The 461373-nt window shown below is 33.7% G+C and carries 407 protein-coding genes and 2 other RNA genes (2 of these 409 running past the window's edge); 215 read left to right on the forward strand and 194 right to left on the reverse strand.

Features of this window, described 5'->3' with window-relative positions:
- From ACFQ0I_RS09490 to ACFQ0I_RS09500, 3 genes are all read right to left on the reverse strand, one after another.
- Positions 1-219, reverse strand: the 5' end (the start) of a protein-coding gene (locus ACFQ0I_RS09490; protein WP_379941617.1) for an RluA family pseudouridine synthase. It extends 483 nt beyond the left edge of the window; only the first 219 of its 702 coding nucleotides appear in the window; it begins with the start codon at positions 217-219; the stop codon falls past the left edge of the window.
- A gap of 101 nt (positions 220-320) precedes the next feature.
- Positions 321-1139 carry a 3-methyl-2-oxobutanoate hydroxymethyltransferase gene (gene panB / locus ACFQ0I_RS09495; protein ID WP_379941619.1) on the reverse strand — a complete coding sequence of 273 codons (819 nt, stop codon included), beginning with the start codon at positions 1137-1139 and terminating at the stop codon, positions 321-323.
- Between the two features lie 206 nt (positions 1140-1345).
- On the reverse strand, positions 1346-2770 hold the full coding sequence (locus ACFQ0I_RS09500) for an L-serine ammonia-lyase (RefSeq protein WP_379941620.1): 1425 nt from the start codon (positions 2768-2770) through the stop codon (positions 1346-1348).
- A 465-nt stretch (positions 2771-3235) separates the two neighbouring features.
- On the opposite strand from ACFQ0I_RS09500, the gene dnaK reads away from it, so the two are divergent.
- Positions 3236-5143: a molecular chaperone DnaK gene (gene dnaK, locus ACFQ0I_RS09505; RefSeq protein ID WP_379941622.1), complete on the forward strand. Its 1908-nt coding sequence runs from the start codon at positions 3236-3238 to the stop codon at positions 5141-5143.
- Between the two features lie 99 nt (positions 5144-5242).
- Here the strand turns inward: dnaK and ACFQ0I_RS09510 are convergent, their stop codons facing one another.
- The 4 genes from ACFQ0I_RS09510 to ACFQ0I_RS09525 all read right to left on the reverse strand — a co-directional run bounded on the left by ACFQ0I_RS09510 (position 5243) and on the right by ACFQ0I_RS09525 (position 8366).
- Complete coding sequence (locus ACFQ0I_RS09510; RefSeq protein WP_379941623.1) at positions 5243-5749, reverse strand: nicotinate-nucleotide adenylyltransferase; 507 nt, start codon at positions 5747-5749, stop codon at positions 5243-5245.
- 166 nt (positions 5750-5915) lie between these two features.
- Positions 5916-6413 carry a nicotinate-nucleotide adenylyltransferase gene (locus ACFQ0I_RS09515; RefSeq protein ID WP_379941625.1) on the reverse strand — a complete coding sequence of 166 codons (498 nt, stop codon included), beginning with the start codon at positions 6411-6413 and terminating at the stop codon, positions 5916-5918.
- Between the two features lie 524 nt (positions 6414-6937).
- Entirely contained in the window at positions 6938-7471 is a 534-nt protein-coding gene (locus ACFQ0I_RS09520; RefSeq protein WP_379941627.1) for a hypothetical protein, read from the reverse strand.
- Positions 7472-7652: 181 nt separating this feature from the next.
- Positions 7653-8366 (reverse strand): Crp/Fnr family transcriptional regulator, encoded by a 714-nt coding sequence (locus ACFQ0I_RS09525; RefSeq protein ID WP_379941629.1) that lies wholly within the window; start codon positions 8364-8366, stop codon positions 7653-7655.
- 161 nt (positions 8367-8527) lie between these two features.
- Between ACFQ0I_RS09525 and ACFQ0I_RS09530 the strand changes: the two genes are divergently transcribed.
- Positions 8528-9478: an NAD(P)H-dependent flavin oxidoreductase gene (locus tag ACFQ0I_RS09530; RefSeq protein ID WP_379941631.1), complete on the forward strand. Its 951-nt coding sequence runs from the start codon at positions 8528-8530 to the stop codon at positions 9476-9478.
- A gap of 50 nt (positions 9479-9528) precedes the next feature.
- A complete protein-coding gene (locus tag ACFQ0I_RS09535) occupies positions 9529-9978 on the forward strand; it encodes an SRPBCC family protein (protein ID WP_379941633.1) in 450 nt (149 codons plus the stop codon).
- On the opposite strand, the gene ACFQ0I_RS09540 is transcribed toward ACFQ0I_RS09535, so the two are convergent.
- Positions 9965-10537, reverse strand: coding sequence for a GNAT family N-acetyltransferase (locus ACFQ0I_RS09540; protein WP_379941635.1), 573 nt, complete (start codon positions 10535-10537; stop codon positions 9965-9967). The genes ACFQ0I_RS09535 and ACFQ0I_RS09540 overlap by 14 nt on opposite strands.
- A 101-nt stretch (positions 10538-10638) precedes the next feature.
- On the opposite strand from ACFQ0I_RS09540, the gene ACFQ0I_RS09545 reads away from it, so the two are divergent.
- The 5 genes from ACFQ0I_RS09545 to ACFQ0I_RS09565 all read left to right on the forward strand — a co-directional run bounded on the left by ACFQ0I_RS09545 (position 10639) and on the right by ACFQ0I_RS09565 (position 15585).
- Positions 10639-11064, forward strand: coding sequence for a PaaI family thioesterase (locus tag ACFQ0I_RS09545; RefSeq protein WP_379941637.1), 426 nt, complete (start codon positions 10639-10641; stop codon positions 11062-11064).
- 9 nt (positions 11065-11073) lie between these two features.
- A complete protein-coding gene (locus ACFQ0I_RS09550) occupies positions 11074-12183 on the forward strand; it encodes a chorismate-binding protein (RefSeq protein ID WP_379941639.1) in 1110 nt (369 codons plus the stop codon).
- Between the two features lie 49 nt (positions 12184-12232).
- Positions 12233-13993 (forward strand): 2-succinyl-5-enolpyruvyl-6-hydroxy-3-cyclohexene-1-carboxylic-acid synthase, encoded by a 1761-nt coding sequence (gene menD, locus ACFQ0I_RS09555; protein WP_379941641.1) that lies wholly within the window; start codon positions 12233-12235, stop codon positions 13991-13993.
- A 96-nt stretch (positions 13994-14089) separates the two neighbouring features.
- Positions 14090-14431 (forward strand): DUF2853 family protein, encoded by a 342-nt coding sequence (locus ACFQ0I_RS09560; RefSeq protein ID WP_379941643.1) that lies wholly within the window; start codon positions 14090-14092, stop codon positions 14429-14431.
- A gap of 323 nt (positions 14432-14754) precedes the next feature.
- Positions 14755-15585: a CvfB family protein gene (locus ACFQ0I_RS09565; RefSeq protein ID WP_379941645.1), complete on the forward strand. Its 831-nt coding sequence runs from the start codon at positions 14755-14757 to the stop codon at positions 15583-15585.
- Here the strand turns inward: ACFQ0I_RS09565 and ACFQ0I_RS09570 are convergent.
- A complete protein-coding gene (locus tag ACFQ0I_RS09570) occupies positions 15577-16005 on the reverse strand; it encodes a hypothetical protein (protein WP_379941648.1) in 429 nt (142 codons plus the stop codon). The two genes, ACFQ0I_RS09565 and ACFQ0I_RS09570, sit on opposite strands and share 9 nt — an antisense overlap.
- Positions 16006-16320: 315 nt before the next feature.
- Here ACFQ0I_RS09570 and mnmE point away from each other — a divergent pair, with 315 nt between their 5' ends.
- From mnmE to ACFQ0I_RS09665, 19 genes are all read left to right on the forward strand, one after another.
- The gene (gene mnmE, locus ACFQ0I_RS09575) at positions 16321-17718 is read left to right on the forward strand and encodes a tRNA uridine-5-carboxymethylaminomethyl(34) synthesis GTPase MnmE (protein ID WP_379941649.1); all 1398 of its coding nucleotides are present in this window, start codon (positions 16321-16323) and stop codon (positions 17716-17718) included.
- Positions 17719-17972: 254 nt separating this feature from the next.
- Positions 17973-18563: a helix-turn-helix domain-containing protein gene (locus ACFQ0I_RS09580; protein ID WP_379941650.1), complete on the forward strand. Its 591-nt coding sequence runs from the start codon at positions 17973-17975 to the stop codon at positions 18561-18563.
- Position 18564: 1 nt separating this feature from the next.
- Positions 18565-19704 carry a tyrosine-type recombinase/integrase gene (locus ACFQ0I_RS09585; RefSeq protein WP_379941651.1) on the forward strand — a complete coding sequence of 380 codons (1140 nt, stop codon included), beginning with the start codon at positions 18565-18567 and terminating at the stop codon, positions 19702-19704.
- Entirely contained in the window at positions 19691-20608 is a 918-nt protein-coding gene (locus tag ACFQ0I_RS09590; protein WP_379941653.1) for a hypothetical protein, read from the forward strand. The genes ACFQ0I_RS09585 and ACFQ0I_RS09590 overlap by 14 nt, the downstream gene beginning before the upstream one ends.
- Positions 20609-20799: 191 nt before the next feature.
- Positions 20800-21129, forward strand: coding sequence for a helix-turn-helix domain-containing protein (locus tag ACFQ0I_RS09595; RefSeq protein WP_379941655.1), 330 nt, complete (start codon positions 20800-20802; stop codon positions 21127-21129).
- Positions 21130-21145: 16 nt separating this feature from the next.
- Positions 21146-21847 (forward strand): hypothetical protein, encoded by a 702-nt coding sequence (locus ACFQ0I_RS09600; RefSeq protein WP_379941656.1) that lies wholly within the window; start codon positions 21146-21148, stop codon positions 21845-21847.
- A gap of 89 nt (positions 21848-21936) precedes the next feature.
- Complete coding sequence (locus ACFQ0I_RS09605) at positions 21937-22608, forward strand: hypothetical protein (RefSeq protein ID WP_379941657.1); 672 nt, start codon at positions 21937-21939, stop codon at positions 22606-22608.
- Positions 22609-23124: 516 nt separating this feature from the next.
- Complete coding sequence (locus ACFQ0I_RS09610; RefSeq protein ID WP_379941659.1) at positions 23125-24714, forward strand: type I restriction-modification system subunit M; 1590 nt, start codon at positions 23125-23127, stop codon at positions 24712-24714.
- Positions 24692-25543: a hypothetical protein gene (locus ACFQ0I_RS09615; RefSeq protein ID WP_379941661.1), complete on the forward strand. Its 852-nt coding sequence runs from the start codon at positions 24692-24694 to the stop codon at positions 25541-25543. The genes ACFQ0I_RS09610 and ACFQ0I_RS09615 overlap by 23 nt, the downstream gene beginning before the upstream one ends.
- The gene (locus ACFQ0I_RS09620; protein ID WP_379941662.1) at positions 25530-26486 is read left to right on the forward strand and encodes a PGN_0703 family putative restriction endonuclease; all 957 of its coding nucleotides are present in this window, start codon (positions 25530-25532) and stop codon (positions 26484-26486) included. Before ACFQ0I_RS09615 ends, ACFQ0I_RS09620 begins: the two co-directional genes overlap by 14 nt.
- A 109-nt stretch (positions 26487-26595) precedes the next feature.
- The gene (locus ACFQ0I_RS09625; protein WP_379941665.1) at positions 26596-27708 is read left to right on the forward strand and encodes a restriction endonuclease subunit S; all 1113 of its coding nucleotides are present in this window, start codon (positions 26596-26598) and stop codon (positions 27706-27708) included.
- A 61-nt stretch (positions 27709-27769) separates the two neighbouring features.
- The gene (locus ACFQ0I_RS09630; RefSeq protein ID WP_379941668.1) at positions 27770-28642 is read left to right on the forward strand and encodes an HAD family hydrolase; all 873 of its coding nucleotides are present in this window, start codon (positions 27770-27772) and stop codon (positions 28640-28642) included.
- A gap of 127 nt (positions 28643-28769) precedes the next feature.
- On the forward strand, positions 28770-30560 hold the full coding sequence (locus ACFQ0I_RS09635) for a GmrSD restriction endonuclease domain-containing protein (RefSeq protein WP_379941669.1): 1791 nt from the start codon (positions 28770-28772) through the stop codon (positions 30558-30560).
- Positions 30561-30571: 11 nt separating this feature from the next.
- The gene (locus ACFQ0I_RS09640; RefSeq protein ID WP_379941671.1) at positions 30572-33712 is read left to right on the forward strand and encodes a type I restriction endonuclease subunit R; all 3141 of its coding nucleotides are present in this window, start codon (positions 30572-30574) and stop codon (positions 33710-33712) included.
- Between the two features lie 154 nt (positions 33713-33866).
- Positions 33867-34208, forward strand: coding sequence for a cyclic-phosphate processing receiver domain-containing protein (locus ACFQ0I_RS09645; RefSeq protein ID WP_379941673.1), 342 nt, complete (start codon positions 33867-33869; stop codon positions 34206-34208).
- 269 nt (positions 34209-34477) lie between these two features.
- Positions 34478-35104, forward strand: a complete 627-nt coding sequence (locus ACFQ0I_RS09650) for a Crp/Fnr family transcriptional regulator (RefSeq protein WP_379941675.1) — start codon at positions 34478-34480, stop codon at positions 35102-35104.
- A gap of 76 nt (positions 35105-35180) precedes the next feature.
- Positions 35181-35390 (forward strand): YgaP family membrane protein, encoded by a 210-nt coding sequence (locus ACFQ0I_RS09655; protein WP_379941676.1) that lies wholly within the window; start codon positions 35181-35183, stop codon positions 35388-35390.
- A gap of 7 nt (positions 35391-35397) precedes the next feature.
- Complete coding sequence (locus ACFQ0I_RS09660; protein ID WP_379941679.1) at positions 35398-35847, forward strand: hypothetical protein; 450 nt, start codon at positions 35398-35400, stop codon at positions 35845-35847.
- Positions 35848-35858: 11 nt separating this feature from the next.
- Positions 35859-36728, forward strand: a complete 870-nt coding sequence (locus tag ACFQ0I_RS09665; protein ID WP_379941680.1) for a cation diffusion facilitator family transporter — start codon at positions 35859-35861, stop codon at positions 36726-36728.
- 190 nt (positions 36729-36918) lie between these two features.
- Here ACFQ0I_RS09665 and ACFQ0I_RS09670 read toward each other — a convergent pair whose 3' ends face one another.
- Genes ACFQ0I_RS09670 through ACFQ0I_RS09680 form a run of 3 tightly spaced genes read right to left on the reverse strand, consistent with a single transcriptional unit; the run spans position 36919 to position 40902 of the window.
- The gene (locus ACFQ0I_RS09670) at positions 36919-39435 is read right to left on the reverse strand and encodes a TonB-dependent receptor (RefSeq protein ID WP_379941682.1); all 2517 of its coding nucleotides are present in this window, start codon (positions 39433-39435) and stop codon (positions 36919-36921) included.
- Positions 39419-40330, reverse strand: coding sequence for a FecR family protein (locus ACFQ0I_RS09675; protein WP_379941685.1), 912 nt, complete (start codon positions 40328-40330; stop codon positions 39419-39421). Before ACFQ0I_RS09675 ends, ACFQ0I_RS09670 begins: the two co-directional genes overlap by 17 nt.
- A gap of 47 nt (positions 40331-40377) precedes the next feature.
- Positions 40378-40902, reverse strand: a complete 525-nt coding sequence (locus ACFQ0I_RS09680; RefSeq protein WP_379941687.1) for an RNA polymerase sigma factor — start codon at positions 40900-40902, stop codon at positions 40378-40380.
- Positions 40903-41013: 111 nt separating this feature from the next.
- Between ACFQ0I_RS09680 and ACFQ0I_RS09685 the strand changes: the two genes are divergently transcribed.
- The 7 genes from ACFQ0I_RS09685 to ACFQ0I_RS09715 all read left to right on the forward strand — a co-directional run bounded on the left by ACFQ0I_RS09685 (position 41014) and on the right by ACFQ0I_RS09715 (position 45875).
- Positions 41014-42090: a hypothetical protein gene (locus tag ACFQ0I_RS09685; protein WP_379941690.1), complete on the forward strand. Its 1077-nt coding sequence runs from the start codon at positions 41014-41016 to the stop codon at positions 42088-42090.
- 30 nt (positions 42091-42120) lie between these two features.
- Entirely contained in the window at positions 42121-42600 is a 480-nt protein-coding gene (locus ACFQ0I_RS09690) for a hypothetical protein (RefSeq protein WP_379941693.1), read from the forward strand.
- 132 nt (positions 42601-42732) lie between these two features.
- Positions 42733-43107, forward strand: a complete 375-nt coding sequence (locus tag ACFQ0I_RS09695) for an OB-fold protein (RefSeq protein ID WP_379941695.1) — start codon at positions 42733-42735, stop codon at positions 43105-43107.
- Positions 43108-43125: 18 nt separating this feature from the next.
- A complete protein-coding gene (locus tag ACFQ0I_RS09700; protein ID WP_379941696.1) occupies positions 43126-43968 on the forward strand; it encodes a T9SS type A sorting domain-containing protein in 843 nt (280 codons plus the stop codon).
- A 25-nt stretch (positions 43969-43993) separates the two neighbouring features.
- A complete protein-coding gene (locus tag ACFQ0I_RS09705; RefSeq protein ID WP_379941697.1) occupies positions 43994-44845 on the forward strand; it encodes a DUF5777 family beta-barrel protein in 852 nt (283 codons plus the stop codon).
- Positions 44846-44905: 60 nt separating this feature from the next.
- The gene (locus ACFQ0I_RS09710) at positions 44906-45286 is read left to right on the forward strand and encodes a cytochrome c (protein WP_379941699.1); all 381 of its coding nucleotides are present in this window, start codon (positions 44906-44908) and stop codon (positions 45284-45286) included.
- A 40-nt stretch (positions 45287-45326) separates the two neighbouring features.
- Positions 45327-45875, forward strand: a complete 549-nt coding sequence (locus ACFQ0I_RS09715; RefSeq protein WP_379941700.1) for a YceI family protein — start codon at positions 45327-45329, stop codon at positions 45873-45875.
- A 218-nt stretch (positions 45876-46093) separates the two neighbouring features.
- Here the strand turns inward: ACFQ0I_RS09715 and ACFQ0I_RS09720 are convergent, their stop codons facing one another.
- The 4 genes from ACFQ0I_RS09720 to ACFQ0I_RS09735 form a co-directional block, all read right to left on the reverse strand.
- Positions 46094-47032 (reverse strand): L,D-transpeptidase, encoded by a 939-nt coding sequence (locus ACFQ0I_RS09720; protein ID WP_379941702.1) that lies wholly within the window; start codon positions 47030-47032, stop codon positions 46094-46096.
- Between the two features lie 18 nt (positions 47033-47050).
- On the reverse strand, positions 47051-47317 hold the full coding sequence (locus ACFQ0I_RS09725) for a heavy-metal-associated domain-containing protein (RefSeq protein WP_379941703.1): 267 nt from the start codon (positions 47315-47317) through the stop codon (positions 47051-47053).
- A gap of 79 nt (positions 47318-47396) precedes the next feature.
- Positions 47397-48158 carry a patatin-like phospholipase family protein gene (locus tag ACFQ0I_RS09730; RefSeq protein ID WP_379941704.1) on the reverse strand — a complete coding sequence of 254 codons (762 nt, stop codon included), beginning with the start codon at positions 48156-48158 and terminating at the stop codon, positions 47397-47399.
- A 94-nt stretch (positions 48159-48252) separates the two neighbouring features.
- Positions 48253-48660, reverse strand: coding sequence for a CBS domain-containing protein (locus ACFQ0I_RS09735; RefSeq protein ID WP_379941706.1), 408 nt, complete (start codon positions 48658-48660; stop codon positions 48253-48255).
- Between the two features lie 137 nt (positions 48661-48797).
- Between ACFQ0I_RS09735 and ACFQ0I_RS09740 the strand changes: the two genes are divergently transcribed.
- Together ACFQ0I_RS09740 and ACFQ0I_RS09745 are read left to right on the forward strand one after the other, a co-directional pair.
- Positions 48798-49166, forward strand: coding sequence for a hypothetical protein (locus tag ACFQ0I_RS09740; protein ID WP_379941709.1), 369 nt, complete (start codon positions 48798-48800; stop codon positions 49164-49166).
- Positions 49167-49169: 3 nt separating this feature from the next.
- Positions 49170-50873 carry an ABC1 kinase family protein gene (locus ACFQ0I_RS09745; RefSeq protein ID WP_379941711.1) on the forward strand — a complete coding sequence of 568 codons (1704 nt, stop codon included), beginning with the start codon at positions 49170-49172 and terminating at the stop codon, positions 50871-50873.
- Between the two features lie 81 nt (positions 50874-50954).
- On the opposite strand, the gene ACFQ0I_RS09750 is transcribed toward ACFQ0I_RS09745, so the two are convergent.
- Complete coding sequence (locus ACFQ0I_RS09750) at positions 50955-51557, reverse strand: hypothetical protein (protein WP_379941713.1); 603 nt, start codon at positions 51555-51557, stop codon at positions 50955-50957.
- Positions 51558-51697: 140 nt separating this feature from the next.
- Here ACFQ0I_RS09750 and ACFQ0I_RS09755 point away from each other — a divergent pair, with 140 nt between their 5' ends.
- Genes ACFQ0I_RS09755 through ACFQ0I_RS09770 form a run of 4 tightly spaced genes read left to right on the forward strand, consistent with a single transcriptional unit; the run spans position 51698 to position 54761 of the window.
- Entirely contained in the window at positions 51698-52480 is a 783-nt protein-coding gene (locus ACFQ0I_RS09755) for an MlaE family ABC transporter permease (protein ID WP_379941715.1), read from the forward strand.
- A complete protein-coding gene (locus ACFQ0I_RS09760; protein WP_379941717.1) occupies positions 52477-53259 on the forward strand; it encodes an ABC transporter ATP-binding protein in 783 nt (260 codons plus the stop codon). Before ACFQ0I_RS09755 ends, ACFQ0I_RS09760 begins: the two co-directional genes overlap by 4 nt.
- 10 nt (positions 53260-53269) lie before the next feature.
- Positions 53270-54262 carry an MlaD family protein gene (locus tag ACFQ0I_RS09765; protein WP_379941719.1) on the forward strand — a complete coding sequence of 331 codons (993 nt, stop codon included), beginning with the start codon at positions 53270-53272 and terminating at the stop codon, positions 54260-54262.
- Between the two features lie 10 nt (positions 54263-54272).
- Complete coding sequence (locus tag ACFQ0I_RS09770) at positions 54273-54761, forward strand: hypothetical protein (RefSeq protein WP_379941721.1); 489 nt, start codon at positions 54273-54275, stop codon at positions 54759-54761.
- Positions 54762-54864: 103 nt separating this feature from the next.
- Here ACFQ0I_RS09770 and ACFQ0I_RS09775 read toward each other — a convergent pair whose 3' ends face one another.
- Complete coding sequence (locus tag ACFQ0I_RS09775) at positions 54865-55719, reverse strand: flagellar motor protein MotB (RefSeq protein ID WP_379941723.1); 855 nt, start codon at positions 55717-55719, stop codon at positions 54865-54867.
- Between the two features lie 133 nt (positions 55720-55852).
- Between ACFQ0I_RS09775 and ACFQ0I_RS09780 the strand changes: the two genes are divergently transcribed.
- Positions 55853-56506 carry a hypothetical protein gene (locus ACFQ0I_RS09780; RefSeq protein WP_379941725.1) on the forward strand — a complete coding sequence of 218 codons (654 nt, stop codon included), beginning with the start codon at positions 55853-55855 and terminating at the stop codon, positions 56504-56506.
- 4 nt (positions 56507-56510) lie between these two features.
- Here ACFQ0I_RS09780 and ACFQ0I_RS09785 read toward each other — a convergent pair whose 3' ends face one another.
- The 8 genes from ACFQ0I_RS09785 to ACFQ0I_RS09820 form a co-directional block, all read right to left on the reverse strand.
- Positions 56511-57725 (reverse strand): metallophosphoesterase, encoded by a 1215-nt coding sequence (locus tag ACFQ0I_RS09785; RefSeq protein ID WP_379941727.1) that lies wholly within the window; start codon positions 57723-57725, stop codon positions 56511-56513.
- A 14-nt stretch (positions 57726-57739) separates the two neighbouring features.
- The gene (locus tag ACFQ0I_RS09790; RefSeq protein ID WP_379941729.1) at positions 57740-58333 is read right to left on the reverse strand and encodes a CDP-alcohol phosphatidyltransferase family protein; all 594 of its coding nucleotides are present in this window, start codon (positions 58331-58333) and stop codon (positions 57740-57742) included.
- A 111-nt stretch (positions 58334-58444) separates the two neighbouring features.
- Positions 58445-59119, reverse strand: coding sequence for an ABC transporter ATP-binding protein (locus ACFQ0I_RS09795; protein WP_379941731.1), 675 nt, complete (start codon positions 59117-59119; stop codon positions 58445-58447).
- A 1-nt stretch (position 59120) separates the two neighbouring features.
- Positions 59121-60383 carry an ABC transporter permease gene (locus tag ACFQ0I_RS09800; RefSeq protein ID WP_379941733.1) on the reverse strand — a complete coding sequence of 421 codons (1263 nt, stop codon included), beginning with the start codon at positions 60381-60383 and terminating at the stop codon, positions 59121-59123.
- Positions 60376-61461 carry an efflux RND transporter periplasmic adaptor subunit gene (locus ACFQ0I_RS09805; protein WP_379941736.1) on the reverse strand — a complete coding sequence of 362 codons (1086 nt, stop codon included), beginning with the start codon at positions 61459-61461 and terminating at the stop codon, positions 60376-60378. The genes ACFQ0I_RS09800 and ACFQ0I_RS09805 overlap by 8 nt, the downstream gene beginning before the upstream one ends.
- Positions 61462-61463: 2 nt before the next feature.
- Positions 61464-62549, reverse strand: a complete 1086-nt coding sequence (locus ACFQ0I_RS09810) for a site-2 protease family protein (protein ID WP_379941738.1) — start codon at positions 62547-62549, stop codon at positions 61464-61466.
- Positions 62550-62562: 13 nt separating this feature from the next.
- Entirely contained in the window at positions 62563-63174 is a 612-nt protein-coding gene (locus ACFQ0I_RS09815; protein WP_379941740.1) for a WG repeat-containing protein, read from the reverse strand.
- 116 nt (positions 63175-63290) lie between these two features.
- Positions 63291-63683, reverse strand: a complete 393-nt coding sequence (locus ACFQ0I_RS09820) for a DUF302 domain-containing protein (protein ID WP_379941742.1) — start codon at positions 63681-63683, stop codon at positions 63291-63293.
- Between the two features lie 230 nt (positions 63684-63913).
- Here ACFQ0I_RS09820 and ACFQ0I_RS09825 point away from each other — a divergent pair, with 230 nt between their 5' ends.
- The 13 genes from ACFQ0I_RS09825 (at position 63914) to ACFQ0I_RS09885 (ending at position 87429) form a co-directional block, all read left to right on the forward strand.
- Positions 63914-65794, forward strand: coding sequence for a sensor histidine kinase (locus ACFQ0I_RS09825; protein ID WP_379941744.1), 1881 nt, complete (start codon positions 63914-63916; stop codon positions 65792-65794).
- Positions 65791-66846, forward strand: coding sequence for a response regulator (locus ACFQ0I_RS09830; RefSeq protein ID WP_379941746.1), 1056 nt, complete (start codon positions 65791-65793; stop codon positions 66844-66846). The genes ACFQ0I_RS09825 and ACFQ0I_RS09830 overlap by 4 nt, the downstream gene beginning before the upstream one ends.
- Before the next feature lie 22 nt (positions 66847-66868).
- Positions 66869-67255, forward strand: a complete 387-nt coding sequence (locus ACFQ0I_RS09835) for a hypothetical protein (protein ID WP_379941748.1) — start codon at positions 66869-66871, stop codon at positions 67253-67255.
- Between the two features lie 688 nt (positions 67256-67943).
- A complete protein-coding gene (locus ACFQ0I_RS09840) occupies positions 67944-68798 on the forward strand; it encodes a universal stress protein (RefSeq protein ID WP_379941750.1) in 855 nt (284 codons plus the stop codon).
- Positions 68799-68839: 41 nt separating this feature from the next.
- Positions 68840-69247 (forward strand): hypothetical protein, encoded by a 408-nt coding sequence (locus ACFQ0I_RS09845; RefSeq protein ID WP_379941752.1) that lies wholly within the window; start codon positions 68840-68842, stop codon positions 69245-69247.
- 67 nt (positions 69248-69314) lie between these two features.
- Positions 69315-69734: a hypothetical protein gene (locus tag ACFQ0I_RS09850; RefSeq protein WP_379941755.1), complete on the forward strand. Its 420-nt coding sequence runs from the start codon at positions 69315-69317 to the stop codon at positions 69732-69734.
- 130 nt (positions 69735-69864) lie between these two features.
- Positions 69865-70380, forward strand: a complete 516-nt coding sequence (locus ACFQ0I_RS09855; protein ID WP_379941757.1) for an Hsp20/alpha crystallin family protein — start codon at positions 69865-69867, stop codon at positions 70378-70380.
- A 442-nt stretch (positions 70381-70822) separates the two neighbouring features.
- Complete coding sequence (locus ACFQ0I_RS09860) at positions 70823-71269, forward strand: hypothetical protein (RefSeq protein ID WP_379941759.1); 447 nt, start codon at positions 70823-70825, stop codon at positions 71267-71269.
- 266 nt (positions 71270-71535) lie between these two features.
- Entirely contained in the window at positions 71536-72855 is a 1320-nt protein-coding gene (locus tag ACFQ0I_RS09865; RefSeq protein ID WP_379941762.1) for a hypothetical protein, read from the forward strand.
- 208 nt (positions 72856-73063) lie between these two features.
- Positions 73064-74500 carry a T9SS type B sorting domain-containing protein gene (locus tag ACFQ0I_RS09870; RefSeq protein ID WP_379941765.1) on the forward strand — a complete coding sequence of 479 codons (1437 nt, stop codon included), beginning with the start codon at positions 73064-73066 and terminating at the stop codon, positions 74498-74500.
- 1 nt (position 74501) lies between these two features.
- A complete protein-coding gene (locus tag ACFQ0I_RS09875; protein ID WP_379941767.1) occupies positions 74502-77771 on the forward strand; it encodes a PorP/SprF family type IX secretion system membrane protein in 3270 nt (1089 codons plus the stop codon).
- Positions 77772-78179: 408 nt separating this feature from the next.
- Positions 78180-86405, forward strand: a complete 8226-nt coding sequence (locus tag ACFQ0I_RS09880; RefSeq protein ID WP_379941769.1) for a T9SS type B sorting domain-containing protein — start codon at positions 78180-78182, stop codon at positions 86403-86405.
- Between the two features lie 43 nt (positions 86406-86448).
- Positions 86449-87429 carry a PorP/SprF family type IX secretion system membrane protein gene (locus ACFQ0I_RS09885; RefSeq protein WP_379941771.1) on the forward strand — a complete coding sequence of 327 codons (981 nt, stop codon included), beginning with the start codon at positions 86449-86451 and terminating at the stop codon, positions 87427-87429.
- Between the two features lie 28 nt (positions 87430-87457).
- Here the strand turns inward: ACFQ0I_RS09885 and ACFQ0I_RS09890 are convergent, their stop codons facing one another.
- From ACFQ0I_RS09890 to ACFQ0I_RS09900, 3 genes are all read right to left on the reverse strand, one after another.
- A complete protein-coding gene (locus tag ACFQ0I_RS09890; protein WP_379941773.1) occupies positions 87458-87754 on the reverse strand; it encodes a chaperone modulator CbpM in 297 nt (98 codons plus the stop codon).
- A 2-nt stretch (positions 87755-87756) separates the two neighbouring features.
- Entirely contained in the window at positions 87757-88641 is an 885-nt protein-coding gene (locus ACFQ0I_RS09895; protein ID WP_379941775.1) for a DnaJ C-terminal domain-containing protein, read from the reverse strand.
- Between the two features lie 147 nt (positions 88642-88788).
- Complete coding sequence (locus ACFQ0I_RS09900; protein ID WP_379941777.1) at positions 88789-89187, reverse strand: hypothetical protein; 399 nt, start codon at positions 89185-89187, stop codon at positions 88789-88791.
- Between the two features lie 276 nt (positions 89188-89463).
- Here ACFQ0I_RS09900 and ACFQ0I_RS09905 point away from each other — a divergent pair, with 276 nt between their 5' ends.
- From ACFQ0I_RS09905 to ACFQ0I_RS09935, 7 genes are all read left to right on the forward strand, one after another.
- Positions 89464-90318: a universal stress protein gene (locus ACFQ0I_RS09905; protein WP_379941779.1), complete on the forward strand. Its 855-nt coding sequence runs from the start codon at positions 89464-89466 to the stop codon at positions 90316-90318.
- Positions 90319-90339: 21 nt separating this feature from the next.
- Positions 90340-91188 (forward strand): universal stress protein, encoded by an 849-nt coding sequence (locus tag ACFQ0I_RS09910; protein WP_379941781.1) that lies wholly within the window; start codon positions 90340-90342, stop codon positions 91186-91188.
- A 93-nt stretch (positions 91189-91281) separates the two neighbouring features.
- Positions 91282-92121 carry a universal stress protein gene (locus tag ACFQ0I_RS09915; RefSeq protein ID WP_379941783.1) on the forward strand — a complete coding sequence of 280 codons (840 nt, stop codon included), beginning with the start codon at positions 91282-91284 and terminating at the stop codon, positions 92119-92121.
- A gap of 43 nt (positions 92122-92164) precedes the next feature.
- Positions 92165-93004 (forward strand): ATP cone domain-containing protein, encoded by an 840-nt coding sequence (locus ACFQ0I_RS09920; protein ID WP_379941785.1) that lies wholly within the window; start codon positions 92165-92167, stop codon positions 93002-93004.
- Between the two features lie 10 nt (positions 93005-93014).
- Positions 93015-94388 carry an MBL fold metallo-hydrolase RNA specificity domain-containing protein gene (locus ACFQ0I_RS09925; protein ID WP_379941787.1) on the forward strand — a complete coding sequence of 458 codons (1374 nt, stop codon included), beginning with the start codon at positions 93015-93017 and terminating at the stop codon, positions 94386-94388.
- Positions 94389-94538: 150 nt separating this feature from the next.
- Positions 94539-94982, forward strand: a complete 444-nt coding sequence (locus ACFQ0I_RS09930) for a hypothetical protein (protein ID WP_379941789.1) — start codon at positions 94539-94541, stop codon at positions 94980-94982.
- A 121-nt stretch (positions 94983-95103) separates the two neighbouring features.
- Positions 95104-96249 carry an MFS transporter gene (locus tag ACFQ0I_RS09935; RefSeq protein WP_379941791.1) on the forward strand — a complete coding sequence of 382 codons (1146 nt, stop codon included), beginning with the start codon at positions 95104-95106 and terminating at the stop codon, positions 96247-96249.
- A gap of 269 nt (positions 96250-96518) precedes the next feature.
- On the opposite strand, the gene ACFQ0I_RS09940 is transcribed toward ACFQ0I_RS09935, so the two are convergent.
- Positions 96519-97553, reverse strand: a complete 1035-nt coding sequence (locus ACFQ0I_RS09940) for a glutaminyl-peptide cyclotransferase (protein ID WP_379941793.1) — start codon at positions 97551-97553, stop codon at positions 96519-96521.
- Positions 97554-97641: 88 nt separating this feature from the next.
- Here ACFQ0I_RS09940 and ffs point away from each other — a divergent pair.
- Positions 97642-97740, forward strand: an RNA gene (gene ffs, locus ACFQ0I_RS09945) — signal recognition particle sRNA small type.
- 232 nt (positions 97741-97972) lie between these two features.
- Positions 97973-98776 carry an SDR family oxidoreductase gene (locus ACFQ0I_RS09950; RefSeq protein ID WP_379941795.1) on the forward strand — a complete coding sequence of 268 codons (804 nt, stop codon included), beginning with the start codon at positions 97973-97975 and terminating at the stop codon, positions 98774-98776.
- A 3-nt stretch (positions 98777-98779) separates the two neighbouring features.
- On the opposite strand, the gene ACFQ0I_RS09955 is transcribed toward ACFQ0I_RS09950, so the two are convergent.
- On the reverse strand, positions 98780-100201 hold the full coding sequence (locus ACFQ0I_RS09955) for a TlpA family protein disulfide reductase (RefSeq protein ID WP_379941797.1): 1422 nt from the start codon (positions 100199-100201) through the stop codon (positions 98780-98782).
- Between the two features lie 215 nt (positions 100202-100416).
- Here ACFQ0I_RS09955 and ACFQ0I_RS09960 point away from each other — a divergent pair, with 215 nt between their 5' ends.
- The 4 genes from ACFQ0I_RS09960 (at position 100417) to ACFQ0I_RS09975 (ending at position 104828) form a co-directional block, all read left to right on the forward strand.
- Positions 100417-102045: an ABC-F family ATP-binding cassette domain-containing protein gene (locus tag ACFQ0I_RS09960; protein ID WP_379941799.1), complete on the forward strand. Its 1629-nt coding sequence runs from the start codon at positions 100417-100419 to the stop codon at positions 102043-102045.
- Positions 102046-102290: 245 nt separating this feature from the next.
- Positions 102291-102824 carry a hypothetical protein gene (locus ACFQ0I_RS09965; RefSeq protein WP_379941801.1) on the forward strand — a complete coding sequence of 178 codons (534 nt, stop codon included), beginning with the start codon at positions 102291-102293 and terminating at the stop codon, positions 102822-102824.
- Between the two features lie 162 nt (positions 102825-102986).
- On the forward strand, positions 102987-104156 hold the full coding sequence (locus ACFQ0I_RS09970; RefSeq protein ID WP_379941804.1) for a serine hydrolase domain-containing protein: 1170 nt from the start codon (positions 102987-102989) through the stop codon (positions 104154-104156).
- Positions 104157-104210: 54 nt separating this feature from the next.
- Entirely contained in the window at positions 104211-104828 is a 618-nt protein-coding gene (locus ACFQ0I_RS09975) for a class I SAM-dependent methyltransferase (RefSeq protein WP_379941806.1), read from the forward strand.
- An 87-nt stretch (positions 104829-104915) separates the two neighbouring features.
- Here ACFQ0I_RS09975 and ACFQ0I_RS09980 read toward each other — a convergent pair whose 3' ends face one another.
- Positions 104916-105155: a putative signal transducing protein gene (locus tag ACFQ0I_RS09980; RefSeq protein ID WP_379941808.1), complete on the reverse strand. Its 240-nt coding sequence runs from the start codon at positions 105153-105155 to the stop codon at positions 104916-104918.
- A gap of 140 nt (positions 105156-105295) precedes the next feature.
- Here ACFQ0I_RS09980 and ACFQ0I_RS09985 point away from each other — a divergent pair, with 140 nt between their 5' ends.
- On the forward strand, positions 105296-106027 hold the full coding sequence (locus tag ACFQ0I_RS09985; RefSeq protein ID WP_379941810.1) for a sulfite exporter TauE/SafE family protein: 732 nt from the start codon (positions 105296-105298) through the stop codon (positions 106025-106027).
- A 27-nt stretch (positions 106028-106054) separates the two neighbouring features.
- On the opposite strand, the gene ACFQ0I_RS09990 is transcribed toward ACFQ0I_RS09985, so the two are convergent.
- The 9 genes from ACFQ0I_RS09990 to ACFQ0I_RS10030 all read right to left on the reverse strand — a co-directional run bounded on the left by ACFQ0I_RS09990 (position 106055) and on the right by ACFQ0I_RS10030 (position 120077).
- Positions 106055-106906 carry a phosphatase PAP2 family protein gene (locus ACFQ0I_RS09990; protein WP_379941812.1) on the reverse strand — a complete coding sequence of 284 codons (852 nt, stop codon included), beginning with the start codon at positions 106904-106906 and terminating at the stop codon, positions 106055-106057.
- An 8-nt stretch (positions 106907-106914) separates the two neighbouring features.
- Complete coding sequence (pheT, locus tag ACFQ0I_RS09995) at positions 106915-109341, reverse strand: phenylalanine--tRNA ligase subunit beta (protein WP_379941815.1); 2427 nt, start codon at positions 109339-109341, stop codon at positions 106915-106917.
- A gap of 154 nt (positions 109342-109495) precedes the next feature.
- Positions 109496-109966: a hypothetical protein gene (locus ACFQ0I_RS10000; protein ID WP_379941817.1), complete on the reverse strand. Its 471-nt coding sequence runs from the start codon at positions 109964-109966 to the stop codon at positions 109496-109498.
- Positions 109967-109971: 5 nt separating this feature from the next.
- Positions 109972-110352 (reverse strand): DoxX family protein, encoded by a 381-nt coding sequence (locus ACFQ0I_RS10005; RefSeq protein ID WP_379941819.1) that lies wholly within the window; start codon positions 110350-110352, stop codon positions 109972-109974.
- An 18-nt stretch (positions 110353-110370) separates the two neighbouring features.
- The gene (locus tag ACFQ0I_RS10010; protein ID WP_379941821.1) at positions 110371-112782 is read right to left on the reverse strand and encodes an alpha-ketoacid dehydrogenase subunit alpha/beta; all 2412 of its coding nucleotides are present in this window, start codon (positions 112780-112782) and stop codon (positions 110371-110373) included.
- A gap of 170 nt (positions 112783-112952) precedes the next feature.
- Entirely contained in the window at positions 112953-115784 is a 2832-nt protein-coding gene (locus tag ACFQ0I_RS10015) for a metalloprotease (protein ID WP_379941823.1), read from the reverse strand.
- 112 nt (positions 115785-115896) lie between these two features.
- Positions 115897-116586, reverse strand: coding sequence for an LOG family protein (locus tag ACFQ0I_RS10020; protein WP_379941825.1), 690 nt, complete (start codon positions 116584-116586; stop codon positions 115897-115899).
- A gap of 89 nt (positions 116587-116675) precedes the next feature.
- On the reverse strand, positions 116676-119507 hold the full coding sequence (uvrA, locus tag ACFQ0I_RS10025; RefSeq protein WP_379941828.1) for an excinuclease ABC subunit UvrA: 2832 nt from the start codon (positions 119505-119507) through the stop codon (positions 116676-116678).
- A gap of 99 nt (positions 119508-119606) precedes the next feature.
- Positions 119607-120077: a septal ring lytic transglycosylase RlpA family protein gene (locus ACFQ0I_RS10030; RefSeq protein ID WP_379941830.1), complete on the reverse strand. Its 471-nt coding sequence runs from the start codon at positions 120075-120077 to the stop codon at positions 119607-119609.
- A gap of 244 nt (positions 120078-120321) precedes the next feature.
- Between ACFQ0I_RS10030 and ACFQ0I_RS10035 the strand changes: the two genes are divergently transcribed.
- Entirely contained in the window at positions 120322-120843 is a 522-nt protein-coding gene (locus ACFQ0I_RS10035; protein ID WP_379941832.1) for a hypothetical protein, read from the forward strand.
- Positions 120844-120999: 156 nt separating this feature from the next.
- Here ACFQ0I_RS10035 and ACFQ0I_RS10040 read toward each other — a convergent pair whose 3' ends face one another.
- The 4 genes from ACFQ0I_RS10040 to ACFQ0I_RS10055 form a co-directional block, all read right to left on the reverse strand.
- Positions 121000-121368, reverse strand: a complete 369-nt coding sequence (locus ACFQ0I_RS10040; RefSeq protein ID WP_379941834.1) for a hypothetical protein — start codon at positions 121366-121368, stop codon at positions 121000-121002.
- Positions 121369-121694: 326 nt separating this feature from the next.
- Positions 121695-122411 carry a hypothetical protein gene (locus ACFQ0I_RS10045; protein WP_379941837.1) on the reverse strand — a complete coding sequence of 239 codons (717 nt, stop codon included), beginning with the start codon at positions 122409-122411 and terminating at the stop codon, positions 121695-121697.
- 75 nt (positions 122412-122486) lie between these two features.
- Entirely contained in the window at positions 122487-124181 is a 1695-nt protein-coding gene (gene ggt, locus ACFQ0I_RS10050; protein ID WP_379941839.1) for a gamma-glutamyltransferase, read from the reverse strand.
- Between the two features lie 3 nt (positions 124182-124184).
- Positions 124185-124778, reverse strand: a complete 594-nt coding sequence (locus tag ACFQ0I_RS10055; RefSeq protein ID WP_379941842.1) for an acyl carrier protein phosphodiesterase — start codon at positions 124776-124778, stop codon at positions 124185-124187.
- Positions 124779-124856: 78 nt separating this feature from the next.
- On the opposite strand from ACFQ0I_RS10055, the gene glmM reads away from it, so the two are divergent.
- The 3 genes from glmM to ACFQ0I_RS10070 are packed head-to-tail and all read left to right on the forward strand — an operon-like array spanning position 124857 to position 127408.
- Positions 124857-126245, forward strand: a complete 1389-nt coding sequence (glmM, locus tag ACFQ0I_RS10060) for a phosphoglucosamine mutase (RefSeq protein ID WP_379941845.1) — start codon at positions 124857-124859, stop codon at positions 126243-126245.
- Between the two features lie 25 nt (positions 126246-126270).
- Positions 126271-126789, forward strand: a complete 519-nt coding sequence (locus tag ACFQ0I_RS10065; protein WP_379941848.1) for a DUF3124 domain-containing protein — start codon at positions 126271-126273, stop codon at positions 126787-126789.
- 1 nt (position 126790) lies between these two features.
- Positions 126791-127408: a MarC family protein gene (locus ACFQ0I_RS10070; RefSeq protein ID WP_379941850.1), complete on the forward strand. Its 618-nt coding sequence runs from the start codon at positions 126791-126793 to the stop codon at positions 127406-127408.
- 12 nt (positions 127409-127420) lie between these two features.
- Here ACFQ0I_RS10070 and ACFQ0I_RS10075 read toward each other — a convergent pair whose 3' ends face one another.
- Positions 127421-128296: a lysophospholipid acyltransferase family protein gene (locus ACFQ0I_RS10075; protein WP_379941852.1), complete on the reverse strand. Its 876-nt coding sequence runs from the start codon at positions 128294-128296 to the stop codon at positions 127421-127423.
- A gap of 61 nt (positions 128297-128357) precedes the next feature.
- On the opposite strand from ACFQ0I_RS10075, the gene ACFQ0I_RS10080 reads away from it, so the two are divergent.
- From ACFQ0I_RS10080 to cmk, 4 genes are all read left to right on the forward strand, one after another.
- Positions 128358-129008: a rhomboid family intramembrane serine protease gene (locus ACFQ0I_RS10080; RefSeq protein ID WP_379941855.1), complete on the forward strand. Its 651-nt coding sequence runs from the start codon at positions 128358-128360 to the stop codon at positions 129006-129008.
- Positions 129009-129182: 174 nt separating this feature from the next.
- Entirely contained in the window at positions 129183-131633 is a 2451-nt protein-coding gene (gene lon, locus ACFQ0I_RS10085; RefSeq protein ID WP_379941857.1) for an endopeptidase La, read from the forward strand.
- A 182-nt stretch (positions 131634-131815) separates the two neighbouring features.
- Complete coding sequence (porQ, locus tag ACFQ0I_RS10090; RefSeq protein ID WP_379941860.1) at positions 131816-132835, forward strand: type IX secretion system protein PorQ; 1020 nt, start codon at positions 131816-131818, stop codon at positions 132833-132835.
- Between the two features lie 103 nt (positions 132836-132938).
- Positions 132939-133640, forward strand: coding sequence for a (d)CMP kinase (gene cmk / locus ACFQ0I_RS10095; RefSeq protein WP_379941862.1), 702 nt, complete (start codon positions 132939-132941; stop codon positions 133638-133640).
- A 122-nt stretch (positions 133641-133762) separates the two neighbouring features.
- On the opposite strand, the gene ACFQ0I_RS10100 is transcribed toward cmk, so the two are convergent.
- The gene (locus ACFQ0I_RS10100) at positions 133763-134143 is read right to left on the reverse strand and encodes a LysM peptidoglycan-binding domain-containing protein (RefSeq protein WP_379941864.1); all 381 of its coding nucleotides are present in this window, start codon (positions 134141-134143) and stop codon (positions 133763-133765) included.
- Between the two features lie 342 nt (positions 134144-134485).
- On the opposite strand from ACFQ0I_RS10100, the gene rpsA reads away from it, so the two are divergent.
- From rpsA to ACFQ0I_RS10125, 5 genes are all read left to right on the forward strand, one after another.
- Positions 134486-136345 carry a 30S ribosomal protein S1 gene (gene rpsA / locus ACFQ0I_RS10105; protein ID WP_379941866.1) on the forward strand — a complete coding sequence of 620 codons (1860 nt, stop codon included), beginning with the start codon at positions 134486-134488 and terminating at the stop codon, positions 136343-136345.
- 332 nt (positions 136346-136677) lie between these two features.
- The gene (gene pyrR, locus ACFQ0I_RS10110) at positions 136678-137217 is read left to right on the forward strand and encodes a bifunctional pyr operon transcriptional regulator/uracil phosphoribosyltransferase PyrR (RefSeq protein WP_379941869.1); all 540 of its coding nucleotides are present in this window, start codon (positions 136678-136680) and stop codon (positions 137215-137217) included.
- Between the two features lie 111 nt (positions 137218-137328).
- On the forward strand, positions 137329-138258 hold the full coding sequence (locus tag ACFQ0I_RS10115; RefSeq protein ID WP_379941872.1) for an aspartate carbamoyltransferase catalytic subunit: 930 nt from the start codon (positions 137329-137331) through the stop codon (positions 138256-138258).
- A 3-nt stretch (positions 138259-138261) separates the two neighbouring features.
- Positions 138262-138594, forward strand: a complete 333-nt coding sequence (locus tag ACFQ0I_RS10120; RefSeq protein WP_379941875.1) for a ribonuclease Z — start codon at positions 138262-138264, stop codon at positions 138592-138594.
- A gap of 106 nt (positions 138595-138700) precedes the next feature.
- The gene (locus ACFQ0I_RS10125; RefSeq protein ID WP_379941877.1) at positions 138701-139606 is read left to right on the forward strand and encodes a ribonuclease Z; all 906 of its coding nucleotides are present in this window, start codon (positions 138701-138703) and stop codon (positions 139604-139606) included.
- Here the strand turns inward: ACFQ0I_RS10125 and ACFQ0I_RS10130 are convergent.
- Together ACFQ0I_RS10130 and ACFQ0I_RS10135 are read right to left on the reverse strand one after the other, a co-directional pair.
- Entirely contained in the window at positions 139596-140015 is a 420-nt protein-coding gene (locus tag ACFQ0I_RS10130; RefSeq protein WP_379941880.1) for a hypothetical protein, read from the reverse strand. The genes ACFQ0I_RS10125 and ACFQ0I_RS10130 overlap by 11 nt on opposite strands.
- Positions 140016-140095: 80 nt before the next feature.
- Positions 140096-140506 (reverse strand): hypothetical protein, encoded by a 411-nt coding sequence (locus ACFQ0I_RS10135; protein WP_379941883.1) that lies wholly within the window; start codon positions 140504-140506, stop codon positions 140096-140098.
- Positions 140507-140594: 88 nt separating this feature from the next.
- Here ACFQ0I_RS10135 and pdxH point away from each other — a divergent pair, with 88 nt between their 5' ends.
- Positions 140595-141242, forward strand: coding sequence for a pyridoxamine 5'-phosphate oxidase (gene pdxH / locus ACFQ0I_RS10140; protein WP_379941886.1), 648 nt, complete (start codon positions 140595-140597; stop codon positions 141240-141242).
- Between the two features lie 157 nt (positions 141243-141399).
- Positions 141400-141894: a CAP domain-containing protein gene (locus tag ACFQ0I_RS10145; protein ID WP_379941889.1), complete on the forward strand. Its 495-nt coding sequence runs from the start codon at positions 141400-141402 to the stop codon at positions 141892-141894.
- Between the two features lie 178 nt (positions 141895-142072).
- Here ACFQ0I_RS10145 and ACFQ0I_RS10150 read toward each other — a convergent pair whose 3' ends face one another.
- The 6 genes from ACFQ0I_RS10150 to ACFQ0I_RS10175 all read right to left on the reverse strand — a co-directional run bounded on the left by ACFQ0I_RS10150 (position 142073) and on the right by ACFQ0I_RS10175 (position 154740).
- The gene (locus tag ACFQ0I_RS10150) at positions 142073-143995 is read right to left on the reverse strand and encodes an OmpA family protein (RefSeq protein WP_379941891.1); all 1923 of its coding nucleotides are present in this window, start codon (positions 143993-143995) and stop codon (positions 142073-142075) included.
- A gap of 81 nt (positions 143996-144076) precedes the next feature.
- Positions 144077-145993 carry an OmpA family protein gene (locus ACFQ0I_RS10155; RefSeq protein ID WP_379941894.1) on the reverse strand — a complete coding sequence of 639 codons (1917 nt, stop codon included), beginning with the start codon at positions 145991-145993 and terminating at the stop codon, positions 144077-144079.
- 11 nt (positions 145994-146004) lie between these two features.
- Positions 146005-146925 (reverse strand): PorP/SprF family type IX secretion system membrane protein, encoded by a 921-nt coding sequence (locus ACFQ0I_RS10160; RefSeq protein WP_379941896.1) that lies wholly within the window; start codon positions 146923-146925, stop codon positions 146005-146007.
- A gap of 10 nt (positions 146926-146935) precedes the next feature.
- A complete protein-coding gene (locus ACFQ0I_RS10165; protein WP_379941899.1) occupies positions 146936-153724 on the reverse strand; it encodes an HYR-like domain-containing protein in 6789 nt (2262 codons plus the stop codon).
- Positions 153718-154173 (reverse strand): hypothetical protein, encoded by a 456-nt coding sequence (locus ACFQ0I_RS10170; protein ID WP_379941901.1) that lies wholly within the window; start codon positions 154171-154173, stop codon positions 153718-153720. Before ACFQ0I_RS10170 ends, ACFQ0I_RS10165 begins: the two co-directional genes overlap by 7 nt.
- A gap of 30 nt (positions 154174-154203) precedes the next feature.
- Positions 154204-154740 (reverse strand): hypothetical protein, encoded by a 537-nt coding sequence (locus ACFQ0I_RS10175; protein WP_379941903.1) that lies wholly within the window; start codon positions 154738-154740, stop codon positions 154204-154206.
- Positions 154741-155220: 480 nt separating this feature from the next.
- On the opposite strand from ACFQ0I_RS10175, the gene ACFQ0I_RS10180 reads away from it, so the two are divergent.
- From ACFQ0I_RS10180 to ACFQ0I_RS10195, 4 genes are all read left to right on the forward strand, one after another.
- A complete protein-coding gene (locus ACFQ0I_RS10180; RefSeq protein ID WP_379941906.1) occupies positions 155221-155712 on the forward strand; it encodes a SixA phosphatase family protein in 492 nt (163 codons plus the stop codon).
- A gap of 84 nt (positions 155713-155796) precedes the next feature.
- On the forward strand, positions 155797-157860 hold the full coding sequence (gene ppk1, locus ACFQ0I_RS10185; protein WP_379941908.1) for a polyphosphate kinase 1: 2064 nt from the start codon (positions 155797-155799) through the stop codon (positions 157858-157860).
- Between the two features lies 1 nt (position 157861).
- Positions 157862-158767, forward strand: a complete 906-nt coding sequence (locus ACFQ0I_RS10190; RefSeq protein ID WP_379941910.1) for a Ppx/GppA phosphatase family protein — start codon at positions 157862-157864, stop codon at positions 158765-158767.
- 98 nt (positions 158768-158865) lie between these two features.
- A complete protein-coding gene (locus tag ACFQ0I_RS10195; protein WP_379941912.1) occupies positions 158866-159390 on the forward strand; it encodes a porin family protein in 525 nt (174 codons plus the stop codon).
- Here ACFQ0I_RS10195 and miaE (ACFQ0I_RS10200) read toward each other — a convergent pair.
- The 3 genes from miaE (ACFQ0I_RS10200) to dnaX are packed head-to-tail and all read right to left on the reverse strand — an operon-like array spanning position 159387 to position 162290.
- Positions 159387-159968 (reverse strand): tRNA-(ms[2]io[6]A)-hydroxylase, encoded by a 582-nt coding sequence (miaE, locus tag ACFQ0I_RS10200; protein WP_379941914.1) that lies wholly within the window; start codon positions 159966-159968, stop codon positions 159387-159389. The genes ACFQ0I_RS10195 and miaE (ACFQ0I_RS10200) overlap by 4 nt on opposite strands.
- 5 nt (positions 159969-159973) lie before the next feature.
- Positions 159974-160537, reverse strand: a complete 564-nt coding sequence (locus ACFQ0I_RS10205) for a hypothetical protein (RefSeq protein WP_379941916.1) — start codon at positions 160535-160537, stop codon at positions 159974-159976.
- A gap of 10 nt (positions 160538-160547) precedes the next feature.
- Positions 160548-162290, reverse strand: a complete 1743-nt coding sequence (dnaX, locus tag ACFQ0I_RS10210; RefSeq protein ID WP_379941918.1) for a DNA polymerase III subunit gamma/tau — start codon at positions 162288-162290, stop codon at positions 160548-160550.
- A 260-nt stretch (positions 162291-162550) separates the two neighbouring features.
- On the opposite strand from dnaX, the gene ACFQ0I_RS10215 reads away from it, so the two are divergent.
- On the forward strand, positions 162551-163525 hold the full coding sequence (locus tag ACFQ0I_RS10215; RefSeq protein WP_379941920.1) for a DUF6624 domain-containing protein: 975 nt from the start codon (positions 162551-162553) through the stop codon (positions 163523-163525).
- A 169-nt stretch (positions 163526-163694) separates the two neighbouring features.
- On the opposite strand, the gene ACFQ0I_RS10220 is transcribed toward ACFQ0I_RS10215, so the two are convergent.
- Complete coding sequence (locus ACFQ0I_RS10220; protein WP_379941922.1) at positions 163695-165647, reverse strand: YgiQ family radical SAM protein; 1953 nt, start codon at positions 165645-165647, stop codon at positions 163695-163697.
- A 254-nt stretch (positions 165648-165901) separates the two neighbouring features.
- Between ACFQ0I_RS10220 and ACFQ0I_RS10225 the strand changes: the two genes are divergently transcribed.
- The 3 genes from ACFQ0I_RS10225 to ACFQ0I_RS10235 all read left to right on the forward strand — a co-directional run bounded on the left by ACFQ0I_RS10225 (position 165902) and on the right by ACFQ0I_RS10235 (position 169094).
- Complete coding sequence (locus tag ACFQ0I_RS10225) at positions 165902-167557, forward strand: MutS-related protein (RefSeq protein ID WP_379941924.1); 1656 nt, start codon at positions 165902-165904, stop codon at positions 167555-167557.
- Between the two features lie 264 nt (positions 167558-167821).
- Positions 167822-167998: a hypothetical protein gene (locus ACFQ0I_RS10230; protein WP_379941926.1), complete on the forward strand. Its 177-nt coding sequence runs from the start codon at positions 167822-167824 to the stop codon at positions 167996-167998.
- A complete protein-coding gene (locus tag ACFQ0I_RS10235) occupies positions 167988-169094 on the forward strand; it encodes an LPO_1073/Vpar_1526 family protein (protein ID WP_379941928.1) in 1107 nt (368 codons plus the stop codon). The genes ACFQ0I_RS10230 and ACFQ0I_RS10235 overlap by 11 nt, the downstream gene beginning before the upstream one ends.
- 239 nt (positions 169095-169333) lie before the next feature.
- Here the strand turns inward: ACFQ0I_RS10235 and ACFQ0I_RS10240 are convergent, their stop codons facing one another.
- Positions 169334-169756: a hypothetical protein gene (locus ACFQ0I_RS10240; protein WP_379941930.1), complete on the reverse strand. Its 423-nt coding sequence runs from the start codon at positions 169754-169756 to the stop codon at positions 169334-169336.
- Positions 169757-170026: 270 nt separating this feature from the next.
- Here ACFQ0I_RS10240 and rnpB point away from each other — a divergent pair.
- Positions 170027-170404: RNase P RNA component class A (gene rnpB / locus ACFQ0I_RS10245), an RNA gene on the forward strand.
- A gap of 64 nt (positions 170405-170468) precedes the next feature.
- Here rnpB and ACFQ0I_RS10250 read toward each other — a convergent pair.
- From ACFQ0I_RS10250 to ACFQ0I_RS10270, 5 genes are all read right to left on the reverse strand, one after another.
- Positions 170469-171218 carry a hypothetical protein gene (locus ACFQ0I_RS10250; RefSeq protein ID WP_379941933.1) on the reverse strand — a complete coding sequence of 250 codons (750 nt, stop codon included), beginning with the start codon at positions 171216-171218 and terminating at the stop codon, positions 170469-170471.
- 28 nt (positions 171219-171246) lie between these two features.
- Complete coding sequence (locus ACFQ0I_RS10255) at positions 171247-172161, reverse strand: ester cyclase (RefSeq protein ID WP_379941935.1); 915 nt, start codon at positions 172159-172161, stop codon at positions 171247-171249.
- A 150-nt stretch (positions 172162-172311) separates the two neighbouring features.
- Complete coding sequence (rsmD, locus tag ACFQ0I_RS10260; protein WP_379941937.1) at positions 172312-172851, reverse strand: 16S rRNA (guanine(966)-N(2))-methyltransferase RsmD; 540 nt, start codon at positions 172849-172851, stop codon at positions 172312-172314.
- A complete protein-coding gene (locus ACFQ0I_RS10265) occupies positions 172851-173672 on the reverse strand; it encodes a DUF3822 family protein (RefSeq protein ID WP_379941940.1) in 822 nt (273 codons plus the stop codon). The genes rsmD and ACFQ0I_RS10265 overlap by 1 nt, the downstream gene beginning before the upstream one ends.
- Positions 173656-174396 carry a hypothetical protein gene (locus ACFQ0I_RS10270; protein WP_379941942.1) on the reverse strand — a complete coding sequence of 247 codons (741 nt, stop codon included), beginning with the start codon at positions 174394-174396 and terminating at the stop codon, positions 173656-173658. Before ACFQ0I_RS10270 ends, ACFQ0I_RS10265 begins: the two co-directional genes overlap by 17 nt.
- 126 nt (positions 174397-174522) lie before the next feature.
- Here ACFQ0I_RS10270 and ACFQ0I_RS10275 point away from each other — a divergent pair, with 126 nt between their 5' ends.
- From ACFQ0I_RS10275 to ACFQ0I_RS10305, 7 genes are read left to right on the forward strand one after another with little or no spacing between them, the layout of a single operon-like run.
- Positions 174523-175947, forward strand: coding sequence for an ATP-dependent DNA helicase (locus ACFQ0I_RS10275; RefSeq protein WP_379941944.1), 1425 nt, complete (start codon positions 174523-174525; stop codon positions 175945-175947).
- 19 nt (positions 175948-175966) lie between these two features.
- A complete protein-coding gene (locus ACFQ0I_RS10280) occupies positions 175967-176533 on the forward strand; it encodes a DUF4126 domain-containing protein (RefSeq protein WP_379941946.1) in 567 nt (188 codons plus the stop codon).
- 47 nt (positions 176534-176580) lie between these two features.
- Positions 176581-177309, forward strand: coding sequence for a 3-deoxy-manno-octulosonate cytidylyltransferase (gene kdsB / locus ACFQ0I_RS10285; RefSeq protein WP_379941948.1), 729 nt, complete (start codon positions 176581-176583; stop codon positions 177307-177309).
- A complete protein-coding gene (locus ACFQ0I_RS10290; protein ID WP_379941950.1) occupies positions 177300-178004 on the forward strand; it encodes an HAD family hydrolase in 705 nt (234 codons plus the stop codon). The genes kdsB and ACFQ0I_RS10290 overlap by 10 nt, the downstream gene beginning before the upstream one ends.
- A gap of 1 nt (position 178005) precedes the next feature.
- The gene (locus ACFQ0I_RS10295) at positions 178006-178623 is read left to right on the forward strand and encodes a CatA-like O-acetyltransferase (protein ID WP_379941952.1); all 618 of its coding nucleotides are present in this window, start codon (positions 178006-178008) and stop codon (positions 178621-178623) included.
- 45 nt (positions 178624-178668) lie between these two features.
- Positions 178669-179751, forward strand: a complete 1083-nt coding sequence (locus ACFQ0I_RS10300; RefSeq protein WP_379941954.1) for an iron-containing alcohol dehydrogenase family protein — start codon at positions 178669-178671, stop codon at positions 179749-179751.
- 1 nt (position 179752) lies between these two features.
- Positions 179753-180301, forward strand: a complete 549-nt coding sequence (locus tag ACFQ0I_RS10305; RefSeq protein ID WP_379941956.1) for a 1-acyl-sn-glycerol-3-phosphate acyltransferase — start codon at positions 179753-179755, stop codon at positions 180299-180301.
- 97 nt (positions 180302-180398) lie between these two features.
- Here the strand turns inward: ACFQ0I_RS10305 and ACFQ0I_RS10310 are convergent, their stop codons facing one another.
- The 13 genes from ACFQ0I_RS10310 to thrA form a co-directional block, all read right to left on the reverse strand.
- Complete coding sequence (locus ACFQ0I_RS10310; RefSeq protein WP_379941958.1) at positions 180399-182633, reverse strand: amino acid permease; 2235 nt, start codon at positions 182631-182633, stop codon at positions 180399-180401.
- A gap of 237 nt (positions 182634-182870) precedes the next feature.
- Entirely contained in the window at positions 182871-185468 is a 2598-nt protein-coding gene (locus ACFQ0I_RS10315) for a zinc-dependent metalloprotease (protein ID WP_379941960.1), read from the reverse strand.
- A gap of 162 nt (positions 185469-185630) precedes the next feature.
- Complete coding sequence (locus ACFQ0I_RS10320) at positions 185631-186614, reverse strand: Gfo/Idh/MocA family protein (protein ID WP_379941963.1); 984 nt, start codon at positions 186612-186614, stop codon at positions 185631-185633.
- A gap of 59 nt (positions 186615-186673) precedes the next feature.
- The gene (locus tag ACFQ0I_RS10325) at positions 186674-187393 is read right to left on the reverse strand and encodes a YebC/PmpR family DNA-binding transcriptional regulator (RefSeq protein WP_379941966.1); all 720 of its coding nucleotides are present in this window, start codon (positions 187391-187393) and stop codon (positions 186674-186676) included.
- A gap of 133 nt (positions 187394-187526) precedes the next feature.
- Entirely contained in the window at positions 187527-187820 is a 294-nt protein-coding gene (locus ACFQ0I_RS10330; protein ID WP_379941968.1) for a 4a-hydroxytetrahydrobiopterin dehydratase, read from the reverse strand.
- A 63-nt stretch (positions 187821-187883) separates the two neighbouring features.
- The gene (locus ACFQ0I_RS10335) at positions 187884-188714 is read right to left on the reverse strand and encodes a sugar nucleotide-binding protein (RefSeq protein WP_379941970.1); all 831 of its coding nucleotides are present in this window, start codon (positions 188712-188714) and stop codon (positions 187884-187886) included.
- A gap of 26 nt (positions 188715-188740) precedes the next feature.
- Positions 188741-189655 carry a glutaminase gene (locus ACFQ0I_RS10340; protein ID WP_379941972.1) on the reverse strand — a complete coding sequence of 305 codons (915 nt, stop codon included), beginning with the start codon at positions 189653-189655 and terminating at the stop codon, positions 188741-188743.
- Positions 189656-189657: 2 nt separating this feature from the next.
- Positions 189658-190740: a glycine cleavage system aminomethyltransferase GcvT gene (gcvT, locus tag ACFQ0I_RS10345; protein ID WP_379941975.1), complete on the reverse strand. Its 1083-nt coding sequence runs from the start codon at positions 190738-190740 to the stop codon at positions 189658-189660.
- A gap of 141 nt (positions 190741-190881) precedes the next feature.
- Positions 190882-191412, reverse strand: a complete 531-nt coding sequence (locus ACFQ0I_RS10350) for a hypothetical protein (protein WP_379941978.1) — start codon at positions 191410-191412, stop codon at positions 190882-190884.
- Positions 191409-192704 carry a threonine synthase gene (gene thrC, locus ACFQ0I_RS10355; protein ID WP_379941981.1) on the reverse strand — a complete coding sequence of 432 codons (1296 nt, stop codon included), beginning with the start codon at positions 192702-192704 and terminating at the stop codon, positions 191409-191411. Before thrC ends, ACFQ0I_RS10350 begins: the two co-directional genes overlap by 4 nt.
- A 75-nt stretch (positions 192705-192779) precedes the next feature.
- Positions 192780-193136, reverse strand: coding sequence for a four helix bundle protein (locus ACFQ0I_RS10360; protein ID WP_379941983.1), 357 nt, complete (start codon positions 193134-193136; stop codon positions 192780-192782).
- 57 nt (positions 193137-193193) lie between these two features.
- Positions 193194-194114 carry a homoserine kinase gene (locus ACFQ0I_RS10365; protein WP_379941985.1) on the reverse strand — a complete coding sequence of 307 codons (921 nt, stop codon included), beginning with the start codon at positions 194112-194114 and terminating at the stop codon, positions 193194-193196.
- A gap of 78 nt (positions 194115-194192) precedes the next feature.
- Positions 194193-196637 (reverse strand): bifunctional aspartate kinase/homoserine dehydrogenase I, encoded by a 2445-nt coding sequence (thrA, locus tag ACFQ0I_RS10370; RefSeq protein WP_379941987.1) that lies wholly within the window; start codon positions 196635-196637, stop codon positions 194193-194195.
- Positions 196638-197165: 528 nt separating this feature from the next.
- On the opposite strand from thrA, the gene ACFQ0I_RS10375 reads away from it, so the two are divergent.
- Both ACFQ0I_RS10375 and ACFQ0I_RS10380 read left to right on the forward strand, forming a co-directional pair.
- The gene (locus ACFQ0I_RS10375; protein ID WP_379941989.1) at positions 197166-198449 is read left to right on the forward strand and encodes a T9SS type A sorting domain-containing protein; all 1284 of its coding nucleotides are present in this window, start codon (positions 197166-197168) and stop codon (positions 198447-198449) included.
- A 151-nt stretch (positions 198450-198600) separates the two neighbouring features.
- A complete protein-coding gene (locus ACFQ0I_RS10380; protein WP_379941992.1) occupies positions 198601-200166 on the forward strand; it encodes an NAD(P)H-hydrate dehydratase in 1566 nt (521 codons plus the stop codon).
- 57 nt (positions 200167-200223) lie between these two features.
- On the opposite strand, the gene ACFQ0I_RS10385 is transcribed toward ACFQ0I_RS10380, so the two are convergent.
- Positions 200224-201255: a TlpA family protein disulfide reductase gene (locus tag ACFQ0I_RS10385; protein ID WP_379941995.1), complete on the reverse strand. Its 1032-nt coding sequence runs from the start codon at positions 201253-201255 to the stop codon at positions 200224-200226.
- A gap of 127 nt (positions 201256-201382) precedes the next feature.
- On the opposite strand from ACFQ0I_RS10385, the gene hutH reads away from it, so the two are divergent.
- Positions 201383-202894, forward strand: a complete 1512-nt coding sequence (gene hutH, locus ACFQ0I_RS10390; protein WP_379941998.1) for a histidine ammonia-lyase — start codon at positions 201383-201385, stop codon at positions 202892-202894.
- Here the strand turns inward: hutH and ACFQ0I_RS10395 are convergent, their stop codons facing one another.
- Genes ACFQ0I_RS10395 through ACFQ0I_RS10415 form a run of 5 tightly spaced genes read right to left on the reverse strand, consistent with a single transcriptional unit; the run spans position 202895 to position 206902 of the window.
- Entirely contained in the window at positions 202895-203749 is an 855-nt protein-coding gene (locus tag ACFQ0I_RS10395) for a substrate-binding domain-containing protein (RefSeq protein WP_379942000.1), read from the reverse strand.
- A gap of 12 nt (positions 203750-203761) precedes the next feature.
- Positions 203762-204631, reverse strand: a complete 870-nt coding sequence (locus ACFQ0I_RS10400) for a nucleoside phosphorylase (protein WP_379942002.1) — start codon at positions 204629-204631, stop codon at positions 203762-203764.
- Entirely contained in the window at positions 204621-205562 is a 942-nt protein-coding gene (locus tag ACFQ0I_RS10405; RefSeq protein WP_379942004.1) for a DUF1835 domain-containing protein, read from the reverse strand. The genes ACFQ0I_RS10400 and ACFQ0I_RS10405 overlap by 11 nt, the downstream gene beginning before the upstream one ends.
- Positions 205563-205564: 2 nt before the next feature.
- Positions 205565-205894, reverse strand: coding sequence for a translation initiation factor (locus tag ACFQ0I_RS10410; RefSeq protein ID WP_379942006.1), 330 nt, complete (start codon positions 205892-205894; stop codon positions 205565-205567).
- Between the two features lie 57 nt (positions 205895-205951).
- Positions 205952-206902, reverse strand: a complete 951-nt coding sequence (locus ACFQ0I_RS10415) for an isopenicillin N synthase family dioxygenase (RefSeq protein ID WP_379942009.1) — start codon at positions 206900-206902, stop codon at positions 205952-205954.
- 160 nt (positions 206903-207062) lie between these two features.
- Between ACFQ0I_RS10415 and ACFQ0I_RS10420 the strand changes: the two genes are divergently transcribed.
- The 4 genes from ACFQ0I_RS10420 to ACFQ0I_RS10435 all read left to right on the forward strand — a co-directional run bounded on the left by ACFQ0I_RS10420 (position 207063) and on the right by ACFQ0I_RS10435 (position 211014).
- Positions 207063-209039 carry an alpha-ketoacid dehydrogenase subunit alpha/beta gene (locus ACFQ0I_RS10420; protein WP_379942012.1) on the forward strand — a complete coding sequence of 659 codons (1977 nt, stop codon included), beginning with the start codon at positions 207063-207065 and terminating at the stop codon, positions 209037-209039.
- A 136-nt stretch (positions 209040-209175) separates the two neighbouring features.
- Positions 209176-209655 carry an Hsp20/alpha crystallin family protein gene (locus ACFQ0I_RS10425; protein ID WP_379942014.1) on the forward strand — a complete coding sequence of 160 codons (480 nt, stop codon included), beginning with the start codon at positions 209176-209178 and terminating at the stop codon, positions 209653-209655.
- An 87-nt stretch (positions 209656-209742) separates the two neighbouring features.
- Positions 209743-210168: a 3D domain-containing protein gene (locus ACFQ0I_RS10430; RefSeq protein ID WP_379942016.1), complete on the forward strand. Its 426-nt coding sequence runs from the start codon at positions 209743-209745 to the stop codon at positions 210166-210168.
- A gap of 168 nt (positions 210169-210336) precedes the next feature.
- The gene (locus ACFQ0I_RS10435; protein WP_379942019.1) at positions 210337-211014 is read left to right on the forward strand and encodes a hypothetical protein; all 678 of its coding nucleotides are present in this window, start codon (positions 210337-210339) and stop codon (positions 211012-211014) included.
- 4 nt (positions 211015-211018) lie between these two features.
- On the opposite strand, the gene mgrA is transcribed toward ACFQ0I_RS10435, so the two are convergent.
- Positions 211019-212032, reverse strand: a complete 1014-nt coding sequence (gene mgrA / locus ACFQ0I_RS10440; RefSeq protein ID WP_379942022.1) for an L-glyceraldehyde 3-phosphate reductase — start codon at positions 212030-212032, stop codon at positions 211019-211021.
- A gap of 191 nt (positions 212033-212223) precedes the next feature.
- On the opposite strand from mgrA, the gene ACFQ0I_RS10445 reads away from it, so the two are divergent.
- The 6 genes from ACFQ0I_RS10445 to ACFQ0I_RS10470 all read left to right on the forward strand — a co-directional run bounded on the left by ACFQ0I_RS10445 (position 212224) and on the right by ACFQ0I_RS10470 (position 218369).
- The gene (locus ACFQ0I_RS10445; protein WP_379942024.1) at positions 212224-213780 is read left to right on the forward strand and encodes a DEAD/DEAH box helicase; all 1557 of its coding nucleotides are present in this window, start codon (positions 212224-212226) and stop codon (positions 213778-213780) included.
- A gap of 76 nt (positions 213781-213856) precedes the next feature.
- Complete coding sequence (locus tag ACFQ0I_RS10450; protein ID WP_379942027.1) at positions 213857-214975, forward strand: DEAD/DEAH box helicase; 1119 nt, start codon at positions 213857-213859, stop codon at positions 214973-214975.
- Positions 214976-214996: 21 nt separating this feature from the next.
- Positions 214997-215449 carry a cold-shock protein gene (locus ACFQ0I_RS10455; RefSeq protein WP_379942029.1) on the forward strand — a complete coding sequence of 151 codons (453 nt, stop codon included), beginning with the start codon at positions 214997-214999 and terminating at the stop codon, positions 215447-215449.
- Between the two features lie 30 nt (positions 215450-215479).
- Positions 215480-216394 (forward strand): EamA family transporter, encoded by a 915-nt coding sequence (locus tag ACFQ0I_RS10460; protein WP_379942032.1) that lies wholly within the window; start codon positions 215480-215482, stop codon positions 216392-216394.
- On the forward strand, positions 216384-217238 hold the full coding sequence (locus ACFQ0I_RS10465; protein ID WP_379942034.1) for a DMT family transporter: 855 nt from the start codon (positions 216384-216386) through the stop codon (positions 217236-217238). Before ACFQ0I_RS10460 ends, ACFQ0I_RS10465 begins: the two co-directional genes overlap by 11 nt.
- Before the next feature lie 81 nt (positions 217239-217319).
- Entirely contained in the window at positions 217320-218369 is a 1050-nt protein-coding gene (locus ACFQ0I_RS10470) for a glycosyltransferase family 9 protein (protein WP_379942037.1), read from the forward strand.
- Here the strand turns inward: ACFQ0I_RS10470 and ACFQ0I_RS10475 are convergent.
- On the reverse strand, positions 218366-220741 hold the full coding sequence (locus ACFQ0I_RS10475) for a TonB-dependent receptor domain-containing protein (protein WP_379942040.1): 2376 nt from the start codon (positions 220739-220741) through the stop codon (positions 218366-218368). The genes ACFQ0I_RS10470 and ACFQ0I_RS10475 overlap by 4 nt on opposite strands.
- Before the next feature lie 161 nt (positions 220742-220902).
- Between ACFQ0I_RS10475 and ACFQ0I_RS10480 the strand changes: the two genes are divergently transcribed.
- From ACFQ0I_RS10480 to ACFQ0I_RS10495, 4 genes are all read left to right on the forward strand, one after another.
- Positions 220903-222135: a glycoside hydrolase 5 family protein gene (locus tag ACFQ0I_RS10480; protein WP_379942043.1), complete on the forward strand. Its 1233-nt coding sequence runs from the start codon at positions 220903-220905 to the stop codon at positions 222133-222135.
- 71 nt (positions 222136-222206) lie between these two features.
- A complete protein-coding gene (locus tag ACFQ0I_RS10485) occupies positions 222207-222749 on the forward strand; it encodes a DUF4251 domain-containing protein (protein WP_379942045.1) in 543 nt (180 codons plus the stop codon).
- 65 nt (positions 222750-222814) lie between these two features.
- Positions 222815-223234, forward strand: a complete 420-nt coding sequence (locus ACFQ0I_RS10490) for an OsmC family protein (protein ID WP_379942047.1) — start codon at positions 222815-222817, stop codon at positions 223232-223234.
- Between the two features lie 206 nt (positions 223235-223440).
- Positions 223441-224292 (forward strand): mechanosensitive ion channel family protein, encoded by an 852-nt coding sequence (locus ACFQ0I_RS10495; RefSeq protein ID WP_379942049.1) that lies wholly within the window; start codon positions 223441-223443, stop codon positions 224290-224292.
- 198 nt (positions 224293-224490) lie between these two features.
- Here ACFQ0I_RS10495 and ACFQ0I_RS10500 read toward each other — a convergent pair whose 3' ends face one another.
- Positions 224491-225060, reverse strand: coding sequence for an acetate uptake transporter (locus ACFQ0I_RS10500; protein ID WP_379942051.1), 570 nt, complete (start codon positions 225058-225060; stop codon positions 224491-224493).
- Positions 225061-225359: 299 nt separating this feature from the next.
- Between ACFQ0I_RS10500 and ACFQ0I_RS10505 the strand changes: the two genes are divergently transcribed.
- Entirely contained in the window at positions 225360-225953 is a 594-nt protein-coding gene (locus tag ACFQ0I_RS10505; RefSeq protein ID WP_379942053.1) for a hypothetical protein, read from the forward strand.
- Positions 225954-226102: 149 nt separating this feature from the next.
- On the opposite strand, the gene ACFQ0I_RS10510 is transcribed toward ACFQ0I_RS10505, so the two are convergent.
- The 4 genes from ACFQ0I_RS10510 to ACFQ0I_RS10525 are packed head-to-tail and all read right to left on the reverse strand — an operon-like array spanning position 226103 to position 229558.
- Positions 226103-227263 carry an iron-containing alcohol dehydrogenase gene (locus ACFQ0I_RS10510; protein ID WP_379942055.1) on the reverse strand — a complete coding sequence of 387 codons (1161 nt, stop codon included), beginning with the start codon at positions 227261-227263 and terminating at the stop codon, positions 226103-226105.
- Between the two features lie 27 nt (positions 227264-227290).
- Positions 227291-228289, reverse strand: coding sequence for an NADP-dependent oxidoreductase (locus ACFQ0I_RS10515; RefSeq protein ID WP_379942057.1), 999 nt, complete (start codon positions 228287-228289; stop codon positions 227291-227293).
- Positions 228290-228296: 7 nt separating this feature from the next.
- Positions 228297-228929 carry an NAD(P)H-dependent oxidoreductase gene (locus ACFQ0I_RS10520; protein ID WP_379942059.1) on the reverse strand — a complete coding sequence of 211 codons (633 nt, stop codon included), beginning with the start codon at positions 228927-228929 and terminating at the stop codon, positions 228297-228299.
- Between the two features lie 41 nt (positions 228930-228970).
- A complete protein-coding gene (locus ACFQ0I_RS10525) occupies positions 228971-229558 on the reverse strand; it encodes a TetR/AcrR family transcriptional regulator (RefSeq protein WP_379942061.1) in 588 nt (195 codons plus the stop codon).
- A 344-nt stretch (positions 229559-229902) separates the two neighbouring features.
- On the opposite strand from ACFQ0I_RS10525, the gene ACFQ0I_RS10530 reads away from it, so the two are divergent.
- The 12 genes from ACFQ0I_RS10530 (at position 229903) to ACFQ0I_RS10585 (ending at position 241892) form a co-directional block, all read left to right on the forward strand.
- Positions 229903-231171, forward strand: coding sequence for a hypothetical protein (locus ACFQ0I_RS10530; protein WP_379942063.1), 1269 nt, complete (start codon positions 229903-229905; stop codon positions 231169-231171).
- A 370-nt stretch (positions 231172-231541) separates the two neighbouring features.
- Positions 231542-231757: a 4Fe-4S dicluster domain-containing protein gene (locus ACFQ0I_RS10535; protein ID WP_132217264.1), complete on the forward strand. Its 216-nt coding sequence runs from the start codon at positions 231542-231544 to the stop codon at positions 231755-231757.
- A 120-nt stretch (positions 231758-231877) separates the two neighbouring features.
- Positions 231878-232399 carry a ferric reductase-like transmembrane domain-containing protein gene (locus tag ACFQ0I_RS10540; RefSeq protein WP_379943035.1) on the forward strand — a complete coding sequence of 174 codons (522 nt, stop codon included), beginning with the start codon at positions 231878-231880 and terminating at the stop codon, positions 232397-232399.
- Positions 232396-234204 carry an FAD-dependent oxidoreductase gene (locus tag ACFQ0I_RS10545; protein WP_379942065.1) on the forward strand — a complete coding sequence of 603 codons (1809 nt, stop codon included), beginning with the start codon at positions 232396-232398 and terminating at the stop codon, positions 234202-234204. Before ACFQ0I_RS10540 ends, ACFQ0I_RS10545 begins: the two co-directional genes overlap by 4 nt.
- Before the next feature lie 42 nt (positions 234205-234246).
- Positions 234247-234567 (forward strand): EF-hand domain-containing protein, encoded by a 321-nt coding sequence (locus ACFQ0I_RS10550; RefSeq protein ID WP_379942067.1) that lies wholly within the window; start codon positions 234247-234249, stop codon positions 234565-234567.
- A 254-nt stretch (positions 234568-234821) separates the two neighbouring features.
- Complete coding sequence (locus ACFQ0I_RS10555; protein ID WP_379942069.1) at positions 234822-236153, forward strand: TolC family protein; 1332 nt, start codon at positions 234822-234824, stop codon at positions 236151-236153.
- An 11-nt stretch (positions 236154-236164) separates the two neighbouring features.
- Positions 236165-237382 carry an efflux RND transporter periplasmic adaptor subunit gene (locus tag ACFQ0I_RS10560; protein ID WP_379942071.1) on the forward strand — a complete coding sequence of 406 codons (1218 nt, stop codon included), beginning with the start codon at positions 236165-236167 and terminating at the stop codon, positions 237380-237382.
- Positions 237383-237388: 6 nt separating this feature from the next.
- A complete protein-coding gene (locus tag ACFQ0I_RS10565) occupies positions 237389-238132 on the forward strand; it encodes an ABC transporter ATP-binding protein (RefSeq protein ID WP_379942073.1) in 744 nt (247 codons plus the stop codon).
- Positions 238133-238134: 2 nt separating this feature from the next.
- Entirely contained in the window at positions 238135-239355 is a 1221-nt protein-coding gene (locus tag ACFQ0I_RS10570) for an ABC transporter permease (protein ID WP_379942075.1), read from the forward strand.
- A gap of 6 nt (positions 239356-239361) precedes the next feature.
- On the forward strand, positions 239362-240399 hold the full coding sequence (locus tag ACFQ0I_RS10575; RefSeq protein ID WP_379942077.1) for a sensor histidine kinase: 1038 nt from the start codon (positions 239362-239364) through the stop codon (positions 240397-240399).
- A gap of 6 nt (positions 240400-240405) precedes the next feature.
- Positions 240406-241140, forward strand: a complete 735-nt coding sequence (locus tag ACFQ0I_RS10580) for a LytR/AlgR family response regulator transcription factor (protein WP_379942079.1) — start codon at positions 240406-240408, stop codon at positions 241138-241140.
- Positions 241141-241307: 167 nt separating this feature from the next.
- A complete protein-coding gene (locus ACFQ0I_RS10585; protein WP_379942081.1) occupies positions 241308-241892 on the forward strand; it encodes a DUF6515 family protein in 585 nt (194 codons plus the stop codon).
- A 111-nt stretch (positions 241893-242003) separates the two neighbouring features.
- On the opposite strand, the gene ACFQ0I_RS10590 is transcribed toward ACFQ0I_RS10585, so the two are convergent.
- Positions 242004-243389: a right-handed parallel beta-helix repeat-containing protein gene (locus ACFQ0I_RS10590; protein ID WP_379942083.1), complete on the reverse strand. Its 1386-nt coding sequence runs from the start codon at positions 243387-243389 to the stop codon at positions 242004-242006.
- Between the two features lie 215 nt (positions 243390-243604).
- Here ACFQ0I_RS10590 and ACFQ0I_RS10595 point away from each other — a divergent pair, with 215 nt between their 5' ends.
- Complete coding sequence (locus ACFQ0I_RS10595) at positions 243605-244801, forward strand: acyl-CoA dehydrogenase family protein (protein ID WP_379942085.1); 1197 nt, start codon at positions 243605-243607, stop codon at positions 244799-244801.
- Positions 244802-244856: 55 nt separating this feature from the next.
- Here ACFQ0I_RS10595 and ACFQ0I_RS10600 read toward each other — a convergent pair whose 3' ends face one another.
- Positions 244857-245825, reverse strand: coding sequence for a sugar phosphate isomerase/epimerase family protein (locus ACFQ0I_RS10600; protein ID WP_379942087.1), 969 nt, complete (start codon positions 245823-245825; stop codon positions 244857-244859).
- Between the two features lie 203 nt (positions 245826-246028).
- The gene (locus ACFQ0I_RS10605) at positions 246029-246550 is read right to left on the reverse strand and encodes a 5' nucleotidase, NT5C type (RefSeq protein ID WP_379942089.1); all 522 of its coding nucleotides are present in this window, start codon (positions 246548-246550) and stop codon (positions 246029-246031) included.
- 292 nt (positions 246551-246842) lie between these two features.
- Here ACFQ0I_RS10605 and ACFQ0I_RS10610 point away from each other — a divergent pair, with 292 nt between their 5' ends.
- A complete protein-coding gene (locus ACFQ0I_RS10610; protein WP_379942091.1) occupies positions 246843-249026 on the forward strand; it encodes a carbohydrate binding family 9 domain-containing protein in 2184 nt (727 codons plus the stop codon).
- A 101-nt stretch (positions 249027-249127) separates the two neighbouring features.
- Here the strand turns inward: ACFQ0I_RS10610 and ACFQ0I_RS10615 are convergent, their stop codons facing one another.
- A complete protein-coding gene (locus ACFQ0I_RS10615; protein ID WP_379942093.1) occupies positions 249128-249472 on the reverse strand; it encodes a winged helix-turn-helix transcriptional regulator in 345 nt (114 codons plus the stop codon).
- A gap of 242 nt (positions 249473-249714) precedes the next feature.
- On the opposite strand from ACFQ0I_RS10615, the gene ACFQ0I_RS10620 reads away from it, so the two are divergent.
- The 6 genes from ACFQ0I_RS10620 (at position 249715) to ACFQ0I_RS10645 (ending at position 255505) form a co-directional block, all read left to right on the forward strand.
- Complete coding sequence (locus ACFQ0I_RS10620) at positions 249715-250389, forward strand: NAD(P)H-dependent oxidoreductase (RefSeq protein WP_379942095.1); 675 nt, start codon at positions 249715-249717, stop codon at positions 250387-250389.
- A gap of 22 nt (positions 250390-250411) precedes the next feature.
- Positions 250412-251257 (forward strand): DUF4437 domain-containing protein, encoded by an 846-nt coding sequence (locus tag ACFQ0I_RS10625; protein WP_379942097.1) that lies wholly within the window; start codon positions 250412-250414, stop codon positions 251255-251257.
- Between the two features lie 74 nt (positions 251258-251331).
- Positions 251332-252330: an LLM class oxidoreductase gene (locus tag ACFQ0I_RS10630; RefSeq protein ID WP_379942099.1), complete on the forward strand. Its 999-nt coding sequence runs from the start codon at positions 251332-251334 to the stop codon at positions 252328-252330.
- 49 nt (positions 252331-252379) lie between these two features.
- A complete protein-coding gene (locus ACFQ0I_RS10635) occupies positions 252380-253192 on the forward strand; it encodes an SDR family NAD(P)-dependent oxidoreductase (protein ID WP_379942101.1) in 813 nt (270 codons plus the stop codon).
- 431 nt (positions 253193-253623) lie between these two features.
- Positions 253624-254601 carry a leishmanolysin-related zinc metalloendopeptidase gene (locus ACFQ0I_RS10640; RefSeq protein WP_379942103.1) on the forward strand — a complete coding sequence of 326 codons (978 nt, stop codon included), beginning with the start codon at positions 253624-253626 and terminating at the stop codon, positions 254599-254601.
- A gap of 310 nt (positions 254602-254911) precedes the next feature.
- Complete coding sequence (locus ACFQ0I_RS10645) at positions 254912-255505, forward strand: hypothetical protein (protein WP_379942105.1); 594 nt, start codon at positions 254912-254914, stop codon at positions 255503-255505.
- A gap of 51 nt (positions 255506-255556) precedes the next feature.
- On the opposite strand, the gene ACFQ0I_RS10650 is transcribed toward ACFQ0I_RS10645, so the two are convergent.
- The 3 genes from ACFQ0I_RS10650 to ACFQ0I_RS10660 form a co-directional block, all read right to left on the reverse strand.
- Positions 255557-256201 carry a thiamine phosphate synthase gene (locus ACFQ0I_RS10650; RefSeq protein ID WP_379942107.1) on the reverse strand — a complete coding sequence of 215 codons (645 nt, stop codon included), beginning with the start codon at positions 256199-256201 and terminating at the stop codon, positions 255557-255559.
- Between the two features lie 320 nt (positions 256202-256521).
- Entirely contained in the window at positions 256522-257904 is a 1383-nt protein-coding gene (locus tag ACFQ0I_RS10655) for an MFS transporter (RefSeq protein WP_379942109.1), read from the reverse strand.
- Between the two features lie 110 nt (positions 257905-258014).
- On the reverse strand, positions 258015-258878 hold the full coding sequence (locus ACFQ0I_RS10660; RefSeq protein ID WP_379942111.1) for a hypothetical protein: 864 nt from the start codon (positions 258876-258878) through the stop codon (positions 258015-258017).
- A 329-nt stretch (positions 258879-259207) separates the two neighbouring features.
- On the opposite strand from ACFQ0I_RS10660, the gene ACFQ0I_RS10665 reads away from it, so the two are divergent.
- Both ACFQ0I_RS10665 and ACFQ0I_RS10670 read left to right on the forward strand, forming a co-directional pair.
- Positions 259208-260143, forward strand: coding sequence for a hypothetical protein (locus ACFQ0I_RS10665; RefSeq protein WP_379942113.1), 936 nt, complete (start codon positions 259208-259210; stop codon positions 260141-260143).
- Between the two features lie 392 nt (positions 260144-260535).
- Complete coding sequence (locus ACFQ0I_RS10670; RefSeq protein ID WP_379942115.1) at positions 260536-261372, forward strand: OmpA/MotB family protein; 837 nt, start codon at positions 260536-260538, stop codon at positions 261370-261372.
- Positions 261373-261468: 96 nt separating this feature from the next.
- Here the strand turns inward: ACFQ0I_RS10670 and ACFQ0I_RS10675 are convergent, their stop codons facing one another.
- Positions 261469-261849, reverse strand: coding sequence for a hypothetical protein (locus ACFQ0I_RS10675; RefSeq protein ID WP_379942117.1), 381 nt, complete (start codon positions 261847-261849; stop codon positions 261469-261471).
- 22 nt (positions 261850-261871) lie between these two features.
- Positions 261872-263977 (reverse strand): elongation factor G, encoded by a 2106-nt coding sequence (locus tag ACFQ0I_RS10680; protein ID WP_379942119.1) that lies wholly within the window; start codon positions 263975-263977, stop codon positions 261872-261874.
- 184 nt (positions 263978-264161) lie between these two features.
- Here ACFQ0I_RS10680 and ACFQ0I_RS10685 point away from each other — a divergent pair, with 184 nt between their 5' ends.
- Genes ACFQ0I_RS10685 through ACFQ0I_RS10695 form a run of 3 tightly spaced genes read left to right on the forward strand, consistent with a single transcriptional unit; the run spans position 264162 to position 266380 of the window.
- Entirely contained in the window at positions 264162-264779 is a 618-nt protein-coding gene (locus ACFQ0I_RS10685) for a YqaA family protein (protein ID WP_379942121.1), read from the forward strand.
- 55 nt (positions 264780-264834) lie between these two features.
- Positions 264835-265137 carry a DUF3817 domain-containing protein gene (locus ACFQ0I_RS10690; protein ID WP_379942123.1) on the forward strand — a complete coding sequence of 101 codons (303 nt, stop codon included), beginning with the start codon at positions 264835-264837 and terminating at the stop codon, positions 265135-265137.
- Positions 265124-266380 carry a mechanosensitive ion channel family protein gene (locus ACFQ0I_RS10695; RefSeq protein WP_379942125.1) on the forward strand — a complete coding sequence of 419 codons (1257 nt, stop codon included), beginning with the start codon at positions 265124-265126 and terminating at the stop codon, positions 266378-266380. The genes ACFQ0I_RS10690 and ACFQ0I_RS10695 overlap by 14 nt, the downstream gene beginning before the upstream one ends.
- A gap of 14 nt (positions 266381-266394) precedes the next feature.
- On the opposite strand, the gene ACFQ0I_RS10700 is transcribed toward ACFQ0I_RS10695, so the two are convergent.
- From ACFQ0I_RS10700 to ACFQ0I_RS10725, 6 genes are all read right to left on the reverse strand, one after another.
- Positions 266395-266799, reverse strand: a complete 405-nt coding sequence (locus ACFQ0I_RS10700; protein ID WP_379942127.1) for an Hsp20/alpha crystallin family protein — start codon at positions 266797-266799, stop codon at positions 266395-266397.
- Positions 266800-267147: 348 nt separating this feature from the next.
- Positions 267148-268203, reverse strand: coding sequence for a 3-isopropylmalate dehydrogenase (gene leuB, locus ACFQ0I_RS10705; RefSeq protein ID WP_379942129.1), 1056 nt, complete (start codon positions 268201-268203; stop codon positions 267148-267150).
- 143 nt (positions 268204-268346) lie between these two features.
- A complete protein-coding gene (locus tag ACFQ0I_RS10710; RefSeq protein ID WP_379942131.1) occupies positions 268347-269870 on the reverse strand; it encodes an alpha-isopropylmalate synthase regulatory domain-containing protein in 1524 nt (507 codons plus the stop codon).
- A complete protein-coding gene (gene leuD, locus ACFQ0I_RS10715) occupies positions 269871-270467 on the reverse strand; it encodes a 3-isopropylmalate dehydratase small subunit (protein WP_379942132.1) in 597 nt (198 codons plus the stop codon).
- Positions 270468-270553: 86 nt separating this feature from the next.
- Entirely contained in the window at positions 270554-271948 is a 1395-nt protein-coding gene (gene leuC / locus ACFQ0I_RS10720; protein ID WP_379942134.1) for a 3-isopropylmalate dehydratase large subunit, read from the reverse strand.
- 232 nt (positions 271949-272180) lie between these two features.
- A complete protein-coding gene (locus ACFQ0I_RS10725; RefSeq protein WP_379942136.1) occupies positions 272181-272567 on the reverse strand; it encodes an acyl-CoA thioesterase in 387 nt (128 codons plus the stop codon).
- 130 nt (positions 272568-272697) lie between these two features.
- On the opposite strand from ACFQ0I_RS10725, the gene ACFQ0I_RS10730 reads away from it, so the two are divergent.
- Both ACFQ0I_RS10730 and ACFQ0I_RS10735 read left to right on the forward strand, forming a co-directional pair.
- Positions 272698-273114 (forward strand): glyoxalase, encoded by a 417-nt coding sequence (locus ACFQ0I_RS10730; RefSeq protein WP_379942137.1) that lies wholly within the window; start codon positions 272698-272700, stop codon positions 273112-273114.
- Positions 273115-273121: 7 nt separating this feature from the next.
- On the forward strand, positions 273122-273568 hold the full coding sequence (locus ACFQ0I_RS10735; protein WP_379942138.1) for a hypothetical protein: 447 nt from the start codon (positions 273122-273124) through the stop codon (positions 273566-273568).
- On the opposite strand, the gene ACFQ0I_RS10740 is transcribed toward ACFQ0I_RS10735, so the two are convergent.
- Positions 273561-274238 (reverse strand): DUF2461 domain-containing protein, encoded by a 678-nt coding sequence (locus ACFQ0I_RS10740; protein WP_379942139.1) that lies wholly within the window; start codon positions 274236-274238, stop codon positions 273561-273563. The two genes, ACFQ0I_RS10735 and ACFQ0I_RS10740, sit on opposite strands and share 8 nt — an antisense overlap.
- A gap of 36 nt (positions 274239-274274) precedes the next feature.
- A complete protein-coding gene (locus ACFQ0I_RS10745; protein WP_379942140.1) occupies positions 274275-275051 on the reverse strand; it encodes a tRNA pseudouridine synthase A in 777 nt (258 codons plus the stop codon).
- A gap of 96 nt (positions 275052-275147) precedes the next feature.
- On the opposite strand from ACFQ0I_RS10745, the gene ACFQ0I_RS10750 reads away from it, so the two are divergent.
- Complete coding sequence (locus tag ACFQ0I_RS10750) at positions 275148-275564, forward strand: hypothetical protein (protein ID WP_379942142.1); 417 nt, start codon at positions 275148-275150, stop codon at positions 275562-275564.
- Between the two features lie 136 nt (positions 275565-275700).
- On the opposite strand, the gene hisIE is transcribed toward ACFQ0I_RS10750, so the two are convergent.
- From hisIE to ACFQ0I_RS10850, 20 genes are all read right to left on the reverse strand, one after another.
- Positions 275701-276294 carry a bifunctional phosphoribosyl-AMP cyclohydrolase/phosphoribosyl-ATP diphosphatase HisIE gene (hisIE, locus tag ACFQ0I_RS10755; protein ID WP_379943037.1) on the reverse strand — a complete coding sequence of 198 codons (594 nt, stop codon included), beginning with the start codon at positions 276292-276294 and terminating at the stop codon, positions 275701-275703.
- Positions 276295-276421: 127 nt separating this feature from the next.
- Positions 276422-277177, reverse strand: a complete 756-nt coding sequence (gene hisF, locus ACFQ0I_RS10760) for an imidazole glycerol phosphate synthase subunit HisF (RefSeq protein ID WP_379942144.1) — start codon at positions 277175-277177, stop codon at positions 276422-276424.
- Between the two features lie 90 nt (positions 277178-277267).
- Positions 277268-278002, reverse strand: a complete 735-nt coding sequence (gene hisA, locus ACFQ0I_RS10765) for a 1-(5-phosphoribosyl)-5-[(5-phosphoribosylamino)methylideneamino]imidazole-4-carboxamide isomerase (protein WP_379942146.1) — start codon at positions 278000-278002, stop codon at positions 277268-277270.
- A gap of 91 nt (positions 278003-278093) precedes the next feature.
- Positions 278094-278675: an imidazole glycerol phosphate synthase subunit HisH gene (gene hisH / locus ACFQ0I_RS10770; protein ID WP_379942147.1), complete on the reverse strand. Its 582-nt coding sequence runs from the start codon at positions 278673-278675 to the stop codon at positions 278094-278096.
- A gap of 85 nt (positions 278676-278760) precedes the next feature.
- Positions 278761-279894, reverse strand: a complete 1134-nt coding sequence (gene hisB / locus ACFQ0I_RS10775) for a bifunctional histidinol-phosphatase/imidazoleglycerol-phosphate dehydratase HisB (RefSeq protein ID WP_379942148.1) — start codon at positions 279892-279894, stop codon at positions 278761-278763.
- Between the two features lie 56 nt (positions 279895-279950).
- Positions 279951-280988, reverse strand: coding sequence for a histidinol-phosphate transaminase (gene hisC / locus ACFQ0I_RS10780; protein ID WP_379942150.1), 1038 nt, complete (start codon positions 280986-280988; stop codon positions 279951-279953).
- A gap of 89 nt (positions 280989-281077) precedes the next feature.
- The gene (gene hisD / locus ACFQ0I_RS10785) at positions 281078-282361 is read right to left on the reverse strand and encodes a histidinol dehydrogenase (protein ID WP_379942151.1); all 1284 of its coding nucleotides are present in this window, start codon (positions 282359-282361) and stop codon (positions 281078-281080) included.
- 9 nt (positions 282362-282370) lie between these two features.
- Positions 282371-283228 carry an ATP phosphoribosyltransferase gene (gene hisG / locus ACFQ0I_RS10790; protein ID WP_379942153.1) on the reverse strand — a complete coding sequence of 286 codons (858 nt, stop codon included), beginning with the start codon at positions 283226-283228 and terminating at the stop codon, positions 282371-282373.
- A gap of 341 nt (positions 283229-283569) precedes the next feature.
- A complete protein-coding gene (locus ACFQ0I_RS10795) occupies positions 283570-284385 on the reverse strand; it encodes a prohibitin family protein (RefSeq protein WP_379942154.1) in 816 nt (271 codons plus the stop codon).
- A gap of 91 nt (positions 284386-284476) precedes the next feature.
- The gene (locus ACFQ0I_RS10800; protein ID WP_379942155.1) at positions 284477-285247 is read right to left on the reverse strand and encodes an SDR family NAD(P)-dependent oxidoreductase; all 771 of its coding nucleotides are present in this window, start codon (positions 285245-285247) and stop codon (positions 284477-284479) included.
- A gap of 11 nt (positions 285248-285258) precedes the next feature.
- Positions 285259-287286, reverse strand: a complete 2028-nt coding sequence (locus tag ACFQ0I_RS10805) for a VWA domain-containing protein (RefSeq protein ID WP_379942157.1) — start codon at positions 287284-287286, stop codon at positions 285259-285261.
- Positions 287287-287338: 52 nt separating this feature from the next.
- On the reverse strand, positions 287339-288085 hold the full coding sequence (gene fabG, locus ACFQ0I_RS10810) for a 3-oxoacyl-[acyl-carrier-protein] reductase (RefSeq protein ID WP_379942159.1): 747 nt from the start codon (positions 288083-288085) through the stop codon (positions 287339-287341).
- Positions 288086-288281: 196 nt separating this feature from the next.
- Positions 288282-289154 carry a succinate--CoA ligase subunit alpha gene (gene sucD / locus ACFQ0I_RS10815; RefSeq protein WP_379942161.1) on the reverse strand — a complete coding sequence of 291 codons (873 nt, stop codon included), beginning with the start codon at positions 289152-289154 and terminating at the stop codon, positions 288282-288284.
- Between the two features lie 74 nt (positions 289155-289228).
- The gene (locus ACFQ0I_RS10820; RefSeq protein WP_379942162.1) at positions 289229-290167 is read right to left on the reverse strand and encodes a UDP-3-O-(3-hydroxymyristoyl)glucosamine N-acyltransferase; all 939 of its coding nucleotides are present in this window, start codon (positions 290165-290167) and stop codon (positions 289229-289231) included.
- An 81-nt stretch (positions 290168-290248) separates the two neighbouring features.
- Positions 290249-290815 carry an elongation factor P gene (efp, locus tag ACFQ0I_RS10825; RefSeq protein WP_379942164.1) on the reverse strand — a complete coding sequence of 189 codons (567 nt, stop codon included), beginning with the start codon at positions 290813-290815 and terminating at the stop codon, positions 290249-290251.
- Between the two features lie 14 nt (positions 290816-290829).
- Positions 290830-291969: a hypothetical protein gene (locus tag ACFQ0I_RS10830; protein WP_379942166.1), complete on the reverse strand. Its 1140-nt coding sequence runs from the start codon at positions 291967-291969 to the stop codon at positions 290830-290832.
- Positions 291970-292003: 34 nt separating this feature from the next.
- Positions 292004-292789: an acyl-ACP--UDP-N-acetylglucosamine O-acyltransferase gene (lpxA, locus tag ACFQ0I_RS10835; RefSeq protein ID WP_379942167.1), complete on the reverse strand. Its 786-nt coding sequence runs from the start codon at positions 292787-292789 to the stop codon at positions 292004-292006.
- 48 nt (positions 292790-292837) lie between these two features.
- Positions 292838-294244: a bifunctional UDP-3-O-[3-hydroxymyristoyl] N-acetylglucosamine deacetylase/3-hydroxyacyl-ACP dehydratase gene (locus ACFQ0I_RS10840; protein ID WP_379942169.1), complete on the reverse strand. Its 1407-nt coding sequence runs from the start codon at positions 294242-294244 to the stop codon at positions 292838-292840.
- The gene (lpxD, locus tag ACFQ0I_RS10845; protein ID WP_379942171.1) at positions 294235-295257 is read right to left on the reverse strand and encodes a UDP-3-O-(3-hydroxymyristoyl)glucosamine N-acyltransferase; all 1023 of its coding nucleotides are present in this window, start codon (positions 295255-295257) and stop codon (positions 294235-294237) included. Before lpxD ends, ACFQ0I_RS10840 begins: the two co-directional genes overlap by 10 nt.
- A gap of 145 nt (positions 295258-295402) precedes the next feature.
- Entirely contained in the window at positions 295403-296623 is a 1221-nt protein-coding gene (locus ACFQ0I_RS10850) for an HD domain-containing protein (protein WP_379942173.1), read from the reverse strand.
- Between the two features lie 103 nt (positions 296624-296726).
- Here ACFQ0I_RS10850 and porX point away from each other — a divergent pair, with 103 nt between their 5' ends.
- The 3 genes from porX (at position 296727) to ACFQ0I_RS10865 (ending at position 299599) form a co-directional block, all read left to right on the forward strand.
- Entirely contained in the window at positions 296727-298280 is a 1554-nt protein-coding gene (gene porX, locus ACFQ0I_RS10855) for a T9SS response regulator signal transducer PorX (protein WP_379942175.1), read from the forward strand.
- Positions 298281-298370: 90 nt separating this feature from the next.
- Positions 298371-298778 (forward strand): tRNA (adenosine(37)-N6)-threonylcarbamoyltransferase complex ATPase subunit type 1 TsaE, encoded by a 408-nt coding sequence (tsaE, locus tag ACFQ0I_RS10860; protein ID WP_379942177.1) that lies wholly within the window; start codon positions 298371-298373, stop codon positions 298776-298778.
- Positions 298779-299056: 278 nt separating this feature from the next.
- Complete coding sequence (locus ACFQ0I_RS10865) at positions 299057-299599, forward strand: hypothetical protein (RefSeq protein ID WP_379942179.1); 543 nt, start codon at positions 299057-299059, stop codon at positions 299597-299599.
- On the opposite strand, the gene ACFQ0I_RS10870 is transcribed toward ACFQ0I_RS10865, so the two are convergent.
- A complete protein-coding gene (locus ACFQ0I_RS10870; protein ID WP_379942181.1) occupies positions 299596-302028 on the reverse strand; it encodes a TonB-dependent receptor domain-containing protein in 2433 nt (810 codons plus the stop codon). The two genes, ACFQ0I_RS10865 and ACFQ0I_RS10870, sit on opposite strands and share 4 nt — an antisense overlap.
- 208 nt (positions 302029-302236) lie before the next feature.
- Here ACFQ0I_RS10870 and ACFQ0I_RS10875 point away from each other — a divergent pair, with 208 nt between their 5' ends.
- The 4 genes from ACFQ0I_RS10875 to ACFQ0I_RS10890 all read left to right on the forward strand — a co-directional run bounded on the left by ACFQ0I_RS10875 (position 302237) and on the right by ACFQ0I_RS10890 (position 305616).
- Entirely contained in the window at positions 302237-303436 is a 1200-nt protein-coding gene (locus ACFQ0I_RS10875) for an alanine dehydrogenase (protein WP_379942183.1), read from the forward strand.
- A gap of 48 nt (positions 303437-303484) precedes the next feature.
- On the forward strand, positions 303485-303862 hold the full coding sequence (locus ACFQ0I_RS10880; RefSeq protein WP_379942185.1) for a hypothetical protein: 378 nt from the start codon (positions 303485-303487) through the stop codon (positions 303860-303862).
- A complete protein-coding gene (locus ACFQ0I_RS10885) occupies positions 303859-304455 on the forward strand; it encodes a sugar transferase (protein WP_379942187.1) in 597 nt (198 codons plus the stop codon). The genes ACFQ0I_RS10880 and ACFQ0I_RS10885 overlap by 4 nt, the downstream gene beginning before the upstream one ends.
- 99 nt (positions 304456-304554) lie before the next feature.
- Positions 304555-305616: a UDP-N-acetylglucosamine 4,6-dehydratase gene (locus tag ACFQ0I_RS10890; RefSeq protein ID WP_379942189.1), complete on the forward strand. Its 1062-nt coding sequence runs from the start codon at positions 304555-304557 to the stop codon at positions 305614-305616.
- A 2-nt stretch (positions 305617-305618) separates the two neighbouring features.
- Here ACFQ0I_RS10890 and ACFQ0I_RS10895 read toward each other — a convergent pair whose 3' ends face one another.
- A complete protein-coding gene (locus tag ACFQ0I_RS10895; RefSeq protein ID WP_379942191.1) occupies positions 305619-306794 on the reverse strand; it encodes a proline dehydrogenase family protein in 1176 nt (391 codons plus the stop codon).
- A 92-nt stretch (positions 306795-306886) separates the two neighbouring features.
- On the opposite strand from ACFQ0I_RS10895, the gene aroB reads away from it, so the two are divergent.
- Positions 306887-307954 carry a 3-dehydroquinate synthase gene (aroB, locus tag ACFQ0I_RS10900; RefSeq protein WP_379942193.1) on the forward strand — a complete coding sequence of 356 codons (1068 nt, stop codon included), beginning with the start codon at positions 306887-306889 and terminating at the stop codon, positions 307952-307954.
- Between the two features lie 122 nt (positions 307955-308076).
- The gene (locus ACFQ0I_RS10905) at positions 308077-308823 is read left to right on the forward strand and encodes a tyrosine-protein phosphatase (protein WP_379942195.1); all 747 of its coding nucleotides are present in this window, start codon (positions 308077-308079) and stop codon (positions 308821-308823) included.
- Here the strand turns inward: ACFQ0I_RS10905 and ACFQ0I_RS10910 are convergent.
- The 4 genes from ACFQ0I_RS10910 to ACFQ0I_RS10925 all read right to left on the reverse strand — a co-directional run bounded on the left by ACFQ0I_RS10910 (position 308820) and on the right by ACFQ0I_RS10925 (position 315110).
- On the reverse strand, positions 308820-311216 hold the full coding sequence (locus tag ACFQ0I_RS10910) for a GumC family protein (RefSeq protein WP_379942197.1): 2397 nt from the start codon (positions 311214-311216) through the stop codon (positions 308820-308822). The two genes, ACFQ0I_RS10905 and ACFQ0I_RS10910, sit on opposite strands and share 4 nt — an antisense overlap.
- Positions 311217-311223: 7 nt before the next feature.
- Entirely contained in the window at positions 311224-311952 is a 729-nt protein-coding gene (locus tag ACFQ0I_RS10915; RefSeq protein WP_379942199.1) for a polysaccharide biosynthesis/export family protein, read from the reverse strand.
- An 84-nt stretch (positions 311953-312036) separates the two neighbouring features.
- Positions 312037-313983, reverse strand: coding sequence for a polysaccharide biosynthesis protein (locus ACFQ0I_RS10920; RefSeq protein WP_379942201.1), 1947 nt, complete (start codon positions 313981-313983; stop codon positions 312037-312039).
- Positions 313980-315110, reverse strand: a complete 1131-nt coding sequence (locus ACFQ0I_RS10925) for a DegT/DnrJ/EryC1/StrS family aminotransferase (RefSeq protein ID WP_379942203.1) — start codon at positions 315108-315110, stop codon at positions 313980-313982. Before ACFQ0I_RS10925 ends, ACFQ0I_RS10920 begins: the two co-directional genes overlap by 4 nt.
- Before the next feature lie 2392 nt (positions 315111-317502).
- Between ACFQ0I_RS10925 and ACFQ0I_RS10930 the strand changes: the two genes are divergently transcribed.
- The 15 genes from ACFQ0I_RS10930 (at position 317503) to ACFQ0I_RS11000 (ending at position 335702) form a co-directional block, all read left to right on the forward strand.
- Entirely contained in the window at positions 317503-318501 is a 999-nt protein-coding gene (locus tag ACFQ0I_RS10930) for an SDR family oxidoreductase (protein WP_379942205.1), read from the forward strand.
- A 15-nt stretch (positions 318502-318516) separates the two neighbouring features.
- On the forward strand, positions 318517-319899 hold the full coding sequence (locus ACFQ0I_RS10935) for a nucleotide sugar dehydrogenase (RefSeq protein ID WP_379942207.1): 1383 nt from the start codon (positions 318517-318519) through the stop codon (positions 319897-319899).
- A gap of 139 nt (positions 319900-320038) precedes the next feature.
- Positions 320039-321319 carry a nucleotide sugar dehydrogenase gene (locus tag ACFQ0I_RS10940; protein ID WP_379942209.1) on the forward strand — a complete coding sequence of 427 codons (1281 nt, stop codon included), beginning with the start codon at positions 320039-320041 and terminating at the stop codon, positions 321317-321319.
- A 15-nt stretch (positions 321320-321334) separates the two neighbouring features.
- Complete coding sequence (locus ACFQ0I_RS10945) at positions 321335-322576, forward strand: DUF2334 domain-containing protein (RefSeq protein WP_379942211.1); 1242 nt, start codon at positions 321335-321337, stop codon at positions 322574-322576.
- A gap of 84 nt (positions 322577-322660) precedes the next feature.
- The gene (locus ACFQ0I_RS10950) at positions 322661-324199 is read left to right on the forward strand and encodes a hypothetical protein (RefSeq protein ID WP_379942213.1); all 1539 of its coding nucleotides are present in this window, start codon (positions 322661-322663) and stop codon (positions 324197-324199) included.
- A gap of 9 nt (positions 324200-324208) precedes the next feature.
- Positions 324209-325213 carry an acyltransferase family protein gene (locus tag ACFQ0I_RS10955; RefSeq protein ID WP_379942215.1) on the forward strand — a complete coding sequence of 335 codons (1005 nt, stop codon included), beginning with the start codon at positions 324209-324211 and terminating at the stop codon, positions 325211-325213.
- Between the two features lie 24 nt (positions 325214-325237).
- Positions 325238-326497, forward strand: a complete 1260-nt coding sequence (locus tag ACFQ0I_RS10960; protein WP_379942217.1) for a glycosyltransferase — start codon at positions 325238-325240, stop codon at positions 326495-326497.
- Between the two features lie 23 nt (positions 326498-326520).
- A complete protein-coding gene (locus ACFQ0I_RS10965; protein WP_379942219.1) occupies positions 326521-327444 on the forward strand; it encodes a glycosyltransferase family 2 protein in 924 nt (307 codons plus the stop codon).
- Positions 327441-328457 (forward strand): glycosyltransferase, encoded by a 1017-nt coding sequence (locus ACFQ0I_RS10970; protein WP_379942221.1) that lies wholly within the window; start codon positions 327441-327443, stop codon positions 328455-328457. Before ACFQ0I_RS10965 ends, ACFQ0I_RS10970 begins: the two co-directional genes overlap by 4 nt.
- A gap of 73 nt (positions 328458-328530) precedes the next feature.
- On the forward strand, positions 328531-329304 hold the full coding sequence (locus ACFQ0I_RS10975; protein ID WP_379942223.1) for a glycosyltransferase family 32 protein: 774 nt from the start codon (positions 328531-328533) through the stop codon (positions 329302-329304).
- 7 nt (positions 329305-329311) lie between these two features.
- Positions 329312-330445, forward strand: coding sequence for a glycosyltransferase (locus ACFQ0I_RS10980; RefSeq protein ID WP_379942225.1), 1134 nt, complete (start codon positions 329312-329314; stop codon positions 330443-330445).
- Between the two features lie 10 nt (positions 330446-330455).
- Complete coding sequence (locus tag ACFQ0I_RS10985; RefSeq protein WP_379942227.1) at positions 330456-331910, forward strand: glucosamine inositolphosphorylceramide transferase family protein; 1455 nt, start codon at positions 330456-330458, stop codon at positions 331908-331910.
- Between the two features lie 270 nt (positions 331911-332180).
- On the forward strand, positions 332181-333443 hold the full coding sequence (locus ACFQ0I_RS10990) for an EpsG family protein (protein ID WP_379942229.1): 1263 nt from the start codon (positions 332181-332183) through the stop codon (positions 333441-333443).
- 136 nt (positions 333444-333579) lie between these two features.
- Positions 333580-334578, forward strand: a complete 999-nt coding sequence (locus tag ACFQ0I_RS10995) for a glycosyltransferase family 2 protein (protein ID WP_379942231.1) — start codon at positions 333580-333582, stop codon at positions 334576-334578.
- Positions 334579-334580: 2 nt separating this feature from the next.
- On the forward strand, positions 334581-335702 hold the full coding sequence (locus tag ACFQ0I_RS11000) for a hypothetical protein (RefSeq protein ID WP_379942233.1): 1122 nt from the start codon (positions 334581-334583) through the stop codon (positions 335700-335702).
- Between the two features lie 395 nt (positions 335703-336097).
- On the opposite strand, the gene istB is transcribed toward ACFQ0I_RS11000, so the two are convergent.
- The 4 genes from istB to ACFQ0I_RS11020 form a co-directional block, all read right to left on the reverse strand.
- Positions 336098-336829, reverse strand: a complete 732-nt coding sequence (gene istB, locus ACFQ0I_RS11005; RefSeq protein ID WP_379942235.1) for an IS21-like element helper ATPase IstB — start codon at positions 336827-336829, stop codon at positions 336098-336100.
- A gap of 17 nt (positions 336830-336846) precedes the next feature.
- A complete protein-coding gene (gene istA / locus ACFQ0I_RS11010; RefSeq protein WP_379942237.1) occupies positions 336847-338391 on the reverse strand; it encodes an IS21 family transposase in 1545 nt (514 codons plus the stop codon).
- Positions 338392-339013: 622 nt separating this feature from the next.
- Positions 339014-340000: a UDP-glucuronic acid decarboxylase family protein gene (locus ACFQ0I_RS11015; RefSeq protein WP_379942239.1), complete on the reverse strand. Its 987-nt coding sequence runs from the start codon at positions 339998-340000 to the stop codon at positions 339014-339016.
- A gap of 114 nt (positions 340001-340114) precedes the next feature.
- Complete coding sequence (locus ACFQ0I_RS11020; protein WP_379942241.1) at positions 340115-342043, reverse strand: right-handed parallel beta-helix repeat-containing protein; 1929 nt, start codon at positions 342041-342043, stop codon at positions 340115-340117.
- A 794-nt stretch (positions 342044-342837) separates the two neighbouring features.
- On the opposite strand from ACFQ0I_RS11020, the gene ACFQ0I_RS11025 reads away from it, so the two are divergent.
- From ACFQ0I_RS11025 to ACFQ0I_RS11060, 8 genes are all read left to right on the forward strand, one after another.
- The gene (locus ACFQ0I_RS11025; protein WP_379942243.1) at positions 342838-343221 is read left to right on the forward strand and encodes an HU family DNA-binding protein; all 384 of its coding nucleotides are present in this window, start codon (positions 342838-342840) and stop codon (positions 343219-343221) included.
- Between the two features lie 2744 nt (positions 343222-345965).
- Positions 345966-347123: a glycosyltransferase family 4 protein gene (locus ACFQ0I_RS11030; RefSeq protein ID WP_379942245.1), complete on the forward strand. Its 1158-nt coding sequence runs from the start codon at positions 345966-345968 to the stop codon at positions 347121-347123.
- Between the two features lie 11 nt (positions 347124-347134).
- Positions 347135-348178 carry a sugar-transfer associated ATP-grasp domain-containing protein gene (locus ACFQ0I_RS11035; protein WP_379942247.1) on the forward strand — a complete coding sequence of 348 codons (1044 nt, stop codon included), beginning with the start codon at positions 347135-347137 and terminating at the stop codon, positions 348176-348178.
- Positions 348175-349491, forward strand: a complete 1317-nt coding sequence (locus ACFQ0I_RS11040) for a CoF synthetase (RefSeq protein ID WP_379942249.1) — start codon at positions 348175-348177, stop codon at positions 349489-349491. Before ACFQ0I_RS11035 ends, ACFQ0I_RS11040 begins: the two co-directional genes overlap by 4 nt.
- Complete coding sequence (locus tag ACFQ0I_RS11045; RefSeq protein WP_379942251.1) at positions 349491-350153, forward strand: acetyltransferase; 663 nt, start codon at positions 349491-349493, stop codon at positions 350151-350153. The genes ACFQ0I_RS11040 and ACFQ0I_RS11045 overlap by 1 nt, the downstream gene beginning before the upstream one ends.
- A gap of 477 nt (positions 350154-350630) precedes the next feature.
- Positions 350631-353447 (forward strand): NeuD/PglB/VioB family sugar acetyltransferase, encoded by a 2817-nt coding sequence (locus tag ACFQ0I_RS11050; protein ID WP_379942253.1) that lies wholly within the window; start codon positions 350631-350633, stop codon positions 353445-353447.
- Between the two features lie 121 nt (positions 353448-353568).
- The gene (locus tag ACFQ0I_RS11055) at positions 353569-354642 is read left to right on the forward strand and encodes a hypothetical protein (RefSeq protein ID WP_379942255.1); all 1074 of its coding nucleotides are present in this window, start codon (positions 353569-353571) and stop codon (positions 354640-354642) included.
- A gap of 43 nt (positions 354643-354685) precedes the next feature.
- Entirely contained in the window at positions 354686-355303 is a 618-nt protein-coding gene (locus ACFQ0I_RS11060) for a sugar transferase (protein WP_379942257.1), read from the forward strand.
- 947 nt (positions 355304-356250) lie between these two features.
- Here the strand turns inward: ACFQ0I_RS11060 and ACFQ0I_RS11065 are convergent.
- Positions 356251-357942 carry a carbamoyltransferase family protein gene (locus ACFQ0I_RS11065; RefSeq protein ID WP_379942259.1) on the reverse strand — a complete coding sequence of 564 codons (1692 nt, stop codon included), beginning with the start codon at positions 357940-357942 and terminating at the stop codon, positions 356251-356253.
- 507 nt (positions 357943-358449) lie between these two features.
- Between ACFQ0I_RS11065 and ACFQ0I_RS11070 the strand changes: the two genes are divergently transcribed.
- Together ACFQ0I_RS11070 and ACFQ0I_RS11075 are read left to right on the forward strand one after the other, a co-directional pair.
- Complete coding sequence (locus ACFQ0I_RS11070; protein ID WP_379942261.1) at positions 358450-359061, forward strand: sugar transferase; 612 nt, start codon at positions 358450-358452, stop codon at positions 359059-359061.
- A gap of 58 nt (positions 359062-359119) precedes the next feature.
- Positions 359120-359722, forward strand: coding sequence for a formyltransferase family protein (locus ACFQ0I_RS11075; protein ID WP_379942263.1), 603 nt, complete (start codon positions 359120-359122; stop codon positions 359720-359722).
- A 318-nt stretch (positions 359723-360040) separates the two neighbouring features.
- On the opposite strand, the gene ACFQ0I_RS11080 is transcribed toward ACFQ0I_RS11075, so the two are convergent.
- The 4 genes from ACFQ0I_RS11080 to ACFQ0I_RS11095 all read right to left on the reverse strand — a co-directional run bounded on the left by ACFQ0I_RS11080 (position 360041) and on the right by ACFQ0I_RS11095 (position 364354).
- A complete protein-coding gene (locus ACFQ0I_RS11080) occupies positions 360041-361006 on the reverse strand; it encodes a hypothetical protein (RefSeq protein WP_379942265.1) in 966 nt (321 codons plus the stop codon).
- A gap of 5 nt (positions 361007-361011) precedes the next feature.
- Positions 361012-362463: an MBOAT family O-acyltransferase gene (locus ACFQ0I_RS11085; RefSeq protein ID WP_379942267.1), complete on the reverse strand. Its 1452-nt coding sequence runs from the start codon at positions 362461-362463 to the stop codon at positions 361012-361014.
- A 183-nt stretch (positions 362464-362646) separates the two neighbouring features.
- Positions 362647-363126, reverse strand: a complete 480-nt coding sequence (locus ACFQ0I_RS11090) for an Lrp/AsnC family transcriptional regulator (protein WP_379942269.1) — start codon at positions 363124-363126, stop codon at positions 362647-362649.
- A gap of 70 nt (positions 363127-363196) precedes the next feature.
- Positions 363197-364354 (reverse strand): M14 family metallopeptidase, encoded by a 1158-nt coding sequence (locus ACFQ0I_RS11095; RefSeq protein WP_379942271.1) that lies wholly within the window; start codon positions 364352-364354, stop codon positions 363197-363199.
- 290 nt (positions 364355-364644) lie between these two features.
- Here ACFQ0I_RS11095 and ACFQ0I_RS11100 point away from each other — a divergent pair, with 290 nt between their 5' ends.
- Both ACFQ0I_RS11100 and ACFQ0I_RS11105 read left to right on the forward strand, forming a co-directional pair.
- Complete coding sequence (locus tag ACFQ0I_RS11100; protein ID WP_379942273.1) at positions 364645-365028, forward strand: helix-turn-helix domain-containing protein; 384 nt, start codon at positions 364645-364647, stop codon at positions 365026-365028.
- Positions 365029-365066: 38 nt separating this feature from the next.
- Positions 365067-365435, forward strand: coding sequence for a DNA topoisomerase IV (locus ACFQ0I_RS11105; protein ID WP_379942274.1), 369 nt, complete (start codon positions 365067-365069; stop codon positions 365433-365435).
- A gap of 383 nt (positions 365436-365818) precedes the next feature.
- On the opposite strand, the gene ACFQ0I_RS11110 is transcribed toward ACFQ0I_RS11105, so the two are convergent.
- Positions 365819-366319: a hydrolase gene (locus tag ACFQ0I_RS11110; protein ID WP_379942275.1), complete on the reverse strand. Its 501-nt coding sequence runs from the start codon at positions 366317-366319 to the stop codon at positions 365819-365821.
- Positions 366320-366329: 10 nt separating this feature from the next.
- Positions 366330-367091, reverse strand: coding sequence for an MBL fold metallo-hydrolase (locus ACFQ0I_RS11115; RefSeq protein WP_379942276.1), 762 nt, complete (start codon positions 367089-367091; stop codon positions 366330-366332).
- Positions 367092-367405: 314 nt separating this feature from the next.
- Between ACFQ0I_RS11115 and ACFQ0I_RS11120 the strand changes: the two genes are divergently transcribed.
- Positions 367406-368875, forward strand: a complete 1470-nt coding sequence (locus ACFQ0I_RS11120; protein ID WP_379942277.1) for a TonB-dependent receptor — start codon at positions 367406-367408, stop codon at positions 368873-368875.
- A 145-nt stretch (positions 368876-369020) separates the two neighbouring features.
- Here the strand turns inward: ACFQ0I_RS11120 and bcp are convergent, their stop codons facing one another.
- Positions 369021-369473, reverse strand: a complete 453-nt coding sequence (bcp, locus tag ACFQ0I_RS11125) for a thioredoxin-dependent thiol peroxidase (RefSeq protein WP_379942278.1) — start codon at positions 369471-369473, stop codon at positions 369021-369023.
- Positions 369474-369505: 32 nt separating this feature from the next.
- Between bcp and ACFQ0I_RS11130 the strand changes: the two genes are divergently transcribed.
- Positions 369506-370180 carry an endonuclease III domain-containing protein gene (locus ACFQ0I_RS11130; protein WP_379942279.1) on the forward strand — a complete coding sequence of 225 codons (675 nt, stop codon included), beginning with the start codon at positions 369506-369508 and terminating at the stop codon, positions 370178-370180.
- A 280-nt stretch (positions 370181-370460) separates the two neighbouring features.
- Here the strand turns inward: ACFQ0I_RS11130 and ACFQ0I_RS11135 are convergent, their stop codons facing one another.
- Entirely contained in the window at positions 370461-371045 is a 585-nt protein-coding gene (locus ACFQ0I_RS11135; RefSeq protein WP_379942280.1) for an RNA polymerase sigma factor, read from the reverse strand.
- A 261-nt stretch (positions 371046-371306) separates the two neighbouring features.
- Here ACFQ0I_RS11135 and uvrA (ACFQ0I_RS11140) point away from each other — a divergent pair, with 261 nt between their 5' ends.
- A complete protein-coding gene (gene uvrA / locus ACFQ0I_RS11140) occupies positions 371307-374099 on the forward strand; it encodes an excinuclease ABC subunit UvrA (protein ID WP_379942281.1) in 2793 nt (930 codons plus the stop codon).
- Positions 374100-374168: 69 nt separating this feature from the next.
- Here the strand turns inward: uvrA (ACFQ0I_RS11140) and ACFQ0I_RS11145 are convergent, their stop codons facing one another.
- From ACFQ0I_RS11145 to ACFQ0I_RS11155, 3 genes are all read right to left on the reverse strand, one after another.
- Entirely contained in the window at positions 374169-375221 is a 1053-nt protein-coding gene (locus ACFQ0I_RS11145; RefSeq protein ID WP_379942282.1) for a DUF3667 domain-containing protein, read from the reverse strand.
- Positions 375222-376452: 1231 nt separating this feature from the next.
- A complete protein-coding gene (locus tag ACFQ0I_RS11150; RefSeq protein ID WP_379942283.1) occupies positions 376453-376785 on the reverse strand; it encodes a GIY-YIG nuclease family protein in 333 nt (110 codons plus the stop codon).
- Between the two features lie 488 nt (positions 376786-377273).
- Positions 377274-377606: a GIY-YIG nuclease family protein gene (locus ACFQ0I_RS11155; RefSeq protein WP_379942284.1), complete on the reverse strand. Its 333-nt coding sequence runs from the start codon at positions 377604-377606 to the stop codon at positions 377274-377276.
- Positions 377607-378321: 715 nt separating this feature from the next.
- Here ACFQ0I_RS11155 and ACFQ0I_RS11160 point away from each other — a divergent pair.
- Positions 378322-378987: a hypothetical protein gene (locus ACFQ0I_RS11160; protein ID WP_379942285.1), complete on the forward strand. Its 666-nt coding sequence runs from the start codon at positions 378322-378324 to the stop codon at positions 378985-378987.
- A gap of 116 nt (positions 378988-379103) precedes the next feature.
- Here ACFQ0I_RS11160 and ACFQ0I_RS11165 read toward each other — a convergent pair whose 3' ends face one another.
- Both ACFQ0I_RS11165 and ACFQ0I_RS11170 read right to left on the reverse strand, forming a co-directional pair.
- Entirely contained in the window at positions 379104-379919 is an 816-nt protein-coding gene (locus tag ACFQ0I_RS11165) for a hypothetical protein (RefSeq protein WP_379942286.1), read from the reverse strand.
- A gap of 41 nt (positions 379920-379960) precedes the next feature.
- Positions 379961-380563, reverse strand: coding sequence for a TetR/AcrR family transcriptional regulator (locus ACFQ0I_RS11170; protein ID WP_379942287.1), 603 nt, complete (start codon positions 380561-380563; stop codon positions 379961-379963).
- Between the two features lie 169 nt (positions 380564-380732).
- Here ACFQ0I_RS11170 and ACFQ0I_RS11175 point away from each other — a divergent pair, with 169 nt between their 5' ends.
- Positions 380733-382028, forward strand: a complete 1296-nt coding sequence (locus ACFQ0I_RS11175) for a hypothetical protein (protein WP_379942288.1) — start codon at positions 380733-380735, stop codon at positions 382026-382028.
- Positions 382029-382121: 93 nt separating this feature from the next.
- Here ACFQ0I_RS11175 and ACFQ0I_RS11180 read toward each other — a convergent pair whose 3' ends face one another.
- The 4 genes from ACFQ0I_RS11180 to ACFQ0I_RS11195 form a co-directional block, all read right to left on the reverse strand.
- Positions 382122-383579 (reverse strand): oligosaccharide flippase family protein, encoded by a 1458-nt coding sequence (locus tag ACFQ0I_RS11180; protein ID WP_379942290.1) that lies wholly within the window; start codon positions 383577-383579, stop codon positions 382122-382124.
- Positions 383579-384859 (reverse strand): glycosyltransferase family 4 protein, encoded by a 1281-nt coding sequence (locus ACFQ0I_RS11185; RefSeq protein WP_379942292.1) that lies wholly within the window; start codon positions 384857-384859, stop codon positions 383579-383581. The genes ACFQ0I_RS11180 and ACFQ0I_RS11185 overlap by 1 nt, the downstream gene beginning before the upstream one ends.
- 98 nt (positions 384860-384957) lie before the next feature.
- The gene (locus tag ACFQ0I_RS11190; RefSeq protein ID WP_379942294.1) at positions 384958-387366 is read right to left on the reverse strand and encodes a YfhO family protein; all 2409 of its coding nucleotides are present in this window, start codon (positions 387364-387366) and stop codon (positions 384958-384960) included.
- Positions 387367-387542: 176 nt separating this feature from the next.
- Positions 387543-387833 (reverse strand): DUF4834 family protein, encoded by a 291-nt coding sequence (locus ACFQ0I_RS11195; protein WP_379942296.1) that lies wholly within the window; start codon positions 387831-387833, stop codon positions 387543-387545.
- 155 nt (positions 387834-387988) lie between these two features.
- Here ACFQ0I_RS11195 and ACFQ0I_RS11200 point away from each other — a divergent pair, with 155 nt between their 5' ends.
- Together ACFQ0I_RS11200 and ACFQ0I_RS11205 are read left to right on the forward strand one after the other, a co-directional pair.
- Positions 387989-388990, forward strand: coding sequence for a transporter (locus tag ACFQ0I_RS11200; RefSeq protein WP_379942298.1), 1002 nt, complete (start codon positions 387989-387991; stop codon positions 388988-388990).
- 19 nt (positions 388991-389009) lie between these two features.
- Positions 389010-390128 carry a GTP cyclohydrolase gene (locus tag ACFQ0I_RS11205; protein ID WP_379942299.1) on the forward strand — a complete coding sequence of 373 codons (1119 nt, stop codon included), beginning with the start codon at positions 389010-389012 and terminating at the stop codon, positions 390126-390128.
- Between the two features lie 51 nt (positions 390129-390179).
- On the opposite strand, the gene ACFQ0I_RS11210 is transcribed toward ACFQ0I_RS11205, so the two are convergent.
- The 3 genes from ACFQ0I_RS11210 to ACFQ0I_RS11220 form a co-directional block, all read right to left on the reverse strand.
- Positions 390180-391439 carry an aminotransferase class I/II-fold pyridoxal phosphate-dependent enzyme gene (locus ACFQ0I_RS11210; RefSeq protein WP_379942301.1) on the reverse strand — a complete coding sequence of 420 codons (1260 nt, stop codon included), beginning with the start codon at positions 391437-391439 and terminating at the stop codon, positions 390180-390182.
- A 255-nt stretch (positions 391440-391694) separates the two neighbouring features.
- Complete coding sequence (locus ACFQ0I_RS11215; protein WP_379942302.1) at positions 391695-392735, reverse strand: PLP-dependent cysteine synthase family protein; 1041 nt, start codon at positions 392733-392735, stop codon at positions 391695-391697.
- A 79-nt stretch (positions 392736-392814) separates the two neighbouring features.
- Positions 392815-394881, reverse strand: a complete 2067-nt coding sequence (locus tag ACFQ0I_RS11220; RefSeq protein WP_379942304.1) for a S9 family peptidase — start codon at positions 394879-394881, stop codon at positions 392815-392817.
- Between the two features lie 72 nt (positions 394882-394953).
- Here ACFQ0I_RS11220 and ACFQ0I_RS11225 point away from each other — a divergent pair, with 72 nt between their 5' ends.
- Positions 394954-395277 (forward strand): YbaB/EbfC family nucleoid-associated protein, encoded by a 324-nt coding sequence (locus ACFQ0I_RS11225; protein ID WP_379942305.1) that lies wholly within the window; start codon positions 394954-394956, stop codon positions 395275-395277.
- 36 nt (positions 395278-395313) lie between these two features.
- On the opposite strand, the gene ACFQ0I_RS11230 is transcribed toward ACFQ0I_RS11225, so the two are convergent.
- Positions 395314-396540 (reverse strand): porin, encoded by a 1227-nt coding sequence (locus ACFQ0I_RS11230; protein WP_379942306.1) that lies wholly within the window; start codon positions 396538-396540, stop codon positions 395314-395316.
- Between the two features lie 76 nt (positions 396541-396616).
- Entirely contained in the window at positions 396617-397642 is a 1026-nt protein-coding gene (locus ACFQ0I_RS11235; protein WP_379942308.1) for a threonine aldolase family protein, read from the reverse strand.
- A 92-nt stretch (positions 397643-397734) separates the two neighbouring features.
- Between ACFQ0I_RS11235 and prfB the strand changes: the two genes are divergently transcribed.
- The 4 genes from prfB to ACFQ0I_RS11255 all read left to right on the forward strand — a co-directional run bounded on the left by prfB (position 397735) and on the right by ACFQ0I_RS11255 (position 402353).
- A protein-coding gene (gene prfB, locus ACFQ0I_RS11240) for a peptide chain release factor 2 (RefSeq protein WP_379942310.1) occupies positions 397735-398845 on the forward strand; the annotation gives its coding sequence in 2 pieces (ribosomal slippage) (positions 397735-397797 and positions 397799-398845; 1110 coding nt in all).
- Positions 398842-399459: an HAD family hydrolase gene (locus ACFQ0I_RS11245; protein ID WP_379942312.1), complete on the forward strand. Its 618-nt coding sequence runs from the start codon at positions 398842-398844 to the stop codon at positions 399457-399459. The genes prfB and ACFQ0I_RS11245 overlap by 4 nt, the downstream gene beginning before the upstream one ends.
- Entirely contained in the window at positions 399459-399800 is a 342-nt protein-coding gene (arsC, locus tag ACFQ0I_RS11250) for an arsenate reductase (glutaredoxin) (protein WP_379942314.1), read from the forward strand. Before ACFQ0I_RS11245 ends, arsC begins: the two co-directional genes overlap by 1 nt.
- A gap of 99 nt (positions 399801-399899) precedes the next feature.
- Entirely contained in the window at positions 399900-402353 is a 2454-nt protein-coding gene (locus ACFQ0I_RS11255) for a TonB-dependent receptor domain-containing protein (RefSeq protein ID WP_379942316.1), read from the forward strand.
- Between the two features lie 83 nt (positions 402354-402436).
- Here the strand turns inward: ACFQ0I_RS11255 and ACFQ0I_RS11260 are convergent, their stop codons facing one another.
- Together ACFQ0I_RS11260 and ACFQ0I_RS11265 are read right to left on the reverse strand one after the other, a co-directional pair.
- Positions 402437-402613 (reverse strand): hypothetical protein, encoded by a 177-nt coding sequence (locus tag ACFQ0I_RS11260; RefSeq protein ID WP_169515971.1) that lies wholly within the window; start codon positions 402611-402613, stop codon positions 402437-402439.
- 89 nt (positions 402614-402702) lie between these two features.
- Entirely contained in the window at positions 402703-403347 is a 645-nt protein-coding gene (locus ACFQ0I_RS11265) for a peroxiredoxin (RefSeq protein ID WP_379942318.1), read from the reverse strand.
- A gap of 180 nt (positions 403348-403527) precedes the next feature.
- Between ACFQ0I_RS11265 and fumC the strand changes: the two genes are divergently transcribed.
- Positions 403528-404925 (forward strand): class II fumarate hydratase, encoded by a 1398-nt coding sequence (gene fumC / locus ACFQ0I_RS11270; RefSeq protein WP_379942319.1) that lies wholly within the window; start codon positions 403528-403530, stop codon positions 404923-404925.
- Between the two features lie 145 nt (positions 404926-405070).
- On the opposite strand, the gene ACFQ0I_RS11275 is transcribed toward fumC, so the two are convergent.
- Positions 405071-405646: a Crp/Fnr family transcriptional regulator gene (locus ACFQ0I_RS11275; protein ID WP_379942321.1), complete on the reverse strand. Its 576-nt coding sequence runs from the start codon at positions 405644-405646 to the stop codon at positions 405071-405073.
- A 130-nt stretch (positions 405647-405776) separates the two neighbouring features.
- Between ACFQ0I_RS11275 and hutI the strand changes: the two genes are divergently transcribed.
- Positions 405777-407015 carry an imidazolonepropionase gene (gene hutI / locus ACFQ0I_RS11280; RefSeq protein WP_379942323.1) on the forward strand — a complete coding sequence of 413 codons (1239 nt, stop codon included), beginning with the start codon at positions 405777-405779 and terminating at the stop codon, positions 407013-407015.
- Between the two features lie 50 nt (positions 407016-407065).
- On the opposite strand, the gene ACFQ0I_RS11285 is transcribed toward hutI, so the two are convergent.
- Positions 407066-407950, reverse strand: a complete 885-nt coding sequence (locus ACFQ0I_RS11285; protein ID WP_379942325.1) for a chromosome partitioning protein ParA — start codon at positions 407948-407950, stop codon at positions 407066-407068.
- A 121-nt stretch (positions 407951-408071) separates the two neighbouring features.
- Between ACFQ0I_RS11285 and ACFQ0I_RS11290 the strand changes: the two genes are divergently transcribed.
- On the forward strand, positions 408072-409115 hold the full coding sequence (locus ACFQ0I_RS11290; RefSeq protein WP_379942327.1) for a formimidoylglutamase: 1044 nt from the start codon (positions 408072-408074) through the stop codon (positions 409113-409115).
- 85 nt (positions 409116-409200) lie between these two features.
- Here the strand turns inward: ACFQ0I_RS11290 and ACFQ0I_RS11295 are convergent, their stop codons facing one another.
- Entirely contained in the window at positions 409201-409767 is a 567-nt protein-coding gene (locus ACFQ0I_RS11295) for an NUDIX domain-containing protein (protein ID WP_379942328.1), read from the reverse strand.
- 280 nt (positions 409768-410047) lie between these two features.
- Here ACFQ0I_RS11295 and ACFQ0I_RS11300 point away from each other — a divergent pair, with 280 nt between their 5' ends.
- Both ACFQ0I_RS11300 and ACFQ0I_RS11305 read left to right on the forward strand, forming a co-directional pair.
- Positions 410048-410290, forward strand: a complete 243-nt coding sequence (locus ACFQ0I_RS11300) for a hypothetical protein (protein ID WP_379942330.1) — start codon at positions 410048-410050, stop codon at positions 410288-410290.
- 26 nt (positions 410291-410316) lie between these two features.
- Positions 410317-410523, forward strand: a complete 207-nt coding sequence (locus tag ACFQ0I_RS11305) for a hypothetical protein (RefSeq protein ID WP_379942331.1) — start codon at positions 410317-410319, stop codon at positions 410521-410523.
- A gap of 257 nt (positions 410524-410780) precedes the next feature.
- Here the strand turns inward: ACFQ0I_RS11305 and ettA are convergent, their stop codons facing one another.
- Together ettA and ACFQ0I_RS11315 are read right to left on the reverse strand one after the other, a co-directional pair.
- The gene (gene ettA, locus ACFQ0I_RS11310; protein ID WP_379942333.1) at positions 410781-412472 is read right to left on the reverse strand and encodes an energy-dependent translational throttle protein EttA; all 1692 of its coding nucleotides are present in this window, start codon (positions 412470-412472) and stop codon (positions 410781-410783) included.
- A complete protein-coding gene (locus ACFQ0I_RS11315; RefSeq protein ID WP_379943039.1) occupies positions 412472-412648 on the reverse strand; it encodes a CAL67264 family membrane protein in 177 nt (58 codons plus the stop codon). The genes ettA and ACFQ0I_RS11315 overlap by 1 nt, the downstream gene beginning before the upstream one ends.
- Positions 412649-413083: 435 nt before the next feature.
- Here ACFQ0I_RS11315 and ACFQ0I_RS11320 point away from each other — a divergent pair, with 435 nt between their 5' ends.
- Positions 413084-414790, forward strand: a complete 1707-nt coding sequence (locus tag ACFQ0I_RS11320; protein WP_379942335.1) for a glycoside hydrolase family 10 protein — start codon at positions 413084-413086, stop codon at positions 414788-414790.
- Between the two features lie 216 nt (positions 414791-415006).
- Here ACFQ0I_RS11320 and ACFQ0I_RS11325 read toward each other — a convergent pair whose 3' ends face one another.
- The 5 genes from ACFQ0I_RS11325 to ACFQ0I_RS11345 form a co-directional block, all read right to left on the reverse strand.
- Positions 415007-416167 (reverse strand): OmpA family protein, encoded by a 1161-nt coding sequence (locus tag ACFQ0I_RS11325; protein ID WP_379942337.1) that lies wholly within the window; start codon positions 416165-416167, stop codon positions 415007-415009.
- Between the two features lie 222 nt (positions 416168-416389).
- A complete protein-coding gene (locus ACFQ0I_RS11330; protein ID WP_379942339.1) occupies positions 416390-417112 on the reverse strand; it encodes a pirin family protein in 723 nt (240 codons plus the stop codon).
- Positions 417113-417206: 94 nt separating this feature from the next.
- A complete protein-coding gene (locus tag ACFQ0I_RS11335; RefSeq protein ID WP_379942341.1) occupies positions 417207-417644 on the reverse strand; it encodes a MarR family winged helix-turn-helix transcriptional regulator in 438 nt (145 codons plus the stop codon).
- A 12-nt stretch (positions 417645-417656) separates the two neighbouring features.
- Positions 417657-417941, reverse strand: a complete 285-nt coding sequence (locus tag ACFQ0I_RS11340; protein WP_379942343.1) for a GNAT family N-acetyltransferase — start codon at positions 417939-417941, stop codon at positions 417657-417659.
- Position 417942: 1 nt separating this feature from the next.
- Positions 417943-418473 (reverse strand): NADPH-dependent FMN reductase, encoded by a 531-nt coding sequence (locus ACFQ0I_RS11345; protein ID WP_379942345.1) that lies wholly within the window; start codon positions 418471-418473, stop codon positions 417943-417945.
- Positions 418474-418616: 143 nt separating this feature from the next.
- Here ACFQ0I_RS11345 and ACFQ0I_RS11350 point away from each other — a divergent pair, with 143 nt between their 5' ends.
- Together ACFQ0I_RS11350 and ACFQ0I_RS11355 are read left to right on the forward strand one after the other, a co-directional pair.
- Positions 418617-420245 carry an acyl-CoA carboxylase subunit beta gene (locus ACFQ0I_RS11350; protein WP_379942347.1) on the forward strand — a complete coding sequence of 543 codons (1629 nt, stop codon included), beginning with the start codon at positions 418617-418619 and terminating at the stop codon, positions 420243-420245.
- A gap of 58 nt (positions 420246-420303) precedes the next feature.
- Positions 420304-420726: a DoxX family protein gene (locus ACFQ0I_RS11355; RefSeq protein WP_379942349.1), complete on the forward strand. Its 423-nt coding sequence runs from the start codon at positions 420304-420306 to the stop codon at positions 420724-420726.
- 31 nt (positions 420727-420757) lie between these two features.
- On the opposite strand, the gene ACFQ0I_RS11360 is transcribed toward ACFQ0I_RS11355, so the two are convergent.
- From ACFQ0I_RS11360 to ACFQ0I_RS11385, 6 genes are read right to left on the reverse strand one after another with little or no spacing between them, the layout of a single operon-like run.
- Positions 420758-421834 (reverse strand): AMP-binding protein, encoded by a 1077-nt coding sequence (locus ACFQ0I_RS11360; RefSeq protein ID WP_379942351.1) that lies wholly within the window; start codon positions 421832-421834, stop codon positions 420758-420760.
- Complete coding sequence (locus ACFQ0I_RS11365) at positions 421831-422793, reverse strand: CPBP family intramembrane glutamic endopeptidase (protein ID WP_379942353.1); 963 nt, start codon at positions 422791-422793, stop codon at positions 421831-421833. The genes ACFQ0I_RS11360 and ACFQ0I_RS11365 overlap by 4 nt, the downstream gene beginning before the upstream one ends.
- Before the next feature lie 2 nt (positions 422794-422795).
- Positions 422796-423833 carry an o-succinylbenzoate synthase gene (locus ACFQ0I_RS11370; RefSeq protein ID WP_379942355.1) on the reverse strand — a complete coding sequence of 346 codons (1038 nt, stop codon included), beginning with the start codon at positions 423831-423833 and terminating at the stop codon, positions 422796-422798.
- A complete protein-coding gene (locus ACFQ0I_RS11375) occupies positions 423834-424511 on the reverse strand; it encodes a metal-dependent hydrolase (RefSeq protein ID WP_379942357.1) in 678 nt (225 codons plus the stop codon). It abuts the gene before it with no gap.
- Positions 424512-424552: 41 nt separating this feature from the next.
- The gene (menA, locus tag ACFQ0I_RS11380; RefSeq protein WP_379942359.1) at positions 424553-425455 is read right to left on the reverse strand and encodes a 1,4-dihydroxy-2-naphthoate octaprenyltransferase; all 903 of its coding nucleotides are present in this window, start codon (positions 425453-425455) and stop codon (positions 424553-424555) included.
- 1 nt (position 425456) lies between these two features.
- On the reverse strand, positions 425457-426296 hold the full coding sequence (locus tag ACFQ0I_RS11385; RefSeq protein WP_379942361.1) for a 1,4-dihydroxy-2-naphthoyl-CoA synthase: 840 nt from the start codon (positions 426294-426296) through the stop codon (positions 425457-425459).
- A 54-nt stretch (positions 426297-426350) separates the two neighbouring features.
- On the opposite strand from ACFQ0I_RS11385, the gene ACFQ0I_RS11390 reads away from it, so the two are divergent.
- The gene (locus ACFQ0I_RS11390; RefSeq protein ID WP_379942363.1) at positions 426351-427469 is read left to right on the forward strand and encodes a C1 family peptidase; all 1119 of its coding nucleotides are present in this window, start codon (positions 426351-426353) and stop codon (positions 427467-427469) included.
- A 294-nt stretch (positions 427470-427763) separates the two neighbouring features.
- On the opposite strand, the gene ACFQ0I_RS11395 is transcribed toward ACFQ0I_RS11390, so the two are convergent.
- Entirely contained in the window at positions 427764-428429 is a 666-nt protein-coding gene (locus ACFQ0I_RS11395; RefSeq protein WP_379942364.1) for a uracil-DNA glycosylase, read from the reverse strand.
- Positions 428430-428490: 61 nt separating this feature from the next.
- Between ACFQ0I_RS11395 and ACFQ0I_RS11400 the strand changes: the two genes are divergently transcribed.
- The gene (locus tag ACFQ0I_RS11400) at positions 428491-429984 is read left to right on the forward strand and encodes a YfcC family protein (RefSeq protein ID WP_379942366.1); all 1494 of its coding nucleotides are present in this window, start codon (positions 428491-428493) and stop codon (positions 429982-429984) included.
- Here the strand turns inward: ACFQ0I_RS11400 and ACFQ0I_RS11405 are convergent.
- Positions 429975-430865, reverse strand: a complete 891-nt coding sequence (locus ACFQ0I_RS11405; RefSeq protein WP_379942368.1) for a hypothetical protein — start codon at positions 430863-430865, stop codon at positions 429975-429977. The genes ACFQ0I_RS11400 and ACFQ0I_RS11405 overlap by 10 nt on opposite strands.
- Before the next feature lie 31 nt (positions 430866-430896).
- Entirely contained in the window at positions 430897-431901 is a 1005-nt protein-coding gene (holA, locus tag ACFQ0I_RS11410) for a DNA polymerase III subunit delta (RefSeq protein ID WP_379942370.1), read from the reverse strand.
- 26 nt (positions 431902-431927) lie between these two features.
- On the opposite strand from holA, the gene ACFQ0I_RS11415 reads away from it, so the two are divergent.
- The 3 genes from ACFQ0I_RS11415 to ACFQ0I_RS11425 all read left to right on the forward strand — a co-directional run bounded on the left by ACFQ0I_RS11415 (position 431928) and on the right by ACFQ0I_RS11425 (position 434339).
- On the forward strand, positions 431928-432371 hold the full coding sequence (locus ACFQ0I_RS11415; protein WP_379942371.1) for a type I restriction enzyme HsdR N-terminal domain-containing protein: 444 nt from the start codon (positions 431928-431930) through the stop codon (positions 432369-432371).
- A 23-nt stretch (positions 432372-432394) separates the two neighbouring features.
- Positions 432395-433405 carry a glycosyltransferase gene (locus tag ACFQ0I_RS11420; protein ID WP_379942373.1) on the forward strand — a complete coding sequence of 337 codons (1011 nt, stop codon included), beginning with the start codon at positions 432395-432397 and terminating at the stop codon, positions 433403-433405.
- 97 nt (positions 433406-433502) lie between these two features.
- On the forward strand, positions 433503-434339 hold the full coding sequence (locus ACFQ0I_RS11425; protein ID WP_379942375.1) for an OmpA/MotB family protein: 837 nt from the start codon (positions 433503-433505) through the stop codon (positions 434337-434339).
- A gap of 381 nt (positions 434340-434720) precedes the next feature.
- Here the strand turns inward: ACFQ0I_RS11425 and ACFQ0I_RS11430 are convergent, their stop codons facing one another.
- Positions 434721-435341 (reverse strand): L-threonylcarbamoyladenylate synthase, encoded by a 621-nt coding sequence (locus ACFQ0I_RS11430; RefSeq protein WP_379942377.1) that lies wholly within the window; start codon positions 435339-435341, stop codon positions 434721-434723.
- Between ACFQ0I_RS11430 and ACFQ0I_RS11435 the strand changes: the two genes are divergently transcribed.
- Entirely contained in the window at positions 435241-436251 is a 1011-nt protein-coding gene (locus ACFQ0I_RS11435) for an alpha/beta hydrolase fold domain-containing protein (RefSeq protein WP_379942378.1), read from the forward strand. The two genes, ACFQ0I_RS11430 and ACFQ0I_RS11435, sit on opposite strands and share 101 nt — an antisense overlap.
- A gap of 155 nt (positions 436252-436406) precedes the next feature.
- Here ACFQ0I_RS11435 and ACFQ0I_RS11440 read toward each other — a convergent pair whose 3' ends face one another.
- From ACFQ0I_RS11440 to ACFQ0I_RS11450, 3 genes are read right to left on the reverse strand one after another with little or no spacing between them, the layout of a single operon-like run.
- Positions 436407-437072 (reverse strand): hypothetical protein, encoded by a 666-nt coding sequence (locus ACFQ0I_RS11440; RefSeq protein ID WP_379942379.1) that lies wholly within the window; start codon positions 437070-437072, stop codon positions 436407-436409.
- 20 nt (positions 437073-437092) lie between these two features.
- A complete protein-coding gene (locus ACFQ0I_RS11445) occupies positions 437093-437239 on the reverse strand; it encodes a hypothetical protein (RefSeq protein WP_379942381.1) in 147 nt (48 codons plus the stop codon).
- A 56-nt stretch (positions 437240-437295) separates the two neighbouring features.
- The gene (locus ACFQ0I_RS11450; protein WP_379942383.1) at positions 437296-439629 is read right to left on the reverse strand and encodes an ATP-dependent helicase; all 2334 of its coding nucleotides are present in this window, start codon (positions 439627-439629) and stop codon (positions 437296-437298) included.
- Positions 439630-439768: 139 nt separating this feature from the next.
- Between ACFQ0I_RS11450 and ACFQ0I_RS11455 the strand changes: the two genes are divergently transcribed.
- Both ACFQ0I_RS11455 and ACFQ0I_RS11460 read left to right on the forward strand, forming a co-directional pair.
- The gene (locus ACFQ0I_RS11455) at positions 439769-441340 is read left to right on the forward strand and encodes an FMN-binding glutamate synthase family protein (RefSeq protein WP_379942385.1); all 1572 of its coding nucleotides are present in this window, start codon (positions 439769-439771) and stop codon (positions 441338-441340) included.
- 7 nt (positions 441341-441347) lie between these two features.
- Positions 441348-441869, forward strand: coding sequence for a DUF7935 family protein (locus tag ACFQ0I_RS11460; protein ID WP_379942387.1), 522 nt, complete (start codon positions 441348-441350; stop codon positions 441867-441869).
- A 6-nt stretch (positions 441870-441875) separates the two neighbouring features.
- Here ACFQ0I_RS11460 and ACFQ0I_RS11465 read toward each other — a convergent pair whose 3' ends face one another.
- Genes ACFQ0I_RS11465 through ACFQ0I_RS11475 form a run of 3 tightly spaced genes read right to left on the reverse strand, consistent with a single transcriptional unit; the run spans position 441876 to position 445701 of the window.
- The gene (locus ACFQ0I_RS11465; RefSeq protein WP_379942389.1) at positions 441876-442790 is read right to left on the reverse strand and encodes a patatin-like phospholipase family protein; all 915 of its coding nucleotides are present in this window, start codon (positions 442788-442790) and stop codon (positions 441876-441878) included.
- 1 nt (position 442791) lies between these two features.
- On the reverse strand, positions 442792-443694 hold the full coding sequence (locus ACFQ0I_RS11470) for a patatin-like phospholipase family protein (RefSeq protein WP_379942390.1): 903 nt from the start codon (positions 443692-443694) through the stop codon (positions 442792-442794).
- Entirely contained in the window at positions 443695-445701 is a 2007-nt protein-coding gene (locus ACFQ0I_RS11475; RefSeq protein WP_379942392.1) for a M1 family metallopeptidase, read from the reverse strand.
- An 83-nt stretch (positions 445702-445784) separates the two neighbouring features.
- Here ACFQ0I_RS11475 and ACFQ0I_RS11480 point away from each other — a divergent pair, with 83 nt between their 5' ends.
- The 5 genes from ACFQ0I_RS11480 to ACFQ0I_RS11500 all read left to right on the forward strand — a co-directional run bounded on the left by ACFQ0I_RS11480 (position 445785) and on the right by ACFQ0I_RS11500 (position 452757).
- Positions 445785-448322 carry a DUF559 domain-containing protein gene (locus ACFQ0I_RS11480; protein ID WP_379942393.1) on the forward strand — a complete coding sequence of 846 codons (2538 nt, stop codon included), beginning with the start codon at positions 445785-445787 and terminating at the stop codon, positions 448320-448322.
- A 93-nt stretch (positions 448323-448415) separates the two neighbouring features.
- Positions 448416-448997, forward strand: a complete 582-nt coding sequence (miaE, locus tag ACFQ0I_RS11485; protein ID WP_379942395.1) for a tRNA-(ms[2]io[6]A)-hydroxylase — start codon at positions 448416-448418, stop codon at positions 448995-448997.
- Between the two features lie 229 nt (positions 448998-449226).
- A complete protein-coding gene (locus tag ACFQ0I_RS11490) occupies positions 449227-451392 on the forward strand; it encodes an endonuclease MutS2 (protein ID WP_379942397.1) in 2166 nt (721 codons plus the stop codon).
- A gap of 44 nt (positions 451393-451436) precedes the next feature.
- Positions 451437-452303: a polysaccharide lyase family 7 protein gene (locus ACFQ0I_RS11495; protein ID WP_379942398.1), complete on the forward strand. Its 867-nt coding sequence runs from the start codon at positions 451437-451439 to the stop codon at positions 452301-452303.
- Positions 452304-452340: 37 nt separating this feature from the next.
- Positions 452341-452757, forward strand: coding sequence for a thiol-disulfide oxidoreductase DCC family protein (locus ACFQ0I_RS11500; protein WP_379942400.1), 417 nt, complete (start codon positions 452341-452343; stop codon positions 452755-452757).
- A 54-nt stretch (positions 452758-452811) separates the two neighbouring features.
- Here ACFQ0I_RS11500 and ACFQ0I_RS11505 read toward each other — a convergent pair whose 3' ends face one another.
- The 4 genes from ACFQ0I_RS11505 to aroC all read right to left on the reverse strand — a co-directional run bounded on the left by ACFQ0I_RS11505 (position 452812) and on the right by aroC (position 457354).
- Positions 452812-453630, reverse strand: a complete 819-nt coding sequence (locus tag ACFQ0I_RS11505; RefSeq protein ID WP_379942401.1) for a sulfurtransferase — start codon at positions 453628-453630, stop codon at positions 452812-452814.
- Positions 453631-453639: 9 nt separating this feature from the next.
- Positions 453640-455085: a dicarboxylate/amino acid:cation symporter gene (locus ACFQ0I_RS11510; protein ID WP_379942403.1), complete on the reverse strand. Its 1446-nt coding sequence runs from the start codon at positions 455083-455085 to the stop codon at positions 453640-453642.
- A gap of 167 nt (positions 455086-455252) precedes the next feature.
- Positions 455253-456017, reverse strand: a complete 765-nt coding sequence (locus ACFQ0I_RS11515; RefSeq protein WP_379942405.1) for an SOS response-associated peptidase — start codon at positions 456015-456017, stop codon at positions 455253-455255.
- A 275-nt stretch (positions 456018-456292) separates the two neighbouring features.
- On the reverse strand, positions 456293-457354 hold the full coding sequence (gene aroC, locus ACFQ0I_RS11520; protein ID WP_379942407.1) for a chorismate synthase: 1062 nt from the start codon (positions 457352-457354) through the stop codon (positions 456293-456295).
- 184 nt (positions 457355-457538) lie between these two features.
- Here aroC and ACFQ0I_RS11525 point away from each other — a divergent pair, with 184 nt between their 5' ends.
- Positions 457539-458387, forward strand: a complete 849-nt coding sequence (locus tag ACFQ0I_RS11525; RefSeq protein WP_379942409.1) for a UDP-2,3-diacylglucosamine diphosphatase — start codon at positions 457539-457541, stop codon at positions 458385-458387.
- A gap of 82 nt (positions 458388-458469) precedes the next feature.
- On the opposite strand, the gene ACFQ0I_RS11530 is transcribed toward ACFQ0I_RS11525, so the two are convergent.
- On the reverse strand, positions 458470-461373 hold the 3' portion of the coding sequence (locus tag ACFQ0I_RS11530; RefSeq protein ID WP_379942411.1) for an FAD-binding and (Fe-S)-binding domain-containing protein. 18 nt of this gene lie beyond the right edge of the window; the window shows 2904 of its 2922 coding nt (coding positions 19-2922); its start codon lies off the right edge, out of view; its stop codon occupies positions 458470-458472.

A 461373-nucleotide genomic window follows, 5' to 3' on the forward strand; every position in this document is an offset into this window, starting at 1 on the left:
GGTTGTGGGTCTATCTAAACGGTGTACCACGCCCAGATAAACATTTCCAGGTTTGTTGTATTTGTCTTTAATATAACTTTTTACAACGTCGCTTAATGGTTTATCTCCCGTTTTATCGCCTTGAACTATATCACCAGCGCGTTTGTTAACTATAATGATATGATTATCCTCATAAAGGATTTGCAGATTGTTTTTATTTGAAAAGATTTTTTCCGTCACTAATAGATTAATATTTGATTATTTTTTTTCTCAATAAATAGAAATGAAACGAAGTTTAAATAATTTTGAGTAAAACTGAATACTGTGACTGCGACTGAAAACTAGTACTGTTCATTATCATTAGGAAAATCGCGTGTTTTAACATCATCCACATATTGTGAGATTGCAGAGGTCATGTCTTCATATAAATTCATATAGCGACGTAAAAATCTTGGATGAAACTCATGGGTCATTCCTAGCATATCGTGAAGCACAAGAACTTGACCATCAACACCATTTCCAGCACCAATACCAATAATAGGAATGCTTACACTTTCTGCAACTTGTTTAGCTAAAGCAGCAGGTATTTTTTCAAGAACAATCGCGAAACAACCAACACGTTCTAGCATTTTCGCATCTTTTATTAAATCCACAGCTTCTTGTTCTTCTTTGGCACGAACGGTATAGGTTCCGAATTTGTATATAGATTGCGGTGTTAAACCTAAATGGCCCATTACGGGAATTCCGGCAGCTAAAATACGTTTAATGGATTCTTTTATTTCGCGTCCGCCTTCCATTTTTACTGAATGCGCACCACTTTCTTTCATAATTCTTATGGCAGAACGTAAGGCCTCTTTAGGATCACTCTGGTAACTTCCAAAAGGTAAATCTACTACAATCAAAGCACGGTCTATAGCTCTAATAACCGACGATGCATGATAAATCATTTGATCTAAAGTAATGGGTAAAGTCGTTTCATGACCAGCCATAACGTTACTTGCAGAATCCCCTACAAGAATAACATCTACACCAGCACCATCTACTATTTTTGCCATGGTGTAATCGTAAGCCGTTAGCATTGATATCTTTTCTCCATTGGCTTTCATATCAACCAAGGTTTTTACAGTAACTCTTTTATATTCTTTTTTTGCAGTAGACATGTATTTATCTTTTTAAAAACAGAATGTAAAAGTAGTAAATTAAGTAGATATGTATGGTTTCAAAGCTTCAAAGTTTCGAAGAATCAGAGTTTCAAAGCCTTAAAGTTTCAGAGTTTCAGAGTTTCAAAGTTGTGTGCGTAGGTTTCTAAAGTTTAACTTCTCCACTAGATGTCTTTAGCACTTTGAAGCTCTGAAGCTTATTTAAATTAGCAATCTGATAAATGCACACCAACCGCTAAACCACCTTCAGAGGTTTCCTTGTATTTGGTATTCATGTCTTTTGCGGTTTCCCACATGGTGGCCACTACTTTATCTAATGGTACTTTTACGTTTTTCGGGTCGGTATCTAAAGCCATTTCTGCAGCGTTTATGGCTTTTATGGCGCCCATGGCGTTGCGTTCTATGCAAGGTATTTGAACCAAACCGCCAATGGGATCGCAGGTTAAACCTAAGTGGTGTTCCATGGCAATTTCGGCCGCCACCAATACTTGTTCGGGTGTACCACCCATAAGTTCGCATAAGGCAGCCGCGGCCATGGCAGACGATACACCAATTTCTGCTTGACAGCCACCCATAGCAGCACTAATGGTGGCCCCTTTTTTAAAGATGCTACCTATTTCGCCAGCAACTAGAAGAAACTGTTTGATGTGTTTAAAATCGGCTTCATGATTTTCAATCACCATATAATACATTAAAACTGCAGGAATAACGCCAGCACTTCCGTTTGTTGGCGCCGTAACTACACGACCTAAAGACGCATTTACTTCATTAACAGATAAGGCAAAACAGCTTACCCATTTAAGTATTTGCCTGAATTTAACTTCGGTTTTTCTAATGGTATTGAGCCATTCTTGTGGCGTGTTGTATGGCAAATCGCCTTTTAGGGTTTGGTAGGTGTCGTAAGCGCGTCGGCGTACATTTAAACCACCTGGTAAATTACCTTCGGTATGGCAACCCGTGTAAATGCATTCGAGCATGGTATTCCAGATGCGTTGCAATTCAAAATCGATGGTTTCGATGGGTCGGATGGATTTTTCGTTTTCCAGAACCACTTGGGAAATCGATTTATTTAATTGATGACAGTATTTTAGTAAGTCGTTACCAGTTTGAATAGGATAAGGAAAGGTGCAGTAGAATATAATTTTGTTGGCTTTGGATACTTTCCGTTCTTCAACAACCACAAATCCACCACCGATAGAGTAGTAGGTTGCTTTAGATTTTCTCCCGTTTATAGTTGCCGAAAATTGCATAGCGTTGGCATGGAAGGGTAAAAATTTTCTATTGAAAATAATATCGGTTTCTGGATTAAAACTTAGTTTTCTTTCGCCGTTAAAATGAATGGTATTTGTGCTTTTTATTTCTGAAATAACCGAAGCAATCGAGTCGGTTGGAATAGTTTCGGGGTTGGCACCGGTTAATCCTAACATAATGGCATAATCTGTGGCATGTCCTTTTCCGGTGAGTGATAACGAACCGTAGAGGTCTACCGAAATTTTTTCGACAGCATTGAATTTATTGGATTCTTTGAGTTCATTAATCCAGCGTTCGGCAGCACGCCATGGTCCTAAGGTATGTGAACTTGACGGACCAACGCCGATTTTTAACATGTCGAAAACAGAAATACACTCCATGAAGCTAATACAGGTTTTTACACAAATATAGTTTGTTTTTTGTTTGTACTAAGTTGCAAAGTAGCAAAGTTACAGAGTTGCAAAGTATCAAAGTAGCAAAGTTGCAGAGTTACGAAGTTTTAAAAGAGAAAAGCGTTAAGCATTTAAAAATTACTTGGCTATTATGAATGTTGCTGAGAACAGGCGCGTTAGGGATTGAAGCAAGCTACCGTGTAGCGCGTAAAGCCCGACCCTTGTGGTAACGCCATTTAAATTATGATTTTTGATTTTAGAATTTTGATTAACGATTAACGATTTATGATTTAATTTTAACTGTATACTGCGACTGTATACTGAGACTGAGACTGCGACTGAGACTGAAAACTCAAATTTTATGACAGCTTGTCAGTTTGTTTGTGTTGGCACAATCATTGACCTATACAAATCGAATTTAAAAATGAACATTCAACACTAATAAAACATATTATGAGTAAAATAATTGGAATCGATTTAGGAACAACCAACTCTTGCGTTTCGGTAATGGAAGGTAATGAGCCGGTTGTAATCCCAAACGCGGAAGGAAAAAGAACAACGCCATCGGTAATAGCATTTGTTGAAGGCGGCGAAATTAAAGTTGGTGATCCAGCAAAAAGACAAGCAGTTACTAACCCAACAAAAACGGTTTATTCTATTAAACGTTTTATGGGGAATAAATATTCTGAATCTAAAAAAGAGGCAGAACGTGTACCTTACAAAGTAGTAAAGGGCGATAACGATACACCTCGTGTAGATATTGATGGTCGTTTATACACACCACAAGAATTATCGGCTATGATTCTTCAAAAAATGAAGAAAACTGCTGAAGATTATTTAGGAACTACAGTTACAGAAGCCGTTATTACGGTACCTGCTTACTTTAATGACTCACAACGTCAAGCAACAAAAGAAGCTGGAGAAATTGCTGGTTTAAAAGTACGTAGAATTATAAACGAGCCTACTGCTGCGGCTTTAGCTTACGGTTTAGATAAAAAAGGAAAAGACCAAAAAATTGTGGTATTTGACTTTGGTGGTGGAACACATGACGTATCTATCTTAGAATTAGGTGATGGTGTATTTGAAGTATTATCGACTGATGGAGATACACACTTAGGTGGTGATGATGTTGATGAAAAAATCATTAACTGGTTAGCCGATGAGTTTAACGCAGAAGAAGGTTTAGATTTACGTAAAGATCCAATGTCTTTACAACGTTTAAAAGAAGCTGCTGAAAAAGCTAAGATTGAGTTATCATCTTCTGCACAAACAGAAGTTAACTTACCATATATTACAGCAACGGCAAGCGGACCAAAACACTTAGTACGTACATTAACAAAATCTAAATTCGAGCAATTAATTGACGATTTAGTAAAACGTACGATTGAGCCATGTCAGACTGCATTAAAAGCTGCTGGTTTAACCATTAAAGATATTGACGAAGTTATATTAGTAGGTGGATCTACTCGTATTCCAGCTGTACAAGCTGCCGTAGAGAAATTCTTTGGAAAAGCGCCAAGTAAAGGAGTTAATCCAGATGAAGTAGTATCGTTAGGTGCTGGTATTCAAGGTGGTGTATTAACAGGAGATGTTAAAGATGTATTGTTATTAGACGTTACACCATTATCATTAGGTATTGAAACTATGGGTAATGTAATGACGAAGCTAATTGAAGCAAATACTACGATTCCTACTAAGAAATCGCAAGTATTCTCAACAGCTGCCGATAACCAACCATCTGTGGAAATCCATGTATTACAAGGTGAAAGAGCGATGGCTGCCGATAACAAAACTATTGGACGTTTCCACTTAGATGGTATTCCACCAGCAAGAAGAGGAACACCTCAAATTGAAGTAACGTTTGATATTGATGCCAACGGAATTATACACGTAACAGCAACAGATAAAGCTACAAACAAAACACAAGATATTCGTATTGAAGCCTCTTCTGGTTTAACTGAAGAAGAAATCAAGAAAATGAAAGCGGATGCTGAAGCAAATGCTGAAGCAGATAAACAAGCTAAAGAAAAAGCTGAAAAATTAAATGCTGCTGATGCTATGATTTTCCAAACTGAAAGTCAGTTGAAAGAATTTGGTGAAAAATTATCTGATGATAAAAAGAAACCAATTGAAGAAGCATTAGAAGAACTTAAGAAAGCTTACGAAACGAAAGATATCGCGGTTATTGATCCAGCTTTAGAAAAAATAAATGAAGCTTGGAAAGTTGCAAGTGAAGAAATGTACAAAGCACAAGCCGAAGCACAGCAAGGTGGTGCACAACCAGGACCAGATGCTGCAGGACAAACAGGACAAGCAGAATCTAGCGATGTTGAAGACGTAGATTTCGAAGAAGTGAAATAGATTAAATTACTGCGAAAGCAGAACTCTTTAAAACGAAAAACGCAACCAATTTGGTTGCGTTTTTTGTTAATCTATAAACGATGTAAGACTTATAATGGTTTATAGAAAATTACCTCCTTCGTCTATTTTTACTCGAACAACTTTATCCTGATTTTGGATTTTTACCTTGTATTGTTTTTTAGTCGACGCATTATCGGTATGATAAGTAACAAGATATACATCTTTTTCTAAAGTCCAATTAGGAAATCTTTGAGTAATGGCATTTCTAACAGACATTGGTAATTTTATGTTTTTAAATTTTTCTACAGTTCTTATAACTTTACCATTTTTATCGTAAGCGGCAAGTATTTTGCCTTCAGGAATATAAAATGACACGTAATAAGTATCGTAGTCATCTTCATAAAGTTCAGAGCTTTTTAAATCGTACATCGCGACTTTTTCTTGAAGCATCTTAACATTTATGTCGGTATCGGCATTATCAACAGCATTAAGATATTTGTAGTTAACTGCTGTAATTACAACTTCTGGAAGTTGTTGTTCTGGTATCTGAGAATACATTAGGAAAGTCAGACTAAATATCATCAGACTTAAAATTAGTTTTTTCATGATATAATATTTTTAGAATTAATATCCTTAATTTATAATTTTACTTAGTATTCTACAATGATATATATCAGAACGTTAGGAGTATTGTGTGCTGTTTTTATAAACAATTTGAGCCAAAAAAAAACGCAACCTATTGGGCTGCGTTTTTTCGCTATTAACTAAATTACTAAATAAAATCTCCAGAATGATTAGTTTTAATATTTAAAACTTTATTATCATTCATTATTTTTATTTTGTAAACTTTTTTAGTAACACCTTTATCATGCTGATAACTAACATAATAAGTGTCTTCTAATATGGTCCAATTAGGATAGCTTTTAGAGATGGCTTGTAATACTTCTAAAGGCAATCTTACGTTTTTATATTTTTCGGTAGTTCTAATAATTTTTCCCTCAGTGTTATAGTCTGCTATAACTTTTCCGTCTGAGTTGTAAAATGACATGCTATAGGCAATTTCTCCAAGGTTGTCTTTTTCTATATTTTGAGCCTTGTAATCTTTAACTACAGCTTGCATTCTTTGTACAGGTAATGCTTCCATTCCCGTATTGGTTGCTTCAATATAATTGTAATTAGCAACAACCTCAACTTCTTTTAATTCGATAGATTGAGAATTCATTTGGGCGGTAAATCCAAAAATTACGAGACCAAAAATTAGTTTTTTCATGACAAAATTTATAAAATTATTTACGAAATTAGAATTTAAGGCTTGTTAAAAACATGATAAATATCATTAAATCAACGCCTTAACTTATTTCAAAATACTATGCACGCATAACATATTGATTATCAGGTGTTATGCATGCATAATAAATTTTATTTTTTTTAAAATATTTTTAAAAAATAATGAGTTTATAAGATTTTTTATGTTTTGTAAGTAAATAAATCATGTATTGGAGCCTGTTTTATTCCAAATATGATTGTAATAAATGCAGTTTTTTATACTTATAGGATATGACTCCTAATTTTAAATTGAAGTATGTTGGGTGATTTTATTTGGGAAGTAATGTTGGATATAAAATTGTTGAATGAATGGGAAATAGACATTGATCTTTATTGATTAAGTCTGAAATTTATAGGTTGAATAGAATAATATGGCATTTTAGTGAAGCTTGAATAAAAAAACCACAAATTTTACTTTTTTTAAATAGCAAAATTTGTGGTTTTAATAAGGGAAAATATGTGATTATGTTATAGTACATTGCCCGTTGGATCTACTTTTAAATTTACTTTATTGTTGTCTTTAATAAGTTGTAATTTATAGTATTTTTTAACATCTTTTCCTAAATAGTATTTAACTAAATATGTGTCCGAGCGAAATTCCCAACCTGGATATTCCATCATTATTTGTTTAACAAGGTTTTTTGGTAGAATCACATCTTTGAATCTTTCATAAGATTTTATAATTTCCCCTTCATCATTATATGTAGCAATAATTCTTGCATTTGGTTGTTCAAAAATTACTTCGAAAGAATCAAAATCTTCTTCGTTAAATTTAGGATGTTCGGTAACGTCATATCTCGCCGCTTCAGCTTCTAAATTTCTAATTTGTGCAGGCGTATTAACATCAAGTACATTGTTCATGTAGGTTGAATTACTTGATAGGATGGTTACTTCCGCTAAATATTCACCCGCCAAATATTCACCATGAACATATTGATTACTTTGTGCAACAACTAGGTTGGTTATTCCTAAAAACATTAAACCAATGACTAATTTTTTCATTTTTTCTGATTTTTAGTTAATAATTTTTTATAAATCTGATGAAGGATCAAGTCATCAATAAAAATTGTACAATTACTATTTTACGGGAGAATACTCAAAGGTAGCGGATGTTATCAGTGTAGAATGTTACCTAGGTGTGGATTTGTGTTAAAAATTTCTTAAAATATTAATTTTCAGAAGTCTAAATCCATGATTTAATGATTTTTATCAACTGGTCAATATCACATATTTCAATATTTTTTCTCTCTATTTTTATAACACCACTTAATTTTAATGTACGAATATGTCTGTTTAACACTGCACGTGTTGTGCCTATTAAATTGGCTAATTCGTCATGCGGTAAATTATTAATGACTTCTAGTTTATTTGTTAGTTTGTTGTGATATTTTAATAAAAGTTTAGCGAATCTAGTTGGCGTGTCGTCTATTATAATTTCTTTAACATAATTTTCTAGATGGTTCATTTTATCTAAGGTAAATGCTAAAAGAGATTTAACAAAAATCGGGTTCCGATTTAGCCAATAGGTCATTTTATCTATAGGGATACTTAGTACTTCGGCATAATTTAAAGATTCGTAGTACAGATTATGGGTAAGACCGTTCATCAGAGTTAAAACATCAAACATATCGTTTGCTCGCAGTATGTAAAGGGTAAAATACCTATCCGTTTCAATATTATAATTGTACACTTTTATTTTTCCTCGTAAAATAATATGGAATTTGTGCAGATTTTTATCACCAAAATGATAGGTCTTTTTAGGCCATTTCTCAACATTTCCTATTTCAAGAAGATTACTAATTGCATTATCAGGTATGTTATTAAATAAACTACTCTGCTTTAATTTTAAGTAATTCGGATTGTCAAGATTCATCATATTCCCCCATTTAGATTTCATGCCATAGCAACCTATTTAGGTTAAATCACTTTTTTTTTTGGCAATTTTGAGAGTACTGTGAGAGACCTTAACTATTAAATAATCTTAGGGAATAGGAGAGAAGAACTTAAATATACAAAAAAAATTAAAGGGAAAAGATTTATATTTGATAAAATATTAATATGAAAACTACCAAATTAACAACGATTTTACAGATTAAGTATCCAATAATTCAAGCGCCTATGTTTTTGGTATCCAACACGGCCATGGTTAGCGAAGCTATGAAAAGTGGTATCGCTGGATGTATTCCTGCGCTTAATTATAGAACTTTAGAAGCCTTGAGAGAAGCTGCAAAAGAGCTAAAAGCAGCTAAAGTGGAAGGCGGATCGTTTGGTTTTAATTTGATTGTTAATAAATCGAATATTAAATATAAAGATCAATTACAAGTGCTTTGCGAAGAAGGTTGCGATTTTATCATAACCTCACTAGGAAGTCCAGAAGAAACCATCAATCAAGCGCATAAGGTAGGAATCAAAGTGTTTTGTGATGTCGTCGATTTAAAGTTTGCACAAAAAGTGGAAACACTAGGAGCAGATGCAGTGATTGCTGTAAATAACGAGGCTGGAGGGCATAGAGGTAATTTATCGCCAGAAATTCTTATCAAAGAATTGGTTGCCAATTGTAACATACCAATTATTTCGGCAGGCGGTGTAGGCTGTAAGGCAGATATCGATAAAATGCTAAGCTATGGTGCAGAAGGCGTTTCGGTGGGAAGTCCGTTTATAGCTTCGGTGGAAGCCAATATTACAGACGAATATAAACAGGCCTGTATTGATTACGGTGCTGAAGATATTGTTATGACCGAAAGAATATCTGGAACACCATGTACCGTTATAAACACACCTTATGTTCAGAAAATAGGAACAAAACAAACATGGATTGAATCTGTTTTAAATAAGAACAAAAAACTCAAAAAATGGGTGAAAATGATTCGGTTTTCTATTGGAATGAATGCTACAAAAAATGCCGCAACTAAAGCTACGTATAAAACTGTTTGGGTTGCAGGACCAAGCATTGAGCATACAAAAGCGATACTGCCAACAAAGGAAATTATTGCTAGACTTGTTAATTAAGTTAAGTTAATAAGGTTAATATATTCTTAGAAAATCAGTTGTTTTAAAATATGAAAACTACCGAACCACCAGTTATTGCAGAACAACTTTTTAGCGCCTCGAAAGAAGCGGTTTGGAGCGCTATTACAGAGCATCAACAAATGACGGAGTGGTATTTCGATAATTTACCAGATTTTAAAGCAGAAGTTGGATTTACCACGCAGTTTAACGTAAAAGCACCAAGCAGGGATTTTTTGCACATATGGCGCGTTACCGAAGTGCTTCCGATGAAAAAAATAGCTTATAACTGGACATTTAAAGATTGCGAGGGTAGTGGAGAGACTATTTTTGAACTGTTCGAACAAGGATCGAAAACTTTATTACGACTTACCAATGTTGTTATTGAAGATTTTGATGACACCATTCCAGAGTTTAAACGCGAGAGTTGTAAGGCTGGATGGAATTATTTTATTAACGAGCGATTAGTAGCATATTTAAGTCAGGAAACTAGTAATCTTTAAATACAGTATTTTTTAGTTCGGGCCATTCTTCTACTAGAATGCCATAGCAGCAAGTGTTTCGTTTAAAACCATCAAGCATCAAAGTGTCTTTTCGTAAGATGCCTTCTAGTTTTGCGCCTAATTTTTCAACCGCTTTTCTGGATTTTATGTTGCGTTCATCTATTCTAAATTCCACTTTTTCAAAATTCAAGTTTTCAAAAGCATATTGTAACATTAAAAATTTCATGTTTTTGTTCAGACCTGTTCCTTGAAATTCGGTTCCAATCCAGGTCCACCCAATATGTAAAACCTTATTGTGCCAATTTATTAATCCAAAACGTGTACAACCAGCATAGGTGTTTGATAACTTATCGAATATTATAAATGGTATGGCAGTTTTTTGGTAATAACTGTTTACCGCATGTTGAACATAATCTTTTAAATCTTCAGGCGTATCAATTTTACTTGGCGAAAATTGAACCAAGTTGGGTTGTTGTGCGATTGCTGTGAGATGCCAATAATTGCTTAAATCCAGCAATGTAAGTTTAACGCGGTTGTTTTGTAATATTGGTGCTTGCATAATTTAAAGTAACATTCTACGAAATTGAACTTTATTTTTTATATCTATTAGTACTGCATTTTGTATTTTTACACATTAGAGTTTAAAAATAAAATATTCTTATGCAATTAACCAAAGAAACTGTTATAGCAAAGGCAAATGCGGCATGTAAAGATACGTTGATGGAAACATTAAATATCGAAATTGTTGATTATGGTCATGATTTTCTAGTAGCGAGAATGCCTGTAAATTCTAAAGTGTATCAACCAGATGGTATTTTACATGGCGGAGCAACTGTTGCTTTAGCAGAAAGTGTAGGGAGTTTTGCTTCGCATGTGTTTATTGATACCGAAAAATTTTTTGTACGTGGTATAGAAATCACAGCAAATCATTTAAAAAGTGTTAAAGATGGTTATGTTTATGCCAGAGCCACATTTTTACATAAAGGTAAAACCACGCAATTATTAGATATTAAAGTGACCGATGATGCTAATAACCTCATTTCGGTATGTAAACTCACCACCATCTCATTACCAAAAAAACAATAGTTAGCAAATTTGGAAGATTTTTTTAATAGTATTGAAGCGCAATACAACGCTCAATTGCCCTTTGTTGTTTATAGAAAACCAAGAGAATTTAAGGTTAATGCGCTGTTGCAGTCCAAAAACGATTTACATTTTGTACAAGATTTTACCGAAACCGGATTTGTTTTTGCTCCGTTTGATGCTTCAGAGAAAACGGTTTTGTTTCCGTTAGATCATTCTAAAAGCATATCGACTGATTATGCTGTGCCTCAAATAGAACGCGAGATTCAAACATCGAAAAGCATCACTTCAGAAGCCAAACAACGTCATATAAATTTAGTTAATAATGGTGTTAATGCCATAAACAACCAAGTGTTTCAAAAAGTAGTTTTGTCGCGGCAAGAATTGGTGGAGCTTAAAGATTACAATATTGTTTCAATTTTTAAAAATCTGCTAAATAACTATGCGTCGGCGTTTGTATATTGCTGGTATCATCCAAACGTTGGTTTATGGCTAGGAGCAACTCCCGAAACGCTTATGAAAATAGACGGCAATACTTTTTCTATTATGGCGTTGGCAGGTACGCAAGTGTATCATGGCACACTAAGCGTTAGTTGGGGAGAAAAGGAACAATTGGAGCAAAAAATTGTAACCGATTTTATTGTTGAAAGTCTAAATCCATTTGTTAGTTCGGTAAAATTATCTGAAATTGAAACGGTAAAAGCTGGAAATTTATTACATTTAAAAACTATGATTTCTGCGCAGTTAAAACCAAGCGCGAAATTACATGAATTAATTCATGCTTTGCATCCAACACCCGCGGTGTGTGGATACCCAAAAATTGAAGCGAAAGCATTTATTTTACAAAACGAAAATTATAACCGGGAGTTTTATACGGGTTTTTTAGGAGAACTGAATGTTACAACAACGGTTTCACCAAGAAGCAGTAAACGAAATATAGAAAATAGAGCCTATTCAGTTTCTAAAAAAAGCACGCAATTATATGTTAATTTGCGTTGTATGCAGTTAAAAGATTCTAACGCCATTATTTACATTGGTGGTGGCATTACTGCAGATTCGAATCCGGAATTTGAATGGGAAGAAACCGTATCAAAATCACTCGTAATTAAAAAAGTTTTGTAATTACAAATTATAAAACCTATTTAGTACATTTACATATTATTTTATTCATATGATTTATCCAAAAATACCGCTTGCTCAAACAGTTATAGAGCTTTTTAAAGCCAAAGGCATAAAGCATATAGTTATTTCTCCAGGTAGTAGAAATGCCCCGTTAACCTTAGGCTTTACTAATAACCCTTATTTTAAGTGTTACAGTATAGTAGACGAGCGATGCGCAGCCTTTTTTGCCTTAGGTATCGCGCAGCAAATACAAGAACCTACTGCGGTGGTGTGTACTTCTGGTAGCGCCTTATTAAATTATTATCCTGCGGTGGCAGAAGCTTTTTATAGCGACATTCCGCTTGTTGTTGTGTCTGCAGACCGACCAAAACATTTAATTGGTATTGGCGACGGACAAACTATAAACCAAAAAAATATTTTTGAGAACCATATTCTGTACTCTGTAAATCTTAAACTCGATTTAAAAGACGAAAAAAACATTCCAGCAAACGAAGATTTGCCAATGTTTAAAAATTTAGAAGATAAATTTGAACGCTTTTTAGGATTACAAAAAGATATACAAACACATAATGAAGAAGAAATTAATGAAGCATTAAATTTTGCTTTGTTAAAAAAAGGACCGGTACACATTAATATTCCGTTTGATGAACCGCTATATGTAACTGTTGATAAGTTAAAGGTTACACCTAAGGCAACGAGTCCGGTAGTAAAAAATAAACCGCTTGAAGATTATTTACTGAATACTTGCTTAGAAGATTGGAATTCTGCTTCTAAAAAAATGATTTTGGTGGGCGTTAATCAACCAAATCAAATTGATAAGAAATGGTTAAATGAATTAGCTCAAGATGACAGTGTTGTGGTGTTTACCGAAAGCACATCCAATTTAAATCACGATAGCTTTTTCCCATCGATAGATCAAATTATTACGCCTTTAACCGAAGAAGAAAAAAAAGCATTACAGCCTGAAATTCTGTTAACATTTGGTGGCTTGGTAGTATCTAAAAAAATTAAAGTGTTTTTAAGAAAATACCAACCTAAATACCATTGGCATATTGATGAAAAAATGGCGAATGACACGTATTTCTGTTTGAGTAATCATTTAGAAATCGCACCTAACGAGTTTTTTAAAGCATTTTTGCCTAAAATAACGCATTATGTAAAAAGTAATTACAATCCAACTTGGAAAGCTGTTAAAAATCACCGTTTAAGAAAACATGCCGAATATTTAAAAACGATACCGTTTTGCGATTTAAAAGCTTTTGATATTATATTAAAAAATATCCCGAATAATCATAATCTGCAAATTGGTAATAGTTCGGCAATTCGTTACACACAATTATTCAATATAAACAAAACGCACAAAGTATTTTGTAATAGAGGTACCAGCGGTATAGATGGAAGCACCTCTACAGCTATAGGATGCGCGGTGGTTAACGATAAGCCTACAACCTTAATTACGGGCGATCTTAGTTTTTTATACGATAGTAACGCGCTATGGAATAATTACATACCTAAAAGTTTTAGAATTATCGTGATAAATAATCAAGGTGGTGGCATCTTTAGAATTCTTCCAGGACATAAAAACACCAAAAACTTTGAAACTTATTTTGAAGCCACACACCATTACGACGCAAGACACTTGTGTAGAATGTACGATTTCACATATAAAAGTGTTGCTAAAGACAAAGGGCTTGAATATGCATTAAAAGATTTCTTTGTAGAAGATGATAAACCAAAACTTTTAGAAATATTTACGCCGAAAGATTTAAACGACGAAATACTTCTAAATTATTTTGAATTTATAAAATAATGTGACCTTTTTCATATAATGTGTCTAATTATTAGTTATCTTTAAGACAGTAATGGATTAAAGTATTTTATAAACACATTAAAACAATAAATTATTATGAGTAAACGTGATGAACTAATTGCAAAATATGCTGCAGATTTAAAAGAAAAATGTGGTGTAACAGCAGACATGGATTTATTAACCAAAGTAACAATTGGTTGTGGACCATCAATTTATAATGCAGATGCTGCAACAGTTTCTGGCTCTGACGAATCTGAACTTGCAACGGTTAAAAATAACTTCTTAATTAAAAAATTAGGTTTAAAAGACAGCGCCGATTTAGATAAAGGAATTGAAGCTGTAATTGAGCAATATGGTAAATCTAATAGAAATAAATACAGAGCAGTTGTTTATTATTTATTAACTAAACATTTTAAAAAAGAATCTTTTTATAAATAAAAACTGATTTTAAAAATTAAAAAGCGTTGCAATTTTAAATTGTAACGCTTTTTTTTTGGTATTTTTTTTAAAGGAAAAAATACTTTATTGATAAGATTTATAATGGATTAGCTAGTATTTTAGCAAATTGGTTGCGTTAGGGATTGCCCCGAAGTGTCGGGAGAAAAGCCCACAGCGACCCTAGTCCCGATAGCTATCGGGACTAGGGAGCGAGGACTTGTAACCCTTCGACTGCGCTCAGGATAAACTACAAGCCTACCAAAGGGTAGCACCCAAACAGATTTATTTAAAGAAACTATGATGAATATTATTACCTTTGCAGCATGATAAAAATTGGGCAAGTAAATACATTAGAAATTCTACGTGAAACAGATCACGGCGCTTATTTGGTAGATGAAGATGGTAATGAGGTATTATTACCTAACAGATATGTACCGGAGTCTTTTAAAATTTGGGACAAGCTAGACGTTTTTGTGTATTTAGATAACGAGGAACGCCCCGTGGCTACTACCGATATGCCTTATATTATGGTTGGTGAGTTTGCGTTATTGCGCTGCAATGCTGTTACCGAATTTGGTGCGTTTTTAGATTGGGGTCTGGTTAAAGAACTATTTTGTCCATTTAAAGAACAGGCATTTAAAATGAAACCGAAAGGCTGGTATTTAGTGTACTGCTATTTAGATGAAAAAACGGGTAGGTTGGCCGCATCGAGTAAAACCAATAGTTTTTTAGACAATAAAGTATTAACGGTAAGTGAATTTGATGAAGTTGATTTGATAGTATCGCATCCTTCGGACATTGGAATGAATGTTATTGTAAATAAAACCCATATGGGCTTAATTTATAAGGACAGTATTTTTACAGATTTAAGTGTGGGCGATAAATTAAAAGGAATCGTTAAAAAAATACGACCTGGAAATAAATTAGATATTGCACTTGGGCAAATTGGTTATAGAAATATTGAACCTAATGCGGAGCGTATTCTGCACGAACTGCATGATAATAGTGGCTATTTAAACTTAACCGACAAATCGAATCCGGAGGAGATTAAAGAAGTGCTTCAAATGAGTAAAAAGAACTTTAAAAAGGCTGTTGGTTCTTTATACAAACAAAAACAAATAGAGATTAAACAAGACGGGATTTATTTAGTTTAAAGGAATTATAATTGTTTCTTTAACCCTGCTGTTCACCGAACTAATGGCTTCATAAATATTATCGTAATTAATTTTTGTAGCATTGCAGAACATATTTTCTATTTCTGCATTCATTTTACTGGCCGAGTTATGGCCAACTACCGCGTAGGCACATAAGTTTTTTGCTTGATACAAAATAAGTTTGGCATCTAATAATTTAACAGAGTAGGAGTTTATTCTATTTGCAATAACTCCGTATGGCTTTGAAGGACCAAAAAAGGCATTTAGTTCTTCTATAATTTCTGAAGCGTTATTAATATCAATGTGTACACCTTCGTTAAATTCTATAATAGCTATATGCTCAAAAAAATAGATGATTCCTAAATTTATTTTTGAAGTTTTTAAAATATGATTTACAAATTCAGAATCAAGTATTGTCATTAGCCTTTAAGATTATTTATTAATTAAGTTAACAGGATTAAATCGTAATGTTTTACCTCCTTTAAGTTGTTTTACTTTCTTATGGGACACATCATTATGCTGAAAGTCACTTACTTGTGTTGTTTTAATTTTTTGAAATAGTTAGGAAGTACTATCTGTACATATAGGTTGTTTTATTGCATTTATTGCTTTCGGATATTTAAAACTAAGACCTTCAAATTTTGATCAAAATTGAAATTGAATCAAAAATTCTATATTAAGTTTTAAACAATATTTAATAATGAAATACCCCCGACAATTTTATATTTTTGCGTTATGATACATCAAGAAACTATTGTAGCCTTGGCAACACCATCTGGAGCAGGTGCTATTGCGGTTATCCGTTTGTCTGGAAAAGATGCCATAGCGATTGCCGATAGTTGTTTTCAATCTATAAAAAAGAATAAAACACTAACTTCTCAAAAAACGCATACCATCCATTTGGGGCATATTATTGATGGTTCTAAAACAATCGATGAAGTTTTAGTATCGGTGTTTAAAAATCCAAATTCTTACACGGGTGAAGATGTGGTTGAAGTATCGTGCCATGGTTCCAATTATATCCAACAAGAAATTATACAATTATTTCTTCGTAAGGGATGTCGAATGGCAACGGCAGGAGAGTTTACCTTGCGTGCCTTTTTAAATGGAAAGTTGGATTTAAGTCAAGCCGAAGCAGTTGCCGATTTAATCTCCAGCGATAACGAAGCGTCGCATCAAATTGCGATGCAGCAAATGCGTGGTGGATTTTCATCTGAAATCGCCAAACTTCGCGAAGAACTTTTAAATTTTGCATCGCTAATAGAACTTGAATTAGACTTTGCAGAAGAAGATGTGGAATTTGCCGATAGAACGCAATTTAAGGATTTAGTTGAACGTATTTCTTTGGTTTTAAAACGTTTAATTGATTCGTTTGCGGTTGGTAATGTTATTAAAAATGGCATACCTGTTGCTATTGTGGGTGAACCTAATGTGGGGAAATCTACCCTTTTAAATGCACTTTTAAATGAAGAACGTGCCATTGTATCCCACATTGCCGGAACGACGCGTGATACTATTGAAGACGAAATTTCTATTGGAGGCATCGGGTTCCGATTTATAGATACCGCTGGTATTCGTGAAACTAAAGACCATGTTGAAAGTATTGGGATTAAAAAGACCTTCGAAAAAATAGACCAAGCACAAGTGGTGGTTTTTCTTGCCGATAGTACCAATTTTAAAGATGAATCGTTTGTTCACACATTTAAAATAGAAATTGAAAAAATTAAAAATAAATATCCTTTAAAACCTTTGTTAATTGTTGCCAATAAGGTGGATAAATTGGACGACAAGCAAATAGCCTTTCTACAATCCGATATTCCTAATATACATTTGTTATCGGCAAAAAATGGCATAGGTGTAGAGGCTTTAAAAGATAAACTCTTAAGTTTTGTAAATACAGGTGCATTAAGAAATAATGATACAATTGTAACTAATTCAAGACATTACGATTCTTTATTGAAAGCTTTAGAAGAAATAGATAAAGTAAAGCACGGTTTAGAAACTGGTTTGTCGGGCGATTTATTAGCCATCGATATCCGTCAGGCCCTTTACCATTTTGGCGAGATTACCGGCGAAATAACCAGCGACGATTTATTAGGGAATATTTTTGCAAATTTCTGTATCGGAAAGTAGATACACAAAACATAACAAACCAAAACAAAGAAAACCCTTATTAAATAAGGGTTTTTTGTTTTTCATACTTTTTGTTATTAATCATTTTTTAGCCTTTTTCTTATAAATTTTGTACCTCATTTGTACCTCAGTTTTATTTTTTTTCTATTTTTGTTTTATAAATGTCGTATGTCGTGTTTTTTGACCCATATAGAACCACGTAGACCCGTGTAGCCCTCTGTAAAACCGTAAAAATAGGGGTGAGCTGCTGACGTATGTTAGTGAATAAACGTTGTACATATTGTGGAAAGCAATTTCAAGCTCAAACTACCAAAACAAGGTATTGCAGCCACGCGTGTAATCAGAAGCATTATAAGCAGATTGCTAAAAAAGAAAGGTTACAAGAAACAGGTCAGGTTAAAGAAGTAGATAAGATTGCTTTTGTAGACAAGATAGAAATTGTAAAAGCCAGGGAATATTTGAGTATTGAAGATTGTGCAATATTGCTTAATGTGAGCAGATCGTCAATCAAGCGGATCATAGAAAATGGTGAATTACTATGTTTTAATGTGCTAAGCAGGGTTTTAATTGCACGCAGGGATATTGAAACCTATTGTAGAAATGAATTGAAAAAACCAAAGTTTAAAGAGAAAAAAGAAAAGCCAATTTCAAAAAAAGCTAAACATTTTAATAAGGACAATTATTATTATATGGGTGAAATTTTAAATTATTATGATGTGTCTTTAAAATCAGTGGAACGTCATATAAAAACACATAATATAGAAAAGGTTAAAAAAGGAAGGTTTTCTTATGTTTTAAAATCGGATATAAAAAAACTGTTTGGATCACCATTAAAAAAACAATAACATGGCAAATGTAACTTTACGGAATAAAAAGGTTTCAAATGGTAAAATGAGTTTATATCTTGACTATTACCCAGCAATTATTAATCCTAGTACTGGTAAAGAAACAAGGCGAGAGTTTTTAAAACTTCAAATTCATGAACACCCAAAAGATGAGCTTGAAAAGGCACATAATAAAGAAACCATTGAGTTTGCAGAATTGATTCGAGCAAAACGCTTGATTCAAATTCGCGACAAAGAATATGGCTTTAAGGAGAATACCAATTTCAGCGTTAATTTTATTGCTTTTTATGATTCGGTTGTAGAGGAATATATGAATAAAGGTAGCCATAATAATTATCTAAGCTGGAAGGCCTCTTTAAAGTATTTTATTGCTTTTGCAGGAAAAAATTTAAATACACACCAGCTGAGTTTACTTCACATTAAAAAATACAGATCGTTTTTATTAGAGACTAAAAATTTAAGAACTAATAAAGGTCGGTTAAGTACTAATACGGCTTCTTCGTATTATAAAAAATTTATATATGTGTTAAAAGAAGCATACAAGCAAAATTTCACCCTATCTAATTTAGCATTGCATGCAGAATACATAAAGGAAGAAGAAACCCATAGAGAATATTTAACTGAGGAAGAATTGCGTGTTTTATGGAAAACCAAAATTAAGGATGAGAAAATAAAGCACATGGCTTTTTTTTCCGCCCTAACAGGTCTTCGATTTGTTGATGTGAAAAATCTAACATGGGAAAAAATATATAAAGATACCCACCAAGGTTATTATATTCAATTACGCGAACAAAAAACAGGAAATATTAATAATCACCCAATCTCTGATTCGGCCTATAATATTCTCAAAAAACAAACAACAAGCTCTGGAGTTGTGTTTTCCGGTATAAAATATTCACAAATTAGTAGACCATTAAAAAAATGGATAGAAGACTCTGGTATTAATAAAAAGATTTCATTTCATAATTTCAGGCATAGCTATGCAACATTACAATTAGCTAACGGAACCGATATTTATACGGTGTCAAAATTATTAGGTCATAAAAACCTCTCTACTACTCAAATCTATACCAAAGTTATGGATAAAAATAAAATTGAAGCTGCTAACCGAATAAACCTTGATCTAGATGGATTATCTTAAAATTTACAATCATTTTTACAATAAAACAGTTTACAACACCAAATGCCTTATTCTTAATTATTATAAAAATTCAAAAAATAAAAAACGACCAGTTACGATTGTAAATAACACGGTTCTAAAAAAATTATATGACTATAGAACTGAAAAGTATTCAAATAAATTATTAAAAGAGTTTAGTGCGCCATTTGATGTGTTTCAAAACAGGCACATGTACTACGAGGGGAGTGAACAGGATAGAATTAAATGGGTTTTAGAAGAGGAAGTATTACATGCATTCGGGAGTAAAAATAAGTCTGACTATTTTAGTTTTATTGCGGATTTAGCAGTGGAGCAGACACTTGCTGAAATTAGTCGACATTTCAGGAATTATTATAGTTATTATGAGTTGGTTTATGATTTGGAACGCTACGATTATTTGTGTTTAAAAGATTTTGAAGGTGGATCATTTGAAAATTCAATAGAGTATAATGACATGGTGAATGTAAAATATCCCGATCGTGACAAAAATAGCGCTACGCCAGAGTTTGTTGGTTTTGGTACTATTAGTGACGATGATATTTTTCATGAGGAACTTCTAGAAATTAGCACATTAAAAAGTAATTTAGAAAGTTTTGAAGACGATGAAAAATTACTGCTACTTCACATTATGTATAAGCATAGGGAAGAACTAAAAATACCTGAATTTCTTAGATTACACATCATAACAAATGGAGTATTTGATCATTATATTTTTAGGAATAAAGATTATAATAACAAAGCATTTTATAAAAAAGTAGAGGCAGGAATTAATTATGCAAAAACTTTTAATCTTGATTTTGTTGTTAAACTAAAGAATAAATTATCAAGTTTTAATCTAATAGTTACAAAAAGTATTCTTAAAAGTTTAGAGCATTCTTTGAGGTAGTAATTTGTAATAAAACATAGTAAAATAAAAAAAAGTAATAAAAAACGGGACTGCTTATTTTGTTTTAATAATGTATAAGTTTCTTATTATTAATTGATTATGTTGGGTTTTTCATTGCAAGTGGATTACAAATAGTTCATAAAAGGTGGGTTTCAAATATACTTTTGGGAAGAATATTTAAAACCCATATTATGAATCCAAAAATTTTTCTGCTCAACGAAGACCAAATCGAAGACCTCGTTGGGCGCATTTCCAAAAAACTGTACGAGTCTTTCTTGCTTGAACAAAGTAATGAAAAAGACGAAGTACTAACTATTGATGCAGCTGCAAAACTCATCAAATTAGCCAAACCAACCATATATGGGTTGGTTCACAAAAAGTCTATCCCACACTACAAAAAGGGAAAGCGACTGTATTTTCATAAATCAGAGTTGTTAGAATGGATTCAATCCGGTAGAAAAGATACCCGTGATGCCATAGATAACAAGGTCAATGATTATTTATTAAAACACAAATTGTAATTAATAACTAATTATTATGAAAGACAAATTCGGATATATAAAACTCTATAGGTCATTCGTTGACTGGGAGTGGTATAGTGAAATCAATGTATGTAAACTATTTCTGCATTGCTTAATAAAAGCAAATTATAGTATTAAAAAATGGCAAGGGCACGTTATTCGCCCAGGAGAGTTTATAACGTCGTATGAAAAACTAGCTGCAGAAACTGGTTTAACGGTAAGCAAGGTAAGAACCGCAATTAAAAAATTAGTGAGTTCTGGCGATTTAAAACTAGAAACGACTACAAAATACACTAAGGTAATTATTCATTCAGAATATTTCGATTCTAACACGAATAAAAGCACATCTACCAAGCCAAATAGCACACAGGATAACACGCTAAATAGCATACAGAATAGCACGCCAGATAGCAATCAATTAGCAAACAAACAGCAAACAGATGACAAACAAATAGCAACAACTAATAATAATAAAGAAAGAATAGAAGATAATAAAAAAGAGAAGTTTAGAAAAGAAGTTTTTGCACACTCTCAATATTCATCTAAAATTTTAAATTCTTTTTTTAATTACTGGAGCGAATTAAATAAAAAAGGCGAAATGCGCTTTGAAAGTGAAAGCTACTGGGAAACAGCTAAAAGATTGCAAAAATGGGATTTAAATGATAATACATCGTTTAAAAACCAAGCACCAAAGCGTAAAATATCATTAAATCGATAGTTATGGATACCTACAGAAATAATGAAACCCTTAAGTGCAGCGAAATTCTAAATAATTATAAATCAAATTTAACAACTAAACCAACCACTATGAAACCTAACCAACCAGAACCACCTATTTCAGCAAAAGCGCTCTTTAAATATTTTTTACAAGAATTTAAGCGTATGCATGGCGTCGATTTTATCCAAAACCCTGAAACTATGGGAAATTTATTGCCATTAATATATTATTTCGCAAAAGATAAACGATTTTTTGAATGTCAAAATCTAAGAACCGATATTATCAAATATCCAAGTTTCGATAAAGGCCTATTTATTATGGGTAATTATGGAATTGGTAAAACAAATTATTTAAAAGTTTTTGAGGAAATGTTTAAGAAATATTATCCTCATAGATTCAAAATAATCTCAACAAAGGACATTGTAAGAGAATATGAATGTTGCCAAACACCAAATGATAAAGATTATTATTATAAAAAAATGTATGGTGGGAAGCTTGCTTTGGATGATACAGGTTCAGAACGTAAGGCTAACAATTTTGGTTCTAATGAAACTTTGATAGAAATACTTGAGACCCGTTGTGACAGAGGGCTAATTACACATTTAACTTCTAACTATGCGGAAGGTTGCGAATACGATGTAGCCGAGTCATTATTAGCAATGAATATAAGATATGGAGGAAGGGTTTATGATAGGATTTTTGAAAACTTTAATATTATCGAGTTTAAAGGAAAAAGCATGAGAGGTAATATTAAACGTTAAATTATAAGTAAATCAACTAGCTAAAGTCAAATGGAAATCCAAAATAGTTCACCAATGGTTCAAATTAAATGCTTTTGAAATTTTTTGAACCATTGGTAAGCTAATTTGAATCATTGGTATTCTAATTTGAATCATTGCTACTCCAAATCGAATCATTGCAAAATACAGTTTGAACCATTGCTAAACACGATTTGAACCATTGATTGGCTATTACAAATGTAATTTCTATGGTGAAATCAAGCACAAATCGATTAAATTCTATAATAAAAGGTTGGTAAAATACTTTTTACAAATTTCCTTTGTGATACGTTTTCTAAAAACTGTCATTTATACCTATTTAATCGCTCGCTTATAACACGCTGTCTAAGCACGTTACATTTGTAAGATAAATTTGTAATAAATGCATTTTTTTGTTTCTTATTAAATTTCATATTCCTACATTTATAAACCCTAAGCGTCCCTCATATTAATAGGCGAAAATTTTAATAAAAGTGACAGTATTCACACAATATATCTATGGCTAAAAAAGCAACCAAAAACGAAAAATCAATAGAAGAAACCCTTTGGGATTCTGCCAATAAATTAAGAGGTTCGGTAGAACCATCAGAGTATAAGCATGTGGTTTTAGGGCTTATATTTTTAAAATTTGCGAGTGATAAGTTTGAAGTTAAAAGAGCAGAGCTTTTAGCAGACGGCAAAGAAAAGTTTATAGAAATGAAAGAGTTCTATAACATGTCTAACGTGTTCTTTTTACCAGAACTCAGCCGTTGGTCGTACATCATGCAACAAGCAAAGCAGGATGATATTGCGCTTAAAATTGATACCGCATTACACACCATAGAAAAAAACAACCCATCTTTAAAAGGCGCGTTACCAGACAACTATTTTTCGCGTTTGGGTTTAGATAAAAGCAAACTAGCAGCCTTATTAGATACCATTAATAACATCGACACTCAAAAAGACCCTACACAAGATATTGTGGGGCGCGTGTATGAATACTTTTTATCTAAGTTCGCTATTGCAGAGGGCAAAGGAAAAGGGGAGTTCTACACTCCAAAAAGTATTGTAAACCTTATTGCAGAAATGATTGAACCTTACAAGGGTATTATTTACGATCCTGCTTGTGGTTCTGGTGGTATGTTTGTGCAATCCATTAAGTTTATAGAAGCACACCACGGCAACACCAAACAGGTATCTATTTACGGGCAAGAATACACCAACACCACCTATAAACTGGCAAAAATGAATCTAGCCATTCGTGGTATTTCGGGTAATTTGGGTGAAAAAGCTGCCGATACCTTTGCAGACGACCAACACAAAGACCTCAAAGCCGATTACATTATGGCAAACCCACCGTTTAACCAAAAAGATTGGCGTGCCGATACCGAGTTGGTAGACGACCCACGTTGGCGAGGGTATGAGGTGCCACCAACAAGTAATGCCAATTACGGTTGGATACTAAATATGGCAAGTAAATTATCTGATAATGGAGTTGCAGGTTTTTTATTAGCAAATGGTGCTTTGTCTGGTGGTGGCGAAGAATATAAAATACGCAGAAAACTCATTGAAAATAACTTGGTAGAAGCCATTGTTATTTTGCCTCGAAATATGTTTTATACCACAGATATTAGTGTAACGCTATGGATTTTAAACAAAAACAAAGGAAAACAAGAAAAATCAATTGGCGACGAAAAAAGAACGTATAGAGAACGAACAGAAGAGGTGTTGTTCATGGACTTACGCCAAATAGGCGAACCTTTTGAAAAGAAATATATTCAGTTTAGTGAACAGCACATTCAAGAAATTGCTAAAACCTATCACAATTGGCAAACCTATAACGTCATTGCGAACGGAGAGCAGCAATCGCTTTATAAGGATGTCCCAGAATATTGTTGTTCGGTAACAAAAGAAGAGATTGCTAAAAAGGATTTTTCGTTAGTGCCGAGTAAATATATTGAGTTTGTAAACCGCGATGAGAATATCGATTTCGACACCAAAATGAAAAGTTTACAATCTGAAATGACGCAATTATTGAAAGATGAAGCCCAATCTAAAGCCGATTTATTAAACGTTTTTAGTGAACTTGGCTACGATATTAAACTTTAAAGAATTACTAATGGGTCGGTATTTTTCAAATAACAAATTGCTTGATAAACTAACCAAAGGGGAGTTCTTACCAATTCTTAATTACATAATTAGGGATGATAGTTTAAGAATTGAAATGAGGATAAATAACCAGGCAAAAATCTATTATAAAAAGTCTTTGGTTATGACGCTTTTTCCAATGAGGCAACCAGAGTTATTATCGTCTGGATATTGGAGGGAAAGTATTCAACCTGTTTTGGATCTTGAATCTCCTGATTTATATTTCAAATCAGCAAAGAAATTTGTTGAAAATCATAAAAGAGATATAAAGGAAAACATCGAGTTTGAAATTCAACAAAAAATAGCAAAGAATAACAGTTCTATTAATAATAGATTCTTAATTATTGACATGGAATATCAGTTTGAACAGAGAAAAGTGACAAATAGAACAAATGATAAAACACGTTTTGATTTGGTTGCCCTTGATTTGAAATTAAATAAAATTATGCTGCTTGAGTTAAAACAGGGTTTGGGAACGTTAACTGGCAATTCAGGTATTGATGATCATTATTTGCGTTTTCGGCAACATATTTCGCACCCACAATTTCAAACCGCATTGAAAAGTGATATAAAAGGAATATTACAGTCAAAACAACTACTCGGACTCTTTGAGTTTGATGTTAATGCACTTATAGTAGGGTTAGATAAAGCTGAAATTGATTATGCTTATGTTTTCGCTGCTCACTCTGACGTAGAAATGGAAAGTTACAAAAAGGATTTCGGTTCGAAATACAAAACTTTATACTTGGATTCTCAAGCAAATAATTATACTTTAAATGATGGATTATAAAAAATTGCAAAGAAAATTACAGGTTCAAAAGTTAATCTATAAATATCCTGAGTTGTTCAATCACGATAAAGGAGGTGGGAGTTTTGATAAATATGATTCATTAATCTTTGTATTAAAGGATGGAGAAAACAACCTATTTGCAGGAGTTAAACCAGCTGTATTAGATTATTTCAAAAATAATGAAATTGCATGGTGGGGTGATGACGAAAAATTTCCGTCTGGACACATGCTTTCTTCTCAGATTCAATGTCTTAATTTTCTTTTTGCAATAAGAAAGGATGAAGAAGCTGTTCTGAAATTGGCTCAATTATTTAATGAAGAAATTGGAGCAGTTTTTCCTGTGGCAGGCGATAAGGAGCCAACTTATTTAGCATTTGAATTTGTATTTGATAACAAAGCTTTGCTGAAAGAAGATGATGAAGGAGCAAAGCGAGGGGCGTTTTGCACATCTGTTGATGCTTTTTTAATAGCTGCTAAGAATGGAAGAAAGTTATTAATACCTATTGAGTGGAAATACACCGAAAGTTATCTTGCACCACAAAATAAAGCACTGGAATCAAGAAAAGGAAAAACGCGGCAGGCGAGATATAACCAGCTAATTTACGAGTCAAATCAGTTGAAAACACCTGTTGATTTGGAACAGTCAATTTACTACTTCGAACCTTACTATGAATTAATGCGTCAGACTTTATTGGTCGAGCAAATGGTTGGTAAAGGAGTAGCAGACGATTTTTTGCATATTTTGGTTGCGCCTGAAGCGAATACTGATTTTCTTCAAAAAAGCTATTCGTTTGAGGAACATGGTTTAATTAAAACCTGGGAAAATCACTTGGAAAAGCCTGAAAAATTCATTCGAGTTGATAGCCGTCAAATTCTCAATCTTTTGGAGCAAATGCCAAATTATTTAGCATTATCCAAATATTTAAAATTGCGATATAATTAATATGAATTTAAACTATAAAAGGCTTGGTCCATTTATCCAAGAAGTTAATATTCGTAATACTGATTTAAGTGTTGAAAGACTTTTAGGTGTAAGTATCAAAAAAGTATTGATGCCTTCCATCGCCAATACAGTAGGAACGAATATGGCAACCTATAAAATTATCAAACGGAACCAGTTTGCTTATGGTCCAGTAACTTCACGTAATGGCGATAAAATATCTATAGCTTTATTGGAAGATTATGATGAAGCCATTGTTTCGCAAGCTTATGTGGTTTTTGAGGTGATTGATGAAAATGAATTGATGCCAGAATATGCCATGATGTGGTTTCGACGACCAGAGTTTGATAGGTATGCACGTTTTAAATCGCATGGAAGTGCTCGAGAAACTTTTGATTGGGATGAACTTTGCGATACAGAACTCCCAATCCCATCCATAGAAAAACAAAGAGAAATAGTTGCAGAATACAACACCATTACCAACCGTATAGCTTTAAACGAGCAACTCAACCAAAAACTAGAAGAAACCGCCCAAGCCTTATATAAACATTGGTTTGTAGATTTCGAGTTTCCAAATGAAGAAGGGAAACCGTATAAATCTTCTGGTGGCGACATGATGTGGTGCGATGAGTTGGATAAGGAGATACCTGTGGGGTGGGAAGTAGTTGCTATTAAAGAATTTTGCAAAGAGATGATGAATGGTGGCACACCTAATCGTGGTGTGGCTGAATATTGGAACTCAAATGATGTGCCTTGGTTAAAAACGGGCGAAGTTGAAAATAACATAGTAATAAAATCTGAAGAATATATTTCAAATAAAGGTTTTAAAAATAGTTCCGCTAAATTGTTTCCTAAAGATACAGTCATTATGGCGATGTATGGAGCAACCGCAGCACAAATTTCTTATTTGAAATTTGAGACTACAACTAATCAAGCTTGTTGTGGGATGATTTGTGAAAACACTCAAACTTCATCTCTTCTTTATTACTATTTGCTTCATAATCAAAAAGAAATAGCTAATATGGCGACAGGAGGGGCTCAACCTAATTTGAGCAAAAATATAATTGAAGAATTAAGGTTTTTACAGCCTACCAGCCATGTACTAGAGAATCATCACCTTAATCAAATAATACTAAAGAGGGAAAATCTCACCAGGGAAAATTTATTATTAAATAAGCTTAAAGAATTAGTTCTCTCTAAAATGTCAAAAGTAGAATTTGAATAAAAATAGCATGAAAACAGTTTTAGAATAAATCATAATAAACCCAAAATTTTAAATTAAAAAGATGAGTAAGATTAAAATAGCTTTTATATACGACTTTGATAAAACCCTGTCTCCTAAGGATATGCAGGAATATTCATTTTTACCTGACATAAATATGGAACCAAAGCAATTTTGGGCTGAGGTAGGTAAGGAATCAAAGATGCAAAAAGCTGATAATATCATTACTTATATGCAATTAATGATTGAGAAGGCTAAAGCCAATGGAAAAGAGAATGAATTAACAAAAGTTGCATTAAAAAATAAGGGAAAGAATATTGAGTTGTTTAATGGTGTTGAAGGTTGGTTTGATTTAATAAATGATTATGCAAAAGAATTGGGAGCGGTTATAGAACACTATATCATTTCAGCTGGAAACAAAGAAATTCTAGAGGGAACTTCAATTGCTAAAAACTTCAAAAAAATATACGGATGTTCTTTTAGATTCGACAATAATGATGTGGCAAAATCGGCAGGATTAGCAATAAATTATACTAATAAAACGCAATTTATATTTAGAATTAACAAAGGACTATTAGATGAATGGGATAATTCTAAAATTAACGACTATGTTCCAGATGCAGATAGATCCTTCCCATTTGAGAATATGGTTTATTTCGGAGATGGTGATACGGATATTCCATGTATGAAACTGGTTAAAGAAAAAGGAGGTTACTCAATTGCAGTTTATAAGCCCAATTCTTCTAAGAAAAAAGTTGAAAAACTATTGAGAGATGGTAGGGTTAATTTCTTTTACCCAGCAGATTATAGTGAAAACAAAGAAATATTTAAGTTTTGTAAATTAATTATAGATAAAATGGTCTCTCAAAATAAATTAAAATTAGAAGAGAAAAAGCAATCTTTAAAGGTGGACCCATTAAAGTCTACAGAAAAATAAGATAATTAGTTGGGCGTAATTTCTAAATTACCACTAAAATCCTTCATTTTAACCATAACAAGACAGAAATTAAATTTTGTGTAACACAGCTTAATTGAAGATGAAACAATAGAATTATAGCAATAATATGGCAAAATACTCAGTACACCAACAACCTGTAGAAACCTTATTAAGTTGGATTAAAGCAGGCGAAATTGCAATACCAGAAATACAGCGCCCATTTGTTTGGAAAGCAGCAAAAGTGAGAGATTTAATAGATTCTTTATATCAAGGTTATCCTGTAGGTTATATAATTACTTGGAGAAACCCCGATGTGAAACTAAAAAATGGCGAATTATCCGCTGGTAAAAAAGTGTTGATTGATGGTCAACAGCGCATTACTGCGTTAACAGCTGCTATCGTTGGAAGAAGAGTTTTAAACAAAAATTATAAGGAAATTAATATTAGAATTTCATTTAATCCAATTACTGAAAAATTTGATGTACTTAATAAAGCATATGAAAACAGCCCAGAGTGGATAAATAATATTAATCCTATAATTAATGATGAAATTTCAATTACCAAAGCCATTCGAGAATATTTAAAAGTTAATCCAGATGTCAATGAAAATTTAATTGAAGAACGCATTGAAAATTTAAAACGCATAAAAAACAAACAAGTAGGTATTATAGAATTGGATCATTCTTTGGATATTGATACGGTAACTGATATTTTCATTAGAATAAATCAAAAGGGTGTTGTGTTAAGTAATGCCGATTTTGTGATGTCTAAAATAGCATCTGATGAAACACATGGCGGTAACAAAATGCGCAAACTTGTCGATTATTTTTGTAGACTTATTGTTGACAAAGATTTTAACAAGCATATTATTGATAATGATAAAGAGTTCGCATCTAGCGAGTATTATAAGAGTTTAAAATGGATGGCAACAGGATCAGATGATTTATACGTTCCTGAATATATAGATGTATTAAGAGCTAGCTATACTTATAAATTTAGCAGGGGAAAATTTAGTGATTTAGTAGCATTGCTTTCTGGACGTAATTTTGAAACAAGAACTTACGAAGATACTATTGCCGAAAATAGTTATAAAATGTTATCTGAAGGTTTAGTTGATTTTGTGAACCAAACTAATTATCAGCGTTTTATTATGTTAGTAAAATCGGCTGGTTTAATTAGTCAGAAACTTATTTCCTCGAAAAACAGTTTAAACTTTTCTTATGCGCTTTATCTCAAATTACGTAACCAAGGGATGCCCGAATCAGAAATACAGCATTATGTTAAACGCTGGTTAGTCATGTCGCTTTTAATTAGCAGGTATTCTGGCTCATCAGAATCTATGATAGATGAAGATATAAAACAAATTAATGAAAAAGGCATTGAATTATACTTAAACCAAATGGAGCAAAACCATTTAGGAAAGGGTTTTTGGGAGTTTGCTTTAGTAAGTCAGTTAGAATCTTCAAGTATTAATAATAATGCATACAATGTCTATTTAGCAGCTCAGTGTTACGAAAATGCTCCAGCGTTTTTATCAAAAAGCATGAAAATAAGTAGCTTGATCGAGCAGCGTGGAGATATACATCATTTATTTCCTAAAAAATATTTAAGCAAAAATGGAAAAACTCCTAAACAATATAATCAAGTAGCCAATTTTGTTTATACCGAGCAAGCAACAAACATTAAGGTAGGGATGATGCCTCCAAAGGATTATATTTCTAAAGTTTTAGACCAAATAAAAGGAAATGTTTTAGATATAAGTACCATAGATTCTGGCAAAATGTTAGAGAATAATTTATGGGTTAATGATATTCCTAGCGTACTTTACACAGCATCAGATTTAGATTATGATAATTTTCTAATAGAAAGAAGAAAGCTCATGGCTTCAAAAATTAAAGCTTATTACGAAAAATTATAGCAACTTAGGATATGAAGTTTACAGAAGCACAATTAGAACAAGCTTTTATAGACCTTTTGGAAAAAGAGGGTATGCCGCATGTGTCTGGTAAAACCATTTTAAAAGACCCAAGCGAAGTTGTATTATTTGATGACTTACAAGCCTATTTATTAAATCAATATAAAAAGGAAAATCTAACCGAGTTAGAAGCAAATCAAATCATTAAAGAATTGTTGTTGCTTCCAGCTTCAAACCTTTATGAAACAAACAAAACGGTCATGAAAAAAGTTTCTGACGGTTTTGCTTTTAAAAGAGAAGATAGAAGTCAAAAAGATATTTGGATTTATTTAATAGACTATTCAAAAAAGAATAATAACAACTATAAAATTGTAAATCAACTAGAAATAGTTGGTTCAGAAAAACGGATTCCCGATGGTATTTTATACATCAATGGTTTGCCGCTTGTAGTGTTTGAGTTTAAAACGGCTATTCAAGAAAACACCACCATTCATGACGCTTATAAACAACTAACCGTAAGATACAGACGTGATATTCCAGAACTGTTTAAATACAATGCGTTTTGTGTAATTAGTGATGGTGTAAACAATAAAGCAGGATCGTTTTTTGCGCCTTATGAGTTTTTCTATGCATGGCGTAAAATAGAAGGCTTGATTAAAGAAGTAGATGGTATTGATTCTATGTACACCTTAGTAAAAGGTATGTTTCAACAGAATAGATTACGCGATATTATTCGCAACTTTATTTATATACCCGACAGCTCCAAAAAAGACGAGAAAATAGTATGTCGTTATCCGCAATACTACGCTGCCAATAAATTGTACACAAACATTATAAAACACCAAAAACCATTAGGCGATGGTAAAGGTGGAACCTATTTTGGAGCAACAGGCTGCGGAAAAAGTTACACCATGTTATTTTTAACAAGGCTCTTAATGAAAAGTGTCCATTTTTCAAGTCCAACCATTGTTTTAATAACCGATAGAACCGATTTGGACGACCAGCTTTCAGGACAGTTTACAAACGCGAAAGGCTATGTGGGAGATAATACCATTGTGAGTGTAGAAAGTAGAAAAGAACTTAGAAAACTACTACAAGACAGACAAAGTGGTGGCGTGTTTTTAACCACCATACATAAGTTTACCGAAGACACCGAATTACTTACCGATAGAACCAATGTGGTGTGTATTTCGGATGAAGCCCATCGCAGTCAAACCAATCTCGACCAAACTATTAGAGTTACCGAAACAGGTGTTAAAAAAACCTATGGTTTCGCTAAATATTTACACGATTCATTACCCAATGCCACATTTGTTGGGTTTACAGGCACACCCATTGATGCTACTTTAGATGTTTTTGGAAAGGTAGTGGATTCGTATACCATGACGGAATCTGTAAAAGATGAAATTACCGTAAGAATTGTTTATGAAGGACGTGCAGCAAAAGTGGTGCTTCAAAATAGCGAGCTTGATAAAATAGAGCAATACTACGACCAGGTTGCCGAAGATGGTGCCAATGAGTACCAAGTAGAAGAAAGCAAGAAGCAATCGGCTAACATGAATGCTATTTTGGGCGATCCTGATAGATTACAAGCGATAGCAGAAGACTTTGTCACACATTATGACAAACGAGTTAGTGAAGGTGCTACAATAGTTGGAAAAGCCTTATTTGTATGTAGTAGTAGAGAGATAGCGTATCAATTATATCAAAACATCATAGCGCTTAGACCAGAATGGAACGAAATTAAAGTAGCAGATGATAGCGTAGAACTTTCAGAAAAGGATAAAAGGGAAATTAAACCAATGGAGCGTATCAAAATGATCATGACCAGAGGTAAGGATGACCCTGAAGACATGTATAATTTGTTAGGAACCAAAGAATACCGAAAAGAATTAGACAGGCAATTTAAAAATGAGAAATCAAATTTCAAAATAGCCATTGTAGTAGATATGTGGTTAACAGGATTTGATGTGCCGTTTTTAGATAGTATTTATATCGATAAACCCATTCAGCAACATAATTTAATACAAACCATTTCTAGAGTAAACCGCAAGTTTAAAGAAAAGAATAAAGGCTTGGTTGTAGATTACATTGGTATTAAAAAACAAATGAATCTGGCCTTAGCACATTATAACAAAGGCGACAGAGAAAATTTTGAAGACATTAAAGAATCTTTGGTGGTGGTTAGAGACCACTTAGATTTGTTGGCTAAAATATTCCACAAATTTGATGCTTCAAAATATTTTGGTGGTACACCATTGGAGCAGTTGCACACCCTTAACATGGCAGCTGAGTTTGTTCAGTTAACCAAAGACTTGGAGACACGGTTTATGGGCTTGGTAAAACGCCTTAAAGCAGCTTATGATATATGCGCTGGAAGTGAAGAGCTAAAAGAAAATGAAAGAGACTTTATACATTTCTATTTAGCAGTAAGGTCTATTGTGTTCAAGTTAACAAAAGGTGCTGCTCCAGATACGGCACAAATGAATGCCCGAGTTCGCGAAATGATAAAAGATGCATTGCAAAGTGATGGTGTTGAAGAAATATTTAAACTAGGTGATGGCAAAGACACAGAACACGATCTTTTTGACGATGATTATTTAGCTAAAATTGACAAGATAAAACTCCCGAATACCAAAATTAAATTGCTGCAACAACTCTTAGCGAAAGTTATAGGAGAGATGCGCAAAGTAAACAAGGTTAAAGGTGTCGATTTTTCTAAAAAAATGGAATCTTTAGTACAACGCTATAACGAACGCAAAGAAGATGACGTATTGCGAAGTGAAGTATATGAAGAAATGGCAGAACAATTAACCAACTTAATTTGGGAAGTGCGTAAAGAGTTTTCGGCAGGGGATGATTTAGGCATCGACTTTGAAGAAAAAGCATTTTACGACATCCTAAAAGAATTGTGTGTGAAATATGATTTTTCATACCCAAATGATAAGCTTATAGTGTTGGCTAAAGCAGTAAAAGATTTAGTAGATGGTCAAGCAAAATATCCAGATTGGAGTAAACGCGATGATATTAAAGCAGCTTTAAAAGTCGGCTTAATATTGCTTCTAGATGAGTTTGGTTACCCACCTGTGGAACGTGATGAAGTTTATAAAGATATTTTTGAACAGGCGGAGAATTTTAAGAAGTATAATAAATAGTTTAAAGGAACTAAAAAATTGGCCGTAATGGTTAAAGAACAATGCTGGTTTGTATGATTCATTGATAGAATAGGAAGATGAATTGTTCATTGATGTAGATAGAGGTTCGTTGTAATATCTATGAAAATTGTTTTACTATATAAATCCATATAAAATGATGAAAAAACTATTTTTAGATGATGTTCGTACCATAGATATGGTTTATGATAAAGCAATGGAATCAGAATTTGACATTGTTCGTACCTATGCTGAATTTGTAGATTATATTAAAAACAATGGGCTTCCAACATACATCAGTTTTGATAATGATCTTGGTTTGGCAGAAGATGGAACAGTAGCACCTGATGGTTTAGCAGCGGCTAAATGGTTGGTTTACGAATCTGGACTCGATTTACGCAGTTTAAAATTTAAAGTTCATTCTGCAAATCCTGTTGCCGCAGAACAAATTAGGGGGCTTTTAAATAATTATATAAAGCATTTAAATAGAGCAGAGTAACCTTGGCTCTATTTAATTGTAGCTTACTAGGAAAATGATATAAATGTTAGCTGTATAATTAATATAGAATTTTTTTTGATAATACAATTGTTAACCATACGCTATAATTTGGTATTTTTCCTTTAAAACAAGATTAGCCTTCCTATCGTAAAGTCCTAGAATTATAAAAAAATTTAATGTTGCAATCGAGGAAAATAATTTAGTTCATAAAATCACAATTTTTAATGAAATACTTAACGATTTTTAAATAAATAAAAAATATATAGTAAATGGAATTTAACAAGAAAGTGCTTTCATTTTTAAAACCTGAATTAGTAGAAAAGATAATTGAAGTTTCTGAAATTAAAAACATCCCAAATGGAACAGAAATTTTAAAAGAAGCACAATATGTAAAAGTTTTACCTATAGTTCTTGATGGACTTGTTAAAGTTTATTCCAGATTTGAGGAAAAGGAACTACTATTGTATTATATAGAGCCATCACAAAGTTGTGTGATGACTTTTTATGCAGCTTTGAAAAACACACCTAGTAAAGTATTTGCAACCACTGAAGAAGATTCTAAAATTTTATTAATTCCAGTGAATTATTTACCTAATTGGTTGCGAGACTATCCCGATTTTAATGAATTATTTTATAATCAATTTAATCTCAGGTATTCGGAGCTATTAGATACCATTGGTCATCTGCTTTTGGATAAAATGGATAAGAGACTATTTGATCATTTGAAAAAAAAATTGCTTGTTTGTAGCAATAATTCTATAAAGATGAGTCATAGCCAATTAGCCAATGAATTAGGAACAGCTCGCGAAGTCATAACAAGGGTATTAAAAAAACTAGAAACGGATGGTTTAGTGGTACAGACTAATGAAGGAATTAAAATTACTAATGAGTGGTGACTATGGTCACTGCACAGAAATACTGATTCCTTTAATTTTGTTTAGCAATATTGCGTAAAATTAAAATTTTTTAGAAATGAAAAAAAATATGGGAACAGCAGACAAGGTTATCAGGATCATAATCGCTGCAATATTAGGAACTCTTTACTTAACAGGGATTATAACAGGAACTTTAGGCATTGTACTTTTAATTTTGGCAGGTGTATTTGTTTTGACAAGTTTTATAAGTTTTTGTCCTCTTTATGCACCTTTTGGAATAAGTACTTGTCCTTTAAAAGAGAAATAGTGCAGTAATGAGTAATAGAATCACAATTTTACTTTTGATTTATTTATTGATATTTTTGTCTTGTAACAAAGATGATGATAATTCAGATAACAACGTTCTAAATCAAGTGCAATCTAATGTGAAAAGTGGAATTTGGCAAATCACGAAGTTTATTGACTCTGGAAACGACGAGACATATAACTTTTCAGGATACAATTTCACGTTTAAAAGTTCAGGAGTATTAAATGCTAATAACGGAACTAATAATTATGACGGAACTTGGAGCATTACAGATAGTAATAAGAATGAAGACAGTCATGAAGATTTAGATTTTAGCATAAATTTCAACCTAATAAATGATTTTAATGATTTAAATGATGATTGGGATTTCATTTCACAATCTTCTACAAAAATTGAACTTATTGATATTAGTGGTGGAAATGGAGGCATAGATTATTTGACTTTTCAAAAGAACTAAGACTTTATAAATTGCAAAACGAAGAAACCGCAATCCGTACAACTTATTTTAGTATAATAGGAAACACCTGCTTAGCCTTGATTAAAGGTTTTGCAGGTTTTTTTGGTAATTCGTATGCTTTAATTGCCGACGCAATTGAATCTATAACAGATATTTTTGCATCTCTTTTGGTATTAATTGGCTTTAAATATGCAAAGCGTCCAGCCGACAAAAATCATCCCTATGGACACGGTAAAATAGAACCATTAATTACATTTGTCGTAACTGCTTTTCTGGTTGTTTCCGCGACAATTATAGCTTATGAAAGTATACAAAATATTCAAACCCCACATAAAACCCCAAAGTCATGGACACTAATTGTATTAGGTCTAATAATTATTTGGAAAGAAATCTCATTTCAAGTTGTAATTAGGAAAAGCAAACAAACTAATAGTTCTTCTCTGAAAGCAGATGCTTGGCATCATAGAAGTGATGCCATAACTTCAGTAATGGCATTTATTGGTATTTCAATCGCAATTATTTTTGGAAAAGGGTATGAAACGGCGGATGATTGGGCAGCCTTATTTGCTTCGGTTTTTATTTTATATAATAGTTACTTAATTTTAAGACCAGCATTTGGTGAGGTTATGGACGAACAACTTTATGACGACCTAATAGCAGAAATTAGGGAAAAATCTATGGAAGTTCAAGGTGTTTTAGGAACAGAAAAATGTTTTATTAGAAAAGCAGGAATGAAATATCACGTAGATTTACACGCAATAGTTGATGGTAAAATTTCAGTTATTGAAGGGCACAATATTGCACATAAGTTAAAGGACTTTTTGCGGAAAAAAAATTCCAAATTAGGACATATACTAATTCATATTGAACCAAATAAATGAAAACTAAGGTATACCATAATTAGTATAGAAAGTAAATGTATAATGAATTGTTGTGATTTGATTTTGTTCCCTAGCCATTTTGAACTTTAAAACCTGATTAATCTATTTATATTATATTTAAAAGTACTGAATTTAACTTGGAGATTTAAAAGTCAATATCTTAAAATCGATTTAGTGAATAATCGTTGGTTTAAAAATGAACTCTTAAAACAGCATTAGGAGTAATTCCTAAAGAATGTTGATTTATGGCATTAAGTTCATCATTATTTACTTTATAAAATCTGTTAATCTGATTTTCTTTATTTAAAACATTCAAAATCGAAGCTCCAACATTTACTTTGGTTTTATCGGTTAGCTCGAAATTGTAAAGCGCAGAAATATCTAAACGCAAATAGTCTTCTAAATTTGAATTATTAACCACTTCGTAATTTATTTGACCATTAACAATTTCATTTCCACTAATTGGCAATGTAGTTGGTTTTCCAGAGTTCCAATTTAATCCGGCAGATAGTTTTAAATTCGCTAAGCTATAAGTCATTCCTAAAGTAGCTGCATGTTTAATGTTGTAATTGCTTGGAAAATAATTAGGCTGTAAATCTTTAAAGCGGTAGGTATTGTCCATATACGCATAACTTATCCAGGTGTTAAACTTATTGAGGTGTTTTCGAAACAACACATCAACACCACTTACACGGTTATCACCTTTTGTTTTAGAAAATTCAAATTGATTTTGAAATCCTTGGCTTTGTGCTGTGATACCTTCAATATGTTTTATGTATCCTTCAATATTAAATAACCAACCTCTATGGCTATAATTTAAACCCAAAGATAACTGCTTACTTGTAATCACAGGAATATCATTATTATTTGATAGTTGCCACCTACGTTTTTCAATGCCCAAAAAATCGTTTTGGAAGTTGATAACTTGTGATGTGTTTTGATGTTTGAACTCACCTAAAACTTCAATTGTAAAAAAGTCCAAAAATCGCTGACTGAAACTTAATCGTGGTTCCCAAATAGACTTACTGAATTTTTCAATAAAATTATATCGAACACCAAAATTAAAATTTGAAAACCCGTTTGCAGAACGGTAACCCAGTTGTGAAAAAACACCATGTGTTCTAACTACTTCCGAAACCAAAAGCCTAAACAGTGGAGTGTCAACATCGTCTAAATTAGTAACTTTGGTTTCAACAAAATGATAACCGCTTATTAATTGTAAAGCTTCATTAAAGCTATAATTAGTTTTTAACTTTAAACTGGTTTCAGAGACAATATTTTCTTGTAAAAAACGATGAGAATCTAGTATGTCAACATTTACCGCTTTAAGTTTATAATCCGTTTCATAAGCCTCAAATGTCGTTTGGAAATTGTTGTTCCAGATTCTGTTATAATGGAGCGCACCTGCAATACTATATTGAGTTAAATTACTTTCTCGAGATTCTTCTTTTTCATTTATCAATGCATTTTCATTAAACTGTAATTCGTTATATACATTTATGAAATTAATACGCAATTCGTCTTTATCATTTATTTTATATATCCAACGTAAAGATGTGTCGTAAAAATCAAATGTTTTATCTGTATTGGTAATAGTGTTGGCATTATTAGAAACTTCCGTGTTTTGAGAAATTCTGTCGAAAAAAGCATTGTAAGTGGGCGTTTCAAAAAAATCACTAATCGATTTTCTGGCAGCAACTTGCACAGAAGAGGATTGATTAATTGGAATATCTACAAAAGCATTGGTATCGGTTAAATTAATACCCAAAGTGGCATTAAAATTATTATTTACTGATTGATTTGTCTGCATAGCTATAGTGCCAGAAACACCATCGGTATAACTTACATCACTGCCATTTTTTCTTAAAGTTACCGTTTGAGTAATCTGCGGATTATACATAGAAATCAACCCAAAAAAATGACCCGATTGATACATTTTTATATCATCCCAAAGTATTAGGTTTTGGTCGTGGGTGCCACCGCGAATATTAATATTTGAAACAGTTTCGTTAATACTTTGTATTCCTGGAAATGCCTGAACAGATTGTAAAACATCATTATCTATTAATCCAGGAAGCATATCAAATTCTGAAAAATTAATTTCAAAAGAACCATTGTTTAATTTACTAATACCACTTGTAATGAAATTTGAAACAACAACTTCTGACAGTGATTGAAAATTAGGTAATAAAAAAACATCTTCACAATCCGATTTTGAAAATTGATAAAACCATTTGATTGCAGTTTTATAACCTAAAAACCGAATGGTAATGGGCTGTGTGATATTAGTAACTTTAATTTGAAAAAAGCCATTTTCATTTGTAGTAGTGAAGTTATTTGATGTTTGAATTGTGGCCGATGCTAGGGGTTGCGAATTATCTTTATCTTTTAAATAACCACATAATACCAAAGATTCCTTAGGTTTAACAAGTACAATACCATCACTCATTATAGAAAATGATAAGCCTGTTTGGGTTTCTAGATAGGTTAAGGATTCATTTAGTGATAAACTTTCATCTGGAGGTATAAGAAAAATAGCTTTAACAGTATCTTCGGCATAATTAAATTGAACCCGATACTGTACTTCTATAGCATTGAAAACATAAGTCAGAGATTCCTTTTTTTTGTCATTCTGAGCATTATTACTAAAAATAACAAAAAGCAAAAAAGTAAAAAAAGTTATTGTTTTTTTAAATTTTCTTTCCATGAATTATTACCAGGTTTGAAGAACTCAATTCATAGGTTATATTCATTGGTTGCGTTATGGCAATAAGGGCATTTTCAAGGTTGTTATGCACAAAACCACCAGTAAACAATCTGTTAGTATCTATATTTCTAAAAGTGACTTGCACATTATACTGTCGTTCTAATTCTGAAAATACTTCTTTTATTGGCATGGCCTCAAATTCACTCCAATTGTCTATCCATTTTGGCGCAGACGCTGCTATTTTACCTTGGGTGAATTTACCATTTAAAATTTGATAGGTATCGCCGGCTAATAATTTTCTGGTTATGGTACCTGAAGTTACTTTAACAATACCTTCAAAACACTTTACTTCAAAATAATTAAAGCGTTGTTTCACATTAAATTGCGTACCAACAACTGTTACCGTTCCGCTTTCGGTTTTTACATCAAAAGTTTTCCCTTTTGAAACCACAAAAAAAGCTTCTCCTTGAAGTTCTAAATACCTCTTGTCATCCCAGTTTTTGGTATTGTATTCAATAGAAGATAACGCATTTAACTCGACTTTAGAGTGGTCTGGAAGCACGATAGTAGATTTTTCGCCCACTAAAGTTTCTATATGTGTTAGTGGGTTTGAAAAAAAAGCGAAATAAACACCCAAACCAATTAAAATTACACTCGCTATTTTTAGCAGCGGATTCATCCAATTTAATTTTTTAACAGGTGTTTTTAACGATTGGTACTGCGCTTTAAACGTATTAAAATCTTCTAATTTATAAAAATGTGAGGCTTTAAAATGTTTTGCATTATCAATTATATTTTCGTTTAGTTCGGCATCATCCAAGCTGCTAAACAATTCTTTTTCAGAATCATTAAGCTCGTCTTTTAACCATTTTTCAATTAAATGCTCTTTATCCATTTATCCTTAACTTTAATATATAACAACTTCAATCTAAAATCTCCTGATTATTTTATTTTAAAGCCTTCTAGTTCTTTTTTTAAATTATTAAAGGCACTATAAATTCTATATTCCACCACTTTTTGTGTAACCCCTAAAAGTTCGGCAATTTCGCTATGTTTTTTCCCTTCCACTTTATTCAATAAAAAGGCGATGCGTTGTTCTTCGTTTAAATTTTCTAATGCTTTTTGGTAGCGTTGTAAAAACTGTTGTTTTTCCAAAATAAACTCTGGAGATTCATTGGTGTAATGTTTCGGCTTTTCTTTCTGATATTTTAAAACTACTTTTTGATGTTTAAGTTCATTCAACATTAAATTGTTGGCAACGGTAAACAAAAATGATTTAGCTTTACTTAAACTAACCTTTTTACAATTATCCCATAGCTTTATAAACGCATCTTGTGAAACATCGTTAGGGTTTATTTGCGAACCATATTTATAGTATAAAAAATTGAACAAGTCTTGTGAGTATTTATTATAAACACGCTCAAAAACCTTGTCTTCGCAAATATGGTCGTTAAGTTCTTTTGGCAAAGTATTTTATTTAGTGCATTAAAGTTATATAAAAAATTTATTAAAAAAATTCAGGAGTTTTATAATTCTAGTTGTTTAATTAATAAAAGCTTCTGTAAAGACCTCTAAATTATGAAAACAATTGCTCAAAAAGTTATCTTTTACCTCTTAATAACAACATTGGTATTTATTACTTCTTGCAGAACCGAAGAAACAGAATCTATACAAGCACCTGAAGATGAAGTATTGGTTGCTAATTCTTCGATTGCCAGTTTAATGCAAAAAACGTCTACCAATGATGGGTCTAACGATAATATCATAGATAAAGCCAATTGCTTTAATTTAAAATTGCCTATTACTGTAATGGCAAACGGCAATAGCATTACAATAAATACGGAAGAAGATTATAAAATTATTGAATACATTTTTGACGACGATGATGATGATATTGATACTTTAACCATTACTTTTCCAATTACCATTATTCTTAGAGATTTTACGAATGTAACAATCAATAATTATACTGAGCTATCTAATTATTCAAGCACCTGTAATGGTGAAAATGAAATTGATGACGATATAGAATGCTTAGATTTTAATTACCCAATAACAGCTTCTCGATACAACACAAACAATGAAGTTATAGAAAGCATTACTATTACTTCAGATATTCAGTTATATAGCTTTATTAGCAATTTAAGAAGTACTGATTTTGTTACTATTAAATTCCCCATCGACGTAAGATTATATGATGGCACGCAATTAACAATAATCAATCTCAATGAATTAAAAGAGATAATTGAAACTTACAATGATAATTGTGATGAAGATGATGATTACGATTATAATGACGACGATTGTAATGAATGTAACCAAGATCAATTACTTAACATTTTAACCAACTGTTCGGGTTGGACTATTGATAAGTTAGAACGTTATGGAAATGATTATGATGACTATTATGATGACTATACCTTTAATTTTCGTGCCGATGGAACCGTTTCTGCCTATTACGCAAACAATACAGATTATGGCACTTACACAACTACAGGAGCTGGAAATAGTTTAATAGTTACCATAAATATTCCCGAATTACCTTATTGCAATAACAATTGGGTTTTGCACGAAATATCAAAATATACCGAAACCAAAATTGATTTAAGAGTTGGTGAAAATGATAGAATGCGCTATAAAAATAAATGCAACTAAATAAATAATACAAACCCTAAAAAAAAGAAAATGAGCACAAAATTTATTTACGGATTATTAATAATGTTAAGTTTTTCTCTAATGTCATCTACTTGTTCAAAAGATGATGATATAAACACAAATGACAATAGTGTTGAAATTAATCAAATTAAGGCTACCGTTCAATCTGGTTCATGGCGAATAACTAGTTTTATTGATTCTGGTACAGATGAAACAAGTCATTTTACAGGTTATAGCTTTACTTTCAATTCTAACGGAACTTTAACTGCAAGCAATGGCAGTAACACCTTTAATGGAACCTGGTCGGTAACAGATAGTAGCAATGGCAATGATGATAGTAATAGTAACAGCGATATTGATTTTAACATCTACTTTGCTACGCCAGCAAATTTTAATGATGATTTAACTGAAGATTGGGATATTGAATTGTATAATTCCACAAAAATTCAACTAATACACGTAAGTGGAGGCAACGGAGGCACAGACACTTTAACTTTTGAAAAAATATAAGCTAGTAGTAATACTTAATGAAAAAGAAAAATTTCAATATTCAAATGTAAATTTAAGTGTTAATGAACATTTGATTACTAGCTAAACTGCTTCAGTTTAAAAGCTGAAGCAGTTTAAAAAAATAAAAAAGCTATGAAAAAATGGTTAATTCTAATACTGCTATGTGTTGTTGCATTTATAAGTTACAGATATGTATATCAAGACCACAGAGATATAGCAGCAGAAACTTCTATATATAAAATTTCAGCTTTGGATCTTGCGAATGAATTTGAAATTGATCCGCTGTCATCTGAAAATAAATATTTAAATAAAACCATAGAAGTAAATGGTAATGTTTCGGACAAAAATGTACAAAACATCACTATAGATGGAAAAGTATTTTGTCAATTTTCTAACAAAATTCAAGAAAATTTGAATACTAAGCATGTTACAATTAAGGGTCGTTTTATAGGTTATGATGATTTGTTAGAACAGGTAAAACTAGACCAATGCATTATTATTGATTAATCCTAAAAATCAAAAAATATGAAAACAACATTATTTTTTATTTTTTCAGTAGTGATTTCAACATCGGTTTTAGCGCAGGTAGTTGCAGGTCAAATTGATGATTTTGAAAATGGCACAGTACAATCTTGGGAAGAAGGCGGAGGTATATCGTCTTCTCCAAACCCTCCTGTTAATATTTCTACTGGAGGACCAAATGGAGCCAACGACAATTTTTTAAGGAATGTATCGAGTGGAAGTTTTGGAGCAGGAGGTAAAATGGTGATGTTTAATCAAAACCAATGGGCTGGCAATTATACGCTTCAAAGTATAGCTGCTATAAAATTTAAAGCCAAAGCGTCAACAAATTCTTTAAATTTAAGAATCGCTTTTGATGGAACTGGAGGGAGAATTTGCACCACAAATGCAGTTGTTATTACTAGTGGAAGTTCGTGGACAGATGTAACAATTCCCATTAGCGCCGCTAACTTTACACTGGTAGGAGGAACAAACATTTCCCAAACATTACAAAATGTTACTACTATGCGTATTTTAAGTAACACAACTCCCGCATGGGAAGGAGAGCTTGTTTCGGCTACTTTAGATGTTGATGTTATCGAAGCTGCAACAACTTTAAGCTTAGACGATTTTCGATTAAATGAATTTTCAATATCGCCAAATCCAGCCAATGCCTTTATTCAACTAAAAATATTACCAAGTGTTAAGGTAGATAATGTTGCAGTATTTGATTTATTGGGAAAACAAATTTATTCAAGCAATGCTTTAGAAAGTCAAATAGATATTTCAAAATGGAGTAAAGGCATGTATATTTTAAAAATATCAGCTAATAACTTTTCTAAAACGAAACGATTTATAAAGCAATAACCACAATTTAAACAGCATTAAACTTATGAAAATTATCGCAATATTTATCTTATCAATTTTTCCTTTATTAGCTTATACACAAGATGATTTATTAAAAGAAATCGATACAGACACAACAAATTATCAACATGAAATAGCTTCATTTAAAGGTTTGAAAATTGTAAATTTTGAATCAACGAAGTTAGTAGCAAATAAACAATTAACATTTATCGTATCGCACAGATTTGGTACGATTAAAAATGGAATAAACACGTTTTTCGGACTTGATGATGCCGTAACTAGGCTCAATTTTGTATACGGTATAACAGAAGGGCTAAATATTGGTGTTTCGAGAAGTTCGTTTCAAAAAACTTACGAAGCTTCTTTAAAATATAGGCTTGCTAGACAAGAGAAAAATGGATTTCCTTTTACAATTGTTGGCTTTAACGACCTTTTAATCAATACAGCTTTAGATGAAAACGATGTACCGTCAATAACATTTAAAGATCGTTTAGGATACGCTGCACAACTGTTAATTTCTAGAAAGTTAAACACCAATTTATCTGTTGAATTAGTACCTACATTTTTTCATGATAACTATGTTTTAATCGAAGAACAAGATAATTCTCAATTTGCTTTAGGGATTGGTGGACGTTATAAATTAGGAAAACGATGGTCTGTAAACGCCGATTACGGTTGGCATTTAAATAGAGCTAGTAATTCACCATTTAAAAACCCATTATCTCTTGGCTTAGATTTGGAAACTGGTGGTCATGTTTTTCAAATGCACTTTACCAATGCACAAGCTATGAACACCAATGGCTTTTTAGGTCAAGCAACTGGCGACTGGACTGATGGTAATATTTACTTTGGATTTAACCTAAGTAGAACTTTTTAGTATCGCCTTGTAAACAAATAATGCTTATAAAAACGAAATATTAATTTAAAAACTCACGCTATGAAATTTAAAAATTTAATTTACGTATTTGCAACAGTTATTTTATTATTTAATTGTTCCAGTGGAAGTGACGATGACACATCACCCACACCCACACCTAACCCAAATCCGAACCCTAACCCATCTGGTAAAGTTACTTATAATGGCAATGTAAAAAGTATCATGTCTTCGTTTTGTATTTCATGTCATGGCAATCCACCAACAAATGGCGCTCCAATGTCTTTAACAACATATAGTCAAGTAAAAAATGCCGTAGAATCAAGAGGGTTAATTAATAGAATAAACAATGCTAATAATCCAATGCCAACGGGCGGTTTGATGTCTCAAGCCAATAGAGACCTAATTCAAAAATGGTTAGATGATGGTTTGCTAGAGAATTAAAAGCATTTCGTATTGATTTAACATTTAAATTAAACTCAAAATGAAAAAAACAATAGCATATTTTATACTCTTTTTAAGTCTTAATATATTTTCACAAACGAAATATATAACTAAAACAGGAGAGGTTGTCTTTGAAGCTTCTGTGTCTTCTTTTGAGGAAGTAAAAGCCGTAAATAAGTCTGTAACAGCTATAATTGATACCGACAGCGGAGAATTTGCCGCATTAGTTTTGGTTAAGGGTTTTCGGTTTAAAAATGCTTTAATGGAAGAGCATTTTAATGAAAATTATGCAGAATCTGATAAATACCCAAAAGCTATTTTTAAAGGAAATTTAGAAGATTTTACTATCGATAAATTACAGTCTAATTCATTAGTTAAGATCAGTGGCACTTTAACGTTTCATGGTATAAGTAAAAAGTTGGAATATATTCCTTTAAAAGTATCTAAAGAAGGGGATTTAATAAAAATGTCGGGAAGCTTCAAAGTAAAGGCTTCCGATTTTAATATTAAAATACCAAAAATAGTTAGCGACAAAGTTTCGGAAACCGTTGAAGTCTTTTTAAATTTTATTCTTGAGAAAAAAAATTAATTTAATACGAATTATTATATTTGATTAGCAAGTGCTAATTTCCGTGGAGTTTCCGAGGTCATTTGTACCTCATATTTTGTAAACCCTTATAAATAAAGGAAAGTTTAATTCTGTATCGGAACGACTTGCATCAGGAATAGAAGTATTTTACACCAAATTTAAAGTACTTTATTTCTTTTTGTGTGATTGCATTTCACCGTAAACAAAATATTAAAATTTCAATTAATAAAGCCATAAATGTCATTTAAGACTATGTTTTCTTGGTTGTTATTAACCACATTTAAATCGTATCGAATAGTAATTTTCGTTCCAATAGGGGCGTGGTAATAAATAACCCAAGCATCGCCTTCTTTTGTGCCTATACAGCCATTAGAATACGCTCTGCCAAGTGTAACTGGATTGGTTGTTGGATGAATTAATTGACCGTTTCTTACGCCATTAATTTCGGTTTCTAAAAACGGTATTTGAGGTAATTTGGTAACCTCGTTATCATCTCTTCGGGTTACATAATAGCGCTTACCATTTACGGGGTTGTAATAATCAGGATTGCGAATATGTCTTACTATAGAACCTTTACCAGTTTTTGTCTTTAAATCGATGGTTCTTCCCGCCATTTTAAGATACTTTTTTTCATCGCGACCCACACGAACCACAAACTCGTAAAGCATCAACGAATCGTCGTAAATGCGTAATTTATATTCTGGAATATTTATGTCGATTAAAGTGTTTGCAAAAGATTGCTTAATTCGGTTCGCTAACTCTAAATCGGGTAAATGTATAATATCACCTTTATGGAAAACCAGCATGTCTTTCTGATTATAAACAAAAACACCTTTGTCTTTCATAGTGTAATAATCGGTGTTTTTTAACGTATCTATAATCCAAGGGTTAGCTCTTACTAAAAGATGTTCTGTGAGTTCGTATGGTGTTGTGGCATTATATTTTTCAACAATAGAATCTATAAATTGGAAATAATGTTTTATGCTAATGTCTTTATCAATTAAAACAGGCAGCACCCGATCACTGGTATTTAAGCTAATTTTTGGTAAAGTTTTGGATGCCGCTTTATGGTTATTTTTATTGCCAATACCACAAAAACTTTTTAATACTACCAGCAGTAGTAGAAAAAGTATAGAATGGTATATTTTAGTTAGCATCGCTTAAGTTTTTAAAAATTACTTTGATAATTCCTTACTCGAACTCGAACTTGAATTTGGTTTTTTAATAAAGTTGTTTTTTTCGCCAAAAGGTGGGTATCCGATATTTGAAAGCGTTTGCTTTACTTTTTCGACATCTTCTGGATATAAATGTTCGAACGTTATAGTTGCGTATTGGCTTTTTATAAAAGCATTGGTTATGTTTTTAAGCTTTGATAGCTCTTGCAGTATAATTGTTTTACAATGCTCACATTTTAAATTTTGAATATATAGTGTCGTTTTCATTTTTTCATTTTTTACATCTCTTAAAGATATGTTTTGAAGTAAAAAACTAAAATGATAACCATCAGTATAAAACGGCTTTTTATAAAATTATGTTCTTTTTTTCTAAGGCTTTATTAGCAGCTTCATAGCCTATGTTAAAAATTTCATTCAGGTATTTTTTATCAAAAATTCCGAATTTATTTAATCCTTGGGGAGACACGATTACATCGCAATCTTTAAATTTCTTAGAATCTTCGTCTACCGATTTTATAATAAAAGCTCTTTCAATAACATTTATAGATGTTTTGAGCTCTTTGATGGTAATGGAATCGAAGCTATTTACATAAATACCAATAATTACATCGCAGGTAGATTTTAAAATTTCCACAGGAAAATTATTTAAAGTACCGCCATCTACATAATAGGATTCATTAATTTTTACAGGAGAAAATATTCCAGGTATGGCCGCCGAAGCTAAAACAGGTTTTATCAATTCCCCGTTATTAAATATTTCTAATTTACCGTTTAAGATATTGGTTGTAGTAATGCTAAGTTGCCTTTTTAAAACTGAAAAATCATCATTTTCTAAGTAAGTTTTAAAACCAGGGTAAAACTTTTCAGCATCAATAAAACCGGGTTTATTTAAAGCGTATTTTTTAATGTCAAGTATATTTACTTCTCTAAAAAACTTTAAAATATCTTCCCAGTTGTAGCCGTAAGCATAAAGAGCGCCAACTATAGCGCCTGCACTTGTTCCAGCAATGTGTGTTGGAATGATGCCATGTTCTTCTAATGCTTTGATAGCTCCTATATGAGCGGCACCTCGCATACCACCACCAGACAATATTAAGCCTATTTTCATTATTTAAATTATTAAAATATCAGCAATTTAAGACATATCAAATTAATTTGAAAATAGCCTTTCTTTTTAATGTGTAGAATTTTTTAGGTAGTAGTTATTTAGCTTCACTAAGGAAATATTTAATAATATCTGCAGTCGATACAATACCTACTAATCGGTCGTTATCTAATATTGGAATGGCATGGTATTTACCTTTGGCCAATACTATAGTTACGTCTTTAATAGTTGAAGTTACAGGCATAGAAAATGGCTTTTCAGACATAATGTTTTTAACGTTTAACTCTTTGTAAATGGGGTTATTATCATTCATGCCAGCGCCTGCTATATGGTACATAAAATCTACCAAACTTATTATGCCAACTAATTTGTTATTGTCAACAACAGGAATATGATGATGGAAGTTTTTCTTCTCATAAATATGTTTTACATCTAAAATATGCTGCTCTGGGGTAACACTTACCACATTTTTTGTCATTATTGTTGCTATAGAATTGGTAATCATGATTTTATTATTTAATGCATTTAACTAATTCAATTAAAAATATAACATTACTACCTAATTGTAAATGATTAATATCATAGTAATTTCAAATAATTGGTTATAAGTTTAGTATTAGTTTAAGTTAAATGCATACAATTATGAAAACTAAAACCCTTATAGAGTTAATCACATTAAGTTCTAGCATTTACGTTTTAGCTAGAGATACTCATTTACTCGAAAAATTAAATGAATATTCCGAAAAAGGAAAAGATAACCTAAACAAAATGATGTCTGATTCTAAATTAGATGAAAATGGCAACGAAATTGAGTTTGTAGATCAAATTATTAATAAAACTAATGAGTTAAAAGAACAACTTAATGAAAAAATAGAAGAGCTGGTTGTTCAATTTTATAAAAAAATAAATGTAACTCATACAGACGAATTAAAGGCTTTAAATATTAAACTTGAAAAACTAGAATCAAGCGTAGCCTTGTTAGAAGCTCGACTTAATAAATTGGAAGCTTAAAAAATGGGGCTAATTACTAATATACGGAACAGTTTTAAATCAATCTCTAGGTATAATCAAATACTTAGGGTTCTAATAAAATATGGGTTTGAAGATTTGGTTCATTATTTAGAGGAAAATAAGCAATATACTTTTATTCAAAAATTAATACCGAGTTCCACCAGAAAACAAGTGGCAAAATATAGCAAATGGGCTAAAATGCGATTGGTTTGTGAGGAATTAGGACCTACTTTTATAAAATTCGGACAAATATTAAGTAATAGACCAGATTTAATTCCGTTGGCATTAACTTTTGAATTGGAAAAACTTCAGGACAACGTGCCACCAATGTCTGAAGCAGCGGCTAAAAAAGTTGTGGAAACCGAATTAAAAGACACCGTAGAAAATTTGTTCGCTTGGTTTGAACCAGCACCTTTTGCGTCGGCATCAATGGCACAGGTTCATAAGGTTACATTGCATTCGGGTAAACGCATCGCCCTTAAAATTCAACGAGAGGGTATCTACGATGTGATTGTTGAAGATATTAAGGTAATGTATAAAATAGCCGAAGTTTTAGAAAGACGCATCCCATCATTAAAAAGTTTTGATCCTGTTGGATTGGTTAAAAATTTTGAAAGTTCTATAATGAAGGAGCTTGATTTTATCCATGAATCAATCAATGTGCAACGATTTTATAACAATTTAAAAAAAGATGATTCTATTGATCAATTTGCTAAAGCCCCTGGAGTATATCTAGAATTTACCACCAACAAGGTATTGGCATTAGAGTTTATTAACGGGATTAAAATAGATCAAATTAATGAGTTAAAGGCTAAAGAAATTGATACAAAAATTATTGCCCGCAGACTTGCCATTAGTTATTACAAACAGATTTTTGAATATGGATTCTTTCATGCCGATCCGCATCCAGGCAATTTATTAGTATTGCCAAATAACCATATTTGTTATTTAGATTTTGGCATGATGGGTAGTATGCTTCCTAGAGATATTTCCATTTTTGGCAGGTTATTTATTAGCATAACCAACAGGGATGTTAAAAAAATTATTAAGGCCATCCACAAGCTATCCAACAATGCGCCTATAACAGACATGCGCGATTTGGAGATTGATATTAATGAATTTGTCGAAAAATATTATGTTAGAGATATTCATGAAAATGAAATGAGTACCATTCTACTTGAATTAAAAGACATTATTATTGCACACGGTTTGAAAGTTCCAACCTATTTCTTCCTTTTTGCCAGATCGTTAGTAACTATTGAAGGTGTTATTGAAAAATTAGACCCTGACTTAGATCAATTTGAAATAGTAACACCTTACTTGCGTAAAAGTGCAACACAGAGGTATAACCCAATTAAAGTGGGAGCTAAGGTGCTAAATTCTGTTGTAGAACTGGCAAATTATATGGAAGATTTTCCAACAGATTTAAAGAATGCCATACGCAAAATTAACTCTGGAAAAATTCAAGTAGATTTAACCCATAAAGGAATAGATCCTATGGTGCATTCGCTTCTAAGAATAACCAAGCAATTAATTTCAGCCCTTATTATTGCAGCTCTTATTATTGGAGCGTCATTATTTATTATTTATAAAATTAACCCGCTCTGGAAAGGTATGTCCGTTTTAGGAATTATTTGTTTTATACTCGCTGGTATTTTAAGTTATGGATTGGTATCTAATTTAAATAAGGGTGATTATGACTATTAAGTTTTTTTAGAGTAATAAGCCATAAATTATATAAAAAAAGCACAATGTTAATTGTGCTTTTTACTTATAAATTAGAAAGATTTAAGGTTTTGAAAACGCTTGTTTAAAATGATTAAAGGCTTCAGAAATTTCATTTTGAAAATGCTCAAGTCTTGTTTCTTCTTTTTTCTTGGCATATTTACTTTTAAACCGGTCTATGAATGAATTAAACTCACTTTTTCCTTTTTCAAACGAATCCTTTGCGTCTTCTTTTTCTTTACTAAATTTTTGTTCTAAAATCTCTAACTGAATTTTAAATTGTTCAATTTCAATTAATGTTAACGCGTACATTCTGTTTAAAGTTTCATTGGTTTTAATTTTAACTTCAATATCATGAAGTATTTTTAACAAATCTTTTTTTTGCTTTTTAAAAGCTTGTTTCGTTTCTGCCTTTCCTAAAGCCAGTTGTACACGAAGTTCATCAAACTTGGTATTAAGTTCAACTATTTTATCTTTAATACCTTTAATTTTAAACTCACTCTCGTGTATAAATAGATTAAATTTCTTTTTAACCTCTTCATACTTATCTTGCGCTTCGGCTTTTCCTAAGGCAGCTTTAACTTGAAATTCCTCTAACTCTGTAGCAGATTTTCTAAGTGCTCCTATAACTTTATCAACAAATTGAATGTCCTGCTTATTTTTCATGATTACTTTGTTTTTATAGTATTAAATATCTAAATAAAATCTATTGTTTACAATGATTTATATCAGTCTAGCTTTATGATTATTATCATTTGATAACTCATAATATTTCAGTATTTTTAATTTATGTATAAACTTTTATTATGTTAGTTTTCAACAATATAAAAATACGTTTAAACACCTTTTTTGAAGAAATTGGAGCACTCGCTTATTTTACATCCCGGTTTTTTAATGAAGCATTTAGGCGTCCTTTTGAATGGAAAGAATTAGGGCGGCAATGTTATAATATGGGCAACAAATCGTTGTTTTTAGTGGGCATTACAGGTTTTATTATTGGTTTAGTATTAACCTTGCAAACAAGGCCAACGCTTATGGAATTTGGCGCCGTTTCTTGGATGCCCTCTATGGTAGGCGTTTCTATTGTAAGAGAAATTGGACCCATGATTACTGCTTTAGTTTGTGCCGGTAGAATAGGGTCTGGTATAGGGGCAGAACTGGGTTCTATGCGCGTTACAGAGCAAATTGATGCCATGGAAGTGTCGGGTACCAATCCGTTTAAATACCTCGTTGTAACTCGTGTTATGGCCACTACTTTAATGATTCCGTTGTTGGTGATATTAGGAGATGCCATTGCCTTATACGGTTCTTATTTGGTAGAAAATATAAAAGGAGATGTGTCTTTTAAACTATATTTTAATCAGGTATTTGACACCTTAGAGTTTGGCGATATTGTGCCTGCAACAATAAAAACATTCTTTTTTGGATTGGCCATTGGGCTTGTGGGATGTTTTAAAGGGTATTATTGTAAAAAAGGAACCGCCGGTGTTGGTAAAGCGGCAAATTCTGCTGTGGTATTTGCGTCATTATTACTTTTTATAATTGATTTTATCGCAGTGTTTGTTGCCGATATTTTTTATGATTTATGAAAGAAGATAGCGCTATAATAGAGAAAGATAACCGCGAAGTAGCTCGCGAAATAGTGTTGGAGCTTAAAGATTTGAATAAAAGTTTTGAAGATAACCACGTACTTAAACATTTCAATTTGAAATTGTACAAAGGCGAGAATTTAGTGGTTATGGGCAAATCGGGATCCGGTAAGTCGGTCATGATAAAATGTCTGGTAGGTTTAATGGAAGCCGATAGCGGAAAGATAACCGTGATGCATAAAGATATTACCAAACTAAACCAAGAAGCCTTAGATATTTTGCGTGCAGATATTGGTTTTTTGTTTCAGGGAAGTGCCTTGTACGATTCGATGACCGTTCGTGAAAATTTAGAATTTCCGTTAAGACGGCATTCTAAAAAATTTAAAAATAACGCAAATACAGAAGCGTTAGTTATCGAAGCGTTACAAAATGTTGGTTTGGCACATGCTATCGATTTAATGCCAGCAGAATTATCTGGAGGTATGCAGCGACGTGTGGCATTGGCCAGAACGCTTATTTTGCAACCAAAAATTATTTTGTACGATGAGCCAACAAGCGGTTTAGACCCGATTACAGCTAAAGAAATAATCATATTAATGCAGGTTATTCAAAAAAAATATAACACCTCGTCGCTCATCATTACGCATGATGTAGATTGCGCAAGAGTTATATCAGACAGGATGATATTATTAATAGATGGAACAAATTATGCCGAGGGAACGTTTAAAGAACTTTCTGTTTCTACCGACCCGAAAATAATGGCATTTTTTAAACAGTAAAATAACGTCAATGAAAAAAACAAAATCACAAGAAATAAGGTTAGGACTGTTTGTAATTATCAGCACGATTTTATTTGTGTTGGCAGTATACCTTATTGGGCAAAAAAAGAATATGTTTAAAAAAACATTCACGATTAGTTCCTATTTTCAAAATGTTCATGGTTTACAAAAAGGGAATAATGTTAGGTATTCTGGAATCAATATTGGAACCGTTAAGGATATTGAAATGGTGAATGATTCAACCATAAAAGTAGATATGAGTGTTGAAGAAAAAATAACATCCTACATTAAAAAAAATGCGATAGCCACTATTGGTTCTGATGGGCTGGTAGGAAATATGATTGTTAATATTCTTCCAGGCACGGGTTATGATGACGTGATAGCCAATGGCGATATCATCCAGTCGTATAGTAAAATTGGTGCCGAAGATATATTGAGTACATTAAGTGTAAGTACAGAAAATGCCGCTATATTAACGTCAGATTTACTTAAAATAACAACGGCCATGATAAAAGGGAAAGGCACTTTAGCACTGTTGTTAAATGATACCATTATGGCTAAAGACTTAAGGCATTCCATCACCAACTTACAAACGGCAAGTCAAAGTGCTTCGAACACTTTAAACGAAATAAATCAAATTGTAACATCTTTAAGAACCAACAAATCTACTGTGTTAGGTATGTTATTAAACGATTCAATTTCTGGAAAAAAAATAAAATCGACGGTTAAAAATCTTGAAACTTCAAGTAAAGAGATGGAAACAATGCTGTTTAATATTAATACGGCAGTGAACGACTTTAACAAAAGTAAGGGTACCTATAATTATATTGTAAAAGATACAAGCTTGGTTAAAGACCTTAAATCTACGCTTAAAAATATTAATGAAGGAACCGATAAGTTTAATCAAAATATGGAGGCCTTAAAGCATAATTTTTTAACGCGAAGTTATTTTAGGAAGTTAGAAAGACAAGAGAAACGAGAACTTAAGAAATTGGAACAATAATTCTACAGATATGAATATAGAATATTTAAACGAGCGTATTAACGACTATAAAAACTCGATTGAAACTGTTGTTGATAAGAAGAAATTATGGAAAAGCGAGGTAAAAACCTTGTTACGAAACACGCTGAATGCTATTGTAGATAAGTATAAAATTGGATGGCGTGTGCAAGAACTCGACTGGATAGGCGCCAAAGATGCCATCAACATTATTTTTGATTCTTTCCCAGTAGAATTAATTGAGCAGACTAACGAATTGGCTAATTACCAGTTTCTTCAAGGTGGCGCTTTAGTGTTTTCTCAATCGTATAATGGTAATGTAGCGGTAACAATTTTATTTCCGTTAAACGACCAAACTTCGCTTGAAGATAGCAGTATGGAACTGGGAATTTATAACCCAAAAGACATTTCTGAAAAATTAATTGTTGAAAAAGTAGATGAATTTTTAAAAGAAATTATAAAATGGGAAGTCCCTAACCAAAAAAACAAATTAGGATATTAGAGATACTTTTTTATTCAAATTTAAAGTCATTTTATATTAAATGTAATAAGCCCAAAACTAGTTAGTTTTGGGCTTATTTACACCGAATAAAACCAATTAACACTTATTGATTGCTATTAGTTGGAGGTTCTAATAATTCAAAAAATTGATCTAATTTAGGAAGAATTATAATCTCAGTTCTTCGGTTTAGTGCTTTTCCTTTTTCTGTTGTATTGGTTTCTTTTGGAATGTATTCAGAGCGTCCGCCAGCAGTCATTCTTTCTGGTAAAACTCCAAATTTACTTTGCATTAACCTTACAATAGAAGTTGCTCTTTTAACACTTAAATCCCAGTTGTCCATAATGCATTCTGTTGAAATGGGCACATTGTCTGTATGTCCTTCAACAAGAATATCTAACTCCTTATGGTCGTTAACTATTTTAGCAATCTTTCCTAAAACGAATTCTGCCTGATTATTTATTTTAAAACTTCCAGATTTAAATAACATTCTGTCAGACAACGAAATATAAACCACACCTTTTTTAACTTCTATTTTAATATCTTCATCATCAAACACGTCTAAAGAGCGTTTTAAATTCATTACCAAAACCAAATTAAGAGAGTCTTTTCGTTGCATTGAGCTTGTTAAATCTTTAATGTATTTATTTTGCTGATTTAAAGCATCTAAAGATTTTTTAATACTTTCTGCACCAGATATATTTATAACCGACAAATCTGATAATCTTTGCAATAAATTAGTGTTTGTGCTCTTAAAATATTCTAATTGCTGTTCCATAGCATTAGTATTATTTTTTTCGTTAGCTAAGCTATTTTCTAGAACTAAAACATTACTTTGAACTGTTTTTAAGTCATCTTTACAACTATTATAGCTGTTTTCCATATCTAAGTATTTTTTCTGACTTACACAGGCCGAAAGAAATATTAAAGAAATTACCGATAATAATTTTAGAGTTTTCATAACTTCCTTTTTTAAATTAATAACTTAAAAATAGTATACCAGTTTATAGTGCACAATGATATAAATCATTCAGCATCAGCTATAAAAATCTTAATTTTTGTAAATAATGAATAATTGAAAAAAACATTATTAGATGAATAAATTTAGCTTCTTTAAAAGACCTTACTTTTTGCTATTCCCCATTTTTGGAATGGGAGTATTTATTCTGTTATATATTTTAGCTGCATTGGTTTACCCCGGAGGTTCTTGGTCAATTTTAAGTCAACACGGATTTAGTTTTTGGAATAACTATTTATGTGATTTACTAGATTTTTATGCCGTAAATGGGGAGATAAATACTGCTCGAATTTTAGCGCGTACAGGATTGTTTGTGTTGTGTATTAGCTTAATAATTTTGTGGTATCATTTACCAAGACTTTTTATTTACAAGAGTGTCAACTTAATTATTATGAAGATTTGTGGCATACTCGCCCTAATCACCATTTTGTTTCTTGCTATTGGCACGCACGATTTAATTGTTAGAATTGCAGGCGTGTTGGGCGTTATTGCTTTTATTACATTGTTTGTTGAGCTTTTTAAAAATAGCTTTTATAAACTAGCTGCTTTCGGAATTTTTTGCCTGATTATTTTTTTGATTAACTATTATATTTATGAAACAGGTTCTTATTTAATAGCACTCCCAGTTATTCAAAAATTCACTTTTCTAGCATATATTCTTTGGTTTGGTTTTCTTGATATTGCATTATACCAAAGTGTAAATTCTAATAATAAGCATGGCCATGAATAACAATTTAAGAAAGCAATTTAATACAGGTAATTTCTGGGCGCATCCCAATTCTTCCTGGAAAACCTAACCATCCTAAACCTCGGTTTACATACAGATATTGTTCTTTATTTCTATACAAACCAACCCAGTGTTTAAATTTATATTTTATAGGACTCCACTTAAAATCCTTATAGTTTAGGGCAAATTGCATACCGTGTGTATGACCAGAAAGCGTAAGTGCTATGTTAGTTGCTTCAACAACTTCTTCACCCCAATGCGAGGGATCGTGGGAAAGTAATATTTTAAATGGAATGTTCTTAACATTTTTAATAGCATCCTCTAAATTTCCATATTGTTTAAATGGAGGATAGCCCCAATTTTCTACGCCTACAACCGCTATTTTTTCTTGGTTAACTTCAATAATGTCCGAAGAATTTAGTAAAAGTTTAAAATTTATTTTTTTAAAAAAATGCTTAATTTCATTGAAGTTTTTAAGTTTTTCTTCATTCGATTCCCATTGACTGTAATCGCCATAATCATGATTTCCTAAAACCGCATATTTCCCTTTTTTAGCTTCTAATTGTTTAAAAATTTTATCCCAACCAATTAATTCCCAGGCGTAATTATTCACTAAATCTCCAGTAAACACAATAAGATCTGGTTTTAATTCATTGATTTGTTTAACAGCTCTCTCAAGGATTTTAAAACGATAATTAAACCCGCCAAGATGAATGTCGGAAATATGTACAATTTTCAAGCCTTCAAACGATTTTGGTAAATGTTTAAAGTGTAGGTTCTGGTGGTAAATTTTAAAATGATAAACGGCCTTAAAAATGGCGTAAACAATTACAAAAAAGGGTAAAAACCCTGAAAATAACCCTATTGTGGGTATGATTATAAGTGATACGTTTTCGGGAACTATCGTTTTAGTAAAAAACAATATGGAAATAATTATTACAAATATTATTTTGGGTATAAAGGATGAAACTGTAAGTCCGTATAACGAAGAAATAAGCAATTGTTTTCGTCTAGGATTGATGTTGTCTAGAGTTAATTTAAGAATAAGTATCGCCGCAATTAAACCAATGGTAAAAACCCAAAAAAGCAAATGGATAGCAGTTTTTAATAGGGGAGAGCTAATAAGGGTTGTTATGGATTGTAGCCAGTAAAAAGCAATAACATCAACTAAAAGAATAGCAAAACACAATAGCAAAATTGTAAATAAGGAAAAACTACGCATAGCATTAGTTTGTGTTAGTGTTTGGATTTTCTTAAGCGTCTTTTGTCACGTAATGCCCAGTAAATGCCTTTTACATCCGAAGCCCATTGGTCGTACATATAAATGAGTGCTATTTCTTCTAAAGTTTCCAGCACGCCAATAACAATCATCACATAAAAAAGCACATACTCCGGATTAAAAAATAGCGACCATAAAATAAAAATACTCTGAATAATGGCGCTGAGTTTAGCTAAATAGGTGTGAAACGCCGTGGCTTTGCCATATTTAATATAAGCAATGAGCATTTGTATAATGTATGGAACAAATGCCACTAAGATTATTAACAGGTTTGTGGTAATAAAATCAGTTTCAAAATAAAACAATCCAATTAGTCCGATAATAAAAGTTACCTGATCTCCAAAAGAGTCTAATTGTGAACCTCTGGGGCTTGTTATTTTTAATTTTCTGGCTAAAAAACCATCAATAGCATCGGTACAATAGCTTATTAATAAAAGCCAGGTAAAAATTAATTGAAGGTCTAACCAAATTAAAACTAATAAAAATGGAGCGGCAAAAATTCTATAAAATGAAAACCAATCGGCAATATTGTAATTTTTAAATGTAAGCATGCCATTTTCGATTTTTATAAAAATACAAGTACTATGAGTTAATTCATATGAGAAAAATCAGTTTATATAATTTGTTTCTATAAATTATTTTGAATCAGTATTTATAATTAATTAAGATATAATCCTGCCATCTTCCATCGTAATAATTCTATTGGTTCGTTTAGCAAAATCTTCATCATGAGTAACAACTAACAGCGATAAATTATGATCTGCACTTAATTGCTTAAAAATATTAAAAACATTTTCAGAATTATAACTATCCAGATTACCAGTAGGTTCGTCGCCCATAATAATCGACGGATTATTGATTAGCGCACGAGCAATGGCAATTCGCTGCTTTTCGCCACCAGAAACATTCGAGGCGCGTTTGTTTGCTAAATGCTCTATGTTTAGCATTTTTAGTTTTTCGATGGCATCCTGTTTAATTTCTTGTTCTGATTTTTCTGCTAACTTTTTGGCTGGTAACATCACGTTTTCTAATACCGAGAATTCCGATAACAAGTAATGAAACTGAAACACAAACCCAATATGTTTGTTTCTTATATGCGAAAGATAATCTCTGTCTTGGCCTGTTATTAATTCATTATTTAATAAAAGTTCTCCTTCGTAATCGGTATCCATGGTAGAAAGAATATATAATAACGTTGACTTTCCGCAACCAGATTTTCCCATAATAGATACAAATTCACCTTTTTTTATTTCAAAGTTTATATCTTTTAAAACATGATATAAGGTAGGCTTTTTAAAATATTTATTAATATGTCTTGCTTCTAGTACATTATTCATATTATTGGCCTCTTATAATGTTTACTGGATCCATTTTTTTTGCTTTTTTTGATGGGAAATAGCCTGCTAAAAAGGTTGAAAACAAGGCAAAAGTAAACCCAATGACAAAATACATAGGATCTAAATTTATTGGATAGGTTTTTATGGTTGGTAAAGCCTCTGTTTTAAACGGAATGGTGGCTATAAAATTAACCAAACCAAAGCCTAAAATTAAGCCTAAAATACCGCCTACAAATCCAATTATCATTGCCTGACTCATAAAAATATATTGTACATCTTTACCCGAAAACCCCGTGGCTTTTAAAATCGCGATATCATTCATTTTTTCGTAAATCAGCATGTTTAAAATGTTATAAATACCAAATCCAGCGACTATTAAAAGGGTTATCGAAACGGCATAAGTAATAAGGTTTCTCACGTTGGTGCCCGTTTCAAATTGTGCATTAGCAGTTTTAATGTCTATGGCAGTAAGATTAAATTGCTGCTCTATTTTTTTAGATAAGGCTGTGGCTTGATTGATATCATAAAGCTTAACATTAATGTCGGTTATGTAATTTTCGGCTTCCCCCAAAATACGTTGAACGGTTTTTATGTTTGTAAAACTTTGAATGGCATCAATATCTGAAATGCCACTTTGGTATAACCCAACAATTTTAAGCGGAAAAACATCGCCGTTTATAGTGCTTACTTGAACACGATCGCCAATAGTTAGCGACATTTTTTTTGCAATGCCTGCACCTAATAATATGCCATTATCGCTGTTGTGTAACGACTCTGGAGTTCCGTTTGTAATGTAGTTTTGGAGGTTGAATAATCTTGCTTCTTCAAGTACATTGATACCCGTTAAATTACCGCCCAATTCTATGGAACCAGCGATATAAAAAATCTGTGTTTTTATTTGTGGAATGGCGCCTCTAACATTGGGGTCTTCATTCAAATAATTTATAATAGGTAAGGCATTATGGATTTTCTTCTGACTTAATTTAGGCTTAATAGAATGCACCACATTAAAACTGTTTTTCATGGTTTCATACAATCCAATGGGCTGATGTTTTGAAGGCTTAATTTCGTTGTAAATATGAATATGTGGAGTTTGGTTTAGAATTAGATCGTCTAACATCGTATTTAAACCCGTCATAAAACAAACCAAGGTAATGTACGAACCAATACCAAAAGTTACCCCGAGTGAAGCGGTGGCCGTTTGCTTAATTTTAGTAAGCAAATGTGTTTTAGCAATGGTTAATATAACTTTCCAGTTAGTCATTTTCTGGTTTATAGATATAGGTGTTTTTGGTAATTCCAGAGCGCACTTCTATAAGTTCTAAATTTTGTAATCCGGTTTCAATCGTTATGACTCCTTCGTCCGTTTTAACTTTATTGTTATCAATTAAATACGTTTTAGGAATGGCTAATACATTATCTTTTTTTGCGATAATAATATTTGCTTCGCCCGAAAGACCGGGATATAATATCTTGGGCGCTTTATTAAATATCGCTTCAATTTTAAAGGTTTGATTACGGTTGTCCTTTTTTGGATAAATTTTAGAAACTCTGCCTTTAAAAACATCGTCGTTATAGGCATCTAAAGTTATAATCACTTCCTGATTTTCTGAAATCCTGACAATATCAACTTCATCAACAAGCAATTCAATAATAAAATTATTGGCACTACCAATAGATGCCAGTGGTTCCATGGTTGTTACAATCTCTCCTGGTTCTTTGTATAAGGCATATATTTTACCATTTATCTTACTTTTTATGGTAAAATCTTTGGTGTTTATTAAAGAGGTCTGGTAGTTATTTTGTGCTTGTTTAAAGGCGGTAATTAATTCATTTTTCGTTCGTGAATAGTTGTTTTTAAGTGTCTTTAAATTATTTGCTGAAATTTCGAAATTGAGTTTTTTAGTATCGTATTCTACTTTAGAACCTATCTTCTGATTCCATAGATTTTTTTGTCTGTAAAAGTTAATCGAATCATTTTTATAGCGCAATGTTGCAGTCTCAATGTCATCTTTTAAACCATTTAAAACCGTGGTACTTCCAGAATAATTTTCAAGCGCGAGATCTAAAGCTAATTTGGCGTTTTGAGTATTGAGAATAGGCGTGTTGTTGATTATTTTAAGTATAGGCGTGTCTTTTTTAATAATATCTCCTTCCGTTACTAAATTTTGATCTAAGATACCCGATACAATAGCATATACTTGATATAAACTATCTGGTTGAATGGTAACCGATGAGTAAACCGATTCAACGAGATGGGTTTCTTTAGGAAGTATTTTGTCTTCTTTTTTAGAACACGATATAAGTACTAGACATGTGATTACTACGGAAATAATTCTCATAATTAATAGGCTAATTTGGCTTGTAGCAACATATATTCATTAAGGTTGGTGGCATCGATAACACCAACTAATTTGTCTTGATTAACTACTGGTAGAAAAGGCATTTTTTCACTGTAAATAAGGTTGTATGCTTTTATTAAATCGTCTGAATGTTTTATCGTTTTAAACGACGTGTTCATTACATCGCTTATTAAAATATTTTTATTGGAGTTTTCTATTATGTCTTTCTGGTACAATACACCTATAATAACCTTGTCTTTAAGAATCACAAAATTGGTTTCGGTTCCTGAAATTATTTTGTTAACGGCAAGATCTATGGAATCGTCCGGACTAAATGTTGTAATATGAGTAATCATGGCTTCTTCTACGCTATGGCCTTTTAGTAATGCTAAATGTTGAACTAATTGATTCTCACCGTAAGCGCCTAAAAAAATAATAAGTGCAATAAAAATTAAAAAAGGATTGTATAACAGCCCAATAAACAAAAACGTTACAGCCATAATTTGACCTAATGTAGAGGCAATTTGAGTTGCTTTTACACGATTCATTTTTAAGGCTAAAACGGCTCTTAAAATACGTCCGCCATCCATTGGAAACGCAGGGATAAGATTAAATACCACTAAAGCAATATTGACGGTGAATAGATAAAATAAAAAATTCTGCAGCGTAAAACTGCTTAGCATATCGAATGTTTCGGTAAAGTTTAAATGCATTAATTCCTTTACTGGAATTAAAAAATACAGTATCATAGCAATCCCCACATTGACTAAAGGTCCGGCAACGGTTACTAATAATTCTTGTTTAGGTGATTCAGGTATACGTTCTAAACTAGCCATCCCTCCAATAGGTAGTAAGGTTATTTTCTTGGTTTGAATCCCATATCGTTTAGCCATAAGTGCATGACCCAACTCATGCAAAAATATGCATACAAAGGCGGCTAAAACTAAGGCAATATTAAATAAAATACTACTGGTGTTTCCACCTCTTTGTTGTTCACTAAAAACAATCCAAAGAATTAAAAAAATAAAAGTCCAGTGGACTTTTATTTTTATTCCAAAAACACTACCTAAATTCAAATTTGCTTTCATTTAAACCTTGTTGTTAATTAATTTTAACGATGCTCCATTTTTTGCTTTCATTTACAACGGCATACATGCGGTCTGTAATTCTTTTCGAAGTAATTTTTGGAGGTATTTTTAAATACTTTTTGTCTAATACAATGCTAAATCCTTTTGGGGTTAAGTATTCTTTTATTTCGCCATTACTATCAATAATTACTTCATGATATCTATAGCTCACCATTTTAATAGCTAAAACATCATTTTTACCTATTTCATTTTTCATTACATGCAATGCTAGGGCTTCATTATTAATAAAATTTGACGCGTTTAAAAATTGAGGTTCTATCACTGTTTTTCCAGTAGCATCTATGTACCCGAAGTACAAAATACCATTGGTTTCTTTAGTAATTAAACATCTACCATTTTTAAATACAGGATATTCACCATCATCACTTTTTGTGGTTACTAAATCATTTCTAAAATTTATTACCATGTTTCCTTCTTTATTTATAAATCCCCAATTAGTGTCTTTTTTAATGGCTATAAGTCCATCATGAAGTGGAGAAACATAATCAAGGTTTTCTAAGTTCTGGCTGTAACCAAAAACCGAAATTATAAATAAAACTACTAATAAAATTACACCTTTTTTCATGACTAATTCTTTTAAGTTATTACATTAAAAGTGCTATGTTTCATGGGTTTACGAAATGATATTCATCACTTTGGTTTCATTAAAATAGGTGGTTTTAAAACAAAATAAAATAAAATCTATTTAGTAAGTTGCTTTATAACATGCTCTAATCTTCCGCTTACTTCTTGGGCCACATCTTCTAACAGACTGTTTTTAACCGCCTGCATCGACACCATAGGGTTAATGGCAGCAACCTCTATTTTATTAGGCTCAAGTTCTTGCACAATAATGTTGCAAGGAAGCATGGTGCCTATTTTATCTTCTGACTGTAAGGCTTTATAGGCGAATGGAGGATTACAAGCACCTAAAATTTTATACTTCTTAAAATCTACATCTAATTTCTTTTTAAGCGTTTCTTGTATATCTATTTGGGTAAGAATACCAAATCCTTCCTTTTGAAGCAGTTGGGTAACCTGCTCAATAATGGCATCGAAATCTCCCGAAACAGTGGTGTTAAAATAATAAGTCATAATTATAAATTTTAATTAATTAAGCTATCGGCAGCACTTACTGCCATGAACTATAAATTTAACGATAATTGGCTTCTTTTTCAAATTCTGAAGCTTTAACTTTTTAAATTAAATTAGTGTGTATTAAAAGGTTGTGATTCGAATAATACATGATTTTTATCATTTTTTTTGGTTCGTATTATTCATACATTAAAGCGCAGCTAATCCATCTTGCACTAAAAAGATATTCAATGTTTAAACAAGACGAAGAAATATCAAAAATCCTTTTAGAAACCATATCCGAAGCTGTTATAATATTTGATAAGCAGCTCATGATTATGGAAGTGAATTCCTCTGCCGAAAAAATTTTTGGCTATAGTAAAGAGGAACTCATTTCTAGAAACTTAAGTGTGCTTCTTCCAACAAAATATCATGAAGGTCTTAATATTCGTTTCGAAGATTTTTTTAAATCTAAAAAAAAACGAAAAACAAAAGAAGCTACAAGTATTATTGGCTTAAAAAAAGACGAAACTTTAATTCAATTAGAAGTTAAATTAATACCATTTTCTATTTTCAATAATAATTATGCTATGGCATTATTAAATGATATTTCTGTTAAAAAAGCCATAGAAAAAAAGCTCATGATAAAAGGCAGAGCACTAGAATCTGCCAAAAACGGTATTATAATTACCGATGCATTAAAGCCCGATAACCCCGTAATATATTTTAATGCCGCCTTTAAAAATTTAACAGGCTATGATGATCATGAAATTCTTAATCACAATTGCCGGTTTTTACATGGTACAGATCGCGATCAAGAACCTTTAGAACGAATTCGCGAAGCTATAAAGAATGGCGAAAGCTGTCAGGCAACCTTGCGGAATTATAAAAAGGACGGTACACTATTCTGGAACGATCTTTACATTATGCCAATACTCGATGATTTTGGTGTGGTTACCAACTTTATTGGCATACAAAACGATATCACAGAAAAAAAGATTAAAGAAGAAGAAGTTCAGCATTTATCTACCATTTTTGATAAATCTTTAAACGAAATTCATGTTTTTGATGCCATGACATTAAAGTACATTAATGTGAATTATGGAGGCCAGAAGAATCTTGGTTATACCATGGAAGAATTAGTAACCATGACGCCAATAGATATTACACCATATAAAACCGAAAAAGAATTAAGAGCGATTATTGATGTGTTGCTACATGGAAATGTTGAAAAATTAGTGGTTGAAACCGTACATCAACGAAAAGATGGCAGTACGTATCCTGTTGAGACGCATTTACAACTTTCTAAGTTAGGCGAACGCGAAGTTTTTGTAGCGATAATTTTAGATATTACAGAACGTAAAAACTATACATCAAAACTAGAAAAGATAGTTAAAGAACGCACACAACAACTTGAAGCGGCCTTGAATAAAGAAATTGAAGTAATTCAGCTAAAAAACAAGTTTATTTCTTCATTATCTTACGAATTTAAAACGCCTTTAAGCGCTATTTTAACTTCGGCTTTATTACTTAGCAAGTATAATTTAACCGAACAGCAAGATAAAAGAGATAAGCACGTAAAAACCATTACAGATAAGGCTCAGTTATTAAATAATATTTTAAATAGTTTTTTATCCCTAGAAAAGTTTGATGCTGGTAAGTTAAATTATCAGTTTAAAAATTTTAAAATAAGTGAGATTGTAGACGAAGTTATTTTCAATTCGCGCATGCTAATCAAGAAAGGTCAGCAAATAAAATACACCGAGAAGGCTGAAGATTTATCCATTTATCAAGATGAAAAAGTTATCGAATTAATATTATCAAATTTAATTCACAACGCCATAAAATATTCCCCAGAAAACACCACGATTTTTTTAGATATAGAGCAAAATGATGATGATACAATATTCAAAATAAAAGATACCGGGATTGGTATTCCAGAAAAAGATCAAAAAAATATTTTCGAACGCTATTTTAGAGCCGAAAACGTTACAGATACCGAAGGCACAGGCATTGGTTTAAATATTGTAAAAAGTCATCTCGAAAAATTAAACGGCACAATTAATTTTGAAAGCAAAGAAGATTCAGGAACAACTTTTACAGTTTCTATTCCAAATAAAGCGAGCTCATGAAAACGGTTTTACTCATAGAAGACGATCTTGCAATGCGTGAAAATACCGCAGAGATATTAGAGCTTGCTAACTACAAAGTGATTTCCGCTTCAAACGGTTTAAGTGGCATAGCCAAAGCGGAAAAACATCTACCGGATATTATTTTATGCGATATTTTAATGCCCAAAACAAATGGTTATAAAGTGCTAAAAATACTGTCTGAAAACCAAAAAACCAATTGTATTCCCTTTGTTTTTATTTCTGTTAAAGCACAGACGGAAGATATTAGAAAGGGTATGAATTTAGGTGCAGACGATTATATTACGAAACCTTTTACCGAAGAAGAATTATTGAGTGTAATAGAAAGGCGATTAGCAAAAGTGTCTATTTTAATAAATTCGGTAGAAAATGCTAATATTATTGAAGCACAACCTATAGAAGAAGAAATAAGAACTCTTAACGATTTAAAAAATTATTTTGATGATTATGGCAGTCTTATTGAATTCGATAAAGATGAAATTATATACCGACAAGGCGATCATTCAAATTTTATATATCTCATAAATAAAGGGGCTGTTAAATGCCATAAAATCGACGAACAAGGTAAGGAACTTGTAACAGCCTTGTATAAAGTTGATGATCTGTTTGGTTTTACATCATTTATTAATAATTTACCTTATAAAGAAACTGCGACCGCCATAGAAGATATCAAGTTGTTTGCCATTCCTATTGCGGAATTTAAAGATTTGCTTCACAATAATCACAAAGTAGTATTAGAAATTATAGAAATGCTCGCCGATAATATCGCCGCCTTAAAAGAGCAGCTATTGCAAATGGCGTATAGTTCGGTGAACAAAAAAACAGCAGTTACGATATTAAGATTTGCCGAAAAACTTAATTATAAGTCTGGAGAAACCATAAAAATTTCTAGAAGCGATTTGGCTAGCGTAGCTGGTATAGCACCAGAAACCTTTATTAGAGCGCTTACAATTCTTAAAAATGAAGGCATAATTGAGGCAGAAGGCAAAAATTTTAAAGTGGTGAATTTAGAAAAATTAAAAAATATCAGATAATATTAATTTAAATAACGACATTATGGATAGTTCTCTTTTTTTAGCAAAGTTTTGGGGTTGGTATTTAATAATTTTCTTTTTTATTCTGAGTTTTAATCCGAAGCGAATAAAACAGATTTTTAAAGATTTGAATGACGAAAAGTTTTTAATTATCACTGCGTTTATGGCAATGATTGTAGGATTGCTTAATATCCTGTTTCATAATATTTGGGAACCAAATTGGAAACTTATTATTACCTCACTAGGCTGGATGTCACTTTTTATAGGCCTTGCATTATTTGTGTTTCCAAATCGTACCATATCTGGTTTAGAACTTATTAACATAAAATTTGTTCAAACCATTTACATGTTACTTTTTTTTATAGGTTTATTCTTGTTAAATGTGGTTTATGGCGTAGTTCCTTACTAAAAATTTTTCATCAAACTGATTTCTATCATTTTGAAATAGATATTATTGAGTTAAATTAGGGATTCAAAATAAACGTTCTTTTACATCAGCAAAAAATAAAGTATAGAGTTTAAAGCTATTATTTTGTTAAATCGATTTGTTATAATCTTTTTGGTTAGTTGATAAGAGTTGCTAAAGTAATTCTTAAAAAAAGATTACGATTTAATGTTGTAATTAAAATAATATAATTGAACTCTAAACAGAAACAGGAAGTTTCGACTTCCTGTTTCTTAAAAATTAACTGGAATTTTATTGTAATAATAAGAATCCAGTTTAAAAACGTTGAAAGCTATTTTTTAACTTAAGATTTAGTATAAATTTATTGTTAAAGTTAGTTTATTGGTTTGGGGTATGGTTGAATACTACATTTCAACGTTTTTATGGAGACAGGAAGTCTTCACTTCCTGTTTCCATTTTAGATTTATGGCTATTAATCAGTTCACATTTATTAGTGTGAAACGAAAAAAGGGAAATGTTAATATCATTTCCCTTTTTTATTTTAATTAATTTGGATGGAAGCTTCTATTTTTATTGCAAAAGGCAGTTAAAACACACACAGCTATTTAATTCTGTCGCTTCAAATAGCTGACATATATCATTGTATTTCAGATGTTAACAAGCTATATTTAAGATATAAATAACTGTAAAAATGAAACGCAAGATACTTTTACCAACAGATTTTTCTAACAACGCGTGGCTTGCAATAACTTACGCATTAGAATTGTATAAAAAAGACGCCTGTATTTTTTACGTCTTAAATGTTTTTACTGCCGCAGGTAATCCTATAGATAGTTTAGTTAATATGGAACCAGGTAGTGATTTGTATGAAACAGCAAAACTAAATTCTGAAAACGGATTGGCTAAAGTTTTAGATAAAATTACCTTATTAAATCTTGCCAGCCCCGAGCATCATTTTCAAACGATAACAAGATTTCAAAATCCAGTTGAAGCCATTCGGAATATAGTCGAAGAAAAAGACATAGAAATAATTATTATGGGCACCAAAGGTGAAACTAATTCTAGAACTAAACTTTTTGGTGGTGTTGCCATAGATGTTATGGAAAAGGTGCGTAATTGCCCGGTAATTGTTGTTCCAGAGAAAGCGAAACATAAATTGCCAAAAGAAATTGTGTTCCCCACAAGTTATAAAACGCATTTAAAAAGAAGAGAATTAAGTTATTTAATCGATTTGGCTAAAAAGTTTAATGCTTCAATTAAGATATTGCACGTTGCTACCGAAGACCATTTAAATGACAAGCAACTTAATAATAAAAGGCTTCTGGAGGAGTATTTTTTAGGTATAGACTATTCTTTTCATACCCTAAGTCATATAAAAGTTCCTGCTGCCATTAATTGTTTTGTGCAAAGCAGAGAAAGCGATATGGTGGCATTTATAAATAAAAAGCATGCGTTTTTTGGAAGTATGTTAACAAATCCTTTAGTTAAAGAAATAGGGTATAACTCTACAGTTCCCCTTTTTGTATTGCATGATTTAAGGAATTAACAAGAAAATAGGCAGTGTAATAATAATTAAATTTAAAAGATATGGTACGTATAGGTATTTGGTTAGATAAAGAAAAAGCACATGTTGTAACACTTCATAATAATCAGGCGAATTTTGAAACCATTTTATCAAATGTTGAAACGAGTCGAGATGTTCCTGGTTCAGATATTCGATTAAAAGAAGGTTCAAAAGAGATTATTCAAGATAGTAAGTTTATGGAGCGCGAAAAGCAACAATTAAAAAAATATTTTAAAAACCTAGTTTCAGAAATTAAAGAGGTCGATAAGCTTGTATTATTTGGTCCAGCAGAAACAGCATTGAACTTTAAAAAAGAGTTAAATTCAAATTATAAAGAAATTAGTGCAAAATTAAGCGATGTTGTTAAAGCAGATAGTATGACCAATGCACAAATAGTGGCATGGGTAAAATCGTATTTTGATGCGAATTAACGTTTTAATATAAGTATTTAATACAAATTAAATTATCTTAGAGAATGCAACCATAATTTTATACAATATGAAAACAGAACTAAACTACATAAGCTTTAGCAGCAATAAATCGATTGAAGAATTAAGGTACATTTTATCTAATCATATCTCTAATTTAGAACATATAAAAGTAGAATTAGAGTTTTATAATAACTTGTTAGATAAACCTATTTATAAACCTGAGGTTAGAAATTTATTTGAAAAACTCGATGGTTTTAAAAATGAGATAAATTTAATAATTGAAAAGCATATGGTATTTTTAAACAATCAGCTCTATGCACATTTAAATAGTGTTAAAAACAAAATAGAGTGCGATGATGTTGCCTGTGATAATTTTTTTATTTCGGAGCATGAAGCTTTAGATTTGGAAGTTTTTAACTTTTATAAAGAGGTAAATGACTTAAAATCTAGATTATTTCCGTTTGTTTTAAGTGTTTTAAATGATTAGTACGTGTTGATAAGTTGATGCTCTAAATTACTGGCGCACTGATGGATATCATTGTAAAAGCTGGTTTTGGTAATTATATTTGGTCTAGAAAAAATGTTTAACCTAATATATTAATATCATGACAACACTAATGAAACGCAAAAAAAGAAAAGTGGCGTCACCTTTCGAAAACAAATTATTAACTCCATGGAGTAATAATTTATTAAGACCTTGGAATAGCAGGTTGTTTCACTCTAATTTCGACGATTTAAATAGTTTATTAAAATTTGATACTATTTTTAAAGACGATTTTATAGAAGATGAAAGCCTTATGCCAGCTATGAATGTCATGGAACACAAAGAAGATTTTGAAATTGAATTAGCGGTTCCAGGATTTGATAAAAAAGATTTTGAAGTTGAAATAGAAAATGATGTACTTCATATTTCTGGTGAAAAAGAATTAGAAAAAGAAGAAAAAGAAGATGATTATTCTCGAAAAGAGTTTAGTTACAAATCGTTTAAAAGATCTATGATTCTTCCAACTTCAGTTAATCTAGACGAAAAAGTTAAAGCGTCTTACAAAAATGGAATTTTGAAAATTAAACTTCTAAAAAAAGAAGAAAGCATCAAAAAAGAAAATCCAAAAAAAATTGTTGAAATTCAATAATTAGAGTAATTCCTTTAACAACAGAAGTGCTATTTAACAAAATAGCACTTCTGTTTTTTTATATACCCAAGTAAATTATAAATACCTGAATTGCAACCATTCAAACACATGAAGTATTCAAAATAATGGCTAAAATTTATAATAAATAAGTATACTTTTTAATGTTTTTGAGCTGAGTAATCATCTGTTTAAATAGCTTTTTTTAAATAAATATATTCGATGTAATGCAATAGTAAAATTATACTCTGGCATAGTAATTGTTTATTCTTGAATTAATTGTCAAAAAAATAAAAACCATTTAAAAATTAAGTGCAACCGATTTCGTGTAGGTTAACACTTACGGTTTTTAAAAAAATCGATAAAAAAAATAAAATATACGACAAAATGCTTGTTTTTCACGATAAATTACATAAATTTGCCGTACAACCCTTAAATCTATGACATGAAAATGCGAATTATTTTTCTCAGTATTTGTTTTTTATTAATATCAAATGTCAGTTTCTCTCAAAAAAAGAACGATGCCAAAAGTATAATCAGTTCTAAGGTAGCTATTAAAAAGTACCATTATAAGGACGAATTAGAGAACATGCAAAAAGGAGAGTTGTTGAGTCTTTATATGGAGCGGATAGATATTTTAATTAAAACATTGCCTTACATTGCTTTTGCTAGAATGCCCGGTGTTACGATGGCAGATTTGGGTATTCCTGATACAAATGATAATAATAAAGCATTACAAAACCAGTTTGATGCTACAGATTCATTTCTAAAAACAACAATTGAATTTCAAGAAAAAATGTTGCCGTATTCAGATAAACGAAATTTAGTGGCGGCTATTTTATTCTATGAAGAAACTATGAAATCCCTCTACATTTATAGTGAATTCAATTAATTTATATTAAATATTTTTTCCCTTAATGGAATTGAAACATATAAGTAACATTATATGTGGAAGTCATTTTTTAACAAAAATTAATTTTTAATCCATGAAATTATTAAGATAGTTAAGTGTAAGCTTTGCTATGCTTATTAATTAAAAAAGTGAAGTAGTATTATTGTTCAAGTTTGTGCATTTCATCGAATTAATTTGCATTTGATAGAATTAAATTCTAGATTTGAGCGTTATATGAAAGAATATTAACAATTAATTTTTACATAATGAAAAACTTTACGCAACTAGCATGGATATTCTTATTCTTAGTGGGGACTATTAGTGCGCAACAAGAAAAAGGAATTGTTGGTACCAATAACTGGCTTAACAATTGGACAGAATTTAATCCGAGCCGCATGAGTTACGGAGAACCTACCCAGATCTTAACAGGTAGTATTACAAAAGATACCAAATTACTTAAAAAACATGTATACTTATTAATGGGAAGTGTATTTGTAACTAATTACGCTACACTTACTATTGAACCTGGAACCGTTATTATTGGCGATTACGAATCTAAAGGATCGTTAACTATTACTAAAGGTGCAACAATTATAGCAGATGGTTTAGAAACCGACCCTATAGTTTTTACATCTAATAGAAGTGTTAAACGCGCTGGAGATTGGGGAGGTATATTTTTACTTGGCGATGCTCCTACTAATAAATTTGGAAATGGTTCTGTGTCATCTTATCACGCAGTTATAGATCCTCAAACTTATGCTTATACTAATTATGGTGGAAAAGACCCGAACTGTAGTTCTGGAATTTTAAGATATGTAAGAATTGAATACGCCGGAAAAAGATTAAAAGGTGGTGGAAATTTTAGTGGTTTATTTCTTGCCGCGGTAGGTAGCAAAACAGTTTTCGAAAACGTTATGGTAAGTTATTGTGCCGGAGATTCTTTCGAGGTTTGGGGTGGCGCCGTTAATATTGAAAAAGCAGTATCATACAGATCGAACTGTAACGATTATAAATTCAATTTCGGAACAAAAAGTCAATTAATAAACTCATTAGCAATAAGATCGCCCTATATATCAAGTAGAAACGGCTCAAGAAGTCTTCAGGTTGTTTCATACGATAATAAAGAAGAGGTAGATTTCACAAAAGATGGAACGTCGTTAATTGCCAAAAACGTAACCTTACTAACAGACAGTAAAAACCTTAAAATGGATATGCAAATGGGGTTGGTTAAAGAAGCTGTGTACGTAGGTCAAAATACAATGTTCGAAATGAGCAGAAGTGTAATCTCTGGATTCGTTCCTGCGGTAATTTTAGATAGCAAAATTCAAATAAATGAATCAAATTTAGAAAAAATAAAATTCGACAATATGTTTTTCAATAATTGCGAAGGAAACATTTTTGTTGAAAACGATAGCAATAACCTCGATTTAGAGAATTGGTACGGAAATAGTTCCTTTTTTAATGTGTATTCTAAAGGCAGTAATTCTGAAACATTTATTGATTCACAGAATGATAAAAAACCCGATTTTAGATTGCGAATTAATAAAATAATTGCGGCAGCAAATAATGATATAGAGCGCGAATAAGTCTAGGTTAAATAAAGTAACAATATAGATAAGGTGGATGAATACGAAATGTATTCGAAGCTTTCTTAAAAACTCTCATGAAGTAGAGTTTGGATGTCTATTAAAAAATAAAGGCAGTAGTACGATTAGTAATTTAAAATTCTGAGAATACGTTAGAATTATAAATTGTTTCTAGAAAATTTATTTACCAATGAAAATAAAAAATTTAATGAGAAACTTTACATTCATAATTGTTATTATTATATGTTTTACTAACAGCGTAAATGCGCAATTAGTTATTGGTAATCCAAGTTTGGGGTTTACACAAGCATGTGCAGGTCCTTCTTTTAATACCTATAACGTAACATTTACGTTTACACCTCCAGCCGCATTAAGTCCATCAAATCAGTTTATTATTGAATTGTCGGATGCTACAGGAAGTTTTGCAAGCGCTACAACAGTTTTTACTTCTGCAGCCGGAGCAGTAATTACATCGCCAGCAACTTTAGCGTTTTCTCTACCGCAAACTACTGGTGGAGAAGCTTATAGGGTAAGAGTAAAAAGCACATCACCAGTAGCAACTAGTGGAAGTTCGGTAGCTTTTGCAGCCTATTATAAAATTCAAGATTCGCCGTTTTCAATTAATAATTTAATTTCTACAGCGCAGTATTGTAGCGGTAGCAGTTATTTGCTTACCATAGACAATCCAGGAACAGGAACGAACGATTCACCTTTAAAATATCCATCACTTACATTTAACTGGTATAAAGAAACAAGTCCAACAACATCTGTTTTTGTGGCATCAGGTTCTAGTTTGGCAGTAAGTGAACCAGGAGTTTATTTTGTTAAAACAAATTATGGCTCTTGTACTTCAGATTCATATTCGAATAGAGTAACTGTAAGTATGTCGACATCAGGAGTCACTACTTCCATAAATTCTAGTTTAGGAAACCCATATTGCGCAGGCGATGGTGCAACAACATTAAGTTGTATTAGTGGTAACAGTTATCAATGGTTTAAAAATGGTACGGCTATAACTGGTGCAACAAATCAGTCTTATGTAACAAATGAGGCTGGTAATTATTCGGTTAATGTCAATTTAGGAAGCTGTAGTGCAAGTGGTTCTATCGATCTTGAAAATAATGACATTACGAGCAGCATCGATGTCTCAGAAACTAATACCATAATAGATGGAGAAAGTTTAATTGCGACTGTAAGCACAGATGCGGTTAGTCCAGATTTTAAATGGTATTTTAATGATGGATTAATACCAGAAGCGACCAGTAATTCTTACGAAGCAAGCGTAGAAGGAAATTATAAAGTTGTTATAACCCAAACATCGGGTTGTGCCGTGTCAGATGAGTTTCTTTATTCATTAACCATCAACGAACCATTTCCAGATGTAGCGGAAATCCCAAATTTAATTAGCCCGAACAACGATGGTATCAACGACACTTGGATAATACCTCAAGCATATGTAAAAGATACAAACACTGAAGTCGTGATAATGAATTCTAGAGGCGAAGTAGTGTTTCGTACCAACAATTACTTAAACAATTGGCCAGAAAACCCAATAGATTTTAAAAATATAAACCCAGTTTATTATTATATCATTACAACACAAAATAATACAACTAAAAAAGGCTCCATTACGGTTGTCAAATAACATGAAAATCTCTCATTTACATATAGTTTTATTTTTATTAATCACGCCGCTGCTTTACTCGCAAGACGATGGAGTTGTTGCAGTGGAATTACCCGTTAGGAATTCATTGAAATTTAATAAATATGCTATAAACCCTACGTTTAGCTTTGTTAGAGAATCTAATAAATACTTAAGTTTCACTAATAAAAAACAATGGGTGCAATTTGAAAACGCTCCAGAAACCTATTTATTTAGTTATTCAGGAAGATTCAGAGAAAACTCAGGTATTGGTATTGGGCTATTTCAACAAAATTATGGTGTTCTTTCAAGTTTTGGTGGTGTATTAAACTATGCTCAAAATGCGGTAATTAATAGAGATAGTAATTTAACCTTCGGATTAAATGTAGGTTTTTATCAAAGCGGAATAAATGACGGAAATGTAGTTACAAATTATCCAGATCCATCTTTAGATAACGTTGAAAAAAATTCATTAATAACAATAACTCCAGGGATTAACTACGGAACAGCGAATCTAGATTTTGGTGTGTCTCTTAATAATATTGTGCTTTATAATTTAAAAACTTCAGAAATTATAGAAGACAATCCCCAACAAAATATACAAGCCCATGTTATGTACACTGGTTATATGATGAGTCGAGGATTTTTAGATCAAAGTAAATTTTCCGGCTTAGTGCGTTCTGAATTTAGTAAAGAAAATACAACCGTTTCAGGAATATTGATGCTAACCATTCCAAAAGGTATTTGGACTCAAGTGGGTTATAATTCTTTATATGGAGCTTCGGCTGGATTAGGATTAAATATAAGTAATAATATTGCTATTGAGTATAATTTTGAAAAGGCCATAGGTGATTTAGCAAGTTTTGGAACTTCGCACGAAATTACATTGGCGTACAAGTTTAATAATAATGAAAATTATATTTATAATGATGATTTAGGCGACGAAGGAGCCTTAATTCAACCATCCAAAAAAACAAATCGTGTCGTTGCGAAACCAAAGAGCAATGTTGTTAAGAAACCAGATACAAATGCCAAAGCTAAATTAGCTGCAGATCAAGCTAAGGCCAAAGAAGATGCCGAAGCCAAAGCCAAGGCAGAACAAGAAGCATTATTAAAAGTAGTAGAGGATGCTAAGGCTAAAGCAGACGCCAAAGCGAAAGCCGATGCGGATGCTAAGGCGAAATTAGCGGCAGAGGCCAAAGCGAAAGCAGATGCTGAAGCTAAAGCGAAAACGGATGCCGAAGCTAAAGCCAAAGCAGAGCAAGAAGCGCGATTAAAAGTAGTAGAAGCAGCTAAAGCTCGAGCAGAAGCAAAAGCTAAGGCCGATGAAGCCGCAAGAATTAAATTAGCAGAAGAACAAGCTAAGGCAAAAGCCGATGCAGAAGCTAAAGCGAAATTAGCAGCCGAGGCAAAAGCAAAAGCAGATGAAGAAGCCAAAGCCAAATTAGCAGCAGAAGCTAAAGCGAAAGCAGATGCGGATGCTAAGGCGAAATTAGCAGCAGAGGCCAAAGCGAAAGCAGATGCTGAAGCCAAAGCCAAATTAGCAGCAGAAGCTAAAGCGAAAGCAGATGCGGATGCTAAGGCGAAATTAGCAGCAGAGGCCAAAGCGAAAGCAGATGCTGAAGCCAAAGCCAAATTAGCAGCAGAAGCTAAAGCGAAAGCAGATGCGGATGCTAAGGCGAAATTAGCAGCAGAGGCCAAAGCGAAAGCAGATGCTGAAGCCAAAGCCAAATTAGCAGCAGAAGCTAAAGCGAAAGCAGATGCGGATGCTAAGGCGAAATTAGCAGCAGAGGCCAAAGCGAAAGCAGATGCTGAAGCCAAAGCCAAATTAGCAGCAGAAGCTAAAGCGAAAGCAGATGCGGATGCTAAGGCGAAATTAGCAGCAGACGCCAAAGCGAAAGCAGATGCAGAAGCCAAAGCCAAATTAGCAGCAGAAGCTAAAGCGAAAACGGATGCCGAAGCTAAAGCCAAAGCAGAGCAAGAAGCGCGATTAAAAGTAGTAGAAGCAGCTAAAGCTCGAGCAGAAGCAAAAGCTAAGGCCGATGAAGCCGCAAGAATTAAATTAGAAGAAGAACAAGCTAAGGCAAAAGCCGATGCAGAAGCCAAAGCCAAATTAGCAGCAGAAGCTAAAGCAAAAGCCGATGCAGAAGCGAAAGCTAAAGCCGATGAAGCCGCTAGATTAAAATTAGCGGAAGAGCAAGCTAGAGCGAAGGCCGATGCAGAAGCTAAAGCCAAATTAGCAGCCGAGGCAAAAGCAAAAGCCGATGCAGAAGCGAAAGCTAAAGCCGATGAAGCCGCTAGATTAAAATTAGCGGAAGAGCAAGCTAAAGCGAAAGCAGCTGAAGAAGCAAGATTAAAATTAATAGCCGAGGCAAAAGCTAAAGCAGACACAGAAACTAAAGCAGTAGATACAAATGTTCCTTTTGATAAAAGTGAAATTTCAAAAGATTCTCAATTAGAGCATGATAAATTATTATTGAAGTTAATTGAAACAGTCGAAGTTAAAAGACAAGATCTTAAGCTATTAAAAGAAGAGAACGATTTAAGCGAAAAAGGCATTGTTACAAAGCCAAGACCATTTAAAAGTATAACTGCCGAAAATATGGCCTTAGAGGCATTAAAAGCAGACATTGACGAGGTGATCAAAGCACAAAATTTACGAATCGCCGAACTTGAAAGACTATATAGAGAAAGAGCTGGAAATAATTCTGACTCAGAAGATAATATTAGAATGATTTATTTAGATGAAATAGAAATAATAAAGAAAAATAGATCGAAAACAGTTCGTGCTAAAGCAAGCTTAGTCAATGAAATAGCAGAAATTAATAAAGCTACTGAGATTGAAAGAAATAGACGAATTAGACGTGCGCTGTATGATAATGAACAGGACAGATATAAGAAAGATCAGTTTGCATTGAATGAAATTAGACAAAATACGCCACTTAGTTCAACACCATTAAAAGAGAGTGACTTTGATTTTGGTGAGACGCGTACTAATAGCATTCAAATATTAAAAGATGTTAAGAATGTAGAAAATGGTTATTATATAGCAGTAGCAGTTCATAGTGATGTAGAAAAACGAGATGAATTTTTAACAAAAGCTGTAGCAGCTGGACAGAAGAATATTAATTTCTTCTACGATGTTAATACCAGTAAATACTATATTTATTACGAAAAGTTTAGCGATATAGAAGCTGCTCAAAAAGCATTACAAGCACAAGGAAGTTTGCCGTATAATGGAAAAATGTCTATGATTAAGATTGAAAATCCATAACAGATTTTAAAGAATTAGATTCATTAACTTAGTCTGTATTACATGGTAAATCATAATCAGATAGTTTTTAATAAATTAGAAACAATAACTAAAAAAGGGTTCTCAATATTGAGAACCCTTTTTGGTTTTAAAGTATTAAATTATTGAAACCAGTAAAATAATTCCTCTAGAATTTTGATTTTCGATAAAATGCTTGATTCTATCGACAACGTGTTTTGTTTGCGTTAAATGTTAAGTCAGAACATTCCTTATTAGAAAAAATTTCACGATATTTATAACGTTTAAAAACCATGTTGTTAGACAAAATGCAAATGGTGTAATAATATACGTATAAATATGAAATGATAATTAACAAGTGCTATTTCGTTTTTCAGCCCCAAGTTAAAAGAAATACTAAAAATAGTCGCTATGAACAAAACTACTTATTCAAAAATTCTTTTTACCATCTTGATGCTCTTCGTGGGCCATCAATTTTTTGCTCAAAATCTTGTCCCTTTTAATCCTAGATACGATCAAGCAATAAAAGGAGACATACTTTTGATAGGAAACAGTAACGTAGGATTACATATTTCAGATCCTTATAATGGTAATGCTACAAACGACCAGGTTAATGCGGCCGTTTATGTAGATATAGATGGGGATGCTAGTACATTTAATTCTAGTAGTGCCGATTTAGATGTGCCAAACGATGTAAACTGTTATAAAATTGTTTATGCCGGTTTGTACTGGAGTGCCGTTGTAAATGGCACAACTCCAATGTCTAATATAAAATTTAAAGTCCCTGGAGGTTCTTATTTAGATATTACAGGAACTCAGATATATTTTCAAAATGCGGCGAGCAATAACAATTCGAACTCGTATGCATATTATCACGATGTAACTAGCTTGTTAACGGCTTTACCAAATCCTGAAGGGACATATTCGGTTGCGAATATTTCGTCGTTAGTGGGACCTAAACCAAATGCTGAAGGACTTTCGGCGGGTTGGTCGTTATTCGTTGTTTATGAAGATCCACTTTTACCCAGTAAATACATAACCTCGTTTGATGGTTTTACAAAAATCACCAGTACAATAAACGAGACATTCCCTGTTTCTGGTTTTACAACGATACCTGTTGGTCCTGTTCGTGCAAAATTCGCTTTTAGTACTATAGAAGGCGATAGAGGTTATACCGGAGATTATTTAAGACTTAATGGTAGTACTATTAGTGCCACAAACAATGCAGGTACCGTAATACGTCCTGGAAACAACTTTTTTAATAGTACAGTTTCTATAATAGATCCACTAACAAATACACCAGAAATTTTTACAGCACGAAATCCTAATGGATCTAATACACTAGGTTTTGATGCCGGAATTATCAATATTCCAAACGCAGGAAACTCGGTGATAGCGAATGGCGCAACCACCGCTAGCATAAGTTTGGGTAGTAATTTAGATATTTACTATTATTATTTTAGTGCCTTTGCTATTGAAATTATCGCACCTAATATGGTGCTTACTAAAATTGTTCAAGATACGGCTGGAAATGATATTGGCGGGCAATTAGTAGATCTTGGAGATCAGTTAAATTATATTATCGGATTTCAAAATACAGGAAATGATGATGCTACAGATCTTACAATTAGAGATATCTTACCAACTAATATTGTCTTTAATTATCCTGCAGATATCATTTCATTACCTACAGGTGTAACCGTTGATAGTTATAATCCTACTACCAGAGAAATCGTTTTTAGAGTAGATAAATCTGTTGTTGAAGTAAATGATCCTGTTTTAGAAATTCGTTTTAGAGTGACCGTTGTGGCTTCTTGTAGTTTATTGAGTGATGCTTGTTCTAATCTTATAAGTAATCAGGCGTATGCAACCTATAAAGGGACTATAAACCCTACCTTTACCATTTCAGACGATCCAAGTTATAGTAGTAACACAGGCTGTTTAATTACGCCAGGTGCTACCAATTTTTTAGCAGATCTTGATTGTTCTTTTACGGAAGATGTTATTTTGTGTGGCGCCAGTACGGTATTAACGGCTGGAAGTGGTTATGATGAGTATTCATGGTCAACAAGTCCATCAGGAACTCCAGTTATAGGGACAACTCGGTCTATTACTGTAACAACCCCAGGTACTTATTATGTTCATAACACAGCAATAGCACCTTGTCAGTCTATAGATCAGGTGTTTAACGTGATTACCTATGGGTATGGTGTAACAAATCCGGTTATTCCATTCGCAGATCAAGTTGTAACCTGTCCTAATAACGGAAAATCATTACCGAACATATTTTTATGTGGCGCTAACGATTCACGTTTAATTCAAACAGGAATTACCGATACAACTTCAATCATTTGGGAAAAATTAAATGAATCTAGTTGTACAGCTGTTACAAATTCTAATTGTGCCAACGAAAATGTTTCATGTACGTGGAACCAAGTTGGTACAGGACCAAACTTTAATGCTACAACTACGGGTCAATATCGATTAACATTAAATTATACAGGTGGCTGTTTTAATCAATTTTATTTTAATGTTTACACTAATTTATTAGTTCCAACAGCAACTTCAAGAGATATTATTTGTACAACACCTGGTCAAATTGTAGTAGGAGGTGTTCCTAGTGGTTATGAGTATAGTATTGATGGTGTAAACTATCAAACAAGTAATGTGTTTTCAATAAACACCCCAAATACATATTCTGTTTATGTAAGACAAATAGGTGTTTCGCCTAATCCTTGTATTTTCGGAGTGCCAGATGTTCAAATAAGACAAAGGAACTTTACGGTTTCCACAGCAATCACACAACCATATTGTAATAACGAAAAAGGAAGTATAAAACTATCGGCTAACGATGTACGTCCTCAATATTTTTATTCCGTTTACCAGGGGGCAACATTAATAAATAGCGTTGGTCCTGTAATGGAAAGTGATTATACGTTTGCAAACCTAAATCCAGGTACTTATACGGTTAATGTTTCGACAGAAGATGGCTGTGTTCATTCAGAAGATGTTGTAATTATTAATCCGCCACTTTTAACCGCGACCTCTGCGCTTACAAAACCATTAACATGTACAGATGGAGAAATTACAGTGTATCCGGTAGGAGGTACTCCACCATATTATTATTTTGTTAATAGTACCACAGAGTTTCAGTCAACACCAGTAATTACGGTTACAACGGCAGGTGTTTATAATATTACGGTAGTAGATTCCAACAACTGTTCAGCTCAAACATCAATTACTGTAAATGCAATTCCAGCACCTGATTTTAATATTTCTAGTACTAATGTTGTTTGTACTGATGCCAATCCTAATGGCACTATACATATAAATGTAACCAATGCACATGGTAATAGCCTTCAATATAGTATAGATAACGGGACTACATTTTATAATTCTCCAGTGTTTACAGGTCTTGCGTCTGGAAACTATAACGTTGTGGTGCAATATACCTATGGTACCGATGTATGTTTAACAACACCGCAACCAGTATCAATTATTGTTCCGCCAGATATTACAGGAATTGCCACTTTAACAACGCCATATACCTGTGTAAGCAATGGTATTATTACGGTGTCGGGAGTTTCAGGTGGTACTGCGCCATACACTTATAGTTTAGATGGCATTAATTTTCAAGCGGGACTTACTTTTTCTGGTTTAACGAATGGAACGTATGCAGTGACTATTAAAGACTCCAGCGGATGTACGTTTATTACGGCTCCTGTAATTATCAATCCTTTAGATCCGCCAACAGATTTAACGTTTAGTAATACGGCTTTAACCTGTCCTGCTAATACTTCTAATGTAACGCTTACAACTACCGGTGGCACAGGTCCTTTACAGTATAGAATAACGTCACCTGCAGCATTTACAACGGCTTATCAAGCTTCAAATGTATTTTCAGGCTTAGCTCCGAATACATATACATTTCAAGTGAAAGATGCCAACGATTGTGTTTATAGTGAATCTTTCACCATAGCACCATTGCCTCCAATTTCATTGAATACAGTTTTAACGAAAGATTTAGACTGTACCGCATCTCCAAATGCGACCATTACCGGAACCATTACGGGAGGAGTTGCACCATTTACCTATGCGGTTTCCATAAATGGTGGCGCGTATACAAATTTAGGAGCAACTGCTTCACCATTTACGTATTCGACTGCAGCTGCTGGAAATTATAGATTTCAAATTACCGATTCTAATGGATGTACGGCATTGTCTGGAACACAAACAGTGAATGCCCTATCATTACCAGAAATAAGCGCCATATCTTCAACTCCAAATTTATGTAACGGAGATGCTAATGGTGCCATACAAGTCACTATTAATACCGCTGTTGGAACACCGCCGTTCACAATTAATGTAAATAATGATACGACAGGAACCAATTATGGTTCTCGTACCACAGGTTTGCCTGCAGGAAATTATACGGTTACTTTAACCGATTCTAAATCTTGTACCGATACAGCCACCATAACCATTAATCAACCAGGACCAATTAATGTTACGTATCATACTATTGATATTACTTGTACCGCATTAGGAGATTCTAAAGGGTCTGTAATTATTGATGGTGTAACCGGTGGAACTGCACCATATGACTATTATGTTACTGGTACCAACGGGTATTCAGATTTCGAGTTAAATGCTACAGGATCGACCTCTACAACTTTTGATGTAGTTGATTTTGGATTATATCAAATTAACGTGGTTGATGCGAACGGATGTTCTGTTTTAATACCAAACGTAAAAGTGGCATCACCGCCAAACGATTTAGATATTACAATATCTGCAACGGCCGATTGTACTTTAGGTGGAGAAGCACTTGTGAGTATTGGCACAACTCTGGCAAGCGTTGGACCATTCTATTTTGATATTTATAGAGGATTTATACCAGCAGCACCTCCGGGAGGTACTTGGTTGGCAGAATCCCCAGCTGGAAGCAAACAAGTTACTTTTACAGGTTTGATTCCTGGAGTTACCTATACATTTATGGTTTATGATTCGCATACGGGTTGTAGTTATTATGAAACTGCGACATTACCAATTCCAACAAATTCAACGTTAACCGCAGATGCGTTAACTTCTAACAATATTACCTGTGTTGGAAGTGCCGACGGCAATGTATCCTTTAATGTTAATAGTATTTATGGAATTCCAACTAATGTTGATTATACTATTTTTGACTCTTTATCTTTAGTATCTACGGGAGTAACAGGCTCAGGAATTGTTCCCGCAGGTGGTACCTTATCTGTTACTAATTTAGGACCGCTTCCTTTCGGCAATTATTTTGTCTTAATATCCGAAACATCTGGTCCTAATGCTGGCTGTAGCGTCGTAACTGTGCCGTTTAATATTACGGAATCGGCATTAGATTTAAGTATAACTGCTTCGGTTATAAAAAATGCAAATTGTAATCCGAATTCGGGTGTGATTAGTGCCGTAGCTAAAGACGGTACTGCACCATATTTATATCAAATAACTACATCGGCAACGGCTCCATTAGCTACAGATCCTTCATGGGCATCTGCCAATACATTTAACGTGGATGCCAACAGTTATTATGTTCATGTTAAAGATGCTTACGGGTGTATAAAATCTACAGCAGTAGTGGTATTACCATCAGATCCGGCACCGGTTATTTCAGCTTCAGTAAGCAATCAATGTACTGTTACCGAAGGTAATTTTGAAATTGATGTAACTTTAGTAACTCCAGGAATGGCTCCTTATACCTTTAGTATTGATGGTGGTGCATTTCAAACACGCACAGCGCCATTTACTATAACCAATTTATCTTCTGGAACTCATACCATTGAAGTTAGAGACCTTAATGGTTGTGGCAATCTGATATCTGTTGATATCGCTCCAATATTAGGTGTATTACCTTCAGTTGATATAGTACCAACCTGTAACGATGATGATGGCGTTATAAGTGTTACAGGCACAGGCGGAACAGGTAGTTACTCTTATAGTATTAGTCCGAACCCAGCATCTATTACATTAGCTGGTAATGTGTTTTCAGGTGTGCCTTCGGGAACTTATACCATTACTTTAACAGATGTGAACACCTTATGTACAGCAGATGTAACTATTGTAGTACCAGCGACTACACCACCAACAGTAACCACAACGCCAACAACGGCAGTAACTTGTTTTGGTGATAATAATGGCGCATTTCAATTAAATATTGCTGGTTATTCAGGACCATATACTTATGAAGTTTTCAATAGTTCAGGAGCGTCTGTGAGTGGAGTTGTAGCGGCTAATACGTCAACAAATCCACAAATCATAACAGGAATGCTTGCAGGAAGTTATACTGTGGTGGTAACCGAAACGGCGAGTCCATTTTGTTCTACAACATCTAACGTAGTAACTATTGCATCGCCTCCTTCAGCTTTAACCTTGACTCTTTCTGAGACCTCCAATGTAACTTGCGATAATGATAAAGGAACGATAACTGCCATCGCTAGTGGTGGTTGGGGAACTTACGAATATGAATTAACAGGTGCAGCAAACGTAAATTATTCAAGCAATGGAACATTCAGAAACTTATCGGCTGGAACTTATACCGTTAATGTAAGAGATGCAGCAGGTTGTATTGCTTCTGATACGATTACACTTGTGATTCCACCTCCAATAAATGCCACAGTATCGGCTAGTACTTCAATAGTATCTTGTTTTGGAGATTCTAATGCAACCATTACGGTAAGTAGTGTTACAGGAGGCAATGGTAGCAACTATTCTTATACGCTTAATATGATTGCTCCAACGAGCACATCATCAGGTCCTCAAAGTTCACCTGTATTTACAGGATTGGGTGCAGGAACTTATAATGTAACGGTTGTTGATGGGTATAATTGCTCGTTTAATTCACCCAATATTACAATAAATGAACCAACCCAGGTTCAAGCAAGCTTGGTAAAAGCAAGTTCGCAAACATGTACCACGAGTACAACACTTATTTTAAGCGCCACGGGAGGCACGGGTCCATATACTTACAGCGACACGGCATCTTTTGCTAACATATTAGGAACGTTTGCAACCTCATCGGCACCAATTTCGGTGGCACCAGGTACATATATGTATTATGTGAGAGATGTAAATGGATGTGTAGCTAATGTTTCAAACCAAATAAAAGTAGATCCGCTGCCAACCTTAACCATTAATTTAGACGTGACAAATGCCGTTATAAATTGTGCAGGTGATAGCACAGGTGTTATTGTGGCAACAGCTCAAGGTGGTTTAGGCAGTTATGTGTATACCTTACAAGACACATCTGGAAACAATATTCCAGCAACACAAAGTAGTCCTGGAGTGTTTACAAATCTTCCTGCGGGAACATATCAAGTTCGAGTTGATAGTGGAGACTGCTTAACAACAAGTGCACAAATTCCAATTACACAACCGGCAGCGCCATTGTTAGTTAATTTCACGACCTCTAATGTGATATGTGCGGGAGCAGATAATGGCCGCTTAGAGATTAATGCATCTGGTGGAACTGGTATGATAAAATATGCTATTTCACCGCGATTAGATCAATTTTTTGAATCTTCAACATTCGAAAATTTAGCGCCTGGTACCTACGAAGTAGTAGTTCAAGATGAATTAGGTTGTTATGATACGTTTACTTTCACGATAACAGAACCGCTTCCTGTGGTATTATCAATTGTTCCAAACTCTATTATTCCAGAGGTTTGCGAAGGCGATATGGATGGTGAATTTAGTATTGATATTTCAGGTGGAAGTTTACCTTATAGCGTTGTTTTAGACGATATAAATGGCGTTTATACCATAGGTACAAATACACAAACACGATTTGACTTTACAGGTCTTAGCGGTGGCGATCATATCGTTTATATTAGAGATAATGTAGGTTGTGAAAGCGAATGGACGATCACATTCCCAGAATCAGTTAAAATTGATCCTGTTGCTGTGGTTGAATATGGCTGTACAGATAACATGTCGTCTAACAGCGTAACCGTAACCATTGATTCCAGTATAACAAATTCTTCTGATGTTGATTATTCATTAGATGGGGGAGCATATCAAGCCAGTAATATATTCTTGAATGTTGCACCTGGTTTAAATCATTTTATTGATGTGAGACACACCAACGGATGTATTAAACGCACCAATAATTTTGATATTGAAGGCTATCTTCCATTAACACTTACTATAAGTGATGGAGGCTTAAATGAAATCGTAGCTGTAGCAGCAGGTGGTTCTGGTGGCTATCAATACACCTTGAATGGTGAAGATTATGGAAGTACAAGTACATTCTTAATTTATAAATCTGGTGATTATACAGTTACCGTAACCGATAAGTATGGGTGTTTTGCAAGTGCTACCAGATATTTTGATTATGTAGATGTATGTATTCCTAATTATTTTACACCTGATGGAGATGGCGATCAAGACGAATGGGGACCAGGTTGTACTATTAATTACAGAGATTTGACTGTTGATATTTTTGACCGATACGGTCGTAAAATAGCAGTGTTACGCGTGGGACAAAAATGGGATGGAAGATATCATGGCAAAGAACTTCCAACGGGAGATTACTGGTATGTGGTAAACCTAAATGATAAGAAAGATAAGCGCAGTTTTGTTGGTCATTTTACACTTTATAGATAATTAAAATGAAGTGATTATGTTTCGAGATTTTAAAAATAATTCAATGCGAAAACTAATAATTTATTTACTTCTTGTTACAATAGCTCAAGGTTATTGTCAGGAGTTGAATTTGCCAGTTTTTACGCAGCAATTGGCAGATAACGATTTTGTGGTATCTCCAACATACGCGGGTATTGGAGATAATTTAAAAATTAGAGCAAATGGCTTAACCCAATGGGTGGGCATTAAAGATGCACCAGATAACCAAAGTGTATATGCAGATTTTAGAATAGCCGACCAATCGGGTATTGGGTTTTCTTTGTATAACGACCGTAATGGAAATACCATACAAACAGGTGTAAAGTTTTCGTTTGCGCATCATATTATCATAGATTACTACTCACGTCAGTATTTATCGTTTGGTATATCTTATAATATCAATAATTTTAGAATTGATGTAGACAACTTTCAAAGTTATAACGAAACTACAGGTGTACCCATACCAACGACTATAACCGATGACAGAAGCACTTCTAATAATAATTTTGATGTAGGAATTCTGTACAGAAATAAAGGGTATTTCTTCAGTTTTAATGCAAATAATGTATTGGATAAAAAAATAGAATTTAATCGGGCATTAGAGCCCGATGCGCTTCTAAACTATCAAATTTATTCTGGTTACACGTTTAGAAGTAAAACTAAAAAAAGTGTTGAATTCGAGCCATCGGTTTACTATCAAATGTTTTCAAGTGATAATCGTTCAAGTACCGATGTCAATTTTAAATACAGAAAGTTTAATAGAAATGAAGATTATTTCTGGGCAGGAATATCATACCGTTTTCTTAATGACCAATTTTTTAAACCATTAAATATCGGACCCATGGCAGGCGTAAAAAAATCGAATTTTTATTTAGGGTATGCTTATCAGGTAACCATGAACGACTTGTCTAGTTATAATTCAGGAACACACGTTATTACCATCGGTTTAGACCTTTTACGAGGTATTAGTAACTGCCCATGTACACGAAGTCCGGTGCACGATTAGTATGCTTTAAGCCCGAAAAAATTACAAATTACAGAGCCTCAAATCTGTTTAATTTATTATTTAAATAAACAATGTCTTGTTTTAGAGTTTCAATCTGTTGTAATAAATGATGAATGGCATCTAAGCCCTCTAAATTTATTTCTAATTCGAAGTGCAAGCGAATTAATCTTTCTAAATCTTTAATTTGAGTTTCGTATAAATACTGGTTGTTATCTATAGTGATAATTTCTATAAGCTGAAAATCATGTAATTGCATAATAAATTGCGTTGGAATATTATGATGTACGCAAAGTTCTTTAATTGATATATATTGTTGTGATTCCATACTTAACGAAGTTTTTGCAATTCTTTGATTAACTCTTTTTCTTTCGAACTTAGATTTTTAGGGATTTTAATTTGATAGGTCACAAATAAATCGCCAAACACCCCTTCTTTTTTGTACTTAGGAAAGCCTTTATTTTTAAGCTTCACGGTTGTGCCATTTTGGGTTTCGGGTTTAATAGTAAGCTTTACTTTGCCATCAAAAGTATCTACTAGTTGTTCGCCACCTAATAAGGCTTTGTACAAATCTATATCTGCGGTGACATATAAGTTATCACCATCTCTTTTAAATTTTGTATGATTGGTTATAGAGAAATGAATAAACAAATCACCATTTGGACCACCGTTTATACCTTGACCACCATGACCTTTTATTTTAATAACCTGTCCGTTTTCTATCCCTGCCGGAATAGTAATTCTAATGTTTTTATTGTTTACCGTTAGGGTGCGTTTGTGGGTTTTATAAACGTCTTTTAAATCGAGATGTAATTCTGCATTAAAATCCTGTCCTCTAAATTTAATGTTTCTACCTTGAGAACGCGTTGATTTTCCGCCAAACATCGATTCGAAAAAATCGGAGTAATCGCTACCAGAAAAATCTCCAGAGCTTTGATATTGAGCTTGCCTTTGTTTTTGTTGTTGTTCCGCCTTTTTGTAAGCTTCGGCGTGTTGCCAGTTTTCACCATATTCATCATATTTTTTTCGATTTTCTGGGTCGCTCAAAACTTCATTAGCCTCGTTTATTTGTTTAAATTTTTTTTCGGCTTCTTTATCATTCGGATTTAAGTCTGGGTGGTATTTTCGTGCCAGCTTTCGGTAGGCTTTTTTAATCTCCTGTTCCGAAGCTGTTTTAGACACGCCCAATATGCTGTAATAATCTAAGAATGCCATAAGGTTCGTATTTTAAATTCAAAATATTATGTTACAATAACAGCCATTAATTAACCTATTAATTTACTCATTTTTCTTGTCAAATAAAATGATGTAAATCATAAAAACATATAACTTTTTATTCAAAAAATAATTGCAATACCATAACTATTTAGCTAATTCAATACTAAGTTTGGAAAGCATTATTAACTCCGATTTGTTTTGCCCAGAAAAGGCCGAAGTAATCATGGCTGCAGTTTTTAGAATTAAAGAGTTCATTTCTTCAGTAAAAAAGTATTTATGCTCGTTTTTATACGCTATAAATTCGTTAAAGCAAGTATCTGCATCGGGTTGCTCTTCTGCCAACCAATCAAAAACAATTTCAATCTGATACGCCGCATCCGATTTGTATTCATCTTCCGTAGCATCAACAGCAAGCCATTCGCTACTTACACATTCTTTTAAAGTTTTAAACTCTTCAGGGTGAACTACTTTATCGGCGGCGGCTATCGCGTAAAAAAGCTTAGCAACATTTTGATAGAAATTTATATTGAGATTTTTAAACATGACTTATATGTTTTTGTTTCTACTAAAGTTATTAAAATACAAGCAAATTAATTATGATTTATATCAGTCTTGCAAATTGATTGATACTTCATTATGGTATTTACCTTAATTCGTCTAGGGTGTTAATTGGACTTTAAAGTCTTGCTTTTTTTGGTGAAATTCAATGTGCTAATCTGTTGCGAAATATTCATAATCCTTTGTTAATACTGATATTAATCATATTTTAAACCGCTTAAATTTCTTATATTTAAGAGGTTCATTTAATAAGTTGTAGTCATGAGAAAGATTTTGGTTCCTACAGATTTTTCAGCAAATGCTCTCAATGCGTTAGAATATGCTATTGCCCTTTTTAAATACGATATAAGTGAATTTTTTATCATGCATGCGTATCGAGACGATATTTATGCCAAAGAGTTAAATGTAACACGCGATACGCTAACCGAGGTTACTAACATGGTTGCAAACAAATCTAAAGAGCAACTGGATATCATATTAGCCCATGTAAATAAAATGTCGCCAAATCCCAGGCACACCTATAAAGTGGTTTCCTCAAATAACATATTAGTTGATGAAGCCGATAAAATAGTAGATAAAGAAAATATCGATATTATTGTTATGGGAACACGTGGTTTTACAAACGACAGAAACATAACTTTTGGAAGCCATACACTACAGGTTTTTAAATATGTGCAATGCCCGGTATTAGTGATACCAGAAAATTATAAGTACAAAAAACCAAAACATATTCTTTTCCCAACCAATTACTTAATTCCTTACAAACGAAGAGAATTAAAATTATTATGCGAAATGGCGTGTCCTTACCGTGCATTAATAGATATGTTGTATATATCTGCTAGCGGCGTATTGTCTGTGCGACAAAAGGATAATCGAAACTTTATAAAAACCGAATTACGTAAAAACGACCTTAATTTTAAAACAGTAAAAAGTAAAAACATTCCTGTTACAATTAATAATTACGTAGAAGATAACAACATCGATATGTTAGTTATGGTTAATAATAAACATACGGTTTTAGAAGATCTTATTGTTCAATCTACCATCGATAAAATGAGTTTATTTTTAAATATTCCGTTTTTAGTTTTACAAAATGTAAATCGCGAGTCGCTATAAAATAATTTAAAATTCCTAGTCATGAAAAAAATACTCTTACCCACCGATTTTTCAGATAACTCATGGAACGCTATAAAATATGCTTTGCAGTACTTTAAAGATGTAGAGTGTCATTTTACTTTGATTAATACGTATACACCTATAATTTATCAAGTTGAATATATGGAAATAGGTTCGGCGCAATTTGGACTTATTGATGCCATGAAAGAATCGTCGAATGAAGGCTTAAAAACAATCATGACTAAGATTGAAAAGGAATTCAAAAATCCGAAGCATAGTTTTAGTCAGGTTTCTTCTTTTAACACGCTTACCGCAGAAATTAATGAACAAACATCTGGCAGCGACATCGATTATGTAGTCATGGGGACAAAAGGTGCTACCGGTGCTGCAGAAATATTATTCGGGTCTAATACCATGCATGTTATTAAAAACGCGAAAAGTCCTGTTTTGGCTATTCCTAGTGATTTTTCTTTCGAAAAACCTTTAGAGGTACTTTTTCCATCAGATTATAATCTGGAATTTCAAAAAGAACATATTCAACCTATTTTAGATGTAGCTAAAACATTTCATTCAAGAGTTAATATCATGAATGCATCTTTTGGTTACGATTTATCTGAATTTCAAGAAGCTAACAAGAAAATATTAGAAGAGTTCTTTAAAGATACAGCGCATATATTTCATAGTGTTAGCAATCATACGGTAGAAGATGCCATAGCCAGTTTTCAATTAAAACACCGCATCAATCTATTGGTAATGATGAATAATAAACATTCGTTTTTTGAAAATTTATTTTTTAGATCTACTATAAATCATATAGGCTTTCATTTAAACATACCGTTTTTAGTGATACCATCTAAAATTTCAAAATAAATTTAAAAATAATGATTAACACTAATTAAGTCAGCTATAAGTTGCGTATTTGAAAGTTCCCCGGAACAATTGATTAACTAAACATACAAGACGATGAAAACAAATAACCTTAATATTTTATTACCCACCGATTTCTCTGATAATGCATGGAATGCAGCCGTATATGCTCTGAAATTGTATGAAGAATTTAAGTGCACATTTTATTTCTTGCACTCAACTAAAATTGCTGCTATGCCAACTACGGTAAGATCCAGTAAATTAAGCGATACTGTAAATAGTGCAGCCAAAAAAGAACTTTTAGAATTAAAAGAACTCGCTAACGTTTCAAACCCTAACTTAAATCATAGTTACGAAATTATAGTTAGTCCAGTGGGTATTAAAGACGCCATTGAAACGACTATTAAAAAGCATAATATAAATTTGGTAGTTATGGGCACAAAAGGAGCCACAGGTGCTAAAGAATTGCTGTTTGGTAGTAACACAGTAAGTATTATTAAAAAAATGCGTTTAGCACCCATTTTAGTGGTTCCAGAAGATTACGATTTTGTGGTGCCACGGCAAATAGCTTTTCCAACAGATTTTAACAGGGTATATACGCATATTGAAATTAATGCATTAATAAATTTAGCCATAATACATGGGTCTAAAATTAGAATTGTGCATGTTAATAAAGAAAAAAAATTAAGTACTGTTCAAGAACAGAATAAGGCTACCTTAAATGATTCTTTAAAAGAATACGACCATACGTTTCATTGGATGCCCGATTACACAAAAATTGCCAATGCCATTTACGATTATGTCGAAGAATTAGACATCGATATTTTGGCCATGGTTAATTATAAACATAGTATTATTGAAGACCTTGTACACGAACCCGTGATTTCTAAAATAGGGTATCATCTTAAAATACCGTTTTTAGTAATACCTGTTTAATGCCTTTATAAAATTAGAACTAAGTTAAAATGATTTGTTGGCCATGTCAGATAACTCCATCTACATTATAAAATCTTCGGGCGAAAAGGTGAAATTTTCTTTCGAAAAGCTTCGTAAATCATTAAAACGAACGGGTGCTGAACATGATACTGTGGAATCTATTTTGCGCGTTGTTAAAGATGAATTATATGAAGGTATTTCAACAAAAGAAATATATAATCGTGCGTTTGCGTTGCTTAAAAAAAAGAAAAGCTATTTAGCTTCCAAGTATAAACTTAAAAAAGCGATTTACGAATTAGGGCCCACAGGATATCCTTTCGAGAGATTTATTTCGGCCATATTAACCTATTCTGGTTATAAAACCCAGGTTGGAAGAATTCTTCAAGGGAAATGCGTTGCGCACGAAATAGATGTTATTGCCTTTAAAAACGGTGAAGCTACAGTAATAGAGTGTAAATTTCATAGTGAAGAAGGCTTGAAATGCAATGTAAAAGTGCCTCTATATATAAATTCACGTTATCTAGATGTTAAAGCGCATTGGGATTCTAAAAAAATGGATAAAACGCTAACACCGGGTTGGGTGGTTACCAATACTAGATTTACTGAAGATGCTATTCAATACGGTAAATGTTGCGGATTGTATTTATTAAGTTGGGATTACCCTAAAGATGATGGTTTAAAGGACAGAATTGATAGGTTAGGTTTGTATCCTATTACAGTATCTACATTATTAACCAATCGCGAAAAACAGTTTCTATTAAGTAGGGAAGTGGTGTTGTGCCGAGAGCTTATTGGCGACGCCTTTTATTTAGATCATTTAGGTGTTTCTCAAACAAGAAAAGAAAAAATTCTAAATGAAATAAATCAAATTTGTATTCGGTAAATCATTATATATGGAAAATACTGTAAGCATAAAGTTTTTAGGAGCATCTGGCACGGTTACGGGTTCTAAGTTTCTATTAAAAACTTCAGAGAAAAATATCCTCATAGATTGCGGTATGTTTCAAGGCTTAAAAGATTTACGCCAATTAAATTGGGAAAATCTTTCGGTAACAGTTGAAGAAATAGACATCGTTTTACTTACTCATGGCCATTTAGATCATGTTGGGTATTTGCCAAGACTATTGAAGCAGGGGTTTACAGGAAAAATTATAGGAACCGCTCCTACCTTAGCAATTGCACAGGTAATACTTATTGATAGTGCTAAAATACACGAAGAAGAAGCCGAAAAAGCCAATAAAGAAAAATATTCAAAACATCATCCGGCATTACCTTTTTATACGGTAAAAGAGGCCGAAAAAACAATAAATCATTTTGAGGTAGAAATTGAAAATAGATGGATTAAATTATCAGACCATATTTCATATAGATTTCAACCTAATGGTCATATTATTGGTGCAACCTTTATAGAAATAGATATAAATGGTAAGCGGTTTGTGTTTTCTGGAGATATTGGTAGACGAAACGATTTATTGCTCGAAGATCCGAAAAAGCCAGAATGGGCAGATTTTCTGTTTATTGAAAGTACTTACGGCAATAAATTACATCCACAAGAAGATCTTGAAACCATTTTATCGGAGTTAATTACAGATACTATTCTTAAAAACGGTAATCTAATAATTCCGAGTTTTGCGGTAGAGCGGTTGCAAACTCTTATGTATATTTTGTGGAAATTATACAAAAAAAATAAAATTCCCAACATCCCGATTTTTGTCGATAGCCCGATGGGAAATAACGTTTTAGAAATTTTTAAAAGGTTTACAAAATGGCATAAGTTATCAGATCAAGAGTACCATGCCATGTGCGAACATATCAACATTATACAATCTTATAAAGACACCTGGAAAACAATAGACGATCCAAGATCTAAAATAATCATTGCTGGTAGCGGTATGGTAACAGGGGGTAGGGTTTTAACGTATTTGCAGCACTATATAGATATACCAACAACTACTGTTTTATTAGTGGGCTTTCAAGCAGAAGGTACTCGAGGAAGACAACTGCTGGAAGGTGCGCACGAAATCCGGTTTTTTGGGAAATACTATCCGGTACGCGCCAGGATTAAAATCATAGAAAGTTTATCTGCACATGCCGATCAGGATGATTTATTAAATTGGATGGGAAGTATTAAGAATATTCCAGAAAAAGTATATCTAATTCATGGAGAACCCACTGTGTTAGATGCTTTTAAAACTAAAATTAAAAATGTTTTTAATTGGAATGTTAGCATACCGAAATTAAATGATTCTGAAGAATTGATGATTTAAAAACACATTACTTGCCATCATCAAACACTTAAATTTTCAAAAAATATTTCGAGAATATAATTTTTACTGACTGATATATCTCATTGTATTTGATATAATAATTTTGTAATTTATGTGTTTAATAAATAGAAATTTAAATCATATAAAGTCATGAAAACACCACAAAAAGAATTTCAGTATGTGGAATGGCTAAGTGCCGAAGTCATGCATACTGCGTCGCGAAATTGGTTGTCAGAATTATTGTTTGTAAAAGATGAGCAGTTGTTTTTTGACGATTTAATTAAATCTTACACTTTAGATCTTATTGATTCTAAACATTTTCCTAAAAGCCAAAAAATAGTAAAGCAGCTAGCCGATTTACAAAAGGAAACCGATAAACTGATTCCAATAATCAAAAAACATGAAATTGGTCTCGAAATCATGGTAAATAAAATAGACGAATTAGAAGAAGAGGAAAATTATAAAAATGAACATCGAAAACTCATTGTTTTAGTTGCCGAATATTTCGAAAATTATAAAACCGTTAAAAAGTTACTTTACAAATTAATTAAAGGCGTTATAAAAGAAAAAAAGCAAAAATTACTGCTTCAATAATTTTCCATAAAGTAATTCTATATTTCATAAAAACCGTTCCTAGTAGAACGGTTTTTATGTTATCTTTGTGCCCTTATTTAATTAGCTCATTCCATACAACAGCTAGTGTATTTAAACTCACATGGATTTAAGGAATAAACAACGAATTGCATTAAGCACTTATTTTTTTCTATCGGGTATAGGCTTTGCTTCCTGGGCGTCGCGAATACCTACAATAAAAGATTTTTTTGGTTTTAATGATGCCGAATTGGGTACGGTACTTTTAGCAATGCCTATTAGTTCTTTAATCGGATTGCCTTTTTCTGGGTGGTTGGTTTCGAAATTTGACAGCAGAGTGCCATTAATTGTTTCTTTTATCGTGTTTTCGTTTGCCTTAATTTTTATTGGATATGCCAGTACTGCATTTCTATTTGTTCTAGCCATTTGTATTTTTTCATTCTGCATGCGAATTTTAAATATTGCCATTAATACACAATCTTTAACCTTGCAAAAAAAGTTTGATAAAAGTATTGTGGGTTCCTTCCATGGTTTATGGAGTTTAGGCGGTTTATTTGGTGTTTTAATTTCAACTTTAATGATTAAAATGGATGTGAGTATGCAAATTCATTTCCTTATTGTGTCCTTATTTACACTGGCTATTTCTATTTATACGTACCAATTTACTCTTAGAAACGATAAGGCCGTAACAGGAAATAAAATACTTCTAGGAAAACCAGACCCTTTTATTTTGTATTTGGGATTATTAATATTTTTTGCAGCCATTTGCGAAGGAGGTATGTTCGACTGGAGCGGTATATTTTTTAAAGAAGTGGTTAAGGAAGAGATTTTTACTTACGGGTATCTATCATTTATGACTTGTATGGCGCTTTCAAGATTTTTTTCTGATAAACTCATGCAGGAAATTGGCTTGCAGAAAACGTATATTTTTAGTGCGACGGTAATTTCGCTGGGTATCTTTGTAGCTATTACTTTTCCATATTTTTGGCCAGCATTAATAGGGTTTTGTTTAGTAGGTTTTGGAACCGCTGCAATTTTTCCAATGACCTTTGCCTTGGCTGGCACCTCAAAAAAATATTCTCCAGGAATGGCAATTTCTATAATAACCACATATGCTATCATAGGTATGTTAATTGGACCTCCGTTAATTGGATACTTATCGCATGCGTTAGGATTAAAGAATGCGTTTTATTTATTTATTGTTGTTGGCTTGTCGTTTATTCCGGTTTCTAAGGCATTTTTTAAATATCAGGCTAAGCATAATTTATAATGCCTCAGAAGAGTATTGCCATTGTTTATTTTTGATAATATAGCACATAAATATGTTAATTATCGGTGGCTTATTTACCTTTTAAATTGATACTTTTAATTTTATTTTAATTGGTATTAAAATAAAATCCTGACATAATCTAAAATATTGAATGAAAGCATAATTGGTTTATTAGGTCTTTTAAAAAACATTCAATGTAAACAAAAATGCTCTTGAGAACTCAAGAGCATTTTTGATTTTAATACAATCCTGTTTTAAAGTTGAAATACTTATTTTTCAATAATTTCAACTTCAAATAATTTATCCCAGCGTTTTCCTGTTACAAATATGGTTTTGGTTGTTGGGTTATAGGCAATTCCATTTAATACATCTAATCCTGCGTGTTGCGTTACTAACTTTTTCAACGGAGAAAAGTCAATGACACCTTTTACAGCCCCGTTTTTAGGATTAATGATAGCAACCCCATCTTTTTGATATCTATTGGCATAAATGTCACCGTTTATCCATTCCATTTCATTTATTTCCACAATTTTACCCTTGTTGGTATAAACTTGAATATGGTCTTCCTCAACCAAAGTGTCTGGATTTAAAAGCCATATATTTTCTGTACCATCACTTTTATAAAGTTTGTTAGTATCGTTACATAAACCCCATCCTTCTTTACTGTTTCCGTATTTAAAACTGTTTATTTTTTCAAACGTCTTTAAATCATAAATAAAACCAGTACCACCTTGCCAGGTTAACTGGTATATTTTATCATTTAAAATGGAGATGCCTTCGCCAAAATATTCTTTTGCTAAATCTATGTTTTTTAATACTGTTCCCGTTTTGTAATCTACTTTTCTAAGTTTAGATTCACCATGTTGACCAGTACCTTCATACAACGTGTCATTAAAGAATTCTAATCCTTGCGTGTACGAGGTAATATCATGAGGATATTGATTAATAATTTTATAGGTATAAACTTTAGGAGTCGCATCATTTAAAATTGTAATTGTTGTAGCTGTTTGTTGTTTTTCGCCGCCAAAATACACAGTTGCTTCAATGGTTTGCTTTCCTAGTTTAAAATCTTTTAAATCGACAGTATTATCAATCTTTTTCCCATTTAATGTGTAGATAGTTGAGTCAATAGGGTGACTTTTTTTATTTTCTAATGAAATTTTCAGTGTTTGATTAATGGCTATATCACCTTTTACGGCGTTAGTTGTTATACTAAAATCAGATTTCTTTTGTCCAGTATTAGAGCCGCAGGCTATAGCTAAAACACTTAAGCTTATGATTAGTAGGTGTTTAAATATATTCATTTGTGATATAAAATTTAAAGCAAGATATTTATTTAAAATCAGTTTAAAAAATCATTGTGAAAATTTTAAAAGATTGTATCTTTGCACCCGGCAAGTCCTACACAACCAGCTCCTGTTGAATCCTCCAGGGCGGGAACGCAGCAAAGGTAAATGGTCGTAGCGGTGTGATGTAGGTAGCTTGCCTTTTTTTTTTTTGAGATTGTACTATAGCCTGTAAGAAGGAATAGATTTTTAATATATAGATAAGATTTGTAGGAGTTAAATACTTGCAAATCTTTTTTCGTTTAGAAGGTTTGTGTCAATTTCATTGTTAATTTTACACTATCAATTATCAATTATCAATTATCAATTATCAATTATCAATTATCAATTATCAATTATCAATTATCAATTATCAATTATCAATTATCAATTAAGTTATGTCTAAAGTTGTTTTAATTACCGGAGGTTCTTCTGGAATCGGAAAATCTATTGGCGAATACCTTACTGAAAAAGGTTTTATAGTTTATGGAACTAGTAGGAATCCTGAAAATTATAAAAATAGTAAGTTCGCTATTTTAGAATTGGATGTTAAAGACACAAATACCATACGAAAAGCAGTGGCTACCATTATTGATAATGAGGGAAAACTTGATGTTGTTATTAATAATGCGGGAGCTGGTATAACAGGAGCGATTGAAGAAATACCTGAAGCCGAAATTAAAGCGAACTTCGATACTAACTTTTTTGGACCCATAAATGTTATTAAGGCTGTTTTACCACAAATGCGCAAGCAACAAAGTGGTTTAATAATAAATATTACGTCTATTGCGGGCTATATGGGATTACCGTATCGCGGAATTTATAGCGCCAGTAAAGGAGCGCTAGAGTTGCTAACCGAAGCCTTTAGAATGGAGCTAAAAGACTTTAATATAAAGATGACTAACGTGGCACCAGGAGATTTTGCTACAAATATTGCTGCAGGAAGGTATCATGCACCGTTATTAGATGACTCTCCTTATAAAAAACCTTATGGAAATACCCTGAAGTTAATGAATGAACACGTTGATAGCGGTAGTGATCCCAATATGATGGCGTATGCTGTTCTTAAAATTATCAATACTAAAAATCCGAAAGTGCATTATAAAGTGGGGGAGTTTATGCAGAAATTTTCAATCGTACTAAAGCGGATTTTGCCAGATAAGATGTATGAAAAATTATTGATGAATCACTATAAATTATAATGATTATCGGTTAATGGCTCCTAATAATTGTTCTTCAAATTTTATAGAAAACAAATTAGAATTGCTATTCACTATTTTTTGATTTTTATCTATAATAATCGTTTTTGTAATTGGCTGTATTGCTAAAGCTTCAACAGATTCTAGCGGAGTTTTAAATTGGTATTCGTCTTTAAAATCAAATCTATTTTCCTTTAAAGCCGTTTTAAAATGTTTCTGATTATTGTTGTCTGTGTTGATAATAATAAACTTCACCTCGGGGTATTTAATTTTAAGTTCCGATATTTTATAATGAATTTCTTTAAAGTGTTCAATATAAGAATGCGACCAAAAACATATAACGGTTGGTGATTTTAAGAGTGAATTTATATCTAATTCACTATCATTAGTATCAACAATTATTGTACTCGGAAAAGCTGAACCAACTTTTAAATTGTTTAGAGACAAGGCAAAACGCTTCATTTTATCTTTTGCAACGTCATCTTTACTTTTACTTAAAAAAGAGTTTAATAACACATTGTTATTTTCTGTATTCGAACTTTTCGATAAATAATTCGAAGTGAAATGATATAGTAAATCATCTTTTAAAACAGCGCTGGATATTAAACTATCAACAAGATTAAGTCTGTCTAAATTATAGCAAATAGAATTCCAGCTAAACGAATCCTCATTACTATGATGCAAATGATTTTTAAGCGCTAAATTATTAACACTATATCTTAAAAAAGAATTATAATACTGATAGTCTTTTAAAAACTTATCATTGTAATTAATGTCTTTTCTATAGTCGTAAAAATTAGAAGGAAGCGATTTTAGTATGGCGGCTTTGTTAGTTCCAAAATGAACAAACGGATACACTTCTTTACTTGAATAATATCCGTAATTAATATTGCCTTGTGCAATTCTGTTAAAAAGTTCTGAGGTATTATATTTAATTTTAAACTCGTTTAATCGCTCTGTTTTGAGTTGTTTAAGCGAATCTATGCGCCTTTGATATACGTGAGGTTTTAATTGACAAAATTTAAATATTTTTTTCTCTTGAAGTTCGTTTTCTAAGAATTCATTAATTAAATAATTGTTTTTTTTATCGCCCAAACCGGTGAAAACCAGCGATTCATCAAATTCTAAAGTATTCAATCTAAAAATGAGACTATCTTTAGGTTCTAAGAGCACCATTTGTATTTCGCCACCATGATAGAAGGTGTAAAGGCCTTCGTCTAAATTTGTGATTTTATAAAGGAACCTATTTTTGTTATCTAGTTTAATGGTGTCTATAACCATATCATTTTTAGATAACACTACGAAGTCGTTATTCGGATTTATAATTTGTCCGCCTAAATAAGCATAATTATGTTCTGAATTGTTGTTATCATTTTTACAACCAATCAGTGTTAATAGTACAATAAAACTTAAAAAATGTATTTTCATAGCATCTATAACAATGCACTTAATTTAAGCGACTTGTTTCTACAAAAATAAATGTTGTATTTAAATAGTGCTGTTAATGCGCTGTTAAATGTTAGAAAGTAAATTATTAGTGAAAACCCGCGTTTTCACTGAAAAATTATTCAATTTAAATTTAAGGAAGTAAGTTTCGTCTAACGGATTGAATTTTCTACTTTTGCAAAAAAAAATTAGACACTATGTTATCAGTTTCAAACCTTTCAGTTCAATTTGGCAAGCGCGTACTTTTTGATGATGTAAACACAACCTTTAATACAGGAAATTGTTATGGGATTATTGGCGCGAACGGATCTGGTAAATCTACATTCTTAAAGATTATTTCTGGAAAGCAAGATCCAACTTCTGGTCATGTGCATTTAGAAAACGGAAAACGCATGTCCGTTTTAGAGCAAGATCATAACTTATACGATGCACATACCGTTTTAGAAACCATATTAATGGGGAATAAACCATTGTATAAAATTAAAACTGAATTGGATGCGCTTTATGCAGACTACTCAGACGAAAATGCCGATAGAATAGGTGAGCTTCAGGTACAATTTGAAGAAATGAATGGGTGGAATGCAGATAGTGATGCAGCTGCCATGTTATCTAATTTAGGAATTAAGGAAGAGTTTCATCATACATTAATGGGCGATTTAGATGGAAAACAAAAAGTACGAGTGCTTTTAGCGCAAACCTTATTTGGAAATCCAGATGTGCTTATTATGGATGAGCCTACCAACGACTTGGATTATGAAACCATCTCGTGGCTTGAAAACTTTTTGGCTAATTACGAAAACTGTGTGATTGTAGTATCTCACGACCGTCACTTTTTAGATGCTGTATGTACACATATTTCTGATATCGACTTCGGAAAAATTAATCATTATTCGGGTAATTATACATTTTGGTACGAGTCGTCTCAATTAGCAGCACGCCAACATGCACAACAAAATAAAAAGGCCGAAGAAAAGAAAAAGGAATTAGAGGAATTTATTCGTCGTTTTTCTGCCAACGTAGCAAAAAGTAAGCAAGCTACAAGTAGAAAGAAAATGATTGAAAAATTAAATATAGCAGATATACGAAGAACAAGTAGACGCTATCCAGCTATTATTTTTGAACGCGATAGAGAAGCAGGCGATCAAATTTTAAATATTCAAGGTTTGGCAGCATCAAGTGATGATGGCGACTTATTATTTAAAGAGATCGATTTAAACTTGGCTAAAGGCGACAAAGTAGTGGTGTATTCTAAAGATTCTAGAGCAACCACAGCTTTTTATGAAATACTTAATAATAATCAAAAACCGGATGCCGGAACATTCGATTGGGGTGTAACTACCACACAATCTTATTTGCCATTAGACAACAGCGAATTTTTTAATAACGATTTAACCTTGGTGGATTGGTTACGCCAATGGGCAACCACCGAAGAAGAACGCGAAGAAGTAAATATTAGAGGGTTTCTTGGTAAAATGATATTTAGTGGGGAAGAAGCTTTAAAAAAATCGAATGTGCTTTCTGGAGGCGAAAAAGTGCGATGCATGTTAAGTAGAATGATGATGGTAAGAGCTAATGTATTAATGCTAGACGAACCTACAAACCATTTAGATTTAGAGAGTATTACGGCATTTAACAACTCGCTAACTAATTTTAAAGGGACCGTTTTGTTTACAACGCACGATCATGAATTTGCACAAACCGTAGCCAATAGAGTGGTAGAACTAACGCCTAATGGTATTATCGACAGATATACAACCTTCGATGAGTATATGCAAGACCCTAAAATAAAAGAGTTGCGTAATAAAATGTATTCGGTTACTGCCTAGTTCCCCGTGTTTTTTATGAGCCTTAATAGTTCGGTTATAATTAAACGATTTTGTTTATTTTAATCGGAACAAAGCGTGTATTTTATTAAGTTAACTTCAGATAAAAAAGCACTTTTTTTAAGCTTTGTTTTCATGAAAAATATGAGTATTTGTGAGTGAAATCAACTAATTTTATGCATTACTAATTATTATAAAAATTGTGGTCATTAAATTTTACTTGAGCAGATCTTAATGCATTGTTTAATATGATAAGAAACGTATTTTTTGTAGCTGTATTTCTTGTTTCCAATCATACTTTAGTTTCACAAGAAATTTCTAAAATAGAATTTGAAAAAACGTTAAAACCCAACGTTTATAAGGCTGTTTTTAATTATTTAAGTACAGGAAGTGAAGAGAGCAAAATTCAGCTGGATTCCATTAAAGAAATTGAACGGAAAATAATTGTAAAAGCACTATTTGGCACCTGGGAATTATTTGCAGTGAAGTGTTCTGATTGCATAATGAAAAAAGATGCCAATAAGAATTTACCAATAGAGTTTCTAAAAATAAATAAGCATAGTATTATTTTTTATAAAGGCGTTGAGAAGAAAGTTTATAGAAAAGAAAAAATCAAATTCGATGAAAATTTAGATTATGTCAAAGGGATTACAGATTTTGAATTTTCAGATAAAACAACTTGGAGTTTTAAGACCGACCTAACGAACAAATACTTGATGATTTATGAATCAGGACCCGTAAGCGGTTTGATTATAAATTATTATAAGCGTATTAAAAAATAGCTAAAAACTTTAGAAGTTGTATTACTTCTTAGATTCCTACAAAGAAGACCTTAATCTTTTTATTATCTTTGGATTAGAGTCGAAAACTTTCATTGGTTTTCATATTGTAACATTTACATTAAGACTTCACATCAATTTGTCACTAGTTTATATTGTTTTAACATGAACAAAAAGCTATATATCATATTCCTTTTTATTGGCGTCATTTTCGTGCTATTTAGTTTCGCTAATACAAACTCATATTTAGGGCGATTTTTTAAGTGGCGAGCTTCTGATATTGAAGACGTTAATAAATTTCCAAAACATGAGTTTAAAGCATCTTCACAACCATACTTTTTCATTAAAAGCAGTAAAAAATATTTAGATAGTTTAAAGTTTAGTAGTGGTAAAAATAGGTCTTCTTATTTATATGAAATTTTAAAAAATTCGGAAACCACGGCATTTATAGTTATTAAAAATGACACGTTAATTTACGAGAAATATTTAAATGATTATTATAGAAATTCCATAAACACCTCATTTTCGGTTGCTAAATCAATCACATCGCTTATTACAGGTATTACTATAGACGAGCAATACATTACGAATGTGAACGACCCTGTGACTAAGTACATTCCTGAGTTGATTAGAACCGATTCGAGATACAAAGAATTACGAATTTCACAGCTTATGGATATGAGAAGTGGGATGCAATTTAAAGACCACGATTTGCCTTGGGGAGATAAAGCAAAAGCGTATTATTACCCAGATTTAAGAAAACGAATTTTAGAATTACCATTAGAATCTAATCCGGGAGGCGGGTTTAAATATAACTCATACAACCCTATTTTATTAGGAATGATAATTGAAAAAGCAAGCCAAATGTCGCCAGCAAAATATTTTGAAATGAAGCTCTGGGACCAAATGGGAATGGAATATTCTGGAAGTTGGAGTATGGATAGCGAAGCAGCAGGAATGACAAAAATGGAAAGTGGGTTAAATATTCGAGCAATTGATATGGCAAAGTTCGGTCGACTCATTTTAAACAATGGCAATTGGAATGGTAAACAATTAATCTCTAAAGAATGGTTGGATTATAGTTTTGGTATTTCTGAAAAGTATAAACTAACTGATTATGCAGATAATTTATACTACCGTAATTTTTGGTGGATTTATGCTGAGAAAAATAAATTTTCATATCAAATTAGTTGTATCGCTGGCACAGGACATTTGGGACAGTATCTATTTATTTTTCCAAAGGAAAAGACTATTATTGTAAGAATGGGTAAAGCGGATAAAAAAGTGGATTCTTGGAAAACACTTTTTTATGACATTGTAGAAAGTATTAATTAGTCTACTTGTAAAAAATAGATTTAACAGAATTATATAGAAGCTTAAAAAATCATAATGAATTTAAACAGGAAAAATCATTGGGATACGGTTTATGAAACTAAAAATCCGAAGGAAGTAAGTTGGACTCAAGACTTACCAAAAACCTCTCTTGAGATTATACGGTCGTTTAAATTAAGCAAATCTGCTAAAATAATCGACGTTGGTGGTGGTGATAGTAAGCTAGTTGACTACTTGATTAATGAAGGTTTCGAAAATATAACCGTATTAGATATTTCAATTACTGCACTTGAAAAAGCCAAAATGCGTTTAGGGGAAAAGGCATCCAAAGTAAATTGGATTGTTGCTGACATCACAGAATTTGAACCCAAAATCGCCTATGATGTTTGGCACGATAGGGCGACGTTTCATTTTCTAACTACGCCAAATGAAATGCATAAATATATAGCGATAGCAAAAAAATCGGTTACTGGATATTTAGTAATTGCAACATTTTCTGATAATGGACCTAAACAATGTAGTGGACTAAATATTAAACAATATAGCGAAACGCAATTAGCGCTAGCGTTGGAAAATGGATTTGATAAAATTCGGTGCCTTACCGAAGACCATGTTACCCCATTTAACACAAAACAAAATTTTATATTTTGTGCTTTTAAACGGGATAAAAGTTAATACTTACTATCACAGCATTTGGAAGCCTATTGAAAACCGGATTAAATACAAGTTAGGGTTGCTTCTTTTCTTTGGATTTAATACCTGTTAAGGCTGCATCTCTTTCGTTACGCTTTCAACAATTGGAATAGCTTTATCAACTTCACTTTCATGAACAAAAATTTCCTGAAAATCGGGGGCTAAGGTACCACCGAAACCTCCTAAAATAGCAGATTCAGATTGGTCTTTAACAACAGGACTTATATCTAAAGCATTTAATTCCATTACTATACGGTTAACAAATGCAAAATTCCCTGTATATATTTTTACAAAATTTGAGTCTTTCATAACAGTTGCTTTAAGAGTTTACTTAAATATACGGCATTTTTAGTCTAAATCAAATAAAATAATACTAACCGTGCTTATAAATGTATTATTTATCAGTTATAAAACGCTGTTTTTTATTTATATTTAAGAAAGACTTTATTTTGAAACATATAGAATATTATTTTCTGTTTTTCGCTTTACTAGCCGAAGTTATTGGCACCGTTGGAGGATTTGGTTCTTCGGTATTTTTTGTGCCTATAGCTAATTTTTATTTCGATTTTCAAACGGTTTTAGGTATTACGGCTATGTTTCATGTTGTGAGTAACCTTAGTAAAATTGCGCTTTTTAAAAAAGGAATTGACAAAAACCTAATTCTTTACATTGGGGTTCCTGCTGTATTATTTGTGATACTTGGTGGATTTGTGAGCAAATTATTAAACACGCGATTTTTAGAAATTATTTTGGGAGTGTTTTTAGTGCTATTAAGTCTGTTATTTTTAATAAAAAAGAATTTAATAGTTAAGCCGCATAAAAAAGAAGCCATTATTGGTGGTACGTTATCAGGGTTTATTGCTGGAATTTTAGGTACTGGAGGAGCAATTCGCGGGTTAACCATGGCAGCGTTTAATCTAGAAAAAAATGTGTTTATTGCAACTTCGGCAGTGATTGACTTTGGGGTAGATTTTAGCAGGACCATTGTTTATTATATCAATGGGTATATAACAATGGAGATTTTAATTTATATTCCATTTCTAGTCGTAATAGGTATCGCTGGAACCTATTTAGGTAAACTGTTGCTTACTAAAATATCGCAGGACAATTTTAAGAAATTCTCCTTGTTTTTAATTTTAATAATAGGAATTATAACCATTATAAAAACCTTATCCCACTAAAAATATAAAGGAGGTTAAACTATTAAATTAAAAACTACCAATGAGTCCTATTTGATTACCGCTAAAGGTGAAATTCCAGGAAATTTGCTTTTCTTTTTTAGAATAATCGTAAGCTTTTGTATTGAATAGAAATTTATCAATGCAATCTACAACGGCTATACTTAAAACAGTACCCATACCTACATCTGTAAGCCAATGTGCACCAGCAAAAAGTCTGGAAATAGGAGCAATTGAACCCAGCGAATAAACAGCTACTTTAGACCAAGTGTTTTCAAATTGTTTTGCTATAGAGTGCGCCATCGTTATAGATAACACGGTATGTCCAGAAGGGAAGGAGTGAAATTGGGCCTCATTCGACCAAAATCTAAATTCATCACTTTTGTATTCACTTCCAGGACGGGCTCTACCAAATGCCGTTTTACTTACACTCTGAATTAGACCTGTTGTAAACGAAGACGAAATAATTAATACACTGGTTTTTCTTAATTTTTCATTTTTAGTAAATAAGCCAAAACCATAAAGTGAAGCATTGGCGATAAAATAAACCTGCGGACTTCCAAAACGTGTGCCTACTTCTTGAAAAATATTGGGTACATGAGGTTCGTTTCTAACAAAAAATGCACTGGATTCGTCATCGATAGTTGATAAGGCCAACGCGCCAACAACTACAGTGCCCAAGGTTGTAAAATCTTTCTTTTTCCAATGAAAAGGTCTTGTAAATGAATGGCCAACACCTTTTACACCTTGTTTCAGGTCGTAAAATGCTAGTGCTCCAATAGAGATTGAATCTTTGTCTGTGGTAATTTCTGCAATATTTTCTTGTGCGTTTAATTTAACAAACATTAAAAATATCACAACAAAAAATATGCTATTTTTCATTCTCAATATTATCGTAATTCGGCTCCTAATTGGGTTTCAAATTGGGTTTGCAAGCTGTTCATTATCTTGTCTATTTGCTTATCTGTAAGTGTTTTATTTTCATCTTGCAAAGTAAAACTAACCGCGTAACTTTTTTTGCCAGCTGGTAAATTTTGACCTTGATAAACATCAAATAAATTCACACCTTTTAAAAGTTGTTTTTCACTTTGTTTGGCAATTTTATATATCGATTCAAACGATACGTTATCATCTACAAGTAAAGCAAAATCACGACGTACTTCTGGATATTTTGCTATGGTTTTAAATGAGATGCTATTACGTTTAACAACATCTAAAATGGCATCCCAGTTAAAATTAGCAAACAATACTTCTTGAGATATATCAAAATGTTTCAATATTGGCTTTTTTATCAATCCTAAATCTACAAGTTTCATTTTTCCTAATCCAAAACTTAAGCCTTCACTAAACAAGTCGTTATCAATTGGCGTTTCATTAAATCTTGAAATGCCTAATCGTTCTAAAATACTTGTAATGTAGCCTTTTAAATAAAAGAAGTCACTTTTTCTGTTTGCAGAATTCCAATTTTCTGCATTTCGATTTCCAGTTATAAATACAGACAAGTGCTTATATTCTTCACGTTTATCGTTATAACCGTGATAGGTTTTACCGAATTCAAACAGCTTTACATCGGCCTTTTTTCTATTAATATTAAATGAAATAGCTTCTAAGCCAGAAAATAATAGCGACTGTCTTAAAACAGATAAGTCGCCACTTAAAGGATTTAATATGTGGATGTTGTGTTCTTCCTTTAATTGCTCGCTAAAATTTGTATAATTTGGGGTTGTAAGCGAGTTTGAAAGAATTTCGAAAAAGCCTTGAGCAGCTAACAGATTGCCAACTATATTCTGAATTTTATAATCTTCAAATCGACTTGAATTCGATATAGAAGCATTTAGTTTTTCGGTGGTTTTAATATTGTTATAACCGTAAACACGCAGTATTTCTTCAATTATATCAGCTTCACGAGTTACATCATTTCTGTAAGCAGGTACCATCAATCCTAAGCCTGTTTCTGTAACGTTATTTACTTTAATCTCTAACGAGGTTAAAATTCGTTTAATGATTTCTTTCGGAATTTCTTCGCCTATTAATTTTGCTGCATTTTCAAAACTTAATCGCACTTGAAAATCTTCAATTTTATTAGGATAAACATCGATAATTTCACTTGAAATTTCACCACCTGCCACTTCTTTAATAAGAATAGCAGCGCGTTTTAATGCGTATTCTGTAATATTTGGGTCAATGCCTCTTTCAAATCTAAAAGACGCATCGGTATTTAAGGCATGACGTTTAGCCGATTTTCTGATACTAACCGGATTAAAATATGCACTTTCTAAAAATATACTTGTTGTGGTTTCGGTTACCCCAGAATGTATACCGCCAAATACACCTGCAATACACATAGGTTTTTCGGCATCGCAAATCATTAAATCATCTTCATGCAAAATTCTTTCAATGCCATCTAAGGTCGTAAATTTAGTTCCGGCAGGTAAAGTTTTAACTTCCACCTTATTTCCTGCAATTTTTAGGCCGTCGAACGCATGCAGTGGCTGTCCTAAATCGTGTAACACATAATTTGTAGCATCCACAATATTGTTAATTGGTTTTAAACCTATCGCTTTTAAACGATGTTGTAACCACATAGGGGATGGTTTAACGGTAATGCCCGAAATAGTAATACCGCAATATCTTGGTGCTAATTCTTTGTTTTTTACATCAACATCAATACGTAAGGTACGAGTGTCTACATGAAATGCGCTAACCGATGGTGTTATAAACTCTAGGTTTATTTCTTTTTGAACCAGTCCAGCTTTTAAATCGCGTGCGGTACCTAAATGACTCATAGCATCGGCGCGATTTGGTGTTAAGCCTATTTCAAAAACCTGATCGTTTTCAACTTCAAAAATAGCAGCGGCAGGTGTTCCAACTTTTAAATCGTCGTCTAAAACCATAATGCCATCATGAGATTTTCCTAAGCCAAGTTCGTCTTCGGCGCAAATCATACCATGGCTTTCTTCGCCTCTAATTTTACCTTTTTTAATGGCCCATGCTTCTCCAGCTTCGGTATATAAAGTAGTTCCAATGGTTGCAACCGGTACTTTCTGTCCAGCGGCTACATTAGGTGCGCCACAAACAATCTGTAAAGGCTCAACTTCACCAATATTTACTGTGGTTATTTTTAATTTATCGGCATTTGGGTGCTGAATACAGGTTAATACTTCACCAACTACAACGCCTTCTAATCCGCCTTTAACCGATTGATATACTTCTATGCCTTCAACTTCTAATCCTAAATCGGTAAGTAATTCGCTAGTTTGTTCTGGCGTCCAATCAATTTTAATAAACTGTTTTAGCCAATTGTATGAAATCTTCATAAGTCATTTCCTATTAAAGTCAGCAAAGATAAAATATTGATGTTAGCATTCAAACAAAGCCTTGCAAATTGTGCATTTAAATCCATAATATTTTTAATTGATAATTGGAGGCTAATTTGGATGCTTGTTGTTATATGAATCGTACATTTATAATTTATAAACTATCCAGTTTCAAATTAAAATCGTACTGTAAATCTTCGTGAAGAGTCGCTGTTATTTTTTTGGCTAGCAAAATTTGCCGGTGATACATATTTAATAATGTAACATTATGTTTTATAGAGGGTTTAAAGTCTCTTAGCTTTTCGCAAAAATATATAAGTAATTCTACTTCAGTTTCCTTATTTAATGAATACCGCGTGTATTTTTTAATGTTTCGCAATATTTTACGAACGCTTTTTTTTATATAAAAATAACTGGCTGTGTTTATTGCGCTAAATTCTATATCTATGTAGTTTTGAACGCTTTGAATATAAGAATCTTCATTGTGAGATTCGAATAATAAATAGGTAAGGAGTTCTTTATTTTCTTTTTTAAACTTTGATAAACGCAAGCAAAGTTCTAATAACTCGTCTTGAGATTTATACTGTAATTCTTTTTTTATTTCGGAAATAGAAGCTGTTTTCAAATGGTTTATTTTTTATAACCATCTATAGAATATTTGCCTGCTCCCGCGAAGAAAATAGCAATAAACGCAATTAAATAAAGGATTGCTTTTTCTTTTACATCAATAGCATCGCTTCCATGCACTACAAATGCAGCAACAAACATGGTAACAATTCCAGGAATAGCTGCTAACTTTGTTTTAAAACCTACTAAAATTAAAATAGGTGCAACAACTTCACCAATTAAAGTTAATATTAACGACAACGGTTCGCCAACACCAATTGGGTCTGCAAATTTAATCGGACTTTCGAAAAGCTTATTAATTTTAGGGATGCCATGAGTAAGCATCATACCAGCAAAACCAACTCTAAGAATTAATAATGCCGTATCGGTAAAGTTTTGTTTCATATTTGTTAGCTTAAGATTTTATCGCAACTTTGGAAAGGTCGCCGGATTTGCTTCGTGCATTACACTGTAAACGGCCTCAAATATATCTTCATAAGATGGTTTCGAGAAATAATCGCCATCATTACCATAAGCGGGTCTGTGTGACTTAGCCGTGAGTGTTTTTGGTTGACTATCTAAATACTGATACGCATTTTGCACATTTAATATTTCGTTTAAAATATAGGCCGATGCACCTCCAGGCACATCTTCATCAATAATCATAACACGATTGGTTTTTTGGATGCTTTTGGCAATGTCATGCTTGATATCGAAAGGTAATAACGATTGTACATCTATAACTTCGGCATCAATTCCAACCGCTATTAAATCTTTAGCAACCTGCTCTACAATTCGAAGTGTAGAACCGTAAGAAACCAATGTAATATCGTCGCCTTCTTTTAACGTTTCTACCACACCAATTGGCGTTTTTAAGGCGCCTAAATTGTTTGGTAATTTTTCTTTTAATCTGTAGCCATTAAGACACTCTACTACAATTGCAGGATCGTCGCCCTTTAAAAGTGCGTTATAAAAACCAGCAGCTTTTGTCATGTTTCTTGGTACTAACACATTCACACCACGTACTAAATTCAAAATGCCACCTAATTGAGATCCAGAATGCCAAATACCTTCTAATCTATGGCCTCGCGTTCTAATAATTAAAGGTGCTTTTTGCTTTCCTTTTGTTCTGTAATGCGTCGTTGCCAGATCGTCGCTTATAATTTGTAATCCGTAAAGAATATAATCTAAATATTGAATTTCGGCAATTGGTCGCAGCCCACGTAATGCCATACCAATACCTTGGCCAATAATAGTAGCTTCTCTAATACCCGTATCAGCAACTCTCAATTCACCATATTTTTCTTGTAACCCTTCTAAGCCTTGATTAACATCGCCAATATTACCGGTATCTTCACCAAAAATGAGAGCTTCTGGATATTTATTAAATATTTCATCGAAATTATCACGAAGAATTATTCGTCCGTCTACAATAGGCGCTTCTTCATCGTAAGAAGGTTTAATTTCTTTAACTAAAATATTGGATTTATTTGTTTCAGAATATAAATGTGAGCTAAAATGAGGTTGTGTGTTTTCGATAATTTTATCTATCCAATTTCTTAATTGCTCCTTTTCTGCCGAATTTTCTCTTAAGGTATAAACCAAAGCTTTTCTGGCTTGCGATAATATATCTTTTCTAGTTGGCTCGTCGATGGCAGCAACGGTGTCTTTAATTTTTTCTATAAACACCCCATTTTCACTAACAGCAGCCAGTTGTCTAAGCAAGCCAACTACCTCTGTTTGCTCTTTAATTATGGGTTTTAAAAAGGTATTCCAAGCATTTTTTTTAGCCTCTCTAACTTCGCGTTTAATGGCACGCTCTATTTCGATAAGCGATTCGTTTGTTGCAATACCGCTTTCAATTATCCATTCGCGCATTTTTACATTGCAATCATGTTTTGCTTCCCATGCCAGACGATCAGAGTCTTTATAGCGCTCGTGCGAACCTGAAGTAGAATGCCCTTGCGGTTGTGTTAACTCTAGCACATGAATTAATACGGGTACATGCTCTTCTCTTGCTATGGCAGCCGCTTCTTGGTAAGTTGCAACTAAATTCGCATAGTCCCAGCCTTTAACACGAAGAATTTCGTAGCCTTTATGGTTGTTTTCTCTTTGGAAACCTTTTAATACTTCGGATATATTTTCTTTTGTTGTATGATGTTTTGCATGTACTGAAATGCCATACTCATCATCCCACACACTAATAATCATGGGTACTTGAAGTACACCAGCAGCGTTAATGGTTTCGAAAAAAAGACCTTCGCTAGTACTCGCATTTCCTATAGTTCCCCAGGCGACTTCGTTTCCTTTAACCGAGAAATTATTAGTGTTAATGCCTTCTACTTGTCTGAATATTTTTGATGCTTGTGCTAGTCCTAATAATCGAGGCATTTGACCAGCGGTAGGAGAGATGTCTGCGCTTGAATTATATTGTTTGGTTAAATCTTTCCAGCTACCGTCTTCATTTAAACTATGCGTAACAAAATGACCTCCCATTTGTCTTCCGGCAGACATAGGTTCTAATTCTAAATTGGTATTGGCATATAAACCAGCAAAAAACTGATTCATTGTTAACTCTCCAATCGCCATCATAAATGTTTGGTCTCGATAGTAACCCGAACGCCAGTCTCCTTTTAAAAAGGATTTTGCCATGGCAAGTTGTGGTACTTCTTTGCCATCACCAAAAATACCAAATTTAGCTTTCCCCGTTAAAACTTCCCTACGACCTAGTAAGCTGCATTCCCTACTTCTAACAGCAATTTGATAGTCGTTAAGTACTTCCGTTTTAAAATCTTCAAATGATATATTATCTTTCAAATCTGGAGTAGTGTGCATAATTGGATTGCTTTGGCAAGGGACAAAAATAGTCAAAGTTTACGGTTTTAGCAATTAAAATTTCAAACTTAAACTTGTTTGATTCCTAATAATTTAGAGGTATTTGGAATTTATTTGAATTATTGTTAACTAATATTGTTTTTTGTTGATAATAATTCAAAATTTAATAATCAATACCAACGTCTTCTAAATAATCCGAGTAATGCTTGAGGATCGATAGTAAATTTAAATCTAATTTTTTGGTCGTATCGAGGCTGTCCTATTTCCCATCCCAAGTTTGAATATAGCGGAAAATAAATTTCAAAATAATCGGTTACTAAATTAACTCTAAATCCAGAATCATAGACAAAATGAGGATTGTCGAATTTGCTTTTTAATAGACCGATGTCGCCATAAAATAATACATATTTCCATAATGTAGTGCTGACATTTACAGTTGACATCCACTGGTTTGCAAACGGAGTTTTTAACTTCGATTTGAAACCTCCTTCGGCGTCAATGTATTGCTGACTAAAGATACCTGAAGCTTCAGATCTTCCTAAATAAGGATATTCGAAAAGATAATCTGTAGGTCTGTCTAAGGCAAAACTAAAATAATTTGAATTCGGATCGTTTTTATTACTTAAAAACATCCCGGTAAATAAACGTAAATTTAATTGTGAATTGTTCTCAAAAAGCCTTCTGTATTCGTAGTTAAATGATACTTTGCTAAAGTTTTTTGCAATTTGCACATCTGTGTACCATTTTTTGAAATTAATTAAATTATCGTCTGAATCAATATAGCGCGCATTAAAAACCCCATAATTGGGTTCGTTCGAAGTTAAGACATTGTTTAAGTCTTTGTCTCTATGAATATCTACATATCTTAGCGTAAGAGACTCTTTTTTATTGGAACGAAAATCGTTTTCCTCTCTAAAAAGGAATACTAACGATGGTGAAATTTGCCTTACGAATAAATTTTCGGCGTACGAGGAATACCCAGCACTTAAACCATAATTAATAGCATAGAGGTCGCTATTTTCTAGATAGTGGGTCATGGCCACAAATCCGGAGCCTGTAAGAGTTCGTGATTTTAATGAATATTGAGGTTCGAAACGGTAGTTAAATAGTTTTCTTAAAACCGTTTTATTATAAATTCTTAAACCGAGTGTAAACCCATCATAAATGTTATTAAACTCTGCTATTGGCATAAAAAACACCTGGTTATAGTATGGGTCTTCAATGTCTTGAAAAACTCTAAATTGCAGTGGTTTGTTGTTAAAAAAGAATCCTTTTAACGATTTCCAATTATCCCTTTCGTTAATTTCAGGAATAAGGTTATTATAGTTTAAAACGAGTTTATTGGCATCGTTTCTAGGAATTGTAATTGTTTTGTATTTGTCAATATTTTCAATCCAATATTTAGAAATAATACTGTCGTTATTCAAGGCGTATAACGAAATCGGCATATCGTTATCCCTCTTATTTCTAATGGTTACTGTTATAGAATCTTCGGCTTTATAAACTTCCTTTATTTTGAAATCTATTTTTTTTCTTGTAGTTAAATAGTCTTTAAAAAACCAATCGATATTTTTATTAGTTCTTGATTTTAAATACGTTTCGAAATCTTTCGTGGTAATTGGTTTTAATTTGTTTTCAATAACAAAAGAAGATAAACCATTTACAACAACATCGTGGTTAATAAAATCGCCCAGATATTTTAATCCAACACCAGCTTTGTATTTGTTGGCAATGCTTTTATTAAATTTTAATAAAGAATCTTTAGCCATGGTTAAAGGCTGATCTCTATTAGTTCTAGCCATGAGCATATAAGCCAATACATACTTATCGTTAAACTTCATACTGGAAGCATGAAAAGACCGAACACCCCAAATATCTGCCAACGTTCCTAAAAATTTCATATTAGGATAATGCTCGTCAACATAATTCATTAAATAATAAATTTGAATACCATCAATCAGCCATTGTTCGGTACGAGGGTTTAAAAGAAGCGTATTTTCTAAATAATTATGCAACGCAATTTTTAAAAGTTTTAATTCATATTGAAAATGATTAGGATACGGTTTTATAAAACTCGGTAAAAAATTTAGTCCGTAAATAGGATCTTTATCATAATCAATTTGAGTGAGTAGAAGTTTATCGTGTGGGTAATCGCCGAAGTTTTTAAATATAAAATTTGTGACTTTTTCGGTGATTAAAACCTTGTCAATTATTTCTAATCCTTCATCACTAATGTTAGAAATTAAAGTGATTTTATTATTTTGTATGGCTTTAAAATCAGGTGTTTTACTTAAAAACAATTTATTATTAATGATATTTTCACCTTGTAATGTAATTGTTTGATTGTTAGTATTTTGAATATGTTTACTTGAATTTAATTCTGAAGTTAACACATAGCCTTTAGGGTAGGTAATATTTAAATTAACATCTGAAGGTGGAATGAATAAATCGTCTAAATCTTTATTGCTGTAATACTGCCATTTCCCGTTATAAACAGCGGGTGTTATATACCAATATCTTAAATTTAAATCGCCCGTACTTGTTACTCCATAGCGTGTAAATTTATCGCTGGGAATTTGAACTAAATATTCTAATTGAAGGACGTAAACACCATTGGGAGGTAAGGCTTCATTCAATTCGACCTTAATAATGTCATTTTGTTTCTTTAATTGTTCGAATTGTAATAGTTCGCCATTTTGTTTTATCGAAGTAATCACCGAATAGCCTCTTTCGGAGTTTTTTGCTAGATGAAAATCATTCTTGTACTCATCAGCAATACGAATGGCGAGTGGTGTTTTTTTTGTAGAATAGCTATTATTCCAATCGTTTAAATAGATGGTTTGTAATGCGTCTTGTGTTGTATTTTGGTATTGTATGGTTTGCGATATTGTTATTTGTTTGCTTTCAATATCAAAAACAGCTTTTAAGTCAATTTTGTTTTGACTAAAGCTAGCATAACAAGTAAAAACATAAAAAACACAACTGAAAAGACGTAATTTCAATTTAGTATAGGGAAATTAAAGGTTAATATTTCATGTAAGGCTCTGCAATATAATAAAATATCATCATTAAGCCTGCAAATTCCGAGCTTCTATGTTAATTGCTGATTTAACATTAAAAGTTTGGGCTCAATCTTGATTCTTTATAGAAAGCATCTAAAATAGTAATAACTTCTTCTTCGGTATCTACCAAATGGATTAAATCTAAATCTTTAGGACTGATATTTCCAAAAGATTCTAAAAGTGTTGATTTGATCCATTCAAATAGTCCTTGCCAAAATGTAGTTCCAACTAAAATAATAGGGAATTTCTCAATTTTATGCGTTTGAATAAGCGTCATAGCTTCGAACAGCTCATCTAAGGTACCGAAGCCACCTGGCATTACAACAAATCCTTGTGAATATTTAACAAACATTACCTTTCTAACAAAAAAGTAATCGAAATCTAAGCTCTTATCGGAGTCTATATACGGATTGTCGTGTTGCTCAAAAGGCAAGTCGATATTAAGTCCAACCGAAGTACCGCCACCTAAATGTGCCCCTTTATTTCCTGCTTCCATAATACCCGGGCCACCACCAGTTATTACACCATAACCAGCCTCAACAATGCGTTTTGCTACTTTTTCTGCAAGAATATAGTATTCGTTATCTGGTTTTGTTCTCGCAGACCCGAATATAGACACGCAAGGTCCTATTTTGCTCATTTTTTCAAAACCACTAACAAACTCGCCCATTATTTTAAAAATAGCCCAAGAATCGTTTGTTTTTATTTCGTTCCAAGCTTTACTGTGACGTTCTAATCTCATTTATTTAAGTCTTTAATTATGTAATTATTAGAGGGAAATTTTTCTTTATATTGTTGTTTTCTACTATTTAGAATCTAAATATATGCGTGCTAATTTAGTTCTTTTCTAAGAAATTTCGCAGTATAACTTTTTTTGTGTTTTGCAACTTCCTCAGGCGTTCCTTCAACAATAATTTGTCCGCCGCCATTTCCACCTTCGTAACCAATATCAATAATATGGTCAACGGTTTTTATCACGTCTAAATTGTGTTCTATAATCAATACCGTATTGCCTTTATTGGCCAATTTATTAAGAACAATCATTAAAACACGAATGTCTTCAAAATGAAGTCCTGTTGTAGGTTCGTCTAAAATATAAAAAGTGTTTCCAGTGTCTCTTTTTGATAGTTCTGTAGCCAGTTTAACACGTTGCGCTTCACCACCAGAAAGCGTTGTGCTTTGTTGCCCTAAGGTGATATACCCTAAACCAACATCTTTAATGGTTTTAAGTTTGTTATAAATTTTAGGAATATTTTCAAAAAATGAAACGGCTTCATAAATGGTCATATCCAAAACATCGCTGATACTTTTTCCTTTATAGCGAATTTCTAATGTTTCGCGATTAAATCGTTTTCCTTGGCATGTTTCGCATTCTACATAAACATCGGGGAGAAAATTCATTTCAATAACGCGTAAGCCACCACCTTGGCATGTTTCACAGCGTCCGCCTTTAACATTAAAACTAAATCGACCGGCTTTGTAACCCCGAATCATAGCTTCAGGGATTTGAGCAAACAAACTCCTAATGTCGTCGAATGTTTTGGTATAGGTTACCGGATTACTTCGCGGTGTTCTACCAATTGGCGATTGGTTAATATCGATAACCTTATCGATATGTTCTAAACCCTTAATGCTTTTATACGGCATTGGTTTTTTTACCCCATTAAAATAATAAGCATTTAGAATAGGGTAGAGCGTTTCGTTAATAAGTGTTGATTTACCACTTCCAGATACGCCTGTAACCCCAATCATTTTTCCCAACGGAAACTTAACAGATACATTTTTTAAATTATTACCTGTACAACCTTTAAGCTCGAGGAATTTTCCGTTGCCATCGCGTCGTTTTTTTGGTATTTCTATTTTTTTAACGCCACTTAAATAATCGGCTGTTAAAGTATGATGCGTTAACAGTTCTTTAGGTGATCCGATGCTAATAATTTCACCACCATGTTTTCCTGCTTTCGGGCCAATATCAATAACGTAATCGGCACGTTCTATCATGTCTTTATCGTGTTCTACAACAATCACGGAGTTTCCAATATCGCGAAGCGCCACTAACGAGTTTATAAGTTTCTCGTTATCGCGCTGATGTAAGCCAATACTAGGTTCATCTAAAATATAGAGAACTCCAACCAGTTGAGAACCAATTTGAGTTGCCAAGCGAATGCGTTGTGCTTCACCACCAGATAAGGATTTTGAACTTCGATTTAGGGATAAATAGTTTAAACCAACATCGAGTAAAAATTGTAACCTCGATTTAATTTCTTTAATAACTTCTTCAGCTATTTTAAATTGTTTATCTGATAAATGGTTGTGTAAATCGTTAAACCAATTCGTTAATTCTATGATGTCTGAATTGGCAAGTTCAGCAATATTTTTATTGTTTATTTTGAAATACAGTGATTCCTTTTTAAGTCGAGATCCTTCGCATTCTGGACATACAACTTTGTCCATATAATCTTTTGCCCATCTTTTTAACGATGTAGATTCAGCCGTTTTAAATTGATTTTCAATAAAATTAGCAACACCTTCAAAATCTATTTTATAATCTCGAGTTACCCCTAAAGTTTTGCTTTCAACCGAAAATTTTTCATTACCGCCATATAAAATCACCTGTTTGGCTTCTTCTGGAATATCTTTATAGGGATCAGATAATTTAAAGTTATAGCGCTGTGCTATGGTTTTGAATTGCTTAAAAATCCAGCTACTTTTTTCTGGACCATGAGGCGCCAATGCACCGGCTTTGATAGAAATATTTTGGTCTGGAATAATTTTATTTTCGTTTACTTGATGCAGTGTGCCAATACCGTTGCAGTTAGGACATGCCCCTTTTGGTGAGTTAAACGAAAAATTATTAGGTTCGGGATTTGGATACGAAATTCCTGAAGATGGGCACATTAAGTTTCGACTAAAATACCGTGTTTCGTTAGTGTCTTGGTCTAAAACCATAAGCACATCATCACCATGATACATGGCAGTATTTATTGTTTCGGTAAGACGCTTTTCATTATCTGCCGTATCATCTATAACCAATCTGTCTATTACAATTTCAATATCGTGCGTTTTGTAACGATCTAACATTAAACCTTTTGTAAGGTCTTTAATCTCTCCGTCTGTCCGCACTTTTACAAAACCTTGTTTTGCAATTTGTTCGAATAATTCGCGGTAATGGCCTTTTCGAGAGCGCACAACTGGTGCCAAAATATTTATACGTTTTCCTTTAAAATCATTAATAATAAGCGCTTTAATTTGCTCATCACTATAACTTATCATTTTGTCGCCAGTATTGTAACTGTAAGCATCACTTGCGCGAGCGTAAAGAAGTCGAAGAAAATCGTAAATTTCGGTTATAGTACCAACGGTAGATCGCGGCGATTTGCTGGTTGTTTTTTGTTCTATGGCTATTACAGGAGACAAACCGTCAATTTTATCAACATCTGGTCGTTCTAACCCGCCTAAAAACTGACGCGCGTATGCCGAAAACGTTTCGATATAACGACGTTGTCCTTCAGCATAAATCGTATCAAAAGCTAAAGACGATTTTCCGCTTCCAGAAAGTCCCGTAATAACTACAAGTTTCTCGCGTGGAATCGAAACATCAATGTTTTTTAGATTGTGAACTCTTGCTCCTTTTACTTCAATAAAATCGTCGAATTGGCTCATAAATAGGCAAAAGCGCAAAGGTACAGATTCTAAAACTAAAAATGAAGCGAAGTTTATTTAGACTTTGTTAAAATGTAAGGCGATGCAATTTCGGCGGGCTTATATAGAATCTTCTAAAATTTCTATATTAACAATTAAATACCCACGGTGTTGAAATTTGGCGATTTCCATAAATGCTTTTTTCGATAAATCGATTTCACGGCCTTTTACAAAAGGACCTCTATCGTTCACCGTTACAATTACCGAAGAATCGTTTACCGTGTTGGTGACTCTTATTTTGGTGCCAAATTTTAATGTTTTGTGTGCCGCAGTGTACAAGTCATTATCAAATTTTTCACCACTTGCCGTTTTTTTACCATTGAATTTATCGTGGTAATAGGAGGCATGGGCATTTTCTTTAAAAGGCTTGTATACAGCTAACGACGAATCTGAATCTGTAGTATCTCTTAAAATTTCAGAAGTTAAATTGGTTGAAAAATAGTGTTTGCTATACGCGTTTTTGGTAGTACTAAAACTGCACACTAAAACAAATAATGTTACAAAAGTGATGAATCTTATTGTTAACTTCATATTTTAAGTTTATTACATTTCAATATTAACGAATAAATTCGTTTGTAATTATACGTAAAATATAATATTTTGGTTTTTTCCGTTTGAAAAATTTATTTAAAAGTATAGTGCCTTAAAAATCGAAAAATATTTAAATTAATTATGGAAGAAAGATTTTGATGTTGCATCATTTTTTATACTTTAGAAACATAATAAAACTGTTTAATATTTAACTAATTTCTGTTTTAGCAGAAGCCATTGAATTATGAAATTATTAGGAATTGGATCGCGAATAAATCATTCGGAATTTGGGAAAGGTGTAATTACCAACGTTACAAACCAGCATTATTGGGTAACTTTTATTGAAAACGGATTGGAAACTATTGATTTAGATAGTGAATTTGAAATTATAGAAGCCGCTGATGGCGATGTGGATACCGTTAGTTTTTTTGATGTTGAAAGCAGTTTTGTAAATATCTTAAAAAAGTGGAGTGATGCGAGTGAAGTAGTGCCGATTGCAGATAAATATAAAGGCGGAAAATTAATTTTAGAACCTGGTGATGCATCTCTAAAATCTTATGAACTTCCAATTGATACGTTTTTTCACAAAATAACCATGGTGAGAGATCGCTTAAGAGTTATGGAACAAAGAATAAATGCCAGCGATCTAGATGAACAAGGGAAAATAGACCTGCAACAATATATTACAAGAATTTACGGTAGTTTAACCAGTTTTAATATTCTTTTTAAATCGGAAAACCATCGTTTTGTAGGGCAAAAATCATAAGCTGATTTTATATTGGCAGTTTAGGGATGCTTTAAGCCTCAAAGCAAACTTAATGTAACAATCGAAAATATCGGTATAAACAATGGCGAGGTCATAAAAAAAAACAAAGCTAAATAACTATTTAGCTTTGTTTTTACATGACCTTTATTAAAAATCTTATTGCACCTTAACAATTTCTCCAGCTTCGATGGAGTTGTTGTAATGTGCGCTTACATATTTTTGAAAACCAAAGAACTTTTTACCGTCTTTTCTGGCTAGTACTACATGAGTATCTCCATGTTTGTCAACTACTTTTTTTACAATTACAAGCTCGCCATAAACGCTTTTGTAATTTGGTTGTCCGCCGCGTTTAGCAATAATATTTAAATTAGGAAATTCAATGTGCTTAAACGCAAGGTTTTTTGGGGTATTTATTTTTAACACGTCTCCAACCTCTGGATTATTATCTTTTAAACCAATTTCCGGATTAGAAGCTGCAAATGAAACACCACACGTAAAGACTAATAGGTAAAGTAATTTTTTCATTATTTAATAGTTTTTAATATTTATACTGCTAATATAAAAAGTAAAAATCTTTTTTATGATAGTAACACTATTAATATTAAATGTATTGCTTTTAATGCATCATTATGAAATTTAGGGTTGTTTTAATCTTAGGTGATATTAACTTTAAATGTACCCTATTTTGCGAATGGCTTAATATGATAAATAATTTTATTTTATAGTTTAACCCTATAAATTTACCAGGTATAATCAAAGGAGACAGATAACTTCTTTTAGTAGTGAATTAACAAAAATTTAACTTTTGAACCTGATTTTTAAACTAATCGGCAATAATGAAGTTTATAAATTTAAAATGTACCTTTTATGTGGTTAATTTCTAACCCAAAAATAAACATCTTATGAAACAATGGTAATTGTGCGCCACTTTCTGTAGTTGTCCAATCAGTCCAGGACGCTTCTAGTCCTTTAACAGGTAAAATAGACGTCCACATTTTAAAAGCTTTTGGTTTTCCGTGGTCATCAAATAACCATAAATACGAATCTCCGGGTGTTGATCCTCCCGATTTATAGGTGACTAATAATGCTTCTTCTGAATTTTCTAGTTTAACAAGTCGTCTTTCGGTGCCTTTATCAAATACTTTATAGGGCGCTACCAACCAAAACGAGTCATTATTAAAGTGTTTTATCGCTGTTTTTATCAGCTTTTCGCTCATTTTTGTATCAGCTTTAAAACTATGCACGTAAGCTTTACTGTTTTTATAGTCATTTAAATCGAGGGTTACTTTGTATTCTTCCCAATACACATCACATTTATCTTTCGATTTCTTCCATTTATAAAAATGTCTATTTCTAAATGCCCATTCTATATAATTAGTATTATTATAGGCTTCATAATTTAGGCTATTTAGCATTTTATAGGCTAAAGCATCGGCTTGTTCGCCTTCAGTACCATTTGGTAAGTCTTGGTTATATTTAAAATAAACGAAACCAAAAAAAATAATACTTGGTAGTGTTAAAAACACAATGACTCCAATAATTATTTTTGATACTTTTTTAGGTTTCATGAAAAACGAAGTCAATTAAGGCGTTTAAACGCTTACTAAATTATTAATTACTAACGGCTTAATCAAAGAAAAATGTTAAAATCCGACAGCCGTATCATCCCCTCGATAATCGGCACCACCTTCTAACCCTTTATCCTTTAAAACTAGTATTCCATCGACCTTGCCAATTACCGGAGAGTCTTTCTCATTAATAACATACCCTAATTTTTTTAGTTTGTTGATGGTGGTGGGGCTAAATAATTTGGGTTCCATCCGAATCTCGTCTGGTAGCCATTGATGATGAAATCGAGGCGCATTAACCGCTTCTTGCATACTCATATTAAATTCATGTACATTTAAGATGGTTTGCAAAACAGAAGTTATGATTGTTGAACCACCCGGTGTACCTACCGACATGAGTAAATTACCATCTTTTTCAACAATAGTAGGAGTCATAGAACTTAGCATTCGTTTTTGAGGTGCGATACTATTAGCTTCACCACCTGTTACTCCAAACATATTAGGCACTCCTGGTTTACTACTAAAGTCGTCCATTTCATTATTTAGGAAAAACCCGAGTTCAGAACAATACAGTTTCGACCCGTAAGCACCATTTAACGTGGTTGTTGCCGAAATAGCATTGCCAAACTGATCGATAATAGAGTAGTGGGTGGTTTCGTCACTTTCAATTATATCTATGGTACCGTGCGAAATAGCTTGTGAAGACGTGGCTTTTTTAAACGAAAAATCGCTCATTCTCTCCGTTAAATAGGTGTAACTTATTAAACTATCTGTTGGTATATTAACAAAATCCGGATCACCTAAAAAGTGACTTCTATCGGCATAAGCTCTGCGTTCTGCCTCTGTAATTACTTGAATGCTTTTAACGGAGTTATGGCCGAATTTATGCAAATCGAAAGGTTCAATCATCGTCATAATCTGAGCTAAACAAACGCCACCGCTCGATGGTGGAGCCATGGAAATTATTTTTAAATCATCGTACCTAAAAACAACAGGAGTTCTCCAAACTGCTTTATAATTAGCTAAATCGTCCTCGGTTATTATCCCGCCATTTTCTTGTATAAATTGCGTTAATATTTTAGCCGTTTCACCTTTGTAAAATTCATCTTTACCATTCAGCATAATGCGTTCTAGTGTTCTTGCTAACGCTGGATATTTTATGGTGTCGTTTGTTTTCCACGGTCTATCAAAAATTATGGAATCTTTATTTATTTTTCTAAATAGGGGTTGGTACTCTTTTATGCGAGCTTCTTGTTTGCTAGTAACAATAACTCCTTTTTTAGCAAGCGTTATAACTGGTTTCAAAATGGTTTCAATAGGCAGCGTGCCGAACTTTTCATGAACGGCAAAAACACCAGCAATAGTTCCGGGTACTCCAATGGCCATAGCTCCCTGTGTGCTTTTATTGGGGATAATATTGCCTTCGGCATCCAGATACATATTTTTTGTAGCTGCCAACGGTGCAATTTCTCGGTAATCAATACTTCCAATGTTGCCGTTAGATTGTCTGTAAACCATAAAACCGCCGCCGCCTAAATTCCCTGCGTATGGGTAAGCTACGGCTAAAGCTAATTCGGTTGCAACCATAGCATCAAAGGCATTTCCTCCTAATTTTAGAATATCGATACCAATTTTTGAAGCTTCTTCGCGGGCAGAAACTACCATGGCGTGCTCTGTTACTAAGCCTTTTTTCTGTGGAATTGTTGTTAAGGTCGACTTACAACCTAAAAACAGAAACAATATAAAAATAGATGCAATAGATTTCTTCATACACTAACTACTACTTAATTCGATTAATTTTTGATTTGAGAATATAATAAGTTCATCAAAAAAAATGGTGAATTCAGCTTCAAATTCAGCATAGAAAAGTTCCAAATCTTCAACAGCTTTATCCATTTTTGAACGATTGTTGGTTCGCCTATTCATGCCACTTAAAACTCTCGATATTCCTTCAATTGATTCATAATTCAACAACCAGTTATCAGTTAGCATATAGGGCATTAATTTTTGAATTCGCATAGGAAGTATTTCGTAATGCTGTTCTAAAGAATTATAGAACTTGTCGACATAAATAGCAAGTGCCATATCGGAATATACACTCCAGTTTTTAGCTAAAAAATGGTCGTACAAAATATCTACAATAATACCTGAATAATGCCCGTATTTTTCATGTAAACGCTTCGTACTTTGCCTAAAAACAGCATGAGCATCTGTAAATGTGTCTATATTTCTATGCAGTAACACACCCGTTTGTATGTCTTTCGGGTAATTCTTATAAGAGCTACCTTTAATACCATCGGCAATAAAATTTCCAATAGTTACTAGATCGTTATCTCCCGAAAGATAAATGTGTGCTAAATAATTCATTTGGGAAATTTACGAATTACGAATTAAGATTTCCAATTTTGAAATGCTATATTTGTTATATAATTTGAAAAAATATTTATGACACTTATTAAATCAATTTCAGGAATTAGAGGAACTATTGGTGGAACAGTTGGAGACAATTTAACACCTATTGATGCTGTTAAGTTTGCCGCAGCCTATGGTGTTTGGGTAAAACAACAACGCGAAAAAGAAAGTTATAAAGTAGTTGTTGGACGAGATGCGCGCATTTCTGGTGAAATGATTCAGAAATTGGTAATGAATACTTTAATAGGAATGGGGATTAACGTGGTAGATTTAGGGTTGTCTACGACGCCAACCGTTGAAATTGCGGTGCCTATGGAACATGCCGATGGTGGTATTATTTTAACGGCAAGTCATAACCCAAAACAATGGAATGCTTTAAAATTATTAAATGCCAAAGGCGAGTTTTTAGACGATATTGAAGGTGCAAAAATTTTAGAAATTGCTGAAAGTGATCGCATGAGTTTTGCCGATGTAGATAGTTTAGGAAAAATAACTCGTAATAAATCGTATATAGATTTACACATTATAGAAGTGTTAGATTTAGATTTAGTAAACGTAACTGCCATAGAAGACGCTAGGTTTAGAGTAGTGGTTGATGGTGTAAATTCTACTGGCGGTATTGCGATACCCTTATTGCTGGAGCGTTTAGGGGTGGATGTCATTAAATTATATTGCGAACCAAACGGCCAGTTTCCGCATAATCCTGAACCTTTAAAAGAACATTTAACCGATTTATCCGAAGCCGTTGTAAAGCATAAAGCCGATTTTGGAATTGTGGTAGATCCAGATGTTGATAGATTAGCTTTTATTGATGAAAATGGCGATATGTTTGGTGAAGAATACACCTTGGTAGCCTGTGCAGATTATGTGTTGAGCAGAACACCTGGTAACACCGTTAGCAATATGAGTTCTACCAGAGCGTTACGAGATGTTACTGAAAAACACGGTGGTACATACGAAGCAAGTGCTGTGGGGGAAGTAAACGTTGTTAAATTAATGAAGAAAAACAAGGTCGTTATTGGAGGCGAAGGTAATGGTGGCATTATTTACCCTGAGGCACATTATGGACGCGATGCTTTGGTGGGAGTAGCCTTGTTTTTAAGTTTGTTAGCAGATAAAAATATTAGTGTTAGCGCTCTTAGAAAATCATATCCAAACTATTTCATGAGTAAAAAGAAGATTGAACTAACGCCTGGTTTAGATGTTGATGGTATTTTAAAAAGTATTGAGAATCGCTATAAAAACGAACAATTAACCACCATTGATGGTGTGAAAATAGATTTTTCTGAAAGTTGGGTTCATTTAAGAAAGAGCAATACAGAACCAATTATTAGAATATATACAGAAGCAAAATCGCAAGCTGAAGCAGATACTTTGGCGGATAAATTTATAGATGAAATTGGAGCTCTCGCAAAAAGCTAATTTAAAATAATTAAAAAAATAAATCATGAAAACTATAAGTAAGCTATTAACTTTAATAACATTAATGCTTTTTATTATTTCATGCGGTAAAGAGAAAGAATTGAGTTCTGTAAATGAAACAAACTGGAACAAAAGAACGGTTAATGCAATACCTAAAGACAGTTTGATTCATGGAAAAACTTATTTATCAGTATATTCTGAAATTTATAGTGGAACAGAACATCGAAGTTTAAGTTTAACAGCAACTGTAAGTCTAAGAAATATTAATGTTAATGATACTGTTTATATAGACAAGGCAACCTATTACAATACACACGGAGAAGCAATTAGAACTTATTTTAATAAAACAATTTTTATAGCTCCTATGGAAACAGTAGAAATTGTAATAGATGAGTCTGATAAAGAAGGCGGAACAGGTGCCAATTTTTTATTTAATTGGAGTATAAAACCAAATACAACCGAACCCTTTTTTGAATGCGTGATGCTTTCTACGTCTGGGCAACAAGGTATTTCGTTTACAACACAAGGAAAACACATTGATTAATATGACGACAGAAATAATAACCAAAATACTTTTTATGATTGCGGTAATAGATCCGCTTGGGTCTGTGCCAGTTTATCTGGAAGCAACCAAAGATTTTGATGAAAAATATAAAAAGAAGATTGCTATAAGAGCATCAATTGTAGCCTTTTTTATTCTTTTATTTTTTATTTTGATGGGGCAGTTAATTTTAGAAGGCATGGCTGTTTCTTTAGATGCTTTTCAGATTTCTGGTGGCGTTATTTTGTTCTTATTCGCTCTAACAATGATTTTTGGTGAAGGAAAACCCGAATCTGAAAAACATTCCATAAAAGATTATAAACATGTTACCATTTTCCCGGTGGCAATTCCATCTATAGCATCACCAGGAGCTATTATGGCTGTGGTACTTATGACGGACAATCATTTGTATAATATCCAAGAACAAACGGTAACCGTTATTTTAGTGTTATTTGTTGTTATTTTAACCATGCTTTTGCTTTTGGCTGCCAATATGGTACAGAAAAGAGTAGGAGAGTATGGAATTACTGTAATTAGTAAAATAATGGGATTGATACTTGCAGCATACGCAGTACAAAGTATATTAAGTGGTTTAAGAGACTTTTTTGTTGTTTTAAGATAATTTAAAAAAACACTAGTTAGTTTTCTTGTGCTTCCATCGTTTATGAGTCCAGAAGTAAAATTCAGGCGCTGTATAAATTTGCTTTTCAACTTCTCGAAGAAACATATCGGTTAATTCATAATCTTTAAATTCGGACGGATTTTCAGCAAGCGTTATTATTTCAGCTTCATAAAAACCTCTTTTTACTTTTGTTACTTTAAGATATGCTGTAGTTAAATCTAATTTCTTGGCGAGACGTTCTGCACCTGTAAAACATGGCACATCAATTCCCATAAACCTTCCCCAATATACCTCATTAGTAAGTCTTGGCGATTGGTCGCTTAAAAACCCAGTAATACTTTTAATGCCCTTTGCTTCGTTGTCATTAATAATTTGAATGGTTTCTTTGGTGCTTATTAAATCGGTATTAAATTTAGAACGAATGTCTTTAACTAATTTATCAAAATACTTATTTGCAAGACGCTTATAGACTGCCAATCCTTTGAAATTAATATAATTTTGAATCACAATCGACCATTCCCAGCTTGCATAATGTCCAAAAATCAATATCACACTTTTATTTAAATTTTCTAAGCGTTTTAATTCTTCTGGATTTAAAATTTTAAAGCGTTTTTTTAATTCTTTTTCAGAAATAGTCATGGTTTTCGCCATTTCTAAAAACATATCGCATAAATGCTTGTAGAAATTTTTCCTCAATGCATCAATTTCCTTCTCAGATTTTTCAGGAAAAACAAGTTTTAAATTATTGGTTACTACCTTTTTACGATATCCTATACCATAATAAAGCAAAACGTATAAACAATCGGAAACAAAATATAATACTCGAAATGGAAGTATAGAAACCATCCATAAAATGGGATAAATAAGAATATATGCTAAAAATTGCATGAATTAATTTTAGATTTGCAGCAGCAAATATATGCTAATTTGAACTTATACCTTTAAATACATGGGCAATTTAGATTTAATAACAATCATTATAATTACGGCCAATATTATTATCTCCTATAAAGGCTTTGGCGATTTCGGTTTTTTCGATAAATATAAATTTACCGTTGGTGGTGTACAGAGGGGTGAAAAAATACGATTGTTTAGCAGTGGCTTTTTACATGTAGATACCCAACATTTACTTTTTAACATGTTAACCTTGTATTTTTTTGCAGGAACAGTAATTAGTTATGTCGACCCACTTGGGTTTATAATTATTTATGTTGTTAGTTTAATTTCTGGGAGTTTATTATCGATGTATTTTCATAGAAACGAATATTATTACAGTGCGGTTGGAGCTAGTGGAGCGGTTACCGGCATACTATATGCTGCCATTTTATTGCAACCTGGCATGAATTTATATATGTTTTTTGTTCCTATTCCCATACCAGCATACATTTTTGGTATTGCCTATTTGCTTTATTCTATTTACGGAATGAAAAATAAAATTGGCAACATTGGTCACGATGCCCATTTTGGAGGTGCCATTGGAGGTTTTGTGGCAACACTTTTATTAGCACCTTATCTGTTTCAAACTAATTTACTCATGATAGGTTTGCTTTTAATTCCTATTGTTTTACTGTTTGCTTTAAAGAAAGCGGGGAAACTTTAGGTTTATAATTCAGAATTCAGATTTAAAAATATGGCATAGCTATTGACCTTTAATAGTGAGTGAATAAATTAAATTGACGCCAAGTTATTGATAATCAGTTTAATATATTATTTTATAAATTAATAAAAACAAAAGGTTTAATTGTTTTAATGACAGATTGACCTAAATACAAATATGAAGAAGTCTAATTTTATATCTCTTGACAGTTTGTCATTGCAGGATTTTGATGAAAACTCAGAATTAATCCCGCTAATGACACCTGAAGATGAAGTAGAAATAAATAATGAAAAATTGCCCGAAACACTACCTATTCTGTCTTTGCGAAATACCGTTTTGTTTCCTGGTGTTGTGATTCCTATTACTGCAGGTCGCGATAAATCTATCCGACTCATTAATGACGCGAACAAAGGTAGCAAAGTTATTGGAGTGGTGGCTCAAAAAGACGAGTCTGTCGAGAATCCAACTGCAAAAGAAATTCATGCAATAGGTACGGTGGCTAAGATTCTGCGCGTTTTAAAAATGCCCGATGGCAATGTTACCGTAATTATTCAAGGAAAGAAACGTTTTAAAGTGGCCGAGGTTTTAACCGAAGATCCTTATATGAACGCTACGGTTCGAGAAATTCCTGAAGCAAGACCTGCCTTAAAAAATAAGGAGTTTGTCGCAATTATAGAATCTATCAAAGATTTAGCTTTAAGCATCATTAAAGAAAGTCCGAATATTCCAAGCGAAGCATCGTTTGCTATAAAAAACATTGAAAGCGACTCGTTTTTAATCAATTTTGTATCGTCTAATATGAATCTGTCGGTGGCTGAAAAACAATCACTTTTAGAAATAGACGATCTTAAAAAACGTGCGCTTGCAACACTTAAGTATATGAATATTGAGTTTCAAAAATTGGAACTTAAAAATGATATTCAGTCGAAAGTTCAAATGGACATGAGCCAGCAACAGCGTGAATATTTCTTGCATCAACAAATGAAAACCATTCAAGAAGAATTGGGTGGTGTGAGTCATGATGAAGAAGTTGAAGAAATGCGAATGCGCGCTAATGAAAAACTGTGGGATGAAAAAGTAGCGAAACATTTTGATAAAGAGATTTCGAAATTGCAACGCATGAATCCGCAAGTAGCCGAATATTCTATTCAACGCAATTATTTGGAGCTATTTTTAGATTTGCCATGGAATGAATATAGCAAAGATAAATTCGATTTAAAACGTGCTAAACGCATCTTAGACAGAGATCATTTTGGTTTAGAAGACGTGAAAAAACGTATTATAGAATATCTAGCGGTTTTAAAACTGCGTAATGATATGAAATCGCCCATTTTATGTTTATACGGACCTCCGGGAGTTGGAAAAACATCTTTAGGAAAATCGATTGCAGAAGCGTTAGGTAGAGAATATGTACGTATTTCTTTGGGAGGTTTACGCGACGAGGCTGAAATTCGTGGCCACAGAAAAACCTATATTGGTGCGATGCCTGGGCGTATTATTCAAAGTTTAAAAAAGGCCGGAACTTCTAATCCTGTTTTTGTTTTAGATGAAATAGATAAGCTGTCTAATTCCCATCAAGGTGATCCTTCATCAGCCATGTTAGAAGTATTAGATCCTGAGCAAAACAATGAATTTTACGATAACTTTTTAGAAATGGGTTACGACCTTTCTAAGGTTATGTTTATAGCAACATCCAATAATTTATCATCTATTCAACCGGCCTTACGAGATCGAATGGAAATTATTAACGTTACCGGTTACACCATCGAAGAAAAGGTGGAAATAGGAAAACGTCATTTACTTCCAAAACAATTAAAAGAGCATGGGTTAACCGATGAGCACCTAAAAATTGGTAAACCTCAATTAGAGAAAATTGTTGAGGGGTATACACGAGAATCTGGTGTGCGTGGTTTAGAAAAGCAAATCGCAAAAATGGTGCGCCATGCAGCTAAAAATATTGCGATGGAAGAGCCTTATAATATTAAAGTGACGAACGAAGATATTATAGAGGTACTTGGAGGTCCGAAATTAGAACGCGATAAATACGAAAATAATAATGTTGCCGGTGTGGTTACAGGTTTAGCATGGACCAGTGTTGGCGGCGATATATTATTTATTGAATCGATTCTGTCTAAAGGAAAAGGCGCGATGTCTATTACCGGAAATTTAGGTACAGTTATGAAAGAATCTGCAACCATTGCTATGGAATATATCAAATCAAATGCCGATGAATTCGGAATTGATTCAGATGTTTTCGATAAGTACAATGTGCATATTCACGTGCCAGAAGGGGCGACACCAAAAGACGGACCAAGTGCCGGAGTAACCATGTTAACATCCTTAGTATCGTTATTTACTCAGAAAAAAGTAAAGAAAAGTTTAGCCATGACTGGTGAAATTACACTTCGTGGAAAAGTGCTTCCTGTTGGTGGTATCAAAGAAAAAATTCTTGCGGCAAAACGTGCAAAAATTAAAGAAATATTGCTTTGCGAAGAAAATAGACGCGATATTGAAGAAATTAAACAAGAATATTTAAAAGGATTAAAGTTTCACTACGTAACAGATATGAGTGATGTTATTAAAATAGCCATCACTAATCAGAAGGTAGACAATGCTAAAAAACTTTAAAATCTAAATGAAAAGCAAGAAAAGACCTCGATTAGCCTCGAGGTTTTTTTATGATTCATGATTTCATGGCAATGAGAATTACAACAGAAACCATAAGCAATCACGGGCAGAATTCTTTTCAATTAAAATAAAAAATACATACATCCGTTTTAAGATAGATTTACTTACTTTGTATCGTAAATATGCCAAAGAAAATTATCACTACTTTTTGTTTGCTTTTTAGTGTCTTAACAAATGCACAGGTTGGGGGTGAATCTACCTATCAATTTTTGAATTTAGTTTCGTCGCCGCGTCAGGCAGCTCTAGGTGGAAAAGTGTTAACCAATGTAGATTACGATGTAACACAAGGACTTTTTAATCCGGCAACCATTAATGCTGAAATGGATAATCAGTTAGCATTAAATTACACGAGTTATTTAGGTGGAATAAGTTATGGCACGGCGGCATATGCCTATACCATTGATAGAAGAACACAAACATTTCACGCAGGAATAACTTATGTAAATTATGGCTCGTTTGATGGGTATGACGAAGATGGAAATTCTACAGGAACGTTTACCGGTAACGAAACGGCCTTGTCTTTTGGGTATGCAACGCAAATAGGGTATTCCGATTTTTATGCTGGGGGAAATATTAAACTTATTACATCAAAATTAGAACAATATAGTTCGTTGGGAGCTGCGGTAGATTTTGGTTTGTTGTATATAAACGAAGCATTAGATTTTCGTGCGGCTTTAAGCGTTAGAAATTTTGGAACCCAAATAACCACTTACGCAGGTCTTAAAGAAAATTTACCTTTTGAAGTCGATTTCGGAATGTCGCAACGTTTAGAAAATGTGCCTATTCGATGGCATATTACTTTAGAAAACCTGCAAGAATGGCCTATAGCAAGACCAAATCCGGCAAGAACAACAAGTGATTTAAATGGAAACCAAACCGACGAAGAAATAGGCTTTTTAGGTCAAGTAATGCGACACGCTATTTTTGGCGCTGAAATTTTTCCAGAAGGAGGTTTTAATATTCGTTTAGGTTATAATTTTAGAAGAGCAGAAGAACTTAGGATCGTAGATCAACGCAATTTTTCAGGGCTATCTGCAGGTATTTCCATAAAAATGAATAAAATGCGCTTTAGTTACACACATGCAAAATATACAAGTGCCGCCAATTCAAACTTTTTTGGGGTACAAATAGATTTAAATTAAAGTATTTAAAGTCTAATGAAGTTAAAAGTTCTTAAAGTTAAACTAAATTGTTGTTTTTCACTTAAGGCATTTTAAGTACTTTAGACACTTTAAACTTTTAAAAATGAAAAACATTACAATCGCTATAGACGGATTTTCTTCAACAGGAAAAAGCACCGTTGCTAAACAAATTGCAAAACATTTAGGCTACGTTTATGTAGATTCTGGCGCAATGTATAGAGCGGTGACCTATTACGCTATGACTCACGGATTTATTAATACTAATAATTTTAATGTGGATGGGTTAATAGCAAATCTAGATGATATTACTATAAGTTTTAAGTTTAATCCAACCCTTGGTTTTGCTGAAGTGTATCTCAATAATATTAATATTGAAAAGGATATTCGCACCTTAGAAGTGTCTAAATTTGTGAGTAGAGTTGCTGAAATTTCAGAAGTCCGCCAAAAATTAGTAGAACAGCAACAACAAATGGGCAATAGTGGCGGTGTGGTAATGGATGGACGCGATATTGGGACCGTTGTGTTTCCTGATGCCGAACTTAAATTATTTATGACGGCTTCGGCTGAAACGAGAGCAAAAAGACGCTATGCCGAATTGCTAGAACGCGGTGAAAGGGTTACGTATCAAGATGTACTTAAAAATGTAGAAGAACGCGACTATATTGATACCAATCGAGAAGATTCGCCCTTAATAAAAGCGAAGGATGCTATTCAAATAGATAATTCCAACATGAGTTTGCAAGAACAGTTTGATGAAATTTTAAAGCTAGTGAACCGTACTTTAGAAAATTCAGAAAAACTTTAAATATATAGTTTCAATAATTTTTCATTATTTTGACTTTGATACTTTCAAGTTTGAGACTTCACAAAAAAACGAACCCTTAAATTCATAAAGATTCGTTTTAAATTATAGTATTTTCCTAATTATTACGGATTTGGAATCACCAATACTTGTCCCGGGTGAATTAAATCTGGATTTTTCAAAATATTAGTATTTGCTTGAAAAATAGCATTGTATTTTGATGCATTATCATAGTATTGTTTAGCAATTTTACCTAAAGTTTCGCCACTTTTTACAGTATGTCTGTGGTAAACACTTTCATCGGCAACACTAATATTAGCCATTATATCTGTTGGTTTGTCACCTCCAATGGCCTTAATTTTATCCCAAAGTAAGTTCTTTTCGTAAGGGGTGTTGGCTGTTCCTTTAATTTTTAAAACACCGTTTTCTTCTTTAACATCACCATTCTGAATTTTTAATGTTTCTCCTAGGTCTAGTACCGCTTGGTATTTTGCTTTCATTGACATAATTGTATATATTAAATTTATTAATGTGTTACTAAATATAGTGAATTTCTTGGCGCTAACATATTAATATAGCGTTAAGATTGTGTCACATAATTTAAGACACAACTAATTGTAAAAAGTCACATGAATTTTATGTATTCATTTTTAGGTAATTAACTTAAATATTATTATTTTTGCACTCCTTTTAGCAAATCATCGGAAAGATAAGAGGAACGAGAACAAAAAAAACAATAACACTTCTGTGTGTTAATTGCTTAAAATCTTCCGAAACATACAGAATACAAAACGATTATAATAGGTTTTAAAAAATAACGAGCGTATTATAATTACTTACTTAATTTAATGGCTGAAAAAGCAAAACAAGCAGAAGTTGAAGCAACTGATGCTCCACAAGTAGAAGCTCCAGTAGTATCTGAAGCTAAAGCAAACCCTGAAAAATTCTTAAAAGACTTTAACTGGCACAATTACCAAGAAGGTATTGATGAAGTTGATGAAAAACAATTACAAGAATTTGAAAAATTAGTAGCAGAAAATTTCGTTGACACGCTTGATGATGAAGTGGTTGTTGGTACGGTTGTACATATCTCTGACAGAGATGCTATCATCGATATCAATGCTAAATCTGAAGGTGTAATTTCGTTAAACGAATTCCGTTACAACCCAAACTTAGCAGTTGGCGATAAAGTAGAAGTATTAATTGATGTACGTGAAGATGCAACAGGGCAATTAGTATTATCTCACAGAAAAGCGCGTGTAATTAAAGCGTGGGATCGTGTTATTAAAGCTAACGAAACTGGTGAAATCGTTAATGGTTTTGTTAAATGTAGAACTAAAGGTGGTATGATTGTAGATGTATTCGGTATCGAAGCATTCTTACCAGGTTCTCAAATTGACGTGAAACCAATTAGAGATTATGATCAGTACGTAAATAAAACTATGGAGTTCAAAGTTGTTAAAATCAACCACGAATTTAAAAACGTAGTAGTATCGCATAAAGCGCTTATTGAAGCTGATATCGAGGTTCAGAAAAAAGAAATTATTGGTCAATTAGAAAAAGGTCAAGTATTAGAAGGTATTGTTAAAAACATCACTTCTTACGGTGTATTCATCGATCTTGGTGGTGTAGATGGTTTAATCCACATTACCGATTTATCTTGGTCTCGTATCAATCATCCAAACGAGATTGTAGAATTAGACCAAAAACTTAACGTGGTAATCCTTGATTTTGATGAAAACAAATCAAGAATCCAATTAGGTTTAAAACAATTAAGCAAACACCCATGGGAAGCTCTTGCTGACACTGTAGCTGTTGGTGATAAAGTAAAAGGTAAAGTAGTTGTTATTGCAGATTACGGTGCATTTATAGAAGTTGCTGATGGTGTAGAAGGATTAATCCACGTTTCTGAAATGTCTTGGTCAACTCACTTACGTTCTGCTCAAGATTTCGTAAATGTTGGTGATGAAGTAGAAGCAGTTATCTTAACTTTAGATAGAGAAGATCGTAAAATGTCTTTAGGTATCAAACAATTAACGTCTGATCCTTGGACAGATATTACTACTAAATACCCATTAGGTTCTAAACACACAGGTATCGTTCGTAACTTTACAAACTTTGGTGTTTTTGTTGAATTAGAAGAAGGTATCGACGGATTAATTTATATCTCAGATTTATCATGGACTAAGAAAATCAAACACCCATCTGAGTTCTGTGCAGCTGGTGATAAATTAGAAGTGATTGTATTAGAGTTAGATGTTGAAGGACGTAAATTATCTTTAGGTCACAAACAAACAACTGTAAATCCTTGGGATGAATACGAAACAGATTTCGCCTTAGAAACTATTCACACAGGTACCATCTCTGAAATCGTTGATAAAGGAGCTACTGTAGAATTTAACGAAGATATCGTTGCGTTTATTCCAACACGTCACCTTGAAAAAGAAGACGGAAGCAAACTTAAAAAAGGAGAAACAGCAGAATTTAAAATCATTGAATTCAACAAAGAGTTTAAACGTGTTGTAGCGTCTCATACTGCTATATTTAAAGCAGAAGAAGTTGCAAATGTTAAAGCAGCAGTTAAAAAAGCTGAAGCGCAAGCGGCAGAGGCAAAACCAACTTTAGGTGATGCTAACGAAGCTTTACAAGCTCTTAAAGATAAAATGGATGGTAAGGTTGCAAAACCAAAGTCTAAAGCTAAAAAATAATTTAGCAATCCATTTATAACATTAAAGCCTTCAAGAAATTGAAGGCTTTTTTTTGTTTAAACAAAATTAATTATTTGGGCGTGCCCATCCCGATAATTATCTGGAGGTCGGGCTAAAGTTTATCTTGAGCGAAGTCGAAAGGTTACAATCTTTTTACTCGTTCCCGATAGCCATCGGGATGACAAAAAGGATTTCTACTGCCATCCCTTACGCACTAACCAAAGAACAGTTTTAGTTATAACAGTGGTAAAACTTTCAGAAGTATCGCTATTTATCATAAAACTTTTAAAATTTTGCATTACATTTGTACACCAAACACGTTTGGATAGTATATGAGTCAGAAAGTTTTACTTAACGAAAAAGAGGTAAACATCATTCTTCACCGATTGGCTTGTCAGCTTATTGAAAAACATAACGATTTTAAAGATACTGTTCTAATTGGTTTACAACCACGAGGCATCTTTTTAGCAGAGCGTATAGCCAAAATACTTCGCGAAGATTACAAAATCAAGAATATTAATTTAGGGCATTTAGATATCACGTTTTTTAGAGATGACTTTAGGCGCGGTGATAAAACCCTAGAAGCCAATACAACTAAAATTAATTTTTTAGTGGAAGATAAAAATGTTGTTTTTATTGATGACGTTTTATATACAGGCAGAAGCATAAGAGCCGCTTTAACCGCCATTCAATCGTTTGGAAGACCAAATGAAATAGAACTGCTAACCCTTATCGACAGGCGTTTTAGCAGACATTTACCCATACAACCTAATTATAGAGGGCGACAGGTAGATGTGATAAATAACGAAAAAGTAAAAGTAAACTGGAAAGAACATGACAATGAAGATTCGGTTTACTTAATTGAAAAATAATGCAATTGAGAATTAACAATTAACAATTGATAATTAGAAAAAATTACAGGTTTCTGTTTAAAATTGTACATCCAACTTTAAACTTTAAACTTTAAACTTTAAACTAAGGAAATGAGCGAATTAAGTGTCAATCACTTATTAGGAATTAAGTATCTAAATAAACAAGATATTCAACTTATTTTTGAAACTGCCGATCATTTTAAAGAAGTGATTAACAGACCCATTAAAAAAGTACCTTCGCTAAGAGATATCACCATCGCAAACTTGTTCTTCGAAAATTCTACCAGAACAAAATTATCTTTTGAATTAGCCGAAAAACGATTATCTGCCGATGTGCTAAATTTTTCATCATCGCAATCTTCAGTAAAAAAAGGAGAAACTTTAATAGATACGGTTAATAACATCTTATCTATGAAAGTAGATATGGTTGTGATGCGTCATCCAAATCCTGGAGCCGGTGTATTTTTATCAAAACACGTTAAGGCAAGTATTGTAAATGCGGGCGATGGTGCCCATGAGCATCCAACACAAGCACTGTTAGATTCTTATTCTGTACGAGAAAAATTAGGAGGCGTTCAAGGTAAAAAAATAGTCATTGTCGGTGATATTTTACACAGTAGAGTAGCCCTTTCAAATATCTTTGCTTTGCAACTTCAAGGCGCAGAAGTAATGGTTTGCGGACCTAAAACCTTAATCCCAAAGTATATTGATAAACTTGGAGTAAAGGTTGAAACAAACTTACGTAAAGCCTTAAATTGGTGCGATGTAGCAAATATGTTAAGAGTTCAAAACGAACGCATGGATATTAGTTATTTTCCTTCTACCAGAGAATACACCCAACAATTTGGAGTAGACAAAGCGTTATTAGATTCTTTAGATAAAGAAATCACCATTATGCACCCCGGGCCTATAAACAGAGGTGTAGAAATAACGAGTGATGTGGCAGATTCTAAACAATCCATTATCTTAGAACAAGTACAAAATGGTGTTGCTATTAGAATGGCAGTAATTTATTTATTAGCGTCAAAAATTAAACAGTAGATTATGATTATTGATCAAGACGGAACGATTTCTATAATAACTCAAGAAAAATCAACTATAATTGAGTTGGTTAATAAAATTCAGGCTTTATATCCTAAAATTCAGAATAATAATATCATCATTACTTTATCTTCCTTAAAAGCGTTAGAAGTACAAGATATTGTTGAATTTCTTGAACTATCAAGTACGCATCGCGCAACAAAACATTCATTTGTAATTGTTTCAAATCAAATAGATTTAGATGTGGTTCCAGAAGAAATTGTTGTAGTTCCAACTATTCAAGAGGCTTACGATATTATAGAAATGGAAGAAATGGAACGCGATTTAGGATTTTAATACTGTTTTTGAGTTTATGAGAACGTTTATAAGTTTATATGCCAATCCAGTAAACTATAAACACAACCTAATAAACCATAAACTAATAACTACATAAACTCTTTAAATGAAGCTTACCATATTAGGCTGTTATAGTGCTACACCACGTGCTTTAAATAATACAACGTCTCAGGTACTAGAAATTAATAACCACATGTTTTTAATTGATTGTGGAGAAGGCACGCAGGTACAGTTAAGAAGGCACAAAATAAAGTTTAATCGGATAAAGCATATCTTCATTTCGCACTTACATGGCGATCATTTTTTTGGTTTAGTCGGGCTAATTTCCACATTTAGATTGTTAACCCGAGAAACCGATTTGCATATTTATGGTCCCGTTGGTATCAAAGAGATAGTGACGCTTCAAATGAAATTGGCCGATTCTTGGACGAATTACAAACTTATTTTTCATGAGTTATCTTCAAACAATTCAGAATTAATTTTTGAAGACGATACCGTAGAGGTTTTTACCATTCCTTTAAACCATCGTATTTACACGAATGGGTTTCTGTTTAAGGAAAAGGAAGGTAAGCGTAAATTAGATATGGATTTAGTGGAAGAAGCCAATATAAATGTGGCCTATTATAGAAAACTAACACAAGGGTTTGATGTTATAAACGAAGATGGCGTTTTAATAAATAACGAATCGGTTACAAAACCGGGGACCAAACCTAAAAGTTATGCCTTTTGTAGCGATACGTATTACAAAGAAGATATTGTTCCGATAATTAAAAATGCAGATGTGTTGTACCACGAATCCACCTTTTTAGACAAACACGAACATTTAGCACTTAAAACGAAGCATTCTACGGCAAAACAAGCCGCTACAATAGCTCAAAAAGCCAATGTGGGCACTTTGTTACTCGGACACTATTCAACGCGCTACGACGGGCTAGATGCCTTTAAAGAAGAAGCTCAAGAAGTTTTTGCAAATGTGCAATTATGCGAAGATTCGAAAGTTTTTAATTTTTAGACGTTTTAATCTTCGATAAAATCCAAGGTATCGCATCATCAAGCGATTCACAGAGTTTTACACTATTTTTTAAAAACATTTGCTCTAAAGTCGCTGCTACATAACCACCATCATTATACCATACAATGGCAGAAGCTTCAATAAAATCGTATTCTTTATTAAAAGTCACCCATACAAAAGGGTCTATAGAATAAGAATTTATTTTATTAGATATCAATCCTATTTTTCTGGAAGTTCCATATTGCTCAATAATCATTTTAGCAATTTTTTCGATTATTGACCAATCTACATGAATTTCTTGATCCAATTCAGCCACTACAAAATCTTCACAAAGAAAGAACTTGCCAAAAGGAAGACGTATTTTTTTCGGATTAAATTCAGTATGATTTATGTAATCTTGAAATGTCATCTAGTGGAAATATACTGCTTTTTTTTAAAAATGACATGTATTCTATGTTATTTTATGAATAAACCTTATCTGGCTTCACCTTATTTTAATTCTTTTAAATTAAGAATCCAGTCAACAGCCTCGGCCAACGAAAGGCAGCGTTTAATACTTAAATCGGAAAATTGCTTTTCGATAGAAGCATTCATAAAGGTGAAATTATTATATACAACAATAGCGCTTGCAACGATGAGATTATATTTTTTTTGAACTTTTCCCCAGGTGTGTGGATTCATAGAATAGGAGTGAACCCGGTTAGAAATATAACCCACTCTGGCATTTTTACCATAAAATTCTAAAACTTCAACCATAGCGGCTTGAATCATTTCCCAATCAAAATGAACACCTTCATGAATTTCAGAAATGAAAAATTTTTCAAATAAGTAAAAATTTCCAAAAGGCATTTCTACTTTGTAATGGGTTAATTTACTTAATTCAGATTCTTCAAATTGCATAATTTGCAGTTAAATTAGCGCTAAATTATAAAGATTATCTTGTTTATTTTTCAAATTGAAAAAATAATTTGTTGTTAATTTGTATACTATGGAAAGAGATTTAAGTAATTATAGAAAATCCTACGAAAAAGGAGAACTTCATTTAAAAGATGTTCCAGAAAATCCGTTAGAACTTTTTCAAAAATGGTTTTATGAAGTCGACAAATATTTTGTTGATGATGAAACCAATGCCATGACCATTTCAACATTGGGTTTAGATGGGTTTCCTAAAAATAGGGTAGTGCTATTAAAAAGTTTTACTTGGGAAGGGTTTATATTTTATACAAATTATAATAGTGAAAAAGGGAAAGCTATAGAGCAAAACCCTAACGTTTGCTTGTCTTTTTTTTGGCATGGAGCCGAACGTCAAATCATTATTAAAGGCACTGCTGAAAAAATTGCCGAAAATTTAAGTGACGGTTATTTTGAATCTAGACCTCGCGGTAGTCAATTAGGCGCTGTCGTGTCTAATCAAAGCGAAATTGTAAAAGATAGAGCCTATTTAGAGCAGCAATTAGCAATTCTTGAAAAGGAGTATGAAGGCAAAGAAATACCAAGACCATCAAATTGGGGAGGCTATATTGTTAAACCCGTTGAAATGGAATTTTGGCAAGGTCGACCAAACAGACTTCACGACAGAATACGGTATAAACTTCAACCAGATTATAATTGGGAGATTAATCGATTAGCTCCATAATTAATTTTTTGAAAGTTTTATTTTATCACTTGAATGCGTGTTGCCGATTAAATACATTAATTATCGATAAGCAGCATGCTTTTAATCGATTTTAACATTTCCTTAACAATAAATACAGTTATAGGCAGGTAAATTTATAGGACCAAATTACCTACTTATGAAATTATTAACTAAGCTGCCAATACTGGCATTGTTAGCTGTTTTGTGCTATTCTTGCACCGCAGATGGAATTGAAGATAATGTAGATGCAATCGAGTTATCGTTAATTACCCCAGAAACCAAAACTATTGAAATTCAAGTACTTGAATTAATAAACGACCACAGAGCATCATTGGGTTTAAATACCTTATCGGATATGACGGTGGTAAAATCTGTTGCTTTTAGTCACACCGATTATATGGTAATCAACAACGAGGTGTCACATGCCAATTTTTATGTAAGAAGTGATTATTTAAAGGCCAATGCTGGTGCATCACGTGTTTCAGAAAATGTGGCTTATGGTTATAGTTCGGCACAATCGGTAGTAAATGCCTGGTTAAAAAGTGATGCGCACCGCGCGGTTATAGAAGGTGATTTTACAAATTTTGATGTGGCTGCCGAAGTAAACTCAGAAGGTAAATGGTATTACACCAATATCTTTATAAAAAAATGAACTAATTGTACAGGAGATTATTTTGAAATTTTAGCTTCTTAATAAACACTGTATATTAAAATACTGACTTTTTTTCATTATTGTTAGGGATTTTGAAATTAGTATGTTTCTATTCATTAAAAAACCATCAAAAGGATTTCTTTTTGATGGTTTTTTTAATTTATAATTAAGCGTTTGATTATTTCATTTTAATGACAATAAACTGTGTGCGTCGGTTTAACTGATGTTGTTCCTCGGTACAGGTTATAGTGCCGTCACAATTATTAGTTAATTTACGTTCTCCAAAACCTTTATACCCTAATATTCTATCTGGATTAACCCCTTTTTTAATTAAATAATCATAGGTGGCTTTAGCTCTTTCTTCCGATAATATTTCATTGTATGTTGTGGGTCCGCGAGAATCGGTATGTGATTCTATTTTAATGGCCATGTTAGGATAAGAATTTATCATTAAATCTACAATCCTATCTAATTCTACCGTACTATCGCGTCTTAAATCATACTTATTAAAATCAAAGTAAATCGGAACTAATTCTGTAATGGGGATATCTTCAAGCGGAACTGGGTTTAGCACAATGTTAGCTTTTAAACTCGTTGTATTTGCGGCCATACCTTTTGATGTTATAACCGTTGTGTTATCTAAATAGTTCTGTTTTGTTGTTTTGAGACTATAGTCTGTATTTAAATCAATATTTATACTATAATGCCCATTCAGGTCTGTTTCCGCGTTAGCAATAGTTTTATTATTAGCATCAAATAATGTTGTAACTGCATTGGCTATAGGATTTTTAGTTACAGCATCTGTAATAGTTCCTTCTAATTTTAATGTCGGAATTCGGCTAAAAGCATAGATATCATCACTACCAATACCACCATCTCTATTGGACGCGAAGTATCCGGATAATCCGTCCTCTGTCATAAAAAATGAGAAATCGTCCTTATTCGAGTTTACCGGAATGCCTAAATTAAGAATACTAATTACAGCATTGTTTTTATTAGTAACCGCCGCAAATATATCGAGTAAGCCTAACCCTGGATGACCATCGGACGCAAAGAATAAGGCATTTTCATTATTTAAAAACGGAAAACATTCATTTTTACTTGTATTGATATTATTACCTAAATTTTGCGGGGCGCTATATGTGCCGTTCTTATAGACGTCTACATAATACAGATCTGTTCCACCATAACCACCAGGCATATCGGATGTGAAGTATAACTTAGAACCATCTTTATTTAAAGCGGGATGACTAATAGAGTAGCTGTTGCTATTAAACGGAAGCTCTACAATATTGGTCCATTTACCGTCTTCTAAAGATGCCTTGTATATTTTTAAATTAGTAACTCCTTGCGTGTTTTTGTCTAAAACCTGATTATTAAAATCGTTTCTAGAAAAATACATGGTTTGCCCATCTTTAGAAATTGTTAGCGGGCCTTCATGAAAAGTGGTGTTTACAGCACCTTTTATTTTAGATTTATGACTAATATTATCCGTATTAGAAGATTTGTTAGTTACATAAATATCTAAAAAGGGTTCTTCGTTCCAGCTATAACGGTTTTTGGTTGATACGCCTTCATCTCTTGCAGAAACAAAGTATAGGTCGTTGTTATGCTCGAACGCTGCAAAATCACTGTATTTAGAATTAAATTTAACCTCTTTTAGAAAGTAGTTTTGTTTTGCGTTAAAAATAGCGTTTAAAAATTCGTCGTCTTTTAAATAGGTTTCTTCTTTAATTTCCCCACCAGCATTTTTAAAGTTTTTAAACCAAATTCGAGATTCTTTATAATCTTTAACTCCTCTTAAGGCTTGCGCATATTTATAAAAGTAGATAGTTGGCACGTTTGGTTGAATTACAACTTTTTTATAGTAAACTACTGCGCTATCTGGATTTCTCATAAACGCATAACTATCCGCTACTTGTCTGGTAACGTAATCGGTATTATAGTTCTTAGAAATAAGTTCTTTGTAAAGTGTTGTTGCATTTACAAAGTCAAAATTATTAAATAAATTATCTGCTTTGCTTTGTATCCCAGATTGCCCACTAGCTATACAACTTATTGCTAGAAAAATACTGAATATAAGGTGGTTTTTTAGTTTCATGGGGATTGATTTTTTAATTAAAAACTTATTTCTAAGATTCTTTTTTTAAAAACACAAATACGTTAAAGATGTGCCATGTGTTTATTCCATCTTAACTACAATAAATTGAGTTCTTCTATTTAATTGATGCTCTTCTTCTTCGCATTTCGCTCCATCTTCACAACCATTGGTTAATCTGCGTTCTCCAAATCCTTCATGCGCTGTAATTCTTGCTGGGTCTATTCCTTTAGAAATTAAATAAGCGTATGTTGAGTTGGCTCTATCTATTGAAAGTTTATCATTATAAGACAATTTACCACGAGAATCTGTGTGCGATTCAATTCTAATAACCATTTCAGGGTATTGGTTTTGCATTAAATCAACAATTTTATCTAATTCTAATGCGGCGTCTTTTCTAATATTGAATTTATTGAAATCGAAATAAATAGTATTTAATTCGGCCAGTTTTATAACATTCGGAACAGGATTTAATAACAAATTGGCATGAATAGTTGTAAGTTCTGTTTGAATATTTTTTGATGTGAATTTTCTATAATCGTCTATATATTTCTTTTGACTTGCAACAATTTTATAGTCTTTATTTCTGTCTATATTTATTTGGTAGAAGCCATTTTCGTCCGTTTCCATATAAGCAATTTGATTGTCTTTATCATCAAACAGTGTTATAATAGAATTAGGTATTGGTTTTGTGTTAATGGCATCGGTTACCACACCTTCAACGTGTAATGTTGGTACTCTATGATAGGCATAAATATCGTCATCTCCACGACCTCCCGGTCTGTTGGATGCAAAATAGCCAGTAATCCCATTCGGATTCATAGTAAATGAGAAATCATCTTTGTTTGAATTTACAGGAATTCCTAAGTTAATAACGTCTACGATTTCATCATTTTCACCTTTAATAGTGCCGAAAATATCGAGTAAGCCTAATCCAACATGACCATCAGAAGAGAAGAAAAGTGTTCCTTCGTTATTGATAAACGGAAACCCTTCAGCGCCTTCCGTATTAACAACATTGCCCACATTATGAAGATCTTGTAAAGAACCATCGGGATATATATTAACCACCCAAATATCAGAACCACCAAAACCTCCTGGTCTATCGGATGCAAAATAAAGTTTCGTGTCGTCTATATTTAAAGCAGCATGTTGCGTAGAAAATTCGTCGCCGTTAATTGATAAATCTTCAATATCCGTCCATATGCTATCTCTTAAGGTGGCTCGATATATTTTCATATTAGTAAGCCCCTTTTTATCTTTTACTTCTATTTGGTCTTTATAATTATTTCTTGAAAAATACATGGTTCGACCATCTTTGGTAATAGTTACCGGACCATCATGATAAATAGAATTTACATCTCCTTTTATTTTGGCTGTATGGTCTACATTTTTTTTAGATCCAACCTCGGTAACATACACATCTAGAAAGGGCTGTTCATTCCATCCATAAAGTCGTTTTACTGCCAAACCTTCATCTCGAGCAGAGGTAAAATACACTTTACCTTTAAATTCGAACGCACCAAAATCACTGAATTTAGAATTGAATCGAACTCTGTCTAAAAAATATTGTTGTTTGGCGTTAAATATGCTGGTAATAAAATTGGCATCTTTTGAAAAATCATTTGCATTAACAACGCCTCCCGAATCTTTAAATCGTTGCAACCAGATTTCAGATTCCTTATAATCTTTATTACCTCTTAAAGCCTGTGCATAACTGTAATAATACTCGATAGGCACCTTTTCTTGAGTCACTACTTTTTTGTAATAACGAGCGGCATTTCTAGGATCTCTTAAAAGCGCATAACAATCGGCTAGTTTTCTAGTGGCGTAATCTACATTATATCTATTTTCAATTAGTTCTCTATAAACTTCGGCTGCTTTCACAAAAGAAAATTTATTGAATAATGTATCGGCTCTTTTTTGTTTTCCTTGTTGGGAAAACATAGCGGAGCTAATCATTATAACAATACAAACTAATAGGTATTTTTTAATATTCATAAGATAGCGTATTAGAAATATCTAGGTGATTTTAATTTAGTGCTTAAGAATTTAAATTCGTAAATAAGTAAGATCTCATGTGTGCCAGTTGTATAGTCTGCAATTTCTGATATAGGTTTTTCATAAGCGTATCCAACACGTAGTTGTCTTGATACCTGAAAATCGACGATACCACCCATCGCAGCCGTTTTTTCGTTAATTCTATACGATCCACCTAGCCAAAATTTCTCATTGAACAGGAAGTTTGCTGTTAAATCGTAAGAAACTGGAGCGCCATTGGTTGCTTTCACCAAAAATGCTGGTTTTAGCTTAATAGTTTTGCTTAAGTCTACAACCACACCTCCGGTAAAGTAATAACTCAATCGGTCTAAAGCTTCAAAGCCATCTTTAGTGTTTTTGTTAGTATTTAATACTCTTGGTGACGATAAGCCTAAATATACACGATTCGTACTCCAATACATTCCGAGTCCGATATTTGGTGTCCATCTATCTTCGATACCATAGATAGAAGGATCGAAACTTTCAGCTTCGCGAAAATCTGGATCTAAACTATATTGTGTGAATCCACCTTTTAAACCGAAAGATAGTTTTCCATCTTTACCAGTTGGAATTGTATATGAAAAATCCCCATATAAATACGTGAAATTTTCTGGACCTAAATCGTCTTCAATAAAAGATAATCCCACACCAACCCGATCATTACGAAGCGGTGTGTGTATGGATAGCGTTTGAGTAATTGGACCTCCTTGAAAACCAACCCATTGGCTTCTGTGCAATCCAACAATACTTAATGCTTCTCGACTTCCGGCATAAGCAGGATTTATTGAGATTGTATTGTACATATACTGTGTAAATTGCGGAAGTTGTTGTGCAATTCCAACCGTACAGCTAAACAATGTAATAGCAATTATGTTATGTTTAATTAGTTTCATAGGTTAGGTTTTATTTGGTTCCAATGTAAAGCGGTCCGGTAAAAGGACGCAGTCCACTATCTTTTAAAGTCACTATATAGTAATACGTTCCATTAGGTATTTTTCCAGCAGCACCAATAGAAGATTTACTTACCGTTCCATTCCAATTATTTTGATAATTATCGGATTCATATATTAAAGCACCCCATCTGTTGAATATTTTAACATCATATCTAAATCCACATAATTCAATTCCAGAAATTTCAAAAAACTCGTTGTAAGCATCACCATTAGGTGTTACTGCTTTTGAAATTACTACGTCGTTTTCACCACAAGGTAATACCACACAATCAGCATTGATATTCATGGTCATTTCGGTTATACTGAGACAGCCATTATCTGTAGTCGTATATCTAAACATATAATCGATTCCACCATCCTCAGGAAGAAAATCTCTACTTAATTCAAGTACGGTAGGGTTAAAAATACTACCCGTTAATGTTGCGGTGGGGTCGCCTTCCAATAATTCCCAAGTACCATTTTTATTTAAGTCACTAGAAATTAAATCATTTAAATTAACAATACCATCATCAAAACATCTGTCTTGTGCAACTATACTCGAAATGATTTCATCGAGTGCTACATTTAATTTCTGAGTAAATATGGCCTCATTATCACATTCATCAGTTACTGTCCATGTTCTAACAATTTCATAATCTAAATAAACATTATCAGCAAACGTGTTCGTTTCGCTATAAATTACTTTGATATTAGATGAACAATTATCTTTAAATTTTAAATCGGGTACCTCTGGAATATTTGTACAACTTACATTAAGTACAGCGTCAAACGTTGTTATTGCAGTTGGAGCCTTAGTATCTTGTACCGTTATTAATTGTGTATGCGTTGTTTTTAAACCACATTCGTCTGTAGCAGTATAAGTACGAGCAATAATGTAATTTGACGGACAGTTTCCAATGGTAATAGCATCATTTACTGTTACGGTTGCAGAACCACAATTATCAGTGGCTGTTAATGTTAGTGCATTTGGAACAGCATCACATTCAACAGTAATATTACTTGGAAGCGTTTCAACAAATTTTGGTGCTTTAGTATCTCTTACTACAATTATTTGAGTATGACTTGTTTTTAAACCACATTCATCTGTCGCAGTCCATGTTCTAGCAAGTGTGTAATTGTTTGGACAATTACCATTCGTTCTAACATCGTTAACAGTTACTGTTGCAGAACCACATATATCTGTGGCAGTTAATATTTGCGCTGATGGAACCGCATCACACTCCACAACTAAATTTGTTGGAGGAAGTGTTTCCACAAATGTAGGAGGTGTCGTGTCTTGAACCGTAATTTTTTGAATATGGGTTTTGGTTAATCCGCATTCATCAGTAGCTGTCCATGTACGCGTTATTATAAAATTGTTAGCACAACTTCCATTAGTTCTAATATCATTAACTGTTACTGTTGCTGTTCCACAATTATCTGTAGCAGTTAAGGTTTCTGCAACTGGAATGGCATTACATTCAATAGTAATGTCTTGAGGAAGTGTCGTTTCAACAAATTCCGGAGCTGTAGTATCTGAAGTTGAAATTATTTGATCGGCAGTTGATACATTTCCGCAAGCATCGGTGGCTGTCCAAGTACGTGTGATAGTAAATGTTCCTGAACAATCTCCATCGGTTCTCACGTCGTTATAGGTAATCACTGGATTCACATCGCAGTTATCTGTTGCGGTTGCCGAACCAAAAGCAATAGGAGTTAAATCGTCGCTACATTCTGCACTTACGTTAGCTGGTAAAGTAAGCACTGGTGCCGTAGTGTCTTTCACGGTTATTGTTTGTGAAACTGAAGACGTATTATTACAAGCATCGGTAAAAGTCCATGTACGTGTTATTATGATATTACAAGGATCTGTATTATCGGTAGTATCCGTTCCGGTTACCGAAATTTCACCAGAACAATTATCGCTAGCTATTAAATTACCGGCAGCAGGAACATCACCAATACACTCGTAAGTGATATCAGCAGGCGCATTTGGTGTTGTAGGAGCTGTTGTGTCAATAATGGTAAAGGTGGCAACAGTTGTACTTGAATTTCCACAACCGTCGGTTGCGGTAAATGTTACAGTTGCTGAACCTGTTGCTCCACAATCATCAGAAAGAGCTGTAAAGTCATTTGTCCATGTAATGGTAGAACAGTCGTCAGAAGCCGTTGCTCCTCCAAAAGTAGATAACCAATTTGCAAGATCTGAAATATTTCCTGTGCCATCACATTCTACAATTAAGTTAGCAGCAGGCGTATCGATAGATGGTGCAATAGTATCTTCGATAGAATAAGAGGCTATTGTTGAACTGATGTTGCCACATTCGTCGATAGCTGTAAAAACAACATCAATTGGCGTTGCACAATCAGATTCTGCGCCATTATAGCTATTAGACCAGGTTACTGTGCCACAATTATCACTGGCTACCGCGCCACCATTATTGTTTAACCAATCATTAATAGCAGAGGTATTTCCTGAGCCATCACATTGAACAACAATATTAGAAGCCGCAGTTGTAATACTAGGAGGTGTGGTATCTTTAATTGTAATAGTTTGAATGTTAGAAGTGCTATTATTACAGTTGTCGATCGCAATCCAAGTACGCGTAATTATAGATTCACTAGGACAAGTCCCGGGCGCAGTAACATCACTAAAAGTTATTAAAGGCGTTGCATCACAATTATCAATTGCCGTGGCAGAACCCGTAGCGACTGGTGAAAAATCTTCATTACATTCTACGATGACATCAGCAGGCACAGTTAATATGGGTGCCGTAGTATCCTGAACATTGATTGTTTGTGATAGGGTGGTAGTATTACCACAATTATCGGTGGCTGTCCAAGATCTTGTTAAGCTATAAGTATCTTCGCAAGTACCATTTATTCTAGTTTCACCATCATAAGTAATGCTAACGTCTGCATCACAATTATCGGTTGCCGTAGGCGTACCAACTGTTGGAATGGCATCGCATTCTACGGTGATATCAGCAGGAACAGTCAATACTGGTGCGGTAGTATCTTGCACGTTGATTGTTTGTGATAGGGTGGTTTCATTACCACAGTTATCAGTGGCTGTCCATGTTCTTGTTAAAGTATAAGTATCTTCGCAAGTACCATTAGTTCTTATTTCGCCATCGTAAGTAATGCTAACGTCTGCATCACAATTATCGATAGCTGTCGGTGTACCAACTACAGGAATCGCATCGCATTCTACGGTTGCATCCGCAGGAATAGTTAATACTGGTGCGGTAGTATCTTGCACGTTGATTGTTTGTGATAATGTGGTTTCGTTTCCGCAGTTATCGGTTGCTGTCCAAGTTCTTGTTAAAGTATAGGTGTCTTCGCAAGTACCATTAGTTCTTATTTCGCCATCATAAGTAATGGTAACGTCGGCATCACAATTATCGGTCGCCGTAGGTGTACCAACTACAGGAATCGCATCGCATTCTACGGTTACATCAGCAGGAATGGTTAGTACAGGATTAATGTCATCGTTAACTATAATTGTATGCGTACATTCAGAAGAATTTCCATCATTATCAGAAATAATATAAACTCTTGAAATTGTTTCTGGACAAGAATTATTATTACTTGTTTCACTAACTAAAGCAAAACTAGCTTCGTTGATTCCGTTATTATCTGTTGCAGTTCCACCGGCTGCTACAAATTCATTATAATTTTGGAACGCATTAGGAACTAAATCAATACAGCTTACGGTTGCTGCCGGAGGACAACTAATTTCAGGAGCCTCTTCATCATTAACTGTAACAGTAAATGAACATTCTGTTGTATTGCCACAATTATCGGTTGCTGTATATGTTACAGTGGTTATTCCTAAATTATAGGTTCCACTTGCATTTTCAGTTCCTGTAATACTATTAGTAAAAGAAACAGTCGTATCACAATTATCTGAAACAACAGGAAGCGCAATAGTAACAGAAGCATTCGGTTGACCTGGATCTGCGGTTGTTGTGATATTTGCCGGACAGGTGATTGTTGGTGCCGTAGTATCTTGCACACTTATTGTTTGCGATAGAGTCGTAGTATTACCACAATGATCGGTGGCTGTCCAAGATCTTGTTAAGCTATAAGTATCTTCGCAAGCACCATCAGTTCTAGTTTCACCATCATAAGTAATGCTAACGTCTGCATCACAATTATCGGTTGCCGTAGGCGCACCAACTGTTGGAATGGCGTCGCATTCTACGGTGATATCAGCAGGAATAGTTAATACAGGTGCGGTAGTATCTATCACGTTAATAGTTTGTGATAGCGTGGTTTCATTACCACAGTTATCAATGGCTGTCCATGTTCTTGTTAAAGTATAGGTGTCTTCGCAAGTACCATCAGTTCTAGTTTCGCCATCATAAGTGATAGTAACGTCGGCATCACAATTATCGGTCGCCGTAGGCGTACCAACTGCAGGAATCGCATCGCATTCTACGGTGATATCAGCAGGAACAGTCAATACTGGTGCGGTTATATCACCTCCAGAGTATGTTATTTGTACAGGTGTAGTAATTGTATTTCCGCATTCATCAGCTACTGTATATGTATAGGTTACAGACCAAGCGCAGTCATCTCCAGTTGGAGTACCTGATTTTACGACTGTAATAGTGCCACCACAGTTATCGGAAAACTGAGCTGCAATATCTGCTATCTTAGGACCTTCAGGGATTGCACTGAAACATATATTTTGATTTGTTGCACCAGCAGGTATTGTTCCTGTTAAACTAGGCGGAGTTGTATCGTTTATATTTATTGTTTGTGTTACGGTCTCAAAATTATTACAAGCGTCTGTAATGGTATAGGTTCTTGTAACAACAATGGGGCACGTTCCTGATGATGTATCAGAACTTGTAACCATCAGATTTGTATCAGAGGTACAATCACTTATAGTTAGACCAAGCGCTTCTAAGTCTGCCACAGTAGTTACCGCAGGTGTGACATCTGTAACTGAACAACCTTGAACTGTTGTCGTAGGTAAAGAACCAGTTATTACAGGCTTAGATGTGTCATTTATATTTATAGTTTGCGTAACAGTTTCGAAGTTATTGGATGCATCTGTAATTGTGTAGGTTCTTGTAACAACAATTGGACACGTTCCTGATGATGTATCAGAACTGGTAACCACAAGATTTTCATCAGGAGTACAATCACTAATTGAAAGTCCGAGAGCTTCTAATGCCGCTACCGAAGTAACAGCAGCGGTAGCATCTGTAGCCGAACAACCTTCAACTGTTGTTGTAGGTAAGGATCCTGTTATTAAAGGTTTAATATTATCATTTATTGTAATAGTTTGTTCTACATTAATTGTATTTCCACAATCATCTGTAACACTATATGTTCTCGTAATTATTTCTGGATTAACGCCATTATCCGAAACATCCGAAACAAAAGCCACAATAGGAGCTATGCCAGAATTATCAGCCTCATCTGTAACAACTAATATGTCTGGATCAGGCACATCTGCTTTACACTGAACATTAATTGGCGCCGGATTACTGGCTGTTGGTGGGTGATTAACATAATCTTGATAATTGATTTCTACTACAATAGGAACGGGTATTGGGTCTCCAATACATGTTCCGTTTGTTTCATAACCTTGTATAAAAGGGCTGTTAAATGATTGATTAGATATAGCACCTACACCGCTTATACCACCGTATAAAATAATGTCTTTATCGATAGGTCCACTATTTAATCCAGAACAATCTTTGGTAACTGTCAAAGAAAAACTAATTTCTGCAAGTAATAGGTTAGGGTCATTTGGTAGTGGGAGTGTACCTAAATTCCATATAATTGAACCAAAAGGACCAGCAGAAGGATCATAAATTGGATCGGAATAACCACCACTTGTTGTATAATTGGTGTTAAAATTGATAGATAAAATACTTGGATCTATATACTCAGGAATTGGAACAGTTATTACTGTATTATTTATTGCTTCAGTTCCTTTATTTCTAATTTCAACATTATAATCCACTGCTTCACCAGGCTGAGGACTAGGATTTGTAACAGAAGTTGTTGTTAAAACACCAATTGGTTCTGGAATATATGCATTTACTGAAAAGGTAACATTAAAAATTATATAAGTATCTTGTGTAGATCCGTACCTAAAAGTTGTAGAACTTTGATTGTTTGTTACAAATTTATTGTCATCAGTAGTTATGGCATTATTATTTCCATTATCAATATTAAACATGGCTATGTCTATACCCGTGTTGTTTTGTAAATTTGGGTTTCGAGTATTTCCAGTAACTATTGAAGAATTAAAAAAGTTGTCTATCGTATTTCCTGAATGGGAAAGAGATTCATAAGCATTGGTGTCTTGTCTCAACATTTCAAAACGATCACCAGGTACACCAACATCACCTTCACCAGCCATGACGCCTAGTTTTAAATTAATAGGTCCATTTTGAGCAGCTCTGAAACCACTAATGGGTAAAAATTGGTTGCCTCCATTAGAGGCTACAAATGCATGACCATCAAAAACCGTGACGTCTCTCCAATTCATTTTGGAATTTTCATAAACAACAACCATTCCCCATCCACCATAAAAACCAGTATTACCACCATTACCTTCTATTAAAGCAATATCGGCTACAGTATAAGTACCAACACCATTTGTTTTCACATAATCTGTAATTTCAGTATAAGCAGAATACATATCATCATAAGCGCCAGAAGGATAAAAAATGGCGTTGTTAAGTGCCGTTACTTCTTGATAAGTAGAAGATCCAGGGCCTTTAATCAGCACCTTTTTTTATTAAAAACCTTTGTGTCATTCCCTTTGGTTACTGAAAATGTTTCACTTGCTCCAGCTCTTCCTGTCCAATACAGACCTGCATATATGATTTTAGAACATTCAGGGATTGCGCCGTTTTCAGTTGAAAATGTTAAATTTGCCGAAGATGAATTCCATGTGCTGGCATCAGAATCGACATCAACATATCTCATGTCGCTGTTGTTATTAGCTGTATCCGAGTAGTTTACAAGTGTTAAATTTGTATTACCCAACATAGTAAAATCACCCTTGATGTTATAAATTGTTTCAGTAGGTGTAGCCGTTGAAGATCTTGGGTTAAAATTAACAAGTACTTGTCCATAACTTCTAAAAACAGTAGTCATGAATAATGCAACCATAATTAGAAACCTAAATTTCTTTCGCCAGGATAAATTATGAATTGGTGTGTAAAGTTTTTTCATGTTTCTTTATTTAATATTATCCTAATATTATTATGATGGACTTACTATTGTATAAAAAATTCTAACTTTATTTTCAGAATTAGAAGTCTTTATGAATCTTTTAAGGTCTTGTTCATTACAATTAAAATTACATTTAATGTATAAATACTTCAATTCAGAAAAATCTTTAATTTCAGATAAATCTAATAAAGTATTAAAATCACTTTGACTATTTAAAACAATTGTAATTAATTTTACATTTTTAAATTTTCCTTTATTTTGAAATAAAACATTCAACGATTGAATATCTTCTATATTAATTTTAACAAGTGTTTCATTCCCATGTTTATTGCTTAGTTTATTATTGTGATAATATTCAACAGTATGGAGATTTTGGCTTAAATTATAGAACTCACTTCTATCACTTTCCTTATTATTTTTAGCTTGTTTAGAAGATTTATTATTCAAATCATTTACGGTTACTTCGTAAATGTCCTGTTCTTGTGAAAAAGACAAGTTTATGGAAGTAATAAAAAGGCAGCAAAACAATGCAGAACTTAAACATGTAAAAACAGATTTATTTTTCATAGCTTATTATGGTTAACTTTTATTTTAATTAAATTGTAATTATTTCAACAATAAAGGCATTTCTTCGTCACTATAGCAACTAAAAATCGTAACTAACAAAAACACTTTCGAGGGAAAAAACAGCGAGGGATTTACATTGAAAAACAATGTCTTATTACTATATGTAATTCGATTTGGGGTCATAACTTTCAATTTTGTAGGTAAAACAAAGTAACATATAAGAACAAGAGTTGTCAAAATTAAATGCTAAATCACTCATATATTCGTTTAAAAGTTACTGTAAACATTTAAGCGAAATAATACGTTGTTTGTCGATATCTTCCTTGCTTAACTACTTTATTCTATGTTACTTATTGTTTTCATTAAATTACTCGCTTTCTATTGTATTTTTATTTAATTAACTTTATCAAGCAATTAATACGAATTTCATCAATTATAAAAACTTTTAATCGATTATAATCAAGACTTCATCGAGGATATATGAAAAATATTATTATAGTAAGACACGCAAAATCATCCTGGGAATTTAATCTCACAGACCACGAAAGACCGTTAAATGATCGGGGATTTAGAGATGCCGATTTAGTTTCGAAACATCTGATTACCGATAGGTTACGTCCAGATTTAATTTTGTCGAGCGATGCAAATAGAGCAAAAACAACAGCTTCAATATTCATAAAAAATTTAAATTTTGAATCTATTAAAACAAAGCTAGTTCATGATTTATACGATTTTACAGGAGGAAACCTGCTTGAGGTAATTAAAAACTGCGATGATTCTGTTCATAATTTAATGATATTTGGTCATAATCATGCCATTACAGGATTTGTTAATACTTATGGCGACATATTTGTAAATAATGTGCCAACCTGTGGTGTTGTTATTATAGAATGCGACGTTTCTAAATGGAAAAATTTAGTAAAAGGCAAAACAACTAAGACACTTTTCCCTAAACACCTTAAAAAAAAATAAAACTTTTGTAATCTGTTTTTTTAAAGAATAGTTTTATGTTTAAAAGAATATATTTGTGAAAGTATCGTAATCCGTATTTAAAGCATGGTAAAGCCCGAAATCCACACTAATAGTTATATAAATAGAGAAATAAGTTGGTTGCAATTTAACGCCAGAGTTTTACAAGAAGCTTCAGACGAAAATGTACCGCTTATTGAACGCTTGCGTTTTTTAGGAATATTTTCTAATAATCTCGATGAATTTTTTAAAGTAAGATACGCCACTGTAAAGCGTATTGTTGAAGCTGGTAAAGGCGGTAAAAGCGAGTTGGGAGGTATAAAAGCCAAAGAATTGCTCGAAATTATCACGCAAATTGTTATCAAGCAGCAAACAGAGAGTTTAGAGGTTTTAGACAAAATTCAAAAAAGTTTAGAAGACAAAAATATTTACATTCTCGACGAGTCTCATATAGACGCTACCAAGCATCATTTTATAAAAAAGTATTTTATCAGAAAGGTAAGTCCTGCCTTGGTAACTATCATTTTAAGTGATTTGGTAGTACTTCCAAATTTAAAAGATAGTGCAGCTTATTTAGCCGTAAAAATGGTGATGACCGATAATACCAATCAGTTTGCATTAATCGAAATCCCGAAATCTATAAATCGTTTTATAGAATTACCTAAAGAAGGCGATAAAAGCTTTATAATTCTGATCGATGATTTATTACGGTATTGTTTAAGTGATATTTTTAGCATTTTCGAATACAAAAGCATTTCTGCCCACATGATTAAAATAACTCGTGATGGCGAGCTCGATTTTGAAAGTGATTTAAGTAAGAGTTTTATTGAAAAAATATCCGATAGCGTTAAACACAGACAAATTAGCGAACCTGTGCGTTTCGTGTACGATAAAACGATTGATATTGAAACACTTGAGTATTTAATGTCTAAAATGGGCATAGATAATACAGATAGTATCATTCCTGGTGGGCGTTATCATAACCGAAGAGATTACATGAGTTTTCCTAGTTTAGGAAGACAAGATTTGCTTTACGAAAAAATAGAAGCTTTACCTATAAAAGGACTAAGTTTAGAAGGGAGTATTTTTCAGGCCATAAAAGAAAAAGATTATTTACTTCATGCACCATATCAAACGTTTTCATACATCGTTAAATTTTTACGAGAAGCGGCGCTAGATCCTAAGGTTAAAACCATAAGAATAACCATTTATCGTTTAGCGCAAATTTCGCATATAGCCAGTTCTTTAATTAACGCTGCCATTAACGGAAAATCGGTTATCGTATCTATAGAACTTCAAGCCAGATTTGATGAACAGGCCAATATCGATTATGCCACTCAAATGGAAGAAGAAGGTGTTATCTTGGTGTTTGGCGTGAAGGGATTAAAAGTACACAGTAAAATGTGTGTTATTGAACGTGAAGAAGGTAAAAAATTAAAGCGATATGGCTTTATTAGTACAGGTAACTTTAACGAATCGACGGCGAAAATTTATACCGATTTCACCTTATTTACCTCAGAGCAACGCATACTTAAGGATGTTAGCAAAATATTTAACTTTTTTGAAACCAATTATAAAATATTCCGCTATAAATACTTAATTACATCACCACATTACACAAAAAAAGCTATTTTTAAGTTAATTGATACCGAAATTAACAATGTTAAAAATGGTGGTAAAGGCTTAATACGACTTAAAATGAACAGCATTTCAAGTTACGCCATGGTTGATAAATTGTATGAAGCAAGCAATGCCGGAGTGAAAATTGAAATGATAATTCGAGGTATTTGCTGTTTAATTCCTGGAGTGAAAGGAATGAGCGAAAATATTAAGGTTATTAGTATTGTCGATAAATTTTTAGAACACACAAGGGTTTATATTTTTGGAAATAATGGCGATCCCAAAGTGTATATTTCTTCGGCCGATTGGATGACAAGAAACATAGAAAACAGGGTAGAAGTAAGTTGCCCTATTTTTGATGAAGATATAAAACAGGAAATAATAGATATATTTAATATTTCGTGGAACGATAATGTAAAAGCGCGATTATTAAATGCATCACAAGAAAATGAATATTTAAAAAATAATAAGCCGAAAATAAGATCTCAGTTCGAGACCTATAATTATTATTTAAAAAAACTCGAAAATTAATATGCTATCAATAAAAAAATATGCGGCAATAGATATTGGCTCGAATGCTGTAAGGTTACTCATTTCAAACATCATCGAACAAAAAGGAAAGCCCGTTCAATTCAAAAAAAACTCTTTGGTACGTGTGCCTATTCGTTTGGGGTCTGATGTGTTTATTACCAACAAAATTTCCAAAGAAAATACACAGAGAATTATAGACACCATGCTCGCGTTTAAGTTGCTCATGAAATCGCATAAAGTGGTTAAGTATAAAGCTTGTGCTACCTCGGCAATGCGCGAATCTGTAAACGGCAAGCAAGTAGTAAATTTAGTTCTTGAAAGCTCTGGAATTAGCATAGATATTATTGAGGGCGAAGAGGAAGCGGCTATAATTGCGGCAACCGATTTAAACTCCTATATAGACCCTAGTAAAACATATCTGTACGTAGATGTAGGTGGTGGTAGCACCGAATTTACAGTTATTCACGAAGGTAACTCGGTGGCCTCTAAATCGTTTAAAATTGGTACAGTACGTTTGTTAAACGATATGGTATCTAAAGAAGCATGGCAAGAATTAGAACAATGGATAAAGCAATACTGCAAGGGCTACGACAAAATATCTGTTTTAGGTTCTGGTGGAAACATTAATAAAATCTTTAAAGTATCTGGAAAAGCTTTAGGAAAACCGCTGACATATTTCTACTTAACCTCGTATTATAACCTGTTACAAAGTTATTCATACGAAGAGCGTATTACGGAATTAGATTTGAATCAGGATAGGGCAGACGTTATTATTCCCGCAATGCGAATTTACCTCTCTGCCATGAAATGGAGCGGCGCAAAAAACATATTTGTTCCTAAAATCGGACTCGCAGATGGCATCATAAAAAGTATCTATTACGATACCGTTTCTAGCAATACACAGTAAAATTGTGCACTTTAGCTTTTAAAATTGCAGCATTTTGGTTTTATGCTATATATTAGACTAATAAATTGCTAAAATTTATAGCCCAAACCTATTAGCTTATGAAAAAATTATTACTAATAATACTACTTAGTATTTCAATTCATGGATTTTCTCAAGATGTAAAGTATGGTGTAAGAGGTGGTTACAGTATTTCAAACTTAGATTTTGATAGTGACATACCCATGACCAACAAGCACAGAAACAGTTTTTATATCGGTTTTTTTGGTGATATTAGATTCTCAAAAACAGTGGCATTAGTACCAGAATTACAGTTTGCTGCTGAAGGCGCTAGAGCCGAAGTTTGGCATTTAGATTATATTCAAGCACCTGTGTTTTTAAAATTCAGATTAAGTGAAAAAATTCGTTTTGGTGTTGGTCCGCAAGTAGGATTGAAAATTAACAAAGTAGATGATGGTGCCAAAAACATGGCGTATTCAGCACTTGCTGGATTCGATTATAAAATCTCGCATATGATTTTTGCCGACATCAGATATACTTACGGATTTAGAAATGTATTCGACGACCATTTAGCCGTTTCTGCAAAAAATTCTAATATTCAAATAGGCGTAGGGTATAAATTTTAACCGTGTACGGTTTCTTTTGTTCCTAAATTAGCCATAATTTCAGCTTCATATTCAAGCAGTTTTTGCCATTTGGCATCCACTTCTTTTTTATCGCCATATTGTCTCGCAAATCCTAAAAACATGGTATAGTGGTTGGCTTCACTCACCATTAAGTTTCTGTAAAACCCAGCCAATTCTTTATCTTTTAATTCTTCAGACAATAATCGAAAGCGTTCACAGCTTCTAGCTTCAATCAATGCTGCATAAAGTAACCTATGCACTAATTGGGTGGTTCTGCTTCCACCTTTTGGAAAGAATTTTAATAATTCAATCACATAATCATCGCGTCTATCTCTCCCTAAAACCCAACCGCGTTCAATAATTTTGTCGTGTACCATTTTAAAATGACTTATTTCTTCTTTTACTAAAGCAGTCATTTCTTGCACTAGTTCGGTATATTCCGGAAAGCTAACAATTAAAGAAATGGCTGTACTTGTTGCTTTTTGTTCGCAAAACGCATGGTCGGTAAGTATTTCTTCAATATTTTTTTCAACTATATTTACCCATCTTGGGTCTGTTGGTAATTTTAGTCCGAGCATAATTATTAATTTTCTATTTTTTGTACACTATATTTTCCTTCATTATCTATTTTGATATCATAATATAATGTTTTTTTAGATTCCGGAAAAATAAAGCCTCCAACAAGATTTACATAGTTTTTATTTAAAGGAAACTCATCATCAATCCAAACCTTATTATTTATGGCTTTGTGCAAACTATCGGCAATGGTTTTATCGTTTTCTAAAAAGAAATTCGCATCAAAAACTCTGTCAAAAATTACTTTATCATTCTTTTTAATCGTTACCTCAGACACCCAATCTCTATAATTATTAATATGTGTTAACGTGTTGTCTACTTGGTTTTTACAAGTAACAACGCGTTTCATATTGGTGTAAGTCTTTATACTAATAGCGAACCCGTTGGTTAATAGAGTATCTGTTTTTACTTCAACATATTTTTCGGGGATATACTCTGTAATTTCAAGTTTTCCTAAAGAATCTTTAAACTTGGCAACAGATTCTTTTAAAGATTCTGCTTTTGTTTTTCTGCCGTCACAACTTAAAATACACAGTGCTAAAAGGAGCATTATAAAAACAAACTTCTTCATAATTAAAAATTTAAATATCTAAATCGAATGTTTTTCTTAAAACATCAATGTTTTTATTTTTCTCCTTTAATTTTTCAAATTTTTCAAATGGCGTGTAGGCATATTGTTTTTCCATTTCCTCATTAACCGTAATCGATAAATTAATGTCGAAATTGTTTAATGTTTTTCTTATAAACGATAATAAATCGAATTGATTTCGTTCTAATTCTACTTTATTTGTCGCGTTAGGAAACTCTAAATGTATGGTTGTATCCATTAATTTTGGAGTATCAATAGATAAAATAGAGGCTAAATTGTGTTTTCCTTGGTTTTCTAATGTTTTTACATAGGTATTCCAAGTATCCAGTAAGGCTTCTTCTGTAAAAGGCTCTTTGGGCAGATTTTCTTCATCAATAATCACATCCATTTGCCTAATAAGATGCTCTTTTTTGGCTTTGATACTACTTAGCGACAGCCCAGAAGTACGTTTTATTTCTTTTTTTAGTGTGATTTTAGGAAGCTCCTGAACTTCAACAGCGGTTTCGCTTTTAGCTATTTTAACTTGTGAAACTTCAACCGCTTTGGCAGTCGACTTAATTTCTATTGTTGAAGAGACTTTACTTTCTTCTTTATGAACCGTAACCTGAACAGGCGCAATGCCTTTCTTTTTAAAATATGAAGGTGGAATTATGTAATGTCTGCTATTTTTTTTTTCTCCATCAAAAGTGATAGAGGCAAGCTGCATTAAGCATAGTTCGATAAGCAATCGCTGATTTTTACTGCTTTTGTATTTGAGGTCGCAATCGTTAGCCAGATTTATACCTTGTATTAAAAATGCTTGCGATGCTTTTTTTGATTGTTCTAAATATTTGGTTTTAGTTTCATCGCCAACTTCTAGCAATTCTATGGTTTCCTGTGTTTTACTCACCAGCAAATCTCTAAAATGCGATGCTAATCCGGTAATGTAATGGTGACCATCAAACCCTTTCGATAAGGTATTGTTAAAATGAAGCAATAAATCCGGAATTTTATTTTCTAAAATAAGGTCTGTACTCTCAAAATAAGTTTCATAATCGAGTACATTTAAATTCTCGGTAACGGCATGTCTCGATAAATTTTTACCAGAAAAACTAACCACACGATCAAAAATAGACAAGGCATCACGCATAGCACCATCGGCTTTTTGAGCGATGATATGCAATGCATCGTCTTCGGCATCAATTCCTTGTTCTTCGGCAATATATTTTAAATAATCTTTGGCATCTTTAACAGTAATTCGTTTAAAGTCGAATATCTGGCAACGCGATAAAATGGTAGGTATAATTTTATGCTTTTCGGTAGTAGCTAATATAAAAATGCAATGTTTTGGTGGTTCTTCTAAGGTTTTAAGAAAGGCGTTAAACGCTGCCTGCGATAACATATGAACCTCGTCGATAATATACACCTTATATTTTCCTACTTGTGGCGGAATGCGAACCTGATCGGTTAAACTTCTAATGTCATCCACCGAGTTGTTCGATGCCGCATCAAGCTCAAAAATATTAAACGCAAAATCTTCGTCGCCCGTTTCTTTACCATCGCTGTTAATCATTTTAGCCAAAATACGCGCACAGGTTGTTTTACCAACACCACGCGGACCCGTAAACAGTAATGCTTGCGCTAAATGATTGTTTTCTATGGCATTTAGTAAGGTATTTGTAATAGCCTGCTGACCCACCACGTCTTTAAACGTTTGCGGGCGGTATTTTCTAGCCGATACTACAAAGTGTTCCAATTTTGCTGAACTTGTTTCAGCATCTTTCGATGCTCATTAAAAAATTGACTTATTTAGAATAACAAAGTTAAAAAATGAATTCAGAAATCAGAATTTAGAACTCACAATTTAATGGGAGTTATTAACAAAACAAAGTTGAAAATATTGAAAGTAAATTCTTGTGTTTGTAAGATTAAAAGTCGAAATTCGTTTAACTTCTGATATAAAGCATTATAGCGGTTTTATATTATGATGGTTAGCACACATAAACAATGAACATTATGAAAAAAACAGCTTTATTTACAATAATCGGACTTCTCATGATAAACCTATCATTTGGACAAGAAAATGAGAAATATTCAGAGCTAATTAATAAGGCTTGGAAACTTTATGAAACCAAAGAATATTTGAAGTCCGCCGAAAAATATTCAGAGGCTTTTAATTTATCTAATGGTAAAGAAAAATCATCAGATAGATATAACGCAGCTTGCTCATGGGCGTTGGCAAACATAATTGATTCTTCATTTGTTCAATTATTCAAAATTGTAAAATATGATAATTACTCAAATTATAACCATATAACAACAGATACTGATTTGACAAATTTGTATCCGGATAAAAGATGGAATGAAATAATTGAATTGGTAAAAGTAAATAAGGAAAAGAAGGAAGAAAAATATGATAAAACTCTTGTCTCAATTTTAGATACAATCTATAAAGAAGACCAAACATATAGAATACAAATCAAAGGGATTGAGGAAAAATATGGCAGAGAATCTGAAGAAATAAAAAGACATTTTAAATTAATTCTTGAGAAAGATTCTATTAACTTAATTAAAGTAAAAAAAATACTTGATGAACGTGGTTGGCTTGGGACTGATTTAATTGGGAGTCAAGGAAATTCAACCCTCTTTTTGATAATACAACATTCGCCACTTGATGTTCAAGAAAAATATTTACCAATGATCAGAGATGCGGTAAAAAAAGGAAATGCAAGAGCCAGCAGTTTAGCTCTTTTAGAAGATAGAGTTGCTTTGAGAAAAGGGGAACGACAAATTTATGGAAGTCAAATTGGACGAGATCAAGTTACTGGTGAATATTATGTTTCTCCATTAATAGACCCAGATAACGTTGACAAAAGACGTAGTGAAGTTGGACTTGGAAAACTTACAGACTATGTTTCACGCTATGGAATTATTTGGGATATTGAAAAATATAAAATTCAACTTCTTGAATTGGAGGCAAAACAAAACTAAAAACGTGTACTAACATCGTTTGGCACACAATAAAAAAATGAAAAATCCATGAAGAAAACAACAATTTTGATAATTTCTGATATAAAACATTATAAAGGTTTTATGTTAGTTAAACAAACCTCCCCAAAAAAGCAGTATCGCAAATTAAACCAATAAAAAAATAGTTTTTCTACCTCCGTTTCTTATTCTTCCCGCTATATTTTACCTTATTCTTTCGTTGATTAAACGGTATGGCATCATCAAAGGTATGTTTGGCTTCGCCACTTGGTTTGTTTTTGCGCCATTTATCGTTATCGGGTAAAAGCACTTTTAATAAATCTTGTCGCCCTAATTTGTTTAAGGTATTTTTAATCCAATCTTTATTTTCATTTTTATACCAAAAGAAAAAACGATGCTGGTCATCTTTTTCTTTACGTGTTTTAGGCGTATTTACTTTAGTAAGTGTATAAGGATGGTAGCCGCTATAGTAAATAACCGTAGCCACCGTCATGGGGGTAGGTGTAAACCCTTGTACTTGCTCTAACTGAAAGCCCATGTCTTTGGTTTCGGCAGCTAAATTTGCCATATCTTCTACCTCGCAAGCTGGATGATTCGATATAAAATACGGTATCAATTGCAAGTTCAAACCTTTTTTTATATTAATCTTATCAAAACGCTCTTTAAATTTATGGAAATACTTGAAAGATGGTTTACGCATCAATTTTAAAACAGGGTCGCTGGTATGTTCTGGTGCCACTTTTAATCGCCCAGAAACATGCTTGGTCATGAGTTCTTCTGTGTAATCATCAAGCTCTTTTGGGTCGGCATTTTTGTTGAATTCCGGCACCAACATATCATGTCTAATTCCACTTCCTATAAACGATTTTTTAATTTTTGGATGACTATCAACCGCCTGGTATAACTTGGTTAAAGGCTTATGAGAGGTGTCTAGATTGCTGCAAATAACAGGTGATATACATGAAGGCGCCACACATTTATCGCATATAGACTGAATTTTGCCTTTCATTTTATACATGTTCGCACTCGGTCCGCCTATATCTGATAAATACCCTTTAAAATCGGGCATGTTTGCTACAATATCTACTTCGCGCATTACAGATTCCTGACTACGCGAGGCTATAAATTTACCTTGATGAGCCGAAATGGTACAAAAACTACAACCACCAAAACATCCACGATGGATATTGATGGAAAATTTAATCATTTCGAATGCCGGAATTGCTCCGCGTTTATTATACTTTGGGTGTGGTAATCTGGTGTAAGGCAAATCGAAAGATGCATCAATTTCATCTTCCGTCATAGTAGGGTATGGCGGATTAATCATTAAAGTCTTTTTGCCAACTTTCTGAAAAATACGTCTAGCAGCCAGCTTATTACTTTCCTGTTCTATAATTTTAAAATTGGAAGCATAGGCTTTCTTATCCTTTAAACAGGTTTCGTGCGATACAATTTCTACATCTTCCCAATTACTGTTTTTAGGAATATCTTCTTCAGAATCTATTAAAAGGGCGGTTTGTAATACCGTATTTATATTCTTAAAAGGCACCCCTTTTTGAAGCAATCGCACCACTTCGCGTAAGGGTTGTTCGCCCATACCATATACCAACATATCGGCTTTCGAGCTTTCTAAAATGCTAGGCATTAACTTGTCACTCCAATAATCGTAGTGGGTAACACGACGTAATGAGGCTTCGATACCACCAATTAAAATTGGCACATCGGGCCATTTTTCTTTTAATATATTACAATACACGGTGGTAGCATAATCGGGTCTAAATCCAATATCGCCATTAGGTGTGTAGGCATCTTTATCACGCTTTTTTTTGCTCGCAGTATAATTGCTAATCATGGGGTCCATACAACCACCTGTAACACCAAAAAACAACTTTGGCGCACCCAATTTTACGAAATCTTGCAAATTATCGTTTACATTAGGTTGTGGTACAATGGCAACACGCAAGCCATAACTTTCTAAAATACGCCCAATAACAGCGTGCCCAAACGATGGGTGATCTACATAGGCATCGCCACTAAACAAAATAACGTCTAGTGCATCCCAGCCACGTATTTTAACCTCTTTGTTAGTGGTAGGTAACCAATCTGAAAGTTTTAATTCTTGCATAACGCTGCAAAAATAGTCAAAAATAGCTTGGTAAACATGTTTTCGTATAAATGAGGAAAATTTGATGATGAATTATGCACTTAGGATTTTGAATTAGAAATGGAGAAATTATAGAGTTATTAACAAAAATAAATAATAACAATAGAGTCTTTCCATTGCGCTCGTGCGAAAAATTATCGAAATTCGTTTAACGTCTTGAATAAAGCATTAAAACGTAAAAGTTGTCAATATTATAATCACTCATCTAACAAGTTATGAATTGGATTTCAGGAGTTATTATCATTCTAATTATATTATTTCTTTTAAGTAATTACAAAAAGAAAAAAAGAATAAAAAAAACTCGAAATGATGTAATAAGCAATTGGGGTAAACAGAAACGCCAAGATGAATTTCATTTTCCATCAATTGAAAAATACTTCATTAATAACAATCTAAAAAAAGATGCCTATCATATAATATCTGATCGATGCGCAACTGATTTAGATATTAATGAGACATTTAAAATAATTGATAGAACTTCTTCAAAAATTGGACAACAATATCTATACTACAAATTAAGAACAATTGAAAAGCAAGATAGACTATTGGCCTTTAATAAACTTACTCTTTTATTTGAAAAAAATGAAGATTTAAGATTAAAAACTCAGTTAGTTTTAACCAATTTAAACTCTAACGACTCTTATTTATTTGAGGAGTTGGTTACATCACAACCTATAGAAAAACCAAAAATAATATGGTTAATTTACACATTATCTATCTTATCATTGACTTTCATTTTTTTAGGTTTATTTTACCCCATTTTCTTTATTCTTCTTATTCCAATATTTGCCATAAATCTTGTGTTTCACTTTAAAAATAAATGGGAAGTTTCAAATTATATTGATGGTGTAAGCCAACTTTCAAAAGCACTTAATGTTTCAAAAAGTATTATAAGTGATGAGGAAATTAAAAATCATTTTAATGACACTTCGTTTATCAAAGAAATTGAAAAAATCAGTTTTAAAACAGCATTTATAAGTTTTGAAAAGAAAGTTGATAATGAGTTCGCAATTGTCTTTTGGGTAGCATCAGAATTTATAAAAGTTATTTTCAATTTTGAGTATATTATTTTCTTTAGTTTCATTGAGTCAATTACAAAAAGAAAAGAAGACCTGAAAAAGATGTTTCATTTTATAGGAGAAATTGATTCAGCTATTTCTACTGCATCACTCAAAGCCAGTGAATATGAATTGTGTCAACCAAATTTTGTCGAAGAAAAAAAAATGGTAATCAAAGATATTTACCATCCTTTAATTAAAAACTGTGTTGTTAACGATTTAGCTTTAATAGATAAAAGTTTATTATTAACTGGTTCAAATATGTCTGGAAAGACAACATTTATTAGAAGTGTTTCAATAAATAGTGTTTTAGCTCAAACGATAAACGTTTGTTTTGCTAAAAAATATAGTGCACCATTTTTAAAATTATACTCTTCAATAAGAATCACTGATGCTATATTAGAAAATACCAGTTATTATCTTGAGGAAGTGTTAATAATAAAAGAATTAATAGATGCTTCCAAAAGTAAAAATCCTTGTCTGTTTGTATTAGACGAAATTTTTAAAGGAACGAATACTATAGAGAGAATTTCGGGAGGGAAAGCTATATTATCATATCTTAATAAAGGAAATAATATTGTTCTTGTATCAACTCACGACATTGAATTGACTGATATTTTGAGTAAAGACAATTTTGAGCTATTTCATTTTAGTGAACAAATAAAAAATAATGAACTTGCATTTGATCATAAAATAAAAGAAGGAAAATTGAAAACCCGCAATGCGATTAAAATATTAGAATTGTACAATTACCCTGCAGAAATAATAGAAGATGCAAGAAAAACAGAAAAAATATCGTTTGCTAACAAATAACTTAGCTAAAAAAATACCCTACTACCGCTAAGTTCCACTTAGTGGTATTATAAAATTCTATATCGACCAAACCAATATAAACCAGAGCAGACTTAATTTTAGCAACTTATGGTTTTTTTAATTGTAATTCTTTATGAACCTTGCTTTTGTAGAAAAAACCAACTAACTTAGTTTAACTTTGGATATAAAACATTAAAACGATTTCATATCCTTGTAGTTGTGTGCAAGCTGAAAAAAAACACTAATATTAAATTGAAATAAAATATGGAATGGATTTTTGACGGAATTGGAACTGCGATTATAACCTTAATTTTGGGACTTCTGACAGGTGGAGCAGTAGGCTACAAAATTGGAATTAATAAAAACACTGTGAATCAAAAACAAAAATCGGGTGACAATTCCTCACAAACCCAAATAGGAAGAGATTATAATGGCAAGTAAGCAAAACCAAAGAGCTGGGGACAATTCACAACAGTTGCAATCTGAAAATATGGTTGTGAATATTGGCATTGATGAAAAAAGAGCAAGAGAAATCTATCAAGAAATGAATTTGCAGTTAAGAAAAGATTATTCTCAAGAAGCGCTTAAAATTGCAAATTCAAGAGTTTCAGAATTTGAAGATAGATTACTGCCTAAAATGGATGCAGTTGATGGTGCACTAGAGGCATTTGCTGACCCAAGTTTTCAATTATTACTCGTGGAAGCTCAAAAGACAGCAGCGGCTTCAGAAAGACCAGCTGATTATGACCTTTTAGCAGAATTGTTAATTCACAGATTTAAGAAAGGTGAAAATCGTGTTACAAGAGCTGGAATTAGTCGTGCTGTTGAAATAGTAGATGAAATCTCTGACGATGCATTACTTGGATTAACTGTTTTTCATTCAGTAACCTATTTCGTACCTGTAAGTGGCGATATTTATCAAGGATTAATAGTGTTAAATGACTTATTTGGTAAACTATTCTATTGTAACCTTCCAATCGGCAATGAATGGCTTGACCATTTAGATATACTGGATGCAGTTAGAGTAAGTAATTTTGGTAAATTAAAGAAAGTGGAAGATTATTATTCTGATATGTTGAGTGGTTATGTAGACAATGGTATCGAGAAAAATTCTGAAAATTATAACAAGGCTTTGAGTATTCTGAAAATTAACAATTTACCGCAAAACATATTAATTGAACACGTATTAAATCCTGACTATGTAAGAATTAATCTTCCGAATAAAGACCAAATTAATTCTCTAACTTTACAACGTCCAATAGCTCAAAATAATCAATTCTTTTTGCGGACTATTCCATTATCCGAAGAACAAATTAATGGAATTAAAGAAATTTATGATTTATACAAGGTCGATAACAATGTAAAGCAACAGAATATCAATAAATTTAAAGAAGAATGGGACAAACAACCAAATCTAAATATACTCAAAGAATGGTGGGATAAAATAAGAGTTAGTATACAATTGACTTCAGTCGGTAAAGTATTAGCTCATTCGAATGCACAAAGATGCGACAAAAATTTACCACCATTAGACTAATAAAAGCCAGCCCCAGCTACCGCTAAGTTCCGCTTAGTGGTATTATAAAATTCTGAATCGACCAAACCAATATATTCCGGAGCCGAATTAATTATAGCACCTAATGGTTTTTTTTAATTGTAATTCTTTATGAGCACATTAACAAAAAAACAGAGACCTTTATCTCTGTTTTATGTAGCTTTTAATACTTAATGCCAGAATAATCTATCGCTTTCAATGAAAGTTAGCTTAGTAGTTATTTATTTCTTAACTTTTACATAATCGGTGTGAGAATAAAAGACTTTTGCCATGGTTTTTAATTTCTCCCAAACGGCTTTGTCTCCAAAATCGCCAACCATTTCTCCTGAAGGTGTGTAAATTCTATCTCTGTCTTCAATGCTGTTAAATGATAAAATAAAAGCGTAGAGATTTGTACGATTACCACGGTCTCCTTTAAATAAAGAAAATGATTGTCCCTTCATTTTGTCGTAAATAGGCTTAATTTCATTTAACACAAAAGTTTCAAACGCTTTTGCATCTTGACCGGGTAGCAATTCAACATCATGAACAGCAACTACATCTGGTGAAGCACTTTTTAATTTTGCTAATTCGGACTGATTTTTTTGTGCATTTAAATTAATTGTAAAAAACAATAAAAATGCCATTACGGTTACTGATTTCATAATTTTATGGTTTTAGTTAATAGTTTATTTTTATAAGATACTCAAAATAAGCGTATTAAATAAATTTTTGTTGGTTTATTTCAGCATTTCAAGTTATCTGTAAGCTGCGTTAGGGATAGGAGCGGAAAGCCCACAGCGACCCCGTCCCGATAGCTATCGGGAGAGGGGGAGCGAGGACTTGTAGCGTATAGCCCGACCTTTAGGTAACGCCCATATTTTAATTATTTCTTAATTGTTGGATTATGGGATTTGTTTGTTGTAATTTTGCGGCAAGTAAATCGCCTTATCGCTCTTGTGCTGAATTTATTTCAGTACTTGGGAGGAAAGTCCGAACACCGAAGTGCAACATAGTGGTTAATGGCCACCAGCCGTGAGGTTAGGAAAAGTGCAACAGAAAGTATGTACAGGTAATGCTGTAGTGAAACCAGGTAAACTCTATGTGGTGCAATGCCATGTATACCAACGTTCCGATAGCTATCGGGAGAGGGCGGCACGCTCGATTGTTGGAGGGTAGGCAGCTAAAGTGTATTGGTAACAATGCACTGAGATAAATGATAGGGGTGTTTTGTTCTTGATTTAGATCGCGATGCTTCGGGACTGAAACGAGATTAAGACATACAGAATTCGGCTTATAGATTTACTTACTTATAATTAATAAACCCTTCTTAGATATTTTTAAGAAGGGTTTATAGTTAAAAATTGGTTGGTTGATTTATTTTTTGGGTGAATACGATAAATCTGGTCGCATTTCTCCACTGTATTCTTCGACTCTTGTCGCATAATCCATTACCTTTCTAAAAGTGTCCCAGCGTTCTGGCCCTAATACATCTTTGTTAGCTTTACTCTTGGTTGCAGAATCGATTTCGTCTTTCGAGGAAGCTGCCACTAAATAATAGTCTTCTGATGTACCAAATCCGTTTCTATAAATACGATAATACACTTTAGATTTCTTGGTTGTATATAAATCTTTAACAGCTTTCATGCCTTCGCGCACCTTTGCGGCATTTTGTGGCGTAAAATAAATATAGAACCAATCGCGGTAATTTTCGCCCTCTTGTGTCATAGTAATACCTTCTGGCATATAACTTAAGTCTTCGACTAAATAAATAACGTATGTTCTGTGAGAATCGTAACATTTATCGAATTCCTCAAACATTTTAGCCCATTTGTCGCCCATAGCCTTTGCCATATCTGCAAACGGACGCTTGTCTAAATCTGCCATATTTTCAAGAGGTGAGATGTACATGTATTTCATGTCGTTGGTATTGGCAGTGACCCAACTTGTTTGTGGATTATGCATTTTACAGGCTTCGTTAAATTCTTTGGCAATTTTTTCGTAATGCATAAACATTGAAGGTTTCACATTATCTTGATGTATTTGATACATTTTTTGTGCCTGCGACATGTTAAAGGCAAGACAGAAAATGAGCGCCAGTAAAATTGTTGATTTAATTGTTTTCATAATATTTTGTTTTGGTTGATTAAATTAATTAGCTTTTTGGTGGTGCGATTCCCAGTTGGTTAAACATGGTTAGATTATCGAAAAAGGCATCTTCTTGTACCGCCAGTCCATCTTTATTAAACGTCCAAACGCTCATGCCTAGCATATTAATTTTTTTATTTGTAGCCGCATTTCCTAAAAATTCTCCATTATGAGTTCCAGTACATCTCCAAGTAATTATTGCTTTATTGCCATTTATTTTAGTGTCTTCGAGCGCTACTTTAAAATCGGAAAATCCGGTAAAGAACGACGTCATCATAGCACCATATTCATCTTGATTATTAGCAATACGTTGTCCATTAGAGTTTCTAATTAAGTTAGGAACTGAAATGGCTTTCATGGCGACTTGGTCATTTTTATTCCAAATGGTTACCATATTTTTAATTGTGGTATACAAGGCTTTATCATCGACACTCATATTGTTTACGGCTTCAATTTCTTGAAGTGCAAGAATTATTTCAGATGGATCCCAATACCCATAATCCTCAACAATTTTTCCATCAATAAATCTCGCTGTTAAATGTATCGGCATTGTATATTCTTTGCCATTGGCCGCTAGAGTAGCTTTCCAGGTTCCCCAAAAGTTTACCCATGTTTTTCCTTCATCATCAAGTACCATTTCATATTCCTGTCCTTCTTTTACAAAACCCCTATCGCTATAGTTTAGATCGTTCTCTTTATGGAATTCCGGAATATCTTTGGAAGCCATATTAATTTTATTAAAACTAGTTTTAGAAGTGTCGGCATAATGGCTCACTAAAGCTTCATAATTTTTAGTGTCGTAAGCGTTAAGTACCGCTTTAAAAGTGTCAATTTCTGGCGAATTTTGTGTGTAACGTGATTCTTGCTTGTTACAAGCTGTGAATAGAATCACCGCTAATCCTAATAAAAAAAGCTTCTTCATGTTTATAATTTAATTGGTTAATATTAAATGTAAACCATGAACAAAAGCAACGAAAAATGAATCGTTTAACTAGAAAGTTCGAGTGTGGGACTCAAAAGGGAGAACTCTAATGTACTGAAAAAAAAGTAATTACAAAAATATATTTTTTATTTAGAGGTTTTCAAAGAAACTAAATTTGTTACCTCCATAGCTTTTAGTATAGCTAAAATTTTGCAAATTGGAAAGATCGGTATGTTTAGAATGCTCTATAATTAAGAGGCCATCTTCTAAGAGTAAATTGTTTTGAAATACGAGTTCTGGTATTTTTGAAAATGCCTCTTCTGTGAAATTATATGGCGGATCTGCAAAAATGATGTTAGCCTTAAAAGTAGATTTTTCTAAATATTTAAACACATCACTTTTTATTGTTTGAATAGGCATTTTAAAGCTGTTCGCGGTTTCATTAATAAATTTGATGCAACCAAAATCTTGGTCTACACAAAGAATGTCCTCAGTACCTCTTGAAGCAAATTCGTAACTAATATTACCGGTGCCTGCGAAAAGATCTAAAACCACCAACTCGTCAAAATAATACGTATTATTTAAAATATTGAATAAAGATTCTTTAGCCATATCGGTAGTAGGGCGTACCGGTAAATTTTTTGGCGCTACAATCTTTCTGCTCTTGTAAATTCCTGAAATTATGCGCATTACAAACTATTTATTAATGTAAAATTTGAATACTCAGACTTTGGAGAATCAACATATTTATAGTTGTCATTTCTTTTTCCAAAACTAATATTTCGAATGTATTTATAAGCGATATTGTATATGTCGTCTCCTTTAAAAACATCACCTAAAAAAACCAAATCGGTAGTTTCGGGATTTAATTTTAATTGCTCTGCCGTAAATAAAATGTAATAGATAAAATCTTCTTTAGTATTATAATCGAAGGTGTTATAAAGAATCAGTTTAGATTTATCTACAATTATTGTTTCAAAATGATTGTTACTCACATTTACATATATTTTAGGAGCGGTAGAATTTTTTTCGAAATTTAGAATTTCTTCGATTAAAATGGTCGATACATGCTTATAGGTAAAGGGTCCGAATTGGTCGTATATAAAGTTGTTAATACTCACATACGGCACGTAAATATTAATACTTTCGTTAATTACAAGTTCGTCTGTGGCTAAAAAGTCTGATACAAGAATCTTGGAATTAAATTTTAGATAATCGGCAAGATTATCATCATCAAATAATGGTTTGGGCACCAAGGCAGACAGATTATTGTCGTGCAATACGGTTATCGCACTAAAGTTATTCTGTATTATTTCCTCGGTATTTAAAGTCTGTTTTAACGTATCTAAGAGTTGTATATGATTAAGTCTTTTGTTTAAACTTAACTCTTTTAAAGTTAAAATAGTATTGGTATCTCTTTGCAGGATACAAAAAGAAAGTCCACTCAAACTTATTTGAATGGACAATTCTAAATTATTTAATTTGTTTATAATATTATTCGTTTGAGCCATAAGTTTTTGGCCAGTTTCCGTTGGTGTTAACCTCTGTCATTGAACCTACTTTTAATGCATCTCCATTTACTCCATCAACCGAAACAACTTGGTTTTCTTGAGCAAGCATATCTTTATCTTGATCATATAAAATAACATTCTTTTTAACTGAAGCTTCAAATACTGGAATTTTAATATCGTTTTGTTCAATAAATCCTGCTTTCAATTCGAATTTCTCACCTTCTTTACCAACTGGTACGTTCATCATTGTTTTGTAACGTGTAGATGTTTTAAATAATGAATCTTTTACAGGTACAAATCCTAAAGTATCAATAACTACAATGTCTTTCATCATGGTAGTTAAACCAAATCTTTTGTTAGCTTCAACATCTACCACACTAGAATCTTTTCTTTGCGTAATAGTGAATTTTCCAGTTTCAATAAATTTCACTAATTCATCATAACTATCTGTAAACTGCCCATTAACTTGTCTGTAAGCTAATTGAGAGTCTCTTATGTCCTTTAAATTGTTAATTATTACTTTATAACGTCTATTTTTTTCTTGGTTAAATAAAATAGGGGTATAAATAGACATGTATGTTTGGTAGGCCAAAAAGCCAATTAAAACCCAAAGAACCACACTTAAAATGGGCTTAAATTTGGAAGGTATAAATTTGTCAACTAACTTAACCAAGACAATTGTAAATAATACAACTGCAACAGCAATAAGAATAAATTTCAGCATAATCGTTTTTAATTAAAAAGTTTATTAAAGGTCTTTCGCAAATCTACAATTTTTTTTTAATCGTTAAAACGTATTGTGACTAAAAATCATTGCTATCTTTGAATAATTTGTAATTTAACTTAATTAATGACCTCTTCTGAATTTTATTTACTTATAAAACAGCAATTTCCATTTCAACCAACCTTAAAACAAAATGTAGTTTTACAACAACTTTCAGAATTTATTTTTAATTCGTCGCCCAATGCGCTTTACATGCTTAAAGGCTATGCAGGTACTGGAAAAACGACAATTGTGGGCACTATAGTGAATAATTTATGGAAAGCTAAGAAGAGTTCTGTGCTCATGGCGCCAACCGGTAGAGCGGCAAAAGTAATATCTAATTACTCTGGAAAAGAGGCGTTTACAATACATAAAAAGATATATTTTCCTAAGAAAGAGAAGGGTGGTGGCGTGTCGTTTGTACTGCAACCTAACAAGCATAAAAACACTATTTTTATCGTAGACGAAGCATCGATGATTCCAGATACCCCTAGCGACTCAAAAGCCTTCGAAAACGCGTCTCTATTAGACGATTTAATACAATATGTGTACTCTGGGCATCATTGCAAGCTACTTTTAATAGGTGATACCGCGCAGTTACCTCCTGTGAAATTAGATTTAAGCCCTGCTTTAGATGAAAATATGCTCGCCTTAACTTATAATAAGGAAGTAACTAAAATGGAATTAGATGAAGTGGTTAGACAAGAACAAGATTCTGGAATTCTTGCCAATGCAACAGTTTTGCGGGATGCCTTAACCAACGAGATTTGCGATAGTTTTAAATTCGATTTAGCAGATTATAAAGATATTATAAGGCTTATTGACGGACAAGAAATTATGGATGCCATAAACGATTCTTACAGTAATTTAGGAAATGAAGAAACAGCTATTATTGTTCGCAGTAATAAACGCGCTAATTTATACAACCAGCAAATTAGAAATCGCATATTGTATAACGAAAGCGAATTGTCGGCCGGAGATTTTTTAATGGTTGTAAAAAATAATTATTTTTGGATAAAGCCCACAACCGAAGCTGGTTTTATAGCTAATGGTGATATTATTGAAGTCTTAGAAATTTTTAGCATTACGGAATTATATGGATTTCGTTTTGCCGAAGTGAAAATACGCATGGTAGATTATCCAAAAATGAGACCGTTTGAAACAGTTTTACTTTTAGATACTATTAAGTCTGAAACACCATCTTTATCTTATGAAGATTCCAACAGATTGTATCAAGAAGTCATGAAAGATTTTGAAAATGAAACCAGTAACTATAAAAAATTCTTAAAGGTGAAAGGAAGCAAGCATTTCAATGCTTTGCAAGTTAAGTTTTCGTATGCTATAACCTGTCATAAATCGCAAGGTGGCCAATGGAATACCGTATTTGTAGAACAGCCCTATTTACCAAATGGTGTAGATAAAGAATATTTACGTTGGCTATACACCGCTGCCACCAGAGCCAAAGAAAAATTGTATCTTATTGGTTTTAAAGATGAATTTTTTGAAGACTAATTTTTATCAAATGTAAAACATGACCATTGAAACTGTTATAAGTGTGTGCTTGGGAATCGGACTCGCGGCATCTGTAGGATTTCGGGTGTTTTTACCATTATTTGCATTAAGCTTGGCAGCCTATTTTGATGCGTGGCAGCTTAATGAATCTTGGCAATGGATTGGTAGTACAACTGCATTAATTACTCTAGGAGTTGCCACAGTTGTTGAGATTTTTGCCTATTTTATACCTTATATAGATAATCTTCTAGACAGTGTTTCGGTGCCATTAGCAGCCTTAGCGGGAACAGCGGTTATGTTATCAACGGTATCAGATTTAAGTCCGGTAATCACTTGGGCTTTAGCAATAATTGCAGGAGGTGGAACGGCGGCAGCAATTTCTGGCACAGCCACTACCGCACGTTTAGCTTCTACCGCAACTACAGGAGGTTTAGGAAATCCTGTCGTTTCAAGCATAGAATCAGGGACAGCTTTAATTATGTCTGTAATTTCCATATTTCTGCCTATAGTAGCAATCGTTTTAGTAGCAATTATATTTTATATAATCTATAAAATGTATAAAAAGTTTAAACTAAATAAAACTTAAATCCTCCAAATAATATTATATTTTTGAAGTAGAATTAATAACATTACATGAAAATAATATCAATGATTCCGGCACGATATCGTGCATCGCGCTTTCCAGGGAAACTTATGCAAGATCTTGGAGGTAAATCTGTAATTCTTCGTACTTATGAAGCTACCGTTAACACTAAGTTGTTCGACGATGTAATAGTCGTAACCGATAGTGATATTATTTTTAATGAAATTGTAAATAATGGCGGTAAGGCTGTTATGAGTAAAAAAGAACATGAGTGCGGAAGTGATAGAATTGCCGAAGCTGTAGAACTCATGGATATCGACATTGTAATTAATGTACAAGGTGATGAGCCATTTACCGAAAAGGAATCTTTAAAAAAACTTATCGATGTGTTTAAAGACGACCATAATAAAGAAATAGATCTGGCATCGTTAATGGTTCATATTACCGACGAAGATGAGATTAACAACCCAAACACGGTTAAAGTTATCACTGATAAATTTAATTTTGCGCTTTATTTCTCTAGAAGTCCGATTCCTTATCCAAGAGACAAAAATGTTGGAGCTAAATATTTTAAACACAAAGGGGTTTATGCCTTTAGAAAAGAAGCTATTCTAGATTTTTACAGATTACCCATGTTGCCATTAGAAGCATCAGAAAAAATAGAATGTATTCGATATTTAGAATATGGTAAGCGCATTAAAATGGTTAAAACCAATGTGCAAGGTGTGGAAATAGATACGCCAGAAGATTTAGAACGTGCCAAAAAATTATGGAAATAAATTATAGCAATATAAAGGTTATAGGATTTGATGCCGACGATACACTTTGGGTAAACGAAACCTATTTTAGAGAGGCAGAAATAGAATTCGGTAATTTATTATCCGAATATGAAACCCTAAATACTATAGACCAGGAACTTTTTAAAAAAGAAATGGAAAATCTTCCACTGTATGGATATGGCATCAAAGCATTTGTGCTATCTATGGTAGAAAGTGCTTTGCAGCAATCAAATTATAATGTGTCTACCAAAACCATTGATGCCATTCTAAACATTGGGAAAGACATGCTTAATAAACCTGTGGAATTGTTAGATGGTGTAGAAGAAGTTTTAAAACATTTCTCAAAAAAATACAGATTAATTCTGGCAACAAAAGGCGATTTATTAGATCAGGAACGCAAATTAGAGAAGTCGGGGTTAACAAAATATTTCCATCATATTGAAGTTTTGAGTGATAAAAAAGAAGCCAATTATTCCAGACTACTTAATCATTTAGATATAAAACCATCTGAATTTTTAATGATAGGGAACTCATTAAAAAGCGACGTTCTGCCACTTATAAACATCAACGCACACGCGGTTCATGTGCCATTTCATACCACTTGGGCACACGAACAAGTTACCGAGCAAGAAACCAATGGCAAAGCCTATAAAACAATAAGCAGTTTAAGAGAACTCATTAAATTATTAAGTTAGTTTGAAAGTAATTGATATTAATACCTGGAATAGAAAACTTCATTATAAGCACTTTTCAGCATTAAAAGACCCTTATTTTTCGGTGACTATTCCTATTAATGTCACAAATGCTTATAAGTTTTCGAAAGAGAATAATGTTAGTTTCTTTGGAAGATATCTTCATGACTGTATGAAAGCCATCAATGCAGTAGAAAATTTTAAATATAGAATTGAAAATGATTTAGTTGTTGCTTTTGATGTAATTCATGCATCGTCAACTATCATGCGGACCGATAATACATTTGGCTTTTCATTTATAGAGTTTAGCACCGATTTAAATGTTTTTTTAAAGAATATTGAAGCTGAAAAAGTCCGAATAAATTCAACGACAGATTTATATCCAACTAAAAACGGCTTAGATTGTATTCATTGTTCTGCATTACCATGGTTAGAATTTTTAGGTCATAAAGAACCCGTTTCTGGTGTTTTAGATTCGGTTCCAAAACTGGCTTTTAGCAAAACGTACAAAAAGAAATCGAAGATGATGATGAATGTGGCTATAAATGTAAATCATGCTTTGGTTGACGGGTACCATGTAAATGAATTTTCAGAAAAATTCCAAGAATATTTAAACAAGTAAGTTTAATAGTACTATTTTTACAACAAGAAAAAGAAAATTTTTTAAATGAGTTACAAAAACTTTCCAATGGTGCCAAGAGTTATTTTTGGCAGAGGTAGTTTCAATCAATTAAGCGAAATTTTAGAGCCCAAACGCTTAAGTATAAACTCCCCGTTTATATATTTAATAGACGATGTCTTTAGAAACAACGATGGATTATTATCCAGAATTTCTTTAGCCTACGACGATAAGATTTTTTATATCTCTACAAAAGAAGAGCCAAAAACATCGCAAGTTGATGCTTTGGTTGAAGAAATCATATTAATGACCAAAGAAAGGCCATCTGGAATTATAGGCATTGGAGGTGGTTCTGTTTTAGATTTGGCAAAAGCCGTATCTTTATTATTGACTAACGACGGAGGCGCGAAAGATTATCAAGGTTGGGATTTAGTAAAAAATGAAGCTATTTATCATGTAGGCATCCCTACATTGTCTGGAACAGGGGCAGAGGTTTCCAGAACAGCTGTGTTAACAGGTCCTGAAAAAAAACTAGGAATTAATTCTGATTATACACCGTTCGATCAAGTAGTTTTAGATTCTGAGTTAACTGCAGATGTACCTGTCGAGCAATGGTTTTACACCGGAATGGATTGTTTTATTCACTGTGTGGAATCGTTAAATGGTTCATATTTAAATACCTTTAGTGAAACCTATGGTAATATGGCTTACGAGTTATGTAAGGAAATATTTTTAGAAAATTCGCTATCAAAAGTAGAATCACAAGAAAAGTTAATGATGGCATCATGGCACGGAGGCATGAGCATTGCATATTCGCAAGTAGGAGTTGCACACGCTATGAGCTATGGTTTATCATATTTATTGGGGACAAAACATGGCATTGGTAATTGTATTGTTTTTGATTATTTAGAAGAGTTTTACCCAGAAGGTGTAAAACTGTTTAAGGAGATGAAAAAAATTCATAATATTGAATTACCACAGGGAATCTGTTCTAATTTGAGTGATGATGAGTTTAATATCATGATAAATATCGCTTTAAATTTAGAACCCCTTTGGGAAAATGCGTTAGGTAAAAATTGGAAACAAATTATATCAGCAAAAAAATTAAAAGAGCTTTATCAAAAAATGTAATATGAGATGGTTAGCCAAACTTATTTATTTTAAAATTTTAGGATGGAAAATAGTTGGCAACACCAATTTTTCACAAGACTCCATTAAAAAGGCGGTTATTATTGCGGCGCCTCATACTAGTTGGCACGACTTTTATATTGGTGTTTTATTGCGTGCTGTATTAAAAGTTAAAACAAATTTTGTTGGAAAAAAGGAGCTGTTTATTTTTCCTTTTGGTTTGTTCTTTAGAGCTTTAGGAGGCGCACCAATAAACAGACAAAATAATGAAAACAAAGTAGATGCCATTGCTAATCTTTTTAAACAAAAGGAAGAGTTTAGAATGACTATGGCGCCAGAAGGCACCAGAAAAAAAGTAACGGAATGGCGCACAGGTTTTTACTATATCGCTAAAAAAGCTAACGTACCAATTATCATGTTTACCCTTGATTTTGAAAACAAGCAAAACAAAATCTCAGAACCTTTCTATCCAACAGATGATGTGGAAGCCGATTTTAAATATATGTATAGTTTTTTTGAAGGTGTAAAGGGTAAAATACCAGAATATTCATAACCTATAAATATTAGGTAGAATAGGTGTAAAATAAAGCTGCTATTTAAGAATAAAAGCAGCTTAAAAAGAACTTCTAAACTGCTTTTATAATTTATATCTACTTTATAAATTTAGATGTTAATGTGTTAACAAACAACACATTGCCAATTTTATCATAAGCGTCAAAAAACTCGGTTGGGTTATCCACTTTCATCATACTTTCATGAAAACCAATTAAAGTTAAATCGGCGTCTTGAGAGTATTCATTAATAATATCTACGCGTTTTTTATCGCGGTCTAGCGGTAAAACTCTAATATTATTGGCCGATATAGGTAATCTTCCAGAGCTTGTAAGTTCTATTAAATTTTCTTCTTCTTGCTTTAATTCTTCTTTAGGGAAGGTTGCAAATAGCTTTATTTCTCCGTTTTTCCAATCGGAATGCCCTAAAATAATATACGATAGCAGAATCATCAAATTAGCATTGTCATAATCTTCCTTACGAATCCACACATGAATATCTTTCTTATATCCAAATCCTTTATCTGAACTGGCTAAAATACACAAATCATATTTTGCAGTTTTTAAAACACTAAAATTGTCTATTATATCCGATAGCCATTCTTTTTCACCTTTTTTATATTCAAAAAGCATCATGTTATTAGGTTGTCCGGAAATACCAGGTTGCTGAATGGCTTGTACAATTGCAGCAGTATTAGAAGGTGTTATAAGTGTTTCTAAAAATACATTAGACTTACTCGTTGATGCAATTTTAATTAATTTATCAAGTTTTTCGGCGGCAATTTTTTTAGATTCCGCTGAAAAATAACCTTTTTCAAAATGAATATAAGTTCCAAAGCCATAGCGATGCGATATCCATTTCATCATTTCTAAAGCACTCAAGCGTTCAAAGCTATCTTTAGATAAACAGAGTACAGCAGGTCTCCAATTTTCGTCGGTGTTATCTTTATCTGCTTTCTGCAAAAACACTTGCATTCGTCTGCTAAATTGATGAATAACACCTTGAAAAATGTTAGCCATTCCTTTTTTATTATCGCTTTTTGTAGAGATATATAAGTATAAAACAACCATTAATGCAATAGCTGCCATGGCGTAAGGTGTATTAATTTTAAACATCAAGTAAATACACATAATAGCCCCTAATAGCGACAAATACCATTTAGATTTAAATGAAGGTCTGTAAGAAGGATCTGCTGCAAAATGTTGCATAAATGAAATAAGGCAAAGCGACCCATAAGTCACCATAAAAAACATAGAAATAATTTCGGCTACCGCATTAACATCGCCCATCAATACAAAAACAACAGCGATTAAACTGGTTAAAATGGTGGCGTTTCTAGGTTCGTTATTCTTTTTAGTTCCTTTAGAAACCCAAAAATTAACACGTCTATTTGGAAAAACTTTATCACCTCCAATAGCTTGCAACGTTCTTGGAGCCACCATAAACGATCCCAGTGCCGATGAAATGGTTGCAGCAGCCAACCCAATTGGAATTATGGGTCCCCATAAGGCAATTTTACTCATTATTAATTGATCGCTTATTAAATCTGTCGGGCTTGCAGACGATGTTAATTTATAAGCAATAAACACATAAATAAACATACCCATAATTGTGGCTGCTAGAGTACCCATAGGAATTGACTTTTTAGGATCTTTTAAATCTCCCGATAAACCAACACCAGCCGTCATACCAGTAAAGGCGGGAAAAATAATAGCAAAAACATAAAAGAACCCTTTGTCTGATTCTACACCCTTAAATATTTGAGAGCTATCAAAAACATTGGCGTAGTCGGTAGTTCCCATAAAAAAAAGCACAAGTGAAATAGCCAAAATAGTAACTACTATATACAAAGCTTTCATTCCCAAATCTGCTCCTTTGGTAACCATAAGCCAAATTAATAGCAACAACGCAGGAATGGTAAACAATCTATTGTCATAAATTTCATAGCCAAACTCGGTAATCACCCAAGGTTTTATGGCATCAAAAGCTTCACCAAACGCAATAACATAGAATGCGACGCTAATGGCCTGCGATAAATATAAGGCGATACCAATAGCAGCTCCAATGTTTACACCAAACGAACGCGATATTATAAAATATTCGCCACCACCTTCAACTTTTTGATTGGTAGCAATTTCTGCTAATGCCATGGCTGTGGGGATTGTGACAAGATGTCCAATAAATATTATCAGTAATGTACCCATAAAGCCAACCGAACCAACAGCAAATCCGAAACGCAAAAACATAACGGCCCCTAGAATTGTAGAAATTGCGGTTAAAAATACCGGAAGCGTGCCGAAGTTAGCTTTGGAAGAAGACAGCGTTTTACTCATATTTTTTTATTTTACTTAATTTTATTTTTTAGACTTTTTAGGAGTTTAAAAGTCATCCAAATTAATGATTTTATTTATAACAAATTAATGTATGGCATAGATTTTGGTCTATATTAGCTGTGTTAGTAAATGAAACATAAAGTAAACAATTTTTTGTTCCTAAAAAGAAACATGGCTAACCATAAAAAAAAGCTACTTCAACTTCGAAGTAGCTTTTTCTTTACAGATAACTGCGTTTTATTTAACTTCTTTCAAAGCGTTATCTATTAGTGTTCTTAAGTGCTGCTTGTGAGCAATTGATGAAATATCACCAGAACTCGCAGCCATTTTTCTAATATTTTGCAAATTGTATAATGCCATAGATTTTGCATTGTTAGAGAAACTAGCATTTTGCTTTCCCGTTAGCATGCTTATTAACATATTGGTATACTCTAATTGAAGATTTTGTCTGAATGAATTCACATTCCCATAAATATCTGCTTTAAAAATCGCATTATTTAAATCGGTCATATACGTGGTCAGCTTATATTCATTTCCGTATAACTCTGAATCTGAAATACGTTGCAACGTATTATAATGCAAAATATGATTGAGGACATTTTTTTGATAGGTGAGTACTTGCTTATGAATTTTTGGATCTTCAGGACCATTAAAAAATTCAAAACCTCGGCGTTGCATAGCTAAATAGTTATACAAATCGTTAGGTGCGTCGAAGGCATCTGGAGCAAATACGTATTTACTCAATGCCGCCATCGCTCTTTTTTGATCTTTTAAACTAACTGGTTCGTAAGGTTTCGTCCCTTCGCTTTGCCCATGCATAGAGCGATCTACGTAAACACCTCCAATAAATCTAGAGATGATGTTTGCCGCCGTGGCCTGTTGAGAACTAAGCAGATAATACACACGTCGTAATTCTTCATACGATTCCCCTGGTTTAGAGAATTTGCTTTTTAAATCCTTCATCAAATCATTTGATAATTCTATTCGGTCTATCGAAAAAGTGATTTGATCGTTAGACTGGTCTGACGTCATTACTCGAGGGTCTATCGCTTTACCAGGAGAACGCATATCATCGGCATCATTTCCAAACATATGTTCGGGTTTCGTAGATTCATTTAACAATGCTTGTCTTTCATTTTCTGTTTTGAAAGGTGTATACCCCAATTGAATTGCCCAAACATCATAAGGACCAACTGCCACATCATCATATTGTCCTTGTTTTGAACGATCTCTGGTTACGTTTAAAGCAGCATAATCCATCACGGAAGCCGTTAAACATTTGCCTTCAATAAAAACAGGATCTGCCAGTTGCTCTGGCGAAAATAACTGACTTGCTTTCATATTATGATTAAGTCCCAAAGTATGGCCTATTTCGTGCATAACCAAAGCAGTCATCGATTCCTTTTTAATGCGATCCATTTGAAGATCTGAATTGCTGTAAGCCGAAGCTGCTATTCCAGCAAACATGACGTCTTGATGAATTTGATGTCCTAATGAACAGCTTAAAAAATCATGAGAGTTATTAGCAAACGATTCATAAGGAGCATCTATCGAAGCCAATTCATAAACTTTATCATATAAAACTCGGTTGGTAAAATGCACAAATTCAAACATGATATCGGCGCCTAATATTTGCCCTGTTTTCGGATTAACAAAACTAGGACCGTAGCCACCAAACGGAGGTTTAGGGGATGATGTCCAGCGTAATACATTGTATCGAATATCGCCAGCATCCCAGTCGGCATCATCAGGTTGAATTTTTACAACCATCGCATTTTTAAATCCTGCTTTTTCAAAAGCCACATTCCATTGCAACACAGCATTGGTAATAGTTTCTCGCCATTCTAAAGGTGTTGAATTTTCAATCCACCAAACAATAGGTTCTTCAGGCTCGGACATTGCTGCCGCAGGGTCTTTTTTCTTTAGATGCCATCTATGAATTAAATCTCGGTAGGTAATGCTTTTTGTAGAAGTTTGATCGTCTACCTTAGTTGTAAAATATCCAACTCGCGGATCATCGAATCTCACATCATAGTCGTTTTCCGGCATAGCAACCAAACTATGAAAAATTTTAATGCTTACGTTTCTTCCATCGGTAACCGCCTCAGAACCTGAGTTTAATACAGAAGGCGATGAGTAAACATATTCTACTTCGAGATTAGTGTTTTCCGGATAATTTCTAATCGACCTTATCTTCGTTTTTTCTTTGCTTAAACTTCCTAATTTAAACGATGTTGGAGATTCATTCGGTGAACTTGCACGTTTAATTTGCGACAAGGTTTCACTAAGAAATAAATCGTCTGCTTTTATTAAGTAAAGTCCTTTTTTCTTGTCGGATGCTTCAATTTTTATACTTGCCAAGTTAGCATTGCTAATATTAGCGTCTTTAGATTTTGAAAGCGGACTCTCTGGATCAAAATAGAATGACGTATTTTGGGCTATAAATTCAATTTTATCGAAATATTTTTCAATCTTGAAGACTTTAGAACCCATGTAGGCGCCTCGATTATACCTGCCAGCATCTAGTATTCCGTCGGCAATCTGGCTAAAGTGAATGAATTCTTTATTTAATTGGTTTTCTGATATTAATAATTGTAAAGAACCTGTAATTGTATCTTGATAGATAGGAAACAACCCTTCAATTTTTTTAGATGATTTTATTAACTCCGCAATTGTTTTATCTTTTTTTGATGGGGGAGTAGCAACCTCGGTGTTATCACCTTTTTTGCTTTTCTTTTTCTTATCCTGAGCATGAATACTTTGAAAAATCAATGAAACAATAAAAACAATTACAATAATTCTGAATTTTAAAATACGAGATTTGAAGTGTGTCATAGGTTTAACTTTAACAGGATAACATCCTAATTTTAATTATTTATTTGAATTAGTCGCGCTAAAAATAAGCATATTGTTTTTTAAGAATTCTATAACAAAAGTTAAATTTTGTTAATGGAAATAGAATAAAAACGGATAAAATCAAATTTTTACATGAAACAGCTACAGGTTTTGGAGAATTTTATCTAAAACCCAATTGGCATGAATTGCTGATAAACCTGTTGATGGATGGGTGTAATTTTTATGAATAAGCATATCGCGCATCGCTTCAACGTGGTGAATTTGTATGTGTTTTGAATTTTCGATAAAAAGTTTTTCAGATGTCGTTTTGCTTTCTAAAATGATAGCATTGTCATGAAAAATTGAAAATTCTATGCGTCCTTCGCTCCCATAAATAGTGACTTGATCTATAGAATCATGACAATCAAAATTCCAACTTCCAGAGCCGGTAATAGTATTATCATGCATCCAACATGCGGTAAAGGCATCTTTAGCTGAATAATTTTTTTGCTGATTTAAGCTTATACCGTGCACTTCTTTAATATCTCCGAGTAAAAAGTTAAAAAGATCAAGTCCGTGGCTCGCCAAATCATCAAAATAGCCACCAGGCGCTATGGTCGCATCGGTTCGCCAATTATACTCTCCCGAGGTATCTAACGCACTTGCTGGTCTACTAAAGTGCCAATTAATGTGTCTAATTTCACCAATGGACTTAGCAATTAGCCACTCTTTTACTTTTAAAAACCGGGGTAAGGAACGGCGGTAATAGGCAACAAATAAAGGGATATTTTTATTGTTAAATACATTGTATATTTCTAAACTATCGGCATAACTAGATGTCATAGGTTTTTCAATACAACAAATTTTACCAGCATCGGCCACTTTTAAAGCATATAGTTTATGGCTGTCTGGAGGCGTTGCAATATAAACGGCATCAACTTCATCATCGTTAATTAAATCGTCTGCATTTGTGTAATATTTTTTTATTTGATGTCTGATAGCATAGTCTTTTGCTTTTTCGGCATCACGTCGCATCACAGCAACGAGTTCAAAACCAGAAGTTAATTTATATGCAGGTCCGCTTTTAACTTCGGTAACATTACCGCAGCCAATAATGCCCCATTTTATAATAGTATTATTTTTCATGAACATATTTTAAAACAAAAAAGAGCGTTTATAGCGCTCTTTTTGTAAATAATAATTTTTTAATCTTCACTTTCTTCCATGGTGTGATATACATTTTGTACATCATCATCATCGTCTAATTTTTCTAAAAGTTTCTCAACATCCGCAGCTTCTTCAGGAGTTAGTTTTTTAGTAACCTGAGGAATGCGTTCAAAGCCCGAAGACAATATTTCTATACCTTTTTCTTCTAAGGCAGCTTGTATAGCCCCAAAACTTTCAAAAGGCGCATAAATTAGGATGCCATCTTCATCTGCAAAAACTTCTTCGGCACCGTAATCAATAAATTCTAATTCAACTTCTTCAGGATCTAATCCTTCAGCATTTATTCTAAAATTACAAGTATGGTCGAACATAAAAACTACCGAACCTGATGTTCCTAAACTCCCATCGCATTTATTAAAGTAGCTTCGCACATTAGCTACGGTTCTGGTGTTATTATCGGTAGCTGTTTCAACTAAAACAGCAATTCCATGCGGCGCATAACCTTCAAAAATAACTTCTTTATAATCACCCTGTCCTTTTTCACTTGCCTTTTTAATTGCGCGTTCTACATTGTCTTTCGGCATATTTACAGCCTTAGCATTTTGCATTACGGCTCTTAAACGGGCATTACCAGCAGGGTCTGGACCGCCTTCTTTCACAGCCATTACTATATCTTTACCAATACGAGTAAATGCTTTACTCATGGCAGACCAACGTTTCATTTTACGTGCTTTTCTAAATTCGAAAGCTCTTCCCATACCAATATTGTTTATTATCTATTTATTATTTTTTATCGAGACGCAAATTTAAAAAAATCTGTCAATTGAAAAACGGATTGCTGCTTTTTTAAATATTGTAAATAGCCGCGATAACTGAGTGTGTAAAAAAAATTTAATCTTCTTCTGGTTCAACAATTGCTTCGATTGCTTTGGCTAATTTAAAATCTTTTTCTGTAACGCCATTTGCACTGTGTGTTGTTAACGAAATGGTTAAAACATTATAGACATTAGACCAGTCTGGATGGTGGTTTAATGCTTCACATTCAAATGCAATGCGGCTCATAGCACTGAAACAATCTTTAAAATTATCAAATTCAAATTCAGCATGAATAGCATGATCATAATAATCCCAATCGGGAAAATTAAGTAATCTTTTTTCAATTTCGTCTTTAGAAAGTTTATTCATAATTATATTTTTTATAATAATTTATTAGCTATCAATGTACTAAAATCATACGTAAGCGACAACTTATATTTTTAGCGTTTCTATAATGCTATGGCTTGTAAGTTGTAAGTTTTTTGGAAGCAGATTATATTTAGGTAGTACAGCCAAATACCTGTCGTTGTTGGTAGTATAAACCTGTTTATAAATGGCATTTTTTAAGTTTAATGATGCAATAATTTCTTTAATAAATTCATCATGATGGACTAAATCGCTGCTTCCCGAATGAAAAATGCCGGATTTGTTTCTATTTATTATATAATGTATTTGTTGTGTAACTTTAGAATCGTTGGTAACATTCATGATTAAATTTGGAAACACTTCAATAGGCGTTTTGTCGTTTATATCTTGAACAATCTTTTGAATGCGGGGAGAATTTGATCCGAAAACCATTGGCAATCTTAAAATTGCGATTTGACTTTTAGGTAATCGCAACAGCATGTTTTCTATTTTGATTTTAAAATGCCCGTAAATACTATGACTTAACGTTTTGTCTTGTTCATAACTTGGGTATTTACTATAAGCGTCAAAAACATTGGCGGACGATAAAAATATAAATTTAATTTTTCTTGAAAACACATATTCTGCCACATGTTTATGAGCGATAAACTGAAAAGCAAAATCGCCACGAAGTGCAGATATAATAACCGTAGGTTTTACGATGTCCAGTATTTCGTAAACATCGTCTTCTTCGATATTATAGTGGAAAAAATGATTATTTTTTTCTAATTGGTTATTGGGTGTTCGATAGGTTCCAAAAGTTTTAAAATAGGAGCAGAGTTCTTTATATATAGCGTTTCCTAAAAAGCCGCTAGCTCCTAAAATTAAAATTCTATGTTTATCTTCTCGACTATTCATGAAATTTCTTCAAACAAAAAATTTGTTTAAAATATAGATAATTTGGTTTTGGTAGTAAATTGTTCTAAAGCCAACATACCCAATTTAGAATTCCCTTTTAAATTGAGTCCTGGCGCCCAGGTAGTAATTACATAATTATTTGGTAATAAGGCTACAATACCACCACCTACGCCACTTTTTCCGGGCAATCCAACTTCGAATGCAAATTCGCCTGCTTCATCGTAAAACCCACAGGTTAGCATAATGGCATTGATACGTTTAGCCTGAGATTCTGAAATAATGTTTTTGTTAGACAGACTCACCCCTTTATTTGCTAAAAAATAGAATGCTTTTGTTAATTGGCTGCAAGTCATCTCGATAGAACACTGATGAAAATAAAAATCTAATACCTCATCAACACTATTATCAAGGTTTTTAAACGATTTTAAAAGATTAGCGGCGGCATAATTTTTAAAGCCCGTATTTTTCTCTGAGTTTGCTACTGTTAGGTTATAATTAACATCGTTATCGCCAGTTAATTCTCGAATATAATTCAAGAAATCTTCTTTAGGATTTTTTAAATTACTAATTAAAATATCTGCAATTATGATGGCTCCAGAATTTATTAATGGGTTTCTTGGTTTGCCGTTTTCGATTTCTAACAAGGCTAACTGATTAAATGGATGCCCTGAAGGTTCTACATCTATACGTTTCCAAACGGTTCCGTTTACTAACGAAATGGCCTTTGATAGCGCAAGAACTTTTGAGATACTTTGAATGGAGAATTTTTTATTAAAATCGCCTATACCATAGTCTTTACCATCAAATGTTCTTAAGTGAATTCCAAAACTATTTATATCAATATTTGCCAATTCTGGAATATAGGTTGGAACCTTACCTTTATCTTCAGCATTTAAGGCGTCTTTATAAATGGTTTCTAAAATAGCTTGAAAACTGAGCATATTTAATTTTTATAAAATGGCAATTTTACCACTGTTGCTGAAATCGCATTTTTGCGAATTTGAATGTTTATTTTACTGCCAATTTCAGAAAACAAAGTTGGCACATAACCTAATCCGATTCCTTTATTTAAGGATGGTGACATAGTGCCTGAGGTTACTTCACCAATTTTGTTTCCGTTCGTATCGACAATATCATAACCGTGACGTGGAACTCCGCGTTCGTCTAGCTCAAAAGCCACTAATTTACGTTTTGGGCCTTGTTCTTTTTCCTTTTTTAAAGCTTCAGAATTTGTAAAGTCTTTTGTGAATTTTGTTATCCAACCCAACCCAGCTTCAATAGGCGAGGTTGTATCGTCGATATCATTTCCGTAAAGACAATACCCCATTTCTAAGCGAAGCGTATCTCTAGCCGCCAAACCTATTGGTTTAATGCCATAATCTGCACCAGCTTCAAATACTTTATCCCAGATTTGTTTTACCTCTGAGTTTTTACAATAAATTTCGAAACCGCCGCTACCTGTATAACCTGTTGCAGATATGATAACATGCTCTATACCTGCAAAATCGCCCACAATAAAATTGTAAAAGTTTATAGCCGATAAATCGTGACTTGACAAGGACTGCATCGCTTCAATAGCTTTTGGACCTTGAATGGCAAGCAACGAATAGTCATCACTCAAATCGCGCATGCTGGCACCAACATCGTTTTTAGACGAAATCCAGTTCCAATCTTTTTCAATATTGCTTGCATTTACAACTAAGAGATAGGTATCTTCTTTAATACGATACACAATTAAATCGTCTACAATTCCACCTGTATCGTTTGGCAAGCAACTGTATTGTGCTTTCCCAATAGTTAATTTAGAAGCATCATTGCTTGTTACTTTTTGAATTAATGCCAACGCATGTTCACCCTCAATTAAAAACTCACCCATATGCGATACATCAAATACACCAACAGCGTTTCTAACCGTTTCGTGTTCGGCATTGACACCTTCATATTGTACGGGCATGTTAAAACCTGCAAATGGAACCATTTTAGCTCCTAAAGCTTCGTGAGTTGATGTTAAGGCGGTGTTTTTCATACGATAGTTATATTTTTTAGTATTCCCTCGAAAGCAGAGAATCTCATTATTTTTTCAACGAAAGCAAATGTATTGAAATTTATATAAACAGTTTTTTTAGATGCGTAAAAATATAACTAACTGTTTAAATTAATATGGGAATTAATTTCCAACGAAATATTCAACATTGATTAATTGAATGGAATTGATAATTCCCAGATTTAATGAATCTTGTTTATCGAAGGTTAAAATGCAACTAGAATTCGCATCAATAGAATAACAAGGAGAAGAAGCATTATTAGAATAACTACTGGAAATTTTTAAACCATCGGCCAGAGTTGTTAATACAGGCAATCCAACAATCGCATAATTATTAGGATTGATAAGTTTAATTTCAAATTGCAATCTGTTTGTGTTATTGCCTGTATCTGGTGTAAAGTTAAAGCTTATAACTTCATACGAGAAATTTTTAAGTTTTCCTGATACTTCAATAGGATTGGCGTCTTCAGGTTCTGGGAAATCACACGGTACTTCCTGTTTTATTTCAGGAATGTGCATCGAACCGTAGGGTCCGCTTATAGAATACCCATATTGCACTATAATGGTCTTTACGCAATTATCGTCTTTTGATGAACAGCCTAAAACACAAACGGCGCAAATAAATAGCAGAATACGGTTTTTTATGGTCTTCATGACTTCAATAAAAAGTCTTTTAAATCCTCATAAGTTGAAATAACAACCGATTCTTTTTCTTTGCCCATAACCGACTGGATTTGTTCTGGAAGTGGTTGCTTTTCTTTGATAACTTCTTCTACAACATCTAAGAATTTAGTAGGATGCGCAGTTTCTAAAAACACACAATGGGCGCTAGGATTTTCTTGTAAATAAGCTTTGCATCCTAAATATCCAACGGCACCATGTGGGTCTGCCACATAGTTGTAATTATTATAAACTTCCAAAATGGCTTCTTTAGTTGCTTCATCAGAAAAACTATAAGAAGACACATTATCTTTTAAAGCTTCAAAATTGTTTTTGTAAATCTCTTGAATGCGTATAAAATTACTTGGTGCCCCTACATCCATAGCATTACTTATGGTTTGAACCGATGGTTTTGGCTCGTATAGTTGTGAAATTAAATAACGCGTTACTACATTATTAGCATTATTGGATGCCACAAAATGATTGATTGGTAAACCGAGTTGTTGCGCCATCATACCTGCACAAATGTTTCCAAAATTACCACTTGGCACTGAAAAAACGATGTCTTTATGCTTGTTGTGCAATTGTTTATATGCAAACATAAAATAAAACAATTGAGGCAACCAGCGTGCAACATTTATCGAGTTTGCAGATGTTAACTGCATCTTGCTTGTTAAGGCTTCGTCTAAAAATGCTGTTTTTACCATGGCTTGACAATCGTCGAATGTGCCATTAACTTCCAAAGCCTTAATATTTTGACCTAAGGTGGTTAATTGCATTTCTTGAATATCGCTCACTTTTCCACTAGGGTAAAGGATAACTACATTTACACCTTTAACACCTAAAAACCCATTGGCAACAGCGCCGCCAGTATCGCCAGAAGTGGCCACTAATACGGTTACTTCTCTGTCGTTATTTTGGTTAAAATAGCCTAAACAACGCGCCATAAATCGCGCACCAACATCTTTAAATGCCATAGTTGGACCATGGAACAGCTCTAATGTTGAGATGTTATCGTTTAAATTCACCACAGGAAAATCGAATGACAGGGTTTCTTCAACAATAACTTTTAAGACAGCTTCCGGAATTTCAGGAGACACGAATTGTTTAATAGCTTCAAAAGCAATATCATTATAGGATAAGCTATCAATGTTATCAAAAAACGATTGAGGAAGTGGGGTAATACTTTCTGGAAAATATAATCCTTTATCTGGCGCGATTCCTTTTATAACGGCATCTTTAAATGATGCGTTTGGTGCTTTATGATTTAGTGAGTAGTAATTCATTGTTTTTAATGTTGACCGAAGTCGGAAGACCGAAGTCGGAATGATTATTTACGTTTATTAATCAAATTTTCTTAACTAATTTATATTTTTTCTAAATGCACTCATCATATTCATCAAATGAAATGCTTCATTATATAATTCTGTAAATTTTGCATCAATAATATAGTTTCTTCTTTTTGCTTTAAATAAACAGGTTACAACCTCTGCCAAGGAGCGCATGGAATAGCCTATGAATTTTTTTTGTTCTAAATTTGATTGTCCAATTGAACCTTCCGCAATATTTAGTGCAATAGAATCTGATGCTCTCCATATTTGCGAAGATATATTGAACTTTTCTCTGTCAGGAAACGACATGGATACTTGATCTATAACTTCACCAAAATCCATGGCTTTTTGCCAAATAACAAGTTTTTCAAATTTGAATTTATCCATTTATACTTTTAAAAATTAAACTTCCATCTTCCGTCATCTGTCATTAATCTTTCGTCTTCAAAGGATTTTAATCCCTTCCGTGTTAATTTTAGTAATATGTATATCGAAATCTATATGGGTTTTAGCATACACATTTTTCATGGCATCAGCCACATTCATAGCTGTTTTTAATCCTTTACTTAATGAAAAAATTGAGGGTCCAGAACCCGAAATTCCAGCACCTAAAGCACCTGCTTTAAGGACTTCATTTTTAACATCGTGATAATGTGGGATTAACTGACTTCTAAATGGTTCTACAATCACATCGTTTAAAGAGCGCTGAATTAATTCGAAGTCGCTTGTATGTAAGGCATGAATTAAACTTCCAAAATTAGCCCATTGTGTTATGGCATTTTGTAACGCAACCTCTTTAGGTAAAATAGCCCTTGCTTCAGAAGTTTTTATTTCTATTTGCGGATGAATAATGGTTGCATATAAATCGTCTGGAGAGGGAATTTCAAGAATCTCTAGAGGCGACATACTTTTAACCAGTGTAAAACCACCAAACATAGCAGGAGCAAGGTTATCGGCGTGCTCACATTTACTCGCTAAAGCTTCACCCTTAATGGCAAACTCGGTAAGTTGTGTTTTGTTATAAGGTCTTCCTAAAAGCTCATTCATACCAAAAACACTACCTACGGCACTGGCGGCGCTACTACCAATACCACTGCCAGGTTTAATTTTTTTATAGATTTCAATTTCGAATCCGCAATCGGGTTTTGCAGCTTCGTACATGGCTAATGCCGAAACACCTGCAACGTTTAATTCGGTTTCGTAGGGCAAATCGAATCCTTCAACTTTGGTAATAAAAATGCCTTTTTTATCGATTTTCCTAATCAGCATTTCGTCTCCAACACTATCTAAGCAAAAGCCTAAAACATCGAAACCACAGGCTACATTGGCAACGGTTGCTGGTGAAAATATTTTTATTTCGTTCATTTTTTTTAGATATAAGAATTTAGACCATAGACTTTAGATATTTATCTGAGATCTACCGCCTAAAGTCTATCGTCTTAATTAATCATTTCCAATTCTAATAATATCAGCAAATAACCCAGAGGCAGTTACATCGGCACCAGCTCCAGCACCTTTAATTATCATAGGTTGTTCTGGGTATCGTTGCGTGTAAAACATAACAATATTATCTTTACCTTTAAGGTTATAAAACGGATGGTCGCTCGGTATTTCTTGTAAACTCACGCTCGCTTTACCATTATTAAATTGGGCGACATATTTTAACTGGCAGTTTTTCGATTTCGCGGAAGCATATAAACTTTGGTAATGCGCTTCGTCTGTGATTAATGTTTGATAAAAATCATCAACAGAACCGCTTTTCATGCCAGCTTCCGACAAGAATGGTGTGTTTTCAATATCTTCTAAATTCATCTCCACACCACTTTCTCTGGCAAGGATTAATATTTTTCTTGCTACGTCTACACCACTTAAATCGATTCTAGGATCTGGTTCTGTATAGCCTTCGGCAGCTGCTTGCTTCACCACATCGTAAAACTTGGTAGTATCATTAAAATTATTAAATACAAAATTTAAACTTCCCGATAATACGGCGTGAATGGACGTAATTTTGTCGCCAGAAGCGATTAAATTACTTAAGGTATCAATAATCGGTAAGCCCGCGCCCACATTGGTTTCGAACAAAAACGGCGCGTTGTATTTTAACGATAAACGTTTTAATAATTTATAGTTTTCGTAATCGCTTGAACAAGCTATTTTATTACACGCCACAACGCCTATACTTTGACGAAGATAGTTGGCGTAAAGGTTTGCTACTTCTTTATTGGCAGTAACATCCACAAAAATACTGTTACGTAAATTTAGTGCTTTGGTATTCTCGAAAAAGCCTTCTAATGTTGCTTTTTCACCTTTAGCCAATTGCTCTTTCCAAGTCGTTAAATCGATGCCTTCCTCATTAAAAATCATGGTTCGGGAATTCGATAAACCAGCTACGCGTAAATTTATTTTTAGGTTTTCCTTTAAATATTTACGCTGTTGTTTAATTTGTTCAACCAATCGTTCTCCAACATTACCAACACCTGTAATAAATACATTGAGCTGTTTTGTTTTAGACTCGAAAAACTGTTCGTGCAAGGTGTTTAATGCCTTCTTAACATCACTTTGTAAAATAACTGCAGAAATATTTTTCTCTGAAGCACCTTGCGCAATGGCTCTAATATTAATATTGTTTTTACCTAAAGTGCTAAACATTTTACCGCTTATACCTTGATGGTTTTTCATATTATCTCCCACTAAGGCAATAATAGAAAGGTCTTTTTCAACAATAATAGGATCTATTTTATGCAATGCAATTTCGTTATCGAACGCGGCATCAATAGCATCTTTAGCCTTGTCTGCATCACCTTCGTCAATTCCTAAACAAATAGAATGTTCAGACGATGCTTGGGTGATTAAAATCACATTTATTTTTTCTTGAGATAAGACTTCAAACAAACGCTTAGAAAATCCTGGAATACCAATCATACCACTACCTTGCAAGGTTAACAACGCGATATTTCCGATGTTACTAATACCTTTTACGGGTGATGAAGATATTGTTTCATCGTTAGAAATAATAGTTCCAACCGCTTCTGGTTCTAGGGTGTTTTTAATATGAATTGGGATGTTTAAATCTAAAACAGGTTGCACAGTAGGAGGGTATAACACTTTGGCTCCAAAATGAGATAATTCCATTGCCTCCTGATACGATATTTTATCGATAGGGTAGGCTTGCTTTACCAATTTTGGGTTGGTAGTAAACATACCGCTAACATCAGTCCAAATTTCTAGTTGTTTTACTTTTAAAGCAGCTGCTACGATAGCTGCTGTAAAGTCTGAACCACCGCGACCTAAGGTAGTTATTTCGCCCAATTGCGATTTAGCAATAAATCCAGGAAGTATGGTAATCTGCTGCGGCGCGGTGTTGAAATAATCTTGTAAATTTTTATTGGTAATGCTGTAATTAACTTCGGCTTTTGTGAAGTTAGAATTTGTAACCACCAAGTCCTGTGAGTTTTTACATTCGGCAGAAATACCACGATTTTTCATAGTTTCTGCAATAATGTAAGAAGACAGCAACTCGCCATAGCTCACTAATTTATCGGATGTTTTTGGGGATAATTCATTAATCAAATAAATCCCTTCTAACAAACTATGAAGCGCTTCTAATTTAGCGTCAACATAAGTTATTATGGTTTCGCTATTTACTGGATTTAATTCATTTATGATGTCTAGATGAATCTGTTTAATGCCGTGAAAAGTATCTTTAAAACCAGCGTCTTTATTTTGAGCTTGTTTTCCTGCTAATAGGAGTTTGTCTGTTATGCCACCAACGGCAGAAACAACGCAAATTACCTTATCTAATTTAGCATAATCTTCTAAAATGCTAATAACATTATTTATGTTTTTTGACGAACCTACAGAGGTTCCTCCAAATTTTAAAACCTTCATTTTTTAATGAATTGATAATTGAAAAAATATTTAAAATCTTGTAATTATAAAAATTACAAATATAACCTGAAGAATATATACCTAGCAACCCCAAAGGGTAGTAATGATTGTAGTTGTACCAAAAAAAGAGGTGTTTCCTTTTGTTGTAAAAGAATGGAAAGCGCTGCTATTTTGGATTAAATGGTTCATTATACTAAATACTAATACAAATCAAAAGTATCACATTTAATCTTATAAAAAAACAAAAATTATTTTTTTGCGGTATTCTTATGTAGAAGGTATTTTCTTTTAATAATATGAACTTATTTCTGAATGAATTAGAAAATTGATAAAATAAATTCAGGCTTTACCACCTATAATCTTATGTAGTTATTGTGCGTTAAATTGGCTAATCATTTCATTAATAAGTAAGAAATCACTCAGCAAAAATATTTATTTATACGATAAAGTGTAATATTTATACGTTTAAATGTATTTTGTATGAAAAAAATCATATATTTGTGAGCCTTAATTAGTTAATCCTACAAAATGAAAACAAAAGCCCTTCTTCGAAATAGTTTAATATCACTTATATTTTTAAGTTATTTAACTATACAATCACAAGTTACTAAGGTGTTTGATTTTAATTCAACCAATCAATTACTCACGGAATTTAATCAGGGTGGTAGCTCAAAACTTATAACCCAAACTTCGAATGCTGGTATAGGTAATTCTGGCACCGTGAGCGTTTTAGGTGAAACGAATGAAGTTTTTACATCAAAACAAGGATATTCAATAACAGGAAAAGGCTCGCACTACGAGTTTAAAACGTATTTTAAGAGCGAGTATAACAACGGCTATGGCGGATTTGGTTTTACCTCGAATCCTAATGCTTCACACTATTTTTATGCAGCTCCTATGGATGGTTTAGGCATATCCTTACATGGTGGCGGTTATATTTTTTCTAGTGGTTTAATAACCGAATCTGGATCTTGGACCAACGAAGATGTTTTAAATAGTGCCTCGGCAGACAAATGGTATTTAGCGGTATTGACGATTGATTTGTTAGGCAATAGCAATTTTGAAATGACTATAAGTATCTATCCTTCAAAATCGGATGGTACGTTGCTGGATTCTTCCAATCCGATTGAAACTAAAACATGGAAAGTTCAAAATAAAGTCATGGCTAACTCTAAAATTATATATGCTTATTTTGGTTTTGGAGGGCAAAGAATTACCAATTTTGACAACTACGTTATTAACTTAAAAGGTGGTGCCACCATAGTAGAAGCCGGAGCTCCGGTGGTGATTGGCAGTTCTGTATTGAATAATAACACCAAACAAATAGAGATAAGTTGTGATGTTACCGATGATAGAGGTAATGATGTTACCGAGAAAGGTATAGTTTACAGTACTTCGGTTGAGCTACCAACAGTATCTGATTCTAAAATTGATCTCGGCGGTGGGGAAGGTCCTTACAGTTATCAAATAGAAAATTTAATACCAAATACCATGTATTATGTACGATCGTATGCAAAAAACGCGAATGGCATTTCGTATGGCAATATAAATACGATCGACACCAGTGCAATGAGCGATATTATCATAGATTTTAAAGCAAAAATTAAAACATACCCAAACCCTTCTACCAACTATATCGGGCTTTCTGGATTATCTGAATCTGAAAATTACGTGATTTACAGTTTGCAAGGAAAAGAAATATTGCGTGGCACAATAGCCAAAGAAAATAAAATTGATGTGAGATTTTTATCAAATGGTATGTATTTGCTAAAATTAGAAAACTTTGAAATTATTAAGTTTATCAAAGAATAGAATAGTTAATACTGTGTTGTTATTTTTCATTTAAAAGCACAAATCCTTAGTTGAAAATTTAGCTAAGGATTTTTTATTTGCGTAAATTGTCTCGTTATTTTTTCATTAAAAATTGCAATTCTATTTTTCATATTAAATCTCAATAAATTACATGAAACTATTTTCGAAAGAGCAAATTTATATGGCCGATAAGTTAACCATTGAACGTCAGAACATCTCTTCAACAGATTTAATGGAGCGTGCAGGTTCACAGGTTTTTAATTGGATACACATGCGTTTACAAGGTGCACAAGTACCAATACATGTGTTTTGTGGTATTGGTAATAATGGTGGCGACGGATTAGTTATTGCTAGACAATTAATATTAGATGGTTATAACGTAAAAACCTATGTGGTTAATTGTAGTGACAAGCGCTCTAAAGATTTTTTAATTAATTACGATCGCATAAAAAATGTAACTAAAAAATGGCCAACACTTTTAAGCTGCGATGATGATTTTCCGGTAATTAATGCTGAAGATGTTATAGTCGATGCCATTTTTGGAATTGGTTTAAACCGACCGGTAGATCCATGGATAAAAAATCTTTTTAAATATTTTAGAAACACTAAAGCTTTTGTGTTATCTGTTGATATTCCTTCGGGATTAAGCACTGAAAATATTCCTGTAGATGAAGATTCCGTGGTATGGGCAACCTATACCTTAAGCTTCGTTACTCCTAAATTGGTATTTTTTCTACCAGAAACCGCAAAATATACGGTGCACTGGGAAGTGCTAAACATCGGATTGGATGAAGATTTTTTAATGAATACGACTACTGAAGTCGATTTAATAGGAAAAAACGAAGTTCTACCGCTTTATATTCCAAGAGAACAGTTTTCACATAAAGGTCAGTTTGGACATAGTTTAATAATTGGTGGCTGTTACGGTAAAATAGGAGCGGTTACATTGGCTAGTAAAGCTTCTTTATCTGCTGGTGCAGGACTGGTTTCTGCTTATGTTCCCAAATGCGGCTATATACCTATACAAACGGCATTTCCAGAAGCCATGGTAATTACAGATACAGATGATGAGATTATTACTAAAATTGATTTTAAAATAACGCCAAGTGTTGTTAGCTTTGGAGTTGGAGTAGGTACAGACACGAAGACAATTAATGCTTTTGAAGATTTTTTAAAGCAAAATAAAACGCCACTCGTTATTGATGCGGATGGTATTAACATTCTAGCAAAAAAGAAAAGCTTATTGCAATTACTTCCATTAAACACCGTTTTAACGCCACACCCGAAAGAGTTAGAGCGTTTAATTGGGGATTGGAAAGACGATTTTGATAAACTTAAAAAAGTCAAAGCATTTTCTAAAAAACACAAGCTTATAATCGTAATAAAAGGCGCGCATACTATAACTGTTTTTCAAGATAAACTTTATGTTAACACAACGGGCAATCCGGGGATGGCAACTGCAGGTTCTGGCGATGTTTTAACAGGAATTATAACAGGATTAATTTCACAAGGATATAGTCCCTTGAACGCCACAATATTTGCAGTGTATTTACACGGTAAATCTGGCGATTTTGCAGTTGAAAAATACGGTTACCAAAGTTTAAATGCAAGCCATATTATTAACTATTTAGGAGACGCGTTTATCGATTTATTCAGGTTGCCAGAGCCACCACAAGAAGAAGAAATAGAAGAAGCTGAAGCCACCAAAAAGGATTAGAAATTAAAAAGCACCACTTTTAAGGTGGTGCTTTTTAAAAGTAATTACCCGATAATTTTAAATATTTAAAGAGGTAAATAATTCTGTAAGACTAGCATCAGAAGGTCTCGGCGCATCTGGTGTTACCACATTTCCGTTAGGATCAATCAGAATAAACCTTGGAATTCCGTTAATTTTATAATCTAAAACAAATTGCGATTGCCATCCGTTTGGCGCAAATAATTGTATACCACTTAACTCTTTATCGGCTATCATGGCTTTCCAATCGGCTCTCGCTTTGTCCCAAGAGCCACCATGACTTCTATCGTCATCAATAGATAAACTCACAAATTGAATGTTTTTTCCGTGGTACTTTTTTTCTAAGGCTTTTAAAGAAGGGATTTCTACTTTACATGGTCCACACCAAGTCGCCCAAACATCTATGTAAACGTATTTTCCTTTTAAATCGGACAATGAGGTTTTACTTCCATTATAATTTTCATAGCCTTCAAATACGGGTGAAGGCGTTCCTGCCGGTAATTCGTCTTTTAATGTAATTGACTCTGCTAAATAATTTTTATAAGAATTCAACATAGGGTCTAACTCTCTAGTTAGCCTATTAATAATCATAGTGTCAATATTTTTATTGGCCAAATAAAACTCCGATAAACTAGCTTTAGCTTCACTAAGTTTCGCTTCTAAACCTTTCATATTTAATTTACCGAGAACTTCTAAATCTAAAAGTTTTTCTCTCAGTAAAGATTGTTTAGCCAAAAAGTTACTATGCTCAGCTCCAACTCCAGAATAGGCGATGGATTCATCAAATTGTTTGGTATCTAAAGTCAGATTGATGTCGAAACCGTTTTTTAAGAAAATTGAAGTAGATTCGTTTCCATCGTATAAATTATAAACACCTGCTTCAACTTTAAGCGTGTCTTTAAAAGTGCCATCGCTATTAACCTGTATGGTTTTAGAGTAAGTACGAGATCTTACAACAATGGAATCACTACTCTTGTCGGTTATTTTTCCAGACAAAGTAACGTAATCTTTAGGTTCTTCCTTACAAGCTATAATGGCAAAGGCAAGAGTCAATAAAAGTATTTTTTTCATGTGTTTGTTTTTTCTAATCTCAAAAATAAAAATATAATAAATTTAACAGCTAAATATTCTGAATTATTAACAATTCTTTGTGTAATTTGTAATAAAATTTGTTTTTTCTGAATTAAATAACATTTTAATGCCTACTAAACTACATATCATATCTCAAAAGGTGCTGGATTTAAGCACTATTAATAGTATAATTTCTGAACAAAAACAGCTTCAACTTTCTGATGAATCTATTAAAAAAATAACAGCTTGTAGAACTTATTTAGACGACAAGTTAAAGACAAGAAGCAAGCCCATGTACGGTATTAATACTGGGTTTGGAGCCTTATACAATGTAAAAATATCTAAAGAAAATCTTACCGTACTTCAAGAAAACTTAGTAAAATCGCATGCTTGTGGCACAGGAGACCGCGTACCAAATGACATTGTAAAATTAATGTTGTTATTTAAAATTCAGTCATTAAGTTACGGGCATAGTGGCGTACAATTAGAAACGGTAAACCGGCTGATAGACTTTTATAATCATGATATTTTACCAATAGTTTACACACAAGGTTCGCTTGGTGCATCGGGCGATTTGGCACCTTTGGCACATATGTGTTTACCATTAATCGGCGAAGGTTCTGTTGTGTTCAAGAACAAAGAATTGCCGGTTACCGAAGTACTTGAAAAATTTAACTGGCAGCCCATTAAATTACAATCTAAAGAAGGGTTGGCGCTTTTAAATGGTACGCAATTTATGAGTGCTTATGGTATCTATTTACTTTTGAAATCTTATAAATTGTCATATTTAGCAGATTTAATAGGAAGCATGTCTTTAGATGCTTTTGATGGACGCATTGAACCTTTTAATGAATTGGTTCATTTGGTAAGACCACATAACGGACAATTAAAAACAGCAGCGCGTATACGGGAGTTTTTAGAAGATAGTGAGTTAATAAACCAAAAAAAGAAGCATATTCAAGACCCATATTCCTTTAGATGCATGCCACAAGTACATGGTGCCACTAAAGACACTTTAGCCTTTGTTGAAAAAACCTTTAAGACGGAAATAAATTCGGTAACGGATAATCCTAATATTTTCTCTAAAGATGATATGATTATTTCAGGTGGAAATTTTCATGGACAACCATTGGCCTTGGCTTTCGATTTTTTAAAAATTGCCATGGCAGAATTGGGAAATATTTCAGAACGCCGCACGTTTCAACTTGTTTCTGGGCTTCGAGGCTTACCTGTTTTTTTAGTAAATAATCCTGGATTAAATTCCGGTTTTATGATTCCGCAGTATACCGCAGCGAGTATTGTGAGTGCGAACAAACAACTGGCAACACCCGCAAGTGTAGATTCTATTGTGTCTTCTAACGGGCAAGAAGACCATGTAAGTATGGGAGCAAATGCAGCTACCCAGGCATTTACGCTAATTAATAATGTGGAACGCATTTTAGCGATTGAATTATTTAATGCGTCGCAAGCTTTGATGTTGCGTTTGCCATTAAAGTCTTCATCATTTATAGAAACTATTTTAAGTATCTACAGACAAGAAGTACCGTTTGTGACCGACGATAGAGTGCTGCGTGACGATATTCAAAAATCTATAGAATTCATTCAAACCTTAGATATTGATAGTGACGAGTTGTATTGATTATAATTTTTCGGTAAGCGTTTTGTAATCAACTATTTCTGGAATAATATTTAAAGAAAACAACTCTTGTTGCGTCTTTAAAATAGTGGTTTTATCTATAAGTTTTTGAGACCATTCGGTTAAGTTTAACCATTCCCTGACGTCCTCAATTTTTTGGTTGTAAGTGTAGGCGATTGTTTTATCGATGCATGGAATATCTTTAAACTCTGAAGTGGTTCTATTAATGATATTCAAGATAGTTTTTAATTCTGCTTTGTTCGATTCAATAAACTCATTTCTTACGGCTATTACAAAACATGGCCAGGGTGTCGGACAATTACCAATGTGTCTAAACGTACCATTATCAACCAATGGTTTCGTGGTAAATCTTTCCCATAAAAAATAATCGGCAAAGCCAGACTGTAAACCTATAATCGCACCATCTAAATTATCGATAATTTTAAAGTCTAAATCATTTTTTAAATCCCATTGGTTATTTTCAGCATTAATATAAGTCATTAAATGCGAGCCACTACCGTAACGACTAATAGCAGCTTTAGTCCCTTTTAAATCGTTTATAGTTTTGTATTGAGAATTGGCAGCAACATGAATTCCCCAGATTAAAGGCGTTTGAATAAATGTTTGAACAATTTTACTTGGGTTACCATCTATTATGTCTTTTATGATTCCTTCAGTAAGTATCACAGCAATATCAATTTCTTTGGCTCTTAATGCTTTACACATGGCACCGGTACCACCTGGAAAGTCACGCCATTTTAAATCGATATTTTCTGCCACATACTCACCATTATTAATGCTTAAACTCCAAGGTAAATTAAAATGTTCTGGCACACCGCCAATAATAACTTCTTTCATTCAAATAACGTGTTATTCAACTATTTTGTTTAGTGTGTAAACAATCAGATTTTTTACAGCATCTCCGGGATTTTTACTAAACGTTCCATTAGCTCTATTAGCGATTATCGCATTTAGAGACACGGCATGGTGACCAAGAAGTTTAGACAACCCGTATATGGCCGACGTTTCCATTTCAAGATTTGTAACACGTAAACCATCAAAGTTAAAAGTGTCCATTATGTGGTTTAAATTGGGGTCTTGAACTGGCAATCGAAGTACGCGTCCTTGAGGTCCGTAAAATCCACCTGCAGTGGCTGTCATTCCTTTATAAACCGTATCGCTTTCAAGTTTTTTCTGTAGAATTTCACTGTTTTTAATAACGATCGGTCTTGCTTTATTAGCATACCAGTTAGTTTGTTTTATAAAAGCATCTTCAATTTCTGGATTACTAACAGGATGTATTTGATAAAAATGAAGCATGCCATTAAGATCTAAACCATGTGTGCTTAAAACAAAGGCATCAACAGGAATATCTTTTTGCAAAGAACCAGAGGTGCCAATTCTAATAAAATTTAAACTCGTAATATCCGTTTTAGGTTGTCTGGTAGTCAAATCGATATTAAATAAAGCATCTAATTCGTTTATAACAATATCTATATTATCGGGGCCTATACCCGTTGAAATTACAGAAATTCGTTTCCCTTTATAAGTTCCCGTATGGGTTTTAAATTCTCTTTTTTGTGTTTTAAATGCTATGGTATCGAAGTGGGCTGAAACTTTTTCAACACGATCTTGATCACCAACAAGAATTATGGTTTCTGCTACATTTTCTGGTTTTAAATTTAAATGATATACACTGCCATCGGGATTTAATATAAGTTCTGATGCTTTAATAGACATTACGAATTGTTTTTATAAGTTTATTTTCTTTTTTATTGAATTGAAAATCGAATTTGTTAACCCCTCCAAAAACCATTAAACAATCTATTTCTGAACTAAAATTATGCTGCCCTAATAAGGCTTCATGACCTTTTCGGTTAAGACTAATACTATCTTCTTCCATTATAAAAAAGATTTTTAGCTGTTCTATAATTCTAGAAATTTGCATATCGCTATACCCGTAATAGCCTTGGTAATTTAAAGCGTATCCTAATAAATGGTGTTCAGATTTTATTTTTTTATCTTTTACTATTTCTAATATATTACGCTCCATCACACTTAGTCCGTCTTTGGTTTCTGGAAAGCGCTCTAAATGAGCTTTTAAGCAATTACTCATATATTTAAACGATGAACTTGTTACTATTAAAGGTTTTAATAAATTATGGTCTTTGCCGCAATAAATCCCCCAAATCGTGGTGGCATAATCAATATCTTCTTCGGTAAGTTTGATTTTGTCCTGGTAATGTTTGAATAATTCACCCGAATTAAGTTCGGCCAAACCTTTTAAATTTTTACTTTTAGAAACTCGGCCGCTACAAACCAGATAGAGTGGAAGCGTTATTTTTTTCTGTTGAATTAAACTAATCACAGCAACCATGTTAATATGGCAAAATAAATCGTATTCAAACCAAAGTACAATCTCTGAATACTTTTCAGAATGATTCAATTTGTTTAATTCTAAATTAATTTCTGATACATTTAAATCGATATCATAAAATTCATTTAAAAAGGTTTTTCTAAGTTTTAAAAACTCATCTGAATACACCTGGTTTACAGTTGGTCCTTCGCAAAGCATTTCTTGCCAGGTAAGTTTTTCGCCTTCAATATTTAATTCATTTAAATATTTAGTTAAAACGGCACCATTTGTTATATGAAGTGGTAACTTGTTCATAATTAACCGCCAACGCGTTTTACGTTAAACCCTTTTTCTTTAAGCATGGTCATAATTTTATCACGATAATCTCCTTGAATAATAATTTTATCGTCTTTGAAGCTACCACCCACACTCAGCTTGGTTTTTATCTCTTTCGCTAAAATTTTAAAATCTTCGGTGGCGCCTGTATAGCCTTCCAAAATGGTAATAGGTTTCCCTTTTCGTTTTTCGTATTTACAAATAATGGGGTCGTCCTGCATCCAAATTTTTGATGCCTCATCTTGATTTCCAACGGGTTCTTCCTGAATATGGTCTGGAAATAGATTTTTTAATTGATCTTGTAAATCCATCGTTTTTAGTGTGAAGTTTCAGTCGCAGTATTTTTCAATTATAAAAACACTGAAAACTTATTTTTTTATTAATCCTAATTCTATGAGTCGTTCAGTTAAAAATTCACCCGCAGTGATATCATCAAAAGCTTTCGGATTATCTTTATCGATACAGCCCTCTAACACATTAAGCTTCATATCGCTAATGGGGTGCATGAAAAATGGAACGGAATATCGAGATGTTCCCCAAAGCTCTTTAGGCGGATTGATAACACGGTGTATGGTAGATTTTAGTTTATTGTTGGTGTGTCTCGACAGCATATCGCCCACATTTATCATTAATTCATCGGGTTCTGCAATGGCGTCAATCCATTCGCCTTTATGGTTTTGTACTTGTAATCCGCGACCTTGAGCTCCCATCAATAAGGTTATTAAATTAATATCGCCATGGGCTGCTGCGCGAACTGCTTCTTTTGGTTCTTCAGTAATTGGCGGGTAATGGATGGGTCTTAAAATAGAATTCCCGTTATGAATGTATGCGTCAAAATACGTTTCTTCTAAGCCTAAATGTAATGCCAAAGCCCGCAAAACGTATTTAGCTGTCTTTTCAAGCATTCTATAGGCTTCTTTTCCTGCCTTATTAAATTCTGGAAGCTCTTCTACAATTACATTTTTAGGGTATTCTGCTTCTAACTTCGGATTGTTTTCTACATATTGCCCAAAATGCCAAAACTCTTTTAAATCGCCTTCTTTTTTACCTTTAGCACTTTCTTTTCCGAATGAAACATAACCTCGCTGACCACCAATTCCAGGAATTTCATATTTACGCTTTGTTTCAACCGGTAGATTAAAAAAGTTTTTTACTTCTGTATAAAGTTTCTCTACTAAATCATCATCTAAAAAATGACCTTTTAGGGCAACAAATCCTATTTCTTCGTAAGCCTTTCCTATGGCATCAACGAATTTTTGCTTTCTATCGGCATCACCAGATAAAAAATCGCTTAAATCTACACTTGGAATACTATTCATTTGGTCCTATTTTTTTAAATCATGTAACACAAATGTACAAAAACATTGCGTAGATTACAGCAAGCTAATAAAGTTATGTTATTATAAAGTATTACGCTTTTTGTACTATATTTGAGTGTGCTATATTTCTCTTTGTTATTAAAATTTTGGCTTCTAAAAAATGAATTTTCAAATTAACAATCTCGACAACAATACCTTATTACTTCTTTACAAGTCCATTTTAAAACCTAGATTGATTGAGGAAAAGATGCTTATTTTATTGCGTCAGGGTAAAATAAGTAAATGGTTCTCTGGCATCGGGCAAGAAGCAATTGCAGTAGGTGTAACTTTAGCATTAAATAAAGAGGAGTATATTTTGCCCATGCACCGGAATTTGGGCGTTTTTACGTCGAGAGAAATTCCATTGTACAGATTGTTTGCACAATGGCAAGGGAAGGCTTCGGGATTTACCAAAGGAAGAGACCGTTCCTTCCATTTTGGTACACAGCAATATAAAATTATAGGCATGATTTCGCATCTCGGTCCGCAACTAGGGGTTGCCGATGGTATTGCACTGGCTTCTAAATTGAAAAACACCAATCAGGTTACAGCAGTTTTTACTGGTGAAGGCGGTACGAGTGAAGGGGATTTTCATGAAGCGCTTAACGTCGCTTCGGTATGGAACTTACCCGTTCTGTTTTGTGTGGAAAACAATGGCTACGGACTTTCTACACCTACTAACGAACAGTTTAACTGCCAAAATATTGCCGATAAAGGCATAGGTTATGGCATGGAATCGCATACTCTTGACGGCAACAATATCTTAGAAGTTTATGCTAAAGTAAGGGACATTGCCGAAAGCATTCGCCTTAATCCAAGACCTGTTTTGCTGGAATTTAAAACTTTTAGAATGCGAGGGCATGAAGAGGCGAGTGGCACTAAATATGTACCGCAAGACCTTATTGATTATTGGGCGTTACAAGACCCGGTGGTTAACTATGAAATGTTTTTAAAGAATCAGGGCATTTTAACAGATAACGAAGCAGCGACTTATAAGGAGTCTATTATAAATGAAATTAATGAACATTTAGAAATCGCTTTCGCGGAAGCAGACATCATTCCTAATGAAACCAACGAATTACATGATGTTTACCAAGATTTTGTATATCAAGAAATTACACCGAGTACTGAAACTAAAGAAAATCGGTTTATAGACGCCATTTCAGAAGCTTTAAAACAAAGTATGGAACGCCATAGCGACTTAGTAATTATGGGTCAGGATATCGCAGAATATGGTGGCGCTTTTAAAATTACCGAAGGATTTGTTGAACAATTTGGTAAACATCGTATTAGAAATACACCCATTTGCGAATCGGCCATTATTGAAACGGCCATGGGACTTTCTATCGCAGGCATTAAAAGCGTTGTTGAAATGCAGTTTGCCGATTTTGTATCATCGGGCTTCAATCCAGTGGTTAATTATTTAGCGAAATCTCATTACAGATGGGGACAAAATGCCGATGTGGTTTTACGAATGCCATGCGGTGGTGGTGTGGCAGCGGGTCCGTTTCATTCACAAACTAATGAAGCGTGGTTTACTAAAACACCCGGATTAAAAGTAGTTTATCCGGCTTTTCCTTTTGATGCCAAAGGGCTATTAAATACGGCTATTAACGATCCAAATCCCGTATTGTTTTTCGAACATAAAGCCTTGTACAGAAGTACCAAACAACAGGTGCCAACAGATTATTACACCTTGCCTTTTGGGAAGGCTAATGTAATTCGCAAAGGGCAAGATATTACCGTTATAAGTTATGGTGCTGCAGTACATTGGGCACTAGAAATTTTAGATAAAAATAATTCCATTTCGGCCGATGTTATAGATTTAAGAACGCTTCAACCACTAGACACCGAAACTATTTTTGCTTCGGTTAAAAAAACTGGTAAAGCCATTATTTTACAAGAAGATTCGTTATTTGGTGGTATTGCTAGCGACATTTCGTCATTAATTACCGAGCATTGTTTTCAGTTCTTAGATGCACCTGTTAAACGCGTAGGAAGCTTAGAAACTCCCATTCCTTTTGTGGCACAATTAGAGGCCCAATATTTACCTAAACACCGATTTGAAATCGCTTTAATAGAATTGTATAAATATTGACTAATTGTCTGATGTTTAGTGTTTTGAAATGAAATATTGTCAGTTTTTCTGAAATTTTTTCAGTAATTTTTAATTGGTATTTAAATTGCTATATAACAGTTAGAATTGATTGTTTAACATTTAAAAATATTTAATTATGAGCACTTTAATTCCAACAGTAAAAAGTGGCACTAAAAAGCCAATTGAATCAAGTTTTAATTTATTACCAACTTTACCATCATGGTTTGATGATATATTAGGTAAAGGATTAGGTACCGAATTTATGTCTAATTTTAATACAGGAATGACATTACCAGCAGTAAATGTTATAGATTCTGATCATGAATTTGTTATTGATATGGCAGTTCCTGGATTGAAAAAATCTGATTTTGATATCGATATAGATAATCACATTTTATCAATAGGTGTGGAGTCTAAAACTGAGCAAAATGAAAAAACCGAAAACTATACTCGTAGAGAGTTTGGGTATTCTTCTTTCAAAAGAACGTTTGCCATTCCAGAGTCAGTAAATGTAGATAAAATTGCGGCCGATTATAATGATGGTATTCTTAAAATTCATCTTCCTAAAAAAGAAGAAGCTAAGAAAAAACCACTCAAAAAAATTAAAATTTCTTAATCAAAAAAGAGAGCTAAATTAGCTCTCTTTTTTATTTTCAACTTTTCATATGTGTAATTTTGTATATTTAAATTCTAAATTTATTAGATGTTTAAAAAGATTTCTATACTCATACTGTTGCTTTTAGTTTTTAATTGCAAAGAAAAAGAGATTCCTTTCGAAGAAAATTACAATTGGCATAAATTAAAAGTAACGGCCTCTGCGTATAATTCTGTAGTAGCTCAAACAGATAATAATCCACATATTACAGCCTTTGGAGACAGTTTAAAACCTGGGTTAAGATATATTGCCGTGTCTAAAGATTTATATAGAAAAGGATTGAAACGCGATACACCAGTAAAAATAAAAGGCTTCGATAGTATTTATTTTGTAAAAGACAGAATGCATGGACGCTGGAAAAATAAAATAGATATTTACATGGGAACAGACGTTAAAGCAGCCAAAAAATGGGGTAGAAAAAAAGTAACTATATCTTATGGTGTTTTAAAACCATTAGATTCTCTTAAAAAATAAAGTCAAATCCTAGAAAAGCCCGAAAATTATATCCGAATATTTAGGTTAATTCTTAATTAGGTATGGTATTTGTTAAATGAATGTAAAATTTATTCTCTAATTCCACAGGTTTTATGAGAATAAAATATATTTGATTTTTAAAAGGATTTTGATTTTTAGAAAAGACCAATGAAGTTAGTATTATCATTTTTTATTTTGTTTACCGTTAGTTATTTTGGCCATGCTCAAATAGATAGTCAGAATAAATCGACTGCTATTCCTGCGGTAGAAAGCAAAAAACAAAATAATATTACACCTATAATAGAACCTTCACAACCTAAAAACAGCACGCCCAATTTTGGCTCGTTTAATACACCTAAAATTACTACAGGGGTAGAGCAGCCTAAAAAAGAATTTTCACTTTTTGGTGAGGAATTTGGAAATCCTGGAGAGCTTTACCAGAAACAAATAGATAAAAATATAGCAAATACCAAACTAACACCTCAAGAAGTTGAACAACTTAACGGCAGCTTAACCGACCAATATTTAGGCGATTTTAAGTGCAATGCCAAGTCTGTTAATATTGCGTATAGAGATTTTGGTGTGGTAGATGGCGACTTAATACAGGTGTTAGTAAACGACGATGTTGTGCATGCCCGCGTATTTTTAACAGGAGGCTATAGCGGATTTAAACTCAATCTACAAAAAGGGTTTAATAAAATAGATTTCCTTGCCTTAAATCAAGGAGAATCTGGCCCAAATACTGCCGAATTTCGAGTTGTAGATGATACTGGCAAATTAGTTTCTGCCAATCAATGGAATCTCGCGACTGGTGTAAAAGCGACTATTATAATTGTTAAAGAGTAAGGAATTAAGAAATAATTCTATCAATCAATTTTAATTCTTCTTCTGTAAAATTCAAATTATCCACAGCCTTCACATTTTCTTTTAACTGTGCTGCAGAACTGGCTCCAATTAAAACCGAAGACACCTGAGGTTTTCTTAATATCCAAGCTAGTGCCATTTGCGATAATTTTTGCTGGCGTTTTTGTGCAATAGCATCTAAAAGTTGCACTTTTTCAAGATTACTTGTTACGGTCTCCACATTTAAATACGTTTTGTCTTTGGCAGCTCTCGAATCTTTTGGAATACCTTTTAAATATTTATCGGTTAGCATCCCTTGAGCTAATGGTGAAAAGGCAATACAACCCACGCCATTTTCCTCTAAAGTACTTAAAAGATCATTTTCAACCCAACGATCAAACATCGAATAACGCGCCTGATGCAATATAAAAGGTGTATTTAAACGTTTTAAAATTTGTGCAGCTTCCCGTGTTTCTTTCGATTCATAATTTGAAATACCTACATACAAAGCTTTTCCTTGACGAACGATGTCTGCTAAAGCGCCCATCGTTTCTTCTAAAGGCGTATCAGGGTCTGGTCTGTGATGATAAAAAATATCTACATAATCTAAACCCATACGATTTAAACTTTGATCTATACTCGCCATTAAATATTTTCGAGAGCCCAAATTGCCATAGGGTCCAGGCCACATATCGTAACCAGCTTTGGTGGCAATAAATAACTCGTCTCTATAATTTTTAAAATCCTTTTTAAGGATGGTTCCGAAATTTTCTTCGGCAGAACCAAATGGCGGTCCGTAATTATTAGCCAAATCGAAATGAGTAATTCCTAAATCGAAGGCACATCTTAGTACATCTCTACCATTTTGAATGTTATCAACAAATCCAAAGTTATGCCATAGCCCAAGCGATAGGGCAGGCAATAGCACACCGCTTATTCCTGCTCTTTTATAGGTCATTGTTTCGTAGCGCTGTGAATCAGCTAAATACTCCTTTACTCCAGATTTATCGTTAATTTGCATAGAAAATGTATTAAAAAGTAAAGATATTAATTACTGAAGAATTTCATCGAATTTGGATAAAAAATAAGCTCATATATAGGTTGTAATTTATTTAATAGCACCCCATCACAAAATCATTTTAAATTTTCGAAGCATTTATTCTTGTTAAACCCTTTAAAGGTGTTATTTTTGCACCTCTGAAACTTAAAAATATGTCGAAAAAATCTATCTTAGAATTAGAAGAAAGAAACGAAGGGAAAAGCTTATATAGTTATCAAAAAGGCGCTATAGATAAGATTTTTAAGTTATTTGATGAAGCGCCAGACGATTATCATCTGCTTTATCAATTACCTACAGGTGGTGGAAAAACGGTTATTTTTTCTGAAATAGTTAGACAATACCTTAAACATCACAAAAAAAAGGTATTGGTAATGACACATCGTATAGAATTATGTAAACAAACTTCTAATATGCTTACAGAATTTGGTGTTGTAAACAAAGTAGTAGATAGTAAGGCTAACTTAAGCGACCAAGCCGATTATAGTTGCTTTGTTGCCATGGTGGAAACCTTAAACAACAGATTAAACGACGATAAACTTGATATTTCAGATATTGGATTGGTTATTATTGACGAAGCGCATTACAACTCCTTTACCAAATTATTTAAATTTTTTAGTCAGTCGTTCATATTAGGTGTTACTGCAACACCATTAAGTTCTAGTATTGAATTACCGATGACCGATAATTACGACGAGTTAATTGTTGGTGAAAGTATTGAGTCGCTTATTGAAAATGGCTTTTTGGCACGTGCCGAAATGTTTACCTATAATGTTGGTTTAACATCGTTGGTAGTTGGTGCCAATGGTGATTATACCGTTAAATCTTCTGAAGATTTGTATACAGCCGATGATATGCTTTCGAAGCTTATGCAAGCTTACGAGGAGCGTTCAAAAGGCAAAAAAACACTTATTTTCAACAATGGTATTAACACCTCATTACACGTTTACGATACCTTTAGAAGAGCAGGCTACCCGGTAGCGCATCTTGATAATACCAATACCAAAAAAGAGCGTGCCATGATTCTTAAATGGTTTAAAAAAACGCCCGATGCCATATTAACTTCCGTTAGTATTTTAACTACAGGTTTTGATGAACCTACTGTAGAAAGTATTATTTTAAATCGTGCTACAAAATCGCTAACGCTATATTATCAAATGATTGGTCGTGGTTCTCGTATTCTTAAAAATAAGAAAACCTTTAGTGTAATAGATTTAGGGAATAACTTTCACCGTTTCGGACCTTGGGGCGACGATTTAGATTGGCAACGCATATTTAAATCGCCAAATTATTATCTGGATTCTATCTTAGGTGATGAAGAATTAGAGAGCAATTTTAGATATGAAATGCCAGACGAATTACGAAAAGAATTTTCTAAATCGAAAGAAGTTTATTTCGATATTCAAAAAACCTACGTCGATTCTATTAGAAATGGTGAAACCACAAAAGTAGTTTTAGAGCGCTCTATCGAACAGCACGCCAAAATTTGTGTAGAAAATAGCGAAGATGTGTATGATGCCTTAGCCTTGGCAAAAATGTTAGGGGATGATATCGATTTTAGAATTCAGCGTTACACCAAATGCATCAGCAAAAGCACGTATAACTTTGTGGAATGGTTAAAAGACGATTATAGAAAAAAATTAAACTCCTATCTGCGCGCAAATTTCGATGAAGTTTTCGAAGCAATACATGGGTATCCGCCAGAAGATTAAAAGGAGATTAATTTATTCAATATAATTATATCTTCCTTAAAATAAGGCGTACCTTCGCAGCATCGTAAAAAATAGTATGCCAACATTTTCAGAATTAGGAATTCAAAAAGACTTTATAAAAGCACTTAAAGAATTAGATATAAAAATCCCAACAGACATTCAGGAGCAAACAATTCCTGTTTTATTAGACTCTAACACAGATTTTATTGGTTTAGCACAAACAGGCACGGGGAAAACGGCAGCTTATGGCTTGCCTATTTTACAACAAATTGATACGTCTTCAAACGATGTGCAAGCCTTAATTTTGGCACCAACACGCGAGTTAGTGCAACAAATTAAAAAGCAACTTTTTAAATTCACTAAATTTTCTGAAGACAAAATATTTGCCGAAGGCGTTTATGGTGGCGAGAAAATTGATAAGCAAATAGCGGCATTACGACGAACTACACATATTATTGTTGCCACTCCTGGACGTTTATTAGATTTAATTGAACGCGGCGATGTTAATATTAAAAATGTAAAAACCTTAGTTTTAGATGAAGCCGATGAGATGCTAAGTATGGGTTTTAAAGAAGAACTAAACAAAATTTTAAAATACAATACCGGCAAACGTCACACTTGGTTGTTTTCTGCAACCATGCCCGAAGACATACAGCACATTATAAAAACCTATATGTCGCCAAAAGCCATTAGGGTAGAAGTTAATAAAGACGATCTTATTAATGCTAATATTACGCATCAATATATTAGTACCAATATCAAGGAAAAATTTAATATCTTAGTAACCTTATTGGGTAGAAGAGCAAACGAGCGCGGTATTATTTTTTGTAGAACCAAAGCTGGAACAAAAGATTTAACCGAGAAATTGATAGATGAAGGATTTTCGGTTGGCGCATTAGAAGGCGATATGCAACAAAAGGAACGCGATAAAGTGATGCGTGCCTTTAAAAAAGGAAATTTACAAGTACTTGTTTCTACCGATGTATCAGCACGAGGTATTGATGTTAACAATCTAGGATTTGTTATTCATCATCAACTCCCCGAACAATTAGAATATTACACGCACAGAAGTGGCAGGACCGCAAGAGCAGGTAAAAAAGGCTATTCAATAGCTTTAATAATCGCAGGAGAATTACAAAAAATTCACGATATTCAGAAAGCACTGAATATTCAAATTAAAGAAATAATCATATAACTAAACCCGTTAACATAAACAATGGCAAAATCACAAGTAACATTCAACAAAATTGAAAAAGAAAAAAAACGCTTAAAAAAACGAGAAGAGAAGCAAAAAAAGAAAGAAGCTCGTAAGGCAGAAGCAAAAGACAATCCACAAGGTATCCAGTTTGCTTATGTTGATTTTAATGGTAATTTAACCGACACGCCGCCAGATCCGTCCATGAAAGTGAAAGTAGACGCTGAGAGCATTGAGTTAGGAATTCCTAAAAAAGAGGATAGAGAAGACGAAGAGCCTGCAGCAAAAGAAGGAAAAGTGTCTTTCTTCGATACATCAAAAGGCTTCGGATTTATTTTAGACAGCATCAACCAAGAGAAATATTTTGTGCATGTTAGTGGTTTACTTGAACCCATAAAAGAAAACGACACCGTTACGTATGAATTAGAGCGCGGTCAAAAAGGTATGAACGCTGTACGCGTTAAAAAAATATAGTACTAAATACTTAGCTTATTATTATAATTTATGAGTTTACCTCGTAAAACCATTCTCATAGTACTTGCTTTTTTTGCAATATATGTAATTTGGGGTTCTACTTATCTTCTTAATAAAATTGTTGTAACCGAGGTTGCGCCTTTATATATGGCGTCCATTCGTTTTACGGTGGCGTCGGTATTAATATTTATTATAGCAAAAGCCTTAAAACTTAATTTAGTAATTAGCGCCAAACAACTAAAAAACAACATTATAGCAGGATTTTTATTCTTGGTGTATGGTAACGGGGTGTTTGTTTGGGCATTACGCTATGTAGACAGTGGTTTTGGCGCCTTAGAAGCCTCCATTCAACCGCTTATGGTATTAGCCATGATGCGGATGATTGATGGTAAAAAAATTCAGCAAAGTTCCATAATAGGCATTTCACTTGGTGTAATTGGCATGTATTTATTAGTAAGTCAAGATCAATTAGTGTATCAAGAAGATAGCTTAATTGGCATTATAATGATATTTACTTGTGTAATTAGCTGGAGTGCGGGGAGTTTATTTGTGGCACGTGCCGATTTAGCCCCGAGTTACTTTGTAAATACAGGATATCAAATGATAACTTCTGGAATCATGCTCTTCCTAGTTAGTTTTTTATTTGGAGAAACATGGACATCGCCAATTCAATGGAGCTCGTCTGCACAATGGTCTATGGGGCTGCTAATCATATTCGGAAGTATTGTTGCCTTTACAGCATTTAATTATCTACTCAGAGAAGTTTCTACAGAAAAAGTATCTACCTCTGCATATGTCAACCCAGTAATTGCTTTAATTTTGGGTTGGTATGTTTTAGATGAACAAATTACAGCACAATCTATCGTTGCTGCCATTATATTATTAACGGGTGTGTATTTTATTAATTCGAAGCGCACACTAAGACCCAGAATGCATGGACGTTAAAAATGCTATAAAATTTATGATTTTAAGTTCACTTGCTTTTGCATTTATGAACATCATCGTAAAATATTTAAAGAATGTAAGCTCGTATGAGATTGTGTTTTTCAGATCGTTAAGTTCGTTATTTTTCACCTTCGGATTTTTAATAAAAAACAAAATTCCCATGGTAAGCAGCAATAACAAACTAATGATTCTTAGATCGTTAGCTGGCGCTTTTTCCATGCTGTTGTTTTTCATGTCTTTAAAATATTTGTCGGTTGGTACCGCAGTTTCGTTGCGCTATATCGCACCTATTTTTGCAGCCATTTTTGCTGTGTTTTTACTTCGTGAAAAAATAAAAGTGCTGCAATGGTTCTTTTTCATCATTTCATTTGTTGGGGTAATCATTCTGAAAGGTTTAGATACACAAATAGATACATTTGGATTAGTTCTGGTTTTACTTGCTGCGGTTTTAAGTGGTTTAGTTTATATTATTATCAATAAAATTGGCAATTCGGAACATCCAGTAGTTGTTGTTAATTATTTTATGGTTGTTGCCACAGTATTGGGAGGCATACTTTCAATTCCGCATTGGGTAACGCCACAAGGTATGGAGTGGGTCTTCTTATTTAGCCTCGGGGCTTTTGGATATTATGGCCAGTTGTATATGACGAAAGCATTCCAAAATGCGGCGACTAATTTAATGGCACCTTTAAAATATATAGAAGTTGTTTTTACTGTAATATTAGGCGCCACTTTATTTAATGAAATATATACCTTTTGGAGTTTACTTGGTATGGCATTAATTATTGCAGGGTTGGTTGCAAACGTATGGTATAAAGGCCGATTAAAAGAAAATGCTCTGTAAATCTGTATTAAAATCAATGCGTATTTCTTTTATAAAAATTGTATTTTTCAATGCTTAAAATTTAAAATTTTATTTCAAGTTATGGATTTTAAAAAAAACATAAATAAAGTTAGAAGACGATTAATGCATCAAATAACCAAGCGCATTGGTAGCGCGTATTCTGAACCTATAATAGATGCTTCTAAAAAAATCGAAATCAAAAAAGTTTTAATAATAAGACCAAATCACCGATTGGGTAATCAATTGCTTTTAACGCCCTTAGTTCAGGAAGTAATAAACACCTTTCCAGGTTGTAAAATAGATTTGTTTGTAAAAGGTGGTGTTGCAAAACCAGTATTTGAAAATTATCAAGAAATTAATAAAATCATTCAGCTACCCAGAAAACCGTTTAATGAGTTATTTAAGTATGTGAAAGATTGGATTTCGATTAAAAAAAATCATTATGATATGGTTATTAATGGCGATAAAAATTCATCTTCAGGACGTTTACTCACACAAATAGCAAATGCCACTTATAAAGTTTTTGGAGATGTAAATGAAGAGATTCAAGCCAAATATCCAGACCATGAGCATATTTCAAAATATCCTGTTTATAATTTAAGACATTATTTAGAAAAGATTGGGTTTCCAAAAAATGAAACTGAAGTACCCCTTTTGGATATTAAACTGAGTGATAAAGAGCTCGCGAATGGCAAGAACATATTAGATGACATTGTTAAAAACGATAAAAAAACCATTTGTATTTATACCAATGCTACAGGTGATAAATGCTATTCTGAAGACTGGTGGGAAACTTTTTACACGCGTTTGCAAAAGGAATATCCAGAATACAATATTATTGAAATGCTTCCTATTGAGAATATTTCGAAAATAAACTTTAAAGCCCCAACATTCTATAGCAAAGACGTTCGAGAAATGGGAGCCATTATAAAAAATACCGCCGTTTTTATAGCTGCCGATAACGGCGTGATGCATTTAGCCAGTGCCTCGCTTACGCCAACTGTTGGATTTTTTTCTGTGACGAATTTAAATATTTATATGCCCTATGGAAATGGCAGTGTTGCTATAGATACGAATACCACTGGAATAGACGATTGGATACAAAGTATTAACAGCATACTTAAATCTTAACGAATTCGTTGCCCCGAGAACTCCATGGCTTCTCCTTTTCCAAAACCGTAGCTAATACCAAACGTAATAAATCTGCCTCTTTGTCGGCTATTAAACAAGTAGTAGGTTGGCTGTGTTGTAGAGCTTTCGTCAATTCTCGATGCAAAGACATCGCGTACACTTAGGTTTAAAATGGTTTTTCCTTTGAATATTTTTTTACGGATGCCTATATCGGCAAAAATATTATCGGAAATATCATTTTGAAACGTTTTAAATCTTGATCTGTAATCGCCTGAAATTTCCAAATCTATTCTTGCAGGTAATTTGAATTTAGAGGTGAGATTTGCAGACCAGCGGTTGCCTTCAAAATCGAAGGAAGTCGTTTCAAATGTTCCTTTTCTATTAAAATAATTCCAATTTAAATCACCATTCAACGTAAACCATTCTAACGGATTATATTTTCCATTTACTTCTAAACCAGACGTGCGATTCGTACCAATATTTTCTGGTTTCGATATATTAATGTTATCTTCAAAAGTATTTACACGCTCAATGATATCTTTGGTATAACGACTGTAAAAACTCGTGTTTAATGAGCCATTTTCAAATTTGTGAATGCTGGTAATTTCGAAAGAATCGGTGTATTCTGGCTGTAAATCCGGATTTCCGGTAGAAATACTAAAATTATTTCTGATATTAGAAAAAGGATTTAATTCTCGTAAACCTGGTCTGTTAATTCGTTTTGAATATCCCGCCTGAAACGACATGTTTTCAGAAAATTTATAAGATGTATGAAGCGTTGGAAATAAATTAGCATATGCTTTATTGTTTTCGAGACTGGACGTTTTTAAAAATGTACTGATGTCTGTGTTTTCTAATCTCAGACCCAATTTAATCCCCCAAATATCACCTTCATAAGCCATCGTACTGTAAATAGCCAATACGTTTTGATTAAAGTTAAAGACATTTGTTAAGTCTGGATTATTCACCCAAGTTCCATTTTCAAAATCACTTACAGCATAATCGTTTGTTACTTTATTTATGGCATATTGCGAACCCGATTCTAGCGTAAAATCATCAAGAAAAGGGTGGGTGTAATCCAGTTTAAAAGTGTAATCTTCTAAAGCATAATCTGTTCTTGCCTCTTGCAATTCATCTGGTTCATTACCAACTATAGTCGTGTTATTAAACACCGAAGACTCGTCTTTTTTAAATGAGCTGCCTAAAGCACTAAATAATAAAGATTGTTCTTTGTGTCTTTTAAAATTCATTTTATACTGCAACTCGTAGCGCAATTTCGGGTTATCGGCCTCAGTTAATTCCTCGCGAAGCCAGCTATCGGTTACGGTATTTGTCGCATCTGTTTTGCTGTAGATTGCTTCAGAATTTTGATCTTCAACTTCATACGCATACGAACCAGAGAGCGTAAGAACATTTAAAGCGTTAATATGATAATCTGTACCTAATATAAAGTTGTTGAATTTTTCATTCATTTCACGTGATCCAACACTGCTTATGGTTGTGTTATTTGTAAAATCGGTGTTTATAGATTTATTATCTTCAGGAAAGGTGCGTTTCCCAAATCCTATCTGACTAAAAATATTGAAATGCTCGGTTCGCTTATTAACACTCAAGCCAAAACTATTACTATTTGGAACACCTGCATTTAATGTCACCGAACCATTAAGTCCTTTTTTTTCAGATTTCTTCATAATAATGTTAATAATGCCTGCTGTTCCAGCGGCATCATATTTGGCGGATGGATTGGTAATGACTTCAATTTGTTCAATCATGTCTGCGGTAATAGTTCCCAGCGCATTGCTTCCAGCGCTCGCCAAAACAGATGGTTTTCCATTAATTAGTATTTGTACGCCGGTACTTCCTCGTAAACTAATTTGCCCTTCTATATTAACGTTAACAGAGGGTACATTGTTAAGCACTTCTAAGGCACTGGCGCCTGTGGTACTCAAATCGGTACCAACATTAAATATGCGTTTATCTAGCTTAAATTCAGTTTGAGATTTTTCTGCATTAACTACAACTTCATCTAAAGACTGTTGGTTTTCAGAAAGAAAAATAGTCCCTAAATTAATTTTATTACCCTCAAGTTTTTCTTTAGTAATGGTCTTTGTTGTAAAGCCAATAAAACTAACTTCAATATAAAAATTGTTTGCCTCGGTTTTTAATGAAAACGTTCCGTTTGGTTTTGTGATAGTTCCTGTAATTGGTTTTTTTGTAATCTTATCGATTACCGAAATAGTGGCATATTCTATTGGTTGCTTAGTATCGTTATCAATGACTTTCCCACTTATTTCTATAGTGTTTTGCTGTGCTTGACCAACAAAAGACAACAATAAAGTGAAGTATATATAAAGATATTTCCGAATTTTCATAAGCAACAAAATAAAAACAAATTTAATGATACTTGATTAAAGTATTGAAAACCAGATAGCTTTCTATATTCATTTTTTAAATATAATTCAATTTATAATTACATAAAAATAAATTAAGATATTTGGAAAAGGAGTATCATTTTAAAAAAAGCATTTCTGCTATGTTTATAAAAGTTCAAAATAATCAATTCATCAAAAATGGCAAACCCTATCATTTTATAGGAACGAATTTTTGGTACGGTGCGCATTTAGCTGCAAAAGAATCTGGAGATAGAGAACGCTTATTAAATGAGCTCAATGTTTTAAAAAAAAATGGCATAACAAATCTAAGAATTATGGCTGGTTCTGAAGGTGAAGACCATTTGCCGTATAGTATTCCTGTTTCCTTGCAGCCAAAACCAGGTGTTTATAATCAAGATGTTTTAGAAGGCTTAGACTTTTTACTGAGTGAAATGCAGAAAAGAGATATGCACGCCGTGGTTTGCTTAAGTAATTTTTGGTATTGGTCTGGCGGTTTGTCACAATATGTGTCTTGGGTAACTAATGAAGCGATACCTTATCCAAACGATACGAACAACTGGGAGAAATACATGCGCTTTACAGCCAAATTTTATACTAATAAAGATGCCATTACTGCGTATAATCAACATCTAGACACGGTTATTACAAGGGTTAATTCTATTACTGAGATTCCTTATTCTGAAGATCCAACCATTATGAGTTGGGAACTCGCAAATGAACCGTATGCGATGCAAAATAAGAAAGCGTATCAAAAATGGATTGAAAATTCTAGTTTGCTTATTAAACAACTTGCACCAAATCAACTCATAACAATAGGAGGTGAGGGAAATACACCATTTCCTTGGTTTACCAACAACAGCTGTTTGTCTGATTATAATTTTGATAGTTTAGATTATATTACCATTCACATCTGGATACAAAACTGGGAATGGTACAACCCGAACAAACATGAAAAAACTTTTGCTATAGCTTTAAAAAAGGCAAAAAATTATATTGAAGAGCATGTTGCCATTGCTAAAAGCTTAAATAAACCATTGGTTTTAGAAGAATTTGGTATTTCCAGAGACCATTTAAAGTACACAAAAGACTCAAGCGTTAACCATAGAAACCAATATTTTAAAGCTATTTTCGATTTCCTATGTGAGAACATTGAAAATAAATCCAGTTTTGTAGGTTGCAATTTTTGGGCCTGGGGTGGTTTCGGAATTATTCATACCCCAGGAGAAGTGTCAAATAATAATGGCGAATTTATTGGAGACCCAGCACACGAACCTCAGGGGTGGTATAGCGTTTTTGAAACAGATGAAGCAACATTACAGCTTATTAAAGAATACAATACTAAATTGAACATGTTTCATACTAATTATTTATAATATTTGTCGTCTTAACAGCTCATAATTTTATAAAAATTCATTAACTTAGAGAGGTATGTAATTCGTTAAAAATGAAACCTTTCTCTTTTATTCTTTGTGTTGTGTTATTGGCTTTAATGTCGTGTAAAACGACCAAAAACACCGTTACACAAGCTCAAATTGAAGCTTTAAAAACCTTGGTTGAAAATAAGCAATTTCGTATAGAATCCAACTGGGCATATCCGCAAGCAACAAATGCCATGCAACAGGTGGTTAACACGGGCATACTAGGACCAGGAAATTCTGCAAACGCCATCAGTCTTATTGGAAATTCAAACTTTTTAAGCATTTCAAACGATAGTATAACTTCTTATCTGCCATATTTTGGTGAGCGCCAAATGCAAGTTGCTTATGGTGGCGGTGATAATGCCATCGAATTTAGCGGTGTTTTAAAAAATTATAAGGTCGAAATAAATAAAGATCATAGCTATATATTGTCGTTCGAGGCAAAAAGCAAATCAGAACATTTTAAAGTTTATATAACTATAAACCCTAATTTTAGTAGCTACATGCAGCTAAGTGGATCGTCTCGGTTTCCAATTAGCTATGCAGGTAATGCTACGGCAACCAAATAATGGAGTGTTTTACTTTAGAGTTTAACTTCTATATGAATATTCAATAACTAAAAAATACGATAATTATGAAATTTACAAGAAAAGCAAATGCCCAGTGGAAAGGGAGTGGTAAAGAAGGAAAAGGGACTTTAACATCGGCTAGCGGTGTTCTTAACAATACACCGTATTCGTTTCACACTCGTTTTGAAGATGGCCAAAAAGGAACCAATCCAGAAGAATTAGTTGGTGCGGCACATGCGGGCTGTTTTGCCATGCAATTAAGTTTTTTATTAAATGAAGCCGGTTTTACAGCCACTACTTTAGATGTTGCAGCAACGGTAACCTTTGAAGATGGTAACGTAACAACTATCCTGCTAAATCTAGAAGGAAAAGTGCCTAAAATAGAGGCGGCACAGTTTCAAGAAATAGCTACAAAAGCTAAAGAAGTTTGTCCAATTTCAAAGCTGTTGAATACAAAAATCGAGTTAAAAACAAGTTTATTGTAATACATTAAGTAATTCTTATTAAAAATTTTTAAATGATAACACCCAGAATATTTATGTATTCTGGTTTTTCATGGATTACAATGTAATCAGTACTAAATCTCGATACTATCTTAAATAAAATTTAAGCTGTATCATCAAATTAATTTCAAAAAAGATAGTGTAACTTTACATGTACGCGACATATTTAATTCCAAATTTAATAACTCATGGAATCCAGTTTTCTAGAAACAATCAAAGATATTTTAAATTATGAAATTTTAGGAATTGATGGTTACTCCATAAAAGTTTATAAAATTGTCACAATACTCCTATTTATTATTGGAACTAAAATTCTGCTTTGGTTTATTAAAAAAATACTTGTTTCTCGGAACAATTATCAAAAATTTGATGAGGGAACTTTATATGCCATATTTCAAATTATAAAATATGTTATTTGGGTCATCGTTTTCGGATTTATTTTGGAAAGCATTGGTGTTAAAGTCACCATACTAATTGCAGGTTCTACTGCCTTGCTGGTTGGAATTGGATTAGGATTACAGCAAACGTTTAACGACATTGTTTCTGGATTTATTTTACTCACCGAACGTTCCATTAAAATTGGTGATATTTTACAAATTGATGGCGATGTAGTTAAAATTCAGGATATTGGATTACGCACTTCTAAAGGATTGAATAGAGATGATATTTCTATCATTATTCCAAACTCATTAATTACGACGAGTAAAGTGATAAACTGGAGCCATCAATCTAAAAAAACCAGATTTAAAATTGATGTAGGCGTAGCTTATGGAAGTGATGTAGATTTGGTAACGACTCTTTTAATTGAAAGTGCTTTAGCGCATCCAGATAATTTAGACAAAAAACTTATTGATGCCCGATTGAGTAATTTTGGAAGTTCGGCCTTAGAATTTCAATTGCTGTTTTTTAGTAATAATATCTTTCGAATTGAAAAAGTAAAAAGTGAAATCAGGAAAATCATTAATAAAAAATTTAATGAAAATAATATAGTTATTTCATTTCCTCAATTGGATGTGCATATAAAATCAGATAAATATTAACTAATTGATTATATGTGTTATATATGGTTTTAATTTAAGTGATTTTTTAATTTAAAACTACTTTTATTGAATCGTATTTATTTTAAAAAAGTCACAAAAAAAACTCAAAATCAATTCATGCAGAATGATTTTGAGTTTTTTTTTATGGAACACTTTTAATGATTTAAAATAGGAAGTTAAAGTGTTGTAAAATAAAAATTAGTTAACTTTTACCCAAGGCTTACCAACTTTTAATAGTTGTTTACCAGATACTTCGTTAATAATAATTGCAGCCATCATATACCAAGCGGCTAATGCGCAAACTATTAAAACATAAGCTGCATAAGTAGTTAATTGTGGAAATCCGAAATGTGCTAAATCCAATAGAATAAAACCGATAGCTAACGTACTAAAAGTAACAGCCATCGCTGTATGAATAAACAAAGACCCAATCCAAAAGATAATCGTTAAAAGCGTCCAAGCCACTAAATACAATCCAACATCTGTTTTAGAAGAAGTGTAAAGTTCAAAATAGTTTAGCATCCAAATAATACCTAATCCAATCCAAAAAGCACCATAGCTAGAAAAGGCAGCAAAACCAAAGTTGTTTCCAGTTTTTTGTTCCAAAAAGCCAGCGATTAATTGTGCTAAACCTCCAAAAACAAATCCCATAGCTACTATTGGGCCTAAACCACACCACCCTAAGTTATGAAATTGTAACAACAATGTTGTTAATCCAAATCCTGATAAACCTACAACGGCAGGATTTCCTAATTTAATTGTATTCATTTTATATTTTTTAAAAATCGAGCAAAATAGCCACTTTAAGTTGGCAAAAATAATGATATTTATCAGTTAATTTTATAATTTTTTTAGCTTCATTGCCCAAGTCGCAAATCACTAATTTACCTTTATCGAGACACTTATAAACATTAGGCATTCATGAAAAATTGAAATTAATACCTTTTACAGTATTGCATTTCGTCGAGAATACAGCTTTTTAACGAAAATTTATAGCTTTCATACCGTTTTTAATTCTCTACCGAATCAATTTATTTAATTTTAAAATAATTAATTAATACATCCAAATGAAAAATAAAATGACCCTCATTTATTTTTTGTGTGCTTTAAGTTCTTGTACTATACTTTACGCTCAAAAAAACGAAAAAACAAGTGCGATTTATGATTATGGCGAACGCACTTTAAATAACACAGACTCTATTCCAGATTTTGTTTCAAAACAAAACAAATTAAAAATTTCAGGTACTATTTTTGAAAACGACGGAATAACTCCTGCTAAAGATGTTATTCTTTACATTTGTCAGGCAGATGAAGATGGCGATTTTGTATTGAAAAGAGACAGTAATCGTAAACGCTATGTGTACCACAGAGCTTGGGTAAAAACTGATTCCGACGGTCAGTATACTTTTTACACTTTTATCCCAGGCCATAACCCATATGTGAAAGAATTAAAACAAATAGAACGCATCATTAAAGTTCCGGGACAAGCAGAACAGGTGTTAAATCCGTACTTTTTTAATGACGATCATTTAATACCAGATCTCTCTTTGGCATGCCGTGCTCAAGTAGTGCAAAGTATTTTAAAACTTGAGAAAAAAGATGGTATCTATGTGGCAACACGAGATATTAAACTTGATAAACGACTTCCAAACATTCAATAGCACAACTAAACTAACTAAACTAAAAAATCTCGTGTAAAACGAGATTTTTTAGTTTTATAAAGTACTATTCTTGAGTTTATTACCTGTATTAATCTGGGAATAACACTTTTTGAATAATAATTTCTCCTATAAAAGTTTATTTGAGAACTTTAATAAGCCATTTTCACAATTTTCTCAACCTTTTCTGGCGTTAACGATTGGTGTTCTCCTAACCCTAACCAACCACGATCTGCAAAACGTTTTGCAATTTCTTCTGCGGTTCCATCGTAATCTTTAGTGTAGTCTGATAATTTGGTATCTATCCCTAATTGATTGAAAAATGCTTCCGTTTTTTCGATGGCGGCATAGGCTTTATCATCTGTACTTCCTTGAGTAATATTCCAAACACGTTCGGCATATTGTGCTAACTTTTCTTTTTTAGCATCAAAATTAAACTTATAATGACTTGGTGCGATAACTGCTAATGTGCGTGCATGATCGATACCAAACAAAGCAGTTAATTCGTGCCCCATAGCATGCACAGCCCAATCTGAAGGTACTCCTTTTTGAATCAAGCCATTTAAAGCCATGGTACAACTCCACATAAAATTGGCTGCAGCTTTATAATCTGTTGGATCTGCTAACACTTTAGGAGCCACTTCAATTAAGGTTTGTAAAATACTTTCGGCAAAACGGTCTTGCAATAACGCACCTATGGGATAGGTCATGTACTGCTCTAAAACATGGGTAAACGCATCGGTTAATCCGTTTGCCAACTGGCGCTCTGGAATTGATGCAATAACTTGTGGATCAAGTATGGAAAACTCAGGAAACAACCCTGGTCCGCCCATAGCCAGTTTTTCTTTGGTTTCTTCTCTGGTAATTACCGCCCCAGAATTCATTTCAGATCCCGTTGCTGGTAAGGTTAACACGGTACCAAAAGGCATCCCTTTTTCTGTTCTAATATTTTTAGTAAGTATATCCCAAGGCGCATCACCTTTAAACAAAGCCGCTGAAGATAAAAATTTTGTTCCATCAATTACAGAACCACCACCCACAGCTAATAAATAGGTGATGTTTTCGGCTTTAATAACTTTTAGCGCTTTCATTAACACCGCATATTCAGGATTTGCAGGTATTCCTCCAAATTCAACAACATCTAATATGCCTAAAGCCGTTTTTACTTGATCGTAGATGCCGTTTTTCTTAATACTTCCGCCGCCATAAAGTAACAATACCTTGGCATCGTTAGGTATTTCTTTCGCGAGTTTTTCTATTGTGCCTTTTCCAAAAATAATTTTGGTCGGGTTTTTAAATTCAAAATTGTTCATCTTGTTTTCTTTTTTAATTATTAAAATCTAAATTTTAACGATCATTTTTCCTTTGTTCTTGCCTTCAAATAAATCGATAAAAGCATTTGGAATATTATCAAAACCTTCAACTATAGTTTCGGTATATTTTAATTTTCCTTCGGCTAACCAACCTGACAAATGCTTCATAGCTTCAGGAAATTTATCGGCGTAATTAGAAACGATAAAGCCTTGCATTAAAGCACTGTTTTTAACCAAAAAAGGTTGCACACTTAAGCTTGTAGGTAATTCGGTTTCATTATAAACAGAAATAGCACCACAAATTATAATTCTTGCAAAACGGTTAATATTAAATAACACAGCATCGGAAATTGGCCCTCCAACATTATCGAAATAAATATCTACACCATTTGGAGCCAGCTTTTTAAGGTCTGCAGCAATGTTCGCACTTGTGTTATAATTGATTCCTGCATCAAAGCCAAAGTCTCTTTTTAGCATGTCAATTTTCTCGTCTGTTCCTGCAATTCCTATAACATGAAGTCCTAATAGTTTCGCTATTTGCCCTACAACACTTCCAACAGCTCCAGCGGCTCCAGAAACCACAATAGTTTCTCCAGCTTTAGGTTTTCCTATTTCAATTAAACCTAAATAAGCCGTTAGTCCTGTCATTCCTAAAACACCTAAGTAGGTGCTTAAGGGAGCTTTAGAACCATCTACTTTATTTAAACCTTCACCATTTGACACTTGCTGTGTAGACCAGTTTAGCATACCAGAAACATAATCGCCTTCAGAAAATTTTTCATTTTTAGAAGCCACCACTTTTGCAACCACACCAGAATGTATTGGTTTATTTAATTCGAAAGGAGGAACGTAAGATTTCGCATCGCTCATTCTTCCTCTTAAATAGGGGTCTACCGATACATAAGCAGCTTCTAAAAGGATTTCTCCTTCAGAAATTGTAAGTGGGCTGTCTTCAGTCACAAATTCAAAATTTGATACTGTTGGTTTTCCTTTTGGTCTATTTTTTAATAAAATGGTTTTTCTCATAACTTTTTTATTCAATTACAGTCACTAAATCTTCCATAGGTTTTCTAACCTTTACAAGGTTTACCAACCAATCGGCATCTTCTTTTCTGTAACCTAAGGGTAATAAAACGGCACTGCGCAATCCTTTTTCACGTAATCCTAAAATCTTATCGACTGCATCCGGATCAAAACCTTCTATAGGTGTGGCATCTACACCTTCAAAAGCAGCAGCTGTAATGGCTTGCGAAAATGCGATATAAGCTTGTTTTGCTGCATGATTAAAATTTTCTTCTGCGCTTTTTTGTGGATAAGAACTTAATAGCATTTGACGGTAATTTTCCCAACCTTCATTTTTAAAACCACGGATGTCGTTCGTTAAATCGAACATGTAGTTGATACGATCTGCCGTATACGTATCCCAGGCTGCAAAAACAAGTAGGTGAGAGCAGTCTGTAATGACCGATTGATTCCATGCTACGGGTTTAATTTTTTCTTTAATTTCTTGGTTTTTAACTACTATGATTTCAAATGGTTGTAAACCGCTTGAAGTTGGAGCTAAACGAGCTGCTTCTAAAATACGTGTTATTTTATCTTCTGAAACTTTTTCACCATTCATTGCTTTTGCAGCATATCTCCAGTTTAATTTATCTAATAATTCCATTTTTTGATTTTATTCTATGTTAATTTTTATATTGTTATTTATTAATGTGTATATGTTTTTATACTATGCCATGCAGATTGATAAGCTTCATTTATTTGTGTTTTATCTAATTGAAAGGCGCCTCGCTTTTGAAGAATCATTAAAAATGACAACGGATTTATGGAATAGGCATACAGTAAATAATCGGAAAGCGGCTTGATAATACCTTCTTTTTTTCCGCGTTCCCAAAGGTCGAGTAGTGGCTGTAAATGCTTAATACCTTCCTGTCTACTGGGTTCATCAATCATTGGAGTGTTATCGCATTGTGCTAAAAACATGGCGTTTTCGCATTCTTTTAATTTAAAATCGGCAATGCGATACCAAATCAACTTAAATCCTTCTTCAACTGATAAATTAGTTTTATAGGTTTCGAAGGCGTATTTCGTATATGCCTCTTTAACTTGTAAATAGGTTTTATTGACTAAATCTTGCTTATTTTCAAAATACAAGTAAATGGTAGCAGGCGATACATTAGCCATTTTAGCAATTTTGCTCATGGGCGTTGCATGGAAACCATTATTGTTTACCAACTCTATTGTCGCCTTTATTAGCGCATTGCGTTTATCTATGCTTTTTTGAAGTTTAGCCATTTATATTAATTATGATGCAAATATACAAAAAAATGAATGTTCATTCTTTTTTTAACAAAGATTTATAGTTGTCTTAAATATAATCTCGTAATAGTCTTTTCATTTAACCCTTTAGATGCGCTTTTAAAATTTAACTAAAAAACTTTATTTAAATGACATTTCTCATGTTTGCTTTTTAATTATGACCTTACTTTTGTCCGCTTAAAAAATAATCACACAGTTTAATAATTTTAGAAACATGATTGTATATCCCAAATACAATAGGGCAGCGTAAAACTACAGAAATCCCGAATTGATATTAGTGCATAATTTCTAAAATTTACAAATATTTAGTATACACATAAATGAAAAAAGCAGTAATTTTTTCGATCATCATAGCAACATCATTCTCGTTTTTTGCACAAAACAAAGATTCCAATCCCATAATAAAATTTGGTGGGTTTATAAGTACAGACGCCAGTATAACAACGCGTCAAACAGTTACTGCTCGCGAAGAAGTTCTATTAATACTCGCTCCGAAGCCAGTGGTATTAGATGAAGCAGGCAACGATATTAATGATGCTCCCGAATTTAATTTTTCAACACTTAGCACAAGACTATACGCAAGTATTTCAGGTCCTGAGGCGTTTGGAGCAAAAACATCTGCATTTGTAGAAGGCGATTTTTTGGGCATCAATACAGATACTAAATATAGTTTTAGATTAAGACATGCCTTTGTAAAACTAGATTGGGAGAAATCTCATTTATTGGTAGGGCAATATTGGCATCCCACATTTATTACAGAATGTTTTCCAGGAAACGTAACTTTTGGAGCTGGCGTGCCTTATAATCCACTTGGGAGAAATCCGCAATTTAGATTCACTTATAATTTAGGGAAAGTATCCTTAAGTGTCACACAATTAACTAACGGACACTTTACAAACAAAGGAGATTCAGACGCACAAATGAATGCGCTCGTTCCCGAACTGCATGCACAGGCACAGTATAAATCCGATCAGTTTTTGGCGGGTGTAGGCATTGGGCACAAAATATTACGTCCCGAAATTGTAACCGCAAATAACTATGTTACAAAAGAACGCGTACATAGCAATTCTATTTATGCCTATTCGAAAGTTAAAACCAATGCGCTGACTTATAAAACCTATAGTATCTACGGGCAGAATAACGATAACCTTGTTATGATGGGCGGTTATGCGGCATTAGACAAAACCTATACACAAGACCAAATAGACAAAGGTATCGTAGAGTACACGCCCTATAATACTATTACTTCTTGGTTAGATATTCATACCAACGGTAAAAAAGTTATCGCAGGTGTTTTTGCAGGGTATTCAGAAAATTTAGGCGCAGCCAAAAAAGTTGATGTTAGTTCTTATACAGGAAGATGGGGGAATGTTAAAAACATGATGCGATTATCTCCCAGATTAGTTTTTCTTTCTGGAAAGACAAGCATAGGAACCGAAATTGAATATTCTTTAGTGAATTATAATATCGAAAATCCGAATGGCACAACGCAACAAGAAATTTCAGGATATGATGCCTACGGAAAAGTCACCAACTATAAAGCAGCCGATAACATAAAGTTTTTACTCAACGTAACCTATTTCTTTTAACGGCGTACCCGTTATTATGTTAATCAAGCTTGTATTTATTCCACGTGTTCTAAATACAGCATTTCCTGCCTTCTTCACATAAAGAACGTGTTTTAGCCATGTTAATATGCAAGCATTACATATAAACTCATTTAAAATGATTGGTATCAAGCAATCTTTCATTTTAAGTATATAAACTTCAAAACACAGAAGTTTCTTTTCTCTCAAACATCTAAGACTCCCAATAAAAATACCTTTAGGTTATAAGTTGAGATAATATTCATAGATAAAATAAAGTCTTTTGTATAGTCATTCACCTCAACCATCTATTCCTTTTTAATAAAAGAGTTTAGAGTGTCATCTTTGATGTAGTAATTAAAAAAACTCAAGGATGCCAATAAAAAGTATAAACGGTTGTATAGGTTGCGAGGAGTGCATAAAAAGCTGTCCTACCGATGTTATCAGGTTGAATCCTGATTCAAAAAAAGCAGAGATCTTATACCCAGAAGACTGCCAAATATGCCATTTGTGCAGAATGTATTGCCCTGTCGACGCCATTGTAATTACTCCAGATAAATCGATTCCTGTAATTGTTTCTTGGGGTTAAAAAAAAAGTAATATGAAAACACAAAGCTATATTTTCAAATTATCCGTCCTCATAATTGTCTTCATAGGAATGCCTTTATTTTTGTATTTCTCAGGAAATTTTCAGAGACGAACTACCTTGATGGAAACCGTTTCAATCGTAACAATTTTAGGATTTTCATTACTGCTATCGCAATTTTTCACATCGCGATTAAATTATAAATTGATGAAGAAAATACGAATGGTTAATGTCGTAGCGATTCATCGATTTATTGGATACCTTTTCATTTCAATTTTAATATTCCATCCATTTTTTATAATTCTTCCGAAGTTTTTTGATAATGCTGTAACGCCCTATGATGCTTTTTTAAAATTAATTACAACGTTTAGCAGCACAGGAATCATTCTCGGTTTAATTGCCTACGCAAGTATGCTCATTTTAATGATTACAGCTTTTTTCAGGTTTAAACTTCATTTACATTATAAAACCTGGAGAAATCTTCATGGGTATTTAACACTCTTTTTTGTAATCGCTGCTACTTGGCATGTAGTAGATATAGGCAGACATAGTAATATATCGTTTTCAATTTACTACATATTAATGGTTGCCATCGGGATGTTCTATTTAATAAGAACCAATTTATTTAAAACTGCAAAAAAATGAAAACAGAAACTAATAATTTGTCAAGACGAAAATTCATAGCCTTAGCGGGTGGAGGCGTAGGTTTTGCAGCCATGGCTGGATTGGGAATGAATATAGATTGGGCATTAAACGATCCTGAAATTGATGCAGACACCATTCTTAAAAATACCATAGATACAGATGTTTTGGTTGTTGGCGGCGGAATGGCAGGTTTATTTGCTGCTGTAAAAGCGCATGATACCGGTGCCAAAGTGTTGTTGGTTTCCAAAGGTCGATTAGGAGCTTCGGGGCAAACACCATTTGCAAAAGGAATATTTGCATATGATAAAGATAAAGAAGAGTTAAGTATCGATGAGTTTGTGGCAAAGGTATCACGTTCGGCACTTGGCACTAATAATCAGTGGTACACCAGACAATTGGCCGAACATTCCTTAGCACGCGTAAACGAATTAAAGGAGTGGGGCTTTTTCGAATCTTCCTTGTATAATAAAAGTTTTAGTAAGCCCATAGAAGAGCGAAACATTACCATGCATGAGCGCGTTACCATTACCCATTTAATAAAAGAAGATGACCGAGTGGTAGGCGCTGCAGGATTTAGTATCGACGAGCAAAAAGTACTGTTCTATCAAGCAAAAAGTGTTATTTTATGTACCGGTGCAGGTGGTTTTAAACCCAATGGATTCCCTATCTGCGATCTTACCCATGATGGTACGGTAATGGCTTACAATATTGGCGCAAAAGTAACAGGAAAAGAATGGAACGATGGGCATCCGGGGCGAGGTGAAAACCCTGCAGCATGCTACGATGGTTGGGGAGATATGTTCGAGCAAAAACCAAGCACCACAAGTATTGAAGTACGCCACGATTTAGGTGTAGACATGAATTACATGGCCTATGTGAATGGAGGTGCGGCGCAAATGGGACCTCCAGGCGCGGGTAAACAAGAAAACGCTGTAACTGGCGGACCATATAGACCAGAAGAATTTTCTAATGAAAATAGACAAGGTGGACCGCCTAAAGACCGGGGAAATGATGATAGAAGACCGCCGAGAAAAGATGGTGAGGATAGACCTCCTAGAAAAGAAGGTAAAGGCGGACCTCCAGGAATGGGTGGAAATATAGTAGGGGGTTCCTCGGCAGGTATGTCTATCCATAAGGCGGAAGGTCTGGTTCCTATAAACGATAAATGCGAATCTACTATTCCAGGGTTGTATGCTGCTGGCGATGCCTTAGGATCTTATATGGCGGGAGGTATTTATACACAAATTGGATCCTCATTGTCTGGCTCTGCGGTACAAGGTGCCATTGCTGGAGAAACTGCTGCCAAATACAGCAAAAACATAAAGGCACATCGTATTTCTGCCTCAAAATTAAGCGAAATTGAAGAAGACATATTAGCGCCTTTAAAAAGGGAAGCAGGATACAGTCCTGCATGGGTTACACAAACCTTGCAAAGTATCATGATTCCTAATTTTATTCTTTACATTAAAAAAGAAAACTTAATGAAAGCGGCGCTGGCTTATATTGAAGAATTAAAAGACCATCATGTGCCACATTTAAGAGCTTCTAATTTGCACGAATTACGTTTGGCGCACGAAACTAAAAATATGGTGATTAGTGCAGAAATGAAATTAAGAGCGTCTTTAATGCGTACAGAAAGCAGGTGTAGCCATTACAGATTGGATTACCCTGAAATGGATAATGAAAATTGGCAGGCATGGATTAACATTTTTAAAGCTGAAGACGGCACAATGCAGTTAGAAAAACAAGCTTTTAATACATGGGCAACTGCTGAAACAAATTCTAAAATTGAATTTAGCAGTTAATTATAAACGAAATAGGAATTAATAACGAAAAAAATAGAAATTATGAATAGAAACAGTTTAAAATTAGGCATTACAATGTTAAGCATTGTATTATTAGCCGCTTGTAAATCTTCTGAAGGAGATAATAAAAATGGCGCAGCACCAAGAGGTCAGGGCGGACAACCAAGTGTTGAAAAACTGCTAGCAGAAATGGATGCCAATAAGGATGGAAAACTATCTAAAACAGAAGTTAGTGGACCACTAAAAAACGATTTTTCTAAAATTGATACCGATAACGATGGTTTTATTACAGAAGCAGAATTAAAAAATGCTCCAAAACCTGAGAGACAAGGCGGACAAGGAGGACCGCAAAGTAGAAGTTAACATTTATTTTTAAATGTTTGTTTGTTAATTAGTTTAAAAAGCTTTGCAATTATTTTGCAAAGCTTTTTTAGTATACCAAAAACACAAATATTAAAGTGCTTTTCTATTGGTTCTAAATATTTATGCTTCATATTTCTAAATTCCTGTCGATAAAATAAGGGCAACTGTATAGGTAATAACCGCAAACATCTATTACAATTTCTTAACATTATATATAGTCTCACCTTTGAAGTATCAATAAAAAATACAATAAGATGAAATTATATGTCATTATACTAAGCTTAGCATTTGTGCAGTTTTCTTTCGCACAAGAAGCTTCAAATAATCCAAAATCAAAAATATGGTCTTTAGAAGATTGTATCACGTATGCCTTAGAAAATAACATAACAGTAAAAGAGGCTTCTTTAAACACTAGCATTTCAGAAGTGGATTACAACAAATCAAAATCCTCTAGATTGCCTAACTTATTTGGTTCTGCTACTCAAAGTTTTTCTAACGGAAACACCATCGACCCAATTACTAGTGCGTATGTAACCGAGCAAATAAACAGTACGAACGTGGGTATTAACAGTTCTGTAACTTTGTTTCAAGGGAATCAAATCACCAATCAAATTAAACAAAATAAATTACTGTTAGAACAAAGTGTTTTTCAGGAAGAAGTAGAAAAAAACAACATTGTTTTAAACCTTCTAGAAACCTATTTGCAAACCTTATTCAGTAAAGAAAGTATTAGCATTGCCCAGAATAATTTAGCAGCTTCAGAACAAGAAGTGCAACGTGCTAAAGCGCGTTTGGATGCTGGTTCTATTCCTTTAACAGATTATACCGAAGCACAAAGTCAGGTAGCAACTAATAAATACAATGTAATTGCTGCAAAAAACACATACCAGCAATACCTTATCACCTTGAAACAACTATTAGAATTGCCGCTTACAGAAGATTTAGAAATTGAAACCATTAATGAAAACATGGATTTAATAAATCTAGATCTTAATAAAACAGCTATTTATAGCAACGCATTAAACTTTATGCCAGAAATGAGCGTAAGCATGTTAAATATCGCAGCTAATGAGAAAGAATTGGATATCGCGAAAGGTGCTTATTTACCAACACTTTCGTTAACAGGTAGTTTAGGTTCTGGGTATACAAGCATTAGTGATAATTCGTTTTCAGATCAGTTTGATTTTAACTTCAATCAAAAAATTGGTTTATCACTTAGCATTCCCATTTTTAATAGAAACCAAACAAAAGCGGCAGTAAAAACAGCTTCTATTAATATTGAAAAAGCACAGATACAAAAGCAAAATACAGAAAAAGATATTTACAAAAAAGTAGAAACAGCTTATCAAAACGCTTTATCATCACAAGAACAAGTGATTGCTTCCGAAGCATCAAAAATTGCTGCAGAACAATCTTATAAACTCGCACAAAAAAAGTATGAACTAGGAGATTTAAGTACAACAGATTTAGTGATTAGTCAAAATACGTACACCAATGCACAACAAAACTATTTGCAATCCAAATACTTAAACATTTTATATCATCAGTTATTACAATTTTATCAAGGAAACACAATCAAACTTTAATCAATATCAAAATGAATAAAAAGAAAATAATTATAGGCAGCGTCGTATTTGTAATACTGGCTATTGTAGCTTACAGTTTTATGAAACCCAATTCCGACGTTTTAATAGAAGCTAAAACAGTAACTGTAAAAAAAGGTAATGTTACCACCATGGTTACGGCAACAGGAACCATAGAACCAATTACACAGGTTGAAGTCGGCACTCAAGTATCCGGCGTAGTCGAAAAAATATATGTAGACTATAACAGCGTTGTTAAAGAAGGACAACTTATTGCAGAGTTAGACAAAACAAATCTTAAAGCAGCACACACACAAGCGCAAGCAGCTTTTACAAATGCTGTAAATCAAAGAGATTACTTAAAAACAATTTATGACAGACAGAAAACTTTGTTCGACAATCAAGTGATAAGTAAATCTGATTTTGATGATGCGGTTTACAATTACGAAACAGCAAAAGGTACGGTAACACAACGTTTTTCAGACCTTCAACAAGCAAAAACTAATTTAAGTTATGCCGATATTTATTCGCCAATTGATGGTGTAGTGCTTTCTAGAGCCATTGATGAAGGGCAAACTGTCGCCGCTAGTTTTAGTACGCCAACCTTATTTACAATCGCACAAGATTTAAAAGAAATGCAGGTTGAAGCCGATGTTGATGAAGCCGATATAGGTGAAGTAAAAGAAGGCCAACGCGTAACATTTACAGTTGATGCGTACCAAGGTGTGGAATTTAACGGCGAAGTAACTCAAGTAAGATTAGATCCAACTATTACTTCAAATGTAGTGACCTATACCGTTGTAATTAAAGCAGATAACCCAGATTTAAAATTGAAACCAGGTTTAACAGCAACCATATCTATTTATACTTTAGAGTTGAGCGATGTTTTAACAACTGAAGCTAAGGCCATAAATTTTAAACCGACACCAGATATGTTGATGGCATATAGTAAACAACAAAATCTAACTATGGAGCCACCAAAGAATAACAAACCTATCGGAGCTGATGGCGAAACAGTGGTTTGGGTGTATGATGCCAATGGCGCTTTAAAACCGCAGCAAGCAACATTAGGTGCTAGTGATGGTGTTAATGTTCAAATACTAGAGGGTATTAATTTGGGCGATAAATTGGTATATAGCTTAAAAGGTACAACGAAAGCAGAAGTTAATGGCGAGGGCACCAGTGAAAGTCCTTTCATGCCAAAACCACCAGGATCAGACAAGAAAAAATAAAAAACCATGAGTAAAGAAATTATAAAAATAGAAAACCTAAAGCGTGATTTTATTATGGGAACCGAAACGGTGCATGCGCTTAAAGGTATTTCATTTGCTATACACGAAGGTGAATTTGTTACCATCATGGGATCTAGTGGATCTGGTAAAAGTACCATGCTTAATATTTTAGGATGTTTAGATCAGCCCACTTCAGGAGTATATGAAATTGATAATGTGAGTGTTAAAGATTTAAGTAAAAATGAATTAGCAACTATTAGAAACGAGAAGATAGGTTTCATTTTTCAATCATATAATTTATTAGCTAGAACATCGGCCTTAGAAAATGTAGAATTACCCCTGTTATACAACAGCAAAGTATCTACCGAAGAGCGCAGAGAGCGCGCTATTAAAGCACTAGAAATGGTTGGATTATCAGATAGAATGGACCACACACCATCGCAACTATCTGGTGGACAGCAACAACGTGTAGCCATTGCAAGATCGTTGGTAAACAATCCGGTAATGATTCTCGCCGATGAAGCCACAGGAAACTTAGATACCAGAACATCATACGAAATCATGTCCTTGTTTCAAGAGTTAAACAAACAAGGTATTACCATCACGTTTGTAACCCACGAACCAGATATTGCTGCTTTTAGCAATAGAACCATTGTGTTAAAAGATGGTAATATTATACAAGATTATAAAAATGACAAGGTGTTATCTGCAGCCGAACAATTAGCAAGTTTACCTCAAGAAAACCATTAATTATGAGACTATTAAATTTAATAAAAATTGCATTTAAAGCTATTGTTCTTAACAAAATGAGGACTTTGCTAACCATGTTAGGAATAATTATTGGCGTAGCGTCTGTTATTGCCATGTTGGCTATTGGCGAAGGTTCTAAAGAGAGTATTCGTACTACTATTTCGAGTATGGGCTCTAACATGATAACCATCAGACCAGGAGCAGACGACAGAGGACCAGCAAGAGGAAGTGGCGGAAATGTACAAACACTAACGCTTGATGATTACAAAGTTATTAAAGAACAAAGTGACTTGTTAAGTTATAGCACTCCCGTTGTAAACAGTGGTGGTCAGGTTATTAATGGTGCTAACAACTGGCCAAGTACCATATATGGTGTTAATCCAGAATATTTAAACATTAAGGTTGTTGATTTACAAAGCGGAAGTATGTTTACCGATGCCGAAGTAAAATCAGCTTCAAAAGTAGCACTAATTGGTCAAACTGTAGTTGATAATGTATTTCCTGACGGACAAGATCCTGTTGGACAAATGATACGTTTTAATAACATTCCGTTTAAAGTTATCGGTGTATTGGAAGAAAAAGGAGAAAACACCTTCGGTCAAGATCAGGATGATGTAGTTATCGCACCTTTTACAACCGTACAAAAACGTATTTTAGCTATCGATTATTTAAATCAAATTATGGCGTCTGCGGTAAGTGAAGACGATGCGCCCGAAGCGGTAGAAAAATTAACCGAAATTCTTCGTACGCAACATAAATTATTGGATAATGAAGATGATGATTTTACAGTACGTTCTATGGAAGAACTCATTTCTACCTTTAGTTCAACCAGCGAGATGTTAACCATTTTATTAGTTGCCGTAGCCAGTATCTCCTTATTAATTGGTGGTATTGGTATTATGAATATTATGTATGTTTCGGTAAAAGAACGCACCAAAGAAATCGGATTGCGAATGGCAGTAGGAGGTAAGGGATCCGATATTTTAATGCAGTTTTTAATAGAAGCCATTTTAATAAGCATCACCGGTGGTGTTTTAGGTGTAATCTTAGGACTAAGTGCCACTATGTTTATCGAAAAATTCTTAAATTGGCCAACCAGTGTCGCCTTATATTCTATTGTGATTTCTTTTGCTGTTTGTGCTATTACAGGCATCTTTTTTGGATGGTATCCGGCAAGAAAAGCATCAGCTTTAGATCCGATTACTGCGTTACGTTACGAATAATTAATTATGAATAAAAACAATAAAATAACAATCTTATCACACCTACTTGTTTGGTTTGTCTTGTTTACGATGCCCTATGTGTTGTCGTACGGACAAGAGCAGGAAATAAGTAGGGTTATTGCGCATTTTTGGATTCCGTTGGTGTTTTATGCCATCATATTTTATCTTAATTATTTTGTGCTGATTGAATCGTTTTTATTCACCAAAAAATTAGTTCCATTTATTGCAATTAATTTGGGAACGATTGCTTTGTTTTTACTTATAAAAGAACAAATAGAAGCTACTTTTTTTCAAGATATTATGAGAAAGGCACCTGAGAAAAATGATGGTGTCGGACCTCCGCTAAAAATGTTCATATACATACAAATGCTGTCTTACATGGCACCCTTGTTATTTTCTATTGCAATTAAAACAACACAACGTTGGGTAAAAACCGAAGCCGAAAGTAAAGAAGCAGCAAATTTCAAGTTACAATCAGAGTTGCAACATTTGCATTATCAATTGCAACCTCATTTCTTTTTTAATTCATTAAACAACATTTATTCATTAGTAGATATTTCGCCAGAACAAGCTAAAAAATCCATTCATAGCTTGAGTAAATTAATGCGCTATATGCTTTATGAAACCAATTTAGAAGTGGTTCCGCTTACTAAAGAAATCGATTTTATGAAAAAATACATCGATTTAATGAAGTTACGTGTTTCCGATAAAACCGAAGTGACTTATAATTTTCCAACAGAAGAATCTGGAATACATGTAGCACCCTTATTATTTATTTCGCTCATTGAAAATGCTTTTAAACATGGCGTGTCTGCGAGTAAAGAAAGTCATATTAATATCTCCTTAACCTATAAAGAAAAAACCGTAATATTCACGATTGAAAACGATAACTTCCCAAAACAATCGGATGATAAAAGTGGTTCGGGCATTGGCTTACAAAACCTGGATAAACGCCTTAAATTGTTATATGCAAACAAACATTCATTTAAAACTTGTTTAGAAAACGAGCGCTTTTTAGTACATTTAGAAATAGAAACCGTTTAAAGCATTATGAGCAATTTAAAAATTACCTGTGTTATTGTAGATGATGAGCCGATGGCGCTGAATTTGGTAGAAAGTTATGTTGAAAAAACACCTTTTTTAACACTAAAAAAGAAATGCAATAGCGCCATTGAAGCGATGGAATATATAAAAACTGAACCTGTAGATTTACTGTTTCTAGATATACAAATGCCCGACTTAACAGGTATTGCTTTCTCTAAAATGTTGCCAAAAGAAACTCGGGTAATTTTCACCACGGCGTTCGATCAATATGCCTTAGAAGGTTTTAAAGTGGAAGCCCTCGATTACTTATTAAAACCTTTCGACTATGCCGAATTTTTAGCTGCTGCTAATAAAGCCCGCACATGGTTTGAATTAATAAAAGGAAAGAAACCAAGCATCGTTTCTGAAGAAAAAGAGTTTCTTTTTGTAAAATCTGAATACAAGCAACTGCGTATTAAATTAGAAGATGTGCTTTATTTTGAAGGTTTGAAAGACTATATTAAAATATGGATTAAAGATAATCCGAAACCTATTTTAACACTCATGAGTCTAAAATCTTTGGAAGAGGAGTTGCCAGACACAAAATTCATGCGTGTACATCGGTCGTTCATCGTGTCGCTCAAAAACATCGAAGTGATTGAGCGTAGTCAAATCATTATCAACAATCAGCGTATCACGGTTTCAGAACAATACAAAAACAAGTTTACAGATTACATCAATTCAAATTCCTTAAATCTTTAATCACCCGTTGTTTCAAAAATTCTAATCTAGAAAATCATCTTTTAGGTAGATAAAAACATAGCAAACGTCTATTCGCTTTTTTATTTCTTTTTTTCGGGTTTATCTTTAAACTATTAATACAAAACAAGGTCTAAGTATTAAAGTTGAACCTAAAATCTTAATGAATTATGAAAACACTAATTAAAACATACGTCATGGCATCGTTGCTTATGGTAGCGTTTACTACCGAGGCTTCAGCACAAACACGTCGAAGCACAAGCAATAATAAAACAACTACCGTTAGAAGAACCACAGTGAATAGGGTTCCAAGTAACCGCGTTGTGTATAAAACCCCAACAAGAAAAGTAGTTTCGGTTCGTACAGTACCCAATAACAGAGTCGTGATTAAGCACAACGGTCAAAATTATTACTACGCAAACAACAGGTACTATGTACAAAGTAGAGGACATTATGTAGTAATCCCACCTAGAGTAGGGTTTAGAATAAACGTTTTACCTGCAAATTTTGTACGAGTTAGCTTTAGCAATTTTAACTACTTTTTTGTAGAAGGCATATTTTATATTCAAAATCAGAATCAATATGAAGTGGTAGAACCAGCCATAGGAACCGTGGTTTATCAGCTTCCAGATGATTATGAAAAAGTGGTGATTGACGGGTTAACGTATTACGAATATGCGAATATACTGTATGAAAAAATTCAAATAAATGGCACAAGAGCCTACGAGGTTGTAGGTATCATTGACATGGAATAAATATAAAAATTTGATTGGTTAGTTTAGTTAGGAAAGGAGGCTTATTCGTAAAAGAAAAGCCTCCTTTTTATTTGTGTCTGTTAAAAGAACAGGAAGTTATCTTAATTTTATTTACCAACCATCAATAACACACTGCATGGTATAAGGTGTTGTTTCAGATAATGGTAGCTCTTGAAGTGTTTCTCCTAAATAATTGCCACTTGCAAAACCAGTGGCATTTTTAAAACGATAAGACCAGCAAAATCTCAAACTTGGATGCGCTTCAGAATAAGTCACCAAATTATCTACTAAAATCACGTTTTCAAAATCACTAAACGCCACAAAATATCCCAGAAATTGATTGCGACGCACATCGGCATCCGAACTATCATACATATACATTCCGCAGCTATTACATACATTTTCATGCACATAAGTTGCGCGATTATGCCCTTTATCACCACCACCGGAATATTGAATATAACCCAATCGTCCGTTTGCAGAACCTGTGGTCATAGTAATCGTATTTCTAGCAATAATATTATGGGTTTTATGCCAACTCACAATGGGCCCATCTGTATAACTACTGCCGTCGCCTTGCTCCATAACATTATCTAAAATGTATACATTTTGTCCAGTAGCGTTTACAATATCGCCACCTTTATTATGATGAAAATAATTGTTTTGAATCAGAATATCTTCATCAACACGACCCGGACCTTCAATATCGATTCCAAATTGCGGACTCGTTCCGTTAATATTATATATTTCGTTATATGTTATTTTAATACGAACACCACCAACTATAGAAATACCCTGGCGTCTGTTGTTATAAATTTTATTATTCGTAAACGTCACATCCTTGGAATCCAGCACTAAAGAACCATCACCTGTAACATCCTGCATCACCATATTTTCAATTAAAACCTTGTTATTGTTCCAAACACAAATACCATGACCTTCATCATGCGCCGTTGCGCCATCGTTACTTCGTGGTGTATAAATATGGGTATCGCGGTCGCCTTTTATTACGCCATTACGCACGGTAATATTATCGCCATTTAAACGTAGTACGCAATAGTTCCATTTATCATTGGTATCAATTTTTAACACCGCGCCTGTACTAAACACAAAATCGGTATTGCTATAAATTTCAATACCACCTTGGTAAATACTATTAACATCTTCACCAACCAAATAGGTGCCCACAGGCAAAATAACCTTTGTAAACCCTTCGTTATGCGCCCAATCGATGGCTGCTTGTAAGTTGGCAGTGGTTTTTGCGGCATTGGTTCCGTTATTTGGAATGTCCCATTGTACAATATCAATAGTGTATTCTAAAGTATTGGAAGTGGTAGGCAATTGCACATCAAAATCCATAACGGGCAAGCCACTCGCATCTAAATTTTCGATATCGGCACCGTAACTAGTCGTATCGGCATCGTCATTATCATTGTAACAGGAGTTAAAAAAAAGGAGTGCTAGAATAAGTAGTAGGTTGTAAGTTCTGGTTATCATGTTTATTTGGGTTTAAAGAATTATATACGATTAAAATTGTGCTTTAGATTATAATACACAGGCATTTTAGGGTAAAATCGTGATTTATTAATTGGTTGATTCTTATAGTGATTTTAAAATAGCTAAAGAAAATCGTTAGTTTTTTTATATCTTAGAAAAAGCTGAAAGTATCAGCCTATTTTAAAAGGATTCATTAATCAATAGCTTCAGAAAATATGTTACAAAATGTTTTAATAGCACGCGAGATATACGCATCAGAAGAACATAAAATGATGCAGGAAATGATTCAAAATTTCGTCGATAATGAAATAATGGATCACATAGACGAATGGGAGAAAAATGGCATGGTAAGTCGCGACATTTGGGAACGTGCCGGAGCCTTGGGGTTGCTTTGCATTGATATGCCTTTGGAATACGGTGGTAGTGGTTTAGATTTCAGTTTTAGCGCTTTATTCATTGAAGAATTAGGAAAAAAAGGGATTACCGGCCCTGGTTTTTCTTTACATTCTGATATTATTGCACCCTATCTTTTAAAGTACGGTACCGAAGCCCAAAAGCAAAACTATTTACCAAAAATGGCTTCCGGAAAAATGATAACTTCGCTGGGAATGACCGAACCCAATTGTGGAAGCGATCTTAAAGCCATTAAAACCACGGCGGTGGATAAAGGAGATTATTATTTGGTAAACGGCCAAAAAACCTTTATCACCAATGGTTACATGAGTGATATGTCTATTGTAGCCGTAAAAACAAATCCCGGAACAGAAAAAAAAGGCGTCTCTTTATTGATTATGGAAAGCGCTTATAATGGTTTTGAAAAAGGCGTGCCTTTCAAAAAAATAGGCATGAAAGCCCAAGATACCTGCGAATTATTTTTTGATAATGTAAAAGTGCCCAAAGAAAATTTGTTAGGTGAAGAAGGCATGGGTTTTAAAATTATGATGACCGAATTAGCCAGAGAGCGATTAACCGTAGCGCTTAATGCCATTGGTGGGGCAGAAGGTGCTATCGAACAAACTATTGCTTACACCTCAACCAGAACTGCGTTTAAGCAACCTATTGCCAATTTCCAAAACACACAGTTTAAACTAGCGGAATGTGCGACACAATTGCAAATTCATCAGGCTTTTTTAGATCGTTGTACGCTATTAATGGCAAAACACGAACTCACTGCCGAAACAGCATCTATGGCAAAATACTCGGCAACCGACATGCACAATAAAGTAGTGGATGAATGTCTGCAATTATTCGGTGGTTATGGGTATATGTGGGAGTATCCCATTGCTCGCATGTATGCCGACAATCGCGTAGCCAGAATTTATGCTGGCACCAACGAAATTATGAAATTGTTAATTGCTCGTGGCTTGTTTAAAGAATTGTTTCAGGAAATGAAAGCTAAAAGGAAAAATTAATCAATCACGAATGCATCACCTTAATAATAGTTTATTTACGCTTCAAAATACACTACTAATCTGCATTTTTCCATGCTTCTTTTATATATACTAAGTCTTTTTTAATGCGTGCTAAAACCTCTTTTTTATCAATCGTTATTTTTTCAAGTCCTTGTTCAGCACCACCTAAATCATACTCTACATGCAGAGAAACAGGAACGTTGATTTGATATTTCTTTAGCAAAGAAAAGTAACGGTTAAAATCTACCATACCTTCTCCAAGAGGAACGTTTATAGGCTGCCATTTCCCATTTACAATTCCCCATTTCACATCCTTTAAAACAATAGAATTAATAAATGGCTTAATACATCTTAAACCAAGCTCCCAACTTTCACCACCTTCAACTACAGCATGCCTAATATCGTATTGGCTACCCATATATTTGCCATTTGTTGCTTCTAAAATGGGCAGAAGATCCCACACAGGTGCACCTACATACTTACCTGAAATGTTTTGATAGCCTCCAATAATTCCAAACTTTTCATTAAGTAACTCCAAAGCTTTGGCCTGTTTGCCATACAACGCTTGACTTTCGGCAATTGATTTATCTTCTGGGTATGTTAACCAAGCTGAACGATAATGCGTAAAACCTAATTTGCTTGCCGTTTCCAATACCGTTTTTTGTACTAAATTGTTAGCATCCCAAACATTCGTAGACATCATCTTTGGGCTAAGACCATGTTTTTTCATGGCTTCTACAGCTTTTGGCAAATCATCGACCACATTTTCTGGTAATACATGCCCTTTTGGTCTAACTGTTAAATCGAGACCATCAAAACCCATTTCTGCAGCAGCTGCAGACATATCATTATAGTCAAGAAATTGTAAATGTTTTGAAAACAAATGCACATTGAGTTGGTCTGGAGATGAAGACACCCTGTTATTCAATTTATCGTTAAAAGACATTAATGGAATACTTGCAAGTCCCATAGCTGAAAGTTTGGCAAATTCTCTCCTAGAATAAATACTTAATCGCTTACTCATTTTGTTAGATGATTTGTGTGTGATTTTATATTATATGAAGATAATTATTTTTGAGGGGATTTTCATATTTTGTTTAAGATTTTGTACAATAAAGTAGCCTTCTAAATCGGATTAAATTTTTAAACCAATTAAAACGTCGTTGAGGTACGATACTAAAACAACACTATTGCTTTAACCTGTGAAAAACAGTCTAAAAGTTAGAATTACAGTAAGCGCTCAGCAATTTCCATCCAGGTAGAAACACGCGTAAAGCCATTTTCATGCGCATTATGAGGCGAACTAAATAGCAAGGAATCCCCTTGAAATTTTGAAAGATTCACAACTCTGTCATCAATCAACAAATCCCCATTTAAAACAAACTTATGTCCACACATAATGCGATACTGCCAAGTGATAAAAGGAAAATAGCTATCTAACCAATCACTTTTTTCCTTTAAGGAATTCGGAAATTGTGTTGCCGCAGTAGCAATATACACTTCATGACGTTCACACAGAGCTTTCATTACTTTTTGGCTGTCTTTAATAGGCTTTAAATCACTAAAAAATCCAGGTTGCAAAACGTGATTATGAATACTATCCTGATGCATCTCCGGAACATTTTGCCAAACCTCGCCAGAAGAAATTTTACTTACACATAAATCAGATTTATGTTCTAAATTATATAATTCTATGTGTTTGCCATAAGTATCGGCAATCACATCATCCATATCAACAAAAATTCTCATAGGTATTTTTTTACGAAGTAAGCGATAAAAATATTAAATGTAAATAGTAAATACAACATTTAATTTATACTTAACATTTATAACAGCATAATTAAATTATGTATGTCGTTATTTTTTTATTTATCAATGTCTAATTATTTGAATTCCAATTTTCACAAAAAACAAAGGGAATTAACTGAATTAAATTAATGTTTAAACTTTATTTAGTCCCTTTCAAAACTACACAAATAGGGTATAATTTGTAATTAATTTAGTAAATTAGGTTTTATCATTATTTATAGCAAAAAAACCTATGAAGTATTTACTATTCTTGCTATTTTTTTTAAGCTATTTATCCATACAAGCACAAAATACGACTAAAACGCTGCATGCAAAATATATCGATTCCTCCATTGAAATAGATGGTTTATTTGAAGATGTTTGGGAAACCGCAGAAACAGGAGAAGATTTTATTCAATACTTTCCAACCGATACTGCCAGGGCAAAACATCAAACAACATTTAAAATTCTTTATAACGAAACGACGCTTTATGTTGGTATTAAAGCTTATGTTCCAAATAAAAACTATGTAGTCTCATCTTTAAAAAGAGATTTTAGAGGTGCAGACAATGATAATGTCACTTTTGTTTTTGATACGTTTAACGACGGTACCAACGCCTACTTTTTTGGCGTTACACCTTATGGCGTACAACGTGAAGGTTTAGTCTCAGAAGGTGGTTTAGAATTTAGCTCAACCTGGGATGTTAAGTGGCAAGCGGAAAGCACGATGTACGACGATTTTTATATTTCTGAATTTGCCATTCCTTTTAACTCCTTAAAATTCATTGAAGGAAGTACGCATTGGCGCATGCGAGGTTATAGATTTAATTTACAAACTAATGAACAATCTTCTTGGACTCGGGTACCTCAAAACCATGATATTGCCTCCTTAGCGTATATGGGAAAAGTGGTTTTTGAGAAACCTTTGAGAAAATCTAAAATGCCTCTTGCACTTATTCCGTACGTAAATATCGCGACAAGTAAAGATTATATAACAAATAATTCTGAGAGTAAATTAAAAACAGGCGGCGACGCAAAAGTTTCTATTGGGAATTCTATGAATTTAGATATTACTGCGATTCCAGATTTTTCGAATGTAGAAGTAGATGATATTTTTACGAATCTAACCCGGTTTGAGATTTTTTTACCAGAAAAAAGACAGTTTTTTATTGATAATAATGATGTGTTTGCTAATTACGGAAGCACCTCCGACAATATACCGTTCTTTTCAAGGCGTGTGGGTTTGGCAAGAGATGCCAACGGTAACTATATAGAAAATAAAATTTTAGGAGGTATTCGCTTAAGTGGAAAACTAACACCTACCTGGCGCTTGGGGTTTCTTAACCTGCAAACGGACCAAGATTCGGAAAACGACATATCATCTTATAATAACATGATGCTCGCCTTTCATAAAAAAGTATTTACCCGCTCTAATCTTGGCTTTTTTATGGTAAATAAGCAAACGTTTCAGGATAACGCCTTTTTACTGCCAGAAAATAAATATAATCGGGTGATTGGTATCGATTACGACTTAGCTTCACCCAACAACGTTTGGAGAGGAAACTTTTTTGTTCACAAATCTTTTCAACCAGAAGATAACAAAGGTAATTTTTCTGCGCAGTCTAATTTAATTTACGATGATAGAGATTGGAAGTTTTTAGCAGAAGCGACCTATGTTGATGAAGATTACAGGGCAGATTTAGGATTTGTTCCAAGAAAAGACATCTTTAAAACCCAACAATCTGTTATACGGCGTTTGTATCCTAAAGAAGGTTTGAAAAGCAGTCAAAGTTTTGCGTTTTCTGCTTTAAACTATTGGCGGCCGAATTTAGATTTTACAAATACCGACCAACTTTATAAATTAGAATGGATCTTAAATTATAAAAATAAATCGGTTTTAGAATTTCAATTTGCTAATAACTACGTGTATCTAACCAAGGCCTTCGATCCAACTAAAACTACTGGCGCTATACTTTTACCAGAAAACACAGACTATAGTTTCAATCAATTTACCGTGTCGTACGAATCGAATCCTGCAAAATTATTTACTTTCAGCACGGAAAACAGTATAGGTGCGTTTTTTAATGGAGAAAGTATCGCTGTTTCTGGTCAACTAAAATTCCGTTTTCAACCAAAAGTAAATATAAGTTTAGCCTTAAATTACGATGGTATTAGACTACCAGATCCTTATGCCGATGCAGATATTTGGTTGGCAACGGCTAAATCAGAAATAACGTTTTCTAAAAGTTTGTTTTGGTCAACTTGGGTTCAATATAGCAACCAGCGCGATAACCTTGGTATTAATTCCAGATTGCAATGGCGTTTTGCACCGCTATCAGACCTATATATTGTTTATAATGATAATTATTTTACAGGACTATATGCCCCAAAATATAGATCGCTAAACTTAAAACTATCCTATTGGATAAATATGTAACTATGGCCAATTCAAAAGATTTATTCAGAATGATTCCCGGGATTCGAAAGGAGGGAGTTTCATAATGATTTATGCAAATAATAAACACCAAATTATTATACTCAAACTATACTTTCTTCCTTTTCTTCAACAACAAAAACGCCCCAATTTGCAATAGATTGAATAACAGGAATTAATGTTTTTCCTAAATCAGTTAACGAATATTCAACTTTTAAAGGTGGTTTCGAAGTGTATACTTTTCGTTTAATGATTCCATCTTCTTCTAAAGTCTTTAATTGTAAGCTTAACGTACGCTCTGTAACCGTTGGCATTTCCTTTCTTAACTCGTTATAGCGCAAGGTTCCGTCAATCAAATGATATAGTATAACGGTCTTCCATTTACCTCCAATAACGCCCATGGTTAAACTTGCACAACATGGATACTCTTTGCCTTTAAATTTATACATAATACGTTTAATAAATTATAATTTTCTTATTTGCAATAATGCAAAGGTATAATACTATATTTAATTATACAACTATACTTTTTATAGTAAATTTATTGTTTATTAATCATCTGTTAAACAGTACTTTAACTAAATATTTTTATACTATCATTTTCGACCGTTATTGTGAAATAAAATAACTATACATACTTTTGTCACTATAAAAATGATAGTAACATATATTTAATAGAAAATTACAAATTATGAATACACCAAACATTGCAAGAGAAACTATTTTAAACGCATTCCAATTTAGACATGCAACTAAAGAATTTGATGCAACAAAAACAATCTCGAACGAAGACATCGATTTTATACTTAAAACAGCAAATTTATCTCCAAGTTCTTTTGGTTTCGAGCCTTGGCATTTTATAGTGGTTCAAAATAAAGAATTACGCGAATTATTAAAACCCGTTGCCTGGGGTGCACCTTTAAAATTAGATACGGCAAGTCATTTTGTATTAGGATTAAGTATGAAAGCACCTATGGTAAAACATGATGCCGATTACATTATGCATATGATGAAAGATGTGAAGCAATTACCTGCAGATGTTATTGAAATATACTCTAAATTTTACAGAGAATTCCAAGAACGCGATTTCGATTTAGATACCGATAAAAAATTATTCGATTGGTCGTCTAAACAAACCTATATCGCTTTAGGTAATATGATGACGTCTGCCGCATTAGTAGGTATAGATAGTTGCCCTATTGAAGGATTTCATCAAGAAAAAGCAGAAGCATTACTACAAGAAAAATTTGGCGTAGATACTACTAAATACGGTTTATCTTTTATGGTTGCTTTTGGTTATAGAAAAGCAGCTCCAGAATTTGCAAAATCAAGAAGAAACTTTGAAGATGTTGTTTCTTGGAAATAAACACAGCAATTTTTTAATTAACATGACAAAACAAATAACAGCAACAATCGCCTTATTATTAAGTGTTTATGTGAACGCACAAACGCCAAAAACGGATGCTGTTAAAACTAAAAACGAGGTTGTAACAACAAAACAAGTAGCATGGGGATGGTTAAACCCGTTACGAGGCGATAAAAGTCCAGCTGCAGGTCAACTTTGGGGAGATCGCACAGATACATTGGCGTCTGGATTTTTAGTAAAATTCAACAAAGGATTTTCGTCACCACCGCATATTCACAACAAAACGTATCGTGGAGTCGTTATAAAAGGTTTGTTGCATAACGATGATGAAAATGCAAAAAAACAATGGCTGCCAGCAGGATCGTTTTGGCAACAACCAGCAGGAGAAGCACACATTACGGCGGCTTCGGGTGAAGAAAATCTGGCGTACATAGAAATTCAAGAAGGGCCGTATTTAGTAAAACCTACCGAAGAAGCTTTTGATAATGGCGAGCGTCCTGTTAATGTAGATAAGGAGAACTTAGTTTGGTTAAATGCTAACGATATTGCTTGGGTTTCGAATGCCAGTAAGGTGAAAACGGCCTTTTTATGGGGAAGTTATAAAAAAGGAGAATTACATGGAAGTATGTTGAAATTACCAGCTGGTTTTGATGGAAATATTAAAAATTTAAGTCCGAATTTCAGAGCAGTTATCATTCAAGGACATATTGCACATCAGGTTTCAAATAAAAACGACGTTAATCTTTTAGAAGCTGGAACGTATTTTGGTGCAGCACAAAATTCTACACATAAAATCACGGTAAAAGATAACCAAGAGGCGATATTATATATTAGATCCAATGGAAAATTTGAAGTAACATCAAATTAAGATTAAAAAGTTGATTAATAGCAAAAGGAAGCCACCATACTAAAGTGGCTTTTTTTACATTGAATAAAATTACTATGAAACAATTCGAAACTATAAACAAAGCTTACAATGATGTTTTTAAACCAAACACATTAAGTATTGGTGTTGTTGTTCCTATAGAAAATTATGCAACGAGCGCAATTCCAACCATACAAGAACACTTAAAACGTGTACAGCAGGTTGAAACCTTAGGGTTTAAAGCACTTTGGATTCGGGATATTCCGTTTAACGTCCCTAGTTTTGGTGATGCAGGACAAACATTCGATCCGTTTACCTATTTGGGGTTTTTAGCAGGACAAACCACAGAAATAGCCTTGGGGGTTTCAAGTATTGCCTTACCATTACACCATCCTTTACATGTAGCGAAATCGGCGGCAACCATCGATCAATTATCTAACGGAAGGTTATTATTAGGTGTTGCTTCGGGCGATCGCTTTGATGAATACCCAGCTATGGGAATAGATTATGAAAATAGAGGCGAATTATTTCGAGAAGCTTTTGATTATATTAGAAATGCTCAACATAATTTTCCAACTTTTGAAACCAAAAACTACGGAAGTTTACATGGAAACATCGATATGCTACCAAAAGCAACTACCCATAAAATCCCTATGTTAATGACAGGAAGTAGTAGGCAAACGCTAGAGTGGAATGCCAAACATGCCGATGGTTGGATGAATTATCCTAGAGATTTATACACTCAAAATAACACGATAAGAGAGTATAGAGAATTAGTCGCAGAAACGCAGGAATTCGATAAACCATTTATGCAACCTATGTATTTAGATTTGCATGAAGACTCGAATTTTAAGCCACAACCTATTCATTTAGGATTTCGAATGGGTATAAATTATTTAAGCGATTATTTAGAAAAGTTACGAAGTATCGGGGTTAATCATTTGGCCTTAAACTTACGTTTCAATACAATGAATATGGATAAAACTTTAGAGCAAATTGCAACAAAGGTATTACCAGAATTTCATAATTTTAGCAATACAAAACATGTAAATTCGAGCGCAATCGAGACTCCATAAAACCTTGCCATTACGCTCGAAGAGGCAATAAAATAGAAAACAAAACACCATGACTAAACATATTTTAATTACAGGAAGTACAGACGGAATAGGAAAACTAACGGCTTTAAAACTAGCAAAAAATGGCCATACAGTGTACATTCATGGTAGGAGTGAAGCTAAGGTAGCTACCGTAGTATCAGAAATAAAAGAAGCATCAAACAACCCAAATATAAAAGGCTTGGTAGCTGATTTTTCAGATTTAAAGGCAGTTACAAAACTCGCAGAACAGATAAGTAAAGAGATTCCAAAAATTGATGTTTTAATTAACAACGCAGGAATTTATAAAAGTCAAATCAATCAAAATAAAGATGGTTTAGATATACGAATGACTGTAAATTACTTGGCGCCTTATGTGCTAACTTATGCTATGCTGCCATTGCTTAAAAAGGCAGAAGCACCCAGAATAATCAATTTAAGTTCTGCGGCGCAGTCAACAGTTTCAACATCGGTTTTAACAGGAAAAGAACGGGTTTCAGATAGTAGCAGTTACGCACAAAGTAAGTTAGCTTTAACCATGTGGAGTTTTTATTTGGCGCAACAAGAGCCCACGATTACGGTTATTGCTTTAAATCCAGGGTCTTTATTAAACACCAAAATGGCGAAGGAAGCTTTCGGACAGGTGTGGTCGCCAGCAGAAAAGGGTGTGGATATGTTATATGATTTAGCTATATCAGAAAAGTATAAAAATGATTCCGGTAAATACTTTGACAATGATAAGGGCGAAGATAAAGGCTGTTTTTCACGAGCACATGCCGATGCTTACGATTCAGAAAAAATAGCGCGATTAATTACTACTACAACAAGCTTATTGAATAGTTAAATATGCTATTGTTTTTATTTCAATTTTAATGGAATAAATTCTAAATTCCTAATATTCCTTTCCATTCTAAAATCACATTGAATAATCATCATCATAAGAAGATTGTATGTGCAAAAAACAATTCTCGATTTCCAAATCATCACAAAAAATCCTTAGAAAATCTTAAACGCAACACCCATATAGTAATCATAAGGCTATTTATGATGTAAGAAGAAGAAACAAACCTATAAGAAAATTTGTTGGATTTAATTAATTTTTGTTCTATATTAAGCAACTAAAAACTGAACTGTTCTCTAAAACATTGCGGTTCTAATTATTCATTCTTAAATTTTTAAATTCATATGAAGAAAACTTTACAACAAATCGTACAACTATTACCAATTGGAGGCTTCTTATTAGCTTTACTTTTCACCGCTTGTTCAGAGGGAAAATTGCCTACCGAAGAGGACAACATTGTTACTCAATCTCAGGAACAGCAATTCACTTTGGTGCAACAATTAAGTGAGTTTAACCAAATTAAAGGTGATTTCGGCAAATTAGAAATCGGTGATTTAAACAATGAAACTCTTAAAAGTGCTAAGGCTAGTGGCGATGACACTGGTCGTTTCAATATCACGTTAAAATATTTAATTCCGCCAACCTTAAGACAAAGTGAGATTTTTGATGCGGCTGTAGCCCGTTGGGAACGAATTATTATAAAAGACGTTCCATCATTTACTGGTACATTGCCTTCTGCTTTCGGTTCCTCATTTAACATAACAGGCACAGTTGATGACATAATTATCGAAGTTTTACTTACAGAAATTGATGGGCCTCTAGGTATTCTGGGGCAGGCAGGTCCTCGATACGTTCGTTCAGATGACTTTTTAACCCTGAGCGGTGTTATGATTTTTGATACTGCCGACCTAGGTTTACTTGATGAATTAGACTTGTTTGAAGATGTTATTGTACATGAAATGGGACACGTTTTAGGCATTGGTACACTTTGGAATGTCGAGCCATTTTTCCCAAGAACTTTAAGAGAAGGTCCTGACAGCAATCCTTATTTCTCGGGTAAAAAAGCTAATGTTTTCTGGAATGCTGAAGGCGGAACATTCGAACTTCCTATTGAAAATATGGGAGGCACAGGTACAGCATTGGGTCACTGGCGAGAGTCTACTTTAAACAACGAATTAATGACCGGTTTTTTAAATTTAGGCAAGAACCCGTTAAGTCGAATCACTGCTGGATCTATGAGAGATCTTGGTTATGGTTCAGCCACTATAGGCGAATCGTACGATTTACCACGTGGTACACCTGGTGTTAACATCAGTGAGCTTGGAGATTATGGAACAGAAATAAATCCTGGCCTTAATATTGCAAAAATGGAAGTTTTACTGCAGCCTATTGGTTTCGTGACTGCGAAATAAAATTACATCTTATATCTTTTTTTAAACAGCTTCGTTTATTTAAAGACTATTATTATAGAAAGCTTGTATTAGAATATTTAATCTAATACAAGCTTTTTCAATATCAATGCAACCTTAATTTAATAAAATGACTTTTAATCTAAAACCAAACTAGTACAATAAAAAAGTACTATCTTAAATCACATAATTTCACCATGCAGTTCGTCCGATATTGGTTATTTTAACGAAAAAACTGTGCGTTCATGTGGTTAATACTTCAGTAACGAAGAAAATTATTAGTTTTCAACCGAATTAATAATAATAGCAACACATGAAAAATTTAATGCCCCTTATTTATTTCGTTTGTGTTTTAGGTTCTTACCAAGTACTTAACGCTCAAAAAATTGATAAACATAGCCCTATCTATGATTACTCAGAACAACATTTAAGCAACACCGACACTATTCCAGATTTTGCTTCAAAACCTGACAAATTAAAAATTACCGGTATCATTTATGAAAGCGATGGAAAAACACCTGCAAAAGATGTGATTCTTTACGTTTGCCAAACGAATGAACATGGTGATTATGAGTTGAAACGCGATGAAAATCGTAAACGTTACATACATCACCGAGGCTGGGTTAAAACCGATGCCGATGGGCGTTATACGTTTTATACATTTATGCCTGGTACAAATCGATACGTAAAAGAATTAAAACAAATAAAACGCATTATAAAAGTACCTGGAAAACCAGAACAAGAATTGAATGCTTTCTATTTTAAAAACGATCCATTATTAGCCGATTTAACGCTTGCATGTCGTACTAACGCTGTATCAAGCATCGTTAAATTAGAAAAACAAGGTAATATGTTTGTGGCGACAAGAGATATTAAACTCGAATCTAACTTATCTAGTATTCAATAGAATAAATTAAACTAACTCAATTTAAAAAATCTCACGCTTCGTGGGATTTTTTTATTTAAAAGTGTGCCGTTGCTCTTCTGTGGCAGATGCTTTTAATAAGTGGTTAAATGTTCTGATGTTATCAAAATTTTGGGTAATGGCTTCAGATACCGCGATATCGGAGATACCCGTTTCTAAGATGTCTGCAACATCGTCTGTAGTAATACCGCCAAAACCAATAATGGGTGTTTCCGTTTTTAAGGCTTCAATAATAGCTGTATAACCATTTAAACCTAAAACTGTGCCTAAGTCGGCTTCGGTTGGTGTTAATCTGAATGGACTTAAACTAATATAATCTACTTCTTTAGAAACTAACATTTCGCAATCTTGCAAGGTATTTGCTGTGCCTCCAATAATTTGCCAAGAGTATAAATGCTTTCTTGCTAGCGTAGGGCAGGAGTCGGTTTTTCCTAAATGAACACCATCTGCTTTCACAGCGACGGCTATCTTATAATAATCATTAATAATTAATCGGGTTTGAAAATGCGATGTGATGTCTCTGGCTTCTTTGGCTAATTTTAAAAACTTTTTTTCTGAAACACCTTTTAAACGAAATTGCACTAATTCTGCACCAAAAGTACAGGCTTTTTGGATGTTTTCTAAAAGCTCTTTTGGAGAGTTTCCCTGTGATATATAGTGTAATTTAGGTATTATCATGACTTAGTTTCTTGCAGGTGGATATAGGTAAGCGTATTAAAATTTAAACCTGTGCAAAAATACGACTATTATAATCACCAAAGCACAATGGAAACTCATGAAAACTAAAAACCGTTAGTTATTTTGCGTGAAAATTAATTATACTTTTACTTTAAATTATTACTGTTAATTTATTGCAATACAAACATTAACGACTGCATAAAACTATTATATCTTTTAAAATAAACATCCATATTAAAGTGTTTATAACATGAAAAAACACTCTGAAGCTTTAACTAGTTTTTGTGCTTTTAGTTCAAAATTACAAGTCATTTAAATTACTATTTGCTAGCTTTTGCATCCAATATATTAATTACTTTTCCGTAAATAATTAATGAAATAGCAGATACTAAAGCAATGGCGGCAAAGTAATACCAAATATAATGCGCGTTTACAGATGCTAGTTCCCAAGCTTCACGTGTTTCAAATAATTTTGGTTCAGGACAGTATTTTGAAAGTAAATATCCTGATAATCCAAAACCTAAAATAGATGCAAGGAAGGAATGTAAATGACTAAAACCGAGATATAATCCTTCTTCGCCTTTTGGCGCTTGCAAAGAGAAAAATTGTAAGTATCTGGGCGAAATAAAAGATTCGGCTAAGGCCTGAAGCGCGATACCAATAACCATCATCAATGCAATAGGATGCATGCTTACTATACCAAGATCAATTTCTCCGCCACTAATCCAATTACCTGAAGCCATAGCAAGCGCAGAAAGCGGCATGATAAACATACCAACTGTCATAGAAACTAATGGTGTTTTGCTTGCCATCATTTTCGTCACAAAAGTAACAGTTAGCACGACTACTAAAGGGTTTACGTTTGCATACCAAGATGGCGAAGCACCTTCTCCAGCCAATCTAAGAACGTATTTTGGCATGGTGGCATAGAGTTGATGTTGTACCATCCAAAACCCCGTAATTATTATTATGAGCGTGATTAGTCTGCCGTTAGTCAATACCTTTATTAAAGCTCGCCAGATTTCACTAAAGGTTTTTCCTTCACCTTGATGTTTTGAACTTTTATAAAAGAAAACAATCATTATCAATGCTAGAAGTGTCATGACTGCTGAAAAATAATTGATATAAACAAACCCCATGTCTCCCATAGAATCTCTTAAAGGTTTTACAATTGTTTTTCCTGAAAATGCTCCAATATTCACCATCATATAAAATATAGAGAATCCTTGAGCTCTATTTTGCTCTGTAGTTTCTTTAGCAACGGTGCCAGTGATAACCGATTTAATAAAAGAACCACCAATCATGATTACAAGCATTATCGGAACAATAGCCCATCTTTCACTTGATTCAATGATTCCAGTAAATTCAATATCACCCGAATAGTCTACGAGCCCAATCGATTCGAGAGCTGTTGGTAACACACCCAAGCCAAAATATCCTAAACTTAAAAGTGTAAAAGCAATTATTAAAGAATATTTAAATCCTATTTTATCAGCCAAAGCACCTGTAAACGTTGGTAATAAATACAATCCGCCTGAAAAAACGCCAGATAATAAACCAGCTTCTACATCGCTAAATCCTAAGATTCGGGATAGATAAAGTGTAATAACGATAAATACGCCATAATATGCGCCTCTTTCTAGTAGTTCAACAATATTTGCTGTCCAAAATGCGCGTGTAAATCCTTTCAACGAGTTAAACATATATTTGTTTTAATTTGAATTTATTAAGGTGGACTAATATAGGTATTTGATATCAATCTGAATATTCATAAATCAATATTTAATTAGTGATTCTTTAGTTTCAAATTACACTACTGCTTTTTAACCGACCCTTTAAATTTATAAGTAATACCAAAATTAATTCCAAAGGAAGAATAAGGCACTTTTTGCGATAGTTTTTTTGAGGTATCTGTATTGGTATTAGGTAAATTATCAACATAGGTTGTTTTTTTAACAACACCATTCGGCAAGTTATCTAAAGAATAATAATCATGAACCGCCACTGTACCATCAGGTAAAACAATATCTGTACTAAACTTCGAAAGTTCAGAATCTTTACGTTTTAAACTAATTCCATAATATTCTCCCTCTACAAAAAGACTCAAAGACGTATTTAAATCAAACTTATAACCAAGGGCACCAACAAACCCTAATGGAAATTGTCCGTGAAAATCTTCTGTGTAATTGGTTTCAGAATAGGAGCCATAAGGCACACCAAAAGCATCGGCTTCTTCTTGCGAAAAAACAGCTTTTTTATAAACCACAGCTTCGGTTTTGCCACCTATTTTTATCAACGCTCCAAAACTACCATAAATATGATTGGTGAAATTATACACTACAGAAGTAGATGCACCAAAAGCACGTGCTCTCGCTATAGCATCGACTTCGTTATTAGGTACATTAACTTTAGATACGGTCTGATCGGTACCATGCAAATATCCAAAACCAAGTGCGACACCAAACGTTTCATTAAAGAAATACGTACCTCTTAATTGCACGTTGGCTCCTTCGCCATAACTACCATAAGTATTTTCTGTTTCAGACACATTAACCGTTTCTCCTAATTTCATTCCAGCGCTACTAATAGCATATCCAGAACTAACAGAAACCTGAAATTGAGCATAAGACGCGGCACTAATTATAAACGCAATAAATATTATCACTATATGTTTCATAATTTTTTATTTAAACTATTAATCATTAAAAAAACGATTGAAATTATGGCTGTTTACAGCCAATTTCAATCGGGCGCAAAGGTACTTTTTTTCGCAGGGTTAAGTGCTGTAAAACCGTGAGAAAAATCAAGTTTTTAACCTCAAAAAACTCAAGTCTTTGATTTGTAATCAAGTACATTTTAAAAATAATACCTTCCGAGAAATTTTACTTGGCAATCTAGTCTACAAAAGGAGCCTTTAACCTATAAAGTAATCTTAAATGGCACTAAATTCATCAAAAAATCATGTATCTTTAAGGTTCAATTTTAAAGCTAACATTATATTCTACGATGAAATATATCTCCATTTTTTCCTGCATGTTTATTCTACTATTACTTGGTTGCAATGAGGTAAATCCTAAGGGCGAAAAAGAGGTGCGTAAGTTTGTAAAACAATGGAACGATGCCCATACTCAAATAAAGTCGCCTTACCTGGAACGCTACTATATGGATGTTGTAACTTATTACGAAAAAGAGTTTAGGAGAGGCCAAGTACAGCAAGATAAGACGATGCTGTTTCAGCAATTTCCGGACTATACACAGCGTATTTTAAACGATGAATTAGAAATCACCAAAGTGGCGGGAAGCTTTTTGGTAACGTTTACCAAACAGGTTAATTACAATGGTGTACAAGCCAATTATCCTTCGTATCTAACCGTGACTTTTAAAAATGGTGAATTCAAAATAATTCGAGAAGGCGTGTCTAAGAATGCTGAAAATCTGGATGCACCCATTTTTCCAGGGGCACGCGACAGTAATACCGCGATATCTAATAACAGGCAATTGTATGGCGATTTTAATGGCGACGGACTATCAGACTATGCGACAGTAATATCGCCAGAAATACGCTCTGCTACCAATGCCGATACCGTGCAATGTAAGGGTGAATGTAACAGCGTGATTATATTTAGTAATAAAAATCTAGAACCCATCACCATAAAAGGCGCGTACCAATCACAATTAGAAAATCTTAAAGACTTGAATAGCGACGGTGCCGACGAGATTGGTTTTTGGGATATAAAACCCACTTCAAAAAGCCTCTATATTTTTAATGCAACAAATGGCATCTTACTTTGCGAGCCCATATTTATTAATACCACCGTTCATAAAAACCTAAAACTTATAGACGTTTTTAAAAAAACAGGCACCAATAAAATTACAGTAACGTCTAGCGAAGAAGTTAATGGCAAATGGGTGTTAAAGAGTAAGGTGATTATGTTGAAATAAGGTGTGTGTGAACAATTAACTTTGGATTCAGTGTCATAAAATTTAAATTGAACGAAACTCCATTTCAAAAAATTATGAACCGGCGTCAATCCACGAGAAATGCATAGCATTCACGAATACGTCTAAATCAATTAATTAGCTTAAACATAATCATGAACGTTATAAAACACTTGAGTGTTCTTATATCTATGATTATGCCAAATATCGCCCAAAAGCGCTATTACGCTAATTGTTATAAAATGTACTATAATTAATATTATGTAAAATAGAATATTTTTAAGCCTATCTATTTCAGCAGGTTAAATATTTTTTTTACTTTTCTTATTCAGCATATAATCTATATCCCCTTTTCGCTCGTAATTATACTATTACTTAACAACAACTATTAAATTATGAAAAGAATTTCGATTGTATTACTTGCCACAGTGTTATTAACGGCCTGTGTATCTAAAAAAAAGTATCTGGCCTTAGAACATGAAAATGGTGAAATTAAAAGTGCTCTAACCAAAACCCAATTTGAAAAAGAAGAATTAGAAACTAAATTCGCCATTATTGAAGCACGTGTGGAAGCTTATAATTCTAAAATAAATTCGCTTACTGCCGATAACGATGTAAAAATGGAAGCTGTTGGTGATGTAGCTGTAATATCGAATGAAACTAAAAAGCAAATGCGTAAAACATTAGCTAATGTAGATCCTGCGAAATTAAGTCAAGCTACTACCCTTAAAGATTCAATGAATTTAGCGGTGTCTTATAACTTGCAAAAATCTTTAGATAAAAGCACTATAAATGAAGACGACGACATTGCTATCGATATAGACGAAACTGTGGTTATGATTTCTATTTCAGATAAAATGTTATTCGATACAGCTAGCTACCGTGTTAGTAGCAAAGCGAACAATATTCTCCAAAAATTAGCGAATATTATAAATTCTGAACCTAGTATTGAAGTTATGGTTGAAGGTCATACCGACGCCAGATCTATTAGTACCGAGAAAATCGCCGATAACTGGGATTTAAGTGTATTGCGTGCTACATCGGTGGTTAGAGCATTACAAAACAAATACAAAGTAGCTCCAGAAAAACTAATTGCTGCCGGAAGAAGTAGCTACTTACCTGTTGCTGGAAACGATACTAAAGAAGATCGCTCTAAAAACAGAAGAACACGAATTGTTATTTTACCAAATATTAATAAATTCTTTGCCCTTATGGCATCGACAGAACAATAAAATCCCTTAAATTAATCCATTGAAAAGACTGCCAGTAGCATATTGGCAGTCTTTTTTTTTTAATAAATTGAGAACTTCACTTCGAAATAATAGAGATTACAACCATTTTGCAAAATAGTCCATCATCTCTTCTTTTAAATCGTAATGCATTTTAATATAAGTCCGCATATCATCTTTTAATGGATATTGTTCGTTTTGTAAGCGTCCATCAATGCTTTCAGAATAATCGGCATTATTAATATTTACCATTTTATTTCGAATGCGGTGTAATAATTTTGAAATAGCACTTTTTTCGAGCATAATTCTATTTTGAAATACTTCTAAAGGTTTCATAGCTTTCATGCCGTGTTCGCGAGCCGCTATTTCTTCTAATTTTTCTTGAAACGTATCCATTTCATTAAAATGAAAACGTAGTTCGCGTTTCCAGGTTTCTAAATTAAACCTTAAGTCGCTTAAGTATAATACTTTCGTTTGCATAATTCTACTATTTTAAAAGTGATTAATTAGTGTTTGCTATTTGACTTTGTATGTTTGCTGGTACGGGTTCGTAGCACGAAAATTTCGATTTAAATGTGGCTTTTCCTTGCGTAATACTTCGTAAATCGCTCGAATATCCAAATAACTCCGCTACAGGAATCTGGCATTTTAAAATCTGACAATTATCGCCTGTTTCAAAGCCTTGAATAATAGAACGTCTTGCTTGTAAATCGGTCATCACATTTCCAACCATGTCTTCAGGAACTTTTACAACTACTTCATTTACAGGCTCTAACAACTTAGGATTGGCATTTAAAAAAGCTTCTTTAAAGGCATGTGCCGATGCTATTTTAAAGGATATATCGTTAGAATCTACCGCATGCATTTTACCATCATACACCATAACACGCACATCGCGTATAAACGAATTTGTTAATGGCCCTGATTCCATAACTTCTAAAACGCCTTTTAAAACACTAGGTAAATAACGCGCATCTATAACGCCACCTACAATACAATTATAAAACACGAGGGTTCCGCCCCAATCTAATTCTATAACTTCTTTGCCTCTAATATTAAAGCCTTCTGGTTCTGGCATATCTTCAAACCAAGGCTCTATTTTTAAATGTACTTCGGCAAACTGTCCAGCACCACCAGATTGTTTTTTATGTCTGTAACTGGCCGTTGCTGGCTTTTGAATGGTTTCACGGTAAGGTGTTTTGGGTTTATCAAACGCCGCTTCGATGCCATAAACATTTTTTAGAGTCCAGTCGATAGTCGCTAAATGCAATTCCCCTTGGCATCCTAATATTTGCTCTTTGGTTTCTTTTGAAAACGACATGACCACGGTGGGATCTTGACTATGAAGTTTCTTCAAGGCTTCACTTAATTTTTCATCTTCTTTTGATGAAACCGTTTTAACTGTTTTTGTAATTCTTGGTTCCGGGTAACTAATCCCTTTAAAAGTGATTGGTTCTTTTCCGCTGTAAAGCGTATCATTGGTTTCGGTGTATTTTAATTTTAAGGTAGCACCAATATCGCCAACAACCAGTTTATTTACAGGATTTCGGTCTTTTCCATCCATAATAAACAGCTGATTAAACGTTTCTACTTCGTCGCATCTAGAATTGGTGAGTTTATCGTTTATATTCAATTCGCCCGATTTTACTTTAAAAAAAGTGATTTGCCCTAAATTAGGTTGGTACAAGGTTTTAAATACAAATAAGGTGGTAGGCTCGTCTTTTTTAGGGTAAAGCTCCTTCCCTTCTAACGTAAGTTCGGGTTTTAAATCGCCTGCTGCAGGTGCTAAATTATCTATAAAGCCCATTAATCGGCCTGTTCCCATATCGCTTAATGCCGAAATACAGAAAACTGGAAACAATTCGTGGTTTAACATCCCTGCTTTAATGCCTTTTCGCATTTCTTCTTCGTTAAGCGTTCCTTTTTCAAAGAATAACTCTAAAAGTTCGTCATCGTTCTCGGCAGCCTTTTCTACCAATTCGTTATGCAATTCGTTAGCCATTTCTAGATGTTCTTTTGGGATTGGCAATTTATCTGGTTTCCCGCCTTCTGGTTTAAATTTATAAAGTTTCATTTTAAGCACATCAATAATGCCTTGTGCACCATCTATTTTAACTGGAAATTGAATTTTTACTGCATGATTTCCTACCAGTTTATTGATGCCTTTATAACTTTCTTCGAATTTTAAACCTGGGTGATCTATTTGATTAATTACAAATAGCGTCGCTTTTCTAAATTTATCGATGTAATTCCAAATAATTTCCGTGCCTACTTCTACCCCTTGCCTACCGTTAATTACGGTAACCACGGTATCTGCAACGCTAATAGACGAAATAATTTCGCCTATAAAATCGTCTAGTCCTGGTGTGTCTATAATGTTTATTTTATAGTTACGCCACTCGGTGTGTAACGGAGTGGCGTAAACAGAAGCGTTTCTTTCGTGCTCTATGTCTTGGTAATCTGAAACAGTATTTTGGCTTTCCACCGTTCCGCGTCTGTTGATTAATCCAGCTTCAAATAGCATGGTTTCAGACAAAGTTGTTTTACCACTGTGGTGAGCACCAACCAACACAATATTTTTAATGTGCTTTTCGTCAAATACTTTCATATGTCAGATTTATTAGTTTAGAATCTAAAGCTAACATCAATAAATGATAAATAAAATGACTTAAGTCATTAAACGACTCGAAAAAAAGTGTAATTAAGAATAAGTTTAACTTTATTTTAAAGCTTTTTAACCAAATTAACTCCGTTGATGCCTTATATTTGCACTCATTTTAGAATTAAGGGTGATGAAGTCCAAAAGCAAAACAAAAAAATCAAAATCTCGAGCGAAGCTATTGCATCAGTATTATAGCTACACTGGGTTCTATAATTTTGTTTGGAATGCCGTAAAAAAAGCACTGCCTTTAATCATTCTAATTGTAATTGGTATTTATATAACCAATCATTTTGTTGATATTAATGCCAGTTTGGTAGCGTATACTGAAACACTTCCAGTTTATGGCGTTTTACTTTTCTTTTTTGTTTCTGAAACTTTATTGGGATTAATTCCTCCCGAAATTTTTATTGTTTGGTCTGGAAATATGGATTACCCTTGGGTGTATCTTACTATTTTAGGCTTCTTATCTTATTTTGGTGGTTTATTAACCTATTGTATTGGTTACATTATTACAAAAACACCAAAAGTTCATAATTACCTGGAAGTAAAAATGGCGAAACAACTCAAAAACTCAAGAAAATGGGGTGGCTTTTTAATAGTAGTAGGTGCTTTGTTACCACTCCCCTTTTCAATTTCATGTTTAGCTGCAGGCATTATTGAATTTCCGTTTAGAAACGTTGTTATTTATGGCTCCTTGCGCCTACTTCGTTTTTTTATTTACGGATTGGTTATTTTTAACGTGTTTTAATACATCATGTGTCCAGTTCAATTTTAACATCTATTACTATTAATATATAAAATTTATGTTTTCATTCTTAAATATATTCCGAATTACAGCGCTCTTAGAGGGCGTTTCGTATATTTTACTACTGTTTATTGCAACACCCGTAAAATATCTTTTAAACGACCCGCAATACGTTAAACTTCTGGGTATGCCTCATGGTTTATTATTTATAGGCTACGTTGTTTTAGCTTTTATGCTTAAAAACGAATTAAAATGGAACCAGAAACAGTTTATTACCGTGTTATTAGCGTCCATTATTCCATTCGGAACTTTTTATATCGAAAAAAAGTATTTAAAACCACTTAGAGATGCAGAATTATAACCATTTTTTTTACGATTATTTTGTATCGGTAGGATCTAGTGCTTCTGCGGCTAAATACCTTAACATGCTTGCGCTGAGCATTATATTATTGATTGTAATTTTTATAATCGATTTTCTTATCAGAAAGATATTGGTTCAAATTTTCTCGCAATTCGCATCGCGTTCTAAAACCAATTTTGATGATTTACTGGTTACCAATAAGGTACCAAGAAATGTAGCCCACATTATTCCGCTACTCGTGGCTATAGAATTTGTTCCCGCTGTGTTTATTGATTTTCAAGGGTTTGAAATCGTTGCCGAACGTGGATTAAAAGTGTTTGCCATTGTTTTAACTTTATGGATTGTTAGAAGTTTATTAAATACGCTTAAAGATTACTTTAAAACACTACCTAATTTAAAAGACAAGCCTATTGATAGCTACATACAGGTATTCATGATTTTTGCCTGGGTAATTGGTATATTTTCGGCATTCGCCATTATAACACGTATCCCATTTTATAGTTTTTTAACCGGATTAGGTGCAGCATCGGCAGTAATTATTTTAATATTTAAAGATACCATTCTGGGATTTGTGGCAAGTATTCAGGTGTCTATTAATGATATGGTTCGGATTGGCGATTGGATTACCTTCGAAAAATATGGTGCCGATGGTAATATTACCGAAATAAATCTGGCGACCGTTAAAGTTCAAAACTTCGATAAAACCATTACAACCATACCTACCTATGCCCTTATTTCCGATTCGTTTAAAAACTGGCGAGGGATGACAAATTCGGACGGAAGACGCATTAAAAGAGCTTTAACTTTTGCTATGAATAGCATCAAGTATTTATCTAAAGATGACGTGGTTAAGCTGAAAAAAATTCAATTGCTTACCGCCTATCTTGAAAAACGACAAGAAGATATTGATTCGTTTAATGCAAATCATAATATTGATAAATCGTTGCTTTTAAACGGAAGAAACCTAACCAATATTGGTGTGTTTAGAAAATATATTGATGCGTATATCAATAATCATTCGGCAATAAATAAAGACATGATTATTATGGTACGTCAATTAGAACCTACGGCACAAGGAATCCCATTAGAAATTTATGCATTTAGTAGTGATAAACGTTGGGAAAATTACGAATATATTATGGCCGATATCTTTGACCATCTTATTGCTGCAGTCCCTTATTTCGATTTAGAAATATTTGAATTACCAAGTACATCTGCTTTTACCCATAGCGACAAAAAATAAACGCCTTTTAAATTTTAAAGCACATTAGATTTAAAAAGATTAATACTCAAAATATGATTTTTGTAATCCACAAAAATTTTATTTTTTTCTATGCCTTTTGGTAACGGAAATGTTTTCCTAAAATATGCTGAGGGATAGCAATATCTATGTTTTGCAGTTGTAGTTTCACTAGTTTTAGACAAACAAGCTTCATCATGTCTACCCGTTGTTAGCACCAAGTCATTATTTTTTATAAAACAATTAAAGTCCTCTTTAACATAACCAAATATCTGGAATTCTAAGTAGTAACCCTCATTCGTTTCAGTAAACCGAACTTCAGAGGTATTCGTATTTTTGCTCTTATTAGACTTATACAAATCATAATTTGAAACACTGGAAGTATAACCAAAGGCTTTACTTTTATTAACTGAAGGAGACATGATATTTGGTATTTAAATGTGGTTTTTTGATGTCTTATCAAAAAAATAATCAACCTAAAGAAAACTTTAGTTAAAGCGCTATTTTTGATTGGGGCTGGAAAGTTAGTACAGTAAACTTAAATACAATTTAAGCTTCTGATTGTCTTAAAGGTACAAATTAAAATGGAAATTCATGTTAAGCAAAATATAATTTTTTTTAAAATTAGATTATAACTACTTGAAAAGCGCCTGTATTAATTCGTTTTATTTTCTAGCGAAACTCGCGTGTTATGTACGTAATATGGCATAAAAAAAAGGATTCAGTTTTAATTTACTGAATCCTTTTTTAATATTAAAAATCGTTTATTCCTAAACGTTAGCTGCTAACCAGTTACCTACTTCTTTAGTGCCATAAGCTTTTCCGCCGTCTGCTAAATCTTCAGTCACAATACCTTGTTCTAAGGCACTATTAACCGCTTCTCTTATCGCTTTACCTTCTTCTTGCAATCCGAAATTTTCAAACATCATAGCAGCCGATAAAACCGTTGCCATAGGGTTTGCAATATTTTTTCCTGTCGCTTGTGGGTAAGAACCATGAATGGGTTCAAACAAACCAATATCCGATCCTAAAGATGCCGATGGCATTAATCCCATTGATCCAGAAATTACCGATGCTTCATCCGTTAAAATATCTCCAAATAAGTTTTCAGTAATTAAAACATCATAACTATTTGGCCATTGTACCAAACGCATCGCTACTGCATCAACAAACTCATAAGAAACGGTTACTTCTGGGTAATCCTTTTCCATAGCTTGAACAGTCTCTCTCCATAGTCTTGATGTTTCTAAAACGTTGGCCTTATCAACACAACATAATTTTTTAGAACGCGTCATCGCTAATTCAAATCCTTTTTTAGCCAAACGTTGTACTTCAGCGCGTGTATAAACACAGTTGTCAAACGCCGTTTCACCACCGTCTCTTCTACCCTTTTCACCAAAATAGATACCACCTGTTAATTCGCGTAAAAACACTAAATCGGTACCTTCAATACGCTCTCTTTTTAATGGCGATTTTTCTAATAACGATGGAAACGTAAAGGTTGGTCGCACGTTTGCAAATAAACCTAAAGCTTTACGCATTTTTAGCAAACCTTGTTCTGGTCTCACTTTCGCAGAAGGATCATTATCAAAACGTGGATGCCCAATAGCACCAAACAAAACCGCATCAGAACTTTTGCAAATTTCGTGTGTTTCATCAGGATAAGGCTCTCCAACAGCATCAATAGCTGCAGCACCAGTTAACGCTGGTTTCCAGGTTATCTCGTGTCCAAATTTTTTCGCAATCGCGTCACTTACTTTAACTGCTTGTTCAATAACTTCAGGTCCAATTCCATCACCTGCTAAAAGTGCTATATTAAATTTCATTTTATAGTTGTTTTAATCTTTAATTTATTTTTTTTGGCGTTACCCAAGGGTCGGGCTTTACGTTACAAGTCCTCGCTCCCTAGCGGTCGCTGTGGGCTTTTCACTGCAATCCCTAACGCAATTACGAACTCCAATTTTAATTCCTAATTCGTAATTATATTTAACATTTTTTCCGTGGCTTTAATGGCAGAAACCGTTTGGTCGGAATCCAATCCACGGGTTTTAAATTCCTTTTCAGGACTTTTCCAGGTAATGATTGTTTCACACAACGCATCCGAATGACTTCCAGGAGGGATTCTAACAGCATAATCTATCAAATCTGGTAACACCATTTTTTTATTGATATAAATGCTTCTCAACGCGTTCATAAACGCATCAAATTGTCCGTCTCCTTGCGCATTTTGCTCAAAAGTCTCTCCATTTATCGAAATAGAAACCGTGGTAGAAGGTTTTAATCCTTTAGCATGTGTAAGCACATACGAATTTACTTTTACCTTTTCTTCATACAAATAACTGTCTAAAACATCAGATATGATATAAGGTAAATCCTCTTTGGTAACCACTTCTTTTTTATCGCCTAACTCAATAATACGTTGGGTTACTTTTTTTAAATCTTCGTCGTTAAGCTGAAGTCCTAATTCTTGTAAATTTTTCTGAATATTTGCTTTTCCTGAAGATTTACCTAAGGCATATTTTCGGGTTCTTCCAAAGCGTTCTGGCATCAATTCACTAAAATACAAATTCTTTTTATTGTCGCCATCTGCATGTATTCCAGCAGTTTGCGTAAATACATTGGCGCCAATAATAGGTTTGTTGGCAGGAATCATAATGCCCGAAAAGTTTTCTACCAATTTACTAACGGTATATAAAACCTTTTCGTTTACGCCAATTTTTAATTCTGGCATAAAATCATTTATAACGGCCACAGTGCTTCCCATTGGGGCATTTCCGGCACGCTCACCCATTCCATTTATCGTTAAGTGTAAACCATCTGCACCACCTTTTAAACCAGCTACAGCATTGGCAACACCTAAATCGTAATCGTTGTGCGCATGAAAATCGAAATGTAAATGCGGATAAAGCTCTTTAATTTCTTTTACATACTCATAAGATTCCAAAGGTGTTAAAATCCCTAAGGTATCTGGAAGCATAATACGTTTAACAGGTTGCGTAGCTAAAAAGGCTAAAAACTGAAACACATAGTCTTTAGAATTTCGCATCCCGTTGCTCCAGTCTTCTAAATACACATTGGTTTCAATGCCATTAGATGCAGCCAGCATAATCGCTTCCGAAACTTCTTTAAAATGCTGATCTGGAGTCTTTTTAAGCTGGTAAGTTAAATGATTTAACGAACCTTTGGTTAGAAGATTTTGAACCTTTGCTCCTGCTTCCAGCATCCAATTTATAGAAACACCATTATCAACAAAAGTTAAGACTTCCACGGCATCTAAATAGCCGTTTTCTTTAGCCCATTTCGTGACATTTTTAACCGCCTGAAATTCACCTTCCGACACACGTGCCGAAGCAATTTCAATACGATTTACTTTAAGCTCTTCTAATAAAAGTTTTGCTATTGTTAACTTCTCTGAAGCAGAAAACGACACGCCCGAGGTTTGTTCACCATCACGCAATGTCGTGTCCATTATTTCTATGTTTTTCGGAGTCATTTAAAGTAATAATCCGTTTGCAAACGTCTCTATCTCTCCTTTTATGTTTTGTAAATAATCAATATCATCAAAACCATTCAACATATTCTCTTTTTTATAACTATTAATTTCAAAAGACTCTTGTGCGCCTGTTGCTTTAATAGTAATGGTTTGGTTTGGAAGATTTACTTCAATCTCTGTATTTGGATCGTTGTAAATAGCTTCAAAAATTTGCTCAGAAAACTCCGGACTTACCTGTACTGGTAAAACACCTACGTTTAAACAGTTATTTCTAAAGATATCTGCAAAGAAACTAGATACTACACAACGAAATCCGTAATCGTAAACTGCCCAAGCAGCATGCTCTCTTGAAGATCCTGAACCAAAATTCTTTCCGCCTACCAAGATTTTTCCTGAATAAATTAGATTATTTAATACGAAACTCTCTTTTGGAGTATTGTCGTTATTATATCTCCAATCACGGAATAAGTTATCGCCAAATCCTTCACGTTTTGTGGCTTTTAAGAAACGAGCAGGTATTATTTGATCGGTATCCACATTCTCTAATGGTAATGGAACCGCTGTACTTGTTAATATATTAAATTTATCGTATGCCATTTTTTTGAGTTAAAAGTTGAAAGTTAAAAGTTAAAAGTTTTTAAAATCTTTACTTTAAGTTTTAACTATTCATTATTAATTGTTAATTACAAAAGAGTTCTTGGGTCTGTAACTACGCCTGTTACCGCTGCTGCTGCTGCTACTAACGGACTCGCTAATAAGGTTCTAGATCCAGGACCTTGTCGACCTTCAAAATTTCTATTTGAAGTACTTACCGCATATTTTCCAGCAGGAACTTTATCGTCATTCATCGCTAAACACGCAGAACATCCTGGTTGTCTCAAAACAAAACCAGCTTCGGTTAATGTGTCTAAAATACCTTCTTCCTTAATTAAAGCTTCTACTTCATGAGAACCTGGTACTAACCAAGCTGTAACGTGATCTGCTTTTTTCTTTCCTTTTACAATCGATGCAAAAGCTCTAAAATCTTCAATTCTACCATTTGTACAACTTCCTAAGAATACATAATCGATTTTTTTACCAATCATCGCATCATTTTCGTTGTAACCCATGTATTCTAAAGACTTTTTGTAAGTAGCAACGCCACCTTCAACCGCTTCAGCATTTGGAATGTTCTTAGAAATACCCATACCCATACCCGGATTAGTTCCGTAGGTAATCATAGGTTCGATATCGCTCGCTAAAAAGGTTAATTCTTTATCAAATTTAGCATCAGCATCTGTTTTCAATGTTTTCCAATGCGCAACTGCTTTATCCCATTCTGCTCCTTTAAGCGATAATGGTTTGTCTTTTAAGTACGCAAAAGTAGTCTCATCTGGGGCAATCATACCGCCACGTGCACCCATCTCAATAGACAAGTTACAAACAGTCATACGGCCTTCCATGGTCATGTTTTCGAACACATCACCTGCATACTCCACAAAATAACCTGTAGCGCCTGAAGTTGATAATTGAGAAATGATATATAAAGCCACATCTTTAGGCGTCACCCCTTTACCTAATTGCCCATTAACGTTAATGCGCATTTTTTTAGGTTTTGGCTGCATAATACATTGCGTAGAAAGCACCATTTCAACCTCTGAAGTTCCAATACCAAACGCAATAGCGCCAAAAGCACCGTGCGTTGATGTATGCGAATCACCACAAACAATTGTTGCTCCCGGGAAGGTAATACCATTTTCTGGTCCTACTACGTGAACAATACCATTTTTTTGATGACCAAGTCCCCAGTGGCTAATGCCATACTCGTTCGAGTTATCTTCTAAAGCCTTAAGTTGTTTAGCCGATAACGGATCTTCAACCGGTAAATGCTGATTTATTGTTGGCGTATTGTGGTCCGCCGTTGCAAAAGTACGTTCTGGATATAAAACTTTTAAACCGCGACTTTTTAATCCAAGAAACGCTACAGGACTTGTAACTTCGTGAATAAAATGACGGTCTATAAAGAATACATCGGGTCCTCCTTCAATTTTCCTTACAACATGCGAATCCCATACTTTGTCAAACAATGTTTTGCTCATATTATATTAATTTAATTTTAATCTTTGTGAATGGTTTTATTACTAATATACCTGATTAGCCAAAAGGCTAGCAAAGTTAGGAAAAACTACCTTTTTTTTAAGTATATATGAAAATTTAAGACACGCAATTAATAATTTTTATAGGATTATTAATGTTATCATAAAAAATCGATGATATTTTAATAGAATAGGATTATTGATTATAAATTTCAAAGCATCTCTGCTTAAGAATTTACTTCAATCTATCTGCAACGTATTCTATTTGCGTTTTTCCGTGTGGTTTTGCTTTTCCGTCCGGACCAATATTAACCATCACAATATTTGAAATAGTGATAATGGTTTCATGCGTCATTTTATTTCTAACGGCACAACTTAAGGTTAAAGATGCGGTGCCAAATTTTACAACGTCAATACCAATTTCAATAATATCACCCTGTTTTGCAGACGATTTAAAATCAATTTCACTCATGTATTTGGTCACAACTTTTTGATTTTCGAGTTGTATAATGGTGTACAAAGCAGCTTCTTCGTCTATCCAATCTAATAATCGGCCGCCAAATAGGGTGCCATTGGCGTTTAAATCTTCGGGTTTAACCCATTTTCTTGTGTGAAATCTCATATTTTATAGCGTTTTTTTTTGAAGCTGTAAAGGTAAAAAATCTTATTTGTTAATAAACCCGTTAACAATTATAAGGCATATTTTTTTTTCAAGTTTTAATAATCAATAATTTTATTAAAACTCAAAAATCATGAACACGCGACAATTCAACCTAAAAAGTATTCGCCCAGACATTTTAAGCGCCACAATTAACGACAACATGAGTAATGACGAGCGTTTTCAAAACATTGTTTTGCGACCCATAATAAAGTTTCAAAATGATTTGTTTATTGAAGTATTTAAAAACTATATTGCTAAGCATAAAATGATGTTTTATAATTTTAGTTTAGAGAAGCGATTAGAGTTTATTGAAAGTGCTGTAAATAGAGATGTTAAATTCCGTAACTCACTAAAAGGCATGGTAATAGGTCTATTTACTGTTGAAGAATATATGATTTATATTCAAAACTCTTCGGCTCTAAATAAACGTATGATGCACATTGTAAAAGACCAATTAATTAGTAACGTGCAACTTTTTGAATTACCAGAAGTGCTTAAAGCAGTTTAAAAATTTAATGACAACAAAACAAAGACTATTGCAAATTTGTAATGAACGTGTAGACAAACGCATTAATGATTACAAAGAAGAAATTACCTTAATAAAAGAATCGATAGAAAGTAACGACAAAGGAAGCTCTGAAGATGATGATTCTGGAAGCGGAAAACTTTTAAACGATTTAGAAAAAAATATGGCGCATCTTAATGATGCAAAAAAAACAAAAGACTATTTAAGCAATATAAAAACGAATGTTGAAAGTACGGAAGCCATGCTTGGAAGTATCGTAAAAACAAACATTATGAACTTTTATATTTCTACCAGTATTGGTAAAATAGACTTGGAAGATGCGACGTATTACGCCATTTCGGTAAATTCTCCTATCGGGCAATTATTAATCAACAAACCCGTAAATACGAGTTTTGAATTTAATCAGAACAAATACCTAATTACAGAAATTATATAACAGACACACCATTTAAATCAGTAGTAAGAACTTCGCTCATATAATTAAAATATGGGCGAATTGCTTTAAAGGCTTCATCTACTTCGTTTAAAAAGTTAGCATCCAACACCTCTTGGTCGGTAAACTTTTTAACAAAAATATATTGCTTCTTTTTTATTAAATCGATGGCTTTGTGGTCTTTATCAAACCCTCTTGGAGCCGATTTTACTTCATCGCCCACAAAATTACCCCAAATATTGCTGAATTTTTTATCGCTTAAAATGTTTCTAATTTCGCGGTCGTCCATTTCAAATTCTTTACGAATGCGAAGTAAATCGGCAGGCGCTGGCTCCCAGAAACCTGTAGCAATAAAACTTTCGTTATTAGGTTGAATGTGCAAATAATAGCCACCTCTTAATTTAGGTTTGGTTCTATGGAAGGAGCCTCCAAAGTGGGTTTTGTAAGGTGATTTATCTTTCGAAAAACGCACGTCGCGGTAAATACGAAACATTTTAAGTTTATCGACGTCGTCATGAGATTTTAACTGATTAAAAACCGAATTGTAAACAGCTTTTACCTTTGTTTCTAAAGTTTTAAATTCCTTTTTATGTGCGTTAAACCAATCGCGGTCGTTGTTTTTTTCTAATTGCTTAAAAAATTCTAAAGCTTCATTCGGAACGGAAACACTCATAATCTATATTTTTTTAAATCTACAAAATTCACCTTACTAATCAAATTCAATACTGTTAAGAATTAATCCGGACGCCGGCGCAATATAATCTAGCTTTATAAAGCAGTCTTGTTCTAAACTTTTAGAAATGGTTTCTAAACTAAGATTTCCTTTTCCTAAATCTAACAAAGCACCCATCATTAAACGAATTTGATTCCGCATAAAACCTTTACCCTTCACTCTCAAAACATAAGACTTTTCAGGAAAATAATTAGCCGTATAAATAGTATTTTCTACTAATTCGCAGGTTATAATGTCTCGGTTATACTGCCCGTTATCTGTTGGTTTAAAACAATAGGATTTAAAATAATGTTCACCTTCAAAAAGTTTGGCGCCTTGCTTCATGAGATCTATATCCAAATCATCTAAAATGGTTGTCATGATTGGTGCGCAAAATGGATGTACTTTTTCACCATAAGTGAATAAATACAAGTATTCTTTAATTTTAGAATGATTAATGATGTTGAATTTTTCATCCACTTCACGAATTGTTAAAGCGCGAATATCTTGAGGTAAATTATGATTGAATAATTTTAAAAAAGCGACTTCATCTTCAATAGGTTCCTGTAAAAATAGTTCAATCGCCGCATTTTCGGCCGATACCATGGCATCGGTTCTACCTGAACTTAAACTTTTAAATTGTTTGCCTTCTAATATAAAATTCAGGGTTCTATCAACCATTAAATGCAAAGTTTTAACCGTTGGTTGTTTTTGCCACCCATGAAAGCGATAGCCTAAATACTGTAAAGTGATAACGTAAAAATATTTTTTCATGATATTTTTTAAAGCTCGGGGAAAGTAAGTTTTTTATTAGTTATGGCAAAAATTTTATAACTTGTATTGCTAAGTAACCAACTAAAATTAAATATTATGACAGTTTCTAAAGTAAAACCCCCATTTTGGTTTTGGGTTGTAACCGTATTCGCTGTATTATGGAATGCGATGGGTGTTAACCAATACCTACAACAAGCTTATAAAACAGAAAGTTGGCGTGGTAGCATCACCGATGAGCAATTTGAAATAATTTCGAATTTCCCAACATGGTTAACCGCCGCTTTTGCAATAGCCGTTTTTTCGGGGTTTTTAGGCTCCATTGGCTTATTTCTAAGAAAAAAATGGGCGCATTCCTTATTACTTTTATCTTTAATAGCGGTAATTGTTCAAATGGGATACATTCTAAGCGAAGGATATGCCGACAACATGGGAATGACCTTTAGTATTATTGCTTTTGCATTGATATTGGTGTGGTTTTCAAAAAAATCTATGTCCAAAGGCTGGATTTCTTAGTATCGCTAATCGATAAATATAAAAAGCTTAGAAAAATAATTATTTTTTACTTTATCCGATCGAGCGCAGTCGAGAACTTCGAATGATTAAGATTCAAAATAGGTCTCGACGCCGCTCGACCTGACAAATAGCTATTTTATTTATGCCTTCCTTTTAATTCTGCTTCAATATCCTTTAATGTGAAGCCTTTAGCTTGTAACAACATTAGATAATGAAACAATAAATCTGCCGATTCATAAAGAAATAATTCATCATTATTATCCATAGCTTCAATTACGGTTTCAACCGCTTCCTCCCCTACTTTTTGGGCTATTTTATTGATGCCTTTTGAAAACAAACTCGCTACATACGATTTGTTGGTATCTTTATTAGCGACTCGTTCTGCAATTACGTCCTCTAAAGTTGAGAAAAAGCCAAAATTCGAATTATTAGTTTCTGCCCAACAAGTATCAGTACCTTTATGGCAGGTTGGTCCAGCTGGATTTACTTGAATAAGCAAGCTATCGTTATCGCAATCATTTTTAATGGACACAACATTTAAAAAGTTACCGCTTTCTTCACCTTTGGTCCAAAGACGTTGTTTGCTGCGACTAAAAAATGTTACTTGATTTAATTCGATTGTTTTTTGATAAGCTTCTTCATTCATATAGCCCAACATCAACACATTTTTTGTTGTGGCATCCTGAATGATGGCTGGAACAAGTCCGTTTGCGTCGTATTTAATAATCATAATTTTTATCATTCCTGCGAAGGCAGGCATCTATTTTAAGTTTTGTCATTGCGAAGCAAATGCTAATTTGCTGTGGCAATCTTATTATTTTTAAGAGATTACTTCGTCACGCTTCCTCGTAGTGACGTTATAATCGCACTTCTACATTATGTTTTTTTAATTCTTTTTTCAAAAAAGGAATCGGGATTTCTCCATAATGAAATACGCTAGCAGCCAAGGCAGCATCGGCTTTTCCTTCTTTAAAAGTATCAACAAAATGTTGCACATTGCCAGCACCTCCCGAGGCTATAATGGGGATGTTTAACATATCTGATAATTTCGCTAAAGCTTCGTTTGCAAATCCATTTTTTGTTCCATCGTGATTCATTGAAGTAAACAAAATTTCACCAGCACCACGCTGTTCCACTTCTTTTGCCCATTCAAATAAATCAATCTCTGTTGGAATACTACCACCTGCTAAATGTACTTTCCACGCGCCGTCAATTTCTTTGGCATCAATGGCAACCACAACACATTGACTTCCAAATTTATCGGCTAATTCATTCACCAATTCGGGTCTTTTTACCGCAGAAGAATTAATAGAGACTTTATCGGCACCACATTTTAAAAGGGCATCGACATGCTCGACCGACGAGATTCCGCCGCCAACCGTAAAAGGGATATTGACTTGTTCTGCCACGTGTAACACCATATCTAAAGTTGTCGCACGGGCTTCTAACGTTGCAGAAATATCTAGAAATACTAATTCATCTGCTCCGTAATCGGCATATTGTTTTGCAAGTTCTACCGGATCGCCAGCATCGCGTAAATCGACAAAATTAACGCCTTTTACTGTACGTCCGTCTTTTATATCTAAGCAAGGAATAATTCGTTTTGTTAACATTTTTTAAAGTTAAAAGTTAGATGTTAAAAGTTAAAAGTTGACTTCATAACCGACTTTTTACTTCTAATATTTAATGTGGTACTTTTAATTCTACACATATTTTTCTAATTGCTTGAGTGTGATTCTATTTTCGTAGATAGCCTTACCTATAATAACACCTTCACAACCCAATTCTTTTAAAACTGGAATTTCTTCAATACAAGAAATACCTCCAGAAGCAATTAGTTTAATGGATTGCCCACCACTACTGTTACTGCATTCTGAAATGATTTGTCGGTATAAATCCACCGAAGGACCTTCAAGCATCCCATCTTTAGAAATATCGGTACAAATAACATATTGAATGCTCTTTTTTTGATAGGCTTTTATAAAAGGAATGACATCCTCTTTACTTTGTTCCATCCAACCACTAATAGCAATTTTCCCATGATCGCTGTCGGCTCCTAAGATAATTTTAGCACTGCCATATTTAGAAATCCACCCTTCGAACGTGTTGGGGTCTTTTACAGCGATACTTCCACCTGTAATTTGTTTTGCTCCAGAATTAAAGGCAATATGTAAATCTTCATTCGTTTTTAATCCGCCACCAAAATCAATCTTCAAATTTGTTTTGGACGAGATTTGCTCCAGTACTTTATAATTTACTATATGTTGCGCTTTGGCACCATCCAAATCCACTAAATGTAAATATTCGATTCCCGATGCTTCAAACATCTTTGCTACTTCTAAAGGGTTTTCGTTATAAACTTTTTTAGTTTCATAATCTCCCTTGGTTAAACGTACGCATTTACCGTCTATGATATCTATGGCTGGTATTATTCTCATAACATTTTCTGCGAAAGCAGAAATCTTTTAATTAAACATTTGTTTTTAGAGTAACCTCTCGACTGCGCTCGAGGCGACTAATATAATCAATCTACAATTCTAAAAAATTCTTCAAAATCTTCTCTCCTGCTAAACTACTCTTTTCTGGATGAAACTGAACCCCATAAAAATTATTATGTTGCAATGCTGAAGCGTAATTGATGCCATAATCGGTCGTGGCAATGGTTTCTGCGCAATGTTCGGCATAATAACTATGTACCAAATACATATACTCGTTTTCTTTAAGACCTTTAAATAAATCCGATTTCAATTCTTTTATAACATTCCATCCCATTTGCGGAACTTTAACTTCATTTGTAAAACGTTTTACATGGGTATTAAAAATTCCTAATCCTTTGGTATTGCCTTCTTCAGTATAATTACACAATAGTTGCATACCTAAACAAATTCCCAACACAGGTTGTTTTAACTGCGGTATCAGCACATCGAGTCCACTTTCTTTAAGCATTTGCATCGCGGAACTCGCTTCGCCTACCCCCGGAAAAATAATTTTATCGGCAGCAAGAATTTCTTCCGGATTATTCGATAAAACAGCATCGACTCCCAAACGTTTGAATGCGAATTGTATGCTTTTAATATTTCCTGCGCCGTAATTTATTATAACTAATTTCAATTCTTTAATATTAAAAGTTAGATATTAGAAGTTGAAAGTTGATTATCATTTCAAAACTTTAACTTCTAATATTTAATATTGTACTTTACAATACTCCTTTTGTGGATGGCAAAAACATGTTGTTTGCATCCCTTTTAACCGCCATCTTCATAGCTTTTGCAAAAGCTTTAAAAATACCTTCAATTTTATGGTGTTCGTTAATACCTTCGGCTTTGATGTTTAAATTACATTTTGCGCCATCGGTAAACGACTTAAATAAATGGAAAAACATTTCGGTAGGCATATCCCCTATTTTTTCGCGTTTAAATTCGGCGTCCCATTCTAACCAATTTCTGCCTCCAAAATCAACTGCGACTTGCGCTAAGCAATCGTCCATTGGCAAACAAAAGCCATAGCGTTCTATACCCAATTTGTTACCTAAGGCTTTATGGAATAGCTCACCCAAAGCGATCATGGTATCTTCAATAGTATGATGCTCATCAACTTCTAAATCGCCATCTACTTTTATGGTTAAATCCATGGCACCATGTCGACCAATTTGATCGAGCATATGATCGAAAAACGACAGGCCGGTATTGATATCATTTTTTCCAGAACCATCTAAATTTAACTTGATGTAAATTTGAGTTTCGTTGGTGTTACGTGTGATTTCCTGAACCCTATCTTCAAGCTTTAAAAAATTATAGATTGCTTCCCAATCGTTACTTTCAAGTGCGATATAAGAATCTAATTCTTCGCGCTTTACCGTGATTTCATTGGTGCCTAAATGGGTTTCATCATTAATAAAAATACCTTTTGCTCCTAGATTTTTGGCTAGCTCAACATCTGTAAGTCTGTCGCCAATTACAAACGAATTTTCTAAATCGTAATCGTTAGAGAAAAATTTAGTTAACAATCCAGTATTCGGTTTTCGTGTTGGTGCATTATCTTTTGCATAAGTTTCATCGATATAAACCTCTTTGAATTCAATACCTTCATTTTTAAACGTATTGAGGACAAAATTGTGAATTGGCCAAAATTTTTCGGCAGGATTATCGGGCGTTCCCAAACCGTCTTGGTTCGTTACCATCACGATTTCATAATCCAGCTCTTTACAAATTTTACCTAAAAACTGAAAAACCTTTGGGTAAAATATCAATTTTTCAAAAGAATCGACCTGCTCATCTGCAGGTTCTTTGATTAATGTACCGTCACGGTCTATGAATAATACTTTTTTCATGATTGTGTCATTCCTGCGAAAGCAGGAATCTATTTAATTTATACTATGCTTTTATTCTAACTTAAATCGTGTAAAACTCCAATTAAAATTCTATTTTCTTCGGAAGTCCCAACCGTTAAACGCAAGGTGTTTTCACACCCAGGTTGCGTGGTTCTATTTCTAATGACAATACCTTTTTCAATCAGTTGATTATAGCGTTTGTTAGCGTCATCCACTTTAACCAATACAAAATTTGCATCCGATGGGTATATTTTTGATATATAACTTACAGATTTCAATTCTGAAATTAATAGACTGCGTTCTTTTAATATCTCGGTGATTTGATTTGATGTTAAATCTTTAATGCTCAGCAACTCGACCGCTTTTTTCTGCGTTAGTTCATTAATATTATACGGTGGTTTGATGGTGTTTAGCACCTGAATAATCTCTGTCGACGCATAACAAATCCCTAAACGAATTCCCGCCATGGCGAATGCCTTTGAAAGGGTTTGCGTAACTATTAAATTTGGAAATTCTGGCAATCTATTAATCCAACTCGGTTCGTTCGAAAAATCGATATACGCTTCATCTATAACAACAATACCTTTGAAATTAGCAACCAGCCTTTCTATGGCGTCCTGACTAAAACTATTACCAGATGGATTATTTGGCGAGCAAATAAAAAGCAACTTGGTTTTACTATCTGCTTGTGCTAAAACAGCTTCTACCTTGGGTTGAAAATCTGCTGTTAAATTGATTTTCTTCAAGCTAATGGCGTTTAAATTCGCCAATACTTCATACATGCCGTAGGTTGGTGGTAAAATAATGACGTTGTCCTGATTGGGCTCGCAAAAAGCTCTGTAAATCAGGTCTAATACTTCATCGCTTCCATTGCCTAACAGGATGTTTTTGGTTGGAATGTCTTTAATTTCAGAAAGCAGTGCTTTTAATTTTCCTTGTTGCGGATCTGGATATCTGTTTACGCCATTATCAAACGGATTTTCATTGGCATCTAAAAACACCATATCGTCGGTAACCCCTTGAAATTCATCGCGTGCAGATGAGTAGGGTTTTAACGCTTTTATGGTTGGACGTATTAAATCTTGTATGTTCATTTGTGTTTGTCATGCTGAACTTGTTTCAGCATCTCATTATTTTTTATTCGTTTTTTGTGATACTGAAACAGATTCAGTATAACAACCAGCTATTTTAAATCCTTTAATCGAATTGAAACCGCATTTTTATGCGCCTGTAATCCTTCGGCTTCTGCCATTAATTCGATCGTTTCGCCAATATTTAAAAGTCCTTCTTTCGATATTTTCTGAAAGGTCATACTTTTTAAAAAGCTATCTAAATTAACGCCAGAATAGGCTTTACTAAAACCATTGGTTGGCAAGGTATGATTGGTTCCCGAGGCATAATCGCCTGCACTTTCCGGCGTATAATCGCCTATAAATACCGAACCAGCATTGGCAATACCATCAACATAGAAATCTTCATTTTTTGAACAGATTATAAAATGCTCCGGACCATATTGGTTTATTAACTGCAAAGCCAACGCTTCTGTTTCCACATAAATAAGCTTTGAATTTGCGATGGCTTTTTCAGCAATCGCTTTACGCGGAAGTACGTTCATTTGCTTTTCAATTTCTTCTGAAACTAATTGCGTTAACTCTTTGGAAGTTGACACCAAAATAACCTGACTATCGGTTCCGTGTTCTGCCTGACTTAACAAATCGGAAGCAATGTACGACGCGTTTGCCGTTTCATCGGCTACCACTAACAATTCACTCGGTCCTGCAGGCATATCTATAGCCACACCATGTTTGGTAGCTAATTGCTTTGCAACGGTTACAAACTGATTACCTGGTCCGAAAATTTTATAAACCTGTGGAATCGTTTTGGTGCCAAACGTTAAACCTGCCACCGCTTGAATACCACCAACTTTTATAATTTTAGTAACGCCACATAAATGCGCTGCGAACAAAATTTCTGGAGCTAAGGCACCTTCTTTATTGGGTGGAGAACATAATACAATTTCTTTACAACCCGCGATTTGCGCCGGTACTGCCAGCATTAATACCGTAGAAAATAACGGCGCTGTGCCTCCTGGTATATATAAACCCACTTTTTCGATTGGTCGCTTTTCTTGCCAACATTGTACGCCATTGCTGGTTTCTACCGCTATTTTAGCAGTTTTTTGTGCCGCGTGAAAGACTTCTATATTTTGTTTTGCTAAGCTTATAGCCTTCTGAAGTTTTTCTGGTACTTTTTTAACGGCTTCCTGAATTTCTTCGGTGGTTACAACGTTCGATTGAAGTGTAATGCCATCAAAATAAGAGGTGTATTTCGTAATTGCGGCATCGCCTTTTTGACGTACTTCATCAAAAATTTGATTCACGGTAGCCTCAATATCATCTACCGTTTGCGTTGGTCTTTTTAGTATTTGAGACCAGTCACTTTTATCCGGATTATTTATTATTTGCATAACTCGTTTTTAAATAACCATTTTCTCGATTGGACATACTAAAATACCTTGAGCACCTCGCGCTTTTAAGTCGTCTATCACATCCCAAAACTGGTTTTTACTAATTACGGAGTGAATAGAGCTCCAACCTTCTTCTGCTAATGGCAAAACGGTTGGACTTTTCATACCTGGCAACACGCTAATAATGTCTTGAACTTTATCATTTGGTGCGTTAAGCAAAACGTATTTAGAATTTCTTCCTTTTAAAACCGATTTAATTCTGAATTGAATTTTATCTAAAATAGCCTGTTTATCAGCATCTAAAATTGGAGACACTGCTAAGACTGCTTCCGATTTTAGAATCATTTCAACTTCCTTTAAATTATTTTTAAACAAGGTACTACCACTAGAAACAATATCCACAATCGCATCGGCTAACCCAATGTTTGGTGCTATTTCTACCGAACCATTAATAATATGAAGGTTGGCATTGATTCCATTTTTGTCTAAATAATTTTGAACAGTATTCGGGTATGAGGTTGCAATACGTTTCCCTTCTAAATCGGCAATACTATTGTAATTCATTGTTTTTGGAACTGCCACACATACGCGACATGACGAAAATCCTAATTTTTCAGCGATTTTGATGCCTATTCCTTTTTCAATCAATACGTTTTCACCAATGATGGCAGCATCTACTACCCCATCTTTTAAATATTGTGGAATATCGCCATTTCTTAGATAGAACACTTCAACAGGAAAATCTCGCGCTGATGCTTTTAATTGATCTATTCCGTTATCAATAGAAATTCCTATATCTTTTAGTAATTCCATGGATTCGTCGTGTAAACGACCCGATTTTTGCACTGCAATTCTTAATATACTCATTTTTAATTATTTAAATGTTATCCGTTTTCGGGATAAAAAGATTCCCGTTTTCACGGGAAAAATAAAACCCGCTTGATTGTCTCAAACGGGTTTAAAAAATATGTTGATTTTATTCAATACATCTTCACTTCGCTTGAGAGCAAATTTGAAAATGATGATGATGTGATTGAATAAAGTTCATTTTTTTGTTTTTACTTTCGCAAATATCATAAATAATAGTGGATTATTCCAAATAAAAATAACAATTCTTGTAAGTATTAGATATTATATATTTTTAGGTAAAAATAATTAACTAAAATTCAAAATATCTTTAAAATTTCTGAATTATTTAGTTCCTTTTCCTATTGATTTCCTAAAATTATAGGCAGCCCACTATCGCTAGATCCAATAACGATTACTTTGCTATTTGGCGATTCTGCTAATTTTATAGTAGCATCAATACCTTTATCCTGTAAAATTTTATCGGTTAAAGAAGCACTTAAAATTCTGTTAGATTCTGCTTTACCTTCAGCTTCTATAATTACTTTTTCAGCTTCTTTTGCAGCCGTTACCAATCTAAATTCGTACTCTAACGATTCTTGTTCCTGTTTCAGTTTACGCTCAATCGCATCTTTAATAGTTCCAGGCAAGGTAACATCGCGCACCAAAAATTCATTAAGTTGTATATACTGATTCGCTAGAATTTTTTTAGTTTCTAAAAATATTTCATCTTGAATCGCATCACGCTTACTAGAATATAATTGCTCTGGCGTATAACGTCCTACAACACTTCTTGCTGCACTGCGTATTGCTGGTTGAATAACACGTTGTAAATAGTTTTCGCCCAAAGTTTGATGTAACTTACCCAAATCGTTGTAAACTGGTTGGTACCATGCAGAACCATCGATTTGAATTTCTAATCCGTTTGAAGATAGCACTTTCATTTTTTCGAATAATTCTTGCTGACGCACTTCATACACAATCACCTTGTTCCATGGTGCCACAATATGAAATCCTTCCCCTAAAGGCGGTTCATTGGTTACTACACCGTTATCAAAAGTTTTGTACAACACTCCTGCTTCTCCAGATCCTATTGTGATAGCAGATTTTGCTAATATTACTATTAAAATTATAGCCCCAATAATGACTGGTAATGCTATTTTTGGTAATCTTTCCATTGTTTATTGTTTATTTAAATTAATCCGTTATATATTCTTAAAAACCACTCTACTGAGAATCGCTCAGCTATTAAAATTTATCTTTATACTTTTACATTTTTCCTTGGTTTACCAACTGCCCCGCATCAATAGTTAGTAGTTGTCCTGAGGTGGTTACTGCATCTACTGCTAAATAAATAATCCCTTTCGCAATATCTTCGGGCAATGAGGTTTTGTTTATAAGCGAAGCCTTTTCTACGTTTTGTTTTACAGACTCATATCTTTCGCCTAAAAAACCTTTAGTCCATCGCGTTTGAATAAATCCAGGGCAAACACCATTTACCCTAATCTCTGGTGCCAGTGCATGCGCAAGCGAGAGTGTCATGGTAGATAAAGCTCCCTTCGACGCAGCATAAGCAATAGAACTTCCAACGCCAGAAATAGCACTAATGGAGGAAATATTAACAATAGCGCCATTTACTTTTTTTAAATAAGGCGCTGCGTGCTTAACCATTTGATAGGCTCCAATAACATTCACTTCATAAAGGTCTTGAAAATCTTTTTTGTTAAGTCCGTTTAAATTATTGTAATCACAAAACCTGGTAGTTCCTGCGTTGTTAACTAATGCATCAATTCTTCCTAAAGTCTGAATCGCCATTTCTACCATTTTTTTACAATCTGCTTCATCGGCCACATTGGCTTGACAAACTAAGGCTTCTACCCCAAAACTTTTACATCTATCAGCAACCTCATAAGCTTGACTCTCGTTCTTAGAATAGTTTACAACCACATTCCAACCTCTTTTAGCAAATTCAATGCAGGAAGCAGCTCCCACGCCAGATGATGAACCTGTTACAATAGCTGTTTTTATTACATTTTTCATTTAAGACATTCTCAAATTAATCCGTTATATTTTCTTAAAAACCACTCTACTGATAAGCTTACAGCGATTATAATGAGTAGGTATTTCCAATCTATCAAAGGTAAACTATTTTTATGGCTTTTTTGTATGGTTGCAAACCTATCATCTTGCAATAAATCGTTTACCAATTTTTCTGTATGATCTACAAAATAAGTTTTTCCACTGGTATTCGCTGCTAACTGCTGCAGTTTTAACACATCGGCATTTAAAAATTGTTGTTCTACATTGTACTCCAATAATTTAAAATGACCTGAAGACGTGATTTTTTCATTGGTAGCACTTACAGTAAAATTGTACTCAGCAGGTGGCAAACTACTTAAATCTACCTGATAATTCGTTGTATTTAATATGAGAGGAAATGTTTTGGAGAAAGCTGTTTTAGTATCTTTAACAGTAATTTTGAGCGATTCACGTCCGTCGAATATATAATTTTTATCAAAAAACTCAGCGCTGATAATCACATTACTATTGCCATAATAAAACGATTGATACTCTACATTTAGCCTGCTTTTTAATTTGTTCGTTCCTAAATACTGTACAAGTTTTCCAATAAAATCATCAAAACCTTGAAACGATTTCGAATTTAAATAACTCTGTGAACGCCATTGCCAAATATTTTCTCCAAACAATACGGCTTCTCTTCTACTTCCCGTTTCAAAGGTTGCTAATAAGGGGCTATTCTTCGATATGCCATTTACAGTTTTTGTTAGCATAGTTTCAAATGGCACCGAAAAGTTAGCCATTCCATAATGTGTATTTAGAGGAGGAAACGATTCAAAATCAAGGTCGTCGATTAAAAACGGCGTGTAATTTCTATTGAAGGCAGCCTGATATGATTCCGTTTGATTGGTTATTTCATATGTATAACCTGGATTGATTTTATTGATAAAATTTAAATCGGTTTTTGTTCCAACAACTACAAATCTATTTTTGTTTTCAGCATTTAACGCTTCATACAGTTTATTAAACTTATAGTTCGGCTGATACAGTATAAACAATTGAAAATCATTAATTTGACTAATAGCATCATTTACAGTTAGTATGGAGACAAAGCGTTGTTCATTGCTTTCAATACTCTTTTTAAACGCACCTAAATCGGGGTGAATAACCTCTGATACAAGTGCTATTTTTGTCTTTTGATCAATTACTTCAACAGCAAAATTTTTAGAATTATTAATGGTGTTTATTTCACTTTTTAAGGGCTCTAATGTTGCCTTATACACATGGACACCCACACTGTTTGCAGGCAAGCTAAAGTGCAAAGTTTTAGAATTATTGGCTTTGCTAAAATTTACGGTTTCATTATAAACAACGGCACTGCCATTGGTAACAACAAATTTGGATGTTATACTGGCATCGCCATTGTAAATTAAAATAGCTTCAACTGGAAACTTATTTTTTAAATACGCGTACTTGTTAACATTTAGCTGCTCTATTTTTAAATCGACATAATTAATAGTATCGCCACAAATAACGGGATAAATGGGTTGCTTATAATGACTATGCGCATAATCGCTGCCATAGGTTTGATTACCATCGGTTATTACAATGGTTGGCGCTATGGTTTGCTTGTATACCTGTGATAATTGATTAAAAGAGGCATTTATATTCGTTTGATTTTCATCAAATGTTAGTTGATCTAAAGGCTTTAATTGAGCACCGAAGCTATAAAACTGAAGGTTGAATTTTTCTTTTAAATCTTGATTATTGTACAAATTTTCAACCAAATTGCTAACTTTTTTTGATTGACCAAGATGCTCCATCGAATTAGAGTTATCTACGGCAATTACCAAATTAGGTTTTTCAATAGAGAGTTTAACTTGCTGAAACTTAGGATTAATTAGTAATAATAAAATTGAAAACAGACTAATAAACCTTAAAAACAAAAAAAGCATGTTTAAAACAGACATGCTTTTTTCGTTTTTATAATATTGGAAAAGCGCTATTGCTAACGCTAATATTCCTGCTAAAATAATGTAAAGTAGAGTTATAGAACTCATTGAAAAATTTATGATTTTGATACTGATATTCCCTCCTGCGAAGGAATAACAATTAGGTTAGCATGCCGCCATCAACATTTAGTGTTTGTCCTGTAACATACGCACTCATGTCACTTGCTAAAAACACACATACATTGGCAACATCTTCTGGAGTTCCACCACGTTTTAAAGGAATGCCTGCACGCCAGCCTTTTACCACTTCTTCATCTAATTTAGCAGTCATTTCGGTTTCAATAAAACCTGGAGCAACTACGTTACTACGTATATTTCTTGACCCTAATTCTAATGCCACTGATTTTGAAAACCCAATAATACCTGCTTTTGAAGCGGCATAATTGGTTTGTCCTGCATTTCCTTTTACTCCAACAACAGAACTCATATTAATAATAGAGCCTTTACGTTGTTTTAGCATGGTTTTTTGAACCGCTTTGGTCATATTGAAAACAGATTTTAAATTAACCTCTATTACGGTATCAAAATCCTCTTCGGTAATACGCATGAGCAAGTTATCTTTGGTAATTCCGGCATTGTTAACCAATACATCAATACTTCCAAACTCCGCTACCACATCATCTGCCAATTTTTGAGCTTCATCAAAACTAGCGGCGTTACTTTTATAGCCTTTAGCCTTAATACCTTGTGCATTTAATTCTTTTTCAAGCTCGTTTGCGGCCTCTACAGAACTGCTGTATGTAAAGGCAATATTTGCACCTTGTGCTGCAAATACTTGTGCGATACCTCTGCCTATTCCGCGACTAGCTCCTGTAATAATAGCTGTTTTTCCTTCTATTAATTTCATGTGTATTTCTTTATTGTTATTAAATGGTCACCTGCAACATCCTCATAATCAATTTTTATTTGATTATAATTTTAGTAATGGATGTTTCATTTGTTTTTATATAAATTAGTTGATATTCAAATATAGTAATTACATGTTGTTTCAAATAAAAAAACCCCACAAATTCTTGCGAGGTCTGTTTAACTATAGTTAGTTTTTATTTTAAAACTTCTTTTACTTTTTTACCTATTTCAGCTGGAGAATCTACCACATGGATACCACAGGCTCTCATAATTTTCTTTTTAGCCTGCGCCGTATCATCACTACCACCTACAATAGCACCTGCATGGCCCATAGTACGTCCCGCTGGAGCAGTTTCTCCTGCGATAAAGCCCACAATTGGTTTTTTACTTCCACTCGCTTTGTACCAGTTTGCAGCATCTGCTTCTAGTTGCCCACCAATTTCGCCAATCATCACCACAACTTTGGTCTCCGGGTCATTAATTAGCAATTCTACAGCTTCTTTGGTAGTTGTCCCAATAATAGGGTCACCACCAATTCCTATGGCCGTTGTAATACCCAAACCTTGTTTTACAACTTGATCTGCCGCTTCATAAGTTAAAGTTCCTGATTTAGAAACAATCCCTACGTTTCCTTTTTTGAAAACAAAACCTGGCATAATACCAACTTTAGCTTCACCTGGCGTAATTACACCTGGGCAGTTAGGACCGACTAAACGGCAATTTTTAGATTTTATATAATTTGATGCCGTAATCATATCGGCAACAGGAATGCCTTCAGTAATGGTAATAATCACTTTAATACCAGCATCGGCAGCTTCCATAATAGCATCAGCAGCAAAGGCTGGTGGCACAAAAATAATACTGGTGTCTGCGCCTACTTTATCTACTGCATCTTTTACAGTATCGAATACAGGACGGTCTAAATGCATCTGACCACCTTTACCCGGTGTAACGCCACCAACTACATTCGTACCATATTCAATCATTTGACTCGCGTGAAAGGTTCCTTCACTACCTGTAAATCCTTGAACAATAATTTTTGAATTTTTGTTTACTAAAACACTCATGGTTATATTTTTTATTTAGATAAAGCTATGCAAAAGTACTTGTTTTAAAAATACTTTTATTTGCAATTTTACGATTATTTTTTCGATTTAATATACTCTAATATGTCAGGTATTTGCTTGATATTGGCCATTTCTTTCATAACCGACCTAGCTTCTTGTGCTGGAATGCCCCAATACGTTTTATGACCTTCGAGCGATTTACTAATGCCCGCTTGTGCATGTAATACTGCTTTCGTTCCAATAGTTACGCCACTGGTACAACCCACTTGACCCCAAAAGGTAACTTCGTCTTCTACCACCACACAGCCGGCTATACCGACTTGCGATGCGATTAAACATCTTTTCCCAATAACCGTATCATGACCAATTTGAATTAAATTATCCAATTTAGAGCCTTCTTTTATTAGCGTATCGCCTGTAACACCCCTATCTATAGTGCAATTAGCACCAATATCCACGTTATCTTCAATAACCACACGGCCGCAAGACTTTAAGCGGTCGAATCCTTCTGGTCGTTTTTTGTAATAAAATGCATTAGCTCCTAACACCGTTCCAGAGTGTATGGTCACATTGTTTCCAATTACGGCGTCATCATAAATACTTACGTTAGAATGAATAACACAATTTTCGCCAATTACAACATTGTGCCCAATAAAACTATTGGGTTGTACCACAGAATTTGCCCCAATAATGGCGGAATCAGAAATACTGCTGGTTGCTACTTTAAATGGTTTGAAATAATCGGTTAGTTTATTAAAATCTCTAAAAGGATCATCGCTAACAAGCAGTGCTTTTCCTTTAGGGCAATCGACTTCTTTATTGATTAAAATAACGGTTGCTGCCGAATTTAATGCTTTATCGTAATATTTAGGATGATCGACAAACACAATATCGCCAGGTTCTACAACATGAATCTCATTCATGCCCATGACAGGAAAATTAGCGTCGCCAACAAAATCGCATTCAACTAATGCCGCGATTTGCTTTAAGGTATGTGGGTTAGGAAACTTCATTTGTGATGTTTATTTGTTTATGAGTTTATGAGTTTATTGGAGCATCTGCTTAACCAAAAACCCCATAATCTATAAACTTATTTACTCTTTTACACGTTCTTTATAAGTTCCTTTATCCGTTTCCACCCTAATTTTATCACCTTCATTTATAAATAAAGGTACATTTACAATCGCACCTGTTTCAACAGTTGCTGGTTTGGTAGCATTAGTAGCTGTATTTCCTTTAACACCTGGCTCGGTTGCTGTTACCTCCAAAATAACACTCGCTGGCATTTCGACAGATAGTGGCATATTATCTTCGGCATTAATAATTACAGTAACTACCTCCCCTTCTTTCATTAAACCAGGATTATCTAAAGCCGTTTCTCTTAACTGAATCTGTGTGTAATCTTCGGTATTCATAAAATGATAATACTCGCCATCATTATATAAAAATTGAAATTTATGTGTTTCAACGCGCACATCTTCCAATTTATGTCCAGCAGAAAAGGTATTATCTAACACTTTTCCGTTGGTAACACTTTTCATTTTGGTTCTAACAAAGGCAGGTCCTTTACCAGGTTTTACATGTAAAAATTCTATAATTTTATATATATCGTTGTTATATCTAATACATAATCCGTTTCTAATATCGCTTGTAGTTGCCATTTTATAATTTATTTTTATTTTTTACTACTTATTTCTTTTCCTAATTTATAGGTAACCGTTTCGGTTAAAATCCCATTTTCATCGTAAAAATAGGTTTTTCCATCGTAAAGAGAATCTTTAAAGTCAAATTTAGTTTTTATTTTACCCGATTCGTAATATTCAAAACTAGTTCCTTGCAATAAATCATTTATATAATTATTAATCATTTTTAGCTTTCCAGAAGTATAATAATATTTAAAAGCACCTTCTTTAACCGATTTTTTATCCTTATAAACATAATATTCTTCGGTAGTTAAAAGACCATTGGTATCTGCGCTATAATATTTCCAATCCCCAATTTTAAAATCCTTTTTATTTTTTCCTTCCGCTTGAATATTTCCGTTTTCATAATAATATTTTACTACTCCGTCTAACATGCCATTTTCCCAATTTGCAACGGTACGTAGTTGTCCGTTTTCGTAAAATTCCGAACATTCCCCAAATTGAAGATTATTTTTTTGATAACATTTTGTTGTTGAAATAAATTTATTAGCAATTTTAGCATAATTTTCAAACAACTGTGGCTTCAATTTAATTTCGTGTAATTGCCCATCAGACGTAATATCTACAATCTTACTTTCCCTGTTTTTGGCATTGTAATTATAAAAATAGTTTTGATAAATTGGAGTTGAACCCATATAATAGCCATAACCATTGTAATAATTTGTTCGACCTGTTTCTACGGAATATGATGCTGTTCCTACAAAATCGATATCACATAGTATATAATATTTTCCCGGTTTTAGTTTAGTGAAGGTAAAGTTACCATAAGCATCTGTCAAAGTTTCTAAATGATACTTAAAAGATTCTTCAGTCATTACTACATTAACATTAGGAATGTCTCCTTTAGATTTGTATAGTTTTAACCATTCTTCCATGTAATCTGTCATGGGAAATAAAAAAACTAGCGTATTATTGGCTAAATGCTTTTGTGATTGTATAGAAGCTCTATCCTCTCTGGTAAATGCAACACCTTTAATTGTTGACTTGCCTATAGCTAATTTGTTTTCAGCATCTTTTTTATCAAAAAACACTTGAGGAAAATAAACAACATTTTGAGCTGAAACTTTAATACCGTAGCTTAGAAAAAATACTAAAACAAAAGATAGCCTCATTTTTTTTTTACAATAACAAATGAAACGTAATAATCTAGTTTGATTTGAAATAACCCTTCATAATACCGCGTTGGGAGTCTTTTATAAACTGAAGGATTTCATCACGCTCTGGAGTTGCTTCCATTTCTGCTTCAATAATTTCGGCTGCCTGCGTGTTGTTGTAGTTTTTTTGATAAAGGATTCTGTAGATATTCTGAATTTCTCTTATTTTCTCGGTAGAATAACCACGACGTCTTAATCCAACCGAATTAATCCCGACATACGATAATGGTTCTCTTGCTGCTTTTACAAATGGTGGTACATCTTTCCTCACTAGAGACCCTCCAGTAACAAACGCATGGTTACCAACAGAAACAAATTGATGCACCGCAGTCATACCCGCTAATACTACATAATCGCCAATAGTGATATGTCCGGCTAGCGTACTATTGTTAGAAAATATGCAATTATTCCCAACAATACAGTCGTGCGCCACATGGCAATACGCCATAATTAAACAATTATTACCAATAACGGTTTTCATTCTATCGGCCGTACCTCGGTTGATGGTAACGCACTCTCTAATGGTAACGTTGTCTCCAATTTCTACCGTCGTTTCTTCGTCGTTATATTTTAAATCTTGAGGCACTGCAGAAATTACAGAACCTGGAAATATATTACAATTTTTACCAATACGAGCACCTTCCATAATGGTAACATTACTTCCAATCCAAGTTCCTTCTCCAATGGTTACGTTATTATAAATAGTTGTAAACGGCTCTATTACAACATTTTTTGCAATTTTAGCACCAGGATGAACGTATGCAAGAGGTTGATTCATTTAGTTGTTTTTTTAAATTAAGCAGAAATGGATTATTCCTGTTTATAATTATTTTACTTTAGAAATTTGAGCCATAAGCTCTGCTTCTGCGCAAAGTTTTCCATTAGCGTAGGCATACCCCTGCATATGGCAAATACCGCGTCGAATAGGCGTAATTAACGAGCATTTAAAAATTAAGGTATCACCCGGAACCACCTTTTGCTTGAACTTTACATTATCCATTTTCATGAAAAAAGTAAGGTAATTTTCGGGATCTGGAACGGTATTTAATACTAAAATGCCACCCGTTTGTGCCATCGCTTCTACTATTAAAACACCAGGCATTACAGGTGCACCAGGGAAATGACCAGCAAAAAACGATTCATTCATAGTCACGTTTTTCATGGCTGTAACATAACTATCGGTGAGTTCAAATACCTTATCAATCATTAAAAATGGTTGTCTGTGAGGTAACATGGCCATAATTTGATTCACATCCATTAGTGGTGGCTGATTCAAATCGATATTAGGTACATTATTGCGACGTTCATTTTTTATAAGTTTCGATAATTTTTTAGCAAATTGCGTGTTTACAAAATGCCCTGGTTTATTAGCTATAATTTTACCTCGTATGCGGGTACCAACTAAAGCTAAATCGCCCAATACATCTAGCAACTTATGTCGTGCTGCCTCATTAGGATAATGCAGCGTTAAGTTGTCTAATATACCATTAGGTTTCACCGCGATAGAATCCTTTTTAAAAGCCACTTTAAGCTTTTCCATGGTTTCGGCCGATAAAGGCTTATCTACGTATACAATAGCGTTATTTAAGTCGCCTCCTTTAATTAAACCGTGCTGTAAAAGCATTTCTATTTCATGCAAAAAGCTAAAGGTTCGTGCATTGGAAATCTGATCTTTAAAATCGGATATCTGATTTAAAGTCGCATTCTGTGTTCCTAAAACTTTGGTACCAAAATCCACCATGGTGGTAATCTGGTATTCTTTAGATGGCATCACTAAAATTTCGCTACCTGATTCTTCATCGGTATAAGAAACAATATCGGTAACAACATACTCTTCTCTAAAAGCATCTAATTCTACAACACCAGCTTGTTCTATGGCTTCAACAAAAAATTTAGACGATCCATCCATGATTGGAGGTTCGGAAGCGTTTAACTCAATAATGGCATTGTCAACATCTAATCCTACTAATGCAGCAAGCACGTGCTCAGATGTTTGAATAGTTACACCGTTTTTTTCTAAACAAGTGCCGCGTTGCGTGTTTGTCACATACGTAGCATCGGCTTCAATAACTGGCATACCTTCTAAATCTTTACGCTTAAAAGCTAATCCGCTGTTAGCGGTTGCAGGTTTAAACGTTAAGGTTACATTCTTTCCTGTATGTAAACCAACACCCGTTAAAGAAATTTCTTTCCCTATGGTTTTTTGCTTTATTTCAGTGTTTACTATTCCCATTTATTTTTTTCTAAATCATTTATATTTCTAACAATCTTTGGTAAGTTCTTAAAATGAACGTAGGATTTATTATAATCGGTTAAAGCAATGGCGGGCGATCCTTGTAAAATTTCGTTATCTTTTACGTTTCTGGCAATACCAGATTGGGCCTGAATGCGCACATTATCACCAAGCGTAATATGACCTGCAATGCCTACCTGACCACCTATTTGACAATTTTTACCAATTTTAGAAGAGCCCGCAACACCTGTTTGCGCTGCGATTACAGTGTTTCTGCCTATTTCTACATTGTGCGCAATCTGTATATGATTATCTAATTTTACACCTTCTCTAATGATTGTAGAACCTAAAGTAGCCCGATCTATCGTGGTTGCCGCTCCGATATCTACATAATCTTCTATAATAACATTTCCTATTTGAGGAATTTTATGATAACTACCATTGTCGCTTGGTGCAAAACCAAACCCATCGGCACCTATTACCACGCCCGAATTTATTACGCAGTTACGACCAATTATGGTATCGGAATAAATTTTTGCTCCCGAAAAAACAATGGTATTATCGCCAATTATGGTATTATCTCCTAAATAGGTGTTTGGAAATATTTTAACATTGTTGCCTATAGAAACATTATCTCCTAAGTAGGAAAATGCACCTATATAAACATTATCACCGTATTGTGCAGATTCAGAAATAAACGAAGGTTGTTCTATGCCTTCTTTATTCAGTTTAATCGAGTTGTAATATTCTAATATTTTTGAAAACGCCAGATACGCATCGTCTACCTTAATAAGCGTCGTTTCAATTTTGTTCTCAGGGACAAAAGACTTGTTTACAATGGTAATAGATGCTTTTGTATTGTATATAAAATGCTTGTATTTCGGGTTTGCTAAAAATGTTAAGGAACCTTTAAACCCTTCTTCTATTTTGGAAAGTTTGGATACTTCAACATCCGGATTTCCAACCACATCTCCTTCTAATATTCCCGCTATTTGTTGTGCTGTAAATTTCACACTTTAATATTTGATGTTCGTTTAAGTTAGATTTGGCAAAAATAGGAAAAATGTACTAAAGTTTTTCATGTCTTGGTTTTTAATGTCATCATTAGAGTTTTACTCCTTTTTTATAACGCTTATAATGCCAATAATATGGTGAAAATTACGATTTTAGTTTCGGATAACAAATATAATATTTAGTTACAGCTTTAGACAAAGCTTTTAAATTAAGCTGATCGCAAGCCTTTACGATATCTTCAATTTTGCCAGATTTGTGTAAAATGTTAATGCCTTTATGATTATGCTGATAGGCCTGATTAGAAATACTGCCTTTAAAAACAAAGTATTGTGCTTCTGTTTTAGAAATACCATAAGTACGCATCAAACTATCAATATGCAAGTCTAAATCTTCATTTTTTATGGGCTTATTTTTTATTTTAATGGTTAGCAAGTTCCGGTTAATAATCATAGTACTTAAATGGCTTAACACAAAATCAGTGTCATGTTGCCAATGTTTCATGGCCGAAATAATATCAAAATCATCTAAAGCCGCAAAAATATTGAGCGTGTCATCATTAAAATTAGCAAGCGTTATTTTGTTTTGTAAAAAATACATTAAAGGTTTACTCGCCTCTAGTTTGTGCCCTTTATGCTGCAGTTCTTTAGCACGTTGCAAGGTTCTAATTAATAATTGTTCGGCTGCTAATCCTGTTTTATGCAAATATACCTGCCAGTACATAAAACGTCGGGCAATTATAAATTTCTCAACACTATAAATCCCTTTTTCCTCAACCACCAATTCATCATCTACTACATTAAGCATGGTTATTAGGCGTTCGCTATTAATATTTCCTTCGGCAACACCGGTATAAAAACTATCACGTTTTAAATAGTCGGCACGATCCATATCAAACTGTCCCGAAATAAGCTGGCACATAAATTTTCTGGGGTATTCGCCTTTAAATATTTCAATCGCCAACGTTAAACTTCCGTTAAATTCGTCGTTTAACCGCTCCATGAACAGCAGCGATAAACGCTCATGCGACACACCATTTACAATACTATGTTCCATGGCGTGAGAAAACGGACCATGGCCAATATCATGCAATAAAATAGCAGCATACAACCCTGTTTCTTCTTCCTTACTAATGCTAACCCCTTTAAAACGCAGCACATTAACCGTTTTTTGCATTAAATGAACACAGCCTATGGCATGATGAAACCGGGTGTGATGCGCCCCCGGATATACCAGATACGATAAGCCCATTTGGGTAATTCTTCGCAGTCTTTGGAAATACTTGTGCTGTATTAAATCGAATATGAGTGAATTAGGAATCGTAATAAATCCGTAAATTGGGTCGTTTAATATCTTAAGTTTGTTCAAACTTTAAAAGTTAAGGTTTAATAGATACAAATATAAATATATGGTATCTATATACCAGAATATTAAATACAAATTAGCACGAATTGTTATTAAAAATAATTACATGAATAAAATACAAATACTTTGGGTAGATGATGAAATTGATTTATTAAAACCTCATATACTATTTTTAGAACAACGTAATTACCAAGTTACTACTTGCAAAAGTGGCACCGAAGCCATTGAAGTATTAGAAAGTAAAAATTTCGACATTGTTTTTTTAGACGAAAACATGCCGGGACTTACAGGTCTCGAAACTTTAAATGAAATTAAAGAGAAACAAGACAATCTTCCAGTGGTAATGATTACTAAAAGTGAGGAAGAATACATCATGGAAGAAGCTATTGGTAATAAGATAGCCGATTATTTGATAAAACCAGTCAACCCCAATCAAATACTGCTAAGCTTAAAAAAGAATTTAGACCACTCCAGATTGGTTTCAGAAAAAACCACATCTAATTACCAACAGGAGTTTCGAAAAATTGCTATGGATTTAGCTATGGTAAATTCTTATGAAGATTGGGCAAGTTTATATCAGAAATTAATTTATTGGGAAATTCAGCTTGAAGATATCGAAGATGCAGGCATGTTTGAAATTCTGGAATCTCAAAAAACAGAAGCCAATATTCAGTTTGCCAAATATATCGAGAAGAATTATAGCGATTGGTTTCATCATAAATCTGATGCACCCATCATGTCGCACACCCTTTTTAAAGAAAAAGTGGTGCCCGAACTCAGTAAAGACCAGCCTACCTTATTAGTGGTGATTGATAATTTACGTTACGACCAATGGAAAGTTTTTGAGCCTATCATAAACAATTACTATAAAAAGGACAAAGAAGACGCCTTTTACAGCATCTTACCAACGGCGACACAATATGCCAGAAATGCGATTTTCTCTGGCTTAATGCCCAGCGATATGGAAAAATTATTTCCGCAATATTGGAAAAACGACACTGATGAAGGTGGAAAAAATTTACACGAAGAAGATTTTCTAAACACGCAAATAAAACGTTTAGGCTTAACACATATAAAGCACGAGTTTCATAAAATAACGAATTTGCGCGCTGGCAAAAAGTTAGTAGAAAACTTCAAATCGCTTAAAAATAACGACTTAACTGTGGTAGTTTACAATTTTGTAGATATGTTGTCGCATGCAAAAACAGAGATGGAAGTGGTAAAAGAACTGGCGTCGAACGATAAAGCGTATCGCTCGTTAGCTTTAAGTTGGTTTAAAAACTCACCACTTTTAGAAATGATTCAAATGGCGCAACAGTTAGGGTTTAAACTTATTTTAACAACCGACCACGGAACGATAAATGTAAAAAATCCTTCAAAAGTTATTGGCGATAGAGATACTAGTTTAAATTTGCGCTATAAAACTGGGAGAAGTTTAACCTACGAAAGTAAAGAAGTGTTGGTTTTTAAAGATCCCAAAGAAGTTCATTTACCGGCTATTAATATGAGTAGCTCTTATATTTTTGCCAAAGGCGATTTGTTTTTTGCGTACCCAAATAACTACAACCACTACGTAAGTTATTTTAGAAATACCTATCAACATGGCGGTGTTTCTTTGGAAGAAATGATTATTCCGTTTGTAGTTTTCAATCCAAAATAATCTATGTAATACCAAAAACATCGACAAAATACACTTTTTATTAGTTTTTTTAAAAATATAATTGTAACATTGTATTAAAATTAGGAATAGTTGGAAATAGTTTATAACCTAGCGCAAATTGAAGAAGTTGCTCAACAACTTATTAAAAATTTAAAAACGAAAACCTGGTTATTTTATGGCGGTATGGGTGTTGGAAAAACCACTTTAATAAAAGCCATTGTTAAAGAATTAGGAGGACAAGATAAGGGAAGTAGCCCAACCTTTTCAATTGTGAATGAATATGAATTGAAAAATGATAAAATGTATCATTTCGATTTATACCGGATTAAAAATTTAGAGGAGGCTTACAATTTTGGTATTGAAGATTATTTAGATTCTAAGCATTATGTTTTTATCGAATGGCCCGAACAAATAGAGTCTATTTTAACCGATGCAATTGATAAAATTAACATAACAGCCATCGCTCAAGAACAAAGAAAAATAGTAGTAAAAGAGTAAAAAATAAATAAGAAAAAGATAAGATTTGCATGAACTAACCAGATTAAATACGCTATATTTTGAAGTATTACGGGAAACCCACAGCGCAAAATTTAAAAAACGTCGTTTTTAACATTTTTTTAACATTTTAGCATTCACTTCAAAATAGCCTTTAGTTACATTTGGGTAATTAATTAATTAAATCCCTATAAAAATGAAAACTAAAAAGTATTTAATCGCAATCGCGATATTCGGAGGAATGTTGTTTACAGCTTATGCAGCTAACACAATGAACAACGATGGAAACCAAACAGCAAAAATCGAAAAATCAAAAATCAGAGTTCCAATATGTGGATAAAAAAAGTCTGATTTTAGGGAGCGTTGTTGCTACTTTAATTGCAACCTCTCCCTATTTGTTTTTTTTATATGAAAGTGTTCCAACTGAAAAAGTTTGGGACACTTTTTTATTTACCTACCATAGTAAACTCTATGCAGATGCTAATACGGCCATGTGGTTTTTATCAGGCAAATTAATACCTTTATACTTATTATTAATCTGGTTTTTTACTTGCAGACACTGGTGGTTTCATGCCTTACTTGTTCCCATCGCCATGTATGCGTATCAAGCCTTTACAATTGTTAGGGTAGACACGACGCATGTAGATGAATCGCAATTGATTTATTTAGTACCCATCATGGCCATCATCGTGCCTTCTATTTATTTAATACGTGCTCGAATTTTTAACAGAGTAAACGATGCTACAAAGTCGTTACAAGAACTGGAAGATGAATTTAAAATAACCCCGAAGAATTTCTGGGATAAAATAAAACAGTATTTTTAATTACTTTTTGGATTCAAGCGATCCCGCTCCTCCAATTCAATTTGTTTTTCATTGCGCTTTAAATGAGTGTTTCCAAATTTATAATTAAAAGCAAAAGATATTAAGCGGTTTTCTAATCTTGATTTAATAAAAACATCCTGATTTAAATATTTCGTGGATGTAGTAAAGTTTTGGGTATTAAAAACATCGAAGTAGCCTAAACTTACAGTTACCTTATCATTCCAAAGCGTTTTTTTAAAATTAATATCTAAACCATGTCTTTCACTTACATCTGTAGGTCCAAATACCGTTGGAGCGATGTATAAATAGGACACATCGGCAGTTAAACTTTTGTCCTTCAAAAAGGAAAAATAATGGATTACCTGACCATAAAAAGACCATTTTTCATTCTTTAAAAGTTCGTTATCACTTTCCAAAGCATAAAACTGATTTTCATCATAAAACACCGACGATAACACATAAATATTCCATCGGTTGGTTACTGGCGTATAGGTAGTAAAATCTAAACCATAAGAGATATTGTTATCAATATTCGTATTGACGTATTTAATAATATTATTATCGTTATCTTGAAAGGTAATTTCTAGCGTGGGGTCGTTCTCGTACCGGTAATAAGCCTCGAACGTGTAGTTTTTATTAAAGGTGTAACCTAAGGTGTAAATATCGTCTATTTCCGGTTTTAAATTAGGATCACCTGTTCTATACGTATTATCATTTAAATAATATTTAAAGGGGTTTAAATCGCTATAGCGCGGTCTATAAATACGCTTGTTATAACTTAGATACAGTTGGTTGTTTTCATTTAATTGATGCATCACATACACCGAAGGAAAGTGTTTAAGATAATCACTTTCATTTTGGGCATTTGTAGACAAGGAGGTTCCTGTAATATCGGTATACTCTGATCTTAAGCCGAGTTTCATACTCCATTGCTCCCAGTCTTTAGAAAAACTGGCATATGCCGCATAATTCATTTCGTCGTACAAAAACGTATCAGAATTTTCTAAATCCTCCGTTTTTTCGCCATTTACAAAATCAAACTGATTGATAATGCTCTCAGAACTTATATTCGATACCTTTCCCCCTATTTCAAAACTTGCCCTCGAACCAATCGGTAATTCGTAATCTAGTTGCCCTGTATACAATGTAATCAACTGACTAGCAAACGTTTGAAATTTATTTTCCCTAAAAGGAACCTCGTTATTAGGTAAAAAATAACCCGTATTCACATCCTGATAGCTGGAAAAATCGTAATTAGTATGGTGCCCACTTAACGATAGCTTCTCACCTTCCTTTTTAAATTTGTGAACATAATCTAAAGTGAAAGCCATATTAAAAATCTCATCTACCATCCTATTTAAGGTATTAAAGCTATAGTTTAAGCTATTACTTGAATTAAACACCCCTGTGTTAGAATTCACATAGGTTTTGGCGTTTTCTCTGGGAGAAATTAACATACTGGTTGATAAACTTAAAATGTTATTCTTATTTACTTCATAATCAATATTTCCATTAATATTTTGATTAGAAGTTTCTCGGGTTCGTTGAAAATCCGTTTCCCAGCTCGTAATATTCTGTCCGTTTTCTATAAAATTAACATACTCCGTGTTATGTCTATAGTCTTTCCGTGGGTTAATGCTATAATTTATGTAGGCATTTAATTTGTTGTCCTTAAAAAAATGACTCGTTCCAAAAGCATATTTTGGATATTCGCTTCCTTGTTTAAAATTTCCAAAAACATTGCCGTTATATCCTGGTAAAATGCTTTTAGAAGTTATAATGTTAATTACTGACCCGCCTTCTGCTTCATATTTTGCTGGCGGATTGGTAATCACTTCAATTGATTTTATGTTGGTAGACGATGTTCCTTCCAAAAGCTGTTGCACATCACTCATAGATAAATGTACTTTTCTATCATTAATATAAATAGTAGGCACGCTATTTTTAATAGTTATAGATTCATTGTGTACCAAAACGCCTGGTGTATGTTTTAACACATCTAAAACGTTGGTATTAGACAAGGTAGAGTTTTCAACATCAAAAACAGTTCGATCTACGAGACGAGTTACGGTGGGGCGCTTTGCAATAACAGTCACATCGTCTAAGGTTTCTGCCAACTCATTTAGCGTAATGGTCGCTAGCCTGATACTTTTATCAAAATTGACAAACCTGCGCGCTTCCTCATAACCCATATAACTTATTTTTAAGGTATAACTTCCAGGTTTTAGATTTTCAAATTTAAATGCACCATCATCGCCAGAAGTGGTTCCTGCCACAAAACTTAAATCAACTGTATTATAAACTACAACATTGCTATACGAAATTGGATTCTGATTAGTATCTGTTACAACACCAGATAAAACATGATGCTGAGAGTAACTGGATAACGATATTACAAATAAAAAATAGGAGAAGAATTTTTTAAACATATATTTAGTTATAATTACAAACTTAAATAATTAATTGAAACTGTTTGTAGTAAATTTAATAAGTTTTGATGCTTTAACGCTCAAATTTCATAAATTCGACGAACGGTAAGCAAAACACTTATGTTATCGCTAAAATTATTATTTTTGGTGTGAATTCATGCATTTAATTTTTTATTTGTAATTTGATTTTTCTAATCCTATTAAACTCATGGCAAAACAATTGTCTCCTTTTACGAAACAACAACTCTTACCACAAGAAGAAACTCTAGAAATTTTTAAGAAAAAAGGAGATTTATATATCGGCATTCCCAAAGAAACAGCGTTTCAAGAAAAACGAGTATGCTTAACACCCGATGCGGTTTTTGCGCTGGTAAGCAATGGCCACCGTGTCCTTTTAGAATCTGGTGCTGGCGAAGGCGCTAATTTTAGCGATAAAGACTATAGCGAAGCAGGTGCCGAAATTACAAAAGACAGCGCCAAAGTGTATGCCTGCCCCATGATTCTTAAGGTAGAACCGCCGAGTTTAGAACAAATTAAACTTATTAATCCGCAAACCATATTAATTTCTGCTTTACAGATAAAAACCCAAAGTAAAAAATATTTCGAAATGCTGGCGGCTAAGCGTATTACTGCCTTAGCGTTTGAGTTTATCAGAGATTCCGATAACAGTTATCCCGTCGTAAAATCTTTGAGTGAAATTGCGGGAACTGCTTCGGTTTTAATAGCTGCGGAATTATTATCGGACACAAAAGGCGGCAACGGCTTAATGTTTGGAAATATTAGCGGCGTACCACCTCTAGAAGTAGTCATACTTGGTGCAGGTACGGTAGGTGAATTTGCAGCCCGTAGTTCTATTGGATTAGGAGCTAATGTGAAAATTTTCGATAATTCGATAACCAAACTCAGACGCATACAAACCCATTTAGGACGACCTATTTTCACCTCTACCTTACAGCCTAAAAATTTAACTAAAGCCTTAAAACGCTGCGATGTGGTTATTGGCGCTGTTCGAGGTAGTAACCGTTCGCCCATAGTTGTGTCAGAAACCATGGTGCAGACCATGAAAAAAGGTGCCATCATCATAGATGTCAGCATCGATATGGGTGGATGTTTCGAAACCAGCGAAGTCACTTCACACAAACAGCCCACCTTTGAAAAACACGGGGTAACACATTATTGCGTGCCCAACATACCAGCACGATATTCGCGTACAGCATCGGTATCGATTAGCAATATCTTTACACCCTATCTCTTAAAAATTGCCGAAGACGGTGGTATCGAAAATTCACTAAGATTTGATCGTGGTTTAAAAAATGGGTTGTACTTTTACCACGGCATTTTAACCAGCAAATCGGTTGGGGAATGGTTCGATTTAAATTATAGCGATATCAATTTAATTATTTTTTAAGCGCTATGTCGAACTGAGCCTTTCGTTGCTGGATTCTATATAAAACACATGACATTAATTCAACGTATTGGTTATTACCTGGGAGGTTTTTCGCTAGGACTTATTATATTAGCATTCTTCCTTAATGGAAAAAAAGTTTCCTGTAGCTACGGTCCCGACGCCCGTGTACTTAAAAATATTCGATTAAAAAAACTGATGTATGCTGAAGGAGTGTCATCGCAATTATCTGATTATAAACTCGATTCTACAGCGGTTAATTACATTCTGAAAAAAGGCAATATTAATTTTTCTGAAAGTAACGTGCGCCAAAAACCTTGCGGCATGTATGTTGTGGAAGGCGACTATAAAAACCAAGACATTCGCGTAACGATAGAAAATTGCGATAGTATTGCCACCATTACACAACTAAGCATCGATTACCCATGATTGCAAAACGCTGGTTTGATGTTTTAGGCGCGCTTATCGGATTAATACTGCTCGCGCCTCTTCTTTTAATCATCGCCATCATCATTAAAATAGATTCTAAAGGACCCGTTTTATTCATTCAGGAGCGGGTTGGTAAAAACAACAAAGACTTCCAAATTTATAAATTCAGGACTATGAAACTGCAATCGGAAGCACAAGGCTTGCTTACGTTGGGCAATCACGATTCCAGAATCACCAAAGTGGGCTACTTTTTACGACGCTATAAATTAGATGAATTTCCGCAACTTTTCAATATCCTTAAAGGCGATATGAGCTTTGTAGGCCCCAGACCAGAATTGCGCTATTATGTGAACTTTTACACCGAAGACGACTTAAAAATATTTGCAGTAAGACCAGGAATCACTGGGTTGGCATCCTTAAAATACAGAAACGAAGTGGAGCTTTTAAAAGCCGCCGAAAACCCAGAAGAATTCTTTACAAAAACGATTATTCCTGATAAGTTAAAGTATAATAAAGAGTACATTGAAAAGCGACATTTTTTCTTCGATTTAAAACTAATTGTCATAACGATTGTACAAGTTTTAACAAAATAATTCGTTAGGACATCCTATTTGCTAGACGTCGTAATTATCCTTACATTGGCATGGTATTTCGGCCTTAAAAAACACCTTTAAACCTACAGATGTTTCCCCATGAATCAATCAACCCATCAACACATCAAACAATTAATAGCAGATTCTGGTTTGCTGCATTTTGTAAAAAAATCTAGGGTTAAAAATCGGAGGTTCCATTTTAAAAACGAAACCATTTTAATTACGGGTGCTGCAGGTTCTATTGGTAGTGAATTGGCAAGACAACTTTTAAACAGTCAGTTTTCAAAACTCATTCTCATCGATATTGCAGAATCGCCGCTTTACAATCTAATGAAGGCTTTCGAACACGAGAATATCCCTAATATTGAATTTTTACTTTTAAATATTACCGATAAAGCCTCTGTTGAACACCTATTCGAAACCTACAAACCTACTATAGTGTTGCACGCGGCGGCTTATAAGCATGTGCCGTTGATGGAAGCGCACCCTTACGAAGCGGTAAAGACCAATATTATGGCGACCACGTTTTTGGCTGATTGCGCGATTAAGCATGGCGTTAAAAAATTCATTTTTATTTCAACCGATAAGGCCGTAGATCCTATAAGTGTTATGGGCTGTTCGAAGCGCATTGCCGAAAATTATTTACTAAGCCTTTCTAAAGAGACTTCTACAAAGTTTTTGATAGCGCGCTTCGGAAATATCATGGGCTCAAACGGTTCTGTGCTACCGCTCTTTATAAAACAAATTGAAAGTGGTTTACCCCTAACCTTAACAGATAACACCACCAGCAGATATTTTATCAGCAAAACAAAAGCCTGCCATTTAATCTTAGAGCTTTCTCGATTTGAAACCTTAGCCCCCGCTATTTTTACCTTCGACATGGGAAACCCAATAACCATTAAAGAAGTTGCGGATTGTCTGCTATCATTTTATCCCGAACGACAAATCCCTGTGATACAGGTGGGTATGCGTCCTGGAGAAAAACTTCATGAAGCCCTAGTAAGTATCAACGAAGAATTAGTCCCCACCCAAAACGACTCCATCTTATTGGTGAAACAACGAAATAACACGATTAAAATGGCCGATTTTAATCAACTTAAGGCGATCACCCCTTTTGTCGATCCTGAAAAAATAAAAGAAATTTTTAAACAAAACTGCTAAAACTACAAGCTGTTTCGGCGTTTTTTTTCTTTGCTTAAAAGCATTAGCTCCCTACCTGTTTGTCCTGCTACCGAGGTATTCTCTTCGGCGCGTCGTATTAAATAAGGCATCACATCTTTAACGGGTCCGAACGGTATGTACTTAGCAACGTTATAGCCTTTAGCCGCCAAATTATAGCTAATATGGTCGCTCATGCCATAAAGTTGACCGAACCAAACACGCTTATCGTTTATAGCAATGCCTTTTTCGGCCATCAGTTCCATTAATAAATACGAACTCTCTTCGTTATGCGTTCCAGAAAATAAGGCCATGGTATCTAAATGATCGAGTATGTAACGCTGCCCTTCATCATAATTCGCATCGGTGAGTGCTTTACTTTTACAAATAGGAGACTCGTACCCTAGGTCTTCAGCACGTTCGTTTTCTTTTTCCATATACGCACCACGCACCAGTTTAAAGCCCACAAAATACCCAGCAGCTTTCGCCTTTTCATGAGCAGCTTTCATAAAAGCCATACGGTCGTGTCTATACATTTGTAAAGTATTAAACACCACAGGTTTTTCAGTATTATAGCGTTCCATCATTTCGGTAACCAAATCATCTACAGCGACTTGAAACCAACTTTCTTCAGCATCAATTAAAATAGCAATGTTATTGCGTTTCGCCATGTTGCAAGCCATATCAAAGCGGTCTACAATACGTTCCCATTCTTGCTGCTCTTTATCGGTTAAAGCGTCTCCTGTACTCTTCTTTTCATATAAGGCCAATCGTCCAAAACCAGTGGGTTTAAAAACGGCAATAGGAATCGCTTTAATGGCTTTCGAAAAATCAATAATTTTTAAGGTGGTACGTAAAGCACTATCAAAATCTTCTTCACTTTCTTTACCTTCCACCGAAAAATCTAACACCGAACTTACCCCTTTTTGGTACATCTTATCAATAACTGGTAAACAATCTTCTTCGTTTACCCCACCACAAAAATGATCAAATACCGTCGATCGTATAAGCCCCTCAATGGGCAAATGTGCCTTTAATGCAAAATTAGTGGCCGCCGTACCAATGCGTACCAAAGGCTCAATAGAAATCATTTTAAACAAAAAATAGGCGCGTTCTAACTCAGAATCACTTTTAAGTGCAAACGCTATTTCGGTATTATCAAAGATAGGCTCCGTAGTCATTAGTAATAAGTTTTTACAAATATAATCAGGAGTTCGCTATCATTTTATAGAAAATCTCCTTAATTTCACGGCCTCAAAAAGATTTTTTTTCTATGAATTCTATCGAAGCAAACAACTGTACTATTCATTTCAACGAAAATTGCTACACCGCTTTAAACCAACATCTTAAGTCGCGTAATTTTTCTAAAGTATTTATTTTAGTAGATGAAAATACGCATCAATTGTGTTTACCGCGTTTCTTAGAACAATTAGAAACTTCGGCGGCTATCGAAATTATCGAAATAGAATCGGGCGAAATCAATAAAAACATTGATACCTGTGTGGGCGTTTGGAATACACTTTCAGAACTAAATGCCGATAGAAAAAGTCTGCTTATCAATATTGGTGGTGGCGTGATTACCGATTTAGGAGGCTTTGTGGCCTGTACCTTTAAGCGTGGTATTGCCTATGTAAATGTGCCTACTACCCTACTTTCTATGGTAGATGCTTCGGTGGGTGGCAAAACGGGGGTAGATTTAGGGCATTTAAAAAACCAGATTGGGGTGATTAGTAATCCGGATATGGTATTGATTGATACCCAGTTTTTAAGCACTCTGGCACAAAACCAAATGCGCTCGGGCTTAGCCGAAATGCTAAAACATGGTCTGATTAGCGACCTTAAATACTGGAATAAATTTCAAGACTTGTCTAAATTGTCTTTAGATGATTTGGATGCATTGATCTACGAATCGGTGCTGATTAAAAAGAACGTTGTGGATATCGATCCTTTTGAAGACGGCTTGCGAAAAACCTTAAATTTCGGACATACTTTAGGGCATGCTATCGAATCTTATTTTTTAAGTCATCCAGACAAAAAAACCTTGTTACATGGTGAAGCAATTGTGATTGGTATGATTTTAGCCTGTTATATTTCAACAGTATTAACAGGGTTTCCTAAAGAAACCACCCAGAATATCAAGCAGTTATTTATAGATTATTACGGTAAAGAAACCATTGACGAAGCCGATTATCAGCCCATCATGGACTTACTTAAATACGATAAGAAAAACAACCACGGTAACATCAATTTTGTATTATTAGAAGCCATAGGCACCCCAAAAATAGATTGCTTGGTGGATGATGCGATTATTTTAGATGCTTTTGAGTTTTATGCGTCGTAACAGATAACCTTTTACACAAGAACCCCAGATTCTTTAAAGCCCCATACAAGTACGTGTCGCGTCTTTTTAAAAAGCATATGCGTATCGAGAACCTGCCACATAAAAAACAACCTACTTAAAACATGCTACAAATATTTTCTAAAAAGCAGTTTCTAAAAGATCTTTTAGAAGATTTTGTGGATATTCACAACCATGTACTCCCAGGAATCGATGATGGCGCCAAAACTGTTGAAGCGTCCATGGAATTACTTAAAAGCCTGCAAGGTTTAGGCATCAAACAATGCATACTCACGCCGCATGTTATGCAGGATTATTATCCGAATACCAAAGAAACGATTAGGACTTCCTACCAGCACCTATTAGATGCAATAAGTAGTTATGATCAAAACAATATAAAACTAAAATCTGCTGCCGAATACATGCTTGATGCCCATTTCGAGTATTTGTTAGAGCACGAACCGCTTTTAAGCTTAAAAGACAATTATGTGTTAATCGAGTTGTCCTATTTACAAGCGCCCATCAATTTAGAAGATCTTATTTTTAAAATAACCTTAAATGGCTACAGACCAGTTTTGGCACATCCTGAGCGCTATCGTTACTTCCATAATAATCTAGATTACTATAAGCGATTGAAATATTTGGGATGCTTGTTTCAATTAAATCTGTTATCGCTTAGCGAATATTATGGCAAAAGCGTCCAAAAAACAGCAAAGTATTTACTGCAAGACAATCTTATTGATTTTGCAGGAACAGATGTCCATCATCTACATCAGGTGGAAACCCTTGCAAACCTCATGTTGGGTAAAAAAACAGCTGGTAATTTGGTAGCAGTGATTCAAAACACGAATACCACCTTCGTAATACCTTAAGCTTTCGGTTTCCTGCTAAAAAAACCTTTCTTTTGTGGCTTGCCATAATACCCATAGCGGGCGCCATAACCAAAATTAGATTGATTCACATCATTTACCACCAGCATCATACCGTTTAATTTGTTGGTAGCATGCAACTCTCTGGCAAAATTCAATACTTGTTTATCGGTATAACCCGCTCTGGTTAAATAGACGGTATGACCTGCATACTGACTAATCAATAAGGTATCGGTTACCAGCATCGCTGGAGCGGTATCTACAATCACAATATCGTACTGCTCAGAGGCATAATCAAACACCTCTTTAATACGGTTACTCATTAATAATTCAGCAGGGTTTGGAGGTATTTTACCCGAAAACATAATGTCTATTGTAATGTCGTTTACCGTATAGGTATTAATAATGTTTGCAGTTGCAATGGCTTTATCGGCTAAAAAGTCAGTTAAACCTATAGCATTGACATCTACCTTTAAAATGTCATTAAGCACATTATGTATTTGCGGGTTTCTAATATCCGCACCCATTAATAGCACGCGTTTCCCCGTGTTGGCCATGGTTAAGGCTGTATTGATACTAAAAAACGACTTCCCTTCTCCATTAACCGTCGAGGTTACAAACACCACGTTATCATAGGCTGTTACATTGCGGCCGCGGCGTACAAAATCAAAATTCGTTCTAATAATTCTAAAGGACTCCGATAAAATAGACCGGTCATTTTTTTCAACCAGTAAAATACCGTCTTTCAAAATACCATCTTTCACCGTCGGAATTTCTCCTAACACCGATATGTTTTTAAGTTCGTTTTCTAAATCTTCTTTATTATGAATTTTGGTATCTAATAAATCGGCGACGTAGATGATGATAAACGGAATAATAAGTCCTAAAAACAAGGCTGCTATGTATAACATTTTTTTATTAGGCGATATCGGGCTACCAGAGTCGGACGCCTCATCCAATATTTTTAAATTGGGGGCGGTTGCCGTTAAATTAATCGCTGCTTCTTCACGTTTTTGTAACAAATACAAGTATAAGGACTCCTTAATACCTTGTTTGCGTTCAATACCACGTAATTTACTTTCCTGCCCAGGAACAGAATATATTTTAGAATTAATTCTGCTCGATTGATTCTCTAAACTATTAATTTGAATGTTAAGCGATTTTTTAGAACTATTCACACTTTGGCGCAAGCTTTCTTTAATGCTGTTCAAAGTTCTGTCTAATTCTACCACCACCACATTCTTTTCACCAGCACTTTGTAATAAGCGCTGTCTGTTGGCTAACAACTCATTGTATTTACTAGCTAGCCCACTAATGGCGGGATCTCCCATACCAATATTCGAAGGAATGGGTTGAAAGGAGTTATCCGATCCTAAAGATTCGTCCATATAATTTAGTAAACGCAGTTGCGTTTTACTCCCTGCTAAAGCCTGTTCATTTTCAACACTCGAACTTAAAAACTGCCCCGCTTCCGAGGTCACGTCCGTTAATTTGTTGCCCGTTTTAAACCGCACAATACTATCATCCACACTCACCAAATCAGAGGCAATAAGCTCCACACGCGAATCAATAAAATTAGCGGTGTTTTTAGCCCGCACATTTTTTAACTGGGTGGTGTAAGTATCGTATTCTTTAATTAATTGGTTTAGAATATCTCGGGCTTTAGCCGGAATAGGATCCTCCAAGTACATATTCAAAACTTTTGATGAATTATTGGATTGATATACCTGTATCAAGTTTCTTAAATTATTAGTAGCGATATCTAAGGGCGTTATCTGCACTCTAAAATCACTCCCTACTAAACTTGCAGCATCATTCGCTTTTGGCGTAATCACCATACTGCCAAAATGCGTCTTTATGGTTTGTCCAAACGCCACGTTTTTAGGAGCCTCGTCTTCATAAACGCGATATTCAAAGTTACCAGCCGAAGTAACATCGATGTAAAAATTAAAATCAACCGTATATAACAAGGAATCCGAGGCGATAAAATTAATATCTATCGGAATGTTTTTATAAAGCTCTTGTTCTAAAATACGGCCTTGTGTAAAATACTGTACATTTAAGTTCAGCGCTTTCACCACGTTTTCTACAACACCTCTGGAAGTCATGACCAAAATCTCATCTTCTACTTCGGCATTAGCATTGTTAGCCATAGGTGCCAAATCTTGAAGCGCAGCCGTTGGCGATGCTTTATCAGTCTCACTTATTAACATAATTTTGGCAAATGCCGAATATAGAGGCGTGGTATACCTTAATAACATATAAAAGACCCCAAATGCCAGCACACAGCTTAATGCAAACCAATGCCATTTCTTTAAATAGATGGCCAACGATTTTTTTAAATTAAACGTATTGGAATTCGTGCTATTCCCCATGTTTGATAAGTCTGTATTCATTAAAAAACTAATTTCTGGTTACAAAAATAAGCGCGGTGGTTAAAATAAAGGAGGTAATACTAATGATGGTACCAATTCTAGAATCGCCAGAAGCATTACTAATGGAGGAGTTATTAGGTTCTACGTACACGTAATCATTTTGGGTTAAATAATATACCGGCGAGTTAAACACCTCTTTATTGGTTAAATCGACACGCGTGTAGGTTTTCGTCCCATTAAAATCGCGCACCACTAAAATATTATCTCGACGTCCTTTAATGGTTAAATCACCCGCCATACCTAATGCTTCCAGTATGGATACCCGTTCACCCGAAACCAAATACACCCCGGGAGACGTAACTTCACCAGCGACCGTTACCCTGAAATTTTGTATACGAATAATTACCACCGGATCTTTTAATAATTGCCCTTCCGAAAATTTCTTTTTAAACAATTCTTTCGCTTCTTCCACGGTCAACCCCACTAGCTTTACTTTTCCTAAAACCGGGTAGTCAATATTACCATCTACATCTATCAAATAGTCAATCAACTGTCCACCAGTTCCATTTGATATGATTATATTATAAGGTTTTGTGACATCTAAGTCGTAAGTAGACACATAAATACTTACAATATCGCCCACCTTTAACTTCGCTTTAAAGGTATCGGTATCCACAATGGTTTCAAAATCTTTGGCGTTCTGAAAGTATATAATATCTTTTTTGGTACTGCAGGAGCTTAACACTAAACTTACCATACAAACCATTACTAGACTAGTCTTTCGAAAAAAGCGTGTCATCATTGGTTATTTAATTTGGGGGAAATTACTAATTTTTTTGTTTTAATGCGTGTTTATAACGGTATTATTATCGGCTGTCACGTCTATCATGCCTTTAATTTTTTTATAAATCTGCACTTTTTTATCAAAACGTTCGTAATCCGAATTATTCGATTTATATTCTGGTATGAGGCGTTTCATCTTCATCACAATATTATTGTTCTGGAAACGATTGGTAATACATAGTTCTTCTATTTCAGATTTTACGCTGGCGTAATCAAGGGCTCTGGTTTTACTAATCATAATCTTTTTATGATAGGTACTCAAGGTATTTTCGCCATTAGCCAATAACTCTTCATATAATTTTTCACCTGGACGTAAACCAGTAATTTTAATATCGATATCCTCTGGGAATCGCAATCCAGACAATTTAATCATGTTCACCGCCAAGTCATAAATCTTAACCGACTCACCCATATCAAAAATAAATATTTCTCCGCCTTTACCCATGGTCCCTGCTTCTAACACCAATTGTGCAGCTTCCGGAATGGTCATAAAGTAACGTGTAATATCTTTGTGGGTTAGTGTTAAAGGCCCACCATTTTCAATTTGTTTTTTAAATAACGGAATCACCGAGCCATTAGAACCTAACACATTACCAAAACGGGTGGTGATAAACTTGGTTTTACTTTCTTTTTGCAAACAACTTATATACATTTCTGCCATACGCTTGGTCGCCCCCATCACACTGGTTGGGTTGACGGCTTTATCGGTAGACACAAATACAAATTTCTTAATATTATAACGCGATGCGGTATCGGCTAATAATTTGGTACCGTTTACGTTGATTTTTATCGCTTCATATGGCGATTTCTCCATCAAGGGCACATGCTTATAGGCCGCTGCATGAAATACCATAGTAGGTTGGTGTTCTTGAAAGATGCCGTCAATGCGCAAGCCATCTCTAATATCGGCCACAATGGCGGTATAGTGCAGCTTTCCAGCCCGTTTTAAGTCTTGCTCTAAATCGTACAAGGCGGACTCTGCCTGATCTACTAAGATTAAATGCTTCACATCAAATTCAGCCAATTGTTTTACCAATTCACTGCCTATAGAGCCGGCAGCTCCCGTAACCAATACGGTTTCGCCATTAAATTCATTTAAAAGATTCGGATTATCGATTTTTATCGGTGGACGCCCTAGTAAATCTTCAATCTGTACCTGCTTCATTTCATGGACTTGCAATTCGCCATTTATCCAACTGTCAATGGGTGGTACTTTCGTAATTTTAACATCTAAAGGCACCAAACTTATTAAGTTCTCTTTTTTAATGTTTTCGGCCGTTACAATAATTTCATCAATCTTCTCGCTAGCTATATAATCCTGATTAATTTTATGTTTCGATAATATAGAAATCCCATTAATCGATTTACCGTTCTTTTTAACATTATCATCAATAAAAGCCACCACATTAAAACGTTCTTTTACATGACTGATTAAGGCATTATAGGTTACAATACCCGAATCGCCAGCCCCGTAAATTAAAACACGCTTCGAACTGAGATATTTACATTTTAAGTGGTTGTACCCCATTTTAAAAATTAATCGACTGGCACTTAACAAGACAAAACTGAAGATGCCATGCATCACAATAATTGATTTCGGAATGGTAAAATCTTTAATAAGCGTCACTTCTCTGTTCACCAATATAAACACCACGGTTAATACGGTCATCAATGAAATGGCCTTAAACAAATTCACCACATCGGTAAATCCAGTATGTCGAATCACGCTTTTAAAGGAGCCAAAGGCAAAAAAGCTGATGCCCGCCACCACAAATACAAATGGTAACTGCAGTAAAAATGCTTCTAAATCGAAATTCAATGTGAAATTAAACCGTATAATATACGATACGCAAAAGGTAAGCAATACGATGCTCAAATCAATGGCCAACACGAGCCATTTAGACGCGTATTTGTTTGAAAGGTAGCTAATGTAATTGTTTATCATGAGTTGAGAGTTTTTAATATGATGTTAAGAATCCGGTCTAAATCATCCTGATTTAAATTAGATCCACTTGGTAAGCAAAGTCCTTTTTCAAATAAGGCTTCAGAGGTTCCATTGGTAAAATACATACAATCTGTAAATACAGGTTGCATATGCATGGGTTTCCATAAAGGTCTGGACTCAATATCATCTTCCAGAAGCGCCAGACGTAATTGCTCACGCATATCGTAGGATGCTGTGCTAATACAGGTAATCCATCTATTGGCATAAAAGCCTTCCGGCTCTTCTAAAAAGGAGATTGAATGGTATTTTGATAAGTGTTTTTTATAAAATTCAAAATTCTGTCTTCTGGCTGCCACACGTGCATCGAGTACTTCCATTTGACCACGACCTATACCTGCCAATACATTACTCATCCGGTAATTAAATCCTATATGTGAGTGTTCGTAATGCGCTGCCTGATCGCGTGCCTGGGTTGCTAAAAAAACGGCTTTGTTTTTTAAAGCTACCGAATCGCAAATAAGCGCGCCACCACCCGAAGTAGTAATAATTTTATTGCCATTAAAGGACAAAATGCCCATATCGGATAAGGTTCCGCAAGGCTTCCCAAAATACCTACTTCCTAAGGCTTCGGCACTGTCTTCTACCACTGGAATACTATATTTCTTAGCAATGGCATTGATGGCGTTGGCTTTGTATGGCATCCCGTAAAGATGCACAGCCACAATGGCTTTGGGTTTTTTGTAATGTGCTATACGGTGCTTAATAGCCTCTTCCAGTAATTCTGGAGACATATTCCAGGTATCTAATTCACTATCTATAAATACGGGCGTCGCCCCTTGGTATCGAATCGGATTCGCAGAAGCTGAAAATGTAAAACTCTGGCATAATACTTCATCGCCTACACCCACACCTAATAATTGCAACGCTAAATGAATGGCCGCGGTACCAGAACTTAAAACTGCCACCTGCTTATTCTCACCTAAATAGGTCTGTATGGCAGCTTCAAAACCATCCACATTAGGCCCCAATGGGGCTACCCAGTTCGTTTCAAAAGCTTCGTTAACAAAGCTTTGTTCCGAACCACCCATGTGTGGTGATGATAAATATATTTTAGTTTTAGTCAGCATGTTTGATGTTATCAATTTATATTACAAATGAGCGCGCAACAATTTAGCCTAGTTCAAAAAAACTAAGATTAATGAAAACATTAATTAACTGTGCTGGGTCCCTCTTTTGTGATTCATAAAACAAAATTTACTTTAATTATAACTTGATATAATTACCACTAAATGTTTTTGAATTCCCCATCTATCAAAAAATAGATGGCTTTCGAGAGTGTGAAAATAAGTGACAAACATTTAATACAATTAAATCAATACTGCTATTAATCAATTCAATTTTGTATTTCTATGGGGTAAATTTAGTAATTGTTTTCTATCAAAGCACGAAGAATAAACTTATTTCGCTAAAACTCTATTTAAAATCGGTTAACGACCATTATAGTTTTATGTAAAGGTAAAACCATGCTATTAATCGGTTTTTATCTGCGATTCGTACTTAATCTTCTTCCTACAAATGGGCTTTTAGTTTAACACCATAAAATATTTAATAAGACCTCATTATGTATCCAACTGAAATTGTTTTAGTATCAACAATACTCTCCAAATAATCGTATATTTCAAATTTAGGATTGTCCCCTTGAGGGGACTTTAGGGGTGTAAGAGCATAAAGCGCCATTAAAAATAAACATCTCATGTTTTGGTCAAACTAAACTAACTATTGTCAAACTAAACTAACTATTGTCAAACTGAACTCGTTTCAGTTTCTAAAAGTTAATATTGACTACATTATCATAGATTCTGAAATAAATTCAGAATGACAAAAGATTAAGCTTTTAAGGAACCTATATAGTAAACCTACCTATCGTCAAACTATCTCTTGTCAAACTGAACCACCTATTGTCAAACTGAACTTGTTTCAGCTACTATTGGAGTTCAAAAACTCGTGATTTGTCAAACTGAACTCGTTTCAGTTTCTAGCCACCTTTATTAAAATCATTGCAAAAACACCCCTAAAGTCCCCTCAAGGGGACAATCCAATATATCGAACTTTAAGTTGAATAGGATGTCTAAAGAAAATAATGCTAACTTCATACTTGTCAAACTGAACTCGTTTCAGTTTCTAACAGGCAATGATGATTACATTTCACATTATAATAGATTCTGAAATAAATTCAGAATGACACGGATTAAGCTTTATATTGTCAAACTGACGAACCATTGTCAAGCTGAACGAACTATTGTCAAGCTGAACTCGTTTCAGCTTCTATTGGAGTTCCCAAAACTCATGATTTGTCATACTGAACTACCTATTGTCAAACTGACGAACTATTGTCAAACTGAACTTGTTTCAGTTTCTAACTACCTTACTTAAAATCATTGCAAAAACACCCCTATAATCCCCTCAAGGGGATATTCGTTCGATTCAATTTTTGAATTATCCTCTAGAGAGTTACGTCAATTTTAATCATTACATTATCGTCTTGAATATTACGTTCGTTTCGATGTTTAGATTGTCCCCTCGAGGGGACCTTAGGGGTGTTTACTAGAGCATAATGAAACTTCCAAAATTCAACTCACAATTTCATTGAAGTTACCGAGCGCAGCTCATAGGGGGTGTAAGAGCATAAAGCGCCATCCAAATAAACATCCCAGGTTTTTGTCAAACTAAACTAACTATTGTCAAACTGAACTCGTTTCAGCTTCTAACACCTAATATTGACTACACTATCAAAGATTCTGAAATAAATTCAGAATGACACAAGATTGAACTTTTAAGCAAAATATAAAGTAAACCTACCTTTTGTCAAGCTGAACCACCTATTGTCAAACTGAACTCGTTTCAGTTTCTAACCTACAATGCTAATTACGTCAACATAGATTCTGAAATAAATTCAGAATGACAATGGATTAAGCTTTTAAGCAAACTATATATTAAATCTACCTTTTATCAAACTATCCCGTGTCAATCCGAACTCGTTTCAGTTTCTATTCACCTTTATTGAAATCATTGCAAAAACACCCCTATAATCCCCTCAAGGGGATATTCGTTCGATTCAACTTTTGAATTATCCTCTAGAGAGATACGTTAATTTTAATCATTGGATTATCATCTTGAATATTACGTTCCATTCATGTTTAGGATTGTCCCCTCGAGGGGACTTTAGGGGTGTATTCCAGAACATTATGGGAACTTACAAAATCAATAAAGATTTCCATTTCAATAACTCTCAAGATAACAATCCATTCAATTTTAAATACTAACTATCTAACAATCTAAAGATCTAACAATCTAACAATCTAACCATCTAAAAATCTAAAAATCTAAAGATCCAACTTTCATCGAACAAATAAGCACCCACATGGTTTTCATCGGAAAAATCGTAACATTGATATAATTAATGCTGTTTCTAATTATATTTTTTCAATCTTTGCTTTGCTATTAATCATACCAAATCAAATGTCACAACAACTACTTAAAACACTTTTAGGTTCTAAAATTCTTATAACTGGTGGCGCAGGTTTTATCGGTTCTAACTTAATTGAAACTTTAGTCGCCCATAATATTAACGTGGTTTGCCTAGATAATTTCTCCACAGGAAAACGAGAAAACATCGAAGCTTTTTTAAAGCTTCCGAATTTCAAACTTATCGAAGGCGATATCAGACAATTAGACGATTGTAGGAAAGCCTGCAAAGGCGTCAGCTATGTTTTGCACGAAGCCGCTTTAGGTTCGGTACCGCGGTCAATTAACGATCCTATTACCACCAACGATGTGAATGTATCCGGGTTTTTAAATATGCTGGTAGCCGCCAGAGATGCAGGCGTAAAGCGCTTTGTATATGCGGCGAGTTCCTCAACCTATGGCGATCATGAAGCCCTTCCGAAGGTAGAAGAAACCATTGGCAAACCCTTATCGCCTTATGCCATTACCAAGTATGTTAACGAATTATATGCCGATATTTTTCATACTACTTATAATTTTGACAGCATTGGTCTTAGATACTTTAATGTATTCGGTAAGCGTCAGGATCCTAATGGCGCGTATGCCGCGGTAATTCCAAAGTTTGTACAGCAATTTATTAATCATGAATCACCGGTAATCAATGGCGACGGGAGCTACTCCAGAGATTTTACCTATATCGATAATGTGGTACAAATGAATCTTTTGGCGCTCACCACAGAGAATCCAGAAGCCCTCAATCAAGTGTATAACACGGCGTATGGCGATCGGACGACCTTAAAAGAACTAGCCAACTTATTAAAAACCTATTTAGCGGAATTTGATGCCTCTATAAAAGATATAGACATCAAACATCGCGAAAATCGTGTGGGCGACATCCCGCACTCCCTGGCATCTATCGAAAAAGCAAAGCGTTTATTAAATTATAATCCCAAATACAATATCAGCGCAGGTCTAAAAGAGGCCGTAGCTTGGTATTGGAAAAACATTTCTTAAAGCTTACATTATAAAATGAAACAAATAAAAAATATTTGCTGTATTGGTGCTGGCTATGTAGGTGGACCTACCATGGCTGTTATTGCTAAAAACAACCCGCACATTACAGTCACTATTGTAGATATCAATGCCGACCGTATTGCAGCATGGAATGATAAAGATTTAACCAAATTACCCATCTACGAACCAGGATTAGCGGATATCGTTAAAGAAACAAGAAATAAAAATCTGTTTTTCTCCACAGATATTAACAAAGCCATTGATCAATCAGAAATGATATTCATGTCGGTAAACACACCTACCAAGACCTACGGAAAAGGCAAAGGGATGGCAGCCGATTTAAAGTATATCGAATTATGTGCCAGAACGATTGCCGATGTGGCCACTACCGATAAAATAGTAGTTGAGAAATCAACCCTACCTGTTCGTACTGCAGAAGCAATTAAAAGTATCTTACACAATACGGGAAATCATATAAATTTCCATATTTTATCGAATCCAGAATTTTTGGCCGAAGGAACCGCTATTAAAGATTTATTAAACCCAGACCGTGTGCTAATTGGTGGGGAGTCTGAAGAAGCTATAGAAAGTCTCGCAAAAATATATGAATCCTGGGTGCCTAAAAACCAAATTATAAGAACGAATCTATGGTCATCAGAATTATCTAAATTAACAGCGAATGCTTTTTTAGCACAACGTATTTCCTCTATAAATGCCATATCAGAATTGTGTGAGCTAACAGGTGCTAATGTTAATGAGGTCTCTAAAGCCATCGGTATGGATTCTAGAATAGGCTCTAAGTTTTTAAAAGCCTCCGTTGGGTTTGGTGGGTCCTGTTTTCAAAAAGACATTTTAAATTTAGTTTATATTGCCCGCTCCTATCATTTAAATGAAGTTGCCGATTATTGGGAACAAGTGATTATTATGAACGACCACCAAAAACGACGGTTCTCAGATCGATTGATAAAGACGTTGTATAATACGGTGTCTGGAAAAAAAATTGCCTTACTCGGGTGGGCCTTTAAAAAGGACACCAACGATACTAGGGAATCGGCCGCCATTTATGTAACCGACCATTTATTGAGCGAACAAGCAACAGTAAGCGTTTACGACCCGAAAGTAAGTTCAGAAAAAATGCAATCCGATTTAAATTATTTGAATACCAGAACGGAAGACGAAAATTTCAATTTAGTACAAACCGTTTCTAATCCCTATGACGCGGTAAAAAACGCGCATGCGGTGGCAATTATGACCGAATGGGATGAATTTATAACTTACGACTGGGAAATAATTTATAAAAGCATGAAAAAGCCAGCTTTCATTTTTGATGGACGAAATATTTTAGAAAAATCTAAAATGGAAGCAATCGGTTTCGAGTATCACGCCATTGGCCAATAAATTATTTGTAAAATTGCAACAAGGAACCCTCATAAACAAATAAACAAATCAACAAATAAACATAACAAAGTCCGTCTGAGCCTGTCGAAGACCCATAAACAAATAAACGAATAAACAAATCAACGAATAAACACCCAAAATGAAAGATATAAAAATTGCCATCATTGGTTTAGGCTATGTAGGTTTACCTTTAGCACGTCTATTTGCTACGAAGTACAGCGTGGTTGGTTTCGATATTAATGAAAAACGCGTCAAAGAATTGCAATCCGGAACCGATGTAACACTTGAAGTTGAAGAAGCGCTTTTAACCGAAGTATTAAAGAAGCATCCCGATACTGAAAACGGATTATTTTGTTCGCATAACATCGAAAATATTAAAGATTGTAATTATTATATTGTTACGGTCCCTACCCCTATCGATAAAAACAACCGCCCCGACCTAACACCCTTGTATAAGGCCAGTGAAACCGTTGGAAAGGTGCTTAAAAAGGGAGATATCGTTATTTATGAATCGACTGTATATCCGGGAGCAACCGAAGACGACTGTGTTCCTGTATTAGAAAAAGTAAGCGGACTTAAATTTAATAAAGACTTTTACGCAGGCTATTCCCCAGAACGAATCAATCCAGGCGATAAATTACACACGGTAGATAAAATCTTGAAGGTAACTGCGGGTTCTACACCAGAAATTGGCATAAAAGTCAATGATTTATATGCCTCTGTAATAACCGCCGGAACCCACCTTGCGCCTACTATAAAAGTAGCCGAAGCTGCTAAGGTTATTGAGAACTCACAACGCGATATCAACATTGCTTTTGTAAACGAATTGGCAAAAATCTTTAATTTAATGGATATCGATACGCATGCGGTGTTGGAAGCTGCAGGCACCAAATGGAATTTTTTACCCTTTAAACCAGGTTTAGTAGGTGGGCATTGTATAGGCGTTGACCCCTATTACCTAGCTCAAAAAGCACAGGAAGTGGGCTACCATCCAGAAATTATATTGGCCGGGCGTCGGGTTAATGATAGTATGGGACAATATGTTGCTTCAGAAATTATTAAATTGATGGTGCAGAATGATATCCGCATTAAAGGTGCTAAAATCCTCAATTTAGGCATCACTTTTAAAGAAAACTGCCCCGATGTACGGAACACCAAAGCGGTGGATGTTATTAACCAGTTAAAAAGCTACGGTACAGAAATAACCGTTTACGATCCTTGGGCTAACCCAGAAGAAGTAGATCATGAATATGGCTTAAAAACAACCAAGAATCCACCCAAAGGAATATTTGACGCGATAGTTTTAACCGTATCGCATAATGAATTTTTAAATATGGATTTAAGATCACTTTTAAGCCCTAATGGCATTCTATATGATGTAAAAGGCGTGTTAAAAGGTAATGTTAATGGAAGGTTATAAATAATTGTTTTAAAAATGATAACTAAATATCTATATAAGAAAATTAAACGCATAGCCCTCTCAGTCTGTGTTTTAACCTTTTTATTCGCCTGTAATAACACAGAGGATACTACTGAAAAAAACATAAATATAGTCTTTCGATTTGATGATTTCAATGCAACTAGTAATACGCAGTTAGAACAAAAAATAATAAATGTTTTTAAGGACAACAAATGTAGTTTCACCATTGCCGCTATTCCTTATGTCGCTGATGGAGACGTTCATGATTCTAACATAAAAAATGTTATTCCTATGACCGAAATTAAAGGCGATATTCTTAAGAAGGGAATTAAAGAAGGCGTCATTGATTTAGCGTTACATGGTTATTCCCATCAAGTGAATCTAAAACCCCTGAATGAGTTTGCAGGTTTAGACTATAATATTCAATTAGAAAAATTAACTAAAGCAAAAGCATTACTTGAAGGCTTAGTGAAAGATTCAGTCACAACTTTTGTGCCACCATGGAATTCATATGATTTCAACACAATTAAAGCATTAGAAACGCTTGGATTTACTTTAATATCTGCTAAAAGCGACAGACCTGGATTAAAAACATCACAGCTTAAATTTGTTCCTTACACCTGCGAATTACCGCAGCTCGAGGAAGCTATAAAAAAAGCAAGAAAAAACTATGATTCTCAGCCAACCATTATAGTTATGTTTCATGCATATGATTTTATAGAATCAAATAAAAGTGGCAATGTTTCTGTTAAAAGCTTTCAAAAATTAATATCCTCTTTAAAGAAACAAAAAGATATTAGTATATTTTCTCTTGAAGAGCTCTCGCATAAAAACATTGATTTAAGCGCAACAAAATATCAAACAACTAATAAAATATTTTTGTTTAACGAATTTATGCCATCTTTTTTAAAAAATGACATATTAGTTAATTACAACAATAAAAAATATGAACTCTTAAAATTAATTTTAACGGTTATTAGCTATTATGTGATTATTTTAACAATGTGTTCTATCCTCTCATTTTTTATCATGCGTTCAATCGGTATTCTAGTGAAAAAATTCTTAAAAGCCGGATTGATTATTAGCATCATTATACCAGTTGTTTTAGTTATTTATTTCTGTTTTTTTGACAGTATAGTTTCTAAGAGAGATTTACTCTTAAGTAGTATTATAATTGGCTTTAGTACAGGGTTTTTAATTTATATAAAAAAAAGTGATCATGTATTAAAAGATAAAAAATTAAAAAACTATTTATGATTCAATAGAAATGTTGACAACAAAGCATGTTCTATTTTAGTCATTGAATTTCTAAAAAATTTATAAAAAAAAATTAACTTATTTATGTCTAGAGTAAGCAAAACGATTAAAAATGCCAAGGTAACCACCTTTTTCTTTTTTATCACTTCAGCTATTGGCTTTTATTCTAGAAGTATTTTTTTATCTCGTTTAGGCGATGATTTTATAGGGCTTACCGCTACCCTACAGAGTTTCTTGTCGTTTTTAAACTTGGCAGAATTGGGTATTGGGTCAGCTATGGCTTTTGCTCTATATAAATCGTTATTTAAAAACGATTATGATCGCTTAAACGAATTATTGACTTTAATTGGGTACCTCTACAAAAAGATAGGGAAAATTGTTCTCTTTGGTGGATTATTGCTTTCACTGTTTTTTCCATTTATTTTTAAAGATACGACTATTTCATTAGTGGTAATTTATTATGTGTTTTATGTGTGTTTGTTTTCAACATTATTAAATTACTTTTTTAATTATTATTTAATTATACTTCAAACCGACCAAAAGGGCTACATCCCTACAGCTTATCTTCAAATTTCCCATATAACTAAAATTTGCCTACAAATTGCAGTATTATACTTTAGTAACAGTTTTATTCTATTTACAACCATAGAACTAATAACTCTAACCATTTATAATATATTAATTCATAAAAAAATTAAAAAAGAATACCCTTGGATTAAATTCTTTAATAAGGGTAATAAGACCTTACTAACTGAAAACAAGGGTATTATAGCTAAAGTCAAGCAAATGTTTGTCCATAGAATATCGGGGTTCATTTTAAAAAGCACAGACAATATTGTTATTTTTTCATTTGTAAACTTGCAAAGTGTGGCATATATTAATAATTACTACATAATAACGGGTAGCGCGGCTGCTCTTCTATCTAATTTTGTGACAGGAACGGGAGCGGCTGTAGGTAGTTTAGTTGCTGAAGATGATAGAATTAAAATACAAAAGGTGTTTTGGGAACTTATGAGCCTTCAGCATTATATAGGGGGACTCTTATTTATAGGTCTTTACTACGGAATTAATCCTGTAATTGGACTATGGTTGGGCGAACAATATATTATGGAACCCCATATTGTAACATTAATTTTAGTAAATGTTTATATTGATAAAATGTGTGCCCCGATTACTAATTTTATTAATGCTTATGGAATATTTCATGATGTTTGGGCTCCTATAACCGAGGGGGTTTTGAATTTACTTATATCGATTGTGTTGGCTTATTACTTTGGCATATCAGGTGTACTAATTGGTACTTTTATAAGTGTTAGTCTAATAACGTTAGGTTGGAAACCTTTTTTCCTTTACAAAAATGGATTTAAAAAACCTGTATTTCTTTATTGGATTGGTTTTTTTAAGCTCTTATTATCTTTTATAGCAGCATTTATGTTATGCAAATTTTTAATCAGCAGTTTTATAAACATCAACCAAGAGTCTTGGATTTTATTATTGGTTTCTTTAACTCAAGTAGGTATTATTATACTGATAGTTTATTCTTCAATAATGTATCTTGTTAATCCCGGGTTTAGAGAATTAGCCACACGAATATTAAAAATAATTATAAATGCCTTTAAATAATCATTCAAAGTGAAACGTAATAATAAAGAAATAATTCCTTGGATTGACGTAATAAAAGGATTTGGTATATTAAGTGTCGTAATAGGCCATATTTTCAATGGAGTAGTAAGTCATATAATGTTTATTTTCCACATGCCTTTATTTTTCTTTATTTCTGGATATTTGTTAAAACCAACAAGTGAGTTTAGTCAGTACTTTAAAAAGAAGGTAGTCCACTTACTAATTCCCTATTTTTGTTTTCTAATTCCACTCTATTTGTTCTTTACAGGATTACCCCCTATTGCATTACAAAGTTTTTTAGATTATATAACTACAATTTTATATGGTGGAGTTAAACTTCATGGGGCTCTTGGTGTTTTTTGGTTTATTACATGTTTGTTCTTAACACAACAAACAATGAACTATCTTATCGTTAAACTAAAAACAAAAATATTAATTTTAATTATTTCAGTCATATTAGTTTTTAGTTACATAAACATGGTTTACTTTCCAAATCTCTACCTGCCCTGGAACGCGCATGTTGTTTTAGCCTCAGCACCCATTTTCTACCTTGGATTTTTATTTAAAAATAAAAATATTAAAATAAAGAATTCTATTTTTTTGCTTATTGGATGTAGTGTAATGATTTTTTCTTATTTCTATCCTGAAAATGTTTACGACATGAAAACAACAAATTATGGAATACCGCTTGTAACACTTTTGTCTAGTATCGTTTTGGTCTTAAACCTCAAAATTATTTCAATTAAGCTGTCAAATTTTAAATGGCCAAAATTAATGTTTTCAGAAATCGGTAAGGCTTCCATGGTGATTATGTATCTTCATCAACCCATTCAGTTCTTAACAAGTTCATATATTTCGGAAAGCCCTCTTTTTAGATTCCTAATTACTATTATAGTTTCTTGCTTAATTTACAGAATATTTTTGAACTTTAAAATTAGCCGTTCATTATTTCTGGGATCTTATCAGGATTTTAAAAAAATTCAAAAATGTTTTTTGAAAAAAATAAATATTTAGTATAACAAATTCTTAATGTTAAAAATGAAAAAATCCTTAAAAATTTTATTTCTAATACCTACTTTTCCTACGTTAACAGAAACTTTTATTGTTAATCAAATTATAGATTTAATGCAACGAGGACATGTGGTGGATATTTTTGCTACCGCAAAATCAAATCAAATCATACACTCCAAGGTAACAGAATATAATTTGTTAAGTAAAACACACTATTTAAATGCCCCTGATTCAATCTATAAAAGAATTGTATCATTTTTTAAAATTCTTAGAAAAACAAACCTAAAAAACGATTTAAAATTAATTTCTGCATTAAATGTTTTTAAATTTGGTCTATCTGCTTTAAAACTTAGCACTTTTTATAAAGTTGCCTGGTTATCAAAAACGAATGACAATTATGATATCGTACATGCGCATTTTGGCCAAATGAGCGATTATTATTTTATTGCTCAAAAATGTGGATTTTTAAAGGACTCTAAATTAGTGACAACATTCCACGGCTATGATATTACACCTAGTGAAACTTCATTAAACAAATATAAATATGCCTTGTTACTTGACCGAAATATGATAGTAACTGTAAATACCGAATTTAGCAAATCACTCTTGTTAAATATAGGTTTTAAACCTAAAAATATTCATATATTGCCTGTTGGGGTTGATACATCTTATTACAAACCTCACAAAAAAAAGTACAACAATAATATCTTAAACATTCTTTTCATTGGTAGAATCACCAAATTAAAAGGGGTTTCAAAGATACCAGAGATATGTAATTATATAATTAACGAAAAAGGAATTAAAAATGTTCAATTTAAAATCATTGGAAACATTCATTATAAGGCGGAAAAAGAATTGCAAAGATTATATGAAACCATTGAAAAATATAATTTAAAAGATTATTTCCAACTTATAGGACCTAAAAATCAAGATGGGATCATTGAAGAAATGAATGCATCTCATATTTATATAATGCCCGGTATTAGAGATTCAGATGGAAGGGCTGAAACTCAAGGTCTGGTAATACAGGAAGCACAATCAATGAAACTACCTGTTGTGGTTACTGATGCTGGAGGCATGAGATATGGTTTAATCGATAACAAAACTGGATTTGTTGTGGAACAGAATAACATTAAAGACTTTGCTTCGAAGCTAGAATTCTTAATAAACAACCCCAAACAAAGAAAATTAATGGGAGAAAATGCAAGAGATTTTGTGAAAAAACATTACGATTCCAAAATTCTTGGAGACCAGTTAGAGCGGATTTATTTTAATGAGTTAAAATAATTTATTTACAATTTTAGAATTATATGAAAGTATCAGTAATTATTCCAACGTACAAAAGATCTAAGTATTTAATCAGAGCTATAGAAAGTGTTTTAAACCAAGATTTTAAAAACATAGAAATTATAGTTGTAGACGACAATGGAATGGGAATACAACAAGAAGAAACAAAATTAATAGTTAAAAAATATCCCGAAGTTAAATTAATAACTTACGATAAAAATAAAGGGGGGTGCTATGCGCGTAACAAAGGAGCTGAAGAAGCTACTGGTGACATCTTAATGTTTCTGGATGATGACGATTATTTTTTTAAAGATAAGGTTAGAAAACATATAGCGCCCTTAATAGAAGATCCTAAATTAGCAATGTCTTTGTGTTATGTGAAAATCACTGACGAAGCCGGAAATAATATAGAAAATACTTTAAAATATGCGAAAGGCGACTCCTTAAAATCGTTTATACTAAACGGACATATTTTTACATTAATGATGGCAATTAAAACCGATATATTCAGGAGTATTGGGGGGTTTGAAAATATCCCAAGGTTTCAAGATCAGTATTTTATGTATAAGTTCTTTTCGTATAATTATAAGGTTGAATTTGTTAAAGAAGAATTATTAGTGGTTGTAGAGCACGAAAATAATAGAGTTTCAAAACAGAACATACAGAATGAATCAATTGCTTTAAATGCTTTATATACTTTTGAAAAAGAGAATTTTAAATTGTTTAACAAAGAAGACCAACGTTTTTTAAGAAATCGACATTTTGAACAAATGGCTTCCATTAGATCTAAAGGAAGTTTTAAAGATAGAATTGCTGGCATAAAATATTTAGTAAAAAGTAATTCTGTTTATGGCTTTGAAAACTCTTCAGAGAAGGTGAAAATTTTAATGAGACTTGCCTTAACTGACAAGTTTTATTATAAACTTAAAAATACATTCAGGATATGATGTTATCAGTTATTTTACCAGTTTATAATGCTGAAAGCTACTTAGAAAAATGTATTGATAGTATTTTAAATCAAACATTTTTTGATTTTGAAGTTATTTTAATAAATGACGGTTCAAAAGACAATAGTAGTACTATTTGTGAATTCTATGCCAGTAAAGACAACCGTATTATTTATATTAATCAAAAAAACCAAGGAGTTGCAATAGCTAGAAATGTTGGCTTAAAAATGGCTAAAGGCAAATATATAGGTTTTGTAGATGCGGATGATTTTATTGATAATAATATGTTTCAAAACATTTTAAATCCTGCATTAATTTATAATTGTGATGTGGTTATTGCCCATTATAAAATATGCAACAAAGGAAAATATATAATTCCTCATACAAATATTCCAGTAAATACTTGTTTAAACAAAAATGAAGTAAAAGATAACCTGTTGAGGTCATACTATACAGGTAGTGATCCAATTATACCTGATTTATGGAATAAAATTTATAAATATGCTTTTATAAAACAACATGGCCATAAATTTCAAATTCAAAAAGGCGTTAGAGCAAGTGATTATTGGTTTAATTTTGATGTTTTTAAAACAGCAGAAAGTGTTTTTGTTATAGAGGATGCTAATTATAATTATAATAATGAAATAAGTAATAGTATTATAAACACTTTTAGAGAAAATCAATTCAATGGATTTTTAGAAGCTAACAAAAAACTTATCAACGAAAATATAAAATTTAATTTTCAAATTGAATACGATAAATTTTATTTGCCTTTTTACAATAATACAAACCAATACATTTTATCAGCATTAAGTTCAAAAGGCTATATTTTAGGCTATAAATTTGTAAAACAAATATTAAAAAACAAAGAGTTTATATGTTGTTTTAGTCATATTAAAAACAAAAAAATTCATTTAAAAATTATCCACGTTTTTATAAAGTTAAGGATGTTTACTTTTGCGTTTTTTTGTTATAGTTTATGGCATTTAACCATTCAAATAAGAAGAAAATAAAAATTAGCATGTCTTTATTATTACAATTATTTAAAAAATATAATTAATATTTTACAAGCTATTAAGCATTACTATGATACCTAAAATTATTCATTTCTGTTGGCTAAGTAACGATGAGTTTCCGCCGGTAATTAAAAAATGTATGAATACCTGGAAAGAAATATTGCCAGATTACGAGTTTATGTTATGGAATACTGAAACATTTAAATTAGAAGATAATATTTGGGCAAAACAGGCATTTGATAGCAAAAAATATGCTTTTGCTGCCGATTATATAAGGTTATATGCGGTTTACAATTATGGTGGCATCTATTTGGATACGGACATTGAGGTTATTAAAAGTTTTAATGATTTATTAGAAAGACCTTATATAATTGGGACCGAAGGTCTTGGAATTATAGAAGCAGGTATCTTTGGAGCCGAAAAAAAATGCCTTTGGGTAAAACAGTGTTTAGACTATTACACTGGTAAAACATTTATTAATAAAGATGGAACTTATAATACATTAACCTTGCCTAGAATTATGATGGCTCAAATTTCAAAGGTTAGAACCATTAAAGAAATACATCCTAATAATTTAACTGTAAGTGAACATAAAAAAGATAATAGCATACTATTTATGTTTCCAAAAGATTTTTTTTGTGCCAAAGACCATGGTACTGGCATTATTAAAAAAACAGATAACACCTACAGCATACATCATTTCGCCATGTCTTGGGTACCAAAAAAAACGACACTTTTTCCAAATATAAAACGTAAACTAATATCCATTTTTGGTGTTCGTATAATAAACGGTGTCATAACGGTGTTGGGATTAAGCAAATTAAAAACTTTTTTTAAGAAGTAATATTAAGATGAAAATTATTTATTATACAGATCAAATTTATTTGCATGGTGGCTTAGAACGGGTATTAGCAAACAAGCTGAATTATTTTTCTAATAATACCGACTTTGAACTTCATGTTATTACCTTTCAACAAAAAAATAACCCACCCTGTTATACGCTGCCAAAAAATGTTCAATTACATGATCTGGATATAGATTACAATCGAACAATAAGCTTTCTTAATCCTTTAAATCTTAAACTTAGCTTGCAGCATTATTTACGGTTAAAAAGAAAAATTAAGTTCATACAACCCGATATTATTGTAATTTGTAATTATGAATTTGGATTTTATTTTATACCACTAATCGCTAAAAATGTAATTAAAATTAAAGAATTTCATTCGTCTAAACATTTTAGCTATATAGAACAATCAAAAAACAGAAACATTTTAAAAACTATCAAATATAAACTAGCTGATTATTTTGAATCTAAATATGATTATTTAGTACTCTTAACAACAGATGAACTTAAGTATTATAAAGGAAAAAATAAATTAGTGATACCAAATGCTATTACAAAAACAAACTCAAATGGAGCTAATTTGATAAATAAAAAAGCTATAAGTGCTGGAAGGATAGCCCCAGTTAAGGGTTTTGAATATTTAATAAACTCTTGGAAACATGTAGTTGATGAATGTCCTGATTGGACTTTAAATATCTATGGAGAAGGAGAAGAAGATTATGTAAAAAAACTACAAAATCAAATTAATTCTTTAAATTTAGGTAACCATGTGTTTTTAAATGGCTCTACAAATGATTTAGAAAGTAAAATGTTGGACTCATCTATCTATGCAATGACATCCTTAACAGAATGTTTTCCAATGGTTCTATTGGAAGCTATGAGTTGTGGATTACCTATCGTTTCCTTTGACTCTCCAAACGGACCTAGAAATATTATAACTAACAATGAAGATGGTGTTATTGTAGAATATTTAAACGAAAAGCTTTTAGCAGTAGAAATGATCAATTTGATTAAAGACATTGATAAACGTAAAATAATGGGGCAAAATGGCAGAAATAATATCCTGAAATTTAGCGAGTTGAATGTAATGTCTAAATGGTTAGAATTGTTTAACTCAAGGCTTTATAACAAAAAAACATAACCTGTTTATTATGACAATTGCATTTGTAATTAATTCAGAAAAAATAGACTTTTATCTATTTAAATGCCTTGAATATATTCATACAGAAATAGAGAATGTAAAAATTACTCTATATTTTGAAGAGCCTATAAAAAAAAACGAATTCAAATTTAACTGGTTTGTTAAATTGGTTGATAGCAAATTCAATAATTTTAGGTATGATGCATTTAATAGTATTGAAAAAAACGATTTAACTAAAAAATTGAATGTAAAAATTGTTACTAAAATTGATGAATTAAAAATTCATGATATAATTATTTTAGAAAATAAATATGTTAATGTAAGTCATTTAAAAAAATTTACAAAACTGGGGTTTATAACGCTCTATTTATCCGAAAAACTTGTTATTAATGATTTGTTGTTCAAAAAGTATATTCGCTTAATAATATTATATCAAGATATAAACTCAACAGAATGGTCTGTTATTGGTCTTGAAATGTTAAAAAAAGAAAAAGGTATTAAAAATTGTTTAACAAAGTTATCCTTTTACTTTGCCATTTACTTAGCTAAGATTTTAAGACAAAATACATTGGATAAGCATTATAATAAAATTAAACCCCAATCCAATGACTTTATTAATCAATTTCTCTTAACATTATATTACTTAAAATTAGCAAGCATAATTTTAAAACGAAAGTTTTCAAAATCAAGACTTAATTGGAAAATTGGAATTGAACATAATGATGAAATTAAATTTTTAAAACAACCACAACATTCATTTTGGGCAGATCCTTTTATTATAAAACATAAAAATGAATACATTATTTATTTTGAGGAGCTAAAGAAAAATGGCATTGGAAGAATTTCATGTTTAGTCTTAGATAGTGATTTTAATATTTTAAAGAAAAGAGAAATCATAGATAAAGATTATCACCTTTCTTTTCCTAATGTTTTTAAAGTTGAAAACAACTATTTTATGATTCCTGAAAGTAGTCAAACTAATTCATTACAACTTTATGAGTGTATCAAATTTCCATTTGAATGGGAATTTAAAATGAATCTAATAAGTGACATCAAGTTACTAGATGCAATATGGATTTTCCATGATAATATGTATTGGATTTTAGCGAATAAAATTGATGGCTTTGAACATGAAAATAATGAGCGTTTATATATTTATTACTCAAAGGATTTATTTTCAAATAAATGGACACCTCATAGTAACAATCCTGTAATTACTAATGCAAGTTTAGCTCGGAATGCAGGCCAAATTTATTTATCCAACAATAAAATGTATCGTATTTCTCAAAATTGTAGCGAGACTTATGGCGGGAATTTAGTTGTAAATGAAATTACTGAATTAACTATTAATAAGTATTCTGAAATTAAAATGAATGAAATATTACCACCCAATGGCATTTTAGGTAAGCATACCATGAATTCCTGTGATGATGTTACTGTTGTAGATTTATTGTTTAAAGAATAAATAAAATTTAAAATAATTTTTTTCAATGAAGAGAAATAATTAATAGAAGCTTTATAACCAATATAGCTTGATTCTAAAAAGCAAAAAAGTTTAGAAACTTTTTTTAAATAAGTTTAACATGATGAAATTGCCAAATGAATAATTAAATCAGTAATAAAACTAACTTTTTATATTTAAATTTTACATTTTATTGGGCTACAAAAAAATAAAATATCAAATAAAGATTTAATAATAAAAACCTTGAAAGTGCAATTAATTTTAGAATGATTTATGATTGATTTTATCCCTTTAGAATATTATTATGATATTTATATCAATATTTCATTATTTCTGGTAATGGCTAATATGCTTCATGCCTACACTGTTGATTTAAACAGCCAAAAAAATTTAAATTTTTTAAATGTAGCCGGTTACTTCATTTTATTTTTTCTTATCCTTTATATAGGACTACGGCCTGTAAGTGGTAGATATTTTGTAGATATGGCAATTTATAATATTCAGTTTAATAATTATAGCTTTGGAGCTAAAGTAACAACAACAAAAGATATATATTTTGAGTATTTTATGAAATTTTTATCAAATTTCATGACTTCACATGGTTTTTTTTTATTGATGTCCTTTTTATATATCTTTCCTTTATATTTAATATCAAAAAAATATTTCAAGCAATATTGGTTTTATTCCTTTTTGATTTTAATTGTTTCATTTTCTTTTTATAGCTACGGAACAAATGGCATAAGAAATGGTGTGGCAACATCTTTATTTATTTTAGGCTTATGTTTTCCAAAAAATAAAATAAAAATTTCTATCTACTTTATTTTAGCAGTTCTTATTCATAAGTCTATGATGCTTCCCATTGCGGCTTATGCTCTCACATCAGTTTATAACAACCCAAGAACCTATATAAAAGCCTGGGTTTTATCTATTCCAGTTTCTCTAGCTATGGGGTCAGTTTTTATTTCAATTTTTTCAAGTCTTGGTTTTGACAGTCGTCTTGCTGGTTATATATCTGGTCAGGGTGAATTAGATGATGTTATCCAGGTGGGATTTAGATGGGATTTTATTTTCTATAGCTTTTTTGGTGTATTTGCTGGATGGTATTTCATAGTTAAAAAAGGGTTTCATGATACTCTCTATTTTAAGATTCTTAACATGTATCTAATTTGCAATTCTTTTTGGATTTTGGTAATTCGAGCAAACTTTTCAAACCGTTTCGCGTATTTATCTTGGTTTATTATGGGGTTTATTATTATTTATCCACTATTAAAACAACAGTTTTTTAAAAATCAACAGTTAATTATTGCTAAAGTGATATTTGCTTATTTTATGTTTACTTATTTAATGAATGTGATTTATTACGGTATTATTAAACCTTATCAAGAAAAGCAAAAGATGCAAGACCCTCACAATATTGCTTATAATTTAATTGCTACTGAGTCAAACCTTTATTTAGATTCAGATTATTTAGGTCTGAAGATTCCGCCTAACATATTCCCTAACTATAGCAAAAATTTGGAGATAAAAATTACTTAGGAATTATAAGGCTTTATTTTTACAAATCTGGTAAGACTTAAAATATACACTATTTACTTATAACCTTAAAAAAGGTAAATATAATTATAGGTGTTTTATTTAATATTTTTAGATTATTAAATCTTTATTATGTTCAATGAAAAAAATTAGTATTATTATTCCAATGTATAATGTTGCAAAGTACCTTGAAACTTGTGTAAACTCCGTAATAAATCAAGAAATTGAGGAAAAAGATTATGAGATTCTTATGATAAATGATGGGTCAACTGATAACAGTGAAGAAGTTGCTAAAAGTTTAGCATCAAGAACTCCCTGTATTAAAATAATTTCACAAAAAAATAAAGGTTTAGGGGGGGCTAGAAATACGGGTATTGAAAATGCTACAGGAGAATTTTTAATTTTTTTAGATGCTGATGACGTTCTTTTTTATGGAAGTCTAAAAAACTTAATTCAAATAAGTGAAAAAGACAAATTAGATATACTTGAATTCGGTGCCAATAAAATAGATACAAACGGGATAGTTTTGTCTACTATACAAAAAGACAGTCATGGGAATATTTTTAATGGGATTGACTATTATAAGCAAATAAAGTATATGGGCTCTGCCTGTAATAAAATATATAGAAGACAATTTTTATTAGAAAATAATTTGTGGTTTTTAGAACATATTTATGGGGAAGATTTTGAATTTAATACACGCGTTTTATTTTTTACAAACAGAATTCGTGCCGTTTCACTAATTGGGGCAGAGTTTCTTCAAACTACAAGTTCCATAACTAGAAGTACTGACAAAGCCTCTAAAGAAAAATATCTAAGAAGTTTTATCATAATTTTAAAGAATATTGTTTCCTTTAAAAATGATGAAGTTAAACACCATGACCATAGAATTGAGGATTTTTTTTTAGAAAGGCTCACATTAACAAACATCGATATTTTTTATATGATGTTTAAACATGATTTTACGTTTAAAGAAATGGAAGCTATAAAAAATGAGCTCAAGGAAAATAACATACTGTTTTTAAATAATAAAGTTGCAGACAAACAAAAAAACTTATTTAGAATCATCATATCTAAAGCCTTTTACATTTTAAAATCGTTAATTTTTATTAAATCGCTCATAAAAAATAAATTATAAACATGAATATCATAGAATACATTTCTTTAAAAATTCCAAGGATTGCCTATATGGAATATTTAAAAGTGAAGAGAAAAAGTAAAGCATTCAATAAAAAACAAACAGACAAAGCCTTAATCATAAATTGTTCTAATCCGGAAATCTACCACAGATACTTCTATGGATTAATTAAATTTTTTTCTATTGAAGGCTACACCATTTATTTTCCCACCTTTAATTTTAAATATTTTAAGCATAATGTGCATACTAAATACAAATCACCATGGAATCAACATCAGTTAATCTATCAAGAAGGGCTAATATGCTTAGAAGAGGCGCCAAATAAATCAAAAAATAGTATTGAACTTAATGAAAACAATTTAAATCCTGATTATTTTACCTGTTATTTTAAAACGGATATAATTAAAACAAATAGTTACCATATACCAATATCCATGCATCCTAAATTTTATAATAATAATTATTGGGATAAAGAAGTTAGTTACTTATCTAAGAGAAAAAGATCAATTTTCATGGTAGGAAATTTTGGCAGTGCCTTTTATTCAGGATATTCAGCTACGCCTTTTAATAGTGATGGCAGAATAGAAGTATTTCAACATTTAAATAAAGAAAAGATACTAAGGGAATTTAATACAAGAATTGAATTTGATGATTTCTTAAAAAGTAATGATGATGATAACGTATGTATAATTTTAGATTCAAATAAAATTCGCATTGATATAAGTGAATTGCGAGAAGTATTAAACAATTTTTATTTTTATTTAGCACTGCCTGGTTCTGTTATGCCATTTTCACATAATATTATTGAAGCTTTGTCGGTTGGCTCGATACTTATTATTCATGAAGAATATGCGAAAATGATGTCGCCAGAATTAAAACATTTAAAAAATGCGATAATATATAATGATTTAGAAGACCTAACCAACAAAATCAATTTAGCCTATAATTTAAATGAAAAAGAGCTATTTTATTTAAGAGACAAGGCCAAAGAATACTATAATTTACATTTAACGCCTAAAGCTGTGGTAAATAAAATTGTTACTGGAAATTATGACATGATGTATTTACTTGCAGAACATCTCAGTGTTGATATTTTAGAGAAGAACCTTAAAAACGAAGGTTAACTGAATTAAGACACTTTCAGAAGTAATCGAGTAATCAATATTTAATAAAAACAGTTCAGGTAATTTTAAAAAATTCCCTTAATATTTTTTTTCAAGTCTGTTTTTTGTATTTTCATTTTAAACAAGTCATATCTTCTTATCTTGATTTTTATGAATTGCATTAAAATCATGCTGCTTTTTCTAATATTTCTTGCACATGCTATTTTGAAAAATTATTTAAATGTTGAAAAACAAAACGACAGATTCTTTAACAATATATTAAATAGCTAGTATTATATTAATTTTTTATCTGATTCTATAATTGCTGGATAGGGTGGGCAAAGTGAGCCACTTGCGGCGGATGAAAGTGAGCATAGCAAAGTAAGAGCTCAAAACCGATTCATTTGTGGTTAAATTTAGTCTTTATTTTTCAATTTTTTACGCATCGATTCTCCTTTAATATCGATTCTGTGTGCATTATGTACAAGGCGATCCAAAATGGCATCTGCGATGGTTTGTTCTCCTATAATTTCATGCCATGCTTCTACTGGTAATTGTGAGGCGATAATAATACTGTGTTCTCCATGCCTATCTTCAATGATTTCCATAAAGGAGTGCCTATTTATAGCATCTAAAGCTTTAAGCCCAAAGTCATCAATAATCAGTAGGTCTTGTTTTTCCAGTTTATTGATTTGCTTTAAATAAGAGCCATCTGCTTTTGATGTTTTGAGCATGGTAAAAAGTTTGTTGGTGTTATAATACATGACCTTATATCCCAATGAACACGCCTGATGACCGATAGCTGATGCCATATAGCTTTTTCCAGCCCCTGTACTTCCCGTGATAAGGATATTCTGTTTTTGCTTTATAAACTCACAGCTAGCAAAGCGTTGTATTTGATTTTTATCTAGTTGTCTTGAAGCATCAAAATCGATAGCTTCCATAATAGCACTGTACCTAAATCGCGCCGCTTTTGTTAACCGTTCTATTTTTCTGTTTTGACGATCATCCCATTCGCTTTGGAGCAGATATGCGATGAGTTCATCATTGGTGTAGTTTATACTTTGTGGCGATAAACTGCTGTCAAAGGCTCTGTACATACCGTATAGCCTTAGTTGTTTCATGTGTTCCAATGTCTGTTTATTCATTGTTTTTTGGTTTTAATTTATTTGTAATAATGACTTCCTCTAATGTTACTATGATTTGGGACCTCAGGTTGGTCTTCGATGTCTTCATCTAAGGTGTCCCAACCGTTTTTAAGAATACGCTCTATAATATTGTAGTTATGAGCACCATAGTCCAATGCACGCTTGCAGGCATTATCCAATCGTGTATTGCCTACCTTTTTAGTGAGGTGCAATATGCCCAGACATGATTTATAGGATTGTTCTGGGTGTTGTTTCTTTTCTAATATGTTAATGATTAGTGCCTTGCAATGTTCACCAACCTGCTCTGCCCAGGCAATGAATTTTTCACTGCTCCACTCGCTGATAAAGCGGTGATGGGAAGGCATGTGTTCCTTTATCGTGCTATACCCATATTTTTGCTTGTTTCTTGGATGGACTGTAAGCAGTTCCTGTTGGTAGAACATCTCTACGGTGCTATCTGAGTAAACCACTTTAATACGTTTGCCTATATGATGATAGGGCAAACTATAATAGTGTTTGTCCTTACTAAAATAAATATGGCTGTTTTTATGAACCGTTGCATTAGCGTAGCGTTTAATCTCATAGCGTTTTGCTGGCAATGGTTTAAGCTGATGTTTTTCAATCTCTTCAAATAACGAATAGCGAGAATATTCCCGTCCCCTAAAAGAGGTGCTGTTATGGGTTTTAAGAAATTCTAATATGGCTTTATTCAGTGCAGCTTTAGTATGGAACGTTTGGTTGCGCAATGGCGCAAAGACACGTGTATATATGATACGCACGGCATTTTCGACGATGGCCTTGTCCCTAGGTCTGTAGGCTCTGGTTGGAAGTACTGCCGTTTCATAATGCTCAGCAAAATCTACAAAAGTTTCATTTACTTTTGGTTCGTAACGACTGCTTTTGGTAACTGCTGCCCTCAAGTTATCAGGTACTAAAGCCTGTGGTACACCGCCATAAAACCAAAGTGCGTTTTCTATACAAGCTATAAAATCTTCTTTCTTTTGGCTCTCACAGGCTTCAACATACGTGTATTGGCTACTGCCCAATACACAGACAAAGACCTCTAGATCTTGTATCTCGCCTGTGTAACGATCTACTATGGAAAGCTTCTTGCCCGTAAAATCAATGAAAAGTTTATCGCCCGCTTTGTGTGTAAAATGCATCACTGGAGACACTTCTTTAACCCACTCCCGATACCAATACCTAAATTGGGAAAGTTTGTAGCCATCTGGATGTTTGGAAACGTACTCTTGCCAGAGCAACTCTTTGGTTACGCCCGTTTTACGCAGTTCTTTGTCAAAATAGGGAAAATACGTCTCTAGGGTCAATAGTTGCTGGCTCTTACCTTTTTGGTCGGTTTTAAAAAGTCTGTTCAGCTCCTCGAGCGTCATGGCGGACACTTCGTAATCGGTAAGCCGATAGCGCTTAAAAAAGTCAATGTACTTAGTGATGGTATTACGCGACAGCCCTGTGATTAGGCTTATTTGGCGCTTACTGATTCCTTCAATGTAGAGTTTGAAAATCTGTTTTATTTTTCGCATATCTATTTGTTTGTTGGCCATAATATCTTTTTATAAAAGATATTTAAAGCTTTACAAATAGAATCGATTTTTAGTGGTTCACTTTCGTCCGCTGTAGGTGGTTCACTTTCACCCGCCGCACTATGCTCAATTTAATCCGCTGTGGGTGGTATACTATGCCCGTTTTTTGCAATTGCAATAAACCGATATTAATATCCCTAAAGGAGTTAAATAATAAAGGAGTTAAATTAGGAATATCATAAATAGCCGGATCCTACCTAGTTTCATAGATTAATTTTTGTTATCAAAATGAAACCAAAATAATTCTTGCTATTAATCTTCTAAAAAAGGCTAATTATAAAATATATTCCCGATCAAATTCTTCGAAAAATACAACTAATCAAAAAATAAATATGAAGGAAAAAAACGGTGTTATTATATTATAAGAAACTAATTTATTTTATCCATATTACTTGGAATAAGATACTTCTTATTTAAATTAGTATGGAGCTTAAATATTCTCAAAAGAATTAATTAAACCAATAAGACAAAAAATTAGCGAGAAAAATAATTATTGAAATATTTTAGGGCATTTAAATCAATAAATATTTAATTAACTCCTTTAAGGATATTATTATTGATTATTCAATGTTGAGATGTATATCTATAAATGGATATGTTTTTTAAAATCTTTGTGTTCGCTCTTAAATAACTCCTCTTCAGAAAGCGACTTAAAATATTCATAAGTAATTTTCATCCCTACCGCTCTTCCAATTTTTGGCTCCCAATTTAATAATTTTTTGGCTAAAGAAATATCGGGTTGCCTTTGTAAAGGATCATCTTGAGGCAACGCCTTATAGATAATTTTTTGCTTTGTTCCCGTAAATTTAATTATCTCTTCAGCGAACTGCTTAATAGTAATTTCATTAGGATTTCCAATATTTACTGGAGCTTCATAATCGCTTAAAAGAAGTCTAAAAATTCCCTCAACTTGATCATCAACAAAACAAAAAGACCGTGTCTGTGAACCATCACCAAATATAGTTAAATCTTCTCCTCTTAAAGCTTGTCCCATGAATGCAGGAATTACCCTTCCATCATTTAATCGCATTCTAGGGCCGTAGGTATTAAATATACGGACTATACGCGTTTCTATGCCATGAAATCTATGATAGGCCATGGTTATAGATTCTTGAAAGCGTTTCGCTTCATCATAAACACCTCGTGGCCCAATTGTATTTACATTACCATAATAGTCTTCAGTTTGAGGATGGACTAATGGATCTCCATATACTTCAGAAGTAGAAGCTATTAAAATTCTTGCTTTTTTTGCCTTCGCTAAACCTAATAAATTATGCGTCCCTAATGACCCTACTTTCAAAGTTTGAATTGGTATTTTTAAATAATCGATAGGGCTGGCAGGTGACGCAAAATGAAGTATATAATCTAAGTTTCCTTCTATATTAACAAACTCGGTAACATCATGCTTTATAAAGTCAAAATTTGGATGCTTTTCTAAATGATGAATATTCTTTTTATCCCCTGTAATAAAATTATCCATTCCAATAACAAAATAACCTTCATTTATAAAGCGATCACACAAATGCGACCCTAAAAAGCCTGCCGCACCTGTTATTAATACTTTTTTCATCCTATTTTTATATTTTTTTACTTAAAACTATCGAAATGTAATTAGTAATACCTCATTAAATTTGAACGTTTCGGCAATCTTAATAATGAAATATCACTTATTTTTATAGACACTCTAGTTGCACTTATTATTTTCTTTAACAATATTAATATTAGTTGTGGCATTAGGTTCATAAAAACATTTTCCTATAATTGTATTTCCAACAATACTTATGTCCTTACACCAACCTTCTATAGTAAATCCATCACCTCCACTTATTGTGTTGTTAGTAAAACGGCTGTTTTCTACGCCATTAATCCTTAAACCTCCAGATACAGTGTTATTGTCAAATTCCAATCCATACACATACTTAAAATCAGAGTTTCTGTTTGCGTTAAAAACGTTGTTCTTCACAACAAAACTATTTGCTTTTTCATTGAAGTTTGTTTTATAAAAATTAGTTCCCAATTCACAATCATTTACAACATTGTCATAAAACTCGGTATTGTTCAAGGTTACATTTAGACCCTCTGAACCAATACCTAAACCACAAGTTGTAATTGTATTGGAATATATTTTTGCGTTGATTAAAGAACCGTAACCAATAGCCTTACCACAGTTTGAAATTACATTATCGTAAACTTTAAGTCCATTATAATCACCTGCTATTATACCTTTGTTAAAGTTTTTGACAGTATTACCGTAAATTAAATTATTATTATTCCCAGATTGGGTTTCAGCGGTAATACCATCTCTATCTTTTTTACTAAGTTCTGAAACACCTATAACAGTATTGTTTCTAATAATACTTCCTGATGTTTGTCTATACGCTATGCCATTTTCCATAGTATTGTTTTCTATGGTAATCCTGTCGCCTGAATATATCAAAAAACCACCTTTTTCAGACCCTTTTTCTATGTTGTTTTTAATGGTTATATCGTTTACTATTTCATACACAGTTGCATTAGGTCTATAAGGCTCTATATCAATAGCCCACATAGGAGCTGCTCCGTTAGATTTATTAGTGGATATACCAGAATCGATAAATTCATTATTTTCTATGATGATATTTCTTCCATCAGTAAGGGATAAACCGTTGCGTCTGGCTCTTATAATTTTATTACCAGTAATCGTAACATTTTCACAATAGGTGTAATACGAATCATAAGCATGCCCATAAGCATTGATTTCTATCCCATCACCACCTGCATCCATGAGCGTCATGTTTTTGATAGTCACATTTTTACTAGCTTTTACCAATAGTGTATGCAACCATTCTTGCGTACCACCACTAGAATAATCATGTGTATCACGATCTCCATGTAAAATACCACCTTCAACTATGGTATTATCGGCTTTAAATACAGTTAACAAAACTGTGGCAGTGCCCTTATTTGGCTGGACTCTTAAATGGGTATTATCGGTCATTTTCAAATGTATATCTGCCGGTATTTGAATTGCTGCATCTTCTGGTGCTTCTTTTGATTTGTTAAACTCATTTTGTGTTTGAAAATAGGCATCTAATTTATCTATTTTTATAGTAGAAGCCCCAAGACTTTTAACTTTTTGCATTATTTCATTAATAATCAATTTGTTGTTATAAGCAACCTCATCGTTCACAACCCCTTCAACAATGCCCCATCGTTTTGCATCAAAATTAAAAACAGGGTCTTTCATTTGCGGCTTAGTGCCAGCAATCGTTAGGCTTGAATTTAATAGCTCCCCAGAAACCAAATTGTTAGTACCAAAATTAATGGTGCCATTAATAATATCACCACCTTCGTAAACCAGGGTTACTCCTGCTGGTAAGGTAATGGTTTGTCCGCCTAAATCCATCACGCAATTAATAATAACTGTAGCATTGGCAGCTACATTATTTAAATTAAAATCACAAGGTGTGCTTACTGGTGGTATAGCCACTGTGTCGTTGTCATCAGGAACGGTAGTATCGTCTTCTACAACCACCTCTGAAGTAGGTTCTACAAATAATTCCTCATTATTACAGGATACTAGTGCTAGTACCATGAAGCATAAAACATACATAGGTTTAATAATTAGTTTCATAAGTTCTTGATTTGGGAGGGCGTTAATTATTGTTTTCAAAATTAAAATTTAAATTACTATTATCGTTTAAGTGATTTCTATTTTCGATGAAATACAAAAGGCTTTCAAAATAAAATAGTTAAAATGTAGTTTTTTATCGATAATGTGTTTTTTACAATGAATTAAACCTATATACGACCATATTTAAATTATGGATGTTTTTACAATAAATTTTTTTTCGAATGCAAATATAATAGGTTACCATAAAATATGTAACTCATTGTTAATAAGTACTAATAACTTATTTATTGCAAAATTTTCATGGATTATTTGAAGAGAAGACAACAAGCTAAAGATGTGGATAATTTAAGCCAAAAAACAAACTACAGATGTAAAGATGCTTTTTTGTAGACTTTCTTTAATGCATATAAATGCAATAATAAAATAACTTCGTTAGTCATTTAAATGGGTAATAAACAGTTTATTTAATACCAAGAAACTTCACATGGCGCCTAAAAAACATCAAATTTAATTTCCATTTATTAATTTTCAATTCAATAAAAGCTCCTGTTTTTTAATTTTTAAATTCGCAGATTACTGTATTTCAATTCATTAAACAATGTCTTTAATTTTTGTACCCCTGTAAAAACATGCCATACCAATATTAAATCTAATGTTAAGAACTAAATGTAAATGTTAAAAACTTTGGTGTTAGTTTTTGAGTTATTTTTATAAACTTTGTAAGGTCAGTTAGATACTCGTATGCAGTATACTAAGACAAATATATATTTATAAATTTTTAATTTTTTAAGCCAATGGCTATTAAATTTAAGGCGCAAGCCAGAAAGAATCCTCGGGATATTAATTTACCTGAGAAGTACTATGCCGCTGCTATTGCAGACGGTGAAGTAGACATGGACACGCTCGCTGAGCAAATTTCGTATCAATGTACCGTAACAGAGTCCGATTGTTACGCGGTACTACTCTCTTTAGAACGCAACATTATTGACGCGTTAAAACAAGGGCGTATTGTAAAATTAGGTCGTTTAGGCAATTTTCAAGTGAGCATCAGCTCTGAAGGTAGAGACCTCGAACTGGATGTAGATGCCAACGCGATTACTAAAACCCGTATTTTATTTAGACCCGGGAAACGTTTACGCAGTTTGTTAAACGATCTGTCATTTAAAAAAGCGAGCTAGAACTCCGTTGGTCTGACATTATATCGTCGGGCTAAATTTGATAAGGTCTTGAGTGTCTCACCACTCAGGGCCTTTTTTTATACCCTTTTTTAAGCTTAAATCATGCTGATAAACGAATTGTTTGAAGCTGATGCACTTTTTAATTGATGCCGATGACGTAATTGTTTGATCTTAATCTTCTTAAAACCCTCTTTATCAACTCACTTTTAGACATTTCAAGGCATAAAAAAAGCTCAAAATAACAGCTAGAACTCCGTTTTTGAGCTAAATTTGATAAGGTCTTGAGCAGTCTCACCAGCTCAATTCGTATAAAATACGCTGTAAATGTAAAAAAAAACAGGCAGCTAAACATACATTCCATGTTAAATAATTAAGTATATGTTTAAATTTTTGTACGAATTAGCATAAAAAAATACTTTTATGTCGGCAGGCTAGCATGTTTTTATCCATAAATCCATCAGTGGAATTGATTTACTGTGTAATATTTGGTTTTATTAACATTATAATTTTGAAACTTTGAAACTTTGGCCCTTTGAAAGAAATAGTTTAACAATCGAGGAAAGTATCATAAGGACTTCGACTGCGCTCAGTCTGACAGGGGATTTGTTTTTACATTGAAAGGGAGCACTTGATAATGGAGAGTTGTTTCGTATGGACTTCGCCAAGCTCAGTCTGACACCTTCCATCAACCAACAACCATTAACTATTGACTATTGACTATTGACTATTGATTATTGTTTATTGTTGAACTGTTGAATCGTGGAATTGTTTAATTGTGAAACGTTTTATTCTTAGTTTAGTGAAACCTTTTAACTTTAAACTTTGAAACTTCTAATATCTAACTTCTAACTTCTAACTTCTAAATTTGAAACTCTGAATCTCTGAATCTTTGGAACTGTGGAACTTTGAAACTTCAAACATCTAACTTCTCACAAACCTCCAAGTCATCCTATGTATACAAAAGGACCTTCTTTGAAAATTTTATAAATTTATTTCAACAGAAAAAAGAGAACGATAAAAGCTGAATTTTGTCATTGGTCAATTAAAACTGTTCTGAATGCTAGTTCCTTTCGCTCTCTGCTCTTGAACTTACACAGATTTTATGATAGTGTCTTGAAAATGTATCTTTGTTTTGTTAGTTCATGCAATCTACAACACCCCTAATGAGCTTCGCTCGCTATCTTCAATGAAAATATATTTCCATCTCGATAACCTCAAGGGGACAATCCACACCAAACAACTTTCTAACTTAACCATTTTATAACTATGGAACCATGAAACCATGAACTTAGGACTGCACACTTCTCACGCTGTCACCCTGAGTTTATCGAAGGGCACTCTATTCACTTCAAACCACAACCGTAAATATGAATCGAAGGAATATCCCCTCGAGGGGATTATAGGGGTGTTTTTTAAAAGAATCAAAAAAAACTTTCGTCTTGAGCGCATATTTCAAGCTTCACTTAAAATGTATTTCCATCTCGATTACCTCAAACGGACAATCCGCACCAAACAACTTTCTAACTTAATCAGTTTATAAATATGGAACCATGAAACTTAGTACTACTCACTTCTCACGCTGTCTCCCTGAGTTTGTCGAAGGGCACTATTCACGATCCCCCATCAACCAACAACCATAAACTATTGACTATTGATTATTGTTTATTGATTACTGTTCATTGTTTAACTGTTGAATCGTGTAATTGTTAAATTTTGGATCGTTTTATTATTAATATATTCAAACCTTCTAACATTTAACATTCTAACCTTCTAAACATCTAACAATCTAACTTTGAAACTTTGAATCTCTGAAACTACTGACTTCTCACGCTGTCACCCTGATCTTGTCGAAGGACACTATTAACAATCCCCCATCAACCAACAACCATAAACTATTGACTATTGACTATTGATTATTGATTATTGTTTATTGATTACTGTTCATTGTTTAACTGTTGAATCGTGTAATTGTTAAATTTTAGATCGTTTTATTATTAATATATTGAAACATTCTAACCTTCTAACCTTCTAACCTTCTAAACATCTAACAATCTAACTTTGAAACTTTGAAACTCAGAAACTCTGAAACTTTGAAAAAACAGTTTAACCATCGAGGAAAGTATCATAAGGACTTCGACTGCGCTCAGCCTGACAATGGGTGTGTTTTTACTTTGAAAGGGAGCGCTTGATAATCGAGAGTTGTTTTGTATGGACTTCGACTGCGCTCAGTCTGACAATGGAGGGCTGTTTAATAGGACTTCGACAAGCTCAGTCTGACCCATTCCATCAACCAACAACCATTAACCATCGACTATTGATTATTGACTATTGCTCATTGTTTAACTGTTGAATCGTGTAATTGTTTAATTGTGTAGCTTTTTATTCTTACTATATTGGAACCTTCTAACTTGAAACTTTTGAACTTCTAATATCTAACTTCTAATATCTAACTTCTAATATCTAACCATCTAACCTTCTAACTTTATAACTTTATGGCTTTGGAACTCTGAAACTCTGAAACTTTGAAACTTCTAATATCTAATATCTAACTTCAAATATCTAATAATCTAACAATCTAACCTTCTAACATCTAACACCCAACACCTAACACCTAACACCTAACACCTAACACCTAACACCTAACACCTAACACCTAACACCTAACACCCAACACCCAACAAAAAAACAAACATCGCCATACGCATCAAAATACTTTTATATATTTGTTTTACAAACGTATAGCAATGCCCACAAATCAAACCAAAAAAAAACTCATTAGAGTATCAACCGTGCCTCTCAGCCTTAGTGGTTTATTAACAGGACAACTAAAATTCATGTCCGATTACTTTGAGGTTATTGGTGTCTCGTCAAACAGAACGAATCAATTAGACATTGTGCACAAACAAGAAGGCATCAGAACGATACCTGTGGATATGTATCGACAAATTTCACCTATCAAAGATCTTATGGCAATTTGGGAATTGTATAAAGTCTTTAAAAGAGAAAAGCCCTTTATTGTACACTCCATTACTCCAAAAGCAGGTCTATTGAGCATGGTTGCCGCTAAATTTGCTGGTGTACCGCATCGCTTACATACCTTTACAGGCTTAATTTTTCCATATAAAACAGGGGTATTACAAAAAATTTTAATTTTTACCGATAAAATATTATGTGCTTGCGCTACAAACATTTATCCTGAAGGAAAAGGCGTTGAAAACGATTTAAAAGCTTACCACATCACATCAAAACCCTTAAATGTTATTGGTAATGGCAACGTCAACGGAATTGATTTAGATTTTTATTCAACACAACATTACAACGAAGATTTCAAAAGAGTATTAAAAAAAGACTTGCAAATTAATACCGATGACTATGTATTTGTATTTGTCGGGCGATTGGTTAGAGATAAAGGAATCAATGAATTGGTTAGCGTATTTAACAAACTAAATGAGGAAGTAAAAAATATAAAATTACTTTTAGTCGGCGATTATGAGGCAACTTTAGATCCTTTAGATGCTGATACGCTGCAATCCATTAGCGACAATAAAAATATTATTACAACCGGTTGGGTTGATGATGTAAGGCCCTATTTTGCTATTTCTAATTGTTTGACATTTCCAAGTTACAGAGAAGGCTTCCCTAATGTGGTGCTTCAAGCAGGAGCTATGGGACTGCCTTGTATTGTAACCGATATAAGTGGTTGCAATGAAATAATAATAGAAGGACAAAATGGCATTATAATACCTGTGAAAGATAAATCGCTGTTGTATGAACATATGCTAAGCATTTATCAAAAAAAAATACAGTTTAATCCCGTAACTTGCAGAGAACTTATTGCTTCAAGATACGAACAAAGTTTACTCTGGCGAGCCGTTTTAAATGAATATAATCGACTTAACTAAGGCTTTTAATTATGTTAGGAAGAATTAAACATTTAAAGATATTTGCAGGGGATCCGGACAAAAAACCGCTATTTAAGATTATTAAAGAGTGCCTGCATTTTGGCTTGCTAAAAAAAGACTTGCCCGTTGATTATTTTAGAAAATTTCTATATAGAACCGATGTTAAAAATTATCAAGACTATTTAAGTTTAAAAGAACATTACGGCATTATTGAATCACCCAAAATGGTGTTTCCTGAAGTATCTCAAATTTTACAGAATAAATTAAGTTTTAAATTGATTTGTATAAATGAAAATCTTCCAGTTCCTAAATTGATTAGTTATAATTTAAAGGGATGGTTTTTATTCAACAAAAAAAATAAATACATAGAAAATAAAAAAGACCTTTTGTTTTTTTATAAACATCTATTTGACCATTTACAAATAAATAAAATATTCATAAAACCGATTGATGGCATTGGGGGTTTTGGCTGTATACTTTTAAAAAAAGAATCTTTAGAAACTGAATTAAACATTTTTGGAGATAAGTTATTAAACAACTCCTATCTGCATGAGGAATATATAGAACAGCATGATCAAATTAATAAAATTCACCCACATGCTGTTAATACATTAAGAATGGTACATTACATCGATAGAAACCAAAATGTTCATATTTTATCTACATTTATGCGTTTTGGTGTTGGTAAAAGTATTATCGACAACACCTCAAATGGCGGTTTTTCAATTGGGGTTAATAATGAATCTGGGATTTTAGAAGGTATTGGAAGACAAGAGGTGTCAAAAGGTGGAGCAACATTTTTGGTGCATCCAGACACACAATATAAATTAAATGGTTTTAAAATTCCTTTCTATGAAGAAGCTTGTGCATTAGTTAAAGATTTTGCATTTTATTTTCCAAATCGCATTGTAGGTTGGGATATTGCTATTACAAATTCTGGTCCTGTAATAATTGAAGGAAACCACAATCCGGGTTTACACGTATCGGATATCAACTATGGTGGTTATATGAAACACCCTCTTATTAAAGAAATTCTTAATGAAATAAATCAATGAAGCCGCTTATTCGTGTATCAGAATATTTAAAATATCTGGGCTTTTGGGCTTTGGATTTTGTAAGTGGCTCTAAAGTAAGAAGCCATTTAAAAGACATCAAAAGCATTTTAGAATCTAAGGATTCACCACAAGCGGATGCCATACGTAAAGATTATCTGGAAAATGTATTGCAACATGCCGTAACAACGACGACCTTTTATAAGGGCTTTAATCCAAATAACGGACTCGCCGCTTTTCCTGTTATTAATAAAAATACCATTAATAAAAATCCAACCCATTTTCAATCCAGTGTATTTGCGCATACTAAAATTAAAAAAGTAACTACCAGCGGTTCTACGGGAGCCCTTTTAAGCATTACGCAAAACCGCAATAAAAATTACAGGAATGTGGCAGACACGCTTTATTTTTCAAATCTGGCTGGTTATCAAGTAGGTTACAAACTCTTTTATCTGAGACACTGGAGCAACTATTTTAAAAAAAATAAATGGCTGTTGTTTTTACAGAACATGTATCCTGTAGAAGTTGTGGGGCTTTCTGATCATAAAATCGCGACTTTAATAGACTATATAAAACAGGATGCCTCAAAAAAAAGTTGGTTAGGTTATGCCTCTGGTTTTGATAGACTCTGTCAATATTTAGACGCTACTGCCTCAAAACCACTGGATGCCGGGTTTAAATCCATTATTGCCATATCTGAACATCTTAGCGAACAGACCAGACAACGCATGGCTTATTATTTTAAAACCCCTGTGGTTTCCCGGTATTCGAATATGGAAAATGGGATCATCGCCCAACAACCCACCGATGGCAGCACGCATTTTATAATAAACTGGGCCAGTTATCATGTGGAAATTTTGGACTTAGAACAAGATATCCCAGTTGCTCCGGGCGCCATTGGCAGAATCGTTATTACCGATTTGTTTAATTATGCCACCCCACTCATAAGGTATGATACGGGCGATTTAGGAGCCATCGACCACAGTGTCTCACCGCCGGTATTCACAAACATTGAAGGTCGCCGATACGATGCCATTTTTAATACTGATGGACAGATGGTTTCGCCACTTTTAATTAGTAGTATGGTCAATTATCAAGGCGTCTTACAGGCCCAATTAATTCAGGAGCACAAAAAACACTATGTGTTAAAATTAAATGTTACAGATGCTTTTAAGCAAGAAGCACAACTGATAAATGATTTTAAAGCCTTTCTTGGTGAAGATGCCGAAATTGCACTGCGCTATGTAAACGACATTCCTTTACTTAATTCTGGAAAACGCAAAATTGCCATCAACACCTATACGCAACAAACCTAATGAAAAGCAACACTGAAAAAATAAACATCATTATAATTGGGGGTAGTAAACTGTCTCAAGAGATTATAGAAAGTGTTGACTTTGCAGAGCAATACCACATCGTGGGCGTTATTGCTTTGGATAAGGTTAAACCTCAACCTGTTTATACCTCGAACTATCCTATGTATCATGGCATGTCGGCATTTTATGAATTACAGCAAAAACATCATATCACGCATGGTATTGTTGATCTACAAGATCTTAACCTTAAAAAAGACTGCATTAAAGACATTCAGCGCAGTTGCAAGGGCTTTCAATTTATAAATTTGCTACACCCTTCGGTAGTTTTGGGCAAAAATGTGCAGTTAGGAAGTGGTAATATTATAGGTGCTAAAGTAATCATGAATAGCGATAGCACATTAGGCGATTTTTGTTGGATTAACAACCGCGTATCTATCGGACACGATAGCACTATAGAACCCTATGTAACAATAGACACCAACGCGACCATAGGTGGCAATACACGCATTGGTAAGGGAAGTTATATTGGCATGAGTGCTAATATTGTAAACGACATCACTATTGCCAAACATTGCCACATCGAAGCAAACACACTCGTATTACGCAGCGTACCTGCTAACACCAAAATGCGTGGCATTCCCGCAACCGTAGTCCCATCTTAAATGTTCTATTGCTATATCCAAAAAAAACATGTCAGACTGAGCGCAGTCGAAGTCCTCATTAAAACAACAACCATTGTCAGACTGAGCTTGTCGAAGTCCTTATTATATCCCCCAACACAGTCAGACTGAGCCTGTCGAAGTCCCTACAAACAAATCAACACATCAACAAATAAACATAATAAAGTCAGACTGAGCCTGTCGAAGTCCATACACCCCCTAATCCTCCTCTAAAAAAGTATTAAACACCTTACAAACGCATTTTATCAAAAATAACGTCCTTTAAACAATAATAATACAAAGATTTCATAAATCCTTTTAACTTTGGCTTCTTATAGTTTAAGAATCGCAAGAAGCAAAAGCAATAAAACACTTAAACTATAAAACCATCAGTAATAGGTTCATTTTTTTATAAATAAAAGCACAAAAAAGCGGCTGCTGTTCTTAAAAGTAAAGGTGAAATAACAGGTAAAGGAATACATGAAAAACATTTTAATAATTGGCGCCTCTGGGCATGCCAAGGTAATTATTGACATTGTTGAAAAGCAAGGCGACTACCAAATATTTGGCTTGATTGATTCCTATAAAAAAAAAGGCGGCAACATGTATAACTACACCATATTAGGAACGGAACATGATATACCCGAAATCTTAAAAACAGAAACCATTACAGGTTGTATCATTGCGATTGGTGATAATTATACGCGACAGGTACTCTACAACAAAATACTACAACTACATAAAAAAATAAAATTCGTAACCGCCATACATCCCGATGCGGTAATTGGTAAAAATGTGCGCATTGGTGGAGGCAGCGTTATTATGGCCGGAGCGGTTATTAATAGTGATGCCCTGATTGGAAAGCAATGTATTTTAAACACCAAATGTTCCATCGATCACGATGTCCGCCTCGGTGATTTTTCAAGCATTGCACCCGGAGCCACTCTAGGCGGTAATGTAAGCATCGCTACCTGTTCGGCCATAGGGCTTGGTGCCAACCTTATTGAAAATATAAACATTGGAAGCCATACGGTAGTGGGAGCCGGTTCTTTAGTAGTGAAGTCGCTGGATGATAATCTTGTGGCCTATGGGGTGCCCGCCAAACCCATACGGACAAGAACAGCCTCCGAAGCCTATTTAGGACTTTTAGAAGACCATCAAATATCTAAAATTTATTCTTTGGAGTTAGTAACCATCGGCACGGAAACCGATTTAGAAACCTATAACAAGAGACTTCAATCCACAAACCAAAGCCATACCTTTTATACGGCTGAATACTGTAATCATTCCGATTCCCAAAAGCTAAACTACTTCTTATTTAAAAAAAACGAACAACCCTACATCATCATGCCCGTTTTTTTTAATACGATCAAATCGGGCGCCAGTAACATCGCATCTCAGTATATCGATGTCACCTCCCCCTATGGCTTTAGCGGCCCATTAAAGCATCCGAAGGCTACAGAACTTGAAAAAGAACTATTTTGGAATCATGTAGATACATGGTATACCGCCAACAACGTTGTTACCGAATTCATTCGTTTTAATTTAACCTATAATTATCATGGCTATACCGGAAATTTAATTCCTACCTTAAATAATGTGAATGGAAAATTGAGCAGCTTTGAGGAAATCTGGAATAATTTCAAACCAAAAGTTAGGAATAATTATAGAAAGGCTGAAAAAAACAAGCTACGCGCAGACATTTTTCTGGAAGCCATAAGTCCCGAAACCATACAGTCTTTTTACGATATTTATATCCAAACCATGTGTAGAAATGACGCCGCTCAAAACTATTTTTTATCACTAGACTATTTTAAAAAGCTTATTTTAAACCACCCAAACACCATGCTCATTGTGTTGGTGTACCATGAAGACATAGCCATTTCTACCGAATTACTCATTTTAAACGACGATACCATGTACTCCTATTTAGGCGGTACCCTAAGCGCCTATTTCGATTTGCGCCCCAATGATTTCTTAAAAATAGAAATGATAAAATGGGGTTTAGAAAACGATATAGCACACTATGCCTTAGGCGGTGGCAGAACGAATAACGATAGCCTCTACCATTATAAAAAAGCCTTTTTTCCTAAAGATGACGATGTGATTTTTTATACAGGAAGAAAAATAGTGAACCAGGAAATGTACCAAAGTCTTATTAAGGATATAGAAGTATTAAAATATGAAGAAGTAATTAACGACGTAACAAATAGAAACTTTTACTTTCCCTATTACCGGAATCCGAAAAAAAATAATGGCAACACCAACCCTGAATTAGAGGTTATAACCACAAAAGAAGCTTGGCAAGAAGCCATAAATGTTATGGATGCGGTAGATTTTTACCACCAGTTCGACTACCACCAACTGTCTGAAAACCCAGAGGTCAAGCCCGTATTACTAAAATATACGGAGGGTGATAAAATTATTTGCTTACCCTTACTTATTAGACAGATTCCCAATTCTAAATTAAAGGATGCCACCTCGGTTTATGGTTATAGCGGACCGCTCATAAAACACATAGATTCCAGCTTCGATAATACATATTTTAAAAATTTAGTCACTAAGTATTTTAGCGAGAACAACATTATTAGCGTGTTTTCTAGGTTAAACCCCTTTGTAAACCACCAAGACACGGTATTAAATAATTTTGGTGATTTGGCATCCCTTAGCTATGTGGTAAATATCGATTTAACCAAATCGCTGGAAGACCAACGTATGGTATTCTCAAAATCGACGAAACGCTATTTAAACAAAAGCAGAAAATTTTTAGATTTAAAAATAAGTGATGCTGCGCAAGATATTAAAACCTTTATTGACATATATTATGAAAATATGAATCGTGTTAACGCCAGAGATAGTTATTATTTTAATGAAGCATACTTTTATAATTTTGTGAATAGTGATGATTTTAAAACAGAGGTTTTGTTTGCAACGGATAAAGAAACCGGTGCTATTGCAGCAGCAGCAATGATGGTAAAGTGTCACAATATTGTGCAGTACCATCTGTCTGGTACCAAAGCAGAATATTTACACCTCTCTCCCATTCGCTTTATCATTGATGAAATGCGTATAAAGGCAACCCAAGAACAGTATCGCTATTTTAATTTAGGAGGAGGCTTAGGGAACAATGAAGATGAATTATTTAAATTTAAGGCCTCGTTTTCAAAAGATTTTAAACCATTTAAAGTTTGGAAATACATTGTGAACATAGAGGCTTATAACGATTTGGTTCGTCAAATAGACCTATCTCCTGAAACAAACACCGAGTTTTTCCCGTTATATAGAGCACCGAAATAATAACCAACCGTGTATAGTACAGACAATAAAAAAACTACCATATAATAAAAGACTACCAATAATCTATTGGAAAATACTGGAAAGTTATAATAGACACTTTTTAAAAACATAATGAAACTTGATGATTACAGATAATTACATAAAAAAACGAGATGGCATTGGTTCGATGTTTCACGACATCGCTTTAGAAGCGCATGCGATAGACACGATACCTATAGAAATGGATTACACCCTGTTCTATACCGGGAGGCAAGCGGTTAAATACATTCTTGAAACCATTAAAGAAAACCATAATATTGAAAAAATTTGGATGCCCAGTTATTATTGCCAGCATGTAACCCGATGGATAAAAAAGGTATATACTAATCTGCATTTTTATGATATCAACCCCTTCGAATTTCACAGTGCTGTAGATGTGAACAGCTTCGCATCAAAAAACGATGTGGTACTTATTAATAATTATTGGGGGCTCAGCGATGGCTTTTCCAAAACAGCCGATTCCCCTATTATTATTGAAGATCATTCCCATGGCTGGCTAACAAAAAATTGCATGAAAAGTAAGGCCGATTATTGTTTTGTATCGCTTAGAAAAACATTACCCATTCCTTTAGGTGGCATCTGCTGGAAACCAAATGCTAAAATGGAAACGGCTAAAAATCATTTTATAGACGATCCTAAATTTTATGACGTTTTTGATCGCTTACACTTGGCCATGAAAGCTAAATATGATTATAAAAAAGGCACCACTCAGATTGAAAAGACCGGCTATTTAAAAGTTATGGAAGATACTGAAGATTTTTTAGATGCCAATCATGAAATCATTAGTGTACGTCCTCAAGATGTGAGGCTTTTAGAAACCTACTTGCCGCTCAACTTTTTAGCACATAAAGCAGCAAATTTAAACTTACTGTATCAACACATACAACCGACTCCACTCATACAAATTATTAAAAGGCCCGATTACACAAGTTTTGGTTTATTGCTCTTACTAAAAGAGCAAAGCTTATGGGCATCGTTACGCAATCAGCTCATCGAAAATGAGATTTACCCCTCGTTTCTATGGCCAGACAACAAATCCTTGCCCGAACTGGGTTATGTTTTAAATATTCATGTAGATTTTCGATATCATGCCATCGACATGGTCTACATTGCAAACACCATAAACGATTGGATACGCTTTAACACAAAAGCTTAAAGTATTACTTAAAACTATCAATTTAAACAGTTAAAAATCAAAGATGAAACTTTACCAAAATATCATAAAAAGAATTTTCGACATGGTACTGGCGGCCATCGCACTATTGATGTTATCACCCGTATTAATAATTGTTAGCATAGTATTATTAGTGTCTAATCACGGGAAACCTTTCTTTTTTCAAACCCGCCCCGGGAAAAACGAAAAGCCCTTTAAGATTATTAAATTCAAAACGATGAACGATAAGACAGATGCGCATGGAGAACTCCTACCCTTCGACCAACGGATTACCGCTATGGGCGCATTCATTCGAAAATATTCTTTAGACGAAATTCCACAATTACTAAATGTGCTAAAAGGCGACATGAGCCTAATTGGTCCGAGACCATTATTGATGCAATATTTACCGCTTTATAATGAACAACAAAAGAAACGCCATAATGTAAAACCAGGCATTACGGGGTGGGCTCAGGTTAATGGCCGTAACGCCATAACCTGGAAACAAAAATTTGAATTGGATATTTGGTATGTAGAACACCTCTCTTTTCTAGTGGATTTAAAAATATTACTACTTACCATAAAAAAGGTAGTAATAAAAGAAGGCGTCAACAGTGATGCGAATTTAAATATGCCCACCTTTATGGGAACGGATAACGAATAAAAACGACACATACAAAAAAACCCTAATAACCTAAGTTCGATTATTATTTAGTTGAATAGCAATCTTTAATAAAAAATTTAATGAGTGATTTGTCATTCCGAATAAGGAACGAGGAGAAACCACAGGTTCAACGCAGTTAAATCACATCTTTATAAGATGTCTCTTCTTTCATGCTTCACACCGTCGCAATAACAAATTGTTACTTTTTTAATAATGTAATCCAATTTATAATCCCGAATTATAAATCGAACTCATTTTGAATAAAACCTAAAAATGCTTTATCTTGAACCTACTGTTCAAGCTTCAGCTTACACCCCTTATGAGTTTCGCTCGCTATCTTCAATGAAAATATTTCCTTCTCGATAAGCTCAAGGGGGACAAACTACACTATGTAACTTCTTAACTTCATCACTTTGTAACATTGTAACTTTATAACCTTTCACTACTCACAACTCACTAATCAAAATCTAACAATCTAACCAAAAAACCATGAACTAATGACTAATGACTATTGACTACTCACCATTCACTAATTACTATTCACTTCTTATCACCCTGAGCCTGTCGAAGGGCACTATACACGACTCTCTAGCTTTAAACTTTGAAACTTTATAACTTTGTAACAACCAAAGAAATATCCCCTCGAGGGGATTATAGGGGTGTTTTTAAAAAATCTAAGTTCGATTATTATATAGGAATAGCAATCTTTAATAATAATTTTAATGAGTGATTTGTTATTCCGAATAAGGAGCGAGGAGAAACCACAGGTTCAACGCAGTTAAATCACATCTTTATAAGATGTCTCTTCGTTCATGCTTCTCGCCGTCGCAATAACAAATTGTTACTTTTTTAATAATGTAATCCAATTTATAATTCCGAATTATAAATCGAACTCAGGTTAATAAAAGCTTAAACCAGCGGCTTCTTACAGTGGGCAGTCACTAAACTCAACGTTTATCAATTAAAAAATCGCCAATAGCCAAATAATCAAGCCCTGTAGAAAAGAAACATCGAATGGCATCTTGTGGCGATTCCACCACGGGCTCCCCTTGTATATTAAAGCTGGTATTAAGAACCACCGGAACTCCTGTTTTATCACCTAGCTTTTTAATTAAAACGTAATAGCGTGGATGCGAGTCTTTGCTAACTGTTTGTAAACGGGCACTACCATCTACATGCGTGACTGCAGGAATAACCGATTGCTTGTCGGGCAACACGTTGCACACCTTTAGCATAAAAGGCGCTTCGACCGTTAAATCAAAAAATTCATTCTTCGCCTCTACAATGGCTGATGGAGCAAAAGGCCTATAAGCTTCTCTAAATTTAACTTCGGCATTAATTTTATCTTTCATGTCTGGAAACGCAGGGTTGGCCAGTATACTTCGGCTTCCCAAAGCACGTGGACCAATTTCCATAGCGCCTTGAAACCATCCAACAATCTTACCATCTGCTAAGAGTTGCGCGGTCTCTTCACAGATATCATCACACTTTGTATACTTTAATTTAGCACCTTTTAAAATCTTTTCGATGTCCTCATTACTATAACTAGTCCCCACATATGGATTTAAATGCACGAAATTACGAGGTTGTTTTAACAAGCCGTTGTACAGATAATACGCAGCACCAATAGCCGTTCCATTATCGCCAGCAGCAGGCATCACATACACATCTTTAAATTTACTTTCTCTAACAATTCGACCATTCATCACGCTATTTAAAGACACCCCGCCAGAAATCACCAAGTATTCTGCTTTTGTTTTTTGATGAAGTATGTCGCATATTTCTAAAACTTTATTTTCTAAAACCCGCTGAAACGCTGCCGCCACATTCATATGATGTGGCTTAAAATCTTCGCCATGCTTCCGGGGTTCTCCAAATATTTTAAAGAATTTATCAGAACAGCGTTTCCAACTCATGTTCTGATAATTAAAATAACTTAAATCGAACTGTAATTGCCCCTCCGGCGTAACATTAACAATCTTACTTACCTCCTCTAAAAACACTTCTGCGTCGCCCATAGGTGCTAAGCCCATGGTTTTACCTTCATCGTAGCTTGTTCTAAAACCGCAAAATTGAGTAACCGCTTCATAAAAAGACCCTAAGGAATGTGGAAAATAACTTTGCCCTAAGCAAGTTACTGTATTACCCTTCCCGACGCCTAACCAGGTAGTTGCCCATTCTCCCGAACCGTCAACACTAAGTACGGCAGCTTCCTTGTAAGGCGACACAAAAAAAGATCCTGCGGCGTGACATAAATGGTGCTCAATAAAATGTACTTGAGGGCCTTCCTTTTTACTGTTCCAATGGTACCCAAACCAATTCCAGAAGCTTTTTTGCTTGTTATATCCATGTACCAATTCGTGATTGATAAAAGGCTTGATAGTTTTAAAATTATTAAGACCGTGCAACACCTTTTTACCCAGATTATGGGTAGGCTTTATTGAAACCGCAATATGATTGATATCGTTATATGTTAAACCGGCCATTTTTAAACAACGATCTATGGCTAACATGGGGAATACTCTGGTATGCTTGTCTCTGTTAAGCCGCTCTTCTTCGATAGCTGCTAGCAACTGACCATCTTTTATAAGACACGCCGTGGAATCATGGAAATAATAATTTAAACCGAGAATAATCATGTAAATAATGGTTAGAGCTTATGTATTCTAAAAGTAATTAATCTGTAGTCAATGACTTCATTTTATTGATTATTCGACGGAAAAATACGTTAAACGGTTTTACAAAAAAATAATTTAAAACGCATATCTAAAAAACGTATGTTATGGAACGATACTTAAACACCAATACCATTAATAAATCGATTGCAAGCATAAAAGCCAAACGCCTTTAGTAGCTCAACCACTCTAAGCTCAAAACGAATCACTACTTGTTTCCACCATCTCTCATTTTTTAAATTATTTGAAACTAATCTTGATATAACACCTGGTCTGTGCTTATTTTAATACATAATGCAAAGTATTGTGCGCGTTATTTTAGAGCTTTTTAAGATAATTAAGAATAAAGTATTATATTGAAATTATTATAGGTTGCCATGTAATACCTATTTTCAATACGAATAGTTCATAATCACTTAAAATTTTAATTAGTTTAATTTTAAATTAATTTTAATAACATAACTCGAAACCATGTATCGACTTTTTTTTAAAAGATTTTTTGACTTTATCCTTGCCTTATTGGGTTTTATTATAGTGTTCCCTGTATTTGTTTTTATTACTTTATACTTAACGATTACTAATAATGGAAAGCCGTTTTTCTTTCAAAAGCGTCCTGGTAAAAATGAAAATATTTTCGCAATTATTAAATTTAAATCCATGGTCGACAAAAAAGATAGCAATGGCAATGTATTACCAGATAATGAAAGAGTTACCAATTTTGGCACCTTTATAAGAAAAACATCACTTGACGAAATACCTCAATTAATTAATATATTAAAAGGAGATATGAGTTTAGTTGGCCCAAGACCCTTAAGAGTGCACTATTTACCATATTATACAGAAAAAGAAAAAATACGTCACACAGTGAGACCAGGCATTACAGGATTAGCTCAAATTTCAGGTAGGAATCTGTTAAGTTGGGATACAAAACTAGCCAAAGATGTGGAATATGTAGAAAACTTATCTTTTGTTAATGATTTAATAATTTTATTAAAGACAGTGCGGAAAGTTTTCAGCTTCAGCGATACGTATATAGATCCGAACATGCTGGACTTGAAGGCGCTAAGACAAAGGAAAAATTGATTTTTTGTTTTATTTTTTTTATATTTCGAAGCATATGGGTTATCAAATAAATAAAAACATGGCTGATTCAGAAAGAACAAATAAGAAAATTAATTGGGCTATTTTGGTCACAGGATGGGGCCAAAATGCCTCGGATGTTATAAAACTTTTCAATAAAGGTAGTTTTAAAAAATCAGATTTATCTTTAGTTGTTTGTGAAAGCGAACCATGTGGAGCTAAAGATATGGCCGAAAAGTGTAATATTGAAGTTATGAAGATTAGAAGTGCTGATTTTTGTGGCCAAAACACTTATCAAAACCATTTGATTGAGAACTTCAAAACTAGAAATATTGATTATCTGCTTTTACTTGGATACAAATATATTATTGAAGAAACTATGCTAAGCGCTTTTCCCAATAGAATTATTAATATCCATCCGTCTCTTTTTCCCAGTTTTTTAGCAACACAAACCGCCATACAAGATGCCATAGATTATGGCGTGAAAGTAACGGGAATAACAACCCATATTATTGATGATAAAATTGACAGAGGCATTATATTGTGCCAAGAACCCATAAAAATAAAACCTACAGATACCTTAGAGTCCCTTTATCCTAAATTTTCTAAAAAAGGAAAAAAAATTATTGCAAAAACTATTAAACATATAGAGAATAGATCTTGATAATAATATGCTGCCATTTTTTCTAAGGCTAATTTAAAATAACTTTGTATTAAATGAATATTTTTGAATAACAGAATAGGTTAATATTTCAATCTATTTACGAAATAGTACTTGTTTGAATAATGAGAAATTACTACCACAATGCGGTTATTTTTTAGACTTTTAATATGATTCATCTTCTGTACTTACCGATATTTTTAAGAGTAGACCTAGCTCAAGAACATCTATTCTATAAATTGAATAAATGCCCATAGATTACATTCAAACAAAACCAAAAAACATCAAATAATTAACTTCTTATGTTAATAAATCGCTGTATTATAAACAACACAACCTGTTTTTTTTATAATAATCAGCAATTAAACTGGCAACAATAGATCTGCCATGATTATTCCAATGCTGATCGTAGATTAAGGTGGTTGGTAAAACAGATTGATTCAAACGTTCTGAATAATCTATATAACGATAACCCTGTTCATGTAAATAATCTAATAACAATTGCGGGGTTTTACTTGTGTCTATTAAAAAAACAAAACGTTCTTTATCAAAACCGTAAACAGCGACTAAACGTTTAAAGTTTTCAAAACGTTGTTGCTGTAATTGCACTTCCTGCAACTGTATCTCTTCTGCAGTTTTTTTTACCACAACAGGCTCGCTACCAGAAAGCAAATTTCGAACGAGTTCTCTGGGAGCATCAAAAGCCCCAATGTTTTGAAAATACACCAATAACTTTATTTGACGCATGGCTTTAAATTTGGCCGATTCTAGACGCATCCTGTCTTGAACAACTTCGTAAGTACCTCTGGATAAATCCGTATTAAAATCTAATCCGATAATAACGTAATCAATCAAAGCAAAAAACTTTGGATATTGATGAATTAAATGCAACTGGTCTGCTAAGTCATAACCCGCATAACCAATCTCATACACGTCTACATCATGAAGTTTTGACTCTATTTTTTTTCCTATAGAATTATCGTAATCTTGATGAAAGCCTTCTATATAAGAATCCCCTACTATAGCAATCTCTGTACGTTCTTTAGAAGGTTTAAAATCGCGGTAGGAATTATAACCAGAGCTATTGATATGAAATTTTGAAAAATTTTGACGTCTATTTCCAGTTACAGCATAGCCCTCTTGATTCGGAACCCACCGCTCCACCCCGCGCTCATCAACAAATCGAGCAGGATAGTCCTTGGTTAAATGCAACACACGCACTAAGACTTCGAGTATCATGACGATAAGCACCGTATAAAGAAACATTTTAAAAAATAACTTTTTCATCTTTTTTAAAATTGAAAGTAAATAAAGGATCGATCAATACTGCTTTCGTAAAAAAGCATCATTAAAAAAATAACAGCGGTATACAATAACAATCGAACCACTTTATATTTAAATTTAAAGGGAGCACGTTCGTCTTCACGAATCAGGAATTCATAAAAAACAAAGATAATGACCAGCACATAATAATCGAGCATGCGATACCCCAATGGGTGCGCGTATGCCTGATATGAAAAATTTGACACCATGCCTTTAATATAGCTAAAGGCCTCAGTAATGGATGCCGCTCTAAAAAATATCCATGTTACCGTTACCGATAAAAACGTTAACACTATTTGTGGCAATTCTACTAACAAAAACTGCTTGGTAGTTGTGCCTATTTGAGAAGCTACATGTATTCTGTTCGTCCCCCGTATAAAGGAAGGAATAAACAAACAGGCATGAATAACGCCCCAAACTAAAAAGGTCCAGTTAGCACCATGCCAAAACCCACTTACTAAAAAGATAATAAAAACATTTCGAATGCTTTTTAATTGCCCGGTTTGCGACCCTCCCATGGGAATGTATAAATAATCTCTAAACCAGGTGGTTAACGAGATATGCCAACGCCTCCAGAACTCGCCTATACTTCTGGCGAAATAGGGGAATTTAAAATTAGACATGAGCTCCACACCAAATAATTTGGAAGTTCCAATGGCAATATCCGAATACCCACTAAAATCGCCATAAATTTGAAAACTAAAAAACACCACCCCAATAACGAGCGTGGAAGCGGGATAGCTGCTGTAATTTGCGAAAATATCGTCTACAATATAGCCAAGCGAATCTGCAATCACGACTTTCTTAAACAAGCCCCATAAAATAAGCTTTAAGCCCGCCACAGATTGCGCATAATTAAATACACGCTTGTTTAAAATTTGAGGCAATAAATTGGAGGCTCTTTCTATGGGTCCAGCCACCAATTGCGGAAAGAAACTAACAAAAGCAGCAAAAGATAAAAAATCGGTAGTAGGTTTCAGTTTTTTATAATACACATCGAACGAATACGACATGGTTTGAAAGGTGTAAAACGAAATCCCTACGGGTAAAATCACTTTTAAAGTCCAGGTGCTTTTCATCTGATACCCAAACATGGCGAACATATCGACCCAGGACTCTATAAAAAAATTATAATACTTAAAGAACCCTAAAAGCCCAATGTTAAACACCACACTTACCCACAGCCACTGTTTTCTTTCTTTGACATTGTTATTTTTATCGATTCTTAAAGCAACATAGTAATCGACTACCGTACTTAACAAAATTAAAGACAAAAAGCGCCAATCCCACCAGCCGTAAAACACATAACTAACCACTAATAGCAAGATGTTTTGTGCTTTTAAATGCTTTTTAAAAACAAACCAGTATAAAAAATAAACAATACCTAGAAAAATAAAAAACTCGATGGAATTAAATATCATATATATATTAAATAAAAAGCTAGGGAGATTACAATAATTATTTATTGCAATACAAACATGAGTTATTACATTTAGTCTGTCAAAAAAAATCTTTAAAAAGACAATTTAATACCACCATCGACAAAAGGCATAAAAAAAGCCCTTTTAAAAAAGGGCTTTATATAAAAATTATATGATTTCTAATTACAATTCATTAAATATAGAATGCATCAAACGTTTTTTATCGTTAATACTTTCTTCTAAGGATATCATGGTTTCGGTTCTGTAAACCCCTTCGATATCGTCTAATTTAAAGATGATTTCTTTAGCATGCTCGGTACTGCGTGCTCTAATTTTACAAAATATATTAAACTTGCCCGTGGTGATATGCGCTACCGTAACAAAGGCTATTTCATTAATACGCTCTATAACGAACTTAGTTTGTGATGTATTATTTAAGTACAGACCAACGTATGCAATAAACGAATATCCTAATTTTTTATAATCCAACATGAGCGAAGACCCTCTTATAATACCTTGCTCTTCCATCTTTTTAACGCGAACGTGCACGGTACCTGCCGATATTAATAATTTTTTTGCAATGTCTGTAAACGGAATCCTAGTGTTGTCAATCAACATGTCCAGAATCTGATGATCTATTTCATCCAATTTAATTTTCCCCATAATTAACTATTCTTAAATATAAAGCAAAATTAATACATTTTCTTTAATAATAACGCATAATTCATATGCTTTATTTCGGTAATAATGAGATTTTTTCATTATTCATTATTACGCAAACGTTTTCGTTATTAACTTTTAGTGGTTCTCCTTGCTCATTATATACTTCTTGTCCTTTAGCGTCTATCTCCCGATGTGCATAAAAACCATTTAAATCGCCGATTTTATCAACAATTGGCACAAATTCTATACGACCATCCACCAAACGCTCCTGATATAAGATACCAATAGCCACCTCGTCTTCGCCGCTACCCTGTTTTTTACTCACATTTCTTATAATGAGGTCTAAAAACAATTTTTCGTTTTCGGGAATCTCTAAATAAGGTACATAATGCGCTCCAGTCACCTCATTTAAAGCTATATAATTCAAGGATACTAAATAAGAGGTGTAAATATACTCTCTCGTGATATCTCGGGCATAATCGTTGTTAAAATGCCCCGCTTCAAATAAAATAGTGGGAACATTTTCACTTTGAAAGGTATCACCAACACAGTTTAAATTGAAAGCATCATCATATACCCCTACCTGTTGCGGAATAATCTGCTGCAAAGCGGCATTCATAACGGCAATAACTTCCATGGCCACCTTTCTGTTTGGTGTTATCGTGCAAGCGGCGTCTTGAGCCGGTGATAAAAACGATACGGTAGCGGACTTATTAGTAGCGCCTGCACTAAAAATAGTACGTTGTCCGTGCAAATTATAGCAATAATGTGGTTTAAAGGACTTAAAAATAGCCCGTAACACCTTGCTTTCTGGCTGGGTTAAGGCTTGTGCATCCCTGTTTAAATCCACTTCATTGGCGTTTACACGGGTATAAGCTTGTGCGCCGTCCGGATTTAAAATAGGTATGATATATAAAGTACAGCCATTTAAAATTGGCGCTACAGCAGCTTCGTCACTTAAAAGGGTGTTTAATAAATCAAAAATCGCCTTGGTCGTCGTGCTTTCGTTACCATGCATTTGCGACCACATCAAAATACGTTTCGGTCCCGTACCAATCTGTAAACCATAAATCGGGTTGTTTAATACAGAGGTACCTATAACCTCAACGGGGATTGTTTTTTTAAGTTGGTCCAGTAAAGGTGCCATGTGAGCATTGGTAATATACCGGTGATTTAAATGTGATTCTCGGTATGCTAAGAACAATGATTTTATAAGGTCTAATTGCATGCTTAATTTTTAATGTACAAATGTAAACAAATAGTATTTTACAATTGTAAACAGTTGTTTTGAAACAATTGTTTACAAACGTATACAATAAAACACGGCTGTTTAATATTGTTGCAATTAAAAACTACCTGTTTGTTTACACCTAAATACTAAACGCTGTTTTTCAGTACTTTCTAGAGTTTAATTAAAGTATTAGTTTATATATAACAACAAATATCGAACTGATGTCTTGCTAGATTCATTGCTTTGTGTTACATTTGTAATATCAATATACAATTGTAACGTTTACAATGATAAACACCGAAGCTTTTACTAAAAGACTGCAAAAAGTCATCGATTATTACGGTGAAACGGCCTCTTCATTTGCCGAAAAAATTGGGGTACAACGCTCCAGCATTTCGCATATTCTCTCTGGAAGAAATAAACCTAGCTTGGAATTTGTTTTAAAAATTCTTTCGGCATTTCCAGAAGTTGAACTCTATTGGTTACTGAATGGCAAGGGAGAATTTCCAGCAATAAAAAAATCGGTCGATGTAAAACCTGTCGATATAAAACCCGAACCTCCCCCGGTAGCCATTCAGGAAAAAATTCAGTTTGAAACCAAAAAGGAAAAAACCATAGAAAGCATTGTTATTTTTTATACGGACGGAAGTTTTAAAAATTTTAAGAATTAAAAAGAATCTTCAGTATTTTTGCAGATATACGCGCTTTTATGAAATATCTTATCCTACTACTCTTTTTTAGTTTTTTTGGTTGTTACACCTCAACACGGCAGTGTAAAGATTTTAAAACGGGTTCGTTTTATAGTGAAGTAAAAATTAATGATCAGTTATACACCTCTACCTTTGTCCGAGATGAGCAATTACAGATTGAAACCTATAATAATAAAATAGACTCCACGCAATTACGATGGATTAACGACTGTGAAGTTATTTTTAAAACCATCAACCCAAAAAATATGGCAGAGCGCAAGGATATTCATTTAAAAATTCTAACCACTACCGATAGTTCGTATACTTATGAGTATTCGTATGTGGGTGATACTAAAAAACAAAAAGGTGTTGCTTATAAAATAAAGTAACCGCTATTCCTGCGAAAGCAGGAATCTTATAAAAGAAATAACAGTATCTTTTAACACTTCGACAGGCTCAGTGTGATAAAACATTAATGCGTTGTCATTCCTGCGCAGGCAGGAATCCACTAATTAATAAAACAGATTAAACCAGCACTTCGACAGGCTCAGTGTGACAAAACACTTTCATATTGTCATTCCTGCGAAAGCAGGAATCTTATAAATGGAAAAAAACAACTTCATTAAACACTTCAACAGACTCAGCGTGACGAAACATTAATGCGTTGTCATTCCTGCGAAAGCAGGAATCCACTAACTAAAACATCAGTTTAAATCAACACTTCAACAAGCTCAATGTGGCAAAAAAAGTTTTTGCCTCAACCAACACCAAATTAATTCATCGGATACAAAAACGATTCCACCAATGTAAAAGTAACTTGCTGATCCTCCTCGATATAATACGTTAAAAAGACTTCCCCCCAATACTCACCATCTGAAAAATCGGCAATAATCCACTTGTGATTCAATAATTTAACCGAATTAATCATCAGCCGTCTACCCTCACTTGATGCATAAGGAACAATAGGATGCTGCCCTTTCGTTTCATTCGATTTATAAAGTTCATCTTTAATAAGCGGAATCAATTCAGAAACCACAAATCCTTTGTTTTCAAAATAACTGATGGCATCTTCGTTGCGCTCTAAATTAAAATGTGATAATTCTAAATTGTCGTCTTGTAACTTAAGAATAGAATCTTGATAGGTTTTTATTTTATGCTGGTATACATCGATACGCTTCTGTTGGTCTTCGAATACGCGCTTTGCATTTACATATTGAAACAATACCAAGAGTATAGAAAAAATAAATAAATACATAAAAATTCGTTGTTTCATAATATAAAATTTAAACGGTTATTTGTAATTCGTCGTAAGCCAAAAATACATGTTTTGGTAAGGTTTTTTCAACGGCATCATGAAAACCTAATAAATGACTGATATGTGTTAAGTAGGCTTTTTCTGGTTGCACTTTTTCAACAAAAGCTAAAGCTTCTTTCAGATTAAAATGAGAACGATGCGGATTGATGCGCAACGCATTAACAACCAACACCTTTACATTTTTAATTTTTTCGATTTCAGCATCCGAAACGGTTTTCATATCGGTTAAATAGGCGAAATCACCGAATCTGAACCCAAACACCTGAAGCGCATCATGCTTACCTTTTACAGGCATCACTTCCAAATTACCCAACATAAAAGGCTTGTTTTTAATCCTGTTAGGGATAACCGATGGGGCACCTGGGTATTTGTTTTCTGTCGCAAAAATATAATCAAATCGTTGGGCGAGCGATTTCAATACGCGCTTGTGGGCGTAAATGGGGATACTGCCCTGGTTAAAAAAAAAGGGCCGAATATCGTCTAACCCCAAGGTATGATCGGAATGTTCGTGAGTGTATAAAATACCGTCGATTCTGCTGCATCCAGAACGCAGCATTTGGTACCGAAAATCAGGACCACAGTCCACCACATACACATGCGAATCCCATTCTATTAAAACAGAAACACGCAACCTTTTGTCTTTTTTATTCTCACTTAAACAAACGGGATGTGTGCTTCCTATAATGGGAATACCTTGCGAGGTGCCTGTGCCTAAAAACGTTACTTTCAAATACTTATTTTTTTAACTTCGATGTTATTTTTAATCATGTGCTGGTCATCACTCTTCGCTTCAAACTATCTTCATTTTAAATTTAAATGATTTGTAAATCACTTAAATTGAATCTTTAAGAAACGATACGCTGCTGTTCCAAACATTAAATCGATAATTTACCTTCGCTTTTTTTATAAAAACTCTAAAATTATGGACGCATACTATGAGCGCTTGAAAAGTAGACGACTGCAACAACAAAATTAAAGTTATTTTTTTATTTGCACCTATTATTTGATACCTTTGTTTACAACATCGCGCAACCCAAAAACACTATGGAAATAAGCTTAAAAGGAGATAGGGAATTTGAAGAAATTCCGTCGTTAAAAACCAAAGCACTACGTATTAATCTTAATGAGAATATTTACGGCACGTTCGCAGAAATTGGCGCTGGGCAAGAAACCAGTCGTCATTTTTTTAGAGCTGGCGGCGCTTCTGGCACGATTGCAAAAGCAATGTCTGCTTACGACAAAGCCTTTAGTGATGCTATTTATGGAGCCGAAGAAGATGGGAGATACGTTACCGAAGCACGTTTACATAAAATGCTTAAGCATGAAATTGATTTAATTGAAAAACGTCTGTCGCGCGAAGATCACCCTAATAAAATGTTTTTCTCGTTCGCCAATACGGTAACAACCATCGATTTTGCAAAACAATTTAAAGGTCACGGATGGATTGGTATAAAGTACCAAATTGAATCAAAACAAGAATACAACGAAATTATTTTACACATTAGGTTTAAAGAAACCGATGCCCGATTGCAGCAAGAAACCTTAGGGGTAATAGGTACGAATTTAATTTATGGTGCCTTTTATAAATATAACGAGCCAAAGAAACTTTTAAAATATTTATACGATCATTTAGACAAAGATCAGTTAGAAATTGATACCGTTAATTTCTCGGGGCCACTTTTTAAGAATGTCGATAACCGATTAATGAGTTTACAACTGGTGAAAAACGGCATGACCGATGCGGTGATGTTCGGACCAGATGGTAAAAACGTGTTGCCTGCTCGTGTGCTGTACAAGAAAAACATCTTAGCTTTTAGAGGAAGTTTTAGACCGGTAACCAAAGTAAACATTGATATGTATGAGAATGCCTATAAAATGTTTATTCAGGAGAAAAAAGTAGATAAAGACAAAACCGAGGTGGTGTTTGAAATTACCCTGTCGAACCTACGTGCAGAAGGTGAAATTGACGAACAGGATTTTATTGATAGAGCCGATTTATTATGCTCGCTTGGGAAATCGGTAATGATTTCGAACTTCCAGGAATATTATAAAGTGGTTGAATATTTTTCTAATTATTCAAAAGCGCGTATGGGTCTTGCCATGGGAGCGAATAATTTAATCGATATTTTTGATGAAAAGTATTATCGCCATATGAGCGGTGGTATTTTAGAAGCCTTTGGAAAATTGTTTTTCAAAGATTTAAGAGTGTATCTGTACCCGATGCTTGATCCAAAAACCGGAGAACTTGTTACGAGTGAAAACTTAAAAGTCTACCCACGTATGAAAGAGTTGTACAAATTCTTTAAATACAACGGAAAAGTGGTTGATATTACCGATTACGACGAAAGTTGTTTAACCATATTCTCTCGAGATATATTAACGAAAATCGCCGAAGGCAAAAGCGATTGGGAAGACATGCTTCCTGAAGGTATTGCCGACTTAATAAAAGATTATCGTTTGTTCGGATATTCAAGAAGACCCTTGGTATTATCGAAACGTAAGCGTTCCAACTAATATACGAGCTGTCTGAAAAGATTTTAATTGTTACTGTGTCAGGTTGAGCAGTAACAAGGTCAAAATATAATTTGATTAACAGAAATTAAAATATTTCGACAGGCTCAATATGACTTAGTAACACCCTTTTCACACAGCACCTTTTTTATTCTAATATTTGGGCTGCATGATCTTTGGTTTTCACCTTGTCAATAACCCGTTCTACGACTCCCTGTTCGTCAATGACAAAGGTGGTTCTATGAATACCATCGTAAGTTCTGCCCATAAACTTCTTAGGCCCCCAAACCCCAAAGGCATTAATAACCGCCTTGTCTTCATCGGCTAATAACCGAAACGGAAATTCGTATTTATCTTTAAATTTTAATTGTTGTTTAGAAGTGTCGGCACTTACACCTAGCAATTCATAGCCCTGTTCCTGTAACACTTTATAGTGGTCTCTTAAATTGCAAGCTTCGGTTGTACAACCTGGCGTGTTGGCTTTTGGATAAAAAAACACAATTAATTTCTTTCCTTTAAAATCTTCTAAGGATACCAATTGGCCTTGTTCATCTTTTGCTGAAAAATTAGGCACCGGATCGCCTTGTTTTAATGTCTTCATAATAGTAACTTTGATTTCTACAAATTTACAACATGAATAAAGAACAACGGGTAGCATTTATCATAAAAACGTTACAAGAATTATATCCCAGTATCCCCATTCCGTTAGACCATAAAGATCCGTACACCCTATTAATTGCCGTGTTATTATCTGCCCAAAGTACCGATGTTCGGGTAAATCAGATTACCCCATTACTGTTTGAAATAGCCGATAATCCATATGATATGGTGAAACTCACCGTTGAAGACATCCGTGAGATTATAAAACCTGTGGGCTTATCGCCAATGAAAAGCAAAGGAATTCATGGATTGTCGCATATTCTCATTGACAAATACAACGGTGAGGTGCCTCAAAGTTTTGAAGCTTTAGAGTCTTTGCCTGCCGTGGGCCATAAAACCGCGAGTGTGGTCATGTCTCAAGCATTTGGTGTGCCTGCCTTTCCTGTAGATACACATATTCACAGGTTAATGTATCGGTGGAATTTAAGCAATGGTAAGAATGTGGTTCAAACCGAAAAAGACGCTAAACGCTTATTTCCAGAAGCCTTATGGAACGATTTACACCTTCAGATTATCTGGTACGGACGAGAATATTCGCCTGCACGAGGCTGGGACTTAGAGAAAGATATTATTACCAAAACCATTGGAAGACAATCGGTAATTAATTCCCATCTTCAATCCTTTACTAAGGGAAGGAAGCAAAAATAATTCCCTTTCCTTTGGAGAGGGTTAGGGATAGGAAATTAAAAAGCCCTAAAACTTAAAAAGTATTAGGGCTTTTCACCTAGTTCAGAAGCGCTTCAAACTTCATCTTTTTACAATTTATAACACTTAAAGCCTTCGAATAATTAAGAAGAAATTGTAACGTCTCCTCCTTAGGGTTAAGTTCTTTTAAATTTTTAATCGCATTTTCTGAGTAAAGTTTTGCCATGTTTTTCATTTAAAGATTAATTTAAACTAATAACGGCACTAAATTTACTTTATTGTATTAATTTGTTAATATAATTTGATGCTTGTCTATTATTTTTCTCAGGTTAATTAAGGCATAACGCATTCTTCCTAAAGCCGTGTTAATGCTTACGCCCGTTTTATCTGAAATTTCTTTAAAGCTTAAATCTTCATAAATACGCATTAATAATACCTCTCTTTGGTCGTCTGGCAATTCGTCTACCAAACGCCGTACATCTGTTTCTACTTGTTCTTTTATAATGCTGCTTTCGGCATTCAAACTGGTATCGCTTAATACAGAGAAGATATTAAATTCATCGGTATTAGAAAATTTAGGCATCCTGTTATTTTTTCTAAAAAAGTCGATTACCAAATTATGTGAAATACGCATCACCCATGGTAAAAACTTACCTTCTTCGTTGTATGCACCGCGTTTTAACGTACGAATCACTTTTATAAACGTGTCCTGAAACAGGTCTTCGGCCACATCTCTGTCGTACACTTTGGAGTAAATAAAACTGTATATTCTGTGTTTGTGCCTATAAATAAGCGTTTCTAAAGCATATTCGTCGCCTTTAATATATTGGCTAACCAATGCTGAATCTGGTATAAGTTCGTATTGCATAATCATTACTTTTTTTCAAAGAAGAGACTTCTTTGCTTGGGGTTATTAGTTTAAAAGTAATGTTAGGCTATAGGCAAGTGTTGTTAAATGTTTGATTAATAGAGTCAAATATAACAAGAATCGTACCTAAAAAACAAAAATTACTAGAATTATTTGTACTTTATTTGTTTTTAGTCGATGGTCAATCATTATATTCATAATTCATAATTCATAATTCATAATTGTTATAGTATCTTTGCAAAATTATTGCTTACAAATCCTATGATTACTAATATTTCAGAAGTAAATCCTAAAGAAAACATCATTATTAAAGGCGCAAAATTGCATAACCTTAAAAATATTGACGTGGTCATTCCTAGAAATCAATTAGTGGTCATTACAGGGTTATCGGGATCTGGTAAATCGAGTTTAGCCTTCGATACCTTATATGCCGAAGGCCAGAGACGCTATGTTGAAAGCTTATCGAGTTATGCCCGCCAGTTTTTAGGGCGACTAAATAAACCTAAAGTCGATTACATTAAAGGTATTGCGCCTGCTATTGCTATCGAGCAAAAGGTGAATTCTACCAATCCGCGTTCTACCGTGGGCACGACGACCGAAATTTACGATTATCTTAAATTGCTGTATGCGAGAATTGGCAAAACCTATTCACCCATATCTGGTTTTGAAGTTAAAAAAGATACCGTTACCGATGTCTTACAGTATATAAAATCCTTTGCCGAAGGCGACAAGCTGCTTCTGCTCGCTCCTATTTATTTGGAAGAAGGACGCCGTATGGAAGACAAATTAAAAGCGCTACAACAACAAGGTTATGCCAGAATTAAGCTGAATAACGAGGTTGTTAGGATGGATGAAATAGACAACATCAATGAGAAAGACGCTATTTTATTGGTGGTAGATCGTGTAATCATTAAAGACGAAGAAGATTTTGAAAACCGATTAGCCGATGCCATACAAACAGCATTTTATGAAGGTAAAGGCACATGTATTATTGAAACCTTAGAAGATAAAAAACAACGCCATTTTAGTAATAACTTCGATTTAGATGGCATGAGTTTTCTGGAACCTAACGTCCATTTATTTAGTTTTAACAACCCTTATGGCGCCTGCCCTAAATGCGAGGGTTACGGCGATATTGTTGGGATTGACGACGATTTAGTAATACCCAACACCGGTCTTTCGGTTTACGAAAATGCTATTTTCCCCTGGCGAGGAGAAAGCATGAGCTGGTACAGAGACCAACTGGTTAACAACTCCCATAAATTCGATTTCCCAATACATAAACCGTATTTTCAATTAAGTGATGCTCAAAAACAACTTATCTGGGACGGTAACCAGTATTTTGAAGGTTTAAATTCATTTTTTGCGGAATTAGAAGCCAAAGCTTATAAAATTCAAAATCGTGTGATGTTATCGCGCTATCGCGGAAAAACCAAATGCAAAGCATGTAATGGGAAACGCCTGCGCTTGGAAGCGAATTACGTTAAAATAGGAGGCGCTACGATTACCGACTTGGTGGAAATGCCTTTAGATGCCTTAGCTAATTTCTTTAAACAATTAGAATTAAACGAATACGATAGCCAGATTGCAGACCGATTATTGAAAGAAATAAATAATCGTTTGTCGTTTCTCGCTAATGTAGGATTGGATTATTTAACGCTTAACAGAAAATCAAACACCCTGTCGGGTGGCGAAAGTCAGCGTATTAACTTAGCAACCTCTTTAGGAAGTAGCTTAGTGGGCTCGATGTATATTTTAGACGAACCCAGTATTGGCCTGCATCCAAAAGATACCGAGCGTTTAATCTTGGTTTTAAAACAGCTGCAAAGCCTTGGGAATACCGTAATTGTTGTAGAGCACGACGAAGATATTATGAAAGCCGCCGATACCGTGATTGACATTGGACCGGAAGCCGGAACCTTTGGTGGTCATGTAGTAGCTTGTGGAAATTTTGATACGATTCTGGCTTCAAACTCTTTAACAGCGCAGTATTTAAACGGTAAGTTGAAAATTGAAATTCCTAAGAAACGCCGGACTTCAAAGTATCATGTCGATATTATCGGTGCACGAGAAAACAATTTAAAAAATATTGATGTGCGCTTCCCACTAGGCTTGCTTACGGTTGTTACGGGGGTTTCTGGAAGTGGAAAAAGCACGCTGGTTAAAAAAATATTGTTTCCAGCCCTTCAAAAAAAGCTGACCGATTTTAGTGATAAACCAGGGCAATTTACGTCTATAGAAGGCAATTTCAGCAATATAAAACATATCGAATTTGTAGATCAAAACCCCATTGGGCGTTCGTCGCGCTCTAACCCTGTGACCTATATTAAAGCCTATGATGATATTCGTGCATTATTCTCAAACCAGAAATTAAGTACAATTAGAAACTATCAGGCAAAACATTTTTCTTTTAACGTAGATGGCGGACGCTGTGAGACTTGCAAGGGCGAAGGTGAAGTAACCATTGAAATGCAATTTATGGCCGATGTGCACCTGGAATGTGAAACCTGTAAAGGAAAACGCTTTAAAAAAGAAGTTCTGGAAGTAACCTTTTCTGGTAAAAATATTGATGATATTTTAAATCTGACTATTGATGATGCCATCGCATTTTTTGATACCAACAAGCAAACCAAAATAACAAACAAACTACAACCTTTACAAGATGTTGGTTTGGGATATGTCACTTTGGGCCAAAGTTCTTCTACCCTTTCCGGTGGTGAAGCACAGCGTATAAAATTAGCCTCGTTTTTAGGCAAAGGTGCTAATAAAGCGAATGCCTTGTTTATATTTGATGAACCGACTACGGGTTTACATTTTCACGACATACAAAAATTACTAAAATCGTTTAACGCTTTAATCGAAAATGGACATTCTATTATTGTTGTAGAACACAACTTAGAACTTATAAAATGCGCGGACTTCATTATCGATTTAGGCCCTAAAGGTGGTGAAACAGGCGGTAACTTGGTGGCCTGTGGCACACCTGAAGAACTTGTAAAGGTGGAAAATTCAGAAACTGGCAAGTATTTGAAAGATAAAATTTTACCATCTTAAATTAAAGTATTTATTTAAAATATTTTTGTCACTAGACATTCATTAATATATCGTGTTTAAAAACGGTCTTTAGTAAAACATAAAAGCCGATATGGCAATAATCACAACAGCAATAGGAATCACGATTGTGAAATAAATAAAAGTAACGAAGGCGCTTCTAAAGAAACTTGTAATCCACCCTTTTTCATAAAAATACTTCACAGCTAAAAACAAATAGATAAATAACACCCAAATACTTAACCAGTCAATCCAATCTGGAATATCGACGATATAATTTATCAATAACAGTAAACTAAACACTGCGAACAAAAAGGAAAAATAGTAAAAACTAAACACCAAATGATGGGCATAGCGCCCTGTTTTATAAAAGAATATTTTTAAAATAAATGCAAAAATGGGCAACAAAATAAACATGGCAATGGGTATGGTATCGTAAAAAGCAGCTAAAATACCTCCACCACGTTTTTTATAAAACTTGAGTATTTGAGCATAAAATTTTCGTTTTAGTTTACTGGCATCGGCACTTAATCCCATTTCCTTATAAATAGCATCATTAGATGCTTTTATTGCGATTAAAGAATCAATAGTTTTTCTTTTAAAATCGAAAGAATCTATATTAAGCGCATCGTCTTCTTGTATGGTATCAGAAGCAACAAAAGGCTTAGGATTAGAGGTGTCTTGAGACAAATCTATAGACTTTTCGTCAATAATTTCAATTCCCAAAGAATCTAATTTATCGTTTACACGTGTTGTTTGTATGTTGTTTTGTGCATTAAAATCACTGCTTAATAAGGCATCTAATTGTTGTTCTTGCTCTCTTGAAATAAAAGAAAACAAAAAGAAAAATACCACCGAAACAAATAAATAAAATTGCGCCGGATGCAAGTACAACAAGCGCTTACCACCAACAAAGCGCTTTGCTAAAAAGCCTGGTTTAATTAGTAATGGAATAAAACTTTTAAAAAAACGGGCGTCAACACAAAAATAGTTGGTTATGGTATTATAAAATAAAACCTTTAAGGTTAAATCTTCATGCTTTTTTTGCCCACAATGCGGACAAAATTGAAAATCTTCCTGAAATTTTTGCTCACAATTGTCGCAAATAACAAGTTTCTTCCTCATATCGAACATTGATTTGTATAAAAATATAAAAGTTTTTGCTTCTATACTTTACTGACAGTCATTTATTTAAAAATAGCTCCGTTTACATTCGTCATTTGCTCATTTTTAATTTCAATGCTCGAAATATTTATTTTCTGCTAACTTTCACTTACAGATTAGATGACCCAAAAATGCCAGTTTTTAATTAAGTTATGCGATTAATTCATTTGTAAAAACGACTAACATCGAAACCCTGAACTGGTTTTAAAACCTAAAAGCACCTATCGGTTGTCATCCTAAACTTGTTTAATAATCTCAATCCAAACCCTCTGTGTCATCCTGAACTTGTTTCAGGATCTTAACACAAATCCTCTGTGTCATCCTGAACTCGTTTCAGGATCTAAACATTACCGAACAACTTTAATTAGATGCTGAAATTAATTCAGCATGACAAATAACTCACTTTGGAACCCCTGAACTTGTTTCAAAACTTAAAAGCCCTATCGGTTGTCATCCTGAACTTGTTTCAGGATCTAAACACAACCCGAACAATACAGAGATGCTGAAATTAATTCAGCATGACAAACGACCCGCCATGTCATCCTGAACTTGTTTCAGGATCTAAACACAACCCAAACCATTATTCTAGATGCTGAAATAAATTCAGCATAACAAATAACTAACATCGGAACCCTGAACTCTATCAGAACCTAAAAATAAGCTTCCGTTGTCATCCTGAACTCGTTTCATAATCTCAATCCAAATCCTCTGTGTCATCCTGAACTCGTTTCAGGATCTAAATATTCTCAAAGCCTTTTATTAGATGCTGAAATTAATTCAGCATGACAAATAACTAGCATTGGAACACTGAACTTGTTTCAAAACTTAAAAACCCTATCTGTTGTCATCCTGAACTGGTTTCAAAACTTAAAAGACCTATGGGTTGTCATCCTGAACTCGTTTCATAATCTCAATCCAAATCCTCTGTGTCATCCTGAACTTGTTTCAGGATCTATGGATTACTCAAAACCTTTATTAGATGCTGAAATAAATTCAGCATGACAAATTACTAGCATCGAAACACTGAACTGGTTTCAAAACTTAAAAGACCTATGGGTTGTCATCCTGAACTGGTTTCAGGATCTATGGATTACTCAACACCTTTAACTAGATGCTGAAATAAATTCAGCATGACAAATAACTAGCATCGGAACCCTTTACTCTATCAGAAACTAAAAATAACCTACCGTTGTCATCCTGAACTCGTTTCAGGATCCACATCAAACCCTAAAGGCTTCCATAAATTATCCCAATTCGGATTTAATTGTTCTATTAAATTAATTTTCCATTGCCTGTGCCAGTTTTTTAACTGCTTTTCTCGTTTAATAGCATCCTCAATATATTGGAACTCTTCAAAATACACTAACTGTTTAAGTTTGTATTTTGAAGCAAATACACTTCCTTCACCAGCAACATGCCTTTCCATTCTATCATCTATACCTCCAGTCACGCCAATATATAATACCCCTTTCGGTTTGTTTGTTATGATATAAACCCAATAATTATGATATAAACGCTTTGTCATTTTTATAAAACTTTAAAATCATCCTGACGCTTTTTTTTGCAAGTAAACCAAATATAAATGATTATTTTATTAATCTTAATTTTCTTATTAAATCAATTTCTATTATCATGTTAAACTTGTTGCAAGATCTTAAACTTAATATTACTCAAACACTTTAATTAGATGCTGAAATTAATTCAGCATGACAAGCAACTCGCATCGGAACCTAAAAACACCTTCCGTTGTCATCCTAAACTCGCTTCAGGATCTAAACATTACCGAACAACTTTAATTAGATGCTGAAATTAATTCAGCATGACAAATAACTAGCATCGGAACACTGAACTTGTTTCAAAACTTAAAAGCCCTATCGATTGTCATCCTGAACTCGTTTCAGGATCTAAAGATTAACCAAAGCTTTAAACTAGATGCTGAAATTAATTCAGCATGACAAATAACTCGCTTTGGTAGCCTTTACTTTATCAGAACATAAAAACAACCATCCGTTGTCATCCTGAACTTGTTTCAGGATCTACATCAAATCCTAAAGGTTTCCATAAATTATCCCAATTCGGATTTAATTGTTCTATTAAATTAATTTTCCATTGCCTATGCCAGTTTTTCAACTGCTTTTCTCGTTTAATAGCATCTTCAATATATTGGAATTCTTCAAAATACACTAACCGTTTAAGTTTGTATTTCGAAGCAAATACACTTCCTTCACCAGCAATATGCCTTTCCATTCTATCATCTATACCTCCAGTCACGCCAATATATAATACCCCTTTCGGTTTATTTGTTATGATATAAACCCAATAATTATGATATAAACACTTAGTCATTTATATAAAACTTTAAAACCATCCCGACACTTTTTTTTGCAAGTAAACCAAATATAAATGTTTATTTTAATAATCTTAATTTTCCTATTAAATCAATTTCTATTTTAATTCTCAACTGATTTCAGGATCTAAATGTTCTCAAAGCCTTTTATTAGATGCTGAAATTAATTCAGCATGACAAATAACTCGCTTTGGTATTCTTTACTCTATCAGAACATAAAAACAACCCTCCGTTGTCATCCTGAACTCGTATCATAATCTCAATCCAAACCCTCTGTGTCATCCTGAACTCGTTTCAGGATCTATGGATTACTCAAAACCTTTATTAGATGCTGAAATTAATTCAGCATGACAAACGACCCGCATCGGAACCCTTTACTCTATCAGAACATAAAAACAACCTTCCGTTGTCATCCTGAACTCGAATGATAATCTTAACCCAAACCCTTTGTCATCCTGAACTAGTTTCAGGATCTAAACATTACCAATCAACTTTAACTATATGCTGAAATTAATTCAGCATGACAAAATAAATAACTTAAAAATTACAATCAGTCTTCTGATGTCAATCCGATAAGGTTTAATGAAAAATCAGCTTAATTGTATATATCTGTAAACCAGTCTTATAAAAATTTGGCACGCAAATTGAAATCTACTAATTATAGAGCGCATGCCGAAACGCTAAACAGTAGGCAAAACAATAAATATTTGAATTATGAAAAGAGCAGTACTTTTATTCGCAAGTTTGTTAATTGGATTAACAACCGCATCAGCATCAGAAACACATAGTACCCATGATGTAACAAGCATCGACAAAAACAAACGCTATCGTTACGCACAGCCTATTGTATTTATGGAGCGTGGGGTTGAATTTTTAATTTTCCCTGATGGAACCTTTGATTTTAACACCAACGCGATGCATTATAACTCCAACAGCAGAAGAAGCGCAATTAACGCCACATATATTGGTCCACGAGTAAGCATTAATTATACATCGCAACCCCGAGGCGTACAAATTTACCGCGATAGAAATGGCGCTATAAGAAGCATTGGCGATGTGCACATTAATTACGACAGATATGGAAAAATAACACGGGTTGGTTCTATTTTTATTGATTATAGCCGTGGTAGAAATGCCATCTTAACTCAGGTTGGTGGTTTACGAGTAAATTACAATCACTATGGAGAAATTGTGAAAATACACGGGCAAATAAACCGTTACAATAACACCTGTAATGTATGTGGTACATTATCGTGTACTATGAAGCATAATCATAAAAAAGGGCATGATAAATACGATAGAGATCACGACCGCTATGATAATGACGACAACTATTACTATTACAAAAAAGATGGTAAAGTGAAGAAATACAAAAAATAAATTTTTGAATTAGTCAATAAAAATCCCGAATCACATGTTAGTGTTTCGGGATTTTTTATGGAAGCATCGCATTAACTTATCTAGCCCACCCTCCTATCAAGTAAGGTATTAGCGATTTACGATTTGAAATCATCTTTACTTAAACCATTATTAAATTTAATATCAGACCAGGTAACATGAATCCAAGGATCGTCGCTCACATCTGCATTCCAAGTAGATTTTTTGTATTGACGTTTTGTTGGAATTAGCATTCCATCAATTGCTTCGTACTGAAGTTGCATCAAATAAGGCGTTTCTAAAACTCCAAAATCGGCCACAGTAAATAAAAACTGATCGACTAACAAGGTCTGCTTATTTATATAAAGTTGATAGGTATCTGTAGGCGTGTCGTCGTTTGACTGAAAGCTGATTTTAACAACGTCATAAGCCGTTTCGTTGAGCATTTTTTCACCAATAAATTCATAATTCAATCCTGGATCTAGTAATTTTTGAAACATGGCGAACCAATAGAAATTAGTTGGTCTATTGAATGCCACACGTTTCAACCGAACCGTATCAGTTAGAATCTGCCCTTTATGCTTCAGCCAATAATTGTTTCCATCATAACCCTGCTCAATCAGTCCGTCTAAATCTGGAAACGTGCGCTCATGTTGGCTGTAAGCACCATAAGACAGCTCTCCTTTAAATATATATTTTTCTGTAGACACATCTTTCTGTCCGTCTGGAGTTTCATAAGCATAGGTATAAACAACATCATTTTTTTCTATAAGCTTCTTATAATCTCCTACCTTGGCCACCATAGCGGCTACTACTTCATGCCCCTTATTTTGAAAATTTGAGGCTGTTTCTTGAATTGTAACCGATTCCTTTTTATCTCTGCAAGACAGGAAAAAAACACTTAAAATAATAATTGCTGCTAGTTTGATTTTCATTTTTATATAATTTTATTTTTTATGAATACTAATCATTGATTTTACGGCTTCAATTGCTTCAAATAAAGCGACAAACCTTCTAAATAATCATCAAGAACAGCATCGTTATCGTAAAGTTTTCTGATGCCGCGAACTCCTTCAAAAGCACTAATTAAATAGACCGCCACAGCACGACTCGAAACATCTTTCCTGATAGTGTTTTCTATTTTACCTCTTTCAATTAAATTTACCAAAGCGTCCTGCCATTGTTCTACAATCTTTTTTAGCGCTAACTGATATGCGTCTTCAAAATCGCCAATTTCATTAATAAAATTATTCATGGGACAACCATGTTGCTTATCATAAAACGAAAACGTTTTTATCCGATTCGAAAAAGTGGCCTCTAATAGTTTAAATGCATCACCAGAATCGCTTAAAGGCATGATCATACCTTGATACACGCGTTCTTGCAACTTTGTACCAATTAATTCTAAGCCTAATTCCTTTTTACTTTTATAATGATGATAAAAAGCACCTTTGCTAAGCTTGGTAGCCGTCATTATCTTATCGATACTCGTCGTTTTAAATCCGTTTTCATAAAAGAGCTTAAAAGCCGCATCCATGATGATTTGCTTGGTGAGTTCAGATTTTAATTCTTGATGCATGATACAAAGGTATTTAAAAAACATACTAATTGGTATGTTTTAAGTTTTATTTAACCTTACACTAATCTTTATTTATTTTAATACTGATTTACAACCACTTACAATTAATATTATTTTTTGGCACGCTGTTTGGTATTAGATAATCGTATAACAATTAATACCCACAATCATGAAAATTTACAATAAATTTCACGAGCTCCTTAACAATATAAGTGCCGCGAGTAAAAAGTTTATATTCTTATTAGCAAGTTTAATCCTTACAGGATTTACTGTTAATGCAGCCACTAGCAACACAGACTTTACAAATACTACTTATAACCGAGGTTATGGCAACTCTTTCATTTTTGTGGAGGACGGTATCGAATTTTCGGTTTTCCCAGATGGGCAATTCGATTTTAATATTTTACGTGGCAATTCACGTTTAAATGTTTCGGTTGGATCACCTAACTTAAATATTAGCTTTAACTCTGGCTACGATTACAACGCTTATGTACAATACGATGAGTATGGCGCTATTATTCAAATAGAAAATACTCCTATTTATTATGATTATTACGGACGCATTGTGCAAGCGGGTAATGTTAACATCAATTACAACAATAACGGTTATGTATCGCGTGTAGGTGGTTTATTTATTCATTATAACAGATACAACGTTTTTTCACATTATACTGGCTATATAAACGTATATAACAGACATTATGTTTACAGACCTTGGCATCGTTATTACAGTATTCCTGCTTACGATTACTGTGTAGTTTACAACAGACCTTATAGACAATATTATAACCCTGTGCGTTATGTTTACAACAGACCGTTTTATAACAATCACAGACCAAAAACAGCTATTTATAGCAGACGTGGAGAATCCATTGCGAGAAACAGAGATTATGCCACTGCAAACAGAAGCTCTAGAAATGTGACTCAGATAAACCGAAATGCGCGTTCTCCATATGAAAGCTCTCGACGTGAAATGTCTGACAACAATAATTCAAGACGCTATGATAACAATAAAAACGTAAGTAGAAATTCTCAAGTAATTGATAGAAATGACAGCAGAAGAGACTATTCTAACGACAATAGAATAAGCAGAGATAATACCCAAAGAAATGACTCTAGAATAATTTCACAAAGAACCGACAATAGATACAATTCTCAAGGTAACAATACTAAAAACACAAGAGAAAACGTTAATAGAACAACGAGGTCTTACGACAACAATGTAAGAACAAACGATGTAGTTCGCAGTAGAGAAAACACTGTAAAACAGAAAACAAATAATGCAAATACACGTGAATACACAAGAAGCAATACGGTTACCAGAAGTACACCGCAAGCAACACAACGAACTACAGAACGTACTGTAACTAGGTCGTCTCAGAACAAACCGATGGCCGCAAAAACAAGAAGTAATTCTAGTGATAATAATACAAAATCTGATTCTAGTTCAAGAAGACGATCATAACAATTTTGGTTGGTTAGATTGGAAAGCCCTACGATAAGTTCGCCTCAAAGCAACATCGTAGGGTTTTCTGTTTTTATACCATAACAAAATAATCTACTTGAGTCTTAAATAATTTTTGATGACACCCGAAATATCGTCGGATACATTAAGTTTCAGAATTACCCACACGTAAATAACAGATGCTAACAAGGATTTAAATGCGATATTAAGTATCGGGTGAAAAGGGAATTCCCAGAAATAAAAAAGCGCCGTACAACTAATAATGAGCACTAACACTTTCGCGGTATTCCTATCGAAAGGCATCATATTAAATTTTGCCTTTACAAAGTAAATTTTAATGGTGTTATAAATCGAAATCGCTAAAAATGTCGCTAATGCAGAACCATTTATTCCAAATTTAGGAATAAAAACGATATTTAAAATAACCGTTAACACCGTTAAAATCACTCCGAAAAACAAAACCATACGGTAATAATCACTATTAAACAAGACCACATTATTACAACCCATTAAGCAATCATAAAGCTTTGCAATGCCCACTAAAAAAACCACGAGCAATCCGCCGCTAAATTCTTTAGGTATTAGCATATAAAGGGCATTGATGTTGATTAAAATGATTAAAAAAATAAATCCTCCTATAATGAAGAGAGTTTGCGAGCTTCTTACATACAAATCTTTAAGCGCTACGGTGTTCTTATCGTTTAAATATTGCGCCGTTAAGGGTTGCAGTATTTGCTGCATAGAGCGCGAAGGCACGACAATCACCGTAGCAATATAAATAGCAACACCATAATAAGCCACTTCTTGTATGGGGATATACATACCCAACATAAACGAATCGATATCTAAAATAATCGTGGCAATCGACCCTGCGATGATAATTAAAGCTGAATATTTTAATATAGAAGGTAATCCTTCGATTCTGTAAAACTTAATTTTCGGTAATTTAACACTAAAAGCGTACAGTTTCATAATAATAGTACGAATAACATGAAGCACGACCACACCCAAAACAAACTGTTCGACATCAATCCATTTAAAATACACCGCAAACAACAGAAACATGACACCTACTCTATGAAACACTTCTTTCATAAAGTTGCCAAATACCGTTTGTAATTGTGTTTTAGACCAAGCAAAAAACACTTCAAAATAAGCCATGGCAATAGCCGTTACATAAATATACCATACATAATCTTTAACAATGGCATTTTTTTGAGACAGCAACTCCCCGATGGCTTCATAAGTAAAAGACCCAATAAACCCAATAGGAATAATAAGTGCCAATGGCAAAAGCAACATTAAGGTTAAAAAACTATTTAAAGAGTTTTTAGTTTTAAAGGCCGAGTAATATTTTATAATGGTATTATGAGCCCCAAAAGCCATTAACGGCATCACAATATTGGCTGTACTCATTAAAAAAGCCACCAAACCATAATATACATCGCTAATAAAATAAGTATATAAAAAAAGTGTATTTAGCGCCCCAACACCAAAACCCAGATACGTAAATACGGTATTTTTAAATGATTGGTTGGTTACTATACCCATTACAATAATTTAGATAATGCTTCGGTTAATTGTTTTCGACTGTATTTTTGTAATCCAATTGGATGCACTTGCAAAGTTTTATTTTGAAACGCTTTATAGTGCTCTAAGATAGTGCTTTTTAAAGAATCATAGTCTTGGTAATTAAAGTAGTGACCAGTATTGGTATCGCTGATTATTTGCGCTACGTCCGAGCCTTTTGGCCCCATAGCAACGATTGGTCTGCCCGACACCATATACTCAAACAATTTACCTGGAATAATGCATTTCGTGTCTTCTGAATCTATTTCAATTAACAACAGTAACTGTGTTCTTCTTTGAAATACAAGTGCTTCTTTATGGGATACATAGCCCACATTATATACATATTTACTTAAATGGTGTTTTTTTATAGATTCCAGTACCGAATCGCTAATAAACCCAATAAAATTCAGCTGAAAATCTTTTGAAAACGATGCGTTTTCTGCAACAAGCTCACCCAAAATTTTCCACAAAAGTTCAGGGTTTCTTTTAGATAATAAAGAGCCAATATGAGATAATGTAAATTTGGTATCAAGGCCATCCACAGTCACCGATTCTGTATCGTAACCATTTGTTATAACTTCAATAGGTTTGCTAGTTAACTTTTGAAATTCTGCTTTGGTTGTAAAACTCGTAACGATGAGTTGGTCTGCCGTATTTAAAACTTGTTTTTCTAAGTCTTTGTGTTTTGCTCGAGACGCTTTCGTTAATTTCAATTGCTTATGATAACCAATAGTAGTCCATGGGTCTCTAAAGTCGGCAATCCACTTTACTCCGAGTTTTGCCTGTAATTGCACACCAATAAGGTGCAAACTATGTGGCGGACCCGTAGTAATAATGGTGTCAATGTTTTCTTTTACAATATAATCAGAAAGAAAATTTACTGAAGGTTTTACCCAAGCTTTGCGCGCATCTGGAATAAAAAAATTCCCTCTTATGAATAACAGGAGTTTTTCAATAAAGCGTTGTTTTTTTTCTTCAGGGATTACACCTTTGCTAATCGTTTTTGAGGATTGCTTCGCGAATAAACTGGCTAATTTATAGGGCTCTTTAATGGGTTGTTTAATGATCGTTAGATCTTTCGACACTTCATCAAGCAAACTTTCATCCAACAAAGGATAACTCGGATTTTCGGGCGCATAAACAATGGGTCGGACATTAAAATCGGGTAAATATTTTACAAATTTCAACCAACGTTGCACTCCTGGTCCGCCTGCAGGAGGCCAGTAGTAAGTAATAAGTAAAACTTTCTTTTTATCCATTGTTGTCATTCCCTAGAAAACGAGAATCTTAGTGATTGAAACAAAAAAATTTATTAATAATGAACCCGTCTTTCTTATAGAATCATAGGCACGAGCTCCTACTTTCTTTTAAATTCATAAAACAATCCACCGACTAATAATAATGCGAATAACACAGAACTTGCTAAAGCAATTGTACTTCCTGTTTTCACCACATCCGGGTCGAACTTAAACTCTATGGTGTGAGTGCCTGCTGGTAGTTCCATGCCTCGCAAAGTGTAATTAACTCGCATGTGAGTGGCGTCTTTACCATCAACAGTCGTTTTCCAGCCATTTTTATAATAAATTTCAGAAAACACTGCAAAACCCTTATTAGCATTCGTAGATTGATACTTTAAATAATTCGGTTTATAAGCCACTAATTTTATGGAAGCCAAAGAATCCACCTGATATTGCGTTGGTACATTCTTATAGATTTTAGAATTATAAACTGCTTTACGCTTATTATCTAAACTATCTAATGCTTTAATTTCTTCATTAGCAGAAGTAACGCCTTTTAATTCATTTACAAACCACGCATTACCATTGGCTTCATCATTAAAATACGGAATTACGCCGCTTTCATTTTCAAAAATAATATACTTCGCATTAAGCATATTAAGCACATTGATGTTGTTTTTAGCTACATAAAAATCGAATACCTCGCTATAGCGCTTTAATTCTGCTGCATTATATCCATTCAGCGAATTATGAAAATAAGAAGGCTTCGCTGCGCCACCTACCAAATCGAAAACACGATAAAAGGTGGTATCTTTTAATATTTCCTTATCGGCAGGAGTCGCCTCGAAAGGTTTATTTACCAAGGTGGCAGATACAAAATCGTCGTTATTCACATATCGTCTGGCTACTCCAACTAAATCAAAAAGAATTAGCAGGCCAAAAGCAACAACCACCCATTTTTCTTTAAGTTTGTCTTTCAAATACATATAAATCGCAGCTGCAGAGAGCAACACTAACACTAAAGTTCTTATGGTATCCTGAGTAAAAAGTGTTTTTCTGTCTTCTATAAGAGCGTCTACAAAATCGTGTCCGTAATTCTGACGGTAAAACCCATCATTTACACCAACAAAATCAAATAATGATGATTTGAAAAGTAAAAATACTAACGATAACCCTCCCGCAATTATAGAGGCATATTTTAAAGCTTTTAACTTCTCTTCTTTCTTTTCAAAATTATTAAATAGTCTCACTAACCCAAAAATTGCCAGTACTGGAACACATAATTCTAAAAGAACCTGTATAGAAGTTACCGCTCTAAATTTATTATACAGCGGCACATAATCAATAAAGAAATCGGTTAAAAACCCAAGATTTTTACCATAAGACAATAACAATGAAAACACCGTTCCGCCCACTAACCACCATTTTAAGCGGCCTTTTACTAAAAACAGTGCGAATACAAATAAAAATAATATTACTGCTCCAATATAGGCAGGCGCCTCCACAATTGGTTGGTCGCCCCAATACATAGGTGCTTGTTTAGATTCTTGAAGTGCCTGCGAGGTTGTAGCCCCTAATTTCCTGAAAGCATCATAGGTTGCCGAGTCTTTCCCGACATCTTCACCATTACCGCCACCCATAAATCTGGGAATGAATAAATTAAACGTTTCCCAATAGCCATAACTAAACTGTGTGATATAATCTTTATCTAATCCAGAAGTGACTTCTTTAGGCGAACCATCAGGATTTATGGTCAGTTCGCTTTTTCCACGGGTACTCTCCTTCACATACTCTTGTGTAGCCATTACGTTAGTGGCATTTAATGCGATTGCTAAAATAACTGCGCCCACTAAAATTCCAACCGACTTAAAATAATGCGGTAATAGCTTCTTTTTATACGCGTCGATTAAATAAGCAATTCCTAAAATAATAACCAACAACATTAGATAATAGGTCATTTGGAAGTGGTTGGCAACAATTTCTAGTCCCATAGCCACTGCGGTGAGCAAAAACCCAGCAATATATTTTCGCCGAAATGTGAGTATAATGCCGCTTAAAACCAAAGGCATATACGCAATAGCATGCGCTTTACTGTTGTGCCCAACACCGAGAATAATAATTAAATAGGTTGAAAAGCCAAAAGCCAGAGCACCTAAAGCCGCCAGTTTAAAATCTACTTTTAATAACAGCAACAGAATATAAAAACCAAGGAAATACAAAAACAAATAATCGGCAGGTCGAGGTAAAAAACGAAGCGATAAATCTAAGGATTTAATATAATTGTGCGGATATTTAGCCCCCAATTGATAGGTTGGCATTCCGGCAAAAGCGCTATTGGTCCAATACGTTTCTTCGCCCGTCTCTGCTTTAAAATCTTTTTGCTGCTTACTCATGCCTATGTATTGCATGATATCGCTCTGAAATATTTGTTTCCCGCTTAAAACCGGACTAAAATAAGCTAAAGAAATTACGATAAAACCTATTAGGATGACTAAATGCGGAAGGAATTTTTTAATTGAAAATTGCATGAAAATGTATTAAAAACAATGATTGCGAAAAATAGTCATAATTTTCGGAACCAATATAAAATTCAACCAAATTATACTATCAATTTTTTATTGCTTAAGAAATCTATTTTTAGAATCCCATTTTTTGGGAAAGACCTGCTTACTGGTTTAATGTAAACATAACCAGAATCTGAGAATTAGTCGATTTCTTCGTAATCTACATATTCACCAACGTCTTTATTTGAAGATTTTTTGTTGGGCATTTTATCAATAGTAACTTCGCCTTCCTTTTTAGGTTTTTCTTGATAAGGTCTTTGCTGATTCCGATAGCTATCGGAATGTCTCCCGAATTTTTCTTCTGCTTTTTTTGCAACAAATTTTATAAGTAAGGGTGCAAAAATTCTTGACAATATCTTTACTCCGTAATATATTAGGAGTAAAATTAAAATCATCCTCAAAAAACCAGGTACAGATGCCTGTTGTAACATAAACTTTAATTTTATGCAAAAATACAATTCTATACGTTTAAAAAAGGTTGAAATATGATAAAAAAAGCATAAAATATCTATATTTGAAAAGCCTTAACTTGGTTTTTAATTAAAAATCTGTAAATAAATAATTTACGATACCTAAAAATACTATTATGAACCCACTCAAATCTTGCCTAGTATTACTGCTGTGTTTGCTAAGCTCCTACACCTTTGCACAGTATACCGATGTGATAAATTCTAACAGACCAGGAGTGTCCAGAAGCGCTTATTCTGTTGGCACAAATGTGGTCCAGTTCGAAATGGGTCCCTACATGATTAAAGAAAAAAGAACCCCGGCTGCTAGCTATGAAGTTGAAGGTTTTGGGGCTGATTTTGCGGCGCGTTACGGATTAATTTGGGAGCCATTAGAGTTAAATATTGAAGGAACCTACCAGAGTGACACGAAAACATACACATCTAATATTATAACTGAAGACAACAGGGCAAATTTTAAATATTTAACCATTGGTGCTAAATATTTAGTTTACGATCCTTATAAAAATTCTGAAAAAGAAAAACCAAATCTTTATAGTTGGAAAGCAAATCAGCGTTTTAAATGGAGTTCATTAATTCCAGCCGTATCGATTTATGCCGGTGCGAATTACGACACTAAAAACAACCCTTATGTTACCTACGGTGTTGAAGGTTTTAGTCCGAAAGTCATGGTAGCCACCCAACATAATTTTAACGGCGGCTGGGTATTTGTAACGAATTTTATTAAAGACCGGATAGGAACCGATCAGTCAGATTTTCAATATATCTTAACACTTACCCACTCTTTTAGTCCGAAATGGGCAATATTTGGTGAAACTCAGGGTATTCAAAGCGATTTTTATGCAGACAACCTGTTTAGACTGGGTGCGGGATATTTATGGAGTAAAGATTTTCAATTAGATACCGCTGTCACACTTAATACCAAAGATACCCCGTCGGTTTTTGGTGTGAATTTTGGCATGTCGTATCGGTTAGATTTTCATAAAGACAAAGAAATAAACAACGGAACTTCTGCAAAAGACGAGGGTGATCGCAAATCAAGGAGCAAAGGCAAAAAGACTACCGATGTTATAGAAGAGTATAATAAAAAACACAAACGAAAAAGTGAAAGTTTTAATTAATAGCCTATTTAAATTATAAATGATTTCAATAAAAGAAGTAAAAACCAAAAGCGATTTAAAAGCTTTTGTGAAATTCCCTTTTAAACTTTACGAAGGTTCTAAATACTGGGTGCCACCTATTATTCGCGAAGAATTAAAAACATTCGACAAAAAAGAAAACCCCGTGTTTAATGATGCCGAAGCCCGATTATTTTTAGCGTATAAAGACAATCGCATTGTTGGGCGTGTTGCGGCGATTATCAATTCATTAGAAGTTGATAAACAAGGTATTAAAAAAATGCGTTTTGGGTGGTTTGATTTTATAGATGATTTAGAAGTTTCTCAAGCACTTTTAAATACTGTTGAAGATATTGGTAAAGCAAATAATTTAGAATTTTGCGAAGGACCGGTAGGCTTTTCTAATTTAGATAAGGTTGGGGTGGTTACCGAAGGCTTTGAAGCATTAGCTCCTATGGTAACTTGGTACAATCATCCTTACTATGTAAAACATTATGAAGCAGCACACTACAAGGTGGAGAAATCGTATTCTGAAAGTAGGTTTCCATTTGCCAACGTAAAGCCAGAATTCTTTTTAAAAGCGCAGGATCTTATTAAAAAACGCTATCAGCTTAAAGCATTAAAATTCACGAAAACGAGTGAGGTTATGCCGTATGCCGATAAGATGTTCGATTTGTTTAATAAAAGTTACGCGAACTTATCTTCTTTTGTGGCCATTACAGACATTCAGAAGGAATATTTTAAAAAGAAATTTATAAGCTTTATAAATCCGGAATATATCAAATTTGTAGTCGACAAAAATGATGAACTTATTGGTTTTGCGATTGTAATGCCTTCTTTTGGAAGCGCTTTGCAAAAAATAAAAGGCCGACTATTTCCGTTTGGATTCCGACATATACTACACGCCAAAAAACATAGTAAAGAAGCCATTTTCTATCTAATAGGCATTCACCCAGAGTATCAGAATAAAGGAGTTCATGCGGTTATTTTTAACGAATATTACAACACTTTTACAGAAAAAGGCATTAAAACCTGTATTCGCACGCCAGAACTGGAAGATAATTTTGCCATACATCAAATATGGAAACATTTTGACCCGGAGGTTTTCAGACGAAGAAAAACATTTAGAAAAGATTTATAACAAAAAATAGCCGCAAATTGCGGCTATTTTTTTTGTTATATAAAACTATATTTATTCACCCATTGCAGCCATTACAGCGGCAGATAAGCGTTGGTAAGTACCATTTTCTAAACGTGTTCTAATAGAATCGAAAGCATCAAGCGTAATCTTAATATCTTCTAAAGTATGTGCAGCCGTAGGAATTAATCTTAATAAAATTAATCCTTTAGGTATTACAGGATATACCACAATAGAACAGAAAATTCCGAAGTTTTCACGTAAATCTTTCACTAAAGCCATGGCTTCTGGAATACTTCCTTTTAAATATACAGGTGTTACACAACTTTGCGTAGTTCCTATATCAAATCCTCTTTCTTTAAGACCAGATTGTAACGCATTTACATTTTCCCAAAGTTTATTTTTAAGCTCTGGCATTGTTTTAAGCATTTCTAAACGTTTTCTAGCTCCAACAACCAATTGCATTTGCAAGGATTTAGCAAACATTTGAGAACGTAGATTATATTTTAAATAATCCATAATCTCTTTATCGCCCGCAATAAAAGCACCTGTTCCAGCCATCGATTTCGCAAATGTTGCAAAATACACATCAATATCGTCTTGAACACCTTGCTCCTCACCTGCTCCAGCACCTGTTTTTCCTAAAGTTCCGAAACCGTGTGCATCATCAACTAAAAATCTGAAATTAAATTTCTTTTTAAGCGCAACAATTTCTTTTAATCTGCCTTGTTCACCACGCATTCCAAAAACACCTTCAGAAATCACTAAAATACCACCTCCGGTTTGTTCAGCCATTTTAGTGGCGCGCTCTAAGTTCTTTTCTAAACTTTCAACATCATTGTGTTTATAAGTAAATCGCTTACCCATATGCAAACGCACCCCATCAATAATACAAGCGTGTGCATCTACATCATAAACAATAATATCGTTTTTATTTACCAAAGCGTCAATAGTAGACACCATTCCTTGGTAACCAAAATTTAAAAGATACGCGGCTTCTTTACCCACAAACTCAGCTAATTCATTTTGAAGCGTTTCATGCAAATCTGTATGACCAGACATCATTCTTGCACCCATTGGATACGCAGAGCCATAATCGGCTGCCGCTTGTGCATCTACTTTACGAATTTCCGGATGATTGGCTAATCCTAAATAATCATTAATACTCCAAGTAATTACATCTTTTCCTTGAAATTTCATTCTGTTAGAAATCTGTCCTTCTAATTTTGGGAATACAAAATATCCTTCAGCTTGAGAAGCCCATTTTCCTAACGGACCTTTGTCTTTATAAATTTTCTCGAATAAATCTTTCATTTATTATAAATCTGATTGCTATTAAAATTAAGAATTAACTATTAACTCGAAGCGGCTTTAGAAGGAAACGAAAACACCTTACGATGCTTTATTAAATTCAATGAAAGCTAATTTTAGTTCTTAGTCAGTTCGTGCAAAATTAAATATTTATATTGTTTGTACATAATTTTTACTCTCCAATTATTTGTTAAATAAAAAAAGAGACTTCTATAAGCTTTTTAAACAAAAGGTATCTCTTAATATGTTACAATTAAATTATTTTATATACTCAATTTTTTGTGCAGCAGCCTCATTGATACTATCAAAAAAGCCTTGTTCCTGCATCCATTTATCACTATAAATTTTACTCATGTAACGCGATCCGTGATCTGGAAAAATAACCACTACATAATCGTCTTTTTTAAATACGCCCTGTTCCCCAAGTTGTTTAACCCCTTGAATAGCAGCTCCAGAAGTATAACCAACAAACAACCCTTCGGTTCTTGCTAACTCTCTTGCGGTATGCGCACTTTCTTCGTCTGTTACTTTTACAAATTCATCTATAACATCAAAATCTGTTGCCGTAGGTATTAAGTTTTTCCCTAAACCTTCAATACGGTACGGATAAATTTCTTTTTCATCGAATTCTCTCGATTCATGGTATTTTTTAATAACCGAACCAAAAGCATCGATACCTATAATTTTAATATTTGGATTTTGTTCTTTTAAATATTTTGCAGTTCCAGATATGGTACCACCGGTTCCACTACAAGCCACTAAATGCGTTATTTTACCTTCGGTTTGATTCCAGATTTCCGGACCCGTAGAAGCATAATGCGCATCTATATTAAGTTGATTAAAGTACTGATTTATATATACAGAACCTTTCATTTCGCTGTGCAATCTTTTAGCGACTTCATAATACGACCTTGGGTCGTCTGCACTTACATGTGCTGGACATACATAAACCTTGGCTCCCATGGTTTTTAGCATATCAATCTTATCGGCCGAAGATTTTGAACTCACCGCCAATACGCAGTCGTATCCCTTAATAATACTCACCATGGCGAGACTAAAACCTGTGTTACCCGAAGTTGTTTCTATAATGGTAGCACCTGGTGTTAAAATACCTTTGCGCTCTGCTTCTTCTATGATGTAAGTTGCTATTCTGTCTTTGGAAGATTGTCCTGGATTAAATGCTTCTACTTTGGCGTAAAAGCTTCCATTGAATTTTGAAGTTACTTTATTAAGCTTAATAAGTGGTGTGTTACCTACTAATTCTAATACATTATCAAAAACTTGATTTCTGTGCTTCATAAATACTTTTTAGATGCTATGGATATTATTAATAATATTTTTAGCTTAAAACCTGACAAAAGTAAAACATTTTTTTTATTTATTTATGAATTCCTTCTAAATCTAACAAAAAGGCATATTCTAAAGCGACTTCTTTTAGGCTTTCAAAACGTCCTGAAGCACCGCCATGACCTGCATCCATATCGGTATGCAACAACAATTTATTAGAATCTGTTTTTAGTTCTCTTAATTTGGCTACCCACTTAGCTGGTTCCCAATATTGTACCTGAGAATCGTGTAAACCCGTTGTAACCAACATATTAGGATAGGCTTTTGCTTCAACATTATCGTATGGCGAATACGATTTCATGTAATTGTAAAATTGTAATTTATTCGGATTGCCCCATTCGTCGTATTCCCCCGTGGTTAAAGGAATGGTATCATCAAGCATCGTGGTTACCACATCTACAAAAGGTACTGCGGCTAAAATGCCATGATACAATTCAGGATTCATATTGATGATGGTTCCCATGAGCATCCCTCCTGCCGATCCTCCATAAGCGTATAAATGCTCTTGGGATGTGTATTTTTGCTGAATTAAAAACTTAGAACAATCAATAAAATCATAAAAGGTATTGCGTTTATTTAATAATTTTCCGTTTTCATACCAATCTCTTCCCAGATATTCACCACCGCGAACGTGCGCAATAGCGTAAATAAAACCGCGATCTAATAAAGTTAAGCGCACGCTAGAAAATGATGGATCGATGGTTGACCCATAAGAACCATAGGCATATTGTAATAACGGACTTGAGCCATCGAGCTTCGTTCCTTTTTTATATACTAAAGAAATAGGCAGCTTTGTACCATCGCGACCTGTTGCCCAAATACGTTTAGATTCGTAATTTTCTTTTTTAAATGTTCCTCCTAAAACCTCTTGTTCCTTTTTGATTTCGCTTTGTTTTGTTTTAAAGTTATAATCGATAACAGAACTTGGTGAGGTTAATGAATTATATGCATAACGCAACACATTACTATCAAAATCAGGGTTATTACCTATATAAGTTGTGTAAGTTTCGCTTTCAAAAGGTAGATAATAATCTTCTGAAGCATCCCAACTTATAATGCGTAAATTATTTAATCCATTTTCGCGTTCATTTACAACCAAATAATCTTTAAAAATTTCGATATCTTCAATTAAAACCTCTTTTCTGTGCGGAATAACATCTTTCCAATACCGCTTTTCTGTTTTGCTTTCGTGGGTTTTTAAAAGCTTGAAGTTGGTAGCGCCATCGCAATTAGAAATAATATAAAAGCTATCGTTATAATGAGCGATACTGTACTCTAAATCGCGTTTACGCTTTTGAAACAATTTGAATTCACCATCGGGTGTATTGGCATCTAAAATTCGGTATTCTGACGACACAGTGCTTGAAGACCCAATAACGATGTATTTTTTTGATTTGGTTTTGTACACAAACGTATTGAAAGTTTCGTCGGTTTCGTGATACACTTCCATATCATTGATGGAATCCGAGTTCAAAATATGTTTCAATATTTTATAAGAACGCAAAGTCCCTTCCTCTTTAACACAGTAAAAAAGGGTTTTATTGTCGTTCGCCCAAGTTGAGCTACTGGTAGTATTTACAATTTTATCTGGGTAAATTTCGCCCGTAACCAAATTTTTAATTTGAATGGTATATTGCCTTCTCCCTACGGTATCGGTCGAAAAACTCGCCATGGTGTTATCCGGACTAATGGCCATGCTTCCTAAATTAAAAAAAGCAAAACCTTTAGCCATCTCGTTGCAATCGAATAATATTTCTTCTGGTGCATCTAAGGTTTCTTTTTTACGCGTATAAATGGGGTAATCTTGCCCTATTTCGTAACGCGTGATGTACCAATACCCGTTTAATTTATACGGAACCGATGTATCGTCTTCTTTAATTCGCCCTTTCATTTCTTCAAACAAATCCTTTTGAAACGCTTCGGTATGTTGCATAACTTGCTTGGTATAGTCATTTTCAGCATTTAAATAGGCAATCACTTCAGGATTTTCCTTATCGTTCATCCAATAGTAATTATCAATCCTAACATCTTTATGTTTTACCAATTTTTTTGGCTTTTTAGCTGCTAGAGGTATTTGAAGTGTGGTTTTTAACGACATATTATTCTTTAATTAAGTGGGCAAAAATATAAAAATTAAATAGCTTTGTACCGAATTATAAATTATAAAATTATGTTTGGAGATATGATGAATATGATGGGGAAACTAAAAGAAACCCAGCGTAAAGTTGAAGAAACTAAAAAGCGATTAGATACCGTTTTAATTGATGAAAAAAGCAGCGATAATAAACTTAAAGTTACGCTTACGGCGAATAGAACCATAAAATCTATTTCGATAGATGATGCGTTGTTACAAGATAAAGAACAACTTGAAGATTATTTAATTTTAACCTTGAATAAAGCAATTGAAAAAGCTACTCAGGTAAACGAAACCGAACTTGCCGCTGTAGCTAAGGAAGGTATGCCGAATATTCCGGGAATGGACTTATTTAAATAAAAAAAGAAGCTTAAAAAGCTTCTTTTTTTATTCTATCTAAAAATTGACTTGCAGCTGTAATCTAAGCAAGTTACCTTCTTGCAGGTTATTTAATTTTACGGCATCTTCGTATCTTCTTTTAGATATGGTATAATCTGCCACTACTTCAAAGTTTTTAAAAGGCTGGTATTCAATTCCAATCTCTAAATCGTTTACTTCATAGCTTCGTGCATCTAATTCATGCTTTTTACCACCTCTGTATATTTGATATTTAACAAAAGGCAAAACGATTTGTTCTTCAAATTTTAAATTGTAAAACGCCTGAATGTAGCCTCCGTGCAACGACTTTTGCTCGATAGTGTTGTTTAATTTGTTAAATTCTGGACCCGTACCTATGTTATATTCAGCCTGTAATCCGAAAGGTTGTGGATATAAAACAAAACTCGCAGCAACACGTTCATCTAAATATTCTTTATCGCTATTAACAATTACGGTACTGGTTACACTAGGGAGCACATATTTTCCGGTATAACCTTGAATTCCAGCTTCGAAAATCTGACCATTTTTAAATTCAAATGGATACGATACTCTAGCAATTACATGCTGGCTGTCATTTGCCTCCGTTCTATTCGCAGTTTGCCCGTTATAGATTCCAAAGCCAAATACTCCATAATCTCCCGAACCTTTAAGTCCGTCTTTAACCAATTTAGCAAACAAATCTCTTTTTTCTTTAGGCGCCCAATAAAAGAACAAACCTAAATCTCGTTCGTTTACCACGGCACTATTTAGCGCATCATTTCTATCTAACGTTAACCTATTTTGACTTGATTGCATATTTTCGAACCCATAAGGCACTTTACTTTGCCCCACACGTAATCTGTATTCTTTTTTAGAATCGAATGCCAAGTCAAAATACGCATCTCGTATTTGTAGAAAATTGTTACTGGTAGTGGAAGCAGACGATGCAAAATCTGGTTGTACATAAATATAAATACGTTCATGCACATTGCCGGAGAACACCAAACGCCCTCTTCTAATAAATAAACCATTATTATCTCCCCAAGATTTATCGCATTGCTCACAGCCTAAATCTGGATTCGTTTCAAGCAGTCTGTTATATCTAACTTGCATATAACCACGAAGACTTAAAGTTTCAAACCATTTTTTTTCTACAGTCACTTTAGTGTCTGCAGATTTACCAAGTTCTTGAGCTGATAACGATTGGAAACTCATCATCAATGAACAAGAAAACACAAGAATTAAAACACCAATTTTATTTATCATTAGTTCTGAAAAAATTTCGGCGAAAGTAATCGACGGATTTATTTTGAATGTTATTAAATTGTTATCATTTTAAGGATTATGAAAAAATAGTTTTAAAAGTCTTAATTACGTACTCATGCATGGCGTCGGTATAATCTAAATGCGTGACAATGCGCAGTTTATTAGTTCCCATGCCAATGATATGAATGTTATTAGTTTTCAACTTTTTAATAAATTCATTTTCGTCAACATCTTTATTTAATTCGAAAATAACGATGTTGGTTTCAATAGGTTCTACAGCTTTTATTATGGATAATTTAGATAATGCCTCACCTAGTTCTTTGGCTCTTTTATGATCTTCAACTAATCGTTCTACATGATTATCTAAAGCATAAAGACCTGCTGCCGCTAAATAACCGGCTTGCCGCATATTACCACCAAACACCTTTCTTATGCGTATGGCATTTTTCATAATATCGGCATCGCCCACCAATAAGGAGCCCACAGGACAGCCTAATCCTTTACTTAAACACACAGAAATGGTATCGAAAACGTTGCCATATTGCTCTAGCGTTTCTTCTTTATGTACGGCTAAAGCATTCCATATTCTGGCACCATCTAAATGAAAACCTAAGTTGTTTGTATCACACACTTCTCGGATTTTTAATATTTCATTAAAATCCCAACAAGAACCTCCGCCTCTATTGGCTGTATTTTCTATTTCCACTAAGCGTGTAGGGCTGTAATAGTAAGCTTCTGGATTGATGGCTTCTTTAACCTGTTCTGCCGTAAACATACCTCTGTGGCCGTCTAATAATTTGCAAGACACGCCACTATTAAAGGCCACACCACCAGATTCATAATTATAAATATGGGCGAATTTATCGCAAATAACCTGGTCTCCCGGGTTTGTATGCAGTTTTATTGCTGTTTGATTAGCCATGGTGCCACTAGGAAAAAACAAGGCACTTGGTTTGCCAAACATTTTGGCTATTCGTGTTTCTAATTGGTTTACGGTTTCGTCTTCTCTAAAAACATCGTCACCAACTTGGGCTTCCATCATAACGGCTAACATGGCTTTAGATGGTTTTGTAACAGTATCGCTTCTTAAGTCTATTATCATATTAAAAAAATATAGGTAAAGCTATAAAATTATATCAAGAATTGTTTTCTTCTCCTTCTATAAATCCTATTTTTGTTCAAAATAAATGGACTATGATAACTTCCGATCAAATAAAAGATCTTAATACCCGCCTTGACAAACTTAGGCACTATCTTTGACTTAGATAGAAAACTGATTGAAATAAAAAACGAAGAAGAAAAAACCTTCGACCCTAACTTCTGGAATGACCCAAAAGCTGCCGAAGCCATTATGAAATCGCTTCGTGTTACTAAAAAATGGGTTGAAGATTACAATAAAGCCAAATCCCTTACCGAAGACTTAGAAGTTCTTTACGAATTTTATAAAGAAGGAGAAGCTTCGGCTGAAGATGTCGAACTTCAATATGATAAAGCATTTACGCTGCTTGAAGACATCGAATTTAAAAACATGCTTTCTGAAGAAGGTGATAGTTTAAGCGCCGTATTACAAATTACTGCAGGTGCTGGTGGTACCGAAAGTTGCGATTGGGCAAGCATGCTTATGCGAATGTATTTAATGTATGCCGAGAAAAGCGGTTTTAAAGTTAAAGAGCTAAACTTTCAAGAAGGCGACGTGGCAGGCATAAAAACGGTAACCTTAGAAATTGAAGGTGATTTTGCGTTTGGTTGGTTAAAGGGTGAAAATGGTGTGCATCGCTTAGTGCGTATTTCTCCGTTTGATAGTAACGCGAAACGTCATACCAGTTTTGCATCGGTTTACCTATATCCGTTGGTAGACGACACCATTGAAATTGAAATAAATCCTGCCGATATTGAAATTACCACAGCACGTTCCAGTGGCGCTGGCGGACAAAATGTGAACAAAGTTGAAACGAAGGTGCAACTTACTCACAAACCAACAGGCATTCAAATACAATGCTCCGAAACGCGATCGCAACACGATAACCGCTCCAGAGCCTTACAAATGCTTAAATCGCAGTTGTATGAGATTGAACTCCAAAAACAAATGGCGCAACGTGATGACATAGAGGCTGGTAAAATGAAAATTGAATGGGGAAGTCAGATTCGTAACTACGTAATGCAACCCTATAAATTGGTGAAAGATGTTAGAACAGGGCACGAAACGAGTAATGTTGATGCCGTAATGGATGGTCATATTGACCCGTTTTTAAAAGCCTATTTAATGATGATGGGGCAAAAAGTTGAAGATAATAACACCTTATGACCAACATAAATACCATAATTTTCGACCTAGGCGGGGTTTTAATTGACTGGAATCCTGAATATGTTTTTTTAGACGCTTTTCAAGGCGACAGACAAAAAATGCAATGGTTTTTTGATACTATTTGCACACCCGATTGGAATGAAAATCAGGATGCAGGCTATCCTTTAGCGCAAGCCACACAAGATTTGGTAGAAAAATTTCCTGAGCATGAACACTATATTCGCTTATTTTATGGTAATTGGGAAACCATGCTTGGAGGTGCGATAGAAGATACCGTAACCATACTTGATACGCTTATAAAATCGAAAAAATACAAAGTGGTGGCTTTAACCAATTGGAGTCATGAAACCTTCCCTATTGCGCAAAAACATTTTGAATTTTTAAGTTGGTTTGACGGCATCGTTGTTTCGGGCGAAGAAAAAACCCGAAAACCATTTAAAGAAATTTATGATATCACCTTAAATAGATTCAATATAACTCCAGAAAAATCGGTTTTTATTGATGACAATTTAAGAAATATTGAGGCTGCAACTGCTTTAGGCATCAACAGCATTCATTTTAAGAATTCTAAAGCGTTGATAGAAGAATTAAAAACATATAAAATTTACGTGTAATGATAAAAATACTTCACAATAACAGATGCAGTAAATCGCGATGCGGAGTAGAACTGCTTGAAAAATCTGGAAAACCTTTCGAAATTGTAAAATATCTTGAAGATAATTTGTCGTTTGAAGAATTAAAAGAAGTCATCAACCTTTTAAATATCAAGCCCATCGATTTAGTCAGAAAAAACGAAGCTATTTGGAAAACGGAGTTTAAAAATAAATCATTAACCGATGATGAGGTCATTGATGCCATGGTTAAAAACCCGAAGTTAATTGAGCGACCTATTGTAATTAATGGTAACAAAGCGGTGATTGGGAGACCTACCGAAAAAATCTCTGAAATCATCTAAAATGAAGGCTATAAATCGTGTTAAGTTAATTAACGTATATTTAACAAATAGCTGTTAAACCATGGTTAATTTTGCGAGTCTAAAAGCAAAAACCTAATCATGACCAAATTTTTATTATCCGCTTTCGGATTTCTTTCATTTCTATCTTTTGGCTACGGCCTGCCCGTTATAACGGACCCAACAGGAGAAAAAGATATTACTATTAAAGGCAAAATTATAGACAAAGAAACCAACTTACCATTAGAATACGCAACCATTTCATTTTTCAGCAAACGCGAAAATAAAGTTGTAGATGGCTGTATCACCGATGCCAATGGCGAATTTAATATCAATATTAATAAAGGTGTTTACAACATTGTTGTAGAATACATTTCTTATAAAAAAATTACCCTTTTAAATAAAAAATTAGATGGTGATGTGAATCTAGGCGTCATTTTTCTAGAAATCGATTTTGAATCTTTAGGAGAAGTAGAAATTATTGCCGAACGTACTACAGTTGAACTTAAACTCGATAAAAAAATATACAATGTAGGTAAAGATTTAACGGTAAGAGGCGGAACGGTGAGCGATGTTTTAGATAACATTCCATCGGTTTCTGTGGATGTGGAAGGTAATGTAGCGGTGCGAGGAAACGACAATGTTAGAATTTTAATTAATGGAAAACCATCGGGCTTGGTGGGGCTCAACTCCACCGATGCACTTAGACAACTTCCTGCCGATGCAATAGAACGTGTAGAGGTAATCACATCGCCTTCTGCAAGGTATGATGCCGAGGGGACTGGAGGTATCTTAAATATTATTCTTAGACGCAGCAAACTACAAGGACTTAATGGTGCCATAACTGTAAATTCTGGCTACCCTAAAACTGCTGGTGTTTCTGGAAATATTAACTATAGAACTGGTGATTTTAACTTTTTTAATACCACTGGTTATGACTATAGAGAATATCCTGGGAAATCAACTACCGAAACCGAATACTTTAATGATAGCGACCCAAGTACCTTTATAAACGAATACAGAGATTTTGATAGAGTTCGAAAAGGCTTAAGTACCAATACTGGTATGGAATGGTATATTAATGAAACGACCTCGTTAACAACCTCTGTTGTTTATCGTAAAAGTGATAATTCGAGTGACTCCACCAATAAAATTAACGAGCTTGATAGCGCTGGAAATTTAATAAACCAGTCGTTTCGATTCGATCCGGAGACTGAAGATGATAAAACCATTCAATATTCTTTGAATTTAGACAAGCAATTTAATGGAAATTCAGAACATAAATTAACATTCGATTTTCAGTTTGAAAACAGTAATGAAGATGAGTTTTCTATAATTTCTCAAGATGGTGATGATGCAGAACGCGTACAGACCTTAGAAGCGCAAAAAAACATATTATTACAAACAGATTATGTGGTTCCAATTGGTGAGGATAGTCAGTTTGAATTAGGTTATAGAGGTAATTTTAATGAATTAGATACCGATTATAGCTTAGAATTTAATAACAACGGCACGTATATTTTAGATACAGACGTAAGTAATAATTTAATTTACCGCGAATATATAAATGCTGTTTACACACAATTTGGAAGCAAAATAAAAGGTAAATTCTCCTATTTGTTAGGTCTTCGAATGGAAGATTCAAGAATTACAATAAATCAATTAACGAGCAACGATTTTGAAAGAAAAACGTATTTAGGCCTATTCCCTACTGTTAATTTAGGTTATGAATTTAGCGACAAACAAAGCTTGATGTTTGGTTATAACCGAAGAATTAGCCGACCACGTTCACGCTTTATCAATCCATTTCCATCACGAAGCAGTGCTACAAACCTGTTTCAAGGAAATCCAGACATCAACCCTAGCTATTCTAATAAAGTAGATTTAGGTTATTTAAATAGATTCGGAAAAGTAATATTAAATTCTAGTATTTATTATGAACTTGCTACCGATGTTTTCACCTTTATTTCAGAAGATACGGGCACTACAGCTATTGTTGGAGGCACCGAAGTCCCTGTAATACGAAGAACCCCAATAAACTTAGCAACAAATGATCGTTATGGTTTTGAATTTACACTAACGTACAGACCAACACAAAAATGGAATTTAAATGCTAACTTTAATTTGTTTCAATCGAATACCAAAGGCGACTATAATGGCACCAACTACGACGCCGATAACTTAAGTTGGTTTGCGAGACTAAATAATAAATATACACTTCCGGGTAAAATAGATTGGCAAACACGTATTTTCTACATGGGCCCAAGTGAAGATGCACAAAATATTAGAAAAGGCATGTTTTCTACCGATTTAGCTTTCAGTAAAGACTTTTTTGGAGAAAGCGCATCATTGGCTTTTAATATCAGTGATTTATTTAACAGTAGAAAAAGAGTTATGGAATCGACAACGTCTACATTTTATAGCGATAGTGAATTCCAATTTAGACAACGTAGTTTTAACCTGTCTTTTACTTATAGATTTAATCAGAAGAAGAAACAAAACAGAGAGCGCGGTAATCAAGAAGGTGGCGGAATGGATATGGATTTTGAAGGATAACCCACGAAATCAAAATCAAAGTTCAATAAAAAAAGGGAAGCTAAATTAGCTTCCCTTTTTTTATAATATAAAGTCAATTACTATTACGAATTTTCACGTTTCGCTTTTTTCTCTTCTCTAATTTCTTTTAATCGTTCAATTAAAGAACCACCAATCCAATAAGGAATCACAAACGTTAATAAAAATATCATTAACCAGAACCCAATCGTTAAAATGGTTAAAAAAGCTAAAAATCCTAAATATTGATCAAAATCGAACATAATTGTGTGAATTCATTAAAAATTATTAGGCAAATATAAGGTAACCGTATTAGTTAAGCAATAGTAATATCAAAATTTATTAATAGCGCCTATTTATCTAAATTAGGCTGCGGCGTTATTCTTAAATACGGTTTAATTTCTCTAAAGCCTTTTGGAAATATTGCTGGAATATCTTCGGTGGCTATAGATGGAGACACCACGCAATCATCACCATTTACCCAATTGGCAGGCGTAGCAACTTTGTGATACGCGGTTAATTGTAAAGAATCGATAACCCGTAATAACTCATCAAAATTTCTTCCTGTTGATGCAGGATAGGTAATTGTTAACTTCACCTTTTTATCATCTCCAATAATAAAAACCGAACGTACCGTAAATTTATCACTTGCATTTGGATGAATCATATCGTACAATTCAGATACTTTTCGGTCTTCATCAGCAATTATTGGGAAATTCACCGTAGTATGCTGTGTTTCATTAATATCTTTTACCCAACCATAATGAGATTCAATACCATCTACACTTAGCGCTACAACTTTAACATTTCGCTTCTGAAAACGACTCATATATCGCGCTACTGTACCTAATTCTGTAGTACAAACAGGCGTATAATCTGCAGGGTGAGAAAACAATATTCCCCAGCTATCGCCCAACCATTCATGAAAATTTATAACACCTTCCGTAGACATTGCGGTAAAGTTTGGTGCTGTATCACCTAATCGTATTGTTGCCATAATTGTAAAATTTATTTAAATCGCTGTTTTGTATTGAAGCTAAGGTATCAATTTTTATTTAATATTTAAATCAGCTCACGTTATAAGTGTGTTAAAAAAACTTATAAAAAACTAACATATATCATAATAATAAACATTTCAAAACAATTAACTTTGTAGCTTAAATTAAATCAATAAAAAATGAGTTTTAGAATAGAAAAAGATACTATGGGTGAGGTAAAAGTACCTGCCGATAAACTTTGGGGGGCACAAACTGAGCGCTCTAGAAACAATTTTAAAATTGGACCTGCTGCTTCCATGCCGTTAGAAATAATTTATGGATTCGCTTATTTGAAAAAAGCTGCGGCTTACACGAATTGCGAATTGGGCGTTTTACCTATTGAAAAAAGAGATTTAATTGCAGCTGTGTGTGATGAAATTTTAGCTGGAAAGCACGACGATCAATTTCCTCTTGTTATATGGCAAACTGGTTCTGGGACTCAAAGCAATATGAATGCTAACGAGGTTATTGCTAACAGAGCACAACAATTAGCAGGAAGAAAAATTGGTGAAGGTGAAAAAGCCATTCAACCTAATGATGATGTTAATAAATCGCAATCATCTAACGACACCTTCCCTACCGGAATGCATATTGCAATTTATAAGAAAATTGTAGAAACAACCATTCCTGGTGTTAAAGAATTACGCGATACTTTAAAGAAAAAATCTGAAGCCTTTAAAAATGTTGTTAAAATTGGTAGAACCCATTTAATGGATGCTACGCCTTTAACCTTAGGTCAAGAAATTTCTGGTTATGTGGCGCAGTTAGACCATGGTTTAAAAGCCCTAGATAACACCTTAGCGCACTTAAGTGAATTAGCACTTGGTGGTACCGCCGTAGGAACAGGATTAAACACGCCAAAAGGCTATAGCAAACGTGTAGCGGAATATATAGCGCAATTTACCGGACTTCCATTTGTTACAGCGCCTAATAAATTTGAAGCCTTAGCAGCACACGATGCTTTGGTAGAAACACACGGTGCATTAAAACAATTGGCTGTTTCTTTAAATAAAATAGCAAACGATATTAGGATGATGGCTTCTGGACCAAGAAGTGGTATTGGAGAAATTCTTATTCCTGCAAACGAACCTGGAAGTTCTATTATGCCTGGGAAAGTAAATCCAACACAATGTGAAGCTTTAACTATGGTATGCGCGCAAGTTTTAGGTAACGATGTTGCGGTATCTGTGGGTGGCTTACAAGGACATTACGAATTAAATGTGTTTAAACCAGTGATGGCTGCCAATGTGTTGCAATCTGCACAATTAATTGGCGATGCTTGCGCTAGTTTTAACGAACATTGTGCTGTTGGTATCGAGCCAAACCACGATGTAATTAAAACATTATTGAACAACTCGTTAATGCTTGTTACAGCGTTAAACACCAAAATTGGATATTATAAAGCGGCAGAAATTGCTAATACAGCCCATAAAAACGGTACTACTTTAAAAGAAGAAGCTGTTAATTTAGGTTATGTTACCGCCGAAGAATATGACGAATGGGTAAAACCAGAAGATATGGTTGGTAGCTTAAAATAAGTAGCAACCTAATTAAATCAAAAAAACAGGTAAATGATATTTTACCTGTTTTTTTTTATTGGTTAGCTATTAATCCTTTGAATCGAAATTAGCAAAGAAATCTTTCAAATATATAATTAATCAGGTTATAAAATATTAACATTTGTTAATAACTATCTAATTTCCTTCTTATTCTACTTAATTGAACCGGCGTTATTCCTAAATAAGAGGCTATATGATACTGAGGAATGAGTGTTTCCACCATAGGAACTTGCTTTCTTAATTCTAAATAGCGTCCTTTCGCATCAAGCGCTATTAAATCCATTAAACGGTTTTCATATTTCATATAAACCACCTCTAACACTTTAGAATACAACGTGTTTACACCTGAATTTTCTTTACATAAATCCATAAACTTTTTGTAATCTACTTCGTAAACTTCACATGCCGTTAAAGTTTCAAAAACGAATGAGGAAGGCTTGTTTTTAATTAAGGCTGTAAGCGAACCGACAAAACTAATAGGCAGATAAAAACTTTTATTATAATCTTTACCAGATTCCGAACTTAAATAGCATCTTATAACCCCAGATAAAAGTATATATAACTTAGTTGGCACCTCCTGCAATTTGACTATTTGCTCTCCTGAATCTATTTTTTTATAAACAGAGATTTCTTTTAGTTCAGCAAACATGTCCTCAGAAACATTACCAAAAGAATTTAAAAACGCAATAATGGGGTTCATTAATTTTTATTTTGCAGCTATAAATGTATAAGAATAAAATCATTTTTAAACTTGATTTTAAAAAATTGTATTTTTTTATCCTTTTGTTGCTAAATTTATAATTTTAACTGCTTACTTACTATAATTATCGATGTCTATTTTAATTATTAATATAAAACAACTTTTACAGATACATGATACAAGTGTTCTTAAGGTTTCTGGGAAAGACATGAAAATACTCCCGAAAATTGAAAACGCTTTTTTGCACATTGAGGATGACAAGATTGTTGCTTTTGGAAAAATGGAAGATTGCCCGTCCAATTTAAAAGCAACTCGTCTTGATGCCACCGGAAAAATTGTGTTACCCGCCTGGTGCGATAGCCATACGCATATTGTTTACGCAGGCCATAGAGAACAAGAATTTGTAGACCGCATTCATGGGTTAACTTACACCGAAATAGCGAATCGCGGTGGTGGCATCTTAAATTCTGCAACAGTACTTCAAAACACCTCTGAAGAAGCACTTTATCAACAATCAATTGCACGTTTAAAGGAAGTTATTAAACTTGGAACTGGCGCTATTGAAATAAAATCTGGATATGGCTTAACACCTGAAGCCGAATTAAAAATGCTTCGCGTCATTAAACGTATTAAAGCAGAATTTCCGTTAGAAGTAAAAGCAACATTTCTGGGTGCTCATGCAATTCCGAATGTTTATAAAAATGACAAAAAAGGCTATGTGGACTTAATTATTAAAGACATGCTTCCTGCTATTGCTCATGAAAAACTGGCTGATTTTATTGATATTTTTTGCGAACAAGGCTATTTCGATTTAGAGGATACAGACAAGATTTTAGGCGCTGGAAAAAGTCATGGCTTAATTCCTAAAATCCACGTCAATCAATTTAATGCGTTTGGTGGTGTGGCTATTGGTGTTAAACACGATGCTATTTCTGTAGATCATTTAGAAGTATTGAATGAAGAAGATATTGCGGCATTAAAAAATACCAATACCATGCCTGTAGCGCTACCTGGATGCTCTTATTTTTTAGGAATCCCCTATACCCCTGCCCGAAAACTAATAGATTCCGGGTTACCGCTGGCCTTAGCAACCGATTATAATCCAGGTTCTGCACCAAGTGGTAACATGAATTTTGTGGTAAGTACGGCCTGCATTAAAATGAATATGACTCCGGAAGAAGCCATTAATGCAGCAACAATTAACGGTGCCTATGCCATGGGAATTTCAGAAAATTATGGAAGTATTAGCAAAGGAAAAAAGGCAAATTTAATTATCACCAAACCGATACCTAGTTACAATTATTTACCTTATGCCTTTGGTGAAAATCTTATTGAAACTGTTATTTTAAACGGAAAAGTAATCGCATAAAAAAAGCCCCAGTTTAAAACTGAGGCTCTGCTTTAAGTGTTATATATATATTATTTTAAAGTAAACTCTGAAGTAGCTACTAAGTCTTTTTCGTTGTAAACGTTTACAATGTAACGTCCTTTTTCAAAATTGCTTTTGCCTTTAGATGCTACAAACTCACAAATATCTAAGTTCGTGTTTTCGTAATTAAATTTACTAATGATACTGTAATTTATAGTTTTAGCACCAAACTTAACTTGCTCGTTTAAACCTAAAGTAGTGCTTTTTGGATCGATAACTTGAACATAAAGTTCTTGATCGCCACCTTTTACTAATTTATTTTTAGCTACAGTAAAACAAACTCTAATTTTATCGGTACGACTTGCTCTTTCCGTTGGGATGAATTTACCAGAAGTTCTTTCTATTACGCCAAATCCTTTCATATTAACAGCTCCTAAAACTGCTGCATTCGAAACAACTTCAGCTAATGCACTGTTTTGCATTAATAACGAATCAGAGAAAATAGTACGCTCTTCTAAACGAACTCTTGTGCTATCTAAAGAGGTTGCTAAGTAAGAATTTTGAACTTTTAACTTATCGTTTTCAGCAAGTAAGGTGTTCATTTCTTTTTGTAATGAAATGTATTTTTGTTTGTAGCTCCATAAACTTTTCACATTGGTTTCAGAAATTTTTAAAGAATCTATTAAACTTTGAATACGCGCTCTGGCTTCAATTAAATCTTTATTAGCAACTTCGTTTTCGCTAATAGCTACATCATATTGTTTAGCCATGGCGTTTAAATCGTTCATTACCAATTGTTTTTGCTCGGTTAAGTCCTTTTGAACTTTGGCGCTACTTTGGTATAAATTCATGGTGTAAAATGCAGTTCCTAAAAATAAAACTAATGCAATTCCCAAAGCTACTTTAAGCCCCATACTACTTTTATTGTTTTCCATAATTACTTGTTTTTTAATCTTTTTTAATGTCTTGTGTTTTTTGTTTTAATTCTTTGTACTTTTTTTTAATGCTTTAAAAAAATAATGATGTATTTTTATTTTTCAAAATTCGTTTAAATATATGGATAAACTGGTTTTATTTAACAAAATATCGTGCGATAATCTAATAAACAAACGCTTAGGTGAATCCAAATTTGGCGAACATATCCAAATATTACCCAGTATTTCCAGTATATACGACCAACTTTTAAATTTGGACGTTACACATGTAATAATTGGTTTGCCTGAAGATGTTGGGGTGTATGCTAATTATGGCAAAACAGGTGCATCTAAAGCTTGGGTTGCCACCTTAAAAGTATTATTAAACATTCAAAGTAATGAGTTTACAAGAGCAAATAAGGTTTTAATACTAGGGCATTTAGATTTTTCTGAAGAACTACTAAAAATGTCTGAACTAGATCCATCTAAAAAGAAAAGTATTAATAAAGCCAGAAAACTTGTTAATGACATTGATAAGCAGGTTACATTTATTGTCGAACAGATTGTTGCTGCAGGCAAAATCCCTATTATTATTGGTGGCGGACATAACAATGCTTATGGCAACATAAAAGGAACCAGTTTAGCCTTAAAAAAGCCTATAAATGCTATTAATTTTGATGCCCACTCCGATTTTAGACCAGAAGAAGGACGGCATAGCGGCAACGGATTTAGTTACGCTTACGCGGAAGGGTTTTTAAAAAATTATTACATTTTTGGTTTGCAGAGAAATTATTCTCCAGACAAATTATATAAAACCCTAAAAAAATTAAAGCTTATCAAATTTGCGACTTTCGAAGATTTAGAAGTTTCCAAAAAACTAAAGTTTAAAGATACCTTAGAGCAAGCCTTAACTCATGTTGGGAATACCGCCTTTGGTGTTGAATTAGATTGCGATGCCATTGAAAATATACCTAGTAGCGCGATGACACCTAGCGGATTTAGCGTAAATAGAGCCAGAAGCTTTGTATCGTATTTTGGCAAACAAGAAAATGCGAAGTACTTACACATTTGCGAAGCAGCACCCACTAAAAAAACCGAGACACAAGTAGGCAAATTAATAACCTATTTAATAATCGATTTTATTAATGCTTTTGAAGAGGAAGCAGCTAGTCTTTCAACGCAATAACGCTAAGCAAACCTATTGATTAAGAATGCATAGTTTCAAACATTCAACTTAATTAAAGACGTCTTTTTACATCATGGGTGTATACTCAAACCAATTTATGTATAAGCGCATACTGCAACAATACAATCGTTCTAGTATCATTAATTTCGCCATTATTAAGCATAGAAACAGCCTTCTCAAAAGGTAGTTCTAGTACTTCTATGTCTTCATGCTCGGTATCCACTCCTCCACCATCGCTAACCTTCATGGCATCAGTATATTCACCAATAAAAAAATGCATTTTTTCGGTTAAAACGCCTGGCGACGAATAGGCTTCAAACACCTTTTTTACTTCCCTCAATCTATAACCCACTTCTTCTTCGGTTTCTCTAATAATACAGGCTTCTGGATGATCCTTATCCAACATACCAGCGCATATTTCAATCAGCAAACCATCTTTATTATCATTTAAAAAGGTGGGCATTCTAAATTGCTTCGTTAAAATAACCGTGCCTTTTTCTTTATTGTACAGTAAAATTCCAGCACCATCGCCTCTATCATAACATTCACGCATTTGGGTAACCCATTCACCATTACGCATTTGGTAATCGAAGGTTAGTTTATTCAGGGTGTAATAATTATCAGAAAGTAATTCTGTTTTTATATTTTTCAATCTTTTAAAATTCATACGACAGGGTGTTTCTTACTGAAGCAATTTCGTTAAAAAATTTTCAAATTCTTACAAGTATTCTTAATTGTTAATAAATAATAATAAATTTTTATACAACTTTCTTCGATGAAATTACCACTCAAAATGCTTATTTTAAATTAAATAAGGCCTGTTTTTTGACTTATATATCCTACGATACAAAGTGCAACAAAGTCATTTATAATTGCTTAGTAAATAAAATAAGCTATATTTGAATTGCTGTAAAACAATCAATGCTATTATCATGCTACCAAATCTATTAACCTATGCTCCTTTTACAATTTCATTGATAAGTCAATCTGATATTGTAACTGTTTTAATAATCGTTGTGATATTTTTTTCGGTTTTACTCGTTTTAGGAGTTCGAAAATCGTACCTACTTAAAAAAGAAAACGAGCAACTCGATAAAATAAGCGAAGAGCTAGCCAAACAAGAAGAAAAATATAAAGATTTTACCGAAGGCCACATGTATGGCGGAGATAATTAATTTTTTTAATTATAACCTGCTTTAATATGGAATCTATTCTAAGCTTAGCCCTTTTTAACTTAGCAGTCTTACTTTTTGCTTTTATAACGAAAAGAGGTCTTTATACTATGACTCCGGAAAAACAATGGAGTAAGAATACTAATGAGTTTGATAAAAATTTCAAATCAATTGAAGATATTGACATTTCAAATTATAAACTAGGTTCTGGTTATGTCTATGATAACAAAAATTAACCCCATAATCATAATATTATGAAATTTTATATAACCTACATTTTTCTATTGTTTCAAAATGTAATACCTGATGAGCAAAATCTAAACCAATTAATTAGTATGTTATCTATAGGCTTTATAACTTTACTTTTGTTTCTAATTATTAGCTTAATTAAAGTAAGTAAATTAAAAAAGAAAATTAAATTCTTGGAAGAAAATTATAAATAACAACAAAAGCCTGCAAATGCAGGCTTTTGTTGTTTTAGACTAGCACATAATTAACGCACTAGTTTCTTATACTTAATACGCTTCGGCATTAAATCGCCACCCAAACGTTTCTTTTTATTTTCTTCGTATTCACTAAAGCTACCTTCAAAGAAATACACTTGACTGTCGCCTTCAAAAGCTAAAATATGCGTACATATTCTATCTAAAAACCATCTATCATGCGATATTACTACGGCACAACCAGCAAAGTTTTCTAAACCTTCTTCTAATGCACGTAAGGTATTTACATCAAGATCGTTGGTTGGCTCATCCAATAACAATACGTTTCCTTCTTCCTTTAGTGTCATCGCTAAATGCAAGCGGTTACGCTCACCTCCAGAAAGCATTTTTACTTTCTTGTTTTGTTCGCCACCTGAAAAGTTAAAGCGACTTAAATACGCGCGCGAATTAACTTCTTTTCCGCCCATTAAAATCAGCTCTTGCTCGTCACTAAAGTTTTGCCAAATAGTTTTTTCTGGGTCTATATTAGAGTGCGATTGGTCTACATAAGCAATTTTAGCTGTTTCACCTACCTTAAATTCACCTTTATCAGGAGAAATCTCTCCCATTATCATTTTAAAAATGGTGGTTTTTCCAGCACCATTAGGCCCAATAACACCAACAATTCCGGCTTGTGGTAGTTTAAAGTTTAAATCTTCATACAATAATTTATCTTCAAAACCTTTACTAACACCAATGGCTTCAATAACATTAGTCCCTAAACGCGGTCCGTTAGGAATATAAATTTCCAGTTTTTCGTCCAGTTGTTTCTGGTCCTGACTTAATAACTTATCATAATTTTGTAAACGTGCTTTTTGCTTGGTTTGGCGTCCTTTAGCACCTTGACGCACCCATTCTAGCTCGCGTTCTAAGGTTTTCTGACGTTTTGAAGCTGTTTTACTTTCTTGTGCTAAACGCTTCGATTTTTGATCTAACCAAGACGAATAATTCCCTTTCCAAGGAATACCTTCTCCTCTATCCAATTCTAAAATCCAACCTGCTACGTTATCTAAAAAGTATCTATCATGCGTTACAGCAATCACCGTTCCTTTGTATTGTGCCAAATGATGCTCTAACCAATGTACAGATTCCGCATCCAAGTGGTTTGTTGGCTCATCTAATAATAAGACATCTGGTTCTTGAAGCAATAATCTGCATAAAGCAACACGTCTGCGTTCACCACCAGATAACACACTAATTTTTTTATCACCATCAGGTGTTCTAAGCGCATCCATGGCAATTTCTAACTTGGTATCTAATTCCCAAGCATTCGTCGCATCAATTTTATCTTGAAGTTCTGCTTGACGAGCCATAAGCTTATCCATTTTATCTGGATTGCTGTATACTTCCTCTAAGCCAAACATATCGTTTATTTTATTGTATTCATCAAGAATAGCCACGGTTTCGGCAGCACCTTCTTTAACAATCTCTAAAACGGTTTTAGTCTCATCAAGCTTTGGTTCTTGCTCTAAATACCCCACAGAGTAATCTTGCAGAAACGTTACATCGCCCTGATAATTTTTTTCAACACCCGCTATAATTCTTAACAGCGTCGATTTTCCAGAACCATTTAAACCTAAAATTCCAATTTTAGCACCGTAAAAAAAACTTAAATAAATATTTTTTAAAACAGGTGTATTGGCACCTTGATATGTCTTGGTTAACCCAGACATTGAAAAGATAACTTTCTTATCGTCACTCATTATACTCTACCTTTTAATGCATTAAATACCCATGCAATAGAAAAAAATCCAATACCTACCGATGCAAAACCCCAACCAGCCACATCGTTGTACCTAAAAGCACCGAGACCAATTAAAATTAAACCTACTATAATCATAATCCATGTAGCCCAAGCTAATACTGTATTTTTATTCATTGCCATAATTAATTTTAGTTTTAGGGCGCATCCACGCGAAGGGCGTGGTCAGGCTTTTCGCTATATCTTTTAATTTTTTAAGAAAATTAAAAGGATGCCGCTACAATCCTTTGCGCAATTCGAACCACAAATATCGTATTTTTAAATAAAAAAGCATCCTTTTGAAAATTTAATTTTCACTTAACAGAAAGCTTTTTTCAGCTTTAAAAACATGATGATTTAACATTTTTTTTGCTTTTAGTCCGAAAAAAGCGTATTTCATCCATATTATTTTTAATGCAATCTAATTTCGTGTTTATAAATTATCTAAATTTACCCGTTTTTTAGTATAATTTAAAGGTTATAAAATCAAACACAAAATTGCAGTTAAAAACATAACATTCAATAAATACCCCATTGAAACTCATAAATAGCACATATAGCCTATCCTCTAATATGAAAATAATTCCCCTTTATTTTCTGTTTTCTGTCTTGAGCCTTCAGGCGCAAGTAGGCACAGGTATTTCAACATTAAATACAAGCTTAGACATTACTGGTACTAGTGCTAATAGTAACGAATTAAAAGCTATTTTCGGATTAACCGCTGCTGAAAATAAATACAGCGTTACAGGTCCTGAGTTTAACAAAAAAACGCCTAAAAGAGATTTAAGAGGTGTGTTTTTGCCTTCTGTTTCTAATTTATCTTGGCCAACCAATCGCAAAGCAACGCCAGCAGCACAACAAGCCGAATTAATTGAAATTTTAGACAATCTTAAGGCAAATGGTTACAATACTGTGTTCTTACAAGTACGTCCGGAAAGTGATGCTTTATATGCCTCATCCATCGATCCCTGGTCTTATTGGCTTACCGGAACACAAGGTAAAGCACCTTTCCCATTATGGGATCCTTTAGAATTTGCCATAAAAGAAGCCCATGCACGCGGTTTAGATTTACATGCTTGGTTAAATCCGTATCGAGTTAAACAAACACCAACCATGGAATTAGCATCAAATAATGTTGCTAAATTACATCCAAATTGGACGTTTCAAGCGAAGTTAAATAATGCCGATAAAGCCTTATCGCTAAAGATGTTAAATCCTGGACTTCCTGCCGTTAGAGAATACATTGTTGATGTGGTTGAAGATATTGCCAATAGATACGACATTGATGGCATTCACTTTGACGATTATTTCTATCCATATTCGGGAATGGAAGCAAAACCACAAGATGCTCAAACCTATATTGATCATAATCCTAGCAAAATTTCAACCATCGCAGATTGGCGCAGAAATAATATAAACCTGATGATTGAAATGGTGTATGACGCTTTACAGAATATCAATACTAAAAAGAATAAAAATATCGTGTTTGGTGTTAGTCCATTCGGCATTTGGAAATCTGGCACGCCTACAGGTATTAGCGGAACATCTTCATTCAGTGCGTTATTTTGTGACCCTATTGCATGGTTAAATTCTGGCAAAGTCGATTATCTAGCACCTCAATTATATTGGAAAATTACAAAATCTCAAGACTATGTTGCACTCTCCAAATGGTGGAACGATCAAATAAAGATTTACGGCAAACAGTTGTATGTAAGCCAGGGATATTATAGAATGGATTATACCAATCCTTGGGAAATATCAGAGATTCAAAACCAAATAAATCATAACAGATTAACCGATATGGATGCTACTTTTGGCCAAATCGCCTATAGCTACAACGCCATAAAAAGCAATATAAAAGGACTTAATGATGCTTTAAAAAACTCGCATTTTAAATATAAATCTTTTGCTCCGCCTGTATTAGGACCAGGGAAAGATACTATTTGCCCTGTAAAACCTGAAAACATTCGATTTACACCTTTAAAAATTTTATGGGACACGCCCCAAACCGCTTCAGATGGGGATTTACCGGTGAAATATGTTGTTTACGCATTCGACAATGCTCATGAAGCCATTTCAAATAAAAATGATGGTTCTAAAATAGTAGATATAGTTGCGGGCAACGAATTGTCTTTAACAAAAAATCAATTGGATACGAAAGTATTTGTTGTTACCTCTTTAGATAAAAACAATAATGAAGCGGGCGATTTTACTCAAATAAATTCATTTAAACTTGCAAATGATTTAGTTAATAATCCCGAGCCAAACCTGAATAAATAAAAACATAATACTACCCTACTTTAAAGACTTAAATAATAATTTTATTAGGGTATTACTATTACGTTTTAAAGCGTTGTTTCTAAATTGAATGGCTAATTACAACCATTTAAAATTTCTTAACTACTTCTGTAAACTTATTTTAGAAATAAAAAAAGCAATAAATAATTTTTATTTATTGCTTTTTTGTTTAAATATAAAAATCTCAGAGCTTATAAATTAAAGCTGAATAACTTTAATTTCAGATCTTCTATTTTGTTTATGCTTGCTTTCAGAACACTTTGTATGGTCGTCGCATTCATTCACTAACTGTTCTTCGCCAAAGGCCTTACCAACAATTCGAGTAGGATCTATGCCATTCTTGTACAAATAATCGAGTGTACTTTGCAATCTGCTTTCAGAAAGTTTTTGATTATACACAGCAGGACCTCTTGAATCTGTATGAGAATTAACCGCTATTGATAACTTAGGGTACTCGTTTAAAATCAATACCAATTTTGATAACATGTTTTTTGATGGAGTTGATAGATTGGATGAGTTAAACGCAAAATAAATAGGTTCTAATGCATCTAATTTATTTTGAATCTCATTTTTTTCCTGATTCTTCAGTTGTTCTAATCTTTCAAGTTCTTTTTGTTTCGCTAATTTCTCAGCTAACAATCTCTTTTCTTCTAAAACTTTATTTGCAGCAGCTATCGAATCGTTAATTCTAACAAGCTCTTTCTTTTCGGCTTCAATCAGTTTTAATTTTTCTTTACCTTCTTCAGTTAAGTCTTTTTCAGCATTAAAGCGATAAACCACACCAATAGCATGCTGTAAATGATTGGTGGCGTTTTTATTCATTCGCCATTTTCCAGACGTATTAACATCCAATCCAAATCTATCGGAAAACCAGGTTCTGAATCCTAAAATCCCATTGATCGTGCCACGAGAGATACTATTCGCATCTGTAAAACCAATTCCAACCCCAGTATAAGGATCAAACCAACCAGTTTCTCCAATAATTTTATTTAAGTCATAACTCAATCTGGAATCAACCGAATAATAATTTTTCTCTTCTGTAAGTGGTGGTAATCCGTCTACAATTTTCCCTATTTTATACTTATTATAGGATGCTATGACCTCTAAACCTAATCCGTTTTTAAAGTATTTACCTATACTGATACGCGAAGGGTATGGCACAGCGTGCCACGTACTTTTAACATCGAAATAACTTTTTAATCCATCGTCTGAGGAGTCATCTACAATATTATAACCTACGCCGACAATCCATGAGCTAACAATGGTTGAATCTTTTTTTGTGATTTCTGTAGTTTGTGAGTGCATTACAAAAACATTTGCCACAAGAATGGCTAGTAACATTTCTTTCTTAAGTATCATTATAATTTGGGCTTAATATTATCAACAAAATTATGCAATCTGGCTACTACCCTTACAATTTTTACTACGAATAGTATAAATAATCGATAATAGGATTATTCTTATCGAATGTCGCACGATACTATAAGCTGACATATTTTCGAGTGGGTTTTTAAAACACTTTCAAACATTAAAAAAGCATCCCAACAGGATGCTCGTTTAACACTTTAATTCTTCAATTTCTTAATAATTCATGGGGACCTCAATAAAGAGCAACCCAGTATCTTCTTTAGCATTGATGGAAAAGGCATCCGTTTCCCAAACCCCAATGGCATCACGACTTTGTAAAACATTATTTTCAATTACTATTTCACCATAAATAGTCATAACATAAACGCCATGATTTTTGCTTTTAAGTTTATATTCGAAATGCCTATTTTTATCTAAATCAATTCTAGAAATGATGGCGTCTTGGTGAATTTTCAAACTACCTTCATGACTCTCATCAATAGACGTTACTAAGGTTTGAAGCTTGTTTTTTCTATCGTTGCTATCAAAAGATTTTTGATCGTAGCGTGGTTTTACATTTTCCTTATCAGGAAAAATCCAAATTTGAAACAAACTTAAATGTTCATCAACCGAACCATTAATTTCTGAATGTTGCACCCCCGTACCGGCACTCATAACTTGTACTTCGTTTGGCAACACAGGAATCCATGCATCACCCATATTATCTTTATGTTTTAAAACTCCTTTTAATGGAATTGTAATGATTTCCATATTATCGTGCGGATGCGTTCCAAAACCCATTTTAGGAGCCACAACGTCATCGTTTAAAACGCGTAATGCCCCAAAATGCATTCTTTCTGGGCTGTGATAACTTGCAAAACTAAACGAATGATTTGCCTGCAACCAACCATGGTTGGCGAACCCTCTACTTTCTGCTTTGTGAATGATTGTTTTCATGTTTTAATTTTGTTATTCGCTTGAAAAAGGGAATCTTTTATAGTGTAACTTTAATTTAAATAGGTTTCGGCTGCGCTCAACCTGACATTCTCAACTATCTCATTTTATCCAACAGATTACTTAATTGTTCTGCTTCTTCTTCATTTAAATTTTTTAATAATTCGTGATTAAAATTATCTGGAATGGCGTCTAAAAGTGCATTACCCTTTTTTGTTATGGCTATTTTAACCACGCGTCTATCCGTATCGCTTGGTATGCGTTCAATTAAACCTTTAGCACATAATTTATCCATTAACCTAGTCGCATTTGGTGAACGTTCAATCATTCTATCTTTAATAATTTGCACGTTAACAGGTTCTCCGGCACCCTTCAATATGCGAAGAATATTATATTGTTGCGGAGAAATTCCATAAGATTTAAAAAACTCGTTTTGAAAGCCTGAAATCCAATTAGCTGTATATAGAATATTCAGCAATGCCTTGATTCTGTTGTTCGCAAATTTCGAATTAATATCTTTACTTATATCTCCCATGTTCAATATTTCTTAAGCTAAAACGTCCGTGTATTGATCGTGCTTTTTCTTAAATACCGCATCTGCAAACGGACATAAGGGAATCACTTTTAGATTGTTAACACGCAAATACGCAACGGCTGCATCAATTAATTTATAACCAACGCCTTGTCCTTTAAGTGTTTCGCTCACTTCGGTATGATCTATAATAATTTTATTAGGATTCGCATGCGAATACGTCATTTCAGCCACTTTTACTCCATCAATTTCTATATAAAAAACACCTTTAACCTTGTTATCATGTTGTTTAATCTCCATCTTACAATTTATTTTGAAATGTGGCTACAGCCTTTAATAATCTTGCATTAAATTCAGAATTTACAATCTTATCCTCTTTAAAGTTGTCACCAAAATTTGGTAATGAAAAATCAGAAACTATATGTCCCCCATTAAAAGGAAATCTGTTCTTGGCAATTTCTAAAACACTTGCGCCACCTCTTGCCCCTGGAGAAGCTGCCATAAGTAACATAGGTTTATTATTCCATAATTTACTTTCGATTCTAGACATCCAATCGAATAAATTTTTAAAGACTGCAGAATACGCTCCATTATGTTCTGCCAACGACAAAATAATGCCATCGGTCGATTTTATAAGATCTAAAAATTTCTGGGCATTCTCAGGAAACCCCTGCTGTTTTTCAACATCTACTCCAAATAATGGCAATTCAAAATCATTCAAATCTAATATTTTAACTTCAGCATTACTAACTAAACTTGAAGCATACGCCACTAATTTTTTGTTTATAGATTGTTTACTATTCGATCCTGCAAAGGCTATTATATGTTTCATAATTCAATATTTTTTATCAAATATAGTTTAAATAATTTTATTTACCTAGGAATATATTTCCATGTAATATTATTTAATAAAACATTAACATTGCTTCATTGTATAATTGAAACTTTTGTATTTTAGCTTCAAACAAAATATCGATGGATTTAAACTTCAACAAAAACGAAGATTATAACAAACTGTTAGTGTCTGAACTTAATAAGCGCTTAAGAAAAGTACACTTAGGCGGTGGAAAAAGCAGCATTGAAAAACAGCATGCCAAAGGCAAAATGACAGCTCACGAGCGCATTAATTACTTATTGGACGCTAATGCACAATCCATTGAAATAGCTGCATTTGCTGGTGAAGGCATGTATGAATCACATGGCGGATGTCCGTCTGCCGGTGTCGTTGTAAAAATTGGTTACATAAAAGGAAAACAATGTATTGTTGTTGCCAATGATGCCACCGTAAAGGCAGGAGCTTGGTTTCCCATTACTGCCAAAAAGAATTTAAGAGCACAAGAAATAGCGATTGAAAACAGATTACCAATTATCTATTTGGTAGACAGCGCAGGTGTGTATTTACCCTTGCAAGATGAGATTTTCCCAGACAAAGAACATTTCGGACGTATTTTTAGAAACAATGCCATCATGAGCAGTATGGGAATAACTCAAATTTCTGCCGTTATGGGCAGCTGTGTTGCTGGTGGTGCCTACTTGCCTATTATGAGCGACGAAGCTTTGATTGTGGATAAAACTGGAAGCATATTTTTAGCAGGAAGTTATTTGGTGAAGGCCGCTATTGGAGAAACTGTTGATAACGAAACCCTTGGAGGTGCCACAACACATTGTGAGATTTCTGGGGTAACCGATTATAAAGCAAAAGATGACAAAGATGCTTTAGACACTATTAAAAACATCATTGATAAAATAGGCGATTACGACAAAGCCGGATATAACAAAATAGCATCGGTAAAACCCAAAGAAAATCCCAATGATATTTATGGCATTCTACCAAAATCTAGAGCCGATCAATATGATATGTATGAGATTATCAAGCGTTTGGTTGATAACTCGGAGTTTGATGAATACAAAGCTGGTTTCGGAAAAACCATCATAACTTGTTACGCTAGAATTGATGGTTGGGCTGTAGGTATTGTCGCAAATCAACGTAAATTAGTAAAAACGGCCAATGGCGAGATGCAATTTGGAGGTGTTATTTATAATGATAGCGCCGACAAAGCCACCCGTTTTATTGCTAATTGTAATCAGAAAAAAATTCCTTTAGTGTTTTTGCAAGATGTTACTGGTTTTATGGTAGGAAGCAAAAGTGAACACGGTGGTATTATTAAAGATGGCGCAAAAATGGTGAATGCCGTTAGTAATTCTGTGGTTCCGAAATTTACCGTGGTTATTGGCAATAGTTATGGTGCAGGAAATTATGCCATGTGTGGAAAAGCCTACGACCCAAGACTTATTGTAGCATGGCCCAGTGCAGAACTCGCTGTGATGAGTGGAAATTCGGCTGCTAAAGTCTTACTTCAAATTGAAAAAGCATCGTTAGAAAAACAAGGCGAAAAAATATCTAAAGAAAAAGAAGAAGAACTTTATAACAAAATTAAAGATCGATACGACACTCAGGTTTCACCTTATTATGCAGCATCTCGAATTTGGACCGATGCTATTATTGACCCATTAGAGACAAGAACCTGGATTAGTATGGGTATTGAAGCCGCCAACCACGCCCCTATTGAAAAACCATTTAACATGGGCATTTTACAGGTGTAATTACAAAACATATTCAAAAATTTTGTATCTTTTATACTGAAAATCAATAACTTCAGTCATGGGAACAATAAAAACACTTAACAAGTGGGCGAATGCACATACTTATTTTCCACTTGATTTGCTCCGTATTGCGTTGGGAATATTGCTATTTATTAAAGGCATTAATTTTATGGCAAATAGTACCATTCTTATGCAATTGTTTAAGCCAATGGAAAATTTAGCTGGTGGTATGGTTATAATTCATTATGTAGCACCTGCTCACTTTATTGGAGGTATGTTAATAGCATTTGGCTTATTAACCCGTTGGGCTATTATAGCGCAATTACCTATTTTAATTGGTGCTATTGCCATAAATTTCGTAGGACCTATGGATGCCGCTAATTTGATACTGGCAACAATAACACTACTAATTTGTGTATTTTTCTTGTTTTATGGATCAGGAAAACACTCTTTAGATTATTATTTTAAAATGCAGCAATAACCTAAAGAGTGCTGTTTTATTTTTTATAAACTTAGAGTTTAAGTAACTCCATGGTTTTTTTACGCTGAATTTTACCTGATTTAGTTTCAATAAATTTTGAAACGGTATAAACAGCTTTTGGCTTTTCGTACTTATCTAAGCAATCAAAAATAGAATTGTCAATATTATTTTTGTCATCTTCTACAATAAGCACTACTTTTTCACCTAATGTGTCATCGGGTAAAGATGTTATAAAAAACTGATTATCAATTAATTTCTTAAGTTTTCCTTCTATTTGTTCAGGGATTAATTTAATGCCTCCAGAATTAATAACATTATCAAATCTACCCAACCATTCGAATGTAGTTTCAGAATGTATTTTTACAATATCGTTGGTTACTATTTTGTTATCAGATAAATACGGAGCATCTATTACTAAGCAATTTCTATCATCAGTAGAAACCGTAATATTTGGTAATGTTTCAAAATATGATATGGTAGATAAATTGGACGTACCAAAATTATTCAATTTTCTTACCGCAATATGCGAAACTGTTTCGGTCATCCCATAAGTTTCATACACGTTGGTTTTTTTATCTTTTATAGCATCAATAATAGCTTCAGAAACATGTCCGCCACCAACAATTGCTGTTTTTAAATGATTTAAATGCTTCGCGAAATTTTTAAGTTGCATGGGTGTAAAAGCACAAAAATCGTAATCTTTTTCATAATCTATGCTTGGTAGTGCTACTGGTTGTACCAAATCTAATTCTAAGCCTAAAATAATGGCTCTAACTATCATCATTTTACCGGCGATAAAATTAGCTGGTAAACAATGTAATACTTTATCACCTGGTTTTAAATTAAAAAAGTCTCCTGTTGCAATGGCAGAATTCACCATGGCTTGCTTTTTAATTTTTAAATTTTTTGGTTTACCCGTAGAGCCAGAAGTTTTGGCCATTACATAATCGTGTTCGTCTAACCAATCTAATAAAAAATTACCTAAATCTTGCTGATATGGTAATCCCTCTTTAACGTAGCTATATGCAACCTCCATAAGGTCTTCGTGATTATAACTTACATTATCTAGTTTAAATTTTATGTGTACGTTGGTGAAATTTGGTGTCATAATACGTCTTTAATTTTAATATGTTCTTTGGCTGGTTCTATAACTTTTCCGAATAACTTATCCTTCCAATTGGTCCATCCATAAATTTTCGATAAAATTAATAGAAGTATTGGAAAAACTACGAATACAGGCATAAATATTTCAGTAAAACCCATTTCTGTTGGGTCGGACATGTCTTTTAATATAGAATGTGTTTGAAATGCGGTCCAATCTGCCGTAACCAACAACACCGTAAATAAATTATTGGCGGCATGAAAACCCAAGGACAACTCCATACCTTCGTCCATTAGAGTCATGATTCCTAAAAACAATCCTGTGCCTATGTAATACACCATAATAACGGGGCCTAATTTATCCACTTCAGGATTAGCTATGTGTAATAATCCGAAAACCAAGGATGTGACTAGTAATGGAACCCATTTATTCTTAAATATGACGCCAATACCCTGCATTAAATACCCTCTAAACAAATATTCTTCGAAACTGGTTTGTAGCGGCACAAAAATAATGGCTATAACACAGAGAATTATAAAAGGCACTAATTTAAAATTATACACATAATCACTCGGCGAAGTTATATAATCGCCAATTACAATACTGCTTGATACGATACCCCAAACAAAAAATATAAACCAAAAACGTTTCCAATCTATTCTTTTTCGAGAGGTGGTTAATTGCGTAAATGTCTGATTATGTAAATATTTCACGACGAGAATTAAACCAATCAATCCTGCTGCAAACGACAAAAGCATCAAAAACAGGTTTAAGTTAGGTTCTAAAAGTGTCATCATTTTAGATTCATCCATTCCAAAAATACTATCACCATTTTTAAACGCTTGTAAAAATACGGCAACTGTAAACGGAATTTGTCCCACTATTACTGCTATAACAACTATAAAAATCCCCACTAGATATCGCCACCATTCGTGTAACGCATTAAATGCCTGAGCTATATACATGCTTATAAATTAAAATTCCAGTTAATTTTATTATTATACCGCAAAGTACCGTTTTTTACTTGTAATGGGCAATCAAAATTATTAGTAAATAAGCCGCCAGTACCTAAACCCTGAGGTAATTTGCTTTGTTTATTATAGGTATATTGTGCAATAGCATTTAAGCCCACATTACTTTCTAAAGCACTGGTTATCCACCATCCTATATTGTTTTTTTCTGCAATTTCAATCCAAGAATCGCTTCCGTTAAAACCTCCCACTAAACTCGGTTTTAAAATAATGTATTGCGGTTTAATAGTTTGTAGCAATGTTTGCTTGTTTGTTACAGAAAAAACGCCGATTAATTCTTCGTCTAAGGCAATTGGCAACGGGGATTTTTTGCAAAGTTGAGTCATTTCCTGAATCTGACCTTGTTTTATGGGTTGTTCGATGGAATGAAGGTCTAAATCTGATAAAATTTTAAGTTTCTCTAAAGCTTCGGAAGGTAAAAATGCACCATTCGCATCTACACGTAATTCTATATCTTTTGAAGTGAATTCTTTTCTTATGGATTTTAATAAATTGATTTCGGTTTGAAAATCGATAGCTCCAATTTTCATTTTAATACAACTGAATCCCGCCGCTATTTTATCGGTAATTTGCTGTTTCATAAAAGCTTGAGAACCCATCCAAATTAATCCGTTAATAGGAATGGTATCTGTGCTTTCTGTGAATTTTGAAGGAAATAATTCGAACGGATGCTTGCTGCTTAAAGATTTCATGGCCATTTCTAATCCGAATTGAATACTCGGAAATTCAATGAGCTCGTTCACTAAAAAATCTAAATCTAAATGAATGTTTTGACACAGCCATTTCAATTTATCTTCGTAATCTGGTCTGTCATCAACTGATAAGCCTCTAAAAACACCGCATTCTCCAATACCTTGTTTTCCTTCAGAACTTAAAATAAGAAACCAGGTTTCTTTAGTTTTTAAAACACCTCTTGAAGTTCCGCTGGCTTGTTTAAAATTTAAAATGTATCGTTTATAGGATGCAATTATCATCTATAATTCAATAAAATCACCGATTTCGAGCAACATCAAATCTTTATTCTTTTCGAAGAATTTACGTTTGGCTTCCTCATGATTTATTTCAATATAGCCAAAGGTGTCGTAATGATATCCTAACACTTTGTCGCATTGCACAAAATCGCTTGCAATTATAGCATCTTCGGTTCCCATGGTAAAATTATCACCTATAGGCAAAATAGCTAAATCTAATTTTGTGTGCATAGGTATCAGCTTCATGTCGAACGTAAGAGCGGTATCGCCTGCGATATAAATATTTTTATGCTCACCTTCAATCACAAAACCTCCTGGTTGCCCACCATATTTCCCATCGGGAAACGAAGAGGTATGAATGGCATTTACATACTTAACAGTGCCAAACTCAAAATCCCAACTGCCTCCATGATTCATAGGATGTCCTTCGATACCCAAAGCTTCAAAATGTGTAACTATTTCAAAATTAGAAACCACTACAGCATTCGTGCGTTTTGCAATGGCTTCGACATCTAGAATATGATCTTGATGTGCATGTGTAAGCAAAATATAATCTGCTTTAAGGGTATCTATATTAATATGAGATGCTTTAGGGTTTCCCGAAATAAACGGGTCTACAAGAATGTTAATATCATTAACTTGTATGCCTAAACTCGCGTGACCGTAAAATGTTATTTTCATCTAATTATCTTGTTTTTTTAATACAGTAAAATACAAAAAATTTACAACAAATGCCCTACACCCATTAAGATTGCTAAAATGACAGTTGTGAATGCCACTTTTTTTAATTCTGGGTCTAACAATTTAGAATCTGTATTTTTAATTACGGTTCTAATATGTACTATTAAAGGGATATAGGTAACCATAAAAATTAAATTAAATGGCGAGGTATAGTATAGTATTGCAAATAGTGTAGATAATACTATGGCTAAAACAACCAGTGCTACGTGATATTTCTTGGCGTTATCGATACCTAGTTTTACAGCCAAGGTTATTTTCTGCGATTTTTTATCTGAAACAATATCACGCATATTGTTTAAGTTTAAAACAGCAGCGCTTAAAAAGCCAATAGTACATGCTGGTAAAAACACCACATGGTCGACAGTTTTAGCATACAAAACGTAACAACCAATAACACTTAACAATCCAAAAAACAGAAATACAAAAATATCGCCGAGTCCATTATACCCGTAGGCGTTTTTTCCAACGGTATAACGTATTGCGGCAATTATACAGGCTAACCCCAATACAAAGAAAATAAGTGTTAAGTAAAAATATTTAACCCCAAACGCGGTAAACACTAATAAAAATGCTAAAACAATAGATATTAACACATTTATTTTAATGGCACTAAACATATCTTCTGGAGAAATTTTTCCCGATTGTATGGCACGTTCTGGTCCGATTCTATCCTTATTATCTGTGCCTTTAACACCATCGCCATAATCGTTAGCCAAGTTAGAAAGGATTTGAAAACTTAGCGTTGTTAAAATTGCTAGCACACAAACTTTCCAATCGAAAAGACTATTATATGCTGCAAAACAAGATGCTAGAATAATACCAGAAATAGAGAGCGGAAGCGTTCTTAAACGCATTGTGGTAATCCATATTGAAATATTCTTCATACTACGGAATCCATTTTTTTACAAAATTAGGTTTACGTTTTTCAAGGAATGCATTTCTGCCTTCTACAGCTTCTTCTGTCATATAAGCTAATCGGGTAGCTTCACCAGCAAATACTTGTTGTCCTACCATGCCATCATCGGTTAAATTCATAGCGAATTTTAGCATTTTTATAGACGTTGGCGATTTTGCTAATATTTCTTGAGCCCATTCAAACGCTGTACTTTCTAATTCGGCATGAGGAATCACCGCATTTACCATGCCCATATCGAAAGCTTCTTGTGCCGAATAATTTCTTCCTAAGAAAAATATCTCGCGAGCCTTTTTTTGCCCAACCATTTTGGCTAAGTATGCAGAGCCATAGCCGCCATCAAAACTGGTAACATCGGCATCTGTTTGTTTAAAAATAGCATGTTCTTTACTGGCCAAGGTTAAATCGCAAACCACATGTAAACTGTGTCCGCCACCAACGGCCCATCCTGGTACTACTGCAATTACTGCTTTGGGCATAAAACGAATTAATCGTTGCACTTCCAAAATATTCAATCGATGATAGCCATCTTCACCAACATAGCCTTGTTTGCCTCTAGCTTTTTGATCGCCACCAGAACAAAAACTCCACACCCCATCTTTTGTTGAGGGTCCTTCAGCCGATAATAAAACAACGCCAATATTTACATCTTCATTAGCATCGTAAAAGGCATCATAAAGTTCGCTTGTTGTTTTAGGTTTAAAGGCATTTCTAACATTAGGCCTGTTAAACGCAATTCGAGCAACACCATTACATTTTTTATAAGTAATGTCCTCATATTCTTTTGCAATTTTCCAATTAACTTGCTCCATTTTATTTATTTTAGTCAAAAATAATTTTTATTTCATTAAATCGCCTAAATCCTCATGAAAAATAACCTTTACCTTCTCATTTTTATTTGCTTTTTCACGCTCTCAAATGCTCAATCCTATGATTTTAAAACTGTTATCGACTTAGATGCTACAGAAGTAATTAGTCAGGGCAATACAGGTACTTGCTGGAGTTTTTCAACGTCCTCATTTCTTGAAAGCGAAATAATACGCATTACAGGTAAAACGATTGATTTATCTGAAATGTATAATGTACGCCACACTTACCCTCAAAAAGCTTATAATTACGTAATGCGCCAAGGGCATACCCAATTTAGTGAAGGCGGATTAGCGCACGACGTTATAAATCGTATGGCAACATACGGTTTGGTTCCTAATTCGGTGTACAGCGGGTTGAAAAACTCAAATGATAAGCATAACCATTCAAAACTTATTGATACGTTAACCAAAACGTTGGATAAGTATATTGAAAACCCAAAGCTTTATACTAGCAATTGGAAAGACGATGTTAACGCTATTTTAGATTCGAGTTTAGGGCAAAATATTAACACATTTACGTTTGAGGGGGTTACTTATACCCCTATGTCCTTTTTAAAAATGACAAAACTAAACCCAAAAGATTATATTTCTATTACTTCATTTAAACATGAACCGTTTTACACGAATTTTATTTTAAATATTCCTGATAATTTTTCCAATGGAAAATTTTTAAATGTAAAAATTGATGAATTAGTAGAAATTACTAACCGCGCCTTAGAAAAAGGTTACACCATCGAACTGGATTGTGATGTAAGTGAACCTACCTTTTCTTCTGAATACGGTATGGCCATAATACCTAATGATGCCAATAATACTGAAGAAGCTTTTAAAACTATTACCCAAGAAAAAAAGATTACACAAGAGTTCAGACAACAAGAATTTGAAAATTTTAATACTACCGATGATCATTTAATGCATATTGTAGGTATGGTAAAAGACCAAACAGGAAAAATATATTATAAAGTAAAAAACTCCTGGGGCAAAAACTCAAGCCGAGTTTCGAATGATGGTTATATTTATATGAGTGCAGCCTACTTTAAGCTAAAAACAATATCCATAATGATTCATACGGACGCACTGAAGAATACTTACAAAAAGTATATCAAAAATCAATAAAAGATAAAAAAACTTACATTTTTTACGATATTCACATAAGTGCAAATCATCGTTGGCTTGTAGCTTTTTATTTATTAAATTTACAGCGTTAATTAATTTTATCGATAAAATACATTATTTGTAGTTGATATATTGTATTTTGCCCGTAATTTAACCTGATGCCTATGTTATTAAAAATTACTCTGATTATTTCTGCTTTAGTAGCGATAAATTTTCTCTTATTAATATTTAGCTGCAATTCAACTTCAAAAAAATCTATTAAAAACAAAAAGCCAGTAGTGTTAAAACCAAAAACTACCATTCAATTGGAGACAAAAGTGCTTGCCCCAACAGGAAGTTAGTTTTACTAAAATGCTTATTTCCAAACCAAAACCCTCTGTTTGCACTTAATGGAGAGGGGTGACCCGAGGTTAAAACCGAATGTTTAGATGGGTTAATTAATTTTGCCTTCTTTTTTGCGTAACCTCCCCAAAGTAAAAACACTATATTTTCTTTTGAATCGCTAAGCATTTTTATGACCTGATCTGTAAATTGCTCCCAACCTTTATTTTGATGGCTTCCTGCCTGATGTGCTTTCACTGTTAATGTGGCGTTTAATAATAATACACCTTGATCGGCCCATCGTGATAAATTCCCACTTTCTGGATACGGAATACCCAAATCGCTCTCAATTTCCTTAAAAATATTGATTAACGATGGCGGATGCTTGATACCGTCATTCACCGAAAAACATAAACCATGCGCTTGTCCGTCATCATGATAGGGATCCTGACCCAAAATAACCACTTTTACGTCATTAAAATGACAGTGATTAAACGCATTAAAAATTTGATTTTCAGGCGGAAAACAACTTGTACTACGATATTCAGACGCCACAAATTGTGATAAATTCTTAAAATATGGCTTTTCAAATTCTGTTTCTAATAAAGGTTTCCAACTTGGGTGTATTGCAACATTCATCATTTTACATTAACGTGGAACTAAAATAATACTATCTTTATTCTTATTAAAATTATTAAGATTGAAAAAACTTAAATTTCCGACTGCCCAAACCATCCTCATTATTATTGCCGGATTAGTAGCCATACTTACATACATTATTCCTTCGGGAAAATTTGATGCCTTGGCTTATAATAAAGAAGACAATTCATTTATTAGAACTGGTTTAAATAAAACCGAAACCCTATCGGCAACCCAAGAAACTTTAGATGCTTTACATATTAAAATTCCTTTAGAAAAATTTACTAGCGGCGATATCTGGAAACCCATAAGCATCCCAAACACCTATCATAAAGTAGACGCCAAACCTCAGGGTATTGTTGCTTTTATTCAATCGCCCATTAAAGGCATTATTGAAGCTGCCGATATTATTTTTCTTGTTTTATTTATTGGTGGACTTATAGGTATTATGAATTATACTGGCGCGTTTGATGCCGGTATTTCCTGGTTAGCCGAAACGCTTAAGGGAAAAGAATTTGTATTAATTATACTGGTAACTTTATTAATAGCCGTTGGCGGAACTACCTTTGGTCTTGCTGAAGAAACGATTGCCTTCTACCCTATTCTAATACCAATTTTTTTAGCAGCAAAATATGATGCCATGGTGGCATTAGCTTGTATTTATATTGGTTCTTCTATAGGGTCTATGTGTTCTACCACAAATCCGTTTAGCGCTATAATAGCCTCTGATGCCGCAGGAATAAATTGGACCACGGGTTTAACAGGACGATTTATAATGCTTATTCTGGGTACATTAATATGTATTATTTACATCTTGCGTTATGCACAACAGGTAAAAAAAGACCCTACTAAATCGGTTATTTTTAGTCAGAAAGACGACATTGAATCGATGTTTGGAAGCTTAAACACATCGGTTATTAATTTAACTATCAGACTGAAAGTTATTCTTTTTGTATTCGCCATGTGTTTTGTAGTCATGATTTACGGTGTTTCTCAATTAGAATGGTGGTTCTTAGAAATGACTGTAGTGTTTTTTGTTGGCGCCATAATTATTGGTATCATCGGAAAAATTAACGAATATACTTTTGTAGACTTATTTATTAAAGGAGCCAGCGATTTACTCGGTGTAGCCATTATAATTGGTATTGCGAGAGGTGTGACCGTTTTAATGAACGACGGACAAATAAGCGACACCATGCTTTATTATGCTAGCAATGCAACAAGTGGTATGAACAAAGGTGTTTTTATAAATGCGATGCTTTATATATATGCCAAATTATCATTTTTTATTCCATCTTCGTCAGGATTGGCGGTTTTAACAATGCCAATTATGTCACCTTTAGCCGATGGTGTGGGTATTGGAAGAGAATTTATAGTCTACACCTATCAATACGGTATGGGATTGTTTGCTTTTATTAGCCCGACAGGATTAATATTAGCCTCTTTAGCCATCGTTAAAGTGGGTTATGATAAATGGTTGAAATTTGTTATGCCTTTAGTAATTATACTAACGGTCTTCACCATGATAATGCTTACTATTTCGGTTTACTTATAATTAATTTTGTAGGCCATAACCTTATTACCATAAAACGTAGGCACAATAAGTAAGTCTTTTTCAGGGATAATGCCAATGTCTGCTGCATTCAATTTTTCTTCTTTGGTATCTAGAATTTTTGTTGCAACAGGTTCCTGAGAGTTTTTGTCAACAAAAAACAACTCCCCCGGCCATGTAGAAACTAAATAACCAGCTTTTATGGCTACTATACCATCGCCTCCAACAATTCCTGTTGCGATTACACTTTGGTGTTTTGTTTCTTTATCGATCGCAATAAAATCACCTTTGCTAAAGGATACTACCAGAATTCGGTTTTTTTCAACGAATATGCCATTGGGGTTTAAACCTTCCATATCTAACCATAATGAAACTTCATCGTTGGCTAGCTTATAAACTTTACTATCTCTAGAATCTGTAAAATAGACATCGCCATTCGTATCAATATCTAAATCATTTAAAAATATAGCCTTGTCTACTTCATATTTTTTATCAATACTTCCAGTTTCTATATTTATTTTAACGACTTCGTTAATATCAGTAACATAGAGTTTATCATTAAAAAAACTAAGCCCTTTTGGAGCATTCAATCCTGTTACCCAATTCTTTTTAAGTATTTTTCCATTCAGATTGATTATAGACAAACTACCGTCGTTATCTTTTTCGTTTGTTGGTACATTTCCTATGTTAGAAACATAAATAACACCTTCCTTTTTATTATAGCGAACCGCTTCACAGGTTTTTAATAAGGTATCTGTTTCCCATAATTTTATAAGTTCAATTTCTGTTTTTCGAGGTTCTTGTTTTACAACTTCCTTATTTTGCGATTTACAGGAAATCGTAATTAGTACACTAATTAGGAATGCTATTTTAAATTTTTTCATAAAAATATACTTTAAATTAAATCGACTATCGCTAAGCTAATATTTTAACCATCAATTCTTTAAGTAAATCGCCTTGAGAAATGGCATTGGCTCCAACACCTTTACTTTTCACATCAAATTCGCGAAGTGTTGAAACAACCTCGCTTACTTTTTTCATCGGATAATTTCTTGCAGCCGTTATATAATCATTCACAAAATAAGGATTCACTTTTAATGCCGAAGCCACATTTCTTGGCGACTTATCGGATAACCCGTGAAAATGAAGTAATTGCGAAAAGAAACTAAACAACAACGAAACAGTAACGACCATAGGATTATCCTTTGGGTTTTCCGCAAAATAATTTACAATCTGAAAGGCTTTAAAAGCATTCCGTTCACCTATGGCATGGCGTAACTCAAAATTATTAAAGTCCTTACTTATACCTATGTTTTCTTCAATATGTTCTGGCGAAATTTGAGTTCCTTTTGGTAATATTATCTGAAGTTTTTCTAATTCGTTATTAATTTTACTTAAATCGGTACCTAAAAACTCAACCAACATTTGCGCTGCTTTAGGAACTATGGTATAATTTTTAGACGCTAAAACACGTCGAATCCAATCTGCAACCTGATTTTCATAAAGCTTTTTACTTTCATATACGACACCAGTTTTTTTAAGTGTTTTATATAGTGCCTTACGTTTATCGATGGTTTTATACTTATAATTTAAAACCAAAATAGTAGATGGTTGTGGCTGTTTTGCATAATCGGCTAATTTCTCGATGGTTCTCGACAAATCTTGTGCTTCTTTTACAATAATAACCTGATATTCTGCCATCATAGGGTATCGCTTGGCATTGCTTACAACATCCTCAACGCTTACATCACGTCCGTAAAGCACCATTTGGTTAAATCCTTTTTCGTCTTCTGCCAATACATTAGCTTCAATAAAATCAGAAATTTTATCAATATAATAAGGCTCTTCACCCATTAAAAAATAAATGGGCTTTAATTTTCCGCTTTTTATGTCGGTTACTAGTTGTTTGACTTCGTCCATTAAAAAAAATTCACCAAATTTGTGTAGTGCAAAAACTTAATTTCCCTACATATTCGTTTCGATTCAAAAATAGCGAAAATAAAATTTCTATTTTCGATTGCTTACGTAAAAAGTTTGTGATTTTACAACCCGAAGAATGGGTTAGACAACATTGTGTTTTGTATTTAATACAAGAAAAAAAATACCCGAAATCGCATATTAATGTTGAAAAAGAACTGATAGTTAACGACTTAAAAAAACGTTACGATATTGTTGTTTTTAATACAGACGGCAGTATTCATTTAATTGTAGAATGCAAAGCACCCACGGTGACTATTAATCAAAGTACATTTAATCAAATTGCGCAGTACAACCAAGTTCTAAACGCCAATTATTTAATGGTTACTAATGGTATAAATCATTATTATTGCCAAATGGATTTTGAAAATAAGCGATTCGATTTTTTAAAAGACATCCCAACTTACAATTAACATTTAATAATTGACAATTAAAAATGGGACTTGAAACTGAACAAAAATTAACAATAGCTATCGTAATCCTTAACTGGAATGGTAAAAAATTACTAGAACAATTTTTACCATCGGTAATACAACATTCAAAACAAGCAGAGGTTTATGTCGCTGATAATGCATCGACCGATGCTTCTTTATTATTTATAAAAGAAACATATCCTACGGTTAAAATTATTAAAAACAACGAAAATGGCGGTTATGCCAAAGGTTATAACGATGCTTTAAGCGCTGTAGAAGCAGATATTTTTTGCTTACTTAATAACGATGTAGAAGTAACTAAAGATTGGTTACCCCCTATTGTTAAAGCATTCACCGAAGATAAAAACACAGCCATCATTCAACCTAAATTATTAGATTTTAATAAAAGAGATACTTTTGAATACGCCGGAGCCGCAGGAGGATTTATTGATAAATTTGGTTATCCGTATTGCAGAGGCCGAATTTTTAATAGTATTGAGACCGATTTAGGGCAGTATAACGATAAAGCAGACATATTTTGGGCATCGGGAGCCTGTTTATTTATTAGGAGCAAGGTTTTTAAAGAATTGAATGGTTTCGACGAAAGTTTTTTTGCCCATATGGAAGAAATTGACCTTTGCTGGCGTGCCAAAAACTTAAATTATACGGTAAAATATGTGGGAGAATCTACAATCTATCATGTTGGAGGTGCGACACTTAGTAATTTAAACCCTAAAAAAACATACTTAAATTTCCGAAATAGTTTATTTACCTTAACAAAAAACGCCAAAGGTAACCTGCTGTTTTTAATCGTAGTTAGGTTACTTTTAGATGGTGTTGCTGGGGCTAAATTTTTAATGGAATTAAAGCCAAAACATACCTTAGCAATCCTTAAAGCACATTTAAGTTTCTATGGTCATTTAAAACAGCTAATTCGCCAACGTAATTTAACGACGTTCAGAAGAAAATATTATACCAAAACCTCGATTATTGCTGATTATTTTATATTTCAAAATAAAGAATTTCGCACTTAATAAGTTTTTAGTAAAAGTTTTGTTAAAATGTTAATAACTATGCTTTTTTATATATTTTTGCATCAAGAAACAAGCAAATTAATCCTTATTATTAATCATGAAAAAAATCCTATTACTAAGCGTATCAGTAATGCTTTTATTAAGCTCGTGCGTATCGAAGAAACAATTTACAGATCTTGAGGCAAAATACAAAGAATCACAAGATTTATTGAATTCTGCAACGGTTAAATTAAACACATGTTTAGAAGAAAGAGCCTCTGCAACAGCAAGAGCTAAAACTTTAGAAGAGCAAGTGTCAGATTTAAGAAAAAGCAATGATAACTTACAAGTGTTATCTGCAAAAGGTGCTAGCAACATAGAAAAAACTCTAGAGAGCATCAAAGAAAAAGACATGAAAATTACACGCTTACAAGACGCTTTAACTAAAAAAGACAGTCTTACTTTAGCAGTTGTAACAAGCTTAAAACGTGAAGTTGGTATCAACGATCCAGACATCGAAATCAATGTTGAAAAAGGAGTTGTATTTATTTCAATTGCAGACAAATTATTATTCCAAAGCGGAAGCTACAATGTAACTTCAAAAGCTAAAGAAGTATTGGCTAAAGTTGCAAAAGTTGTTAACAGCAAACCAGATTTCGAATGTATGGTTGAAGGTCACACAGATAGCGTACCTTACGCTAGCGGTGTATTGTTAGACAACTGGGATTTAAGTGTTAAACGTTCTACTTCTATCATTAGAGTATTACAATCATTAAATGTTAACCCTGCACAATTAATTGCTGCTGGACGTGCTGACTATGTGCCTTTAGTAGAAAACAATACTGCAGAAAACAGAGCTAAAAACAGACGTACTCGTATCGTAGTACTTCCTAAAATCGACCAATTCTATGATATGGTTGAAAAAGAAATGAAAAACCTTTCTGCTAAGAAATAAATAAATTTCTAAATAACTAAGAAAAGCTCAACTGTAAAGTTGGGCTTTTTTTTTATGCTGAACTCGTTTCAGTATTATGGCGTTACCTAAAGGTCGGGCTTTCGGCAGTCGCTCTCTTCGAGGAGCTCCAACAATGCCTCTATCCCTAACGCGAATTACAACTAATAATAAACTTCCCAGTTTCAATAATGAATAGATTCAACTACAATCCTTCATTACCAAGAAGGAACAGCCGAAGTAACCACATAAAAAGAAAGTCATTACGAATGACGAACGACTAAAGTAATCTTATGAACAGTAATTAAAAACAAGCAGATTACTTGGTTTCTCTCTCAATATCGAAGTAACAAGCAGATTGGTTGATTCTTTACAATACAACTGCTAAAAAATCTCCAAACTCCCCTTACCCTCACGAATTACAACAGGCTCATCTTCAGACAAATCGATAACCGTAGAAGCTTCATTGCCACCATAACCGGCATCAATTACTAAATCAACCAATTTGTCCCATTTTTCTAAAATAAGTTCTGGATCGGTGGTATACTCAATCACCTCATCTTCATCATGAATAGAGGTCGATATAATGGGGTTTCCAAGTTTCTTAACAATTTCTAAAGCAATATTGTTATTTGGAACACGAATACCTACGGTTTTTTTCTTTTTAAACGGATTTGGCAATGTATTCGAACCTGGCAGAATAAACGTGTAAGGCCCTGGTAGCGCACGTTTTAAAATCTTAAATGTAGTCGTGTCAATTTGTTTTACATAATCGCTTAAATTGCTTAAATCGTGACAAACAAATGAGAAATTAGACTTTTCTAACTTAATACCCTTTATTTGCGCCACACGCTCTAAAGCCCTTAAATTATTAATATCACAGCCTAATCCATAAACTGTATCGGTGGGGTATATAATTAAACCGCCTCGTTTTAGAACTTTAACAACCCTATCAATTTCTTTCGGATTTGGGTTTTCTTCATATATCCTAATAAATTCAGCCATAATCATTACATTGCTTTACTGTTTAAATGTAAATATTATTTTTGTTATGAGCCATCTTAAACGTATTTTATTCTACATTATCATACTTACTTCTATCGGTAGTTGTACAAACGACCCTATTAGCAACACACCAACAAATGTATTAGAAGCTTCAAAATACTATCAAGAATTAGACATTTCTTATGGTTCAGACACCAATCAAAAATTTGATTTATACCTGCCAGCCAACCGAACAAAAGCGACTAAAACCATTATTCTGGTGCATGGTGGCGGTTGGTCTTCTGGCGATAAAACAGATATGAATGCTTTTAAGGATTTACTACGTCAAGATTTACCAAACCTAGCCATCGTGAATATTAACTACCGATTAGCCGATGGTAATAACAAACCGTACCCCATGCAAATCAATGATATTTCTACCATCATAAACCACCTAAAAACCAATAAAGAAAAATATACCATTTCAGAGAGTTTTGGTTTTCTTGGGGTGAGCGCCGGCGCTCACTTATCGTTACTCTGGAGTTATGGTTTCGACACCAATAAAAATGTGAAAATGGTTTGCAGCATTGTAGGGCCAACCAATTTAACCGACCCCGCATACCTAAACAATACCTTGCCAGAATTACAAGAAATTTTAGATTTATACGGGGTTGATGCAACGAGTTCGTATTTAGAAGAAGCTAGTCCGCTACACCGTCTTACAACAAATGCACCTCCAACAATTTTATTTTATGGTGCAAAAGACCCATTAATACCAACTACCCAAGGCACCGATTTACGAGATAAATTAGTTGCTTTAAACGTTACGCATCAATTTACTTTATACCCAAATGGTGAACATGGTTGGGTTGGGTTAGACTTGTTAGACACCTGGTTAAAACTAAAAGCATTTACACTAACCCATCTTTAATACTATTAATAATACTTTACTAATTTAATAAAAACTTAACTTTACTTATGCGCTTATCATTGGTACGCAAATTCAAGTTAAATTAAGTCAAAAAAAAGCTTAGAGTGTTAATCTAAACTTTTTTTGACTAATTCAAATGCTTCACAAGAGAAATATTATCTCATGCCGCCACCTGGTGGCCCTCCCATACCACCACCTCGTTGTCCATCTTGCGTTGCATTGGATGGCGTTTTAGGCTGCTTTTCTTCTTTTACTTTTTCTTGATATTTTATCCACTTAGCGTATTGCTTTTTATTAAGCAACGCTTCTAAAGTTTTGTTTAACTGTTGCTCCTGCTTAGTTACTTCAGCCTTAGCAGGATCTATTTTGGCGTTTATTAATTCTTTTGGGTCGTTGTTTTTATCATCACTTCCTCTTCTGCTATCATTATTACTTGCCGTTTGTTGACTACCTTTTTGACCGCGTTTCGATTTTAAAGTTGTATTTACATATACATTTAAAGTGTCAAAATTATCTTTATTAAGTAAGGCAATTTCATCCATTTTAATATTATAAGTTCTAATGGCACGACTTACATTTTGAATTAAATTTTTGTCCTTTTTAATTTTAATCTTTTTAATGGCCTCGTCTGCATCATACTTAAAAATACCTGCCACTTGCGCCGCATTAAATTCGGGCATTTCTACTTGCTGCTGCTGCATCCCGCCTCTTTGACCCATACCTCCACCTTGCTGCATGCCGCCCATACCACCGCCACCACCTGGTTGCGCGTGCGTTAAACTTATGCCCAAAACGAATACTATTGCAAAAATCTGTTTCATGTGTCTTTATTATTTGTTTTTTATTGGTCCCATGGTGCTTCCATATAATCATTATATTGGATATCGTAATCTAGTAATGGAAGTTTCATGAAATTTTTTAAAGTTTTTAATTGAACTATTAATCTATATCCTATATAGATGCTAAAACAAATAAAAACTTGTGGCATGTATCTGTTTTTTTAATTAAAAAACAGTTTGATGTTAATTTGTGGTAGTTTCTTAACTAACCGATGACTTCTAATTTAGCAAAACGAAGCAATAGTTTTTTCACACCACCATGCTGGAATTTAATTTCGGCCTTTACATCGGCTCCAGATCCTTCAATTTTTAACACTTCACCCGAACCAAAACGCATGTGTTTAACAAGGTTTCCTACCGCTAGTTGACTATCGAATAAATTAGTATTACTATCGGAGGCAGCCACAGGCTTTAAGTTTTTAGGTGCCGTTACTTGGAATTTAGCGGGTGCTTCTTTGGTAGTACCACCCTTTTTCAATACCGGCTGTTTCGCAGGCTTAAATCTAATTTTATTAGGTTCTACATCTCCAAAAATATCGGCATCAAGCATCGGGTTAAAGCGGCGTTCTTCAATAGGTGTTACAATATCTAAATATTGCTCGTCTATTTCTTCAATAAAACGACTCGGTTCAGAATCCACCAATTTTCCCCAACGGTAGCGCGATAAGGCATAGGTTAAATAAGCTTGTTTTTCGGCGCGCGTTAAAGCAACATAAAAGAGTCGACGTTCTTCTTCCAATTCACTACGTGTCCCCATACTCATGGCACTTGGAAACAAATCTTCTTCCAAACCAACAATAAATACATACGGAAACTCCAACCCTTTGGCTAAATGTATGGTCATTAAAGCCACATGATCGGTGTCGCCTTTATCGGCATCCAAATCGGTTGCCAAGGCAACGTCTTCGAGAAACTCAGCTAAATTCCCTGTGGTATCGGCCACTTCTTTTTGACCCTCCACAAAGTCTTTCATACCATTTAAAAGCTCCTCGATGTTTTCCATTCTGGTAACACCTTCTGGCGTTCCATCCTTTTTAAATTCTCGAATTAATCCGCTGGTTCTGGTAACATGTTCGGCCAGTTCAAATACATCGGCCGTTTGATTTAACACTTGATAACTTTCAATTAAAGTCACAAATTCTTGAAGTTTGGCTTTCGTTCCAGAATTCACCTTCACATCGGTTTTATCGATGTGTTTCATGACCTCAAAAATGGTGCGTTTATACCCATTTGCCGAAACAATAAGTTTATCAATCGTAGTCTGACCGATGCCACGAGGTGGAAAATTGATAACACGTTTTAAAGCTTCTTCATCGGCCGGATTAATAACCAAGCGCAAATAAGACAACACATCCTTTATTTCTTTCCGTTGATAAAACGACAGTCCGCCATAAATTCTATAAGGAATATCTCGTTTTCGCAAAGCATCTTCAATGGCTCTTGACTGTGCATTTGTACGATACAAAATCGCAAAATCACTATTGTTTACATGAAGCTGAATTTTATTTTCCCAAATGGTACTGGCAACATAGCGCCCTTCATCACCATCGGTTAACGATCGGTTTACTATAATTTTTCCGCCTTCATCATTCGCGGTCCAAACTACTTTTTCTAACTTGGTTTGGTTCTTTTCAATAATAGAATTCGCCGCATTTACAATGTTTTTTGTAGAACGATAATTTTGTTCTAATTTAAAAACCTTCACATCATCATAATCCTTTTGAAAGTTTAAAATATTATTGATATTCGCCCCACGGAATGCATAAATACTCTGAGCATCGTCACCCACCACGCAAATATTCTGAAATTTATCTGATAAAGCTCTCACTATTAAATACTGAGAGTGGTTTGTATCTTGATACTCATCTACCAGAATGTATTTAAATCGGTTTTGATATTTCATTAACACTTCCGGAAAACGCGTAAGCAACTCATTGGTTTTCAACAACAAATCATCAAAATCCATAGCACCAGCTTTAAAACATCGCTCTACATATTCTTTATAAATATCGCCCATTTTAGGACGTCTTGCCATCGTGTCGGCTTCAATAAGTTCTGGATTTTGAAAATAGGCTCTAACCGTAATTAAACTGTTTTTGTACGATGAAATTCTAGACCGTACCTGTTTGTATTTATAGATATCTTTATCAAGATTCAATTCTTTAATAATTGATGCTATCAATCTATCTGAGTCTTGGGTGTCGTAAATAGTAAAATTACTTGGATAGCCCAATTTATCGGCTTCAATACGCAAAATCTTAGCAAAAACCGAGTGAAATGTACCCATCCACAAGTTCTTAGCTTCACTTGTACCTACAATGGTTGCGATACGATCTTTCATTTCGCGCGCTGCTTTATTGGTAAATGTTAAAGCCAATATGTTAAATGGATCTATGCCTTCACTCATTAAATAAGCAATACGAAAGGTTAACACACGCGTTTTTCCGGAACCTGCACCCGCAATAATAATCATTGGTCCATCTTTTTGAATGGTAGGTTCTAACTGTGCTTCGTTTAACTGACTTAAATACTTTTCCAAAACTATATATTATTTTACGACGTGAAATTAACCATTGTTGCGCTTTTAATTAAACCGATTTATTAATAATTATAAACAATTAGGTCTTTAATGATGCTTAATTAAATTTTAAATATATTTATCACTAAATAACTGCCTTATGATCGCATTTTTATCAAACATAACCTGGTGGGGTTGGATTTTAATCGTTTTAATTTTAATTGCCCTGCGTGATATTTTTTTCCAAAAAGCCCACACTATAAGTCATAATTACCCAATAGTTGGTCATTTGCGATATATGCTCGAAAAAATCGGTCCTGAAATGCGCCAATATTTTGTCGCTAATAATAGAGAAGAATTACCTTTTAATCGTATTGAACGTGGCTGGATTTATGCCTCGGCCAAAAAAGAAAACAACTACGAAGGCTTTGGAACCGATAGAGATATTTATGCACACCATCATATTTTTATAAATAATGCGATGATGCCTTATAAAATAGGCGAAAATCATCCGAATGCGACCGATAATAACTTTTTGCCATGTGCCAAAGTTATGGGCCTTTATCATAAACGAAAAAAACCTTACCGACCAGCTTCTGTAATAAATGTATCGGCGATGAGTTTTGGCTCACTTTCCGCGAAAGCGATAGAATCTTTAAACAAAGGCGTTAAAATGGCGGGCGCTTATCACAATACAGGTGAAGGTGGTTTATCGCCTTATCATAGCTATGGTGGCGACGTTATTTTTCATTTTGGAACCGGCTATTTTGGCATACGAACCTTAGATGGTGGGTTTTCGATGGAAAAAATGGTTCGATTAGTGGAAGAAAATCCATTTATCAGAGCCATCGAAATAAAACTTTCACAAGGTGCCAAACCAGGAAAAGGTGGTGTACTTCCTGGTTCTAAAATCACTAAAGAAATTGCAGAAATTAGAGGCGTACCCAAAGGGAAAGATGTACTTTCTCCGCCTAACCATAACGCCTTCTCTGATGTATCTGAAATGGTTGATTTTATCGAAAGCATTGCAGAAGCTACAGGATTGCCCGTAGGCATTAAAGCAGCTATTGGCAAATTGGACCAATGGGAAGAATTGGCTGATTTAATGGTAAAAACCGGCAAAGGACCAGATTTTATTACCGTTGATGGTGGTGAAGGTGGTACGGGTGCTGCGCCTCCAAGTTTTGCAGACCATGTGTCTTTACCTTGGGTGTATGGATTTAGTGATTTATACAAATTGTTTCAGACAAAAGGATTAAGCGAGCATATTGTATTTATTGGTAGCGGAAAACTCGGTTTTCCTGCTAAAGGCGCCATGGCGTTTGCTATGGGAGCCGATTGCATAAACGTTGCGCGCGAAGCTATGATGAGTATAGGCTGTATTCAAGCGCAGGTTTGCCATACCAATCGCTGTCCGAGTGGTGTTGCAACCCAAAGCAAATGGCTGCAAAATGGTATAGACCCAACATTAAAATCGGTGCGACTGGCTCAATATTTTAAAACCTATCGGAAAGAACTTATTGAAATTACACATGCGGCAGGTTACGAACACCCTTGCCAATTTAAAATGAGTGATGTTGAAATAAATGTAGACGACCATAATCTTGCTAAAGAACTAAATAAAACCTACAGGTATGAAAAAACAACTGTACCGTTTACTTCTATGCAAAATTTAAAAGAATGTTTATATTTGGGGGGAAATTATAATTCCAGTAAAACCCAATCTAACTGATTTTAATATGGATGCCGACAGAATAATTGACCTATTTTTATTTACAATTCCTTCGTTAATCACAGGACTTATCGCCTACTATTTTTTTAAAGAACATACTAAAAATGAAGATGGCAGAAGACGCTTTCTATTGAAAAAAGAGTTACAGGTTAATTCGTTACCCACACGACTACAAGCCTACGAGCGTATGACTTTATTTTTAGAGCGAATGACACCATCTAATTTATTGATTAGAGTTTACCCAACATCTTCAAATAAAGAAGATTACGAAGCTTTGCTTATACAAAATATTGAACAGGAATTTGAACACAATTTATCGCAACAAATTTATGTAACCGAAAAGTGTTGGAGCATTATTAACGCAGCCAAAAACGCCACGATTCAATTAATACGTAAAGCTAGCTTATTAGAAAAAACCGATACAGCAAACAAATTGCGCGAAGTTATTTTAACAGAAATGATGGAACGCCGGTCGCCAAGTGATGCTGCGCTTTCCTTTTTAAAAAATGAAGTAAAAGATATTTGGTAAATTTATTTACTTATCGTTTCTAAGTTCATTACTTCGAGCCTCACGTGCCTTTGTTTTTGCATAATCAAAACCTTGTTGCCACCAGGTTATCATTAAATTTTTATTAAAAATAAGCGAATTTTCGGTAAGCTTAGATGGTGTGTAATAGATATTTAATTTCACGTTTTTGTTTTTCGCGGCAAGCTTACCAATAACAATATCACTACGCTCTACCTGATCTAATAAATGACCAAACAAATTAAGCATCAACGAAAAAGGATTTTTACCTAAAACCTTCATATACTCCATATTTTCAGATTCCAGCACAATCGCATCTATTTCTGTTGCACCTCGTAAAATCGCTTCTCGAATAGGGACTACACAACCTAAACCTCCATCGGCATATTCAAAACCATTTCTGGTGGCCAAAGACATAAACGGAATATAATTACATGAAATCCATATCCAATCACAAAATTCTTCATAAGTAAATTCATTTATAGACTTATACTCCACTCTGTTTTTTGACAAATTTGAAACAGTTACTACAACATCCCGATTTAAACTTTTAATCTTTTCGTATTCTTTTTTGGTAAATTTTTTAAAAATGTTTTTTCTTAAATTTTTACTTTCACCAAACGTTCGTTTCCTTTTTGCAAACTGAATAAGTGAGTTAAAATAATTAATACTAACATATTCTCGGTCTCCTTTTCTTCGTTGCACAAACGGATTGATACTAAAGATGGTTTTTTGATTAACGTTAGTGAATATATCATAAACCTTAGATATATCGTTAACCGCCAGATGTGGCACCAACAAACTCCCAGTAGAAGTCCCTAAAAACATATCATATTGATGCCCTTCTTCTTGAATTAAATATTGCGCAACACCACCAGCGTAGGCGCCTTTACTGCCGCCTCCAGAAATTACTAATGCTTTCATATTATTGAGCTAATTGGCTACTTTCCTGGTTTTTAAATTTTGCAAAATTATACCCACTTTGCCACCATTGAGTCATTTTTTCTTTATCAAAAATTAATGAATTTGTAGTTAAAACTGTGGGCGTATAATAGAAATTTATAATAGCATCGTGATGCTTTGCAGAAAACTTGCCTATTTTAATATTTTGAGATTCAATTCTATCTAGCATAAATGAAAACATATTTGTTAATAATGAAAACGGATTTTTTGAGGGCATTCTATTAAATAAATTTGTCTCTGTTTGTAAAATTATCGCATCTATCTCTTTTGCACCACGTCTTACTGCTTCTTCAATAGGCACCATGCTCCCTAAGCCCCCATCGGCGTATTCGCAGCCATTTTTTTTAACCAAAGTCATAAATGGTGTGTAATTACACGAAATCCAAACCCAATCAATAAATTCGTCATAGCTACATTCGTCTAAACTTTTATACTCCACTTGGTTTAAAGATAAATTAGAAACAGTAACCACCACGTTTTTGGTCGATTCTTTTAAAATTAAAAACTCATCTTCGGTTAAAGTGGCTTTGATAAGTTTTTTTAAATTATAACTTTCGCCAAAGGTTTTACTGCCTCTAATAAAGTTCATAACAACATTAAAATGATTTATCCCAATATTTTGGCTACCGTGTTTCTGTTTAACCACAAACGGACAAACATCAAAAATACTGTCGTTCGTCACACTTGTATAAACACTTTTTATTTTTTCAATTTCTTGAAGCGCCAAATGAGACACTAACAAACTACCTGTAGAGGTTCCTATATACAATTGGTAATCATGCTTAAGCTCTTCTATAAGATATTGCGCTACGCCACCCGCAAAAGCGCCTTTACTACCACCCCCAGAAATAACCAACGCCTTCATTTAATGCTCATTTTGCTCTAATTTAGTAATTAAAATCCTGTATTTTTCATCCTGCTTTAAATATTCGAGCAAAGCTTTTGAATATTCTTTAAAACGCCAGTTGTGATGTTTCGTAGCATTTATTAAATTAAAAATAATGGCTTCATTATAAACCTGCATAGCATTTAAATACGAAAAGGCGATCTCGCGGGTTTCAAAATCGAATTTAGGACTAGTATAACTAATCAATTCATTAAAATAAGCTTGTTTATTCACATCGTCGAAGTTTGGCGTATTTAATACCAATGCAAGCCACAGTATTCTGATGTTTTTATTATTAAAACCTACTATTCCTCTGGTTTTTTCTAAATATCTGGGTTTATCTTCAGGGAAATTAATGCATAAATGATACAAAGCCGTTTCTATCGTTACATAGGATGCATCATTTAGTAGTGATTCGTAATCGGTTTTTAATTCTGATGGGATTTCAGTTAAATTTTGAGCAATGGCTTGTCGCACTTTCACACTATTAATAAAATCTTGTTTTTTTATAAGTTTGGGGTTTTGTGATATTACCTTTATTTTAATCTCATCTGAAAGTTTTGAAGATAGATAAGTGGCGCATTTAGCGTTAGACTCTGTACAATCTATAGCTAAATACGCTGTAATAAATTTTGATTTCTTGAGGCTTTCTAAGGCTTTATCGTTTAAAAATGAAACATTCTCTAACCAATCTTTTACAAATACACTTAAATTTTGCCCACTGGCTTTTTCGGCTTCACTAATAAAATCTTTCGTCTCTACATTTTTAAATTGATATTTGACGAGATAGTTTTTAACAGCCGTTTTAAATGCCTTATCCCCTATTTTTTCGCGCAAAACATGTAACACCCAGGCGCCTTTTTTATAAAAGGTTGTACTGCTCGATTTGGGGTCTAACAAGGTGGTGCTTTGTCCTGCTTCCTCTTGTTCTAAAAGTTCTTGCGCGTATTGGTAAAGCTGCCAATAGTAATAATCATTTCCAAAAAGTTCTTTTTCGGCTAACAAAGCGTAATAGGTTGCAAATCCTTCTTGAAGCCAATGGTGCGTTCCAGACGTTTCGGTTACTAAATTCCCAAACCATTGATGCGCGAGTTCGTGGGCATTAACGTTTACGTAATTCTTGTCTACAAAAGCAATCGAATCGACCACAAAACTATCAGCAAAAATAGTGGTACTGGTGTTTTCCATACCAGCATATAGAAAATCTTTAACCGGTACTTGCTTATAGTTTTGCCATGGATACGGTACGCCAATTTCTTCCTCTAAAAAATCGAACATTTGCTTGGTGAACCGATATGTGGGTTCGAATTTTAACGAATCTTCTGGATAATAATACATTTCCAAAGCGATACCACTTTTTGATGTTTCCACCTTCTTTTTGTAGTTTCCAATTGCCAAAGCCACTAAATAGCTCGACATGGGCTGCTGCATATCGTATTGCCAAGTGTTGGTTGCTTCGTTAACCCGTTTATTGATTAATTTTCCGTTCGCAATAACTTCGTAATTACTATCAAAAGTAATGGTTAAATCGAACTCTATTTTATCATTCATATCATCAATACTCGGGAGCCAATTACTCGTGTACTTCCCTTGTCCTTGAGTCCAGATTTGCGCATTGCCTCCTTCATGAGACCAATCGATAAAATACAATGCCTTTTTTGGAATCGCCAAATAATTAAACGCTAATGTATAGATTGAATCTGCTTTAAAATCGTGTTTTAACCACAATTTAGTTCCATCGTTTGAAAACGGAATTGTTTTGCCCTTAATGTTAACCGTTTGAAATTTCATATTGACGGCATCAAGGTATATTGAATCAACCGATTTCAATATTTTAAATTCATAATTTAAATACCCGCCAACTGCTTGTTTTTCTGGAAATATAGAAAGTTCTGCTGTTACAGATTTAAAATCCACATATTCGGTCTGTTGCGCTAATAAATTTAATGACCAAATAAATAGCAAAGGAAGAAAAAAACGATTCATATGTTATCTGTAGCAAACTTCTAGCCAAAATACGCAAATTTTCTATTTTTTGAATTGATTGAAAAGGCTTAAATTCGTTTCTTATGATTACCAATCTTCAAACCCCTATCGATTATTTAAAAGGCGTTGGCCCAAACAGAGCCGATTTGCTGCGCAAGGAATTAGGTATACATACCTATCAAGATTTAATCAATTTATTTCCAAACAGATACATAGACAAAACACAGTATTATAAAATTAACCAACTACAGCCAAACAATGCCGATGTGCAAGTAATTGGCAAAATAGTGGAGTTTAAAGAAGTCGCCCAAAAACAGGGAAAACGCTTAGTGGCGACCTTTCAAGATGACACAGGGGTAATGGAACTAGTTTGGTTTCGGGGACAAAAATGGATTCGAGAAAACTATAAATTGAACACTACTTACGTGATTTTTGGTAGAACAAATTTATTTGGCGGAAAATTTAATATGGCGCATCCCGACATAGAGCTACTGGAAGACCATGAAAAAAGTTTGCGCTCGGCCATGCAACCTATATATCCTTCAACCGAAAAATTATCAAATAAAGGTATTAGTAATCGCGTAATTGTTAAAATTATGGAGCAATTGTTCATCGAAACCGGTGGCCGATTTACTGAAACACTTTCTGATAATTTACGCAATGAATTAAAATTAATTTCTAAACGTGAAGCGCTTTTTAACATCCATTTTCCGAAGGACCAAACCTTACTTTCGAGGGCTCAATTTCGGTTAAAATTTGAAGAATTATTTTATATCCAATTACAATTAATCATTAAAAATTTAATCCATAAATCGAAAATAAAAGGCTTTCCTTTTGAACATGTCGGGGATTATTTTAATACCTTTTTTAACGAGCATTTACCCTTCGAATTAACCAATGCACAGAAACGTGTTATAAAAGAAATTCGTGCCGATTTGGGGAGTAAAGCACAGATGAATCGCTTACTGCAAGGCGATGTAGGTTCTGGAAAGACCATAGTGGCGTTCATGTCAATGTTAATCGCACTTGACAACGGTTTTCAAGCCTGTTTAATGGCCCCGACTGAAATTTTGTCAGTCCAACACTATAACGGTTTAGTTGTCATGTGTAACAAATTGAATATCAGTATTAAACTGCTCACTGGCTCAAGTAAAACTTTAGAAAGGAAAAAAATTCACGAAGCTTTAGAAAATGGCACTTTACAGATACTAATTGGCACACACGCACTCCTTGAAGATAAGGTAAAATTTAAAAATTTAGGGCTCGCCATTATTGACGAACAGCACCGTTTTGGGGTAGCCCAGAGAAGTAAATTATGGCATAAAGGCCCTCCTCAATCCTCCCATTGGGAGGAAGCCAAATTGCTGCGAAAAAAATATATGACGGCAAGACCTTCAACATACAATTTGATTAAAGAATTACAATTAGAAAACAAAAAGCACAGTACGCAAGCAGAACAAATTTTATGGGAAAATTTGCGCAATAAAAACCTTGATTTCAAATTTAGAAGACAACATATTATAGATGAATTTATAGTAGATTTTGTTTGCCTAGAAAAAAATCTAATTATTGAAGTTGATGGCGGTTATCACAACACAGACGAACAAAAAGAAGCAGATGCTTTACGCACTCAAATATTAACTGAAATCGGTTTCCACGTAATGCGATTTAAAAACGAGCAAGTTATTGGAGACATTGATAATGTATTAAAGCATATTGCCAATAGCTTGAAAAGCCTGCCGTCTGGGGAGGTTGGTGGGGCTCCTGTTCCCCCACACGTTTTAGTAATGACCGCCACCCCTATTCCGCGTACTTTAGCCATGTCAGTTTATGGCGATTTAGACATCTCGGTTATAGACGAATTACCTGCCGGACGAAAGCCCATAAAAACGGTACATCGCTACGATAAAAACCGCTTAAATGTTTTCAAATTTATTAGAGATGAAATTGCAAAAGGGCGTCAAATTTATATCGTATATCCACTCATTCAAGAAAGCGAAGCACTCGATTATAAAGATTTAATGGACGGTTACGAAAGTATCGCTCGCGACTTCCCTATGCCGGAATATCAAATTTCCATTGTTCATGGTAAAATGAAACCTGCCGACAAAGATTACGAAATGCAACGCTTTATAAAAGGCGAAACCCAAATTATGGTTGCAACAACGGTAATTGAAGTCGGAGTTAACGTACCCAATGCCTCAGTAATGATTATTGAAAGCGCTGAGCGTTTTGGGCTTTCCCAACTCCATCAATTACGTGGTCGTGTTGGTCGTGGTGCCGAACAAAGTTATTGCATTTTAATGACGGGACATAAGCTAAGCAGCGACAGTAAAACACGTTTAGAAACCATGGTAAAAACAAGTGATGGCTTTGAAATTGCCGAAGTCGATTTGCGTTTACGTGGTCCGGGAGATATTATGGGAACGCAACAAAGCGGCGTTTTAAATCTTAAAATTGCCGAAATTATAAAAGATAAAGATATTTTGCAAAGTGCGCGGTTCTATGCCAAAAAAACACTTAAGGAAGACCCTACACTTTCTAACAATGACAATAAAGTTATTTTAAACACCTATAAATCCTTAGGGAAATATAAGAATATTTGGAACTATATTTCTTAACAAAGATTATAAACAAAAACAAGACAGTAAATTAATAACTATCTTCGCTCTTGTTATTGCCTATTTTTTAACTTTTAATTACTTATTAAACACATGCTTCACTTAAAACTGGAAACAGATCCGCGTTGGGTTAACATAGTAGAGTCTAATATTGAAGAAATCTTAACAGACCATGCATGGTGCGAACAAAAGGCTGCGACCAATGCGATAACCATCATTACGTTAAATTCTGAGCATGTCGATTTAGTAACCGATTTATTAGCACTTGCTAAAGAAGAACTCGAACATTTTCAAATGGTGCACGACATCATTAAAAAACGCGGTTATAAACTAGGCAGAGAGCGAAAAGACAGTTATGTAAATGAACTCTACAAGTTTATGAACAAAGGTGGCAATCGTGAGCAATGTATGGTCGACCGACTTTTATTTTCGGCCATGATTGAAGCGAGAAGCTGTGAACGTTTCAAACTACTTTCTAAAGAAATTAAAGACCCTGAACTTTCAAAATTTTATCACGAATTAATGATCAGTGAAGCTGGCCACTATACAACCTTTATTAGTTTTGCTCGTAAATACGGAAAAAATGTAGATGTTGAGAAGCGATGGAACGAATTAGTACAATTTGAAAGTGAAATTATAAAAAACTACGGCAAACACGAAACCATACACGGATAAAAAAACCCAATCATTACTGATTGAGCTTTGTCTGTTCGAGGCTTGATTGATGTTGATAACAAGGTAGTTACAATTTTATTTCTAAAATGTTAGCGTATTGTTAAATAATACTATATACTGTTAATTAACATAAATACATATGGCTTAGGTGCGCATGTTAATTAATCTTTCATTCAATAAACAGAATGATTAACTTTGCTTTTTTAATTTAAGCGCATAAAAATTCAGAATGATTCACATTCACGAAAAGACTTTACAAGATTTAGAGTTTTCTACGGTATTAAAACAAATTAGCGACCATTGTATTACGGTTTTAGGTAATGAAAAAGCTTTACAAATCGCGCCTTTTCAAACCAAGGAATTACTTCTAAACAATTTACAATTAACCAACGAATACCTCGCGTCTTTTTATAACGATAATCGTATTCCGAATCACGGATTCGACGCTATTTCAAAAGAAATCAAATTATTACGCATAGAGAACACCTATTTAGAAGTTCATGGTTTAAAGAAAATCGTTGCCATTTCTTTAACAACCAACGAAATAATAACATTTTTAAAAAAGTTTGAAGTTTATTATCCGGGACTTTATGAATTTGCTTCGCATATAGAAGTCACGAAAGTAATAATAGAAAAAGTTGATGCCATTGTTGATCGTTTTGGCGATATTAAAGACAATGCTTCGCCCCTACTTTTCGATTTAAGACAAAGCATTAATAAAGTAAAAGGGCAAATTAATCAAAGTTTTGCATCGGCATTAAATATGTATCACGGACTGGAATATTTAGACGATATTCGAGAATCGGTAGTCGATAACAGACGTGTTTTGGCAGTAAAAGCCATGTACCGTCGCAAAGTTAAAGGTGCTATTATGGGAAGTAGTAAAACGGGAAGCATCGTATACATGGAGCCCGAAACTACCTTAAAATACTCTAGAGAACTTAACAATCTAGAGTTTGAAGAAGAAGAAGAAGTGGTTCGAATCTTAAAAGAACTCACTAATTTTATTCGTCCGTTTTTACCCCTATTAGAGAACTACCAAGATTTTTTAATCGCTATAGATGTCATTTCAGCCAAAGCGAAATACGCACGTTCTATGAACGCTATTCTTCCAGAAATAGCCGAAGACAAAACATTGTATTTAAGAGATGCCTATCACCCATTACTATTTTTAAATAACGAAAAAAAGAAGGAAAAAACATTTCCTCAAACTATTGAATTAAAAAAAGATAGCCGCATTATTGTTATTTCGGGCCCCAATGCCGGCGGAAAAAGTATTACTTTAAAAACCGTTGGCTTGTTACAGGTTATGTTACAAAGTGGTATTTTAATTCCTGTACACGAACGCAGTAAAGTGTGTTTGTTTGATAGAATTTTAAGTGATATTGGCGACAACCAATCTATTGAAAATCATTTAAGTACCTACAGTTATCGGTTAAAACAAATGAATTACTTCTTGAAGAAGTGCAACAAGAACACACTTTTTTTAATTGATGAATTTGGAACTGGTAGTGACCCCGAATTGGGAGGTGCTTTAGCAGAAACCTTCTTAGAAGAGTTTTACCATCGGGAAGCTTATGGCATTATAACCACCCATTATTCAAACCTAAAAATATTAGCAAATGAGTTGCCATGTATGCTTAATGCAAACATGCTCTTTGACGAAAAATCGTTAGAACCACTTTACAAACTAGTAATAGGGCAAGCAGGAAGCAGTTTCACCTTTGAAGTGGCTCAAAAAAACGGCATTCCGTTTGGACTGATTAATCGTGCTAAAAAGAAAATTGAACGCAGTAAAGTACGTTTTGATGCGACCATTGCGAAACTCCAAAAAGAACGTTCTAAATTAGAGAAAACGGGCGAATCTTTAAAACTTAACGAAAAAAAGAAGAGTCAGGAAGCCAATAAATTAGAAGAAATTAATGCTAAAATTCAAAAGAAATTAGAAAGTTACCAAGAGCTATACGATAGCAACCAACGCTTAATTTATTTAGGACAAAAGGTAAACGATATTGCTGAAAAATATTTTGAAAACAAGCAAAAAAAAGAATTAATGGGCGAACTATTTAAATTGGTTCAAATAGAAAATTCCAAACGCAAGAAAGTTACGGTTAAAGAAAAAAAGGTAATCAAAGCGAAAGAAGAAAAAGTTAAGCAAGAAGCCGAAAAAGTAGTTACCGTTATTCGCGAAAAGAAAAAAGAAGCCAAGAAAAAAGCTGTTCAAGCGCCCAAACCAAAAGCGATTTTAAAAATTGGAGACCGAGTGCGTATGCAAGACGGTCGTGCCATAGGAAGCATCGATAAAATTGAAAAAAATAAAGCCACAGTAAATTATGGCTTATTTACCACGAACGTGAGCGTTGAACAATTAGAATTGGTAGAAGCAAAAAAATAATAAAAATGAAAAAATTCAGTTATCTTTATATTTAAAAGAATGAGATGAAAAAATTGCTGCTCATATTTGTTTTAACCTGTGGTGGTTATCTTTTAAATTCTTGCAGTTCATCAAACGATGAAGTTGAAGAAGAGGTTATTGAAATTATTGAAGAACCAACCGAAGACCCAGCTATTGTCTGGAAAAACTGGTACTTATCTGTGCCTATTAATCGCGGTGACGGAAGTGCTACCTCCATATATTATCAATCCATTGTAAACAATACCCTTACTGCCGATCAATCTAATTATTTTTATAAAAACACCGATGGGAGTTACACCATGTTTACTAAGTTTACGGGGTTTACAACTTCGGGTGAAGCCGCTTTAAATGCTGGAAAATACTGCCGTACCGAACTTCGTGAATATTGGCGAGGTAACCAAACAACCAGCGATAACTGGTCTATGAGCACCGGCACACATATTATGGAAACTACGCTAAAAGTGGATTTTGTTGAAGGTAACGGCAGAACTATAGTAGCGCAAATTCACGGCATTGAAACCACAGGATTGGAAGGTTCTCCGGCAACTGTGAAAATACGCTGGAACAGTGGTGAAATCCAATTGGATTATTATGTGAAGCCAAGTACAGGTAACACCTGGACGAGTGCATCAGACAATAAAATTAACGTAGGTAAGGTTGATAATGACATCTTTACTTTTAAAATAAAGATTGAAAACGGTAAATTCTATTATGCCTTAGTGTGTGAAGCCAAAGGTATTAATACCGATTATACATTTGTTTATGATTATGTTGGCAATGGCTATGGCTACAATAACTATTTTAAAACAGGTAATTATTATGGATGGAATGCCGATTACACAAAAACAGCTCAAGTAGTTTTATACGCGGTAAAAACAACCCATTTATAATTGCTCGCAGCCTTTAACAACATTACACCGAATCCAAATGCTTGATATTCCGAAGGATAAAAAACTCATTATATTCGATGGTGTTTGTAACCTCTGTATCGCATCTGTGCAATATGTTATAAAGCATGATAAAAAGAATAACTTTCTTTTTACTGCGCTACAAAACAAAACGGGTTTGGCAATTATTAAAAAGCATACTATCGATACTACAAAAATAGATTCGCTTCTGCTATATTCTGAAACGGATGGCATTAGCTCTAAGTCTACCGCAGCTTTAAAAATTGCTTATAATTTAGGGTTTCCAAATAGTTTAATGGCTGTATTTTTTATTATACCTCGCTTTATTAGAGATTGGGTGTATGATTATATTGCTAAAAATAGATACCAATGGTTTGGCAAAAAACAATCATGCATGGTTCCCACACCAGAATTAAAGCGTAAGTTTTTGGAATAACATAACTTCCATAATTGTGTTCCGTGAAATTTATCTATTGAGCCGACAAATCTATTATTCGTCAACCAAACTCCCCCACTCGGTCCACGAACCATCATAAACCGAAATATTAGTATATCCGGTCATGGTAGCTCCAAGTGCCAAAACACATGCTGTGATTCCCGATCCGCATGACAATATAATAGGCGCTTCCTTATTTGCTAATTTTTCAAACTTGGCGTCAATAGCCTCTTCTTCTATTAATAGGTTTTCAGTCAGCAAATCTTCAAAAGGTAAATTAATAGAATTAGGAATCGTTCCCATCCGCAGGCCTTCTCTGGGTTCCGGTTCTAAGCTCTTAAATCTCCCCGCAGAACGTGCATCGATAATGGTATGACTTTTTGTTTTTGAAGCCATTTTGACATCCTCAAAAAATTTCATGAGTTCAGGTTTGTAAGTTGCTTCAAAATTACCCGTTTTACCTTCATATAGTTTCATAGGTTCGGTAGTGTATCCTGCTCTTATCCATTCAGGAAAACCGCCATCCAAAACTGCTACATTTTCAAAACCAAAGGCTTTAAACAGCCACCACACACGCGCACTGGAGTAAATTCCTTTATCATCATAAACAACAATAGCGTTATCCGTATTAATAGCTAAAGCCCTCGCTTCCTTTTGGAATTGTGCTTCCGATGGAAAGGTAGAAGGAAAAGGTGCAGAAATGTTGCTAAACTTATTTTTGATGTCGAAAAAACGAGCTTTAGGAATTTGATACAGACTCGAATCAAACGATTTATTTATCGTTCCATCTAAAACAATAAGATTTTCATTCTCTAAATTTTCATTTAGCCATGAAACCGACACTACCGGTTTTAAAAATTTAATTTGAGCCATAAAAATTTGCTAAGAATCTATATCAAAAGTTTCTGAAGGATCTTTAACACCTTTATAATCCAACATATTCTCCCCATCGGCAATGATACTACACACTACCGTATCGCCGGTTACATTTACAACCGTTCTAAACATATCTAAAATTCGGTCTACAGGAAAAATAACCGCAATCCACACAGGGTTTAGTCCCACCGAGTTTAATACTACAATTAACATTACCAATCCTGCGCTAGGAACCGCTGCCGACCCTATAGAGGCTAAGGTTGTAGTAATTACTATGGTTAATTGCTGCTCTAAACTTAAATTAGCCATGTGCATTTGTGCTAAAAACATAACCGCAACCGCTTGGTATAAACTGGTTCCATCCATATTTACGGTGGCACCAATAGGTAATACAAAACTACTTATTTTCTTATTGACCCCTAAATTATGCTCAACACACTCCATCGTTACTGGCAAGGTAGCCGCACTACTAGAGGTAGAAAATGCTAAAGTTTGCGCCGGACTTACCGCTTTAAAAAAGCCCAAATACGATATTTTCTTTACAAAGAGTTTTAATACGGTTGGATAAATAACAAAAATCATTAACAATAAGCCTACTAAAACGGTTAAGGAATACCAGCTTAATCCTTTAAAAATTTCTACTACTTTGCCCACATCGTCGCCTGCCATTTTACTTACTACTCCTGCTAATAATGCAAATACAAAAAATGGTGCCGCTTGCATTACCAGGTCTACCATTTTTAAAAACACCTCATTAATACCATCAACTAGGGTTAATACGGGTTGTGATTTATCATTCGGAATAAACAACAAACACACACCAAAAAACAAGGCGAAAAAGATAATTTGAAGCATCAATCCGTTATTAGATAGTGAAGCAAAAAAATTCTCTGGAACGATGTCGACTAATGGTTGTAAAGGTGAAACGTTTTTTTGCTTGGTTGCTTTTTCAATTTTATCATTTACCAAAGTGGCATCTAGATTTGAGGTAGAAAGTGCCGAAACCTTTTTTACACGTTCTGCATACTTGGGATCTTTTAAATAGCTGTGGCCATCTTTAACTTCATGACCTTCAGATGCTGCCCAAAGTTCGTAACTAATTCTATTGTCTAACCTGCTATCATAATCTATTAAACGCCCAGGCTGTATGGTATTCACCAAAACTAAGCCTAAAGAAATCGCCATAATGGTAGTTAACAAGTAAATAAGCAATGTTTTACCCCCCATACGTCCTAATTTCGAAGGGTCGCCAATATTTGCAACGCCACCTATAATAGAAAATAACACCAAAGGCACTGCGATAAGTTTAAGAAGATTTATAAAAATGTTACCAAACGGATCGATCCAATTAATTGTAAAGGAACTCCATCCTAAAGTACTCGAAAGTAATGCCCAAATAATACCGAGCAACATTCCTATTATAATTTTCCAGTGCAGTGCGAGTTTTTTCATAAGTTAGTTTGTAGTCAATTTGGATACCAATATAAGTATTTTAATTTGGGTTATAATTGCTCTGTAAAAAATTGATAAGGCTTAAAAATCTCCTACCCTAAATTAGCGATATTTAATTCTCAGGTTAGGTTTTTAATAATCCGTTAATAAATAGTGTTTTGCAAGCATTAAAAGACTAAATCCTCATAAATATATTCCTCACTAATTACTTCAACATTGCCCAAATACTCTTTTCCTCGTAGCTTATTTACAGTATGCGCTTTCAACTGGTCTTCTGGATAAGCTTTAATAAGTTCTTTTATAGTTTGAACATCTAAAACATCATGTATCGGGTTTAACCAGAGGTCTTCTTCAATTTCCATTAAAATTAAAGGCATCCTTGGACCTTTTATTTTTGGATTATTATGGATTTTTGCCATCATGGAATTCCCTTTGGTGGTTACAATAGTAAATGTATTAAATCTTCCTCCGGTTTCTGGGTTTGTCCACTCGCTATATAAACCTGCAAGCGCCATAGGTTGCTTATCTTTTCTTTGAATGAAAAAAGGATAGGTTTTATGATTGAAATGATGATGCTCATAAAAACCATCAATATAAATAATGCAGCGATACTGTTTTGCAGATTCCTTAAATGAAGGTAATTCAAAAATGGTTTCACCACGTGCATTTAAGGTATTGTTCCATGTTTTTTTGAGTTGTTCTTCAGTCTTCACCCATTGCGGAACAAGTCCCCAGGTAGCAACTTCAGGAAAATCTGGAGACCTATCGGTATAAATTAATAACTCTGGGTGACTAAAACCTGAAGCATGATGCAAAGGCAAGTCTGTAAAGGGAATTAACTTCTCTTCAATTTCGGCAATAGCGTTTAAATCGCCTTTGCGTTTGGCGCGCCTTAGTTGTGCCTCGTAACTGGCTTTAATATCGTAACACATGACTATAAATGTAACAAATTTGTAACGATTTTTTATTTGAATTTAAAACAAGAAGTATTTATGATGCTATTTTTAATATGTGATAAAATTGCTGCGGTGATGCGCACAGCGCTTTCAAAACTTTTTAATATCAAATGAATGTTTTTATAATTAAAAACCAGAAAAATGAGGTAGGTACTTTAAAATCTGTGTTAGTGAAATTTGCTTCTAATATTTAATACAGCGCAAACCATTATGGTGAGTAAAAAAAAATTCCCGCTTTCGCAGGAATCTTATTAATTATACATCTTGTTTCGTAAGTAGAAATCTGCCAACACCAATGCTGCCATGGCTTCTACAATAGGTACGGCGCGCGGTACTACACAAGGGTCGTGACGCCCTTTACCATGCATTACGACTACTTTGCCTTCTTTATCGATGGTTTCGTATTCTTGTATAAGGGTTGCCACAGGTTTAAATGCTACATTAAAGTAAATATCCATACCGTTGCTAATGCCACCTTGTATGCCTCCTGAAAAATTGGTTTTTGTTGTACCATTAGTATTAAAAGCATCGTTGTGTTCACTGCCTAACATAGTACAGCCTTCAAAACCGCTACCATATTCAAATCCTTTTACGGCATTTATGGATAACATGGCTTTACCTAAATCGGCATGTAATTTATCGAAAACGGGTTCTCCTAAACCAATCGGTACATTTTTAATAACACAGGTTATAATACCTCCAACGGTATCACCTTTTCCGCGAACTTCTTTTATATACGTCTCCATTTTAGCAGCCATGGCTGCATCCGGACAACGCACAATGTTAGATTCTGTTTGGGTTAAATCTAAGGCAGTATATGGTTTATCTAATTTTAACGCACCCACACCAGAAACATAGGCATTAATGTCTATGCCTTTTAGCATTTGTTTTGCTACAGCGCCAGCAACAACACGACATGCGGTTTCGCGTGCCGAACTACGACCACCACCTCGGTAATCTCTAAAGCCATACTTTTTATCGTAAACATAGTCGGCATGACTGGGTCTGTAACTATCTTTTATATGCGTGTAATCGTGCGATTTTTGATTGGTATTTTCAATAACAAAACCTATGGAAGTTCCGGTTGTAACGCCTTCAAAAATTCCCGAATGAAATTTCACCACATCGTCTTCTTTACGTTGGGTTACAATAGCCGATTGCCCTGGTTTTCTTCTGTCTAAATCGTTTTGAATTGCCTCTAAATCTAATGCAATTCCAGACGGACAGCCATCAATAACGCCCCCTAAAGCAGGTCCGTGTGATTCGCCATATGTTGTTAGTGTAAATAGTTTTCCAAAGGAATTTCCAGCCATAATTACAATTTTTTGCTAAAGTAAATCTATTCTTAGAGATATTAAAATGAATTTATATAAACACCACGAAATTCTAAGAAAAAACGCTTAACAATTAAGCAACAATATACTCATATTTAAATAATTATGAATTAATGATTGGGTAATACTAATTATGGTATTTTACTCATATTAAATTATTATTTTGAAAATTAAACGTAAAATAGAAATCGCTGTAATATCGGACACCCACTTAGGAACACCAAACTGTCAAGCAAAGCATTTGCTAACCTACTTGAGCAGTATTTCACCTAAAACACTTATTTTAAATGGTGATATTGTTGACGGATGGCAATTTAAAAAGCGTTACTTCCCAAAATCGCATTTAAAAGTGATTAAAAAAATAATGGATATGGCGGGCGATGGTGTTAACGTCATTTACATTACGGGCAATCATGACGAATTACTACGGAAATACAGCGGCTTAACTATTGGCAACATTGCCATTGTTGATAAACTAGTCTTAAATTTAAATGGTAAAAAAGCATGGATTTTCCATGGCGATGTTTTTGATACCTCTACAAAAAATGCCCGATGGCTTACCAAGTTAGGCGCTTATGGTTATAGATTTCTCACGTTAATTAACAGACTTTTAAATTGGTATCGTGCCAAGTGTGGTAAAGAGCGTTATTCCTTGTCGAAAAAAATAAAAAACAGTGTTAAGGGCTCCGTAAAGAAACTTCAAAAGTTTGAAAAAACAGTTTCAAAATTAGCTATTGAAAATGGTTACGATTATGTGATTTGCGGCCATAGCCATAAACCCAAAAAAGAATATATCGAAAATAAAAATGGCAAAACAATCTATTTGAATTCGGGTGATTGGGTAGAACATTTTACCGCTTTAGAATACCAATTTAAACGTTGGAAAGTGCATTATTTTAAACATGATAAACTTGCGCCATTTTACACCGATGAAGGCTTTGAAAAAATGGAGCTACAAGATTTAATTGCAGCCATTACCATTGTTGAACAACAGGGCAAGAAAGCAAAATAGGGTTTATATGTTTATTTGTTGATTCGTTGATTCGCTTTATTGCAAACAACTGAATACTGAGACTGCGACTGAATACTGAAACCTAAACCAAAGCCTCACGTAAAATCGTAATCGGGTGTTTGGCATCGCGTTGCGTACCGTCTTTTATTTGATGCCTGCAACTGGTACCATTAGCCGAAATAATCGTATCTGCTAAAGTTGCTCTTACTGCCGGAAATAGCGTTTGTTCCCCAACTTGCATACTGACCTCATAGTGCTCTTTTTCGTAGCCAAAACTTCCTGCCATACCACAACAACCACTAGGTATGATGGTAACTTTATAGTTTTTTGGAAGGTTTAATACCTCGAAACTCGACAATTGATTGCTAAAAGATTTTTGATGACAATGGCCATGAAACTTAATAGTCTTTTCTTCTGTGGTAAATTGTTGCGATGTAATATTGCCCAATTTTATTTCTTGCTGAATAAACTCTTCGATTAAAAACGTGTGTTTCGCAATGCTTTCTGCGGAAGTTCTATCGTCTGCTAATCTTAAATATTCATCTTTAAACGTTAATATAGCGGAAGGTTCAATTCCAATTAACGGGGTTTCTGAAGTGATTATGTCTTTAAAAAGTGAAACGTTTTTATCAGCTGTTTTTTTAGCTTGTTCTAATAAGCCTTTTGATATAAACGTACGGCCGGATTCGGCGTTATCAATCATTTTAACCTGGTAGTTTAATGTGGTTAATAGCTGAATAGCATCGACGCCAATGGGTGTGTCTAAATAATTTAAAAACTCATCATTAAACAAATACACTGTTTTAATATACGGTTTTGCAACTTGTTGTTTTTTAATTGATTGAAACTGTTTACTTAAGCTTTTATTTGAAATCAACGGCAACGTTCGTTCTTTCGCAATCCCGAACATGTTTTTTAAAATGGAAGACGTAAAACTATTAGAAAATACAAAATTGCTCAACTTTGGAAACACACTTCCCAATCGATTGAAGCTCGTGTTATAAGCAAACAATTTTGTACGCAACGATACGCCATTTTCCTTTTGGTAATGATATAAAAACTCTGCTTTTAAACTCGCTACGTCCACACTGCTTGGGCATTCGCTAGCACAGGCTTTACAGCTTAAACATAAATCAAAAACCTCCTTTAATTCTTTATGGTCAAATTTATTGGCCTTTTCGGAGTTTGTTAGAAACTCACGCAAGGCGTTGGCACGTGCACGGGTGGTGTCTTTCTCGTTTCTTGTAGCCCTATAACTTGGACACATAGTACCGCCAAACTCTGGTAATTTTCTACAATCGCCAGATCCATTACATTTTTCAGCTTCGCGCAAAATGCCTTGAGAACGCGAAAAATCGAGCATCGTTTCGATTTCTGGCTCTACTCTATCGGCTACATATCGCAGGGATTTATCCATAGGGTATGCATCAACAATTTTGCCTGGGTTTAAGATATTATGAGCATCAAAAGCCGATTTTATACGTTTAAGGATATTGTAGTTGGCATCTCCAATCATGAACGGAATAAATTCTGCGCGTACAATACCATCCCCATGCTCGCCACTCATAGAACCTCCATATTTTTTTACTAAATGTGCCACATCGGTCGTTATTTTTCTAAATAACACCACATCCTCCGCCTTTTTAAGATTTAAAATAGGGCGCAAATGCAATTCGCCGGCGCCAGCATGCGCATAATAAATGGCTTCTTGGTTGTAGCCTTTCATAAGCGCTGTAAACTCCGAAATATAGTTTGCTAAATCAGGTAAAGTTACCGCGGTATCTTCAATACACGGGTGCGATTTTTTATCGCCAATTATATTTCCAAGCAAACCTAATCCCGCGCTTCTCAGATTATTGGCTTTATTAATTTCTGCGCCTTCAAGCGTTGGATATGCATAACTTAAATTTGACTTTTCGATGTCTTTAATTAGATTTTCCGCTAAAAGAGCCACTTCTTTTTTGGTAAATGCTCTTACTTCACACATCAATATCGCTTTCGGATCGCCTTCAATAAAACTTCTGTTTTCTTGTTGGGTTTTGTTGTGCTTTGTACAATCTAATATGGTTTTATCCATCATTTCGCAATTGTACAAGTTGTGTTGCATCACCATTTCCACCGCGTTTAAACAAGATTCGATGGTTGTAAAATGTGCTGCCACCATTATAGCTTCCTGAGGTGGCAACTTGTCTAATTTTAAAGTGATTTGTGTGGTGAATGCCAAGGTGCCTTCGCTCCCCGAAAGAAGTTTACACATGTTGAATTTTTCAGTCGTATTCGAAAACACTGCCGATTTAATTAACTCATCAATAGCATAACCTGTATTTCGTCTATGAATCTCTGGTTTAGGGAAATTTTCAATAATTTGATTTTGAACAACTTCAGGTTTAAGTTCTTCATAAATGGTTTTATAGATCTGTCCTTCTAAAGATGCTTCTTTTGTTTTATTCTGAAATGCTTCCGAAGTTATTTCGTTAAAAACCACTTCGCTCCCATCGCTTAAAATAGTATGCATTTCAATTACTTTATCTCGCGTTACACCGTATTGAATGGATGTGGTTCCCGATGAATTATTCCCCACCATACCACCAATCATACACCGATTGGAGGTTGATGTGTTAGGACTAAACCAGAGTCCGAATGGTTTTAAATAATTATTCAAAGCGTCTCTAACCACTCCAGGTTGAACTGTTACGGTTTGGGCCTTTTCATTTACATCTAAAATTTTGGTGAAGTATTTAGACACGTCTACCACAATGCCTTCTCCAACGCATTGACCAGCTAAGGAGGTTCCAGCAGTTCTGGGAATTAAGGAGGTTTGATGCGTTTTAGCAAATGCTATAAGCTGTTTAATATCTTCTTTATTTTTAGGATATGCCACGGCAAGCGGTAACATTCTATATACCGAAGCATCGGTAGCATAGATGGATTTAATGAGCTCATCATAAAATAATTCGCCAGATAATTTTTTGCTTAATGCTTGTAA

The organism is Mariniflexile aquimaris (genome assembly GCF_042676825.1).
GTDB lineage: Bacteria > Bacteroidota > Bacteroidia > Flavobacteriales > Flavobacteriaceae > Mariniflexile > Mariniflexile aquimaris.

Bases quoted from the DNA above. Each gene is read 5' to 3' on its own strand.
- ACFQ0I_RS09530 (WP_379941631.1), top strand. From the start codon at position 8,528: ATGAAAACTACCAAATTAACAACGATTTTACAGATTAAGTATCCAATA.
- ACFQ0I_RS11245 (WP_379942312.1), top strand. From the start codon at position 398,842: ATGACCAACATAAATACCATAATTTTCGACCTAGGCGGGGTTTTAATT.
- ACFQ0I_RS09705 (WP_379941697.1), top strand. From the start codon at position 43,994: ATGAAAATTATCGCAATATTTATCTTATCAATTTTTCCTTTATTAGCT.
- ACFQ0I_RS09845 (WP_379941752.1), top strand. From the start codon at position 68,840: ATGGTACGTATAGGTATTTGGTTAGATAAAGAAAAAGCACATGTTGTA.
- ACFQ0I_RS09810 (WP_379941738.1), bottom strand. From the start codon at position 62,549: ATGAAAGCAAATTTGAATTTAGGTAGTGTTTTTGGAATAAAAATAAAA.
- ACFQ0I_RS09535 (WP_379941633.1), top strand. From the start codon at position 9,529: ATGAAAACTACCGAACCACCAGTTATTGCAGAACAACTTTTTAGCGCC.
- ACFQ0I_RS09510 (WP_379941623.1), bottom strand. From the start codon at position 5,749: ATGAAAAAACTAATTTTAAGTCTGATGATATTTAGTCTGACTTTCCTA.
- hutH (WP_379941998.1), top strand. From the start codon at position 201,383: ATGCCTACTAAACTACATATCATATCTCAAAAGGTGCTGGATTTAAGC.
- ACFQ0I_RS11045 (WP_379942251.1), top strand. From the start codon at position 349,491: ATGAAAAGCAACACTGAAAAAATAAACATCATTATAATTGGGGGTAGT.
- ACFQ0I_RS09730 (WP_379941704.1), bottom strand. From the start codon at position 48,158: ATGAAAATAGGCTTAATATTGTCTGGTGGTGGTATGCGAGGTGCCGCT.
- ACFQ0I_RS10510 (WP_379942055.1), bottom strand. From the start codon at position 227,263: ATGAACAATTTTGAATTTAAAAACCCGACCAAAATTATTTTTGGAAAA.
- ACFQ0I_RS10275 (WP_379941944.1), top strand. From the start codon at position 174,523: ATGACCTCTTCTGAATTTTATTTACTTATAAAACAGCAATTTCCATTT.
- ACFQ0I_RS11370 (WP_379942355.1), bottom strand. From the start codon at position 423,833: ATGATAATTGCATCCTATAAACGATACATTTTAAATTTTAAACAAGCC.
- ACFQ0I_RS10710 (WP_379942131.1), bottom strand. From the start codon at position 269,870: ATGACTCCGAAAAACATAGAAATAATGGACACGACATTGCGTGATGGT.
- ACFQ0I_RS09990 (WP_379941812.1), bottom strand. From the start codon at position 106,906: ATGAAAAATAGCATATTTTTTGTTGTGATATTTTTAATGTTTGTTAAA.
- ACFQ0I_RS10995 (WP_379942231.1), top strand. From the start codon at position 333,580: ATGAAAAAAATTAGTATTATTATTCCAATGTATAATGTTGCAAAGTAC.
- ACFQ0I_RS11075 (WP_379942263.1), top strand. From the start codon at position 359,120: ATGGCTGATTCAGAAAGAACAAATAAGAAAATTAATTGGGCTATTTTG.
- ACFQ0I_RS10190 (WP_379941910.1), top strand. From the start codon at position 157,862: ATGCTATCAATAAAAAAATATGCGGCAATAGATATTGGCTCGAATGCT.
- ACFQ0I_RS10330 (WP_379941968.1), bottom strand. From the start codon at position 187,820: ATGAATAAACTTTCTAAAGACGAAATTGAAAAAAGATTACTTAATTTT.
- ACFQ0I_RS10830 (WP_379942166.1), bottom strand. From the start codon at position 291,969: ATGAGGCTATCTTTTGTTTTAGTATTTTTTCTAAGCTACGGTATTAAA.
- ACFQ0I_RS10960 (WP_379942217.1), top strand. From the start codon at position 325,238: ATGAAAAAATCCTTAAAAATTTTATTTCTAATACCTACTTTTCCTACG.
- ACFQ0I_RS10435 (WP_379942019.1), top strand. From the start codon at position 210,337: ATGAAGTTAGTATTATCATTTTTTATTTTGTTTACCGTTAGTTATTTT.
- ACFQ0I_RS09850 (WP_379941755.1), top strand. From the start codon at position 69,315: ATGAAAACAGAACTAAACTACATAAGCTTTAGCAGCAATAAATCGATT.
- ACFQ0I_RS10265 (WP_379941940.1), bottom strand. From the start codon at position 173,672: ATGGCTCAAACGAATAATATTATAAACAAATTAAATAATTTAGAATTG.
- ACFQ0I_RS10415 (WP_379942009.1), bottom strand. From the start codon at position 206,902: ATGAATAGTATTCCAAGTGTAGATTTAAGCGATTTTTTATCTGGTGAT.
- ACFQ0I_RS10145 (WP_379941889.1), top strand. From the start codon at position 141,400: ATGAAATTATTAACTAAGCTGCCAATACTGGCATTGTTAGCTGTTTTG.
- ACFQ0I_RS11460 (WP_379942387.1), top strand. From the start codon at position 441,348: ATGGATGCCGACAGAATAATTGACCTATTTTTATTTACAATTCCTTCG.
- ACFQ0I_RS10405 (WP_379942004.1), bottom strand. From the start codon at position 205,562: ATGAACAAGTTACCACTTCATATAACAAATGGTGCCGTTTTAACTAAA.
- ACFQ0I_RS11480 (WP_379942393.1), top strand. From the start codon at position 445,785: ATGATTACCAATCTTCAAACCCCTATCGATTATTTAAAAGGCGTTGGC.
- ACFQ0I_RS11015 (WP_379942239.1), bottom strand. From the start codon at position 340,000: ATGAAAAAAGTATTAATAACAGGTGCGGCAGGCTTTTTAGGGTCGCAT.
- ACFQ0I_RS11500 (WP_379942400.1), top strand. From the start codon at position 452,341: ATGCTTGATATTCCGAAGGATAAAAAACTCATTATATTCGATGGTGTT.
- ACFQ0I_RS10870 (WP_379942181.1), bottom strand. From the start codon at position 302,028: ATGTTTAAAAAATTCTTCTCCTATTTTTTATTTGTAATATCGTTATCC.
- ACFQ0I_RS09605 (WP_379941657.1), top strand. From the start codon at position 21,937: ATGAAACCTAACCAACCAGAACCACCTATTTCAGCAAAAGCGCTCTTT.
- ACFQ0I_RS11230 (WP_379942306.1), bottom strand. From the start codon at position 396,540: ATGATAAATAAAATTGGTGTTTTAATTCTTGTGTTTTCTTGTTCATTG.
- ACFQ0I_RS10575 (WP_379942077.1), top strand. From the start codon at position 239,362: ATGAATAAAAACAATAAAATAACAATCTTATCACACCTACTTGTTTGG.
- ACFQ0I_RS09885 (WP_379941771.1), top strand. From the start codon at position 86,449: ATGCGAAAACTAATAATTTATTTACTTCTTGTTACAATAGCTCAAGGT.
- ACFQ0I_RS10655 (WP_379942109.1), bottom strand. From the start codon at position 257,904: ATGTTTAACTCGTTGAAAGGATTTACACGCGCATTTTGGACAGCAAAT.
- ACFQ0I_RS11305 (WP_379942331.1), top strand. From the start codon at position 410,317: ATGGAATCTATTCTAAGCTTAGCCCTTTTTAACTTAGCAGTCTTACTT.
- hisD (WP_379942151.1), bottom strand. From the start codon at position 282,361: ATGCAAATAATAAATAATCCGGATAAAAGTGACTGGTCTCAAATACTA.
- ACFQ0I_RS10905 (WP_379942195.1), top strand. From the start codon at position 308,077: ATGCTACAAATATTTTCTAAAAAGCAGTTTCTAAAAGATCTTTTAGAA.
- ACFQ0I_RS10980 (WP_379942225.1), top strand. From the start codon at position 329,312: ATGAAAATTATTTATTATACAGATCAAATTTATTTGCATGGTGGCTTA.
- ACFQ0I_RS10375 (WP_379941989.1), top strand. From the start codon at position 197,166: ATGAAAACAAAAGCCCTTCTTCGAAATAGTTTAATATCACTTATATTT.
- ACFQ0I_RS10800 (WP_379942155.1), bottom strand. From the start codon at position 285,247: ATGAAAAATGTAATAAAAACAGCTATTGTAACAGGTTCATCATCTGGC.
- ACFQ0I_RS11150 (WP_379942283.1), bottom strand. From the start codon at position 376,785: ATGACAAAGCGTTTATATCATAATTATTGGGTTTATATCATAACAAAC.
- ACFQ0I_RS09930 (WP_379941789.1), top strand. From the start codon at position 94,539: ATGAAAACACCACAAAAAGAATTTCAGTATGTGGAATGGCTAAGTGCC.
- ACFQ0I_RS09595 (WP_379941655.1), top strand. From the start codon at position 20,800: ATGAATCCAAAAATTTTTCTGCTCAACGAAGACCAAATCGAAGACCTC.
- ettA (WP_379942333.1), bottom strand. From the start codon at position 412,472: ATGAGTGACGATAAGAAAGTTATCTTTTCAATGTCTGGGTTAACCAAG.
- ACFQ0I_RS10540 (WP_379943035.1), top strand. From the start codon at position 231,878: ATGGAAACCGTTTCAATCGTAACAATTTTAGGATTTTCATTACTGCTA.
- ACFQ0I_RS10475 (WP_379942040.1), bottom strand. From the start codon at position 220,741: ATGAAAATTCGGAAATATCTTTATATATACTTCACTTTATTGTTGTCT.
- ACFQ0I_RS11180 (WP_379942290.1), bottom strand. From the start codon at position 383,579: ATGGGTATAGTAACCAACCAATCATTTAAAAATACCGTATTTACGTAT.
- ACFQ0I_RS11345 (WP_379942345.1), bottom strand. From the start codon at position 418,473: ATGAAACATATAATAGCCTTTGCAGGATCGAATAGTAAACAATCTATA.
- ACFQ0I_RS11035 (WP_379942247.1), top strand. From the start codon at position 347,135: ATGTTAGGAAGAATTAAACATTTAAAGATATTTGCAGGGGATCCGGAC.
- ACFQ0I_RS10045 (WP_379941837.1), bottom strand. From the start codon at position 122,411: ATGAAACCTAAAAAAGTATCAAAAATAATTATTGGAGTCATTGTGTTT.
- mgrA (WP_379942022.1), bottom strand. From the start codon at position 212,032: ATGCAAATTAACGATAAATCTGGAGTAAAGGAGTATTTAGCTGATTCA.
- ACFQ0I_RS10725 (WP_379942136.1), bottom strand. From the start codon at position 272,567: ATGAGATTTCACACAAGAAAATGGGTTAAACCCGAAGATTTAAACGCC.
- ACFQ0I_RS10530 (WP_379942063.1), top strand. From the start codon at position 229,903: ATGAAAAAAGCAGTAATTTTTTCGATCATCATAGCAACATCATTCTCG.
- ACFQ0I_RS09820 (WP_379941742.1), bottom strand. From the start codon at position 63,683: ATGACTTATTATTTTAACACCACTGTTTCGGGAGATTTCGATGCCATT.
- ACFQ0I_RS10300 (WP_379941954.1), top strand. From the start codon at position 178,669: ATGAGTTACAAAAACTTTCCAATGGTGCCAAGAGTTATTTTTGGCAGA.
- ACFQ0I_RS10055 (WP_379941842.1), bottom strand. From the start codon at position 124,778: ATGAATTATTTAGCACACATTTATCTTTCGGGAGATAACGATCTAGTA.
- ACFQ0I_RS09770 (WP_379941721.1), top strand. From the start codon at position 54,273: ATGAATATAGAATATTTAAACGAGCGTATTAACGACTATAAAAACTCG.
- ACFQ0I_RS09890 (WP_379941773.1), bottom strand. From the start codon at position 87,754: ATGGAATCACAACAATATATATCAATTAAAGAACTTTGCGTACATCAT.
- ACFQ0I_RS10625 (WP_379942097.1), top strand. From the start codon at position 250,412: ATGACAAAACAAATAACAGCAACAATCGCCTTATTATTAAGTGTTTAT.
- ACFQ0I_RS09560 (WP_379941643.1), top strand. From the start codon at position 14,090: ATGAGTAAACGTGATGAACTAATTGCAAAATATGCTGCAGATTTAAAA.
- ACFQ0I_RS10595 (WP_379942085.1), top strand. From the start codon at position 243,605: ATGTTACAAAATGTTTTAATAGCACGCGAGATATACGCATCAGAAGAA.
- ACFQ0I_RS10065 (WP_379941848.1), top strand. From the start codon at position 126,271: ATGAAAACTATAAGTAAGCTATTAACTTTAATAACATTAATGCTTTTT.
- ACFQ0I_RS10650 (WP_379942107.1), bottom strand. From the start codon at position 256,201: ATGATAATACCTAAATTACACTATATATCACAGGGAAACTCTCCAAAA.
- ACFQ0I_RS09955 (WP_379941797.1), bottom strand. From the start codon at position 100,201: ATGAAAATACATTTTTTAAGTTTTATTGTACTATTAACACTGATTGGT.
- ACFQ0I_RS09695 (WP_379941695.1), top strand. From the start codon at position 42,733: ATGAAAAAATGGTTAATTCTAATACTGCTATGTGTTGTTGCATTTATA.
- ACFQ0I_RS10235 (WP_379941928.1), top strand. From the start codon at position 167,988: ATGGCAAGTAAGCAAAACCAAAGAGCTGGGGACAATTCACAACAGTTG.
- ACFQ0I_RS09545 (WP_379941637.1), top strand. From the start codon at position 10,639: ATGCAATTAACCAAAGAAACTGTTATAGCAAAGGCAAATGCGGCATGT.
- ACFQ0I_RS09630 (WP_379941668.1), top strand. From the start codon at position 27,770: ATGAGTAAGATTAAAATAGCTTTTATATACGACTTTGATAAAACCCTG.
- ACFQ0I_RS09625 (WP_379941665.1), top strand. From the start codon at position 26,596: ATGCCTTCCATCGCCAATACAGTAGGAACGAATATGGCAACCTATAAA.
- ACFQ0I_RS10805 (WP_379942157.1), bottom strand. From the start codon at position 287,286: ATGAGTTCTATAACTCTACTTTACATTATTTTAGCAGGAATATTAGCG.
- ACFQ0I_RS11440 (WP_379942379.1), bottom strand. From the start codon at position 437,072: ATGAAACAGATTTTTGCAATAGTATTCGTTTTGGGCATAAGTTTAACG.
- ACFQ0I_RS09620 (WP_379941662.1), top strand. From the start codon at position 25,530: ATGATGGATTATAAAAAATTGCAAAGAAAATTACAGGTTCAAAAGTTA.
- ACFQ0I_RS10660 (WP_379942111.1), bottom strand. From the start codon at position 258,878: ATGAAACATATAGTGATAATATTTATTGCGTTTATAATTAGTGCCGCG.
- ACFQ0I_RS09515 (WP_379941625.1), bottom strand. From the start codon at position 6,413: ATGAAAAAACTAATTTTTGGTCTCGTAATTTTTGGATTTACCGCCCAA.
- ACFQ0I_RS10605 (WP_379942089.1), bottom strand. From the start codon at position 246,550: ATGAGAATTTTTGTTGATATGGATGATGTGATTGCCGATACTTATGGC.
- ACFQ0I_RS10685 (WP_379942121.1), top strand. From the start codon at position 264,162: ATGAAGTCCAAAAGCAAAACAAAAAAATCAAAATCTCGAGCGAAGCTA.
- leuC (WP_379942134.1), bottom strand. From the start codon at position 271,948: ATGAGCAAAACATTGTTTGACAAAGTATGGGATTCGCATGTTGTAAGG.
- ACFQ0I_RS10160 (WP_379941896.1), bottom strand. From the start codon at position 146,925: ATGAAACTAATTAAACATAACATAATTGCTATTACATTGTTTAGCTGT.
- ACFQ0I_RS11275 (WP_379942321.1), bottom strand. From the start codon at position 405,646: ATGAACCCCATTATTGCGTTTTTAAATTCTTTTGGTAATGTTTCTGAG.
- ACFQ0I_RS10690 (WP_379942123.1), top strand. From the start codon at position 264,835: ATGTTTTCATTCTTAAATATATTCCGAATTACAGCGCTCTTAGAGGGC.
- ACFQ0I_RS10610 (WP_379942091.1), top strand. From the start codon at position 246,843: ATGAAGTATTTACTATTCTTGCTATTTTTTTTAAGCTATTTATCCATA.
- ACFQ0I_RS10030 (WP_379941830.1), bottom strand. From the start codon at position 120,077: ATGAAGTTAACAATAAGATTCATCACTTTTGTAACATTATTTGTTTTA.
- ACFQ0I_RS11030 (WP_379942245.1), top strand. From the start codon at position 345,966: ATGCCCACAAATCAAACCAAAAAAAAACTCATTAGAGTATCAACCGTG.
- ACFQ0I_RS10645 (WP_379942105.1), top strand. From the start codon at position 254,912: ATGAAAAATTTAATGCCCCTTATTTATTTCGTTTGTGTTTTAGGTTCT.
- ACFQ0I_RS10565 (WP_379942073.1), top strand. From the start codon at position 237,389: ATGAGTAAAGAAATTATAAAAATAGAAAACCTAAAGCGTGATTTTATT.
- ACFQ0I_RS09640 (WP_379941671.1), top strand. From the start codon at position 30,572: ATGAAGTTTACAGAAGCACAATTAGAACAAGCTTTTATAGACCTTTTG.
- ACFQ0I_RS10320 (WP_379941963.1), bottom strand. From the start codon at position 186,614: ATGAAAAATAATACTATTATAAAATGGGGCATTATTGGCTGCGGTAAT.
- ACFQ0I_RS11095 (WP_379942271.1), bottom strand. From the start codon at position 364,354: ATGCAATTAGACCTTATAAAATCATTGTTCTTAGCATACCGAGAATCA.
- ACFQ0I_RS11340 (WP_379942343.1), bottom strand. From the start codon at position 417,941: ATGGAGATTAAACAACATGATAACAAGGTTAAAGGTGTTTTTTATATA.
- ACFQ0I_RS09960 (WP_379941799.1), top strand. From the start codon at position 100,417: ATGTTATCAGTTTCAAACCTTTCAGTTCAATTTGGCAAGCGCGTACTT.
- miaE (WP_379942395.1), top strand. From the start codon at position 448,416: ATGCTTCACTTAAAACTGGAAACAGATCCGCGTTGGGTTAACATAGTA.
- leuD (WP_379942132.1), bottom strand. From the start codon at position 270,467: ATGGCATACGATAAATTTAATATATTAACAAGTACAGCGGTTCCATTA.
- uvrA (WP_379941828.1), bottom strand. From the start codon at position 119,507: ATGAGCCAATTCGACGATTTTATTGAAGTAAAAGGAGCAAGAGTTCAC.
- ACFQ0I_RS11330 (WP_379942339.1), bottom strand. From the start codon at position 417,112: ATGAAAACAATCATTCACAAAGCAGAAAGTAGAGGGTTCGCCAACCAT.
- ACFQ0I_RS10520 (WP_379942059.1), bottom strand. From the start codon at position 228,929: ATGGAATTATTAGATAAATTAAACTGGAGATATGCTGCAAAAGCAATG.
- ACFQ0I_RS10885 (WP_379942187.1), top strand. From the start codon at position 303,859: ATGATTGCAAAACGCTGGTTTGATGTTTTAGGCGCGCTTATCGGATTA.
- thrC (WP_379941981.1), bottom strand. From the start codon at position 192,704: ATGAATTACTACTCACTAAATCATAAAGCACCAAACGCATCATTTAAA.
- ACFQ0I_RS09635 (WP_379941669.1), top strand. From the start codon at position 28,770: ATGGCAAAATACTCAGTACACCAACAACCTGTAGAAACCTTATTAAGT.
- ACFQ0I_RS10490 (WP_379942047.1), top strand. From the start codon at position 222,815: ATGAAATTTACAAGAAAAGCAAATGCCCAGTGGAAAGGGAGTGGTAAA.
- efp (WP_379942164.1), bottom strand. From the start codon at position 290,815: ATGGCAACTACAAGCGATATTAGAAACGGATTATGTATTAGATATAAC.
- ACFQ0I_RS10455 (WP_379942029.1), top strand. From the start codon at position 214,997: ATGGCAAAATCACAAGTAACATTCAACAAAATTGAAAAAGAAAAAAAA.
- ACFQ0I_RS10865 (WP_379942179.1), top strand. From the start codon at position 299,057: ATGGAAACCAAACAGCAAAAATCGAAAAATCAAAAATCAGAGTTCCAA.
- dnaK (WP_379941622.1), top strand. From the start codon at position 3,236: ATGAGTAAAATAATTGGAATCGATTTAGGAACAACCAACTCTTGCGTT.
- pyrR (WP_379941869.1), top strand. From the start codon at position 136,678: ATGAGTCAGAAAGTTTTACTTAACGAAAAAGAGGTAAACATCATTCTT.
- ACFQ0I_RS11130 (WP_379942279.1), top strand. From the start codon at position 369,506: ATGAATAAAGAACAACGGGTAGCATTTATCATAAAAACGTTACAAGAA.
- ACFQ0I_RS10680 (WP_379942119.1), bottom strand. From the start codon at position 263,977: ATGAAAGTATTTGACGAAAAGCACATTAAAAATATTGTGTTGGTTGGT.
- porX (WP_379942175.1), top strand. From the start codon at position 296,727: ATGAATAAAATACAAATACTTTGGGTAGATGATGAAATTGATTTATTA.
- ACFQ0I_RS10840 (WP_379942169.1), bottom strand. From the start codon at position 294,244: ATGGGAATAGTAAACACTGAAATAAAGCAAAAAACCATAGGGAAAGAA.
- ACFQ0I_RS10665 (WP_379942113.1), top strand. From the start codon at position 259,208: ATGAAATATATCTCCATTTTTTCCTGCATGTTTATTCTACTATTACTT.
- ACFQ0I_RS10875 (WP_379942183.1), top strand. From the start codon at position 302,237: ATGGCAAAACAATTGTCTCCTTTTACGAAACAACAACTCTTACCACAA.
- ACFQ0I_RS09795 (WP_379941731.1), bottom strand. From the start codon at position 59,119: ATGAATAATGTACTAGAAGCAAGACATATTAATAAATATTTTAAAAAG.
- ACFQ0I_RS11000 (WP_379942233.1), top strand. From the start codon at position 334,581: ATGAATATCATAGAATACATTTCTTTAAAAATTCCAAGGATTGCCTAT.
- ACFQ0I_RS10225 (WP_379941924.1), top strand. From the start codon at position 165,902: ATGAATTGGATTTCAGGAGTTATTATCATTCTAATTATATTATTTCTT.
- ACFQ0I_RS09755 (WP_379941715.1), top strand. From the start codon at position 51,698: ATGTTAGTTTTCAACAATATAAAAATACGTTTAAACACCTTTTTTGAA.
- ACFQ0I_RS10215 (WP_379941920.1), top strand. From the start codon at position 162,551: ATGAAAAAAACAGCTTTATTTACAATAATCGGACTTCTCATGATAAAC.
- ACFQ0I_RS11170 (WP_379942287.1), bottom strand. From the start codon at position 380,563: ATGCATCAAGAATTAAAATCTGAACTCACCAAGCAAATCATCATGGAT.
- menA (WP_379942359.1), bottom strand. From the start codon at position 425,455: ATGAAGAATATTTCAATATGGATTACCACAATGCGTTTAAGAACGCTT.
- ACFQ0I_RS11455 (WP_379942385.1), top strand. From the start codon at position 439,769: ATGATCGCATTTTTATCAAACATAACCTGGTGGGGTTGGATTTTAATC.
- mnmE (WP_379941649.1), top strand. From the start codon at position 16,321: ATGATACATCAAGAAACTATTGTAGCCTTGGCAACACCATCTGGAGCA.
- ACFQ0I_RS09940 (WP_379941793.1), bottom strand. From the start codon at position 97,553: ATGAATATATTTAAACACCTACTAATCATAAGCTTAAGTGTTTTAGCT.
- ACFQ0I_RS10240 (WP_379941930.1), bottom strand. From the start codon at position 169,756: ATGAAATCAGTAACCGTAATGGCATTTTTATTGTTTTTTACAATTAAT.
- rpsA (WP_379941866.1), top strand. From the start codon at position 134,486: ATGGCTGAAAAAGCAAAACAAGCAGAAGTTGAAGCAACTGATGCTCCA.
- ACFQ0I_RS10550 (WP_379942067.1), top strand. From the start codon at position 234,247: ATGAATAGAAACAGTTTAAAATTAGGCATTACAATGTTAAGCATTGTA.
- ACFQ0I_RS10120 (WP_379941875.1), top strand. From the start codon at position 138,262: ATGATTATTGATCAAGACGGAACGATTTCTATAATAACTCAAGAAAAA.
- ACFQ0I_RS11060 (WP_379942257.1), top strand. From the start codon at position 354,686: ATGAAACTTTACCAAAATATCATAAAAAGAATTTTCGACATGGTACTG.
- ACFQ0I_RS10400 (WP_379942002.1), bottom strand. From the start codon at position 204,631: ATGTCTATTAAAGCATCAGAACTTATATTAAATCCCGATGGCAGTGTA.
- ACFQ0I_RS11185 (WP_379942292.1), bottom strand. From the start codon at position 384,859: ATGGATAAAAAGAAAGTTTTACTTATTACTTACTACTGGCCTCCTGCA.
- thrA (WP_379941987.1), bottom strand. From the start codon at position 196,637: ATGAAGGTTTTAAAATTTGGAGGAACCTCTGTAGGTTCGTCAAAAAAC.
- ACFQ0I_RS09935 (WP_379941791.1), top strand. From the start codon at position 95,104: ATGGATTTAAGGAATAAACAACGAATTGCATTAAGCACTTATTTTTTT.
- ACFQ0I_RS11325 (WP_379942337.1), bottom strand. From the start codon at position 416,167: ATGATACTTAAGAAAGAAATGTTACTAGCCATTCTTGTGGCAAATGTT.
- ACFQ0I_RS11465 (WP_379942389.1), bottom strand. From the start codon at position 442,790: ATGAAAGCATTAGTAATTTCTGGAGGCGGCAGTAAAGGCGCCTACGCT.
- ACFQ0I_RS11360 (WP_379942351.1), bottom strand. From the start codon at position 421,834: ATGACACCAAATTTCACCAACGTACACATAAAATTTAAACTAGATAAT.
- ACFQ0I_RS10040 (WP_379941834.1), bottom strand. From the start codon at position 121,368: ATGAAAAAATTACTTTACCTATTAGTCTTTACGTGTGGTGTTTCATTT.
- ACFQ0I_RS11225 (WP_379942305.1), top strand. From the start codon at position 394,954: ATGTTTGGAGATATGATGAATATGATGGGGAAACTAAAAGAAACCCAG.
- ACFQ0I_RS11505 (WP_379942401.1), bottom strand. From the start codon at position 453,630: ATGGCTCAAATTAAATTTTTAAAACCGGTAGTGTCGGTTTCATGGCTA.
- menD (WP_379941641.1), top strand. From the start codon at position 12,233: ATGATTTATCCAAAAATACCGCTTGCTCAAACAGTTATAGAGCTTTTT.
- ACFQ0I_RS10580 (WP_379942079.1), top strand. From the start codon at position 240,406: ATGAGCAATTTAAAAATTACCTGTGTTATTGTAGATGATGAGCCGATG.
- ACFQ0I_RS10005 (WP_379941819.1), bottom strand. From the start codon at position 110,352: ATGAAACAAAACTTTACCGATACGGCATTATTAATTCTTAGAGTTGGT.
- ACFQ0I_RS09735 (WP_379941706.1), bottom strand. From the start codon at position 48,660: ATGATTACCAATTCTATAGCAACAATAATGACAAAAAATGTGGTAAGT.
- ACFQ0I_RS11255 (WP_379942316.1), top strand. From the start codon at position 399,900: ATGACCAAATTTTTATTATCCGCTTTCGGATTTCTTTCATTTCTATCT.
- ACFQ0I_RS10460 (WP_379942032.1), top strand. From the start codon at position 215,480: ATGAGTTTACCTCGTAAAACCATTCTCATAGTACTTGCTTTTTTTGCA.
- aroC (WP_379942407.1), bottom strand. From the start codon at position 457,354: ATGGCTGGAAATTCCTTTGGAAAACTATTTACACTAACAACATATGGC.
- ACFQ0I_RS10880 (WP_379942185.1), top strand. From the start codon at position 303,485: ATGACATTAATTCAACGTATTGGTTATTACCTGGGAGGTTTTTCGCTA.
- ACFQ0I_RS11145 (WP_379942282.1), bottom strand. From the start codon at position 375,221: ATGAGGAAGAAACTTGTTATTTGCGACAATTGTGAGCAAAAATTTCAG.
- ACFQ0I_RS11070 (WP_379942261.1), top strand. From the start codon at position 358,450: ATGTATCGACTTTTTTTTAAAAGATTTTTTGACTTTATCCTTGCCTTA.
- hisA (WP_379942146.1), bottom strand. From the start codon at position 278,002: ATGAGAATAATACCAGCCATAGATATCATAGACGGTAAATGCGTACGT.
- ACFQ0I_RS10255 (WP_379941935.1), bottom strand. From the start codon at position 172,161: ATGAAGAAGCTTTTTTTATTAGGATTAGCGGTGATTCTATTCACAGCT.
- ACFQ0I_RS10360 (WP_379941983.1), bottom strand. From the start codon at position 193,136: ATGGATAAATTCAAATTTGAAAAACTTGTTATTTGGCAAAAAGCCATG.
- ACFQ0I_RS10630 (WP_379942099.1), top strand. From the start codon at position 251,332: ATGAAACAATTCGAAACTATAAACAAAGCTTACAATGATGTTTTTAAA.
- ACFQ0I_RS10230 (WP_379941926.1), top strand. From the start codon at position 167,822: ATGGAATGGATTTTTGACGGAATTGGAACTGCGATTATAACCTTAATT.
- ACFQ0I_RS10495 (WP_379942049.1), top strand. From the start codon at position 223,441: ATGGAATCCAGTTTTCTAGAAACAATCAAAGATATTTTAAATTATGAA.
- ACFQ0I_RS10545 (WP_379942065.1), top strand. From the start codon at position 232,396: ATGAAAACAGAAACTAATAATTTGTCAAGACGAAAATTCATAGCCTTA.
- hisB (WP_379942148.1), bottom strand. From the start codon at position 279,894: ATGAAAAAAGTATTATTCATAGACCGTGACGGTACATTAATCAAAGAA.
- ACFQ0I_RS10480 (WP_379942043.1), top strand. From the start codon at position 220,903: ATGTTTATAAAAGTTCAAAATAATCAATTCATCAAAAATGGCAAACCC.
- leuB (WP_379942129.1), bottom strand. From the start codon at position 268,203: ATGAAATTTAATATAGCACTTTTAGCAGGTGATGGAATTGGACCTGAA.
- ACFQ0I_RS11420 (WP_379942373.1), top strand. From the start codon at position 432,395: ATGGGACTTGAAACTGAACAAAAATTAACAATAGCTATCGTAATCCTT.
- ACFQ0I_RS11120 (WP_379942277.1), top strand. From the start codon at position 367,406: ATGGAAATAAGCTTAAAAGGAGATAGGGAATTTGAAGAAATTCCGTCG.
- ACFQ0I_RS09865 (WP_379941762.1), top strand. From the start codon at position 71,536: ATGAAAAACTTTACGCAACTAGCATGGATATTCTTATTCTTAGTGGGG.
- ACFQ0I_RS10935 (WP_379942207.1), top strand. From the start codon at position 318,517: ATGAAACAAATAAAAAATATTTGCTGTATTGGTGCTGGCTATGTAGGT.
- ACFQ0I_RS10075 (WP_379941852.1), bottom strand. From the start codon at position 128,296: ATGCAATTTTTAGCATATATTCTTATTTATCCCATTTTATGGATGGTT.
- ACFQ0I_RS10305 (WP_379941956.1), top strand. From the start codon at position 179,753: ATGAGATGGTTAGCCAAACTTATTTATTTTAAAATTTTAGGATGGAAA.
- ACFQ0I_RS10890 (WP_379942189.1), top strand. From the start codon at position 304,555: ATGAATCAATCAACCCATCAACACATCAAACAATTAATAGCAGATTCT.
- ACFQ0I_RS10150 (WP_379941891.1), bottom strand. From the start codon at position 143,995: ATGAAACTAAAAAACCACCTTATATTCAGTATTTTTCTAGCAATAAGT.
- ACFQ0I_RS10945 (WP_379942211.1), top strand. From the start codon at position 321,335: ATGATAACTAAATATCTATATAAGAAAATTAAACGCATAGCCCTCTCA.
- ACFQ0I_RS09720 (WP_379941702.1), bottom strand. From the start codon at position 47,032: ATGCTAACTAAAATATACCATTCTATACTTTTTCTACTACTGCTGGTA.
- ACFQ0I_RS10170 (WP_379941901.1), bottom strand. From the start codon at position 154,173: ATGAAAAAACTTTACACACCAATTCATAATTTATCCTGGCGAAAGAAA.
- lon (WP_379941857.1), top strand. From the start codon at position 129,183: ATGAAGAAGTCTAATTTTATATCTCTTGACAGTTTGTCATTGCAGGAT.
- ACFQ0I_RS11350 (WP_379942347.1), top strand. From the start codon at position 418,617: ATGGATTTAAACTTCAACAAAAACGAAGATTATAACAAACTGTTAGTG.
- ACFQ0I_RS09895 (WP_379941775.1), bottom strand. From the start codon at position 88,641: ATGGCATTCTTAGATTATTACAGCATATTGGGCGTGTCTAAAACAGCT.
- ACFQ0I_RS09740 (WP_379941709.1), top strand. From the start codon at position 48,798: ATGAAAACTAAAACCCTTATAGAGTTAATCACATTAAGTTCTAGCATT.
- ACFQ0I_RS11135 (WP_379942280.1), bottom strand. From the start codon at position 371,045: ATGCAATACGAACTTATACCAGATTCAGCATTGGTTAGCCAATATATT.
- ACFQ0I_RS09750 (WP_379941713.1), bottom strand. From the start codon at position 51,557: ATGAAAAATAAGCAGGACATTCAATTTGTTGATAAAGTTATAGGAGCA.
- ACFQ0I_RS09840 (WP_379941750.1), top strand. From the start codon at position 67,944: ATGAAACGCAAGATACTTTTACCAACAGATTTTTCTAACAACGCGTGG.
- ACFQ0I_RS11260 (WP_169515971.1), bottom strand. From the start codon at position 402,613: ATGTTCGATTTTGATCAATATTTAGGATTTTTAGCTTTTTTAACCATT.
- ACFQ0I_RS10920 (WP_379942201.1), bottom strand. From the start codon at position 313,983: ATGATAAACAATTACATTAGCTACCTTTCAAACAAATACGCGTCTAAA.
- ACFQ0I_RS10965 (WP_379942219.1), top strand. From the start codon at position 326,521: ATGAAAGTATCAGTAATTATTCCAACGTACAAAAGATCTAAGTATTTA.
- ACFQ0I_RS10615 (WP_379942093.1), bottom strand. From the start codon at position 249,472: ATGTATAAATTTAAAGGCAAAGAGTATCCATGTTGTGCAAGTTTAACC.
- ACFQ0I_RS09870 (WP_379941765.1), top strand. From the start codon at position 73,064: ATGAGAAACTTTACATTCATAATTGTTATTATTATATGTTTTACTAAC.
- ACFQ0I_RS11205 (WP_379942299.1), top strand. From the start codon at position 389,010: ATGATTTCAATAAAAGAAGTAAAAACCAAAAGCGATTTAAAAGCTTTT.
- kdsB (WP_379941948.1), top strand. From the start codon at position 176,581: ATGAAAATAATATCAATGATTCCGGCACGATATCGTGCATCGCGCTTT.
- ACFQ0I_RS10280 (WP_379941946.1), top strand. From the start codon at position 175,967: ATGACCATTGAAACTGTTATAAGTGTGTGCTTGGGAATCGGACTCGCG.
- ACFQ0I_RS10505 (WP_379942053.1), top strand. From the start codon at position 225,360: ATGAAAAATAAAATGACCCTCATTTATTTTTTGTGTGCTTTAAGTTCT.
- ACFQ0I_RS09775 (WP_379941723.1), bottom strand. From the start codon at position 55,719: ATGAAAACTCTAAAATTATTATCGGTAATTTCTTTAATATTTCTTTCG.
- ACFQ0I_RS10525 (WP_379942061.1), bottom strand. From the start codon at position 229,558: ATGGCTAAACTTCAAAAAAGCATAGATAAACGCAATGCGCTAATAAAG.
- ACFQ0I_RS10130 (WP_379941880.1), bottom strand. From the start codon at position 140,015: ATGACATTTCAAGATTACATAAATCATACTGAATTTAATCCGAAAAAA.
- ACFQ0I_RS10420 (WP_379942012.1), top strand. From the start codon at position 207,063: ATGAATTTTCAAATTAACAATCTCGACAACAATACCTTATTACTTCTT.
- ACFQ0I_RS10205 (WP_379941916.1), bottom strand. From the start codon at position 160,537: ATGAAGAAGTTTGTTTTTATAATGCTCCTTTTAGCACTGTGTATTTTA.
- ACFQ0I_RS11110 (WP_379942275.1), bottom strand. From the start codon at position 366,319: ATGAAACAACGAATTTTTATGTATTTATTTATTTTTTCTATACTCTTG.
- ACFQ0I_RS11155 (WP_379942284.1), bottom strand. From the start codon at position 377,606: ATGACTAAGTGTTTATATCATAATTATTGGGTTTATATCATAACAAAT.
- ACFQ0I_RS11320 (WP_379942335.1), top strand. From the start codon at position 413,084: ATGAAAATAATTCCCCTTTATTTTCTGTTTTCTGTCTTGAGCCTTCAG.
- ACFQ0I_RS11080 (WP_379942265.1), bottom strand. From the start codon at position 361,006: ATGAAAAAGTTATTTTTTAAAATGTTTCTTTATACGGTGCTTATCGTC.
- ACFQ0I_RS10020 (WP_379941825.1), bottom strand. From the start codon at position 116,586: ATGAGATTAGAACGTCACAGTAAAGCTTGGAACGAAATAAAAACAAAC.
- hutI (WP_379942323.1), top strand. From the start codon at position 405,777: ATGTCTATTTTAATTATTAATATAAAACAACTTTTACAGATACATGAT.
- ACFQ0I_RS09800 (WP_379941733.1), bottom strand. From the start codon at position 60,383: ATGACTAACTGGAAAGTTATATTAACCATTGCTAAAACACATTTGCTT.
- ACFQ0I_RS09920 (WP_379941785.1), top strand. From the start codon at position 92,165: ATGTCAGATAACTCCATCTACATTATAAAATCTTCGGGCGAAAAGGTG.
- ACFQ0I_RS10315 (WP_379941960.1), bottom strand. From the start codon at position 185,468: ATGACACACTTCAAATCTCGTATTTTAAAATTCAGAATTATTGTAATT.
- ACFQ0I_RS11220 (WP_379942304.1), bottom strand. From the start codon at position 394,881: ATGTCGTTAAAAACCACACTTCAAATACCTCTAGCAGCTAAAAAGCCA.
- ACFQ0I_RS11040 (WP_379942249.1), top strand. From the start codon at position 348,175: ATGAAGCCGCTTATTCGTGTATCAGAATATTTAAAATATCTGGGCTTT.
- ACFQ0I_RS09745 (WP_379941711.1), top strand. From the start codon at position 49,170: ATGGGGCTAATTACTAATATACGGAACAGTTTTAAATCAATCTCTAGG.
- ACFQ0I_RS11050 (WP_379942253.1), top strand. From the start codon at position 350,631: ATGAAAAACATTTTAATAATTGGCGCCTCTGGGCATGCCAAGGTAATT.
- ACFQ0I_RS09675 (WP_379941685.1), bottom strand. From the start codon at position 40,330: ATGGATAAAGAGCATTTAATTGAAAAATGGTTAAAAGACGAGCTTAAT.
- ACFQ0I_RS10535 (WP_132217264.1), top strand. From the start codon at position 231,542: ATGCCAATAAAAAGTATAAACGGTTGTATAGGTTGCGAGGAGTGCATA.
- ACFQ0I_RS11165 (WP_379942286.1), bottom strand. From the start codon at position 379,919: ATGAAAATCAAACTAGCAGCAATTATTATTTTAAGTGTTTTTTTCCTG.
- ACFQ0I_RS10155 (WP_379941894.1), bottom strand. From the start codon at position 145,993: ATGAATATTAAAAAATACCTATTAGTTTGTATTGTTATAATGATTAGC.
- ACFQ0I_RS11390 (WP_379942363.1), top strand. From the start codon at position 426,351: ATGAAAAATAACCTTTACCTTCTCATTTTTATTTGCTTTTTCACGCTC.
- ACFQ0I_RS09655 (WP_379941676.1), top strand. From the start codon at position 35,181: ATGAAAAAAAATATGGGAACAGCAGACAAGGTTATCAGGATCATAATC.
- ACFQ0I_RS10500 (WP_379942051.1), bottom strand. From the start codon at position 225,060: ATGAATACAATTAAATTAGGAAATCCTGCCGTTGTAGGTTTATCAGGA.
- ACFQ0I_RS11105 (WP_379942274.1), top strand. From the start codon at position 365,067: ATGAAATATCTTATCCTACTACTCTTTTTTAGTTTTTTTGGTTGTTAC.
- ACFQ0I_RS10445 (WP_379942024.1), top strand. From the start codon at position 212,224: ATGTCGAAAAAATCTATCTTAGAATTAGAAGAAAGAAACGAAGGGAAA.
- ACFQ0I_RS10470 (WP_379942037.1), top strand. From the start codon at position 217,320: ATGGATTTTAAAAAAAACATAAATAAAGTTAGAAGACGATTAATGCAT.
- ACFQ0I_RS09685 (WP_379941690.1), top strand. From the start codon at position 41,014: ATGAAAACAATTGCTCAAAAAGTTATCTTTTACCTCTTAATAACAACA.
- ACFQ0I_RS10820 (WP_379942162.1), bottom strand. From the start codon at position 290,167: ATGAAGTTTCCTAACCCACATACCTTAAAGCAAATCGCGGCATTAGTT.
- arsC (WP_379942314.1), top strand. From the start codon at position 399,459: ATGATAAAAATACTTCACAATAACAGATGCAGTAAATCGCGATGCGGA.
- ACFQ0I_RS11085 (WP_379942267.1), bottom strand. From the start codon at position 362,463: ATGATATTTAATTCCATCGAGTTTTTTATTTTTCTAGGTATTGTTTAT.
- ACFQ0I_RS10915 (WP_379942199.1), bottom strand. From the start codon at position 311,952: ATGGTAAGTTTAGTGTTAAGCTCCTGCAGTACCAAAAAAGATATTATA.
- ACFQ0I_RS10430 (WP_379942016.1), top strand. From the start codon at position 209,743: ATGTTTAAAAAGATTTCTATACTCATACTGTTGCTTTTAGTTTTTAAT.
- ACFQ0I_RS10380 (WP_379941992.1), top strand. From the start codon at position 198,601: ATGAAACTATTTTCGAAAGAGCAAATTTATATGGCCGATAAGTTAACC.
- ACFQ0I_RS10385 (WP_379941995.1), bottom strand. From the start codon at position 201,255: ATGAAAAAAATACTTTTATTGACTCTTGCCTTTGCCATTATAGCTTGT.
- ACFQ0I_RS11405 (WP_379942368.1), bottom strand. From the start codon at position 430,865: ATGAAAAAATTTAAAATAGCATTCCTAATTAGTGTACTAATTACGATT.
- glmM (WP_379941845.1), top strand. From the start codon at position 124,857: ATGACACTTATTAAATCAATTTCAGGAATTAGAGGAACTATTGGTGGA.
- ACFQ0I_RS09925 (WP_379941787.1), top strand. From the start codon at position 93,015: ATGGAAAATACTGTAAGCATAAAGTTTTTAGGAGCATCTGGCACGGTT.
- sucD (WP_379942161.1), bottom strand. From the start codon at position 289,154: ATGAGTGTTTTAGTAAACAAAAATTCAAAAATTATTGTTCAAGGATTT.
- ACFQ0I_RS10175 (WP_379941903.1), bottom strand. From the start codon at position 154,740: ATGAAAAATAAATCTGTTTTTACATGTTTAAGTTCTGCATTGTTTTGC.
- ACFQ0I_RS11300 (WP_379942330.1), top strand. From the start codon at position 410,048: ATGCTACCAAATCTATTAACCTATGCTCCTTTTACAATTTCATTGATA.
- istA (WP_379942237.1), bottom strand. From the start codon at position 338,391: ATGGCCAACAAACAAATAGATATGCGAAAAATAAAACAGATTTTCAAA.
- ACFQ0I_RS09900 (WP_379941777.1), bottom strand. From the start codon at position 89,187: ATGTTTAAAAATCTCAATATAAATTTCTATCAAAATGTTGCTAAGCTT.
- lpxA (WP_379942167.1), bottom strand. From the start codon at position 292,789: ATGAATCAACCTCTTGCATACGTTCATCCTGGTGCTAAAATTGCAAAA.
- ACFQ0I_RS11425 (WP_379942375.1), top strand. From the start codon at position 433,503: ATGAAAAAAATCCTATTACTAAGCGTATCAGTAATGCTTTTATTAAGC.
- miaE (WP_379941914.1), bottom strand. From the start codon at position 159,968: ATGCTCGGACTAAAATTACCAACAGACCCAAGATGGGTAAATATAGTT.
- ACFQ0I_RS11235 (WP_379942308.1), bottom strand. From the start codon at position 397,642: ATGATAATAGACTTAAGAAGCGATACTGTTACAAAACCATCTAAAGCC.
- ACFQ0I_RS10290 (WP_379941950.1), top strand. From the start codon at position 177,300: ATGGAAATAAATTATAGCAATATAAAGGTTATAGGATTTGATGCCGAC.
- ACFQ0I_RS09910 (WP_379941781.1), top strand. From the start codon at position 90,340: ATGAAAAAAATACTCTTACCCACCGATTTTTCAGATAACTCATGGAAC.
- ACFQ0I_RS09825 (WP_379941744.1), top strand. From the start codon at position 63,914: ATGTTTAAACAAGACGAAGAAATATCAAAAATCCTTTTAGAAACCATA.
- ACFQ0I_RS11025 (WP_379942243.1), top strand. From the start codon at position 342,838: ATGGCTATTAAATTTAAGGCGCAAGCCAGAAAGAATCCTCGGGATATT.
- ACFQ0I_RS10270 (WP_379941942.1), bottom strand. From the start codon at position 174,396: ATGCTGAAATTTATTCTTATTGCTGTTGCAGTTGTATTATTTACAATT.
- ACFQ0I_RS10035 (WP_379941832.1), top strand. From the start codon at position 120,322: ATGAAATTATTAGGAATTGGATCGCGAATAAATCATTCGGAATTTGGG.
- ACFQ0I_RS11210 (WP_379942301.1), bottom strand. From the start codon at position 391,439: ATGAAAGATTTATTCGAGAAAATTTATAAAGACAAAGGTCCGTTAGGA.
- ACFQ0I_RS10600 (WP_379942087.1), bottom strand. From the start codon at position 245,825: ATGAGTAAGCGATTAAGTATTTATTCTAGGAGAGAATTTGCCAAACTT.
- ACFQ0I_RS09905 (WP_379941779.1), top strand. From the start codon at position 89,464: ATGAGAAAGATTTTGGTTCCTACAGATTTTTCAGCAAATGCTCTCAAT.
- ACFQ0I_RS09645 (WP_379941673.1), top strand. From the start codon at position 33,867: ATGATGAAAAAACTATTTTTAGATGATGTTCGTACCATAGATATGGTT.
- ACFQ0I_RS09580 (WP_379941650.1), top strand. From the start codon at position 17,973: ATGTTAGTGAATAAACGTTGTACATATTGTGGAAAGCAATTTCAAGCT.
- ACFQ0I_RS09835 (WP_379941748.1), top strand. From the start codon at position 66,869: ATGGATAGTTCTCTTTTTTTAGCAAAGTTTTGGGGTTGGTATTTAATA.
- ACFQ0I_RS11195 (WP_379942296.1), bottom strand. From the start codon at position 387,833: ATGTTACAACAGGCATCTGTACCTGGTTTTTTGAGGATGATTTTAATT.
- ACFQ0I_RS11445 (WP_379942381.1), bottom strand. From the start codon at position 437,239: ATGCCACAAGTTTTTATTTGTTTTAGCATCTATATAGGATATAGATTA.
- ACFQ0I_RS11100 (WP_379942273.1), top strand. From the start codon at position 364,645: ATGATAAACACCGAAGCTTTTACTAAAAGACTGCAAAAAGTCATCGAT.
- ACFQ0I_RS11510 (WP_379942403.1), bottom strand. From the start codon at position 455,085: ATGAAAAAACTCGCACTGCACTGGAAAATTATAATAGGAATGTTGCTC.
- ACFQ0I_RS10125 (WP_379941877.1), top strand. From the start codon at position 138,701: ATGAAGCTTACCATATTAGGCTGTTATAGTGCTACACCACGTGCTTTA.
- ACFQ0I_RS11265 (WP_379942318.1), bottom strand. From the start codon at position 403,347: ATGGCAACAATACGATTAGGTGATACAGCACCAAACTTTACCGCAATG.
- hisIE (WP_379943037.1), bottom strand. From the start codon at position 276,294: ATGATTATTAAATACGACGCAAACGGACTTGTTCCAGCCATCATTCAG.
- ACFQ0I_RS10670 (WP_379942115.1), top strand. From the start codon at position 260,536: ATGAAAAGAATTTCGATTGTATTACTTGCCACAGTGTTATTAACGGCC.
- ACFQ0I_RS10795 (WP_379942154.1), bottom strand. From the start codon at position 284,385: ATGGAAAGATTACCAAAAATAGCATTACCAGTCATTATTGGGGCTATA.
- ACFQ0I_RS09880 (WP_379941769.1), top strand. From the start codon at position 78,180: ATGAACAAAACTACTTATTCAAAAATTCTTTTTACCATCTTGATGCTC.
- ACFQ0I_RS10950 (WP_379942213.1), top strand. From the start codon at position 322,661: ATGTCTAGAGTAAGCAAAACGATTAAAAATGCCAAGGTAACCACCTTT.
- ACFQ0I_RS11160 (WP_379942285.1), top strand. From the start codon at position 378,322: ATGAAAAGAGCAGTACTTTTATTCGCAAGTTTGTTAATTGGATTAACA.
- ACFQ0I_RS10365 (WP_379941985.1), bottom strand. From the start codon at position 194,114: ATGAACGAAATAAAAATATTTTCACCAGCAACCGTTGCCAATGTAGCC.
- ACFQ0I_RS11490 (WP_379942397.1), top strand. From the start codon at position 449,227: ATGATTCACATTCACGAAAAGACTTTACAAGATTTAGAGTTTTCTACG.
- istB (WP_379942235.1), bottom strand. From the start codon at position 336,829: ATGAATAAACAGACATTGGAACACATGAAACAACTAAGGCTATACGGT.
- ACFQ0I_RS10555 (WP_379942069.1), top strand. From the start codon at position 234,822: ATGAAATTATATGTCATTATACTAAGCTTAGCATTTGTGCAGTTTTCT.
- ACFQ0I_RS10925 (WP_379942203.1), bottom strand. From the start codon at position 315,110: ATGCTGACTAAAACTAAAATATATTTATCATCACCACACATGGGTGGT.
- ACFQ0I_RS09710 (WP_379941699.1), top strand. From the start codon at position 44,906: ATGAAATTTAAAAATTTAATTTACGTATTTGCAACAGTTATTTTATTA.
- ACFQ0I_RS09830 (WP_379941746.1), top strand. From the start codon at position 65,791: ATGAAAACGGTTTTACTCATAGAAGACGATCTTGCAATGCGTGAAAAT.
- ACFQ0I_RS11315 (WP_379943039.1), bottom strand. From the start codon at position 412,648: ATGAATAAAAATACAGTATTAGCTTGGGCTACATGGATTATGATTATA.
- ACFQ0I_RS10740 (WP_379942139.1), bottom strand. From the start codon at position 274,238: ATGAGTGTTTCCGTTCCGAATGAAGCTTTAGAATTTTTTAAGCAATTA.
- ACFQ0I_RS11090 (WP_379942269.1), bottom strand. From the start codon at position 363,126: ATGGGGAAAATTAAATTGGATGAAATAGATCATCAGATTCTGGACATG.
- ACFQ0I_RS09950 (WP_379941795.1), top strand. From the start codon at position 97,973: ATGTCTAAAGTTGTTTTAATTACCGGAGGTTCTTCTGGAATCGGAAAA.
- ACFQ0I_RS09540 (WP_379941635.1), bottom strand. From the start codon at position 10,537: ATGCAAGCACCAATATTACAAAACAACCGCGTTAAACTTACATTGCTG.
- ACFQ0I_RS09690 (WP_379941693.1), top strand. From the start codon at position 42,121: ATGAGCACAAAATTTATTTACGGATTATTAATAATGTTAAGTTTTTCT.
- ACFQ0I_RS09805 (WP_379941736.1), bottom strand. From the start codon at position 61,461: ATGAGAATTATTTCCGTAGTAATCACATGTCTAGTACTTATATCGTGT.
- ACFQ0I_RS09785 (WP_379941727.1), bottom strand. From the start codon at position 57,725: ATGCGTAGTTTTTCCTTATTTACAATTTTGCTATTGTGTTTTGCTATT.
- ACFQ0I_RS10080 (WP_379941855.1), top strand. From the start codon at position 128,358: ATGGGCAATTTAGATTTAATAACAATCATTATAATTACGGCCAATATT.
- bcp (WP_379942278.1), bottom strand. From the start codon at position 369,473: ATGAAGACATTAAAACAAGGCGATCCGGTGCCTAATTTTTCAGCAAAA.
- ACFQ0I_RS10350 (WP_379941978.1), bottom strand. From the start codon at position 191,412: ATGAAGACCATAAAAAACCGTATTCTGCTATTTATTTGCGCCGTTTGT.
- ACFQ0I_RS09525 (WP_379941629.1), bottom strand. From the start codon at position 8,366: ATGAAATCTAAATGGGGGAATATGATGAATCTTGACAATCCGAATTAC.
- ACFQ0I_RS10250 (WP_379941933.1), bottom strand. From the start codon at position 171,218: ATGAAAACAATTAAATCAACAATTTTACTGGCGCTCATTTTCTGTCTT.
- ACFQ0I_RS09970 (WP_379941804.1), top strand. From the start codon at position 102,987: ATGAACAAAAAGCTATATATCATATTCCTTTTTATTGGCGTCATTTTC.
- ACFQ0I_RS11385 (WP_379942361.1), bottom strand. From the start codon at position 426,296: ATGGAGCAAGTTAATTGGAAAATTGCAAAAGAATATGAGGACATTACT.
- uvrA (WP_379942281.1), top strand. From the start codon at position 371,307: ATGATTACTAATATTTCAGAAGTAAATCCTAAAGAAAACATCATTATT.
- cmk (WP_379941862.1), top strand. From the start codon at position 132,939: ATGAAAAACATTACAATCGCTATAGACGGATTTTCTTCAACAGGAAAA.
- ACFQ0I_RS10590 (WP_379942083.1), bottom strand. From the start codon at position 243,389: ATGATAACCAGAACTTACAACCTACTACTTATTCTAGCACTCCTTTTT.
- ACFQ0I_RS10325 (WP_379941966.1), bottom strand. From the start codon at position 187,393: ATGGGAAGAGCTTTCGAATTTAGAAAAGCACGTAAAATGAAACGTTGG.
- pheT (WP_379941815.1), bottom strand. From the start codon at position 109,341: ATGAAGATTTCATACAATTGGCTAAAACAGTTTATTAAAATTGATTGG.
- ACFQ0I_RS10220 (WP_379941922.1), bottom strand. From the start codon at position 165,647: ATGCAAGAATTAAAACTTTCAGATTGGTTACCTACCACTAACAAAGAG.
- ACFQ0I_RS10975 (WP_379942223.1), top strand. From the start codon at position 328,531: ATGATACCTAAAATTATTCATTTCTGTTGGCTAAGTAACGATGAGTTT.
- ACFQ0I_RS11190 (WP_379942294.1), bottom strand. From the start codon at position 387,366: ATGCAATTTTCAATTAAAAAATTCCTTCCGCATTTAGTCATCCTAATA.
- ACFQ0I_RS11215 (WP_379942302.1), bottom strand. From the start codon at position 392,735: ATGAAGCACAGAAATCAAGTTTTTGATAATGTATTAGAATTAGTAGGT.
- ACFQ0I_RS10395 (WP_379942000.1), bottom strand. From the start codon at position 203,749: ATGAAAGAAGTTATTATTGGCGGTGTGCCAGAACATTTTAATTTACCT.
- ACFQ0I_RS09715 (WP_379941700.1), top strand. From the start codon at position 45,327: ATGAAAAAAACAATAGCATATTTTATACTCTTTTTAAGTCTTAATATA.
- ACFQ0I_RS10940 (WP_379942209.1), top strand. From the start codon at position 320,039: ATGAAAGATATAAAAATTGCCATCATTGGTTTAGGCTATGTAGGTTTA.
- ACFQ0I_RS09660 (WP_379941679.1), top strand. From the start codon at position 35,398: ATGAGTAATAGAATCACAATTTTACTTTTGATTTATTTATTGATATTT.
- ACFQ0I_RS09500 (WP_379941620.1), bottom strand. From the start codon at position 2,770: ATGGAGTGTATTTCTGTTTTCGACATGTTAAAAATCGGCGTTGGTCCG.
- ACFQ0I_RS09815 (WP_379941740.1), bottom strand. From the start codon at position 63,174: ATGAAAAAAGGTGTAATTTTATTAGTAGTTTTATTTATAATTTCGGTT.
- ACFQ0I_RS09855 (WP_379941757.1), top strand. From the start codon at position 69,865: ATGAAACGCAAAAAAAGAAAAGTGGCGTCACCTTTCGAAAACAAATTA.
- ACFQ0I_RS10310 (WP_379941958.1), bottom strand. From the start codon at position 182,633: ATGAGTAAAACGCTGTCTTCTTCCAAAGCTAACTTCGGCACGCTTCCG.
- ACFQ0I_RS11175 (WP_379942288.1), top strand. From the start codon at position 380,733: ATGAAAATTTACAATAAATTTCACGAGCTCCTTAACAATATAAGTGCC.
- ACFQ0I_RS11515 (WP_379942405.1), bottom strand. From the start codon at position 456,017: ATGTGTTACGATATTAAAGCCAGTTACGAGGCACAACTAAGGCGCGCC.
- ACFQ0I_RS09565 (WP_379941645.1), top strand. From the start codon at position 14,755: ATGATAAAAATTGGGCAAGTAAATACATTAGAAATTCTACGTGAAACA.
- ACFQ0I_RS09975 (WP_379941806.1), top strand. From the start codon at position 104,211: ATGAATTTAAACAGGAAAAATCATTGGGATACGGTTTATGAAACTAAA.
- ACFQ0I_RS10745 (WP_379942140.1), bottom strand. From the start codon at position 275,051: ATGAAAAAATATTTTTACGTTATCACTTTACAGTATTTAGGCTATCGC.
- ACFQ0I_RS09585 (WP_379941651.1), top strand. From the start codon at position 18,565: ATGGCAAATGTAACTTTACGGAATAAAAAGGTTTCAAATGGTAAAATG.
- gcvT (WP_379941975.1), bottom strand. From the start codon at position 190,740: ATGAAAAACACCGCCTTAACATCAACTCACGAAGCTTTAGGAGCTAAA.
- ACFQ0I_RS10990 (WP_379942229.1), top strand. From the start codon at position 332,181: ATGATTGATTTTATCCCTTTAGAATATTATTATGATATTTATATCAAT.
- ACFQ0I_RS11055 (WP_379942255.1), top strand. From the start codon at position 353,569: ATGATTACAGATAATTACATAAAAAAACGAGATGGCATTGGTTCGATG.
- ACFQ0I_RS11290 (WP_379942327.1), top strand. From the start codon at position 408,072: ATGGATAAACTGGTTTTATTTAACAAAATATCGTGCGATAATCTAATA.
- ACFQ0I_RS10970 (WP_379942221.1), top strand. From the start codon at position 327,441: ATGATGTTATCAGTTATTTTACCAGTTTATAATGCTGAAAGCTACTTA.
- ACFQ0I_RS10910 (WP_379942197.1), bottom strand. From the start codon at position 311,216: ATGAATACAGACTTATCAAACATGGGGAATAGCACGAATTCCAATACG.
- hisF (WP_379942144.1), bottom strand. From the start codon at position 277,177: ATGTTAACAAAACGAATTATTCCTTGCTTAGATATAAAAGACGGACGT.
- ACFQ0I_RS09760 (WP_379941717.1), top strand. From the start codon at position 52,477: ATGAAAGAAGATAGCGCTATAATAGAGAAAGATAACCGCGAAGTAGCT.
- ACFQ0I_RS11495 (WP_379942398.1), top strand. From the start codon at position 451,437: ATGAAAAAATTGCTGCTCATATTTGTTTTAACCTGTGGTGGTTATCTT.
- ACFQ0I_RS10180 (WP_379941906.1), top strand. From the start codon at position 155,221: ATGAAAAATATTATTATAGTAAGACACGCAAAATCATCCTGGGAATTT.
- ACFQ0I_RS09965 (WP_379941801.1), top strand. From the start codon at position 102,291: ATGATAAGAAACGTATTTTTTGTAGCTGTATTTCTTGTTTCCAATCAT.
- ACFQ0I_RS10195 (WP_379941912.1), top strand. From the start codon at position 158,866: ATGAAAAAATTATTACTAATAATACTACTTAGTATTTCAATTCATGGA.
- ACFQ0I_RS09780 (WP_379941725.1), top strand. From the start codon at position 55,853: ATGAATAAATTTAGCTTCTTTAAAAGACCTTACTTTTTGCTATTCCCC.
- ACFQ0I_RS11430 (WP_379942377.1), bottom strand. From the start codon at position 435,341: ATGGCTGAATTTATTAGGATATATGAAGAAAACCCAAATCCGAAAGAA.
- ACFQ0I_RS09875 (WP_379941767.1), top strand. From the start codon at position 74,502: ATGAAAATCTCTCATTTACATATAGTTTTATTTTTATTAATCACGCCG.
- ACFQ0I_RS09590 (WP_379941653.1), top strand. From the start codon at position 19,691: ATGGATTATCTTAAAATTTACAATCATTTTTACAATAAAACAGTTTAC.
- ACFQ0I_RS11200 (WP_379942298.1), top strand. From the start codon at position 387,989: ATGAACCCACTCAAATCTTGCCTAGTATTACTGCTGTGTTTGCTAAGC.
- ACFQ0I_RS11395 (WP_379942364.1), bottom strand. From the start codon at position 428,429: ATGAATGTTGCAATACACCCAAGTTGGAAACCTTTATTAGAAACAGAA.
- ACFQ0I_RS09650 (WP_379941675.1), top strand. From the start codon at position 34,478: ATGGAATTTAACAAGAAAGTGCTTTCATTTTTAAAACCTGAATTAGTA.
- ACFQ0I_RS10450 (WP_379942027.1), top strand. From the start codon at position 213,857: ATGCCAACATTTTCAGAATTAGGAATTCAAAAAGACTTTATAAAAGCA.
- hisG (WP_379942153.1), bottom strand. From the start codon at position 283,228: ATGAGTATATTAAGAATTGCAGTGCAAAAATCGGGTCGTTTACACGAC.
- ACFQ0I_RS09570 (WP_379941648.1), bottom strand. From the start codon at position 16,005: ATGACAATACTTGATTCTGAATTTGTAAATCATATTTTAAAAACTTCA.
- ACFQ0I_RS10585 (WP_379942081.1), top strand. From the start codon at position 241,308: ATGAAAACACTAATTAAAACATACGTCATGGCATCGTTGCTTATGGTA.
- ACFQ0I_RS11365 (WP_379942353.1), bottom strand. From the start codon at position 422,793: ATGTATATAGCTCAGGCATTTAATGCGTTACACGAATGGTGGCGATAT.
- ACFQ0I_RS11335 (WP_379942341.1), bottom strand. From the start codon at position 417,644: ATGGGAGATATAAGTAAAGATATTAATTCGAAATTTGCGAACAACAGA.
- ACFQ0I_RS11475 (WP_379942392.1), bottom strand. From the start codon at position 445,701: ATGAATCGTTTTTTTCTTCCTTTGCTATTTATTTGGTCATTAAATTTA.
- ACFQ0I_RS10335 (WP_379941970.1), bottom strand. From the start codon at position 188,714: ATGAATAGTCGAGAAGATAAACATAGAATTTTAATTTTAGGAGCTAGC.
- ppk1 (WP_379941908.1), top strand. From the start codon at position 155,797: ATGGTAAAGCCCGAAATCCACACTAATAGTTATATAAATAGAGAAATA.
- ACFQ0I_RS10100 (WP_379941864.1), bottom strand. From the start codon at position 134,143: ATGTCAATGAAAGCAAAATACCAAGCGGTACTAGACCTAGGAGAAACA.
- ACFQ0I_RS10675 (WP_379942117.1), bottom strand. From the start codon at position 261,849: ATGCAAACGAAAGTATTATACTTAAGCGACTTAAGGTTTAATTTAGAA.
- fabG (WP_379942159.1), bottom strand. From the start codon at position 288,085: ATGAAATTAATAGAAGGAAAAACAGCTATTATTACAGGAGCTAGTCGC.
- ACFQ0I_RS09600 (WP_379941656.1), top strand. From the start codon at position 21,146: ATGAAAGACAAATTCGGATATATAAAACTCTATAGGTCATTCGTTGAC.
- ACFQ0I_RS10930 (WP_379942205.1), top strand. From the start codon at position 317,503: ATGTCACAACAACTACTTAAAACACTTTTAGGTTCTAAAATTCTTATA.
- ggt (WP_379941839.1), bottom strand. From the start codon at position 124,181: ATGAAGAAATCTATTGCATCTATTTTTATATTGTTTCTGTTTTTAGGT.
- ACFQ0I_RS10410 (WP_379942006.1), bottom strand. From the start codon at position 205,894: ATGGATTTACAAGATCAATTAAAAAATCTATTTCCAGACCATATTCAG.
- ACFQ0I_RS10735 (WP_379942138.1), top strand. From the start codon at position 273,122: ATGACAACAAAACAAAGACTATTGCAAATTTGTAATGAACGTGTAGAC.
- hisC (WP_379942150.1), bottom strand. From the start codon at position 280,988: ATGAACATACAAGATTTAATACGTCCAACCATAAAAGCGTTAAAACCC.
- ACFQ0I_RS10620 (WP_379942095.1), top strand. From the start codon at position 249,715: ATGAATACACCAAACATTGCAAGAGAAACTATTTTAAACGCATTCCAA.
- ACFQ0I_RS10515 (WP_379942057.1), bottom strand. From the start codon at position 228,289: ATGAGAAAAACCATTTTATTAAAAAATAGACCAAAAGGAAAACCAACA.
- ACFQ0I_RS10635 (WP_379942101.1), top strand. From the start codon at position 252,380: ATGACTAAACATATTTTAATTACAGGAAGTACAGACGGAATAGGAAAA.
- ACFQ0I_RS10010 (WP_379941821.1), bottom strand. From the start codon at position 112,782: ATGCACACTACTCCAGATTTGAAAGATAATATATCATTTGAAGATTTT.
- ACFQ0I_RS09915 (WP_379941783.1), top strand. From the start codon at position 91,282: ATGAAAACAAATAACCTTAATATTTTATTACCCACCGATTTCTCTGAT.
- ACFQ0I_RS10560 (WP_379942071.1), top strand. From the start codon at position 236,165: ATGAATAAAAAGAAAATAATTATAGGCAGCGTCGTATTTGTAATACTG.
- ACFQ0I_RS11020 (WP_379942241.1), bottom strand. From the start codon at position 342,043: ATGAAACTAATTATTAAACCTATGTATGTTTTATGCTTCATGGTACTA.
- panB (WP_379941619.1), bottom strand. From the start codon at position 1,139: ATGTCTACTGCAAAAAAAGAATATAAAAGAGTTACTGTAAAAACCTTG.
- ACFQ0I_RS10750 (WP_379942142.1), top strand. From the start codon at position 275,148: ATGACAGTTTCTAAAGTAAAACCCCCATTTTGGTTTTGGGTTGTAACC.
- ACFQ0I_RS10425 (WP_379942014.1), top strand. From the start codon at position 209,176: ATGAGCACTTTAATTCCAACAGTAAAAAGTGGCACTAAAAAGCCAATT.
- ACFQ0I_RS10115 (WP_379941872.1), top strand. From the start codon at position 137,329: ATGAGCGAATTAAGTGTCAATCACTTATTAGGAATTAAGTATCTAAAT.
- ACFQ0I_RS09765 (WP_379941719.1), top strand. From the start codon at position 53,270: ATGAAAAAAACAAAATCACAAGAAATAAGGTTAGGACTGTTTGTAATT.
- ACFQ0I_RS10465 (WP_379942034.1), top strand. From the start codon at position 216,384: ATGGACGTTAAAAATGCTATAAAATTTATGATTTTAAGTTCACTTGCT.
- ACFQ0I_RS09520 (WP_379941627.1), bottom strand. From the start codon at position 7,471: ATGAAAAAATTAGTCATTGGTTTAATGTTTTTAGGAATAACCAACCTA.
- porQ (WP_379941860.1), top strand. From the start codon at position 131,816: ATGCCAAAGAAAATTATCACTACTTTTTGTTTGCTTTTTAGTGTCTTA.
- ACFQ0I_RS10485 (WP_379942045.1), top strand. From the start codon at position 222,207: ATGAAACCTTTCTCTTTTATTCTTTGTGTTGTGTTATTGGCTTTAATG.
- ACFQ0I_RS11285 (WP_379942325.1), bottom strand. From the start codon at position 407,950: ATGGAAAACAATAAAAGTAGTATGGGGCTTAAAGTAGCTTTGGGAATT.
- ACFQ0I_RS09725 (WP_379941703.1), bottom strand. From the start codon at position 47,317: ATGAAAACGACACTATATATTCAAAATTTAAAATGTGAGCATTGTAAA.
- ACFQ0I_RS09670 (WP_379941682.1), bottom strand. From the start codon at position 39,435: ATGGAAAGAAAATTTAAAAAAACAATAACTTTTTTTACTTTTTTGCTT.
- ACFQ0I_RS10695 (WP_379942125.1), top strand. From the start codon at position 265,124: ATGCAGAATTATAACCATTTTTTTTACGATTATTTTGTATCGGTAGGA.
- ACFQ0I_RS10895 (WP_379942191.1), bottom strand. From the start codon at position 306,794: ATGACTACGGAGCCTATCTTTGATAATACCGAAATAGCGTTTGCACTT.
- rsmD (WP_379941937.1), bottom strand. From the start codon at position 172,851: ATGCGCATAATTTCAGGAATTTACAAGAGCAGAAAGATTGTAGCGCCA.
- ACFQ0I_RS10135 (WP_379941883.1), bottom strand. From the start codon at position 140,506: ATGCAATTTGAAGAATCTGAATTAAGTAAATTAACCCATTACAAAGTA.
- ACFQ0I_RS11355 (WP_379942349.1), top strand. From the start codon at position 420,304: ATGGGAACAATAAAAACACTTAACAAGTGGGCGAATGCACATACTTAT.
- ACFQ0I_RS10985 (WP_379942227.1), top strand. From the start codon at position 330,456: ATGACAATTGCATTTGTAATTAATTCAGAAAAAATAGACTTTTATCTA.
- ACFQ0I_RS11065 (WP_379942259.1), bottom strand. From the start codon at position 357,942: ATGATTATTCTCGGTTTAAATTATTATTTCCATGATTCCACGGCGTGT.
- ACFQ0I_RS09790 (WP_379941729.1), bottom strand. From the start codon at position 58,333: ATGCTTACATTTAAAAATTACAATATTGCCGATTGGTTTTCATTTTAT.
- ACFQ0I_RS10730 (WP_379942137.1), top strand. From the start codon at position 272,698: ATGAACACGCGACAATTCAACCTAAAAAGTATTCGCCCAGACATTTTA.
- ACFQ0I_RS09980 (WP_379941808.1), bottom strand. From the start codon at position 105,155: ATGAAAGACTCAAATTTTGTAAAAATATATACAGGGAATTTTGCATTT.
- ACFQ0I_RS10700 (WP_379942127.1), bottom strand. From the start codon at position 266,799: ATGTCTCCTTCAGTTAATAAAAGTAAAGCCTTTGGTTATACTTCCAGT.
- ACFQ0I_RS09700 (WP_379941696.1), top strand. From the start codon at position 43,126: ATGAAAACAACATTATTTTTTATTTTTTCAGTAGTGATTTCAACATCG.
- holA (WP_379942370.1), bottom strand. From the start codon at position 431,901: ATGGACGAAGTCAAACAACTAGTAACCGACATAAAAAGCGGAAAATTA.
- fumC (WP_379942319.1), top strand. From the start codon at position 403,528: ATGAGTTTTAGAATAGAAAAAGATACTATGGGTGAGGTAAAAGTACCT.
- aroB (WP_379942193.1), top strand. From the start codon at position 306,887: ATGAATTCTATCGAAGCAAACAACTGTACTATTCATTTCAACGAAAAT.
- ACFQ0I_RS11470 (WP_379942390.1), bottom strand. From the start codon at position 443,694: ATGAAGGCGTTGGTTATTTCTGGGGGTGGTAGTAAAGGCGCTTTTGCG.
- pdxH (WP_379941886.1), top strand. From the start codon at position 140,595: ATGGAAAGAGATTTAAGTAATTATAGAAAATCCTACGAAAAAGGAGAA.
- ACFQ0I_RS10340 (WP_379941972.1), bottom strand. From the start codon at position 189,655: ATGCTCAGTTTTCAAGCTATTTTAGAAACCATTTATAAAGACGCCTTA.
- ACFQ0I_RS09610 (WP_379941659.1), top strand. From the start codon at position 23,125: ATGGCTAAAAAAGCAACCAAAAACGAAAAATCAATAGAAGAAACCCTT.
- ACFQ0I_RS11375 (WP_379942357.1), bottom strand. From the start codon at position 424,511: ATGAAAATAACATTTTACGGTCACGCGAGTTTAGGCATACAAGTTAAT.
- ACFQ0I_RS10070 (WP_379941850.1), top strand. From the start codon at position 126,791: ATGACGACAGAAATAATAACCAAAATACTTTTTATGATTGCGGTAATA.
- ACFQ0I_RS09860 (WP_379941759.1), top strand. From the start codon at position 70,823: ATGAAAATGCGAATTATTTTTCTCAGTATTTGTTTTTTATTAATATCA.
- ACFQ0I_RS10570 (WP_379942075.1), top strand. From the start codon at position 238,135: ATGAGACTATTAAATTTAATAAAAATTGCATTTAAAGCTATTGTTCTT.